This is a genomic window from Niallia circulans (assembly GCF_003726095.1).
In the GTDB taxonomy this organism is placed as follows: Bacteria; Bacillota; Bacilli; order Bacillales; family Cytobacillaceae; genus Niallia; species Niallia circulans_A.
Genome location: NZ_CP026031.1, coordinates 461,371 through 922,743, shown reverse-complemented (window position 1 = coordinate 922,743; position 461,373 = coordinate 461,371). Strand labels below are relative to the sequence as shown.

At 35.4% G+C, this 461,373-nt stretch carries 421 protein-coding genes, 9 pseudogenes, 4 riboswitches and 1 other annotated feature (2 of these 435 cut by a window edge); of the genes and pseudogenes, 68 read left to right on the top strand and 362 right to left on the bottom strand.

Translation table 11 applies throughout. From position 1 onward, the window contains the following. A protein-coding gene (locus C2I06_RS04195) for a hypothetical protein (RefSeq protein ID WP_123257520.1) crosses the window boundary here: on the top strand, positions 1-320 show its 3' portion. It extends 163 nt beyond the left edge of the window; only the last 320 of its 483 coding nucleotides appear in the window; its start codon lies beyond the left edge, outside the window; the stop codon is at positions 318-320. Between the two features lie 271 nt (positions 321-591). On the opposite strand, the gene C2I06_RS04185 is transcribed toward C2I06_RS04195, so the two are convergent. Beyond that, positions 592-1,275 (bottom strand): ArsR/SmtB family transcription factor, encoded by a 684-nt coding sequence (locus C2I06_RS04185; protein WP_123257518.1) that lies wholly within the window; start codon positions 1,273-1,275, stop codon positions 592-594. 91 nt (positions 1,276-1,366) lie between these two features. Between C2I06_RS04185 and C2I06_RS04180 the strand changes: the two genes are divergently transcribed. Beyond that, positions 1,367-1,843, top strand: a complete 477-nt coding sequence (locus tag C2I06_RS04180) for a DinB family protein (RefSeq protein ID WP_123257517.1) — start codon at positions 1,367-1,369, stop codon at positions 1,841-1,843. Positions 1,844-2,172: 329 nt separating this feature from the next. Here C2I06_RS04180 and C2I06_RS04175 read toward each other — a convergent pair whose 3' ends face one another. After that, entirely contained in the window at positions 2,173-2,295 is a 123-nt protein-coding gene (locus C2I06_RS04175; protein WP_123257516.1) for a hypothetical protein, read from the bottom strand. Positions 2,296-2,399: 104 nt separating this feature from the next. Continuing rightward, a riboswitch (cyclic di-AMP (ydaO/yuaA leader) is annotated at positions 2,400-2,545 on the top strand. A 148-nt stretch (positions 2,546-2,693) separates the two neighbouring features. Here C2I06_RS04175 and C2I06_RS04170 point away from each other — a divergent pair. After that, complete coding sequence (locus tag C2I06_RS04170) at positions 2,694-4,520, top strand: APC family permease (protein ID WP_123257515.1); 1,827 nt, start codon at positions 2,694-2,696, stop codon at positions 4,518-4,520. Positions 4,521-4,948: 428 nt separating this feature from the next. Here C2I06_RS04170 and C2I06_RS04165 read toward each other — a convergent pair. From C2I06_RS04165 to C2I06_RS04125, 8 genes and pseudogenes are all read right to left on the bottom strand, one after another. After that, positions 4,949-6,294 (bottom strand): IS3 family transposase gene (locus C2I06_RS04165; protein ID WP_123257514.1). Its coding sequence is split into 2 segments (ribosomal slippage): positions 4,949-5,850 and positions 5,850-6,294, totalling 1,347 coding nucleotides; the frame shifts between segments, so codons are not numbered across the junction. Between the two features lie 238 nt (positions 6,295-6,532). Further along, on the bottom strand, positions 6,533-6,973 hold the full coding sequence (locus tag C2I06_RS04160; RefSeq protein ID WP_123257513.1) for an NUDIX hydrolase: 441 nt from the start codon (positions 6,971-6,973) through the stop codon (positions 6,533-6,535). 180 nt (positions 6,974-7,153) lie between these two features. Then, positions 7,154-8,029, bottom strand: a complete 876-nt coding sequence (locus C2I06_RS04150; RefSeq protein WP_123257511.1) for a MerR family transcriptional regulator — start codon at positions 8,027-8,029, stop codon at positions 7,154-7,156. 61 nt (positions 8,030-8,090) lie between these two features. After that, a complete protein-coding gene (locus C2I06_RS04145) occupies positions 8,091-8,540 on the bottom strand; it encodes an aminoacyl-tRNA deacylase (protein WP_123257510.1) in 450 nt (149 codons plus the stop codon). Between the two features lie 297 nt (positions 8,541-8,837). Then, a pseudogene (locus C2I06_RS26005) lies at positions 8,838-8,909 on the bottom strand (YjcZ family sporulation protein); the annotation flags it as partial. Between the two features lie 280 nt (positions 8,910-9,189). Next, complete coding sequence (locus C2I06_RS04135; protein WP_123257509.1) at positions 9,190-10,044, bottom strand: protein-glutamine gamma-glutamyltransferase; 855 nt, start codon at positions 10,042-10,044, stop codon at positions 9,190-9,192. Positions 10,045-10,265: 221 nt separating this feature from the next. After that, the gene (locus tag C2I06_RS04130; RefSeq protein WP_249928273.1) at positions 10,266-10,703 is read right to left on the bottom strand and encodes a collagen-like protein; all 438 of its coding nucleotides are present in this window, start codon (positions 10,701-10,703) and stop codon (positions 10,266-10,268) included. Between the two features lie 210 nt (positions 10,704-10,913). Then, the gene (locus C2I06_RS04125) at positions 10,914-11,354 is read right to left on the bottom strand and encodes a cell wall hydrolase (RefSeq protein ID WP_123257508.1); all 441 of its coding nucleotides are present in this window, start codon (positions 11,352-11,354) and stop codon (positions 10,914-10,916) included. Positions 11,355-11,648: 294 nt separating this feature from the next. Between C2I06_RS04125 and C2I06_RS04120 the strand changes: the two genes are divergently transcribed. Then, positions 11,649-12,173 carry a TetR/AcrR family transcriptional regulator gene (locus C2I06_RS04120; RefSeq protein ID WP_095329285.1) on the top strand — a complete coding sequence of 175 codons (525 nt, stop codon included), beginning with the start codon at positions 11,649-11,651 and terminating at the stop codon, positions 12,171-12,173. Positions 12,174-12,243: 70 nt separating this feature from the next. After that, entirely contained in the window at positions 12,244-13,200 is a 957-nt protein-coding gene (locus C2I06_RS04115) for an NAD-dependent epimerase/dehydratase family protein (protein WP_123257507.1), read from the top strand. A gap of 266 nt (positions 13,201-13,466) precedes the next feature. Here the strand turns inward: C2I06_RS04115 and C2I06_RS25420 are convergent, their stop codons facing one another. The 6 genes from C2I06_RS25420 to C2I06_RS04085 form a co-directional block, all read right to left on the bottom strand. Then, positions 13,467-13,634, bottom strand: a complete 168-nt coding sequence (locus tag C2I06_RS25420; RefSeq protein WP_338134285.1) for a DUF5661 family protein — start codon at positions 13,632-13,634, stop codon at positions 13,467-13,469. 59 nt (positions 13,635-13,693) lie between these two features. Next, a complete protein-coding gene (locus tag C2I06_RS04105) occupies positions 13,694-14,569 on the bottom strand; it encodes a helix-turn-helix transcriptional regulator (RefSeq protein WP_123257506.1) in 876 nt (291 codons plus the stop codon). 575 nt (positions 14,570-15,144) lie between these two features. Further along, on the bottom strand, positions 15,145-15,660 hold the full coding sequence (locus tag C2I06_RS04100; protein WP_206427984.1) for a DinB family protein: 516 nt from the start codon (positions 15,658-15,660) through the stop codon (positions 15,145-15,147). Between the two features lie 134 nt (positions 15,661-15,794). Beyond that, positions 15,795-17,177, bottom strand: a complete 1,383-nt coding sequence (locus C2I06_RS04095; RefSeq protein ID WP_123257505.1) for an MFS transporter — start codon at positions 17,175-17,177, stop codon at positions 15,795-15,797. 97 nt (positions 17,178-17,274) lie between these two features. Next, a complete protein-coding gene (locus tag C2I06_RS04090; protein ID WP_123257504.1) occupies positions 17,275-18,180 on the bottom strand; it encodes an ROK family protein in 906 nt (301 codons plus the stop codon). A 28-nt stretch (positions 18,181-18,208) separates the two neighbouring features. Then, the gene (locus C2I06_RS04085; RefSeq protein WP_123257503.1) at positions 18,209-19,987 is read right to left on the bottom strand and encodes a sulfatase; all 1,779 of its coding nucleotides are present in this window, start codon (positions 19,985-19,987) and stop codon (positions 18,209-18,211) included. A 261-nt stretch (positions 19,988-20,248) separates the two neighbouring features. Here C2I06_RS04085 and C2I06_RS04080 point away from each other — a divergent pair, with 261 nt between their 5' ends. From C2I06_RS04080 to C2I06_RS04070, 3 genes are read left to right on the top strand one after another with little or no spacing between them, the layout of a single operon-like run. Beyond that, positions 20,249-21,313: a LacI family DNA-binding transcriptional regulator gene (locus tag C2I06_RS04080; RefSeq protein WP_164463614.1), complete on the top strand. Its 1,065-nt coding sequence runs from the start codon at positions 20,249-20,251 to the stop codon at positions 21,311-21,313. Further along, positions 21,314-22,279 carry a formylglycine-generating enzyme family protein gene (locus C2I06_RS04075; protein WP_123257501.1) on the top strand — a complete coding sequence of 322 codons (966 nt, stop codon included), beginning with the start codon at positions 21,314-21,316 and terminating at the stop codon, positions 22,277-22,279. Positions 22,280-22,320: 41 nt separating this feature from the next. Beyond that, positions 22,321-23,202: a LysR substrate-binding domain-containing protein gene (locus C2I06_RS04070; protein ID WP_123257500.1), complete on the top strand. Its 882-nt coding sequence runs from the start codon at positions 22,321-22,323 to the stop codon at positions 23,200-23,202. A gap of 349 nt (positions 23,203-23,551) precedes the next feature. Here C2I06_RS04070 and C2I06_RS04065 read toward each other — a convergent pair whose 3' ends face one another. From C2I06_RS04065 to C2I06_RS04055, 3 genes are all read right to left on the bottom strand, one after another. After that, positions 23,552-23,908 carry a YunG family protein gene (locus C2I06_RS04065; protein ID WP_123257499.1) on the bottom strand — a complete coding sequence of 119 codons (357 nt, stop codon included), beginning with the start codon at positions 23,906-23,908 and terminating at the stop codon, positions 23,552-23,554. 96 nt (positions 23,909-24,004) lie between these two features. Beyond that, complete coding sequence (locus C2I06_RS04060; protein ID WP_123257498.1) at positions 24,005-24,346, bottom strand: cupin domain-containing protein; 342 nt, start codon at positions 24,344-24,346, stop codon at positions 24,005-24,007. A 75-nt stretch (positions 24,347-24,421) separates the two neighbouring features. After that, the gene (locus C2I06_RS04055) at positions 24,422-25,312 is read right to left on the bottom strand and encodes a LysR family transcriptional regulator (RefSeq protein ID WP_123257497.1); all 891 of its coding nucleotides are present in this window, start codon (positions 25,310-25,312) and stop codon (positions 24,422-24,424) included. A 157-nt stretch (positions 25,313-25,469) separates the two neighbouring features. Between C2I06_RS04055 and thrC the strand changes: the two genes are divergently transcribed. The 3 genes from thrC (at position 25,470) to C2I06_RS04040 (ending at position 29,151) form a co-directional block, all read left to right on the top strand. Then, positions 25,470-26,744: a threonine synthase gene (thrC, locus tag C2I06_RS04050; RefSeq protein WP_123259107.1), complete on the top strand. Its 1,275-nt coding sequence runs from the start codon at positions 25,470-25,472 to the stop codon at positions 26,742-26,744. 212 nt (positions 26,745-26,956) lie between these two features. Next, a complete protein-coding gene (locus C2I06_RS04045) occupies positions 26,957-27,883 on the top strand; it encodes a bifunctional helix-turn-helix transcriptional regulator/GNAT family N-acetyltransferase (RefSeq protein ID WP_123257496.1) in 927 nt (308 codons plus the stop codon). A 23-nt stretch (positions 27,884-27,906) separates the two neighbouring features. Then, on the top strand, positions 27,907-29,151 hold the full coding sequence (locus C2I06_RS04040; protein ID WP_123257495.1) for an MFS transporter: 1,245 nt from the start codon (positions 27,907-27,909) through the stop codon (positions 29,149-29,151). Between the two features lie 107 nt (positions 29,152-29,258). On the opposite strand, the gene murI is transcribed toward C2I06_RS04040, so the two are convergent. Together murI and C2I06_RS04030 are read right to left on the bottom strand one after the other, a co-directional pair. Further along, on the bottom strand, positions 29,259-30,044 hold the full coding sequence (gene murI / locus C2I06_RS04035) for a glutamate racemase (protein ID WP_123257494.1): 786 nt from the start codon (positions 30,042-30,044) through the stop codon (positions 29,259-29,261). A gap of 254 nt (positions 30,045-30,298) precedes the next feature. Continuing rightward, on the bottom strand, positions 30,299-32,029 hold the full coding sequence (locus C2I06_RS04030; RefSeq protein WP_123257493.1) for an ABC transporter ATP-binding protein: 1,731 nt from the start codon (positions 32,027-32,029) through the stop codon (positions 30,299-30,301). Positions 32,030-32,164: 135 nt separating this feature from the next. Here C2I06_RS04030 and C2I06_RS04025 point away from each other — a divergent pair, with 135 nt between their 5' ends. The 3 genes from C2I06_RS04025 to C2I06_RS04015 are packed head-to-tail and all read left to right on the top strand — an operon-like array spanning position 32,165 to position 36,986. Then, positions 32,165-33,625, top strand: a complete 1,461-nt coding sequence (locus C2I06_RS04025) for an ABC transporter permease (RefSeq protein WP_420915958.1) — start codon at positions 32,165-32,167, stop codon at positions 33,623-33,625. A 13-nt stretch (positions 33,626-33,638) separates the two neighbouring features. Further along, positions 33,639-35,153 carry an ABC transporter permease gene (locus C2I06_RS04020; protein WP_095329271.1) on the top strand — a complete coding sequence of 505 codons (1,515 nt, stop codon included), beginning with the start codon at positions 33,639-33,641 and terminating at the stop codon, positions 35,151-35,153. 30 nt (positions 35,154-35,183) lie between these two features. Beyond that, the gene (locus tag C2I06_RS04015) at positions 35,184-36,986 is read left to right on the top strand and encodes an ABC transporter substrate-binding protein (protein WP_095329270.1); all 1,803 of its coding nucleotides are present in this window, start codon (positions 35,184-35,186) and stop codon (positions 36,984-36,986) included. Between the two features lie 240 nt (positions 36,987-37,226). On the opposite strand, the gene psiE is transcribed toward C2I06_RS04015, so the two are convergent. Next, on the bottom strand, positions 37,227-37,655 hold the full coding sequence (gene psiE, locus C2I06_RS04010) for a phosphate-starvation-inducible protein PsiE (RefSeq protein ID WP_123257492.1): 429 nt from the start codon (positions 37,653-37,655) through the stop codon (positions 37,227-37,229). 454 nt (positions 37,656-38,109) lie between these two features. Here psiE and C2I06_RS04005 point away from each other — a divergent pair, with 454 nt between their 5' ends. Then, positions 38,110-38,703: a DedA family protein gene (locus C2I06_RS04005; RefSeq protein ID WP_164463791.1), complete on the top strand. Its 594-nt coding sequence runs from the start codon at positions 38,110-38,112 to the stop codon at positions 38,701-38,703. A 200-nt stretch (positions 38,704-38,903) separates the two neighbouring features. Further along, positions 38,904-39,044: a hypothetical protein gene (locus tag C2I06_RS24830; RefSeq protein ID WP_164463613.1), complete on the top strand. Its 141-nt coding sequence runs from the start codon at positions 38,904-38,906 to the stop codon at positions 39,042-39,044. 91 nt (positions 39,045-39,135) lie between these two features. Here the strand turns inward: C2I06_RS24830 and C2I06_RS04000 are convergent, their stop codons facing one another. The 13 genes from C2I06_RS04000 to mutS all read right to left on the bottom strand — a co-directional run bounded on the left by C2I06_RS04000 (position 39,136) and on the right by mutS (position 55,801). Further along, positions 39,136-39,915 carry an EcsC family protein gene (locus C2I06_RS04000; protein ID WP_123259105.1) on the bottom strand — a complete coding sequence of 260 codons (780 nt, stop codon included), beginning with the start codon at positions 39,913-39,915 and terminating at the stop codon, positions 39,136-39,138. Between the two features lie 735 nt (positions 39,916-40,650). After that, positions 40,651-40,869, bottom strand: a complete 219-nt coding sequence (locus C2I06_RS03995; protein ID WP_123257491.1) for a hypothetical protein — start codon at positions 40,867-40,869, stop codon at positions 40,651-40,653. A 36-nt stretch (positions 40,870-40,905) separates the two neighbouring features. Then, positions 40,906-41,076, bottom strand: a complete 171-nt coding sequence (locus C2I06_RS03990; protein ID WP_095329266.1) for a sporulation protein Cse60 — start codon at positions 41,074-41,076, stop codon at positions 40,906-40,908. A 646-nt stretch (positions 41,077-41,722) separates the two neighbouring features. Continuing rightward, positions 41,723-44,341 (bottom strand): glycosylhydrolase-like jelly roll fold domain-containing protein, encoded by a 2,619-nt coding sequence (locus tag C2I06_RS03985; RefSeq protein WP_123257490.1) that lies wholly within the window; start codon positions 44,339-44,341, stop codon positions 41,723-41,725. A 198-nt stretch (positions 44,342-44,539) separates the two neighbouring features. Continuing rightward, positions 44,540-45,826: a PTS sugar transporter subunit IIC gene (locus tag C2I06_RS03980; protein WP_123257489.1), complete on the bottom strand. Its 1,287-nt coding sequence runs from the start codon at positions 45,824-45,826 to the stop codon at positions 44,540-44,542. Positions 45,827-45,904: 78 nt separating this feature from the next. Further along, positions 45,905-46,207, bottom strand: a complete 303-nt coding sequence (locus C2I06_RS03975; protein ID WP_095329263.1) for a PTS sugar transporter subunit IIB — start codon at positions 46,205-46,207, stop codon at positions 45,905-45,907. A gap of 73 nt (positions 46,208-46,280) precedes the next feature. Beyond that, positions 46,281-46,592: a PTS sugar transporter subunit IIB gene (locus C2I06_RS03970; protein ID WP_095329262.1), complete on the bottom strand. Its 312-nt coding sequence runs from the start codon at positions 46,590-46,592 to the stop codon at positions 46,281-46,283. Positions 46,593-46,606: 14 nt separating this feature from the next. After that, positions 46,607-46,897: a PTS sugar transporter subunit IIA gene (locus C2I06_RS03965; RefSeq protein WP_123259104.1), complete on the bottom strand. Its 291-nt coding sequence runs from the start codon at positions 46,895-46,897 to the stop codon at positions 46,607-46,609. Between the two features lie 181 nt (positions 46,898-47,078). Further along, positions 47,079-48,995, bottom strand: coding sequence for a BglG family transcription antiterminator (locus C2I06_RS03960; RefSeq protein ID WP_095329260.1), 1,917 nt, complete (start codon positions 48,993-48,995; stop codon positions 47,079-47,081). A gap of 403 nt (positions 48,996-49,398) precedes the next feature. After that, entirely contained in the window at positions 49,399-49,731 is a 333-nt protein-coding gene (locus tag C2I06_RS03955; RefSeq protein WP_095329259.1) for a hypothetical protein, read from the bottom strand. 377 nt (positions 49,732-50,108) lie between these two features. Beyond that, positions 50,109-50,597, bottom strand: coding sequence for a hypothetical protein (locus C2I06_RS03950; protein WP_164463612.1), 489 nt, complete (start codon positions 50,595-50,597; stop codon positions 50,109-50,111). A gap of 338 nt (positions 50,598-50,935) precedes the next feature. Then, positions 50,936-52,852, bottom strand: a complete 1,917-nt coding sequence (mutL, locus tag C2I06_RS03945; protein ID WP_123257487.1) for a DNA mismatch repair endonuclease MutL — start codon at positions 52,850-52,852, stop codon at positions 50,936-50,938. 330 nt (positions 52,853-53,182) lie between these two features. Continuing rightward, positions 53,183-55,801, bottom strand: a complete 2,619-nt coding sequence (mutS, locus tag C2I06_RS03940) for a DNA mismatch repair protein MutS (RefSeq protein WP_123257486.1) — start codon at positions 55,799-55,801, stop codon at positions 53,183-53,185. Positions 55,802-56,107: 306 nt separating this feature from the next. On the opposite strand from mutS, the gene C2I06_RS03935 reads away from it, so the two are divergent. Next, on the top strand, positions 56,108-56,332 hold the full coding sequence (locus C2I06_RS03935) for an excalibur calcium-binding domain-containing protein (protein ID WP_370999621.1): 225 nt from the start codon (positions 56,108-56,110) through the stop codon (positions 56,330-56,332). Between the two features lie 101 nt (positions 56,333-56,433). On the opposite strand, the gene C2I06_RS03930 is transcribed toward C2I06_RS03935, so the two are convergent. Then, entirely contained in the window at positions 56,434-56,985 is a 552-nt protein-coding gene (locus C2I06_RS03930; RefSeq protein WP_095329254.1) for an outer spore coat protein CotE, read from the bottom strand. A gap of 338 nt (positions 56,986-57,323) precedes the next feature. On the opposite strand from C2I06_RS03930, the gene C2I06_RS03925 reads away from it, so the two are divergent. From C2I06_RS03925 to C2I06_RS03915, 3 genes are all read left to right on the top strand, one after another. Then, positions 57,324-57,743 carry a hypothetical protein gene (locus tag C2I06_RS03925; RefSeq protein WP_095329253.1) on the top strand — a complete coding sequence of 140 codons (420 nt, stop codon included), beginning with the start codon at positions 57,324-57,326 and terminating at the stop codon, positions 57,741-57,743. Between the two features lie 36 nt (positions 57,744-57,779). Further along, entirely contained in the window at positions 57,780-58,088 is a 309-nt protein-coding gene (locus C2I06_RS03920; RefSeq protein WP_095329252.1) for a hypothetical protein, read from the top strand. Between the two features lie 108 nt (positions 58,089-58,196). Beyond that, complete coding sequence (locus C2I06_RS03915) at positions 58,197-58,550, top strand: hypothetical protein (protein ID WP_095329251.1); 354 nt, start codon at positions 58,197-58,199, stop codon at positions 58,548-58,550. Between the two features lie 116 nt (positions 58,551-58,666). Here C2I06_RS03915 and C2I06_RS03910 read toward each other — a convergent pair whose 3' ends face one another. The 16 genes from C2I06_RS03910 to C2I06_RS03835 form a co-directional block, all read right to left on the bottom strand. After that, positions 58,667-59,050, bottom strand: a complete 384-nt coding sequence (locus C2I06_RS03910) for a YlbF/YmcA family competence regulator (protein ID WP_123257485.1) — start codon at positions 59,048-59,050, stop codon at positions 58,667-58,669. Continuing rightward, positions 59,050-60,600, bottom strand: coding sequence for a tRNA (N6-isopentenyl adenosine(37)-C2)-methylthiotransferase MiaB (gene miaB, locus C2I06_RS03905; protein WP_095329319.1), 1,551 nt, complete (start codon positions 60,598-60,600; stop codon positions 59,050-59,052). Before miaB ends, C2I06_RS03910 begins: the two co-directional genes overlap by 1 nt. Before the next feature lie 336 nt (positions 60,601-60,936). After that, positions 60,937-61,860, bottom strand: a complete 924-nt coding sequence (locus tag C2I06_RS03900; protein WP_123257484.1) for a dipeptidase — start codon at positions 61,858-61,860, stop codon at positions 60,937-60,939. A 488-nt stretch (positions 61,861-62,348) separates the two neighbouring features. Beyond that, the gene (gene spoVS / locus C2I06_RS03895; protein WP_016201204.1) at positions 62,349-62,609 is read right to left on the bottom strand and encodes a stage V sporulation protein SpoVS; all 261 of its coding nucleotides are present in this window, start codon (positions 62,607-62,609) and stop codon (positions 62,349-62,351) included. A 184-nt stretch (positions 62,610-62,793) separates the two neighbouring features. After that, complete coding sequence (locus C2I06_RS03890) at positions 62,794-63,591, bottom strand: TIGR00282 family metallophosphoesterase (protein ID WP_095329248.1); 798 nt, start codon at positions 63,589-63,591, stop codon at positions 62,794-62,796. Between the two features lie 139 nt (positions 63,592-63,730). Next, positions 63,731-65,299 carry a ribonuclease Y gene (gene rny / locus C2I06_RS03885; RefSeq protein WP_047940071.1) on the bottom strand — a complete coding sequence of 523 codons (1,569 nt, stop codon included), beginning with the start codon at positions 65,297-65,299 and terminating at the stop codon, positions 63,731-63,733. Positions 65,300-65,848: 549 nt separating this feature from the next. Next, positions 65,849-66,892, bottom strand: coding sequence for a recombinase RecA (gene recA / locus C2I06_RS03880; RefSeq protein ID WP_095329247.1), 1,044 nt, complete (start codon positions 66,890-66,892; stop codon positions 65,849-65,851). A gap of 176 nt (positions 66,893-67,068) precedes the next feature. Continuing rightward, positions 67,069-68,310, bottom strand: coding sequence for a competence/damage-inducible protein A (locus tag C2I06_RS03875; RefSeq protein WP_123257483.1), 1,242 nt, complete (start codon positions 68,308-68,310; stop codon positions 67,069-67,071). A 101-nt stretch (positions 68,311-68,411) separates the two neighbouring features. Beyond that, the gene (gene pgsA, locus C2I06_RS03870) at positions 68,412-68,990 is read right to left on the bottom strand and encodes a CDP-diacylglycerol--glycerol-3-phosphate 3-phosphatidyltransferase (RefSeq protein WP_095329245.1); all 579 of its coding nucleotides are present in this window, start codon (positions 68,988-68,990) and stop codon (positions 68,412-68,414) included. Between the two features lie 116 nt (positions 68,991-69,106). Next, on the bottom strand, positions 69,107-69,991 hold the full coding sequence (locus C2I06_RS03865; protein WP_123257482.1) for a helix-turn-helix domain-containing protein: 885 nt from the start codon (positions 69,989-69,991) through the stop codon (positions 69,107-69,109). Positions 69,992-70,012: 21 nt separating this feature from the next. Further along, positions 70,013-70,804 (bottom strand): YmfK family protein, encoded by a 792-nt coding sequence (locus C2I06_RS03860; protein ID WP_095329243.1) that lies wholly within the window; start codon positions 70,802-70,804, stop codon positions 70,013-70,015. A gap of 399 nt (positions 70,805-71,203) precedes the next feature. Next, positions 71,204-71,461 carry a DUF3243 domain-containing protein gene (locus C2I06_RS03855; RefSeq protein ID WP_047940065.1) on the bottom strand — a complete coding sequence of 86 codons (258 nt, stop codon included), beginning with the start codon at positions 71,459-71,461 and terminating at the stop codon, positions 71,204-71,206. A gap of 94 nt (positions 71,462-71,555) precedes the next feature. Beyond that, a complete protein-coding gene (gene ymfI, locus C2I06_RS03850) occupies positions 71,556-72,278 on the bottom strand; it encodes an elongation factor P 5-aminopentanone reductase (RefSeq protein WP_123257481.1) in 723 nt (240 codons plus the stop codon). A gap of 85 nt (positions 72,279-72,363) precedes the next feature. Further along, the gene (gene yfmH / locus C2I06_RS03845) at positions 72,364-73,647 is read right to left on the bottom strand and encodes an EF-P 5-aminopentanol modification-associated protein YfmH (RefSeq protein ID WP_095329241.1); all 1,284 of its coding nucleotides are present in this window, start codon (positions 73,645-73,647) and stop codon (positions 72,364-72,366) included. After that, positions 73,647-74,927: an EF-P 5-aminopentanol modification-associated protein YfmF gene (gene yfmF, locus C2I06_RS03840; protein WP_123257480.1), complete on the bottom strand. Its 1,281-nt coding sequence runs from the start codon at positions 74,925-74,927 to the stop codon at positions 73,647-73,649. The genes yfmH and yfmF overlap by 1 nt, the downstream gene beginning before the upstream one ends. 340 nt (positions 74,928-75,267) lie before the next feature. Next, a complete protein-coding gene (locus C2I06_RS03835; RefSeq protein WP_123257479.1) occupies positions 75,268-75,567 on the bottom strand; it encodes a hypothetical protein in 300 nt (99 codons plus the stop codon). A 175-nt stretch (positions 75,568-75,742) separates the two neighbouring features. Between C2I06_RS03835 and gpmA the strand changes: the two genes are divergently transcribed. Then, on the top strand, positions 75,743-76,534 hold the full coding sequence (gene gpmA / locus C2I06_RS03830) for a 2,3-diphosphoglycerate-dependent phosphoglycerate mutase (protein WP_095329238.1): 792 nt from the start codon (positions 75,743-75,745) through the stop codon (positions 76,532-76,534). 140 nt (positions 76,535-76,674) lie between these two features. Here the strand turns inward: gpmA and C2I06_RS03825 are convergent, their stop codons facing one another. The 117 genes and pseudogenes from C2I06_RS03825 to C2I06_RS03250 form a co-directional block, all read right to left on the bottom strand. Next, a complete protein-coding gene (locus tag C2I06_RS03825; protein ID WP_123257478.1) occupies positions 76,675-77,637 on the bottom strand; it encodes an ABC transporter permease in 963 nt (320 codons plus the stop codon). Beyond that, the gene (locus C2I06_RS03820) at positions 77,638-78,696 is read right to left on the bottom strand and encodes an ABC transporter permease (RefSeq protein WP_095329236.1); all 1,059 of its coding nucleotides are present in this window, start codon (positions 78,694-78,696) and stop codon (positions 77,638-77,640) included. It lies immediately after the preceding gene. After that, a complete protein-coding gene (locus C2I06_RS03815) occupies positions 78,689-80,224 on the bottom strand; it encodes an ABC transporter ATP-binding protein (protein ID WP_123257477.1) in 1,536 nt (511 codons plus the stop codon). Before C2I06_RS03815 ends, C2I06_RS03820 begins: the two co-directional genes overlap by 8 nt. A gap of 265 nt (positions 80,225-80,489) precedes the next feature. Next, on the bottom strand, positions 80,490-81,557 hold the full coding sequence (locus tag C2I06_RS03810; protein WP_095329234.1) for a BMP family lipoprotein: 1,068 nt from the start codon (positions 81,555-81,557) through the stop codon (positions 80,490-80,492). A gap of 64 nt (positions 81,558-81,621) precedes the next feature. Next, positions 81,622-82,353, bottom strand: coding sequence for a GntR family transcriptional regulator (locus tag C2I06_RS03805; RefSeq protein ID WP_095329233.1), 732 nt, complete (start codon positions 82,351-82,353; stop codon positions 81,622-81,624). A 374-nt stretch (positions 82,354-82,727) separates the two neighbouring features. Next, on the bottom strand, positions 82,728-85,064 hold the full coding sequence (locus C2I06_RS03800) for a DNA translocase FtsK (protein WP_123257476.1): 2,337 nt from the start codon (positions 85,062-85,064) through the stop codon (positions 82,728-82,730). A gap of 141 nt (positions 85,065-85,205) precedes the next feature. After that, positions 85,206-85,532, bottom strand: a complete 327-nt coding sequence (locus C2I06_RS03795) for a hypothetical protein (RefSeq protein WP_123257475.1) — start codon at positions 85,530-85,532, stop codon at positions 85,206-85,208. 120 nt (positions 85,533-85,652) lie between these two features. Beyond that, positions 85,653-85,865, bottom strand: a complete 213-nt coding sequence (locus C2I06_RS03790) for a YlzJ-like family protein (RefSeq protein WP_095329231.1) — start codon at positions 85,863-85,865, stop codon at positions 85,653-85,655. After that, on the bottom strand, positions 85,862-86,599 hold the full coding sequence (locus tag C2I06_RS03785; RefSeq protein ID WP_047940052.1) for a ClpP family protease: 738 nt from the start codon (positions 86,597-86,599) through the stop codon (positions 85,862-85,864). Before C2I06_RS03785 ends, C2I06_RS03790 begins: the two co-directional genes overlap by 4 nt. Before the next feature lie 273 nt (positions 86,600-86,872). After that, positions 86,873-88,546, bottom strand: coding sequence for a ribonuclease J (locus C2I06_RS03780; RefSeq protein ID WP_123259103.1), 1,674 nt, complete (start codon positions 88,544-88,546; stop codon positions 86,873-86,875). A 193-nt stretch (positions 88,547-88,739) separates the two neighbouring features. Beyond that, positions 88,740-90,077, bottom strand: a complete 1,338-nt coding sequence (locus C2I06_RS03775; RefSeq protein WP_123257474.1) for an amino acid permease — start codon at positions 90,075-90,077, stop codon at positions 88,740-88,742. A gap of 476 nt (positions 90,078-90,553) precedes the next feature. After that, on the bottom strand, positions 90,554-91,417 hold the full coding sequence (gene dapA, locus C2I06_RS03770; RefSeq protein WP_095329229.1) for a 4-hydroxy-tetrahydrodipicolinate synthase: 864 nt from the start codon (positions 91,415-91,417) through the stop codon (positions 90,554-90,556). A gap of 44 nt (positions 91,418-91,461) precedes the next feature. Continuing rightward, positions 91,462-92,685 (bottom strand): aspartate kinase, encoded by a 1,224-nt coding sequence (gene dapG, locus C2I06_RS03765; protein ID WP_047940049.1) that lies wholly within the window; start codon positions 92,683-92,685, stop codon positions 91,462-91,464. A gap of 361 nt (positions 92,686-93,046) precedes the next feature. Continuing rightward, positions 93,047-94,093, bottom strand: a complete 1,047-nt coding sequence (gene asd / locus C2I06_RS03760; RefSeq protein WP_095329228.1) for an aspartate-semialdehyde dehydrogenase — start codon at positions 94,091-94,093, stop codon at positions 93,047-93,049. A gap of 265 nt (positions 94,094-94,358) precedes the next feature. After that, on the bottom strand, positions 94,359-94,952 hold the full coding sequence (locus C2I06_RS03755) for a dipicolinate synthase subunit B (RefSeq protein ID WP_123257473.1): 594 nt from the start codon (positions 94,950-94,952) through the stop codon (positions 94,359-94,361). 26 nt (positions 94,953-94,978) lie between these two features. Beyond that, positions 94,979-95,854 carry a dipicolinic acid synthetase subunit A gene (dpaA, locus tag C2I06_RS03750; protein WP_123257472.1) on the bottom strand — a complete coding sequence of 292 codons (876 nt, stop codon included), beginning with the start codon at positions 95,852-95,854 and terminating at the stop codon, positions 94,979-94,981. A 327-nt stretch (positions 95,855-96,181) separates the two neighbouring features. Then, on the bottom strand, positions 96,182-97,420 hold the full coding sequence (locus tag C2I06_RS03745; protein WP_123257471.1) for a M16 family metallopeptidase: 1,239 nt from the start codon (positions 97,418-97,420) through the stop codon (positions 96,182-96,184). A gap of 268 nt (positions 97,421-97,688) precedes the next feature. Then, the gene (locus C2I06_RS03740; RefSeq protein WP_123257470.1) at positions 97,689-98,645 is read right to left on the bottom strand and encodes a polysaccharide deacetylase family protein; all 957 of its coding nucleotides are present in this window, start codon (positions 98,643-98,645) and stop codon (positions 97,689-97,691) included. Positions 98,646-98,826: 181 nt separating this feature from the next. Further along, positions 98,827-100,947 carry a polyribonucleotide nucleotidyltransferase gene (pnp, locus tag C2I06_RS03735; RefSeq protein ID WP_095329224.1) on the bottom strand — a complete coding sequence of 707 codons (2,121 nt, stop codon included), beginning with the start codon at positions 100,945-100,947 and terminating at the stop codon, positions 98,827-98,829. A gap of 231 nt (positions 100,948-101,178) precedes the next feature. Continuing rightward, positions 101,179-101,448 carry a 30S ribosomal protein S15 gene (rpsO, locus tag C2I06_RS03730; RefSeq protein WP_016201171.1) on the bottom strand — a complete coding sequence of 90 codons (270 nt, stop codon included), beginning with the start codon at positions 101,446-101,448 and terminating at the stop codon, positions 101,179-101,181. 336 nt (positions 101,449-101,784) lie between these two features. Beyond that, positions 101,785-102,732 (bottom strand): bifunctional riboflavin kinase/FAD synthetase, encoded by a 948-nt coding sequence (gene ribF / locus C2I06_RS03725; RefSeq protein WP_095329317.1) that lies wholly within the window; start codon positions 102,730-102,732, stop codon positions 101,785-101,787. A gap of 84 nt (positions 102,733-102,816) precedes the next feature. Beyond that, positions 102,817-103,734, bottom strand: a complete 918-nt coding sequence (gene truB / locus C2I06_RS03720) for a tRNA pseudouridine(55) synthase TruB (RefSeq protein WP_095329223.1) — start codon at positions 103,732-103,734, stop codon at positions 102,817-102,819. Positions 103,735-104,014: 280 nt separating this feature from the next. Beyond that, complete coding sequence (rbfA, locus tag C2I06_RS03715) at positions 104,015-104,383, bottom strand: 30S ribosome-binding factor RbfA (RefSeq protein ID WP_095329222.1); 369 nt, start codon at positions 104,381-104,383, stop codon at positions 104,015-104,017. Between the two features lie 21 nt (positions 104,384-104,404). After that, entirely contained in the window at positions 104,405-104,686 is a 282-nt protein-coding gene (locus tag C2I06_RS03710) for a DUF503 domain-containing protein (RefSeq protein ID WP_095329221.1), read from the bottom strand. Then, the gene (gene infB / locus C2I06_RS03705; RefSeq protein ID WP_123257469.1) at positions 104,683-106,851 is read right to left on the bottom strand and encodes a translation initiation factor IF-2; all 2,169 of its coding nucleotides are present in this window, start codon (positions 106,849-106,851) and stop codon (positions 104,683-104,685) included. The genes C2I06_RS03710 and infB overlap by 4 nt, the downstream gene beginning before the upstream one ends. Positions 106,852-106,870: 19 nt before the next feature. Next, positions 106,871-107,173: a YlxQ family RNA-binding protein gene (locus C2I06_RS03700; protein ID WP_016201165.1), complete on the bottom strand. Its 303-nt coding sequence runs from the start codon at positions 107,171-107,173 to the stop codon at positions 106,871-106,873. After that, a complete protein-coding gene (rnpM, locus tag C2I06_RS03695) occupies positions 107,170-107,454 on the bottom strand; it encodes an RNase P modulator RnpM (RefSeq protein ID WP_095329219.1) in 285 nt (94 codons plus the stop codon). Before rnpM ends, C2I06_RS03700 begins: the two co-directional genes overlap by 4 nt. A 15-nt stretch (positions 107,455-107,469) precedes the next feature. Next, positions 107,470-108,597: a transcription termination factor NusA gene (gene nusA, locus C2I06_RS03690; RefSeq protein WP_095329218.1), complete on the bottom strand. Its 1,128-nt coding sequence runs from the start codon at positions 108,595-108,597 to the stop codon at positions 107,470-107,472. 81 nt (positions 108,598-108,678) lie between these two features. Continuing rightward, positions 108,679-109,152, bottom strand: a complete 474-nt coding sequence (rimP, locus tag C2I06_RS03685) for a ribosome maturation factor RimP (RefSeq protein ID WP_171510308.1) — start codon at positions 109,150-109,152, stop codon at positions 108,679-108,681. Between the two features lie 276 nt (positions 109,153-109,428). Beyond that, positions 109,429-113,751, bottom strand: coding sequence for a PolC-type DNA polymerase III (locus C2I06_RS03680; RefSeq protein WP_123257467.1), 4,323 nt, complete (start codon positions 113,749-113,751; stop codon positions 109,429-109,431). A gap of 159 nt (positions 113,752-113,910) precedes the next feature. Beyond that, entirely contained in the window at positions 113,911-115,617 is a 1,707-nt protein-coding gene (locus tag C2I06_RS03675) for a proline--tRNA ligase (RefSeq protein ID WP_123257466.1), read from the bottom strand. A 168-nt stretch (positions 115,618-115,785) separates the two neighbouring features. Continuing rightward, positions 115,786-117,051 (bottom strand): RIP metalloprotease RseP, encoded by a 1,266-nt coding sequence (gene rseP, locus C2I06_RS03670; RefSeq protein WP_123257465.1) that lies wholly within the window; start codon positions 117,049-117,051, stop codon positions 115,786-115,788. A 17-nt stretch (positions 117,052-117,068) separates the two neighbouring features. Further along, positions 117,069-118,211 carry a 1-deoxy-D-xylulose-5-phosphate reductoisomerase gene (gene dxr / locus C2I06_RS03665; protein WP_123257464.1) on the bottom strand — a complete coding sequence of 381 codons (1,143 nt, stop codon included), beginning with the start codon at positions 118,209-118,211 and terminating at the stop codon, positions 117,069-117,071. 37 nt (positions 118,212-118,248) lie between these two features. Then, positions 118,249-119,040 (bottom strand): phosphatidate cytidylyltransferase, encoded by a 792-nt coding sequence (locus tag C2I06_RS03660; protein WP_095329212.1) that lies wholly within the window; start codon positions 119,038-119,040, stop codon positions 118,249-118,251. A 17-nt stretch (positions 119,041-119,057) separates the two neighbouring features. Beyond that, positions 119,058-119,834 (bottom strand): undecaprenyl pyrophosphate synthase, encoded by a 777-nt coding sequence (locus C2I06_RS03655; protein WP_123257463.1) that lies wholly within the window; start codon positions 119,832-119,834, stop codon positions 119,058-119,060. Between the two features lie 442 nt (positions 119,835-120,276). Then, entirely contained in the window at positions 120,277-120,834 is a 558-nt protein-coding gene (frr, locus tag C2I06_RS03650; protein ID WP_047940028.1) for a ribosome recycling factor, read from the bottom strand. Beyond that, positions 120,827-121,609, bottom strand: coding sequence for a UMP kinase (gene pyrH, locus C2I06_RS03645; RefSeq protein ID WP_235850224.1), 783 nt, complete (start codon positions 121,607-121,609; stop codon positions 120,827-120,829). Before pyrH ends, frr begins: the two co-directional genes overlap by 8 nt. A 34-nt stretch (positions 121,610-121,643) precedes the next feature. Further along, positions 121,644-122,528 (bottom strand): translation elongation factor Ts, encoded by an 885-nt coding sequence (gene tsf, locus C2I06_RS03640; RefSeq protein WP_095329210.1) that lies wholly within the window; start codon positions 122,526-122,528, stop codon positions 121,644-121,646. A gap of 198 nt (positions 122,529-122,726) precedes the next feature. Further along, positions 122,727-123,428 (bottom strand): 30S ribosomal protein S2, encoded by a 702-nt coding sequence (rpsB, locus tag C2I06_RS03635; RefSeq protein WP_016201151.1) that lies wholly within the window; start codon positions 123,426-123,428, stop codon positions 122,727-122,729. Positions 123,429-123,579: 151 nt separating this feature from the next. After that, positions 123,580-124,140, bottom strand: a complete 561-nt coding sequence (locus tag C2I06_RS03630) for a hypothetical protein (protein ID WP_095329209.1) — start codon at positions 124,138-124,140, stop codon at positions 123,580-123,582. Between the two features lie 9 nt (positions 124,141-124,149). Beyond that, the gene (locus C2I06_RS03625; RefSeq protein ID WP_095329208.1) at positions 124,150-124,461 is read right to left on the bottom strand and encodes a hypothetical protein; all 312 of its coding nucleotides are present in this window, start codon (positions 124,459-124,461) and stop codon (positions 124,150-124,152) included. Positions 124,462-124,480: 19 nt separating this feature from the next. Continuing rightward, positions 124,481-125,245 (bottom strand): FliA/WhiG family RNA polymerase sigma factor, encoded by a 765-nt coding sequence (locus tag C2I06_RS03620; protein WP_095329207.1) that lies wholly within the window; start codon positions 125,243-125,245, stop codon positions 124,481-124,483. Between the two features lie 510 nt (positions 125,246-125,755). Continuing rightward, entirely contained in the window at positions 125,756-126,253 is a 498-nt protein-coding gene (locus tag C2I06_RS03615; protein WP_123259102.1) for a chemotaxis protein CheD, read from the bottom strand. Next, positions 126,246-126,887 (bottom strand): chemotaxis protein CheC, encoded by a 642-nt coding sequence (locus tag C2I06_RS03610; protein ID WP_095329206.1) that lies wholly within the window; start codon positions 126,885-126,887, stop codon positions 126,246-126,248. The genes C2I06_RS03615 and C2I06_RS03610 overlap by 8 nt, the downstream gene beginning before the upstream one ends. 2 nt (positions 126,888-126,889) lie before the next feature. Next, positions 126,890-127,366: a chemotaxis protein CheW gene (locus C2I06_RS03605; RefSeq protein ID WP_095329205.1), complete on the bottom strand. Its 477-nt coding sequence runs from the start codon at positions 127,364-127,366 to the stop codon at positions 126,890-126,892. A gap of 162 nt (positions 127,367-127,528) precedes the next feature. Next, the gene (locus tag C2I06_RS03600) at positions 127,529-129,583 is read right to left on the bottom strand and encodes a chemotaxis protein CheA (protein WP_123257462.1); all 2,055 of its coding nucleotides are present in this window, start codon (positions 129,581-129,583) and stop codon (positions 127,529-127,531) included. Between the two features lie 20 nt (positions 129,584-129,603). Next, positions 129,604-130,713: a protein-glutamate methylesterase/protein-glutamine glutaminase gene (locus tag C2I06_RS03595; RefSeq protein WP_095329203.1), complete on the bottom strand. Its 1,110-nt coding sequence runs from the start codon at positions 130,711-130,713 to the stop codon at positions 129,604-129,606. Between the two features lie 11 nt (positions 130,714-130,724). Continuing rightward, the gene (locus C2I06_RS03590) at positions 130,725-131,600 is read right to left on the bottom strand and encodes a MinD/ParA family protein (protein ID WP_123257461.1); all 876 of its coding nucleotides are present in this window, start codon (positions 131,598-131,600) and stop codon (positions 130,725-130,727) included. Beyond that, on the bottom strand, positions 131,597-132,562 hold the full coding sequence (locus C2I06_RS03585) for a flagellar biosynthesis protein FlhF (RefSeq protein WP_338134269.1): 966 nt from the start codon (positions 132,560-132,562) through the stop codon (positions 131,597-131,599). Before C2I06_RS03585 ends, C2I06_RS03590 begins: the two co-directional genes overlap by 4 nt. Next, positions 132,544-132,774 carry a hypothetical protein gene (locus C2I06_RS25915; protein ID WP_338134268.1) on the bottom strand — a complete coding sequence of 77 codons (231 nt, stop codon included), beginning with the start codon at positions 132,772-132,774 and terminating at the stop codon, positions 132,544-132,546. Before C2I06_RS25915 ends, C2I06_RS03585 begins: the two co-directional genes overlap by 19 nt. Continuing rightward, a complete protein-coding gene (gene flhA / locus C2I06_RS03580) occupies positions 132,771-134,807 on the bottom strand; it encodes a flagellar biosynthesis protein FlhA (RefSeq protein WP_095329200.1) in 2,037 nt (678 codons plus the stop codon). The genes C2I06_RS25915 and flhA overlap by 4 nt, the downstream gene beginning before the upstream one ends. Before the next feature lie 70 nt (positions 134,808-134,877). Further along, positions 134,878-135,957, bottom strand: a complete 1,080-nt coding sequence (flhB, locus tag C2I06_RS03575) for a flagellar biosynthesis protein FlhB (protein WP_095329199.1) — start codon at positions 135,955-135,957, stop codon at positions 134,878-134,880. Beyond that, a pseudogene (fliR, locus tag C2I06_RS03570) lies at positions 135,957-136,735 on the bottom strand (flagellar biosynthetic protein FliR). The gene flhB and the pseudogene fliR overlap by 1 nt, the downstream one beginning before the upstream one ends. Before the next feature lie 7 nt (positions 136,736-136,742). After that, positions 136,743-137,012: a flagellar biosynthesis protein FliQ gene (gene fliQ / locus C2I06_RS03565; protein WP_016201137.1), complete on the bottom strand. Its 270-nt coding sequence runs from the start codon at positions 137,010-137,012 to the stop codon at positions 136,743-136,745. A 12-nt stretch (positions 137,013-137,024) separates the two neighbouring features. Next, positions 137,025-137,689, bottom strand: a pseudogene (gene fliP / locus C2I06_RS03560) (flagellar type III secretion system pore protein FliP). After that, the gene (locus C2I06_RS03555; protein ID WP_249928272.1) at positions 137,682-138,419 is read right to left on the bottom strand and encodes a flagellar biosynthetic protein FliO; all 738 of its coding nucleotides are present in this window, start codon (positions 138,417-138,419) and stop codon (positions 137,682-137,684) included. Before C2I06_RS03555 ends, fliP begins: the two are co-directional and overlap by 8 nt. A gap of 24 nt (positions 138,420-138,443) precedes the next feature. Beyond that, positions 138,444-138,806 carry a response regulator gene (locus C2I06_RS03550; RefSeq protein WP_016201134.1) on the bottom strand — a complete coding sequence of 121 codons (363 nt, stop codon included), beginning with the start codon at positions 138,804-138,806 and terminating at the stop codon, positions 138,444-138,446. Between the two features lie 21 nt (positions 138,807-138,827). After that, on the bottom strand, positions 138,828-140,039 hold the full coding sequence (gene fliY / locus C2I06_RS03545) for a flagellar motor switch phosphatase FliY (protein WP_123257460.1): 1,212 nt from the start codon (positions 140,037-140,039) through the stop codon (positions 138,828-138,830). Next, on the bottom strand, positions 140,029-141,027 hold the full coding sequence (gene fliM / locus C2I06_RS03540; protein WP_095329195.1) for a flagellar motor switch protein FliM: 999 nt from the start codon (positions 141,025-141,027) through the stop codon (positions 140,029-140,031). The genes fliY and fliM overlap by 11 nt, the downstream gene beginning before the upstream one ends. 31 nt (positions 141,028-141,058) lie before the next feature. Then, the gene (gene fliL / locus C2I06_RS03535; protein WP_095329194.1) at positions 141,059-141,487 is read right to left on the bottom strand and encodes a flagellar basal body-associated protein FliL; all 429 of its coding nucleotides are present in this window, start codon (positions 141,485-141,487) and stop codon (positions 141,059-141,061) included. After that, on the bottom strand, positions 141,477-141,698 hold the full coding sequence (locus C2I06_RS03530; RefSeq protein WP_095329193.1) for a flagellar FlbD family protein: 222 nt from the start codon (positions 141,696-141,698) through the stop codon (positions 141,477-141,479). Before C2I06_RS03530 ends, fliL begins: the two co-directional genes overlap by 11 nt. A gap of 50 nt (positions 141,699-141,748) precedes the next feature. Continuing rightward, on the bottom strand, positions 141,749-142,531 hold the full coding sequence (flgG, locus tag C2I06_RS03525; protein WP_123257459.1) for a flagellar basal body rod protein FlgG: 783 nt from the start codon (positions 142,529-142,531) through the stop codon (positions 141,749-141,751). Between the two features lie 73 nt (positions 142,532-142,604). After that, positions 142,605-143,006, bottom strand: coding sequence for a TIGR02530 family flagellar biosynthesis protein (locus tag C2I06_RS03520; RefSeq protein WP_123257458.1), 402 nt, complete (start codon positions 143,004-143,006; stop codon positions 142,605-142,607). 11 nt (positions 143,007-143,017) lie between these two features. Next, positions 143,018-143,662 (bottom strand): flagellar hook assembly protein FlgD, encoded by a 645-nt coding sequence (gene flgD / locus C2I06_RS03515; protein WP_123257457.1) that lies wholly within the window; start codon positions 143,660-143,662, stop codon positions 143,018-143,020. A gap of 14 nt (positions 143,663-143,676) precedes the next feature. Continuing rightward, the gene (locus tag C2I06_RS03510) at positions 143,677-145,380 is read right to left on the bottom strand and encodes a flagellar hook-length control protein FliK (protein WP_123257456.1); all 1,704 of its coding nucleotides are present in this window, start codon (positions 145,378-145,380) and stop codon (positions 143,677-143,679) included. A gap of 31 nt (positions 145,381-145,411) precedes the next feature. Next, positions 145,412-146,008, bottom strand: a complete 597-nt coding sequence (locus C2I06_RS03505) for a MotE family protein (RefSeq protein WP_095329188.1) — start codon at positions 146,006-146,008, stop codon at positions 145,412-145,414. Continuing rightward, complete coding sequence (fliJ, locus tag C2I06_RS03500; protein WP_095329187.1) at positions 146,009-146,461, bottom strand: flagellar export protein FliJ; 453 nt, start codon at positions 146,459-146,461, stop codon at positions 146,009-146,011. A gap of 4 nt (positions 146,462-146,465) precedes the next feature. After that, positions 146,466-147,782 (bottom strand): flagellar protein export ATPase FliI, encoded by a 1,317-nt coding sequence (gene fliI / locus C2I06_RS03495; protein WP_095329186.1) that lies wholly within the window; start codon positions 147,780-147,782, stop codon positions 146,466-146,468. Next, on the bottom strand, positions 147,779-148,543 hold the full coding sequence (gene fliH / locus C2I06_RS03490; protein ID WP_164463611.1) for a flagellar assembly protein FliH: 765 nt from the start codon (positions 148,541-148,543) through the stop codon (positions 147,779-147,781). The genes fliI and fliH overlap by 4 nt, the downstream gene beginning before the upstream one ends. Further along, a complete protein-coding gene (fliG, locus tag C2I06_RS03485) occupies positions 148,536-149,552 on the bottom strand; it encodes a flagellar motor switch protein FliG (protein WP_123257454.1) in 1,017 nt (338 codons plus the stop codon). Before fliG ends, fliH begins: the two co-directional genes overlap by 8 nt. Positions 149,553-149,564: 12 nt before the next feature. Then, positions 149,565-151,151 carry a flagellar basal-body MS-ring/collar protein FliF gene (fliF, locus tag C2I06_RS03480; protein ID WP_123257453.1) on the bottom strand — a complete coding sequence of 529 codons (1,587 nt, stop codon included), beginning with the start codon at positions 151,149-151,151 and terminating at the stop codon, positions 149,565-149,567. 158 nt (positions 151,152-151,309) lie between these two features. Continuing rightward, positions 151,310-151,618 carry a flagellar hook-basal body complex protein FliE gene (gene fliE / locus C2I06_RS03475; RefSeq protein WP_095329182.1) on the bottom strand — a complete coding sequence of 103 codons (309 nt, stop codon included), beginning with the start codon at positions 151,616-151,618 and terminating at the stop codon, positions 151,310-151,312. Between the two features lie 20 nt (positions 151,619-151,638). Beyond that, positions 151,639-152,091 (bottom strand): flagellar basal body rod protein FlgC, encoded by a 453-nt coding sequence (flgC, locus tag C2I06_RS03470; RefSeq protein ID WP_123257452.1) that lies wholly within the window; start codon positions 152,089-152,091, stop codon positions 151,639-151,641. Positions 152,092-152,096: 5 nt separating this feature from the next. After that, positions 152,097-152,480, bottom strand: coding sequence for a flagellar basal body rod protein FlgB (gene flgB, locus C2I06_RS03465; protein WP_095329180.1), 384 nt, complete (start codon positions 152,478-152,480; stop codon positions 152,097-152,099). Between the two features lie 740 nt (positions 152,481-153,220). Continuing rightward, on the bottom strand, positions 153,221-154,003 hold the full coding sequence (gene codY / locus C2I06_RS03460; protein ID WP_095329173.1) for a GTP-sensing pleiotropic transcriptional regulator CodY: 783 nt from the start codon (positions 154,001-154,003) through the stop codon (positions 153,221-153,223). 98 nt (positions 154,004-154,101) lie between these two features. Beyond that, entirely contained in the window at positions 154,102-155,511 is a 1,410-nt protein-coding gene (gene hslU, locus C2I06_RS03455) for an ATP-dependent protease ATPase subunit HslU (protein ID WP_095329172.1), read from the bottom strand. 15 nt (positions 155,512-155,526) lie between these two features. Next, complete coding sequence (hslV, locus tag C2I06_RS03450) at positions 155,527-156,069, bottom strand: ATP-dependent protease subunit HslV (RefSeq protein ID WP_016201113.1); 543 nt, start codon at positions 156,067-156,069, stop codon at positions 155,527-155,529. 34 nt (positions 156,070-156,103) lie between these two features. After that, a complete protein-coding gene (gene xerC / locus C2I06_RS03445; RefSeq protein ID WP_123257451.1) occupies positions 156,104-157,006 on the bottom strand; it encodes a tyrosine recombinase XerC in 903 nt (300 codons plus the stop codon). 463 nt (positions 157,007-157,469) lie between these two features. Beyond that, positions 157,470-159,545: a type I DNA topoisomerase gene (topA, locus tag C2I06_RS03440; protein WP_095329170.1), complete on the bottom strand. Its 2,076-nt coding sequence runs from the start codon at positions 159,543-159,545 to the stop codon at positions 157,470-157,472. 463 nt (positions 159,546-160,008) lie between these two features. Then, the gene (dprA, locus tag C2I06_RS03435; protein WP_095329169.1) at positions 160,009-160,878 is read right to left on the bottom strand and encodes a DNA-processing protein DprA; all 870 of its coding nucleotides are present in this window, start codon (positions 160,876-160,878) and stop codon (positions 160,009-160,011) included. 243 nt (positions 160,879-161,121) lie between these two features. Then, the gene (sucD, locus tag C2I06_RS03430; protein WP_095329168.1) at positions 161,122-162,039 is read right to left on the bottom strand and encodes a succinate--CoA ligase subunit alpha; all 918 of its coding nucleotides are present in this window, start codon (positions 162,037-162,039) and stop codon (positions 161,122-161,124) included. After that, positions 162,039-163,214, bottom strand: coding sequence for an ADP-forming succinate--CoA ligase subunit beta (sucC, locus tag C2I06_RS03425; RefSeq protein ID WP_047939991.1), 1,176 nt, complete (start codon positions 163,212-163,214; stop codon positions 162,039-162,041). The genes sucD and sucC overlap by 1 nt, the downstream gene beginning before the upstream one ends. 286 nt (positions 163,215-163,500) lie before the next feature. After that, a complete protein-coding gene (locus C2I06_RS03420) occupies positions 163,501-163,803 on the bottom strand; it encodes an EscU/YscU/HrcU family type III secretion system export apparatus switch protein (RefSeq protein WP_123257450.1) in 303 nt (100 codons plus the stop codon). Then, entirely contained in the window at positions 163,800-165,053 is a 1,254-nt protein-coding gene (locus C2I06_RS03415; protein ID WP_123257449.1) for a hypothetical protein, read from the bottom strand. Before C2I06_RS03415 ends, C2I06_RS03420 begins: the two co-directional genes overlap by 4 nt. A gap of 38 nt (positions 165,054-165,091) precedes the next feature. Next, positions 165,092-165,868 (bottom strand): ribonuclease HII, encoded by a 777-nt coding sequence (locus tag C2I06_RS03410; protein WP_095329165.1) that lies wholly within the window; start codon positions 165,866-165,868, stop codon positions 165,092-165,094. Positions 165,869-166,106: 238 nt separating this feature from the next. After that, the gene (gene ylqF / locus C2I06_RS03405; RefSeq protein ID WP_123257448.1) at positions 166,107-166,958 is read right to left on the bottom strand and encodes a ribosome biogenesis GTPase YlqF; all 852 of its coding nucleotides are present in this window, start codon (positions 166,956-166,958) and stop codon (positions 166,107-166,109) included. Between the two features lie 28 nt (positions 166,959-166,986). Next, positions 166,987-167,523: a signal peptidase I gene (lepB, locus tag C2I06_RS03400; RefSeq protein ID WP_095329163.1), complete on the bottom strand. Its 537-nt coding sequence runs from the start codon at positions 167,521-167,523 to the stop codon at positions 166,987-166,989. Between the two features lie 349 nt (positions 167,524-167,872). Continuing rightward, positions 167,873-168,217: a 50S ribosomal protein L19 gene (rplS, locus tag C2I06_RS03395; protein WP_047939984.1), complete on the bottom strand. Its 345-nt coding sequence runs from the start codon at positions 168,215-168,217 to the stop codon at positions 167,873-167,875. 219 nt (positions 168,218-168,436) lie between these two features. After that, complete coding sequence (gene trmD / locus C2I06_RS03390) at positions 168,437-169,180, bottom strand: tRNA (guanosine(37)-N1)-methyltransferase TrmD (RefSeq protein WP_095329162.1); 744 nt, start codon at positions 169,178-169,180, stop codon at positions 168,437-168,439. Next, on the bottom strand, positions 169,180-169,698 hold the full coding sequence (rimM, locus tag C2I06_RS03385) for a ribosome maturation factor RimM (RefSeq protein WP_095329161.1): 519 nt from the start codon (positions 169,696-169,698) through the stop codon (positions 169,180-169,182). The genes trmD and rimM overlap by 1 nt, the downstream gene beginning before the upstream one ends. An 11-nt stretch (positions 169,699-169,709) precedes the next feature. Next, on the bottom strand, positions 169,710-170,087 hold the full coding sequence (locus tag C2I06_RS03380; RefSeq protein ID WP_095329160.1) for a YlqD family protein: 378 nt from the start codon (positions 170,085-170,087) through the stop codon (positions 169,710-169,712). A 317-nt stretch (positions 170,088-170,404) separates the two neighbouring features. Continuing rightward, complete coding sequence (locus C2I06_RS03375) at positions 170,405-170,635, bottom strand: KH domain-containing protein (RefSeq protein WP_031534442.1); 231 nt, start codon at positions 170,633-170,635, stop codon at positions 170,405-170,407. 11 nt (positions 170,636-170,646) lie between these two features. Then, a complete protein-coding gene (gene rpsP / locus C2I06_RS03370) occupies positions 170,647-170,919 on the bottom strand; it encodes a 30S ribosomal protein S16 (protein WP_016201097.1) in 273 nt (90 codons plus the stop codon). Positions 170,920-171,094: 175 nt separating this feature from the next. Further along, positions 171,095-172,447 carry a signal recognition particle protein gene (ffh, locus tag C2I06_RS03365; protein WP_047939980.1) on the bottom strand — a complete coding sequence of 451 codons (1,353 nt, stop codon included), beginning with the start codon at positions 172,445-172,447 and terminating at the stop codon, positions 171,095-171,097. 12 nt (positions 172,448-172,459) lie between these two features. Further along, complete coding sequence (locus C2I06_RS03360; protein ID WP_095329158.1) at positions 172,460-172,792, bottom strand: putative DNA-binding protein; 333 nt, start codon at positions 172,790-172,792, stop codon at positions 172,460-172,462. Positions 172,793-173,711: 919 nt separating this feature from the next. Next, entirely contained in the window at positions 173,712-176,468 is a 2,757-nt protein-coding gene (locus C2I06_RS03355; protein ID WP_249928271.1) for a VWA domain-containing protein, read from the bottom strand. Further along, positions 176,452-178,224 carry a vWA domain-containing protein gene (locus C2I06_RS03350; protein WP_123257447.1) on the bottom strand — a complete coding sequence of 591 codons (1,773 nt, stop codon included), beginning with the start codon at positions 178,222-178,224 and terminating at the stop codon, positions 176,452-176,454. The genes C2I06_RS03355 and C2I06_RS03350 overlap by 17 nt, the downstream gene beginning before the upstream one ends. Positions 178,225-178,258: 34 nt before the next feature. Further along, the gene (locus C2I06_RS03345; RefSeq protein ID WP_123257446.1) at positions 178,259-179,119 is read right to left on the bottom strand and encodes a DUF58 domain-containing protein; all 861 of its coding nucleotides are present in this window, start codon (positions 179,117-179,119) and stop codon (positions 178,259-178,261) included. Beyond that, complete coding sequence (locus C2I06_RS03340; protein WP_123257445.1) at positions 179,116-180,126, bottom strand: AAA family ATPase; 1,011 nt, start codon at positions 180,124-180,126, stop codon at positions 179,116-179,118. Before C2I06_RS03340 ends, C2I06_RS03345 begins: the two co-directional genes overlap by 4 nt. A gap of 8 nt (positions 180,127-180,134) precedes the next feature. Then, entirely contained in the window at positions 180,135-181,718 is a 1,584-nt protein-coding gene (locus C2I06_RS03335; RefSeq protein ID WP_123257444.1) for a hypothetical protein, read from the bottom strand. Positions 181,719-181,725: 7 nt separating this feature from the next. Continuing rightward, positions 181,726-182,571: an ABC transporter permease gene (locus C2I06_RS03330; protein WP_095329153.1), complete on the bottom strand. Its 846-nt coding sequence runs from the start codon at positions 182,569-182,571 to the stop codon at positions 181,726-181,728. Continuing rightward, on the bottom strand, positions 182,568-183,500 hold the full coding sequence (locus C2I06_RS03325) for an ABC transporter ATP-binding protein (protein WP_095329152.1): 933 nt from the start codon (positions 183,498-183,500) through the stop codon (positions 182,568-182,570). The genes C2I06_RS03330 and C2I06_RS03325 overlap by 4 nt, the downstream gene beginning before the upstream one ends. Then, positions 183,497-185,842: a hypothetical protein gene (locus tag C2I06_RS03320; protein WP_123257443.1), complete on the bottom strand. Its 2,346-nt coding sequence runs from the start codon at positions 185,840-185,842 to the stop codon at positions 183,497-183,499. The genes C2I06_RS03325 and C2I06_RS03320 overlap by 4 nt, the downstream gene beginning before the upstream one ends. Positions 185,843-186,204: 362 nt before the next feature. Further along, the gene (locus tag C2I06_RS03315) at positions 186,205-186,471 is read right to left on the bottom strand and encodes a hypothetical protein (RefSeq protein ID WP_123257442.1); all 267 of its coding nucleotides are present in this window, start codon (positions 186,469-186,471) and stop codon (positions 186,205-186,207) included. A 145-nt stretch (positions 186,472-186,616) separates the two neighbouring features. Then, positions 186,617-187,606, bottom strand: a complete 990-nt coding sequence (gene ftsY, locus C2I06_RS03310) for a signal recognition particle-docking protein FtsY (RefSeq protein ID WP_047939970.1) — start codon at positions 187,604-187,606, stop codon at positions 186,617-186,619. Positions 187,607-187,776: 170 nt separating this feature from the next. Continuing rightward, the gene (gene smc / locus C2I06_RS03305) at positions 187,777-191,346 is read right to left on the bottom strand and encodes a chromosome segregation protein SMC (RefSeq protein ID WP_095329149.1); all 3,570 of its coding nucleotides are present in this window, start codon (positions 191,344-191,346) and stop codon (positions 187,777-187,779) included. Positions 191,347-191,410: 64 nt separating this feature from the next. After that, entirely contained in the window at positions 191,411-192,151 is a 741-nt protein-coding gene (rnc, locus tag C2I06_RS03300) for a ribonuclease III (RefSeq protein ID WP_095329148.1), read from the bottom strand. Between the two features lie 427 nt (positions 192,152-192,578). Continuing rightward, a complete protein-coding gene (locus C2I06_RS03295; protein WP_016201082.1) occupies positions 192,579-192,809 on the bottom strand; it encodes an acyl carrier protein in 231 nt (76 codons plus the stop codon). Positions 192,810-192,923: 114 nt separating this feature from the next. Further along, positions 192,924-193,667 (bottom strand): 3-oxoacyl-[acyl-carrier-protein] reductase, encoded by a 744-nt coding sequence (gene fabG, locus C2I06_RS03290; RefSeq protein WP_123257441.1) that lies wholly within the window; start codon positions 193,665-193,667, stop codon positions 192,924-192,926. Further along, positions 193,668-194,612 (bottom strand): ACP S-malonyltransferase, encoded by a 945-nt coding sequence (fabD, locus tag C2I06_RS03285; protein WP_095329146.1) that lies wholly within the window; start codon positions 194,610-194,612, stop codon positions 193,668-193,670. A 54-nt stretch (positions 194,613-194,666) separates the two neighbouring features. Then, positions 194,667-195,650: a phosphate acyltransferase PlsX gene (gene plsX, locus C2I06_RS03280; RefSeq protein ID WP_095329178.1), complete on the bottom strand. Its 984-nt coding sequence runs from the start codon at positions 195,648-195,650 to the stop codon at positions 194,667-194,669. 16 nt (positions 195,651-195,666) lie between these two features. Then, on the bottom strand, positions 195,667-196,230 hold the full coding sequence (fapR, locus tag C2I06_RS03275) for a transcription factor FapR (RefSeq protein ID WP_095329145.1): 564 nt from the start codon (positions 196,228-196,230) through the stop codon (positions 195,667-195,669). Positions 196,231-196,505: 275 nt separating this feature from the next. After that, a complete protein-coding gene (gene recG, locus C2I06_RS03270) occupies positions 196,506-198,554 on the bottom strand; it encodes an ATP-dependent DNA helicase RecG (protein ID WP_123257440.1) in 2,049 nt (682 codons plus the stop codon). Then, the gene (gene sdaAA, locus C2I06_RS03265) at positions 198,551-199,438 is read right to left on the bottom strand and encodes an L-serine ammonia-lyase, iron-sulfur-dependent, subunit alpha (RefSeq protein WP_095329143.1); all 888 of its coding nucleotides are present in this window, start codon (positions 199,436-199,438) and stop codon (positions 198,551-198,553) included. Before sdaAA ends, recG begins: the two co-directional genes overlap by 4 nt. A 14-nt stretch (positions 199,439-199,452) precedes the next feature. Beyond that, entirely contained in the window at positions 199,453-200,115 is a 663-nt protein-coding gene (sdaAB, locus tag C2I06_RS03260; protein WP_095329142.1) for an L-serine ammonia-lyase, iron-sulfur-dependent subunit beta, read from the bottom strand. 414 nt (positions 200,116-200,529) lie between these two features. Beyond that, positions 200,530-202,209: a DAK2 domain-containing protein gene (locus tag C2I06_RS03255; protein ID WP_095329141.1), complete on the bottom strand. Its 1,680-nt coding sequence runs from the start codon at positions 202,207-202,209 to the stop codon at positions 200,530-200,532. Between the two features lie 16 nt (positions 202,210-202,225). Next, on the bottom strand, positions 202,226-202,588 hold the full coding sequence (locus tag C2I06_RS03250; RefSeq protein ID WP_095329140.1) for an Asp23/Gls24 family envelope stress response protein: 363 nt from the start codon (positions 202,586-202,588) through the stop codon (positions 202,226-202,228). Between the two features lie 383 nt (positions 202,589-202,971). On the opposite strand from C2I06_RS03250, the gene rpmB reads away from it, so the two are divergent. Beyond that, entirely contained in the window at positions 202,972-203,160 is a 189-nt protein-coding gene (gene rpmB / locus C2I06_RS03245) for a 50S ribosomal protein L28 (RefSeq protein WP_016201071.1), read from the top strand. Between the two features lie 153 nt (positions 203,161-203,313). Here the strand turns inward: rpmB and spoVM are convergent, their stop codons facing one another. The 15 genes from spoVM to C2I06_RS03170 form a co-directional block, all read right to left on the bottom strand. Further along, positions 203,314-203,394: a stage V sporulation protein SpoVM gene (spoVM, locus tag C2I06_RS03240; protein ID WP_016201070.1), complete on the bottom strand. Its 81-nt coding sequence runs from the start codon at positions 203,392-203,394 to the stop codon at positions 203,314-203,316. Between the two features lie 89 nt (positions 203,395-203,483). After that, positions 203,484-204,128 (bottom strand): thiamine diphosphokinase, encoded by a 645-nt coding sequence (locus C2I06_RS03235; RefSeq protein ID WP_095329139.1) that lies wholly within the window; start codon positions 204,126-204,128, stop codon positions 203,484-203,486. Positions 204,129-204,407: 279 nt separating this feature from the next. Beyond that, a complete protein-coding gene (rsgA, locus tag C2I06_RS03230; protein WP_095329138.1) occupies positions 204,408-205,289 on the bottom strand; it encodes a ribosome small subunit-dependent GTPase A in 882 nt (293 codons plus the stop codon). 138 nt (positions 205,290-205,427) lie between these two features. Continuing rightward, on the bottom strand, positions 205,428-207,437 hold the full coding sequence (gene pknB, locus C2I06_RS03225) for a Stk1 family PASTA domain-containing Ser/Thr kinase (RefSeq protein ID WP_123257439.1): 2,010 nt from the start codon (positions 207,435-207,437) through the stop codon (positions 205,428-205,430). Then, on the bottom strand, positions 207,434-208,192 hold the full coding sequence (locus C2I06_RS03220) for a Stp1/IreP family PP2C-type Ser/Thr phosphatase (RefSeq protein WP_095329137.1): 759 nt from the start codon (positions 208,190-208,192) through the stop codon (positions 207,434-207,436). Before C2I06_RS03220 ends, pknB begins: the two co-directional genes overlap by 4 nt. A 6-nt stretch (positions 208,193-208,198) precedes the next feature. Further along, positions 208,199-209,296: a dual-specificity RNA methyltransferase RlmN gene (rlmN, locus tag C2I06_RS03215; RefSeq protein WP_095329136.1), complete on the bottom strand. Its 1,098-nt coding sequence runs from the start codon at positions 209,294-209,296 to the stop codon at positions 208,199-208,201. Next, positions 209,293-210,645, bottom strand: a complete 1,353-nt coding sequence (rsmB, locus tag C2I06_RS03210) for a 16S rRNA (cytosine(967)-C(5))-methyltransferase RsmB (RefSeq protein WP_095329135.1) — start codon at positions 210,643-210,645, stop codon at positions 209,293-209,295. The genes rlmN and rsmB overlap by 4 nt, the downstream gene beginning before the upstream one ends. After that, positions 210,632-211,591, bottom strand: a complete 960-nt coding sequence (fmt, locus tag C2I06_RS03205) for a methionyl-tRNA formyltransferase (protein WP_095329134.1) — start codon at positions 211,589-211,591, stop codon at positions 210,632-210,634. The genes rsmB and fmt overlap by 14 nt, the downstream gene beginning before the upstream one ends. Next, a complete protein-coding gene (gene def / locus C2I06_RS03200) occupies positions 211,584-212,072 on the bottom strand; it encodes a peptide deformylase (protein WP_095329133.1) in 489 nt (162 codons plus the stop codon). The genes fmt and def (C2I06_RS03200) overlap by 8 nt, the downstream gene beginning before the upstream one ends. A 420-nt stretch (positions 212,073-212,492) precedes the next feature. Next, positions 212,493-214,328 carry a glycoside hydrolase family 2 protein gene (locus tag C2I06_RS03195; protein WP_123257438.1) on the bottom strand — a complete coding sequence of 612 codons (1,836 nt, stop codon included), beginning with the start codon at positions 214,326-214,328 and terminating at the stop codon, positions 212,493-212,495. Positions 214,329-214,345: 17 nt separating this feature from the next. Further along, a complete protein-coding gene (locus C2I06_RS03190) occupies positions 214,346-216,088 on the bottom strand; it encodes a glycoside hydrolase family 2 protein (protein WP_095329131.1) in 1,743 nt (580 codons plus the stop codon). Further along, the gene (locus C2I06_RS03185; RefSeq protein WP_095329130.1) at positions 216,088-216,525 is read right to left on the bottom strand and encodes a hypothetical protein; all 438 of its coding nucleotides are present in this window, start codon (positions 216,523-216,525) and stop codon (positions 216,088-216,090) included. Before C2I06_RS03185 ends, C2I06_RS03190 begins: the two co-directional genes overlap by 1 nt. Next, a complete protein-coding gene (locus tag C2I06_RS03180) occupies positions 216,525-217,370 on the bottom strand; it encodes a carbohydrate ABC transporter permease (RefSeq protein ID WP_095329129.1) in 846 nt (281 codons plus the stop codon). The genes C2I06_RS03185 and C2I06_RS03180 overlap by 1 nt, the downstream gene beginning before the upstream one ends. Before the next feature lie 16 nt (positions 217,371-217,386). Continuing rightward, positions 217,387-218,310 (bottom strand): carbohydrate ABC transporter permease, encoded by a 924-nt coding sequence (locus C2I06_RS03175; protein WP_328587979.1) that lies wholly within the window; start codon positions 218,308-218,310, stop codon positions 217,387-217,389. 264 nt (positions 218,311-218,574) lie between these two features. Then, the gene (locus tag C2I06_RS03170) at positions 218,575-219,840 is read right to left on the bottom strand and encodes an extracellular solute-binding protein (RefSeq protein ID WP_123257437.1); all 1,266 of its coding nucleotides are present in this window, start codon (positions 219,838-219,840) and stop codon (positions 218,575-218,577) included. A gap of 224 nt (positions 219,841-220,064) precedes the next feature. Here C2I06_RS03170 and C2I06_RS03165 point away from each other — a divergent pair, with 224 nt between their 5' ends. After that, positions 220,065-220,985 carry an ArsR/SmtB family transcription factor gene (locus C2I06_RS03165; protein WP_095329127.1) on the top strand — a complete coding sequence of 307 codons (921 nt, stop codon included), beginning with the start codon at positions 220,065-220,067 and terminating at the stop codon, positions 220,983-220,985. Between the two features lie 112 nt (positions 220,986-221,097). Here C2I06_RS03165 and priA read toward each other — a convergent pair whose 3' ends face one another. From priA to C2I06_RS03130, 7 genes are all read right to left on the bottom strand, one after another. After that, a complete protein-coding gene (priA, locus tag C2I06_RS03160; protein WP_095329126.1) occupies positions 221,098-223,509 on the bottom strand; it encodes a primosomal protein N' in 2,412 nt (803 codons plus the stop codon). After that, on the bottom strand, positions 223,506-224,720 hold the full coding sequence (gene coaBC, locus C2I06_RS03155; protein WP_095329175.1) for a bifunctional phosphopantothenoylcysteine decarboxylase/phosphopantothenate--cysteine ligase CoaBC: 1,215 nt from the start codon (positions 224,718-224,720) through the stop codon (positions 223,506-223,508). Before coaBC ends, priA begins: the two co-directional genes overlap by 4 nt. A gap of 406 nt (positions 224,721-225,126) precedes the next feature. Continuing rightward, on the bottom strand, positions 225,127-225,345 hold the full coding sequence (gene rpoZ, locus C2I06_RS03150; RefSeq protein ID WP_047939945.1) for a DNA-directed RNA polymerase subunit omega: 219 nt from the start codon (positions 225,343-225,345) through the stop codon (positions 225,127-225,129). Positions 225,346-225,348: 3 nt separating this feature from the next. Further along, positions 225,349-225,963 (bottom strand): guanylate kinase, encoded by a 615-nt coding sequence (gmk, locus tag C2I06_RS03145; protein WP_095329125.1) that lies wholly within the window; start codon positions 225,961-225,963, stop codon positions 225,349-225,351. Between the two features lie 9 nt (positions 225,964-225,972). Then, a complete protein-coding gene (gene remA, locus C2I06_RS03140; protein WP_016201046.1) occupies positions 225,973-226,236 on the bottom strand; it encodes an extracellular matrix/biofilm regulator RemA in 264 nt (87 codons plus the stop codon). Between the two features lie 60 nt (positions 226,237-226,296). Then, the gene (locus tag C2I06_RS03135; RefSeq protein ID WP_217279701.1) at positions 226,297-227,169 is read right to left on the bottom strand and encodes a YicC/YloC family endoribonuclease; all 873 of its coding nucleotides are present in this window, start codon (positions 227,167-227,169) and stop codon (positions 226,297-226,299) included. A 207-nt stretch (positions 227,170-227,376) separates the two neighbouring features. After that, positions 227,377-230,055: a calcium-translocating P-type ATPase, SERCA-type gene (locus C2I06_RS03130; RefSeq protein WP_123257436.1), complete on the bottom strand. Its 2,679-nt coding sequence runs from the start codon at positions 230,053-230,055 to the stop codon at positions 227,377-227,379. 378 nt (positions 230,056-230,433) lie between these two features. Between C2I06_RS03130 and C2I06_RS03125 the strand changes: the two are divergent. Beyond that, positions 230,434-232,145: pseudogene (locus C2I06_RS03125) on the top strand (Rqc2 family fibronectin-binding protein). Positions 232,146-232,204: 59 nt separating this feature from the next. Here the strand turns inward: C2I06_RS03125 and C2I06_RS25730 are convergent. The 49 genes and pseudogenes from C2I06_RS25730 to C2I06_RS02885 all read right to left on the bottom strand — a co-directional run bounded on the left by C2I06_RS25730 (position 232,205) and on the right by C2I06_RS02885 (position 284,718). Further along, positions 232,205-232,333, bottom strand: a complete 129-nt coding sequence (locus C2I06_RS25730; protein WP_268926804.1) for a hypothetical protein — start codon at positions 232,331-232,333, stop codon at positions 232,205-232,207. A 399-nt stretch (positions 232,334-232,732) separates the two neighbouring features. Then, positions 232,733-233,353: an orotate phosphoribosyltransferase gene (gene pyrE / locus C2I06_RS03120; RefSeq protein ID WP_095329121.1), complete on the bottom strand. Its 621-nt coding sequence runs from the start codon at positions 233,351-233,353 to the stop codon at positions 232,733-232,735. Next, positions 233,350-234,066, bottom strand: coding sequence for an orotidine-5'-phosphate decarboxylase (pyrF, locus tag C2I06_RS03115; RefSeq protein ID WP_095329120.1), 717 nt, complete (start codon positions 234,064-234,066; stop codon positions 233,350-233,352). The genes pyrE and pyrF overlap by 4 nt, the downstream gene beginning before the upstream one ends. Next, a complete protein-coding gene (locus C2I06_RS03110; protein ID WP_123257435.1) occupies positions 234,038-234,979 on the bottom strand; it encodes a dihydroorotate dehydrogenase in 942 nt (313 codons plus the stop codon). The genes pyrF and C2I06_RS03110 overlap by 29 nt, the downstream gene beginning before the upstream one ends. Continuing rightward, positions 234,976-235,754: pseudogene (locus C2I06_RS03105) on the bottom strand (dihydroorotate dehydrogenase electron transfer subunit). The gene C2I06_RS03110 and the pseudogene C2I06_RS03105 overlap by 4 nt, the downstream one beginning before the upstream one ends. Further along, the gene (carB, locus tag C2I06_RS03100) at positions 235,751-238,963 is read right to left on the bottom strand and encodes a carbamoyl-phosphate synthase large subunit (RefSeq protein WP_123257434.1); all 3,213 of its coding nucleotides are present in this window, start codon (positions 238,961-238,963) and stop codon (positions 235,751-235,753) included. The pseudogene C2I06_RS03105 and the gene carB overlap by 4 nt, the downstream one beginning before the upstream one ends. Then, the gene (locus C2I06_RS03095; protein WP_095329116.1) at positions 238,950-240,047 is read right to left on the bottom strand and encodes a carbamoyl phosphate synthase small subunit; all 1,098 of its coding nucleotides are present in this window, start codon (positions 240,045-240,047) and stop codon (positions 238,950-238,952) included. Before C2I06_RS03095 ends, carB begins: the two co-directional genes overlap by 14 nt. Further along, the gene (locus C2I06_RS03090) at positions 240,044-241,330 is read right to left on the bottom strand and encodes a dihydroorotase (RefSeq protein ID WP_123257433.1); all 1,287 of its coding nucleotides are present in this window, start codon (positions 241,328-241,330) and stop codon (positions 240,044-240,046) included. Before C2I06_RS03090 ends, C2I06_RS03095 begins: the two co-directional genes overlap by 4 nt. Next, positions 241,296-242,234: an aspartate carbamoyltransferase catalytic subunit gene (locus C2I06_RS03085; RefSeq protein WP_123257432.1), complete on the bottom strand. Its 939-nt coding sequence runs from the start codon at positions 242,232-242,234 to the stop codon at positions 241,296-241,298. The genes C2I06_RS03090 and C2I06_RS03085 overlap by 35 nt, the downstream gene beginning before the upstream one ends. A gap of 188 nt (positions 242,235-242,422) precedes the next feature. Next, on the bottom strand, positions 242,423-243,748 hold the full coding sequence (locus C2I06_RS03080) for a solute carrier family 23 protein (protein WP_123257431.1): 1,326 nt from the start codon (positions 243,746-243,748) through the stop codon (positions 242,423-242,425). Positions 243,749-243,917: 169 nt separating this feature from the next. After that, positions 243,918-244,460 carry a bifunctional pyr operon transcriptional regulator/uracil phosphoribosyltransferase PyrR gene (pyrR, locus tag C2I06_RS03075; RefSeq protein WP_095329112.1) on the bottom strand — a complete coding sequence of 181 codons (543 nt, stop codon included), beginning with the start codon at positions 244,458-244,460 and terminating at the stop codon, positions 243,918-243,920. A gap of 192 nt (positions 244,461-244,652) precedes the next feature. Beyond that, complete coding sequence (locus C2I06_RS03070) at positions 244,653-245,564, bottom strand: RluA family pseudouridine synthase (protein WP_095329111.1); 912 nt, start codon at positions 245,562-245,564, stop codon at positions 244,653-244,655. Next, positions 245,533-246,045 (bottom strand): signal peptidase II, encoded by a 513-nt coding sequence (gene lspA, locus C2I06_RS03065; protein ID WP_217279702.1) that lies wholly within the window; start codon positions 246,043-246,045, stop codon positions 245,533-245,535. The genes C2I06_RS03070 and lspA overlap by 32 nt, the downstream gene beginning before the upstream one ends. Positions 246,046-246,130: 85 nt before the next feature. Further along, positions 246,131-246,412: a hypothetical protein gene (locus C2I06_RS03060; RefSeq protein ID WP_095329110.1), complete on the bottom strand. Its 282-nt coding sequence runs from the start codon at positions 246,410-246,412 to the stop codon at positions 246,131-246,133. A gap of 343 nt (positions 246,413-246,755) precedes the next feature. Further along, positions 246,756-249,515 carry an isoleucine--tRNA ligase gene (ileS, locus tag C2I06_RS03055; RefSeq protein WP_095329109.1) on the bottom strand — a complete coding sequence of 920 codons (2,760 nt, stop codon included), beginning with the start codon at positions 249,513-249,515 and terminating at the stop codon, positions 246,756-246,758. Between the two features lie 98 nt (positions 249,516-249,613). After that, positions 249,614-249,847, bottom strand: a binding site (T-box leader). A 58-nt stretch (positions 249,848-249,905) separates the two neighbouring features. Further along, positions 249,906-250,403, bottom strand: coding sequence for a DivIVA domain-containing protein (locus tag C2I06_RS03050; protein WP_016201026.1), 498 nt, complete (start codon positions 250,401-250,403; stop codon positions 249,906-249,908). 202 nt (positions 250,404-250,605) lie between these two features. Continuing rightward, the gene (locus C2I06_RS03045) at positions 250,606-251,379 is read right to left on the bottom strand and encodes a YlmH family RNA-binding protein (RefSeq protein WP_095329108.1); all 774 of its coding nucleotides are present in this window, start codon (positions 251,377-251,379) and stop codon (positions 250,606-250,608) included. A gap of 567 nt (positions 251,380-251,946) precedes the next feature. Next, positions 251,947-252,207: a YggT family protein gene (locus C2I06_RS03040; RefSeq protein WP_123257430.1), complete on the bottom strand. Its 261-nt coding sequence runs from the start codon at positions 252,205-252,207 to the stop codon at positions 251,947-251,949. A gap of 6 nt (positions 252,208-252,213) precedes the next feature. After that, entirely contained in the window at positions 252,214-252,711 is a 498-nt protein-coding gene (locus tag C2I06_RS03035; RefSeq protein WP_095329106.1) for a cell division protein SepF, read from the bottom strand. A 12-nt stretch (positions 252,712-252,723) separates the two neighbouring features. Then, positions 252,724-253,401, bottom strand: coding sequence for a YggS family pyridoxal phosphate-dependent enzyme (locus C2I06_RS03030; protein WP_095329105.1), 678 nt, complete (start codon positions 253,399-253,401; stop codon positions 252,724-252,726). Continuing rightward, on the bottom strand, positions 253,402-254,226 hold the full coding sequence (gene pgeF / locus C2I06_RS03025; RefSeq protein WP_123257429.1) for a peptidoglycan editing factor PgeF: 825 nt from the start codon (positions 254,224-254,226) through the stop codon (positions 253,402-253,404). A gap of 211 nt (positions 254,227-254,437) precedes the next feature. Next, the gene (gene sigG, locus C2I06_RS03020) at positions 254,438-255,217 is read right to left on the bottom strand and encodes an RNA polymerase sporulation sigma factor SigG (protein ID WP_047939922.1); all 780 of its coding nucleotides are present in this window, start codon (positions 255,215-255,217) and stop codon (positions 254,438-254,440) included. Between the two features lie 152 nt (positions 255,218-255,369). Continuing rightward, positions 255,370-256,089, bottom strand: a complete 720-nt coding sequence (gene sigE, locus C2I06_RS03015; RefSeq protein ID WP_095329103.1) for an RNA polymerase sporulation sigma factor SigE — start codon at positions 256,087-256,089, stop codon at positions 255,370-255,372. A 45-nt stretch (positions 256,090-256,134) separates the two neighbouring features. Beyond that, on the bottom strand, positions 256,135-257,067 hold the full coding sequence (spoIIGA, locus tag C2I06_RS03010; protein ID WP_123257428.1) for a sigma-E processing peptidase SpoIIGA: 933 nt from the start codon (positions 257,065-257,067) through the stop codon (positions 256,135-256,137). A gap of 359 nt (positions 257,068-257,426) precedes the next feature. Continuing rightward, positions 257,427-258,596, bottom strand: coding sequence for a cell division protein FtsZ (gene ftsZ / locus C2I06_RS03005; protein WP_123257427.1), 1,170 nt, complete (start codon positions 258,594-258,596; stop codon positions 257,427-257,429). A gap of 170 nt (positions 258,597-258,766) precedes the next feature. Continuing rightward, positions 258,767-260,050, bottom strand: coding sequence for a cell division protein FtsA (gene ftsA / locus C2I06_RS03000; RefSeq protein WP_095329100.1), 1,284 nt, complete (start codon positions 260,048-260,050; stop codon positions 258,767-258,769). Positions 260,051-260,377: 327 nt separating this feature from the next. Further along, positions 260,378-260,743, bottom strand: a complete 366-nt coding sequence (locus tag C2I06_RS02995; protein WP_095329099.1) for a small basic family protein — start codon at positions 260,741-260,743, stop codon at positions 260,378-260,380. Beyond that, positions 260,743-261,471, bottom strand: a complete 729-nt coding sequence (locus tag C2I06_RS02990) for a DUF881 domain-containing protein (protein WP_338134267.1) — start codon at positions 261,469-261,471, stop codon at positions 260,743-260,745. Before C2I06_RS02990 ends, C2I06_RS02995 begins: the two co-directional genes overlap by 1 nt. Before the next feature lie 32 nt (positions 261,472-261,503). Next, a complete protein-coding gene (locus C2I06_RS02985) occupies positions 261,504-262,202 on the bottom strand; it encodes a DUF881 domain-containing protein (RefSeq protein WP_095329097.1) in 699 nt (232 codons plus the stop codon). Next, positions 262,192-262,971 (bottom strand): cell division protein FtsQ/DivIB, encoded by a 780-nt coding sequence (locus C2I06_RS02980; RefSeq protein WP_123257425.1) that lies wholly within the window; start codon positions 262,969-262,971, stop codon positions 262,192-262,194. Before C2I06_RS02980 ends, C2I06_RS02985 begins: the two co-directional genes overlap by 11 nt. A 95-nt stretch (positions 262,972-263,066) precedes the next feature. After that, on the bottom strand, positions 263,067-264,170 hold the full coding sequence (gene murG / locus C2I06_RS02975) for an undecaprenyldiphospho-muramoylpentapeptide beta-N-acetylglucosaminyltransferase (RefSeq protein WP_123257424.1): 1,104 nt from the start codon (positions 264,168-264,170) through the stop codon (positions 263,067-263,069). A gap of 449 nt (positions 264,171-264,619) precedes the next feature. Next, positions 264,620-265,719: pseudogene (gene spoVE, locus C2I06_RS02970) on the bottom strand (stage V sporulation protein E). Positions 265,720-266,032: 313 nt separating this feature from the next. Then, positions 266,033-267,385, bottom strand: a complete 1,353-nt coding sequence (gene murD, locus C2I06_RS02965; RefSeq protein ID WP_123257423.1) for a UDP-N-acetylmuramoyl-L-alanine--D-glutamate ligase — start codon at positions 267,383-267,385, stop codon at positions 266,033-266,035. Next, positions 267,385-268,332 (bottom strand): phospho-N-acetylmuramoyl-pentapeptide-transferase, encoded by a 948-nt coding sequence (gene mraY / locus C2I06_RS02960; RefSeq protein WP_123257422.1) that lies wholly within the window; start codon positions 268,330-268,332, stop codon positions 267,385-267,387. The genes murD and mraY overlap by 1 nt, the downstream gene beginning before the upstream one ends. Before the next feature lie 27 nt (positions 268,333-268,359). Beyond that, on the bottom strand, positions 268,360-268,800 hold the full coding sequence (locus tag C2I06_RS02955) for a hypothetical protein (protein ID WP_123257421.1): 441 nt from the start codon (positions 268,798-268,800) through the stop codon (positions 268,360-268,362). Next, on the bottom strand, positions 268,784-270,265 hold the full coding sequence (locus tag C2I06_RS02950; protein WP_123257420.1) for a UDP-N-acetylmuramoyl-L-alanyl-D-glutamate--2,6-diaminopimelate ligase: 1,482 nt from the start codon (positions 270,263-270,265) through the stop codon (positions 268,784-268,786). The genes C2I06_RS02955 and C2I06_RS02950 overlap by 17 nt, the downstream gene beginning before the upstream one ends. 311 nt (positions 270,266-270,576) lie before the next feature. Further along, positions 270,577-272,487 (bottom strand): stage V sporulation protein D, encoded by a 1,911-nt coding sequence (locus C2I06_RS02945; RefSeq protein ID WP_095329088.1) that lies wholly within the window; start codon positions 272,485-272,487, stop codon positions 270,577-270,579. Between the two features lie 920 nt (positions 272,488-273,407). Further along, positions 273,408-274,313 carry a nuclease-related domain-containing protein gene (locus tag C2I06_RS02940; protein WP_123257419.1) on the bottom strand — a complete coding sequence of 302 codons (906 nt, stop codon included), beginning with the start codon at positions 274,311-274,313 and terminating at the stop codon, positions 273,408-273,410. Between the two features lie 119 nt (positions 274,314-274,432). Next, the gene (locus tag C2I06_RS02935) at positions 274,433-276,556 is read right to left on the bottom strand and encodes a penicillin-binding protein (protein ID WP_123257418.1); all 2,124 of its coding nucleotides are present in this window, start codon (positions 276,554-276,556) and stop codon (positions 274,433-274,435) included. Positions 276,557-276,559: 3 nt separating this feature from the next. Then, entirely contained in the window at positions 276,560-276,919 is a 360-nt protein-coding gene (ftsL, locus tag C2I06_RS02930) for a cell division protein FtsL (protein ID WP_095329085.1), read from the bottom strand. Positions 276,920-276,943: 24 nt separating this feature from the next. After that, on the bottom strand, positions 276,944-277,876 hold the full coding sequence (gene rsmH / locus C2I06_RS02925) for a 16S rRNA (cytosine(1402)-N(4))-methyltransferase RsmH (RefSeq protein WP_123257417.1): 933 nt from the start codon (positions 277,874-277,876) through the stop codon (positions 276,944-276,946). Positions 277,877-277,939: 63 nt separating this feature from the next. Next, positions 277,940-278,371 (bottom strand): division/cell wall cluster transcriptional repressor MraZ, encoded by a 432-nt coding sequence (gene mraZ, locus C2I06_RS02920; RefSeq protein ID WP_047939902.1) that lies wholly within the window; start codon positions 278,369-278,371, stop codon positions 277,940-277,942. Positions 278,372-278,906: 535 nt separating this feature from the next. Continuing rightward, entirely contained in the window at positions 278,907-280,541 is a 1,635-nt protein-coding gene (bshC, locus tag C2I06_RS02915) for a bacillithiol biosynthesis cysteine-adding enzyme BshC (protein ID WP_123257416.1), read from the bottom strand. 299 nt (positions 280,542-280,840) lie between these two features. After that, complete coding sequence (locus tag C2I06_RS02910; RefSeq protein WP_123257415.1) at positions 280,841-281,236, bottom strand: DUF3397 domain-containing protein; 396 nt, start codon at positions 281,234-281,236, stop codon at positions 280,841-280,843. Further along, positions 281,229-282,146 carry a 2-dehydropantoate 2-reductase gene (locus C2I06_RS02905; protein WP_123257414.1) on the bottom strand — a complete coding sequence of 306 codons (918 nt, stop codon included), beginning with the start codon at positions 282,144-282,146 and terminating at the stop codon, positions 281,229-281,231. Before C2I06_RS02905 ends, C2I06_RS02910 begins: the two co-directional genes overlap by 8 nt. A gap of 512 nt (positions 282,147-282,658) precedes the next feature. Further along, complete coding sequence (locus tag C2I06_RS02900) at positions 282,659-283,225, bottom strand: RsfA family transcriptional regulator (RefSeq protein WP_095329080.1); 567 nt, start codon at positions 283,223-283,225, stop codon at positions 282,659-282,661. A 118-nt stretch (positions 283,226-283,343) separates the two neighbouring features. Continuing rightward, positions 283,344-283,793 (bottom strand): 2-thiouracil desulfurase family protein, encoded by a 450-nt coding sequence (locus C2I06_RS02895; protein ID WP_095329079.1) that lies wholly within the window; start codon positions 283,791-283,793, stop codon positions 283,344-283,346. A gap of 145 nt (positions 283,794-283,938) precedes the next feature. Further along, a complete protein-coding gene (rpmF, locus tag C2I06_RS02890) occupies positions 283,939-284,112 on the bottom strand; it encodes a 50S ribosomal protein L32 (RefSeq protein WP_016200993.1) in 174 nt (57 codons plus the stop codon). Positions 284,113-284,205: 93 nt separating this feature from the next. After that, entirely contained in the window at positions 284,206-284,718 is a 513-nt protein-coding gene (locus C2I06_RS02885) for a YceD family protein (RefSeq protein WP_061796783.1), read from the bottom strand. A gap of 390 nt (positions 284,719-285,108) precedes the next feature. On the opposite strand from C2I06_RS02885, the gene C2I06_RS02880 reads away from it, so the two are divergent. Further along, complete coding sequence (locus C2I06_RS02880; RefSeq protein ID WP_095329078.1) at positions 285,109-286,323, top strand: nucleotidyltransferase; 1,215 nt, start codon at positions 285,109-285,111, stop codon at positions 286,321-286,323. 111 nt (positions 286,324-286,434) lie between these two features. Here C2I06_RS02880 and C2I06_RS02875 read toward each other — a convergent pair whose 3' ends face one another. Continuing rightward, positions 286,435-287,229, bottom strand: coding sequence for a patatin-like phospholipase family protein (locus tag C2I06_RS02875; RefSeq protein ID WP_123257413.1), 795 nt, complete (start codon positions 287,227-287,229; stop codon positions 286,435-286,437). A gap of 211 nt (positions 287,230-287,440) precedes the next feature. Between C2I06_RS02875 and ylbJ the strand changes: the two genes are divergently transcribed. After that, positions 287,441-288,661: a sporulation integral membrane protein YlbJ gene (gene ylbJ / locus C2I06_RS02870; protein WP_095329076.1), complete on the top strand. Its 1,221-nt coding sequence runs from the start codon at positions 287,441-287,443 to the stop codon at positions 288,659-288,661. Between the two features lie 79 nt (positions 288,662-288,740). Here ylbJ and coaD read toward each other — a convergent pair whose 3' ends face one another. The 12 genes from coaD to C2I06_RS02810 form a co-directional block, all read right to left on the bottom strand. Continuing rightward, positions 288,741-289,232: a pantetheine-phosphate adenylyltransferase gene (coaD, locus tag C2I06_RS02865; protein WP_095329075.1), complete on the bottom strand. Its 492-nt coding sequence runs from the start codon at positions 289,230-289,232 to the stop codon at positions 288,741-288,743. Positions 289,233-289,235: 3 nt separating this feature from the next. After that, positions 289,236-289,802: a 16S rRNA (guanine(966)-N(2))-methyltransferase RsmD gene (gene rsmD, locus C2I06_RS02860; protein WP_171509510.1), complete on the bottom strand. Its 567-nt coding sequence runs from the start codon at positions 289,800-289,802 to the stop codon at positions 289,236-289,238. 498 nt (positions 289,803-290,300) lie between these two features. Continuing rightward, positions 290,301-290,576 (bottom strand): YlbG family protein, encoded by a 276-nt coding sequence (locus C2I06_RS02855; protein WP_047939889.1) that lies wholly within the window; start codon positions 290,574-290,576, stop codon positions 290,301-290,303. A 95-nt stretch (positions 290,577-290,671) separates the two neighbouring features. After that, positions 290,672-291,118, bottom strand: coding sequence for a YlbF/YmcA family competence regulator (locus C2I06_RS02850; RefSeq protein WP_047939888.1), 447 nt, complete (start codon positions 291,116-291,118; stop codon positions 290,672-290,674). Positions 291,119-291,192: 74 nt separating this feature from the next. Further along, positions 291,193-291,618 (bottom strand): hypothetical protein, encoded by a 426-nt coding sequence (locus tag C2I06_RS02845; RefSeq protein WP_123257412.1) that lies wholly within the window; start codon positions 291,616-291,618, stop codon positions 291,193-291,195. Positions 291,619-291,708: 90 nt separating this feature from the next. Then, entirely contained in the window at positions 291,709-291,948 is a 240-nt protein-coding gene (locus tag C2I06_RS02840) for a YlbE-like family protein (protein WP_123257411.1), read from the bottom strand. Between the two features lie 13 nt (positions 291,949-291,961). Then, complete coding sequence (gene ylbD / locus C2I06_RS02835) at positions 291,962-292,378, bottom strand: YlbD family protein (RefSeq protein WP_095329071.1); 417 nt, start codon at positions 292,376-292,378, stop codon at positions 291,962-291,964. A gap of 235 nt (positions 292,379-292,613) precedes the next feature. Further along, the gene (locus C2I06_RS02830; RefSeq protein ID WP_235973322.1) at positions 292,614-293,504 is read right to left on the bottom strand and encodes a CAP domain-containing protein; all 891 of its coding nucleotides are present in this window, start codon (positions 293,502-293,504) and stop codon (positions 292,614-292,616) included. Between the two features lie 370 nt (positions 293,505-293,874). Next, a complete protein-coding gene (locus tag C2I06_RS02825; RefSeq protein ID WP_123257409.1) occupies positions 293,875-294,342 on the bottom strand; it encodes a DUF420 domain-containing protein in 468 nt (155 codons plus the stop codon). 302 nt (positions 294,343-294,644) lie between these two features. Beyond that, the gene (gene cyoE / locus C2I06_RS02820) at positions 294,645-295,562 is read right to left on the bottom strand and encodes a heme o synthase (protein WP_095329068.1); all 918 of its coding nucleotides are present in this window, start codon (positions 295,560-295,562) and stop codon (positions 294,645-294,647) included. Between the two features lie 428 nt (positions 295,563-295,990). Further along, the gene (locus tag C2I06_RS02815; protein ID WP_123257408.1) at positions 295,991-297,229 is read right to left on the bottom strand and encodes an FtsW/RodA/SpoVE family cell cycle protein; all 1,239 of its coding nucleotides are present in this window, start codon (positions 297,227-297,229) and stop codon (positions 295,991-295,993) included. 317 nt (positions 297,230-297,546) lie between these two features. Beyond that, positions 297,547-297,828 carry an Fpa/YlaN family protein gene (locus tag C2I06_RS02810; RefSeq protein WP_016200976.1) on the bottom strand — a complete coding sequence of 94 codons (282 nt, stop codon included), beginning with the start codon at positions 297,826-297,828 and terminating at the stop codon, positions 297,547-297,549. Positions 297,829-298,101: 273 nt separating this feature from the next. Here C2I06_RS02810 and C2I06_RS02805 point away from each other — a divergent pair, with 273 nt between their 5' ends. Continuing rightward, positions 298,102-298,590, top strand: a complete 489-nt coding sequence (locus tag C2I06_RS02805) for a peptidyl-prolyl cis-trans isomerase (protein ID WP_123257407.1) — start codon at positions 298,102-298,104, stop codon at positions 298,588-298,590. Between the two features lie 65 nt (positions 298,591-298,655). On the opposite strand, the gene C2I06_RS02800 is transcribed toward C2I06_RS02805, so the two are convergent. Next, positions 298,656-299,984 carry a PhoH family protein gene (locus C2I06_RS02800; RefSeq protein ID WP_123257406.1) on the bottom strand — a complete coding sequence of 443 codons (1,329 nt, stop codon included), beginning with the start codon at positions 299,982-299,984 and terminating at the stop codon, positions 298,656-298,658. Between the two features lie 214 nt (positions 299,985-300,198). Here C2I06_RS02800 and C2I06_RS02795 point away from each other — a divergent pair, with 214 nt between their 5' ends. After that, complete coding sequence (locus C2I06_RS02795; RefSeq protein WP_123257405.1) at positions 300,199-300,807, top strand: YhcN/YlaJ family sporulation lipoprotein; 609 nt, start codon at positions 300,199-300,201, stop codon at positions 300,805-300,807. Between the two features lie 70 nt (positions 300,808-300,877). Beyond that, positions 300,878-301,078, top strand: coding sequence for a YlaI family protein (locus C2I06_RS02790; protein ID WP_047939878.1), 201 nt, complete (start codon positions 300,878-300,880; stop codon positions 301,076-301,078). A 51-nt stretch (positions 301,079-301,129) separates the two neighbouring features. On the opposite strand, the pseudogene C2I06_RS02785 reads toward C2I06_RS02790, so the two are convergent. From C2I06_RS02785 to C2I06_RS02765, 6 genes and pseudogenes are all read right to left on the bottom strand, one after another. Beyond that, a pseudogene (locus tag C2I06_RS02785) lies at positions 301,130-301,494 on the bottom strand (cupin). Positions 301,495-301,618: 124 nt separating this feature from the next. Beyond that, on the bottom strand, positions 301,619-301,756 hold the full coding sequence (locus C2I06_RS24825; RefSeq protein WP_164463610.1) for a hypothetical protein: 138 nt from the start codon (positions 301,754-301,756) through the stop codon (positions 301,619-301,621). A gap of 82 nt (positions 301,757-301,838) precedes the next feature. Next, positions 301,839-301,964, bottom strand: a complete 126-nt coding sequence (locus C2I06_RS25725) for a hypothetical protein (RefSeq protein WP_275068582.1) — start codon at positions 301,962-301,964, stop codon at positions 301,839-301,841. A gap of 233 nt (positions 301,965-302,197) precedes the next feature. Beyond that, on the bottom strand, positions 302,198-304,030 hold the full coding sequence (gene typA, locus C2I06_RS02780) for a translational GTPase TypA (RefSeq protein ID WP_095329063.1): 1,833 nt from the start codon (positions 304,028-304,030) through the stop codon (positions 302,198-302,200). A 534-nt stretch (positions 304,031-304,564) separates the two neighbouring features. After that, on the bottom strand, positions 304,565-305,365 hold the full coding sequence (locus C2I06_RS02770; RefSeq protein WP_095329061.1) for an inositol monophosphatase family protein: 801 nt from the start codon (positions 305,363-305,365) through the stop codon (positions 304,565-304,567). 372 nt (positions 305,366-305,737) lie between these two features. Next, positions 305,738-305,932, bottom strand: a complete 195-nt coding sequence (locus C2I06_RS02765) for a hypothetical protein (protein WP_047943020.1) — start codon at positions 305,930-305,932, stop codon at positions 305,738-305,740. Between the two features lie 261 nt (positions 305,933-306,193). Between C2I06_RS02765 and C2I06_RS02760 the strand changes: the two genes are divergently transcribed. Beyond that, a complete protein-coding gene (locus tag C2I06_RS02760) occupies positions 306,194-306,814 on the top strand; it encodes a YktB family protein (protein ID WP_123257404.1) in 621 nt (206 codons plus the stop codon). A gap of 134 nt (positions 306,815-306,948) precedes the next feature. Here C2I06_RS02760 and C2I06_RS02755 read toward each other — a convergent pair whose 3' ends face one another. Next, complete coding sequence (locus C2I06_RS02755; RefSeq protein WP_095329059.1) at positions 306,949-307,221, bottom strand: UPF0223 family protein; 273 nt, start codon at positions 307,219-307,221, stop codon at positions 306,949-306,951. Between the two features lie 379 nt (positions 307,222-307,600). Between C2I06_RS02755 and C2I06_RS02750 the strand changes: the two genes are divergently transcribed. Both C2I06_RS02750 and C2I06_RS02745 read left to right on the top strand, forming a co-directional pair. Next, entirely contained in the window at positions 307,601-309,070 is a 1,470-nt protein-coding gene (locus C2I06_RS02750; protein WP_123257403.1) for an aminotransferase class I/II-fold pyridoxal phosphate-dependent enzyme, read from the top strand. A gap of 112 nt (positions 309,071-309,182) precedes the next feature. Further along, positions 309,183-309,518, top strand: a complete 336-nt coding sequence (locus C2I06_RS02745; protein ID WP_095329057.1) for a hypothetical protein — start codon at positions 309,183-309,185, stop codon at positions 309,516-309,518. A gap of 206 nt (positions 309,519-309,724) precedes the next feature. Here the strand turns inward: C2I06_RS02745 and C2I06_RS02740 are convergent, their stop codons facing one another. The 6 genes from C2I06_RS02740 to C2I06_RS02715 form a co-directional block, all read right to left on the bottom strand. Then, a complete protein-coding gene (locus C2I06_RS02740) occupies positions 309,725-309,979 on the bottom strand; it encodes a hypothetical protein (RefSeq protein WP_371000611.1) in 255 nt (84 codons plus the stop codon). 208 nt (positions 309,980-310,187) lie between these two features. Beyond that, on the bottom strand, positions 310,188-311,597 hold the full coding sequence (lpdA, locus tag C2I06_RS02735; protein ID WP_047942998.1) for a dihydrolipoyl dehydrogenase: 1,410 nt from the start codon (positions 311,595-311,597) through the stop codon (positions 310,188-310,190). 4 nt (positions 311,598-311,601) lie between these two features. Next, entirely contained in the window at positions 311,602-312,879 is a 1,278-nt protein-coding gene (locus C2I06_RS02730; protein WP_095329055.1) for a dihydrolipoamide acetyltransferase family protein, read from the bottom strand. 89 nt (positions 312,880-312,968) lie between these two features. Next, complete coding sequence (locus C2I06_RS02725; protein ID WP_095329054.1) at positions 312,969-313,946, bottom strand: alpha-ketoacid dehydrogenase subunit beta; 978 nt, start codon at positions 313,944-313,946, stop codon at positions 312,969-312,971. 3 nt (positions 313,947-313,949) lie between these two features. Then, the gene (gene pdhA / locus C2I06_RS02720; protein ID WP_095329053.1) at positions 313,950-315,065 is read right to left on the bottom strand and encodes a pyruvate dehydrogenase (acetyl-transferring) E1 component subunit alpha; all 1,116 of its coding nucleotides are present in this window, start codon (positions 315,063-315,065) and stop codon (positions 313,950-313,952) included. An 873-nt stretch (positions 315,066-315,938) separates the two neighbouring features. Continuing rightward, positions 315,939-316,619 (bottom strand): YkyA family protein, encoded by a 681-nt coding sequence (locus C2I06_RS02715; RefSeq protein ID WP_163188092.1) that lies wholly within the window; start codon positions 316,617-316,619, stop codon positions 315,939-315,941. A 329-nt stretch (positions 316,620-316,948) separates the two neighbouring features. Between C2I06_RS02715 and def (C2I06_RS02710) the strand changes: the two genes are divergently transcribed. The 3 genes from def (C2I06_RS02710) to rnjA all read left to right on the top strand — a co-directional run bounded on the left by def (C2I06_RS02710) (position 316,949) and on the right by rnjA (position 320,297). Next, positions 316,949-317,503, top strand: coding sequence for a peptide deformylase (gene def / locus C2I06_RS02710; protein ID WP_095329048.1), 555 nt, complete (start codon positions 316,949-316,951; stop codon positions 317,501-317,503). A gap of 914 nt (positions 317,504-318,417) precedes the next feature. Then, positions 318,418-318,630, top strand: coding sequence for a DNA-dependent RNA polymerase subunit epsilon (locus tag C2I06_RS02705; protein WP_095329047.1), 213 nt, complete (start codon positions 318,418-318,420; stop codon positions 318,628-318,630). After that, on the top strand, positions 318,630-320,297 hold the full coding sequence (gene rnjA, locus C2I06_RS02700) for a ribonuclease J1 (protein WP_095329046.1): 1,668 nt from the start codon (positions 318,630-318,632) through the stop codon (positions 320,295-320,297). The genes C2I06_RS02705 and rnjA overlap by 1 nt, the downstream gene beginning before the upstream one ends. A 54-nt stretch (positions 320,298-320,351) precedes the next feature. Here the strand turns inward: rnjA and C2I06_RS02695 are convergent, their stop codons facing one another. Together C2I06_RS02695 and C2I06_RS02690 are read right to left on the bottom strand one after the other, a co-directional pair. Further along, on the bottom strand, positions 320,352-321,011 hold the full coding sequence (locus tag C2I06_RS02695) for a potassium channel family protein (RefSeq protein WP_095329045.1): 660 nt from the start codon (positions 321,009-321,011) through the stop codon (positions 320,352-320,354). A gap of 108 nt (positions 321,012-321,119) precedes the next feature. Further along, positions 321,120-321,566, bottom strand: coding sequence for a TlpA family protein disulfide reductase (locus tag C2I06_RS02690; protein WP_095329044.1), 447 nt, complete (start codon positions 321,564-321,566; stop codon positions 321,120-321,122). Between the two features lie 237 nt (positions 321,567-321,803). On the opposite strand from C2I06_RS02690, the gene C2I06_RS02685 reads away from it, so the two are divergent. After that, entirely contained in the window at positions 321,804-322,655 is an 852-nt protein-coding gene (locus C2I06_RS02685) for a mechanosensitive ion channel family protein (RefSeq protein WP_095329043.1), read from the top strand. Between the two features lie 65 nt (positions 322,656-322,720). Here the strand turns inward: C2I06_RS02685 and C2I06_RS02680 are convergent, their stop codons facing one another. The 5 genes from C2I06_RS02680 to C2I06_RS02660 all read right to left on the bottom strand — a co-directional run bounded on the left by C2I06_RS02680 (position 322,721) and on the right by C2I06_RS02660 (position 326,832). After that, on the bottom strand, positions 322,721-323,848 hold the full coding sequence (locus tag C2I06_RS02680; protein WP_095329042.1) for an N-acetyldiaminopimelate deacetylase: 1,128 nt from the start codon (positions 323,846-323,848) through the stop codon (positions 322,721-322,723). 97 nt (positions 323,849-323,945) lie between these two features. Next, positions 323,946-324,656 (bottom strand): 2,3,4,5-tetrahydropyridine-2,6-dicarboxylate N-acetyltransferase, encoded by a 711-nt coding sequence (dapD, locus tag C2I06_RS02675; RefSeq protein ID WP_095329041.1) that lies wholly within the window; start codon positions 324,654-324,656, stop codon positions 323,946-323,948. 88 nt (positions 324,657-324,744) lie between these two features. After that, positions 324,745-325,644 carry a transcriptional regulator CcpC gene (locus tag C2I06_RS02670; RefSeq protein WP_095329040.1) on the bottom strand — a complete coding sequence of 300 codons (900 nt, stop codon included), beginning with the start codon at positions 325,642-325,644 and terminating at the stop codon, positions 324,745-324,747. A 100-nt stretch (positions 325,645-325,744) separates the two neighbouring features. After that, complete coding sequence (gene cbpB / locus C2I06_RS02665) at positions 325,745-326,197, bottom strand: cyclic-di-AMP-binding protein CbpB (protein WP_095329039.1); 453 nt, start codon at positions 326,195-326,197, stop codon at positions 325,745-325,747. Positions 326,198-326,595: 398 nt separating this feature from the next. Next, positions 326,596-326,832, bottom strand: a complete 237-nt coding sequence (locus C2I06_RS02660) for a YkuJ family protein (protein ID WP_016200943.1) — start codon at positions 326,830-326,832, stop codon at positions 326,596-326,598. A gap of 357 nt (positions 326,833-327,189) precedes the next feature. On the opposite strand from C2I06_RS02660, the gene C2I06_RS02655 reads away from it, so the two are divergent. Then, positions 327,190-327,426: a glutaredoxin family protein gene (locus C2I06_RS02655; RefSeq protein WP_095329037.1), complete on the top strand. Its 237-nt coding sequence runs from the start codon at positions 327,190-327,192 to the stop codon at positions 327,424-327,426. A 55-nt stretch (positions 327,427-327,481) separates the two neighbouring features. Here C2I06_RS02655 and C2I06_RS02650 read toward each other — a convergent pair whose 3' ends face one another. Both C2I06_RS02650 and C2I06_RS02645 read right to left on the bottom strand, forming a co-directional pair. Continuing rightward, positions 327,482-328,090 carry a DUF3993 domain-containing protein gene (locus tag C2I06_RS02650; RefSeq protein WP_123257401.1) on the bottom strand — a complete coding sequence of 203 codons (609 nt, stop codon included), beginning with the start codon at positions 328,088-328,090 and terminating at the stop codon, positions 327,482-327,484. Between the two features lie 102 nt (positions 328,091-328,192). Beyond that, on the bottom strand, positions 328,193-329,410 hold the full coding sequence (locus tag C2I06_RS02645) for an EAL domain-containing protein (protein ID WP_123257400.1): 1,218 nt from the start codon (positions 329,408-329,410) through the stop codon (positions 328,193-328,195). A gap of 349 nt (positions 329,411-329,759) precedes the next feature. Between C2I06_RS02645 and C2I06_RS02640 the strand changes: the two genes are divergently transcribed. Beyond that, positions 329,760-330,482, top strand: coding sequence for a C39 family peptidase (locus C2I06_RS02640; protein WP_123257399.1), 723 nt, complete (start codon positions 329,760-329,762; stop codon positions 330,480-330,482). 306 nt (positions 330,483-330,788) lie between these two features. Here the strand turns inward: C2I06_RS02640 and C2I06_RS02635 are convergent, their stop codons facing one another. Next, entirely contained in the window at positions 330,789-332,888 is a 2,100-nt protein-coding gene (locus tag C2I06_RS02635) for a sensor domain-containing protein (protein WP_172859387.1), read from the bottom strand. A gap of 270 nt (positions 332,889-333,158) precedes the next feature. Between C2I06_RS02635 and C2I06_RS02630 the strand changes: the two genes are divergently transcribed. Further along, entirely contained in the window at positions 333,159-333,626 is a 468-nt protein-coding gene (locus tag C2I06_RS02630; protein WP_095329033.1) for a YkyB family protein, read from the top strand. 300 nt (positions 333,627-333,926) lie between these two features. After that, positions 333,927-334,157 (top strand): hypothetical protein, encoded by a 231-nt coding sequence (locus tag C2I06_RS02625; RefSeq protein ID WP_217279723.1) that lies wholly within the window; start codon positions 333,927-333,929, stop codon positions 334,155-334,157. A 312-nt stretch (positions 334,158-334,469) separates the two neighbouring features. Here C2I06_RS02625 and C2I06_RS02620 read toward each other — a convergent pair whose 3' ends face one another. The 3 genes from C2I06_RS02620 to C2I06_RS02610 form a co-directional block, all read right to left on the bottom strand. Continuing rightward, positions 334,470-335,375 (bottom strand): chemotaxis protein, encoded by a 906-nt coding sequence (locus C2I06_RS02620; RefSeq protein WP_095329032.1) that lies wholly within the window; start codon positions 335,373-335,375, stop codon positions 334,470-334,472. Between the two features lie 325 nt (positions 335,376-335,700). Then, positions 335,701-337,002, bottom strand: a complete 1,302-nt coding sequence (locus C2I06_RS02615) for an MFS transporter (protein ID WP_095329031.1) — start codon at positions 337,000-337,002, stop codon at positions 335,701-335,703. A gap of 140 nt (positions 337,003-337,142) precedes the next feature. After that, positions 337,143-337,670, bottom strand: a complete 528-nt coding sequence (locus C2I06_RS02610; protein ID WP_095329030.1) for an RDD family protein — start codon at positions 337,668-337,670, stop codon at positions 337,143-337,145. 283 nt (positions 337,671-337,953) lie between these two features. Between C2I06_RS02610 and C2I06_RS02605 the strand changes: the two genes are divergently transcribed. Together C2I06_RS02605 and C2I06_RS02600 are read left to right on the top strand one after the other, a co-directional pair. Continuing rightward, complete coding sequence (locus C2I06_RS02605; RefSeq protein WP_095329029.1) at positions 337,954-338,145, top strand: hypothetical protein; 192 nt, start codon at positions 337,954-337,956, stop codon at positions 338,143-338,145. Positions 338,146-338,278: 133 nt separating this feature from the next. Next, a complete protein-coding gene (locus C2I06_RS02600; protein ID WP_123257398.1) occupies positions 338,279-339,436 on the top strand; it encodes an aminotransferase A in 1,158 nt (385 codons plus the stop codon). A 45-nt stretch (positions 339,437-339,481) separates the two neighbouring features. Here the strand turns inward: C2I06_RS02600 and C2I06_RS02595 are convergent, their stop codons facing one another. The 4 genes from C2I06_RS02595 to C2I06_RS02580 form a co-directional block, all read right to left on the bottom strand. Beyond that, positions 339,482-340,357, bottom strand: coding sequence for an NAD(P)-dependent oxidoreductase (locus C2I06_RS02595; RefSeq protein WP_095329050.1), 876 nt, complete (start codon positions 340,355-340,357; stop codon positions 339,482-339,484). 161 nt (positions 340,358-340,518) lie between these two features. Next, positions 340,519-343,167 carry a cation-translocating P-type ATPase gene (locus C2I06_RS02590; protein ID WP_123257397.1) on the bottom strand — a complete coding sequence of 883 codons (2,649 nt, stop codon included), beginning with the start codon at positions 343,165-343,167 and terminating at the stop codon, positions 340,519-340,521. 358 nt (positions 343,168-343,525) lie between these two features. Then, a complete protein-coding gene (gene ptsP / locus C2I06_RS02585) occupies positions 343,526-345,244 on the bottom strand; it encodes a phosphoenolpyruvate--protein phosphotransferase (RefSeq protein ID WP_095329026.1) in 1,719 nt (572 codons plus the stop codon). After that, a complete protein-coding gene (locus C2I06_RS02580; protein ID WP_016200927.1) occupies positions 345,244-345,510 on the bottom strand; it encodes a phosphocarrier protein HPr in 267 nt (88 codons plus the stop codon). Before C2I06_RS02580 ends, ptsP begins: the two co-directional genes overlap by 1 nt. A gap of 659 nt (positions 345,511-346,169) precedes the next feature. Here C2I06_RS02580 and C2I06_RS02575 point away from each other — a divergent pair. Continuing rightward, complete coding sequence (locus C2I06_RS02575; RefSeq protein ID WP_123257396.1) at positions 346,170-346,526, top strand: PilZ domain-containing protein; 357 nt, start codon at positions 346,170-346,172, stop codon at positions 346,524-346,526. Between the two features lie 123 nt (positions 346,527-346,649). Here C2I06_RS02575 and C2I06_RS02570 read toward each other — a convergent pair whose 3' ends face one another. Further along, positions 346,650-346,844: a hypothetical protein gene (locus C2I06_RS02570; protein WP_095329024.1), complete on the bottom strand. Its 195-nt coding sequence runs from the start codon at positions 346,842-346,844 to the stop codon at positions 346,650-346,652. A 478-nt stretch (positions 346,845-347,322) separates the two neighbouring features. On the opposite strand from C2I06_RS02570, the gene C2I06_RS02565 reads away from it, so the two are divergent. Then, entirely contained in the window at positions 347,323-347,496 is a 174-nt protein-coding gene (locus tag C2I06_RS02565) for a YkvS family protein (protein WP_095329023.1), read from the top strand. A 100-nt stretch (positions 347,497-347,596) separates the two neighbouring features. Here C2I06_RS02565 and C2I06_RS25415 read toward each other — a convergent pair whose 3' ends face one another. Next, positions 347,597-347,701 (bottom strand): DUF6254 family protein, encoded by a 105-nt coding sequence (locus C2I06_RS25415; protein WP_235850216.1) that lies wholly within the window; start codon positions 347,699-347,701, stop codon positions 347,597-347,599. A gap of 209 nt (positions 347,702-347,910) precedes the next feature. Further along, positions 347,911-347,992: riboswitch (glycine riboswitch) on the top strand. Between the two features lie 139 nt (positions 347,993-348,131). Here C2I06_RS25415 and C2I06_RS02560 point away from each other — a divergent pair. Together C2I06_RS02560 and C2I06_RS02555 are read left to right on the top strand one after the other, a co-directional pair. Continuing rightward, positions 348,132-348,410 (top strand): ACT domain-containing protein, encoded by a 279-nt coding sequence (locus tag C2I06_RS02560; protein WP_031534154.1) that lies wholly within the window; start codon positions 348,132-348,134, stop codon positions 348,408-348,410. A gap of 17 nt (positions 348,411-348,427) precedes the next feature. Next, positions 348,428-349,789, top strand: a complete 1,362-nt coding sequence (locus C2I06_RS02555; RefSeq protein WP_123257395.1) for a PFL family protein — start codon at positions 348,428-348,430, stop codon at positions 349,787-349,789. Between the two features lie 70 nt (positions 349,790-349,859). Here the strand turns inward: C2I06_RS02555 and C2I06_RS02550 are convergent, their stop codons facing one another. After that, complete coding sequence (locus C2I06_RS02550) at positions 349,860-350,891, bottom strand: YkvI family membrane protein (protein WP_095329021.1); 1,032 nt, start codon at positions 350,889-350,891, stop codon at positions 349,860-349,862. Positions 350,892-351,150: 259 nt separating this feature from the next. Between C2I06_RS02550 and C2I06_RS02545 the strand changes: the two genes are divergently transcribed. Then, positions 351,151-353,307 (top strand): ATP-dependent Clp protease ATP-binding subunit, encoded by a 2,157-nt coding sequence (locus C2I06_RS02545; RefSeq protein ID WP_123257394.1) that lies wholly within the window; start codon positions 351,151-351,153, stop codon positions 353,305-353,307. A 49-nt stretch (positions 353,308-353,356) separates the two neighbouring features. Here the strand turns inward: C2I06_RS02545 and C2I06_RS02540 are convergent, their stop codons facing one another. Next, positions 353,357-355,051, bottom strand: a complete 1,695-nt coding sequence (locus C2I06_RS02540) for a M3 family oligoendopeptidase (protein WP_123257393.1) — start codon at positions 355,049-355,051, stop codon at positions 353,357-353,359. Positions 355,052-355,207: 156 nt separating this feature from the next. After that, complete coding sequence (locus C2I06_RS02535) at positions 355,208-355,648, bottom strand: MarR family winged helix-turn-helix transcriptional regulator (protein WP_095329018.1); 441 nt, start codon at positions 355,646-355,648, stop codon at positions 355,208-355,210. A 173-nt stretch (positions 355,649-355,821) separates the two neighbouring features. Between C2I06_RS02535 and C2I06_RS02530 the strand changes: the two genes are divergently transcribed. Further along, positions 355,822-357,312, top strand: coding sequence for a PAS domain-containing sensor histidine kinase (locus tag C2I06_RS02530; protein WP_164463608.1), 1,491 nt, complete (start codon positions 355,822-355,824; stop codon positions 357,310-357,312). 228 nt (positions 357,313-357,540) lie between these two features. Here the strand turns inward: C2I06_RS02530 and C2I06_RS02525 are convergent, their stop codons facing one another. Together C2I06_RS02525 and C2I06_RS02520 are read right to left on the bottom strand one after the other, a co-directional pair. After that, complete coding sequence (locus tag C2I06_RS02525; RefSeq protein ID WP_123257391.1) at positions 357,541-357,810, bottom strand: aspartyl-phosphate phosphatase Spo0E family protein; 270 nt, start codon at positions 357,808-357,810, stop codon at positions 357,541-357,543. A gap of 391 nt (positions 357,811-358,201) precedes the next feature. Beyond that, a complete protein-coding gene (locus tag C2I06_RS02520) occupies positions 358,202-359,377 on the bottom strand; it encodes a pyridoxal phosphate-dependent aminotransferase (RefSeq protein WP_123257390.1) in 1,176 nt (391 codons plus the stop codon). A gap of 217 nt (positions 359,378-359,594) precedes the next feature. On the opposite strand from C2I06_RS02520, the gene C2I06_RS02515 reads away from it, so the two are divergent. Further along, positions 359,595-360,377, top strand: a complete 783-nt coding sequence (locus C2I06_RS02515) for a carbon-nitrogen family hydrolase (RefSeq protein ID WP_095329014.1) — start codon at positions 359,595-359,597, stop codon at positions 360,375-360,377. Between the two features lie 61 nt (positions 360,378-360,438). On the opposite strand, the gene C2I06_RS02510 is transcribed toward C2I06_RS02515, so the two are convergent. After that, positions 360,439-361,011: a DUF2087 domain-containing protein gene (locus tag C2I06_RS02510; protein WP_123257389.1), complete on the bottom strand. Its 573-nt coding sequence runs from the start codon at positions 361,009-361,011 to the stop codon at positions 360,439-360,441. A gap of 227 nt (positions 361,012-361,238) precedes the next feature. After that, positions 361,239-363,107, bottom strand: a complete 1,869-nt coding sequence (locus C2I06_RS02505) for a PAS domain S-box protein (protein ID WP_123257388.1) — start codon at positions 363,105-363,107, stop codon at positions 361,239-361,241. A 526-nt stretch (positions 363,108-363,633) separates the two neighbouring features. On the opposite strand from C2I06_RS02505, the gene C2I06_RS02500 reads away from it, so the two are divergent. After that, positions 363,634-364,659, top strand: coding sequence for an acyltransferase family protein (locus C2I06_RS02500; RefSeq protein ID WP_095329011.1), 1,026 nt, complete (start codon positions 363,634-363,636; stop codon positions 364,657-364,659). Between the two features lie 42 nt (positions 364,660-364,701). Here C2I06_RS02500 and C2I06_RS24820 read toward each other — a convergent pair whose 3' ends face one another. The 3 genes from C2I06_RS24820 to C2I06_RS02495 all read right to left on the bottom strand — a co-directional run bounded on the left by C2I06_RS24820 (position 364,702) and on the right by C2I06_RS02495 (position 366,519). Beyond that, positions 364,702-364,848, bottom strand: coding sequence for a hypothetical protein (locus tag C2I06_RS24820; RefSeq protein WP_164463607.1), 147 nt, complete (start codon positions 364,846-364,848; stop codon positions 364,702-364,704). Next, positions 364,849-365,007, bottom strand: coding sequence for a hypothetical protein (locus C2I06_RS24815; RefSeq protein ID WP_164463606.1), 159 nt, complete (start codon positions 365,005-365,007; stop codon positions 364,849-364,851). A gap of 156 nt (positions 365,008-365,163) precedes the next feature. After that, the gene (locus C2I06_RS02495) at positions 365,164-366,519 is read right to left on the bottom strand and encodes a TrkH family potassium uptake protein (protein ID WP_095329010.1); all 1,356 of its coding nucleotides are present in this window, start codon (positions 366,517-366,519) and stop codon (positions 365,164-365,166) included. Positions 366,520-366,894: 375 nt separating this feature from the next. Between C2I06_RS02495 and C2I06_RS02490 the strand changes: the two genes are divergently transcribed. Continuing rightward, positions 366,895-367,089 (top strand): alpha/beta-type small acid-soluble spore protein, encoded by a 195-nt coding sequence (locus C2I06_RS02490; protein ID WP_047942948.1) that lies wholly within the window; start codon positions 366,895-366,897, stop codon positions 367,087-367,089. Positions 367,090-367,161: 72 nt separating this feature from the next. On the opposite strand, the gene C2I06_RS02485 is transcribed toward C2I06_RS02490, so the two are convergent. The 11 genes from C2I06_RS02485 to C2I06_RS02435 all read right to left on the bottom strand — a co-directional run bounded on the left by C2I06_RS02485 (position 367,162) and on the right by C2I06_RS02435 (position 377,556). Continuing rightward, positions 367,162-367,935 (bottom strand): TerC family protein, encoded by a 774-nt coding sequence (locus C2I06_RS02485; protein ID WP_095329009.1) that lies wholly within the window; start codon positions 367,933-367,935, stop codon positions 367,162-367,164. Between the two features lie 122 nt (positions 367,936-368,057). Beyond that, positions 368,058-368,154: riboswitch (yybP-ykoY riboswitch) on the bottom strand. Between the two features lie 141 nt (positions 368,155-368,295). Continuing rightward, positions 368,296-368,769, bottom strand: coding sequence for a hypothetical protein (locus C2I06_RS02480; RefSeq protein ID WP_123257387.1), 474 nt, complete (start codon positions 368,767-368,769; stop codon positions 368,296-368,298). 175 nt (positions 368,770-368,944) lie between these two features. After that, positions 368,945-369,724, bottom strand: coding sequence for an amino acid ABC transporter ATP-binding protein (locus C2I06_RS02475; RefSeq protein WP_123257386.1), 780 nt, complete (start codon positions 369,722-369,724; stop codon positions 368,945-368,947). A gap of 16 nt (positions 369,725-369,740) precedes the next feature. Next, a complete protein-coding gene (locus C2I06_RS02470) occupies positions 369,741-370,937 on the bottom strand; it encodes an amino acid ABC transporter permease (RefSeq protein WP_123257385.1) in 1,197 nt (398 codons plus the stop codon). 8 nt (positions 370,938-370,945) lie between these two features. Continuing rightward, positions 370,946-372,112, bottom strand: a complete 1,167-nt coding sequence (locus tag C2I06_RS02465) for an amino acid ABC transporter permease (protein ID WP_164463605.1) — start codon at positions 372,110-372,112, stop codon at positions 370,946-370,948. A 103-nt stretch (positions 372,113-372,215) separates the two neighbouring features. Further along, complete coding sequence (locus tag C2I06_RS02460; RefSeq protein ID WP_095329004.1) at positions 372,216-373,289, bottom strand: amino acid ABC transporter substrate-binding protein; 1,074 nt, start codon at positions 373,287-373,289, stop codon at positions 372,216-372,218. A 597-nt stretch (positions 373,290-373,886) separates the two neighbouring features. Then, entirely contained in the window at positions 373,887-375,467 is a 1,581-nt protein-coding gene (locus C2I06_RS02455; RefSeq protein ID WP_095329000.1) for a peptide chain release factor 3, read from the bottom strand. 171 nt (positions 375,468-375,638) lie between these two features. Next, entirely contained in the window at positions 375,639-376,352 is a 714-nt protein-coding gene (locus tag C2I06_RS02450) for an NAD-dependent deacylase (protein ID WP_123257383.1), read from the bottom strand. Positions 376,353-376,502: 150 nt separating this feature from the next. Next, positions 376,503-376,637 carry a YjcZ family sporulation protein gene (locus C2I06_RS02445; RefSeq protein ID WP_123257382.1) on the bottom strand — a complete coding sequence of 45 codons (135 nt, stop codon included), beginning with the start codon at positions 376,635-376,637 and terminating at the stop codon, positions 376,503-376,505. Between the two features lie 40 nt (positions 376,638-376,677). After that, positions 376,678-376,782: a YjcZ family sporulation protein gene (locus C2I06_RS02440; RefSeq protein WP_081836530.1), complete on the bottom strand. Its 105-nt coding sequence runs from the start codon at positions 376,780-376,782 to the stop codon at positions 376,678-376,680. A 237-nt stretch (positions 376,783-377,019) separates the two neighbouring features. Then, on the bottom strand, positions 377,020-377,556 hold the full coding sequence (locus tag C2I06_RS02435) for a GbsR/MarR family transcriptional regulator (protein ID WP_095328998.1): 537 nt from the start codon (positions 377,554-377,556) through the stop codon (positions 377,020-377,022). Positions 377,557-377,886: 330 nt separating this feature from the next. Between C2I06_RS02435 and proV the strand changes: the two genes are divergently transcribed. Genes proV through C2I06_RS02420 form a run of 3 tightly spaced genes read left to right on the top strand, consistent with a single transcriptional unit; the run spans position 377,887 to position 380,862 of the window. After that, positions 377,887-379,125: a glycine betaine/L-proline ABC transporter ATP-binding protein ProV gene (proV, locus tag C2I06_RS02430; RefSeq protein WP_095328997.1), complete on the top strand. Its 1,239-nt coding sequence runs from the start codon at positions 377,887-377,889 to the stop codon at positions 379,123-379,125. Beyond that, a complete protein-coding gene (locus C2I06_RS02425) occupies positions 379,125-379,970 on the top strand; it encodes an ABC transporter permease (protein ID WP_095328996.1) in 846 nt (281 codons plus the stop codon). Before proV ends, C2I06_RS02425 begins: the two co-directional genes overlap by 1 nt. Before the next feature lies 1 nt (position 379,971). Continuing rightward, entirely contained in the window at positions 379,972-380,862 is an 891-nt protein-coding gene (locus tag C2I06_RS02420) for a glycine betaine ABC transporter substrate-binding protein (RefSeq protein WP_095328995.1), read from the top strand. 47 nt (positions 380,863-380,909) lie between these two features. Here C2I06_RS02420 and C2I06_RS02415 read toward each other — a convergent pair whose 3' ends face one another. Both C2I06_RS02415 and C2I06_RS02410 read right to left on the bottom strand, forming a co-directional pair. Then, positions 380,910-382,424 (bottom strand): flotillin lipid rafts scaffold protein FloT, encoded by a 1,515-nt coding sequence (locus C2I06_RS02415; RefSeq protein ID WP_095328994.1) that lies wholly within the window; start codon positions 382,422-382,424, stop codon positions 380,910-380,912. A 27-nt stretch (positions 382,425-382,451) separates the two neighbouring features. Beyond that, positions 382,452-382,967, bottom strand: coding sequence for an NfeD family membrane protein (locus tag C2I06_RS02410; RefSeq protein ID WP_095328993.1), 516 nt, complete (start codon positions 382,965-382,967; stop codon positions 382,452-382,454). 371 nt (positions 382,968-383,338) lie between these two features. On the opposite strand from C2I06_RS02410, the gene C2I06_RS02405 reads away from it, so the two are divergent. Then, positions 383,339-383,659 carry a hypothetical protein gene (locus C2I06_RS02405; RefSeq protein ID WP_095329003.1) on the top strand — a complete coding sequence of 107 codons (321 nt, stop codon included), beginning with the start codon at positions 383,339-383,341 and terminating at the stop codon, positions 383,657-383,659. Positions 383,660-383,798: 139 nt separating this feature from the next. Here the strand turns inward: C2I06_RS02405 and C2I06_RS02400 are convergent, their stop codons facing one another. The 5 genes from C2I06_RS02400 to C2I06_RS02380 form a co-directional block, all read right to left on the bottom strand. Next, positions 383,799-384,572, bottom strand: a complete 774-nt coding sequence (locus tag C2I06_RS02400) for a Cof-type HAD-IIB family hydrolase (protein ID WP_095328992.1) — start codon at positions 384,570-384,572, stop codon at positions 383,799-383,801. A 16-nt stretch (positions 384,573-384,588) separates the two neighbouring features. Then, entirely contained in the window at positions 384,589-385,377 is a 789-nt protein-coding gene (locus C2I06_RS02395) for an ABC transporter ATP-binding protein (protein ID WP_095328991.1), read from the bottom strand. 297 nt (positions 385,378-385,674) lie between these two features. Beyond that, positions 385,675-385,941, bottom strand: coding sequence for a phosphocarrier protein HPr (locus C2I06_RS02390; protein ID WP_016200885.1), 267 nt, complete (start codon positions 385,939-385,941; stop codon positions 385,675-385,677). Between the two features lie 145 nt (positions 385,942-386,086). Next, positions 386,087-386,818, bottom strand: coding sequence for a gamma-glutamyl-gamma-aminobutyrate hydrolase family protein (locus C2I06_RS02385; protein ID WP_095328990.1), 732 nt, complete (start codon positions 386,816-386,818; stop codon positions 386,087-386,089). A gap of 189 nt (positions 386,819-387,007) precedes the next feature. Then, a complete protein-coding gene (locus C2I06_RS02380; protein ID WP_095329002.1) occupies positions 387,008-388,564 on the bottom strand; it encodes a bifunctional metallophosphatase/5'-nucleotidase in 1,557 nt (518 codons plus the stop codon). A 289-nt stretch (positions 388,565-388,853) separates the two neighbouring features. Here C2I06_RS02380 and C2I06_RS02375 point away from each other — a divergent pair, with 289 nt between their 5' ends. From C2I06_RS02375 to C2I06_RS02355, 5 genes are all read left to right on the top strand, one after another. Beyond that, positions 388,854-389,774, top strand: coding sequence for a phosphate/phosphite/phosphonate ABC transporter substrate-binding protein (locus C2I06_RS02375; RefSeq protein WP_123257381.1), 921 nt, complete (start codon positions 388,854-388,856; stop codon positions 389,772-389,774). 154 nt (positions 389,775-389,928) lie between these two features. Beyond that, positions 389,929-390,699: a phosphonate ABC transporter ATP-binding protein gene (phnC, locus tag C2I06_RS02370; protein WP_095328988.1), complete on the top strand. Its 771-nt coding sequence runs from the start codon at positions 389,929-389,931 to the stop codon at positions 390,697-390,699. Then, positions 390,696-391,499, top strand: a complete 804-nt coding sequence (phnE, locus tag C2I06_RS02365; RefSeq protein WP_095328987.1) for a phosphonate ABC transporter, permease protein PhnE — start codon at positions 390,696-390,698, stop codon at positions 391,497-391,499. The genes phnC and phnE (C2I06_RS02365) overlap by 4 nt, the downstream gene beginning before the upstream one ends. Further along, positions 391,496-392,299: a phosphonate ABC transporter, permease protein PhnE gene (phnE, locus tag C2I06_RS02360; protein ID WP_095328986.1), complete on the top strand. Its 804-nt coding sequence runs from the start codon at positions 391,496-391,498 to the stop codon at positions 392,297-392,299. The genes phnE (C2I06_RS02365) and phnE (C2I06_RS02360) overlap by 4 nt, the downstream gene beginning before the upstream one ends. A 143-nt stretch (positions 392,300-392,442) precedes the next feature. After that, positions 392,443-393,405: a D-2-hydroxyacid dehydrogenase gene (locus tag C2I06_RS02355; RefSeq protein WP_095328985.1), complete on the top strand. Its 963-nt coding sequence runs from the start codon at positions 392,443-392,445 to the stop codon at positions 393,403-393,405. 48 nt (positions 393,406-393,453) lie between these two features. On the opposite strand, the gene C2I06_RS02350 is transcribed toward C2I06_RS02355, so the two are convergent. From C2I06_RS02350 to C2I06_RS02340, 3 genes are all read right to left on the bottom strand, one after another. Further along, positions 393,454-394,302, bottom strand: a complete 849-nt coding sequence (locus C2I06_RS02350) for a metal ABC transporter permease (RefSeq protein WP_095328984.1) — start codon at positions 394,300-394,302, stop codon at positions 393,454-393,456. Continuing rightward, complete coding sequence (locus C2I06_RS02345; protein WP_047942923.1) at positions 394,239-394,955, bottom strand: metal ABC transporter ATP-binding protein; 717 nt, start codon at positions 394,953-394,955, stop codon at positions 394,239-394,241. Before C2I06_RS02345 ends, C2I06_RS02350 begins: the two co-directional genes overlap by 64 nt. 635 nt (positions 394,956-395,590) lie before the next feature. After that, entirely contained in the window at positions 395,591-396,877 is a 1,287-nt protein-coding gene (locus C2I06_RS02340; RefSeq protein ID WP_123257380.1) for a C40 family peptidase, read from the bottom strand. Positions 396,878-397,643: 766 nt separating this feature from the next. On the opposite strand from C2I06_RS02340, the gene C2I06_RS02335 reads away from it, so the two are divergent. Beyond that, positions 397,644-398,768, top strand: coding sequence for an NAD(P)/FAD-dependent oxidoreductase (locus C2I06_RS02335; protein ID WP_095328982.1), 1,125 nt, complete (start codon positions 397,644-397,646; stop codon positions 398,766-398,768). An 801-nt stretch (positions 398,769-399,569) separates the two neighbouring features. On the opposite strand, the gene C2I06_RS02330 is transcribed toward C2I06_RS02335, so the two are convergent. The 7 genes and pseudogenes from C2I06_RS02330 to C2I06_RS02300 all read right to left on the bottom strand — a co-directional run bounded on the left by C2I06_RS02330 (position 399,570) and on the right by C2I06_RS02300 (position 410,174). Continuing rightward, positions 399,570-402,785: an SH3 domain-containing protein gene (locus C2I06_RS02330; RefSeq protein ID WP_164463603.1), complete on the bottom strand. Its 3,216-nt coding sequence runs from the start codon at positions 402,783-402,785 to the stop codon at positions 399,570-399,572. Positions 402,786-403,185: 400 nt separating this feature from the next. After that, positions 403,186-404,198: pseudogene (locus tag C2I06_RS02325) on the bottom strand (asparaginase). Between the two features lie 267 nt (positions 404,199-404,465). Beyond that, positions 404,466-404,951 carry a nitroreductase family protein gene (locus C2I06_RS02320; RefSeq protein ID WP_095333080.1) on the bottom strand — a complete coding sequence of 162 codons (486 nt, stop codon included), beginning with the start codon at positions 404,949-404,951 and terminating at the stop codon, positions 404,466-404,468. Positions 404,952-405,150: 199 nt separating this feature from the next. After that, positions 405,151-406,335 carry a Ger(x)C family spore germination protein gene (locus C2I06_RS02315; protein ID WP_095333082.1) on the bottom strand — a complete coding sequence of 395 codons (1,185 nt, stop codon included), beginning with the start codon at positions 406,333-406,335 and terminating at the stop codon, positions 405,151-405,153. 289 nt (positions 406,336-406,624) lie between these two features. Then, on the bottom strand, positions 406,625-407,809 hold the full coding sequence (locus C2I06_RS02310; RefSeq protein ID WP_095333084.1) for an NAD(P)/FAD-dependent oxidoreductase: 1,185 nt from the start codon (positions 407,807-407,809) through the stop codon (positions 406,625-406,627). A 117-nt stretch (positions 407,810-407,926) separates the two neighbouring features. Then, a complete protein-coding gene (locus C2I06_RS02305) occupies positions 407,927-408,352 on the bottom strand; it encodes a DUF1641 domain-containing protein (RefSeq protein ID WP_095333086.1) in 426 nt (141 codons plus the stop codon). 577 nt (positions 408,353-408,929) lie between these two features. Continuing rightward, positions 408,930-410,174 (bottom strand): ATP-binding protein, encoded by a 1,245-nt coding sequence (locus C2I06_RS02300; protein ID WP_095333088.1) that lies wholly within the window; start codon positions 410,172-410,174, stop codon positions 408,930-408,932. Positions 410,175-410,397: 223 nt separating this feature from the next. On the opposite strand from C2I06_RS02300, the pseudogene C2I06_RS02295 reads away from it, so the two are divergent. Beyond that, positions 410,398-411,743: pseudogene (locus C2I06_RS02295) on the top strand (amino acid permease). Positions 411,744-411,819: 76 nt separating this feature from the next. Here C2I06_RS02295 and C2I06_RS02290 read toward each other — a convergent pair. Further along, a complete protein-coding gene (locus tag C2I06_RS02290; protein ID WP_095333092.1) occupies positions 411,820-412,728 on the bottom strand; it encodes a TetR/AcrR family transcriptional regulator in 909 nt (302 codons plus the stop codon). A 276-nt stretch (positions 412,729-413,004) separates the two neighbouring features. Here C2I06_RS02290 and C2I06_RS02285 point away from each other — a divergent pair, with 276 nt between their 5' ends. Next, positions 413,005-414,537 carry a DHA2 family efflux MFS transporter permease subunit gene (locus tag C2I06_RS02285; RefSeq protein ID WP_095333094.1) on the top strand — a complete coding sequence of 511 codons (1,533 nt, stop codon included), beginning with the start codon at positions 413,005-413,007 and terminating at the stop codon, positions 414,535-414,537. 91 nt (positions 414,538-414,628) lie between these two features. On the opposite strand, the gene C2I06_RS02280 is transcribed toward C2I06_RS02285, so the two are convergent. Further along, positions 414,629-415,669 (bottom strand): 2,3-butanediol dehydrogenase, encoded by a 1,041-nt coding sequence (locus C2I06_RS02280; protein ID WP_095333203.1) that lies wholly within the window; start codon positions 415,667-415,669, stop codon positions 414,629-414,631. 204 nt (positions 415,670-415,873) lie between these two features. Here C2I06_RS02280 and C2I06_RS02275 point away from each other — a divergent pair, with 204 nt between their 5' ends. Beyond that, complete coding sequence (locus C2I06_RS02275; RefSeq protein WP_095333096.1) at positions 415,874-416,761, top strand: LysR family transcriptional regulator; 888 nt, start codon at positions 415,874-415,876, stop codon at positions 416,759-416,761. A gap of 22 nt (positions 416,762-416,783) precedes the next feature. Here the strand turns inward: C2I06_RS02275 and C2I06_RS02270 are convergent, their stop codons facing one another. From C2I06_RS02270 to C2I06_RS02220, 11 genes are all read right to left on the bottom strand, one after another. Further along, positions 416,784-417,392, bottom strand: coding sequence for a VanZ family protein (locus C2I06_RS02270; protein ID WP_164463602.1), 609 nt, complete (start codon positions 417,390-417,392; stop codon positions 416,784-416,786). A gap of 17 nt (positions 417,393-417,409) precedes the next feature. After that, entirely contained in the window at positions 417,410-418,645 is a 1,236-nt protein-coding gene (locus C2I06_RS02265; protein WP_095333100.1) for an FtsW/RodA/SpoVE family cell cycle protein, read from the bottom strand. Continuing rightward, entirely contained in the window at positions 418,638-419,054 is a 417-nt protein-coding gene (locus C2I06_RS02260) for a PadR family transcriptional regulator (RefSeq protein ID WP_095333102.1), read from the bottom strand. The genes C2I06_RS02265 and C2I06_RS02260 overlap by 8 nt, the downstream gene beginning before the upstream one ends. Further along, the gene (locus tag C2I06_RS02255) at positions 419,039-419,590 is read right to left on the bottom strand and encodes a sigma-70 family RNA polymerase sigma factor (protein WP_095333104.1); all 552 of its coding nucleotides are present in this window, start codon (positions 419,588-419,590) and stop codon (positions 419,039-419,041) included. The genes C2I06_RS02260 and C2I06_RS02255 overlap by 16 nt, the downstream gene beginning before the upstream one ends. A 218-nt stretch (positions 419,591-419,808) precedes the next feature. Then, positions 419,809-421,089 (bottom strand): MDR family MFS transporter, encoded by a 1,281-nt coding sequence (locus C2I06_RS02250; protein ID WP_095333205.1) that lies wholly within the window; start codon positions 421,087-421,089, stop codon positions 419,809-419,811. Between the two features lie 177 nt (positions 421,090-421,266). After that, the gene (locus tag C2I06_RS02245) at positions 421,267-421,911 is read right to left on the bottom strand and encodes an SGNH/GDSL hydrolase family protein (RefSeq protein ID WP_171509500.1); all 645 of its coding nucleotides are present in this window, start codon (positions 421,909-421,911) and stop codon (positions 421,267-421,269) included. Positions 421,912-422,051: 140 nt separating this feature from the next. Beyond that, positions 422,052-423,032: a metal ABC transporter substrate-binding protein gene (locus tag C2I06_RS02240; RefSeq protein ID WP_123257378.1), complete on the bottom strand. Its 981-nt coding sequence runs from the start codon at positions 423,030-423,032 to the stop codon at positions 422,052-422,054. 601 nt (positions 423,033-423,633) lie between these two features. After that, complete coding sequence (locus C2I06_RS02235; protein ID WP_095333108.1) at positions 423,634-424,686, bottom strand: Gfo/Idh/MocA family protein; 1,053 nt, start codon at positions 424,684-424,686, stop codon at positions 423,634-423,636. A gap of 65 nt (positions 424,687-424,751) precedes the next feature. Beyond that, positions 424,752-425,720 carry a sugar phosphate isomerase/epimerase family protein gene (locus C2I06_RS02230; protein ID WP_095333110.1) on the bottom strand — a complete coding sequence of 323 codons (969 nt, stop codon included), beginning with the start codon at positions 425,718-425,720 and terminating at the stop codon, positions 424,752-424,754. Positions 425,721-425,770: 50 nt separating this feature from the next. Continuing rightward, a complete protein-coding gene (locus tag C2I06_RS02225) occupies positions 425,771-426,796 on the bottom strand; it encodes a Gfo/Idh/MocA family protein (RefSeq protein ID WP_123257377.1) in 1,026 nt (341 codons plus the stop codon). Between the two features lie 19 nt (positions 426,797-426,815). After that, entirely contained in the window at positions 426,816-427,532 is a 717-nt protein-coding gene (locus tag C2I06_RS02220) for a ThuA domain-containing protein (protein ID WP_095333114.1), read from the bottom strand. A gap of 180 nt (positions 427,533-427,712) precedes the next feature. Here C2I06_RS02220 and C2I06_RS02215 point away from each other — a divergent pair, with 180 nt between their 5' ends. The 4 genes from C2I06_RS02215 to C2I06_RS02200 all read left to right on the top strand — a co-directional run bounded on the left by C2I06_RS02215 (position 427,713) and on the right by C2I06_RS02200 (position 430,805). Next, positions 427,713-428,630 (top strand): helix-turn-helix domain-containing protein, encoded by a 918-nt coding sequence (locus C2I06_RS02215; protein ID WP_123257376.1) that lies wholly within the window; start codon positions 427,713-427,715, stop codon positions 428,628-428,630. A gap of 149 nt (positions 428,631-428,779) precedes the next feature. Beyond that, positions 428,780-429,655 carry a dipicolinate synthase subunit DpsA gene (gene dpsA, locus C2I06_RS02210; RefSeq protein ID WP_249928270.1) on the top strand — a complete coding sequence of 292 codons (876 nt, stop codon included), beginning with the start codon at positions 428,780-428,782 and terminating at the stop codon, positions 429,653-429,655. Between the two features lie 130 nt (positions 429,656-429,785). Next, positions 429,786-430,628 carry an SPFH domain-containing protein gene (locus C2I06_RS02205; RefSeq protein ID WP_123257374.1) on the top strand — a complete coding sequence of 281 codons (843 nt, stop codon included), beginning with the start codon at positions 429,786-429,788 and terminating at the stop codon, positions 430,626-430,628. Between the two features lie 12 nt (positions 430,629-430,640). Continuing rightward, positions 430,641-430,805, top strand: coding sequence for a type II toxin-antitoxin system antitoxin (locus tag C2I06_RS02200; protein WP_047942897.1), 165 nt, complete (start codon positions 430,641-430,643; stop codon positions 430,803-430,805). A gap of 48 nt (positions 430,806-430,853) precedes the next feature. On the opposite strand, the gene C2I06_RS02195 is transcribed toward C2I06_RS02200, so the two are convergent. The 25 genes from C2I06_RS02195 to C2I06_RS02080 form a co-directional block, all read right to left on the bottom strand. Then, positions 430,854-434,036 (bottom strand): DEAD/DEAH box helicase, encoded by a 3,183-nt coding sequence (locus C2I06_RS02195; protein WP_123257373.1) that lies wholly within the window; start codon positions 434,034-434,036, stop codon positions 430,854-430,856. A gap of 237 nt (positions 434,037-434,273) precedes the next feature. Further along, positions 434,274-435,239, bottom strand: a complete 966-nt coding sequence (locus tag C2I06_RS02190) for a S8 family peptidase (RefSeq protein ID WP_123257372.1) — start codon at positions 435,237-435,239, stop codon at positions 434,274-434,276. 359 nt (positions 435,240-435,598) lie between these two features. Continuing rightward, a complete protein-coding gene (locus C2I06_RS02185; protein ID WP_123257371.1) occupies positions 435,599-436,498 on the bottom strand; it encodes a CPBP family intramembrane glutamic endopeptidase in 900 nt (299 codons plus the stop codon). Between the two features lie 21 nt (positions 436,499-436,519). Then, the gene (locus C2I06_RS02180; protein ID WP_235850344.1) at positions 436,520-437,539 is read right to left on the bottom strand and encodes an asparaginase; all 1,020 of its coding nucleotides are present in this window, start codon (positions 437,537-437,539) and stop codon (positions 436,520-436,522) included. A 65-nt stretch (positions 437,540-437,604) separates the two neighbouring features. Next, positions 437,605-438,375 (bottom strand): GNAT family N-acetyltransferase, encoded by a 771-nt coding sequence (locus C2I06_RS02175; RefSeq protein WP_235850345.1) that lies wholly within the window; start codon positions 438,373-438,375, stop codon positions 437,605-437,607. Between the two features lie 154 nt (positions 438,376-438,529). Beyond that, complete coding sequence (locus C2I06_RS02170) at positions 438,530-438,955, bottom strand: ATP-binding protein (RefSeq protein WP_095333130.1); 426 nt, start codon at positions 438,953-438,955, stop codon at positions 438,530-438,532. 223 nt (positions 438,956-439,178) lie between these two features. Then, positions 439,179-439,261, bottom strand: a riboswitch (cyclic di-GMP riboswitch). A 226-nt stretch (positions 439,262-439,487) separates the two neighbouring features. Beyond that, the gene (locus tag C2I06_RS02165) at positions 439,488-441,320 is read right to left on the bottom strand and encodes a DUF2264 domain-containing protein (RefSeq protein WP_163188239.1); all 1,833 of its coding nucleotides are present in this window, start codon (positions 441,318-441,320) and stop codon (positions 439,488-439,490) included. A 41-nt stretch (positions 441,321-441,361) separates the two neighbouring features. Further along, a complete protein-coding gene (locus C2I06_RS02160; protein ID WP_095333133.1) occupies positions 441,362-442,501 on the bottom strand; it encodes a glycoside hydrolase family 88 protein in 1,140 nt (379 codons plus the stop codon). A gap of 208 nt (positions 442,502-442,709) precedes the next feature. Beyond that, entirely contained in the window at positions 442,710-444,311 is a 1,602-nt protein-coding gene (locus tag C2I06_RS02155; protein ID WP_095333135.1) for a response regulator, read from the bottom strand. Continuing rightward, positions 444,304-446,121 carry a cache domain-containing sensor histidine kinase gene (locus C2I06_RS02150; protein WP_164463601.1) on the bottom strand — a complete coding sequence of 606 codons (1,818 nt, stop codon included), beginning with the start codon at positions 446,119-446,121 and terminating at the stop codon, positions 444,304-444,306. Before C2I06_RS02150 ends, C2I06_RS02155 begins: the two co-directional genes overlap by 8 nt. Positions 446,122-446,149: 28 nt before the next feature. Beyond that, positions 446,150-447,493: an ABC transporter substrate-binding protein gene (locus tag C2I06_RS02145; RefSeq protein WP_095333139.1), complete on the bottom strand. Its 1,344-nt coding sequence runs from the start codon at positions 447,491-447,493 to the stop codon at positions 446,150-446,152. A gap of 160 nt (positions 447,494-447,653) precedes the next feature. After that, positions 447,654-448,310, bottom strand: a complete 657-nt coding sequence (locus C2I06_RS02140) for a YesL family protein (protein ID WP_095333141.1) — start codon at positions 448,308-448,310, stop codon at positions 447,654-447,656. 30 nt (positions 448,311-448,340) lie between these two features. After that, entirely contained in the window at positions 448,341-448,655 is a 315-nt protein-coding gene (gene rhaM, locus C2I06_RS02135) for an L-rhamnose mutarotase (protein ID WP_047941597.1), read from the bottom strand. An 11-nt stretch (positions 448,656-448,666) separates the two neighbouring features. Further along, complete coding sequence (locus C2I06_RS02130; protein WP_123257369.1) at positions 448,667-450,508, bottom strand: heparinase II/III domain-containing protein; 1,842 nt, start codon at positions 450,506-450,508, stop codon at positions 448,667-448,669. 15 nt (positions 450,509-450,523) lie between these two features. After that, positions 450,524-451,357: a carbohydrate ABC transporter permease gene (locus C2I06_RS02125; RefSeq protein ID WP_095333145.1), complete on the bottom strand. Its 834-nt coding sequence runs from the start codon at positions 451,355-451,357 to the stop codon at positions 450,524-450,526. Between the two features lie 13 nt (positions 451,358-451,370). After that, positions 451,371-452,315 carry a carbohydrate ABC transporter permease gene (locus C2I06_RS02120; RefSeq protein WP_095333147.1) on the bottom strand — a complete coding sequence of 315 codons (945 nt, stop codon included), beginning with the start codon at positions 452,313-452,315 and terminating at the stop codon, positions 451,371-451,373. A 256-nt stretch (positions 452,316-452,571) separates the two neighbouring features. Beyond that, a complete protein-coding gene (locus C2I06_RS02115) occupies positions 452,572-453,624 on the bottom strand; it encodes an aldose epimerase family protein (RefSeq protein ID WP_123257368.1) in 1,053 nt (350 codons plus the stop codon). Between the two features lie 282 nt (positions 453,625-453,906). Beyond that, on the bottom strand, positions 453,907-455,535 hold the full coding sequence (locus C2I06_RS02110) for a glycoside hydrolase family 13 protein (protein WP_095333151.1): 1,629 nt from the start codon (positions 455,533-455,535) through the stop codon (positions 453,907-453,909). 64 nt (positions 455,536-455,599) lie between these two features. Further along, a complete protein-coding gene (locus tag C2I06_RS02105; RefSeq protein ID WP_095333153.1) occupies positions 455,600-456,607 on the bottom strand; it encodes a LacI family DNA-binding transcriptional regulator in 1,008 nt (335 codons plus the stop codon). A 336-nt stretch (positions 456,608-456,943) separates the two neighbouring features. Continuing rightward, positions 456,944-457,216, bottom strand: a complete 273-nt coding sequence (locus C2I06_RS02100) for a hypothetical protein (RefSeq protein ID WP_095333155.1) — start codon at positions 457,214-457,216, stop codon at positions 456,944-456,946. Positions 457,217-457,305: 89 nt separating this feature from the next. Next, positions 457,306-458,619, bottom strand: a complete 1,314-nt coding sequence (locus C2I06_RS02095; protein ID WP_095333157.1) for a DUF4179 domain-containing protein — start codon at positions 458,617-458,619, stop codon at positions 457,306-457,308. After that, complete coding sequence (locus C2I06_RS02090) at positions 458,612-459,130, bottom strand: sigma-70 family RNA polymerase sigma factor (RefSeq protein ID WP_095333159.1); 519 nt, start codon at positions 459,128-459,130, stop codon at positions 458,612-458,614. The genes C2I06_RS02095 and C2I06_RS02090 overlap by 8 nt, the downstream gene beginning before the upstream one ends. A gap of 158 nt (positions 459,131-459,288) precedes the next feature. Next, a complete protein-coding gene (locus C2I06_RS02085) occupies positions 459,289-460,782 on the bottom strand; it encodes an aldehyde dehydrogenase family protein (RefSeq protein ID WP_123257367.1) in 1,494 nt (497 codons plus the stop codon). A gap of 168 nt (positions 460,783-460,950) precedes the next feature. Continuing rightward, the gene (locus C2I06_RS24810; RefSeq protein ID WP_164463600.1) at positions 460,951-461,088 is read right to left on the bottom strand and encodes a hypothetical protein; all 138 of its coding nucleotides are present in this window, start codon (positions 461,086-461,088) and stop codon (positions 460,951-460,953) included. 15 nt (positions 461,089-461,103) lie between these two features. Continuing rightward, a protein-coding gene (locus C2I06_RS02080; RefSeq protein ID WP_123257366.1) for a class I SAM-dependent methyltransferase crosses the window boundary here: on the bottom strand, positions 461,104-461,373 show its end. It continues 486 nt past the right edge of the window; the window shows 270 of its 756 coding nt (coding positions 487-756); its start codon lies off the right edge, out of view; it ends in the stop codon at positions 461,104-461,106.

The window sequence follows — 461,373 nt, the reverse complement described above, 5'->3', positions numbered from 1 at the left end:
GGTGGGTTTTCTATAATAAACCAAATTCATACAAGTTTAACGAATTTCCATTCAATTTAGGGCCATTTATCTTTATCTCTTTGTGGACGCTTAAGCTGGCATATGGGAATTTCAAAAAATATCTTTTAATCAATGCAATTGTAAACGCCTTGTTTGCATTCCCTTTCTCATCACTCGCAAAGAACATAAAATATTATTCATTGGTTCGATTTAATCATGCTCAATTTTTTATGTATTTCTTTGTAAAAGCACCATTGTTATATTTTCTTCAATATTATTTTGAAAATAGAAAACAGCTCAAGCTGAATAAACAGCGGTAAACTTCTATCCATTCCCTTCATGCTGTTATTTCATGGATACAGCAAAAGTCTCCCATTAACATTAATGAGAGGCTTTTTAATTTAAACGAATCACTTTTTATACTTTTAGTTTCAATTGTGATCCTACAAATGGTATGAAAATAAAAGAATTCTCCCATTTTTTTAAGCAGAGCTTTTATCCTTTCTTCCGCCTTATTGTATCTATTAGAAATCATCTAAATGCCCCATAAAACTAGTTTATTTATATATCACAAATAAAAGGCTGGATAAATTATATTTCGATACCTAGGATGCTATATAATTTTTCTTTTCCTTTAATGGTAATTTTCACTGCTCGATCAGGCAGCTTTTCAATCCAATTAAGTTCTAATAACTTTAATAAAACTGCATGACCTAATGAGCCTGCTAGATGATAACGCCTTTCGCTCCAGTCCAGACACTTTCTAGCGAAATGTCTTCTTTTATTTCTCAAAGTGTCAAGATCAATTCCAAAATCACGAAAAAACGTTTCTCCCTCTTCCGTTATACTAAAATTATCCTGATCCTCGATCATATATCCTTTTACAATAAAGGCTTCCGTTAACTTTACACCAAGTCTCCCTGCCAAATGATCATAACAAGTTCGAGCGATTTTAATCTTTTCTGCTCGTGACGAATCTTTTAATGAACGAATGCCCACAGGTGGAGCTATAACGATCAATGTCTCTATTGCTTTAGCAACATCGGTGTTTGCCAGACTATAATAACGGTGTCTGCCATGTTTTTCTACACGGATCAGTTTTCCTTCAACCATTTTAGAAAGATGGCTACTTGCTGTTTGTAAGGTAACGTTTGCCTTTCTTGCTAGTTCATTTGCTGGAAGTCCATCAAGTCCAAGAAGGGCCTCCAACATAGCCGCTCTTGAAGAATCAGCCATTAGTTTTGCAACATATGAAAAATCCGGGCTAATAGCCATGACCATCCTCCCTTTACATCGATAGTTCGATTATAACCGAAGTTTTTATATGCTACTATTTTAAATATCAATTTGAAAGGAGATTCAAATAATGGGTAAAACAGATTTATTAATCTTAAATTTTAAAGAGGTACGTCGTAGAAGTATAAAAGTTTGGAAAGCAATACCTCCTCAGCTGCTAAATTGGAAGCCAGATGAAAAAGCCCTTTCTTGTGCAGAAATGATTAGACATGTTGTTGAAGGAGAGTATCTTTATCATCAAATGCTTATTAACAAAGGCAGTATCGAATCTAATTCTTTTCACAATCCGTTCGATCAAAAGGAATTCACAACCGTTGAGGAAGAATTAAAATTCTCCCAACCCTATCGTGAGGAATTTTTGACATATATTGAATCAATTAGTAATTACGAGCTGGAAAATGGAATGATTGACCGTTCAGATATTGGTTATATTAGAACACTTGAGGATATGCTCTTGCGTATTCCTTATCATGAATCGGTACATACAGGACAGTTATTGGGTTATATGAGGACAATGGGGATTGAACGACCGCAAATTTGGGATTAATATTCCGTTTTTTTATATTGTTATTTGATATCTATGGTAAATATAGAAAAACAGAAACAAGCTAGTTTTAGAGAATTAAAGTTTGTAAGTATTAAAAAATTATTCATTCCGACATAAGCGCGATAGAAAACAACTAATTTACTGATATGGATACGGTGTTGAACCAGACTTTGTTCGTAAATTTTTTGCCGGATACGCGCTTATTATTATTCTTTTCCTTATTTCTCAAATATACAGGTGATTTTTTCTTGATGTTTTTCCTATAAAATAATTCAAATCATCCTTTTAGTAAAAAAGTCTGTAATACCTTTTATTTCTTTTTAAAGCCATTACCCCTCCGACTCATCATCTTTACTTTCTTCCTCTTCCGGATCTCCATTAAGTCGATTAATTTCTTTTGCTAATTGATCTAAAAATTCATCTGAAATAATAAATTTGTTTTCTTTGTTCATAAAATTGCTCCTTTATTAATTAGCTTTTCCAACTTCACAATTATTACACAAAATAACTATTTACATTTCCCAAGTACGAGAGTAAGATAATATCGTTGTTTCAAATTTCTAGATCGCTGAAACCATACGGTACGGGGGAACCATTCTTTACTGGGCGTTTATTATGACCATGGGGTGAATCCTTTTTTAGGTAGGGCTACTCAAGGCCCGAATCCGACAGCTAACCTCGTAAGCGTTAATATGAGAAGGAAGGTGGAACTTGTGACACAAGAAAATTAACGTGCCTACAAGTCTATTAATAATGGCTTGTAGGCTTTTTGTTTTAAAAATAAATAGATGTGCAGCGACATTATTCAAAGTAAACATTAATAACATATACACTCAGGCGGTGAATTCCCTTGTTAGGTTCCATTAAAAGATTATTAATTGGACGTCCATTGAAATCCTATGAACTAGGTGAACAAAAACTCAACAAAACAAAAGCTTTAGCGATTTTATCTTCCGATGCGTTATCTTCGGTTGCATATGGTCCTGAACAAATTTTAATCGTTTTAATAACAATAAGTGCGACTGCATTTTGGTATTCTATACCGATCGCGATAGGAGTATTAATTCTTTTAAGCGCCCTTATCTTATCCTATAGACAAATCATCTTTGCCTACCCAAATGGCGGCGGTGCTTACATGGTGTCCAAAAGCAATTTAGGGGTAACTCCTGGTTTAATTGCTGGAGGTTCCTTGTTAGTAGATTATATCTTAACGGTTGCAGTAAGTGTCTCCGCTGGTACAGATGCCATTACATCTGCTTTTCCTGCTTTACATGGTTATAACGCAGAGATTGCCATTGCATTTGTACTTCTTCTCACTGTTTTGAATTTGAGAGGAGTGACGGAATCTGCTTCTATATTAGCCTATCCCGTTTATTTATTTGTCTTAGCATTATTTATTCTAATTGGTGTTGGTATCTATAATATATTAACCGGAAATGTTTCATCTGAATTGCATACGCCAATCGGTACTCCTGTAGCGGGAATCAGCTTATTTATTATATTAAAAGCATTTGCTTCAGGAAGCTCTGCTTTAACAGGAGTCGAAGCAATTTCAAATGCGATTCCTAATTTCAAAAAACCAGCGCCTAACAATGCTGCTAAAACACTAGTCATGATGGGAGCTTTACTAGCGGTATTATTTGCAGGGATTGTTACTCTCGCCTATTTTTACGGAATCACACCGAAAGCAGAAGTGACCGTTGTTTCTCAAATTGCTGAGGGAGTCTTTGGGCGTAATTTTATGTATTTCTTTATTCAAGTAACTACAGCCTTGATTTTAATTCTTGCTGCTAATACTGGATATTCTGCTTTTCCTTTACTTGCAGTTAATCTTGCAAAAGATAAATTTGTTCCTAGGATGTTTCTCATTAGAGGAGACCGTCTAGGTTATTCCAATGGGATAATCATTCTTGGTCTAGCTTCCATCCTATTAATATTAGTATTTAACGCAAAAACAGAGCATTTAATTCCACTCTATGCTGTAGGTGTTTTCCTCCCATTCACTTTGTCTCAAAGTGGTATGATGGTTAAATGGCTTAGAGAAAAACCAAAAGGCTGGGTACCGAAATTTATTATTAATACCATTGGTGCAGCGATCAGTTTCATCGTTACAATGGTATTCTTTATAACAAAATTCTCGCAAATATGGTCGATTTTAATTTTCTTGCCTATCATCGTGTTTATCTTTTATAAAATAAATAAGCACTATTTAGCAGTTGGTGATCAGCTTAGACTTACTACTTCTGAACCGCCACTGACTATTCAGGGAAATGTGATGATTGTACCAATAGCAGGAATGACACATGTCGTGGAAAATACGTTAAATTACGTTAAATCACTTAAACCCGAACAAATTATTGCTGTTTATGTTTCTTTTGAGAGAGAAGAAGAAAAAGTATTCGAAGCGAAATGGAATAAATGGCAGCCCGAAATTAGGCTTGTGACACTTCATTCATATTATCGAAGTATTATTAACCCGCTTAGAAAATTTGTTGATACAATTGAACATAAAGCAAAAGAAGGAAACTATCAGGTAACAGTGGTGATTCCGCAATTTATACCGAAGAAAGGCTGGCACAATATCCTTCATAATCAATCTAGTTTATTGATTAGAACATTTTTATTGTACCGAAGAAATGTTGTAATAACAACCGTACCTTATCATTTAAAAAAATAAAATAGCAAAATTGTCCCTATTCAAGCTACAAGAGAGTGGGACATAAGTATTTCAACCAAATCTAACCCCGAACAATTATACGTACACACTAAAAAAAATTCGTATAATTGTTTGTGTTTTTTTATTATTTTAAGAAAGAAGGTATGTGGTAATCACCCGCAGCCTGAATACACTTCGCTTTCCATGGGGCGAGCGCCAAGCCTCCTCGTTCCTGCAGGGTCTTGGACTTTCTCGCAGCTCCCATAGGAGTCTCCGTGTATTCAGTCTGCTCCATTTAGTTTCTTTTGAAAAAAATGTTGGAACGAAATACTCTTTAAAAACGGAGTGAAATGGAGTGGAAGACACTCAACTCCTGCGGGAAATAGAGCAAAGCCTAAGACCCCACAGGCTTGTGCAGTGACCCCTAAAAGTTAGACGCAGTTATTTCATTAGGCAACTTGTTGAAAATGAGTTCGGTATTGTACCGGACTCATTTTCAATTTTCCCTTTAACCGTTTTCTATTATAGTATTCTATATATTTTTCTAATTCTAGTTTAAAGTGGTTCACACTTTCAAATTCCTTAAAATAAAGGAGTTCTGACTTCAGTATCCCAAAGAAGTTTTCCATTACAGAGTTATCGTAACAGTTCCCTTTACGTGACATACTCTGTTTAATCCCTTTTGCTTGAAGCAAGTTGCGATATTGTTTCATTTGATAATGCCAACCTTGGTCGGAATGCATGAGTAATTGATGCCTTTTTGGTAAGGATTCTAATGCTTTTTCTAACATGTCCGAAACTAATGAATACGTTGGTCGAGAACCGATGGTATACGTAATAATTTCCCCATTAAATAAATCTAATACAGGCGATAGATACAGCTTTTCCCCAAATAACTTGAATTCTGTAATATCTGTTACCCATTTTTCATTCGGTGCGTCCGCACTAAATTGACGGTCTAAATGATTTGGCGCAATTTTACCAACTGTGCCTTTATAAGATTTATATTTTTTCATCCTCACTAGACATTTTAAACCCAGCTCTTTCATGATTCGTTGAACCTTTTTATGATTTACTTTTTTTCCACGATTCACTAGCTCATCCCGAATACGTCGGTATCCGTAACGACCTTCATGTTCTTCATAAATGGCTTGGATTTCTCTTTTTATATCGGTGTCTGGATCAGGTCGATTCATTCGTTTTACTAAATCATAATAGGTGCTGCGTGGAATGCCAGCGAGTTTTACGAGTGACTTCACCGAATACTTATGCCTTAACTCATAGACTACTTGTGCCTTGTCTTGTTTGGTGATTTTTCCTTGTTTTGAACTAAGGCATTCAACTTTTTTAAATACTCATTTTCCATTTCCAGTTGTTTTATTCGATCTTCTAGTGCTTCAAAAGAACGGTCAGTAGAACTTTGTTTATTTGAATCTTTTTTCATGGATAGACGCCCCTGTTCCTGTGACTGAAGGGCCTCTATCCCTTGTGTTTCAAACTTTCTTTTCCAAACAGCTAGAGTGGAATGCGCTGGGATATTAAAAATAGCTGCCGTTTCACATAGAGAAGTACCATTTTCAGTCATATATTGTAGTACTTCTAGTTTAAACATTTGTGTATAACTTGTACAACGTTTCATCAATGCCTCTGCACCATTGTAGTTGTATTGTCTTACCCATTTAACAATCGATTTGTGATCTATTCCAATTGATTTTCCAATTTCTCTGTAACTTTCTTTTCCGCTTAAATAGCGAGTTACGGCTTGTAGCTTCATTTCCGCAGTAAATTTGGACAAAAAAACTGCACCTCCAATTATTGTAGATAGTGTCTAACAATTGGGGTGCAGTTCATTGCCGAGGAGGCTTAGGTTGCTCCCCGCGGAAAGGGAGTGTCTGTAACGCAATGGAACGAATTGGATTCACCACTAAATTAGAGATTGTTCGTCTTTATCCATTATTTATTTTGCTTTGTCCCACCCTCTTTTTTTATTAATATATAGACTGAAAAAAATCCTTTAATTCAGCCGAAAGAGATTAACCAACTCTGCTTAAGGCCTGATACACTGCCCAATAACGATGTTCGTGAAAAAGCTGGCCTTTCACACTACCAATATCTATCCACTTAATAAAGTGGTCATTTTCGATAGATTCTTGTATTGTTTCTAACAGTTTCGCCATGTAAAAATATCCTTCGTTTATTAATGGTTCATTCTTACTCGATTGAAAATATCTCTTTGCATCACCGATAAAAGTACCTATGGATATTCTATATCCCGTTTCTTCCAGCATTTCTCTTTCTAGACATTCTTGATAACTTTCATCATTTTCTATTCCGCAACCAGGTAAAAAATAATGCCCTCTGGAATTCTGCACAGTTAATATCTTATCCCTCGCGTCATTAAAAATAACAGCATACACACCCTTTCTTATTTGATAATCAAGTCCATCAACTTTTTCTCCAAAAACCCTGTACACTTTCTCTCCCCCTCGCGCTATTAGAAATCTCTAAAAATAACAAAGAATTTATGTCACTTTGGGCTGGTCAAAGCCCAAGATTAGCTAAACAACAATCTGCAAAAATATTAATCCAAAAACATAATGGCAGAAGCAGAAAAAATAATATCCACTATGTGCTAAGGAGCAAAATTGCTCTTTTTATTCTTTCAAGCTATCTAATGCTGGATACTGTAACAATAATTTTTCATTTGCTGATTCCAGTTGCTTGCAATATGCTGCATAAGAAGCACTCAGCTTTTTCATAGCAGGAATGAATACATCATCATAACCACTTGTATGATTAAACGCTTTAAAAATTTGTTGAATCTTATAAATCGGAGAATTTTTATATTCCTCAGATTGTTTGTACTCTAAGTATCGCTCTATAAATTCCTTTCTTTCTGTTAAAAACTTATCAGGGTTTTCAATAGACTGTTTTGTTTGTGCGAGCATATCCTGCATACTTTCTGTGTCCATATTGTTTGTACTTTCCATTAAGAATAATTGTAAGTCCTCCGCTAACTGAGGTGGCGGAACATTATCTAAAAACGCAATGATCTCTTCATATGCCGCTTGCTGCACGGCAGTAGTAATAGGCTCTTTTAAAAATCGTGCAAAATGCAGACAAATAAATCGACCGTAGTAATCTGGAAAAGCCTCTAATATCTTTTCCGTTACAGTTTCATGCTGTTCTATCATTCTCAGCTTCTTACTTATTACTGTATAATCTTTACAAATGCGGAGTTCGTTCAGTAAGGATTTTTTCTCTTGTTCTCTCTGTAACGTCAATTCTTTTTGGATGGATATCCTCTGTAATGTGTTGTTTGTCTTATCAACAAGCACGGACCTAATTTCTTCTGTACTCAGCCCCAGTTTCCGAAGAACATAAATTTTCTTTAAACATTCAATATCCTTTTCGCTAAAATCCCGATAGCCATTTTCTAACGTATTTGGAATGATTAATTTTTGTTCGATGTAATACTCAATCGCTTTTTTCGTTAAATTTGTTATCTGACTTGCTTCACTTATTAACATACTACCACCTCTCAACTAAAGCTTAAGCTAACCCCTAAGGTGTTAGTCAATCATTCATTTTTCATGATTCTAATATTGCCACTACATGATTTAATTCCTGCAAGGCTTGGGGTTCGATTTTTAATGTGCATGTAGCTTTTCCTGTACCTCCATAGACAAAATCATATTTAAAATGACTCTTATCAAGGACACAAGGCAAATCTAAACCGACCATCGGAACACTACCAACCTCAAATCCCGTCACCGTTTTAACTTCCTTTGGAGATGCTAATTTTACTTTGCTACAGTCTAATAGAATTGCTATTTTTTTCAAATCAAGTTTGTCACGCTTACCCGACACGATAAAAACAAAGTATCCTTTATCTGTTTTCAAAATGAACGTGGGAGCAGTCTGTCCTGCCTCAATCCCAAAATAATTCATGCCATCTTCTCTAGAAAGAATCGGTTTTTGATGATGGACGATTTCATACCTAAATTCAGTTCTTTCTAAAACCCCTTCTAATTCATTCACATGAGCACCTCCAATTACGGCTTTACTATATCATTATTCTACTGAGGTTGAAAGGAACAAAAAAAGCACTCCTTATTTGTAAGAAGGAATGCACACCACTTCATATATATGTTCTGTTTTTTGGGTCTGGCCAAGTGCTCCTGCCCTTGTCTCTTTCGATTTAGCAGTTCTTCTCCTTAATGGCAAGGAACAAAGACGATTGTTACCATTAATCAGCACCGCTTATCAAGTAAGTGTCACTACCTTACTTTTTAGGGAAATGCTTTACTATAGCTTATAAAATTAGCGCCATGGTAATTAGAAGCAAATAAATGCTCCTACAATAATCAATAGGATAAACAATACAACAATTAAAACAAAGTCATTCTTTGGACAATCTGGTGCGCAATAACCGTAGGCGGGTGCTGTAAAAGCTGGTGCTGTATAGGTAGGGAAAGATGGCGCACTCGGAAAAAATTCAGGTGATACATTCGGCTGAGGTGCAGCATTTGCACCAAAAGTTGGAGGTGCATTTACGTTTGCGTACATTTTCATTCATCCTTTCTTTGAGTAAGGCTATCCCTACATCATACTCTCAAAAATGAAAATGGAGCCCGTCTATTGAAAAATGGGTATGTACCCAGCAGCCACCATGCAGAATAAAAACAAATTATCCTTTGTACATATATCCAAGCTGCACTAGATAGTTCTGATACCTTAGAGTTGAAATAGAACTGCGGTTATGATGAACAACAGGTAGTTGTAGTTTGAACGTAGTGCTTCTTGTCTGTCCCTGGGTCAATCTGGATAAATGGGTAAATGATGGTCTCGTTACCAAACTTGACAGAAAGGCAGATCGATTACTTGCTGGTATTCTTATTTCATTAAGATTTTGAATAATTTCCTGATCAGTTCTTATGGAAAAGCCATGTCCGAAAAATCTCCCATCATCCAGAAGTATGGCATTTAGCCCTCTAAACCATGGTGCCGCCAAGTCAAAATCGGGATTTTCAAAGTAGACAATGTCACCAGGCAAAAAACTATTGGAATTGAACGTAACAAGGCCGAGGTCTGTGTCAACATGCCAGCTGTATAGATAAAGATTTCGAAAATGAGTATCGAATGTACGTTTTCCGATCGTCTGTAGTGTAGCATGGTAAATGATAATAACAGCAGCAGTTGCACATTCAAATGCATACAGCGAACTGTTCGAATAAATATCCATAATGGCATCAGAAGGCATCACATCCGGTCTCAGTAAGAACCCCCCAGCCGAAGTTAGTTGCCAGTAAGCAGGGTTGCACCGAGATTGCTCGAAAACAGTAAACTGTGCCTGTGTTTCATTCATTGCTCTTGCACTATTAATGATATTTTTGCGCATTGTCAATTCGAACTGCAATTCCACTAAAGAAGAATAAGAATAGATGTTATGATCATCTTGCATGTACTGCAAAATACTTCTTTCGATTTGATCCAATGGCCAATTTTCTTGAAGCTGAAAGGTTGTTCCTGCTATTTGTATCATTTGCTCCTCCATTCACTACTTTTTCTTGCTGGGTATAATTTAAGATATTCTCCTTTCCTCTTAAAAATGTACTTAATTCTCATTGGCTAGTTGAAGCAAATAACTGCCAGCTATATTTCTTCCCTATTTTTTTGCTGTTAGCAATCTCAAAGTATAAATAGCAATATATGATTAAACAAAACAAAGGGCAATGCTTGGAAGCATCGCCCTAAAAAAATTATTTAAAAACATGTAAACGAAACAATTCTCCTTGTATCAATACCAAAAATCATCCAAAATCTACCGTTCCATCTAAAACCAGCTACAGATCTTGGTCCTGTGAAAACTGGGAAGAACCAAAAGCCATCTCCATTACTTAGCCATATAAAAGTATTTCGAAACATACATAATCTAATAGCACCTGGATCAATCGCAAATGGTGAAGCCATTGCTTGCTGCGGAATAAATGGTGGAGGAGGTGCTGTTGGAGCTTGTGAAGGTTGTAATCCAGGGATACCTGATGGACCTCCAAACCCAGGAATACCTCCTGGGCCTCCAAATCCAGGTCCTGGGATACTAGGAGTTCCAATAGGTCCTGGCGGCGCTGTTGGGAATAGAAAATTCAGTCTCTCTGTTTGTTGATAGGCATTCGTAGTAGGATATACTTCTTGATTATACATACAAACATAACCACCTTATTTTTTATCAATGTCTAAAGTATTGTATGTTTTCCTGATTTTTAGGTAGCTTATCCGTTGTATAAATGACTGCCCATTTTCTTCACTTACTAGTTTGGCAGCTTATAATAGGGGGTATATTTATATTTTCCTCTATAAAAAAAGCCAAAAATATGCAAATAACATGCATGTTTTCAGCTTATTTGTAAATATTCATCCTCTATAAACACTTTCACAAGTTCCGGCCTTTGGTTCATAAAAACAATGTTGTTTAAATTGACCAGTAAATGGCTGATCATACCATGTGGTTGGACATGGACCAGATGGATTAAAGTACCATAAAGCAAATTTTGCTGGATGATCTCTCCAGTATTTCACATTTTGAAGCGCTAACCGTCTTTCTGATTCTCTTGCTCTTTGATAAAAGACATTTCCTTTTTGAACGGCTTCAAAAGAGTAATTACCTCCTTGAACATGAAAAATGACTTGTTCAACGGTCCGTAAATCTTTAAAATCTAAACAATCTCCAACAACACGGTTAACAATCACATTTCCGACATAGAGCATTCCTTGGTTTCCTTCACCTTCCGCTTCTGCTCTCATCATTCTTGCCATTAAATCAATATCTGCATCCCTGTATGCTATTCTTGCCATTTTTTCACCTCCAAAATATTTTATGAGAAAACAATACTTTATAGACCTTGATAAGTAAATATCGGCTTCCCCTATTAGCTGGGAAAGGTTTCTGTAGGTCACAGTTATAATGTACTGTTTTTTATTTCTTTTTATTGCCTGACACACCCCCTCTTAAAGTTGATTTTTTCAACTAAGAATAGGTCATGTCTAACTGATTTTATATCTTTACTGTTTATGCTTGATTTTTTTCCAACTATACATTATATTTTATTTAGTAATTGATCAATCACTAAATAAAAGGATGGGAATTTATTGAAAGAAAAACAAAATAGAAGTAATCGCCGAGATGAAATTTTATCTGCTGCCATCGAAGTGTTTGCACAAGAAGGATATTATCGGGCAACAACAATGAAGGTTGCTAATAAAGCGGAGATTTCTCAGCCTTATATATTCCGTTTTTTTTCTTCAAAAGAACTATTACTAGAAGAAGCTTTAAAATTATCATGGTCTAGAATTCAAGCTGCTTTTACACAAGTTATTCAAGCTGCTTCTGCAGAAAATCTAGAAAAGGAACTTATTCAGGCTTATGAAGGAATTATGAGGAATTATGAAAATGAAATCTTGCTACAAATGCAGGCTCAAACAATAAGAGAAACTAATATAGTTACACTTATGCAAGAGGAGTTTTTAAAGGTACATTCTATCGTATATACGGCCTTTCAAACAGCTGGTGTCTCTAACCCCTCTGAAAAAACTTTATTATTTTTAGCCCGTGGAATGTTGTGTAACATATCACTAGCTTTAAATTTGCCAAAATTAATGGAAATAGACGACTAACTATCGTCTATTTTATTAAAATTTAGTTATTGATCAATCACTAAATAAAATAGAGAGGCTGGAACTTATTATGAAAAATGTTATTGTATTAGGTGCAACTGGCGGTACTGGAGCTGCCATTACAGAGGAATTACTAAATAGAGGAATTAAAACAATAGCTTTTGGTAGATCGATGGAAAAACTTCGTAGCTTAAAAGAAAAATTGAGTAATAGCAATTTATTGACATTGAAAGCAGGAAATGCCTTTGACTATAACAGTATTTATGAGGCTGCTAAAGATGTTGACGTAATTTTTCAATGTGCAGCTGTTCCATATGAGGAAATGCATCGTTCTCAAATTCCTTTAGGAGAAGGTGTCATGACTGCTGCAAATAAACTTAGCAAAAAAATCGTATTTATTGATGGAATATATCCCTATGGAAAAGCAATAACCCCGTTAGTCGATGAGGAACATCCAAAAAATCCCCATACAAAGAAGGGGAAAATTAAACTTGAATTAGAAAAACTAATTTTCAGTAATGAGTGGACAAAGGCCGAACCAATGATTATTAGACTTCCAGATTATTATGGACCTACAGCAAATTTCAACTCCTATTTGGGGATGACGTTGGTAAATATAGCAAAAGGAAAAATATCTGCTTATATTGGTTCTCTTTCTATTCCAAGGGAGTATGTATATCTACCCGATGCAGCAAAAATGATTATAGAACTTGCTATGAATAATGATGCATATGGTCAAAACTGGAATATCCCAGGAAAGATTATAACCGGAAAAAGACTCATCCAGATAGCCCAATCTTCAGCAGGAAAATCAGCTCCGGTAATCCCCTTAACAAGATACATGTTAAAACTGATTGGAATATTCAGCCCCGTCATGAAAGAGATGGTTGAAATGTCTTATTTAACAGAAACTCCTGTTTACTTAGATGGCAGCAAGTATCAAAAGACAATTGGTTCCTTAATCCAAACTTCATTTGAAGTAGGTTTAGCCGAAACAATTCGCTCCATTCAAAAAGACACGCAGTGAGCTAAATAATATATTCAGATATTGAGAGATTAGGACATAATTATTTTAGCTTCTAAATTATTTCAACGAAAGACTAAAGAAGGATTCTCATAATCTTTCAGATTTTTCAAGGCGGTTTCAAGAAAGTTTATTTCTAATACCAACAGCGTGAATACACTTATCTTACTACTAAATCAATGCTAAACCCTCGTGTAGTTCACGCTGTTGCCCTGATACCAATAGGAATCTTGTCTTCAAGATGCTTTATTTTTTTGAACTAATTAATTTTATGAACGATTTTTCATCTTTACAATTTGGCTATTTCGTTCTGCAATATAAGCCCCGGCTTTATCCTTTATTCCAAATGCTTTCGCTTCCTCTTCCAGTGCCTTTAATTTTTTGTAGTAATCAGGGAACTCATTAAGATGAGTTAATACAATCTTTCCAGTAATAATAGGCCGATCAGCCGTAACGTAGAAAATAGCAGTAAATCAATAACTAATAGAAAAAATCATCAGCCTTCATTAAAATCTAAATTAATTGGCTCTAGTGGTAAAGTATCTCGTATCAGCATATTAGTCGATGGCACAGAAAGATTTACTTCTTCAAATTTAAAACCATCAGCCCATACTTTACCTGTTCCTGTTAGCAAGACTCCGAAGTGGATCGATTTACTTTCTTTCGGAACATCTAAAACTATCGTATAAAAGTTCCAATCTGTTGTACCTTCTATCGGCCGATCGTCCATATTATCAAATTGGATTACATCGCTTAAAGCATTATCTACTCGACACCAAACTCCACACCTTCTAACTTCTTCTGTCTTTATAAAGCAAGACATTTTAATACGTTTTCCTTTCCAATTATCTGCAGAAAAACTTTGCATCATTGTTCCAAATTGCCCTTCTCCTATATCTGCTTTTGAAATTAACAAGCCTGATTTCGTACCTGTATGAAATACTTGTTCATCTGTTCTCATTTCATATAATGCTGGGTTTGAACCGCTTAAATTCCATCCTTTAATTATTGTATGATCACTCATCACTTTTTCCTCCATTCCTTGAAGTATTCGCATTACTCTGCGGTATTTTCCTGGCGGCATTGTATATAGCTCTTTAAAAGAACGTGTGAAAGCTTCTTGTGACTGAAAATGTAATTTAAACGCAATGTCAATTAGTGAATCATCTGAATATAATAATTGCATTGCTGCAGTTGCCAGTCTTCGTTTTCGAATATATTCACTTATCGTCAATCCAGTTTCCTCTTTAAAGATCCTTGATAAATGAAATTTTGAATAACCGATTTTTGATGCATAATCCTCTAAATGCCAATCTTCTAACAAATAGTCTTCTAGAAAACAAATTACATCTTGAGCTACTTTGCGATACACCTTACTCACCTCACTTATAATATTAGAGGATAGCCGATTATATTTTTTGATATTATTTGCTAGCTTTATTATGTTTTAATCCGGTAGAGATTTTCTCTTGTGGATAAGTTGGTTTACAATTAAACGATTGTTCCTATTATACCGGTTTCAAGTCGAATAAGAAAAAGAGAACAAGTAACTGTAAGGTTCTTGGGAGTAATATTCCAACCAAATAAAAAAAGAACAATTATACGAAGAATTTTCGCATAACTGTTCGGTTATTTTATTTTAAGAAAGAAAGCTGGTGATAATCCCTGCAGATTGGATACACTTCGCTTTTATAGGTTTTAAAGTTTTAAGACACGGTCTCCCTTCACCTGCAGGCTCTAAAAAAGCTTCCAATGAATCCATGTGTATTCTGTCTGCTCCATTTTTCCTAATAACAATGTTTAAAGGTTGGAAAAATATAGGAATATCGAAACGAATTTGTTTCACTACTAAATTAGAGTTTGTTTTCTTTACCCATTATCCATTTTGTTTTCCACCCTCTTCTATTGAAATCCACTATTATTATCTCTTTATGGAACATAAACCTTTTAATTGTATGTACTAAACCATTTGCGCAATTGATTAATATGAGCTTGATGATATCTGTTATGATCTGCCAGATGCCAAATTCCCCATTGAATAGTTGCATCGTTTCCATCCTCATATTCCACTGTTTGAAGTAAATCTTTATCCGTTAACTGGCAGCATAAAGATTTAAGCAATGATAAAACATAATCATATTCGTTTAGAAGTTCATCTAATGAAATATCTGTAACTTGCGGTAATTGATTATTTTTATCTAACATTGGTCCATATCTATCTTCAAGTTCTTTGGGAATTAGCTTTCCTCTTATTCGGTAGACCCAATTTAAGTCAACATACATTAAATGTCTCAGTAATTGCGCCGTACTATTGTCATTTTTACTAGGACCTTTGTATTCTAGCTCCTCTTGATCCATACCAGCCACAATCGATTTGAGTCTTTGATAATTATTTTCTACCATGGAATATAGCATTCCGACAATTGGATCCATTTGCGAATCGCCCTTTAAATCTAATAGCATATTAATTCCCCTCTCTTATTTAACAATACTTTCCTTCATTATAACTTAATAAAAAAATCCTATAAAACTATGAGTCCGTTTAGTTTCATAGGAAGGCCAGACTTCGTTTAAAGTCTGGCTTAAGGAATTTAATATTAAACGACTACTTTATTTTGATTTTCTCTTTCTTCTATTTCTTTTGCCATTTTTGCTTGTACTTCTGAATTAATACCATAAAATTTAAACGCAATAATGGCGATAATATAGCCGAGAATTGGTGCCAAGAAATAAAGATAAGTAATCATATTTAAAGCCTCTGTAGATTGTTGCTGACCTGCCACATACCCAGCAGCACCAAGTAGGGCACCAGCAAGTATTCCGCCAAGTGCAGCAGCTAACTTATTTGTGAACAGCATCATAGAGTGAATTGTTGCTGATCCGTTTATACCTGTTTTCCATTTTCCATAATCAACACAATCTGCGATCATAATCCAGGGAAGAACACCAGATAATGGTCCAAGAACTTTTACTAGAACAGAGAGTGTAAAAATTTCCGCTATGTTTTCGTATGAAGAGAATAACAAAATTGCTAAAGGCAAAATAGTAATTAAACAAGAAACGATAAAAACTTTTTTCTTACCAAATTTATTAACGAACCACGGTATAGATAGAAATGCTGGAATGGATAATAATGTCCCCCAAATAAATAATTGCGAGTATAAGTCTTCTCTTCCCAAATTATATTGCCAATAATAAATAGCGGTTTGGGAATTTATAATTTGGGCAGTCATATTGGCAAACCCAGCTATTAATAAAGCCAGCAAGGGGCCATTTTTAGAAATTATTTTTAGCTGTTCCTTAAGCGGTGGATGTCCATCATGTGAATTTGCGGCTTTTTCTTTATTAACTTCTAAATTGTCTGCATTTTTAGAACCAACTGCACAGAACCAATAGGAAGCAATCGTTAATACAGAGAAAGCTAGCGTTGTAAAGAACCAGCCTCTTTCCCCACTGCCAAAGAAAGCAACTACTGGCAATGCTGCCCCAGAAATTAATAATGTTCCAAAGCTTCCCATAAGCTGTTTAGCAGTAACAATTACTGTACGCTGGCTTGGGTCTTGACTCAATATTGGGGTTAAGGCATGATATGGAATATTAACTAGTGAAGAAACTAACGAATATCCAACATATACAGCTATTGCATAAATAATTTTATTGGACGGACTTAAATCTGGAGCACTAAATAAAAGTAAAGTCATAGCAGCCAATAGTGGAGAACCAAACATTAACCAAGGCCGGTATGTTCCCCACTTGCTTCTTGTTCTGTCTACAATCATCCCAATAAACGGATCTAATATTGCATCAATTATCCTAACCAGCAAAAACACAGAACCTACTGCCAATGGTGATATTTTAAATACATCTGTGTAAAAATACATTAAAAAAGATGTCGTTAATGTGAATAAAAGATTCGAACCAAATCCGCCAAGTGAATAGAAGAATATATCACTTTTTTGGGCACGTGTTTTCGTATTCATCTGTTTTCCCTCCGAAAAAATTATAGGATAAAATATAGAAGCGCTTTCACAATTATTTTAAGAAGATGAAGGCAACAAGAATTGCCCCCATCTTCTATCAGCTTATAAACTCTCTTTCTTTACTAACAAAGAAATGATATAAAGCTCCATAAAGGTTTGCATCATTCCGGAAATGACAGGCAACAATATTAGGCTTAGCCATATGCATTGGATTTGCCTGCTTAATCTCCTCCACGGCCCACTTAATTCGTTCCAATAAAATGGGCTGTACACTAACACCCCCTCCTATAGCAAAAATTTCCGGATCTAGAATATATTGAAGATTAAGAATTTGGCCTGCAATATGCATGCAAAATTCTTCAAAGATTGCTATTGCATCTCCATCGCCTTGGTTAATAAAGTTAAATACAGCTTCGCCATCTGTTACGTCACCAAGCTGCTTTACTTCAGCCACTCTGCGGACCATTAATGCACTTGATCCTAAAGCCCCCATAAAGCTTGTTTCTCTCGTAATTGGATTTAAGCTGCTCATAACATAACTGATTTCTCCTGCTGATAAATTCACGCCGCGATGTAGCTTCCCATCTAAAACAATTCCTCCGCCAACACCGCTGCCAAGCACTAGTACTACAGCGTCCTTTTTCCCTTTAATGCTTCCAAGCCATAATTCAGCTAACGCAGCACATTTACCATCGTTTTCAACAGTCGTTTCTATATCATATTTACTTTCAATCATTCGTGCAAGATTGACCTCATGCAAAAACGGAAAGGAGCCCCCATAATAAATAACACCGCTATTAACATCCACAGTTCCTGGACAGCTTATGGCAATTCCTTTAATATTAGTTAAATCGTGCTCTTCAATGATAGAAAACAAAGCTTCTTTAAAATCATCTAAATTCGTTTTGATTGTAAGCCTCTTATTTTTTCTGATAATCTCTCCTGCTGAATTAAGCAAGGCATATTTACTATATGTTCCTCCAATGTCTATAACGAGATACATTGCTAACACCCTTTCTCACAGAGTTTCATTAGCTTATTCTTCCAGCTAATCCCGTAAAGTACTGAGCCATCGCCCTTTGCTCTTTCTCATAAATTGTCTCAATGAACTCATGCACCGTTTCTGTTGAAACTCCCTCAAACTCTGATTTTAATACAAATTCTTCAAACTGGTTTAATAGTGCAGAACGATTTTCTACCGCAGTAATATTCAATAATGCCCGCAACTGATTTTCGGCAGCCCTCTCCCAAGGATAATTAGGAAGAATGGTTAACTGCCCCTCTTTCCGAACAAGTTCCTTTTGTGCTATCAGCTCTTCTTCAGTCATTTGGCCACTCTCAGGTATGCCTAATCGTACAAACTGTTCTGCAGGAGCATGATTCCTCTGCATTTGTTTCGCCATTTTCTCAATAAGACTTAATTCTACCTCTAGATTCTCTATTTCTTGTGTTTGATTAGGGTCATTACCTATATCAAAGAGCTTGGAGCCAAATTGAAAAGCATTAACAAATCCCTCTCCAGCCTTTATTTTCATCAACTGGCAGTCTTTCGTAAAAGGAAATGGCTGCTGGATTTCAATATTTTGCAGCTCTTCTGGAGAAAAGGGTTGCCTCATATGTGTTGGCATTAATGTATATTCATAGAGAGGCTCATTTTTTGATGTTACAGGTGCCCGCATATATACATATCTACCATCTGTTATATTTACGTGCCCACCATGATAACCGAATAATGCTGTTTCACGGATTGGTTCATCTGTTCGAATCGTTTCACGCAGTGATTGCCCATCCATGTTCTTAGGTAATTCAACTCCAAAGAAATCTAGCAATGTAGGAGCAATATCAATTGTTTGCACGATAGATTGCCTTCTTTCACCTGTTATGCCAACTCTCGGGTCCCAAACGAATAATGGAGTATGAGCAATCTCTTCATATACTGGCATAACACTTTTCGACCACCATCCATGTTCTCCCAATAAATAGCCATGATCTGTGTTAACAATCAGCATCGTGTTTTTCCACATATCATTTTGGTCCATCAATTCGATGACTTGCCCTAAATAATGGTCACACATACTTAGCAAAGCAGCATATTCATACTTCCCATGTGCCACAACTTCATCACTTTCCTGGACATAATAATAGGGTGGCCAATCAAAATGCCTTCCATTGTATTCATGAGGGTAAAGTTCTTTATAATGTGAATAAGAGAAAAAAGGTTCATGCGGGTCAAATGTTTCGAGTTGTAAAAACCAATTATCTTCTTCCTTATTCTTTTCAATGAATTGCATGCCTAAATCAAAGGTGGTAGCCTGCGGATGATTTCGCTCTTTTTCAAAGTACGTACGGTTTATTATGTCTTGTCTATACATATTGCTGCTCACAAGTGATTGGGCTGTCTCTGTTTCGGGATACTCTGGATCCTTAACATGACCTTTCCATGGATCGCCTTCCTGCCCTCTTACTAATTCGAAGGAATTGTATCTTGTATGATAAGTTGCTCCCCCGTCCTCCCAGTAGTGCTGATGATCTGTTACTAGATGCGTATAAACACCATTTTTTTTCAATATTTCAGGCATGGAATTGTCAAAAGGTTCGATTGGTCCCCAGCTTCGGTGTAGAAAGTTATATCTGCCTGTATGTAATTCTCTTCTAGCAGGCATGCATGGTAAACTTCCTGCATAGGAATGATCAAATACAATTGTCTTTTCTCCTAACTTTTTAAAATTAGGTGCATGTGTCCAATCACATCCGTAATTTGGGAGCATATGCCTATTTAATGTATCGAACATTACCATAATGGCTCGCATAAATATTCCGCCTCCAATTCATAATATAGAAGCGCTTCCACATAATATAAAAAAATAAAATGAAAGCGTTTTTCATTACTTTTAATCTATCAAAGTTTTCATACGCTTACAATAACAATATATTTATAGGGTATAACAAACTTTTATACATGTTTGACCAAAAATTGTTTTAATGATAAATTATATGCAATAATATAGAAGCGCTTCCATTTTTTTATCCAAGCTTCTATCTATTTTAAATTTAATAAAGTGGTGAGTCTATTGAAGGTATCTATATATGATGTTGCAAATCTAGCAGGTGTGTCTATTTCCACTGTTTCTCGAGTTTTAAATAAAAGTGGCTACATAAGCAGCAAAACAGAAAAAAAAGTGATGGATGCAGTAGAAAAGCTTAATTTTACACCAAGCTCTATCGCGCGAAATCTAGCAAATAATGAAACTAAATTAATTGGACTTTATTTTCCACTTCAACCATCTTCTATCGAAGGCGCATCCAATACATATTTACTTGAATTTATTAATGGTGTTAATAGTATTTTAATTGAACAAGGGTATCATCTTTTGCTAATCAATGAAGTAGAAAATGATGAACAAATTTTAGCAAATCAAAGCTTGCCGCAGTATTACAACTTTATGAAAGAAAAGAAACTTGATGGTCTGATAATTGGAGCTACCCCCATTATATGTCAGTCTTTTCTTGAACTCCTTCACTCTAAGTTGCCTGTGGTGTATGTTGGCGAAAGAACAGTTAAGCATATCGGGCTAAATGTCTATGCACAATATAAAAAATACAACAAAGATTTATTGAATCATCTTACGCAAAATAACCATAAGCATATAGCCATTATAAGTAAAGAAGGAAAAATAATAAAAAAAATAGCTCATGAATATATGATAAAGGAACAAAGTAAAACCATTCAAATTGATACATATCATCATGAGGGAAGTCTGGAGACTTATCTACAACTATTGAAGTCGATCTTCAGTAAAGAAAGACATCCTACAGCTCTTTTATTACAAGATATATCCATCGTTCAACAAACAATAAATTACTTAAACAATATCCATTTTAAAGTACCTAATGACATATCGATAACCACCATTGAGCATCGTTATGGAGACGGCACACAATGTTTCCCAGCCATCACTAGCGTCTATGTACCAGCCTTTCAAATGGGTGTAGAATCAGCCACCCTGTTATTTAACTATCTTCAGGGCAAAATAGAATTTAATCAAGAAGTGCTTATAGAATCTATCATAACCGAACGCCAATCTGTTGTTTATCATGATGCAAACAATATCCAAAAAACTGGGGGTATTTTTTAAATGAAAGCAAATTCTTCATGCTGTTCAATAAATAGAACGAATATTAACAATAATAATCCTTTACCTACACCCATGGAGATAACAAAAAATGATAAAGAAATAAAATTCAAGGATAAAATGGTGCAAATAGCAGGTGATGAATTTTTAATGGGGACAACACAAGATGAAGGTTTTCCCTCAGACGGAGAAGGCCCCATACACAAAGTAATCGTTTCTTCTTTTTTAATAGATAAGTATTGTGTAACAAATGAAGAATTTTGGACTTTTATTGAAGAAACAGGTTATGTTACCGATGCAGAAAAATTTGGCTGGTCCTATGTCTTTTATCAATTTTTATCTCCTCTTCTTTTGCAACAAATGCCTAAAGTACCACATACTCCATGGTGGTATGGAGTAAAAGGTGCCTATTGGAAAGAACCAGAAGGTCCAGGATCTTCCATAAACGACCGTATGAATCATCCTGTTGTTCATATAAGCTGGAATGATGCTAATGCCTTTTGTAATTGGGCTGGTAAGAGACTTCCGACAGAAGCTGAGTGGGAATATGCTGCACGAGGCGGATTCGAACGTAAGAAATATCCATGGGGAAATGAATTGACACCAAATGGAGAACATTATTGCAATATATGGCAAGGGATATTCCCAAGATTGAATACCGAAGATGATGGTTATTTGGGTACAGCACCATCTCAATCATTTCCTCCTAATGGCTATGGACTTTATAATGTATCAGGGAATGTTTGGGAATGGTGTTCAGATTGGTTTACAAGTACACTTTCTGAGCGTGGTGGCCAATTAAATCCGAAAGGACCAAAAGATGGAGAAACGAAAGTAATGAAAGGTGGTTCATATCTTTGTCATGAATCGTACTGTAATCGTTATCGAGTGGCAGCTCGCACATCAAATACTCCAGACAGTTCATCTGGTCATCTTGGCTTTCGCTGTGTCGCAGATTTGAAGAAATGATATGCAAGGTATAAGTTAATTACCAAGGTGGGAATGATACAGTGAATATAGAAAGTTTAAAAATGTTTTGCCTAGTCGTAGAAGAAGGTACAATCAGTCAGGCAGCCCGATTAAGCTTTGTTACCCAACCAGCGGTAACTAGGCAAATAAGACAATTAGAAGAAGCTTACAAAACTCAACTATTTAAGCGGCATTCGGGAAAATTAATTCTCTCAAAAGCTGGTGAATTACTTTATCCATACGCGAAAGAAATTGTCGAATATACCAAGCTTTCTTTTGACGCTATTCAAGAATTAAATGGCAATGAAGAAATAGTTTTAAATATCGGTGCAAGTTACACACTCGGTGAGTATTTATTGCCCGGTATACTAGGGGAATTTAGCCGGAACTACCCTGACTTAAAGTTTAGTTTATCCATTGGAAATACCCCCACTATTTTAGCGAAATTGGAAATAAATGAAATAGATATTGCATTTGTCGAAGGTGCTGTGAATAATGATGAATTAATTCGTGAAAAATTTGCTGAAGATGAGCTAATCTTAGTTACATCACTTACACATGCATGGGGCAAGAAAGAGCAAATTAACATTCAGGAACTCCCGGAAGAAAAAATGATATGGAGAGAAGCAAATTCTGGGACACGGCTAATTGTGGAGGCTGCATTGAGTGAACTCGGGGTGCTTGAAGAAATAAAAAGCACGATGGAGTTAGGAAGTTACCAATCTATCAAAAACGCCGTGGAAGCAAACTTAGGTGTTAGCATTTTACCCAAGTTAACTGTCACAAAAGAAATTTCTAATGGATCACTTCATGAAGTTAAGATAAAAAACCTCTTAATTTCGCGCGATTTATGGATGGTTCAGAAATCACATCGTTTTAAAAAATCTGGTTTGAAATATTTTCTACAATTTATTCGCCAATAGTCACTTAGAAGGATACTCCATTTGGAATATCCCTTCTTTTTATTTTATGATTTAAGCTACTTATAATCTATAAAAATATTCAAAAATGCAATCGTTCTTTCTTTTTTTTAGCTCTAAGTTAATAGGTTAAGGCGAAATAAAAATGGAAATTGTGACTAGTTTTTTTACTACTTATTGTTGATACTACTGCAGGATATTCTCTCGGTACCATTGTTGGTACTGAGGGGGATTTATTTTTATTCTAAATTAACCTTATGAAGTGACTGTATGTCACTTCTTTTAGTCTTTATTAGACTTCCCCTTCCCTTCTAAAATGCCATCCAAACTCTTTAAGGAAAACACCATTGGTTCAAATAGTATCCAAACTTTTTAAAACTCTTTGTTTTAAATAATTATACTGTTTCTCATTTGTATCCATATATGCTTCTTCTCTGTTTGAAGGAAAATCCATGTATACGATAGCTTCTCTAAATTGAGATGCTGTAAAATCGTATCGTTTTCCATTCAAAACATTATAAAAATGCCATCCATCAGGAAGTTTAGTTTTTTTAATTTCTCCACCTAATATATCATTTACTACTAATGTGGTTACACCACAATGTCCTTTAGCTGGATTGTCCTCCCTCCATTTTGAACTTGATTCTAAAGACCAAGATTTATACAGAGCTTTTTCAACCTGTTCTATTTTTGATAAGTTGTTCTCCATACAGTACCCCCCATTTACAAAAGCGCATCTTTCCTTCTTAGCAATCCTACTTAAAAAAATAACATGACTTCTTCTTAAATTCATTCATAGGCTTTTTTAATCCACTAAAACCCTATCCCCTTTACTTGTTGGTTGAGAAGTCACCAAAAACTCTACTTCATTATTTGATTTATTAAACATTTGGTGTGGAACTAAAGGTGGAACCTCTATTCCCTCTTGTGGATTCAAAGCTATTTCTTTGCCATCTACTTCAATCATAGCTATTCCTGATAAGACGTAGAAAAACTGGCGTGCGTGTTGATGATAATGTCTTACTTCTGATGTATGAGCAGGCATACGTTCATGAATTATACTCAAATCTTGGCTCTTCACTAAATGCCATCCATCACAATTATCTCCCCATAGGTAATGTTCCGCATTGCTTTTGCTTTTTTTCATTCTTTTTCTCTCTCCCTTGTATTAATAACACAACCTCACCCAGCTTTTTTACCATTATTCCTCTCTAACTACGAGTTAATTATTCTCGTCATTCATAACCATTTCAATGAAATGATGGGCAGGCATTGAAAGTTCATCTTCTCTTCTCCGGCAAATGGAGATAGGGTTTTTTAATTCAATCCCTTCTACATCCACTTTAGCTAAATCTCCGCGAGCAATATATTCTTTAACTTCTAGAGATGAGACAAAAGTAACCCCATAACCTTCCAGGACAACCCTAATCGCTTCATTTAATCCATTAATTTGTAAGCCGACGGTTGGTTGATTAATGCTGTTTATTGTACATAGCGAAACCAACTTTTCCCGCGCAGAACTACCCTTTTCTCTAAATACAAATGGCTCGCACATAACTTGTCCTAATGTAACCTTTTTTGCAGCAAACTTATGGTTTTTGTGCACTACAAACCACATTTCATCCTCAAATAATTCGCTTGTGTTTAGAGACGGATGGGACTCTCTTTTCCCACCGATAAAAGCTATTTCTGCCTGATAATTAATTAACTGATCCATCGCTTTAAGCGAATTAGTAGTAGTTAATTCTACTTCAACCTCAGGATATCTTCGCTTATAATTTGCAAGCCATTTAGGCAACAGGAAATTTGCTGGAAGATAGGTTGCAACAATACGCAGCTTTCCAATCGAACCATTTTTATATTGGTCAAGATATGCTTCCATTTCTCCTTCAAGGGAAAATACTCTTTTAGTATGTTTGGCAAGTTCTATTCCTACTTCCGTTAATAAAATCCCTCTTCCTTTCGGTGCTAATAAAGTCATCCCTATCTCTTGTTCTAATTTTTTTATTTGCGCTGTTACAGCGGGTTGACTTATATTCAGCTCCTCTGCAGCGCGAGTAACATTTCCTTTTTCAGCCACGATGTGAAATAGCTTCAATGCGTGAAGATTCATATTACACCTCTACATTCATAGATAAAAGTTATCAATGTCAAATAAATATATATTAGATTTATTTATTATTTTCTTTTATTCTAAAATTACAAAAGCTAATTCGCAATAAAAATTTTCTTTTAAAGAGGTGAATGGGATCTAGAAGATACCCAAAATGATGAAATTTATATGTATTGACTGTAAGAAAGTATTTACTTCAAGTGAATTTGCCTATCATTGTTCATGCGGCGGTCTGCTTGATATCGTGCATGATTTCCAACATTACGATGCTGATTTTTTAAAGCATTTATTTAAAGAACGACTTTCAGAACGGATGACACCTTATGCAAGTGGAGTATGGAGATACAAAGAGTTAATCTTTCCTGAGTTGCCTGATAACTTTATTGTCACAAAATATGAAGGGAATACAGGATTATATGCTTCAGAATTACTACAAACTTATACAGGGCTTAAACAAGTTTTTGTCAAGGCACAAAGTGAGAACCCTAGTGGTTCATTTAAGGATAACGGCATGACTGTTGCTGTTTCTCATGGAAACTCCTTAGGATATAAGAAGTTCACTTGTACGTCGACCGGAAATACTTCTTCTTCTTTAGCGATGTACGCATCCATTGCTAGCGCAAATTCTTATGTATTCGTCCCAGATAAAGATATCTCTTTAAATAAAGTTCTACAGACAGTTTCTTATGGTGCAAAAGTGTTTAGTTTTCCAGGGACTTATGACGACGGCATTCAATTTTTAGAAAAATATAGCCGTGAGCTTGAATTATATGTTTGTAATTCTATCAATCCATTTAGAATTGAAGGTCAAAAAAGTATTATTTATGAAATCGCACAGTATTTAAACTGGGAATTACCTGAATGGATAATCGTTCCTGGTGGTGCTTTAAGCAATGCAACAGCATTAGGAAAAGGCTTATCTGATTTATATACGCTGGGATTAATTAAGAAAATGCCGCGAGTGGCAGTTGTTCAAGCAGAAGGCGCTAGCCCATTTCATAAAATGGTATCCCAACAAAAAAAGGAACTTATTCCTGAGCCTGTTCCATACACTCGTGCTTCTGCGTTGAATATCGGTAATCCACCAAGCTGGAAAAAAGCATTGCATACTCTATTCCAAACACAGGGAGTTACTATATCTGTAACAGATGAGGAGATTCTTGATGCTAAAGCTATGATTGATAAAAGCGGAATTGGCTGTGAGCCTGCTTCAGCAGCAACCATTGCCGGACTGCGCAATTTAGTTTCTAAACAGGTAATTGATAAAGAAGAATCCGCCTTATGTATTCTGACTGGAAATATTCTCAAAGACACGGATGTTTTAAAGTACTACCATCACGTGGAAAATACCAATGCCACCTATAAAAATAACATTCACCATACTAATCTATCACTGAGCAGCATAAGTAATAGCATGAAAAGTGAAAAATGAAAGTCGAAAGAACTTGACGGCTGATCGAAAACTTATTAGTCTCCCTTTAACAAAAACGTTCCTATCCCAGCAGGAACGTTTTTTCCTACTTTACATGCAAACTAACCTATTTATCTTTTAAAAAATAACGCTCAATAAATAGTTGACTTCAGCAAGTATTTTGACTAGAATAAGAAAATAATGACATTATACTATTAATTGAGGTGTTAAAAATGATAGATGTGCAGAGTAAGTTTGGGTTTGAATTCAGAAAATTCAATAGGTTTTACACAGATGTGTTGGGCTTTCTAAATGAACATATTTATAATAGCCCTTTTTCATTAACAGAAACTCGTATTCTCTTTGAAATTTATAACACAGAAAATTGTACAGCCAAAAATATTCAAGAAAGATTAGATTTAGATGGCGGTTATGTAAGTAGAATTGTCAAAAAATTCGAAAAAGAGAAAATGGTTTATAAGCAAAAGTGTAAAGATGATGGCCGTAATCATCTTTTATATGTTACCAATCATGGGGAATTGATTTACAAAGAGTTGGAGAAAAAAGCTAATCAGCAAGTAGAATACATACGTGAATCTTTGAATTCTGAGCAGCAGCAAAAGCTAATAGCCTCCATGTGTACAATCCAAGAAATTCTTTCTGCCTCATTTAACGAAAAAAACGAGGAGACCGTTTCTATTAGAAGTTATTATACTTTAGAAGATATTAACAACATGATTAAACATCAATGGTTATTTTATAATCAGGTCCATAAATGGGATAACAGTTTTTTAGCCTATCTGGAGGAGACATTTCGTGCTGATATCGAAAGAATCTGGATTGCAGAAATAAATCGCGAATTTGCAGGCTGTATTGGCTTAGTGAATGATGGCAATAACATAGGACAGTTAAGATGGTTCTTAGTAAATCCATCCTTTCACAAAAAAGGAATCGGTACTCAACTTATTAACGCTCTTATCCAATATTGTAAAGAACATGATTATGAGCAAATTTTTCTTTGGACTGTTAGTGAAATGGTTACAGCTAGACCACTATATAAAAAATTTGGGTTTGAAATAACGGAAATACAAGAGGAAAAATCTTTGTGGGGAGCCGATTTAATAGAAGAACGCTGGGATTTAGATCTAAAAAAAAGCTAATTACTATTATTTGAGGGGTAAATATGAAAAGAACATTTCATTACGCATGGATTATTGTTTTTGTTACATTTTTGACTTTTCTAGCCGTCCAAGGTGTTCGTCTTTCATTTGGAGCTTTTGTTGAGCCGTGGGAAACAGAATTTTCCATGAATAGAGGAACCATTTCACTTATCTCCACGTTGAGTTTTGTCATCTATGGACTGTCTCAACCACTTATTGGGAGACTAGTAGATAAATTGGGGGCTCGGCTCATTTTATCTTTTAGCACTTTCTTAGTAGGTATAAGTATTTTTCTCACGGCTTTTGTAACACATCCCTGGCAGTTATTCTTTCTCTATGGAATTATGGTTTCTCTCGGTGTGGGAGGAGCCTCTAATGTAGCTGCAACAGTAGTTGTAACCAATTGGTTTAATGAAAAACGTGGACTAGCGTTTGGAATTATGGAGGCTGGCTTTGGTGCGGGACAAATGCTTCTCGTCCCTGGATCCCTTTTGCTGATCCACTTACTAAATTGGAAAATGACCGTTGTTATCTTAGGCGCCTTTTTAGTGCTTTTTGTCTTTCCTATCGTCCTTTTATTTTTACGAAATCATCCTAAAGAGAAAGGGTTAGTTCCTATTGGCGGCGAAATTGCCGAAGACGATTCAGTTCCAAAAAAGACTCTAGATACAAACACTTCCATATGGAATGTCTTTCTAAAAAGACAGTTTTGGTTTTTAATTTTACCTTTTGCGATCTGTGGTTTTACTACCACAGGATTAATGGATACACATCTTATACCATTTTCGCATGATCATGGTTTTTCAACAAGTGTTACTAGTGCTGCCGTAAGTATACTGGCTGGGTTTAATATTATTGGTATCTTACTATCAGGTATAATTGCTGACCGCTGGAGCAGTCGCAAAATGTTATTCCTTTTATATGGAATAAGGGCATTATCTATTGCGATTCTCTTGTCTAGTCACAATTCCACTTTATTACTTATTTTTGCAGTAATCTTTGGATTGGTCGACTTTGCTACTGTTGCTCCAACGCAATTGCTGGCAACGCAGTATTTTGAGGAATATTCCATTGGATTCATTTTAGGGTGGCTATTTCTTAGTCATCAAATAGGATCAGCATTGGGCGCTTATTTACCAGGCTTCTTTTATAATGAAACAGGTAGTTATACTATTTCTTTTTATTTTTCCATTATAATCCTAGTAGGAGCAGCCATCTTAAACATATTCCTCCCTGAACCTAATAAAATTACGCAAAAAGAAAACTAGCAAAAATAACTACAAGATTAAAGGTAAGCCGAATAAACAGGCTTACCTCTCTATTTACCTTACCCTATTATGTTGACTAAATTAATAAAGACAACCTTCGAAATGCATCAAGATATTACTTTATCTAATATTCCTAATAATTTTTTATACTTTGCTAATGTTTCTTGAGCTTCTATCTTAATATCTGATTGGAAAAATGTAATATCGCCAGTTCCCTCTATATTAATTAGATTCTTTTCTTCAAGAGTTCTTTTCAGGTTCTTTGCCGTTCCAATACTTCCAGAAATGATATTCGTATTCCCAGGGAATATTGCTCTTAGGCTGTTTTCGAAATATGGGAAATGGGTACATCCAAGCACTATTGTTCCATATTTCCTAAGATCAAACGAAGCCAATTGTTCTTCTAAATAAGGGATTACTTTCTCTTCCCTGAATTCAAAGTTCTCAGCAAATTGGACAAGACCTGGAAGAGCTAAACTATCCACAATATCATGCTGGTCCAAACTTCTGACAAGATTATGAAACTTTTCTTCCTTTAGAGTCAAATTAGTTGCCAATACTAATACCTTTTTTTGTTTCCCTTCACAGCTTTGAATTGCTGGTTTTACTGCAGGTTCAATTCCCAAAATAGGAAAATCATATTTCTGGCGAAGATCGTCTACAGCGATACTAGTTGCCGTATTACAGGCAATCACTAATGCTTTAATACCTTGATCAGCTAAAAAATCTGCTGCACTAAAAATATAATCTCGTACTTCTTCTTTTGATTTTTCACCATACGGAACATGTAAGGTATCTGCATAAAATATGTAATCTTCATTTGGAAGCAACCGCACTGCTTGGTGAAGAACACTCATTCCACCAATCCCAGAATCAAAAAATCCTATTCTCACTACTTTTCAACCTTCTTCTAAAGAATTTATATCACTTATTAAGAATACCATTTTTTCTAAATGTTTTTAAGTTCTATCTTTTGTTTAGGTAAACTGTCCTTTATAGTTAGAAGAGTTTGCGAAATTATAATGTAACAAAAACGTCTATTACCTTTATGGATTATTTTTTTTAATCAAAATTATGAAAGCTATCTAATGAATTAGGAGTACATCAAGTGTATAATATTATGAATTTTCCTATCAGAGCAGCAATGCTAAACAGGCATCGCTACCCAATGTCCAGTTGAGACCTCTTTAAGTTGTGTATTCTCCACCTCATATTTTATTTGTGGATTATCTATTGGATTCATTATCTTCTTATTTTTCTCTATCTTAGGGTCAGGGATTGGGATGACGGAAAGTAATGCCTTTGTATAATCGTGTAAAGGATTGGAATAAAGTTCTTCGCTTTCGGCAATTTCTACTATTTTCCCCGCATACATGACGGCAACTCTGTCACAAATATGTTTCACCATAGCTAAGTCATGAGCAATAAATAAATACGTAAGACCCAGTTTTTGTTGCAGTTCTTCTAGAAGCTTTACTATCTGTGCTTGAATAGATACATCCAACGCAGATAACGGTTCATCACAAACGATGAAAGATGGCTCCACTGCCAGTGCTCTTGCAATGCCAATTCTTTGCCTTTGTCCGCCTGAAAATTCATGTGGATAACGGTAAGCGTGACTTGCTTCCAATCCTACCAGTTCTAATAACTCTTCTACCCTTTTTAAACGGAGTTGAGGATCTTTATATAGCTGATGGATATCTAGCGCCTGGCCAATAATATCAAGCACTTTAAACCTTGGATTAAGACTTGCATAAGGATCTTGAAAAATAATTTGCATATGACGTCGAAGCATTTTCAACTCTTTCTTAGTTAGTCGATTAACAGGAATTCCCTGAAATAGGGTTTCGCCGCTAGTTGGCTCATGCAAGCGTAAAATCGATCTTCCTGTCGTTGATTTACCAGATCCTGATTCTCCTACAAGCCCTAATGTTTCACCAGCCTGGATATGAAAACTAATGTCATCTACTGCTTTTACTATCTTCCCCTTGCCAAGATCAAAATGCTTGTTTAATGAATTAACCTCAAGGATTGGGTGAACAAGGGCTTCTGAAGTTATACTGACTTTTCGTTTCACCTTCTTTTTCTCATCAAGTCTTGGTAAAGCATTTAACAGCTTTTTTGTATAGACATGCTTTGGCTGCTCAAATATGTCCTCTGTTGTGCCAGTCTCTACTATTTCTCCTTCTTTCATCACTACTACACGATCACACATTCCTGCCACTACACCGAGATCGTGTGTAATTAGAATGATAGAAGTGCCAAATCGTTGCTGCATCTCCTTCATTAAAGCAAGAATTTGAGCCTGAATAGTAACATCTAATGCCGTAGTTGGCTCATCTGCAATAAGTAAAGTTGGACGGCAAGCCAATGCCATTGCGATTACTACTCTTTGCCTCATTCCACCTGAAAATTCATGTGGATACTGATTAAATCTTTCTTCGGGATGCCTTATGCCAACAAGCCGCAGTAATTCCATCGCCTGATTTTTCGCTTGTGATTTTGACAGACGTTGATGCTTAGAAATCCCTTCTGCAATTTGCTTCCCAACTTTAATCGTAGGATTTAAAGAAGTCATTGGATCTTGAAATATCATTCCAATATCCTTCCCGCGAATTCCTTCCATTTCCTTTTCCGTTTTTTCTGCTAGATTTTCTCCCAAAAATGTTATATCGCCACTTTTCAAGTGAGATGACGGGGATGGTAGTAGTCGCATAATAGAACGAGCTGTTACGCTCTTTCCACTACCGGACTCCCCAACTATACCTAATGTCTCTCCTTTTTTAATATCAAAACTAACTCCCCTTACCGCTTCAAGCTCTTGTTCATTTGAAGTAAATGAGACTCTCAGATTATCAACCTTTAATACTACTTCCATAATCTCCCCCACTATCTTTTTTCTTATTTCTCTTTTTCTTTCAAACTATGTATTGATTTTTCTGATATCTACAAATAAAATATACTATACAGGTCGGAATAATGCAATTTAAAGAAAAAGGGGGGAAACAATATTTTGGAACCTGTTCATGTAAAAAGCAGCAAAGTCAAAAATCGTACTAGATCAGTCCGTATTCTTGTACAAGAAAGCTTTATTAAGCTTCAAAAAAGACCTGATTATCGCTGGGCAATCTATATTTTGGGCTTGCCTGTCACACTCTTCGCCTTGTTCCTGTATTTGTTCAAGAAACAGAATGATCCTTCAAAAAAATTTATAGAAGAAATAGAAGAGCAATTACGTAAAGAGGGGCATTGGGAAAGCTTACATAAAAAATTTCGCTTACAACTAGAAAAGAAGATACAATTTTTCAATCAAGCACATACACCCTCTGAACTAGATAAAGTAGCGAGAAAATGGGCAAATGAGCAATTTCAAACGGACATAATGGAAAGAAGCAAGGAAAAAATGCTTGCGTTAGGAAACAAGAAGGTAACCTTTTCAGAAACCTTCCTAGCTTTCATTACAAACAAAAAGATAATTTCCCTTTTGTTTTTACCTGGTTTACTGATGTATGTATTTTTGCTGATCTGTATCAATCCCTATCTAAAGTTCATCCTAGAGCGATTAATAATGAGCATTTTCGTCATTTTTGGCGTAACACTTCTTGTCTTTACTATTTTATATTTTTCACCATTTGATCCGGCAGTTAATATCCTTGGGGAAACAGCAACGAAAGATCAGATTGCCAACTTTAATCATATCTATGGTCTTGATCAGTCTTATTTTCACCAATTGATACAAGCCTTTAAAGGAATTTTCACCTTTGATTTAGGTAATTCCTACACAGGAAATGAGGAAGTCGTAAACAGTATTGCAAGAAAGTTTCCAATCACATTTACACTTGCTTTTATATCGCTTATTATGGCAATCCTTATTGCGATTCCTATAGGCATTATTTCAGCAACTAAACCTAACTCTATTTTTGATTATAGTTTTATGTTTATTGCTTTAATCGGTTTATCTATTCCAAATTTTTGGCAAGGGTTAATCTTTATTCTTAATTTTTCGATTAAATTAAAATGGTTTCCAGCTACATACGTACCTGATAATTGGATTTCCATTATCATGCCTGCAGTCGTTCTTGGAACAGGTCTTACTGCTTCTATTGCCAGGATGATGCGTTCTTCTACACTTGAAATCATTAATGAAGATTACATTATTACGGCAAAGGCAAAGGGCTTAAGTAAGTCAACTGTAATATGGAGGCACGCTGTCACTAATGCCATGATTCCCGTCATTACTGTTATCGGTCTATTGTTTGGCGGAATGCTTGGTGGAGCAGCTGTGACAGAGAAAGTTTTTAATATTAGCGGAATAGGAAGCTTTATTGTTGACAAGCAATTTATACCTGATATTCCGAGCATTTTGGGGGGAGTGGTTTATATTGCCATAACGATTTCCCTAGTAAATTTATTAATTGACGTATTGTATGCATTCTTTGACCCACGTATACGTACGAAAATGAAACAATATTAAAGCAGGTGTTACGATGTCCAATAATACGGTAGATACACCACATTACCGAAGAAAACAAGCACAGAAAGTATCTTTAGAATATTCACAAGCAGTTTTTTCCTTAATCGTTTCTCTTATTCTGACCGTCATTTTCTTAATCAATGGCTTTGATTATTCATCGGCTGCGATTAAGCCATTTTTCTTTAGTGCATTTGCTGCCTATCTATTCGTATCGATTATACAGGTATTGATTACATGGAAGATTAAACAAAACCTGAAGCAGTTTGGCTCTATTCAAAAATCAACAAGAAAATGGGGATATATTCAGTTATTAAGTGTACTGTTTGGAAATGTATTTACTGCTTCATCTGGACTTTTACTGATTAAAGAAAAAAAATCAATTGACTATATATTTGCTGTTTACATGCTATTAACACAGTTTTTTGTGATTGCTGTTTCTGCTTTAAATTTGTTTAAACCATATGTAGCAGACACGTTTTTACTAGGCATGTATATTCTCATTGCGATTTCTTTTTTTTATCTTTACGTCTTTTATTTTCTATCCAAAAAAGACAGAAGTACTTTAAACGCTACAAAAATTATTGTACTTTCAATAATCTTGTTCCTTACTGGACTATCAGGGAACTTATTTGCCCTTTTTTTAGGAATAAATTTCTTGCGTGATTTAAGAAAAGAAAAACTGTCTGGGAAAGCTGGATGGAATACAACGTGGAGGAAAATAACCAACAATGCTTCTGCCATGCTTGGCCTATTCTTTATTATTTTTCTGTTTGCTTTATCTATATGCAGTTATCTAACATTCGATAAAGATATGGCAATGGAGAATAATTACGCTGCCATCCTTCAGACACCCAGTCTTGCCTATCCTTTAGGTACAGATGATTTTGGTAGAGACCTTTTTTCTAGAATTATTTTCGGAGCAAGAATTTCATTAACTGTAGGGTTTCTTTCTACTATTATTCCATTATTTATCGGTGGGTTCTTAGGTGCCTTAGCTGGTTATTATGGTAATCGAGCAGATAACGTAATCATGAGGCTATTGGATATATTGTATGCTATTCCTGGTATTTTACTTGCAATTGTCATTATTGCCGCATTCGGTTCGAATACAATCACCCTCATTATCGCTTTAAGTGTTGGCTCTATCCCAACATATGCGCGAACGATGAGAGCAAATATTCTCATGATTACGAATCTCGAATATATTGAATCTGCAAGAGCATTGGGAGCAAATAATTTTACCATCTTGTTTAGGCACGCAGTTCCAAACTCGCTTGCACCGATGATTGTTAAGTCAACTCTTACTATTGGCAGTGCTGTGATAGCTACAAGCAGTTTAAGCTATCTTGGATTAGGGGTTGAACCGCATATTCCAGAATGGGGGAATATTCTAAAAATCGGAAGTGCCTATCTTGAATCCCATTCCTATCTTGCCATTTATCCTGGATTATGCATCATAGCCTTAGTCCTTTCCTTCAATTTTTTGGGAGACGGTCTTCGAGATGCATTAGATCCTAAGTTAGATTAATTAAAACATATTATTTAGGGGGAATTTTGCATGAAAAAGAGTTTATTAGCCTTTTTGCTTGTCTTTGTTTTAGTCGCGGCAGGATGTGTCAATACGAAATCAAGTGTTGAGGAAGACAAAGGGAATGATGGGAAATCAAGTGCCAAACCTACTATTGAAATCTTGGGCAGCAGCACAAGTGAGTCTGACATCAATATTTTAAGAGATCAATTAATAAAAAATGGATTTGACGTTAAATTAAATCTTCAACCAGACTATGCGAGCTTCAAAGCACAACAAGATGCTGGAAATTATGATGTTGCGGTATCTAGCTGGACGACTGTAACAGGTAACCCAGATTATGCAGTACGCTCCCTCTTTAAAACAGGCGGAGATTATAGTATTTTAGCAGATGAAGAAATTGATACTTTAATTGATAAGGCAAGTACGCAATCACCGGATGAATATAAAGAAACATATAAGGAATTAGAACAAAAACTAGTATTTGATAAAGCTTATATCGCTCCTTTATACATTTCTTATAAAGCCCAAGGAGTAAATAAAGAAGTCTTGAATCCAGCAACTGTTCGACTTGCAAAATCTAGAGCAATCGCTTGGGAAACAATTGACTTTAAAGATACTTCCAAAAGAAATACAGATCCATTAATTGTTCAACAAGCTATTTCTACACTAACTTCTCTTGATCCGATTAAAGGAAATGATGGATCTATTAATACATTAAATACAAATATGTATGTCCGTTTAATTAATTTAACAGATGATGACCAAGTCACTTCGGAAGGATCTCTATCTCATAATTACAGTATCGCTGATGGAAATTCTGAATATTACTTCTTACTAAGAGATGATATTAATTTTGCACAAATCAAAGACAAGAAAGCTGTTGATACTGGAGAAAGAGTTGGTGCAGACGATGTTATTTTCTCGCTTGACCGCGCCAAAGACAAAAATTCTGTTCCGGATCACCGTACTTACAGCCTTCATGAACATATTAAAACAACGGAGCTTGTGACAGATTTAGCAGAATTAAATGCGAAAGAAGCTGGAAGCGGCACAACCATAAAAGCCGCACTAGAAAAAAATCTTGACAAGGAAATTACAGAATTAGTCTCTGATAAAAAAGATGCAAATAATAAGGAAGGCAAGTATCAAGTAGTTAAAGTCATTACTACTGAGCCATTCCCACAAGTTTTAAATTATTTAGCCCATCAATCGGCAGGTATCGTTTCTAAGAAACAAGTAGAAAGCATTAATACGTATGATGTAGCTTCCTTTGACATCAATAAAGACATTCCTTATGGGGATCAAAATACAGTAACTGAAGGCGACAAATATAATAATACATTATTTGCTAGCGGCCCCTATATTCTTTCTTATAAAAATGATTACGAAGCAGTATTCTTAAAGAATCCAGCATACCAAAAAGGTACAGATGTTGAGCCGAAAATTTCTACTGTTCAAGTACGCTTTATAGCAGATGCTGATAGCGCCCTTTCTTCTTTACGAAATGGTGAAATTCACCTTTTCAATGGAGTACCTGAAACGAAATATAATTTAGTGGAAGAAGATAGCAAGCTTACTCTGCAACGTCAAGAAAGTAACGCTGTAACCTACTTATTATTCAATACGAAAAATAGAGAAGTAGCGAATAATGATGATTTAAGAAAAGCAGTATTGTATTCTATTAATCAAGACGACTTTATTAACTATTATCAAGGCAATAAAATTAAAGCAGTTTCGACCGTAAGTCCATTAGTAGAGACTGGCAATGAGTTAAACGCTGATGCTGATAAAGTAAAAGAATATTTAAAAAAGTACCACGAAGGAAAATAACTATTTCCTCTCTCTATCCTATCTTGTAGTTAGGATAGAGAGAGTTTCCCATCAATCCTAACTTCTATTCTATGGATATTCTTATAAATAACTTCAGATAGTGTTCTCTCCTATTTATGAGTAAAAATGCTGGCCCTAACCTTTTTGCAAAGGTATTGTGGTTCAAAAAGGCTTAGCCTATCTATATCGATCACTATTTATTGGTAAAAGATCTCTTCTTTTCTTCTTTCAAAAGTATTACTAATAATCCCTCTTGAGAATTCTTAAATTCGTTAATAATAATGAAATAATCAAAATAAGAATAGCCAATGCCCACCAGAAGGCATTAATGGGCGCATCATGCTCCACAATAATTAATCTTACTATAGCTGTAATACCAATATAAATGAGATAGCGTAATGGAAAATGAAAATGCGAATCAAAATACTTGATGATTAAAGCTATAAATTCAAAGTATAAGAAGAAAGTTAGCAGTTCCTCAGTAAATAAATAATAATCTCTTTCATCCTCTGTTACAAAAGCGACATAGGAAAAGATAAACCATGTTTCTTTTATAAGAAAAAAACTCAATGTTATCCCTATAAGAAACAAACAGCTATTCAATAATGCTTGTAAAAATATAGGCAGTTGCGTAAAAAACTTGATTAGATTTGCTCTTACACTTTGCATCCATCTAGCTCCTTTTATTAGGTATGTTATCTATTTAATATGAGCCATTTTGTATTATTAACCATTAAAAAGGAGGCTTTTTAATACTTCTCATTTACACCATCTTTTCCTTTCCAAATCTATGCTCCTATCAGGCTATCGCTAATATAAATCCCCTTTCTTAATGACGTATTTTGCTGTAAATCTTTCCTTTCACCATACTTCTGTCTTCGAGACCTTTCGTCAAAACTATATTTTTCGACATATAACAATAGCAATTTTGAGATAACTGTTCCTCACTCTTCTTTGCTATGCTAAATCCTATTCGACAGGTTTACAATTGTATAGTATAATTTTCCTTTATTGATATTAAAGCAATAATACATAACCTATAACGTAAAAGACTTACTTTCGCCTTACATATAAAGATGTAGTTTGAATTCTGCGTTATCATAAATAATAGGAGGAGATTTCCATAGAAGATTTGATTTTACAAATGATAGAGGCCTTTAAAGGACTTTCATATTTTGGTATTATGCTTGCACTAACTTTTGAATTTGTTCCAGCAGAACTGGTACTACCGTTAGCTGGCTATTGGGTATATGAAGGAGATATGAATTTATATATGGCTATTTTTGCGGGTTCGATTGGTGGTGTATTGGGACCACTCACTTTATATGCATTAGGCCGATATGGTGGAAGAGCTGCCATTATGAAGTTCAAAAATTTTTTTCTTTTAAAGGATGAACATATTACTAAATCGGATCAATTTTTTGAAAAATATGGTGGAAGTATCGCCTTTTTAGGACGATTCATTCCGTTAGTCCGAACGGCTATTTCGATTCCTTGTGGAATGGCCAAAATGAATATATGGAAATTTATCATTTATACTTATTTAGCCATGCTTCCCATTACAGCGATGTATGTCTATTTAGGTTATAAATTAGGACCTCAATGGAAAAAAGCGGGCGAAGTATTTGGTCAATATACGAACTATTTATTAATCCCTATCGCAATATTTATTATTATTTTTCTGTTTACTAAACGTAAAAAAGTAAAGGTACAATAGTTGAAAAAGGACTAGCTCCAGCATGTATTTAAACCATACTGAAGCTAGTTTCTTTTTTTCCTGTAATAATAGATTAAGTGAATGTAGCAATACTTCTATGTCCCCCTCGCTATCGAGATTACTGCTAAAATCGGAAATGGAAAATTTACCTGTGATTGGATTTTTATTTTTACCCATCCTATTAAATGGAGGTGGTAAAGATGAAAAAAGAAATTCCAGTTGAGTTTACGGAAAAAGTTCTCGATCAGCGAAATGATCTTACTGGTCCAGATGATTCAAGAAAAGCATCCTATCCAAAAAGGCCAAAGCATGTATCCATCCAGGAATCGAAAAGAAAATAATTTAAAAGCTGCCCTCTAGTTCCATCAAGGGGGCTCTTCTTTTGCCCTTTCCTCCCTTATCATATGGTTGGATTTCTAACTGTTCAACTATTTAGCCAATTCTTTCCAATATTCTTCGTTTTTGATAAAGCATATTAGCAACTTCCCCTACCTCTTTTATGGCTGCTTTATTCATATAGGCACCAAAAATCATTCCCGCTACTGGTATCATTTGAAAAAGTTTTTTCCATCCGAAATTATCTCGATAAGAAGCAAACACCTCTCTCCACCCTTGTAGCTGTGCGAAACCTTCCTCCTTAGAGGCATTGGTCAATTCATTTAAAATGGCTCTTTTTCCAACTATATCAGAAGAAGTAAATTGCATACATTTAATCATAAATATTCGCTCTTCCTTATTTGAAGGGTCATAACCATATGCTACTGCTACTTCTTGGATGGTTTTCAACGTAATTCCAAAGATAAGGGGGATATCAACAGCTAGTGTAAAAATACCGCCAAAACCAGTTGTAGCCCCTTGAATTTGGGCATTTTTCGCACGATTTTTGATAAAGGTTTCTGCTGTCTGTTCCATAGAATCAATCGGAAAATGTTTTATATCTTCCAATTTCACATCTTCCTTTAACGATAATTCTTTTTTAACTTTATACAATGTTTTCTCATTATCCACGAGATACTGTCCGCCATTATCAATATATACGGCAATTTCATCTAATAGTATATGTATTTTCTCTTGGATGTATGTCGGTGTCAATTTATCCAATAGCACAAATGGAAGTCTTCCGATTTTTTCCCAAAAGAACAAACCTTTTTGATTTTTCTCCCATTTTTCAATATTCTTTAATTTCTTTCTAAGCAGCTTTTGATTTTCCATTGCTTTATCTTTGTTTAACAATTCCATTTGTTTCTCCCATTTTTCGAATTATTTTTAAATGCATAATGAATTGAAATGACGAGATTTGATTTCACTCGTTTTTTAAGATAATCATTTATACGAGTTTTCATATAAAAAAGATTCATTAAAAAGAGAGTTATTCTACTCGATGCTCATGCTCTCTTTTATCTTACTAGGGAGTGTGTTGTTCACTGTATGAATCAATAATGCTAACGCATATAGAGAATGGCCTACATATAAAAATAATGCCTATTATTACATAGGAACATATTATCCTCATCTTTTAAAAGCTATTTTTTATTTATTTAAATAAACACTTATGCAAAATAAACAATAAAAAGCCTTGCAACTATTAAGCAGGCCTGTTATGCAAGTATTCTAAATCATTCACATTGCTTTTGTGCAAGGCGATCATCCAATTCTAATTAACTTCCTTTTCCTCTTCTTTGGTATTCTCTATTCCGTAATCACTTCAATATCTATATTCTCTTGAAAAATCATCAGTAAAATGCTCTAAATAGGTTACTGCTTTGGAAGATTCACCCAGCACTTTTACCTCTTTGACAGTTGTATTTCCTGTTGGCATCGTAAGCGTAACAGATTATCCCTAATAGATGCTCTATTAAAATATTATCATCACCTTTCCATTTGATTTAGGGATATCGGTAATGCATTGTATTGTAACTCTCCTCCGTTCTTCTTTCGAATTATAATTTATGCTTTCGGTAATTTCACTTGGAAGTGGTTTTCTGCCACTTCTATATCTCTATTAGTTAAATTACTTAACGTATAGCTGCTCTCTTCTTCACTCCAAACATTCCTCTTAAGTCCTCTTTTAAATTTGGTTATTTTTACAAGAAAATTAAATAAAATATAGGTATTATTATTGACGCTAAAAAGGCAGAATAACACTTCCCAACTTTTCTCCGACAAGAAAAGCATCCCAGACAGGATGCATTCTTCGTAAACTTATGCTTTATATAATATAACGGCTGTATAAATTCCCTCTTCTGTTATAGGGTCATTGTTCACAGCGAACTTAATATCCATTACTTCATGATTTTCCAATTCCTTTAACGCTTTATTTAAATGTTTCTCGAATTTTTTATTTTTCTCCGAAATAACTTTTGTTTGAATCATAAGGTTGTACCTGCCTTTTCCTAATTATTGTATTATTAATTGAACAATCTCTTTAAGTAATTTTTATATCCATAGATGTTTTATATTTTGTTCCCTTTCAGCCGAACATCCAACTATTATTGCCACCATGGCAATTAACAAAATAGAAAGGCATTTACGGAAAAAATATAGTGAATTAACTCCCTCCTTTCTAGAGAAATACGTTTTGAATAATTAAAAAGTTTCAATTAAAAGAAAAGGACTTTACTAAAAATAGATTTTGCTGGATTTGGTATAGAACTATTCATTAAAGATAATAAAGAAAAGTTTTCTCAATTATCTATACAAACATGATTAATCACCTTTTAAAAGATTTATGATTTTGTGTTTTAAAATTGTAATCCAATAATTTTAAAAACAAAATAAAATGGCTACATCAGATATAGAAAAACTGAAATAGCCATTAATTAATTACCATAGAAGATTTTTTTGTCCTCGCCTATCGATCATTTCACCTTTTCCACTGCTTAGTAGCCCTTCGGTAACAGAAAGAGTACCATCCCGCGGCCGCGGGTTAGCAGACATTTCTTTAAAGAAGCATCATCATCTTTAAATCAGCCTAACAAACTAAATAATACCTGTATTAGGCTATTAAATTTCTTTTCTACTAACTATAATTACCTTTATACTCAATCACTTTTACAGGCCCTAATAAACCTGATGGCTTCATAGGTATAAATTGAGAAAAAAAGTCCTGTTCTTTCTTCCCTAAATTATCCACCACTACGATTTCTAAATGATTTATTCCTTTCTGTAGATAATCCGTTATTTCAAAACTATATGGAGTACATATTTTTATTCCAACCAATTCTCCATTCAGTTTTACCTCAGCAATTTCATTTACTATTCCTAAATCTAATATAAATCTATCACCTGTTAGATCGATACTATTAAATGTAGAAGTATACTTAAAATTACCTGAAAAATTTTCCAAACCAGGAAGTTTATTTATATTAATCAAATTATTTAATTCCTGCAAATTACCAAATGTGGGGTATTCTAAGGCGGTACAAAATTCAACTTTCCACTTTAATTGGAGGATAGTCTCTTTTCCCTCCAATTGATTTACATTTTTAGTTATCATCCCCTCAAACTTATTACTATCTACAAGTATCAATGATTCATTAGGTTGTAACTGTATCGGTATTTGTTTTTTTCCTTCTTTATTAAATTGATCATATGACAATAACTCGTTATTAAATCCATCATATTTTAAGAGTACTTTCTCCGAATTAAGTTCAGCTACTGTATTGATTTCTTGATAAGGATCTTCATTAAAAAACATATAAAGGTTCCCATCTATATGCTCATAATGGTAATATCTTAAGTACGGTTGGTATTCACTAACTATCAGTTCCGTTCCTTTTATTTTCAATTCCTCTCCTAATGATTCTAAATTAACCTTATTGGTTCCACTAAAAAAGCTTTCATCCAACCTTTGGTTTTTTTCGCTATATAATGGATAATTATTTACAAAATATATATTTATTCCATTCTTAGACATCGCTTCTACTTTCTCCATAAATGATAAAGGTAACGATTCTGCATAGGGAATAATCAATGTATGAAATTCGTTATTGTTAATAAGGAATTCGTTATTCGTAATTTTACTCTCCATAACATAATCAATTGGAATAATGTCAAAATCTATTTGATGTTGCATCAATACACGAGCAGGTTCTTGAAACAGCATATAGTTACCAAGCCACTCAGCTTCCGCATGATAAAGAATACCTACTTTCGCAATATGTTTCCCACCATTAAACAAATGACTTATCCTATTTATATAATTATTTAAAATATACATATATCTAAATTCTGGATCATGTCCATTAGCATAAAAATGTGGTGGACAATCGGGATCAGGAAATGTTTTAGGACTAAATGCATGAGGTATAAAGTGATTAACTCCTCTAACTAGCATGTGATCGACAATAAACTTCATTAATGAAAGTCCTTCCGCCCAGCCATATGCTCCAAACACTTCACATATCGTTCTGCCCCCTTTTTTTCTATCAAGCTGACCAAGTGAGGCTCCCATTTTAGCTAGACCATAATGAAAGAATTCACCATCCCACCCCATTTTTGTTATGGACTTATTAATATTTTTATCCATTCCTGGCATTATTTGATTAAGAACAACATCAATTCCAGACATATCTTGTGGTTTAATCGCACGAAAAAAGTGTCCAGCTCCATATCCTAGTCGTGCATGTGAATTATTATCTTCTATTAAATGACCAATATATTCCACATTTCTTTTCTGACACCATTCCGCTAATACTCCTGTAAAATTATTACTATATTCTTTAGAAACAATATCCATATACTTCAACCGAACTTCTTTTTCTTTACCATCAGACTCAATTGGTTCCAGTAAAGGTAGAAATACATAATCATCTAAGAAAAATTCTTCTAACATACCTTCTCTCCAAGGATAGACCATCTCCTTTCTTCCAATAGATCCTTCCGCTCCATGCATGTTACCAAATCTCGGTTCATCCGAAAAAAAACCTGCAAACGTTTTGCCAAATTCTGATTGATAGCGTTTGTAATGAGGTTGATAAACCTCATCAATTAATATTTGAGTAGCTTGTGATTCCAATGGGTTTAAATACCCTTCTGTTTGCGGCTCTCCCCCATCTATTGTTTCCATCAACACAAAAATGCGCCATTGACCCTCAGGTATACTCCAATTTAAAATTCCATTAATTTCAAAGTTCGTGATATCAATAAAACTGGTGGAATCAAAACTACTATTACCTGTTCTCTTTGCAGCTATTATTTTTAGTAGCTTATCAGGTATATATTCTTTCTCTTTTGAAAATAACTGTTTTGTATTGCCACGATTAACTAATATAGTGGCATCCTCTAATGGTCCTACAAAGTCTAACTGATGGATTTTTAAATATTTTTTTATATATTGAGGATAATCATTTTTCACTCTTCCATTCGCATATCCTGTAGGAAAATGAGAATCATCTAATAACCAAACCTTCATTCCCAGCTTTTTCGCTTCTTCCATCAGTGTATCCATGTTTTCCCACCAACTCTCACCAAGAAAATCAGGATGTGGCCTAGATTCAACAATGAATGCTTTAATCCCTGATTCATATATTTTTTTTACATAATCTCTTAAAATGTCATTATCTTCTCCGTGAAGCCAAAAAAAAGGTAATATGTAATTATCATTTTTATTATCTAATACCTCTTTCACTCTCTTCATCACTATCTCTCCCTACCATTTCTTTCTAATATACAACTTAGCTGTGATATCCACTTTAATTAGGGAGGAGCAACCAAGTATCCCTTCTTCTCACAAGCTACTTGATTACTCATCTTCCTCTTACATATTCTTATTTGATTGTAATTTACCTAGTATCCCACTGAAAAATGTTAATATTCATAATGTTCAGTCTTATTATCAAACAGAAATTTTTACATCATTACTTTTCATTTCTTCCTCTACCGCCTTTTTATCCAATACCTTAAAGAATGGAAAGTAAATTAAAGTAGACACGATTGTAGCAATCAACTGAAAAACTGCATATTTCCATCCACCCATCATTAATCCTTGAATAATAAGCGGAGTTCCTCCAGGACCGCCTGCACCGGTAGGCATTGGTAAAATTCCCATGGAGGTAAGTATATACCCAATTATAATGAATAAAACAGGGGTAAATACAAACGGTATGAATAAAATTGGGTTTAACATCATCGGAAATCCAAAAACAACAGGTTCATTAATATTGAAAAGAGATGGTATAGTTGCAACCTTACCAAATATTTTATAACGAGACGATTTTGCAAACAATAATACACAAATTACTAAGCCGATTGTAGCTCCTGCACCACCTGGGGAGGAAACTGCATTAATCCAATTGTATGTGATAATATTAGGTCCTACCTGCCCTGCTGCAACCGCTGCCATATTCTCGGCATCTGCTGCTATCCAAACTGGCATTATGACAGATACAACAGCAATGCCATGAATTCCTAAGAACCAGCATAACCCAGTCAACACATAAATGATAATACCAGCCCATATACTTGTACCGATTACACTTAATGGTGAACCGATTAAAGTATAAACTGCATTATGAAAGTTCTCAAACTCAGTATGTGAAAGTCCTAGTGTTATCGTTCCAAAAAGGATACCAATGAGAACAGAAGGTATAATGCCATTAAACGACTTTGCAACAAATTCTGGAACACTGTCTGGCAATTTTACGATTAAGCCTTTATCTGATAATTTTATATAAATAATGGAGGACACTATTGCACAAAACATAGCTACAAAAATTCCCTTTGCTCCCAACCATTCTAAAGGTAAATTTGTTATAGCCATAAATCCTTCACCAGTCGTGGTTAATGGTGTTACTAATAAAAAAGCTAATAATCCCAGTAATCCTCCTGTAAATGAGTCATAATCCGAAAAATTACCTACATAAGTATATGCGATACTAAATGCAGCATACAATGCAAGAAGATTAATAGTAATATTTGATAAGGTCGTGAAAATTCCTCCTAAACCACTCGTAGTTAAAAATGATTGATATGCTTCAATAGGTAAATTTTGAAATATAGTTGCAAATGATCCTAATATCAAAACACTCATTAAGCTCATTAAGCCTTTAGAAATGGATTGGATAATTCTATTATTATTTATCCAGTTAGAAGCAGGACCAAGTATTTTTTCTAAATTATTCATTCTACTACTCCCCCTAATAGATCATTCTTCTTTTCAATGAAGAGATTAACGAATTAATATTATTTACTTATCAAAATCCTAATCTCCTAACACATTTTTGACATATTCCATGATTTTCTTTCCATTAACCATTCCATAATCAGTCGCATTAATAGCTTCAACTGGACAGTGTTGAAACTTTTGAACGATAGTATTAAGCTGATAACGAACTTGAGGACCAAGTAAGATAAAATCTGCATCGTTTGCAACATTAACCGCTTCTGACAATGCATATGCATCAATCGTACATTTATAATTCATTTTTTCTGCTTCTTGTCGCATATTTCTAGTTAAAATGCTTGTTGACATACCTGCAGAACATAGTAAAATTATTTTTCTCATATATAATCCCCCAAATATTTTTAATAAATATACTTAACTCATAAAGTATCTAAGCAAACGTAACTTTAGATAACTATTTATTAATCAGACTTAAAGCCCACTCTAAAACTTTTTTTCCATCCATCATTCCATAGTCTACTGTATTAATTACTTTTACAGGAATTCCTTTCACACCACCATATTCTTTTATAAAACTATCTTCTTTATAGGAGACTTGGGGGCCTAAAAGTAAAATATCAGTATCTCTAATATTTTTTTTCACCTCCCCTTGTCCCGTTGCACAAATTATTATTTCTTCGTTTTTTTCTTTAGCTGCTTGTTCCATTTTTCTAACAAGCAAGCTTGTTGACATTCCTGCTGCGCAGACGAGTAAGATTTTTTTCATAATTTCTCCCCTTTCTATAAGTTTATCGTTTTCTTAGTTAGTTCAATAATTTCAATTGATAAGTCTCTAACTGTCATGGCATTCATTAAGTGATCCTGTGCATGAACCATTAACAAAGATACCTCTGAGCTTTCTCCTCTTGCCTCTGCTTGAATTAAATCTGTTTGGATTCTATGGGCTTTATTTAACTCTTCCCTTGCTTCTTCCATTAATTTTTCTGCTTCTTCAAAATGGGCATTTTTAGCTTCTACTATTGCCCTCATGGCACAACTTCTAGCATTTCCTCCGTAAATGATAATTCCCATAATAATCTCTTGATTTTCCAAGTTGTCACCTTCTTTTTCATATTTAATTCCTTAACTAAACTATAATTTTAAAACGCTTCCAATTAAAGTTTATGTTTTTCCATTACTAGTGGAAAGAAATTGGCCTTTTAATCATATATAATTAATCAAAACTAAAAATCATCCTACCAAGTTAAATTGGTTACATCTCTTTTATTAATTTCATTATGGTGCAGGAATCTAGAGCATTGATAATTTTTTGAACAATATCACGATCGTCAATAAATCGAAATAGTGTATCATACATCGGTTTCAACTCTTCTTTGTTATCATCCGCTACATGAAGAAGACAGACCAACTGCACCTTATGTTTTCCCCAATCAATTGGCTTTTCTAATGTCGCGATTGTCCAAAATGTATGCGGGGACTTTGCCTCTAATGGATGAGGAATTGCAACCAGATTACCATAGCTTGTTGAAGCTACCTGTTCTCTGTCCATTATCGTTTCAACAATCCCTTCCTCAGTCATCTTTTTTTTAATAAGTTCCTCTCCAAGATAGGTTATTATTTCTTCAGGTGTTTTGCATGATAGATGTGCGTATATTAATTCTTCAACTAAATACTTATTTATAATTGATTCTTGAGTATCCCCAATCATTTGTTCAACCTCTGTTAGTTCACTAGTCCCTAGGAGTGTACTTACTACTACGTGAGGAATCTTGATGGTGCTTGGCAATTGAACAGTACTGACTATAAAATCAATATCATCTTCTTCGTACATAGAAAGGTTATATAATTCGGTTGTACCAATTATTGATATTTTATTACCAAACTTTGCACGCATCTTATAAAGTAATAATTGCGAACTACCATGTCCAGTGGTACAAACAATTAGACATCTTTTTGGTTTTATTTTTAATTTAGATCTTTCAATTGCTGCACCAAAATGAAGTGCAATGTAACCAATCTCATTTTCATTAATGACAATATCGAAGTCCTCCTCAATTACCTTTCCTGCTATAATAGCAGCCTCAAATGCGATTGGATAGTTAACTTTTATTGCCTCTAACATTGGATTATATATATTCATCTGATATTTAACCCGATGAAGTGCAGGCTTAAGATGTAGGCTAATAGCAACTAGTAGCTCCTTATCATTGCCAATGTTGAGACTCATTTGTTCCTCAACATTGCTTATCATACGTTTAACAGTTTCTATGATATTGTAATTAAAACTATTTAATAGTTCTGGCTGGTTTTTATTTAATAACAATCTGTTTCCTAATAAGTGCATAGTTACATACACTATTTCTCCTCTTGGAAACTCCAGATTCAGCATTTTCTCCATGCTTTTGATAATTCTTTTTGACACGATATATTCCTTTTTATTTTGGATATTCTCTTCAACTTCATTTAAACTGTCCACGTACTGCTTACTTTTTATTCTTTGGCAGGCAATAGCAATATGTACTACTAAATTATGTAAGGCTATATCAGATAAGTTAAGATCAAATGCTTTTAGTTCTCTTAGCGCTGTCTCTCGAATTAATTCCATACTATCTTCTGGCAATAGCCATGACTGTCTTTTTAACTTTTCTTCTATAATAGAAGGTCTGCGGAATAATAGCTCTGAAATTGCAAATCTAATATTTCTTTCTGAACCTGCAAGTCTCAATCCATACTTTGCTTTTTGAGCAAGCTTCAAATTGAATTGCTGTAAAATAACTTTTACATCCTTTAAATCATTTTTTAATGTTGATTTACTAACAAATAATTCATCTGCCAAATCCTCTACTTTAAAATAATTTTGTCTTAATAGAAACTTTTTCAATAAATAGTGAACCCTATCTTCTGGTTCAACTGGGACATTTTTTTCAAACTCAATAAATTGAGAAATAAATTGTTTGAATTTGCATTCATCACAAACCTCAAGTTGATAACCACGGCTTCTAACAGAAACGATATTCGCTCCTGCATTCATTAACTGATTGTCAATTTCTCTTAAATCATTACGAATTGTTCGAGAGCTAACTTGAATTATAGAGGCTATTTGTTCACCACTAATTGGCTTCTTTTCTGAAATCAGCGCTTTTAAAATCTGTTGTTGCCTCGCATTCATAGATTCTCCTCCCCTCATAAGTATTCTTCATTTAATTATAAAGCGTTTTCACAAATGCTGGGGTACAAAGATTTTCCATTATGTTAGGAAAATTTTTGTTAAGGATGAAAAAGTAGTTTTTTAGCTAATAATCCAAGATGATATATTTTGGGCTTATTTTGAACCTTCTAAACTCCAACTCTAGTTTAACCATTTAATAAGAAGTGCTAACCATAATAGAATTTAAGATTCATATTTACATAAAACCCTAAAATAATTTAGAAAAGCTGAAATATTTGGCATAAAAATGCCCTGCTCAATAAGCAGGGAGAAAGTGAGGGAAGAAACTGATCATTCCTTCCCCTCTTTATAACGAGCAATTATTGTATCTCCATATTCATAATTATTTGTTATAAACTCAATTTTACCACCAAAGAGGGAAAAATGGACCGAATCTTCTTATTCCAAAGAATGGGAATGCAAAAAGTCCAAATCTTCTGAACGGAAATATTAATCGACTATCTTCGCTTTGATTATGACCCGTTACCAATAAGTATACGTTTTCATCATCATAACTATGGAGAATCCCTTGGTGAACTTCACCATCTCTTGTTTCTATTTGAATAAATTCAAATAAGTGCTTGTGACATTTCGGATGAAATTTGTGTTTATAATGATCATGATCCTTTTTATGATGATGATGGTGATGTTCATGATGACTTGAAGATGATTCCATTATATCTCTATTATTTTCCACGGCATTAGCCTCCCCATTTAAATTCACTGTAGTTTATGCACAAGTGAAAATAAGGTTCGACTTTAAGTTTGACCATTTTATAGGAATTTTGAACCATATTGCATATCATCTGTTTTTTCTCTTTTGTAAGAAGAATACGAGTAGTGCCATTAAATACTTATTGTCAATGAAGCAATCTGTTAAAACTATTTCTCATAATTATTCCGCAACAATCACATTAAATTCTTTAAATATTTCCTAGCCTTAAACACCTTTTTTTCTCAACTAAAGGTCCCCTTATAGTTTGGGAACCCTTAATAACATCGGAAACCACTAAAGAACCCACAAATAATAATACCCTACTCCAAAGAATAGGGCTTATCATCACAATACTAGATTCAGCTGACTTTTATATCTTTTATTAACCTATAGTGGAAAGGTAAGAAAAAGTAATAAATGATTATATATACAGGTATGCTATAAAGCAAATTCCATCCTTTATATTCCATGAATCCTGATATATGGCATGTCCACTCAATGAACAAAGACAATAATGCAAATAATAGTGTTCGTTTCATACGTTTATCTCTGTGCAATTTATTTAGAAACCATATTGCTAATGATGATGGAATAAGTGCGTATGTTAGCAGCTCCCCAATTCCAGTAGATTCCCCTCTCCCAAAATTTACCCAATCTAAATATATTGCAAATACACTATTGGCAATCCAGGTAATAGCACTAATTACGCCATAAGTACAATAAATTTGCAGCCCATTCATTTTTTCCTTTGGCATAAATAATACCATAATTAATAATAATACTGCCCAAACAATAGGAACCCAAATCCCTTTAGCATGAATGTCAAGATTTTCAATAATTTTGTTCAAAACAATCACCACTTTTTTTGAATAGTTTAACTTACAATTATTCATTTTATACACATAGAAATTAAAAAACCCCCACTTAAATGAGCGGGGGACAGTAATAGTATTATTAATTTGTTCTCGCTTTATAATTTCTGATAATGATTTTGGTATAGCTTATTCTGAAAGATAAGATTTGGAGGTAAACATTTTGTTAGACTAATTATGATAACAAATCTCTGTCACCTAATATGCAAGACTACTCAGTTAAAAACCTCACAAAAACATTCCTTAAATTTAGCTCAGACAAGTAAAAGTGATCAAAATGTGGTCAAATTAATTGTAACCTCTCTACAAAATAATTACATCACACGCTTAAACATTTTCTCCATTTCATAAGTAGAATAATGCACAATAATCGGTCTACCATGCGGACAGGTAAATGGATCGGATGTTGTTCGAAGTTCGTCCAATAAACTTTGAATCTCATCATTTCGCAAATGGCGATTTGCTTTAATGGATCCCTTGCAGCTCATCATGATGGCAGCTTCTTCTCGTAAAAGCTTGATATCTACTTTTCGCATCGAGAGTACTTGTTCAATCATTTCTTCGATTGTTTCTTTTTCTTCTCCTTTAGGGAACCATTGTGGATGGGAGCGTACTAAGTAGCTTTGCTGGCCAAATGGTTCGAGAAATACGCCGACTTTTTCGAGCTCAGCTTTATTTTCTTCTATTTTCATCCATTCATCTAAGGAATAATCTAATGTTAATGGGATAAGCATTTCTTGTAATTCCTTATGGACTTCGCCAACCTTTTCCCGGAAAAATTCGTATTTGATTCGTTCTTGAGCTGCATGCTGGTCGATAATATATAGGCCTCTTTCGTTTTGTGCAAAAATATAAGTTCCATGCATTTGCCCAATTGGATAAAGGGGCGGAACTCTCGGACCCTCTGCCACGTCAGCTATTTCTTCCTCTTCCCATGTTTCCTCTATCTCTTCTTCTGTTGCAGGAGGGATACTACTATTCCCTTCCTGTCCAAAGAAAAAGGCTGTGCCATCTGTTATGGTTGATTCTTCTTCACTTTCTCCAGATGGCCAACTGCTTGGTGTGTCTTCAAGAGGTTCGCTCCAACTCGGCTTTTCTACCTGTTCTGTTGTTGGATTGGAAAAAGTAGGCTCCATTTTGGGAACAGATACTGGCATTGCCGATTCGCGAATCGTATCAAAGCTAAAGGCCGCTTGCTCTTCTTTCGGAGCTGGCTTTTTCTCGCGGATAAGTCCTGCTGGAATAAGCTCCTTTTTCTTAAATGCCGATTTAATCGTATTACTGACAAGTTCGTATAATTCTTGTTCTTTGCTAAAGCGCACTTCCATTTTCGATGGATGAACGTTAACATCAACAAGGATTGGATCCATTTCAACATTTAAAAGAACAATCGGATATCTGCCAATAGGCAATAACGTATGATAGCCTTCCTGAATACTGCGGACAAGAGAATAGTTCTTAATAAAGCGGCCATTAATCATTGTGGAAATATAGTTCCGTGATGCCCGCGTAATTTCTGGCAGCGCCATATAGCCGCTTAGTTTAAAATCAAGAGTACTTGCTGAAATTGGTATCATTTTTTTGGCTATATTTAAGCCATAAATACCCGCAAGTACTTGTCTTACATCCCCATTACCATTTGTATGAAGGAGCTTGCGGTCGTTATGCACTAAGCGAAAACTAATATCAGGATGCGCAAGGGCAAGGCGGTTGACGATATCGGTAATATTACCTAGCTCTGTATGAATCGATTTCATATATTTCAATCTTGCTGGCGTATTGAAGAACAAATCGCTGACAATGATCTCTGTTCCCCTTCTTCCCGGCGCTCCTTCCTGTTTCACTAAATGTCCGCCTTTAAGCTCTACTGTTGTCCCTTTTTCTCCGGTAGAAGTGGTCAAGGTGACTTGAGAGACAGAGGCAATACTCGGTAGTGCCTCGCCTCTAAATCCAAGGGTACGGATTCGAAATAAGTCATTTTCGTCTTTTATTTTACTTGTTGCATGTCTGGAAAAAGCAGTTAAAACATCCTCTTCGTCAATTCCTTGTCCATTATCAAGAATACGAATGCTTTGTAAACCAGCTTCTTCGATAAAAATTTCAATTGAAGTACTTTTTGCATCGATACTATTTTCTACTAATTCTTTTACAACAGAGGCTGGCCGCTCAACAACTTCACCTGCAGCAATTTTATTCGAAAGTGCATCATCCAGTTGAATAATCTTTGCCATTTTTTCTCCTCTTTTCTTTCTTACTTTTTTCTGTTTTCATGTGTTGGGCAGTGTATCAGCTGAAATGGTCGAATTTGTAGCTATCTTCTTGCCTATGAACACCGTTTTTTCTAGCGCTTCTTGGTGTTTCGGCTTTCATCCTGCTTATGAACACCGTTTTTTCCAACGTTCCTTGGTTTCATGGCTTTCACTCTCTTTATGAACACCACTTTTTCCAATGTTCCTCGATTTTTCGGCTTTCATTCTCCTTATGAACACCATTTTCCCCAACGTATTTCCATTTCTATGCGTTCATACCACTGACTTTACACTCTATCACCCTAACCCACTTTATCGATCATTTCGGACTTTTTTATGAAGTTCATATAATGTATTTAATGCCTGCATTGGCGTCATTTCTAATATATCTAAGTCTTTTAGTTTATTGACGATTTGCTTTTCTTTCGTAGAAATCGCCTTTTGCGGTTTTTTCTCTTCTGTTTCAAAGAAGGATAATTGTGCCTCTTCTTCGGCTATTTCAGCTTTCACAACCGGTTTTTCGATTACTGCCACTGCTGTTTCTCCAGCAAATTGATCCTTTTGCTCAAGGCTTGTTAATAGCTCTTGTGCTCGTTCAATCAATGCTTCTGGCAATTCAGCAAGCTGTGCAACGTGAATCCCGTAACTCTTGTCTGCTGCGCCCTCTTTTATTTTATGCAGGAAAACAACTTTTCCGTTTTGCTCCATTGCACTGACGTGAACATTGCTTAATGATGGAAGTTCGTCTGCAAGCACAGTCAGCTCATGATAGTGAGTAGAGAATAAAGTCTTTGCGCCAACTTCATGATGAATGTACTCGATAATCGCTTGGGCCAGTGCCATTCCATCATATGTGCTTGTGCCCCGACCAATTTCATCGAATAAAATTAAACTATTATTAGTAGCATGCAGGAGTGCGTTTCTTGCTTCCAGCATCTCCACCATAAACGTACTTTGGCCAGAAATAAGATCATCTGCCGCTCCTATTCTCGTAAATACTTGGTCAAATAACGGCAGCACTGCATCATCTGCTGGTACAAAGCAGCCGATTTGCGCTAAAATGCTTGTTAAGGCAATTTGGCGCATATACGTACTTTTACCAGACATATTTGGTCCAGTAATTAACAGCAATTCTCTATCTTTATGCATGGTGCAGTCATTTGCTACATAGCTTTGCGCGTTCATTACCTTTTCTACTACAGGGTGTCGGCCATTTTTGACAGAGAGCGTACGATCATTTGAAAAGACAGGCTTCACATAGCGGCGGTCCTCACTTACTGTTGCGAAACATTGGAGCACATCTAGTGTGCTTACAGTTTTTGCAAGGTTTTGTAAGCGTGGAATATACTCTTTAATGGTCTCCCGGATGGTTGTAAAAATCTCGTATTCTAATTCAACCATTTTTTCTTCAGCTTGCAGAATTAGACTTTCTTTTTCTTTTAATTCTGGCGTGATATAACGCTCCGCATTAGCAAGGGTTTGTTTACGCTCATACTGTCCTTCTTGTAAAAGATGGACGTTTGCTCTTGTTACTTCTATATAGTAGCCGAATACACGATTATAGCCGATTTTCAGCGATTTAATGCCTGTTTTTTCCCGTTCTTCTCTTTCTAGCTGAGCAATCCATGTTTTGCCGTTTCGACTTGCATCGCGGTAACTGTCTAATTCAGGATGGTAGCCGTCTAAAATAATATTTCCTTCTTTAATAGACAACGGTGGATTTTCAACAATAGCTCGCTCCAGTAAATCAGTGATATCTTCACAAGGATCTAGGTCTTCAGCCAATTTTATAGCTTCCTTTGAACCAAACAATGCAACAATTTGCTGAATAATCGGTACTTGTTGTAACGATTTTTTTAGCTGGACAAGATCTCTCGCATTAACATTTCCAAAAGCAACTCGTCCTGCTAAACGTTCTAAATCATATACTTCTTTTAATTTTTCCCGCAAATCTTGGCGTTCAAAGTAATGTCCGATCATCGTCTCGACGAGATTTTGGCGATATTTAATCTCTTCCTTATTTAAGAGTGGACGATCAATCCACTGTTTTAAAAGTCGTCCGCCCATCGCGGTTTTCGTTTCATCCAATAACCAAAGAAGTGATCCTTTTTTTCCTTTTGAGCGAATCGTTTCCGTTAATTCTAAGTTCCGCTTAGAAAAATAATCAATCTTCATAAATTGATCAATCACATAGATCGAAACCGGTTGTAAGTGATCCAAGCTTCTCTTTTGTGTGCGATATAGATAATTAAACAAGCGGACAACCGTATTTCTTAACTGCTGTTCTTGAATACCTTGCAATAATGGCAGATGCACATCTTTTTCATCCAGCTCATTTTCAATCGAAAGAGTTAACGTACCTCTTTCCTGTAACCGTTTCTGATACTCTTTCGAGAAATCGTCAGAAATTACTACTTCTTTTGCTCCCGATAAGGATAGTTCATTTAATAAAGAGTCTATTCCCTTAAGAAGAGTTGCTTTGCTTTCCCCTGTCGATAAATCGCTATAAGCAAAGCCAAATTGCTCTTCTGCAAATAAAGAGATAGTGGCAATATAGTTATTTTCTTTATCGGAAAGGTTCTTTCCTTCCATCATCGTTCCAGGGGTAATCAGCTGAACGACCTCTCTTTTCACAACTCCCTTTGCTTGTTTCGGGTCTTCTGTTTGTTCACAAATAGCCACTTTATAGCCGCGTTCGACTAGCTGTTCAATATAGTTGGCAGCAGAATGATGCGGAACACCGCACATGGGAATTCGCTCTGCTCCTCCGCCTTCTCTGCTTGTTAAAGTGATTTCAAGCTCCTGTGATGCTTTGATGGCGTCATCAAAGAACATTTCATAAAAGTCTCCTAAACGAAAAAATAAAAAGGCATCCTGATAATCTGCCTTCACTTGTAAGTATTGTTGTATCATGGGCGTATATGTTGTCATAACTTCCTCCAAAATCCTGTCCAAATCTATTATTCTCCCATTATAACATAAAGAAATAGAATATTTCAGTGGGTGGTATTGGGAAAAGACTATGAATATCTCTGAAAAAACACTTGCTTTTTTGTATGAAGTTAGATGTGATAACTAGTTCATTCCATTGTGCTCCATTCCAGTATTATTTTTAAAAATAATACTAGTAATTCGCGAGCAAATCTTTTATAATTTAGCTTGCAATAAAAGTTAATTTTAGGAAAAGGAGCAATTATCTTGAAACGTATTCTATCTATTCTTTTAACAATTGTTCTTATGGTCAGTTTTATGCCACATTCAAGTGCTGAAGCAAAAACGAAGGTTAAAACGTATAAAAATTGTACAGCCCTAAACAAAGATTATAAGGGTGGCGTTGCTAAATCCAAAAGCACCAAAAATAAGGGTGGAAAAACAAAGTACAAACCGTATGTATCTAAAGCCTTATATAACGCAAACAAAAAAATGGACCGTGATAAAGACGGAATTGCTTGTGAAAGATAATCTTCCTGCCTTTTTCTTATGCGAATTGGAAAAAGGCTTTTCTATTATTGATTATTAATGAATCATTAATAGAAAAAAAGACTAGGAAAAGCTCCTAGCCTTTACTCTTCTTCCCCGCCTACAAGGAAGTCTGGATTTAATTCCTCAAATTCTTCATCTTCTACTTCATCTTTAAACCAGGCATCGTCATCTTCCTTGCCACATTCGTCTGTGCAAACCTCCACACAGATTTTTGTTTCTCCGATAACTTCCACGATAAATTCTTTTTCTACATGGACAATGATTTTATTGCCATTTGGCGAAATCACTGCTTCAATGCAGTTTGGTTGTTGCAAAACGCGTGCAATAACATCATGGTCTTCTAAGCAGTCAGGATCACGATATTTTAATTTAATGACATCTGTATATTTCACACGCTCTGTTACTACTTCCGTTTGTGTATTATCATTATAAGAATACCAAACGTTAATATCAAAGTATCCACAAATTTCTACTGTTTTACCAACCTTTTCTGCTTCATACGTATGGTTGATAATCCAGCAGCCCAAGATACTTGATGGGCTGTTGTCTGGGCAGATAGTATGATTGGATTTTGTAAATTTACGTCCTTTCGCTACGACTGCCTTTGTAATAATCTCTCTATATTCTCCCATGTTCGAGCGAAACCTCCTCATTCATTTTCATTTCATCCTATGCGGGATAGGAGTCTAGTGTGCGACAATTTTTAAAGACGATAAGTAATGCTTAAATCTACTTCATTGTATGTAAAACTTGGGTAAGTGTGCCGATATTAGCCATTTTTCTAGACATCTATCCTTCTTTTTATCAATTCTAAAAAGCACTTTCCTTATTTCTTTATTAATGAAAAAAACCTTATCTATTCAGCTCTTTTTTTTGCTTTTAAAAAAATATGCGTTTGTATTAATACATTCGCGGATACAGCTTGTTCTAATCTCTATATACTGTAGTATACGGTAAGGGGGTGAGGAAGTTGGCAGGGTTATTTAATAAAAACGATCAGTTTGATTTTAAATTCAATGTTAATGGTAAAGAGGTTACTGGCGAGGACAGAGCTAAATACGCACAAGAATTAATTACTAAATTATCTTCAGAGATGGGTGGATTAGTCCAAAAGTTAACCAAAGGTGTTTCTGAGAATGTAGCTGGAACTACAATGGATGCAATGAAGGAGAAAGTTGCAAGTACGGTTGATTTAGATTCAATTAAAGAAAAAGTAAAACCACATCTTAATCCTGAAACGCTAAAAAGCATTGTAAGTGAAGACACCCTAAGCAAGCTACAAGAGAAATTACCTGTCATTGATGCTTCAAATGATGATGGGAACCTTAAATTAAATGTTAACGGCAAGCCTATTTTTTCACTAGATCTTTCAGATTTTATCAAAAAATAAGTAATCAATCTTTTCTTTGAAAGGAGGTGAAGTCAAATGTTGTCTAAATGCACATCTGATTGTCACAAAGGTAACGGTTCTGGCGTTGCTGGTACTGATGTTACTGCTAAAGGTAAAGGCATTGGAAACAAAGGAGCAGAACTTCGCGGATTTACTAATGCTACTCAAGGTAACGGTAACCTAGCTAACCAATTTTCTGCTTCTGGTGCTGCTGGTGGTGCTGCTGTAGGTGTTAACTTATTAAACTTCTTTGTTGGTGGTATTTTAGTTAATGCTAACGTTGCTGGTGCTGCTACTGCTGTATCTTTCAACCAAAATAGCCCTGAAATGGTGAACGAAGGTTAATCACCTTTAAAATAAGCACTCCTATAAGTGATAAGCATATAATAAAGGGCAACATCTTCTTGATGATTGCCCTTTTCTTTTACATACCTAATAGAAGGAGGCTAAAGAATGGCTAAAGATAAAAATATTGGGTTAACTGCTGAGAAACTAAAAGAGCTTGGGGTACCAGAGGAGCTTATTGATAAAATTCTAGAAACAGGAGGTCCTTCTGTTAACACCCATGCAGAAGGAGGAAATGGTGGAAGTGCCGTCAGCTTAACTTATGTAGACAATTACTCTGTCTTATTTCTTGTTTATACATTTCTATTGCAAACAGTTAATAACGGAAATGCCAAAGATAAAGAAACAAAGCAGCTTAATAAAGCATTGCTTTCAACCTTGCAAACAGCTATGAAGGAACAGCAAGAATATCGGAAAGCATTCTTACGAGCGATCAATATTTTAAATAATCAAAACAAGTAAAACCAAGCAAAGATATGCTTGGTTTTACTTGTTAACATTCTATTTAAAAAGTATGCTACCCATTGCATTACACCACAAGGAATCTTTACGATCGCTCGTTCTTGGATCTCAGCCTCTTATTGTTCTTTCTTCTTCTCAACGGAAGAAAGGATTTCTGTTTCTACTGTGTCTGCGATCGTTTTTGTTACCATTTGCAGCATATCGTTAACAATTTCTTGTGATTCTTTAAATTCACTGACAATTGGCAGTTCATCGATTTCTTTTTGTAAGGCATCAATTTTTGCTTCAGTATCTTTTAAAGCAGCAATTTTGCCATAGTGCTGAAGATTAACTGCTTGTTTTTGAAGCTTTTTAATCTGGGCAATTCGATCATTTACTTTTTGGTTTTGATTGATTTGTTTTTCTGCTCGTTGGTAAAATTCCACTTCTTCTGTCTCACGAATCATTTTGGCAAGCTGCTCTGTTCGTTCGATAATTTCTTCTCGTGTGAATTTCGCCATTAGTTTGCCTCAACAGCTTCTGCTTCTAATACCTCAATCATTTCTCCGTTTAATGACCATGTTTTTGCATCGGTAATTTTCACAGAAACAAGTTTGCCAATAGCCGATTTTGGTCCGACAAAGTTTACTAGCTTGTTTTTACGTGTATAACCAGCAAGCACATCTGGGTTATTCTTGCTTTCTCCTTCTACAAGAACCTCTACCGTTTGGCCTTGATAATTCTTCATGGAATTAGCAGAATACTCATTAACTAAAGCATTTAGGCGCTGTAAGCGTTCCTTTTTGACTTCCATCGGAACATTATCTTTCATTCGTGCTGCAGGTGTTCCTTCACGTGGAGAATAGATGAATGTATAAGCAGCTTCAAAACCAACCTCTTTATAAAGAGATAATGTTTCTTCAAATTGCTCATCTGTTTCATTTGGATAACCAACAATAATATCTGTTGTAAGAGTTAAATTAGGAATAGCCGCTTTCATTTTGCGAACTAATTCTAAATACTGCTCTCTTGTATATTTACGTGCCATAATTTTCAACACATCAGATGAACCCGACTGAACTGGTAAATGGATATGTTCCACTAAGTTACCGCCTTTAGCAAGCACCTCAATTAAATGATCATCGAAATCACGTGGGTGACTTGTTGTGAAACGAACACGCGGAATATCAATTTTGCGCATTTCTTCCATTAAATCTCCGAAACGGAAATCAATATCTGTAAAGTCTTTTCCATAGGCGTTTACGTTTTGACCAAGCAATGTAATTTCTTTATACCCTTGTGCTGCTAAATGACGCACTTCTTGGATAATATCTTCTGGACGGCGGCTTCGCTCTTTTCCGCGAGTATATGGAACAATACAATAGGTACAAAACTTATCACAGCCATACATAATGTTTACCCATGCTTTAATTTTTCCATTACGTACTTTAGGAAGGTTCTCGATCACATCCCCTTCTTTAGACCAAACTTCTACGACCATTTCTTTTGACATATATGCTTCGTGAAGAATATTTGGTAAACGGTGAATATTATGTGTACCGAAAATCATATCTACTTGTGTGTATGTTTTTAAGATTTTGTTTACGACAGATTCTTCTTGTGACATACATCCACAAACACCTATTAAAAGGTCTGGCTTTTCCGTTTTTAAATGCTTTAAATGTCCTAATTCACCAAATACTTTATTTTCTGCATTTTCACGAATCGCACAAGTATTAAGAAGAATAACATTGGCGTCATCGACTGAATCTGTTGCCTCATAGCCTAAAGCTAAGAAAATCCCTGCCATTACTTCTGTGTCATGTTCATTCATTTGACAGCCATATGTACGAATGTAGAATTTACGCCCTTCACCCATTCCGCGGAACTGCTCGGAAATGGAGAAATCCTTCTCATAGCGGACTTCCTCTTTTCCTCGTCTTTTGGCATCTTTTAAAGAAGGGGCTTTGTATACTGTTTCGAAATATTTGCTATAATCCTTTTCGGATTTTTTGTCCGAAGAATTATTGCTTCCGATTTGCTGTCCTTCTAAACGTTGGTTTTCGTTCATTTCAACTACTCCTCTCTTATCGATGATTTTGGTTTCATCCATAAGTTTGTTAATATACATGTTTAGGCTTCTTATAGATTGGTGTTTTCTCCCCACCATCGATTCAAATTGAACCGATAAAAACTACTTTGACAAGAAAAACATCCATCCATATAATAGCTGCTTTTTCATATGTACTATTCTTTATAGACATATTTTCATTATTCTAGTATAAGCCTTTCATCTTTTGAAAACAATAGCAACGTCTTAAAGATATCATTCTACTATTTTCTTGTTGTTTAACTAAAAAGATACTTTCTCCCTCTTCCGCAAAGGAAAGAAGATAGATGATTTTCTTTATTTCGGAAACCTTTTTGTCATATTCGTATATAAGAATTTCTCTACTTGCGTACTTGTATAATATCTTGTTAGCTCATTTATTAGATTAGGATAATCGACAGCGGAAGCTAGACCTTTTACCGTTTGGTCGATTCCATCAAAATCAGAACCAAAGCCGACATGATCTTCACCTCCAAGCGAACATATATAATCAAGATGGCGTAGAATATCTGTAATAGTTGCTGTGTTGGTTCCACTTAAAAACTGTGGCACAAAAGTAATGCCGATTACACTGTCTGCTTCTATCATTGCTTTAATTTGGTCGTCGCGTAAATTACGAGGATTTGGACAAAGATTATATGTATTCGAGTGTGATGCATATGGATACTCTGCATGCTCCATAACATCCCAGAAGGCATTTTCCGATAAGTGGGAAACATCTACCCAAATTGCTTGCTTATTCAAAAGCTTCACTGTTTCTCTTCCGAATAAAGATAAACCAGCACCTCTAGGTTCTAGTGCTCCATCCGCAACAGCATTCGCATAGTTCCAAGTAAGTCCTACTGCTGAAACACCTAATCGAAGCAATGTTTTTAATTTTAGCAAATCTCCTCCAATCGCATCACAGCCTTCTAATGTTAGGAGTGCACCAATTTCACCATTTTTTAATTCCTTTATATCTTTTTGTGAGCGTATAAATTTTAAATCTGCATTCGGCTGTAAGATTTTATCATAAAAGATAGTTGCCATGGATAAAGCTGCTTCAAACCGCATATCAGGATGGACAGATTCTGGAACATAAATAGCAAAACATTGAATCTTTGCCCCCCCTTTTTGTAAATTACTCTTAGTGACATGAAGTTTATCACTATTCTGAAAATTTATCGTTTTATCTATAAACATTTTATATAATACATCACAATGACCATCGAAGTAACTCAAACCATTCACTCCCATACAAATATGTTTTTTATGTAAATCTTGTGGCTATTTCTCTCCCTCAAGATATCAATTGACTATAGTTATAAAAAAAGGATGCCTCACTCATTTGGTTTATTCTCCACAGTTTCAAGTTAATAGCGGGAGAAAAGTTCATTCTCCAACTTAATTTTTTCTGTGGGACCTAAACCTATTGAGGAGACATCCTCCTTCTTTTTTTAAGGTTTGCTCTATTCAGTTTCCAAAAGATCAAAGGAACACAAACAAGCATACCAATCTCAGAAGGGATACAGTGAAACTAAGTCAGAAAAGATTTTTTTCTTCTCCATTTATCTTAGTTAATCATTCAGTCCTATACAGACAGCTGACTTCACATCTGCTTCTACAAATATCCAAAAGTTCTACCGCCATACTGTCCAATTAAGATCAAAATAAATGGAAAAGCATGTAATTACATGCTTTTCTACTTTTTATCAAATCTTGTTTTCTCTTTATCTAGGCTCCACAATGAGCTTGATGGCCGTTCGTTCCTCACCGTCAATGACGATATCAGTGAAGGCAGGAATACAAATTAAATCCACTCCGCTAGGTGCTACAAACCCTCTTGCGATAGCAACTGCTTTAACCGCTTGATTTAATGCACCTGCACCAATAGCCTGGATTTCTGCTCCACCTCTTTCACGTAGAACACCTGCAAGCGCACCAGCTACAGAATTGGGACTAGACTTTGCTGAAACCTTTAATATCTCCATTTCTAGCTCCTCCTTGTTTAACCCCCCCGCATGTTACATTAAATAATAATGAACATATCAGGATATATATCATTCCAATGTTACTATATTCCAAGTTTCATACACATATTCCAGCTTGGACATAAAAAATTAGAAAATATTTGTTTATACAAGATAGCTATATCCTCAAATAATTATCCTTTTATTACGAGAAAAATGGATGATCATCATTGATTAATATACGTTCTATTTTCTTTGCTTTCCCAGTCTTTTTATCTACTTCAATTAAACAGCCGCTTAATTGTGCTCTCCCACTTTTTGGCGGCTCGAAACGTGTTGGCAAATTGGTTAAGAAACGATTCAATACTAATTCCTTTTGCATTCCAAGAATCGCATCATATGGCCCTGTCATCCCAACATCGGCCATAAAGGCAGTTCCATTTGGAAGGATACGGTTATCAGCTGTTTGCACATGCGTATGTGTTCCCACAACAGCTGTTACTTTTCCATCTAAATACCATCCCATTGCTTGCTTTTCACTTGTCGCCTCTCCGTGGAAATCAACAAAAATAATATCAGTACGTTTTTTTGCTTCCTCCACTAAGCCATCAATCACAATAAATGGATCATCACTCGGATTCATAAATGTTCGCCCTTGTAAATTGATGACAGCTACTTCTATATCATTAATTTTAACAAACACCATGCCTTTTCCTGGATTATTTTCGGGAAAATTTGCAGGTCGTACTAAGTATTTTGCCTGATCGATGAATTCAAATATTTCGCGATTATCCCATGTATGGTTTCCCATTGTTATTGCTTGAGCACCAATTTCTAAAAAGCTTCGATAGATTTTTTCGGTGATACCTTTTCCGCCAGCAGCATTTTCGCCATTTATTATCGTCATCTGCGGACGGTATTTCTCCTTTAGCTTTGGTACGTACTCTTTAATCATATCTCGACCCATAGAGCCTACGACATCTCCAACAAATAAAATATGCATGTCTTTTTTCCTACTTTCTAATCTTCACTATGTAACAGTGTAACATATAATTGCCTGCGTTCCTAACTCGATTTTCCTTCTAAAAACTTTTGGAAGATAATGTTGCCAAACATAAAAAAACGGTGCAAACGCACCGTTTTTATTTTGCATATTCAACCGCTCTTGTTTCACGAATGACGGTTACTTTGATATGACCTGGATAATCTAATTCCTCTTCGATTTTCTTACGAATATCACGAGCTAATCGATGAGATTCTAAATCATCCACAAGATCAGGTTTCACCATGATTCGAATCTCACGACCTGCTTGAATAGCGAATGATTTCTCTACTCCATCATAAGACTCTGAAATTTCTTCTAATTTCTCAAGTCGGCGAATATAGTTTTCTAATGTTTCTCTTCGCGCTCCTGGTCTTGCAGCTGAAAGTGCGTCAGCAGCGGCTACTAGTACAGCGATAATTGAAGTTGGTTCTGTATCACCATGATGGGATGCGATACTATTGATCACAACTGGATGTTCTTTATACTTGGTAGCAAGTTCGACACCAATTTCCACATGGCTTCCTTCGACTTCATGGTCAATTGCTTTCCCTATATCATGAAGTAAGCCAGCTCTGCGGGCAAGAGTTTGATCCTCACCAAGTTCAGCAGCTAAAATTCCTGATAATTGTGCCACTTCCATACTATGCTTTAATACATTTTGTCCATAGCTTGTACGGAATTTTAGACGGCCGAGAATTTTAATTAAATCTGGATGTAATCCATGAACTCCGACCTCAAACGTAGTTTGTTCTCCGATCTCACGAATATGTTCATCCACTTCTCGACGAGCTTTATCAACCATTTCTTCAATACGAGCTGGATGAATACGTCCATCCTGGACGAGCTTATCTAACGCAAGTCTAGCAGTTTCACGTCTTATTGGATCAAAACCAGATAAAATTACTGCTTCTGGTGTATCATCAATAATTAAGTCAATTCCTGTTAATGTTTCAAGCGTTCGAATATTTCGCCCCTCACGGCCGATAATTCGCCCTTTCATTTCATCATTTGGAAGGTTAACAACGGAAACTGTAGTTTCTGCAACATGATCAGCTGCACAACGTTGGATTGCAAGTGACAAAATTTCTTTAGCCTTTTTATCTGCTTCTTCTTTCGCTCTAGTGTCACTTTCTTTAATCATTATCGCAATATCATGAGCAACTTCTTGCTCTGTACGCTCTAAAATGATGGATTTCGCCTCTTCTCGAGTTAATCCAGAAATGCGCTCTAGTTCTGTTTGCTGCTTGCGAACCATCTCGTCCACTTTGCTTTCCATCTCTTCCATATGCTGTTGTCTTTTATTAAGAGAATCGTCCCTCTTTTCTAACACTGATTCACGTTTATCTAACGCTTCTCCCTTGCGATCAAGATTTTCCTCTTTTTGCAATAAACGATTTTCTTGTTTTTGTAGTTCATTTCTTCGATCACGAACTTCTAGTTCTGCTTCACTACGAAGCTTGTGAATCTCATCCTTTGCTTCTAACAAAGCTTCTTTTTTCAATGCGTCTGCTTCACGCTTTGCATTCTCCATAATTTGTTCAGCAGTCAACGTTGCATTGCTAATTTTTGCATTAGCATTGGACTTTCGAATAAAATATACAACAAAGCCAACAACGGCAATAACGATTAGAATAAGCAAAATGGAGATGATTTTTATTAAATCCATCATTTTCACCTCCTCTTGCTATCAAATTGTGTTTGTTACGATTTTAAAAGTATTGGCTTAAAATGTTCCTTTTTTCAATCGAAATTTCCCTAGTCTTATAAAATGTTTTCTAGGTTTTCATACTTATAAAAATGTAAAATATACAATTTAATTGTATAGTTGTACCAATTTATTGTCAAGGCTTTGAACTAGTAGGATTAACCTAATTCTCATTGGCTATCTCCGTTATCATCTTCCTCTAACAATTGCTCTTTACTTCCTATATATGTATGAAATATCACCTTATTTAAAGCTAAACCTAACCTATCATCCGTATTATAGTCAGAAACTAAGCTTATTAAACCTAGGAAGTCCTTTATCCCACAGCCTCTTTTAAATACTTAAGTGGATTGAGAAGATTTTTTTACTTTCCAGATTACGATGGACAATAATTGTGTTTTTTGGGATCAGTCAGCTTGGAGCACCCAAAGAACGCTATCGAATACTTTTATAGAATAGCAACAAAAAAGATGGCAAACGGAAAAACCCGTCTCCCATCTTTCTTAACGATTAATCGATTAATTCAAATTGTTCATTCTCATCATTTTCAGGCTTTAATGTAACTTCTTTATCCAGCCCGTAATGATCGCGAATTTTCTTTTGAATTTCTAGGCGCATTTCTGGATTTTCTTTCAAGAATTGCTTCGCATTTTCACGGCCTTGCCCTAATCTTTCGTCATTGTAAGAATACCAAGCACCACTTTTTTGAACAATATCAAGTTCAGAACCAAGGTCAATGATTTCTCCTTCTTTTGAGATACCTTCACCATACATGATATCGACTTCTGCTACTTTGAAAGGTGGTGCTACTTTATTTTTTACCACTTTGATTTTTGTTTTGTTTCCTACCATATCTGTTCCTTGTTTTAACGTTTCAGCACGACGAACTTCTAGTCGGACAGATGAATAGAATTTTAGCGCACGTCCACCAGGAGTTGTCTCAGGATTTCCGAACATTACTCCAACTTTTTCACGAATTTGGTTAATGAAAATAGCAATCGTTTTTGATTTATTAATAGCACCAGATAACTTGCGAAGTGCCTGTGACATTAAACGAGCTTGAAGTCCAACGTGAGAATCTCCCATTTCGCCTTCAATTTCTGCTTTTGGTACAAGTGCTGCTACAGAGTCAATAACTAAAATATCAACTGCACCACTTCGTACTAATGCTTCCGCGATTTCTAATGCTTGTTCTCCGGTATCTGGTTGAGAAAGTAATAATTCATCAATATTAACGCCAAGCTTTTGGGCATAAACTGGATCCAATGCATGCTCTGCATCAATAAATGCTGCTTGTCCGCCATTTGCCTGAACCTCAGCAATAGCATGAAGCGCTACTGTTGTTTTCCCTGAACTTTCAGGACCATAAATTTCTACAATACGACCTCTTGGATATCCACCAACACCTAGGGCTGCATCTAAAGCTAAAGATCCACTTGGACTAGTAGAAATGACTCTATCTGCTTGCTCTCCCAGCTTCATGATACTACCTTTACCGAATTGCTTTTCTATTTGTTTTAACGCCATTTCTAATGCAGCTTGACGATCACTCAAATACGTTCTCCTCCTTATATAAAAAATGAATCTCACCAATCATGATTCATTCGTTGTTTAAAAGATTATATACTTAATATACCTTTTTTCCTTTCATTTGTACAGTAAAAAATCGAACATTCATTCGTTTTTTTATTTTCCAGCTGAAAGCAACCTTTTAAGTAAAAGATATCCTATTATTTATCTTCTAACATTTTCAATAAGAAATATTGACCGTATCTCACACTTCTAACTCGATTACCAGCTCTTGTTCCACTTAATGCTAACTTCTCTACTTTTGTCGGTTCACCGCTTTTAGCAATCCCAATATAAACGGTACCTACTGGGTTTCCTTCTAATTCATTTGGACCTGCAACTCCTGTGAAGCTTATCCCAATGTCAGCTTTTAATAGACGTGCAACATTCTCCGCAAGTTCTTTCGCACATTGCTCGCTTACGACACCATGTTCTTTGATCGTCGACTCTTTTACTTGCAAGATTTGATGCTTTACTTCATTTGTATAGCAAACAATTCCGCCTTTAAAAATATTCCCAGCGCCTGGAATTCCTGTTATCTCTTGCTGAAACAGTCCTCCTGTCAGACTCTCTGCGGCTGCTAATGTTAAATTTTTCTTTAATAAAATATGAGAAAGCTCATTCATTAAAGTAGTGTCCTCATACCCATAGAAAAATTCTCCTACACGTGCGAATATTTCTTCTTCTGTTTTTACAATCAATTTATCTGCTTCTTCTATAGAATCATGCTTACATGTGATACGTAATGTTACCTCTCCATCTCCTGCGAGCGGGGCAATAGTCGGATTGGTCTGGGCATCAATTAAATCTTCTATTTTTGTTTCTAGCAGGGACTCCCCAATGCCAAAGAAGCGAAGCACGCGTGAAACAATGACATCTTTGCTTGTCATTTGCTTTTGTATTGCAGGAAATCCATATTTAACAAACATTGGCTGAATTTCTTTCGGTGGTCCTGGTAAAAGCATGTAAAAGCGACTGTCTTTTTTTAAAAACATCCCCGGTGCCATACCATGGTCATTTGGAAGAACGTCGCTTCCTTCTAATACTAATGCTTGCTTTTTATTATTTTCCGTCATCGTGCGTTTCGTTTTGACAAAATAGTCTTCAATGGAATCTAAAGCTGTTTTATCAAAAACCAACTCTTTCCCTATATGCTTGGCAATCGTTTCTTTCGTTAAATCGTCCTTTGTTGGACCTAATCCACCGGAGAAAATAAGCAATTGTGCTCGGCTTTCAGCGACTTTTATTGCTTCCTCTAAGCGAGCTGCATTATCTCCAACAACTGTATGATAATAAACATTTACTCCTAAGTCGGCTAAATGCTTGGATATAAATTGAGCATTTGTATTAGCAATTTGTCCAAGTAATAATTCTGAGCCAACAGCAATAATCTCTGCATTCATATAATGCTCCCCCTTTTTGTCTGTTCATAAAGAAAGGACGTCTCTTTATAAAGCAATATACGCTTGTCATAAATAGATGTCCTTATTTTTATTCCTCTATTTTATTTGGATGAAACAAAAGCCTGTTTATTTTTTGCAAAATAATCCCAGCCAGACCAAATCGTAAAGATCAAGGCAACCCATAGGGCAAGGATATCAAAAGGCAGTGAAATAAGTTCAAAAATCATATTATGTAATAAAAGCGCAGAAATCGCAACTATTTGGGCCCACGTTTTAATTTTCCCAAGCATATTTGCTGCAACTACCTCTCCGCCGCCAGCTAATATTAAACGTAAACCGGTTACTGCGAATTCTCTGCTAATAATAACAATCGTAATCCACGCAGGAGCCATCTGCAATCCTACTAAAACAATTAATGCAGATGAAACTAATAATTTATCTGCTAAAGGATCTAAAAACTTCCCTAAATCGGTTACTAGATTATACTTTCTCGCAAAGTGTCCATCAATCCAATCCGTTGTCGATGCTAGGATAAAAATCAAGGCACCGATAAAATGTGTCATCGGTAAGGTAACACCTAAAAATGTTAGTTCTCCCCATTGAAAGTCCACTAGCATGATGACTAGAAAGACGGGGATTAATAAAATTCTTGCTACGGTAATCTTATTTGGCAAATTCATCTTACATCCTCCATTACCATGACGTTAATCGCCACTTTCATTAAAAATAAATTAAAAACATTAGTATTATAACCTAAATACGATATAATAGCGAAAAATAGTCATCGAATCGATGACTATTCTTCTTTTATATTTTTAATAACAAGATCTTGTCTAGAAGATGAATCACCAAGGTCTATTTTTTCATCGTTGACAAAAACATCTACTTGGCTGTTTCCAATTACAATACGTGCTTCTGTCTCTTTTGATAAATCTTCTTCGTGTGATTCAGTTCCATCTTTTTCAAGGATACCTTGGAAAAAGGAATAGTTTTTGCCATTTTGGATATCAACCCAAACTTTTCCTGTTGCTACAAGCTTAACAACAAACTTCTCTGCATTTTTCACTTCATATGTTGTCTTTTTTCCAACTGTTTCTTTTTTGGTAATCTCTTGTTTTGGTGCCTCTTCTTCTACTTTCTTCTCTTCTTCTTCTACTACTTGTTCTTTCTCTTTATTAGCATCCTTATCAGTTACCTTTTCTTTTTCCTTTTTATTTAATGCATCTGATTTCATATAAACAGAATTCTGTTCTGTACCGCTATTAGACTGTTTTTCTGGATTTGAATCTTTCGCATACACAAAATACCAAACCAGAAAAGCAACAGCCAATACAAGAATAGCAATAAGAATAGTTGGCAAGATATCGAATACCTTTGAAGTGGCTCCGTCTATTGCGCTTCTTGAATTCACTCTCGATAAATTTTGCGGCAACTCATCATTTACCGTTGTTGGTACCTCAGCTTTATACTCTTCAAATATTTCTTCTGGAACCAAATCTACCGCTTCTGCGTATTGTTTGATAAATGCCCGTGTATAAAATTTACCTGGCATCATACTATAATTACCTTCTTCAATGCCAACTAAATAACGGACTTGAATTTTGGTAATCTCTTGTAATTCTTCTAACGTTAGTCCTTTAGCTTCTCTAGCTTCTTTTAATCGATTTCCTAATTCACTCACAAGATAACACCTTCCAACTTACTAAAAATCAAAACCCTCGAATTCACTTTCTAAGGCAAGAGTATTCTTTTTATGAACATCATAAAGAATCTCCTCGTCTGGCTCATGTCTTAGCTCAATAATATAATCAAAATCATCTAAAGTGTATTCTGTATTATGTACAAAGGCATCGGGATGTTCTACTACTTTTATACATGGCAGGCGCATCACTTCTCGAACAACCGCCCAATGTCGCTCATTAATCTGTTTGGAAGAAACAATACCATCAATGATAAATAAATTATTTTCATTATATTCTCCCTGCATTAAAGAATGGCGGATAGTCTGCTTTAGCAAAGTAGAACTCACTAAAAGCCATCTCTTATTTGCACAAACGCTTGCAGCCACTATGGACTCCGTTTTGCCTACCCGCGGCATCCCTCTAATACCTATTAATTTATGGCCTTCTGTCTTAAATAATTCCGCCATAAAATCTACTAGCAATCCAAGCTCATAACGAACAAAGCGAAATGTTTTTTTGTCATCTGCATCTCTTTGAATATAACGACCATGTCTTACTGCAAGTTTATCTCTTAAAGAAGGTTCTCTAAGCTTGATTACTTTTATTGTGTCCATTGTATAGAGAATAGATTCTAACCTTTTTATTTGTTCCTTATTTTTCGCTAACATTAATAAGCCGCGCCGTCCATCGTCTACCCCATTAATGGTGATAATATTAATTGAAAGCATTCCTAGTAATGAGGAAATCTCCCCTAGTAGGCCAGGTCGGTTTTTTTGAATTTCGTATTCTAAATACCATTCCTTCTGTTCCAAAAAAATCCTCCTACAACTAGCAAGTGAAATTTTCTAGTCTTTTAACTTCTATCATATAGGAATAGTATAAATAATCAAGAAAAAAGGGGTCAAAATAGAAAAAAAGATGGACTTTTTATAAGAAGGGTGCATTCTAGGAAAATAAAGCATTCATTTTAATCTAAAATCATTGTTTCAAAGCTATTTTTACTTGATTTATTTGCATGCTGCTCATGTTTGATCTGCCTCTTTTCTTCTACACTTTCTTGCTTTTGGTCACAGACAGGCTTCCCTTCTATTATCTAGATGCTCTTTTTCGAAGCACGTCATCACATTTTGGAATATTTTTCTGTTCCGAAAGGAAAGAAGCTCAATAAATAGCTTTTCTATTTATCGAGCTTCTTTGATTGCCACTAATAATTATTTTGTTCCGTTATTATGCACTAATTTTACCATCATATTTGCAATCGCATGTTGTTCTTTTTCATCTGCAACTGACCATAAATCGGATAAAATCTTTTCTTGTTCATTTTTAGGCTGAACTTGATTAGACAGATAATCTCCAATTTGAAAAGCAAGATCTCCTATTGCTTCTTGGTTCATTCCTTCATTTTCGGCATGATGAAGACGATCTGCTAAAAAGTCTTTCCATTGATCCCAATTTTCTAAAATAGACATCATGAATTACTCCTTCCATTGCTTAAGTGAATTACATCATTATTTTGGTTCGTTCGATGTAATAATATGCATGAAAATCTTTTGGAAAAGCTATCTATACATACCATCCCCCATTAAGAGAAAGGACTTGTCCTGTCATATAAGAAGATTTTTCCGATAATAGAAAGGCTACACTTTCTGCTACTTCTTGGGGACTTCCCAATCTCCCCATTGGGATTTCCTCTGCCATCAGCTGCATTTCTTCAGGCGAAAAAGATTGAAGCATGTTCGTTTCAATAGCGCCAGGAGCTACTGCATTCACCCGAATACCATTAAAGGCTACCTCTTTACTTAAGGCCTTCACAAAGCTAATTTGGGCACCCTTTACAGTAGAATAGGCAACTTCCATTGCTGCTCCTACTTGACCCCATATACTTGTGATCACAATAATATTACCATATTGTCTCGAAAGCATTTTTGGTAATAAAGCTTTTGTTATACACATTAATGAATGTATATGGACATTCCATAGGGCTTTCATTTCTCCCTCTTCCATATCTGTAAATAAACCATATGTACTTATGCCACTTGCGTGAACAATTCCATCTATTGTGAAAATACTTTCGAGAATTTTTTGGTAGTCATTTTCTTGTTGTAAATCTGCTTGTATGGGTAAGTATTCTCCCCCATTCACTGCTAGCACTTCTAACAGTTCCTTTATTGCTTTTTCATTTTGATGATAGTGTAAGTAAAGCGAATAGCCTTCTTTTGCTAATTGTTTTGCAATCGCTTGTCCAATTCCACCAGATGCACCGGTAATTAAAATCCATTTCCCCATTGTCTTTTTCACTCCATTTACTTTTACCTATAAACCTAAACAGCAACAGACACAAAGAAATAGATTTCTTTGTGTCTACTTATCATTATTTCGGCACTACTTGGCAAGATGTTATTCTTTCTTCTGCTAATAATTTATTAGCCGCATTTTTTATATCCTCAACTGTAATTTCTTCAACAGCAGGTACCACATCAAATAAATTCATTTCATTGAAAGCATAGCGTGTAAATTGGTTAGCGATATATTCTGGTGAATTAATCGCACGTAAGAAAGCGCCAATTTTCTTTTTCTTCGTTCTTTCTAACGTCTCGCTGGCGAAATCGGTTGTTTTAGCTTTCATTAAAATTTCTTTAATTGCCGTTTCTAACCGATCAGGATCACTCGTATCTCCACCAATCATCGCAAATCCAAATCCGTGTTCCTGTGTGTAATCATAAGAAAAAGTATCATCAATTAAGCCTTCTTGGAAAAGATTTTGGTAGTTTTCAGAGCTTTCACTAAATAGGAAATCTAATAATAAATTGATGCTCCACTCTTGTTTCATCATTTCCTTTCCGGACTGCTCTACATCGATTCCTTTTATTCCAACAAGACATTTAGAAGTGTGGACATTCATTTTTAGTACTTGCTTGTCCTTATTAACATGTGCAGGTTCTTCTTTAAATTTGCGTTGAATTTCACTGTGATTTGTATAATCTTTTTTGCTTTGATTTTCTCTTATCTGAGCCATATACTCTTCTGGATCAACTGGTCCCACAATGAAAAGAAGCATATTGCTTGGGTGGTAGAAAGTATTATAGCACTCATATAACATATCTTTTGTGATATGTGAGATGGATTCAATCGTTCCAGCAATATCAATTTTCACAGGATGATGGACATACATATTTTCAATTAGTCCAAAATATAGACGCCAATCTGGATTATCATCATACATCGTAATTTCTTGCCCGATAATTCCTTTTTCTTTTTCTACCGTTTTTTCCGTAAAGTATGGTTCCTGTACAAAATTAATAAGTGTTTCCAGATTATTAGCTACATTAGAGGTACTAGAGAACAAATAGGCTGTTCTTGTAAAAGACGTAAAAGCGTTAGCGCTTGCCCCCTGTTTACTAAAATCTTGAAAAACATCACCGTCTTCTTTTTCAAAAAGCTTATGCTCTAAGAAATGAGCAATTCCATCAGGAACTTGAGTGAATTCAGATCCCTCAAGAGGAATAAAGGTGTTATCTACAGAACCATAATTTGTTGTGAATGTACAAAACGTCTTATTAAACCCTTTTTTCGGCAAAATATATACCTTTAAGCCATTTGCTAATTTTTCATAATATAGTTCTTCTTGCAATTGAGCAAATTCTATTTTTTCCATTATGCATTCCCCTCCGATCCCGTTAAGAAATAAATGGTGTCTAGTTCGATCTTCTTAGCGGCAGCAATGATTTCCTCTCGGGAAACTTTACTCATATATTGAAGCCAATCGCCCATCTCTACATAATTATCACTTACGCTATTATGGTAGAACAGTTCAATCATGCCACGGGAAGTATCTAATGTTTCCAGCATTTGATTATGAATCACCGCTTTTGTCTGCATTATTTCTTGATCGGAAAATTCGCCTTTTTTCATTAACTCCATTTGTTCCTTAATAATCTTAACTGCCTTATCGTAATTGTTATTATCTATTCCTGACATTACTAAAAGCAACCCTTTATGACTTTCTAAACGACTTGCTGCATAATAGGCAAGGCTTTCTTTTTCCCTGACATTAATAAATAGCTTGGAATGCGAGAACCCGCCATAAATGCCATTGAGTACTTGAAGGGCAAAATATTCTGGATCTCCATAAACAATATTTGTGCGAAATCCCATATTTAGTTTTCCCTGTTTAATATCTTGTACTTCACGAACTTCTTTTACTTTCTTAGTTTCATATGATTTTCTACGATCAATTGATTGTGCCGTTCTTTCTTTAAATGGAAATAATTCCTCAATATAGGCTCCTACCTCTTCTTCTTTAATATCGCCGACCATATACAAATCAATCTGATCTTCTGCTAACGCTTTTGTATAATAGTCGTAAAGGGATTGTGGGGTAATGCTATCAACCTCGTCTTTTTCACCGTAAACACTTAGTGCATAAGGCTCGTTTTCACACATAACATCAATTACTCGTTGATTCGAATATCGCATTTTATCATCATAGATGGATTGAATTCTTTGCTTTAATGCACGTTTTTCATTATCTATGACATTCTGGTCAAAACCACTTTCTGATACATTTGGCTGAAAGATAACCTCCGATAAAAATTCCAACCCTTTTTTTAATAAAGGAGCTGGGTCTGAGAGAAACTTTTCGTTTGCAATTTCTAAAGAGAAAGAAACAATGTGGTATTCCCCTTTTTTAGCAAGATCGATAAAAAAAGTAGCTCCATACAATTCTTCTATAAAGGAACGAAGCTTTGCCGTTGTCGGAAATTTCTTCGTACTATTTTGCATCACATAAGGAAGAAGAGCCCTGTGTGTTGAATTTTCTTTTGTAATAGGGGTTCGCCATTTCATCACAATCGTATTCGTTTTAAATTTTTCTGTCTTTACTGTATGTAATTGAAAGCCGCTATATTTTGTAATTTTTTCCGTTGCTACACTCATAACATACCTCCTCATATACTTACACTCATCATACACTACTTACTAGTATTTACTCTATTTATAAGGTTATTCTCATAAAGTCTAGATTAGGTGATTTTCCTTTAAACTTACATCATCTCCTTTGCTTATTTCTATTCCTTCTTTATTGTATAACCTAAACTCATACTGATAGGATTTCGCCTCTATTTCTGAAAGTCTTTCATCAAACGTTTCCATTGAAAATTTGTTTAAAGATACCTTTTTTCTCTCCTTCCAGTCATTATTTATGATTAAGTCAATCGAACATACACTTCACTTGTCCCATCTGATAGGAAAAGAAAAAGTGGTGTGCGCTCATCCTCTATCGGAACAGTGTAGGTAGTAACTCCATAAGATAGGTATAGTTCCCTTTGGAATCTTTTTCAAACTTAATAATTCCCTGTCCCTCCCCATTTGTAAAAGCAGCGATTCTAGTCTTTTCTATATCAAAAATATCAATAATTTTAATATTAGTTTTCTCTTGCAATAAGTCACTTTTCATAATCAACTTTGTAATAGAAGCTTCATCATTGCCATAAACAGGACGATTATTCCATAATAGTCCGATTACAAGCATAAGCAATACACTACTAAATAAAATTAATAGATTCTTTATGCTCATTTATTTTCCTGGCTTTATAAAAAATTCTCATTATTATCAAAATATCATTCAAAAGAAGCTTATTCAATAAAAAACAAGAAAATAATTCCAGATTATACTTTTTCCTTTAAAGAGACGATTATTTCTCATGAAAACAGGAAAAAAATAAAGAAAAGAAGAAAGGGAGAGGTGCACAATGCCAAAACTTGTTTTGATTCGCCATGGAGAAAGTCTTTGGAATGTGGAAAATCGTTTTACTGGTTGGACAGATATTGAACTGTCAGAAAAAGGGTTAACAGAAGCAAGGGAAGCTGGAATTATTCTCCATCATAACGGCTACACATTTGATATTGCATATACATCCTATTTAAAAAGAGCAATTCGGACATTATGGATTATTCTCGATGAAATGGACAGTATGTGGATTCCTATACATAAAACGTGGAAATTAAATGAACGTCATTATGGTGCTTTGCAAGGACTCAATAAAAAAGAAACAGCTGATCAATATGGGCTTGACCAAGTTCAAAAATGGAGAAGATCCATGGATATCAGACCGCCAGCTTTAAATAAAGATGATCCCCGTTACAATATCGACGATCCAAGGTATCAACAGCTCGAAGAAGGCGACTTTCCTTTAACGGAAAGTCTTGCCGATACGGAGAAAAGAGTCTTAACTTTCTGGGATCAAGAAATTGCACCTATGTTACGCAACAATAAAAAAATAATAATTGCAGCGCATGGTAATACAATTCGCGCTATTATTCATTATTTAGATAACGTTTCACCAGATGGGATTGCGTCTTTAAACATTCCAACAAGCATTCCATTAGTATATGAATTAGATGATAACTCTTTAAATCCTATGCGCCATTATTATTTAGATATGAATGGCGAAGTTCCTGCAGATGTGATTCCTAAACATATTCCAATTGAATTATTAGATAAAGAATTTAAAACCAAGGCAATTAATACACATGAAGAATAAGAAGCATCAGGTAAATTACTAAGTGAAATGAATAAATAAAAAGAGACTCCACTTGTGCTGCACCCTAAAAAGTCAGAATTGGTTCGTCTAACTTTTGGGGTGCACATCAGCTTGAAGTCTCTTTTTCATTTCCTAAAGGATTATCTGCTACCTTTAATATAAGGAACACCAGAAGCTCTTGGTGCATCTGCACGACCGATAAAGCCTGTTAATGCAACAATAGTTAATACATATGGGGCAATTAACAAGTAAACGCTCGGAATGTTTTCTAAGAACGGTAGGCTGCTTCCAACAATACTTAAGCTTTGAGCAAAACCGAAGAAAATCGCAGCTCCCATTGCTCCAAGCGGATTCCATTTTCCGAAGATCAGGGCGGCAAGTGCCATGAACCCTTGTCCGCTAATGGTCGCATGGGTAAAATCATTTGTAATCGACTGGGCAAAAACACCGCCGCCTATTCCACCAAATGCACCAGAGAGAATAACTGCAACATACCGCATTTTAGTTACGTTAATACCCATTGTATCTGCAGCCATCGGGTGTTCTCCAACAGAACGAAGGCGTAACCCGAATGGCGTTTTATACATAACAAACCAAACAATAATAGCAACAACAATAGCTAAGTAAGAAGTCCAATAAGTATTAGAGAAAAATAAGTCTCCAATCACAGGGATGTCCTTTAATAGCGGAATATCAATTTTCTTAAAGCTATAACGAATGGTACCTGTTTGTCCCTTTCCATCATAGATTAATTTCACTAAGAACATAGCAAGACCAGCTGCTAGTAGGTTAATCGCTACACCAGAAACCGTTTGGTCGGCACGGAATGTAATACTTGCCACCGCATGAAGGATGGAAAATAAAGCTCCCACAACCATTGCGACAAGTAAAGAAACCCAAGGTGTCCAAGCGCCCAGACTATCAGCAAATGTTAAATTAAAAACAATGGAGGAGAAAGCTCCCATTACCATTAAACCTTCTAATCCAATATTAACTACCCCTGCTCTTTCAGAAAAGTTCCCGCCAAGTGCAGTAAAAATTAGTGGAGCAGCAAACAATAGCGAAGAAGGTATGACAATTAATAATACGTCCATTAATCCCATTTACTTCTCCCCCTTTTTACTTTTATTTTTACTTAATCGTTCTAAAAATAAGCGAATCATATAGCTTGAAGCAACAAAGAATACGATTAAAGCAATAATGATATCAACCATCTCATTCGGTACTCCAGCTTCAAGCGGCATATTTAATGCCCCTACTTTTAAGAAACCGAACAAGCATGCAGCAAGCAAGATTCCGACTGGGCCATTTGCTCCAAGTAAAGCAACGGCAATCCCATCAAATCCAACCCCTGTAAATCCACCTTTATTACTCACATATTCAAATGTTCCTAAACCTTCCATCGCTCCTGCAAGACCCGCAAAAGCACCAGAAATGACCATGGAAAGAATAATATTACGGTTAACATTCATACCAGCATATTGGGAGGCATTCTGATTAAATCCAACAGCCTTTAATTCATATCCTTTTACTGTTTTTTCTAAAATAATCCACATAAGAATAGCGCATCCAATTGCGATTAAGATTCCCCAGTGCATCCGGGAATAGTCTGTTAAGCTTTCTAAGAACCCAGAACGCAGACTAGCAGTGGGCGCAATATTTTCTGTACGGTCTGCTTTATCTGTAAGCACATTTCGGATTAAATAGTTGGATACATGTAATGCGACATAGTTCATCATAATACTTACGATAACTTCATGTACTCTAAATCGTGCCTTTAAAAAGCCTGGTACAAATGCCCACAGCGCACCAGCCGCAGCAGCAGCTAATACAGCAAGTGGTAAATGAATAATTTTGGGTAAATCAAAGGAAATCCCTACCCAAACTGCAGCAAGCCAGCCAACAATTAATTGCCCTTCAACCCCAATATTGAATAATCCAGTACGAAAAGCGAAGGCAACTGCAAGACCTGCAAGAATTAACGGAGTAATTTGGCGTACTACTTCTCCAGTAAAATAAATATCACCAAATGCTCCATTCCAAAGGGCTGTATATGCATCCGCAGGATTATAACCTGTTGCAAACATGATAATCGTCCCAACAATAACCCCTAATAATACGGCAATAATTGGAATACTAATTTTCTTTATTGTATTAGACATTATTCTCCACACCCACTTTTTTAGCTTTCGATCCTGCCATTAATAAACCTAGCTCTTGTTCTGTTGTTGTTTTTGGATCCACTGTTGCAATAATTTCTCCATCAAAAATAACAGCAATGCGGTCACTAACATTTAAAATTTCATCTAATTCAAAGGAAATCAACAATACCGCTTTTCCTTTATCTCTTTGTTCGATTAATCGTCGATGAATAAATTCAATCGCCCCTACATCCAGTCCCCTAGTAGGCTGGGCTGCGATAAGCAAATCAGGGTCACGATCTACTTCTCTACCAATGATTGCCTTCTGCTGGTTCCCCCCAGATAGAGCTCTCGCTGGTGTGTGAATACTTGGTGTTCGAACATCAAATTCTTCGATTAATTTACTCGCTTTTTTCTCAATTTCGCCTTGGTTCAAAAAGCCATATTTAGAAAATGGGGTTTTGTAATAGGTCTGTAAAGCCATATTTTGTCCAATCGAAAAGTCAAGAACTAAACCGTGTTTATGGCGATCCTGCGGAATATGACCAATCCCACTTTCCGTAATTTTTCTTGGAGAAAGAACACTGATTTCTTTGCCGTTAAGTGTAATGCTTCCACTGTTTTTCTTCATTAAACCAGTAATCGCCTCAATCAGCTCTGATTGACCATTGCCATCTACCCCAGCAATCCCGACAATTTCACCTGCTTTAACATCTAGGTTAAGAGAGTTGACTACATGGACACCACGACTATCTTTTACAGTTAAATCAGAAATTTTTAATACTGTTTCTTTCGGATTTGGTGCTTTCTTTTCTGTTTTAAAGGAAACTTCACGACCAACCATTAAGTTCGCAAGTTCATTTGGGTTTGTATCTTTTACATTATAAGTGCCAATACCTTCCCCTTTTCTGATAACCGTAACACGATCACATACTTCCATAATTTCTTTTAATTTATGGGTAATAAGGATAATGGACTTGCCCTCTTGAATTAACTTACGGAAGATACCAATTAATTCGGCAATTTCCTGTGGAGTTAAAACAGCTGTTGGCTCATCAAAAATCAAAATTTCCGCTCCGCGATATAACGTTTTTAAGATCTCTACTCTCTGTTGCATTCCAACAGAAATATTTGCAATCTTCGCCTTCGGATCAACTGCCAATCCATAACGCTCTGAAATTTCCTGTACTTCTCTTTCTGCTTTTTTTAAATCAATTTTTCCTTTGCTGACTGTTTCTTTTCCCAAAATAATATTTTCTGTCACGGTAAAGGTATCAATTAACATAAAATGCTGATGAACCATTCCGATTCCTAAATCATTCGCAATATTTGGATTAGAAATATTTACGACCTTCCCACGCGCACGAATTTCCCCTTTTTCTGGCTGATATAAGCCAAAAAGAACGTTCATTAGCGTAGATTTTCCTGCACCATTTTCCCCTAAAAGTGCGTGAATCTCACCTTTTTTTACTTGAAGGGTAATATTGTTGTTGGCAACAATACCAGGGAATTCTTTACGAATATTTAACATCTCGATTACATATTCCATCTAATCCACTCCTTCTTACTTACCTTACAAGATAAATGTTTTAAAGCTTAAAATACACGTATGATGTCAAAGAAATTTATTTTCTAAAACAATCCACAAAGGAAATTATGTAATTTTTATATTACGATAATTTCGACATATAAAATTTTTAATAAAGACTAGAATAAACTTCTACTCTTTAGTTAAAATTCTATTTTTTGTCGTAAAAAAGGAATAAGTGTTTGCCATGCAAACCACTTATTCCTGGAAAATTAGCAATTGCTATTTACTTAACAGTATCAGGAACAGTGTACTCACCGTTTTTAATTTTAGCAGTCCATTCTTTAACAGCTGCATCAATTTCTGCTTTCTTTTTAACTTCTTCATTAATTGGTGCAAGACCTACACCATCTTCTTTTAAACCATAAACAGTAGTTTCTCCACCTGGGAATTTACCGTCTTTTGCTTTAGTAGAAATATCTTGTACCGCTGTGGAAACACCTTTTAATGCAGAAGTTAACACAATGTTATGATCTCCTACAACACCTTCTGCTACCTGATCAGAGTCAACACCGATTGCCCAAATATATTTTGAAGGGTCTTTTTCTTTTAAATCACGAGCTTCAGAGAATAATCCAGCACCAGTACCACCAGAAGCATGGAATACTACATCCGCGCCTGAAGAATACATTTTGCTTGCAATTGTTTTACCAAGTTCAGGTTTATCAAATGCACCAGCATATTGTACGTCTACCTTAATATTAGGGTCTACCGCTTTAACACCATCAACAAATCCAGCTTCGAAGCGTCCAATTACATCTCCTTCAACCCCGCCAATAAATCCAATTTTTTTAGATTCCGTTGCATGAGCCGCTGCAACACCAGCTAAGAAAGAAGCTTCTTGTTCTTTAAAAGTAATGCTTGCTACATTAGGTTGGTCAACTACAGCATCAACAATTGCAAAATGTGCATCTTTTTGTTGTTGAGAAATTTCTGAAATTGCACCTTCCATTAAAAATCCGATTCCAAATACCAAATTATAGCCTTGACGAGATAAGTTATTTAAATTAGTAGCATAATCTGAATCTGACTGTGATTGTTGGTAATCAATACCATTACCTTTTGATAAGCCATTCTCTTTACCAAATGCTTGTAAACCTTCCCAAGCTGATTGGTTAAATGATTTATCATCAACACCACCGACATCTGTTACCATTGCAACTTTAAATGAGTCTTTCTCTTTATTTCCATCTGCTGCTTTATCGTTATCCTTGTCATTACTTCCACAAGCACTTAATACAGTTCCAGCAGCTAGTACTAAAGATAGTGCTAAGCCAAATTTACGCTTCTTCAAAGCTTGTACCCCCTAGACTTTTTTGTTATTTAGTTAAACTTTTTACGATTAGTTTGTTCAGCTTCTACGAGTAAATTCGTTTTCTTAAAACTTGAAAGCTAAACTTATCGGATCGAAAATAATTTACTGAATAAAGAATCGGTTCATCCTTCTCATCATAATGCATCTGTTTTAAAACAAGCAGTGCAGTTTCTGGTTCACATTGCAGAATGGGAGATACTTTATCGTGATATCCTATCGGCTCGATTTGTGCAACAGCGTATGTAATATGTCTTTGGCTATCCGATTCCAAGAATTGAAAAATTGATTCTTGATCGTATGAAAATCGTTCAGGCAAAATTTTCTGTGGCAATTTATCCATACAATATACAACCGGTTCGCCATTAGCTGTTCGAACTCTTTCGATAACAAGCATTTCCTCCCCTTGTGATGCAGAGAAGCGTGTCGAGTCTTCTTCAGTAGCGAACATCGTATTTGAGCTTAGAAATATGGTGCCTGGATTCATACCTGCCTGCTTAATCATATTCGTGACACTATTCAATTGTTCTATGCCAGAATTAAACAATGGTTTACAGTTAACAAAAGTGCCAACACCGTGTCTTCTGACAATGACATTTTCTTCTTCCAATGTGCGTAGTGCCTCTCTTAAAGTGGCCCGACTCACACCTAAAGTTTTTGCAAGTTCGAATTCTGAGGGGAATTTTTCTTTTTCTTTATAAATTCCTAACTCAATATCTTTTTTTAGACGATCTACTACTTGCAAATATAAATGTCTCGTATCCGATTTAATTAGCATATGATGTTCCTCCAAACATTTCTAAGACATCAGACCTCTGATGTTCAATCATTCCTACTAATCGAAAATACTATAACACTTTTTCCCTAATAAATAAATAGACTTTTAAGAATTTCGTCGAAAAAATACAGAAATGAGTAATTGTTCGGAAATCAACCGTTTTCTTTTGTATATTATTGTAAAAATAATACTTAATTTTGCTATTTTTCTTATACACCCTGAATGAATGTTTTGAATATACGCTAAAAAAGGACTTAAAATAGGTTATACTATTTCAAGTCCTCTTTTAAAAAATTGATTATTTTTCCGCATAACTGAATCGTTTTGTGTCCTTTATGGCGGATGATATCGATTCATCCATACTATTGACCATACTACTGCATATTTATTTCTTCGGAACCTTTTGGCACAAGAACTGTTCTTGGTTTGCTGCCCTCATATGGTCCAACCACACCGCGGGCTTCCATTTCATCGATTAATCTTGCTGCTCTCGTATAACCGATGCGGAACCTTCTTTGTAACATACTAACGGAAGCTGTTTGCATTTCGACAATTAATTCAACTGCTTCATGATACAGTTCGTCTTCTACAGCTCCAGTAACTTCCACAATTTCATCTGGAATCATTTCCTCTTGGTATTGTGCTTTTTGCTGGCCAATAACAAAATCAACCACTTCCTCTACCTCTTCATCGGACAAGAACGCCCCTTGTACTCGCACAGGTTTGCTTGCCCCATAAGGGAAGAATAGCATATCTCCTCTTCCTAATAGCTTTTCTGCTCCTCCCATATCTAATATGGTACGAGAATCAGTCTGAGAGGAAACTGCGAACGCAATTCGCGATGGAATATTTGCTTTAATGACTCCTGTAATAACATCAACAGAAGGTCGCTGAGTGGCAATAATTAGATGAATTCCGGCTGCACGGGCCATTTGTGCAAGTCGTGTAATGGCATCCTCTACATCAGATGATGCCACCATCATTAAGTCAGCAAGCTCGTCTACAATCACCACGATAAATGGCAGTAATGGCTGCTTCTCTTGTTCCTCTGCATTTATTCGTTTAATATACTCATTATACCCTTCTATATTTCTTGTCCCTGTATGGGAGAATAAATCGTATCTTCTCTCCATTTCACTAACAACCTTCATTAATGCCTGTGATGCTTTTTTCGGATTTGTGACAACTGGAGCAAGCAGATGAGGAACACCATTATATACATTTAATTCAACCATTTTTGGATCAATCATCATTAGCTTTACTTCATGAGGCTTAGCTCTCATTAATATACTTGTAATAATCCCGTTAATACAGACAGATTTTCCGCTACCTGTTGCTCCGGCAACAAGTAAATGGGGCATTTTATTTAATTCTGCGCACACTGCTTCCCCTGTAATATCTCGTCCAAACGCAATCATCAGCTTCGAATCTGGCTTATCATTTTTACTTGATTCCAATACTTCTCTAAGTGACACAACAGCGACTTCTGAGTTTGGAACTTCAATCCCGATTGCTGATTTCCCAGGAATAGGAGCTTCAATGCGAATATCCTTTGCTGCAAGAGCTAAAGCTAAATCGTCGCTTAAATTAACAATTTTACTTACTTTGACTCCTTCACTTGGATGAACTTCATACTTCGTTACCGCAGGTCCTAAATGAACCTCTGTTACTCTAGCTTTTACGCCAAAGCTATGAAAAGTTCGTTCTAGTTTAGCAGCGTTTGCGTGAATTTGCTCATATTCCCCACTCTGATCTGCCTTTCTCGGTAACTTTAATAGCTTTAAAGGTGGGAGTTCATAATCCTTATTTTCTACTTCTGTAAAAGTTATTGGCACGACATCACCTAAATCGGTTTGTTCCTCTGGCGAATCTGCCATCAAGTCTTCCTGAATGGCTTCCTCCTGATAGGCTCTTTCGGCAAAGGTGTTGATAATTGGCTCTTGTATGTATGGCTCGTCCTCTTGAGGCGGAGTGTTCACAATAATAGAAGCATTCGTATTTTCCTCAGACTGCTGATTTTCGCGTCTTGCTTGTTTTTCGGCCTTCCGCTTTTCTTTATTTTTTTGGATCGATTCTTTCCAATCTTTCATATCTTGCTTAAACGCTTCCCATTGATCTTGGAAAAAACTCCAGATACTTGATATAACTTTTTTAAAAGCACCACTTAACGTTTTACCAGTAAGCAAGATAAAGCCTATTATAATCACGATAAAGCTGATAATCTGTGTACCTACCGTATCGAATAAATAATGGAATAATGCAAATAAAACGGCACCAATCATGCCACCGCCTAAATCAACATTAGTAGCCTCTTTCTTGACTTCCATCCAAAATAATTCCCATGTATTTAATATAACACTAGGGTTTTGAAAAGCACCTTGACTTGCTAGCAACTTAAATAGTGTTACATGGCTAAGTAATAAAATAGCACTAACAATTAAATAAATTCCATTCAATTTCGTATGAAACATATAAGGCTTTTCTCTTTTCCACATTAAATAACCACTGTATACGATAAGGCCTATTAGGCAAAGCATATACCACTCTCCGAAAAAGAACCGGAAAAAAGAAACCATTGTTTTCCCAACCGCACCGAGTTGTAAAATAGAGATAAAACTCAATGCCATAAGGAGCAAAGCTACAAGTTCATATTGTATCGTTAATTTAAGATGTTGTTTTTTTCTTGTTTTTCTTTTTTTCCTTTTTGCCATTTGATCACCTAATATTTAAAAATTATCTTTCTCTTTTGTAGTAAAGAAGCAGCCTTAGGCTGCTTCTTTATTGTTCCTATATTATAACATAGTTTATAAAGGGAAACTTCTATCCGAAGGTTTTTTTATCCTTTGCTGTTTTTATAGAAAAAGGTATGCTTTTTGGTTTGGCTGATTTGTTGTGTGCTTTGGCTGATATTTCGCTCGTTTGGCTGATTTGCTGTCTACTTTGGCTGATTCTCCGCTCAGTTTGGCTGATATCCTGCCTACTTTGGCTCCTTTGGCTGATTCTCCACTCAATTTGGCTGATATCCTGCCTACTTTGGCTGATTCTCCGCTCAGTTTGGCTGATATCCTGCCTACTTTGGCTGATTCTCCGCTCAGTTTGGCTGATATCCTGCCTACTTTGGCTGATTCTCCACTCAGTTTGGCTGATATCCTGCCTACTTTGGCTGATTCTCCGCTCAATTTGGCTGATATCCTGCCTACTTTGGCTGATTTGCCGCCAACTCTAACTTAAAAATCATAATACTAGACAAGTTTTTTCCCTTATCATTCCCTTTTATCAACTTTTTTAGTAAAAAGCAATTAAAGGGTTGGAATTTTTGCTCCTGGCTGCATATCTGTCTGGAGAAAATGATTGGGATCGGTGCTAAGTATTCTTATGACTTCATATTCATTTGACTCATTTCTCGCAACTAATAAAGGAATGCCATTATAATGAATAACTTGGTGTTTTTCATAGATGTCTTGGCTCATTGGAAAAATCAATTCTTCTGGCATCATTGTATACATAATCATTGGATAATCCCTTCATTCTGTTCTTTATTGACATCAATCAACTCGTTGAGCTTTTTCATCGCATCCCCGACTCCGCCAACAGAGTCAATAAGTCCAGAAGTAACGGCATCATTTCCAATTACATTCGTTCCAATATCTCTCGTTAAATTTCCTTTTGCAAACATCAGATCTTTAAAATTTTCTTCTGTAATTTTAGAATGCTTGGTCACAAAATTAACAACTCGCTCTTGCATTTTATCTAAGTATTCAAAGGTCTGCGGTACTCCAATAACCAGACCTGTTAAACGAATAGGATGGATTGTCATTGTTGCTGTTTCTGCAATATAGGAATAATCACAGGAAACAGCAATTGGAACACCAATTGAGTGTCCACCTCCTAAAACAAGGGAAACAGTTGGTTTAGACAGAGAAGCAAGCATTTCAGAAATAGCTAATCCTGCTTCTACATCCCCTCCTACTGTATTCAAAATGACAAGCACCCCTTCAATCTTAGGATTTTGTTCAATTGCTACAATTTGTGGAATCAGATGCTCATATTTCGTTGTTTTATTTTGAGGCGGTAATTGTAAATGGCCTTCGATTTGACCAACAATGGTTAAACAATGTATTTTTGAATCTTGAGAGAGCTGAGGTACATTAGTTTGTCCCAGCTGTTGAATTTTTTCCATTAAGCTTGATGGTTTATCCTCATTCGGCTTTTCATCTGGCTGATTATTATTGTTAACTGAAACCATATAGTTCTCCCTTCCTAAAACCATAATAATCTTAGTATGAAGCGAGATACACTATTTCATGCGGCGAAATTGAAAAGTCAATAAGTCACTTTTACATCCAGAATAAATTGAAAACATTTCGGAAAATTTCTTGCCAATCATGCTTTCACGCTAAGCCACAGAGCCTGCGGTTCATCTAAATCCCAAGGAATCTTCTCCTTTTTCAATTCCAACGCTCCAGAAGTTTTTCCCAAACAAACGAAAAGCCCCCTTATCTTAAGGAGGCTCTCACTTTTATCTTCTAACTGGCTTAACTTCCATTATAATTGGCAAGATCATTGGTCTACGTCTTGTTTTTTCATATAAGAACTGGTTTAGCGTATCTCTAATATCTTGCTTAATTCCAGTCCAATCAAAGCTGTCCTTACTAATACTTTTCTCTACAATATCTCTTACACGGTCAGCTGCTTCTTCTAGCAATTTCTCGGACTCGCGAACATATACAAAACCTCTTGTAATGATTTCGGGACCAGCAGAAATCTTTCTTTCCGCTTTATTTAATGTTACGACAACTGTTAAAATTCCGTCTTGTGATAATAACTTCCGGTCTCTTAAAACAATATTTCCAACGTCACCAACACCGCTGCCATCAATTAATACATTCCCAGCTGGAATTTTTCCGCCTACACGGAGGGTATCTTCTTTAAATTCAAGCACCTCTCCTTGTTCTGGAAGGTAGATATTTTGCGGTGGTACGCCACATTCAATCGCAATTTTTTCATGTGCCTTTAACACGCGATACTCGCCATGGATCGGCAAAAAGAATTTAGGCTTCATCATATTAATCATAAATTTTAATTCTTCTTGACTGCCATGATTGGAGCTGTTAAAGGTTTTATAGCCTGCTAGAAGTGTTGCACCTGCTCTGTATAATTTATCAATTGTTTTTCCAACAAATACTTCACTGCCTAGGAAAGAAGATGCTGCGAATAAAACGGTATCTCCTTCCATGATGCTTACTTGCTTATGATTTTTTTTGACCATTTTTTGCAGTGCTTCAATTGGTTCGCCTTTTGTACCAGTAGTAATAATTACCATTTGATCTTGTGTATATCCTTGAAGCTCGTTATAGGTAACGATCGTTTCTTCATCAACATCTAAATAATTGTGTTTTAACGCAATTTGCAACACTCTTTGTAAATTCTTGCCGATAATCGCGACTTTTCGATTTGTTTTTTCAGCTGCATCAATAATATGTTGAATTCTATTTAAGTCAGTTGCAAAACATGCTGCAATAATCCGACCCTTTGTGTGTAAAAACGCCTCAATTAAGCTTTGAGTTACAACAAAATCTGTTGTAGAATAACCTGGTTTATCTGCATTCGTACTGTCAGATAATAACGCTAATACTCCCTCTTCCCCGATTTTTGCCATCTCGCCATAATCTGGCTTGTAAAGATCACTGGCTGTTTGATCGAATTTGAAGTCGCCAGTATGTACGATTGCACCTTCTGATGTATGAATAACAATCCCAATGCTATCAGGGATACTATGATTTGTTTTAAAGAAGGACACTTTTGAGGAAGCAAATGTTAGAACGGATTTCGATGTCACAATTTCGAATTGTGCTTGTCCTTTGAAATCTTGCTCTTTCATCTTTTCCTTTGTTAGTTCAGCTGTTAATAAAGTCGTATAAACCGGTACATCTAAGTCTCTTAAAATATAAGATAAACCTCCGATATGATCTTCATGTGCATGTGTTAAGAAAATTCCTTTTACTTTTTCTTTATTTTGCTTTAAATACGCGATATCTGGAATAACAATATCGATCCCGAGCATTTCATTTTGCGGGTACATTAAACCAGCATCAATTACAAATATATCTTCGTCTACTTCGACTACAAACATATTTTTACCGTTCTCGCCCACTCCGCCGAGTGCGACAAGCTTTATTTTGTCATTTTTCATCAATTTTTGTTTCCTCCTATGTTGAGTTAAGCCGACCATTGATCAGTTATGATTATTATACTTGATGTTTAAAAATGTTTACAACCAATTTTATGAAATCTTCCTTTTTCAGATCCATTTCATAACGATATCAGGAGGTATTTTTCTTTAGTTTGCCTAGCTTTTCAACCCTTTTTTCCTATAATAAAAATTTTTACCGTTTATTCGATTTAAACTTAAATATAGAGATAGCTATTACAGCAAAAAAGCAAATTAAACATGCTAGTATACTAATTCGATTTGCCTCATCAAATAAGAAACTAATGCTGATGATCCCTAAGCAGGTTACAGTAAATATCGGAATATATGGATACCCCCATATTTTAAAACTTGGCTGAAGAGGATATTGTTTTCTAAGCTTTAGCTGTGCTAGACAAATCATAATCCATACAACCGATACGACAAATCCAGGGAATGCCATAAGTAAAGAAAAGACTTGATCTTGTTTAAATAAAGCAATCATTGATCCGGCAATTAAGATTATACCTGTAACCATTAAACTATAAATCGGCACTCCATTGTGGTTTACTCTACTAAAGGCTTTTGGTCCTTCACCCTCCGTTGAAAGTGAGTACATCATTCTGGTACATCCATATATACCCGAATTTGCAGCAGATAACACAGCAATAATTAAGACAAAATTCATAATGTGTGCCGCTCCAGATAATCCAGAAATCGAAAGTACTTGGACAAAAGGACTGGATTCTTCTGTTAACTCATTCCAGGGAATTAGTCCACAAATAATTAAAATAGGCAATGTATAAAATAAAACAATACGAAATATAAAGCTTTTAATAACTTTTGGCAATACTTTTTCTGCATTCTTCGTTTCCGTTACCGATACACCAATGAGCTCGGAGCCACCATAGGAAAACATAACAATTAATAAGGCAGAAAAGACAGATGTCCATCCATTTGGGAAAAAGCCGCCATGCTCTGTGTAATTTTGTAGATAGTTTGTTTGCCCAGATGGAATAAGTTCAAATAAAACAGCGGCTCCTAATATAATAAATATAATAATCATGCCAATTTTAATACCAGCAAACCAAAATTCAAATTCTCCATAATTTTTCACATTCATTGTATTAACGACAATTAAACCTACTGCGCACAGAATACTTAATATCCATAATGGCACATCTGGTAGCCAAAACTGCAGAAAGCTTCCTGCTACAACTACTTCAATCACACATACCGCAAGCCATAAAATGCAGTACATCCAGCCAATAACGAATGCTGTCTGGTTCCCAAAAGCCTTCCCAATAAAGCCCTTCATGTTTGTATTTGGATAAACAATAGCCATTTCCGCAATACTGCCCATCACTACTAGTAATAAAAGTCCTGCAAATATGTATGTAAAAATAACACCTGGACCTGCAATGGAAACTGTTTCTCCACTACCTTTAAATATCCCTGTCCCAATAGCTCCTCCCATGGCCATTAAACTTATATGTCTTGGCAATAAGTTTTTTTGCAGCTGATTTTTCGCCATGACTTCTCCTCCTTACATTTAACCTTATCAAAATGTTCTTGCGTCTTACTAACCATTGTCCAAACCACAATTTTTCGATTGAGAAACTGGGAAGACAGTTTGCATTTTTCAAATGTGAACTTCCACCAAACAAAAAATTCGCAAGACGATATAGCTAAACACTCATCTACCTTCAAAAACTTCTAGTTTCTTATATGTTGAAACTTATGTTTGCCCTATTTAAAAATATGATGATGTATCCAATCATAATCAAAAACTAGTTTAGAAACAAGTTTTTCTTAGTAAAGATGTGAGATAAAAAAGACAGAAGAGCTAGTTATCTCAGGACGAATAAACCATTTTTGCTTTGGTTTATCCGTCGTAATAAGAGATAGCTAAACTCTTCTGACACGTAAACATTTATTAAAACTAGCAAAAAAGAATCAAATAAACTGTTATCATTAGTCCTTGTGGATATACGATATCCTTCTAATTCCTTAAATAAATTTCGCTAACTCGATTCGTTCTTCCTCTGTTAATGGCACTAAAGGTAAACGAACAGAACCTACGTCAAATCCTCTTAATTGTAATGCTGTTTTTACTGGAACAGGGTTTGGAGCTTTAAATAGAATTAACATAAGAGGAAGTAATTGTTGATGCATTTTAGATGCTTCCTCAACCTTTCCATCTAAGAAAGAAGTCACCATTTCTTTCATTTCTTTACCAATAATATGCGAAGCTACAGAAATCACTCCTGTTGCTCCTACAGATAAAAGTGGTAAAGTTAAGCTGTCATCACCACTGTATACATAAAAATCAGCTGGTGTTGATGCAATAATTTTCGTGATATTATTTAAATTTCCACTAGCCTCTTTTACAGCTACAATATTATCAATTTCTGACAAACGAATAATAGTTTCTGGTTCAATATTAACAACAGAACGACCTGGAATATTATATATCATAACGGGTAGTTTTGTAGATTCTGCAACTGCTTTAATATGTTGATATAACCCCTCTTGGTTCGGCTTGTTATAGTATGGTCCAACTACCATAACAGCGTCCACACCTGCAAGTTCTGCTTGTTTCGTTAATTCGATGGACTCATATGTGTTATAACTACCTGTTCCTGCAATGATTGGAACTCTCTTTTCCACTACCTTTACCACATGTTTAAATAAAGCAATCTTCTCTTGTTTGGATAATGTGGGCGATTCTCCAGTAGTACCAGCTACTACTAAAGAATCTGTTCCGTTTTCAAGTAAATGATTAATTAACTGTGTTGTTTTTGGAAAATCTATATGTCCCTTGGCATCAAATGGTGTAATCATGGCCGTTGACACCCTACCAAATAAACCCATCGTTCCACTCCTATTCTCATTTCGATCTCGTTGTATCTATTTTTTTATTCTATTTCTTTTTCTAACTCAAACGCATCGTGTAATACATTAACTGCACTTACTAAATCATCCTGTTTCACCAGCACCCAGATAGTTGCATGGCTATCAGCTGATTGGAGGATACGAATTCCTTTATTTGAGAGTGCAGTAACAATTTTAAATGTCACCCCAGGTACACCGGCCATTCCAGCACCAACCACGGATACTTTTGCACATTCTTTTTCGATAACTGGTTCATATCCCATATTTTCAAGAACGGCAATTGCTTTGTTTGTCATCTCATTTGTTACAGTATATACGACACTGTTAGGTGAAATATTGATAAAGTCTACACTGATTTCTTCATTTGCCATCGCTTTAAAGACTTGCGATTGTAAGTCGTACTGATCTTTTTTTGCAAAAACTTTAATTTGAGTTACGTTTGCTACATGAGCAATTCCTGTTACAGGTCTTTCTTTTATGTCACTGCCTCGACTTTCCGCATTACTCGAGGTGACAAGTGTACCAGTCCCCTTAGAATACGTTGAGCGTATTCTAATCGGTACTTTTGCTTGCATTGCTATTTCCACTGCTCGTGGATGAATAACTTTTGCTCCTTGATAAGCCATATTGCAAACTTCTGAATAGGTAACAACAGATAGCGGACGAGCATTTTCTGCAATTCTTGGATCTGCCGTCATAATACCTTCTACATCAGTAAAAATGTCAATATATTCTGCTTGAAGTGCCGATCCTAAAGCAGCCGCAGACGTATCACTTCCGCCTCTTCCTAAAGTCGTTGTATCTCCATTTGGCGCTGCCCCTTGGAAACCAGCTACAACAACAACATCGTGATTTTTTAATTCCTCAAGAACACGACTGCAATCCATTTCCATAATTCTGGCATTGGTAAAATCATTATTTGTCTTAAATCCAGCTTGAGCACCTGTTAATGCAGTTGCTGAAATTTGATTTTCTAGTAATAGTTGTGTAAACACAACACTAGAAATAATTTCGCCACATGACATTAATAAGTCGTTTTCTCTTCTGCTGATACTTGATTCTGATCCGCCGACTAAAGACAACAATGTATCTGTTGCATAAGGTTCTCCTTTTCGTCCCATCGCAGAAACAATTACTACTACTTTATATCCTTCATTTAATGCATCTTTAATATGATCTTTTGCTTGAATTCGGCTTTTTTCATCTCTAACAGATGTTCCGCCAAATTTTTGAACCATGATTTTCACAATAAACACCTCTGAACACTTTCTTAAAAGAGTGTAATATAAGGGTGCCTTTTCTAAAACAAATTTGGGGAATCTAGTTCTAAAAAGATTACCCCTTTCATTATTTTACTAGGAGGATCCCTTGTTGTTTTAACTTTGATGATTTTTTCCAACCAAAATGAGCACACTTATTTAAATGATTCCCTAAATAGGATTCTATTTAAGGAATCATTTCATAATAAGAAAGACAAGATTTTGGCACCATTATTTAGGCTTGTGTCCAAACTTGTACTTCCTGTATGTAGAATAAAATAGAAATCTACTTACAGGTAATTTTCCTGCATACTAAACCTCTACAGTCTTGCCTTTCTTCACTAGTCCATTAAACTAGCCCTAATTTAATTAGACTTTCAGCAATTTGTACAGAGTTCCATGCTGCACCTTTTAATAGATTATCGGAAACGACCCACATATGGAAACCGTTTTTCACATCTAAATCTTGGCGAATACGGCCGACAAATACATCATTGCTTCCTACGCAATCTGCAGGCATTGGGTAAACTTGATTACTTGGATCGTCTTGAAGCACAATGCCAGGAGCATCAGCTAACAAGGATTTAATTTCTTCCACTGATACTTGATCGTTATCTAATTCAAAATAAACAGATTCAGAATGACCGGTTGCTACTGGAATGCGGACACAAGTCGCTGCAACCTTTAAGTCATCTGCATGCATTATTTTCTTTGTTTCATTGATCATTTTCATTTCTTCGTAAGTGAATCCATTATCAGTAAATACATCAATTTGCGGGACTGCATTGAATGCGATTTGGTAATGCTTTTTATCACTCTTTACTGGTAGAATCTTCGGCTCAAATGCTTCTTTATTAAGAATTGCTTGTGTCTGACTGTTCAACTCTTCTACAGCTGCAGCACCCGATCCAGATACAGCTTGATAAGTGGATACTAATACTTTCGAAAGACCAAATTTCTCCTTTAATGGCTGTAAAGCAACCACCATTTGAATAGTGGAACAGTTTGGATTTGCAATAATTCCATTGTGCTCACGAAGATCTTCTTCGTTTACTTCCGGAACTACTAATGGCACGTCTTTGTCCATACGGAATGCGCTTGTATTATCAACAACAATTGCTCCATGTCTTACTGCATGTGGTGCAAGTTCTTTCGATACACCTCCGCCAGCGCTGAATAATGCGATATCAATTCCTTTAAAGCTCTCCGGAGTTGCTTCTTGTACGACAATTTCTTTATCTTTATACTGAACCTTTGTTCCTGCTGAACGTTTAGAGGACAAAAGTGTTAAAGTCGAAATCGGAAAATCTCTGCTCTCTAATGTTTTAATCATTTGTTGACCAACAGCCCCTGTTGCTCCAACTACTGCTACGTTAAATCCTTTTAATTGCTCCATTTAAGGTTCTCCTTCCAAAGGCTTTCTCTTAATAATAATAGGTAAGCGTTACGCTCCGCCTTAAATAATATTATCTATTTTAACATATTCAAGCAGCAATAAAAGAAACTTTTATCAGATTCTTTCAAAAAACACCGAATGGCGCTATAAAGTTCCTTGTGGAAGTCGACAAGCGCCTTTTTACGGTGCGTTTTCTTATCAGTCTACCATTCTTTTTCAAAGAACGTGATTTATATGCCTTATTAAATAATCATGTGCTTTCCTGTTAATCTAAATATTTTTCCACTATTACTGGTTGAATCTGTTTATATTCTAATGCTGCTTCAATTGTTTCTGCAAGCATAGACATTCTTGCAACCATAGAATTCGGCTTTTTCTCAGGATCATCTTGACCGAATGGAATAAAGAAAATATTCTTTGTTGCCATTAAACGCATCAAATTAATCCCATTTAATCCTAAAGCATCATTAGTAGAGATTCCCAATACAACAGGCTTTTGGTTTCTTAATGTCGCTTTTGCTGCCATCAAAACTGCATTATCAGTCATCGCATTTGCGAATTTACTCATACTATTTCCTGTTAATGGGGCAATTACCATACAATCAAGAGGTGCTTTCGGTCCAAGCGGCTCTGCAGCTACAATACTATCGATTATTTTTTGTCCTGTTATTTCTTCTATTTTACTAACCCAATCTTTCCCCTTCCCAAAACGAGTATCCGTATTTTTTACATTTCCTGTTACAACTGGTACAACTTCCGCTCCCTGTACGACTAACTTTTCTACTTGTGGCACCACTTCCTCATACGTACAGTGAGAACCTGAAATGCCAAACCCTATTCTTTTTCCTTGTAAACTCATGATTCATATTCTCCTCTCATTGCCTGCTATTGTTCATCTAGTAATTGTGCTAAGACATCTGCCAATATATTTCCCGCTGTTTTCGGAGCTACAATCCCCGGTAAACTCGGCGCAAGCAATGCCTTAACTCCTCTTTTTTCTGCGTATTGAAAATCTGTTCCGCCTGGTTTAGATGCCAAATCAATTACCAATGTGTGCAATGGCATTTTTTCAATGACATCAGAAGTTACGACAAGATGGGGAATTGTATTTATACAAATATCAATATCATCGACTGCAATCTGTAAATCATCTAAATGTACTGGGATTAATCCCATTTCGATAATGCGAGCAATATGTTCACTTTGACTTGCTGCGACCTTTACTTTCGCTCCTAGGGCATGAAAAGTACGTGCAACACTCATGCCTACACGACCTAGCCCAAGCACAATAACATTTGAGCCATGAATCGTTGTGTCTGTATGTTGAATTGCCATCATTATTGTACCTTCGACAGTTGGAATAGAATTTAAAATTGCTACATCATCTCGGTTAAATAATTGAACTAATGATCGGTTCGTTTCTTTAATAAGCAAATTTAAATAATCATTCGTTATTCCTGAATATATGATGCAATGCTCAGGGGTTTTTTCTACTATTTTTTTCGTTAAAAAAACCTTCTCATTCGAAAAGATTGTATCAACTTGCCCATTTAGGTCTGTTCCTCGAACGGGTAAGATAATAGCATCTATTTTCGAAAAATCTACGTTATCGATTTTTTCTTTTGTAGCTCCAGTGAATGCATGGTCCAATTGCTCGAAGCCAATTAATGAAAGGATTGCTTGTTGTTCTGTTAATTTACGAACAATTTCAAGCTGCCTTGCATCACCGCCGATAATCGCGATTTCCATCCCTTTCAGCATGAATATTTCACCTTCTTTTTTTAAAGATCCTGTTTTTCATAGCTCGCTACTTCAACATCTTATGTGATTACCTATTATTAGGTGAGTTGTTTACTGCATTTCCTTAAAAAGATGGTTTCTTTCCTTATCTAGAATATAAATAACGATGCTCGGAACAAGTTTTGGTTGAAGTCTCCTCTTCGTGGACAGGGATTTTTCAGAAGTGAGTTATGGCAACTCCTTTATAAAGGGGAAAGCAAGAAAATATTTTTAGAAGTGCTCAAACAAAAAAAACTAGGATTCAGAAGGGAATTCTGTTTCCTAGCTCTTTATTATATATGTAGCTTTTTATTGAAGTGCTTTTGGTAATTGTCCGTCTGGGCTGATTAGAGAGACCGAGAATGTGTCAGTGAATATATCATTTGCCATTTGATCAACTTCTTCTTTGGTGACACGATCAATATCGGCAATGATATCATCTAAGGAGCGATGTTTACCTAATAACAGTTCATTTTTTCCATTTCTGCTCATACGGCTATTTGTGCTCTCTAAGCTTAGCATCAAGCTGCCTTTTAGCTGCTCTTTACTATTTAGAAGTTCCTTTTCGGTAATTCCTTCTTTTTTCAAGAGGGCAAGCGTATTTTGAATAGTATCAAATAATTCATCTAACTGCTTAGCTCCTGTACCACCATAGATTGTCACTATTCCACTGTCTTGGTATGCGGAGTGATAAGAGAATACCGAATAAGCTAAACCCTTTTCTTCGCGTACATCTTGGAATAATCGACTACTCATACTGCCACCAAGAATATTATTTAAAGATACAAGTGTATACATTTTATCATGTCCCACCTGTAACCCATTAAAACCTAAGCATAGATGTGCTTGCTCTGTTTCCTTTTTGCGTGAAAAATTATTGGCATGGAAAGAAGGCTTTACTAGTTCTATTTCGGATTTACCGGCTTCAAATGACCCAAAATATTTTTCTACTTCTGAAATAAATGCTTCGGTAATGTTTCCTGCGATCGAAATAACCGTATTCTCTGGTGTATAATGATTAAACATATACTCTCTTAGCGTATCTCCATTAAACGTAGCCAGTGTCTCTTCAGTTCCTAAAATCGGATAGCCAAGTGGATGTTTATCATAAATTGCCTGACTCAATAAATCATGAACAATATCATCAGGTGTATCATCATACATTTTAATCTCTTCACAGACAACATTTTTCTCTTTCTTTAATTCTTCCTCATCAAATGTCGAGTTAAAATACATATCTGCTAACACTTCTAACGCCATATCAGCATGTGTATCTAAAACCTTTGCGTAATAACAGGTATATTCTTTTGAAGTAAAGGCATTTACCTGGCCGCCAATACTATCAAATGATTCTGCAATTTCTCTCGCACTACGTGTTTTTGTTCCTTTAAAAAACATATGCTCTAAAAAGTGAGATACCCCATTGTTCTTTTCATCTTCTTTACGAGATCCTGTACCAATCCATACGCCAATAGCAACGGAACGTACTGTTGGAATGTTTTCCAATACAATTCTTACTCCATTTTGGCAAGTATATCTTTTGATCAATTATGTTCCTCCTGTTCTTCTACCAAGTTGCAAAAAGTAGCTGCGACTGCTAGTATATCTTATTCCTCTTATTTTTTCCAAAATATTGTTTTAATATAATGATAACATATATCCATTTTAAAAATGAATAGCGATTAGTTCCCTTTTAAAAGGAAGACTGGCTTCATTTGCCATGTCCTTTCTTATAGATGTTGTTTTTCTTCTATAAGAAGCAAGACTATAATAAAACGTTTTCTCTTTATAGAATACTATAAGATGAATCGAACTACTATTTTTTTGTTTTTATGCTTTCTCGTTCTTCACTAAGCATGTCACTAACTGAATCGATTTTATATCCTTTATTTTTGATTTCGATAATTAAATGTTCAAGGCTATTTGTAGTAACTTCTGTTGGATGCATAAGGATTAGAGCCCCATTATGGATCTTCCCTGTAACTCTTTTAAGCAATGTATCAGGACTTGGTTTTTGCCAATCAATCGTATCCACAGACCATATTACTGTTTTAAGCTTTTGTTGAGCGGCAATTTTCACTACTTCATTATTAAAATACCCACTTGGTGGCGCTAATAATGTGACTTGCTTACCAGTTGTCGCTTCGATGACATCATTTGTTTTTACGATTTCCTCATGAATTTTACTACTGCTAATTTTACTCATATCTGGATGGGTATAGGAATGATTTCCGAGTTCATGCCCTGCTTCTGCAATCATTTTAGCAAGATCTGGGTTTTTCTGAACCCATCTGCCTTCCAAGAAAAAACTCGCCTTGACATGATGCTTTTTTAAGGTTGATAGTATGTCAGGTAAAAATTCATTTCCCCATGCTACGTTTATAATAAAGCTTACCATTTCTTTTTCTGGATTCCCTTTATAAATAGGAGCAGGTGGCAAATCATTTAGTGTAATTTTTGGTTTCACTTGCTTAAAAACCAATCTTTGTTCATTGAATTTCTTTTCTTTTTTCATATTCTTGTAAGAAGCATCAATATCCACTGTCACCCCATTTAATCCAGGAATAGCTTTCCATACAGGATCAAGCTTGGCATCAATCGGCTTCTTTTCATAGTCTTTCGCTTTCTCGCTTATCGTCGTATATAAAGAGTTAGTTGCTGTCACTGAGACAGCGTTTTCTTGTAAAGTACTTACATATGTATCAGCCCAAGGATTATTAACTAAAAACCAAGAGATGGCTAGTATTCCTATAAGTGAAACTGTTTTCTTCATCACCTTTTCCCCCCAGTTACTACCATATGATAGGAAAGGACAAGGTAGAACGCTTAATGACGGACTTAACTTATCCTTTTCTCCTATTATTTTGTTCAAAACGTTCCTTTTCATTCCACAAAAAAATACCCGCTAAAAAACATAAGTAGTTTTTTAGCGGGTACCCTTGATTTCAATTTTATTAGTTTTTTGCATTCTCAGCTTGTTCTTTTTGTTCTTTCAAAACAGCTTTACGAGATAAATTTACTCTTCCTTGTTTATCAATTTCTGTTACTTTCACAAGGATTTCATCACCGATTGCTACTACATCTTCTACCTTGCCAATTCTTTCTTCAGCAAGCTCTGAAATATGAACAAGTCCATCTTTTCCGTTGAAAATTTCAACGAACGCACCGAATTTCTCGATTCGTTTTACTTTACCAAGATACATTTGTCCAACAACAACTTCACGAACGATATCTTCGATAATTTGTTTTGCTTTGTTATTCATTTCATCATCAACAGAAGAAATAAATACAGTACCATCTTGCTCGATATCAATTTTAACGCCAGTTTCTTCGATAATTTTATTGATTTGTTTACCACTTGGTCCAATAACATCGCGAATTTTGTCTGGGTTGATAGACATCATTAAAATTTTTGGCGCATAAGAAGATAGTGATTCTCTAGGTGTATTGATTGTTGCCAACATGGATTCAAGAATTTGCATACGGCCAATCTTAGCTTGCTGTAATGCTTCTTCTAAAATTTCACGTGATAATCCATCAATTTTTATATCCATTTGAAGTGCCGTTACCCCTTTAGAAGTACCAGCTACTTTAAAGTCCATATCTCCTAGATGATCTTCCATCCCTTGAATATCTGTTAAAATACTATAATGTTCACCAGATTTAATCAGCCCCATTGCAATACCAGCAACTGGTGCTTTAATTGGCACACCAGCATCCATCATAGCAAGGGTACTTGCACAAATACTAGCCTGTGAAGTGGAACCATTGGATTCTAATACTTCTGATACAAGGCGAATTGTATATGGGAAGTCTTTTTCAGAAGGAATAATTGGTTCTAATGCTCTTTCCCCTAGCGCACCATGACCGATTTCTCTTCGTCCAGGTCCACGCATTGGTCCAGTTTCACCAACACTGAAATTAGGGAAATTATAGTGATGCATAAATCGTTTTTCTTCTTCTACCCCAAGGCCATCCAATATTTGCACATCTCCTAAAGCACCTAATGTACAAATACTTAATGCTTGAGTTTGTCCACGAGTAAATAATCCTGACCCGTGTGTTCTCGGTAATAAATGCACTTCAGAAGACAGTGGGCGAATTTCTTCTAAGCCACGTCCATCTGGACGAACTTTATCTTCAGTGATGAGACGACGTACTTCATTTTTCACTAATTTATCTAAAATAGCTTTCACTTGTTTTAAATCTTCTTCTTCTGCTTCTTCTGCTTCATATTTTGCAATGACAGAATCTTTTACTTCTTTAATAGCTGCTTCGCGAGCATGCTTTTCTTGTACACGAATAGCATCTAGCATTTCGCTTTCACATAATGCACGCACATCTGCTTCGATGTCTTTATTCAATTCGTATAGTACAACTTCCATTTTTTCTTTGCCAATCTCTGCTGCAATTTTTTCTTGGAATGCAATTAGGCGTTTAATCTCATCATGTCCAAACATAATTGCTTCAAGCATTACTTCTTCTGGTACTTCATCGGCACCAGCTTCAACCATGTTGATTGCATCTTTTGTACCTGCCACAGCAAGGTTAATATCACTTTTTTCTGCTTGTTCAACCGTTGGATTGATGACAAATTTTCCATCGATTCTTCCAACATAAACACCAGCAATTGGTCCTCCAAATGGAATATCAGAAACAGATAATGCTAATGAAGATCCAAACATAGCGGCCATTTCTGACGTACAATCTTGATCCACGCTCATTACTAAGCTGACAACTTGTACTTCATTACGGAAGCCATCTGCAAATAATGGGCGAATTGGTCGATCAATTAAGCGGCTTGCAAGTATTGCTCTTTCACTTGGGCGTCCTTCTCTTTTGATGAAACCGCCAGGAATTTTCCCAACCGCATATAGACGCTCTTCATAATTTACTGTTAATGGAAAGAAGTCTAAGTTCTTTGGTTCTTTTGAAGCAGTTGCTGTGCTTAATACAGCTGTATCCCCGTATCGTACAAGTACTGCACCATTTGCCTGTTTTGCTAATTGTCCAATTTCAACTGTAAGCTTTCTTCCAGCCCAGTCAATGGAATAGACATGCTTATCTTGTCCCATTCATAAACCCCTCTCTACTCATTCACTTCATGGAAGTTTCCGGTTAAGAACTACCTAAAACCTGCGTTATTTTATAAAATAAAGAATACTATCCTTAAATTTCTCTTCTACTAGTATACACATTTTATGTAACTAAAAAACGAAATTAATTTATGTAATCTATACTAATCATATGTTAGATTCGCATTTATTTACAATAAAAAAGCGGGAAAAATATCCCGCTTTTTTTAACTATCTACGTAGACCAAGTTTGTTAATTAAAACACGGTAACGTTGAACGTCTTTATTACGTAGGTAAGTTAAAAGATTACGACGTCTACCTACCATTTTCAAAAGACCACGACGTGAGTGATGATCCTTTTTATGTGTACGTAAATGTTCATTCAAATTATTGATTGACTCAGTAAGGACAGCGATTTGAACTTCTGGAGATCCAGTATCGTTCTCATGCGTTTTGTACTCATTGATAAGTTCGTTTTTACGTTCTTGAGTGATTGCCATCCTGTTTCACCTCCTAATTCTATTACACTAATCCCCAATTACCGAGCAAAACGTTGGTGATTCGATTTTGCCAAGCAAAGGTTGTTTTTAGTACGTCTTTAAGAATAACTGTTTTCTTTGGAAAAATCAAGACATAACCTTTTATTTTTTTATAAACAAAGAACATAAAAATAAAATCCAAAAAAAATTGACTACTATTGTAAGTCTTAGGGTATTTCTAGTCAGTCCTGCTAAAAATCACACTAGAAAACACTAGTTTCTTTCCATTATTTAGTTGGGATATATTTTTCAGTATATCCCAATCTAGTTAGAAGTATTCAGGTTGCTTTTTTTTTCTTATTGTGCCTTTTCATAAAAGTATTGTAAGGCGGTTTGCTTGTCTTTTTCAATTTGGGCTACTAGTTCGTCGATGCCATTGAATTTTTGTTCGCTTCTAATTCGTTTATGCCATTCAACGATTACGGAATGGCCATAAATATCTTGATGAAAGTCAAAAATATGGACTTCGATACTAATCTTTTTCTCATCGGGCTGAAAGGTCGGTTTTGTACCGAGGTTACAGACTCCTTCATACCATTTTTCATTGACAAAGAATCGAACTGCATATACACCTAGCGGAGGTAAAATGACATCGCTAGTTGATTTCACATTTGCTGTAGGAAAACCAATCGTTCTTCCGCGTTTGTCGCCATGGATAACCGTCCCATTTACTGAATAGTGTCTACCTAAAAGAGCAGGCACCTTTTCCATTTCACCATTATTTATAAGAGAGCGAATTAAAGTAGAACTTACTTTCTCGCCCCCAAAAGTCTCTTTGCCAATAATCGTTGTTTCATATTTACCACGTGAATGCTTAGAAAGAGTCTCGGCTGTGCCCTGAGCTTTCTTTCCATAAGTATAATCAAAACCGGCTACTACATGTTTCACATTTAAATCAATTAAATACAAATCAACGAATTCTTGAGGAGGCAAGCTAGCAAATTCAATCGTAAAATCGACAATAAATAAATAATCGATCCCTAAGTTTGCTAATTGTTCTACTTTTGCTTCAAAAGATGTTAAGTAATCTACTTTTTTTGTTTTTCCACCTAATACGATTGAAGGATGGGGGTCAAATGTCATCACCGCGCTGCTCCATCCATTTTCATCTGCCACTCTTTTCGCTTCGCCAATTACCTTTTGATGGCCAAGATGAACTCCGTCAAAGGAACCTAACGCAATGGAAATTGGCGGATTATCATGCTCTTTATTTCGTTCTGAATGGTTTATTCTAACTATCTTCACTGTGCTACTCACCTTTTCTAACAAATTTCTTTTTTTCTCATTTGTCGTTAAACTTTCTTTCAAGGTGAACGAGAGCATCAATGGTTACTCCAAGATTTTTAATATTTTGGACGGTTTGATTAATCCTTGTTTTGTTGGATGCTGAACATATATAGCTAACGCTTCACCTGTTGTTGTTTGAATGACAATTGGTTCCTGTTCATCTAGTAGATAAGCAGGAGTTTCTAATACCGTTCCGTTTCGTACCTTCATTGCTAATGTATCATTTATTTCATATTTCGGCAAATGTAAAAGCGCGTCTTCCAGTGGATAAATATAGTTTTCCAGCTTCCCATTTTCTACATATTTCTCTAGTTCTTCAAATGTTACACACTCTTGTTTCGTAAAGGCGGCAGAACGAGTTCGGCACAAGTCTGACATATGGGCAGGATACCCTAATTTTTCGCCGATCATAACAGCAAGTGTGCGAATATAGGTGCCTTTACTACAGCTCACTCTAAAACGGAAGGATACAGTGTCTCCCTGTAACACTTGCCATTCGTCGATTAAATCTAAGGAGTAAATGTTTACTTGCCTAGAAGGACGGTCAATCTCAATCCCTTGTCTAGCATATTCATAAAGCCTTTTCCCATTTACTTTAACAGCTGAATACATTGGTGGTGTTTGTGTAATTTCCCCTGTTAGTTCTCGTAAAATCGCTTCTATTCTATCTCGCGTAATGATTTCCGCTACTTTTTTCTCCTCGACCTTTTCGCCAGAACGATCCTCCGTTGTCGTAGAGTACCCTATCGTTACTTCTCCTACATATTCTTTTCCTGCGTCTGTTATATATTCAGCTACTTTTGTTGCTCTTCCTAAACAAATTGGTAATACACCAGTTACATCCGGATCCAATGTTCCAGTATGACCGATTCGTTTCATATGTAAAATCTTCCGCAAACGAAAAACACAATCATGGGAAGTAAGCCCCTTGGGCTTCCATAATGGTAAAATCCCTTCCATATACCTCATCCTTTATTCATTTTATGAAAAAAACTCTTAATCTTGAGTCCTCAATTGTAATATAATTTAAAAGTCTTGTTAATGCGGCGGAGGAAATTTGACTCCTGCCGGATTTGAGGGAAAACCACAAGGATATGCCGAGGAGGCTCCTCCGTCCAGCAGAAAGCAAGTTCCTAGAGTGGAATTCAATGGGCTTCATTTCCACCGCTTATAAAAAAACTCCTATCGTCCATCCATAAGTATCATGGAAAAAGTCCGATAGGAGCAAGTTTATGTTACATCATTTTCTTTCGTCATCACTGGACGGATTTTCTTTTGCTATTTGATGCAATAATGTATCAATTCTATTTCCGTAATCTATCGACTCATCAAATTCAAACGTAATTTCAGGAGTTTTGCGTAAACGAATTCTTTGTCCGATTTCAGAACGGATAAATCCTTTCGCTTTTGCTAGTCCTTTTAGTGTATTTTCCCGTTGTTCTTGGTCGCCAAGTACAGAAATATACACAGTTGCTTGTTGAAGGTCACCAGTAACATTAACGTCTGTAACCGTTACGAAACCAATGCGAGGATCTTTTATCTTACGGCTAATAATCTCGCCTAGTTCCTTCTTCATTTGTTCACCAACACGATTTGGTCTTAGACTCATCGCGCAATTCACCTCATTTTTTTAAAGCCATTCTATATCTGTTATGGTTCTCTCTATTTCAGGAAAAGAATCAATAAACTGTTGTGTCTGTTGCAGCACACCTTCAGCCGAAACTCGCGCAGAAGCAACGGTAACAACAGCAATTTTTGTTCTTTGCCAAGTATCTTGATACCCGACTTCTGAAATAGAGATATTAAATTTTTGCTTTAAGCGGGTCATAATTCTTTGCAGAACCGCCCGCTTTTCTTTTAATGAGTGGGCATCATAAATAATGCATTCCACTGACATTAATCCAACAATCATTTACGCTCAATTTCTTCCATTACATATGCTTCGATAATATCGCCTTCTTTAACATCGTTAAAGTTTTTGATGGTAATACCACATTCGTAACCTTGAGCTACTTCTTTTGCATCGTCCTTGAAACGTTTTAATGCATCAATTTCCCCTTCGAAAATAACAACACCATCACGGATTAAACGAATACCGCTGTCTCTTGTAATTTTCCCGTCCGTTACATAAGAGCCTGCAATGGTACCGATTTTAGAAACCTTGAAAGTTTGACGAATTTCCGCTTGACCAATAATCTTTTCTTGGAACTCAGGATCAAGCATCCCTTTCATCGCTGCTTCAATTTCTTCGATAACTTTATAGATAATACGGTGTAAGCGTACATCTACTTCTTCAGCATCTGCCGCTCTTTTCGCGTTTACGTCAGGACGTACATTAAATCCAATTACAATCGCATTTGATGCTGCAGCAAGGGTAATATCTGATTCATTAATCGCCCCTACACCTGTATGGATGATTTTTACGTTTACGCCTTCTACTTCGATTTTATAAAGAGCAGCTGCTAACGCTTCTGCTGAACCTTGAACATCGGCTTTAAGAACGATATTAATATCTTTCATTTCCCCTTGTTTCATATGTTCAAACAGGTTGTCTAAGCTGATTCTTGTTTTTTCAGATCTTTGCGCTTGAATCGCTTGTGTGGAACGAGCTTCTCCAATTTGTCTTGCAGTTTTCTCGTCTTTGAAAACAACAAAGCGATCACCAGCTTGAGGAACATCGTTTAACCCAGTGATTTCCACTGGCGTTGATGGTCCTGCTGTTTTAACTCGGCGGCCAAGATCATTAACCATTGCACGCACACGACCAAATGTGTTCCCAACAACAATCGGATCCCCTATATGCAATGTACCATTTTGTACAAGCAATGTTGCTACCGAACCTTTTCCTTTATCTAATTGTGCTTCAATAACAGTACCAACTGCATTACGGTCTGGATTTGCTTTATACTCTTCTACTTCTCCTACTAAAAGAATCATTTCAAGCAGAGAGTCAATACCTTCACCAGTTAAAGCGGAAAGTGGAACAAAGATAGTATCCCCACCCCAAGCTTCTGGTACTAATCCATGTTCTGTTAATTCTTGCATTACGCGATCTGGATTAGCGGTTGGTTTATCCATTTTATTAACAGCAACGATAATTGGAACCTCAGCTGCTTTTGCATGGTTAATTGCTTCAATTGTTTGTGGCATAACACCATCATCAGCAGCAACAACAAGAATTGTGATATCAGTGATTTTCGCACCACGTGCACGCATTGTAGTAAAGGCCGCATGTCCAGGTGTATCAAGGAAAGTAATTTTCTTGCCATTCTCCTCAATTTGGTATGCACCAATATGCTGAGTAATACCACCAGCTTCTCCTGCTGTTACTTTCGTATTACGTATGCTGTCAAGCAATGTTGTTTTCCCGTGGTCAACGTGTCCCATTATGGTAACAACAGATGGACGTTCTACTAATTCTACGCCTTCTTCATCTGCAAAGTATACTTCTAGATCTGTCGTATCAATTTGGATTTCCTCTTCGACCTCTACACCATAATCTGTACAGATTAATTCAATTGCATCTTTATCTAATTCTTGGTTGATGGTTGCCATCACACCAAGAAGGAATAATTTTTTGATGATTTCAGATGGTTCTCGGTGCAATTTTTTTGCTAATTCAGCAACGGTTAACGATTCACTGAATGTAATTTTCTCTGGTAATTCTTTTTCTTTTTTCGGAGCTGGCGGTGCAGCTGGAGCAGTATTTTGCTTCCCTTTACGATTGTTATTTCTATTCTTATTGTTATTATTATTATTTTTTGGTTTGTTAAAACCTGGCTTATTATCTTTAGTATTTTTCACAGATTGATTTACTTTCCCCTTTTCAGCCATTTCATCGCTTTCTTTTTCATACTCGTCGGCGATATTTTTAGCAGCCACTTTCGCAGCTGGCGCTTTTGGCTTATTTTCTTCATTCTTTTTATTATATATACTATCTAATTTTTTGACTGTATCCTCTTCCAATGTAGTCATATGGTTTGAGACTTCTATATTCATCTCTTTTAATTTTGCAATAACATCCTTGCTTGAAATGTTATATTTTTTTGCGTATTCGTATACTCGCACTTTACTCATCATTTCACCCCCGCTAGAATTAATCGAGCAGCGTTAAAAGTTTTTTTGCAAATCCATTATCCAAAACAGCGACAACCACTCGTTGTTCTTTCCCTATTGCTTTACCTAGGATTTCCCTATTTGAAACAAGCTTCACTGGTACTTTATAGGAACGACATTTATCAGTGATTTTCTTTGTCGTGTTTTGTGACGCATCTTCCGACAATAATATTAGCTTTGCATTACCGCTTCTAATTTCTTTAACGGTCAATTCCTCACCTGAGGTTATTTTCCGTGCTCGATTTGCTAAGCCAAGTAATGACATCCACTTGTTATCGTTCATTTGGATTGTCTTTGCTCCTTATCTATTAGTTCTAACAGCTCGTCATAAACTGTATCATCTACAGTAACTTCAAGCTGGCTAGAAAGAATATTCTTCTTCTTGGCTAATAGTACTGCTTCTTTATCCAATGAGAGATATGCTCCTCGACCAGATTTTTTTCCCGTTAAATCGACGGATACAATCCCTTCTTTGGAACGAACGATGCGAACTAGTTCTTTCTTCGGCTTCATTTCACCGGTAGCAACACATTTACGCATTGGTACTTTTCTTGGTTTGTTCACACACATTCACCTCTATCACTCGAAATCTTCTGTGTTTAAGCGGAAATCATCCTCTTCTACTTCATCATCAAACTTAATCAATGAATTTTCAGTAGGATAAATTCCAGCTTCTCTTGCTTCTGACTCGGATTTGATATCAATTTTCCAGCCTGTTAGCTTTGCAGCCAGACGTGCATTTTGGCCTCGCTTTCCGATAGCCAGCGACAATTGATAATCGGGAACAATAACCGTTGTTGCTTTATCTTCTTCGTTTACAATAACTTCTAATACCTTTGAAGGACTAAGAGCATTTGCAACGAAAACAGTAGGATCACTTGACCACTTAACAATATCAATCTTTTCCCCTTTTAACTCATTAACAATCGTCTGTACACGAGTTCCTTTTGGGCCTACACATGAACCTACCGGATCTACCTCTTCGTTCTCAGAATGAACAGAAATCTTAGAGCGATCTCCCGCTTCACGAGCAACTGATTTTATTTCAACTGTACCATCATAAATTTCAGGTACTTCCATCTCAAATAATCTTTTAAGTAGCCCAGGATGTGTTCTAGACACAAAGATTTGGGGACCTTTTGTTGTCTTTTCCACTTTTGTCAGGAAAACTTTAATACGATCATGCGGTTTATAATGCTCATTAGGCATTTGTTCATTTGTTGGTAAAATCGCTTCAATTTTGCCTAAGCTGACGTAAATAAATTTACTGTCTTGGCGTTGAACAATTCCTGTCATGATATCTTCTTCGCGATCAATAAATTCAGAATAAATAATTCCTCTTTCTGCTTCGCGAACTCTTTGTGTTACTACTTGTTTAGCAGTTTGGGCAGCAATTCTACCAAAGTCTTTTGGCGTTACTTCCAACTCCACTACATCTTCCACTTCATAGTTTGGATTAATTCTTTGTGCATCTTCTAAAGAAATTTCAAGACGTGGGTCAAACACCTCATCTACTACTTCTTTTCTAGCAAATACACGCATAGATCCAGCACCTAAATTCAAATCAATTCGTACATTTTGTGCTTGGTTAAAATTACGACGGTAAGCGGAGATCAAAGCTGCTTCCATGGCATCCATGATCACTTCACGTGATATTCCTTTTTCTTTTTCAAGTAACACTAGAGCATCAACTAATTCACTGCTCATGAGCGTTTATCCCCCTTTATTCTCTTTTATGAAAAATTATAATGATCGATTACAAAAGACATTTTATCGATTCTTTATACATTATGAAAAACTAACTGCAAGTCTTGCTTTTGCCACTTTTTCGTATGGAATCTCAATCGTTTTCTTTCTTGTTTTAATTTTCACTTCAACTGTTACTGTTTTACCATCAAAAGCTGTTAAGACTCCTTCGAATGTTTTTTCCTTTTCAATCGGTTCATATGTTTTAATATAGACATTTTTTCCAATCGCTTTTTCAAAGTCTTTGTCTTTTTTTAATGGTCGCTCTGCTCCAGGTGAAGAAACCTCAAGAAAATAGTTTTCTGAAATCGGATCGACTTCATCTAACTTCTCACTAAGTTTTTCACTAACGACTGCACATTCATCAATATCTACACCTGTATCTTTGTCAATATATACCCGTAAAAACCAGTTTGGTCCCTCTTTTACATATTCGACATCTACTAATTCTAAGTGTAGTTCATCTAAAATAGGATGTACCATTTCTTCGACTATTTCTGTTACTTTGCTCAAAATTTTTCCCTCCTTAAGCAAGGAACCTTATTATGTTTTTAGAGTCAACTTAGCAGCCTGAAATATGTACTCTTTGTTGCTCATCCATCAAATCAGCGATACCCTTTCCTTTGATTTTAGGAAAAAAAACCCTAATACAAACAGGAAAGAGTGGGTTGCCCCACTCTCCATTCGCGAAAGTTATCCTTAGTATTTCCAAATAAACTATACCATAACCACTTCATTTATGCAAATGAAAGTCCGTAGTTTCAAGGTTTCTTCTCTTATTAAGAAAGAGTTTTAGAATAAAGAAAGCTGGTTTTGATCTGGCATATCAGCTAAGCACCCATGATTCTCTAGATATTGCATAATTGTTTTTGATACTTTTCCACGCTGCTGTAAATCCTCTTTCGATAAGAATTCACCATCTTTTCTTGCTTCTACAATATTAATGGCAGCATTTGTCCCAAGTCCAGGAATACTGTTAAACGGAGGGATAAGAGAGTTTCCTTCAATAATAAATTCAGTAGCACTTGATTTATATAAGTCCACTTTCTTAAATGTGTATCCTCTTTCTACCATTTCAAAAGCAAGCTCCATTACCGTTAATAAGTTTTTCTCTTTCGTTGATGCATCTAATCCTTTTGCCGTAATTTCATCAATTACTGCTTTAATACTATGGGATCCTTTTACCATTGCATCAATATCAAAATCATCGGCGCGAACGGTAAAATAAGCTGCATAATATAATAGGGCATGATGCACTTTAAAATAGGCAATTCTTACTGCCATTAAGACATATGCAGCAGCATGGGCTTTAGGAAACATGTATTTTATTTTTTTACAAGAATCAATATACCATTCTGGTACTTCATTCTTTCTCATTTCCTCTTCCATTTCATCTGTCAGGCCTTTTCCTTTACGCACGCTTTCCATAATCTTGAAAGCAAAACTTGGATCAAGACCTTGATATATCAAATAAACCATAATATCATCACGACATCCGATTACTTCACTTAAGTTACAAATATTATTATGAATAAGTTCTTGTGCATTTCCTAACCATACATCTGTACCATGGGACAAGCCAGAAATCTGTACTAATTCAGAAAAAGTTGTCGGCTTTGTATCTTCTAACATTTGTCGAACAAATTTTGTTCCAAATTCAGGGATACCAAATGTTCCCGTTTTGCAATAAATTTGTTCTGGTGTTACTCCAAGGGACTCGGTACCACTGAATATTTTCATTACTTCAGGATCATCTGTTGGAATGGTCTTTGGATCAATTCCACTTAAATCTTGAAGCATTCTAATAACAGTTGGATCATCGTGCCCTAGAATATCAAGCTTTAGAACATTATCATGGATGGAATGGAAATCAAAATGGGTTGTTTTCCATTCAGAATTCCGATCATCTGCCGGAAATTGAATTGGCGTAAAATCGTACACATCCATATAGTCGGGGATTACAATGATTCCCCCTGGATGCTGACCGGTTGTACGTTTAACCCCAGTACATCCAGATGCTAATCGATCAATTTCTGCACCGCGAATTTGTAAATTATTATCATTTTGATATGCCTTTACATAGCCATATGCTGTTTTATCCGCAACTGTACCAATTGTACCTGCGCGATACACATACTCCTCACCGAAGAGCACTTTTGTATAGTTATGTGCTTTTGGCTGATATTCACCAGAAAAGTTCAAATCAATATCAGGAACCTTATCTCCTTTAAATCCTAGGAAAGTTTCAAATGGAATATCGTGACCATCTTTCTTCAAGCGAGCCCCACAGTTAGGACAATTTTTATCTGGCAAGTCAAAGCCAGATCCAACCGAACCATCGTTAAAAAACTCCGAGTATTTACATTCTGCACAAATATAATGTGGCGGCAATGGATTAACCTCGGTTATCTCTGTCATGGTAGCTACAAAGGAAGAACCAACGGATCCACGCGAACCTACTAAGTATCCGTCATCTAACGACTTTTTCACGAGCTTATGGGAAATCAAGTAAATTACGGCAAATCCATGACCAATAATACTTTTTAGTTCCTTTTCTAAGCGTGCTTCTACGATTTCTGGTAACTCATCACCATAAATACGTCTAGCCATGCCATAGCTCATTTCCCGCATCTCTTCTTCTGATCCTTCAATTTTCGGTGTATAAAGATCATCTTTGATTGGTTTAATAACATCAATCATATCGGCAATTTTATTAGTATTTGTTACGACTATTTCTTTTGCCTTTTCTTTTCCGAGGAAACTGAAGCAGTCCAGCATTTCATTTGTTGTACGAAAATGGACATTTGGAAGCTTATGGCGATTAAGCGGATTCGCTCCACCTTGTGAACCAACTAGAATTTCTCGATAGATTTTATCGTTAGGATTTTGATAGTGCACATTCCCTGTAGCAACAACTGGTATATCTAACTTATCCCCAAGTTTTACGATATTCCCGATTATTTCTTCTAATGCTTTTTCATCTTGTACTAGCTCCATTTCAATTAAATGAGCGTACACCTCTTTTGGCATTACTTCTAAATAATCATAAAATGGCGCAATATCTTCTACTTCTTCTGGAGCCTTTTGCATCATTGCTTCAAAGACTTCCCCTTTATCACAAGCTGATCCTACTAATAAACCTTCTCGATATTTTTGCAAGACTGATCTCGGAATACGAGGAACACGATAGAAGTAATTAATATGTGCAATCGAAACGAGTTTAAAGAGATTTTTAAGACCTACCTCATTTTGTGCGAGCACTGTACAGTGATAAGGCCGTGCCCTTTGGTAGGCATTTCCTTGTCCCATATTATCATTTAATTGATTATGATTCGTGATGCCCTTTTCAGCAGCATCTTTTAACATTTTTAAAGCGAGATATCCAGTAGCTTCAGCATCATAAATGGCGCGGTGATGCTGAGTTAATTCGATATCGAATTTCTTCGCGAGTGTATTTAAACGATGATTTTTCATTTCTGGGTATAAAAATCTCCCCAGTTCCAATGTATCAATGACCGCATTTGTCGATTTAGGCAGCCCTGCCTTCTGATAGCCGACATTCAAAAAGCCAACATCAAAGGAGGCATTATGAGCAACTAAGATACTATCGCCTGTCCAATCTGCAAACTTGCGTAAGACGATATCAATTTCTGGTGCACTTTCTACCATATCATCAGTAATACCGGTTAAATTAATGGTTGTCGCAGAAAGACGATGATGCGGATTGGCAAAAGATTCAAATCGATCGATAATTTCTCCATTATGAATTTTAACTGCAGCCAGTTCAATAATCGTGTTATATACAGCCGAAAGTCCAGTTGTCTCCACGTCGAATACTACATAGGTCGCATCCTCTAACTCGATATCCTTTGGATTATAAGCTATTGGTACACCGTCATCTACCAGATTCATTTCGACGCCATAAAGAATTTTAACGTCATTTTTCTTTCCAGCACCAAAAGCTTCCGGGAATGATTGCGCAACAGCATGATCCGTGATAGCAATTGCTTTATGTCCCCATTTTTTCGCTTGGCCCACAAGAGTTGCGACAGATGAAACAGCATCCATTTGACTCATTGGTGTATGAAGATGCAGCTCAACTCGTTTTTCATCCTCTTTAGCGGTATCCTTCCGCTCAACAGGCTTAATTTCATTTAAATCATTTCCTATCATCACTAAATCGCGAACGAATGTATCATTTTGAATGCTTCCCCGTGCTCTAAGCCACATTCCTTTTTTGACCAATTGGAAAAGAGCTGCATCCTCTTTATCACGAGAGAACATTTTGACGAGGATAGAGCTTGTATAATCTGTTATTTTAAAGGTTAATAGCGTTCGCCCACTGCGCAGCTCTTTTGTTTCTGCAAAGAAGACATATCCTTGAACTGTAACACGTCTTTCTTCATCGACAATCTCTTCCATACGACGATAATCGCTATCATCTTTGATCGTTAAGCCGATTGTTAATGGACCACTTGGAATTGGCGAATCACCAGCTTCTTTTTCAGCTTCCATCTTCTGGATATCTAATAAAGCTTGTTTTCCTCTTTCTTCATCCTCTTTTTGCTTCGCAAGCAAGAATTGTTCATACTCTGAATTTGATTTTTCTGCAACTATTTCTGTGTCTAAACTCATTGCAGGGAAACCAAAATATTGATAGGCGTCTGTTATTAAATTAGCGTATTTACGCTTAATCGCTAAGCCTTCCATTTCATTTCTAACTTGAATTGTCAGCTTATTTCCATTTAATTGCGGCACTTGTTCATTTAATAGTTTTAATAGCGGTGGAGAAATTCCTTGCATCTCCTCTATACATGCAGACCAATAGTCTCGAATTAATACATCTGTAACGATTCCATTTCTTACTCGAATATCATACGTAATAGTAGCAATATGAGAAAAACTACTTTTTAACTTGGCAGTAAATAATTGATAGATTTGAAATGGAATGATATCATCAAACAAAAAATGAAAATGCCACTTTTTGGACCGTTTTTCGACAACAATTTTTTCTATACTTGCGTTGCGAAAATGGGAAATATATGAATCCTCCGTTAATTGCAATTGTTGCAGCAAAATCTGGAAACGATCTACTTTCCCCTGTATATCACTCATTTATGTCGCTCCTTCCAATCTTGCTTATTTTCTATAAAAAATATTATATCACAGAAATAAACTGTTCTTTTCCTTAATGCAGTTTAGCATACAATCTAATCTACAAAAAGAAAAAGATTTAGCCAATTGCTAAACCTTTTTCTTTTATCCTGTTTGTGCTCACCCTTCTACTTGTGTTAAGCGAAGAATCGTAGCAGCAAGTTCACTTTCATGTACTTCTAGCATTTCTCCTGTACTTCTGACTTTTACTTCTACGATACCTTCAGCTGCTTTTTTACCAACTGTTATGCGAATTGGAAGTCCGATTAAATCAGAATCAGCAAATTTTACACCTGCGCGCTCAGCACGGTCATCTACTAATACATCAAAACGATTAGCCTTTAATGTTGCATATAATTTTTCGGATAACTCATTTTGTGTGTCATCTTTTGTATTTACAGTAATTAAATGAATATCAAATGGCGCTACAGCATTTGGCCATACAATCCCTCTGTCATCATTAAATTGCTCCACTATCGCTGCCATTGTTCTTGACACACCAATTCCATAGCAACCCATAATAAGTGCTTGGCTTCTACCATTTTCATCTAAATAGGTCGCGCCCATTGCTTCACTATATCGAGTACCAAGCTTAAAGACATGGCCTACTTCAATTCCTTTAGCAAAAGTAATCGTACCTTTTCCATCTGGTGATAGGTCACCTTCTTGAATAAAACGGATATCTGCATATTGATCGACAGCAAAATCACGGTCTGGATTTACATTCACATAATGGTAATGCTCTTCATTTGCCCCACAAACACCATTTACAATTGCTTTCACAGCGTGATCTGCAATTACTTCTACCTCTTTCACGTTAATTGGACCTATTGAACCAACTTTGCTTCCTAATACTTGTTCCGTATCTGCCTGATCTGCTAATTCTACTACATTTGCTTCTAAAAGATTCTTCACCTTAATATCATTTACTTCGTGGTCACCGCGAACTAATACTAGAACAAACCTTTCATCAACTTTAAATAAAAGAGATTTAATGCATTTTTCTGCTGCTACATTTAAGAAAGAAGAAACTTCTTCAATAGTTTTTTGTTCTTTTGTTTCTACTTTTTCTAATTTTTTAGCAGGCTCGTCCGATTTATCATAGGAATTAATAACAGGTGCCATTTCAATATTTGCAGCATAATTAGATTCCGTTGAATACGCAATCGTATCTTCTCCAACATCAGATAACACCATGAATTCATGCGTATCCTTTCCGCCCATTGCTCCACTATCTGCAATAACTGCCCGATAATTTAAGCCGCAGCGCTCAAAAATATTGCAATATGCTTGGAAAATTGAGTCATAAACCTCCCCTAAGCTTTCATGCGTCGAATGGAAGCTGTAGGCATCTTTCATAATAAACTCTCTGCCGCGTAAAATTCCAAAACGGGGTCTTTTCTCATCTCTGAATTTCGTTTGGATTTGATAAAGCGTTAATGGTAAACGCTTATAGGATTTTACCTCATCACGAACTAGGCTAGTTATCACTTCTTCATGTGTGGCACCTAAAGCAAATTCTCTACTATTACGGTCTTTTAGGCGCATTAATTCAGGTCCGTAAGTAAACCATCTGCCGGATTCTTGCCATAATTCTGCTTGCTGCAATGCAGGCATTAATAACTCCACTCCACCAGCTGCATCCATTTCTTCACGAATAATTTGTTCAATTTTCTTTATTACTTTGTTTGCTAGTGGTAAATAAGAATAGATACCACTTGCGTTTTGTCTAATATAGCCTGCTCTTAATAAAAGCTGATGGCTTTTAATATCTGCATCTGCTGGTACTTCTCTTAATGTTGGAATTAACATTTTACTTTGCTTCATCTATCATTGCACCTCTATTATTTATGTTGTTATTAAGTTGTTACGGGATATATTACGTATTTAAGTCTAGTATCTTGTACTGCAGTCAACCGTCTCATACCTATTATCAAAAAAAGATTTTCCTGACAAAACAACATTCCCCTTACAATAAGGGGAATGAAAAGTATCCTACTGTATAAAAAATCGTTGGATATCATTCCAAGTGACGACAATCATCAATAACATGAGCAAGGCGAATCCAATAAAATGAACGATGCCCTCTTTTTGCCGGTCAATTGGTTTACCACGAACTGCTTCAATTGCAAAGAACAATAGTCGCCCACCGTCTAATGCAGGTAACGGAAGAAGATTCATAATACCTAAGTTAATACTTAAAACAGCCGCCCAATTCATTAAGGAATAGACACCTGATTGAGCAACCGTATCGGTTGATTGATAAATGGCTACAGGTCCACCTAAAGCATCAATCGAAAATTGGCCAGTTACTAGTTTACCAACTGCACCAAAAATTTCCTTTGTCCAATTATAGGTTTGTGTTGCACCAAATTGGATAGACTTTAATGGTGATTTCTCCATTGGGCTGTATACACCAACTAACCCAATTGTTTTTCCATCTACTTCCGATTCTTTAGGCGTTACCTCAATCGTCATTTCTTTTCCATTACGATCGATTAAAAATTCTAGGTTCTCTCCAGGACTTTTTTGAATAATGGTAACAACTTCTTCCCAAGAACCTACAGATTGTCCGTCGATACTAATGACATTATCACCTTCATGCAGTCCTGCACTAATTGCAACTCCATCATCTGTTAACTTACCAAGCTTTGCTTCATTTGAAGGAATTCCTTGTAATAAGGCAATCACAATAAAAATAAGAAAAGCTAACACAAAGTTCATGGCCGGACCTGCAAAAATAGCAAGTGTGCGCTGCCATAGTGACTTACTGGCAAATTGGCGATCATATGGTGCAATTTGTGTTTCGATTCCATTTTCAACAAAAACTGCATCCTTTTTCACAGGAAAAACGAGAAGATTATCTTCATTGTCTTCCTCAACATATCCTTTCACAAAAAGCTTATGCTCTAAATCAGCATCCTCTACATTAATAACACGAGCATTCGGATACTTTTCTTTATTGTTTATAATAATTTTCGTTACTTCTTCTTTATCATTAAGGATTATGCCGATGCGATGACCAGGTTTTATATCAACCATTTCAGGATCTTCTCCAGCCATCCGCACATAACCCCCAATTGGCAGAAGGCGAATCGTATAAACAGTTTCTCCCTTTTTTAAAGAAAGAACTTTAGGTCCCATTCCAATTGCGAATTCACGACATAAAATGCCTGCACGTTTAGCTAATACGAAATGCCCTAATTCGTGGAAAAAAACTAACGCACCAAAAATGATGATAAAAGCTATAACTGTATACAAAATTTTTAACCACCTTTTTATAGAAGTGTGCTTACTCTTTTTCTTGTTTCTAAGTCAATCTCTTGGATCACTTCAAGACTAGGGTTTAGTATATTCTGATGACTATTTAGTGCTTTTTCAATTAAATCTTCAATTTGCAGAAAGCTAATTTCTTGTTTTAAAAATTTTTGTACTGCCACTTCATTAGCTGCATTTAATACTGTTGGTAAAGTTCCACCTGCTTTTCCAGCCTCAAAGGCTAAATGAAGACATCTAAATCTCTCTAAGTCCATATGCTGAAAATGCAACTTTCCCATCGCAGCTAAATCTAATCTTTTCCCATTCGCAGCTGGAAGACGCTCTGGAAACGAAAGAGCATATTGAATGGGTATTCGCATATCTGGAGTACCTAATTGAGCGATTACACTACTATCATGGAATTCTACCATTGAATGAATGATACTTTCTTTATGTAGTAATACATCTATTTTCTCATATGGAAGTCCAAATAACCAGTGTGCCTCAATTACTTCTAACCCCTTATTCATCATTGTCGCCGAATCAATCGTAATTTTTGCACCCATTGACCAATTTGGATGATTTAAAGCATCATCCACTGTCACCTGCTCTAACTCTTTTCTACTAAGGTCGCGGAAGCTTCCTCCAGAGGCAGTAATAATGAGGCGCTCAATATTTTTCGGGTTTTCCCCTTGTAAACATTGAAAAATAGCAGAATGCTCACTATCAACTGGTAATACAGGAACATTATATTTTGCCGCTGCATCCATCACAATATGTCCAGCAGTAACCAATGTCTCCTTATTCGCAATCGCTATAACTTTTCCCGCTTCAATTGCTTGTAATGTTGGATGTAACCCAACACTACCGATTACTGCATTTACCAGTATATCTGCTTTATCAAAAACGGCTACTTCTATCAATCCATCCATTCCATAGCTAAAATGGATATCTGGGAAGATTTGTTTTAATTGCTCATAATCTTTTTTTTCTGCAACAGATACAAGCAGCGGACGAAATTCTTGAATGATCTTTTTTGTTAATTCTATATTTTTTCCTGATGAAAAGGCAACTAATTCAAACCTATCTGAATGACTTTTAATAACATCCAAGGTTTGCATTCCAATCGATCCTGTCGCCCCTAGCAAACTAATATTCTTCACTACCTCACTCCTACACCCAATTTTTCTACTATTTATTCTAAATTAAATGAAGAAAACGTTCAAAGATAAAATAAAGCAGTGGCCAGACAAAAATAAGACTGTCAAACCGATCAAGAATTCCGCCATGCCCTGGTAATAACTTTCCTGAGTCCTTCACATCATAGTGACGTTTTAACGCAGATTCTGTTAAATCACCAATTTGTCCAAAAATAGATAAGATGATGGTAGTAAAAGCAAAACCTATAGACCATTCTATGTATCCAAACACACTAAATAGAACTCCTACTACTAAAGCACTGACAATCCCGCCAATAAATCCTTCAACTGTTTTATTTGGACTTATTTCTGGCCATAATTTTCGTTTTCCAATTGCTCTTCCGATGAAGTATGCACCAGAATCAGTTGCCCAAATGATAAATAGCGAATAAATAAGAAAAGCTAAATCGGTTTCTCTAATTTCAATAAAGAAATGGAATCCTGTTCCAATGTAGATGACAGCTAATATAGTAAAAGCAACATCATCAAATGTAAATTTATTTTTAGAAAAAACCATATACGTTAAATAAAATAAAACAGCAATTAAGCCCAATTCTATTTTATTCATATTCCATGAACTTATATAATGATTCGGCAGGACAATCATCCATACGGTAACTAATGAAATAAACCCTGGAATAGAAAAGAACGAAATTTTTCTCATTCTAAACATTTCAAATACACCAATTCCAACTAATAGAAAAGTAAAAAGAACTAATGGTAGTTTTCCAATTAATACAAATGGTAAAAAAACGGCTATTGCAATAATTGCTGTAATGATTCTTTGCTTCATCTCTAAACCAACTCTCTTCAGACTCCGCCAAAACGGCGTTGTCTGTTTTGAAATTCTTCTATTGCTTCGAATAAATGTAGTTCATTAAAATCTGGCCATAGTACATTTGTAAAGTACAGTTCAGAATAAGCTATTTGCCAAAGCATAAAGTTGCTTATTCTTACTTCCCCACTTGTACGAATTAATAAATCTGGCTCGATTATATCTTCTGTCATCAAATAAGAGGAAAATACTTCTTCTGTTAAGTTATCTATTTCTATTTTTCCCGTTTGACTGTCTTTTACAACATTTTTAACAGCATCTATGATTTCGGCCCGAGAACCATAATTTAAGGCAAAGTTTAAATGAAGACCTGTATTATGCTTTGTTTGTTCTACTGCTCGATTTAGGGCATTCAAAGTAGATTCTGGTAATCCTTCTGTATAGCCAATGGCTGTTACGCGAACATTTTTTTCAATTAATTCAGGCAAAAATGTACTAAGAAATTGTTCTGGAAGGGACAGAATGTAATCAACTTCCGATTTTGGCCTTTTCCAATTTTCTGTGGAAAACGCATATAAAGTTAACACTTTGATTCCAAGATCATTTGCAATAGCTGTAATTCGCTTTACACATTTCATTCCTTCATGATGGCCTGCAATTCTAGGCAACGTTCTCTTTTTCGCCCATCTTCCATTTCCATCCATGATAATTGCAACATGCTCTGGAATTTGTCGCATTTTAAGTGCTGATATTCGGTCTTGGAAAGTAGAAGAAACAGTTTTCTTCTTCCATAACCTTATTTTGTTAAACATAAAATAGCTCCTCCAAAATAGATCCCTTTTGTAACTCTCTATTCACAGTGATTATGTATATGGTAAATACTATTATCTATATCTGTTTATATTATCTACTAATTAGGATAATCATCATGATAACGATATTGCATAAACTACTAATGGTAAGGATCCACTTTTCTATTAAATTCTTTTCCATGAACCTATCCAACAAAAAGATAATCAAATAAGTTCCCTTTCTATATTATAGGAAAATAGTCAACCTAAGCAACTATCAATTAAAAAACTCATTGGTTTTCACTATTTTATGTACAAAGAAATAATATTTCGAGCAATATTTCAATCCTTATTTTTGCTAACATGAAGAAAAAAACCCCCTATAAAGTAGAGGGTTTAACTCAAGAATAGTAAACATCCTATTCAATTGAAATGTAGAAATATCCACTAAAATACGTTTAGATTATACTTCTAAAATTTCTTTTTCTTTTTCTTTTGTTAAAGCATCGACTTTATTGATGTACTCATCTGTTAATTTTTGAATGTCATCATTGTAGCCGCGAAGATCATCTTCTGTGATTTCTCCATTTTTCTCTAACTTTTTCAAATCATCATTGCCGTCACGGCGAATATTTCGAATAGCAATTTTTGCTTCTTCTGATTCTTTTTTCACATTCTTCACTAATTCCTTACGACGCTCTTCTGTTAACATTGGAATAGAAAGACGGATAACACTACCATCATTAGAAGGATTTAAACCTATATCAGATTTAAGAATAGCTTTTTCAATATCTCCAAGAACGGTTTTATCGTACGGCTGAATAACAAGTAATCTAGCCTCTGGTACACTGATACCTGCAAGTTGGTTAACCGGTGTTGGAGCACCATAATAATCAACTGTAATACGGTCTAATAAGGAAGCATTTGCTCTTCCAGCACGAATACTTGCAAGCTCGCGCGAGTAGCTTTGAATTGCTTTATCCATTCTGTCCTTTGTATTAGCGATAACTTGTTTAGGCATTATTTTTCCCCCTCACTATTGTTCCAATTGTTTCTCCCATTACAGCTCTCTTAATATTGCCATTTTCCGTAATAGAGAATACAATTAACGGAATATCATTGTCCATACATAATGATGAAGCGGTTGAATCCATTACAGCAAGACCATCTTTAATCACATCAAAATAAGTAAGTTCCTCGTATTTCGTAGCAGTTTTATCCACTTTCGGATCTGCAGAATATACGCCATCCACATTATTCTTCGCCATTAGTATAACGTCTGCTTCTATTTCAGCAGCTCGTAAGGCAGCTGTTGTATCTGTTGAGAAATAAGGGTTTCCTGTTCCCGCTGCAAAAATCACAACACGTTTTTTCTCAAGATGTCGAATTGCACGTCTTCTAATATATGGCTCAGCTACCTGTCTCATTTCGATAGAAGATTGAACACGTGTTTCAATGCCCATTTGCTCTAAACTATCTTGAAGGGCTAATGAATTCATTACTGTAGCGAGCATTCCCATGTAATCAGCGTTTGCACGGTCCATTCCCATTTCTTCCCCAATTTTACCACGCCAAATATTTCCACCGCCGACTACTACAGCTGCTTCCACACCAAGATCAGCAACTTCCTTTACTTGCTGTGCTACGTTTTTAATGATACTTGGATTTATACCAAATCCAGCCTCACCAGCTAATGCTTCGCCACTTAATTTCAGAACAACACGTTTATATTTTGGATTACTACTCATGGAAACCTCCGCTTTATTTGTAATATCTTGAAAAATAGGGAACACCATGGTGCCCCCTATGAAAACATTAATCGCTCATTTATTATTTCTTGTTTACTTGGTTCATAACTTCTTCAGCAAAGTTATCTTCACGTTTTTCGATTCCTTCTCCTACTTCGTAACGAACGAATTCACGTAAAGTTGCACCCTTAGATTCTACGAATTGGCGAACCTTTTGATCTGGGTTTTTAACAAATGATTGATCAAGTGCACATACATCTTCAAAATATTTACCTAAGCGGCCTTCAACCATTTTTTCAACAATGTTAGCTGGTTTTCCTTCGTTAAGTGCTTGTTGTGTTAATACTTCTCTCTCATGTGCCACTTCTTCTTGAGAAACTTGGTCACGAGAAATATATTTAGGGTTTAATGCAGCAATGTGCATTGCAACATCTTTAGCAGCTGATTCATCAGTAGTTCCTTCTAATACAGTTAGAACACCAATGCGTCCACCCATATGAAGGTATGCACCGAAAGCATCATTATCCGTTTTTGTTTTGATTTCAAAACGACGTAAAGATAATTTTTCGCCAATTTTAGCGATTGCAGCATTGATGTGTGCTTCAACAGTAGTTCCTTCTGTAATATTAGAAGTATGTGCTTCTTCAACACTTGCAGGTTTAGTAGCTAAGAGATGGGAAGCAAGTTCTTTAACCAAAGTTTGGAAACCTTCGTTTTTCGCAACGAAATCTGTTTCAGAGTTAACTTCAAGAATTACTGCTTCATTACCTTCTACCGCGATGAAAGTTGAACCTTCAGCTGCTACACGATCTGCTTTCTTTGCAGCACTTGAAATCCCTTTTTCACGTAAGAAGTCAATCGCTTTATCTAAATCACCATTTGTTTCAGTAAGTGCTTTTTTACAATCCATCATTCCAGCACCAGTTTTTTCACGTAGTTCTTTTACCATTTGAGCTGTAACAGCCATAGTAATTTGCCTCCTTAAGGTTTATGTATTATTTTTTTATCCAATTTATCTCCCTTTTAAGCAGGACGCTTGAAAAAAAGGTGATAAGAGGGATGCTCTTTATCACCTTTTCCACAAGTCCCTAACAATTACTTATTATCCATTTTAGTTTATCAATTGATCCAAAACTATTTTGTATAACAAGTCATTCGGTTCTAATTAAGCAGTTGTTACTTCTTCGCCTTGTTTAGCTTCAAGAATAGCATCTGCCATTTTCGCAGTTAATAATTTAACAGCACGGATTGCATCATCATTCGCAGGAATAACAACGTCAATTTCGTCTGGATCACAGTTAGTATCAACAATACCAACGATTGGAATATTTAATTTATGAGCTTCTGCTACTGCAATACGTTCTTTACGTGGATCTACGATGAATAGGCAGTCAGGAATTTTTTTCATATCTTTAATTCCGCCTAGGAATTTTTCTAAACGCTCAAGCTCTTTGTTTAATTGAACTACTTCTTTTTTAGGAAGTACGTCGAATGTACCGTCTTCAGCCATTCTTTCAATATCTTTCAAACGAGCAATACGTTTTTGAATTGTTTCAAAGTTAGTTAAAGTTCCACCTAACCAGCGTTGGTTAACATAATATTGACCAGAACGGATAGCTTCCTCTTTAACTGAATCTTGTGCTTGCTTTTTAGTACCAACGAAAAGAACTGTACCGCCGTTTCCAGCTAATTCTTTCACATAGTTATAAGCTTCTTCAACCTTTTTAACTGTTTTTTGAAGGTCGATGATGTAGATGCCGTTACGCTCTGTGAAAATATATTTTTTCATTTTTGGGTTCCAACGGCGAGTTTGGTGACCGAAATGTACACCAGCTTCAAGTAATTGTTTCATTGAAATAACTGACATGTTTTTTTCCTCCTAATGGTTTTGATTTCCTCCGCTTTTATCATTTTTAATCAAAACTGTAAAGTTTACAGCACCAATGATTAAATCCAAAAGCGTGTGTATTAACACCATTTGTTAATATAGCATATGTACTGTGCACAATCAAGTACATTTACGAATTTTGTCTAAATTTAAGCAATAGTTCCATCTCTGTCTTGCCTTTATTTAATGCTTTTGCTATATCCTCGATGCTTTTCCCTTCCGCCTGCATCTCTTTTGCTACTTCTACTATTGACTTTTCTTTCTGCTTTTTTTCTGGTGGCAAGATTAAATTTAATAGTTCGTTGACATCTTCCTTCTCCAACCGATCCTCTGTTAAACTATTTTCTTGTATAGAATCCGTCACATTTTTATAAGCATTCAGCATCGCTTTATTGCCTTTTATCTCTCTCGGCTTATATTCCAAACTTTCAGCTTTACCCTTATTGTCTTCTACTTTCTTACCTAGTAGATCCTCATTAGGATCAAAGCTAGTAAGTCTATTTAAAAACTGTTCATTTTCTACTTTTATTTCTGTAATAAAAGTAGAAATCACTTCTTCCATTTCTTCTAAATTCTTTCTCTGATCCTTTTCAAGATTTACAAAGCGATTTTGTCTGACATACAAAATAACGATGCAAAGTATAGCAATTAAATTTAAAGTAATACTTAAAAAAAGTAAAAAATTAACCATTTCATCCCTCTATCCACTAAAGTCGATACTTTTTCCTTTATAAGGATGTATCGTTTGTATTCTCTCTAAATCGTCTAATTCCTTTTCATCTTTCCTCATCTCTGTTTCGAAAAACTGCTTATCCCTTTTTTTCTTGGAAGTAACTTTACCGTTCCCTTCCCCCTTAATAACCGTTGTTCGCTTTCTTTCTTCCTCCTTACCGGTTTCTTGAGCAGCGAAGGTGTACATTTGCTGATGTTTTTGATCCTGTTGTTCTTGAAGCTTCCCTGCATCATAAGTTCGTGGTAATGCAACTTGCATTTCTAATGCTTTTAAACTCATGTGCACTCATCCTTTTTCGTTATATTACTTTTTCTAATGAATGTCTTAATTTAAATATAGCTTTGGAGTGAATTTGAGATATGCGAGAAGTAGATAAATTCATTACTTGTCCAATTTCCGTTAATGTTAATTCTTCCTTATAAAACAAACTAATTACAAGCTGCTCCTTTTCATTAAGCTCTTTAATTTTTGCGGCCATCTCTTGGACTAGTTCATCCTTTACGACTTTTTCCTCTGGAATAACCGTTTTATCATCACGAATCGAGAAACTCTGTGCTTCTTTCTCTTCTCCTTCATTCATCTGCTCATCAATAGATAATATATTTGCAAAAAAATGTTCATTCATTGTTGCATATACTTCGTCAACACTAGTCTCTAACTCATCAGCAATTTCTTGAACAGTAATATTTCTCATTAATTTCTGTTCGAGTTTTTCAATAGCCGCCTCAATTTTTTTTGACTTTTCTCTCGTGCCTCTAGATAACCAGTCTTCTTTACGAAGCCCATCAATAATACTGCCTCTAATTCGAAAGGAGGCATATGTATCAAACTTTAAGTCCCTATTTGGATCAAAGCGTTGTAAGGCATCATATAGGCCCATCATTCCAAGACTTGTTAGTTCATCTCGTGAAACACTTTTTGGTAACCCTATCGAAATTCTTTGAACATGAAAACTCACTAAAGGCATATATTTTTTAATTAATTGATTACCTGCTTCCTGATCTCTCGTACTAGTCCACATTTCCCACGCTTGCTTCTCTTCTGTTGTTGATTCCTTTGCCATTAAATTATTTCCCTCCTCTATAAACAATGAACCCCATACACGCATATAACTAGTTCTATCTATATAAGTAACAACTTGAAAAGGATATAAGTATATTTCTTCCCTATCTATATCCCCTAAATCCAGCAAAAAAATCAATATTTTTGTATTCATTACCATATAAGGAGCTTGTCTGCATATTTTATTTTTAGCATTTATATTCCTATCCATTCAGTTTAAAAATAGATTTGATAGGAAAGGAAGATATACCTATCCATTTATTTATGTATATATTTCACTATTGATTTTAGCAGAAGATGTGAATTATTAGCTATTCTTTCTAATACCTCATTTAAAATTAGGTAATAAGAACTACCAACTGTAATTATCCGTTCTTTTTTAGTGAAATTCCCAAGAAAAACAAATAAAAAGACTATCTCTTAATAAAAGAATACATTCCAAAGTCCCAACCATGGATTCTTTAAATTAGAGGTAGTCTTATTTCACTGCTTTTAAAAGTATTGCTATACACTATATAATATGAATCCCTTTATTCACCGTTCGAATTGTTAATTCATGGGTAGCAGGACAGAACTCAATTGTTCTACCACTATTTCCACCCACATCTTCACTTACCAATTTAATCCTTAAAGATTGTAGTGTATTTTTAACCGCTTCAACATTTCGAGGTCCTATTCTCATAACATCGCTTGTCCCAGTAAACTGAAACATTTGAGCTCCTCCGGCAATTTTTGCTAACAACGTACTTCTCTTTATTCCTAATCCTTCTAAACGCTCTACTAGTTCTACAATGGCTGTATCTGCGAATTTAGCTTTATTAAGAGTTCCGGATTTAGATATGGATGCTTCTGGAAGCATAATATGTGCTAAACCAGCAATTGGTTTTAGGGAGCTATATAATACAATACCCACACATGAACCAAGTCCAGAAGTCCGAATTGTATTAGGAGACTCTACCACATTCATATCAGCAATCCCAACTTTTATTACTGTAATTTGGTCAGTCACCATCCTTCACTCCCAATGATTGAAATAAAGCGGCAAAAGAATCAGGATCAGGCAGCAAAAAGAAATGGCCATTTACAGTGTCGGCTAATGTGATTTCTTCTCCATTTAACTCCGTATTGATGACAATCGCATAATCACTTACTTGAGAATGTTCAACTAATCCATATGTAACAATTGCACCAACCATATCAATTGCGAGTGCTGGCACGGATGGATACAAAGATAACTTCGTAAAATCAGATAAAGAGGACAAATAAGAACCGGATAATATATTGCCTAGTTCTTGTAATGCAGACATAGATAACTCATCATATGGCGGTTTAGCTAAGTTAACAGACGGGTCACCAATCATATCTTGAACCAATTTAGTAGCTTGCTCTAAAGGAAGTATAAAAAACATACTTCCTGGAACATCTCCTTCAATTCGTAAAAACACCCCAGCAACAATATTATCAGCACCGCCTGCCATTTCCATCATCTCATCAAATGTCACAATTTGAACATCCGGAACCTTCATATCAATCTTTTTATTCAGAAGCTTAGATAAAGAAGTTGCAGCATGTCCTGCTCCAATATTACCAATTTCTCTTAGTACATCAAGCTTTAAGGAATTTATATCATTAATATACCCCATACTTACTCATCACTTTTAGTATTAGCATAATTTCTTAATATATTTCGATCAAACACTTTTTCTAAATCAACAAGAATTAATAAACGTTTATCAAGCTTTACTACACCTTTTATATAATCGACTTCATCGCCATTGATTGTCTCTGGAGCAGGCTCATAAAGAGAAGTATCGACATCTACGACATCATTAGCAGAATCAACAATTATACCTACTTCCATATCTTCCAACATAATAATGATAATTCTTGTGCTATCCGTGTATGGAATTTCTTCCAAATTAAAACGAAGTCGCAAATCAATAATGGGAGTTACTACTCCCCTTAAATTAATCACGCCTTTAACAAAAGGAGCGATATTTGGAATTCTAGTAATATGCATGTTTTTCTCTATCGACATTACTTCATTGACAGAAATAGCATATTCTTTTCCCTTCAATTCAAATATTATTAATTTCTCTTCTGTTGAAACTGCATCGCTCATTTCCTTTTCATCCCTCTCACATAACCTATCTGCAATTTATAAAGCGCAAGATCATTATTCCCCCATTTATAAACAAATTCTGACAAGTAGTAATTCTGCTTAATGAGTTTATTCCAAGGTAAAGCCACTTGCGCTAACATCTATTAATCCTTGTACAGGTTATTACTTAATTAAAGCATTACAATCCATAATTAAAGCTACTTGTCCGTCTCCTAAGATAGTTGCGCCAGAAATAGCATACGCACTAGAAAGGTAAGTACCTAGTGATTTTAAAACCACTTCTTGCTGACCGATAAATCCATCTACAACTAGACCAGCTAATTTATCTCCTTTTCTTACGATAACGACAGAATAATAGTCACTCTCGATTCCTGCTGATGGCACATCAAAAATATCCTTTAAGAATAATAATGGCACCACTTTGCCACGGAAATCGATAACTGTTTGATCATGGGCATGCATTAAATCATTCTTATTGACAATAGCTGTCTCAATAATAGATGACAATGGGATAGCATACTTTTCTGCTTGAATTTCAACTAGCATAACAGAAATAATCGATAAGGTTAATGGTAATTGGATAGAAAATAACGATCCTTTTCCTTCCTCTGATTCGATTGTAATCGAACCACCTAGTGATTCAATTGTATTTTTCACTACATCCAGCCCTACTCCACGTCCTGAAATATCAGAAATTTGATCAGCAGTAGAAAAACCAGAAGCAAAAATAAGTTCAGCGATTTGATTATTCGTTAATGTTTTAGCTACTTCTTTTGAAATAATTCCTTTATTAATTGCTTTAGAAAGGACTTTTTCTTTATTAATTCCTGCTCCATCATCTTCCAACTCAATAAAAACATGGTTTCCGCTATGATATGCACGAAGAACAACTGTTCCTTCTTCGCTTTTATTATTCGCTCGTCTCACTTCTGGTGTTTCGACTCCATGGTCAAGAGCATTTCGAATTAAATGAACTAATGGATCACCAATCTCATCTATAACGGTGCGATCAAGCTCTGTTTCTGCACCAACAATTTGTAAATCAATCTTCTTATTTAAATCACGCGCAAGCTGCCTAACCATTCTTGGGAAACGATTAAATACAGTCTCAACAGGAACCATGCGCATATTTAGGATAATATTCTGAAGATCACCAGTAACTCTTGACATTCTTTCTACCGTTTCATGAAGCTCTTGATCTTTAAGGGTGGAAGAAATTTGTTCCAATCTTCCTCTGTCGATAACAAGTTCCTCAAATAGATTCATTAGAATATCTAAACGCTCAATATTAACGCGAATGGTTTTATTAGATACTTTAGTTCCTGTTTGTTTCTCAGTCTGTTTAGTCTCAGCCGGAGTGCTATTTTCTGTAACAGATGTATTATCCGTTTTTGCTTGTACTGCTTCTACAACCGGAGTTTCTACTATCGTTTGCTGCTTAGCAGACTGACTATTTGCAAAGAATTCCCTTACAGCTACCTTTTCTACCTCTGAAACTTTCATAACAGACGCTTCAATTTTATCTGCTGCCTCTTTTGATATAAGGGTTACCATAAAATCATAGTCGAATTTTTCTTCTTCAAGCTCTTCCACTGGAGGAATAGACTTAACAACCTCTCCTAATGATTCTAGAGCTTCAAATATCATATAAACTCTTGCAGCTTTTAATAAGCAGTCACTTTTTAATGTAATATTGATTTCATAAGTAAAAAAGCCTTGATCGGATGATTGCTGTAATACAGTTGTTTCAAATTCATCATATTGATTTTGCTTTGCAGGAGCATCCTCTATGGCAGTTACTGCAACCTCTGCTTCTGCTGTATTTTGGTTTAAAGGAAGTCCTTTTTCAATTTGTATAAGCTTTTCAACTACTGCTTCTACATTTCTTTTTCCATCTCCACCACTAGCGATTGACTCTACCATTGCATCAAGATCATCGACAGCTAAGAAAATGACATCCAATATTTCTGGAGAAAAAATAATTTTCTTATTCCTTATAGCATCGAGTACATTTTCCATTTGATGGGTTAGACTTGCCAAATCTTCATACCCCATTGTTGCAGACATACCTTTTAAAGTATGAGCTGCACGGAAAATTTCATTTACTATTTGTAAATTTTCAGGATCCTTTTCTAACTCTAATAAATGTTCGTTACATGCTTGTAAATGTTCTTTACTCTCTTCAATAAAAACTTCTAAATACTGACTCATTTCCACTTGCTTCACATCCCTTGACGTTATACATATTTCATAATAGTTTCAGCAATATGATCTACCTTTTGAATTTCATCAATATAATTCGTGGCAATAGCTGTTTTAGGCATTCCGTAAACAATACATGTCTCCTGTGACTCAGCAATAGCTTTTACGTTACCTTTTTTTGCTAATTTTATTAAACCATCTGTGCCATCTGATCCCATCCCAGTCATAATAACTGCTATTTTTGCATAGGCTTTCAAATCGCTGACAGATTCAAACATAATATCAACAGATGGCCTATGACCATTTATAGGGGCAGTTTGATCCAGATCAATTGCTGTATGGACACCAACTGTTTTTACCTTTAAATGCTGACCTCCTGGGGCAATATAGGCAACTCCATTACGGATGATCTCCCCATGCTCCGCTTCCTTTACCGTAATAGCGGATAACGTGTTTAGACGATTTGCAAGGGATCTGGTAAATCCTGCTGGCATATGTTGAACGATTAAAATAGGTGCTTCAATATCACTTGGTAAATTAGTTAGGACTTTCTGCAATGCCCTTGGGCCACCAGTTGAGGTTCCAATTATGACAATCTTTTTCATGGAGTTCATCCAATTACTGATGGATTCTATCTTTTGGACTATTCTTTTATTCTCTTCTCTTGGTTCCATTTTACTATAAGAAGATTGTGAAGTAATAGTCTTTTTTCCTTCATTTGAAAGATTTAATAATGTTTTTGGTTTTACTTTACTAGCTAAAATAACTTTTTCTACCAATTCCTGCTTAACTTTATATAAATCTAGTGAAATAGACCCAGAAGGCTTTGTGATAAAGTCAATTGCCCCTGCTTGCATTGCCTGAATCGTACTTTCTGCTCCAACCTTTGTTATGCTTGATAGCATAAGAACTCGTACAGGATGCTCTAACATAATTCTCTTTAAAGCACTTAAACCGTCTAAGACTGGCATTTCGACATCAAGCGTTACAACATCAGGAGCTAATTGCTTAATTTTCTTTATTCCGTCTTCACCATTTCTGGCTGTACCAATAACGGTTATTCTCGAGTCTTCGGAGAGAAAATCTGTAATTAGCTTACGCATAAATGCAGAATCATCAATAACAAGAACCTTTATTTTCTCCACTTTAAACTCAACTACCTTTCAAACAAAAACCTTTTTAATTTAGACACGAAATTATGTCTATTAGCTGGATAGGGTTCTGTAAACTGTTGTTTACCATATCTATCGGCAATTTCGCGCAAAGCTTTAGCCGCTTCTGATTTTTCATTAAAAAAAACAAAAGGAATTTGTTTTCGTACAGCTTGTGCTACATTTGTGTCATCTGGTATATAGCCAAGATTAATAAGATCCCGCTGCAAAAATTTTTTTACAACTTGCTGAAGTTTTTGTAACGTTTCTGCCCCATCTTTTTTCTCCATTGTTCGATTAACGACAAGGTATAACGGAAGTACTGCATTTTTTGTATGAATAAATTTCATTGCAGCATATGCATCTGTTATAGAAGTAGGTTCAGGTGTTGTGATGACGATACAATCATCAACAGATAGAATAAACTTTAAAGAATCCGTACTAATTCCAGCTCCCATATCAAATAAAATATAGTCATAGTGATTTAATATCCTTTGAAAATGCTGAAAAAAGCTCTCTAGTTTTTCTTCTTCCATATCGACAAAATCACTTAGTCCAGAACCACCTGCAATATAGTCTAATCCATCAAATCCTTTAGAAATAATATACTCAAAATTAATATCATTTCTAAAAAAGTCAACGATCGTAAAGCGAGACTGTGTCCCCATTAGAATATCAATATTCCCCATTCCAATATCCATATCAATCAGTAAAGTACGATATCCTCTTTTTTGAAGAGTGAGCGCAAAGTTAAGCGAAAAATTCGACTTTCCCACACCGCCCTTTCCACTGATAATCGACAATGTTTTGTGATTGGAGTCCCTTTTGTTTGCATTTAATTGTTCAATTTTTTTTCGTAAGATAGAAGCTTGATCGTTCATTCTTCAACTACCTCAAATAGCTTATTTACTAACTCCTCTGGGGTTGCTGGAACTATATCATCAGGAACATTCTGACCTGTTGTAATATAAGCAGCACCTTTTTTACAAGCAACAATTAAATTAATCATTGCCCCGTACGAAGATGTTTCATCTAATTTTGTGAACACGAAAGCATCAATCTTGATTGCGGAAAATTGTTGATAAATCTCTTCTAAGTCATCTTGCTTTGCTGTCATAGATAAAACAAGTAACGTTTCCATTTCTCTTTTATAATCGACCACTTGCATTAAATCTTCTACATATTTTTTATTTCTGAAATTTCTTCCTGCTGTATCAATTAAAATAACATCGCATTCTTCCAGTTTTTTCGTAGCATGCTCAAAATCTTCCAGAGAATAACAAACCTCTAAGGGTACATCTAAAATATTCGCATATGTTTTAAGTTGTTCGATTGCCCCAATCCTATATGTATCTGTTGTAATAAATCCTACTGATTTTTGCTGTCTTAAAATGATATTGGCAGCAATTTTGGCTAAAGTTGTTGTTTTTCCCACCCCTGTTGGCCCAATGACATTAATATATTTTTTGGCTAAAGAGATTTCCCCAAATGAATAAGGGGAAATCTCCGCTAATAGAAATTGCCGTGCCCACTCAGAAACCTGAGACTCTAAAACGTCTTCGCCTGCTGCGTACCATTTAGCTACTAATTCTTTCACTAATCCTGTCTTAATGTCTTCATCTATCCCTTGTTTATCTAATTGATTTACTATGTTAGTTATAGGAGAAGGAATAGAAAATGTCATACTTTTATTCGCTTTTACATTTTGATTAATTTCATTTAAATGCTTTACTATCTCTGGATAATCAGATATTCTCTTTCCCTCTTTTAAACTTATATTATTAGTTGAATTATCTGCATCAGCCCTAAAAGCCGGTTCTTTAATTAAAACAGGACTGCGCATTTCTCGCTTTTTTGTTTGCTTAGAAATTGTTGTCTCTGAAATGCTCGGATCAATGGCTGCGAGTACTTCGATATTTCTTTTTTAAATAAGCCTAAGAAGCCGCCTGTATAAATTACTTTTGAATGAAGAATGACAGCATCATTCCCTAATTCCGCTCGAATCTTTTTCATTGCTTCTGGCATATCCCGTGCTACGTATTTTTGGATTTTCATTCGATATTCACAACTCCCACACTTTGAACTTCTACATTTGCTTCTAATTCATTGTACGATAATACTGGAACTTGTGGAAAATAACGTTCTGTCAATTGTCTTACATACATACGAACAGCTGGCGAACATAAAAGAATTGGCATCTGTTCCATTACAGATAATTGTTCAATTTGCCCAGCAATACTCTCTAAAATTGATTGGGAAATATTTGGATCTAATGCTAAGAAGTTTCCATGCTCTGTTTGCTGAATATTATCCGCTATTAGTTTTTCCACTTTTCCTGACAAAGTTACCACTTTTAAAGAGTCATTTTGATTCGTGTATTGGGTAGTTATTTGACGGGCTAAAGATTGTCTAACATATTCAACTAATAAATCTGTATCAGCTGTCATTTTTCCAAAATCAGCTAATGTTTCGAAAATGACTGGTAAATTACGAATAGAAACATTTTCCCTTAAAAGTTTTGCTAAAACCTTTTGAATTTCTCCAATCGACAACGGACTTGGTGTTACTTCTTCGATTAAAATCGGATAGCTTTCTTTTACATGATCCACTAATTGTTTCGTTTCTTGTCTTCCTAATAACTCATGGGCATTTGCCTTAATTACCTCTGTAATATGGGTAGAAACAACGGAGGGTGGATCAACCACGGTATAACCAAAGATTTCGGCTTGTTCCTTCGTACTTTCTGTTATCCATTTAGCCGGCAGGCCAAAAGATGGTTCAATCGTATCAATTCCCTCAATGGAATCATCGTCCATCCCAGGACTCATCGCTAAGTAATGATCCAGAAGCAGTTCCCCGCTTGCTCTCTCATTTCCCTTTATCTTTAATCGGTATTCATTTGGCTGTAATTGAATATTATCGCGAATCCGAACAACAGGAATGACAAGACCTAACTCTATCGCTAGCTGTCTTCTGATCATGACCACCCTATCTAATAGATCCCCTCCTTGATTGGCATCGGCTAAAGGAATAAGACCATAACCAAACTCAAATTCAATTGGATCCACACTTAGTAAACTAACTACACTTTCAGGACTTTTTAGCTCATCTGTTTGGATATCTTCCTCAAGCTCCTGCATTTGTTCTAAATTTTGCTTTGGCTTTCTTGATAAATAATAAGCTCCAAATATTAGAAGTCCCGCAATAGGAATTGTTAAAAAATCATCAATTGGCGTAAAAAGACCTAATAAAAAGATTGTTCCTCCTGCTACATAAAGCATTTTTGGGTATGACAATAACTGCGAAGTGATATCGGAGCCAAGGTTCCCTTCTGAAGCAGCTCTTGTTACAACAATCCCTGTTGCTGTTGAAATTAGTAATGCAGGTATTTGACTGACAATCCCGTCCCCAACGGATAATAAGGAAAAATGCTGGGCAGCATCTCCTGCTGCCATACCAAGCTGAGTCATCCCAATGACGATTCCAAAAATCAAGTTAATAAAAACAATTATGATTCCAGCAATGGCATCTCCTTTGACAAATTTACTTGCCCCATCCATCGAACCATAGAAATCAGCTTCTCTACCAACTTTTTCACGCCGTTGTCTTGCCTCTTGCTCGGAAATAATCCCCGCATTTAAATCAGCATCAATACTCATTTGCTTACCTGGCATTGCATCTAATGTAAAACGTGCAGCAACCTCTGATACACGCTCAGACCCTTTGGTGATAACAATAAATTGAATGATGACAAGAATTAGAAAGACTACTAACCCAACAACAATATTGCCGCCAATTACGAATGTTCCAAAGGTATGTACTACCCCACCTGCATCCCCTTTTGATAAAATAGCTCTAGTGGTGGATACATTGAGACCAAGGCGAAATAGGGTCGTTAACAACAAAAGTGAAGGGAAAATAGAAAACTCTAAAGCCTCACTCATATTCATAGTTAATAATAAGATAAGTAATGCCAACGTAATATTAAGCAAAATTAACACACTTAATAACCATGTTGGAAATGGGATAATCAACATTGCAATAATGAGGATTACCCCAATCACTACGATTAAGTCTCTCCTTGCCATTTCTTCCGCTCCTTAAAAAAACACGTTTATGTCTATATTATTTACAATAAATTCTTTACTAAAAATGCTATTATTTATCTCTAGTTTGATAGACGAAAGCCAGAATCTCTGCAACAGCCTTATAAAATTCTTCCGGAACTAAATCACCTATTTCTACTTGGCTGTACATTGCCCTTGCCAATGGTCGATTCTCTACCATAACAACATTATTTTCTTTTGCCACTAATTTTATTTTTTGGGCAACAAAATCGACCCCTTTTGCCACAACATAAGGTGCGTCATACTTATCTTCATCATATTTCAGACAGATCGCATAATGAGTTGGATTCGTAATGACAACATCAGCGGTAGGCACATCCTGCATCATTCTGTGCATTGCCATTTCTCTCTGCTTCTGCTTAATTTTGGACTTTATTAAGGGGTCACCTTCCATGTTTTTATATTCGTCTTTAATATCTTGTTTTGACATTCGAATATTCTTTTCATAATCATATCGCTGATACATATAATCCATGAGTGCTATCACTAACAGCGCAATCGAAGCATAAAGCCCCATCTGTACGGTTAACTTAGCAATTGTAACAGCAATAGAACCAATAGATTTATGAGAGAGGATTAGGATTTCGTTCATTTTTCCCCATAAAACAGAAAATACAACAATACCAATCACTGTAATTTTCAACAATGACTTCAACAATTCTACAATCGAACGTAGTGAAAACAATCTCTTAAATCCCGAAATTGGATTTATTTTTTCTAATTTAAATTTAATTGCTTCCGGAGAAAATAAAACACCGACCTGCATATAATTGGCAATTAGTCCCCCAGCAAGAGCAGCAATTAAAATAGGACTTAATAAAAGTGCCACTTCCTTAAGAATATCTAAAAACAAACCTTGTATCGAATTGATTGAAAGATTAATGCCCATAAAATCACTAAAGGTAAAGGTGAAAAGAGACAGTAATCCATCTAAAAGGTATTCCCCTGTGAAACTTAAAACACCAAAAACAACTAAAAGAACAAGCGCTGTATTAACATCCTGACTTTTTGCCACTTGTCCTTTTTTTCTCGTGTCTTGCCTTTTCTTTGGAGTGGCCTTTTCCGTTTTTTCGCCTGCAAAAAACTGAAGATCTAATGATAGAAGCTTCATTAACCAACCCCCCCTATAATGTTCATCATTCCTCTCATCGTTGTAACAATGGAAGAGAACAAATGGGTTACAGAGGTCATTAGTACACCCATAACTATAAAAAGAATAATTAGTCCTGCAATAATTTTGATAGGAACACCCACAACAAAAATATTTAATTGAGGGACAGTTCTTGCTACAATCCCTAATCCAACATCCACTAAGAAGATGCTTCCCACAACAGGAATAGACATCTGAAAAGCAATCATAAACATTAAACTAAATGTTTTAATAAGAAACTCCGCTAACTCGCCATTTCCAAATTTAATCCAAGGCTGTTCAAGCGGAATAAATTGATAGCTATAATAAATACCGTCTAATAGCAAATGATGACCATTAGATGCCAATAAAAAAAACATAGCGATAATGGTTAAATATTGACCAGTCAGCGGACTTTGCGATCCTGTTTGAGGATCTATCACGTTTGCAATTGCAAACCCCATTTGAAAATCAATAAATCCTCCCGCAATTTGAATAGCAGAAAATAACATATATGCGACAAATCCAATGGAAAGCCCCACTAAAGCCTCTTTGAGAATAAGAAAATAGTAACCTGTATCAATGGTTAATATAGGTACATCCATCCCCCAAAACATAACTAGCGATAAAAAAATCCTAAACCCACTTTAAAAGTCGTAGGGATCGTCCGATAAGAGAATAAAGGTAGCATTAAAAAAAACGAAGTAACTCGAACAAGGATTAATAAAAATGCTGGAAAATTTGATAAAAGTTCATCCATCATCCTTCTATCCAATAAACCTTGTTAGATTTGAAAATATATCTTTCGTATAAGAAAGCATATGACTCAGCATCCATGATCCAAAAAAAACAAGTCCAACAAGAACAGCTACAATTTTTGGGACAAACGCCAAAGTCTGCTCTTGGATTTGTGTCGTTGCTTGAAAAATACTGATGATTAGTCCAACTGCCAACGCAATAATTAACAGTGGACCGCTGATAATTAATACTGTAAGTACGCCTTTCTCTGCTATGGAAATAACCATTTCCTGTGACATTCTTTCACCTTCTTAAAAACTTTCTAACAGTGATTTTACAACTAAATACCAACCATCCACCATAATGAATAATAATATCTTAAATGGTAAGGAAATCATTACTGGCGGTAGCATCATCATCCCCATTGACATTAAAATACTGGCAACAACCATATCAATAACTAAAAACGGAATAAAGATCATAAATCCGATTTGAAAAGCTGTTTTTAATTCACTAATTGCAAAAGCGGGTACCAACGTAGTTAATGGAATATCCTCAATAGATTCTGGTGCTTCTGCTTTTGAATAATTTAAAAATAATGCTAAATCCTTCTGCCTCGTATGTTTGCTCATAAATTCCTTAAGTGGCAAAGAGGCATTATCATAGGCTTCCTCTAATGTTATTTCTTCATTAAACAATGGTGTTAAAGCCTTATCGTTTACTTCCTGAAAAGTAGGGGCCATAATAAAGAATGTTAAAAACAATGCTAGCCCTACAATGACTTGGTTAGGGGCATTTGTTGGGTTGCAAGCGCCGTTCTGACAAAGGAAAGAACAATCACTATTCTTGTAAAGCTAGTTAGTAATATGATGATACTAGGTGCTAAAGAAAGGACGGTTAATAATAATAACAATTGGACAGAAGTAGAAACATTACCTGGGTCATTGTTATTAAAAAACTGCATAAACTCATTCATTTTTTTCTGACGATCCTTTCTTTTTCTTCTCTAGTACGTTCAACTTTTCCTTACGTTCACTTGATATTCTTTCTAATTCTTTTGATAAACGAATAGAAAAAGATTCTTTTGTCTTCGGAGCAGAATGACTAGAAGATATTACATTCTTCACCTTTGTCACAATATCGCTTGGTTGTACTAGTTGATCTAATTTCCGATTATATTCTGCTAATATTTCTTTATATTCTTGTTCATCCTCAATCTCTTTGATTAATTGAATACTATCTCCCACACCTACTATTAATAACCGCTTCCCTACTTTTATTAATTGAATGGAGCGATTTGCACCTAACGCTGTACCACCAATATTTTCTATAATTTGCGAATTTTTATAACCATGATTTCTTTTGTTTATAAAACGCAAGATAAAATATATTAAGAAAACAACAAATATTGTTGCAAAAATCATTTTCACGAAATCCCAAATAGTAACCCCGATGGAACGTGATTCATCTGAATTTGTTTCTTCTAAAAGTAAATCAGATTGCTCCTTAGTCTGATTGTCATTTTTAGAATTCTGCTCTGTTGTCATCTCTTTCTTTGTATCGTCTTGTGCTTTATTCTTTTCTGATTCGTTCTGTAAGATATCATATACACTTTTATCAATTTGTTCTGCGTAGGCTTGATTACCAAAGCCTAGCAGAACAATGATGAGCAGTGAACAACGAATTAATAAATTTACTTTATTCACATTCGGCACCCTCTAATATAATTTTTAGCCTAATGTTTTACTGATAGCTTCCAATACACGGTCTGCCTGGAATGGCTTAACAATAAAATCTTTTGCACCAGCCTGGATTGCATCAATAACCATTGCTTGTTGTCCCATTGCTGAACACATAATAACTTTCGCATTTGGATTAATATTTTTAATTTCTTTTAAGGCAGTAATTCCATCCATTTCTGGCATGGTAATATCCATTGTTACTAAGTCTGGTTGTGTTTCCTTATATTTTTCGATTGCTTGCATACCATCTGCAGCTTCTCCTACGATTTCATACCCATTCTTCGATAATATATCCTTAATCATCATTCGCATAAAAGCGGCGTCATCAACGATTAATATTTTCTGTGCCATACTCCTCAAAACCCCCAAAAATTATTTTAAATTTTTTAATCGATCCTTTTGACTAACAATATCAGTTACACGCACACCGAAATTCTCATCAATTACCACTACTTCTCCTTGTGCAACCAATCGGTTATTTACAAGAATATCAACAGGTTCCCCTGCTAACTTGTCTAATTCAATAATAGAGCCTGAAGACAACTCTAGAATTTCCTTAACTGATCGCTTTGTTCTGCCAAGCTCAACCGTTACTTGTAATGGTATATCTAGTAACATATCCAAATTCTTTGTTTCTGTAACGGTTGAAGTCGGTGTATCAAAACTAGAAAATCCTGCAGGCTGCACATTTGGTGGTGGACCTTGTGTATGATTTCCTGAACCAAAGTATTGCTGCTGCGTCACATTTGCTGGCTGAGAATTAGTATTAACAGGATTATTTGCCATTGGATTTGAAGCTGTTTGATAATTAGCCGTTGCTTGTGACTCTTGCATTGGTTCTTTTGGCTCATATACTGAATTATAATCCACTTCGGGAATATTGGAAACTTCTTCTTCTCTATTATTTGGATTTATTAATCCTTCCACTAACTTTTTCGCAAAAGAAAGCTGTAATACTTGCATGATCTTCGAATCAATTAAATCCCCAATCTTAATTCGAAAAGAAATTTTTGCTAAGACGTCTTCATCCGGAATCGACTCCGTTCCTTCTCCATCATGAATGTTTAAAATATCGATACTTGGTGGAGAAATATCTACTTTTTTGCTAAAAATGGTAGACATGGATGTTGCAGCAGATCCCATCATTTGGTTCATCGCTTCTTGCACTGCGCTTAGCTGGATTTCTCCTAACATTTCAGGATTTGTATTCAATCCATCTCCCCCAAGCATCAAATCAGCAATAACAGCTGCATCTGCTTGTTCAATAACAAGTAAATTCATACCCGAAAATCCTTCTGTGTAATTAACTCTTATTGCGACATAAGGTTGGGGAAACTCATCTGCCAGCATATTCTTGCATATTACGCTTACGGTAGGTGTCGTAATATCTACTTTCTGATTTAATAACGTAGACAGAGCTGTCGCTGAGCTACCAAAGGATATATTTCCGATTTCTCCTAACGTATCTTTCTCTATATCTGATAAATACTTTTCTACATCCATTTCTGAACTATCATTTGTATCACTATCTCCCCTTAAGAGAGCATCTATTTCATCTTGTGAAAGCATATCCTTACTCACCATCTTCCTTCCCCTCCTCTAAAGTTCCTAATACTTGAACAGCCATTTTTTTATTTAATTTACCAGGTTGTCCAATAAATTTAGGGATATCTCCAACTTTAATGATTAAGGGCTGTTGTATCGTTTGATTCATTTCAATAACATCTCCAATGTCCAACATTAAAAAATCCTGGATGGAAATATCAGAAGTTCCAAGTTCAGCGACAACCGGCACAATCGATTGCTGAATATTTTCTTCTAAACGAGCAGTAAATTCAGGTAATCTCTCCTTTTTCTCTGCCTGCATCCAATAATGCCCGGATAGCTTCGGAATAATCGGCTCTAGCACCACATGCGGAATACAAATATTTATCATTCCACTTGTTTCCCCAATTGTAGTACTTAAGGAAATTACTACAACCGTTTCATTAGGAGAAACCATTTGTAAAAACTGTGGATTTACTTCGAATTCAGCAAGACTTGGTTCAATATCCACTAAATCTTCCATTGCCTCTCTAAAATGATCAAAGGCACTTTCGAATGTATTTGACATAATTTTCGTTTCAATTTCTGTCAAATTTTCCACTTTATTTAGACTGCTGCCTCTACCGCCCATCATTCGGTCCATCATAGCATAGGCAATATTAGGATTTACTTCCATCAAGATTCTGCCTTCTAGTGGCGGAACATCGAATACATTTAAAATAGTCATTTTCGGAATCGAACGAATGAACTCTTCGTATGGGATTTGATCTGCTGATGTAACAGATATTTGCACATATGTCCTTAATTGTGCAGAGAAAAAAGTTGTTAATAATCTAGCATAATTCTCATGAATTCTTGTTAAGCTTCGAATTTGATCCTTCGAAAACCGTAATGCTCTTTTAAAATCATATACCTTGACCTTTTTTTCCAGTTGTTCTTTTTTCAGCTCATCTGCATCCATTTCACCAGATGATAAAGCAGATAGCAGGGCATCTATTTCATTTTGGGATAAAATATCAGCTGACAAAATTACTCACCTCCATCTATTCTCTTTTATTTTATTGGAGTAGAGAGTTTACAATATAAACTTGGACTACTTTGCCTTCTTGCATCAGTTCATTAATTTTATCCTTAAGATCGTTCTCTAATTTAATTTGGCCATTTTTCCCTTTTAATTCTTCTGATTTTTTCTCAGATAATTCTTGAATAATAATATTCTTAACTTGAAAATCTCTCTTTTCTAATTCTTCCTTTGCTTCCTTACTATCTGTCTGGATCTTAAAGGATATTCGGATGAAATTATTAGAAGCTAAATTTGTCGTCATTTCCTCAATATCCACAGAAGATTCCAAGATTTCGTCAATCGAAGGTTCATTTGTCTTTTGCTCGCCAGTAAATTTCCAAATATAAATGAAAGCTCCTGCTCCTGCCAGTGTAATAACTAATAATAAAACGAGCATTATAATAATAACTTTATTATTCTTCATCGTCTTTCTCTCCCACATGTGGTAATCCGAAGAGGTTTACTTTTTGAAAAAAATGATTCATTTTCTCTAATACATCCTCTTCACTTTCTTTAACAACAAATTTATTTCCATTGGTTAAAGTTATCGTTGTATCAGGAAAAGATTCGACTGTTTCAATAAATAAAGCATTAAGTAAAAACTTTTTTCCATTTAGCCGAGTTAACTGTATCATTTTTTTATTAGGGGCTAACCTTACGAATAACCCCTGCCCCTCCAATTAAATTATCGTTTTAAATTAACTAATTCTTGAAGAATTTCATCTGAAGTTGTAATGATTTTTGTATTTGCCTGAAAACCTCTTTGAGAAACGATCATATCTGTAAATTCTTCTGATAGGTCAACGTTTGACATTTCTAAGTAACTACTATTAACTGAACCAGTACCTGCTTGTCCAGGAGTAGACAAAATAGCATCTCCCGAGTTATTAGAAACCTGAAAAATATTCCCGCCTACTTTCTCTAACCCTTCTGGATTATTAAACTTTGCAAGTACAATTTGTCCAGCATTTTGTGTTTCTCCATTTTCAGCAACATAAGTAATGGTTCCATCCGTACCTATGCTATAACTTTTTGCTGAGGCTGGAATAGTACCTACACCAGACACTTTAAGTCCACTTGACGTAACAATATTTCGGTCTTCATCAAAGTAAAAGTTCCCTGCTCTAGTATAAAATGGATTACCCTCTCCATCTTCTACAACAAAGTACCCCTCACCAGAAATTGCCAAATCAAGCCCTCTGCCTGTATATTGTGTAGGTCCTTGAGTATGAACCGTATCAATTGAAGCAAGCTGAGATCCTAGCCCGATTTGCTTCGAATTCGTACCACCATTTCCATTTGCAGGAGCTGTTGCACCAGAAACCGTTTGACTAATCAAATCACTGAATGTCGTACGACCTTTTTTAAAACCATAAGTATTTACATTGGAGATATTATTCCCAATAACATCTAATTTTGTTTGAAAGTTTTTCATTCCGCTTATCCCTGAATATAATGAACGTAACATTTATATTATCTCCCTTCGAATGAACTGCGTCTATCACTCAGCAGTTTTTGGCCCCCAATTTTGGTCCAGCCTTTTAATTCATAATAATTGTTCCATTTATATTAGTAAAAATTTGGTTTGTTGCTTCTTCACGGTCCATTGCCGTTATTACAGTATTATTTTTTGCACTAACAATTAAGGCTGCATTATTTAAAAGTACTAACGATTCCTTTATTCCCATCTTCTTTGCCTCGGTAACCTTTTCCTCGATCGCCCTCCATTTAGCAGCGTCTATCTTAATTCCTCGCTCCTGAAGTCTTTCATTAGCATGTTTACTAATATTCAGCGTATTTAATGAAGAAATAGACTGTTGTAAATGAGTAGAAAATGATGGAATGTTTTGGGCTTTATGCAAAGTTGACTTAGTTTTAAGCGCCTCAATACCATTTTTAATTGCTGCATGTGATTTTATGGAAGGATAAACTGGCTTATCCATTTAATCACTTCCTATTCAATTTTTATAATTTGTCCTGAAGTAATTTTCGTTTCTGCATCATCACCTAAAGTTAGTTGAATTTGTCCATTTTTCAAGGACACAGACAGAACTTTATTACTTACTTCATCCTCATTCTCATTCAAATAAGAAACGTTTTTTCCAATCAATTGACTTGCTAGCACAAGATTATTTTCCGAAGCATTTTTATTCATACTTGATATGTTAGCAGGCACAATTTTTGTTCCATCCTCCAATGTGAAGATCACACTGTCTTCTGAATAAGCAATCGAACTCACCTTTCCGGTACCAGAATATGTTTTGTCATTCCCAGCTTTATCAGTTACTACTTTGCTCCAATTTACTTCTTGACCAATAAATTGCCCGTATGAGATAAGATTCGACTGAGTTTGCAGCGAGATTAAATTAGTCATCGCAGTATTTAAATTTTGCATTTGTTCCAAACTTGAGAACTGAGCCATTTGTGCGATAAACTCTTTATCATCCATTGGACTTGTTGGATCTTGGTTTTGTAATTGTGTAATTAAAAGCTTCAAGAAAGCATCTTTTCCTAGCGATGAGCTGCCTGTGGAAGTATTAGATTTCAATTTCTGATATTCTGATAAAGAGAGAGAAGGGTCATTTATTGTATTTGCCATCGGTACTTGCTCCTCTATACTTCAATATTTAATAACTCCTCAATAAAAGAAGCTTTTTGTTTATTCTCATCATCATTTTCATCTTTCTTTTCTCTTTGCTGATGTGGATGTTGCTGTTCTTGCTGCTGATCTCTTTGCAACCTATCTTGAGGTTGTGGAGAAACAACAATATCCACTTTATCAACTTGTAAATTCTGCGCGGTTAAACCATGTTTCAAACTAGTAAGTTGTTTTTCTAATACGTCTTTCGCCTCAGTATTCGCAGTAATAATTCGAGCAATCATATTTCCTTCATTCTGAGTTATCTCAATTCGAATAGATCCTAAATGATCTGGCGCTAGTCGAATAGTTAGCTTTTGCATATCGCTCGTTTTAGTAAATGTACTATTTGCCAAAATTTTTACAAATTGTTCTTCTACCCTTTTCGAATGGATCGCTTCTCCTGAATCACTTAGGAGCATAAGCGGGTCTTGCTTCAGAAAAGTAGTTGGAATAGATGAAAATATTTTTGTGTCTGTATCTCCTTCACCAACTTCAACGTTTCCCTTTATTTCTGTATTTGACCCTAATAACTCTCCTGACTTTCTTAAGGAGCTTACCATAATGGGGTTAACCATTTTTGGTAGAATCGTATTCTTTTCGACTAATTGCTTATCTAATTTTCCAAGAATAGAAGATATAATTGTCTTTAGCTCCGTTGTCGCTGCGATTACATGATTTTCTGTTTCCGCTTCTTGGTTAAGATAAGCTTGCGTTGTTCTTTTCTGCTCACAACCAATTATATTTTTGTTTTCTTGCAACAAACTATTTTGCAATGCCAACAGTTTTGTATCGAACTTGGAAAAAACATTCGGAAAATCTTCCATATTATGATTAATTACGCTTTCGATATTCTTTGTTTTGGCTATGTCCTCTGAAAGGGAGTTCCCAGTACTATTTTTTAAAATTCCATTATTCACTACTTTTTGATTTTCTATCTCTTTGACAATGGAAGCTCCAGATCCCAAGTTTTCCTTACCAGAGATAGCCTCACTTGTAATCATAGTATAGGCAGCTACTTTCTTTCGTTCACGCTCACCCTCTACAAAAGGTTCCACGTTTTGTTCAGCGCTTTGCACCGTACCTGCTATGCTTTCATTAGAGTACATATTTTGTTCTAAAAAATTGTTTAAGGAAAGAATAAATCCTTGTAAATCTTCTACGGTTTCAGCAATTTTTTCATTGATAGTAAGATCAGGTAAACTTTTTACTGTTTTCTCAAGCAGCTTTAAATCAGAAAATAAATCTGGTAACTCTGTATGATTAAACATTTCTGGAGTTATCCTCGAATTTTGTCCTTCTATTAATACTTGAGTAATCTTTTTTTCAATCTTAATAAATGTTGCAGCTATGATACCTTCCATATCGGTCGCTTCTAAATCATTGATACCACTTTGATCTGAAATATCATAGTAAGTATTCCATAGCTTTTCTAGACTCATAGAAATTTCTTCATTGGGAATTTCTTTTGATGAACTAGACAATAATGCTAAAAGCTGATTTAAGCCTTCTTTCTGTTGATCTTGAGCAACTTTTGGACTTGATTTTTCTTGTTGATTAGTTGTTTGTAAAGAATTTATCAGCAATAAAAACTTTCCGCCAAGTTTTTCGTTTAGCATCCCTTTGTTTCCACTAGCTACTTCCACTTTTCGCAATGAATTTATCAGTTCTAATTGCAATTTTTCACCCCCTTTCTAGCCACTTTAAGTTTTATTGACTTGCTTTTGCTGATTTTGATAGCAGCTCTGTATATTTGGATGCAACAGGTGGCTCCATTTTCTCTAATACCGAAGCAAGTTTTGCTGGTTTAAGCTCTCCCAAAATTTTCATTGCTTCCTTTTCGCTCATTTCTGATAAAATAGCCGCTGCATTTTTCGGAGACATTGTTTCATATGTTTTAACAATCTCATTCATAGCTTTCTTTGTTTCCTCTTGGGCTGACTGGAGAGATTGTAACTCACTCTGCAGCTTCTCTTTTTCCGAATTAGCAGATTGAAATCTATTTTCACTATTTTCTAATTGTGACTCTAGTGACTTTATTTCTTTATCTCGTTCTTTTAGTTTTGTTTGTAAAGAGCTAATTGTATTTTTATTATTTTCCAGTAATTTATCGGTAGATTTTTTTTCTTCACTCAGAAAAGGAATTGCATTTAATAACTCTTTTCCTTTCTCTGCAACATCTGCTCCTGAATACATAAGCAAAAGGACGAGAACGATGATTGCAAATATTGTCGGAATGACTGCAACCATAAGAAATCGTTGAAAAATATTAAATGGCTTCTTTTTTTCTTCCCATGAATTTTCCATTTAGCCACCTACCTTTTCATGTTGCATGTATTGTTGAAGAGAAATATCATCCATTTGCTTGGCCTCTTCCGCTCTTGCTATTGCTAAATAATTCGAATGGTCTTTTTCTTTTATTTTCACAAACTTTTTTACTTCAAGGTTTTTTTCAAGCATTTTCTCTTGAAAATAAACCATTGAATTCCGTGCATTTTGCACCATTTTTTGGGCATGTTCAATTGTTTTTGCTAAATTGCCCACGAATTGCTGATGGTGTCTAATTTCTTGAACCGATAATCCGGACATCATTTTTTCTGCTTGATATGCTTCCAGATCTTCTTTTCTTTTCAACAGCTCATAGAGATTTTCAGCCGCTTCTTCAAATCTGTTTACCGATTGATTGTAAGCAGAGCTTGCTTCCTCTTTTTCTCTTTCGCGAATCGTTAAAATTTTTTCGAATTTAAATTGATAGCTCATCTTTTTATCCCTCTGTTCCAACTAAAGTTAATAAGGAATGAAGGCTCTCCTCAATTGAAACCTTTTCATCTGTTTCCTGCTTTATATAAGATAGGATGCTAGGATATAACCTAATTGCTGTATCAATCTCTTTAGAAGAACCTTTTTTATAGGCACCTATGTTGATTAAATCTTCCGAATTCATATAAGTACTCAAAAGATCTCGTAATCGCTCGGCCGCTTTTACATGCTCTTTTGAGACAACATGATTCATCACGCGGCTTACACTTTTTAAGACATTCACAGCAGGATATTGCCCTTTATTAGCAAGTTCACGGTCTAATACATAATGTCCATCTAAAATACCGCGTACGGTATCTGCGATTGGTTCATTCATATCATCCCCATCAACCAATACGGTATAAAAGGCGGTTATACTTCCAAATTCGTTTGTTCCCGTTCTTTCTAAGAGTTTTGGCAAGATAGCAAATACAGAAGGTGTATATCCTTTTGTGGTCGGCGGTTCACCAATAGCAAGTCCCACTTCTCTTTGCGCCATTGCAACCCGAGTAACAGAATCCATCATTAACATGACATTTAATCCTTTATCGCGAAAATATTCGGCAATAGCAGTAGCAGTATACGCACCCTTAATTCGCATTAAAGCTGGTTGATCAGATGTTGCAACAACAACAATCGATCGCTTCAGCCCCTCTGGCCCTAAGTCACGTTCAATAAATTCTCGTACTTCTCTACCGCGTTCCCCTATCAAGGCGATCACATTTAAATCTGCTTTTGTATTTCTGGCAATCATTCCTAGCAATGTACTTTTCCCAACACCACTACCTGCAAAAATCCCAAGTCTTTGTCCAGTGCCAACCGTTAAAAGTCCATCAATTAACCGAACTCCTACTTCCATCGATTGGGAAATAGGTGGTCTTGTCATTGGATTAGGAGGCTCTTGATCAATTGGAACAGACTTCAACCCTTTTGGTAACATCGATCCGTCTAAAGGCATTCCTAAAGCATCAACCGCAGTACCTATTAATCCTGGTCCAACCTTAATTTCTAATGGCTCAGAAGATGCTTCTACTAAACAGCCTGGTGAAATGTCTTGGACAGTTGTATATGGCATTAAAATGATATTCCCCTCATTAAACCCTACAACTTCTGCCTTGATAATTCGTTTATGCTTTGTACCAATGTGGATATTACATACATCACCAATAGAACTTTCCGGTCCCTGTGATTCAATCATTAACCCTACAACTTTATTCACACGGCCATATTGCTTATAAGTGTCAATGGACGAAATCGAGCTTAGTAACTCAAGTGCTTTCACCCTTCTTCACTCTCCAATATTTCAAGTAACTTATTTTTAATCATAAGCAATTGCGTATCAACACTTGCATCTAAACGCCCATTTGCCGTTTCGATAATACAAGCATTTTCATCAATCGTTTCATCAGGGAAAATGAAAAGATTTGGCTTAATCGGAAATAGTTGTAACAATTCTTCTTTTTCTGCTATTACCATTTCATAATGGATAGGACTGACATGTAACTGTATTTCCTTCTGTTTCCTTACTTCTTTAAGAGCATTTTGTACAAGATAGAGGAAGTTTTCTTCCTCTTCTTTTATCTTGTTATTCATAATTTTTTCGGCAACTTCAATTGCAAGCTCCAATATAGTAGTTTCAGCAGATTGTAAGTATTTTTCGTAATCCTCTTTTGATGCAGTTACTGTGTCTTTCGCTTGTTGAATAAAACTTAACATTTCATTATATCCTACATTTTGACCTTCTTCGTAACCTGCTTGAAAACCATTTTTCCTCGCTTCTTCAATTAAATTCCCTTTTTCTATATCCCAGTTTTGTCTTTCTTCCATAAGCTGTGCTCGTATAAGTTCGGCTTCTTCCAAAGCTTGGGCTTTCATTTCTTCTGCTTCTTTCCGAGCCGACTCTACTATTCTGTTATATTCCGTTTGTGTAACTTCCCTAGAAAGATCCACCTCAGCATTGAAGGTATCTATATACTTAATCGAAATAACTTTCTCATTAGCGTCCTCTGGCTTTGAATATCTTGACTTTATTAATCTAGACAATGATATCATCTCCTCCGCCTCGGGCAACTACGATTTCGCCAGCATCCTCAAGACGTCTGATAATACCAACAATTCTTGATTGTGCTTCTTCTACATCCTTCAAGCGTACAGGTCCCATAAATTCCATCTCTTCTTTAAAGGACTCAGCCATTCTAGTAGACATGTTGCCATAAACAATTTCTTTCACTTCATCACCAGATACCTTAAGTGCAAGCATAAGATCTTCATTTTCACAATCACGAATAATTCTTTGAATTGCTCTATTATCCAATGTAACGATATCTTCAAAGACAAACATTCTCTTTTTAATTTCTTCTGCTAATTCTGGATCTTGGATTTCGAGTGCGTCTAAAATAGTGCGCTCTGTTGCTCTATCGACTCCATTTAGTACTTCAACAACCGCTTCAATACCACCAGTTTGTGTATAATCTTGCGTAACAGTGCTCGATAATTTTCTTTCTAATATTTGCTCGACTTCGTTAATAATTTCAGGTGAAGTACTATCCATTACAGCAATTCTCTTTGCAATATCAGCTTGGACTTCCTGTGGAAGCTCAGACAGGATTAGACCTGCCTGAGTGGGATCCAAGTAAGATAAAATTAACGCAATCGTCTGTGGATGTTCATTTTGAATAAAATTTAATATTTGGTTTGGATCTGCTTTTCTCGCAAAATCAAAAGGTCTTACTTGCAGAGAAGAAGTAAGCCTATTTAAAATAATCGACGCTTGTTCTGCCCCAAGAGCCTTTTCTAACACCGTTTTTGCATATCCAATACCACCTTGAGAAATATAATCTTGAGCAAGCGCAATATTATGAAATTCTTCTAAAACACTTTCTTTAGAAGTATTCTCGACCTTTCTAACTCCTGATATTTCTAAAGATAGTTTCTCAATTTCTTCCTCACTTAAATGCTTATAAACCGAAGCTGCAACATCAGGACCTAGCGATATAAGGAGAATGGCCGCTTTCTGTTTCCCAGATAACTCATTTGATTCTTTTCTTGCCATCTACACCACCCCTTAATCTTCCGTAATCCATGTACGAAGTAATTTTGCAAATTCCTCTGGTTTTTCTTTCGCCATTTTTTCAAGCTGTTTTCGTCTTATTGTTCCTTCTGATTCTTGTTGTTCCTCATTAATATCTGCTACAGGAGCAACCGGCTGAATAATTTCTTCTATTTCTTCTTCCTGTTTTTTCTTTCTTGCTCTCATAACGAAGAAGATTAATAGAATAATAACTGCAAGCAAGCCTCCTCCAACAGCGTAAATCCACCATGGGATTGATGTTTGAACAACGTCTGCTGCTTGTTTTTTACCGTTAAACGGCTGAACAGACACGGCAATCTTACTTTGGATATCCTCATCTGTTAATTCTCCACCTGTTGATGTTTTGTCAATCGAAGTTCTAACAATTGTCCCCAAAATATTAGAAATATCATCGATTCTTTCCTTTGGTAAGGACGTTGTATCATTTGCATTAGGTGGCTCTACCATTACTTGAATGCCTAAATCGCGAATTTTATAGGGACTTTCCACAATTTGTTTTTTTATCCGATTTACTTCCCTATTAACGGTTTGATCGACTTTTTCATAGTTGCCATTTCCGGATCCTGTTTCTGAATTATAAGTAGTTACATCTGCATCGTCTTCTGCCTGCACAACTCCACCGGCAGCATTTTCACCTGTATATGTTTCTGTAATATTCTGTGCACTTATTTCAATTCCCGCCATATTTTCTTCATCAACTGGCGTAACTAGGTTTTCTTCTCTATTTTCTTGGGTAAAGTCTATATCAGCAGTAACAGACACTACAACTTTATCTTGGCCCATCAACGTCCCTAGCATTGTTTGGACTTGTCTTTGAATATCACGTTCAATTTGCTTTTTTACATTATTTTGCGCAGTAAAAGTATCTGTCGCAGAATTATCTGAAGAATTTAAATCAAAATACTCAAAGTTTTGATTCGTAATGACGATATTATCTGTAGGAAGGTTCGGTACACTTTTGGACACGAGTGTATATAACCCTTCTATTTGATTTTCAGAGAAGTTATAGCCCGGCTTTGTATTTAATACAATCGAAGCTGTAGCTTCTTTCCCTTGATCTGAAACAAATACACTTTCTTCTGGTAATGTAATAACAACATTGGCATCATTAATTCCTTCAACACTCTTTATTAAATTGGCAATCTCGGTCTGCAGAGCATCTAATTTTAATACATTAAATTCATTATCTGTCATACCAAAGCTTGCATTCTTACTAAAAAAGGAATAATCAATATTACCAGACTTTGGAATTCCTTCTGCTGCAAGTTGTACTTTTAATGTATCGACTACTTCCTCTGGAACACTAATCACGGTACCTCCACCTGAAATTTCCGAAGTTATCCCTTTGCTATCTAAGCTCTCTTTAATAGCTCCTGTTTCAGAAGGTGTTAAATTACTGTATAATGGCACTAACGTTACTCTTGTAAAAAAATAAGTCGCAAACACAGCAATTAGAATAAGCAAAAGTCCGCTACCTGTTATCACAGTCTTTTGCTTTTTAGAACGACTTTGCCAAAACTCTTTTAAAGGATTAAATATTTTATTTAGATTCTCTTTCATTCTCTTCCCCCGGCTACCGTAATTTGTATAGGTATAAACCGCCCATCTTTTATATTGACTGTCTTCTACTTAAATGACATGGACACTTACTTGTCTAAAGTAGAAGCAACTTCGTTTTCTTTGCTAAAAGTTTAATCTTTATAGAAAACAGTCTTACATTAAACTGACATTCGCATCATTTCTTGATAAGCTTCTACTGCCTTATTGCGAATTTCTAATGTAGCTTGCATGGTAATGCTTGCTTTTTGCGAGGCAATCATCACTTGAGATAAATCAACGTTTTCTCCTCTTGCTAACTTATTTGTTAGCATATCTGATTCGTTTTGCGCTTGATTTACATTGTTAATTGATTCTTTTAAAAACGAAGCAAATTTTTTTTGCGTATCTGCTACAGCTGTCTTATTACTCGTTGCCGAATTTGTTAACGGTAATGCAGATGATACGGATGAAAAATTAATTGGTTCCATTTAAGTACTCCTTTTTTGTTTTATTTACCGATTTCTAATGTTTTCATTAACATACTTTTTGATGCATTTAAAACAGTCACATTTGCTTCATATGATCTTGATGCACTCATTAAATCAACCGTCTCTCGTAAAGGGTCCACATTTGGCATACGAACATATCCTGTTTCGTCCGCTTCTGGGTTCTCCGGATCGTACACCATTTCAAACGGTGTATCATCTTCTACAATGCGTGACACCTTCACTCCACCTGCAGTATTCGCGCTATTCCCTCTTGCAGCATTTAAATGAGAGGCAAATGATCCTTCTTGTTCTTGAAACACTACTTGTTTTCTTTTGTATGGCTCCCACTCACCATTTACTAATCTACCTCTTGTTGTATCAACATTTGCCATATTAGATGAAATTACATCCATTCTTAGCCGTTGTGCTGTTAAAGCAGAAGCAGTAGTATTCATACTAGTAAAAATGGTCATTTTTATTACTTACCTCCCCTAATTACATTTTCAAGGGAACTAAATTTTCCGCTAATTCGATCTACTAATGCATTGTAATAGATTTGGTTTGTCGCAAGGTCTGTCATCTCTTTTTCCATATCGACACTATTTCCGCTGTTATTGTAAGTAACTCTATTCTTTGTAATGACAGATGTTGAAGCAGTATTAGGAGCTGAAAACGGAATATGCTTACTATTCGTTACATTAGCTTCCATTGCACTAGATAACGAATCTTTAAAAGTCACTGTCTTTGCTTTATAATTCGGCGTGTCAACATTTGCAATATTTTGCGAGATTACTTTTTGCTTTTGATTCGAATAATTTATTGCATTTTCTAAGGTAGTTATTGTATTTGAGAAAAGTTTCACTTCATCACACCTCGAGCAGTCATTTTGAAAAAAATGTTGATTTTTGTTTTTTGATGACGATTTTTACATGATAGTTTTAATTTTAATTAATTTGTAATAATATGTCCATGGAAAAGAGGAATATTTTAGTGATTCTTTTTTCCTATTTTAGTTAATATTTGGTTTAAATTATCTTAAATCAGGGTAAAAAATGATTTTTCACTATGCCGATGTTACTATTATCATAGTTATAACTTACTAATCGCTTCCCTTTTTCTGCTATGAGATTTAATATACCTTTTGCCATACTGTAATGTAAATGAAAAATAAATGGAAAATACGCGGTTTTTGTCGAATAATATGTACATAGCTTATTAGCTATTCGATTGATGATTTCTAAAAATCCTCTCTATTTTTGCCACATAAAAAAACCTTTTCTATTAAAGAAAAAGGTTTCAGCTTGTTGACAAAAGGAATTTAGGAAATGCAAATGGAATTATTATGCATTGATTGGAGTGAAAGGGGTGAGACTCCTGTGGGATCTGCGAGACAGTCTGAGACCCTGCAGGCCTTCAGGCCGAAGCGGCTCAGCGCGAGCCCCACGGAAAGCGAACCCCTGCAACGGAAATTAACTCTTATTTAAAACAATGTATATTTATAAACTAAGACAAACTCCTAATTACCGAATTAGGAGTTTGTCGACAGTCTGAAACCTTTTCTATTAAAGAAAAAGTTTTTTTATAATGAATAATATTTTATCCTTATTTATTTGTTTTTAACTTTTCAAGTTCTAATAAGAATTTATCGTTAAGCACTTTTATATAAGTACCTTTCATTCCTAATGAACGAGACTCAATAACACCAGCACTTTCTAATTTACGCAATGCGTTGACAATTACAGATCTTGTAATTCCTACACGGTCTGCGATTTTAGAAGCTACTAATAAGCCTTCACTTCCGTTTAATTCTTCAAAAATATGCTCAATAGCTTCTAATTCACTATAGGATAGTGAACTGATTGCCATTTGAACAACCGCTTTACTTCTTGCTTCTTCTTCAATTTCTTCTGCTTTTTCACGAAGAATTTCCATACCAACAACAGTAGCACCGTATTCAGCAAGAATCAAATCATCGTCTTGGAATTGTTCTTGTAATCTTGCAAGAATTAATGTTCCTAATCTTTCTCCTCCACCAATAATTGGTACAATAGTTGTTAACCCTTTAGCAAATAATTCTTTATTTTCAACTGGGAAAGCAGTATATTCACTTTCAATTTCTAAATTACTAGAAGTTGATTGAATATTAAACAAGCTATTTGTGTATTCCTCAGGGAATTGACGATCTTCAAACATTTTTTTCATACGATCATTTTCGATTTGCTGATGAACTGCAAAACCTAATAATTTTCCTCTTCTGCTAACAACAAAGATATTTGCTTCGATAACATCACTTAATGTTTCAGACATTTCTTTGAAATTAACTGGTTTTCCAGCAGCTCTTTGTAACATTGCATTAATTTTTCTCGTTTTTGTTAATAAATCCATTTTTTATTCCTCCTGTTAACTAAAACCAACACTTGAAATAAATCTATGTCTACTTATACCTTTAACAATTCAGGAGTTTAAATTCCAATTGGCTTTCATTAGAGTATAAATTGACTTAAATCCTTATTTCTTGAGATGGCTCCTAACTTCTCCTCCACATACTTTGGAGTAATCGTTATTTTTTCCATTGTTATTTCTGGTGCTTCGAAAGACAGATCTTCCAATAATTTTTCGAGAATAGTATGCAGTCTTCGCGCACCGATATTGTCTGTATTTTGATTGACTTCATAAGCCACTTCAGCTATCTTACGAATAGCTTCGTCAGAAAATTCAATTTCTATACCTTCTGTATACAATAATGCTTGGTATTGCTTAATCAACGCATTATCTGGTTCCACAAGAATACGATAAAAATCATCCACTGTTAATTTAGTAAGTTCTACACGAATCGGAAATCTTCCTTGTAGCTCTGGAATTAAATCAGAAGGCTTTGACATATGAAATGCTCCAGCAGCAATAAACAATACATGGTCTGTTTTAACTGATCCATATTTTGTCACAACCGTTGATCCTTCTACTACAGGTAAAATATCTCGCTGCACACCTTCTCTGGAAACATCAGCTGAAGAACTACTGTTTGATTTGCTGGCAATTTTATCAATTTCATCGATAAATATCATTCCCATTTGCTCAGCACGAACGACTGCTTCTTGGGTAACCTCATCCATATCGATTAATTTTTGAGCTTCCTCGTTTGTTAATATTGTACGTGCTTCCCTAACTGTTAGTTTTCGCTTTTTCTTCTTTTTCGGCATAAAACTACTTAAAGCGTCCTGCATATTCATTCCCATTTGTTCCATACCAGAACCTTGGAGCATATCAAACATAGAAGGCTGTTGTTCTTCCACTTCTACAGAAACCACTTCATCTTCCAGTTCACCTAGAGCAAGCTTTTCTTTTACTATTTTTCTCTTTTCTGATTTACTAGTTTCTTCTACAGTAGGCTCTTCTTCCTCTGTGTCTGCCCCACCGCCGCCGAAAAGCATTTCCAGAGGGTTTTTATAACTGGATGTTTTCTTTGCAGCAGACGGAACTAATAATTCAACGAGACGATTATTTGCCGCAACTTCCGCTCTTTCTCTTACTTGAAACATCTTCTCTTCCTTTACCAAGCGTACAGATGTTTCGACAAGATCACGGACCATTGATTCTACATCACGGCCAACATATCCCACCTCTGTAAATTTAGTAGCTTCTACCTTAACAAATGGTGCATTAACAATTTTTGCAATTCTTCTGGCAATTTCCGTTTTTCCGACACCAGTAGGACCAATCATCAAAATATTTTTCGGACTAATCTCATCTCTTAACTTTTCATCAAGAAGACTTCTGCGAAAACGGTTTCTTAAAGCAACAGCCACCGCTTTTTTTGCATCTTTTTGTCCGACAATATATTGATCAAGTCGTTCTACAATTTGCCGAGGTGTTAAACTAGCGCTTTTTTGCATATTAAAAATCCTCCCCTATAATTCTTCCACGATGATATTATTATTTGTATAGACACAAATCTCACCAGCAATCTCTAGAGCTGCTTTAGCGATATCATATGCAGAAAGATTATCTCCTGAGTAAGTTTTTAGTGCTCTGCCAGCTGCTAAAGCATAGTTTCCACCAGATCCAATTGCAAGTATACCATCATCTGGTTCTATTACTTCTCCTGTTCCAGATACCAATAATAGATCCGTTTCATTCATTACGATCAGCATCGCTTCAAGTTTTCTAAGAACTTTATCACTGCGCCAGAGCTTCGCAAGCTCTACTGAAGCACGTTGTAGGTTCCCATTATACTCATCTAATTTTCCTTCAAATAGTTCAAAAAGAGTAAAGGCATCCGCAACTGATCCCGCAAATCCTGCAATTACTTTCCCATTAAAAAGCTTTCTAACCTTACGGGCTGTATGTTTCATCACAACAGCATTTCCAAGCGTGACTTGACCATCACCAGACATTGCTGATTTCCCTTTATGTTTAACTGCAAAAATTGTTGTTGCATGAAATTGTGGCATTTCAGACATGTTACTTCCTCCTTCTACCAATTGACTATGCCCTAGGATGATAAGACATATACGTCTTTTTTAGATACTCATTTGTGACATGCGTATATATTTGTGTTGACGTTAAAAATGCATGACCTAATAATTCCTGAACGGTTCTCATATCTGCACCATTCGCCAGTAAATGTGTGGCAAATGAATGTCTCAATTTATGGGGATGAATTTTCCCTTGTGAGGATGAAGTATTCATCATTTTATTTAAGATATCACGAACTCCGTTATCTGTTAAAATTCCTCCGCGATAATTAACAAACAGATAAGAATGATCTGTTGAGTTTTTCATCAACTGATTCCTACCCGCTTTTATGTACGCTTCCAGAGCATTATGAGCAAAACTACCAAACGGAACATATCTTTCCTTTTGGCCCTTTCCCCTAACTAACACAGTTGAGACGCTGAAATCAATATCACTCAACTGAATTTTTGTGCATTCACCAACACGGATGCCGGTTGCATACAATAATTCAAGCAATGCTTTATTTCTTAGTCCAAGGGGCGTGTTCGTATCACATGATAAAAAGAGTTGCTGCAATTCTTCCTCGTAGAAAAAATCAGGTAATCTCTTTTCTAGCTTTGGGATTGATACAGCAGAAAACGGGTTATTTTCCACTATTTTTTCCCTAAGCAAAAAACGATAAAAACTTCTCAAACTAGAGATTTTTCGCGCAATTGTTTTTCTTGCTAATTGCATTGAAAAAAGCTCTGTTAAGTATATTCTTACATCAGATGGACTCACGTCTTCTAACTTGTCTATTACTTGATCTTTCATAAAGTGAAAGAATTGGTTAATATCTTGTGTATAAAATTCTATTGTATATGGTGAGTAATTTTTTTCAATCTGCAAATAGGCAATAAATGCTTGAACATGATTGTTTAATTCCTGTTTCATAACCTCACCTCACAATGGCTTCATCATATTATCATACTTTTTAGCTACAATCAATTAATTTACATATTTTTCACAAAGTTCCGAATTGTTCGCAATAATTCTTTCATGTCCTATTGTTTCTACATTCTTCCCTTTTGAGATTAGGACTAACCCTAAATGTTTATGGCACTTTCTTTTTAGAGTATATCGCTTTAAGCATAAAGGAATTAGAATAATACTACAAATGTAAATAAATTGTCATTTTTTATTCTGTTAAAAAGTATGGATGATGTTCACTCATAGCATTTTACTATACGATTGAAAGAATGAAAAGTTTCTACTTCAAGTGAATTAATATTTTTTTCGCAAACATCTATTTTTCTTCCATTATATATCTAATTTAGGAGAGAAAACTTCGACAGTAACGTGACAAGAGAGTGAGCATTTGCTCACCCTCATATAAATTTATTTATTCTAGCTATTTTTAGCTTTGTGGTTCTTCTTTGTAGTCACAGTTTACGCACTGTACTTGAACACCTTTTTTCAATTTTTTCTCCACTAACATATTTTCACATTTTGGACATGGTCTTTGTAGTGGTTTATCCCATGAAATGAAGTCACATTCTGGGAATCGATCACAACCATAAAAAATTCTACGTTTTTTACTTTTTCTTTCAATTATATTTCCTTCATGGCACTTCGGACATTTCACTCCAATATCCTTCACGATTGCTTTCGTGTTTCTACACTCTGGAAAATTACTACATGCCATAAATTTCCCATAACGGCCCATTTTAAATACCATCGGGTGGCCACATTCTTCGCAATCCTCTCCAGCTGGCTCATCTTTGATTTCAATGGTTTGCATCTCTTGTTCTGCAACTTCCAGTCTTTTCTCGAACGTTTTATAAAAATCGTCGATAACCTTTACCCAATTGACCTTGCCCGCCTCAATATTATCCAAGTCTTGTTCCATATTGGCTGTAAACTCAATATTTAATATTTCCGGGAAAAATTCTAAAATTAACTCTAAAACAATTTCCCCAAGCTCCGTTGGAATAAATCGTTTGTTATCAAGGGCCACATATCCTCGTTTTTGAATCGTATCTAAGGTTGGTGCGAATGTAGATGGTCTTCCTATTCCCAATTCCTCTAGTGTTCTAACTAATCTTGCTTCTGTATAACGTGGAGGTGGCTGAGTGAAATGCTGCTTTGTATCAATATCCTTATTTAAGACAACATCTCCTTCTTTTAAATCTGGGAGTTGTCGATCTTTCTCATCAACGTTGTCATCTGTACCCTCCACATATACCTTCATAAAACCTGGGAACTTAATTTTTGAACCATTAGCACGAAAAAGTACGTTACCATTTGATAAATCCACACTCATTGTATCCATAACTGCCGGAGCCATTTGGCTGGCAATAAATCTTTCCCACACTAGCTTATACAATCGAAATTGATCTCGAGATAAATATTCCTTCATCTTACTCGGCTCACGACCAATGCTAGTTGGACGGACTGCTTCATGGGCATCTTGGACCTTTGGATTTTTCTTCTCTTGTTTCTTCTCTTCACGTGTATACTCTTTGCCATAATGACTATTTATATAGTCATATGCTTCACTTTGTGCAACCTCTGATATTCTAGTGGAATCCGTTCTCATATAGGTTATCAAACCCACTGTTCCTTCTTTACCAAGATCTATACCTTCATATAATTGCTGTGCTAACATCATTGTTTTCTTTGCTCGGAAATTCAATTTGCGGGCAGCTTCCTGCTGTAAAGAAGAAGTTGTAAATGGAACGGCAGGGTTTCTCTTCCGCTCTTTTTTACTCACTTTATCGACAGTAAACTTATTATCTTTTAACTGACTAGTAATTTTTTTCACTTCATCTTCTGAATGCAACTCGACTTTTTTTCCATTGATACCATAAAAAGATGCTTCAAAATTATTTTTTCCTTTTATAAAGCTTCCTTCAATGGACCAGTATTCTTCTGGTACAAATTCTTTAATTTCTTGTTCTCTTTCAATAATGAGACGTACTGCAACTGATTGTACTCTTCCCGCACTAAGCCCTTTTTTTACTTTTTTCCATAATAATGGACTGATATTATAACCCACTAAGCGGTCTAAAACTCTTCTAGCCTGCTGAGAATCTACTAAATCCATATTTATTGCACGAGGATGCTTAAATGATTCTTTGATGGCATCTTTTGTTATCTCATTGAAAACAACGCGGCAATCTGATTCAATATCCACATTTAAGCTATTTGCTAAATGCCAAGCAATTGCCTCTCCTTCACGATCCGGGTCAGCTGCTAAATAAATCTTTTTGGCTTTTTTTGCTGCTGTTTTCAGTTCTTTTAATACAGGGCCTTTTCCACGGATAGTTATGTACTTCGGCTCAAATTGTTTTTCTATATCAACACCCATTTGGCTTTTAGGCAAATCCCTAATGTGCCCCATTGATGCTTTCACTTTATATTTTTTTCCTAAATATCGTTCTATTGTCTTTGCTTTAGCTGGTGACTCAACGATTACTAAAAAATCTGACATTAACTGTCCTCCTTAAGAGGGATTTAAATATTCACTATTATTGTATACTATGTTTTGATTTGTCAAACATTCCGATAACTAGCAAACGTTTTCACTCTCTTTATTTACATCATTTTATCTTTTAAATATCTATACGTTGCAAAATGTATAACAAAATGATAAAAATAGCAACACTTTTTTTGAAGTTTCATGAAAAACTCCAAATTTATGGAATTTCTTACGCTTTGGTTTGGAGTAACGTTTTTTCTTTCTTAACTGCCGCTAAATCCCCTCCGTTAAATTCTCATTAGAAGAGGTATTAGTCATACTGACCTTACAAAAAAAGATAATCCCTTATATAATTTGCTGCTTATAGCGTATCACTTTCCTTTTGTATTGCAAACTATTTTCATTTTACTATCTGTGAAAATGATTATTTTACTTAATATATTTGTATGCTAAGCTACTCTAGTTTTACTTTTTTCTACTCCGATATATGCTTCCATTCTTCTAGTATATCTTTTGCTTCAAGCACTGGCTTTGCGCCTTGTTGTATTAATTCATTTGGACCATCTGAATAGGGACTAAATATATTTCCTGGAACAGCAAATACATCCCGTCCTTCATTTACTGCGAAATTAGCAGTTATTAACGATCCACTTTTTTTCTTCGCTTCTACTACAAGTGTTCCATTGCTTAAACCGCTTATAATTCGATTTCTCATGGGAAATTGCCATTTTAGCGGCTTAGTTAGCGGAGGATATTCAGAGATGACTAAATGATGTTTCATCATATCTCCTGCTAACTGTATGCTTTCTTTTGGATAGATATGAAAAATACCTCCAGCAATAACACCGATGGTTTTGCCGCCATTTTCAATTGCCAGTTTATGGGCAATCGAATCAACCCCATGCGCAAGTCCACTTACAATGGTGATTTTCTCCTCTACTAGTTCTTTCATCAACCTCTTTATTACTTTGGTACTATAACTGGTAGCTAAGCGCGAACCTACAATTGCAAGCTTTCTCTTCGATTGTAGCAGCTCAAGATCTCCTTTTGCATAAAGAACCCAAGGTGGCTGATATATTTCTTTTAAAAACGGCGGATATAACGGATCAAAAAATGTAATTGGATGAATTTGATTATAACGATACTGGATTAATTGTTCTTCTACATGATGAGAATGGATTGTCTTTACTATTTCCTTTTCCATAGTAGGTGAAATAGAGGATATAAAGGAAGGGATTTTCTCCAACTGAAGAGTGGGATCTTCTTTTAGAAGACGATCGATCATTTTCCAGCTGATTCCTTGACAATGATGTAATTTCACTAATAATTTATTTATTATTTCCATCTTTTCTTCCTTTCGCTTTCTCCTTTTCACAAAGAAATTAGCTAAAAATACAAAAGAAAGAGAAACATAAATTAAGTAAGGAATTATCTTCCTTCATTATAATGAGTTTTCCTGAAAATTCCTAGCATTGTTATACTGTTTCCCTTGTAAATTAGTAGATTAGCTACATATGCCATCCTCTTGAAAAAAATCAAGAAAAAACCTAGCCTTATTTAGTAGAATAAGGCTAGATTAAGCTTTTCTCTATTTTGCTACTACTTCATGCGTCTTACATTTTTCGTATATCGACTGCTCTTTTAACACCTCAATTAGCGTTGCTCCCATATCAGATGGTGTTGGGGCTACTTTAATGCCGCATTCCGTTAGAACACTAATTTTTTCATCTGCTGTTCCTTTACCACCAGAGATTATTGCCCCCGCATGACCCATACGCTTTCCTGGAGGAGCTGTACGACCGCCGATAAATCCAACAACTGGCTTCGTCATATTTTCTTTCACCCAGCGGGCTGCTTCTTCTTCAGCCGTCCCGCCGATTTCCCCTATCATGATAACTGCATACGTATCTTCATCTTCATTAAATGCTTTTAACGTATCAATAAAATCTGTTCCATTGACTGGATCTCCACCAATTCCAACAGCTGTTGACTGACCAATCCCTGCTTGAGATAGTTGATGAACAGCCTCATATGTTAAAGTACCAGAACGAGAGACAACCCCTACATGCCCTTTCTTATGAATATATCCTGGCATAATGCCAATTTTACATTCTTCTGGGGTAATCACTCCTGGACAGTTTGGTCCTATTAATCTAGTCTTTTTCCCTTCCAAGTAGCGCTTAACTTTCACCATGTCCAGAACAGGAATATGTTCGGTAATACAGATTACTAAGTCTAGTTCAGCATCAACCGCTTCTAAAATAGCGTCTGCTGCAAATGGAGCTGGTACATAAATAACAGATGCATTTGCTTCGGTTACATCTACTGCATCTTTAACGGTATTAAATACAGGCACTCCCTCTACCGTTGTACCACCTTTCCCTGGTGTTACCCCGCCAACTATTTTCGTCCCATATTCAAGCATTTGCTTAGTATGAAATAGTGCTGTTGCACCTGTGATTCCTTGGACAAGGACTTTTGTATCTTTATTAATAAAAACACTCATTATGCATTCCCTCCTTGTTCTACTAGGGTTACAATTTTCTCAGCACCATCAGCCATCGATTCTGCTGCAACAATATCTACTCCAGATTCTCGAAGAATTTTTTTGCCAAGTTCCACATTTGTTCCTTCTAAGCGAACAACTAATGGCACATGAAGACTAACTTGCTTTGCAGCTTCCACAATTCCGGTCGCAATAACATCACATTTCATGATGCCACCAAAAATATTGACAAAAATCCCCTTCACGTTAGAATCAGATAGAATGATTTTAAATGCTTCCGTTACTTTTTCTGCTGTCGCGCCGCCCCCAACATCTAAGAAGTTGGCCGGTTCTCCGCCATAATGCTTAACAATATCCATTGTTGCCATAGCAAGTCCAGCACCATTTACCATACAGCCGATATTTCCATTTAACGCAATATAGCTTAAATCATATTTAGAAGCTTCTAATTCTTTTTCATTTTCTTCATCTAAATCCCTATATGCAACAATATCTTTATGTCTATACAATGCATTTGAATCAAAATTTAATTTTGCATCCAGTGCGATAATATTCCCATCTTCCGTTAAAACTAAGGGATTAATTTCGGCGATAGAGCAGTCTTTTTCAACAAATACTTTATATAATCCAGTCATAAAGGCAACTGCTTTATTAACTTGCTTGCTCGGAATGTTAATAGAGAAAGCAACTCGACGTGCTTGAAATGGAGTTAGACCAGTCACTGGATCAATAACTTCTTTTACGATCTTCTCTGGGTACTTTTCTGCAATTTCCTCAATTTCTGTGCCGCCTTCTTCAGAGGCCATCAATACGATTCTAGATGTTGCTCGATCCACGACAAATCCTATGTAATATTCCTTCTTGATTCGACAACCTTCTTCAATTAATAATCGTTTCACAACTTTTCCTTCGGGACCTGTTTGATGAGTTACTAATGTGCTCCCTAGAATATCTGAAGCATATGTTTGTACTTCATCTAAGCTTTTGGCAACTTTTACTCCTCCAGCCTTACCGCGACCACCTGCATGGATTTGCGCTTTCACTACCCATACATCACTATTTAATGTTTCCGCAGCTCGCACTGCCTCTTCTACTGTAAAAGCTACTTTTCCTTTTGGTACTGCGACGCCATTTAATTCTAAAATCTCTTTCCCCTGATATTCATGAATATTCAAGCTTCCACACCCCTTAATTTCCCTTTTTGTGTAAAATTGGAGACAACTGCATGATGACTTTCGTGAATGAATAACTTTTTCTCATCCATTTATTTGTTTTTTCCAAAACATAAGTATCGTTATCACTGTATTAATATTCTTTTCGAGAGCAAATTACGATTATTTTATGTATTTAGAAAAGACAAAAATATGTTCACGCTTTCATTTTAAAGGAAAAAACCTTTCTTTGTCTATAAAAAAGGCTTTTATCTTTAAATATTTTACAATTAAAAATATTTTTTCTTTCTTAGTTTGCTTTTTCCCCGTCTTTTTCCGTCGCTTCCTTCTCTAAAGAATAAATAAACGCAAACACTTCTGCCACAGCCATATATAAATCTTCAGGAATTTGTTCATTTATATTTAATTTACTTAAAAGCTCTACAAGAGAGGGATCTTCTTGAATTGGAATATTCTCTTTTTTGGCACGTTCCAGAATTTGTTCCGCAATCATACCCTTGCCTTTTGCAATAACGGTAGGTGCAGCGTGTTTTTGCTGTTCATAAGTTAATGCTATTGCTTCTTTCCTTTTTAAAGAATGGTGTTTATTCATATTTTTATATCCACCCCTTTATAGGCATTTCCTTTCACTGCTTGTTGGGAACTCCATACTGGCTTATGTTCTTTTGACAAGTCTTTTACATGTATAGACAGTAAAGTATAATCTAATTCCCGTAGTTTTTCTTTTAAGAGCTCCTCTGCCTGTTTAATTAAAGGCATTATTTCTGTTGACCGATCATTTAATACAATCATGTTCATGATTCTATTTTGAATATGGATATCAATAACTGTATCCTTTAAATTAGCCAGTTCTAAGTAAAAAAGAATTCGACAATAATTACTATCGACTTTTCCATCTGCTGTTTTTCTGCCATTATATTGCATTGTCACATCCACTTGTTGATTAAAAAAACGCAGAGGAATTTCCGTTACCATTTGCATCATTGGACCTGTTTGCTGACTGATAAGCTGATAACCTGTCACTTTATCAATTAGTTGACCTGCAGTTTCTTTTACCGCATCAGGGATGTCTTTTCCCATTAATCCTAGCAGTAGCGGTTTTAATATTTCTTGTGATGTTTGCTCCTCTATTTGTGCATGCTGTAACAGTCCCGCTTCAAATGAATAGCCAATTTTATGCAGGACAGCTTTTAGTGCAGCAAGCATATTATCTTGAACAAGCTTCCCCCCTTGACTAATCTCCGATAGGACATCCGCTACTTTTGGCTCTAGAATATGATAGGTAGACAACTGCTGCTGGAGTTCATTTAACAGCACACTAACACCTTTATTGGATTGCAAGGCCGAAATACTTGTAAATACTTCCTTCGTTAGAGGGAGCTGTCTTTCCATCATAAGACCGATAGTAGCAAGCTCTTGCTTCCCTATTGATTTTGGCAGCCATTCACCTATAGATCTTATCGCTTCTTTCGAAATTGGTAGATTATTAGATAGTAGAAAATGAAGGAGCAATTTATTTTCTTTCGTCTCGGTTAGATGTAGCTGCTGAAGCAGACCATTGATATTTCCCTTTTCAGCTGGAACTTCTGATGACTGCGGCAATACTTTTAGGACTGGTTTATTATCTGTAATGGAAACTTGAAACCAATAACTTCTATCAAGCGTTAACGGAATCGTTAGGTTTGCAAGCATTTTTTGTGAGCCTATTTGCACCTCTGCCATTTGTTGAGGAAAAAGCTTCGTCAATTTCCCATAAACTAGTTGTCCATCTCGTAATTCAAGACTTTTATTACTCATCACGTTTTCTTGAAATAAAGTTTGGACAATATGGTTAACATTCATCTTTCTCTTCCTCCTTCCTTCCATACAGATTGACCAAATTAGTTAGTTTCTACCATCTCTTTCACAGGAGAAAAACTTTTACGATGATGAATGGTAATTCCGTATTCTTTTAGGGCAGCCACATGTTCCTGTGTCCCATAGCCCATGTTTGTTGCAAAATGATAATCTGGATATTCTTGATGCAGCTCTTTCATCATACGATCTCTTGTCACTTTTGCTATTATGCTTGCTGCAGCAATAGAAACACTTTTACTGTCTCCTTTAATAAGAGATTGACTTGGATAAGGTGTCGTTAATTTCATTGCGTCAATTAGTAAGTATTCTGGTGTTTGTGAAAGTTCATTTATTGCTAGAAGCATCCCCTTTTTTGTTGCTTGATAAATATTTATGCGATCAATTTCAGCAGGTGAAATAATTCCCACTCCGATGGCGATTGCTTCTTTTTGGATTACCTCGTAAAATAGTTCTCTTTTTTTCTCAGATAATTTCTTTGAGTCATCGATACCTGGTAAATAGAAATCTTCTGGCAGGATGACAGCTGCTGTAACAACAGGACCTGCAAGCGGCCCTCTGCCAACCTCATCGATTCCTGCAATATATGTATATCCCTGCTTTCTAATCATTTGTTCATAGTAGTTCATCGATAGAAAATGCTGATGAAGCTTTTCTTCTTTCTCTATCCTCTTCTTCCAAGCCTCTAAGAGCTTCTGAGCCCCTTTCCTCTCGTCCTTTTCTAATTCGAGGATAAATGGGTCATTTACTTCCCTTATTGCTTCTAGCGCCTCTTTAATATCTTTCATTGTTGCTAATTTCATTGTTTACACCTCAGTAGTTATATCGGTTTAATCGCTTCCTTTTTTACAGCCCTGGTCACATTGCCTTCCAATATACATATCAGGCCTATAAATCGTCCTATCGTTCTTGTTGGATGCTTTATTTCTTTTCTCCCATAAAATTCAAAGCGTCTACACAAATGCAATAAACCTAATCATTTATATTACACAAAAAAGAGAAGTGTCTGTTTTTAGCCACTTCTCATTGCAGTTTTCATCCTTACATTTCGTCTGCTCTTTCGAACGTTAGCGGACCAAACTTTTCACCTCTAATGTCACGAATAATTAGTTCCGTTACTTTATCATAGTTAACGATACCTCCCCCTGACAGAGCTCCTCTAATCTCACCAATACGATCAAACAACTCTACTGTATCTTCTGGAATCGTTTCTAATTGATATCTTTCTTTTAAGCGTTGCGGATATTCCTTTTCCAAAAAGCGAAGCCCGAATATGGCAATGTCCTGCAAATTCAAAATTGTATCCTTTATTGCTCCTGTTAACGCAAGCTTTAAGCCTACTTCTTGATCTTCAAATTTCGGCCATAGTATTCCTGGTGTATCTAATAACTCCAGCTCTTTCCCTACTTTAATCCATTGCTGTGCTTTGGTTACACCAGGTGTATTCCCTGTTTTGGCAATGTTTTTCTTTGCCAACCGATTGATTAAAGTGGATTTACCTGCATTTGGAATGCCGACAATCATCGCTCGAATCGCTCGCGGTCTAATCCCTTTCGCTTTCATCCGATCAAATTTTTCTGCTAGTACTTCTTTTGCTAAAGCAGTAATTTCTTTCATTCCAACACCTGCTTGAGAGTTAATCGCAAGTGCTCTTATGCCTTTACTTTGAAAATAGTGAATCCATTCTTTTGTTCGTTCTTTATCTGCCATATCTGCTTTATTTAATAAAACAATTCTTGGCTTATGCTGAATAATTTCATCAATCATTGGATTTCGTGAAGATTGTGGAATTCTCGCATCCACTAATTCAAAAATAATATCAACTAGCTTTAATTTTTCCGTTACTTGCCTTCTGGCTTTGGCCATATGGCCTGGAAACCATTGTATAGTCATGCATGCACCTCTATTTCTTCCACTAACATTATTCTACTATTTTCCAATCAGCTATTGGCCAATATATAACACTTGTGGTGCCAATAATTTTATCAAAACCAATCGTACCAATATGGCGACTATCTTTACTATTGCGACGGTTATCTCCCATCACAAACAATTCTCCTTTTGGCACAGTTGCTGTAAAATCTTCTGTTAGAGGGCCCATTACGCCTTCTTTATTATGTTCTAAATAAGGTTCTTCATAAGCTTGTCCGTTCACATATAATACATCATCGCGATATTCAATTGTGTCTCCTGGTAGACCAATTACTCTTTTTATATAGTCCTTACCTTCCGGAGCGTGGAACACAACAATATCAAAGCGCTTTGGTTCACTTACTTTGTAATTTATCTTATTGACAATCATTCGATCTTGATCGAGCAATGTAGACTGCATGGATTCACCATCAACTACAATTGGAGCAAATAAAAAATAGCGAATAACAACAGCAAGTAAAACAGCAATTATTAATGCTTTACTCCATTCCCATACTTCATTTTTCTTCTTCTTTTCAGTTGCCATACCTTTCACCAATCCTTAACTGAACAATATAGGTATTTTTTATGTAAGATAAAAAAACTTATCCATCATGATAATATTTTAGCGGAATTTCCGAGTGAAGTAAAATTGGAAAGATTGCAGTTGGACTTTTGCTTCCTATTACTTAAAATCGTTAATATAAAGATTAGAGATCGATTTGCAAAGTAGTGATTCCATTAAAAGATCACTTCAGTTTCCTTTCCTCTCTGCATCTCTCTCATTTTTGGATGAATTACAGAACTATTCTTTCTAATATACGAGTTTTCTATAAGCAGCATTTAAAGATATAAAAAAGAGCTTGTTACAAGAACAGGCTCTTTTTTGGTAACAATTATCGAATTTCTTTAATACGAGCTTTTTTACCACGTAGGTTACGTAGGTAGTAAAGTTTCGCACGGCGTACTTTACCGCGGCGGATAACTTCTAGCTTCGCAATTTTAGGTGTGTGAACAGGGAATGTACGCTCAACGCCAACTCCGTAAGAAACTTTACGTACTGTAAAAGTTTCGCTGATTCCACCACCACGACGCTTAATTACAACACCTTCAAATAACTGAATACGTTCACGAGTACCCTCAACAACTTTCACGTGTACACGTACAGTGTCACCAGGACGGAACGCAGGAAGATCAGAACGAAGTTGTTCTTTTGTAATCTCTTCTATTAATTTTTGCATCGTTTTCAACTCCTTCCAACAGACGCTCTTGCACTCATAGTTTGAGACCTCTTGCAGCGGAACATCGTTATAAGACCCTTCACAGAAATTCATCTGTTTAAGTCACAAGTGTTATCTTAACATAAAAGGAGAATAACAGCAATATTTTTTCTAAAAATAATAGTATTACCTTGCTCCTTAATAGATTCATTCATCTAATCATCACCATACCGTATCCAATTAGCTTGGATGATGCTGATTTGTCAACTCTTTTACCAACTTTTTCTGCTTCTCAGTCAGCGGATAATTTTCTAGTAAATCCGGGCGCCTTTCAATCGTTCTTCGGAAGGATTCCCTTTCTCTCCATTCATCAATATGTGCATGATTTCCAGAAAGCAGCGTGTCTGGTACCTTCATTCCTCGGAAATCGGCCGGACGAGTATAATGAGGATGCTCCAACAAACCAGTGCTAAAAGAGTCATTAACATGGGATGCTTCTTTTCCAAGCACGCCTGGTAATAAACGTACTACACTATCAATAACGACCATAGCCCCTAATTCGCCGCCTGTAAGGACATAATCACCAATGGAGATTTCATCTGTCACTAAATGTTCTCTAATTCTCTCATCATAGCCTTCATAATGTCCGCAAATGAAAATCAAATGCTCTTCTTGTGCTAATTCCTCCGCTTTTGCTTGACTATATCTTTCGCCTTGCGGGCACATTAAGATGACACGAGGCTTTCTGTTATCTTTTGGTTTTAGAGCATCCACAGCGTCAAATATAGGCTGTGGCTTCAACACCATCCCAGCACCTCCTCCATATGGATAATCATCAACGGTTTGATGTTTATTATCGGAGTAATCGCGAAAATTGACGATATTATAAGCTACTTTTTCTGCTTCTTGTGCTTTTTTTAAAATGGAGCTATGAAGGACTCCTTCAAACATCTCAGGAAATAACGTCAATACATCTATTTTCATTAAGACAACAGCCCTTCCATCGGCTCTATGACAACTACTTTTTCTTCTACATCTACTTTCATGACTACCTCTTCAATGTAAGGAATCAAAATTTCACTTTTATCTTTCCCCTTTACCACCCAAACATCATTTGCACCTGGTGTTAATATTTCTGTGATTTCTCCAAGTTCTTCTCCTTCAACTGTCACTACTTTACAGCCAATAATTTCATGGAAGTAGTATTCATTCTCCGCGAGCTCTCCTAAAAAACTTTCTGGAACCTTCAGGAGACCTCCCTTCATAAATTCTACATCATTCACATTATCATAGCCTTCAAATGTAAGTAGATTAAAGTTCTTATGCTCACGATGGCTTTTAATTATCAGTTCTAGGGGATTTGCTTTATCATTTTGAAAAAAATAAATGGTGTTTCCAATCTTATATCGTTCTTCTGGAAAATCAGTACGAGAAATAACGCGAATTTCTCCTCTTATCCCATGGGTGTTCACAACTTTTCCAACATTAAACCATTTTTCCATTACCTTCACCTCTATCGAATATCAACCACTATTCCATCTTTGAGAACAATCGTCTTATTAGCACTTTCCCAAACCTGTCCTACTTGAACATCAACAAGTCCCATTACTTCCTGTTCTTTAATCTCTGTCCCTAGTGGTAGTATATGTAATTGCTTTAATTGAAACTCTATCGTTTTTTGTTTCTCTAATTTATTTGTAACTTCCTTACGAAAAAAAGTTTTTATTTCCGAAATAGAAGGATTATTTTTCAATTGTTTTCTTTCTTCAAATTGAAGCTGCTGTATTTCTTTTTCTAGCTGCTGTATTTCTTGCTTATATCGATCGGAAATCGACTTTTTGGTAGTTTCGGTTAATACTTGTTTTACTGTTACAGACTGAAGAATCTTCATTTACTTCCTCCTAACAGATGACAACTTTAGTCCTTACTACTAACAAAGTAACACAGATTACTCTTTTCGTCTAAAAGCAAAGGGGAAAATTCATGTACCGAATGAAATTACAGCTATTTTTCAGAAAAGCTAGCGTTTGTTTCATCCTTTTAGGATAATGAAGTATATATTAGCTTAAATTTTGATAATAATAGCTAAATAGCGCGATTATCAGCCTAGATTGCTCCTTTTTCAGCTAAATTTCCATTTTATCAGCCAAAGGCTTCTATTTTCCCTAAAAAACAAAGGAAGGAGGGTTCCCCCTCCTTCCTTTTCATTTAATCTCTAATATCAACAATAATTTTCTTTTGTTGTAATGATCCTGCTGCATAAACAATCGTTCGAATTGCTCTAGCAACTCGCCCTTGCTTCCCTATTACCTTTCCAATGTCATTCTCGTTGACAGAAAGCAAGTAAGTGATACGATTATCCTCTTCTGTTACAGTGACAGCAACTTCCTCTGGAAAATCAACAAGGGGCTTAACAATCGTTTCTATAAGCTCTTTCATTGCATCAAATATTATTTACCGTTTTTGATATTGTGGAATTTCTCCATAATACCTTGGTTAGAGAATAGGTTACGTACTGTATCAGATGGTTTTGCACCATTTTGTAACCATTGTAGAGCTTTATCTTCGTTGATTTCCACGATAGCAGGGTTTGCTACTGGATTGTAAGTTCCTACTGTTTCAATGAAACGTCCATCACGTGGTGAACGAGAATCTGCTACTACGATACGATAAAAAGGAGATTTTTTTGCTCCCATTCTTTTTAAACGAATTTTTACTGCCATTTAATATTGCACCTCCGAATAGTTTCACACAAGATAGTATATTATCAGATACTCCAACACTTTGTAAAGTGTTTTTTCTTGTCAGTGTTAAAAATCTTTATTTACGCCCTCTCACAGACAGTCTCCGCGCCATTTCAATGGACAAACAGATCCTTTTTTTTACAAAAAACCGCTGTTAAAAAGGGTTAAATGGTAATTTAAATTTACCTTTTTTCTTGCCTTTTTGACCCATATTGGTCATTTGCTTCATCATTTTTTTCATATCATCAAACTGCTTTAAAAGTCGATTTACTTCTGGAACCGTTCTTCCGCTTCCTTTCGCAATACGCTTTCTTCTGCCAGAATTGATAATTTCAGGATGTTCTTTTTCTTGCTTTGTCATGGACTTAATGATTGCCTCAACATGGGCAATTTGCTTTTCATCCACTTTCATATTGTTTAAGCCTTTGATTTTGTTCGCACCTGGCATCATTTTTAATAATTCGTCAAGTGGTCCCATACTTCTAACTTGGCTTAGGGAATCAAGAAAATCATCAAAGGTAAATGAATCAGACTTCATTTTCTTTTCTAACTCTCTTGCTTTTTCTTCATCTACATTAATTTGTGCTTTTTCGATTAAGCTAAGGACATCGCCCATTCCCAAGATTCTGGAAGCCATTCTCTCAGGATGAAATGCTTCAAGCGCATCCATTTTTTCTCCCAAACCAACAAATTTAATTGGTGTATTTGTTACAGAACGTATCGAAAGTGCTGCTCCCCCGCGTGTATCCCCATCAAGCTTTGTTAAAACAACTCCCGTTAATCCTAACTGCTCGTTAAAACTGCCAGCTACGTTAACAGCATCCTGCCCTGTCATTGCATCGACAACGAGTAATATTTCTTCTGGGTTTGCAAGTTCTTTGATCTGCTTTAATTCATCCATTAGTGCTTCGTCTACATGAAGGCGACCAGCTGTATCAATTAAAACATAATCATGATGATCTTCTTTTGCTTTTTCAATTGCTTGTTTTGCAATTTCAACTGGACTAACTTGATCTCCTAGTGAAAATACCGGAAAATCAAGCTGCTTGCCTAAAGTTTGTAATTGCTTAATTGCAGCAGGACGATAAATATCAGCAGCAACCAATAACGGATTACGATTATGTTTTTTACGCAATAAATTCGCAAGCTTACCAGTAGTTGTTGTTTTACCTGCCCCTTGTAATCCGACCATCATAACAACAGTTGGCGGGCGCTTACTAACGCCAATTTTACTTTCTTCTCCACCCATTAATTCAGTAAGTTCTTCTTTTACTACTTTAATAACTTGTTGTCCAGGAGTTAAGCTTTTTAGCACTTCCTGTCCAACTGCACGTTCACTTACTTTTTTAACAAAGTCTTTTACCACTTTAAAGTTAACGTCCGCTTCAAGGAGTGCAAGACGAACTTCACGCATCATTTCTTTAACATCCGCTTCATTTACTTTCCCTTTTCCACGGATTTTTTGCATCGTGTTCTGCAGTCGGTCAGCTAAACCTTCAAATGCCATACGTCAGCCTCCTTAATCTAATTTCTCTAGTTCCTCTACTGCTTCTCGCAACGCAGATATAGATAAGGTATCATGTTCTAGCATTTTTTTCATCTTTTCAAAAAGAACTTGACGTTCCTGAAATTTCTGAAGTAACCCTAACTTATTCTCATATTCTTCTAGCATTGCTTCCGTACGTTTAATGTTGTCATACACCGCTTGACGGCTTACATTGTACTCAGCAGCAATCTCCCCAAGAGAGTAATCATCCAAATAGTAAAGAGACATATAGCTTCGTTGCTTCGGTGTTAACAACGACTGATAGAAATCAAATAAATAATTCATTCTCGTTGTTTTCTCAAGCATCGAATAATACCCCCGTGTTAAGTCAAAAGCCTTTACATCAACTATTTTACACACCAGAAAAAAAGATGTCAAGAAAATATCTTTACAAATCGAAATGCGGAAGCGCCTTGATTATCGTTGTACAAACTGGAAGGTTTCTGACTGAGATAAAGGAAACACGGTGAACGGTAGGGAAGCGATGTTGACTTATCGTAGGGAAGACACCTGGAAGTTTGCTAAACGATAGGCGTTGCAGCTGGACAAATCAAAAAGCGGCGGGGGTCCGTTTAGTGGCGTGTGGGGTGGAGTGGCGTTTCCTGAGATATAGGAAACACAGTGAACGACAGTGAACTGATGTTGAATTATCGTAGGGAAGCGGCGGGAAGCCCATCAGCCCCTAGACCCCCGGAGCTGGACAAACCGAAATGCGGAAGCGCCTCGGTTATCGTTGTACAAACTGGACGGAAATTCTATAAATGAATTAGTTTTTTTGACTCTGTCTTAGATTTTTTCATATAACATAAAATAGATTTTGGTTTTCATTAGATTTCTCTATTACCTTTTCCTCCGCGTCATCCCGTTTTCGGTCACAGAAAGCTCTTCTCTATTACCCTTTTCTCCGCTTCATACCGTTTTCGGTCACAGAGAGCTCTTCTCTATTACCCTTTTCTCCGCTTCACACCGTTTTCGGTCACAGAGAGCTCTTCTCTATTACCCTTTTCTCTGCTTCACACCGTTTTCGGTCACAGAGAGCTCTTCTCTATTACCTTTTTCTCCGCTTCACACCGTTTTTGGTCACAGAGGGCTCTTCTCTATTACCCTTTTCTCTTATTTCCCCTTCTTTCGGTCACAGAGAACTCTTCTTTATTACCCTTTCCACCTCAAAAAACTAACTGCAGACAACCAATAAAGTTTGTCTGCAGTCTTATAACAATCTGATTCATCGCTTTTTCTTCCGCTTCATTTCTAATAATTGTTCCAAATGATTTTCGCTGTCTACCTTTTCCGTCTTTATCTTCTCTCGCGGTTTTTCTTGCTTTTGTTTCGGTTCTCTGCTTGAAACATCTTTTTTGAAAGTAACTGGTCTTTCTTTAGGTGCTACACCTTTCTTCTCGATAGAAGGTATTCGACTCTTTTGGTGCTTACCTCTTTTTCTCTTTTCAAAGACAGGGAAAAATTTCACTGGTAATCCAAGTCTTCGAATAGCAATTTCGAAAAATAGAAGCAGGAAGCTAATTAACAGCAAGATTTCGGTAATCTCCTGCTTTTGTTTAACTGGTTCCTTCAACGGACGAAACGCTTGTGATTCTTTCTCCAGCTGAGATCCGTTAGTTATCGCCAGAAGCTCAGCAAGCTTTTCTTTATTTGCTCCGGTAATTAAATATTCGTCTGAATAGGGAACGGTAAATCCTGATTGGTAAACAGTAACGTTTCCGTCCTCATCTGTTTGTTTGACATGAATAAAATAAAGACCAGGATCATTGCCAACATCCACTTCATATTTTCCAGGAGCGAGCATTTTAGTATTTCCTTCCACCGTTTCTCCTCTTTCGGAGATAATGGTTGTTTCAATCGGAAGCATTGATAAGTGATCCGCTGTTATCGATAGATAGGTTCTGTCCTTCGCTTTTTCAACAGATAAAGAATATGCCTCCGAATCGTACTGTGGCAAGGTTTTTTCGACCATTTTTGTCATAAAACTACTCCATTGGTTCCAACGCGCCCAATCTCCTGCCCACATGCCATTTACGTCAGAAGTGAAAGCTATTGCCTTTCCTAGACCGTATTGCCATTCCGCAAGAATAGGATCTTTTTTTGTACTCTCAATTGGAACGATGCTTTCTGATTTTGGCGTTGTGGCGATATAGGCATTCATTTCTGGTACCCCTTTACTAAACAAGGAATCCCACCCATAACCAGACTTTATTTGGGGATAAAACGGATTATCCTCAATATAAGTTTTTGTCGCCATAACGGTTTCTCTTGATAGAATCGAAGGAATTACCGAAGAATCCTGTACATCATAAAAACGTCCAGCTCCCATTTCCGCTAATTTTTCTAATAAATTCCGATCTGCATCCGCCCCCAAAGCCACCGTCGAAATTGTAACATTTTTCTTACTGCCATTATTAATTAACTCCTCATAATTATTATTCGTTGCGGATTGTCCATCTGTTAGCAAAATAATATGTTTTCTTTTTACATCTAAATCACTGATTTGCTCATAGGCTTCCAGTAATGATCCATAAATTTCGGTTCCGCCGCCAACTGGGACAGAACGAATCTTATCTACAACTTCCTCTTTATTTTTCAAAGGTTTAGGTTCTACGATCACCCATGGCTTATCATCAAAAGCTATAAATCCTAATGTATCTGTCTCTTGAAGCAATTCAACAGTCCGTGCTGCTGCTTCTTTTGCTAACGAAAATTTCGATCCGTCCATACTTCCAGAGCGGTCTAACACAATCATTAATGCTAGTGAGGGCATTTCCTTTTTCCCTTTTATATCCATATCAACAGGCAATAGTTTTTCGATAGGGGTTTGGAAATATCCTCCTAATCCAAAGCTATTTTCTCCACCTGTCATGAGAAAACCGACGCCAAAATCTTTCACGCTTTTTTCAATAAGACTCATTTGCTTTTCCGTAATATCTGTTGCTGCAATATTATTAAAAATAATCGACTGATAATTCAAATAGCCAGAAAGCACAGTAGGAAGCTGAATAGAGGAACGAACCTCTACTTTATATCCAGCAGCTTCTAATGCTTGAACAAATGATTCATTGGGGCTATTTTGCACTACTAAAATTTTCGGAATGGTTTTAACCATATTGACAACCTGAAGCTTATTATTTTCAGCATAGGCATCATTCATTAGATCAACTTCTGCTTTATATGTTACCAATCCAGTCTGTTTTACAGGAAACTGGATAGGGATTACATTTGTACCTTCTTTCACTTTGATAGACTTTGAAACAATTTTATGATTATTTTCATAAAAATGAAGTAAGCCCGTTTTCGCCTTATTACTTTCAATGGTTACAGAAACATTTGCTTGTTCCCCTTCAAATAAAGTAGACGGCACTTCTACATCTGTAACAGCAGTATCTTCATATAAAGAGGGTTCAAGCAGCACAGTGTCTAATTCAATGGAGCGGTTTTTTAATAATTTTGCCGCTTCGGTAAGATTCCCCATCGTCTCGTTCCCGTCGGTAAACAGTATAATCCTACCGCCGCTATTATTGGAAAAAACACTGCTAGCAAGGTTAAGCGCCCCTTCAATATTTGTGTGGTCTTTACCTAACTCCTCATTCCATTTAGAAAAACGAAGTTCCTCTTTGCCCATCATTTGCTCTATAGTTGTTTTTTCTCCGAAGGAAAGTACACTATAGAGATCTTTTTCCTTTTTATATCGCAAGCTTTTTTCCAGCCATTCAAACTGCTGCTCTCCTGCATCTTGTACACTTGCACTGCGATCCATCAGAAAAACAACTTGGTTTTCTTTTTGCGGCAGAACTATTTGTGGAATGGCAAGCGCAAGGATTAATAAAGCAAAAATCAAACTTCTTAAAAAGAGAATAACTTGTCTTTCTTTTCTATTTGACATCGTCCTTGACTGTTTCCAATATCGATAAAGAAGAAAGATAATAGGTAGAAAGATTAATAGAATGAATGGGTATTTAAACTCTATCTGCACGTCGGTACACCTCCCATTCCATACATAAAATGATCAGCGCAAGCAAGCATAAAATATACCAGAACCAATCATTCTGCTTTTTTGTCATTTCATTGCCTATTAGTTTATCTTCATTTAGAACAAACGACTTTTGCGTAGCAGTCGTCTTCTCTCGATCATCGAGATTTACGGAAAAATATAGAATTTCAGAGCCATTTGTCAATTGATAAACACCAGGCAGCTTAGGTGCTTGAAAACCATCATCCAACGAGAAGGTTCTCACTAATTGGTCGTTTTCATTATAAATATCCCACTCTGTTTCTTTGCTTGTTAAATGAATGGTCCGCGATTCTAATGGCTGAAAATCACCTACATAATTGGATTGAGAAGAAAGCCATTGATACATATTATATAAAAAGATCGGAAAACTTGGATGTAATGGCCAATCACTATCTTTTAAGTCAAATTGAATAGCTATTGCGGGCTGATTATTCCATTCGCCTTTTTGAATTAACGGCAGTTCTCCACTTTTAACAATAGGTTTCATCGTTTTCATTGTCTGCTTCATTGCACTTGCGATAAAAACATCCTTCATATCGACATGTAAAAGTAGTTCATCCTCACTTGGTTCTATCACTGTTTGCACTTCTTCTTTTTTTCCTCCTGTAAAGAAGAAAACAAATGGACCTTCGATGTGTTCGGGTAACGCAGACCCAGATAATAGGAAAATACTATCCTTTTTGGTGAGAAAATCTTCTTTATTCTCCATTTGGATAACTTGAAGCCCAATCGCCTCAAATCCTTTTACCAAAAAAGGATTCATTTCATTATCAGTATAAATAGTTGTTGCCTGTTTATTTAATACAGCGGTTTGCATATTATCAACTGCAAAATCATCTGAAGCATTAAGTTTAGCATCGTAATAAGATTTCTCAGGAAGCTCGTTTATCGCAATTACTTTTCTTTCCTTTGGCTTTAATTCAATATCTTGTTGATAAAGTACTGTTTTTTCACTTTCAACTTGAAAAGGTATGGTTTTATGGGAATCAGTTTGATTTTCCACCATTGCAACACCCGCTACTTTATCGGCATTTTTTGATACACCAAAAGATAAAATCGAAATATTTTCTGCTTTTTCCTGCTCTTGATTATGTACTTTTACATAAAAAGAATCGATATTTTTTATCCTTTCCTTCTCCAGCCCATCCGAAAAAATATGAATGGCCGTTTTACCCTCTTTCGCTAGACTTGCCGTCAGCTCTGTTGCACTTTGCCAGTCTTCATGTGTATAGGAAAGTTCTAACCCTTTAATTGCAGCACTTATTTTATCGCGCTCTGACTCATTATGCAGAAGAATTTGAGGACGATCATTTACCTCTAAAATCGTAACAGCTTGATTTTTCTGAAGACTTTTCATCATTTCGAGTGCTTCTTTTTTGCTATCTTCTAAACGGTTAGAGCTACTACCATTCGCGGCCATCGAAGCCGAGGTATCAAATAAGAATATGATTTGCTCCCCTTTCATCGTTTCTTTAGCAAAATATGGTCCTACTAATGCAAACATCAAGAGTAGCAAGCATAGAAGCTGCAGCCAGAATAGAACATTATTTTGCCATTTATGAAACCAGGAGGATGCCCTCATTTCCTTAAGAACTTCCTCCCAAAGTAAATTGGAGGGGATAGTTTGTTTTGTATATTTTTTGCGAAAAAAATATATTAGGATGAATAATCCAATAAAAATTAGCAGCAAAAAATAATAGGGTTGTGCTAAATGCATTTTGTCTCTCCTTTTGGCTCGTAATGAAAAAGAATTATTGAACCAATCCAGCAAACGCCAGTTCTCGTAAAATAATCGTTTGGATATCTAGTTTATCGCTGATTTGGCAATAACGGATACCATTTGTGGCACAAAGAACTTCTAGTTCTTGATTATGCTGATCGAGTCTTTTTCTATAAAGTGTTTTAATCGAGCTATTTAGACTTACATCCACGGTTTTTCCATTTTCACTATCGACTAATTGTATGTCACCAGATAGATTCGGATGAATCTCGCTCTCACTTAGTAATTGAATCAGCCATATTTGCTGATTGCGATATTTTAACCGTTTAAAACTTTCCTCAAATAATGACAAAGCTTCTAAACCGTCTGTTATCAAAATAATCATTTGGGTCGGCGCTTTTATAGAATTGCTTAATGATTGTGTGAAGCTTTCATTAATCGTCTGCTCCTTCACATCAACAATCTCATAAAAGGTTCGTTTATTATGAACCGAACCTTTGCGATGAAAGGAATGCTTTGTAGAAACAACAGAAAAACTCAGTCTATCCTCATGTGATAATGTGATATAAGCTAAGCTTGCCGCTAATTCTCTTGCTAGCTCCCACTTGGAAGGTATTTGTTTCATTGAGGCTGTCCCATCAAGGAAGATACTAACTGATATCTCCTTTTCATCTTGAAATCTTTTAATATATGGCTTATTTGTTCGGCCATATACATTCCAATCGATTTGGCGAATATCATCACCAGGATGATAGATTTTATAATCAGCAAAATCCAAGGAGGTTCCGTGAATATGAGATTTTCTTCGACCATTCTGCATTCCTGCACCCTTCGTCGAAACTTGCAGTCTTTTTCGATTCATTCTTGCTAATAAGGAATGATAGTTCTTCATCGTCCCTTCCCTACTTCAATGCGTAATGTTTTTTCCAAAATATCTTCCATAATTTGATCAGTCGTAACGCCCGCAATTTCCCCTTCAAAATTAAGCAAAATTCGATGTCTAAACACTGGTAGTGCCGCATAACGCAAATCTGCCATGGAGACATGCAGTCTTCCAGAAGCTAATGCTCTTGCTTTTGCCATGGTTACTAAGGACTGCAGTCCCCTCGGACCACTTCCTGCCTGAATATACTTATTTCCTAATTCTGTCGCATCCTCCGAACCAGGATGAGTGGCAGAAACAATATTAACAGCAACGTCTAAAATATCATCCGCAACGAGAATTTGTTTGACAAGACTTTGTAAATGAAGAATATCCTCTACAGAGGCAACACGCGTTAATACAGTTGACTCCGTTCCAGTAGTCTTTTTAATAATGGCTTTTAGTTCTTCTTTTGACGGATAAGTAACATGCAATTTACATAGAAACCGATCTAACTGAGCTTCCGGCAATGGATAAGTTCCCTCCATATCAAGGGGATTTTGTGTTGCCAAAACAAAAAATGGCGCTGCTAATTTTTTCGTTTCCCCCATAATGGTGACTGTTTTCTCCCCCATCGCTTCCAATAAAGCACTTTGCGTTTTCGGTGTTGCACGGTTAATTTCATCTGCAAGAACAATATGCTTAAATAAAGGTCCTTCATGAAAATGAAATTGTTGTTTTCCTTTATTATCAGGCTGCAGCACCATCGTACCAGTAATATCTGCCGGCATTAAATCTGGCGTAAACTGAATTCGCGCGAAGGATAAGTCCAAGACTTCCGAAATAGTTCGAATCATCATCGTCTTTCCAAGACCTGGAAGCCCTTCTAAAAGTACATGTCCACCTGCCAGCATACACCAAAGTACCTCATCAGTAATTTTTTCCTGTCCGACAATGAATTTGCCAATCTCCTCTTTCACCTTTTTAAGCAAAGCCTCTGCTTGGATAAAATCCTGTTCCACTAGTTCTTTTTCCATCTTTTCCCCTACTTTTCATTTGGTTTGATATCAGTAAAATAGTTCTTTACAATATTTTCTAAGTCATTTGGCAATTTATATCTTGAAGTACTTTCCCTGTAAGAAGCTTCATATTCTGAAAATACCTGTTCATACGGACGAATATTCCCTTTTAAAACTGGACCCTCCCCTTCTGTCATCTGACCTTGCTTGCCATTGCCTAATTTACCTGAATCCACTTCGACATTATCTTTTCCAACCACTTTTTCCGGTACTGTTAATAACTCTCTGCTACCGCTTCCGAATCCAGCTCCTGAGCCATTCCCATTCCCTGATCCACCAGCACCATTGCCTGAACCTGAACCCGAACCTGAACTGGAATCAGAGCCATTTCCAGAGCCTGATCCTGATCCATTACTATTGCCTGAACCGTTGCCTGAGCTGGAAGAATCATTATTTCCATTTGTTGAATTGCCCTTATCATTCTTCCCTTGCTGACCACTGGTAGTTGTCTCTCCTAAGGAAGTTGTATCATTATTACTGGAGCCTTTGGCAACCGTACGAGACTTAGGGATCGTTATTCCATTTGCTAGACTTTCATCCTCCAGCTTCTTCCCAACCTGAGCAAGTTCTGTTTGCACAGTTTCTAATTGTTGCAGCAATTCCTCATTACTCAGCAATTCATCCATTTGCTTTAATAGCTGTTGAAACTGCTCTTCTGATAATTGCTTATTTGCACCTGTCAATTGATTGAGAGCATCTTTTTGTTGATCTGTTAATCGTTTATATTGTTCGTTTGCTTTTTGTAATTCCTTCTGTACTGCTTCCTTATCTTTCTCTGAGATAGCCTTAGAGAGAGACTTCAAACCAGTCTCATTCAGCATCGATTCTATCTGTTGGCGTTCCTTGCTTTTCTCTTGGATCTTTCTCTTTTGCAGCTGAAGCTCTTTCGCTTGTTTTTCCAATTCTGCAAAGGTTTTTTCTACCGTTTCCTTCTTTTCTAATTGCTTTTGGATTTGTTTTAGCTCTTTTCTCACCTGTTTATCTGTTTCTTTTTTTATCGCTTTTTCTAATTCCTTTTCCGCTTTAGCGATCGTTTTTATCTCATTCTCTTTTTTCTTGGCAGCTTCCATATTAGCTGATGGAAAAAACTGTAACAGTAGACAAATGATGAAACATACCATTCCTGAAAGAATAAATTTCGGATAAATATATCTTTTCTTTCGGCTTAATACAGCTAATTGTTTCTCTGTCATTTGCGCTATCGCTTGTTTTACAACTACTTGTTCGACCGCACCTTCACTATGTAGATAGGAAAAGGCCGTCGTTGCATAATCATCGGCAACAAATTGATTATATAGTTTTACCGCTTGTTTTTCTGTTGGCCATTTTCTCCATAAGCGAATGAGAAAGATGGAAACACCAACACAAAACACCGCGAAGAGATAGTACAACAAAAAAGGCAGAATAAAAAGATACGCCATTATGGAAAGGAGGAGAAATCCTCCTCCTAAAAGTGCTAGTAATAGGCATAGCTCTTTTGCAAGCAACTCTCTAGCAATAGATTTTCTTACTGGTTTGAGCAATTCCTTATACTGCTGAAGATTTTCCATAAACTTATCAACTTCCCTTTTTCATATTAGCACGTAAATTACGAACACTAATTGTTAATGACAATGCAATCACAATACAATAAGTAATAAGATGGGCAGCCCAAATCGGAAACTTAATGCCTGTCAATTCTTTAATTTGTTCAGAAACAGTTGGTTCAAATATATCTGCTAGCACAATACCAGGATTAAACATGGCACTAAAGTATACAGAAGGTACTTTTGCAGGAGTCGAAGCAGCATGAATATTCGCTATTTGAAAAAGAATAAGAGAAATAACTGCCGTTCCAGCCACAATAAATAACGCAACACTATAGGTTGTCACCATACTAACAATTGTTTTGCGTATGAGGGTTGAAAATAAAACCCCGAAACTGCCAATGACAAGCATTGTAAATAAACTGAAGAAAAATACTTGTGTTAACTGCGTTGGCGAAATCCCCCCATATAAAAACACAAAACTGTATATCGGAAGACTTGCTAAAATTAATAGTACTAAGTACGAAATGGACGAAAGCAATTTGCCGAGAATAATCGTAAAGCTGCTTTGAGTGGTTGTTAAAAGAATACTTAAGGTTTGTCTTTCCCTTTCACTACTAATCACCCCACCTGTCAGTCCTGGTGTAATAAATAAAACTAATCCTAATTGAACAAACGCCAAAAACATAAACATCAAGCGGCTCTCCTGCGGCTTAAAAAATCCATTTGGGCTCGAGGTTCTGAGTACATACATTAAAGCAACCATCAGCAAGGTAAGCGCAAGTAGATAAAACAGAATTCCGACAAATGTTTTTCCTGAACGAAAACGTAGCTTTAACTCTTTATTTAATACTGGATTCATGAAATAAGCTTTCAAGAGAATTCAACCTCCTTTGTAATCTCCATAAAGACATCCTCTAAATTGCTCTCCATTTCTGAAAAACTAATAATCGGAATTTCTTTTTGAATCGCTGTTTTTAATAATTCTTGCTGCGCTTTATCTCCACCTTTAAAGAGGAACTGAATTACTTTGCCATCTTCCAGCACTTCTATCTTTGAAATTCGTGGACTTTCCTCCAAAAATTCAATCGTTTTTTGTATATCAAATGTTTTTACACTAATGATTTTTTCACTCTGTAATTGCTGTTGAATAGCTGAAACCGTTCCTTGTGCCACTAATTTTCCTTGATCCAGAATTCCAATGACATCACACATTTCTGCTAGTTCTGGCAAGATATGTGAAGAGATAAGAATAGTCTTTCCCATATTCTTTAATTCTTTTAAAATCTCCCGCATTTCAATGCGTGCCCGTGGATCCAATCCAGATGCTGGCTCGTCTAGAATAAGAACTGCTGGATCATGGATTAAACTTCTCGCAAGACAAAGTCTTTGTTTCATTCCTCGCGATAAAAGATCAACATATTCTTTTCGCTTATGAGAAAGATTTACTAGCTCTAACAGCTGCGGAATTAACTTTTCTCTTTGCGCAGCTGAAATTCCATAGCTAGCACCATAAAAATCTAAGTATTCTTCTGCTTTTAACTGATCATAAACACCAAAGAAATCAGGCATATATCCTAACTGTTTTCTAACCTCTTTCGGCTGTTTAATAATATCAGCCCCATTTATCGTTGCTGTTCCAGAAGTAGGTGCTAATAAAGTAGCAAGAATAGAGAAGGTCGTAGATTTACCAGCTCCGTTCTGGCCGACAAACCCAAACACACATCCTGCTTCAATCTGTAAATCTAATGGTTCAAGTGCTGTAAACTTTCCATACTTCTTGGAAAGACCTTTAATTTCTATCATTCTTTTATCTCTCCTTTCACCTTAACAGATGGCAATTGCATGTATGGGTCACCATTTGTTGCTTTATTCACCTTCAGCGTAATTTTCCTATTTCCATCCAAATAGTCGGCAATCTTTTGTTTCTCCAATTTGAAAAGATTTTTTACTTCTTCATAATTTCCTGTGCGTTTATTATAAATACTGTATTTCACACCTGGAGTTCCGCTTGCTTGTATCGTAATAGATTCAAAAGCAATCGAGCTATCTTCATAAGATTTCGGAATTCCAAGTGTATAGAGATACTCCCCATCTTCTAACGTAAAATCATTTTCTTGGAAATTCTGATTATAGACAGTTCCTTTAATTACTGCTAGTTTCTGGTACATATCTCCTTCATTCAAGGTAAAAGGCCCAGGAAAATTATTGGCTATTGTAAGAGGCTCCATTATTAAATTAGTGCTGTTCTTTGTTACCTTTCCACTTGTTAAACCAACCTTAATGATATCCTCATTTGTAATTCCAATTAATAATGGATCTCCAGTTGTCACAGTCTTAAAATACTCCGTATTCAACACCAATCCTGAAGCAACTAATTCTCTATATTCATTTAAATCATTTCCATTGTAATCATAAACATAGGAACCTTGATTCGAATCAGATGGTTTAGAAAAATACTTATGCTTACGAGAAACCTTAATTTTTTTTGTTTCTCCAGCAGCAAGCGAACCTAATTCGATTTTTTCCGTTCCCGACCATATAAATAGGTTGGAGAAAGCATATGGAAAATGATTGGTTATGGAACCAGTAATCTCTTTTTCTGTTGTTTCAAACTTATGACTGAATCCACCTTCTACCGGGATACTGGACTTGCCGTACATAGTACGACTGGACCAATACTCTACATCCGGAAAAATCATTTCATTCTTTTTTACTTTTTCCTTGGTAACGGCCTTCATCTGTAATTCTCCATATCCTGCAAAAGGAATAGGAGTATACAAATTTTTATCATACATTAACGTAAAATCACCAGATTTATTCGATAAAAGAGTTGTAGCTTGATATCCAGATAAATAGTTATTGCTATATTGATAGACACCCATTTCATTAAATTGCGGATTTCTTATTTTATCCTTTGCACCCGTTAGGAACACTGCAATCGATAAAAGAATCGATAAGCTCGGAATAATCCACCAAGCATGCTCTCGTTTGTCGATTCTTTTTAACACAACGTATAAAATCGGCACAATAACGAGCAAATAACCTGCCAAAATAATTAATAAGATACTTGTGGATATAGTAGAGCTCTCGAAATATTCATTTGCCTGCACAAAACTATTATAAAGATCACCAATCGGGTTACTGTTATATTGAGAATTATTGGCATGCTGCGAACTTTCAGCTAATAGTATTTTTTCTACCCAACTATTAAATCCGGACCAGCCAAGAAAACTGGGATCACTAAGTGAAAAGGAAGCTTGTATAATTTTTCCTTCACCGAGCTCCTTTTTCGCCATAATCGGCTGGTCATTATGTAAAACAATTGCTTCTGCGCCTTCTATTAAGGTAGATTGATAACCATCTATTTTCGCTTGCTGTTTATTTTTTGTGTCTAGAACCGCCAAGGAAAAAGCTTCTTTTTTGCCAAGTGCTAGCGGCATCGATGTTTCTAACTGACCGTATGCTTGCTTTCCATTTGGTTGTGCACCAGTAATCAAAATACCTCCATTTTCAATCCATTTTTTTATTGCTTGCTGCTGCTCATCCGTTAATTCACTCAGTGAAAATTGATCAACCAGCAGATAGCTTATTGTTTCAAGCGCTAATGCCTGATCAGGTATTTCTTCTTTGATCATTTCCGTTGTATAAATGGAATTACTAGGCAGCTTTCTTAAATCTTTAAATTTATCATATTGATCAGTAAGTATACCTAAAGCCTGTTCAGGGATAAGATTTACCCTCACTTCTTTTACTCCAGTAAAAGTTACTTCATCGCCATTCTGCCAACTTCCGCGATATAATTTCATCTTTTTGTTAGCATAGTCTGTATCAGAAGAAATCCCAGGGATTGTGGCCATATAGGTCTTCTTACTATTTGCCGGTATATCGACAGATACTAATGTTTGTCCTCCCGCTTCATAGCTTGGAGAATAGGGAATTAATAAATCTCCTTTAAAGTCTTCTCCACTATTTTCCAGTATAATTTTTAATTGAAATCCTTTTCCATCCATTACCTTACCAGCAAATCCAGCCTCTGTTGTGATTTTTATGGTGTCAGTAGAAGCGGCATTTGCTTCTTTGACAATAAAAGTAGTGGCCAATAACAAGATAAAACATATAATTATCACTTTTTTTACTTTTCGCAAACTTTGTTTCCCCCATTTTCTATTTTTTGGTTCTAATTAATTAACGATTGGCAGTGGTTTCCTCCCTACAGTAAATACCAAAAATATTATAATGTAATTTTACACTATTTAGAGCATTTTATACATATGTTTTTTGGATATTACTTAATACTTGCCTCTCCTTCATTAGACGAAGAGACTGTTAGAATTGTTTTATGTATTGGAAGCTATTTTTTTGGAAGCATAAAAAAACTTCTGTTAACCTTTTAACAGAAGTTTGAGTTTAATATTGTTTTATAATTATCAGTGTTAGTATTTTTGTAAAATATTCATTTCGCTTTCATTCAATCTTTAAAGGCAATTGAACTAACTTTGAACATATGCTAGTTTAAATGAAAAAGGATAAGGATACTGGATGGAATCGCTATTAAAATTGCACCAATTATTTTCATGCGCAGGCCTGATAAGCTGCTTAAAAATAGGTTTTCTTCTTCTATCGTGAGCAGATTTTCTCCTTCTGCTTCTGTGAATTTTTTTGCTGGCAAGGAATCACCTAGTCGAGCATAAGCATGATGCTGAACAAGATGGCCTTTTACTGTTAAGACAACGCCTCCAATAAGAATAAGCAAAACAACGCTTTGAATAATCAAACGTTTTCCCTCCGAAAAAAAAGATATTACTTTTATTATTCTTCTTATCCTTATTTTTATTACGTCTTTGCAATAATTTAACATTCATTTACAAAAAAAGATGTCGTAAAGCTTCCTTAACGACATCTTTCCAAGCTACTCACTGTTACTCTTCGCTTTGCTCTACTAAGTTTGAAAATAAACCATAGACATATTTTTCTGGATCGAAGCTTTGGAGATCGTCCATTTTCTCACCTAAACCAACAAATTTAACTGGAATATGTAATTCGTTTCGGATTGCTAATACAATTCCACCCTTTGCTGTTCCGTCTAATTTTGTTAGCACAATGCCACTTACATTTGTTGTTTCTTTAAATGTTTTAGCTTGCACTAATGCATTTTGTCCAGTAGTTGCATCTAGCACGAGTAAAACTTCGTGCGGAGCACCTGGGACCTCTCGTTCAATTACTCGCTTTACTTTTTCTAATTCCTTCATTAAATTGACTTTATTCTGCAATCTTCCAGCTGTATCACAAAGAAGAATATCTGCTTGACGAGACTTAGCAGCCTGTACAGCATCAAACATAACTGCTGCTGGATCAGAGCCTTCTGTATGTTTAATGACATCCACACCGACGCGCTCTCCCCATACCTCCAGCTGTTCGATTGCTCCAGCACGGAAGGTATCGCCTGCAGCAAGCAAAACTTTTTTTCCTTCTTCTTTATACTTATGAGCAAGCTTACCGATGGTCGTTGTTTTCCCTACTCCATTTACGCCAACAAACAAGATCACAGTTAATCCTTCTGCTTGCATATTAATCGTAGAGGATTGATCTTCCCCGTTCTGATAAATAGCAACTAGCTTTTCGGAAATTACATCTTGTACTTCTTTTGGATCTTGGATGTTTTTTCTTTTTACTTCTTTTTTTAGCTCATCAATTAGTTCCATAACTGTTTCGAAACCAACATCTGCTCCAATTAAAATTTCTTCCAGCTCTTCAAAAAAATCTTCATCTACTTTTCGATAACGTGACACAAGTTCATTCACTTTTTCGGAAAAGTTATTTCTCGTTTTCGATAAACCTTCTTTAAACTTCTCCGTTACAGTTGTAGTCTGCTGAGACATTTTTTCTTTTAACTTTTTAAAAAAGCTCATTATTATCCCCTCTTTCGTTACAAAATATGGTTATGTACATGTAAAAACTTTTTATAAGTAAACATTAAAAGTTTCCAAGGCCTTAACTTTACAGAGTAATAGGCCTCGGAATTGAAATAAGAAATAGTGTTTTTTAAAGCGTATTAGGCTTCTAACTAACTATAAAAGAATTATCCATTTGCAACTAATTCCTTTGTTTCGCTCAATCGAACGGAAACTAGCTTTGAAACACCTGACTCTTGCATAGTTACCCCATAAAGAACATCTGCTTCTTCCATTGTCCCTTTGCGATGAGTAATGACAATAAATTGTGTTTCATGGCTGTAGCGTTTTAAATAGGAACTAAATCGGAATACATTTGCTTCATCCAATGCCGCTTCCACCTCATCCAAAATACAGAAAGGAACTGGTCTTACTTTTAGAATAGAGAATAATAAAGCAATTGCTGTTAGTGCTCTTTCTCCACCAGATAAAAGACTTAGATTTTGAAGTTTTTTCCCTGGCGGCTGGGCTACGATCTCTACTCCTGTATTTAAAAGATCTTCTGGATTTGTTAAGACTAAATCGGCACTTCCTCCGCCAAATAAGCTTTGGAATACCGTTTCAAAATGAGCTTTAATCCCTTCGAAAGTCTGCTCAAATCGATTTTTCATTTCCTCATCCATTTCATCGATTACTTGATAAAGAGTATCCTTCGCTTCTTCTAAATCTGTTTTTTGTTCAAGAAGGAATTCGTATCTTTCCGAGATTCGCTCGTATTCCTCTATGGCCCCAAGATTTACAGTTCCTAGTTCTTCCATAGCTAATTTAATGAGCTTTACCTTTTTTCGGGCTTCTTCGACTTCTAATGTTAAAGGATAATCAAGCTTAGCCCCTTCATACGTTAATAAGTATTCCTCGCGTAGATTCGTTAATCGTGTATCTAATTCCACGTCTACACGGTTTAATTTAACTTCTTCATCCTTTAGTGCCTGAACAATCCCTCTATGAAGCCTGCGCTGCTCCTTTGTTTCCAGCTCCAGCTCTTCTAAGCGCATTTGTTTTTGCAATCTTTCCTCTCTGCGTAAAGAAATAAGCTGGATCGTTTCTTGCTTTTCTTGCAATTTTTGTTCTGCTGCTTCTTCTAATGTCGCTTCCCCTGAATGAGAATTACTCATTTCAGAAGAAAGCAAGCGTAAGTCCTCTTTGACAAGCTCCCACTTTTCTTCAGTTGATTCATGTTCTTGAATGATAGCTGCTAACTTATCCTTTTCATGGCGGAGCTGTTCCTTTTTAGCTGCCGATTGAATTCGTAAATCACTAATTGTATTTACGACTGATTCTTTTGAAACTGTTTGTTTATTTTTTTGCTCGGTAACTAAAGCAATCTCTTTATCCAATTCAGATAACTTTTTACTTTGCTGTTCCAGTTTTTCTTGCAAAACAGTTCTTCTTTGCTGCAGAAGCTCTTGCTCTTGATGTGAATCGGCCTTATTGCGGTCATATAGAGACAATTTATCATTCATTGCTCTTTCTTCGAATTCCACCTCTTTTAAGTCATCTTTCCATGTTTGAATTTGGAAACGAAGATCTTCCACCTTTAAGCGCGCTTCTTCTATCGATGATTCTTCTGCTTGCAATGCTGCTTTTCCTTTTTTCAGCTGTTCCTCAAGCTTTAAAGATGTTTTATCCATTTCAAAAATCTTTTTCTTAAGCTCTTCTAATTCGCCTTTTCTAGTGATGATCGAAGCTTGTTTCTGCTTCATCGCTCCACCAGTCATCGACCCACCAGGATTAACTATCTCCCCTTCTAACGTTACAAAGCGGGAACGATATTGAAGAATTTTTGCCATCTCATTGGCGCCCTTTAAGTCCTTCGTAATCACAACATTTCCTAATAAACTGCGGATAATTTCCCGATATTGACTGTCATAATTAATCAAATCTGCCGCAACCCCAATAAAGGATGGATGCCCTTGAATTAATCGGAGTTGGGAATCAGCAAGCGTTTTTCCCTTAATCACATTCATTGGTAAAAACGTAGCTCGTCCAAACCCATTCTTTTTTAAAAAAGCGATTGCTTCACGACCATTTTGTTCTGTTTCCACCACAATATGCTGCATCGATCCACCTAATGCAATCTCTAAGCTCACACTATATTCCTTTGGCACTTGCATTAATTCCGCAACTGCACCTCTGATCCCTTGTAAGGATTTCCCTCTAGCTTTAAGTACTTCCTTTACTCCGTGGAAAAATCCAGAATAGTCATCTTCTAATTCCTCAAGCATTTCTTTACGTGATTTCGCCTGCTGTGCATATTGGTATGATTGATATAGTGCCTTCTCGACTTGTTGAACCTTTGCTTCTATTCCTTGAAAATGACTTTGCTTTTCCTGCCATTGTTTAGACCATTTCTCCAGTTCATCAGAAAGTTCCTTTAATTTCTCCATAAACTTAGTCTTTTTTTCTTGAATATGCATACGTTCATTTGTAAAATTAGCATTTTCTTCATCAAGCTGCGACGTTCTTTTTTCATGATTTTCTAGTTGCTGAATAACCGAATTCAATTCATTTTTTGCCGCTGCTTGATTACTCACTATCTCAATATAGTCGCTTTTTAGCATCTCAATTTTTTCTTCTAGGTTTTCATTAAAAAGAGCAAGATTTTTTTCATTAGCTTTTAAAGTTTCTTCAATCGCTTTCGACTCTGCTTGCAATTCATGAACAAGCTTTTGTTGCTCTTCTTTTTGCAACACAAGGGTTTCTACTCTTTCTTGTAGCTCCACTTTGCTCTTTTCAAGCTGATCTCGATTTTGTGTTGCATTCTTTTTTCGCTCTTTTAATACTTCTTTTCGACCTTCTAATTTTTCTAATTCTTCACTCACTAAAAGAAGTACTTGTTGAAGATCATCAATCGATTCATCTAAAGCGGCAACTTCATTTTTCACTTCCTCCATCTTCGCTTCCTTATTTTGCAGCATGGAGGATAGTTTTAGTTCTTCTTGTTTATATGTTTCTAATTGCTTTGAAATAGCTTCAAATCGCTCATGCGCTTCTTCGATATCATGAACCATTAAGGCTACTTCAATCGATTCAAGATTTTCACGATGATGTAGATATTCTTTAGCCATTGAGCTTTGAATCTTTAGTGGCTCAACCTGACTTTCTAATTCATGTAATATGTCATTTACACGATTCAGATTATCTTGTGTTTCTACAAGCTTGCCTTCTGCTTTTTTCTTACGAGTTTTATATTTCAATACACCTGCTGCTTCTTCAAAGATAGACCGGCGATCTTCTGCCTTACTATTTAAAATTTCTTCGACTTTTCCCTGACTGATAATCGAAAATGCCTCGCGCCCAAGCCCCGAGTCCATAAATAAATCAATAATATCTTTTAGACGACAAGATTGTTTATTAATTAAAAATTCACTATCTCCTGATCGATATACACGCCTCGTCACACTTACTTCATGGAAATCCAATGGCAGGAAATGATCTTCATTTTCTAAAGTTAACGTTACTTCTGCAAAGTTAACCGCTTTTCTTGAGTCACTACCTGAAAAGATAACATCCTCCATCTTACTTCCACGCAAAGACTTTGCAGATTGTTCTCCAAGTACCCAACGAATTGCATCCGTAATATTACTCTTTCCACTTCCGTTTGGTCCTACTACTGCTGTCACACCTGGCACAAAATCGACAGAAATCCGATCTGCAAATGACTTAAAACCGATAACATCTAACCGTTTTAAGAACATGACCTCACCCCGATTCTTCCTTGTTTTCCTCTAGTTGTTTTTCTTCGTTTGTTTTCTTGAGCATTTAGTTTTCACTTTCCGCCTTTAGCATTAATAATGATTTTTGGGCAGCTTGCTGCTCTGCTTCTTTCTTGGAACGCCCCATACCTGTTCCAAGTTCTCGATTATTTAAAAAGACTTGTGAAATAAACTCTCTATTGTGTGCGGGTCCTTTTTCAAGTAATATTTTATACTCGATTGTTCCAACAGCATCTCTTTGTACATATTCTTGTAGTTGACTTTTAAAATCCATCACATGAGAAAAAGCACCGTTATTAATTTTCGGGAATATAACTTCCTCTAAAAATGCTACCACTGAGTCTAATCCTTGGTCTAAATATAAAGCACCAATAAACGCTTCAAATACATCAGCAAGCAGCGCTGGTCTAGTTCTTCCCCCAGTCATTTCCTCTCCTTTACCTAAGAGCACATACTTACCAAAGGAAAGTTCATTAGCAAAGGAAACAAGCGATGGTTCACAAACGATTGCAGCTCGCAATTTAGTCAGCTCACCTTCGCTCATCATCGGGAATTTATTGAAAAGAAATTTAGAAACCGTTAATTCCAGAACAGCATCCCCAAGAAATTCTAATCTTTCGTTATCTTCATGTGGTTTTCTTCGATGCTCATTCACATATGATGAATGGGTAAAAGCTTGCTTTAATAGTTTTTCATTCGTAAAATGAATCCCCAATTTATCTTGGAGTTCTTTCATTTTTTTCTCATTTGGTCGAACAGTTCTTTTGTCTTTTCGATTGCCTCGCATTTTGCATCCACCTTAGCACTAAGTTTACAATTCATTTCAAGTTTAAGTAAAAAAGATAAAAAACGCAAAGAAACTTGGAAAGTTTTTTCTCTCCAAGCCTTTTCTATTACAGAAATCGGGCTACCACTAGGGGGCTAACCCCACTTCACATAAGAAAAACTATTTCTATCCTTTTATGCGTCAATAAACGCTGTATTTGTTATTCATTTGCACGAATCGCTATCTATCCGTCCAACAACTAATATTTTGCCTATAATAATAGGTATTTAGTTATTAGTATACATCAAACAAACAGATATTGTCATCTATTCTTAGAGCCATTTTCATAATGGATTTCCCTGATATTTCTACAATCATAGAATATACATAAATCATCGCTAACATACAAAATTAAAAGCCCCGTTATAACGGAGCTTTTAAACATTGATTAGCGATTACTTATGTAGTTCACAGCATCACCAACTGTAGAAATCTTTTCAGCATCATCGTCAGAAATTTCCATATCAAACTCATCTTCTAATTCCATAACAAGTTCAACTACATCAAGAGAGTCAGCCCCTAAATCATCTTTGAAAGAAGCCTCTAAAGTTACTTCTGATTCTTCTACGCCAAGACGATCTACAACGATTTTTGTTACACGCTCTAATACATCTGCCATTTATTTCACCTCCCCTCAAATGCATTATAGAGTATTTTAACGAAATAATAAATGAGAACTTTATCTGATGTTTATTCTCTTACTATTCGCATTTTTCCCTTTGTTTAGGAAAGATTACATATACATTCCACCATCAATATGCAATGTTTGCCCTGTGATATAGCTGCTCTCATCAGAAGCTAAAAAGACAACAGCATTAGCAATATCTTCTGGTTTACCAAATTGACCTAACGGAATTTGCGTAAGCATGCCATTTTTCACTTCTTCTGTCAATTTATCCGTCATATCTGTTGTAATAAATCCAGGAGCAATCGCATTTACCGTAATATTACGCTGAGCAAGTTCTTTCGCAGTTGTTTTTGTAAAACCAATCACACCTGCTTTTGCTGCAACATAATTGGCTTGCCCAGGGTTTCCTGTCACACCAACAATGGAGGTGATGTTAATTATTCTGCCTTTTCTTTGCTTCATCATTGGTCTTGTGACTGCTTTCGTGCAGAGGAACACACCTTTAAGATTGGTATTAATAACATCGTCCCACTCTGAATCTTTCATACGCATTAGCAAATTATCTCTTGTAATTCCAGCATTATTCACCAAAATATCCAGACTGCCAAACGCTTCTAACACTTCTTTCATCATCGCATTTACAGCATCACTATCTGATACATCACATTGAATGCTTATTGCTTTTCTTCCTAAAGCTTCGATCTCCTTCACTACTTCATTGGCACGCTCTACACTTCCTGCATAGTTAACAACAACGTCTGCACCTTGCTTTGCTAACTCAAGTGCAATCGATTTGCCAATTCCTCGAGATGCTCCAGTGACAACAGCAACTTTACCAGCTAATTTCACTTACATATCCCCCTTTAATTCTTCTGCAACTTTACTACTTGTTTCTATATCATTTACAGCATATACTTTTGCTTTTCGATCAATTTTCTTGATTAAACCGGAAAGAACTTTACCAGGTCCAATTTCAATAAATGTATCTACCCCTAAATCAAGCATGTTGCGAACGGAATCTTCCCAAAGGACAGATGAATACAATTGCTCCACCAGCTTTGTTTTTATTTCTGCGTGATCTTGAATTGGAGCTGCCGTTACATTAGCAATGACAGGAATTTTTGCATCTGTTAATTGCAATCCATCTAATACAGATGCAAATTTTTCCGCTGCTGGTTTCATTAACTCAGAATGGAAGGGACCACTTACTTCCAGAGGAATTGCACGCTTTGCACCTGCTTCCTTCGCTCTTTCTCCCGCTAATTCAACACCCTTTGTTGTTCCTGAGATTACAATTTGTCCAGGACAATTAAGATTAGCCAACTGTACAGAATTACCTGCATCTGAAATCTCGTGTGTGACCGCAGTTAATTTCTCTCTTTCTAATCCAAGCACAGCGGCCATTGCTCCTTCGCCTGCTGGAACAGCTTCTTGCATATATTCTCCACGTTTGCGAACCGCATATACAGCCTCTTCAAAAGATAGCACACCTGCTGCTACTAACGCTGAATACTCACCTAAGCTATGACCAGCAACAAAATCTGGCTGTATATTAAACTGCTTAAAATGTTCTAAAATGGCGATGCTTGTTGTAAGTAAAGCTGGCTGTGTATTATGGGTAAGCGTAAGCTCTTCCTTTGGTCCATCAAAAATTAAGTCCGTCAAAGAAAAGTTTAATTTTTGATCCGCTTTTTTAAATACATTTGCTGCCGGTTCAAATTGTTCAAATAAATCTTTTCCCATTCCAACTACTTGTGAGCCTTGACCTGGAAAAACAAAAGCGATTTTACTCATTTATTTTTACTCTCCTTTTCTTCCCATTAGAAGTGGAATTCACTATATCTGTCTCTATTTATTCTCCATTGCATCCTTAATTTGAGCGACTACCCCTGATTGCACAAATTCTCTTGTTTGTCTGATTGCACTAAAAACCGCTTGACTATCAGACGAACCATGGGCCTTGATTACAGGGGCATTTAAACCGAATAAGGCAGCTCCGCCATACTCTGAATAATCTAACTTATTTTTAATCTGCTTTAGATTAGGCTTCAAGACAGCAGCAGCCATTTTAGAAGTAAAGCTGCTCATTAACTCGGCCTTAATCATTTTAAACATCGACATTGCTGTTCCCTCAACCGTTTTTAAAATCATATTTCCTGTAAAACCGTCTGTCACAGCAACATCACATACTCCTTCAAGCAAATCACGTGCTTCCACATTTCCGATAAAATGAATATTGGTATTTTGGAGAAGTTCAAAGGTTTTCTTTGTTAACTCATTTCCCTTTTTCTCTTCTGTTCCAATGTTCAATAAGCCGACTCTTGGTTTAGCAACTCCTCTTACTTTTTCAGAATAGATGCTCCCCATCATGGCATATTGAACTAAGTTTTCTGGCTTAGCGTCTACATTTGCACCAACATCAAGTAAAAGGAATCCTTCTCCACCAATCGTCGGCAAGGTTGGTGCTAATGCTGGGCGGTCAATCCCCTCCATTCTACCAACAACGAATAATCCAGTTGCCATTAAGGCACCTGTATTTCCTGCTGATATGAACGCATCTGCTCTTCCCTCTTTTACTTCTGTAGCACCAAGGACCATACTAGCTGTTTTTTTCCTGCGTACTGCTCTTACTGGTTCATCTGTTGCTAAAATTTGCTCTTCTGTATGTAAAATGTTGATTCGTTCTTTATTGGTTAGAGAAGCTTGAATCTGTTTTTCGTCCCCAACAAGAAGTATCTCTAGGTCTGAAAAAGTTTCAATTGCTTTTTGGGCACCAATAACTATTTCCTTTGGGGCATTGTCTCCCCCCATTGCATCCATTGCAATTTTCATCATATTGATTACTCCTTTATCTTTTGGCACGGTACATGTCAAATTCACCTTTAAAAACTAATTCTGTGTTCACATAACTATTCACTTCTACTGTTGTTCTGCCAGTTATACTATCTATATGCTTTACTTTTGCTTTAGCAATAATTCGTTCACCTAATTTAACCGATCTCGTAAAATGAATACTGGCTTTTGCCGTTAGTGCTAGTTCATCGTTAATTAGGGCTACCGCAAGAGAATTCGCTTGTGCAAAGAGATGATGCCCCCTTGCAATACCATTTCTTTTAAAAACATGCTCTTCTTTCACTTCAAAGATAGATATAGCTGAACTATCTAATTCCATATCGATTATTTCACCAATGACTTCTTCGATAGGCAATGCTTTCACTTCGTCTTCAAGTGATTGTTTGGCGACATTTTTAATGCGCTCTCTAAGCTCTGGAATGGATAGTTCTAACCGATCTAGTCTTATCGTCTGTACACTAACAGAGAATTTTTCCGCCAATTCCTCGTCTGTAATAAATGGAGTTTCCTTGATTGTCTCCACTAAAAGCTCTTGACGTTCTCTTTTGTTCCTCTTCATTTATTCACACCACCGCACTATTAAGACTAGGTACTAATAGTAGTATATAATTTATACAATGGGATTGCAAGCCGAAGTTTTGTTCTCCGCTAGTGAATAAAAACATAAACCTCAGCCTGAATTCCCTACCCTATCTTTTCCAGCTGTACGATAAGGGGCTATACTATTCTTATGTTATCTGCGGTTATTCAAGCTACTTTATGATTCCTAAACTCTCTCTATAAAAAAGATGTCAACATACTTAAACTTGTTATTTACTAGAAAATATATTGTGATTAATCTAGCTTTTCTCCGTTAAGGACTCCTGTTTCTTCGAGAGAATCTCTTAGCGCTTTGTAGTCGTCATTTTGCCAGAATGCAGTTGACTCGATTAGGATAGCAGCGTCATTTCTTGCTGTTTCCAAGATGCGATAATCGTGTATCATATCACCCATTTTGAATTCAGGTAGACCACTTTGTTTTTTCCCAAAGAAATCTCCTGGTCCTCTTAATTCTAGATCCTTCTCACTTAACACGAACCCATCGCTTGTTTCCGTCATAATTTTCATTCGTTCTTTGCCAACATCTGTTTTCGGATCTGCGATTAATACACAGTAAGACTGGGCATCCCCTCGCCCTACTCTCCCTCTTAGCTGATGAAGCTGTGATAACCCAAATCGTTCTGCATCATATACGAGCATAAATGTCGCATTTGGTACATTAACTCCAACTTCAACAACCGTTGTACTTACAAGCACTTGGATCTCATTCTGACTGAACTGTTTCATCATATTATCTTTCTCTTCTGGATGCAGTTTTCCATGCATAAGCCCTACATTGTATCTGCCTTGGAAAAAGGTAGATAACATCGCATGCACGTCGATCGCATTTTGAACATCCAGTTTTTCGGACTCCTCGATTAACGGACAAATTACATAAGCTTGTCTTCCTTGCTGGAGTTCTTTTTCCATAAACTGCAGGATTCTTGTTAACATATCATGCTTTACCCAATATGTTTCGATGTTTTTTCGCCCTGCTGGCATTTCATCGATAATACTGACATCCATCTCACCAAATACCGTGATGGCAAGCGTTCGTGGAATTGGGGTCGCAGTCATAAACAGAACATCTGGATTTTCCCCCTTCTCCCGCAGTACTCTTCTTTGTTCCACACCAAAGCGGTGCTGTTCATCTGTAATGACTAATCCTAATGATTTGAATACTACATCATCTTGGATTAATGCATGTGTCCCTATTAAAATATCGATTTTCCCTTCTTTTAGTTGGGCTAGTAATTCTTTTCTTTTTTTACCTTTAACAGAGCTTGTTAACAAACCACATGTTACGCCAAATTCTGAAAAAATATGATGCAGCGAATCTGCGTGCTGCTCTGCCAGGATTTCTGTCGGTGCCATTAGCGCACCTTGGTTGCCTGAAAGGATCGAAGCATATAACACAATCGCAGCAACAATTGTTTTCCCTGATCCTACATCCCCTTGCAGTAAACGATTCATTCGCACATCTGCTTTCATATCTGTGAGAATTTCGTTTACTACCCTTTTTTGAGCATTTGTCAACGGAAAAGGAAGCTCCTTAATGAAAGTGGTTAGTTTTTCAAGGGAATATTGCTGGCTTTTGCCACCAGAATGTTCTCTTTCGTATTTTCTTAAGGCACTCATTTTTAATTGAAACAAAAGAAATTCTTCATACACAAAACGTCTTCTAGCTTGCGTTAGATCCTCTCTCTTTTCAGGAAAATGGATAATCTTGAGTGCTTCCTTTCGAGGCAGCAAACGATACTTCGTTAACATCGAAGGGGGAAAATTCTCTTCGATTAATTCTCCATATTGATTTAAAGCAGAGGATATATATTTACGTAAACTTTTTACGGTCATATTCCCTTTTACAGCATAGACTGGTTCGAATACATGCCCCTTTTGATTACTGCCAATTTGCAAATGGTTTGCTGTTATGGTCTGCCGGTGCTGATCCCATTTCCCTGTTACCGTAATCAATTCTTGCACAGCTAATTTACTTTTTAAATAGGGCTGATTAAAAAACACAACCGTAATTAAGTACTGTTCGACTAATAGCTTTATAGTTAATCTAGATTTCTTTCTTCCATAAAAAATAAGGGATGGTTCACTATGAACCTTCCCTTCTACCGTCACTTTTTCTTCATGCTTTATTTCTTCGAGGTTTTTCAGACGATAATCCTCATAGCGATAAGGAAAATATTCTAGCAAATCATTAATCTTATGAATATTCATTTCTTCTAACTGTTTTTTTGTTTCGGGTCCAACCCCTTTTATATGTTCAACGGATAGTTGTAAAGACTCACTCACTTGTTTGCGGCAGCTGCACTACCAAAGATTTCAGCTTCTAACCTGCGACCTGTCGGTGTTGCTGCCAACCCTCCCCGTGCTGTTTCTTTAAGCGCTGTAGGCATTGCCTGACCAATGCGATACATACTATCAATTACTTCATCACAGGGGATACGACTTTTAATACCAGCCAAAGCCATATCAGCAGCAATCATCGCATTCGCTGCACCCATTGCATTTCGTTTTACACAAGGAACTTCCACTAATCCAGCAACTGGATCACAAACAAGACCGAGCATATTCTTTAACGTGATGGCCATAGCATGTGCTGATTGTTCTGGTGTTCCTCCTGCCATTTCTACAATTGCTGCTGCAGCCATGCCGGCAGCCGAGCCAACTTCTGCTTGACATCCCCCTGCCGCACCTGAGATGGAAGCATTATTTGCCACAACAAATCCAAATGCACCAGATGTGAAAAGAAATGCAATCATTTGCTTTCTTGTAGGATTCAGTTTATTTTGTACAGCAAATAACGTACCAGGCACCACTCCTGCTGACCCTGCTGTCGGTGTTGCACATATCATTCCCATAGCGGCATTTACTTCATTTGTTGCAACAGCTTTACTTACCGCATCTAGAATAATCTCTCCGGAAAGAAATTGACCTTTCTTAATATAGTTTTGGAGAAGCACCGCATCTCCACCAGTTAATCCAGAATGGGATACAACTCCCTTTAACCCTCTTTCAACCGCTTGCTCCATTACTTGAAGATTCGTTTCCATTTGACCGATAATTTCTTGTCTTGTTTTTCCTGTTACTTGCATTTCTTGTTCTATCATTATTTCGGAAATCGGTAAACTTCTAGTTGTTGCTATTTCTACCAATTCTGCTACATTACGAAACATATTTACCCCTCCCTTTATTCCACGATTGTTGTAACTTTTTCAATTGAATCTAACTGTTCAAGCTCTTTTAAAATCGCTTCTTCTATATTTTGATCGACCTCAATTGTCATTAAAGCCAGTTTTCCTTTTTCTTTACGACTAACTTCCATATGACCAATATTAATTTCGTGTTTAGCCAATACATTAGCCACTTTCGCAATGGCACCAAATCGGTCATTATGAACAACTAATATTGCAGGATGATGACCAGAAAGCTTTAATTGAAAGCCATTTAACTCGATAATTTCTATTTTCCCGCCGCCAATAGAAATACCAACAAGCTCCATTTCTCCGTCGTCGTCCCCTAAATGAATTTTTGCTGTATTAGGATGTTCCGGGATCGCTTCTTCTATATGAAATTTAACTTGGATTCCATGCTGTTCTGCAATTTCTAAGGATTCTTTAATTCGCTCATCAAAGGTATCAAAATCAAGAATCCCTCCAATTATCGCTACATCTGTTCCATGGCCTTTATATGTTTCGGCAAATGAACCATAAAAATGAATGTTTATCCATTTTGGTTCTCTTTCAAAAAGATTACGCGCCACTCTGCCAATCCTTGCAGCACCAGCTGTATGAGAACTGGATGGACCAATCATGACTGGACCAATAATATCAAAAACGCTTTTAAATTTCATGGATTTGTCTCTCCTTAATGGCCAAAAATGGAATTGATATTTCTTTAACATAATACTGTGTTTAAAATGATTACACTATATAATATCATACTATATTAATATATGGTTCTAATTCTTATTGTTCGATAGAAAATAGCTAATTTAGATTAGGGAAGTATGAAAATTTGAAGGGAATTATGTCGAAAGTTTCCTTCCTGCATAACTTTTGTTACGGTATATTCGTTCCTTTTTTCTTTGACATATATATAGTCATTGACGCTATACGAGGACAGAGGACGTCTCTCTGTTCCCTTTTTCTCTACTTCTCCCGAAAAAGGGAACAAATAACAGACGGACCGCTCCATTCCTTCGACTCTCTATAAAATAAAAAAGGCATGCCTCCATATATACAGGCACACCCTTTTAAAAGTACTATTATTCAATAGAAAAAATAAAAGAATACAGTGGTTGTTTACCGTCATGGACTTCTACTTCCACATCTTCAAAATTGTCTTCAATAAAAGATACAAGCGTTTCAACCTCTTCTTCTGTCGCTTCTTCTCCCTTAATTATCGTCACAATTTCTGTATCCTCATCGATCATTGACTTTAAAAGTTCCATTGCAGATTCTGTTTTATCTTTACTTTTTACAATAATTTTTCCTTCTGCAAGTCCCATAAAGTCGCCTGTTTCAATCGCTAGGCCATCAATACTCGTATCTCTGACTGCATACGTAATCTGGCCGGTTTTCACATGTTCAAGCGCTGCTTTCATATTCTTCTCATTTGTTTCTAAATCACTAGAAGGATTAAAAGCGAGTAATGCTGACATTCCTTGTGGAACAGTTTTAGAAGAGATAACCACAACGTCTTGTTCTAATACGTCAGCTGCTTGTTCTGCTGCCATAATAATATTTTTATTATTTGGTAAAATAAAGACCTTTTTCGCATTGATACGTCTCACAGCATTAACAATGTCTTCCGTGCTTGGATTCATTGTTTGACCGCCCTCAATAACATAATGAGCACCGATACTTCTGAAAAGATCTGCAATTCCGCTTCCCATCGAAACTGTTACAACCCCATACTCTTTTTGTTCTTCCACAGAATGAGTATTGTTTACTTCCTCTTTTTCAGCTGCATCCACTAAGCTACTATGCTGTTCACGCATATTTTCAATCTTCATTTTTACCAAATTACCGTATTTTTGTCCAAATGTTAATACTTCACCAGGCTGATTGGAGTGAATATGAATTTTCACAATTTCATCATCCGCAATAACAAGTAATGAATCTCCATATTTACTTAACGCTTGTCTGAAGTCATCTTCTGAAAACGGCTTATTTCCTAACTTTTCTTGTTCTAAACGAACCATAAATTCTGTACAATAGCCGAATTCAATATCTTCTGTATTGATATAACTGTGAACACTTTTATGATGTTCAGCATTTACCAATTCATTCATGGAAACAACATTTTGCACGGCGTCTGGAAGTTTTTCACCCTTTAGCTCCGCAAGAAACCCTTCATATACAAATACTAGTCCTTGCCCACCACTATCAACAACGCCTACTTCTTTTAACACAGGCAGTAGTTCAGGTGTTCTGTTTAACGAAGCTTTTGCTTCTTTTACTGTATCCTCCATGATAACAATGATATCATCATTTTTTTCGGCAGATTGAACCGCTTTCTTTGCAGCATCTTTTGCAACTGTAAGAATCGTCCCTTCTACAGGTTTCATTACTGCTTTATATGCTGTTTCCACACCGAATTGTAAAGCATTAGCAAATTCTTTTCCAGTTATTGTCTCTTTTTGCTCAATATGTTTGGAAAATCCTCGAAACAATTGGGAAAGAATAACCCCTGAATTCCCTCTGGCTCCCATTAATAAACCTCGCGATAATGAGGTTCCAACTTTACCGATATGTGATTGAATATTCTTTTGAACTTCCTTTGCACCTGAAGTCATCGATAAATTCATATTCGTTCCTGTATCTCCATCTGGCACTGGAAAAACATTTAACGCATCTACATATTTAGCATTAGAGGACAAATGGTTTGCTCCTTGGATTACCATTTCGGCAAATCGCTTTCCTTCTAAAACTGTAATTGACACTGTGTTTCCTCCTCTACTACGGGTTCGTCACACGAACTCCCTGAACGTAAATATTAACCGAGTCAACGGCAAGTCCAACTGTCTTATTGAGTGTGTATTTTACTTTCGATTGAACATTGTGCGCAACCTCGGAGATTTTCGTTCCGTAACTTACAATGATATACATATCAATATGTACTTCTTCTTCAACTTTTCGAACGATTACACCACGTGTAAAGTTTTCTTTTCGCAAAATATCTGTTAAACCGTCTTTAATTTGATTTTTCGACGCCATTCCAACGATACCGTAGCAGTCTACTGCTGCCCCACCTGCGATTGTAGCGATAACTTCTGTAGATATATCAATTTGTCCGAAATTCGTTCTTAGTTCAATGGACATGAGTTTTCCCCCTTTGGAATTGCTCCTTGACTACTGACATTTTACTATAATCAAAACGTTTTTGAAAGCTATAGTTAAAAAGCTTATTATTATTATATAACAAAATAACCCTTCTATTAAAGCATTGGGATAAATTCAGAAAACACCTACTTGTTTTACTATTCCCATAAAGTCTTGAGATAAACGGATTTGTTTAATAAGGAAAGACATGTCAAGGAAATTTTCTTGAAAGCTTTTCATCCAACTATTGCATTCATTTAAGTTGTATGATAAATTATTAAGGTATCTGTAACGAGGATTATTTAGCAGACTATAAGTAAATTGCTATCTATGACTTTTCAAACTCATTTTAATGAGTTTCTGTAATAAGGAGGGAAATATACATGCCACGTAAATGTGTTATCACTGGAAGAAAAACAACTACAGGTAATGCTCGTTCCCATGCAATGAACGCTAACAAACGTACTTGGGGAGCTAACCTTCAAAAGGTTCGTATTTTAGTAGACGGTAAACCTAAACGTGTTTGGGTTTCTGCTAGAGCATTAAGATCTGGTAAAGTAGAACGTGTTTAATCAGATCGCAATAAAAAAGGACATGTTACATGTCCTTTTTTATTTTGTCTCCAAACTACAATAGGCAAGTCGTATAAGTACCGTAAGTCCTTGAAATTTCCCGCCAATATCGCGAATGGTTGTCTTTACTAAAAAAATTCGCAGAATCCGTTGTTAATCCTTTTTAAAGGTCCCCAACATCGCCCGGACAAGTCCTCCTAAAAATTTCGGCAATTTAATGGTATAAAATCTCATGAATACTGTCCCTCCTTAATCAATAAACATCGCTAGCACTCACATTTCCTATTAAGATAAAAATTATTAGTACAATCATTTATCAGATTTTAATCACAACTTCTTATTACCATTAATATGCCTTCTTCAAAGGAAAAAGTACCAGTTTCTCGAATTAGTTCATTACTAATACACAATGTGCTGCTAGCAGGAAGATTTCTCCTTACTAAAGGGTATTTAAAACCTTCTAAAGATAGACCTACAATCTTTGTACTATATGGGAAAAATGAAATATATTTATATTCCTCCAGTTTTTTTACCGTATAAGCTCCTGCTTGTACAACAGATACGCTGTTTTGTTTATCGATTATTTCTAGTTGAATATGCTTATTGTCTAACGCTTCTCGTAGTAATAGCTGCAGATTTGCGATTGTGTGATCGAGTCTTCCCCCTGTCGCACCAAATAACCGAATAGTCGTTGCACCTTCTTTAATAGCCCATAAAAGAGCAAGTTCCATGTCTGTTTCATCTTTTTCTGGTTTAAAACGTTTAATAATCCCTGTTTTTTCCTCCATCGCATGCAGTTCTGTTTCCGAAATAGAATCAAAATCACCAAAAGCAGCATAAATCGGCAAGGATCTTTCGATTAAATACATAACACCTCTATCCACACCTATCCAGCAAATATCTTTTGAATAGTTATCTAAATTAGGAATATACTGCTTTGGTCCTCCAGCCATAATATGAACAATCATATTTCTCCTCCTCTTATTACTTTTCTATACAAAAATACAGATCCTTTTTTATATGCCTTTGTCTTCTTTATCTACTTTGATTACTAATCAATCCAGATAAATAGTCCAAACGGCTATATAGAAAGAATCTGCTTTAAGGCTGTAAATACAAAATAAGTAAAAGTCTATTGAGATGTGATTTCCAAGAATTCAATCGTTTTTAGGTGTATATGCTCGGTCTTCTCATCTCTGCCCAAGCTCCCAAAATGGAATATAGAATTCTCTCCTAATCAGAAAAAACTAATACTTCGGTTTTCGATCTCTAATTTCTTGTAAGAAATCTTTATAGTGCTCATAACGATAAGTTGGAATTTCATTATTTTCTACCGCTTCTTTCACTGCACATTTTGGTTCTGAAAGATGTAGACAGCCCCTAAACTTACAGTTTTCGCTTGTTTTTTCTATTTCAGGAAAACAATAATTCAAATCTTCTCCTTCAATTTCTAGAAACTCCAGTGAACTAAAGCCAGGTGTATCTGCAACAAGTCCATCTCCAATTGAGATAAGCTCTACATGTCTTGTTGTATGCTTTCCTCTTCCTAAACTGGAGGAGATTTCATTTGTCTTTAAGTCTAAATCAGGTCTAATTACATTTAACAAAGAAGACTTTCCTACTCCCGATTGTCCGGCAAATACCGATATTTTATCCTTTAAATAAGGCAGCAGCTGTCCTATACCCGTTTCGGTTTCAGAAGAGGTTAAAATGACAGGATACCCCACAGCTTCATATTGTGCTGCGTACTCCTTCATCTTTTCAACCACCTCACTACTTGCTAAATCCATTTTTGTCATACAGATTACCGGATCAATTCTATTGTATTCAATTAATACTAGAAAACGATCTAATAATGCAGTACTAAAATCAGGTTCCACACTAGAAAAGACAAGAATTGCTTGATCCACATTGGCAATCGGTGGTCTAACTAATTCATTTTTTCTTTCTTTTACTTCTAGAATGTAGCCATCTGTTGTGTTCTCTGCCTGAAAAACGACTTCATCACCTACTAAAGGAGTTATCTTATTTTTTCGAAAAACGCCTCGACCGCGACACTGTATTAATTGCCCCTCACTTAATACATAATAAAATCCACTTAACGCTTTAATAATTTTGCCTTTAGGCATAAATATAACGCTCCTTACTTACTTCAACTCGCTTATAAAAGTTCTTGCGTGTCTCTAAAAACTATTAAAAAAACGACAGCTTATTAGAAACTAGCTACTTAAAAAGCATTCCCTTTCTTGCTTAATTCAAACCAATTACTAGTTAGGATAAGGAACCTCTTCATCAATAATGACCACACTGTCAATCTGCACTCGATAATATCCTTTTTGCCCTTCAGGAATTTGCAGATAGATTGTCTTTTTAGTATTTTCGGTAATCTTAAATGTTTCAGCTGGTTCTGTCATACTATTATTAAAATCACCAATATATATTCTTACTGTTTGTTCGACCGGCTTCCCATCAGCAGTCATTTCCGTCGGTTCATATGGAATAGATATTTCTTTCATTACTTCTTTCGGTTGGACTTCTTTTTTTCCTTTAGAAAGAACAACAGTAATTTCTGCTCCTTTTTTCAAATTAGTACGAGCTTCAGGCGTTTGAGAAATGACTAGACCTTTTTCCACTGTGTCACTATATTCTTCCTTAAAAGTTACCGTTAAACCAACATCGTCCACATAGTCATTTACTTCTTTTTTCGTATAATCCGATAAATCCTTGACACTAATCAATTGTGCACCTTTACTAATTGTAAATTCTAATGATGTTTCACTTGGTACTACTTCCTCTTTTGGCTTAATATTTTGTTCTAATATTGTTCCTGGTTCACTATCATCAAATACTTCGATAGGCTCAATATCTTTAAAATCGAATCCTTCTGATTCTAATAGTTTCACCACATCATCATATTTTCTTCCTACATAATCACTGAGAACGACCGTCTCTTTTCCAAGACTTTCATAAATAGTAATTTCTGTCCCTTCTCTTCGCGCGCTGCCTGCACTAGGACTTGTTTTAATAACATGACCTTTTTCCACATCATCACTATTTAAGGTAATAGTATCAGACACTACGAAGCCTTTTTCTTCGAGCGTTGTCTTTGCTTTATCTAATTCTAAACCAGCGACATCAGGAACAACTATATCTTCTGGTGCAAGTAAATCTGGCAGAAGAAATAATACTAGTCCCATTATTAATAGCAAGGCGAGAAAGGTTGAAATAATAATCGCAGCAATTTTCTTTCCCTTTTTCTTAGCTTTCTTCTTTTTCTTTTTCTTTTCTTTCTTTTTTGGAGATTCCTTTACCAAGGTTTTTCCTTGATCTTCTTTTTCATTTGTATGAATAATCGTCTCATCAAAATTTTTATATAAACCATCATTTGTAATAACCGGAATTGCTTTTGTTGCTTCGTCATCAACTGGTATTGCAAACTTGGGTTCATCTAGTCTCTCTAAATTTAAAGCTGTTTGCAAATCCTCTGACATTTCTTCCATACTATTATACCGATAAAAAGGATCTTTCGCAGTAGCTTTTAAGACGATATTCTCCACACTTTGCGGGATCGCTTCATTCCATCTTCTAACACTAGGAGTTTCAGACTGCAAATGCTTTAAAGCAATCGAAACAGCTGATTCACCAGAAAAAGGCAATCTCCCTGTTAATAATTCAAACATTACAATCCCAAGAGAGTAAATATCAGATTTTTTATTCGCCATTCCACCACGAGCTTGTTCTGGTGATAAATAATGAACAGAGCCTAGCACAGAATTTGTTTGCGTGATGCTTGTCGCACTTAACGCCATCGCAATTCCAAAATCGGTTACTTTTACTTTTCCTTCTTTATCTATTAAAATATTATGCGGTTTTATATCGCGATGGATTATATTATTTTGATGTGCATGTGCGATTGCTGATGTTATTTGTTGCATAATTGCGATAACTGTCTCTACAGAAAGTGGTGAGTTTTTATGTATGTATTGTTTCAGTGTATCGCCTTCCACATATTCCATAACAATATAATAGATGTCTCCTTCTTCTCCTACATCATATATATTGACGACATTCGGATGAGCTAAGCTTGTAGCAGATTGCGCCTCGCGATGAAATCGTTTAATAAACTCCTCATCATTGACATAATCGAGTCTTAGCATCTTCACTGCTACATCTCGATCTAAAATCATGTCATGCGCAAGGTAGACGTTTGCCATTCCACCTCCGCCAATCATCTCTAAGACTTTATAACGGCCACTTATTCTTTTTCCAATCATCATTGCCCTTCACCTGCTTGATGACCATCCCCATACTCCAAAATAACGACCGTAATATTATCTTCTCCGCCATTTATATTGGCAGTTTCGATTAAAGTAGAAGCCTTTTCTTCTAATGTAATCTCTTTTTCAAGAATCTCTTTTATTTGTTGATCCGTTACTTTGTTCGATAGTCCATCAGAACAAATAAATATGATGTCGCCTTCTTCAAATATAATGGTCATCACATCAATATTTAACTGAGCATCTGTTCCAAGCGCTCTCAAAACAACATTTTTTCTGGGATGATGCTCTGCATCTTCTTTCGAAATTTGGCCCATGCGAACTAATTCATTTACTAAGGAATGATCTTCTGTAATTTGTTTAAAGCCATCTTCGTTATAAAGATAGCACCGACTGTCTCCCACATGAGCAATCGTCGCAAAATTTTCCGTACTGATTACCCCTATAATAGTAGTACCCATGCCTTCACATTCTGGATGGGTGGAAGCATAATCGAAAACATATTGATTGACCTCTAAAATATTGGATTCCAACCAGTTTTCTGCCTCATCTGCTGTTTTAATTTCCTCTACCATTGTCCAAAGTTCTGTCAGTTTCTCAACAGTGAGTGAGCTTGCAACGTCACCTGCACGGTGTCCACCCATGCCATCAGCTACGATGGCAAGGCGTTGACCGCTTTTATTTCTAATAATTGCTCCACTATCCTCATTATGTTGTCTAACTTTCCCCTTATCAGTCATAAAAATTTGACTCAAAGGTGATCACCTCGTCTCTTCTTTTCTCTCCTTCGCACGAAGCTGTCCACATGCAGCATCGATATCTGAACCTTGCTCACGACGGATTGTTACATTTACTCCATGTTTCTTTAACGTTTTTTCAAATAAAAAGATTTGATCCTTCGGTGTTCTTACATAATCTCTTTCTGGTACATAGTTAACAGGAATTAAGTTTACGTGACACTTGATTCCTTTCACAAGCTCAGCTAACTCTTCCGCATGCTCAACTTGATCATTTACGTTCCCAAACAAACCATACTCAAAACTTACACGTCTACCTGTTTTATCCACATAGTAGCGGATAGCTTCAATTAAATCAGGTAATTTATACGCTCTGTTAATTGGCATTAGTCTGCTTCTTAACTCTGTGTTTGGCGCGTGCAGGGAAACCGCGAAATTAATTTGCATATTTTGATCCGCAAATTCATAAATTTTCGGGATAATCCCACTGGTTGACACAGTGATATGTCTTGCTCCAATATTTAATGCTTGTTCATGGTTAATAATTTTGAGGAAACTTAACATACTAGTAAAGTTATCAAATGGTTCCCCAATTCCCATAATAACAACTGAACTTACACGTTCGCCTAATTCATCTAATGCCTGTTGTACTTTTACGACTTGTGCAACGATTTCTCCTGCTTCTAAGTTTCTTTTTAATCCACCTAATGTAGAAGCACAGAAAGTACAGCCGATTCGACAGCCAACTTGGGTTGTTACACAAACAGAATTACCATAATCATGGCGCATTAAAACTGTTTCAATGGAATATCCATCATGTAATTCAAATAAAAATTTAATAGTCCCATCATTTGATGTTTGCTGAATAAGCGTATTTAATGTTGTAATCGTAAAATTTTCCTGAAGCATTAAACGTAAATTTTTCGATAAGTTAGACATGTCTTCAAAAGAGGTTACTCTCTTTTTATATAGCCATTCAAAAATTTGATCCGCACGAAACGCCTTTTCATTATGCGCTGTCAGCCAATCCTTTAGTGCTTGCAATTCCATTGAGTATATCGAGGGAATAGTTGGTTCTGCTTTTTGTCTTCTTCTTGATGATGTTTTTACTTGTTCCATCATTGCACCTTCTTTCTTAATGCTGCAATATAAAAGCCATCTGAGCCAAAATATTGCGGTAATATCTGTAATTCATTTCCTTCTGCGTAATTCTTTACATCTTGAGGCAGACGATCTGCCAATGTACTATCTCTCTCAAACTGCGTATTGGCAGCTAAGAATTTCTCCACCACTTCTTCATTCTCTGCTTTATCAATGGTACAGGTACTATATACTAATATTCCACCTTTTTTTAAAAGCAGGGAAACAGATGCTAGTAAATCCAACTGAATTTTCTGCAGCCGATCGACATCTGCTTCTGTTTTTGTATATTTCATATCTGGCTTTCTTCTCATTACGCCAAACCCTGAACATGGTGCATCTAACAGAATTCGATCAAAGCTTTCTTGCTCCAAGCTTTTGTCCAGCTTTCTTGAATCCATTGCCTTCGTTTCAATCGTTGGTAAATTTAAGCGGTCTGCATTTTGCTTAATCAGCTTTACTTTATGGTCATGAAGGTCAATAGAAAGGATGTTGCCGTCCTTATTCATCTTCTCTGCAATATGAGTAGATTTACCACCTGGAGCTGCACAAGCATCCAATACGGAATAAGGTTTGTCTAAATCTAGTGCATAAGCAACAATCATCGAGCTTTCATCTTGAATCGTCAGCAGCCCTTTTTCATAAGCAGATGAATGAGCGATATTTCCCTTTAAAACTTTAATCCCTTCTGGAATTACCTCACTTGCTTCTACTTGAAATCCTTCTTCTGTTAAAAGTTCTATACATTCCGTTACAGAAACCTTTGTTGTATTAACCCTTGCAGTTTGCATCGGTGCTGTTAGATTAATTTCGCACATTTTTTTCGCTTCTTCTACACCAAGCTGCTCGACCCATCTTTTTACAAGCCAAGTTGGATGACTTGTTTCAATGGAAAGTCGTTCTATTTCATCTTGAATCTCATGAAAGGATGGCAAGCCTTGTCTTTGCATATTTCTTAGTACAGCATTTACAAAGCCGCTTATTCCTTTATGACCCCTTTTTTTAGCAATTTCTACTGCTTCATTTATGGCAGCATGATCGGGAATACGATCTAAATAAACAATTTGATAGACAGTCATCTGCAGAAGAATATAAACCCACTCTTCTATTTTCTTTCCTTTATTGAGGAAAGGACGTAGATAAAATTCAAGGGTCATTTTTCGTTGCAGCGTTCCATAAACAATTTCTGTTAACAAACCGATATCTTTAGATGGAATCTCATTTTTCTTAATCGTCGTATTTAGCAATAAGTTACTATACGCTTGATTTTTTTGAATAGCTTCCAAAATATCTAATGCTGCTTCTCGCACATTTTTTTTAGTTTTCTTCATTCGTAACTCCTAATATCTCATTTACTTGCATTTTACTGCCAGCCCCACGTAAGAATTCGCTGATGTCCATTTTCTTCTTGCCCGCTGGTTGTACTTCTGTTAATTGAATGTATGTGTCATTACCTGTTGCCACAATTGGACCTTGATCTGTTATGTCGACAATCGTTCCAGGAGCGGCATCTTTCTTTTTCGCCACTTTCTTCCCCGCCCATACTTTCATCACCTTTCCTTGATAAAGAGTGAAAGCTACTGGCCAAGGATTTAGTCCACGTATTTTATTGTAAATTTCTTCTCCAGAAACAGTCCAGTCAATTTGTTCGTCCGAACGCTTCAGATTTGGCGCAAACGTCGCCTCCTCATCATTTTGCGGAATTGGTGTAATTTCTCCTGCTAACAGTTTAGGCAAAGTTTCCGCTAATAAATCACTTCCGACACGACTTAATTTATCATGCAGTGTCCCTACTGTATCTTCTTCTTCAATTTCCACTTCCGCAACTGAAATAATATCACCAGCATCCAACTTCTCCGCCATATACATAATCGTAATACCGGTTTTTTCTTTTCCTTGTAAAATACTGTAATGAATTGGAGCTCCTCCTCTTAATTCAGGAAGCAAGGACGCATGAACATTCACACAGCCGAATTTTGGTGCATCTAATAGCTCTTTTGGCAAAATTTGACCGAACGCAGCAGTCACAATAATATCCGGGTTCAAAGAGATAATAGCTTTCAGCTCGTCTGATTGACGAATCTTCTCTGGTTGATAGACAGGGATATCATGTTTTAGAGCTTCTACCTTTACTGGCGGCGGGGTTAACACCTTTTTTCTGCCCACAGGACGATCAGGCTGTGTCACAACCGCAATTACTTCATACTTTTCTTCTAATAATCTTTGTAATACAGGAACAGAGAAATCCGGGGTTCCCATAAACACTACTTTAGTCATTTGCTTCCACTCCTTCTAGCTCATCTTCCTCTAGATAGCGAATTACCTTTGATGTAAATAGCACTCCATCTAAATGATCCATTTCATGTAAAATTGCTCGTGCTAAATATTCTTCTGCTTCTATTATATATTTTTTTCCTTTTCTATTTTGCGCCTCTACTGTAATAGACAATGGTCTTTCGACATCTCCGAATAATCCCGGGAAACTTAAACATCCTTCGGGACCAACTTGAGAGCCATTTACTTCTAATAATTTGGGATTAATTAATTCCAGTGTACCCATATCATCATCAATATCTACTACAGCAATGCGTTTCGATATACCGATTTGTGGAGCAGCTAGTCCTACTCCGTCAAATTCAATCATTGTATCATACATATCGTTTAATAACTTTGCTAATTTTTTATCAAAGACTGTAACTTCCGCGCATGGTATTTCTAACACCGGATCCGGGTACATTACAATTTGTTTTACTGCCACATTATTTCCTCCAAACGTTAAGAGAGATAGTCGATTAAAGGTTTGCTAGTATTAATCGAAGACAGTCTTGCCATTATTGTTCAGACAAACAGCCTATGCTAAAACTCATTCCTTTTTGTATTTTATCAAACCCTGCTACTAAATAGCTATGTATTCCTTTTGGAAATTAATTCGTTCGTTACTATTTTTTGAGCGGACAAAATAAAAACCCATGTCAGGAAACTCAGGATAACTTGAAACCATCCATCATTTTCGCTGTCATGAGCCTTGAACATTTTAACATATTACTGTTGATAAGTATAGTTTGGAACAAATTAGTTTTTAAACATGACTACATTTAAACCAGCAACAACCAGCATTAGAAAATAACCATTAGCTAATAGCTAAATGAGAGATTGTTGGTCTTTACAGATTATCTAGTTAGTTTATGCCTCCATTAGCCGCCTTCCCTTTAATCGCCAATCGCTCGGGAAAGAAGAGATTATTCAGTTCATTAATCTTGGATAAATCGCATTTTGGAATCCGATTATACGTTAAAATCCCATTAATTTCTTGTTCAACATCTGTCAGCTGCGTATAGCAATAGCCCCATAATCCCTTTGATTGAAAGATTGCTTCCATGATTTTGCGGTATTCTGTTATATAATCTTCTGCGTTCTCCACAGAAGTGTAGCCCCAACCGCTTTGTTCGCCGATTTTAAAGGCGATGCCTCCGAATTCTGTTAACAGGATTGGTTCTCCTTGGTGGGAGTGGTTTTCTGCATACACTTCCCATTTACTATGTGAATGTGTAAGTAAATTATCAACTGTAGATATGGACTCTTTGAAGTATTGATACTTCGCTTTTTCATCGGCATTTCCATGACCGTAGTTATGAATCGCACAGATATCTGTAACGGTTGCTTCCCAGCCATCATTTGAGATAACCAGACGTGTACCATCAATAGCATGGAGCATGTGATACATGGTTGTAGAGAAATGCTGTTGTTTTTTATCATGATGAATATCCGGAATACCCCAGCTTTCATTTAAGGGAACCCAAGTAACGATAGAAGGGTGATTATAGTCACGATCGACTATTTCCATCCATTCCTTCATTAATCTTGTCGCCGCTTCTTTTGTATAAACAGGAGCAGATGCACATTCTCCCCATACTAGAAAACCTAATGTATCTGCATAATACATGAAGAGAGGATCTTCTGTTTTTTGATGCTTTCTACAGCCATTGAATCCCATTTCTTTCGCTAATTCTATATCCTTTTTATAATCTTCTGCTTTCGGCGCCGTTAAAAGCCCCTCTGGCCAATAACCTTGATCAAGAACCAGCTTTTGATAATATGGTTTATTGTTTAAATAAACCATACCATTTTCTGTATGAACTTTTCGATAGCCGAAATAAGATTGTACTTTATCTAAAACGATTCCTTTTTCATCACAAAGTTCGATAGATACGTTAAATACATTTGGGTGTTCCGGTGACCAAGTATAGCCGCTATCGTGAAAATTTGTGCGAAAGATTTTATTTTGGATAATATCAACCGCACGTTTTTCCGCAAGATTATTCATTTTAATTCGATCTTCCGCAATTAAAATATTCTTAAAACTTATTTTGTATTTCACATAATAATTCGCTTTTGATATTTCTGCTTCTTTATTTAAATCAAAATCCATCCAGACGACACCGCGGTCTAGATCAGGAGTAAATCGAACTTTTTCCAGATAATCATTATTTACTTGTTCCACCCAGACCGTCTGCCAAATCCCTGTAGAATTCGTATACCAAATCGCCCTTGGTTCTTCTTCCCAGAACTGCTTCCCTCGTGGAATGGTTTCATCTTTGATAGGATCATAGACTTTAACAGTAATACTTTGGTTTTCGTCTAATATATAATTCGAAATATCAAATGAGAATGAAGTATGCCCGCCTTCATGGTCTCCCACAAATTTTCCGTTCACGTATACCTTGCAATAGTAATCTACTGCACCAAAATGCAAGATCGTTCGTTTATCTGCGTATTTAGGAATCACTACTTCTTTCTTATACCATACATATTCATGAATGGTTCTTTCCCCAATTCCACTTAACTTAGATTGGTAAACAAACGGTACTTGTATTTCTTTATCCAGTGTTTCTTTATTAAAATATTGCTCTTGTTCACCAACATTCTTATCGTCAAACTGAAATTGCCAAGTTCCATTTAAGTTAATCCACTGGTCACGTACGAACTGCGGACGGGGATATTCTTGTCTCGTCATCGTATACACTCCTATGATTATAATCTTCGGGTATTTACTTGTCTTACTCTCTCTACAGAAACTTTTGGCTTCCGATCGATTGTAAGTAAGCCATTTACTTCTTGTTGGACATCGGTTAGTTGTGTATAACAATAACCACATACGTATTCTAAATCCTGAACTGCATGGTGGATGTCTTCAAAACGTTTAAAGAACGCTTCTTCATCCTTCACTTGATTCCCATAGCCCCAACCTTCCTCTGTTTGGAAAGCGATTCCGCCAAACTCTGAAATAACTATTGGCTGTCCTTTATACGGATAACCATCTGCAAAAGCATAAAAACCTTTATTGAACTGGATGCCATTTGACATTAACTTGTCGCTGTCTTTATATCTACTTGCAAGCAACGCTCCATATTCCTCATAGTCATGAAGGGTGATAATATCGGAAATAGTATGTTCCCAGCCATCATTTGTGATAACAGGGCGATTACGATCATACGCTTTAGTTAAATGATAGATACTTTCCGTAAAAGCTTGTTGCTGCTTATCATGATGGATATCGCCAATGCCCCACGATTCATTAAATGGCACCCATGTAATCACACTCGGATGGTTGTAATTTTGCTTCACAATTTCCAGCCATTCATGGGTAAAATTGCGGACTGCTTTGTCACTAAAGCCATACGTTGAACCAACTTCCAGCCAGACAAGAAGCCCTTTCTTATCTGCTAAATATAAAAATCTGCTGTCTTCTACTTTTTGGTGCTTACGAACTCCGTTATATCCCAACTCTAATATTTTATCGATATCTTCTTCCAACGCCGCAACACTTGGTGGTGTTAAATCTGATTCTTCCCAGTAGCCTTGATCCAAAATTAAGCGTTGATATAACTCTCTATTATTAAGAAGAATTCTATTTCCTTCAATAGATATCTTGCGCATACCAAAATAAGAGTGAATTTCATCCAGTAATTCATCATGGTGGTACAATTTAAGCGTCAAATCATATAATTTAGGGCTTTCTGGACTCCATACTTTCATTGTCCATGGATCCAGTCTTTCTAATACACTTCCAGTAAGGGACGCTGCATTATCAATTATATTAGCTGTTAATTCATTGATTACTTTATCGTCAAATTGGATGGATGCCACTATTTTATAGCCATCTGCCGTTAGCGGAATTCCTTTTGTTTCTACTTCAATCGCTACTTGTTGGGCATCAAATAATGGTGTAATTTTCGCATGATTTAAGTGAAACTCATTTACATATTCCAACCAAACGGATTTCCATATTCCTGTTGTCTGAACATACCAGCAGCCAAAATTCTCATCATGCCAGCGCTGTTTTCCTCTTGGTTGTGCACAATCCTTTGAATCTTTGACTTTAATAGTTAGTTTATTCTCTCCAGTTGTTACAAAGTCAGTTACATCCACAGAAAAACCATGGTAACCTCCTTGATGGATCGTGGCAAGATTCCCATTTACATAGATAAAAGCCTCATAATCTACTCCTTCAAAATGGACAATTGGATGCTTCTTTGTATCATCGATTACGATTGTTCTTTCATACCATACTGTTTCATGATGTTCTTGCTGATTGACGCCGCTCGCTTTCGTCTCATAAGTAAACGGCACATTGATTGTTTGGCTTTCTGGAAAAGAGTCATACCATCTCTCTTTGTCTCCCACTTTTTTATCATCAAACGCAAATTTCCATTTTCCATCTAAAGAAACCCATTCCACTCTGTGAAACTGAGGATTTGGATGCAATACATTCATTAATTTATACCTCCGACTCGTTTATTTATTGTCCTATTTATTTTTCGAATAGATTTATTTTTTGCTAAAACTAAAATACCCGCTGACATACATAAAACTAGACTGATAATATCCATGATGATATAGGATAGTGCTCCACATACAAACAGCCATACGGCAACCTTTACATGAACTTGATCATCTATCATATATTTCTTGGCACAGACTAAATTTATTAATCCTAGACCAATTAATAAAGCCCCAAACATACCAATGAATATATAGATACTTCCAACATAAGATTCCATCGCTTTTATATAGACAAAAGCCGAGTCCTCCACAAGCTTAGCACCTTCTACCTTTTTTACTGTTCCATATAGCAGGATCGTAATAAGTCCATCAACGATTTGCCAAACGCCTACTATTCTCACTAAATTTCTTTCTAGTTTTCTATTCATTATCCTTTCACTCCAGCTGATAAGGACATTGATTCTAAGAAATATTTCTGTGCGAATAGGTACAGGATAAAGGTGGGAATTATCGCAACCAATGCGCCTGCCATTAATAAGGTTGGCTGTGCTTGATACATCCCTTGCAATAGCTGCAGCCCCGGTGTGATCGGCATTTTTTCTATATCATTAAAAACAATTGATGGCCATAAAAAGTCATTCCATGATCCTGTAAAGGAAAATAAGGCAACAACAAGGAGAACCGGTTTGATCAAAGGCAAAATTACCTTACCTAAAATTTGAAAATCACTTGCCCCATCCATACGAGCTGCTTCATCAAATTCGAGAGGAATATTATTCATAAATTGTCTAACTAGAAAAATATTGAATACACCTGCTGCGCCTGGAACAATCATCGCAATCGGAGAATTTACCCAACCAAGAATATCGATGATTTTATAGAGAGGAATAAGATTTACTACACCAGGAAACATCATCGTTGCCATTAAAAAGGCAAACAAACCATTTTTCCCTCTAAAATTCAATCTACTAAAAGCGAAGGCTGATAATGTCACCACAATTAATACTAATAATGTGTGTGACACAGAAATAACAACTGAATTTGTAAACCAACGAACCAATGGTGTACTTGTATTATCAACTAATAAAGTCGTGTAATTTGTCAGTACCCATTCAATGGGAAGAAATTTAAAGCCTACTGTTTGTAGTTCTATCTCTGATTTAAAGGAGGTTACAACTCCCCATAATAAAGGAATAATCCAAATCACAGCCATGATAAGCAAAAAGGCAAACCCGATTATTTTAGGTAGTGGATTGATTCTTTTACTGCTCATACTCTTCCTCCTTTAATTAATTCTTCTTCTCTCTCAAGAAAAAGAATTGTAATGATGCAACAACCATTATACAAAGTCCAAGAATAACAGCCATCGCCGACGAGATCCCCGCAATTGATTGACCTGAACCAAAGGCATTTTGCTGAATATCCATTAATAACACCCTTGTTGAATCTGTTGGACCGCCACCTGTTAACATCAACGGCTGTCCATAAACATTAAATTGAGCAATGGTTGTAATAACAACCGTATATAGAATTTGACCTCTAATGCTCGGAAGGGTAATTTTCATAAACTTCTGAAAAGGAGATGCGCCATCAATATCTGCCGCTTCATAATAATCTTTCGGAATACCATTCAATGCCGCTTGGTAAATGATCATATTTCCTCCAATCGTCCACCAAACTGTTACTGCTACCAATGCAATCCATGCATATGGCTGAGTACCAGTCCAAACGGTTTCCAGATTGAAAATATTATTAATTGGACCATATGTTACATTAAACATAAGCCCCCAAATAATGATGACAGCAGAAATTGCAAACAATGATGGTAAATAGAATAAAGACTGAAATACTTTCCATAGAACTGGTTTTGTGTTCAAAGCTGCTGCAAGAAGCAGAGGTACAATAATACAAAATGGGACAGTAAATAGAACAAATAAAAAGGTATTTTTCAACCCATTATGAAGTTGTTCATAAAAGACGGAGTCTGGTTGAAGTAATAATTCTTTGTAATTATCCAATCCAACAAAAATTGGCGAACTAATTAAATCCCATTCTGTAAAAGAAATATAAATTCCAAAAAAGATTGGAATAAGAAAAAACACTCCAAAAATGATCAAATGAGGGGCTAAAAATAGCCATGGTGCAAAGGATGTACTTCTGGAGTTTTTTAATTTCATTTGTTTTACATTTTTCGTAGCGGGAACAGTTTCCATACGCCCTACTTCCTTTCCTCTCGCTTCTATTAGAATAAGATTTTAATCTTATTCTAGTTTGAGCATACAGCCTAAATACTTCGATTTCCTGCTGCACTTTTGTTTCTATATTTAGGCTGCTTGCTTTTTATTCCATTAGCTGTTTAGGATAAAGTTCAATAAGAATTCGCATAATAATATTCCACAACAGTAAACACTACCTTTTTAAAGTCAGCGGCTTCTCCAATCACTCTATAAGTAAGCGTTTTTACTTTTTGGCAAACATTAATTCGAATTATCTTTTTCTACCTTAGCAGATATTTCTTTTTCCATATCTGCTAATGCTTTGTCTGTTTCTGTTTTGGAGAATACAACATCCCCAGCTTTAGAATCTAATAGTTCTGAAACATAACCATTGTATTTATAGTCAAAGATTTTTAATGTTGCTTGTTGTTCAGGTGTTGCCAAGAAGAAGGATTGTGGCATTGCTTTATATTCTTCATTTTCTAAAAGCGCAAGCGTAGCTGGATTTTGTCCCGATTTTGCCCATTCCATTGAATTATCACGAACCCAGTCTAAAAACTTCACAACAGCTTTTTCTTTTTCCTCCGTACGTGAGTCATCTTTCAACATGACAAATTGGTGAGAAGAAGACCAGTTGACCGCTTTTGATAGATCATCTGATAATTGAGGCGCATTAGTTAAACCCCAATTTACCTTTGATTCTTTAATTTGGTTTTGCATCCAAATTCCTTCAGGAAGAAAGACAACTTTTCCAGTTAAGAACATTTGGGTCGGATCTTCTCCATCCTTTGTTGTATAACCAGCCTTTACATAATCTCTCCATAGATTAAAAGTATCTTTTGCTGCTTGGTTAACTAAAGTTGGTTGAATACCATCTTCTGTTAACTCACCACCATTTTGTGCATACAAGGACAAGAAATTAGGTTTTAGCCACGTTACCCCTAGTGCTCTGATTTTATCTTTTTGGGCTTTCTCGCCAACTTGTTTAATTTCATCAAATGTAACGATATTGTCATCCAATGCTGTCGGCAAATACTGATCAACTAAATCTTTGTTGTAGTAAAGACCGAAAGTATGAATATCTAACGGGATACTATAACGCTCTGAATCTAGTTCTCCAATCTTCCAAGCTTCTGCTACATAGTTATCTGCTTTAATTTCCGGAAAATCTGCAAGCAAGTCATTATAAGAAGTCAGCATATCATTATCTTTAAACTGTTTAATTCGTTCTGCATGGACAATTGTTAAATCTGGAATATTCTTTTTAGAGTTTACAATCGTTGGAATTTTCGTATACATATCTCCTTCTTTTAAAGAGACGTTTTTGATTTTGTACTCGGGATTTGTTTTATTATATTCATTTACCATCGCCTGCATATTTTTTCCATCTGGACCTGTGAACGGATTCCAAAACGTTATTTCATTCTTGGCACTGCTACTTGCTTCTGAATCGCCACAGCCTGCTAAAATACTGATTGAGAGTCCAATCACACCAACATACTTCCAAAGCTTGCTCTTTGCCCCCACATTAATTCCTCCTTTTATTTAACTTACCACTTAATAAAAATCTTTAACTAAAAAGTTAAAGTAATTGCACAACTTCTTATTACACTATTAATTTAACAACATAAGAAAGCGTTGTCAATCTTATTTAAACAATATTTTTAGTGTTTTCTATTGTAGTTAAACACTGTGAATGATAAAATAAACAGACAAGCTACTTTTTAACCATAAAGTTAAAGGAGATTGCTATGCAAATACAAATTTCAAAAGACTATTTTCATATTTATCAAGCCCTTGCTAGTGAAACAAGAATAGAGATTATAGAAATTCTCGCAAAAAACAACATGAATATTTCTGATTTAGCAAAACAATTAGGCATAAGCGCCGCCATTGTTACCCGTCATATTCAAAAGCTAGAAGAAGCAGGGATTGTTAAATCGGAACGAATCCCTGGAAAATCAGGACTCCAAAAAATTGTTTATTTAGCGATAGACAATATTGAAATTCATTTTCCACGAAAAATATTTAAAGAATATCAACTACACGAAACTGATTTAAAAATTGGCCATTATACAGATTTTTCTGTAAAGCCTACTTGTGGGATCGCAACAGAAAAAGAAATAATCGGGAAAGCAGATGATCCAAAATATTTTATGGACAGCCAAAGAGTGGACGCCCAGCTATTATGGTTGTCTCAAGGATTTGTAGAGTATAAAATCCCTAACTTACTAGGACCAAATGAAATTCCAGAAATGGTAGAAATCAGTCTGGAGCTTGCTTCTGAATTCCCACTTTCCAATAATGTTTGGCCGAGTGACATAACATTTTATTTAAATAATGTAAAGCTCGGTACATACACTGTTCCCGGTAATTTTTCTGATGTGAGAGGTCGCTATACACCAAAATGGTGGAATGATAAATTTAGTCAGTACGGTTTGTTAAAAACGATCAGAGTGAATAAAATCGATACAGGGATTGATGGCGAACCCTTTTCGAGCGTAACGATTAATGAATTACAGCTTGAGAGCTCTCCTTTCCTCACTCTGAGAATTGCGGTCGAAGAGGAATCTGAAAGAGTTGGTGGATTAACTATATTCGGGGAACATTTCGGGAACCATAAACAAAATATTCAGGTTGGCATTTATTATTTGGAGAAGGAAAATAATTAACGAAAGAAAAAACATGGGTAAGGTCATTGACTGAGACCCTACCCATGTTTTTTTAATACTATGGTCTTACTAGTTACAATCTGATCAAACAGTTCGATTACTCTACAGAACATTACATCAAAATAAACGGATTAACATCAATCGAAATCTGTAGGCCGTTTGTGCTTATTTCTGTTTGGTAATGATCTAATATTGATTTTAAAACTTCTTCTAAGTTTGGTTCTTGTTTATACTTTATTAGGCATTGATAGCGATATTTATTTTTTATTCTAGCAATTGGTGAAGCGACTGGTCCTAAAATAACCGTTTGCGGTGATAATCTATTTCGGACGATCTGCGTGATTTTTTCCGCAACCCCGACTACTTTCATTAGCTCTTCATGACTAATCGTAATCATCGTAAGAAAATAGTAGGGAGGATAAGCATGTTGTCTGCGAATCATCATCTCTGTTTCATAAAAACGGTCATAATCCTGTTCGCTCGCAAGCTCAATACTATAATGCTCTGGCGTATAGGTTTGGAAAATTACTTCGCCTTGCAATTCATGTCTGCCTGCTCTTCCGCTTACTTGTGTCAGTAATTGAAAGGTCTTCTCCGATGAGCGGAAATCTGGCAAATGAAGCATTGTATCAGCTGACAGTACACCAACTAGCGTAATTCTTGGGAAATCTAGTCCTTTGGCAATCATTTGGGTGCCTAATAGAATATCTGCTTCTCCCTCTTGAAATTTTTGCAGCAGCTTTTCATGGGCTCCCTTTCGACTTGTTGTATCGACATCCATGCGAATAACCCTTGCTTCAGGCAAAATTTTCGTCAGCTCTTCTTCTACCTTTTGCGTCCCTGTGCCAAAATATCGAATATGCTCGCTGCTGCATTCTGGACAAGTGGTAGGCGTATACGTTTCATATCCACAATAGTGGCACTTCATCTGATTTTGAAAACGGTGATAGGTCAAGCTAATATCACAATTTGGACATTTCACCACATAACCGCAATCACGGCACATGACAAAGGAGGAATGTCCCCGTTTATTTAAAAACAATACTGTTTGCTCTTTCTTTTCTAGACGATCTTTTAGTTTTTCCAGCAACACTTCGGAAAACATGGAACGATTACCACTTCTCAATTCTTCTCGCATATCAATAATTTCCACTTTTGGGAGTTCTTGGTTATTCATACGATTTGGAAGGGACAGTAAAGAATATACACCTTTTTGAGCTCTTGCAAAGCTTTCTAAAGATGGCGTGGCACTACCCAAAATAATCGGACAGCCATGCTTTTTCCCTCTCTCGATCGCGACATCTTTAGCATGATAGCGAGGATTCTCCTCTTGCTTATATGTCATTTCATGCTCTTCATCAATAATGATAAGCCCGAGATTTGTAAATGGCGCAAAGATAGCAGATCTAGCTCCAACTACCACCTTTACTTCATTTCTTTGGATTTTCCGCCACTCATCATATTTTTCTCCCACCGATAACCCACTATGGAGAACGGCAACCTGATCGCCAAAGCGGCCTTTAAAGCGATTGACCATCTGTGGTGTCAGCGCTATTTCCGGAACAAGCACAATTGCTTCTTCTCCCTTTGCCAGCACTTTATCAATGGATTGTAAATATACCTCTGTTTTCCCACTACCGGTTACACCATACAACAGAAAAACTTCATGCTGATTTTGTTCTACCGCTTGATGAATCGGCGCCACCACTTTCGCCTGATCATCGGTTAAAGGCAAGGCAAATGTTCTTTCAAACTCCCGCTCTTGATAAGGATCGCGGTATACTTCTTTTTCCATTTCTGCAAGAAGCCCTTTTTCGACTAAGCCTTTTATTACAGCTGTTGAAATACTCAATTTCGTAAGTAGTTGCTTTTGTTCGATTGGGTCTGGATGCTCACTAAAATAAACCAATAATTCTTTTTGTTTTTTAGCGTTTTTATTCAGCGAGTCTTCATAATGAAGTAATTCTTCCCTATTTAGAAGAGGATAAATATGTTTTACCTTCTTCTTCTTGCCTCTTGATTGTACCTCATAGGAAACCTCGATTGTTCCTTTCTTCACTTCCTTTTGTAAGGAAGAAAGAGATACATTCTTTAACGCTTCCTCCCAAACCACTTCTCCCGTTTTCGTAAAAAGAGCGGCTACCCCTTCAGCCATCTTCTCTTCTTCCCCAGATACCTTCTTTACTTTACGCTCATATTTAGCTTTTAAAGCCGGTGGTAACATCGCTTGAAAAGCAGAAATCTTATAACAGAGCGTAGAATGGGACAACCAGTCAGCAAGAGATAAAAGTTCTTTATTTAAAACGGGCACTAAGTCCATCGGTTCTATGATTTTTTTTAATGATTTAAAGCTTGAGGTTTCTTCTATGCTTTCCACAAAACCTTGCACCTTTCTAGGACCAAATGGAACAATTACGCGCATTCCTGGTTGAATAACATCTTCCAATTCTTCTGGAATTAGATAATCAAAGGGTCTGTCCGTTTGTTTTGCCGGTACATCGACAATTACTTTGGCTACCGTCATTTTTGAACAGCTTCCTTCATCAACATAGCTTGTTCCAAGATTTTTTCCGCTACTTCATCCTTAGAAAGAAGCGGTAATTCGATAGAAGTTCCATCTCTCTTGTACATCGTCACAAGATTTGTATCGGTTCCAAAGCCAGAATCTTGTCTATTTACATTATTAGCCACAATCATATCTGCATTTTTCCGTTTTAATTTATCCATTGCATATTCAGCCATATTTTGCGTTTCTGCTGCAAAGCCAATGAGAATCTGCTGTTCTTTTCTTTTTCCAAGTTCGGATAAAATATCTTGGGTCCGCGTGAATTCAATTGTTTCGGGACCACTTTGCTTTTTCACTTTGTGGTCATAAACAATCGTGGGTTTATAGTCACTTACCGCAGCTGTTTTAATAATAATGTCAGCTTTTTCTCTGGATGTCATTACAGCGTTATACATCTCTTCCGCACTTTCCACTGAAATAACTTGAGCACCTTTTGGTGGAGCTAGATTCGTAGGTCCAGATACTAAAATAACATCTGCCCCATACGCAATTGCTTTTTTAGCAATACTATATCCCATTTTTCCAGAGGAGTGATTAGAAATAAAACGAACTGGATCAATTTTTTCACGCGTTGGTCCAGCAGTCACGAGGACGGTTGTTCCAGTTAGGATTTTGTTCTTGTTATTATCGGAAAAATAGTCCTCCATATGCTGAACAATCATTTCCGGTTCTTCCAATCTTCCTTTTCCAACATAGCCACATGCTAAATAGCCTTCACCTGGGTTGATAAAACGGTAACCATAGTCATGAAGCGTGTTAATATTTTTAATAACAGCAGGATGATCATACATATGTACATTCATCGCTGGCGCAATCCAAACGTCACTTGTTGCTGCAAGCAAAGTTGTTGTGATCATATTATCCGCAATACCGTTTGCAATCTTTCCAATCACATTGGCCGTTGCTGGGGCCACTAAAATTAGATCAGCCCAATCAGCCAAATCAATATGTGCTATCACTTTTGGATCTTTTTCATCGAAGGTGTCTGTATATACTTCGTTTTTAGAGAGGGCTTTAAAGGTTAATGGATTCACAAATTCCATTGCCGATTCCGACATGATAACCTTCACATCTGCACCCTTTTGCGTTAATTTACTAGTTAAAGCACATACCTTATATACCGCAATTCCCCCTGTTACACACAGAAGAATCTTCTTGCCATTCAACATCATGTGCCTACTTCCTTTCTTTTTATTCTAAAGTTTATGATCATATCATCAGTCAGAGAAGTTGTCCCTCACCCTCTCTTACCGGTTAGTTGAACCATTTGTATCTGTCAGACTTATATGAATCTTTTTTTCGTTAAGAATAAGATATATTGTTTGTTTATGAATAAGGCTATTGAATTAAAGAAGCAAGTTGCTCATAAAAAATGTGAGCAATCCTGAACAGAAATTCCCCCAACTTTGTTAGAATCAATATGCTTAAACTTCAGCCATATGTAAGATTTGCATTTCTTTTATTATTGTTAGCATATAATTAAATAATCATTATGTCCATGAAAAAAGACTTAGTAAATGGAATCATTCCTTTTACTTAAGCCTTTTATTCCGTACTATATTGATTAAATATTAATTATTCCTCGCTTGCGCCATTGGGTGTATTCACACGATAAGTTAATTGATCTTTGTTGATTTCTTCTAATGCTTTCCCGACATTTTTATGAGAAACATATTTTGCTAATTGCGGTTTCGCATTTGTTTGTAGCTTTCTTGCTCTTTTTGCAGCAACAGATACTAATGAATATTTGGAATCGATTTTTGTCATTAATTTATCAATAGATGGATATAACATAGATTAATTAGCCTCCAGCATTTTTTTGTATTTTGGTTCTACTCTTTCTCTGCGACAATGCTCTGCAACAATGATTGCTTTTATTTTTTCACAAGCATTCTCTACTGTATCATTTTCTACGACATAATCATATAAGTGCATCATTTCTATTTCTTCTCTTGCCACATTCATGCGGTTGTTAATAATCTCTTCTGACTCTGTTCCTCTTGTCACAATACGATTTTTTAACTCTGATAAACTCGGCGGGCTCAAGAAGATAAATAATCCATCTGGAAACTTCTCACGAACCTGTTTCGCACCCTCTACTTCAATTTCCAAAAAGACATCTTTGCCCTTTAATGTTGTTTCTCTTACATAGTCAACAGGTGTACCATAGTAGTTTCCAACAAACTCTGCATATTCTAGTAATTTTCCTTGTTCAATTAAATTCTCAAATTCTTCTCTTGATTTAAAGAAGTAATCTACTCCATCTACCTCACCAGCGCGCGGTGATCTGGTTGTCATGGAAATAGAATATTCAAAGGATGTATTTTTTTGTGAGAAGATTTCCTTTCTCACTGTTCCTTTCCCTACACCAGAAGGTCCAGATAAAACGATTAAAAGTCCCTTTTCTACCAAATTTTTCTCCTACCCTTCCTCTATGATCTCATCACGATCGTTTAAACGGTGTGCAACTGTTTCTGGCTGAACTGCTGAAAGAACAACGTGGTCACTGTCCATCACAATAACAGCTCTTGTTCTTCGTCCATACGTTGCATCTATTAAGGATCCTCTATCCCTAGCATCTTGGATAATACGTTTAATAGGAGCAGATTCTGGACTGACAATAGAGATAATTCTATTTGCAGAAACTATATTTCCAAAACCAATATTGATTAATTTTATGGACATTCGTCTTCTCCAATCTTATTATTTTTAGTTTTAACTAGGAAGATTTATTCTAAACCCTTATTATTCAATATTTTGAATTTGCTCTTTCATTTTTTCTAAACAGCTTTTCATCTCCACCACATTTGCTCCAATATCAGCTGAATTAGCTTTGGAGCCAATGGTATTAACCTCTCTGTTCATTTCTTGAAGTAAGAAATCAAGCTTTCTTCCAATCGGGTTATTTTCTTCCATAATTTGATAAAACTGTCTAATATGACTATGTAATCTAACCAATTCCTCATTAATATCTGCTTTATCTGCAAAAATCGCCACTTCTGTAATAAGGCGTGCTTCATCAATCGGTTCCGTTAAATAACTTTCTATTCTTGCCTTGAGCTTTTCACGGTATTGTGCTATCACTTCTGGAGCCAATGACTGTAAATTCGCAACTAGCTTTTCTATCTGCTTAAGGTTGCTTTCTAAGTCTTTGGATAATTCCTCTCCTTCAATAGTGCGCATCCTATTTAACTGGACAACCGCTTCTTCCATTGTAGCAAGCAACACTTCTGATAGTTCTTCCATATCAAGCTCTCGTTCTACTATTTGAAAACACTCTTCTTGATTTAATAAATCACGAAGGGAGATGGGCTCTTTGATAGAATATTTGTCTTTTAATTGGTGAAGCAATTGATAGTATTGATCAAGTAATGGCCAATCCACTATAATTTCTTGACCTTTTTTGTCTTCATCCTCTAATGTTACAAATACTTCGATTCTACCTCTATGTATATAGTTTGAAATAATTTTCTTTATTTGATCTTCCAAATATAGAAATTGCTTTGGCATCCGAATAATCTGATCGCTAAACCTGTGATTGACCGACTTTATTTCGATATGAAGTGTTGAATGGTGATATTGTTTTGTTGCTCTTCCAAATCCAGTCATGCTTTTCATTATACTGACACATCCGTTTTCTAAAAAATGTGCGAATTAATGTTGCTTGTGCTTTTTCCACAAAGTTTAATCGCTGCTTTATTACTCGATCATTTCTCATTATACATTATATAGTTACTAACCTTTTAGAAATCAGCATTAAAAACAGCATCAAATAAATAAAAGGTAATAGAGTGATCTCTACTACCTTTTGGATTATAACATATTTTATTTTGATTTACTTAATAAAAATGATCCTGCGAGTAAAAAAGTTGGTACGGAGGCGAATCCGATGATCATTGGCCAATCTTTCATTGCTATTGGCAGTGTATGGAAGATTTCTTGCAGCCCTGGCACGTAAATAACAATAAGTGCCAATACTAAGGAAGAAACCACAGCCCAAACTAAGTACATATTGCCAAATGGATTTCTTGAAAGAATGGATTTTTCACTGCGGCAGTCAAATACATGAATTAACTGGGCAAGTACCAATGTTATAAAAGCAACAGTTTGGGCATATTCAAGATTTTCTGGATTATTGTTATAGGCAAACATAAAGGCTAGAATAGTCGAAACACCGATCAAGAACCCGCGAGAGATAACCTTCCAGCCCAATCCTCTAGAAAATACACCTTCATTCGGACTACGCGGTCCTCTTTTCATAACATTATCTTCCGGTCTATCTAAGCCTAAGGCCATCGCTGGCAAACCGTCTGTTACTAAATTCACCCATAAAATTTGAATAGGAACAAGCGGCAAAGGAAGTGCTAATAGCATCGCAAATAACATCACCAGTATTTCCCCAACATTTGAAGCAAGTAAATAGCGGATAAATTTACGAATGTTTTCATAAATATTTCTTCCTTCTACAATAGCAGATTTAATACTCGCAAAATTATCATCCATCAATACTAAAGAAGATGCTTCCTTTGCGACATCCGTGCCTGTGATTCCCATTGCAATTCCGATATCAGCTTTCTTTATCGCTGGAGCGTCATTTACTCCGTCCCCAGTCATCGCAACTACATGCCCTCTATTTTGAAACGCCTGAACAATCTTCAATTTATGCTCTGGCGAAACTCGTGCAAATACAGCAACATCTTCAACGATATCCTCTAATTCTTTTAAACTTAGATCTGAAAGCTCTTTCCCTTCCATTACTTTAGAGTGATTATTGGCAATGCCTAGCTGTTTCGCAATAGCATTTGCAGTAATAACATGGTCTCCTGTAATCATTACTGTTTTTATACCAGCTTCTTTACATTCTTTTACAGCTTGTTTTACTTCTGGCCTTGGCGGATCAATAATTCCTTGGAGACCGATGAAAATTAAATCCTTTTCTGCTTCTCTTTCATGCATAATAAGGGTATTTGGTGAAATTTCCTTATAGCCAATCGCAATGGTACGAAGCGCCTGGGAAGCTAAGCCATTGATCGCATCTTGAACCACTTGCTTTTCCTTATTTCCTAAAGCTTGCGAACGATTTTCGAAAAGTATTGATTTACTCTGACCAATTAAGACATCAGGTGCACCTTTAGTAACAACAAATTGACGTCCAGTTGGATCTTTCACCACAACACTCATCATTTTTCTTGTAGAATCAAAAGGGAATTCATTGACAATCGCAAATTGATTTAATAATTGAGCACGAGTGAATCCCGCTTTCATCCCGGCAACTAAAATCGCGCCTTCCGTCGGATCCCCATTTAAAACATAATCATCATCTTTTTGCAAAATCTCGGCGTGGTTGCAAAGCATTCCAAAGGTTAAAAGCTGTTGTAGTGCCTTATCCTTTGCTAGATTTACTAATTGTTCACCTACATAGTATTGCCCTTGCGGCTCATATCCGGTTCCATCTACCGTATATGTTTTTCCGCCAATCCAAGTTTTGGTTACTGTCATTTTATTTTGCGTTAATGTTCCGGTTTTATCAGAACAAATGACTGAAGCACAGCCAAGAGTTTCGACAGCAGGAAGCTTTCTGACAATAGCATTTTTGCGAATCATTTTCTGAACACCAAGAGATAGAGCAATCGTTACAATCGCGGGCAACCCTTCTGGAATCGCGGCTACCGCTAATGATACACCGGCTAGTACCATTGTGTATAAATCATTCCCTTGAAGAACCCCAATCACCACAACTAATACGGTTAATAGTAATGCTGTGACAATGAGAATTTTCCCTAGCTGCTCCAAACGTCTTTGCAGCGGGGTGGTAACAGAATCTGCATTTTGCAGCAAATCAGCAATTTGCCCCATTGCTGTTTTCATTCCTGTCCCAATAACAACCCCGACACCACTTCCACGGGATACCATTGTTCCCATAAAACCCATATTTTCCATATCACCAAGTGCTAGATTATTATTTTTGATTGCAGATACTGTTTTAGGAACTGGCACAGATTCTCCGGTTAACGCAGATTCCTCCACTTCCAGGCTTCTTGATTCAATAATTCTGACATCTGCTCCTATTCGATCCCCGCTCGCGAATTTTATGACATCACCAGGAACTAGCTCCTTCGATAATAGACTAACCCATTCTCCATTCCGAAGTGCCTGAACATGAGGCTGTGATAATTCTTTTAATGCAGATAATGATTTTTCTGCTCTTATCTCTTGAAAAAATCCAAGAAAACTATTGAGAATGATGATTGCAATTATCGCAATTGCATCAATATATTCGCCTAATAAACCTGAAATAAGCGTGGCAGCTAAAAGAACGAGTACCATAAAATCCTTAAATTGACTGAAGAAAATAAGCAGGAGTGATTGCTTTTCTCCTTCCTCTAATTCATTGTATCCAAAGTTCTTTCGTCGCTTTTCCGCTTCTTCATCTGATAACCCAGCCGAAAAATCAGTATTCAATGTTTGTTCTACTTCTTTTTCGTTCATTTCATGATAGTTCATCCGGCCATCTCACTTCCCCCTTTTTCATTCACCGTTCGCTATAGTAGCAGCGAAGAAATTCGTAGCTGTTTTGAACAAAAGTTAGCAACTTACTAACATACATAGTTGTCCCAACACCACTCTAAGAGAATCATATTCAAGCTTGGCCGAAAAAATGCTAAGGATAGAGATTTAATTCCTATTTATTATGAGAAAAAATACCATATGCCTAGATCTCATCTATTTTTTACAAATTAAAACTTATCGAAGGCTGCCTCCACTTCTCGTTATTCTTGCATCTATAGCAAAATCACAAGCATTTTCAACCCAAATCCTTGTATTTCTTCCCCAATAAAGATAGAGTAAAGAGGGAAATTATTATAAATGAGGTCGTTAGTTATGTCATTTGATGGTTTATTTACACGCGCAATGTCTCTTGAATTAAAAGAGCTTTTACTAGGAGGCCGAATTAATAAAGTTCAACAGCCTTTTACCAATGAAATTATTTTATCCATTCGAGCTAATGGAAAAAATCAAAAATTGCTATTATCTGCTCATCCTAGCTATGCCCGCATTCAAATTACGGAAGAAAATTATGAAAATCCTAAAGAACCACCAATGTTCTGCATGCTTCTCCGCAAGCATTTAGAAGGTTATTTTATAGAAGACATTTATCAAATAGACAATGAACGAATCATTGTTTTAGAAATTAGGGGAAGAAATGAAATTGGCGATACTTCCTATAAAAAACTAATGATCGAGATAATGGGGAGACACAGCAATATCATTTTGGTTGACCGCGATAAAAATACTATTCTAGATAGCATTAAGCATATTTCGTATGCTGTTAATAGTCATAGAGCTATTCTTCCTGGTTATGAGTATTTAGCACCGCCAAAACAAGAAAAACAAGATCCTTATACTGCAACAGAAGAAGATATTCTAAGAGCTATTGATTTTAATAGCGGAAAATTGGACAAACAGCTGGTCCAGCAATTTGCCGGATTATCTCCACTAGTTGCTAAAGAAATGGTCTATCAGGCAGGTCTTGCCAACCGTGAAACTTTGCCAAAAGCTTTTCTTATGGTAATGGAGCCAATAAAAAATGGCAATTATGCTCCTTCTATTATGGATACTCCAGAGAAAGAATATTTTTACTGCCTATCAATGGAGCATGTCAAAGGAAACGTGAAGTCCTTTCCTACATTAAGTAAAATGCTCGATCGCTATTATTTCGGAAAAGCAGAACGAGACCGTGTGAAACAGCAAAGCAATGATTTAGAACGGTTTATTGTAAATGAACGTGATAAAAATAAAAAGAAAATAAAAAACTAGAACGTTCTTTGTCGGAAGCTGAAAATGCAGAACAATATCAATTACTTGGTGAACTTTTGACAGCAAACCTTTATGCGGTTAAAAAAGGCCTGTCAGAAGTAGAAGTAATCAATTATTATGATGAAGAGAGTAAAACCGTTAAGATTCCGCTTAGTCCAAGACTGTCGCCTTCTGAAAATGCGCAAAAATATTTTACAAAATATCAAAAAGCAAAAAATTCGATTGATATTATTAAGGAACAAATTAAACTAGCAGACCAAGAATATGGATACTTTGAAACACTATATCAGCAAATTCTTGCTGCCTCTCCGAAGGATATTCAAGAAATTCGCGAAGAGTTAGTGGAAGAAGGTTACCTTAGAGAAAGACAGAAAAAGCAAAATAAAAAGCCGCAAAATATAAAGCCTGTCTTAGACTACTATGTTTCGTCCGATGGCACAGAAATTATCGTCGGAAAGAATAATAAACAAAATGATTACTTAACAAATAAAGTTGCAGCTAGAGATGAAATTTGGCTGCATACAAAGGATATTCCTGGATCCCATGTTGTCATTCGCAGCAAAGAGCCTTCCGAGGAAACAATCATGCAAGCAGCAATATTAGCAGCTTATTTCAGTAAAGCACGCCAATCTAGCTCTGTTCCCGTTGACTTCACATTAGTACGTCATGTGAAAAAGCCAAGTGGCGCAAAGCCAGGCTTTGTCATATATGATAATCAGCAAACTGTTTATGTTACTCCAGATGAAGAAACGGTTATTCGCTTGAAAAAAAGCTAAATAGTTTGAAACGAGAGGTCTTTAGCTGCCTCTCGTTTTTGTTTAATTATGCATGGAGCTTATGGTAAATCCGTCTGAAAACCAATTTTTTTACTTCCCTCACTAATTTTGGTTTTCATACCTTTTATGAACACCATTGTTCTTCCTCTTGCACTAATTTTGGCGTTCATCCCTTCTATGAACACCACTTCTCCTCCATCTCACTCCAATTATGGTTTTCATCCTTTTTATGAACACCACTTCTCCTCCATCTCGCTCCAATTATGGTTTTCATCCTTTTTATGAACACCACTTCTCCTCCATCTCGCTCCAATTTTGGTTTTCATCCTTTTTTTGAACACCACTTCTCCTCCATCTCACTCCAATTTTGGCGTTCATCCCTTCTATGAACACCATTTTTCTTACTTCCTGCATCCATTTTGGCGTTCACCATCCCTATAAACGCTACTTTTCGCCAACCCCCCTTCACCCTTCCATTTTCATCCCTCTTATGAACAATTCTTCTCACCAAATCCCAAACAATAACAAACTTTTTTACTCAAACTAAAAAACAGCACTTTACATAAAAGTGCTGTTCACTCCTTAATCTATCCCCAATTCTCCGGACTTTCCTTCCAAGCATTTAAGCTTGCCAAATCTCCTTCTTGAATATAGCCTTGTTTCTGTGCTACATCTAATAAGCTCGAATAGTCTGTTAATGAGTAGGCTGTAATCTCAGCGTCCCCAAGGAGTTCTTTGCCCTTTGGTAATTCATATGTAAAAATCGCAACGACACCAAGAACCTCACAACCTGCTTCTCGTAAACTATTAACAGCTGTGATGACACTCCCCCCAGTAGAAATTAAATCCTCGACGACGACTACTTTTTGGCCCTTTTCCACTTTTCCTTCAATCTGATTTCCTTTTCCATGCGCTTTTGCTTTTGAGCGGACGTATGCCATTGGTAAATCTAAAATATCACTTACCCAAGCAGCATGAGGAATACCTGCTGTCGCTGTTCCAGCCACTACTTCTGTTTCGGGGAAATTTTCTTTAATTAAATCAGCTAACCCTGTCGCAATATTTTTACGCACCTTAGGATAAGACAAAGTTAAGCGATTATCGCAATAGATTGGAGATTTTAATCCTGAAGACCAAGTAAATGGATCATTTGGCTGTAAAAAAACAGCTTTAATCTCTAGTAATTGTTCAGCAATTTCATGTTTCATAGCATAATGCCCTCCCACTCTGATTTAAATAATGTATAACTTTCATATGGATTTTCTGCTCTTGTAATCGAACGACCAACAACTATTGCTGATACACCATTCTCACGGGCAACTTGAGGTGTTGCAACGCGTACTTGATCCTGTACTTGATCTGTTTGTAATCGAATGCCAGGTGTTACAGTGAGAAACGATTCTCCTAATTGTTCACGAATGGCCCCAGCTTCTAATGTGGAGCAAACAACGCCATCTAATCCAGCCTCTTTCGTAATCGTTGCATAATGTAAAACAGACTCTACTAAAGGTACTGAAATTAACTGCTCTTTTTGCATGCTTGCTTCAGACGTACTTGTTAGCTGAGTTACTCCAATACATTTTGCTCGCTTCATTCCAGATGGTGTCCCTGCTTCAAGTCCTTCCACTGCCCGAGCCATCATGTCCACTCCGCCGGCTGCATGGACATTTACTAAATCAACGCCTAAGCTAGCAATATTTTTCATCGCACTTCCAACGGTATTAGGGATATCATGTAATTTTAAGTCGAGGAAAATTTGATGATTTTGCTCTTTTAATTCCTTGATAATGCTTGGTCCTTCTTTATAAAAAAGTTCCATTCCTACCTTTAAAAATAAAGATTCTCCATTAAATTTGCTCAAAAAGGAATGCACCTCTTCCTTTGTTGCAAAATCAAGCGCGATGATAAGCGAATTGTTCATGCTTTCCCCAGCTCCTTCCAGTTACTTCTGAAATATGTTCAAATCCGTATTTATCTAAAAGCTCAGGTAATTCTTCGATTATTTTTGGGCAAATGAATGGGTCCACAAAGTTTGCTGTCCCGACTGCTACTGCACTTGCACCAGCATAGAAAAACTCTAGGACATCCTCAGCCGACGATACACCGCCCATTCCGATAATCGGCAGATTTACCGCTTGACTTACTTCATAAATCATTCGAATTGCTACAGGTTTAACAGCTGGTCCAGATAAGCCTCCCGTTTTGTTCGCTAGAATGGGTTGTGCTGTCTTTAAGTCCAGACGCATGCCAACAAGCGTATTAATCATGGTAATCCCATCTGCCCCTCCTGCTTCCACTGCTTTTGCCATTTCCACAATATTTGTCACATTGGGAGATAGCTTTACATATACCGGAACCTCTGATACTTCCTTTACCTTTTTCGTCAATTCCTTTGCAACCTCAGGGATTGTTCCAAAAGCAATTCCTCCTGTTTTTACATTCGGACAAGAAATGTTTAATTCTAATGCGGCGACATTCGAAGCTTTGGAAATCTCTTTCGCCACTTCAACGTAATCCTCTTCAACGGATCCAGCAACATTTGCAATAATTGGTACATCAAACTGACTTAGCCATGGCAATTCTTCCCCAACTACTTTTTTAAGACCGGGATTTTGAAGACCGATAGCATTGAGCATCCCAGAAGTAGTTTCTGCGACCCTTGGTGTAGGATTGCCAAAGCGAGGCTCCACAGTTGTCGCTTTAATCATGATAGCACCAAGCTTGCTTAAATCATATAAATTACTGTATTCCCGTCCAAATCCAAAACAGCCAGAAGCAGGCATAATCGGGTTTTTAAGCTCTAATCCAGGAAGCTTTACCTGAAGTCGGTTCATAGGACAACCTCCCCTGTTCTAAATACTGGTCCATCTGTACATACTTTCTTATAACTAAACCCTGTTGGATCATCTGCTGTATGACATACACAAGCAAAGCACGCACCAATCCCACAACCCATTCTTTCCTCTAAAGAAATGAACACCTTTTTATCTGGAAATGTTTTTTCTAGATTTTTAAGCATTGGTGTTGGTCCACAGGAATATAATACGTCAAATTCTAGTTTTTCTTGAAAAATAACATCTGTCACAAATCCTTGTGTACCATAACTACCATCTACTGTAGCGATATACGTATCCCGAGTTTGGCAAACTTTTCTTCATAAAAAGCAACGGATTCTGTTTGAAAGCCTAATACAGCCACTACCTTTACTCCTTTGGCAACTAGACGATTGGCTAATTCATATAATGGCGGCACTCCAATTCCTCCACCAACTAATAATGCTGTCTGCCCTGACTTACTTTCTTCAATTGGGAAACCATTTCCTAATGGACCAAGGATATCAATAGCTTCTCCTGCTTGTTTTTTGGCAAGAAGCTTGGTGCCAGCTCCTTCTGCACGGTAGATCATCGTAAATGTTTTTCTTTCCTGATCAATGTGGCAAATACTAATTGGACGTCTTAATAACGGTGCAGAATGATCACTTACTTTGATATGAACAAATTGACCTGGCTCGTTCATTTCAGAGACAAGCCCACCTGTTAAGGTGAGCTCCATAATATTCTCCGCGATTTCCTTCTGATCAACTACTGTACAGATTTCATTTTTGATCATATTAACACTGCCTCCGATTGCTTTTTGCTTGGCTCCATTGCCTCTGTAGAGAACGTCATGGATTCAACTACTCGCAGGATCGCCTCTGCTGTGTCTAAAGAAGTTAAACACGGAATCCCATTTTCGACAGATTCACGTCTGATACGGAACCCATCTCTTGCTGGCTGACTGCCTTTGGAGAAGGTATTAATGACAAATTGTGCTTCTCCATTGCGGATGACATCAATTAATGTATGGCCTTCTCCACCGATTTTGCCAACCACTTTTACTGGAATGTCATTGCTTTCAAGGAAAGCTGCTGTTCCACTTGTTGCCATTAAGCTATAGCCGATATTCGTAAATCTTTTTGCAAGCTGTAAAGCCTCTTCCTTATCTTTATCGCCAATTGTCATCAGAACAGTTCCGAATGTTTTAATCTTCATTCCTGAAGCAATTAACCCTTTATAAAGAGCCTTTTCAAGAGTGATGTCTTTCCCCATTACTTCTCCTGTTGACTTCATCTCAGGACCTAAGGTAATATCTACTCTTCGTAATTTTGCAAAAGAGAATACTGGAACTTTCACATAAACACCAGACTTCTCTACTACTAAGCCGGATTGATAGCCTTGTTCTTTTAAGGAAGTACCCAAAATAACTTTAGTAGCTATTTTCGCCATTGGCACATTCGTAATTTTACTTAAGAAAGGTACTGTTCTACTAGAGCGAGGATTTACTTCTAGTACAAAAACTTCGCCTTTGGATACAACATACTGGATATTCAGCAAACCAACGATTTTTAACCCTTTTGCCAGCCTTGTTGTATAATCTACTAATGTTTGCTTGATTTCTGCAGATAAGCTTTGTGGCGGATAGACTGCGATCGAATCGCCTGAGTGTACTCCCGCTCGCTCAATATGCTCCATAATTCCTGGAATTACTACATCAGTGCCATCACAGATTGCATCCACTTCAATTTCTTTCCCTGTTAAATATCGATCAATTAAGATTGGCTGTCCCGGACTTGCTTTAACTGCATTCTCCATATAAGGAACCAGCTCTTCTTCTTTATAAACAATCTGCATTGCTCTTCCACCTAATACATAAGATGGTCTTACTAGTACAGGGTAGCCAATTGATTGTGCAACGACAATTGCTTCTTCAACTGTTAACGCTGTTTTTCCGTCTGGCTGTGGTATACCCAAGGCTTGAAGACTTTGTTCAAACTTATCACGGTCCTCCGCACGATCTAAATCTTCAAGAGATGTTCCTAAAATTTTGATGCCACGCTCTGCTAATGGACCAGCTAAGTTGATGGCTGTCTGTCCGCCAAACTGAACCACTACTCCCTCTGGCTTTTCTAAATCAATGATATGCATGACATCTTCAATTGTAAGTGGCTCAAAGTAAAGTTTATCTGAAATACTAAAGTCTGTTGAAACAGTCTCTGGATTGTTGTTGATGATTATTGCTTCATAGCCTGCTTCCTTGATTGCCCAAACAGAATGAACCGTTGCATAGTCAAACTCAATTCCTTGACCGATACGAATTGGACCCGAACCAAGGACAACAATGCTCTTCTTATCTGTGACAATGGATTCATTTTCCTCTTCATATGTTCCATAGTAGTATGGTGTTTCTGATTCAAATTCAGCAGCACATGTATCAACCATTTTATAGACAGGTACAATGCCTTTCTTTTTTCTCCAGTTATATATTTCAAGTTCTGTTGTGTTCCAAAGCTTTGCAAGCTGAATATCAGCGAATCCTTTTTCTTTTGCTTCTTTTACATACTCCTCATCAAATGGATGGTTAACTAACTCTTTCTCAAACTTAATAATGCCTTCCAGTTTGAAAAGGAAGAAGAGATCAATTTTACTCCACTCATGAATGGTTTCTATGCTTATGCCCCGATTAAGTGCCTCTGCTATATAAAACAATCTTTCGTCACCGGCAACTCTTATTCGTTTCTCGAGTAATTCATCACTTGTTTCATCTGCTGCATTTAGAGAGAAATGATATACTTTTGCTTCTAGAGAGCGGATCGCTTTTAGTAAAGATTCTTCAAAAGTACGGCCAATTGCCATTACTTCCCCAGTTGCTTTCATTTGGGTCCCTAAATTACGCTTTGCTGATTCAAACTTATCGAAAGGAAAGCGTGGGATTTTACTTACAACATAATCAAGGGCTGGCTCAAAGCTTGCATAAGTTTTTCCAGTGACAGGATTCATCATCTCATCCAATGTTAAGCCTACTGCAATTTTTGCCGCCAGCTTTGCAATTGGATAGCCAGTTGCTTTACTAGCAAGGGCAGATGAACGACTTACTCTTGGGTTTACTTCGATAATATAGTATTGAAAGCTATCTGGATCTAAGGCAAGCTGTACGTTACAGCCACCTTCGATTTTTAAGGCACGGATAATTTTTAAAGATGTATTTCTTAGTAATTGATATTCACGGTCGCTTAATGTTTGGCTTGGTGCCACGACAATACTGTCACCTGTATGAATCCCAACTGGATCGATATTTTCCATGTTACATACTACAATCGCGTTATCATTGCTATCACGCATTACTTCGTATTCAATTTCTTTAAAGCCCGCGATGCTTTTTTCTAATAAACATTGTGTAACTGGGCTATTTTTCAAGCCGCTTGTTACGATCTCTTCTAATTCTTCATCATTATGGCAAATCCCTCCACCAGTTCCTCCTAGTGTAAAAGCAGGTCGGACGATAACCGGATAACCAATTTTCTCCACAAAAGCTTTTGCTTCCTCCATATTGTGGATAATATCACTAGCTGGTACAGGTTCACCTAATTCATTCATCAAATTACGGAAAAGGTCTCTATCTTCTGCTTGCTGAATGGCAGATAGCTTTGTTCCAAGTACTTCAACTCCACATTCCTTCAACACACCAGCATCGGAAAGCTCAACAGCAAGGTTCAAGCCAGTTTGCCCTCCTAATGTTGGGAGAATAGCATCTGGTCGCTCTTTGCGGATAATTCTGCTGACAAATTCAAGTGTTAATGGTTCTATATACACTTTATCTGCCATTTCTGTATCTGTCATAATGGTCGCAGGGTTGGAGTTTACTAGAATAACACGATAGCCTTCTTCCTTTAAAGCGATACATGCTTGCGCTCCTGCATAGTCAAATTCTGCTGCCTGCCCAATGATGATTGGTCCTGATCCGATTACTAATATACTTTTAATACTTTTAAGCTTTGACATATGCGGCACCTTCCTGTTTGTGAGATTGTATCATTTCCATAAAACGATCGAATAAATAGTTGGCATCCTCTGGTCCAGGTGAAGCTTCTGGATGATATTGTACGGTAAATGCTGGATATTCTTTATGCTGTAGGCCTTCAATTGTTCCATCATTTAAAGCAATATGTGTTATTTCTAAGTTTGTATATTTAATAGATTCTTCCTCTACTGTATAGCCATGGTTTTGCGATGTCAGCGAAACCTTCCCTGTTAATAAATCCTTCACTGGGTGGTTTGATCCTCTATGACCAAACTTCATTTTCTCCGTGTTTGCCCCACTTGCAAGTGCGAACAATTGATGACCTAGACAGATTCCAAACAACGGTACTTTCCCAATAATTCCTTTAATTGCTTCAATGGACTCCGGTACATCCTTTGGATCCCCAGGTCCGTTAGATAACATCACACCATCTGGACTTAAATTTAGAATGTCTTCTGCTGTAGTGTTATAAGGAACAACGATTACATCACAATCTCGTTTATTTAATTCTCGTAAAATACCATGCTTCATGCCATAGTCTACTAACACTACGCGGCTTCCACGGCCAGGGCTTGGATAAGGTTTCTTTGTTGAAACTTGCTTTACTTGTTCTGCACTTAATGTAATACCTTTTAATTTTGCAATTACTTCTTCCGCATTTTCTTCGATGCTGCAAATGGCGCCTTTTAACGTTCCATATTGACGGATAATACGGGTTAATTTTCTCGTATCTATTCCTGCAATTCCGGGAATTTTCTTTTGTTTAAAATATTCGTCTAATGATAGTTCATTTCGCCAGTTTGAAGGGAAATCACACACTTCTTTGACAATAAATCCATGGATAGCAGGCGTTATCGATTCAAAATCATCTCTATTGATGCCATAATTCCCCACTAAAGGATACGTAAGTGTGACAATTTGTCCACAGTAGGATGGATCGGATAGAATTTCCTGATAGCCTGTCATACCTGTGTTAAATACTATTTCACCAAATTTTTCTGTATCGGCACCGAAGCCTTTCCCGATAAATACTGTGCCATCTTCAAGAATTAGTTGTTTTTTCATGCGTGTACACTTTCCTTTCTCCAAGCAATCTTTCCACTAACAATTGTTGTAACTGGCCAACCTTGACATTCCCAACCAGCAAATGGGGTATTTCTTCCTTTTGATAAAAATGTTTCAGGATCAATTTTATTTTTCTCTTCTAAATCAAGTATTACGATATCCGCTTTCTTTCCTGTTTCTAATGTTCCCGTATCCAATTTAAAGCTTTGAGCTGGTTTTACCGTTAGATAATCCATTAACTGTTGCAGCGTCATGACCCCTGTTTTTACAAAGTTCGTATAAAGGAGCGGAAATGCTGTTTCTAAACCAACAATTCCAAATGGTGCAAGCTGCATCGACTGTGCCTTTTCTTCTGCTGTATGTGGTGCATGATCTGTTGCAATAAAATCAATTGTTCCATCTAGCAGCCCTTCGATTAGAGCAGCACGATCCTCTGTTCCTCTTAAAGGAGGATTCATTTTATAATTCGTGTCAAGGGAAGGAATATCTGTATCTGCTAATAGTAAGTGGTGTGGTGATACCTCTGCAGTCACTCTTATTCCAGCTTTTTTCGCATCTCTTACAACACGTACAGATTCTTTTGTACTGATATGGCAAACATGATAATGACAGCCTGTTGCTTCTGCTAAAAGAACATCTCTTGCAATTTGGACTGATTCACAAACACTTGGTATTCCATTTACACCGTTCGCCTTCGAAAATTCCCCTTCATGGACACAACCTTTATTAATGAGGCTGTTGTCTTCACAGTGAGCGACAATTGCCATATCCAACGCAGCAGCTTGCTTCATTGCTTCAAGCATTTGGCCAGCTTCTTGAATTCCTACGCCATCATCTGTAAAGGCAAATGCTCCTAATTCTTTAAGTGCCTTAAAATCAGTAAGCTCTGTCCCTAATTGTCTAATTGTAATGGAGGCATACGGTAAAACATTTACATTTGCTGTTTTTTTAATTCTTTCATTTAAATTATGTAGATTTTCGACCGTGTCAGGCACAGGTCTAGTGTTTGGCATATTCGCAATCGTTGTGAATCCACCTCTAGCTGCTGCCATTGTCCCTGTTGCAATCGTTTCTTTCTTTTCGCCGCCTGGCTCTCTTAAATGAACATGCAAATCAATAAAGCCTGGCGCAACCACTTTTCCAGCTGCATCAATCACTTCCTCTGCAGTTACATTGATTTCCTTTGCAATCATCTTAATTGCTCCATTTTCAATCAAAATGTCGTTCTGTTCTAATTCCCCTGTAGTATTAAGCAACTGGCCATTTTTGATAAGTATTGACATGTTCATTTCTCCCTCCGATATTTTCTAATGATCTTTTTAGTACACTCATGCGGATAAACACACCATTCTCCATTTGCTTAAAAATTCTGGAGCGTTCGCATTCCACAAGTTCATCGGCAATTTCAACATCTCTGTTTACTGGGGCAGGATGCATAATAATGCTTCCTTGCTTCATTTTTCTTTCTCTTTCTATTGTTAATCCATAAAGCTTATGGTAGCTTTCTTTGTCAAAAACAGCTCTTTCATCGCCATGCCTTTCATGTTGGACACGCAGCAGCATCACAACATCGGATGTTTCAATCGCTGTATCAATATCTTCATAATTTGCATCTTGTAAGACTGTTTCATCAAACCATTCTCTTGGTCCGGAAAAAACAACCTCTGCCCCTAGCCTTGTCAGAGCATCTGCATTAGATCTAGCGACACGGCTATGGCTAATATCACCGATAATACTTACTTTTAAGCCGTTGAAGCGTTGGAATTCCTGCTGTATGGTTAGAAGGTCAAGCAATGATTGAGTAGGATGATGACCACAGCCATCTCCTGCATTAAGGACTGGTATATTTACTTTTCCGACTAACTCATCAAAGTAGCGGTCAGTTTCGTGCCTTATGACTACAGCATTTACTCCTATTGATTCCAGCGTTCGAACAGTATCATATAGTGTTTCTCCTTTCACAACACTTGAGGTTGTCGTTTCAAAAGGAATCACTTCAAGTCCTAACTTTCTTTCCGCTACTTCAAAGCTGCTTTTTGTTCTCGTGCTAGCTTCGAAAAAAAGATTTGCTATAAAACATTGATTTGCCGGCCGCCATATTTCTCCATCTGCAAATCTTTGTGCATCTCTTAAGATTTCCTGAATCTCTGTAACGGTTAACTCAGTCGTCGTTAATAAGTTTTCCATGATACTACCTCCCGTGATTTGCTGCTGTTTACTAACTTCACTTCGCAAAAAAAACGCCCTAACATACTCGTTAGGGCGTCAAAAATTTCACTTTTGCATAGATTTAGGCAAAGTAAACCTGCGGCTATAATCTATGCATCGTTTTTGGCACCCTTATAAGTCTCTCTGTACTTGTTTAAAAGGTGTTCTTATTTAGTTTCATCTACTGCGATTGATTCTTCGAATAAATCTTCTTTTGCTTTTTCTCTACCAGGCAATACTAGGTTTAAAATAATTCCGAGGATTGCAGCAAAAGCCATTCTCTCTAGTTTAAAGTGTTCTCCCATATGAATCGAGAATCCGCCTATTCCAGTTACAAGGATGACAGATGCAATAACTAAATTGCGGTTTTTATTAAAATCAAGCTTTGCTTCTACAATAATTCTTAATCCAGATGATGCAATAATTCCGAAAAGAAGGATAGATACGCCTCCCATTACTGGTGTTGGGATAGACTGTATAAGGGCCGCAATTTTGCCGATAAAGCCAAAACCTATTGCTAATACTGCTGCTCCTCCTAAAACATATACACTATACACTCTCGTTATTGCTAAAACCCCTATGTTTTCTCCATAAGTTGTTTTTGCAGGTCCACCCATTAAAGCAGATATAATCGTTGCAGTTCCATCTCCTAAAATACTTCTGTGAAGGCCAGGATCTTTTATATAATCTTTTCCAACTACTTTACTTAATACAAGCTGATGACCGATATGCTCCGTTAGTGTCACGATTGCCACTGGAACAAAAATTGTTAGTAGGGCAAGGTTTATTGTTACAGGATAATCTACGAATGGGAAGATAAAGTCTGGCATTGCAAACCATTTGGCATCCAAGACTCCTTGAAAGTTAACCACTCCTACAAGCAGGGCATAGACATAGCCGATTACGATACCTGCTAATATTGGGATAAAGCTGAATACTCCTTTGCCAAACATCGTGAAAAGGATGGTTGCAAGTAATGTCACTAATGCTACAGAGATATAAAGTAAGCTGTATTCTTGATTCTCAGCTCCATTATTCATATACATTGATTGTCCAACCGCAGTTGTAGCAAGCGCTAATCCGATTACCATGATTACAGGTCCGACAACGATCGGTGGCAAGATATTCATAATCCAACGATATCCTGCTTTTTTAATCGTTAAGGCAACAATTCCATACACAATTCCGGCAATAAAGGTTCCGATCATTGCTGCGCCTGGCCCGCCGCCCGGCATTGTCTTCGCCGCGATAACGGGTGCGATAAAAGCAAAAGAGGAGCCTAAATATGCAGGTACTTTAAATTGTGTAATGATTAAGAATGCGAGTGTACCTATTCCACTTGAGACTAAAGCGACCGCTGGACTCAATTCAATTAAGAATGGTACTAATACAGTTGCGCCAAACATGGCGAATAAATGCTGTAAGCTTAAGGTAATCCATTGAAGAGCACTTGGTTTATCATTAATTCCTAATAAGGGTTTTGTTTCGTTCATTTCTGTCTCCTCTTTCTGTTTTAAAAAATTGAGTAAGTTATTAATATCCCCTATTGAAAAAATAAAACCCCTTTTCTGCGCAGCAAAAAGGGGTTTTAAGCAGGTTTAAAGAAACCTTAGAAAAACTCCCCTTTTCAGCCTCACAGGACTGCTTTTAAAAGGGATCTATTTAATTTTCAAATATATTTACTTCATCATGTCCATCGACTTCATCAAGCTCGACTACAATTTTTTCTGAACTGGAAGTTGGAATGTTCTTCCCTACATAATCAGCTCTTATCGGAAGTTCTCGATGACCTCTGTCCACTAAAACCGCAAGCTGTATAGATGCTGGTCTTCCCAAATCCATCAGTGCATCCATTCCGGCACGAACAGTTCTACCTGTATATAACACATCATCTACCAGAATGACTTTTAAGCCTTGGATATCTGTTGGAATATCTGATCCTTTTACTAATGGTTCCTCATTCTTTGTTTTCTTCGTTAAATCATCTCGATATAACGTAATATCTAACTCTCCAACTTCGATTGGCTTTCCTTCTATTTGGGCAATTTTTTCGGCAAGACGGTTTGCAATATAGATACCTCTTGTCCGAATGCCAACTAGAATACAATTTTCTATCCCTTTATTCTTTTCAATAATTTCATGAGCGATTCTAGTTAATGCTCGTCTTATTGCTTGATCGTCTAGTACAAGTGCCTTTTTTGACATCTCGATCACCATCCATGCTGTGAATTCAATCTTTAAAAAAAATATCCTCTCACCCTTTTGGATGAGAGGATATACGTATACTAAGATAGCTATTACTTAAAATAGCTATAATCCGTTACCTTCTCAACCTCACGGGATTGATTTAAAGGACTTATTCAACTAAAGTTATCTTAATATAAGATAGAACTCTTGTCAACGATTATTTCGTAATGTATCTAAAAGCTGTTCATATTCTTTAGGTAAAGGTGCTTCGAACTCTAGATATTCTCCTGTTCGTGGATGTTCAAATCCTAGTAAGCCAGCATGAAGTGCCTGACCGCCAATATCTAATGTTTTTCTTGGTCCATATTTAGGATCTCCCACAAGCGGATAGCCGATATACTTCATATGCACACGAATTTGGTGGGTACGTCCCGTCTCTAATTGACATTCAATATAGGTGTATTCCGCTATTCTTTCTAGCACGTGAAAATGAGTAACCGCGTGTTTCCCCTTATCTACAACAGCCATACTTTGTCTGTCTTTCGTGTCACGACCAATCGGTGCCTCAATTGTCCCATAATCATGGGGAATAGAACCATGTACTAATGCTTTATATTTTCTCGTTACCGTTTTTGCTACTAATTGATTCACTAGGCTTTCATGCGCAGCATCATTTTTAGCAACCATCAGCAGACCAGACGTATCTTTATCAATTCGGTGGACAATCCCTGGTCTCATCACCCCATTAATCCCAGAAAGATCTTTACAATGCGCCATCAGACCATTTACTAATGTTCCTGTTACATGGCCAGGTGCTGGATGTACAACCATTCCCTTTGGTTTATTTACTACGATAACATCTTGATCCTCATAATAAATATCCAAATCCATTTCCTCTGCTTCTACATCTAACTCCACTGCTTCTGGTACTTCAATAGCTACTATATCATTTAAAACACCTTTATACTTTGTTTTGACAGTTTGTCCGTTAACAGTTACATGACCGTCTTTTATCCATTGTTGAACCTGCGTTCTGGACCAATCTGCATTAATTGTGGAAACAATCTTGTCGATTCGTTCATTTACTTGTTCACTTTGAATGATATGTTCCTTTTTCTCCATGTTTCTTCTCCTTCTTTGCGTCTCTATCCTCCCTCAGCATCACTAGGATTAATAAAATAACACCAATTACTAAAGATGAGTCTGCAATATTAAATATAGGGAAATCATAATTGAAGATATACGTATTGATAAAGTCGACTACATATTGATGTCTGGCCCGGTCGATAAAATTACCAAGCGCACCACCCAAAATTAGACCAAGTGAAACGCCATACAGCATTTTTCCTTTTGTACCAGTTTGAATCAAATAAATTAACCCAATCACCACAATGACGGTGATAATATAGAAAAATACCATTTGATTTTCCAGCATGCCCCATGCAGCTCCACTATTACGATGAGATGTTAGGTAGAAAAAATCTTTTATTACCTCGATGCTTTCTCCCAGCTCCATATTTTTTACAACTAACCATTTTGTCCATTGATCAATAATAATAATAATAGCTGCAATTATGTAATAAAACACTAAAGTTTCCTCCATTCTCGAGTCTCCTTTAGCATTTTAGCATAAACTAGATGAAAACGATAGCTTGGCCGCATATTTCTATTTGAAGCTAGTGTATTAATCAGTGGATTGACTTTCGATAATAGGATTGAATGCTGTTTATATCGTCCTTTGTCCTAATTGTCGGAATCATCTCCAACAAATCAAATGGCAGCAATTCACCTGACATTTCACACATTCCAAAATTACCAGTTTCTAACTTTTGCATCGTTTCTTCTACATCTTTTAGTTCATCTTCAATATATTTATTTATTTTTGAATCTCTTTTTACTCTTAACGTTGTTACTAATTCAATTTGTGTCATACGGAGTTCTGTATAAAGCTTTTCAATAGTAGAATTCAATTCCATTACCTCCGTTTCTTTAATTATTTTTAGCATTTCCATTGAGGGAGACAAAAACCGATTAAAGATTTAACAGGCATAACAACTATTAACGGAGGTGGAAGTATTTCACTTCTTTTCACATGTATAAAAAATCCCCTCCGCTTTATGATAATAGCCAGGAATGTTTTTCACACTATGTAATCACTTTTTCTGTTTTCTTTTCCCAATAAAAGGCTTTTCCAAAACTTTTTTCCTTTTATCAAAAAAACCCCAAACAAATGATACGAAATATTTTTTCGTATCCTTATTTGGGGTTAACTTCGGCTTGAAAGTTTATGTTTCAGCCTCATATAAAAAATTATTAATAATTTTCTTCTACTACATGTGCGCATCGTTCACATAGTGTTGGATGTGCTTCCACTTTACCGACATCTGTTGTTACAGTCCAGCATCTTTCACATGTTTCACCATCTGCTTTTGTAACAACAATAGCTGCATTTTCAAGTTTTAAAGCATCTTCAGGTGCGCTATTATATGCACCAGCAATTTCAAAACCTGATACGATAAATAATTGCTGTAAGTTTTCTTGAATGGAATTTAGAAGGCTATTTACTTCTTCATTTACATACAATGTTACTTTCGCTGCAAGTGATTTACCGATTACTTTTTGATTACGTGCTTCTTCTAAAGCTTTCAGCACATCATCACGTACAACCAAGAATTTATTCCATTTTTCTTCTAACACATCACTATTTTCAAATGTTGTGTATGCTGGGAAATCAGTTAGCTGTACACTTTCTTCTTGTGCAGAAGAGATATGATCCCATACCTCATCCGCAGTATGCGGTAAGATTGGTGCAACTAATTTTGTTAAGCTGATTAAGCTTTCGTAAAGAACGGTTTGAATCGCTCTTCTTTCTTTATTATTTGCTGCTTCAATGTAAAGTACATCTTTTGAAAAATCAAGATAGAATGCACTTAAGTCCAGTGTACAGAAATTATTAATATTATGATAAATCGTAGAGAAGTCATATTTATCATAGGATTCTGTTACGTTTTTAATCAATTTATTTAATTTAATCAGCATAAACTGATCAACTTCACGTAATTCATCGTAGGAAAGTGCATCTGTTTCTGGATTGAAATCAGCAAGATTTCCTAATAAGAAACGGAATGTATTTCTAATTTTACGATATCCTTCTGTTACTTGTTTTAATATAGCATCAGATACGCGTACATCTGCTTGGAAGTCTACAGAAGCTACCCATAGGCGTAAAATATCTGCACCTAATTGATTCATAACTTTTGCAGGAACCATTACATTTCCTAGTGACTTACTCATTTTACGGCCTTCTCCATCTAAAACAAAGCCATGACTTAAAACAGCTTTATAAGGTGCTTTACCAGTTACCGCTACACTTGTAGATAAAGAGGAGTTAAACCAGCCGCGATATTGGTCAGAACCTTCTAGATATAAGTCAGCAGGACGCTGCAGATCATCTCTTTCTAGCAATACAGCTTGGTGAGAAGAACCAGAGTCGAACCATACATCCATAATATCTGTTTCTTTCGTAAATTCTCCATTAGGGCTTCCAGGGTGTGTAAATCCTTCTGGTAATAATTCCTTCGCAGACTTTTCAAACCAAATATTTGAACCATTTTCTCTAAATAAATTAGAAATATGCTCAATCGTTTCATCCGTAATAATGCTGTCACCGTTTTCTGCATAAAATACAGGAATTGGCACTCCCCATGCACGTTGTCTTGAAATACACCAGTCTCCACGATCACGAATCATATTAAATAATCTTGTTTCGCCCCATGCCGGAACCCAAGCTGTTTCTTTAACTGCATCTAATAGTTCATTTCTAAAGTCTTTAATAGAAGCAAACCATTGTGCGGTAGCACGGAAAATAACTGGTTTTTTCGTTCTCCAGTCATGTGGATAGGAGTGAGTGATAAATTGCAGCTTTAATAATGCTCCAGCCTCTTCCAGTTTTTCGGTAATCGGCTTATTCGCTTTATCATAGAATAACCCTTCAAATCCAGGTGCTTCTTCTGTCATAACCCCTTTATCATCAACAGGACAAAGAACTTCCAATCCGTATTTTTGCCCAACTAAGAAGTCATCTTCCCCATGTCCAGGAGCAGTATGAACACATCCAGTACCTGCATCTGTTGTTACGTGTTCTCCTAACATTACTAAAGAATCACGGCCATAGATTGGATGTGCAGCTAGAATATACTCTAAGTCTTTCCCTTTCAATTCTTGAACTACTTTCGCTTCTTCCCAGCCAATTTCTGTTTTAACACTTTCCAGTAAGTCTTGTGCTACTAAGTATTTGCTGCCTTTTTCTTCCACTACAACATACGTTAAAGTAGGGTGAACAGAAATACCTAAGTTAGCAGGAATTGTCCATGGAGTAGTTGTCCAGATAACGATTTGTACATCCTCTTCTAGAACCCCTTTGCCATCCTTTACTTTAAAGCCAACATAAATGGAAGCAGACTTTTTATCTTTATATTCAATTTCAGCTTCAGCAAGAGCTGATTCACTTGTTGGAGACCAGTAAACTGGCTTTTTACCTTTGTAAATATAGCCTTTTTTCGCCATCTCTCCAAACACTTTAATTTGCTGTGCTTCATATGCAGGCTTTAAAGTAATATAAGGATTTTCCCAATCTCCGCGAACTCCTAAGCGTTTAAATTGTTCTCGTTGACTGTCGATTTGCCCTAATGCATATTCTTCACATAGTTTACGGAACTCAGCAATCGTCATTTCTTTACGTTTAACCCCTTTATTGGTTAAAGCTTGTTCGATTGGCAGACCGTGTGTATCCCATCCTGGCACATATGGTGCTTGAAAGCCAGTCATTGATTTATAACGAACAATGAAATCTTTTAAAATTTTATTAAGCGCATGTCCAATATGGATGTCTCCGTTTGCATATGGAGGTCCATCATGCAAAACAAACATTGGGCGACCTTGAGTACGTTCCTGTACTTTTTCGTAGATGTTCATTTCTTTCCATTTCGCTTGAATTTCAGGCTCACGATTAGGCAAGTTTCCTCTCATCGGAAATGCTGTTTTTGGCATGAGCAACGTATCTTTATATTCCATTTTCTTCCTCCAACTTAATTCTCTTTTTTCATGTATACTTCCATCTAACCAATATTCTCTAATTCAGTATAGACAGCAAAAAACCTTCTCATCCCCACGAAAGGGACGAGAAGGTTTTTCCATTAGGTTCCCGCGGTACCACCCTTATAGATAAAAATAACTTTTATCCACTTAGACATTTTTTAACGGCAATGAACCGCTTTTTCTTACTTAACTTTTCAGAAAAAGACTCCAGGGTGATTTTCAATTGCCAACTTATATCAGGCTTACACCATCCCTGATTCGCTTTTCATAAGTTTTTGACAATCTACTATCCCTATCAACGCTACATGAATATATATTTGTGAAAAATTATATTGCAATTCTACCTTATCGTCAAGACTATGGTCTTTATTTTGTGGAATTTAACTCTGATGCATCTAATTCATATTCTAATAAATGATCCCAATCATCGTTGTTTAACATATCTAATTGTGCTTCAATCAACATTTTGAAACGTGTACGGAACACTTTTGACTGCTTTTTCAATTCTTCAATTTCAAGCGCGATCTTTCTCGCCTTTGATAGTGATTCGTTCACAATTCGATCTGCATTCTTTTCCGCTTCTTTAATAATTAGTTTTGCTTCTTTTTGTGCATTACGTTTAACTTCCTCAGCAGCCTCTTGTGCTACAACAATTGATTTATTTAATGTTTCTTCAATATTATTATAGTGGCCGATACGGTCAGTTAACTCGTTTAATCTTTCTTCCAGTTCTTTTTTCTCGCGGATAATATTTTCATAATCTTTAATTACCTGATCAAGAAATTCATTTACTTCATCTTCATCATAACCACGGAAGCCTTTGGCAAATTCCTTGTTATGAATATCTAACGGCGTTAATGGCATAAAGCCACCTCCCAAACTTCAATTTCTTTATGTATCATCCTTATTTCGACAGTATTATCGGATTTCCTGCATTATTTTTAAAAAATAAGAAGAAACATGAAAAATAATGCTGCTAAAAAATATTGTATCATATATATACAATAAAAAAACTATGTTTTTTGTCTGAAATAGAAATTCTGGGAATTCCTTCATTTTCGATTCTCTACTTCAATTTACCTACTACAATCCTCCATTTATCTTTTTTTGTTTTGCCTTCAATCGATTTAATCGTCGCTCTGCCTTCTCCGCGCACTGAGAATACATCCCCTTCTTCACACATAAAAGCGACGTTTTCATTTAAAGTAAAGTTAACTTTTACTAAGCCTTGGGTGATATAGTTTTTTGCTTTTTCTCTTGAAAAATTATAAATAGCAGCAAGAATCGCATCAAGTCGAAGCGACGTAATAGTCGTAGTCATCTCTGTCCAGTGTTCCTCTGTTAAAATTATTTTTTCTAAAGGTACAGCAGCAAGTGTTACCTTTGCTTTTCCGATAGAATCAAGTTGAAGTCTTACATAATCCTCAACTTCACCAGCAACGACAACTTGAATATCCCCGTCAAGAACGAATATATCTCCGAATTTACTTCTATTTAATCCAAGCGACATTAAACTTCCTAAAACATGAGGATGCTCTATCGTAACAAATTTCTTGGGATAATTCACTTCTAATAAGGCTAAATTAAAATCTGCTTCCATCGGTTGATAATATTCAGGGTAAAGGATAGCTCGTTTTCTTTCCGCCTGTTCATGTCCGCCAAAAAATGCATATTTTACTTCCTGATTTTCTCCGATAATCATCCTAAGGACTTTTTGTTCACGCGGATCCAAAAAATCAGTCAATTTCGGCGCATAAGTATCCGCGACATAATTTCGCCAATTTTGCACTTGATCGATAAATTCTCTTTCTTCTGGACGAAAATGTTGATAAATTGACATCTTTGTAACTCCTTTTTGGCATAGAAAAAGGGCTGGGACAAAAGTATTCCAACCAAATATAAATCCGAACAATTATATGGAGATGCTAATCAAATTCTCGTATAATTGTTTGTTATTTTCATTCTGAATGGGTTTTATGGTTAGTCACCGCAGACTGAATACACTTCGCTTTCCATGGGGCGAGCGCCGAGCCGCTTCGGCTTCGCCTGCAGGGTCTCGGACTTTCTCGCAGATCCCATAGGAGTCTACATGTATTCAATCTGCTCCGTTTTTCCTAATAATTATATTTTCTTTTAAAAAAAATAATGGAACGAAACAACCTTTAAAAACGGAGTGGAATGGAGCGGAGGACCCTCGACTCCTGCGGGAAGTAGAGCAAAACCTAAGACCCCACAGGCTTTAGCCGAGGAGACTTAGGTTGCTCCCCGGCGCATCGTGGGTCTGTAGCGCAATGGAACGAATTGGTTTTACTACTTAATTAGAGATTGTTCGTCTTTATGCATTATATATTTTGTATTGTCCCTGCCTCTTTCTACCTTTGTTCAGTATAGACCTTTATAAAATTACTTAGAACCAATAAAATAATTGTCCAATCCCTCTTCCTGCTAGATTCAATACGAAGATTGCAACAATTGGCGAAATATCGATCATGCCAAGAGGCGGAATAAATCTTCTAAACATCTCTAAATATGGTTCACAGATTTTTGCCAGAAAAACACCTATAGATGTTTCGCGAGCATTCGGAATCCATGACATTAATATATATACAATAAGCGCGTAAGAATATATGGTTAAAGCATTAGCTAAAATACTTATAATGAACGTCATTCGATTTTACCACCTCGTATTTTCGTATTCTGCATCTTGCAGGATTTGCGAGATATTCCCGGAAACTTCTACGTTATCTGGTGTACATAAGAATATATCCGTACCGATTTTCTGGATATCGCCACCGATAGCATAAACAGTGCCACTTAGGAAGTCAATTATACGCTTTCCTTGGTCTTTTTCGATGCGCTGTAAATTCACAACAACTGCACGACGATTTTTTAATTGATCAGCAATATCTTGTGCTTCTGCGTACACACGAGGTTCCACTAAAAATACCTTCGATGACTTCTGTACACTTTGTAAACTCACAACATTTTGACTGTTTTTCGGTTGTTGCTGCTGAATATGATGGTTATGGTTATGCTGACTGTGAGTATGCTGTACAGGCTGCTTATAATTCCTTGCCGGCTCGCTTGGTTCTTCTTGATAGTTTACTTGCTCTTCTTCATAATCTTCATCTTCTAAAAAGAAAAACGTTTTAATTTTTGATTTTATGCTCATTTCACTTGCCTCCTAATTCTCGCTTCCTACTAAAGCAGTTCCAATTCTTATCATCGTTGCTCCCTCTTCGATCGCAATAGAATAATCATTTGACATTCCCATAGAAAGCTCTGTACATGGAGCATATGGTAATTGTAGTCCTTTAACATCTTCTTGAATGCTTTTTAAATTCTGAAAGCACTCACGCAAGAATTCTTTATCATCTGTAAATGGTGCCATCGTCATTAATCCAACTACCTGAATATGAGGATATTCGGACAACTGTTTAACAAAATCGATAACTTCCTCTGGCTTCATTCCATGCTTTGACTCTTCATTGGAAACATTAACCTGTACAAAACACTTTATGGTTCGATTCGCTCTTTTATGTATTTCTTTTGCTAGAGAAAGTCGATCCAATGAGTGAATATAGTCTACATAATCTATAATACCTTTTACTTTTCTCGTCTGCAATGATCCGATAAAATGCCATATAGGCTTGTCTTGAAGAACATCATATTTTGCTAATAATCCTTCTTCACGATTTTCTCCTAAATGAACAATGCCAGCATCGAGTGCTTCTTTTGCTCGCTCTATTGTAACATATTTTGTGACAGCAATTATCGTAACCTCTTCTGGCTGACGATTCACTTTTTTACATGCTGCTACTATTTCTTGTTTTATTCCATTAAGATTATCTTTCACTAACATTTAATTTTCGTCTTCCTCTCTCCATCCAATATAACTCATCATTCTCCCAGTGTTCCCTTTATCTCTTCTGTGAGAGAAAAAATATGCATCATCTTCGTAAGTACAATAGTCGGTTAGATGAATATTACTTTCGAGCATACCACTTTCTAACAATATCTGCTTATTTGCTTCTTGTAAATTCAGTCTGTATTGTCCTGGAGAAATAGTCGTAAATGGCTTGTGTTCTGATTGTATTGCCTTTTCTATTTCATTAATAACACGATCATCCACGACATAATGGCGCTCTGAGATAGAAGGACCAACAATGGCGAGCACTTCTTCTCTTGGTATCTTATGAGAAGCAAAAACTTTCATCATTTCCCCGGCAATGCCTTTTACGGTTCCTTGCCATCCAGCATGAGCGATACCTACTGCTTTTGTAGCTGGATGAATGAAATATAAAGGAACACAATCTGCAAAACATAAAGTTAATAATATATTTTTTTCAAAAGTAAACAAACCATCCGTATCTTTTAACGCACTATCATAATCGCTTGCACCCATACCTAAATGTGCTTGTGTTACTTCCACAATATTAACTTGATGTGTTTGCACAGCACCAACCCATTGCTCTAATGGGAAAGATAATTTTTGTGCTAGTTCCTTACGGTTTGCAACCACTGTATCCTTTTGATCATTTACATGAAACGCCATATTTAAACTTGCATAATCGCCTTTACTTTTCCCACCATTTTTTGTTGTGAAACCAGCTATTAGATTCGGAAACTGCTGCTCCCATAAATCAAGATTGAAAAACTGCTTATTTCTTAAAATAAAAGGTTCCATTATCTAACCCCATCTTTTTGTTTTAGTTTACCATATAGAGCTGTCATTGGTCACAGAAAAACATATTTTTCTGTAGAAATAAGGTTGCATTTTATGAAATTCGAAACTCGCTCTTTTCTAACCTGCCATTCCTCTCCCTTTTTACCAATAGAAAAGGCTAGACAATCATTAAAGTACCTACTTTAAGAAGTCTAACCTGTTTTATTCCTATTTAGCTTTGAATGTTTTTATTCATTTGTTTAATAGCAGCTTTTTCCAATCTTGAGACTTGCGCTTGTGAGATGCCGATCTCATCTGCCACTTCCATTTGTGTTTTCCCTTGAAAAAACCGCTTTCGCAATATCAACTTTTCTCGATCATTTAATCGGCGCATTCCTTCTTTTAATGCTAATTCTTCCACCCACTGTATATCCTTATTCTTTTCATCACTTAATTGATCCATTACATAAATCGGATCTCCACCATCATTATAGATTGGTTCAAAAAGCGATACTGGATCTTGAATAGCATCTAATGCAAAGACAATATCTTCATGTGGAATGTCTAACTCTTTGGCAATTTCCTCAGCTGTTGGTTCTTTTGATGTTTTATTCATCAACCTTTCTCTGACCTGTAATGCCTTATAAGCAATGTCTCTCAGAGATCTGGAAACCCTAATTGGATTATTGTCGCGTAAATAACGACGAATCTCTCCAATAATCATCGGAACAGCATAGGTGGAAAACTTAACATTTTGACTTAAATCAAAATTATCGATAGATTTCATTAGACCAATACAACCCACTTGAAATAAGTCATCCACGAATTCTCCTCGATTATTAAATCGTTGTATCACACTTAGTACGAGGCGGAGATTCCCATTTACGAGACTTTCTCTTGCGGATGTATCTCCCTCATGCATTTGCTTGAAGAGCAATCTCATTTCTTCATTTTTTAATACTGGAAGCTTTGATGTATCCACACCGCAAATTTCTACTTTATTTCGAGTCAATCTATTTCCCTCCTCACAGGAGCTGCTGTACAAAAAACAGTATCTCCCCGAGAAGGAAAAATATGCATGGGATGAATTTTTGTTAAATTTCCAATTTACGCTAATTTCAACTCAATTTATGTGGGACAAGGCTTTCCGAACGAAAAAATTTTTTAGACCATTTTATTAAATTCTTTTTGTAGTCTTTTAATAATCCTTTTCTCTAAGCGAGAAATATACGATTGGGATATCCCAAGCATATCTGCTACATCTTTTTGCGTTTTTTCTTCTCCCGTTCCTAAACCAAACCGTAATTCCATGATTTGTTTCTCTCTGTTAGACAATTGGTGAAGTGCTTTTACTAATAGCTTTTTATCTACACTTGCATCTAAATCTTTCGTAATAATATCATCCTCTGTGCCCATAACATCGGAGAGAAGAAGTTCATTTCCATCCCAATCTATATTTAACGGCTCATCAAATGAAACCTCTGAACGGATTTTATTATTTCTGCGCAAATACATCAAAATTTCATTTTCAATACATCTTGAAGCATATGTGGCCAGTTTTATTTTTTTTTCCGGATTAAACGTATTAACCGCCTTAATTAATCCGATTGTGCCAATGCTGATTAAATCTTCGATGTTAATCCCAGTATTTTCAAACTTTCTTGCGATATAAACAACAAGGCGTAAATTTCTCTCTATCAGCATCGAACGAGCTGCTTGGTCTCCTTTTGGAAGTTTTTCTAAAAGGATTTCCTCTTCTTCTTTCGTTAACGGAGGAGGCAGTGCTTCACTTCCACCAATATAAAATACTTCGTCTGTTTTCAGTCCAAGTTTTATCAGTAATTTGTACCAATAATAAGATAAGCGAAGCTTCCATTTACTCATGTGCATTTCCTCCTTCTAAACGATGATTTTCGTGAGTATAGTATATTAACTAACTTTTTCTTCGATTGATTTTTTTCCTAAGAGCATTTTTGGATGAACAATACAATCAAATATGCCCTCAGCAGATAGAACTTGATTGGTAAACGAGATTAATCCCTTTTCCACTGCAATTACTTCCTGCTCTTTTTTTAAAAACAAAGAATCTGGTTTCACAGCAATAAGTAACTGGTGGTCCTTGCCGACTACCTTATATGGAATAATTCGCATCTTGCTTTCCCATTCTGGTGCGATTGGTTGACTGCCATAGATAATAGCTTCTGGCTGGTCCGTGAGACGAATTATTTCTGCTGGCATATCCTTTTCTATATTTTTCAAAGATACAAACATTACGGGAAGGCGGGAAATGGGATCATATACTTGATTACCACTATCCACCAAACCCTTGATAGAAAATTCTTTTCCCCCTACTTGAAAAATAACGTCGATTATCTGTTCATATTGAATCTTTGTCACTTCCATCCCTTCCACATTTCTTCTCGAAAAGTACCAAGCAATCGGAAATCCTAACAAAACAAAAAGCCAACTTATCGGGTCACCAAAGCCTTTAATGCTTGCAAGAAGGACAGAAGAAGAAAGATTGAAATCAAACTGAATAAAATAATGAGCACCTATCAAAGTTCCCCCAATTAAAAAAGTAGCTAAGTAAAATATCATTAATGCTTGGATATAGGTACGAAATCGCTTATATCCAAAAGCCATTGCTACCATCACGATAGAAAATAGAAGTTTCGATATGGGATGATTAGTATAGGGACTAAGCGGCGTTATCGAAAAAAGGATAATAAGGGAACCAATTAACCCTCCAAGCAATATTCGCCAATGGATAATTTTTTTCTTTAATAGAATGCCTGTTAAATATAGTAATAAACTGTCAAACAAAAAATTTAATAGCCATATCACATCTAAATAAATGGCCAAGCATGTAATTCCTCCTCTCCTTCATAAAAGCAACAAAAGAAGTAAATCTTCTCTCTACTAATCTGTTACGAAAAAGTATAACGTACTTGTTCTTGAAATTCTGTCACTTTCTGTAATCAAAATATCAGAAATTTGCTCTATTTCTAACGGTTTTTGTCACTATATCTCCTCGGTTAAAAACTTTAAGTTCTAGCGAAATATTATCAGTTTTTTTACTAATTCAAAGGAATAAAAAGGGAAGAATAAAAGAAGTGATGAGTTTTACTCTAAATAAAAGGGGAGATTACTTTATTCCTGGAAGATAAAACAAAAAACCTTTCCATTATGAAAAAATGGAAAGGTTTTTGCTAAAGAAATAATTACCTTCTGCGGTTTCTATTTCTTAAGAATGTCGGAATATCTAAAGCATCTTCTGGTTGTTGCGCATTGCTTCTTGGTTGTTGTTGTTCTTTTTGCACATGCGGCTCTTCACGTTTTACTTCTCTATTGTTAACCGGATTGTTGACAGGGTTTGCGTTATTGTTATTTGGCTTTAAGCCGCCAAATCCAGGTCTATCTGGCTGGAGCTGCGATAAATCTTGGTTAAAGCCAGTAGCAATCACCGTAACAACAATTTCATCTTTCAAATCATCATTAATAATAGAACCGAAAATCATGTTTACATCTTGATCGGAAGCAGATGCCACAATATCGGCTGCCTCTTGTACTTCATACAAGCTTAAATTCGTTCCACCGGTAATATTCATCAATATTCCTTGTGCTCCATCAATGGAAGTCTCCAGAAGTGGTGAAGAAATTGCTTTTTTCGCTGCTTCAGCTGCACGGTTTTCCCCTGCTGCAACACCTATCCCCATAAGTGCAGAACCTTTATTCACCATAATTGTTTTCACATCAGCGAAGTCTAAGTTAATCAGCCCTGGTGTTGCGATTAAGTCAGAGATACCTTGTACACCCTGGCGTAATACATTATCCGCTTCTCTAAACGCTTCAAGCATCGGAGTTGATTTATCTACGATTTCAAGTAAGCGGTCGTTTGGAATAACGATTAATGTATCGACAGCATCCTTCAATGCTGTAATCCCGCTTGCAGCATGTGTGGATCTTTTTCTTCCTTCGAAAGTAAAAGGTCTTGTTACTACCCCTACTGTTAAGGCGCCTAGGTCGTGGGCGATTTGAGCAATAACTGGTGCAGCACCTGTTCCAGTTCCGCCACCCATTCCTGCCGTAACGAAGACCATATCTGCTCCTTTTAATGCCTCTTCAATTTGTTCTTTGCTTTCCTCAGCAGCCTTTTTCCCTACTTCAGGATTTGCACCTGCCCCTAATCCTCTTGTAAGTTTTCCACCAATTTGCATTTTGATTTCTGCTTTAGATAAATTTAATGCCTGTGCATCTGTATTTACAGCAATGAACTCTACCCCTTGTAGGCCATGCTCAATCATTCGGTTAACAGCGTTATTTCCACCGCCACCTACACCTATAACCTTTATTACAGCTAGTGAATCTATATTTGTATCAAATTCCAACATGACAAATCCTCCTAATTCGTCGATATTCAGCAGTATCGAACTGTCCGCATCTCAAGTCTTGGTGATATGGAGTAACATACCATTTTAATACCTAGACTGACCCTAAACGACTCTCAGCCTTCTCGAAGTTCTTTTTTATCAAAATTATGTTTTTCTATTAAGACATTTCATTAATCAAAGAAATATCCCATAAATTTCTTAAACTTTGAAGGTTCTTTTTCCACTTGTTTTTTCTCATAAGCTTGTTTTTGGGATGCTGTTTTCTGAGCTTTTTCCCTTGTTTCAGCAGGAACAGCAACAGGGTTATGGATATTTCCACCTTGAAGTTTACTATTTTTATAGGAGAATTTAATTAAACCAACTGCAGTAGTATATTGTGGCTCTCTAACTCCAATATAATCAGGAATAGCAATTCTAACTCGGCTTTGGAAAATATCTTGCGCTAATTCTAAAATTCCTTTCGTACTAGCTACTCCTCCAGTTAATACAAATCCTCCTGGAAGATCATATACTCCTAGTCTAGCTAGTTCATGACCAACAAGTTCAAAGATTTCTTCTAATCTAGCTTCTATAATATCAGAAATCTCCAATTGATTAAATTGCTGATGCTGATCGCTTCCTATAATAGGAACGCTGAATACTTCCTCTTCAGAAGCATGATCATAAAAAGCATAACCATACTTTATTTTAATTTTTTCGGCATCTTCTGTTGTAGTTCGAAGACCAATGGATAGATCTTTAGTAATATGATCTCCACCTACAGGAATAACGCTAGTGGCTTTAAGGAATCCATTTTCAAATACAGCAATAGTTGTAGATCCTCCGCCTATATCTATTAACGCCACTCCTAAGTTTTTCTCATCTTTTGAAAGCGCAAAAGATCCTGCAGCAAGTGGTTGCAAGGAGATATCTTGAATTTCAAGTCCTGCTCTTTCCACACATCTTAAGGTGTTATGTAAAATGGTTTTACTTCCAGTTATAATAGTACCTTCCATTTCCAATCGTACACCAATCATTCCTCGGGGATCAGTAATTTCATCTAATCCATCGACAATAAATTGTTTAGGAATAATATCAATAATCTCTTTTTCAGGGGGAATGGAAACTACTTGTGCAGCATCCTTTACCCTAATTACATCTTCAATTGTAATTTCGCGATTTTCACTTGAAACTGCAACTACCCCACGTGAGGTTTGCAGATTAACATGATTTCCCGAAACGCCAACAACTACTTGCTTTATCTCCATCCCAACCATTCTTTCAGCTTGCTCTATTGCTTGTCGAATAGAATGAACGGTTTCATCTATATCCACAATTGAACCTTTTTTTAAACCTTCTGATGGGACGATGCCTACACCAATAATATTTAAAGATTCGTTAATCATTTCTCCAATGATTACTTTTATGCTGGATGTACCGATGTCTAGACTCACATAAAGTTCATTGCTGTTCATTCTCGGGCACCTCCTTTTGCATTTTAAATAATGTGAACAACAAGTTATGTCATACAGTCAAAAAATTCAACTTTTTTTATCAGAAGTAACGTCTGCTATTTACATAGTTTTTTGATATACATAATATAATCTTCACAACTATTCTATTGTATACCAGGCAACACCATATTTTCACTAAGTTTTCGCAAAGTGTCAATACAATTTTGGTCTTTTTTACTACAAATAGGACTAATTACTTATTTCACAAGGAAATATCGTAATTCACTTCCACATATCTATTAATATTTAAATTATTCGCCAAAACTAATATATTCCCTTTTTTCTCTGTCAACTTTTTTCATTTTTTTCAAGAGAATGCGTATTTGATTTCTTTAAGATAATACTGCGAATGACAGCTATATTTTGAAATAGTCGAACACCAAATGCAAAAATAGCCGCTAAGTATAAGTCTACACCAAGATGTACACCTAGAAAAGCTAAACTTGCTGCAAGAGCAATATTAAAGAAGAACCCAGTTACAAATACTTTCTCGTCGAATATATTTTGCAGATGAGCACGAATCCCTCCAAATAAAGTATCCAGTGCAGCGAGAACAGCAATTGATAAATAGTTAGCATATTCGTCTGGCACTTTTATATCGGTTAATAATCCTAATACAATCCCAACAATCAGCCCAAATATAGGAAGCCACATTAAGAATCTCCTCCTTTACTTGTACTTACGGGCTTCATATAATGGATATTTATGGGGTTGCTATATGCTGGTATTTTGATTGGTTCCTTTGGCATCTCGACATTCAATAACAGATTAGATAAGAAAAATTCATCTGCTGACTTTGAAACCTTCATGTAATTAAACAGTTTTTCAACAGTGTTAGCATCCTTCGCTATCACTTTTATTTCAATTGGCAGCTGGTTTAGGGGATTCCCATCCATTTTTAACACATTGTTAATTTCACGGATAACAGTTGTATTTACATAACGATTATCATTTATCGCTATCTCCTCAACACCATATAAATTTAATTCATTTACTAACCGTTGTAATAATTCAGAGGTAACTACTCCAGGATTTTCACCTAAAAGCATTTCTGTACTGACAGACTCAATCTTTAAGACAATTCCATTTCCCGTTACTTCTGTTAAGCCCGCTTCCTGCTTTAATTCTGCCAAAGTCTCTTTCAATACCGCTTCTTTGCTTCTTGGGGTTTCATTCTCATATTCTTCTATCTTTCCATTTGTCGAACGTATCTCATCTATTAACTTTAATTCTAATTTTTTCTCATGGATAAGATCTTCTCTTAACTCCCAAGTATCTCTCGTGTCTCGTACAACAGGTTCTTTTATTGTCTGAAATTGAACTGCTATCATAAACCCTGCAATAAGTGTAATTCCCGTCATCGTTATAAATTTCTTATTCAAAGCGCATCATACTTTCTAAATCATACTTATCGTTAATTAACATTTAAAGGATCCATTTGGATCATTCTTTTTTTCTCAAGCGTAAATCTTACATTATCATTTACTAACAAATCCTTTACGCCACCATTTATATTTATTGCGCCTTCTAACACATCGCTATCGCCAATTGCCGTAATAACAAATGGGGCTGGGTGCTGATAACCGTCAATTTCAATTACTGGACCATTGCAAAGGATATAAGAATTATGTGCTAGCCTTTGTCCATTGATACTAATCGCTTCTGCACCAGCAATATAAAGCTCGTTGATCACTTTAAATACATGATGCTCATGAACCAAATAATTATTCACATTATCTTCCTTTGGATTATACTCACCATCTTCCAAAGCAATTTGTACCCCTTCCCCTTTTACTGCAACCTTTCCTAAATATATCCGGTATTTTTCCGCATCTTCTGCCAAGTTATAATAAGTCTCTGCTTCGTTAGAAAGTTTCTTCTCTAATTGAAGCAAGTCCCTTTGGTTTTCCTTTAACTCCTTATACAACTTATTGTTCTTTTCTTCCTGCTCAATTAGCTCATTGCGCAAATCCAAATCTCTTTCAAATTGGCTCTCACTCACTGCTTTCCCTTCATCTTTTTTTGTATTTTGATAGGAAAAAGAGATCATAAATCCAAGTACAAGAAAAACTAAGGAGAAGATAACATTTCTTCTTCTTTTATTATTCTTCACCCTTCTTTTCCCCTTCCGAATCAAAAGCTTTAAAATAAGAACCTACCTCTAAATCAATAACGCCTTTTTTATCTGTATTCAGCTGGGAAATGATGGATGGATAATGCTGCAGCTTATCCGAAAAAGAGGATAAAGAAGCTAATACCTGATTTCCATCATTCATATATACAGTAACACGCCACTTATCTGTATTTTTAGGAGTATACCTTACTTCAGAAATTGCGTTATACACTTCTGCTGACAGTTTATTTAGTTCTCCCCCTATTTTTTTGATTACTTTATTATCTTCGCTCTTTATATCCTTAATAATTGGAGCATCATAGGGACTGTTGGTCATAGCTCTGTCATGCAGCATCTCCCCATTTTCAAGAAGTGGAATAAATTCATTCTTTACTTCAAAGTAAGCAATCTTCCTATACTCTTTTACGTCAATATGAACAGTATTTGGAAAAACAATAGAAATCTTAGCAGATTTAATCCCGCCTGAGTCTTTTAATTTCTCTGTGAGCTTGTCTTTTTTGATTGTCCAAATATTTGTTTTGCTGTCAATTCCACTCATTTTCTCCAAGTCTTCAAAAGAATATAAATGATTACCCGTAATTTCGATGTTTTTCACATGACTTAAAGGCGATTGGAAGTATATAACGCAAACGATGATTAGGAAGAATAGAAGGAGAAGGAAAATAAGGCGACGATTTGCTTTTCTTCGTCTCTGCTCTTTTAATTTTGGAATTCTATCTTCTAAAGAAACTACCTTCCCTTTTTCCAAAAAATCACCCCGGTATTATTAAATAAGGAAATAGTACATAACATTTCAATAGGTTGTCCACCTTTTCCTAACAAACAAATTTTCTATTTGCTATCTTATTTTTTCTTGTTATCGATTACTTCCTTCATGACATTATACAACCTCATTGCCGCATCAGGAATACCTAATTTTTTGGAAGTCTCTTTCATTTCCTTTAGCAAAACAGGATTAAGCATGATTGCATCCATTTCTTCTATCAATTTTTGGCCATTCATATCCTGTTCAAGAAGCATTCTGGCTGCTCCATTACTCGTTAATGCATGCGCATTTTTTTCTTGATGATTATTCGTTACATAAGGACTTGGCACAAGAATGCTCGGAATACCAAGCGAGGTTAGCTCACTTAGTGTTGTTGCGCCAGCTCTTGCAACAGTTAAATCAATACTCGTTAATACTTCAGGCATATTATGGACAAATGGCTTAATAATAACATTTTCTGGATTGCCGACACGCTCTACTTCTTTCTTTACCGCTTCGTAGTGCACCTCTCCTGTTACATAAAGAACTTGATAAGCTTTCTCCCCTAATTGTGGTAAAGCTGCAATTACAGCATCATTTATCGGTCTTGCTCCTCTACTACCGCCAACAATAAGAACAGCGGGTTCTTTTAATTTTAATCCGACTGATAAGCGACCTTTTATTCCATCCTGATTTAACACTTCGGATGCCCTTGGATTCCCGGTCATCACTACTTTTTTATCTGGAAAAAAAGAAGCCGCTTCTTCAAAGCAAATCGCTACTTTATCGACATATTTACTTAAAAACTTATTGGTTAACCCTGGAACACTATTTTGTTCATGAATAATAGTCGGTATTCCAAGCTTAGCTGCCGCATATACAACCGGACCACAAACATATCCGCCTGTCCCGATGACAACGTCTGCTTTAAATTCTTTTAAAATCGCTTTACTTTTTTGTACACCTGCAATAAATCGCCAAACTGTTTTCACATTTTCTGGGGAAAGTTTTCGTTTAAACCCTGTGATATGTATTGTTTTAAATGGAATATCTTCTCGTCTAACTAATTTACTTTCTAGCCCTTGCTCTGTTCCGATATAAAGAAATTCAGCATCCTTCACTTCTCTTTTTATTTCGCGAATCAATGCTAATGCAGGGTATATATGTCCCCCTGTTCCTCCGCCGCTTACTACTATTTTCATTCTTTCCACCTCAAAATACTTCTCATCTCTACTTTTCCTGAAAAAAACGTGGTTTTCTTCTCTTTTACATTATAGCTTCAAATAACATAAAACAAAAATAATCTTCTGCTATTTTTTTAGATATTTTTTAGCTTTGCCGTCATCTCCCAAATAATAGATACCTTATTGTACTATATTTTAAACTTGCTTTATGAATATCTTGAAAATGATAATGAAATGTAATACATTTCGTCTTCCTACATGTCATATTGTCATGTTTGAAAAGGATTTATCATATGTGTGAAAAAAATAAATTTTTTGTATTCTACAACATTTCTTCCCTCTGAAACAGAGACTACCATGATAAACACTCTTTAGCTCTCCACAAAAAAACCTAGTAAAGAGAACGTATTCTCTCCACTAGGTTTCTATAAATTTCATCAAAAAATTTCCTAGCAATGAGGCTGCATTTAATACCGCGAAAATCGGCTCACATTTAGAAGGATGCCTATTGCTATTAACATAAGTGTCAGCGATGAGCCGCCATAGCTTAAAAACGGAAGTGTAATCCCTGTAACTGGCATTAGCCCTGTTACCACCCCAATGTTAATCATAACTTGAATTGCAACCATGGAAATGATCCCGACTGCCACAAAGCTCCCAAATAAATCTTGAGCTCCTAATGCAATTCTTATGCCTCTCCAAAGTAAAAGCGCGAATAATAATAAAATCAGCGAACCGCCGATAAAGCCTAATTCTTCTGACAGAATCGCAAAAATGAAATCGGTTTGCGGCTCAGGTAAGTAGAAAAATTTTTGTCTGCTTTCCCCAAGTCCTAAACCGAATAAACCGCCTGGACCAATTGCATATAAAGATTGGATTATTTGAAATCCGCTTCCTAATGGATCTGACCATGGGTCCAGAAAGGATGTTATCCTTTTAATCCGATAAGGAGCTGATGCAACCAGACCGATAAAACCAGCTACCCCAATAAGACCTAATATAACAAAGTGACGAATGCGAGCACCAGCAATAAAAATCATGACAATACTAGTTCCAACCATAACTGTCCCAGTACCTAAATCCGGCTGAAGCATAATCATTCCGAAGGCAAGGAATACCAGACCTAATGAGGGAAGTAACCCTTTTTTAAAGGAGGTTATATGCTTTTGATTTTCTGATAGAAATTTTCCCAAGAAAAGAATCATTGCTATTTTCATAAATTCAGAGGGCTGAATAGAAAAAGCACCTACTCCGATCCAGCTTTGCGAACCATTTCGAACTAACCCCACCCAGGAATTAAAACAACGACAAGTAAAATAAAACAAACAATAATAATCGGTTTAGCCCAAGATCTCCATATCCAGTAATCAAGATTCATAATAAATAACATTGCTGCAATTCCGACTCCTGCAAAAAGCATTTGCCTTTTAGCAAAGAAAAAAGAATCACCTAAATTTCGTTCAGCCATTACAGCACTAGCACTATACACCATGATTAACCCTATCGCTAGCAACGTAAATGTAATAATCATTAGAATTATATCTGGAGTCGTTTTTTTTGATGGCACCATTAACACCTCGAACCTGCAAGATTAAGGGCTTGCAACAAAGAAAAGCGATTTATACCCAGATTTCTTTGTATACTACTGAGGAATCGGATAAAAAAAGAAAGCTCTGTAAATTATCGGTTAAACTAGGAATAAGGGAAAAGAGCGTTCCTTCCACCCTAATTTAGATGAAATGAAACCTTTAGCCTTTTTCTACTAACCTTGTTATCATTTACAGAGCTTACTTTTAAGTAAGTATTTTATATGGATACTTTTTTATTTCTATCCATATAGATCTTAAATTTTCTTTCAACGCCTACTTACAGACAAGCCCTTATTTAAGCATATGCACCGCATTGATAAAAATGTCTCCTCTGACTTCAAAAGTTTTATATTGATCCCAGCTTGCACATGCTGGGGAAAGAAGAATAACATCTCCGCTTTCTGATAAGTCATAGGCAACAGGTACTGCTTTGTCCACATTATCGACGCGTTTAATGGTTTTTATTCCTGCAAGCTTGCCTGCCTTCTCCACTTTTTCAGCAGTTTGTCCAAAAGTAATCATAGCTTTTACATTTTTAAGAGATGGAATGAGTTCATCAAATTCATTTCCGCGGTCCAGTCCACCAGCTAACAGAATAACCGGTTCATTAAAGGCTGCAAGGGCATTTTGTGTTGCCAGGATATTTGTTGCTTTCGAATCATTATAGAATTTCCGTCCGTTTATTTCTTTAATAAATTGCAGACGATGCTTAACCCCTTTAAAGGTACTTAATACGGCAAAAATACTTTCATTTGTTACACCTGATAATTTTGCTGCTGCAACAGATGAAAGGATGTTTTCTAAATTTAATGCACTTAAATACGTTATATCTGATAATGCCATAATTTTTTGATCATTAAAATAAATAATATTATCTTTTATATAGGCCCCAAACTCAAGTTCACGTTTTGCAGAAAAAGGAATAATCGTTGCATTGCTTCTGTTCGCGATATCCATGACAATCTCTTGTTCGACGTTCACAATTAAATAGTCACTTTCATCTTGGTTTCTCGTAATGTTTCCTTTTGCCTTCGCATATTCTTCCCGTGTCCCATGATAATCTAAATGTGCCTCATAAATATTTGTAATGATCGCAATTTTCGGCTTGAATTTTTCAATTCCCATTAATTGAAAGGAGGATAATTCAATCACTATTTTATTATCTTCCTCTGCAACTTGGGCTACATTAGAAGCAACTGTTCCAATATTCCCCGCTATCAAAGGCTTTTTCTTATCAAGTTCTAACATATCAAACAATAAGGTTGTGGTCGTTGTTTTCCCATTTGACCCAGTGATTGCAAGAAAAGGAGCTTCGGACACTCTGTATGCTAGTTCTACCTCTGTGATTACAGGAATGCCACGCTCCACTGCCCCTTTAATCATTGGATTAAAGTAAGGAATTCCAGGGTTTTTTACGATCAGCTGGAAACCCTCCTCCAGCAATTCAATAGGATGACTTCCGCAGATAACCGTGATTCCTTGTTCTAATAAGCCTTGTGCTTCTGGATTTTCATCTAATGGCTTACTATCATTTACTGTTACAAAGGCACCTAAATTATGTAGTAATTGAGCTGCGCTTATTCCACTTTTAGCAAGACCTAATACCAGAATTTTTTTATGATGATAATCATTAATCTGCTTCATTATAACCACACCTCAATATAAATTCCTAAAGCGGCAAATAATAATCCAACCGTCCAAAATGTGACAACTACTCGCCATTCAGACCAGCCAACTAGTTCATAATGGTGATGTAATGGGCTCATACGGAAAATTCTTCTCCCTGTTGATTTAAAAGATATTACTTGAAGAATGACAGAAAGTGTCTCAATAACAAATACTCCACCTATTAATATTAATAAAATTTCTGTCTTTGTTAAAATAGCAATCGCTGCAATAGCACCTCCAAGGGCAAGTGAACCAGTATCTCCCATAAATACTTTTGCTGGATGGGCGTTGAATACTAAAAATCCTAAAACTGCGCCCACAATGGCTACCGAGAAAATGCTAATTTCAAACTGTGATTGACTCCATGCAAGGACAGCAAACGCTCCAAATGCCACAGCAGAAGTTCCAGAAACTAATCCGTCCAAGCCATCGGTTAAATTCACCGCATTAGAAAATCCAACTAACCAAAAAATAATAAATAGCGCATAAAACCACCCTAATTCTAGTGGTTTATCTACAAAAGGAATCGAAATTGCAGTGGAAAATTCGTTTTCGCGTAAAACAAAGTAAAAAATAAGCGAAATAATTATCTGCCCTAATAGCTTTTGTCTAGAAGTTAATCCTAAATTACGCTTCATCACTACTTTTATAAAGTCATCTAAAAAGCCTAACAATCCAAATCCGACTAATACTAAAAGTAATAAATACGTCTTAATTGTTGGCTCTGAAAATTTATTAATCATTACCAATGTCGTTACAACAATGGAGAAAATAATCATTAAGCCCCCCATAGTTGGCGTTCCCGTTTTTTTCTGATGAGACTTCGGTCCTTCTTCTCTAATGCTTTGTCCGAATTTTAATCTTCGCAAGAAGGGAATAAAAAAGGGAGAAATTAATACTGTTATTAAAAAGCCTAATAGAATCGTAAAAAGATAACTTTCTCCTGCATTTTAATTCCCTCCTTTCATTTGATTATTTGTATTTAATACATGCTCTCTAATTACCGCTATATCATATGTTTCCATCTGGGAATTCAGACTGTTTTCTTGCAAAAAAATAAATTTAGTTGTTTTTTCTTGTGCTTGTAATTGTTGCTCGTAAATTTTACTCATTTTTAATATGCCTTCCTTTAAATCTTTTGTATAAAAAATCGGAAAATGATTTGGTGTATAGGATGGGAGTTTCATCCCCTCTTCCCAAATCGCTCCAATTGCTCCATTTGTTATAGCAGCACTCAAATCACCAGAACTATCTTTATAAAATGGAATAAACAGTCCTTTTGGCTGTTCGCACTCTGCTAAGAATGACACGGTTTGAAAAAGCAAATCTTCTTTCACAAACCCTTTTGCTTCGGGAATAGCTTGAAGGACTAAGTTATAGGACAGTGTCATTTTTTCTCTCCTCTATCGCTTCTTTTGCAACTAAACGGTCATCAAAGTCCAACACTTTAGAACCAATAATTTGATACGTTTCATGCCCTTTCCCTGCAATTAGAATAACATCATCAGGCTGCGCTTGATCAACAGCAAAGGCAATAGCCTCTTTGCGATCAGAGATTATCGTATAATTCTGTTCAGCCCTAACTCCTTCCTCCATATCTTTTAATATGGCAAGCGGATCTTCACTTCTAGGATTATCGGAAGTTAGGATTGCATAACTCGCTTCCTCGCAAGCAATTTTCGCCATTAAAGGACGTTTCGTCTTGTCTCTATCGCCCCCACAGCCAACGATCACATATATTTTATTCTTAGCAAATTCTTTTACCGTTTGCAAAGCATTTTGCAAACTATCAGGTGTATGTGAATAATCAACGATCACAGAAAAGTCTTGGCCGGCATTAACCGTTTCAAATCTCCCTGCGACTCCTGCTACCTTTTCTAGCGCATTGATGGTCACTTCCATTGGAATATTACTTGCGATTGCAGCACCAATGCTTGCTAGTGTATTATACACGTTAAATTTCCCAACCATTTTTAATTGGACAGAATGTATGCCAAGCGGAGTATGTAAATCGAATGATGTGCCTGCTGCCGTAATTTTTATATTTTTTGCCATTATATCAGCTTCTTTATCAATTCCATATGTAAGAATATGAGCGGCTGTAATGGTTTCATACTCATTCGCTGCTGCATCATCTTTATTGAGAATAGCAAATTTTGGCTTTTCAGACGAAAAGGCATTTCCTAGTCTTGTAAAAAGCAACCCTTTCGCTTTTTTATATTCTTCCATCGTACCATGATAATCTAAATGATCTTGACTTAGATTGGTAAAAACAGCAATATCATAGTCACAACCAAATACTCTGCCTTCTACAAGGGCATGGGAAGATACTTCCATAACAGCTGTATCAACTTTTTGCTCCACCATTTGATGAAACACCTTCTGCAGGGTCACAGCTTCTGGAGTTGTATTTTTTGTTTCTTGTATTTCCTCACCGATTTTGGTATACATCGTACCGATGATTCCTGTTTTTTTATTTGCCTCTTTTAAAATAGCATCTATTAAATGGCTAGTTGTTGTCTTTCCATTTGTACCTGTTATTCCAATAAGCTGAAGCTTTTGAGTCGGCTTTTGATAAAATACATCTGCAAGCACACTACTAGCTCTTTTTGTATCTTTTACAACGATCACTGGAATAGGCAAGGACAGACTTCTTTCCGCTATGACAGCGACTGCCCCAGATTCGTATGCTTTTTGGGCAAAATCATGGCCATCGACTGTATAACCTTTTATACAAATAAAAAGACTGCCATCTGATACTTTGCGATTATCATTCTCTATTGATTTTATTTCCACATCTTCTCCGGTATAAGGAGTGTATGGCTGTAAACTCTCAATAAGTTTTTTTAATTGCATCGCTTTTTGATTCCTCTTTTCTCTAGCTCTATATGTAATCTTTGATTGCTCATAAATATTAATTATATACTAAATAATGAATCAGCCATATAGATTATACAATTTTCTTAGCGTATTTTATTTTACATGATTAAAAAAAATTTATCTATGTTGTACCTTATTGTTGGAGAATTTATATTAGAAGAATAATTTAAGATAGAGGAAAATTTTAATTATTTACATACGAGCTCTATTCTTGGATTAAAAGGCTCAAGAGGCTTTTTTATAGAGGAAGAGAAGCGGCACGTATTATGCTGCCGCATCTCTTCCAATTAATTAAATTGAACCAAAATAGTTGATCCTTCCTTCACTTTTGTTCCAGGCTCTGGAGATTGCTTAATCACCGTATCCCCGCTTCCACTTGAATCAATTTTAAGATTAATAAACATTTCACTGATATCTTTTTTCGTATGCCCGACAAGGTCTGGCACTTCTATTAATGGATTTTCCGGATATTTATATACTTTGTCAATTTGATCTTTACGAGGTTCCACACCAAGTGCTCTCAAACTATCTCCCATAATCGCGCCAACAATTGGAGCAGCAACCGCACTACCGAATTGCACCGTTCCTTTTGGGTTATCTACTGCCACGTACACGACTAATTCAGGATCATCAGCAGGTGCAAAGCCGATAAAGGATAGTATATAATTATTTTCTAAATATCTTCCACCTGAAGCTTTTTGCGCTGTCCCTGTTTTTCCACCAACTCGATAGCCTTCCACAAAGGCCTTGCCTCCAGATCCCTTTGCCACAACATTTTCTAATGCCCGTCTTACTTCTTTAGATGTTTCTTCAGAAACTACCTTTCTTTTTGCTACAGGCTTTTTCTCCATAACCACTTCACCAGTAGATGGATCAATTAATTCTTTTGCTACATAAGGAGTATATAAAGTGCCCCCGTTAATTGCGGCAGATAATGCTGTAACTTGTTGAATTGGCGTTACGGCGACGCCTTGACCAAATGCTGTTGTCGCTTGCTCCACTGGTCCTACTCTGTCCATGTTAAACAAAATCCCTTTAGATTCCCCTTGTAAATCAATTCCTGTTTTTTGCCCAAATCCAAAATCACGAATATATTGAAACAGCTTATCTTTGCCAAGACGTTCCCCTAATTCTACAAAACCAGGGTTACAAGAATTTTGAACGACCTCTAAAAACGTTTGCGAGCCATGTCCTCCTCGCTTCCAGCATTTAAGTTTTGCTCCACCTACTTCGGCATACCCTTTATCATAAAAAGTATCCTTATCTAAATCTACTTTTCCTTCTTCTAAGGCTGCTGCCAATGTAATAATTTTAAAGGTAGATCCTGGTTCATATGAACTCCATATCGGTAAATTACGATTATATACAGTGGAATCCACATTTTGAAAATCTGATGGATCAAAGCCTGGACGACTTGACATCGCCAAAACCTCGCCAGTCTTCGGGTTCATTGCAAGTGCGATAATCGATTCAGGATCATAGGTTTGTTGGGCTATATCCAATTCTCTTTCTACAATCGTTTGAATTTTTGTATCGATGGTAAGGACTAAATCATTCCCATTTACCGGCGCTTCATAGGCATCAGCCATATCATTCATTCTCTGTCCTTTTGCATCCGAATAATATTGAACAGATCCCTTCTTTCCCTTCAACTCATCATCATATTCCAACTCTAAACCTATTAGCCCTTGATTATCAATACCAGCAAACCCTAATACATGGGATAAATAGTTTCCAAAAGGATAAGATCGCTTTGAATCTTCACCAATATATACACCGTCTATATCAAGTGCACGAACTTTTTTGGCCTTTTCATGCGTGATTTTCCTACCTTCTTTTAAGCGAACACTCATCTCCCTTTGAATAATCTGCTTATAAACAGATTCCTTATCTGCTTCTAATACTTCTGCAAGCTTTTCAGCGGTGTCTGCTGGATCTTTAATTTGGCGTGGTACTATATAAACCGTTGGCGCACTGACATTAGTCGCAAGCGCTATTCCATTACGATCCAAGATCTCTCCTCGTTGTGGCTCAAAAGCAATTTGTCTACTCCATAAATTTTTTGCTTTTGTTGTAAGCTCGTCCCCCAGAAAAAATTGAACATACGCCAATCTTGTATCAATTATGAGAAAAATAACTATCCCAGCAACAAGCGCTATCAACAATCGCTTCCGAACGGTTACATTTGAAACCCGCATACAGATGGAACCTCCTTTATACTAGCTCAATTGAAATATATGCTTGTACGAATCGGAATAGAACGGAGAGTATTGGTTAGTTGATTAGAAAAGAGGTAGGGATTTTTGTGTGAGGGATGTTTTGTTGATGAAAGCCACTTTTGTTTTTTTTCTAGTTATTGTGGTTTTCACCCTCCCGATGAAAGCCATTTTCCTTGCTACTTCTAATTATTTCGGCGTTCATCTCTTTGATGAACACCACTTTCCCTGCTTCTTTTGCTTATTTTGGCGTTCACCCTCCCGATGAAAACCACTTTCCCTGCTTCTTCTGCTTATTTCGGCGTTCATCCTCCCGATGAAAACCACTTTCCTTGCTTCTTCTGCTTATTTTGGCGTTCATCCTCCCGATGAAAACCACTTTCCCTGCTTCTTCTGCTTATTTTAGCGTTCATCCCCTTGATGAAAATCATTTTCCTTGCTACTTCTAATTATTTCGGCGTTCATCCTCCCGATGAAAACCACTTTCCTTGCTTCTTCTAATTATTTCGGCGTTCATCCCCTTGATGAAAACCACTTTCCCTGCTTCTTCTAATTATTTCGGCGTTCATCCTCCCGATGAAAACCACTTTCCCTGCTTCTTCTGCTTATTTCGGCGTTCATCCTCCCGATGAAAACCACTTTCCCTGCTTCTTCTGCTTATTTTGGCGTTCATCCTCCCGATGAAAACCTCTTTCCCTGCTTCTTCTGCTTATTTCGGCGTTCATCCTCCCGATGAAAACCACTTTCCCTGCTTTTTCTAATTATTTCGGCGTTCATCCCCTTGTTGAAAACTACTTTCCTTGCTTTTTCTAATTATTTTGGCGTTCATCCTCCCGATGAAAACCTCTTTCCCTGCTTCTTCTATTAATTTTGGCGTTCATCTCTTCTGTGAAAACTATCTTTCACTCATAATACGCCCACTGATGTATACCAATAAGCCTATAATGCTTATCTAATATTCTCTTAATCCTCCGCATTCCTCCCGATATCAAACACCAGTCATATATTTCTTTTGTCGTTATCTTTCTTTCTGGAAAAAGCAGCTTAAATTCTTTAACACTTCGTAAAACTGCTAACTCCAAGCTTTCTGTATATCCACATACATTACATTTGATCATTGCGCGTTCTGTTGAAATAAACAGTGAGTTGCATTTTTCGCAAAGGATTCCTTTCTTAAGTTCTTCATAGGTATAACTTGGCATTCTTCGATAAGATGAATCTTCCATATGAAGAGCGATCAACTTTTCAGCTAAGAGCGCATACTGTTTTTTTACTTGTGATCTATTTTTTTCTAATAATTTAACATAACGATTTAATTGGTTGGGATAAATATAAGGCAAATGAAGTGGAGCTTGATATAAGATAAATTCGGGGTTTATAAAAACAACATGTGGAATAATTGTAATAGAGTAACCAAGCTGGTGAATTAATTGTCTTAACAGGAACTCTGTTCGTTTTAATTGAGTAATAGGATTATTGATTTCTACTTTATTGTTTTTCTTATAGAATCGATCATTTTCATAATAAAAGTCACCTTCATAGTTCTTAATTTCATAGAGATGAAGTGCCTCTCCTTCTATCAATAAGGAGTCGATTTGAAATGTCGTCTGGTGTGATTGTAATAATAAATCATTTAATACAATACTATTTGGGGCTAAATCTCTTAAATGCTCATCAAACTTCCTCTCTCCTTCCCAGCCTTTCCCTTGATTTAAATACTTTGTCTTCAATTCATCAGATAATTCCATTCGGCTATTTAATGATTTTAATAAAGCTAATTCCAGTGGTTCCCTTCTTTTCTTATACACTTTTTCACCCTCCTATTATACTAAAACGTTACAAACAACCGCTTATTTCTAGTATACAATACCGCGTCCATCTCCAACAAAAAAGCTTCACTACATCTCAAAAATGTAGTGAAGCTCTCTTACTCTGGTTCTTTTAACTTAACCGATAACTTATCGTTTTCCTTAATCTTAGACCCTGCTTTTATACTTTGGGAGGACACATAACCACTGCCGGAACTTTCAAGTTTCAGCTTATTGAGGTCCGCTACTTTTAAAACATCGCGTAATGACCAGCCCTTCATATTAGGGACTGTTTCTTTCCCATCCGTCTTTAAGATTACTTTCTCGCCTTTTAGATAAGTATCTCCTTTGACTGGCAGCTGTTCTTCCACTGTCTTGCCGTCTCCGATAATAACGGCATTCAGCCCTTTATCCTCCAGAATTTTCTTCGCTTCTTCTGCAGTCATTCCACTTAAATTAGGAATTTCGATTGGCTTCGAAATTACTTCTTTTGTTGGAACTATATCCATATACTGTAGACTGCTCTTCATTACTGAAGTGAAAATTTCAGCGACTGGTTCAGACCCAGTTTCCGTTTCCTTTAACTTTGGTTGCTGAACAGCAACATACATTATTAATTCAGGATCATCCTTCGGAGCCATTCCTAAGAAAGAAAAGATGTAATCATTTTTACTTTTTAAATACCCACCGCCGCTTTTAGGAATTTGTGCGGTTCCTGTTTTACCGGCAACATCATATCCATCAATATTGAATTTTTTGTAACCAGTCCCTTTTTTACTCGTAATAACTGTTTCAAGAATATCGCGGACTTCTTTGGCTGTTTTTGCAGAAATTGGTGTTCCTGCAACTTTTGTCTCGCCTTTTTTAATGATTTTTCCTGTATTTGGATCTTTAATCTGTTCAATAACATACGGCTTTACCATTTTTCCATCATTGGCGATAGCTGTTGCAGCTTGAATTTGCTGAATTGGCGTTAAAGCAGTACCTTGACCAAAAGCAGTTGTAATTTTTTCGATTGGCCAATTAAATACAATCGAGCTATTTGCTTCTTTTGGCAGATCGATGCCAGTTGGCTGATCAAGGCCGAATTTTGTTAAATATTCTCTGAATGTCTCAAAGCCGATTTTTTCCTTAGCAAGTTTCGCGAACGCTACATTGGAAGACCGCTGAACACCTTCCAAATAGGAAATAGGTCCCCAACCAGCTCCATTATTATGATCTCCTATTCCTTCATATCTGCCTGACTGATACTTCTCGTTTGGATTGAATACTCCTTCTTCTACTGCTGCAGCTAAGGTAAAGATTTTCATGGTGGATCCTGGTTCATAATTGGTTTCGATTGCTTCATTATGCCAGGAAGCTGTAATACCTTCTCTTGTTTCAGGATCAAAGGACGGTCTTTGACTCATCGCTAATATTTCCCCTGTTTTCGGATTAGCTACAATCGCAATCATTTTTACAGGATCATATTCCGCATTCACCTTATTCATCGTATCTTCTAAAAAGGATTGAATTTTCTTATCGAGTGTTAAATAAACATCCTTGCCATTTTGTGCAGGCACGATTTTATCCTTACTGTTCGGCAAAATATAACCCCATATATCTTTACTATACTGCATACTGCCATTTGTGCCTGTCAGCATTTTATTTAAGCTTTCTTCAATACCTAATCTACCTGTTTCTTTACCATCATCCTCTTCCAAATAGCCGATAACATGGGAAGCAAAGATTCCATTCGGATAGAAACGCTTCTTCCCTTCGACAATTTGAATACCAGGAAGCTTTAAATCTTCAATTTTCTTTTTCGTCTCATAGGAAAGATCCTTTCCGGCCTCCCCAAATTCCACTTGTTTTGCGCCCTTTTTGGTTAAAATTCTATAAATCTCCGATTCTTTTAAATCGATATATTTCGCTAATTCTCTAGCTGTCAATTCAGGATCTGCAACATGAACTTTTTTATCCAGATTCTTACTCAATGATTTATCCGTTACAGCAACTAGCTTATAAGAAACTGCATCCTCCGCAATTACGTCCCCATTGCGATCTAATATACTTCCTCTAGAAGCCTCTAGCACACGAGATGTGTTATGTTTTTTTTCTGCTTGTGCAGCTAGTTCTACTCCTGACACTTCTCCTGTCGCTTGAATATAGACAAACCGAATAACTAAAACAAAAAAGAGCAGACAAAAGAGAATAAAAAGGATGGCTGCTCCAAAATTAATATTAGGTTGTTTTCGAATCATTGCTTAATGCACAACCTTTACATTATCTTTACTAAAATCTAAACCTAATTTCCCTGCTACTTCGCGTAAGCGTTCAAAGCTGCTTAAATCCTTGACCTGTGTATCTAATTCCTTGTTTGACTTTTCAAGCGAATTAATGGAGCTTTCCGCTACTTGAATATCTTTATTTACTTGATAAATCTCCGATTGGTTGCTTACAATTTTTACGCCGCCAATACAAATAATCGCTACAAAGGCAATTCCTAAAATCTTCTCTCCAGGAGATAATAATGATTTAGTCTGTTTAATAACCTTTTTAACCGACTGTTTTTCTTCTTGTTGTTGATATTGATCCTGCTGAATTTTTCTTGCTAAGTTGCTCATTTAATTACCTCCCGCACCCTTTTGTTATTGTTTTTCTGCAATACGTAGTTTCGCTGATCTTGCTCTGTTATTAAATTCTAATTCTTCTTCTGATGGAACAATCGGCTTTCTTGTAATTAATTTCAATTCTGGTTTAAACTCATCTGGAATAACCGGTAGTCCTGGCGGCAACGGCGGCAGGTCACTCATCTTTTTAAATGTCGACTTGCAGATTCTGTCTTCAAGAGAATGGAAAGTGATAACGCTGATTCTTCCGCCTGGATTTAACAACGTAATAGCTTGCTCTAACGAATCTTCAAATACGCCAAGTTCATCATTGACTGCAATTCGTATTGCTTGGAAAACTCTTTTAGCAGGATGACCACCTTTTCGTCTAGCTGGCGCTGGAATAGCTTCTTTGATTAATTCAACCAACTCTCCAGTCGTTTCAATTGGCCGATTTTCTCTTGCTGCCTCAATCTTCCTTGCTATTTGTTTAGAGAATTTCTCCTCACCATAACGAAAGAAAATTTTAACTAATGATTCATATGACCAAGAATTGACTACATCATATGCAGTAACATCCGCTTCGTTATCCATGCGCATATCAAGCGGTGCATCATGATGATAACTAAATCCGCGTTCAGGAGTATCTAATTGCGGGGAAGAAACACCTAAGTCATAAAGAATTCCATCTACATGTGTAATCCCTAAGTTGTGAATTTCTTCTTTTAGATAACGGAAATTACTTTTGACAATCGTCAATCTGTCCTTATATGGGGCTAATTTTTCTTGTGCATTTTTTATGGCTATTTCATCTTGATCGAATGCAATTAATCTTCCGCTGCCTGATAATTTGGAAAGAATTAATTCGCTGTGCCCTGCTCCGCCTAAAGTACAATCCACATAAATTCCATCTGGCTTAATATCGAGAGCATCGACCGCTTCATTCAGTAATACTGTTGTATGATTAAACATGAATCCACACCTGTCTATAAATTTTTCTTGTAGGTAGTATTTATTATGTACATAGTGAAAAAATTAAATATCAAACCCAATCATATTCTCTGCAATTTCTGCAAAAGAATCCTCTGATTCGGAAAAATAATTTTCCCACTCTTGTTTATCCCATATTTCAATACGATTAGAAACACCGAGAATAACACACTCCTTCTCTAGCTGTGCATATTGAAATAAGGGGGAGGCAATATTAATGCGACCTTGTTTATCAATCTCACATTCTGTTGCTCCGGAGAAGAAAAATCGGGTAAATGCTCTAGCATCTTTTTTGGTTAAGGGCAATTGCTTGAGCTTGTCTTCAATTATCTCCCATTCATTCAGTGGGTAACCGAAAAGACATCGATCGAGGCCACGGGTTAGAATAAAGGTCTCACCTAAGTTCTCTCTAAACTTCGCAGGAACAATGATACGTCCTTTTGCGTCAACATTATGATGATATTCACCCATAAACATACCCTTGTCCCCCACTTTCTAACCTCAATGTACCACATTCCCCCACTTTCCTCCACTATTAATTTTAATTCTATCTATTTTGTATATTTCCTGCAACAAAAATAATAATTTTGAAAAGAATAAATAGGTTTCTTTATCACTACTTTTTGAGAATTGACTGTTTATTTTCTAAAAGACAAACCTAGAGGAAGGAATGAAAATACGTTATAACATAAAAAAACCGTCCTATAATTAGGACGGTGCAGCTTATTGACAAAAAGAATTTAGGAAATGTAAATGGAATTATTATGCAATGATTGGAGTGGAAGGGGTGAGACTCCTGTGGGATCTGCGAGACAGTCTGAGACCCTGCAGGCCTTTAAGCCGCAGCGGCTCAGCGCGAGCCCCACGGAAAGCGAACCCCTGCAACGGAAATCAATTCTTATTTAAAAGAATGTATATGTATAAACTAAGACAAACTCCTAATTACTGAATTAGGAGTTTGTCGACAGTCTGAACCGTCCAATAATTAGGACGGCAATCATTCTTTTCTTCCTTATAATTTAATAACCTTATGTGTTCCATCAAAATCCATTGGCAATTCCATTACACTTTGAATAAAATCCATACCATATTTATTTAAGAAATAAGTGATATTCCAAACTCTTTCTTGTGGAGATCCTTCTGGTTTTAAATTTTGTTCAATGCGATTGAATTTATTTACCAGTACTTCATGCTTTAATTTTACGGAAGCATCGACTTTGTTCTGCAAAAATTCAACCTGGCTAACTAAGAAATCTTCATTTTTTTCTAATAACGGCAGTAAGCCTTTATACTCCGCCTTCATTTCCTCTTCCACTTGATCGTATTTCGTTTTGATTATATTTGTTAACTCACTAAGTATCTGTTCAATCCGTTCATTCGAGACAGACTTTAAAAATTCCGCACATTTTTCAGAGGTTCCATTTACAAGAACATCCTTTATCGATAATTTTAGTTCCTCTATGTCTGCTTCCACGCTTCTCTCTAAAAGTGTAATATTTAAGCGAGGAATAACAGGCGGCATTTTAATCCCTAGGTGTTCAAAAGCCTTTTTAAGTTCCGCCCAGTACGCAATCTCTCCAGGTCCGCCAATAAATGCTAAAGTAGGAAATAATAGATCTTGCGTTATTGGTCTTGTTACCACATTATTGCTAAGCCTTTGAGGGAATTCACTTGCAATCTCTATTAACTGTTCCATTGTAAAAGATACCGTTCTATCTTTCCCGATAAAACAGTTTTCTATTTCATCGTATTGCAGCAATACTCTTTCTTGCTCTGCTTCATCATAATAAAACAAGTTAACAGGATTTTCTGCCATTTCGATAACTAGAGAATATCCCTTCTCCTGTACTAACTTTTGTTGTTCTGAAACGGAATCTGCCAATTTTTGAAATTCATTAATTTGTTTAAGGAAAATTTCTTTCTCCAACTTGCGAATCTCTTTATCACCAGAATCGACCAATAGTAATCCATAATCTTGGAATAAACTCATAGTAATATAGCTAAAGAAGTCAACTATCGTGGTGGATTCATGGACAGCGCTATGCAAAAGTTCCAACAAAGGCTTAGAATGATCTGTTTCACCATAGGATTCAACGACTGTTTCCAGCCATTCTATACAGACTTCTTTTTCCAGCAATATATCGGAAGCCATTCTTTTATCCAACACTCTTTGCGGAAAAACTACCTTCTTCATTTTTTCCTTACCTGGTGTATAAATATGATTAATTTCTAAATAATCATGGTCTTCTCCCGCTATCCAGAATACTGGCACAACCGGGATACCTAATTCTTCTTCTTTTTGTTTAGCTAACAAGATAATACTAATTACTTTATGAATGGAGTATAACGGTCCTGTTAAAACACCCGCTTGTTGTCCACCAATAACAACTACACTGTTTTCCTTTCTTAATTTAGAAAGGGATTGCCTCACCTTTTCACCTTGAGGGAACTTTTTCATGTAATCTGCAATATAATCTGCAAGATCATTCCTCATAAAAGTTCTCGTTTCTAATTCTTTAACTCTCTTCTCATAGCTACCATTATCAAGATAAGAATAATGAAAAAAGTCTTCCGCACTATTCTTTTGTTCTAAATAATCTGTTACGAATTTATTTGCCACAGGCAAAGAGAGATTCATCATCTCCATCTATGTACTTCCTTTCTCCTATTCGAGTTTTCCTTATATATGTATTTTCTCCTTATTAAAGACTCTTTCTATAGTGGGAGTCCAACCACGAGCTTATCATCCAGCTATAAAAAACATTCATTTTATTTCGCCACATAGAAAAGTATAGCATCCCTTTACTATAAAAGAAAAAAAGTTGCTTATAAGCCTAATCTTTTCGATTTATTTTCTTTTTAGCATCTGCCAGTTCGAGCCCACCTATTCATTTTAAGTAGCACTGGCTTGCTAAAACCATTTAAGTTCTTTATTATAATCAACTATTATATCATTCCAAGTGTTCTCCATATAGATAATAAAAGGCCATAAACGAGCAATACAATATATAAAAGGAAAAAAAGAAGAAAGGTTACACGCCAAATTCCTTTAAATACTTTTTTGTATTGTATTTCCTCTTTAAACTTCCAATGAATAATAACAAATAACATGCCAATCAACAAGATAAATATCACAATATACAATAAGAGCGAAGTATGCCAGATGGATTGAATAAGAAAATGGACAGAAACAATAAAAAAGATGGTACTTATATCTAGGGCTAGATGTATAGATAGACGGTGCTTTTTTGTAATCAACTTACTAATAACAAAAACAATAAACAATGTAAAGATAGGAAAAACCACGAGAAAACTAATGAGCTGTGAAGTTAGATTAATCATGGATAAACACCTCTCTTTCTCGTTCTTTTCCTTTAATCATCCGATAAACCACCTTTGCAATAGGCACACTCAGCTTTTTCTTTTTTGCTTCTTCTATTATGTATCCTAAAATTGCATCTATTTCCGTAGGCCTTCCCGCCTCCATATCCTTTAGCATCGAAGATTTATTTAAAGCTGTTTTTCGTATGACTTCCAAACAATACTCTCGATAGATTTCTTTATCAGCTTCATTTATCATTAAAACATCTAATACCTCATTCATAAACATAGTCATCACTTCAGAATAATAAGCGTTTTCCAGCAAAACACCATTTGGCACCTGCAAAATACTAGTTAAACTATTTACAAGACAATTTACGACTAATTTTTTTTGTAGCATTATTTCATAATTATGCTCCATTATAAATAAAAAGTCTTTATTGGTCGCTGTTGTGAGCTTGGTAAGTATATCGTCCATTTCTCCTTTTAAGCAAGCTATTTTTATTGCTCCTACACCAGTATGTATGACTGTTTGCTCATCTTCCTGCATCGCTCCATGTTCGACAATTCCTATCAATATATTAGCAACTCGCGAATTCCTAATTGTTTCTATGTGTCCCATTCCATTTTGTAAAAAGCACATTGCCTTTATTTTATCACCCATTTTTTCCATCTTCTCGTAAATGGACGATAATTGATATTGCTTCACTGCCACGATTGTCAGCTCTTCTAGTCCATTCCACTCTTCAAAAAACCGTACGTGTACTGTTCGATTTTTCTTTTCGTCATTTACTTTATAATATATTCCTTCCTCTAAGATTCGCTCGTATTGCTTCTTTGACCGAACATATAAGGTGATATCATGCTTTTCCTTTAACTGGTATGCACATAATAAGCCAATTGCCCCAGCTCCAATAATTGCAATTTTCATCAGAAGCTCCTTTATCGTTTCAAGTTATCGTTAGTTATATATTAACATTTTCTGAAATGTTTGTAGTACGAAAATCACAGCAATAGAAAAAAATAAAATATTATTCTTGCCCTAAAAAACGAAACGAAAGCTAAAAAACGAGTGGAATCACACAGTTATTGAAAGATAATCTATAAAAGAGATTTTTTAAGGTTTAATAGTATAGAAGGAATAAAATTAGAGAAGAATGTGACAACTTTAATGGGGAAAACGCGGTATTATACTCACAAAATCAAATTGATTTTGTTTTCTTTACATAGGGAGATTTTGATGGTTTATATAAAGCAGCCGCTCATATTCTCCTTGGGAGTCAAGTGAATCCATTGATTCTCCTCTGCCTCACCTTTTATATACAGGAGTTTTGAGCGGATGCTTCCTAACTGACAGGATTCCTCCTGCAATATAGAATATTTATTTGATCTAATTATTATAGAAATAGATGCCATTAGCATTTCAGCTAAAGAAAATCTTACTTATACCTTGGGAAGTTTATCCTCATCTTTAAAAACCACCATTTGTCTTGCTTTTTCCATCAGCTCCACTAATGCTTTATAAGCACCTTCCATGGAATCTAATTCACTTTGCAGTTCTTCATTTTCCTTCTTTAATAACGCTAGCTTTTCCTCTAATTCTTTCGTTTTCTCTTTAACGGTGGAAGAGTCTATATTTTCTTGTTCCCACTTAGTTGCTTTATCATATAAATCTTTTAAATATATCATCATTTCATCAAATTGATTCTGTATAGGAGTTGGAGATATAGCAGGCTGGCCAGTTACTTCTTCTTGAGAAAACTCTTCTGCTACATTTGTCTTTTTCAATTGCTTTCTTTGTTTTTTGGCAAGTTCTATACCAGATTTATATTGTTTGCGTACATATGAATTCCAGCGAAATCCACATGCTGCACTTGTTCTTGATAATAACTTCCCCACTTCTTCAAATGCTTGAAGCTGTGTACCGCCTTCTCTAATATGACGAAGAACAATTTCAGCAAGTAAAATATCTTCATCTTTTGACCAAGCATCTTGTCTTGTTGTTGTCATCAGTGTACCCTCCTAGTGTTTTTTATTCATACATATGCATCTACTAGAAAAGATAGACTGATTTATTCATATTACAGAAAGAAAAATTAATGGCACGCAAAACTGCTTAAAGATCTATTCAAGAAAATAATTCGTCTTCCGATACCACTTTGATACCGTTTCTTCTTAAAAGCGCTGTGGTTACACCCACACCGTCCATTCTTGTGCCATCAAAGCTCCCTGAATATATACTACCACTACCACAAGAAGGACTATTTTCTTTTAAGACTACCATTTCTGCCTCCAAGTCTTTAATAAAAACTAACGTTTTATTAGCCCCTTCGATATACATTTGTGTCACATCATTTCCTTTAGCATCTTTAACAAACGCTCTTCCATCGAGAACATCATAACCATCCCCTCCGACTATCTCGGCTGGCTCCCTCGGAGTAGAGAAGCCTCCCAATAATTCCGGACAAACCGTTCTTATGCTTTCTTTTTTTATAAACGCTTCTATGTTGGCATCTAAACAATCCGTCCCATTATACCGAACTTTCAGACCAGCTAAACAAGAACTTACGACAATCATTGCTCAACACCTCATTAATATGTATTTTCTTCTAACTTTCAAAACTTCCTTTTATTTTACCTCAGCTATTTTATAAAAATAACGATAACATGGAAAAAAGCACAAGAACTTAAGTTCTTGTGCTTTTAATCAACAAAAAAGATAATTAGTTGCTTACAACTTCTTTCCCTTTGTATGTTCCGCAAGCGCTGCATACACGGTGAGCAAGTTTCATTTCACCACAGTTAGGGCATTCTACCATACCAGGCACTTGTAATTTAAAATGTGTACGACGTTTTCTCTTTGCAGTTTTAGATGTTCTTCTAAAAGGTACAGCCATTCGTCCCACCTCCTTAAAGAGTATTAAGAAAGTAATGAGAAAAGATATTTCCAATCTCACATTTTTCTTTTGCATAATTAAATATGAGTTTATTTACTCATTTTCAAAAAACTTAGCAAGTCCTGCAAGACGAGGATCAACTTTCTTCTCCTGTAAATCTTGCTCTTGGATTACTTCCCAATCATTTCCTGATTGCGGAGCTCCCTCTTCTGTTACATCTTCACAGAAGACTTGCATCGGTACCTCAAGTAAAAGTATTTCGGCTATAATTGGCTTTAAGTCAATTACATCCCCTTTCACCTGATGAACTTCCTCTTCGTCTGTTTCATATTCCGAAACTTTTAATAGGAAGGTTTCTGTTGTTTCAACATTAATTGGATAATCCACGTCTACTAAAGTACGAGAGCAAGGTAGCACGAGCGATCCTTTTATATTTAAATGAAAAGTCACTTTCGTTGAATCAATATCCGTACGTCCTGTTATATGAATAGGAGATACTTTTCTTATGGTTGGATCTGTTTCTTTGATCTCATCCATATTTATTGTTTCATCAATTGGCAATCCCTTACTTCGAAATTTTTGTAACTGGCTTAACGTCCATTTCATATATATCACCCCAAGGCAACAAAGGTAATTATAGCTTTCATATAATTATTTGTCAATATTTTTTCTTTACAGTAAATAATAAGAGATATGTCCTGAATCACGACCATATTTCGTGATTTCTTTTCTATTCTACCCATATTCATCAGAATTGCAACCAAAACTTCCTAAATGATTTTTATTTCTCTCCCCTTTGCTTTCCATTTAAGCTATTAGCAAAGCTTTACCTTCTAAAATTCGTAGAATAGAAACTATATTAGAAAGTAGACAGCCCTATTAAAACCTCGGTTCTATTAAAACAAGCAAATCATATAGGTTTCTCTTTTATAACCACTATTTTTAGGATAAACTTTTATTAATACAACCATAAAGAAACTAGTTAGGGAGAATGTGATGAAAGCAGTTGGAATAGTAGTAGAATATAATCCATTTCATAATGGACATTTGTATCATATCCAAAAAGCGAAAGAACTAACACAGGCAGATATTGTGGTTGCTGTTATGAGTGGTCCTTTTCTGCAGAGAGGAGAACCTGCCCTTGTTTCTAAGTGGGCTCGAGCAGAAATGGCTTTGGAAAGTGGAGTAGATCTTATTGTGGAGCTTCCTTATGCTTTTGCCACACAGCATGCTGCCGTATTTGCTTCTGGCGCTGTTGATATTTTGCAAAGCTTAAGTTGTAATTTCTTATGTTTTGGCAGTGAATCAGGCAGCATTGATGCTTTTCATCAGATTTTTACCAAGCTGCAAGAGCAAAAGACAGAAGAGGATTTACTTGTTAAGAGATTTATGAAACAAGGAATAAGCTATCCGAAAGCTAAATCATTAGCGATAAAAGAATTAACAAATAGTGATGATCACACCACGCTAAATCTTAGTATGCCAAATAACATCTTAGGATATGAATATTATAAGGCGGTGCATACCAATAAGTATCCTATGGAAATTTGCACAGTTGCCCGCATGAAAGCAGACTATCATGACAAAACATTTACTTCGGATACGATAGCTAGCGCAACAAGCATTCGTGAAGAATTATTGCATGCCAAGGGAGACATAAAAAAAATAGAACCCTTCCTCCCCGCAAGTAGTTATCAAATACTACAGCAGTATAAGGAAACATACCTCGCTTATCATACTTGGGAGAATTACTGGCACTATTTAAAATTCCGTCTCCTTCAGTCAACAGCAGAAGAGCTAGCTACCATATATGAGATGGAGGAAGGTTTAGAGTATCGCTTCCTCAAATATGTAAAAACAGCATCCTCTTTTCAGGATTTTATTCGTTTAGTAAAAACGAAAAGATATACATGGACAAGGCTGCAAAGAATTTGCGTACATATTTTAACAAACACCAAAAAGGCAGAAATGCAGTCTTCATTGAAGCCAAGTTTTATTCGTTTACTTGGTACAACTGTAAATGGCCGTCTCTATTTAAAAGAAAAAAAGAAGCAGTTTCAGCTGCCAATTATCAGTAAGCTTTCTGCTTTTGATAAAGAAAAAATCGCATTAGATATTCGCGCTTCGCAAATTTATGCTTTAGGTGTTCCTAATCTTGTTCAGCATCAACTATTAGAGATGGATTACACCAAACCTCCAATCATGAAATAATTCCTATGCAAGGACTAGTTTATTGGTTGGAGTTCTTTATAAACAGCTTAAAGATTAAAGGCCCTCCACTGTAGTAAATCGAGAACCTTTAATCTTTATTTGTTTACTCTATTAATTACTTTTTTTCCTTCTTTCTTTTTTTCTGATTTCCTTTTTAATCCCTTCTATATATCTTCTCGTTTCTGTTTCCCCTATTTTAATAATTTTCTCCAAATCAGTAAATGCCTTACTATTAAACATTTCAACAGGCGGCTTAATCATCACATCACTTGCTACCTCGCGTGATTCTACTAGTTCCATTTGCATGATATCTAATGAACGCATAATTACATCATAAATATTAGAAATATCTGTATGAATGTTTACTTTTGCTACATCGACAGCAATTACAATATCTGCTCCCATTTCCTTCACAACTGAGACAGGAACACGATCGATTACTCCTCCGTCTACAAGCAATCGCCCGTCAATTTTTTCTGGAACAAATATGCCTGGAATAGAAATACTTGCCCGAACAGCATCAGCAATGGGCCCTTTTGTAAAAACTACTTTTTCTGCTGTTAACAAATCTGTCGCAACAATGGCAACAGGGATATCTAACTCCTCTAAATTTTTTCCATAGGTAAACAAATGAATTAATTCCTTTACACGGTTCCCAGCGATAAACCCCATTTTAGGCACAGTAAAATCCAAATAGTATTTTCTTTTAAAGAACTTGGATAAAGTGTATAATCGCTCAATATCGGATCCTGCTCCATATAGACAGCCAACTATAGCACCTATACTGCTACCAGCAATATAATCTATTGGGATGTTCTCTTCTCTAAGTATTTTTATTACACCAATATGTGCAAATCCTCTCGCTCCACCTGACCCTAACGCTAATCCAATTTTTGGGCGTTCCATATTGTCCCACCTATTCTTATCAAAATAATAATCTATATATTCTTATGGTCTTTTTTTTTATGTTATGAGTATATTGATTGGTAGAGGGATATTCTTCAGGCTGTTTGTGTACAAGTATTCTTTTTTATTAAATATGTTTCTTAAACAGTCTTTCTTCTATAAAAAAGAATACTTACCTACTATTTTCTATTTGAAGGGGGAGCAATATAATTTGTTACGCTCAAAATTTAAGACAATCGTACTCGCTTTATCTGCGTCCCTATTAGCTCTTGCTCTAATTTCTTTTCCAGGAGTTGCAGTTGACGCTTCCAAAAATGGACTAAACACATGGTGGACGATTGTTTTTCCTTCACTTCTTCCTTTCCTTATTTTATCCGAAATTTTAATCGGTTTTGGTGTAGTTCGTTTTATTGGTGTTTTATTGGAACCCATTATGCGACCTCTCTTTAAAGTTCCAGGTGTAGGTGGATTTGTTTGGGCAATGGGCATGGTATCAGGCTTTCCTACTGGAGCAAAATTAACAGCAAGAATGCGTGAAGAAAAACAATTAACAAGAACAGAAGCTGAAAGACTCGTTTCTTTTTCTAACGCTTCTAATCCAATGTTTATTATTGGTGCAGTTTCAGCTTCTTTTTTTCATAGTCCCAAACTAGGACTACTTCTTGCCTTTTCTCATTACTTAGCCAACTTTACAGTAGGACTTTTTATGAGATTTCATGGCAAGGACACAGAAATAAAGAAACAGGAGGCAACTGAAAAAGCCTCTATCAAAAGAGCATTACGGGAATTACATCATACTCGATTAAAAGACAAGCGTCCGCTTGGCAAATTAATGGGTGATGCCGTTACTTCTTCAATTCAATCATTATTAATGGTCGGTGGCTTCATTATTCTTTTTTCCGTTATTAATCGATTACTATTTCACTTACATATTACTTCTTTTGTTGCTAAATTGTTAGAATCTATTTTCCAGCTATTCACTTTTTCTGGCGAATTAACGATTCCATTCATTGCTGGGATATTTGAAATTACATTAGGAAGTCAATTAACAAGTGAGGTAGAAACTTCTACCCTTATGCATCAAGCAATCCTAACTAGCTGTATTCTCGGCTTTAGTGGTTTGAGTGTACAAGCGCAGGTTGCAAGTATTCTAGCACAGACAGATATTCGCTTTAAACCATTTTTTATAGCAAGAATAATGCAAGCAATCTTCTCCGGTATTTATACATTTATCGCTTGGGATTTCTTTAACAAAACCTTTTTGGCAAAAGATGCTCCAACGATTGCAATTCCAGGATTAAAACAGGAGGGAGCTTTCTTTCAACAAATATTTGAAAATATTAGCACATGGGGTCCAATTGTAACGATTATTTCCTTGACAATTTATTGTTTTATCTTAGTAAAAAGATTATCTCCAAGAGAAGAAGTATAAAAAAGACTTATTGCCATAAAGATATAAAAATCTTTTAGGCAATAAGTCCTTTTTTATTCATATTACTGGAGAGAAAGCGTTAGGGACGATTTTTATGAAACTTTGCTCTTAACGCATCATGAACAATCTTTGGGACAAGCTCCGAAATGTCACCATCATACTTACTGACTTCTTTCACTATACTTGAACTTAAGAAAGAATATTGATTATTTGTCATAATAAAGAATGTCTCAATATCATCTGATAAAACTCGGTTCATAGAGGTAATCTGCATTTCGTATTCAAAGTCTGATACAGCTCGTAACCCTCTAATAATTGCATTTGCATTTACACTTTTTGCATAATCAATCAAAAGCCCTTCATAGGACGACACAGAAACATTTTTAATATCTTTTGTTACTTCTCTAATTAACGCTAATCTTTCCTCTACTGAAAAAAAAGGTTTTTTGGCAGAATTATTTAATACACATATGTATACATGGTCAAATACCTTTGCTGATCGTTTAATAATATCAATATGACCATACGTTATCGGATCAAAACTACCTGGGCAAACTGCTATACTAGCCATTTCTTAGTCCTCCATACCATTTTGTAAGGAATAAATAGAAACCGCAATTATTCCATATTTTTCATGTTTCACTTGTTGAAGTCTGCTAACTGCCTCAGGCAAAGAAATTTCCGAACCGTGTTCACAAACAATAACTCCGTCTTCCTTTAAGAGACCTGCTTCATCAATAAATGTTAGCATTTTTTCCAACTGCTGCTTTTTATATGGCGGATCTAAAAAAATATAATCAAATCTTTTTTCTCTTTTTTGTAATGCTTTTAAAGCACGATCCGCATCGTTGCGATATACCTCTGCTTGGCTATCTAATTTGCATATAGAAAGATTTTCTTTAATCGTATGTATCGCTTTTCCTTCTTTGTCTACAAAAATAACAAGATCCAATCCTCTACTTAAAGCTTCAATACCTAGTCCACCACTCCCAGCAAATAAGTCAAGGCCTTCTCCTCCTTGAAAGTAAGGACCTATCATGTTAAAGATGGCTTCTTTGACTTTATCTGTAGTAGGTCTAGTCGAGTTACCAGGCACTGCCTTCAATGGAATCCCCTTATTTTTACCGGAGACAACTCTCATTTCAATCACCACAACCCTAATTTTACTTTAACTGCTTTTACCTTCCCTATCCTACCATAAACCTTATAGCGAGCCAACATTTTAAAGATTTTTTACTATTTATACCATGAATAGTTTTATTCCACCTATTAACTAAAAAAGAAGACTATCTTACTTTATCCAAAAAAATTATTTTGATTAGGTATAAGTGTTCCATGGTTGGGGATAATGTAATTAACAGCATCTATTCGAGGATGTTGTTGCCAACCGCGGAGAAGACTTACGTTTCCCCTAAGTTTTCCTCCGGTTTCTCCTCTCCCTTTACCTTCTTTCCTTATGAATAATAAGGATGTGGAAGGAGCCTGCAGGTATTTGCCTGCAGGCTTTTTTTACTCCCCTTCCCAATTTAAATGGAATTATATTAAAGAAAAAAACAGTATGGATGATGACTTAGTCGCAGAAGTTAATCCTTCTAACTAAGCTTCGTCCATACTGCTCTTATTATCTTTTAAGCAGCTATTAAATTCCCATTTTATAATCATATTCTTTCGCTTTATCTGGCCGCGAATTTTCAAATTCCATTTTTAAAAATGGTTTATAGGAAGGTTCTACCTTTTTAACAAAAGAATGAGCATTTATTTTTTCCATTATGCTTTCTACGTCACTTTGGTTTGTGTAGAGCACAACATATTTTAACCTTTTGGAAATAAAATGAACATTCCCATATCTTCTTAACATTTTTGCTTGTTTTAGTGAAAATAACCAAACAATAATCCCTTGTCGTTGCCCTAGCATAATTTAACCCCTTTAAATACCATTATTTATCATAATAGCATAGGAAAAGAAAATAGAAAAGCAATGATCATCTAGGATCATTGCTTTTAAGTATATTATGCAGAACAACTACAGCTTCCACCACTACCACAACCTCCGGAGCAGCCAGAAAGTTCATCAAAAAATGGATTACCTGTTGGTACTTTAATGAAAGTAGAAACAGAACGTCCAATAATAACACTAACATCATCTAAAAGCTTTTGTAAACCATTCTCAGCAATTTTAAATGCTGCTACATTATCATCTAAATCCATCTCGCGTTTAAGCTGTCTTATTTCCATCATCACTTTTTTATATTCAGGATGATATTTTCCAAAACGCTGAACTTCTTCATATAGCTCTTTCATTTTGTTAAAAGAATGAATTTTCCGCTGTGTTTCCTTATTTGATTGTATATTGGCCAAACAAATACGGTATTGTTCTGCAACATCTGATTCTAATATCATTTCAGCAATCTCTTCTGCTTCCTCTTGAATAAGGAGTATTTCAGTTGTCGCAAGCACGTATTCGCTCACCTCCACCTCTTATTCTACATGAAAGACACTAGAAAGAAAAGGAATGTGATATCCTTTTTTATCTAACTTTTAATCATTACTTGAAATGACTTCTGATATTGCGTTTCCTTACTTGCTGCATCTATAACAGAAAGATTAATCGTATGCTTTCCTGCTTTCAGCCCTTCAATTACAAAGGCAGCAGAAGAATATTCATACTTCTGACCATCAACTTCTAAAACTATTTTACCTAATTTCCCCTGGCTATCTTCTCTGAATGAATAGTCCTTTACTCTGCATTCTACAAATACTTTATTTCCCTTCACTAAATGATGCACAGCCATCTTTTCTGTATCTCTATAAGTAGTAGAGGCTTGTACAGCCATATTTGATGAGATTACACCATTTACTGCTTCCTTATGAGGTTTTACTTTTGGATCAGGTATATCATGGCTACACCCAGTTAAAAGGAGAAAAGCAGGAATACAAATCAATCCGAATTTTTTCAACATAAACACTCCTGGTAATTTTAATAATGTTTTCGTTAGTATTACCATTCCTGTTTGTTTTACTCAAAGTATTTATTGACTTCTAAAGACCTAAGATTGTGCATTCATTGCCTGAAACATGCTAACCATCATAGACGCCATTTGTACACCATTCGAAAACTTTTCCACATGATCTGGGATGGTTTTTTTATAATAATGAAGGGAAGCAATCTCAAAGACTTCTAACTGATTTGGATTTCTGCTTAATTCTCTATACCATTGTGGCTGTTCTCGTATAAACTGTTGTAATTCTGTATTCTGCGCAATATATTCTTTAATATTCTGTCTCATATAGTCCTCCTATTTAATCTTTCCTAAAAGAAAATGGTCCAGAAGGTTTTTGTTCTGTTGGCGCAGATGTTCCACTAGAACCACTATTGGGAGCGAATTGAGAGATAACACCTTGCAACGTACCTAAAGCTTGGTTTAAGTTTGCCAAGTATCCTTGGATTTGATTTTGGTCCATATTCTTTAATGTATCAACAATATTAGACATCCATACAGTCCGATTACCTGATGCCTCTTCTTTCTTTTGGGTGGACTCAGCACTACCTTCTAATAAACCATCCCATCTAGTATCATTTGGACCTAATAAATACCAATCCTCATATAATTCCTGTAATGTCACATTCCCACTTCTTGCCTCTTTCAATATTTTAGGGTTTGCTTTTACAAATGCTTTAAATTCTTCTACAGAAGGATGAAGTTTTTTATCAGCCATCATTATTTCACCTCTAATTTGATACATCTGCCTATATTACTTTATGACAGCTTTGTAAAAAGTGTGCATTTCTCTTCATATTTCCCTAAAACCCTGTAACTAATAAGATTATAAGATTGGTTAAAGATAACCAAATCCTGCTATGTAATTATCCCTACCATACACCAACAACTCAGATAAAAAAAACAGCCGACCACTCCTCCGCTGAGTTTGCCGACTGTTTCTTTTTCTACTCTTACCATTTTTCGATAAAATTTTGTGTATAGTATTTATCAAATACTCCTACTCCAAGATGTGTAAATTTCTCATTTAATAAACATTCTCGATGCCCTTTGCTATTTAGCCAACCTTCCATTACTGCGGGAGCATCTGAATACCCTGCAGCGATATTCTCCCCAGCAACTTGATATAAGATGTCACCTGCTTTTAAGCGGTCCTCTAAATCACCATACTTCTCAGATGTATGAGAAAAGTTTTCGGTATCAAACATATCCTTACTATGGCCTAATGCTACTACCGCAGTAGGCTGATCCCATTCAACTGTATTTAACTTGAATCTTTTTCTTAATACATTTGTCATATCTAGAATTTGTCGCTCGTTTCCTTCTTGTATTGCTTCATTATTCTCCACATTACTCTGTGTCTCTAATAGTTCTCCCCGATAAACTAATTCATATGGTCTTAAATGAAGTAACGTTCGGGCATCCATATACCGAATACTTGATAGAGTACCATTAAATTTATCAAAGTATAGCTGTGCATAATAATCTCCAATTTGAATAAGTGGGCGGTTATTTATTTCATCCTCCGATAATTCAAAACGGTAGGAGGAATTTTCGTAGTTAAAGCTAATATTGGTTTCAATTGGAGTCATTGTATAAATATCTCCAACTTCTTGTCCAATTTTATAAGGCGTAACATTCACTGAGCTGCCAATTGCATAAATGGTAACTACTTTGTCATCAAGAATACCAGCTTGAAAATACTTAGAGTCATCCTTATTGAATATCCACCAGTCATATTCATAAGCGGAAGGATCAATTCTCGCTGGCTTCCCATACTTCTTTTTGAGTTCACTTGTACTCTTACCGATTAAGCTCCCTAACCCCTCTTTAGGAGCTGGCAAAACTTGCGTATTTTTACTTGCTTCTTTGAGATTATCCTCTACTTTTTTAGGATTATCACCATTTTCAACTAATACATCTGGCTGATTATTATCATCTGCTATACTAAAATAGAATCCAATCGCCGATAATACAGCAATAATTATGACAGTTCTTAATAAAATTTTCAGAGGATTCCCCCCTCTCTAGCATTGTTTCTATTAATATATGTGGCTTTCTTACTAAATAGTATAACTTAATTTAAATAATTTTAATAGAAGAAGTAGTTTTTCAATTATGTAAATAAAGTTACATTTAAAACCATCCATTTCGCCATTAGAAACCAATAAAAAAAATGCTTCTGTTTTTTAGAAGCATTTTTACATGTTATTTTTAAAAACCTAATATTGCTTTAATAACAGATGTCGTTTCTCCTCCATGATAAAAAACATAGAGTAGTAAATAAACCGCTGTTCCTGTAATAGCTGTAATAAACCAAATAATACTTGTGATCGGTCCTAACTTTCGGTGCTTTGCATATTGCTGCTTATAACCTGTATACAACATAATGATTCCTAATACAGCACCTATTGTGGCCAAGGTGATATGAAAGATAAGAAATATAGTATAGTAGATCTTAATATCATCTGGTCCTCCAAAAGAAGTGTTACCAATAAAAATCGTTCTTGATGCATAAATGACGAAAAAGATTACCGCGAAAATCGCTGCAAATAACATGACAGTCTGGTGTTGTTGTCTTTTTTTCTGCTTAATTAATCCCCAACCAATCGCTACAAAAATCGCACTTAAAATAATAAACGTAGTACTAATTGTCGGCAATATCGGTAATGTAAATTCCATTTAGCTACCCACTCCATAAAGTATTTACCTCTTTGTTTAACAAACTCCCAAAATTCCCTTTTCAATAAGACTGGTTCGCAAATTTAGTGCCGTTAACCAGGCAACACCCTCGACCTTTCTGACGAAAGCGAGCATTGCTCGGTCTCCTCTGTCTCACTAATCCCATCGAAGTCTATATGTATTCAGACTGCTCCAAGTTTCAGGATATTAATGTTTCTTATCGGAAAAAGCATCAAGCTTTAACCAATAAGAAATCAACCATTATTCTCCTTGAAATGTTCTCCCCTATAAACAATTCCTTTTTAGAATAATGTAAATACTACCATTGAGACAAATAATATTGTTAAATATTGAATGGAATAAATGAACATTGCTGTTGCCCATTTGTATTCATCTTCCTTTTTACTTGCTCGTATCCCCGTAATAACCCAACCGATATTTAATAATGTTGCTAATATTAAAAATGGAATACCGATTTGGTATAACAAAAATGGCAGCGGAAATAAAGCAATAATCCATATATACGTATGCCTTTTTGCTACCTCAAAACCTTTAACAACAGGAAGCATTGGAATTCCTGCTGCTCGGTACTCTTCTGCTCTTCGAATTGCTAAAGAATAAAAATGTGGCGGCTGCCAAACAAACATAATTAAAAACAAGCTCCAAGCCATCACATGGAGGCCAGGATCAATGGCAGCCCATCCAATTAGTGGTGGAAATGCTCCTGAAAAGCTTCCTATTACGGTGTTAGATACTAGTCGACGCTTTGTCCACATAGTATAGACAACGACATAGCTAAATGCACCGATTAAAGCAATGACAGTTGCAGTTATTGTTGTTAATAACAGGAATAAAGTACCAATGAAGAGAAAACCAAAACCTAAAACAGCAACTTTTGCAGGCTTCACTTTTCCTGTTACTGTTGGTCTGGACTTCGTTCTTTCCATTAATGGATCAATATCACGATCGATAAAATTATTTAAAACACAGGAACCTGCCATAATTAATCCTGATCCGATTAAAGTATATAATACCGTATCAATTTGCTCTAGAAACTTTGCATCTGTGAAGACTATTGCAAGCCAGATACCGGTAAACACGGTGATTAAATTTGAATTTACGATTCCTATTTTAATTAATGCGAGAAAATCCTTCCAAGCACTTGTTTCTGATTGTTGATTCGTCAATTTGGCTTCAGGATAAACGCGAGAATTAGCCATTTGATCATATCTCCCCTTTCATTACATACAAAAAGATATCATACTATATAAAATACCGTTCATTTTATTGTGTCATTATTCACATTTAACATCATAGCAATGTTAAAAAAAGACTCTTTTGCTATTAAACCATATTTTCATGAATATTTCTCTCTTTTTACACTAAAAACTTCAGTTGTCACATTATTGGTAAACTTTAACATTTATCACAACTTCCTCGAGAGCGTTTTACAAATAAAAAGACACTCTATTCATTATAGCCTTTTTTAGCAAGGAAGCAAATGAATCAACCTGTTTTCTTAGTATTACTTCTATAAACAAAGATAAAAAAACCAAAATCAGATACGAAATGCTTTAATATCTTCGTATCATGGTTTTGGTTTTTCTTTAGCTGGAAAACTTATATCCCAGCCATTTTATTGAATTGTTTAAAAATGACGGTTTGGTCGAACAAAACTGGAAGTAGGCTGTTTCTTCACTGCTATATCTGAAACATTCTCTTCTTTCGGCTTATAAACTCTTTCATATTTCACGAACATGGAAACATTGACAAGAATCCCCATTCCAATGGACAATTGTAATAAAGATGATCCTCCGTAACTAATAAAAGGTAACGGGACACCTGTTAATGGTATTAATCCAGAAACTCCTCCAATATTGATAAAAGCTTGGATTCCTATCATACTGGAAATACCGATTGCTAATAAGCTCCCAAACGGGTCTTTACACTTTAATCCTGTATAAATGCCTCTTAAAACAATATAGCTGAGCCCTACCACTACAAATCCGACACCAAAAATACCCAGTTCTTCAGCAATTACTGCCATAATAAAATCAGTATGGCCATCTGTTAAGTAACCCAGTTTTTGGACACCTTGTCCCAAACCTACCCCTTTTAGACCACCAGATCCAATAGCGATAAGAGAGTTACTCATATGGTAACCAGATTCTTGTACAACATCTTCAGCAAAAGGCGAATCTAGAAAAACGAAAATTCTCGCCATTTGCTTTTCTGTAAAAATACTCTTTCCTGCAAGCTGGAGGATTAAAACAAGTAATAATAGAAACGCCAAGCCAATCAGCATCAACTTGGACAAGTTTTTCCAGTTCATTCCTGAACATAAAATAACCGTAGCACCAATCATAAATATAATCGCTGCTGTACCAAAATCCGGCTGAAGAATAATCAATGCACAAACAATAACCAAATATGCTAGCGGGGGAACAACGCCTCGATTAAATTCATTTATATACGCCTGTTTTTTAGAGTAAATTGCCGATAGATAAATAATCACACCCAATTTAACAAACTCAGCTGGCTGAAGACTTGCTGTTCCTACTTTATACCAGCTTTGCGCATTTCCAAAAACACTACCGAATAAAAAGATTCCACTTAAAAAAATAATAGAGCCAAATACCATTGGTACTAATATTTTATTGCTTAACAATGCCTTATATGGAAAAATTGCCACTATCACAAAAGCAATCCCGGCAATGATAATATATTTTAGTTGTCTTTTATAAAAAAAATCACTACTGTCTTCTCCATAATATTGGACTGCTGAAACCATGCTAGCACTATAAATCATAATCAATCCAAATAGAATTAATAATACCATTGCTATAATTAATGTATAATCATACGATTTTAATATCTTCTTTATCATTCAACCGCATCCCTTATTCAATCTCCTCATTTAGAGTATTCGTTGTGTCTTATCTTTTTCCTGCTGAAAAGGATAAACTTCTAATTTTCATTCTCTTAAAATATTGGGCCGCTTTCTGTTATTAATCATAACAAATTGCTTATTCTTATCCGCTACTTACGCTACATCGGATGTTACTTACAAGCTTATGGGCTCAAGTGAGCTTATAAATTGCCAAAAGATTTGCCTTTGTTCGTATGTACTTCCCTTATTTACAAATAATACACATAGCCACTAAAAAAACTCAAACAATACATGCTTTTGTTTGAGTTTACTTTTTATTTTCTTATAGATGCTTCGTGCAAAATCGATAGCTCTTTTTCCAATTCATCTAAAATTTTCTTACCAACCTGTTCTTCTACTAAACCTAATCGAATAGCAAAATCTATCTCTTTAGACAATCCATACATTTGCGTATCCAAAACCTCTTCATATAGAGGGCATTGTGGCATTGTTAAATTATCCATCTGAACTTTAATTAGTTTTAATATTTTTTCAGCATCTGCTTTCAATAACTCATTTGCTTTTTCTTTATGATTAATAATCATTTCAGAAGTCAATCTTATCCCCCCGTTTCCGAGCGATTATCCTATCTATAAAGTTTAAACTCAACCTAGAAAAATTGCAAGAACAATCCCTTTTAAAAAATTTAAAAGTTTGCGTTCTATCATCTCGAATGACAGAAAGACAAGAAAAAGCTATACTTAACATAACAACTGTTTTAATCTGCCAATTAAAATTTAGCCAATTTAAGATATTTTCTTTTAGAAGCAATACTAATTTGCAGAACTTTTATACATAACAAAGAACACACATACGGAGGAGATATAAAAATGAATAGTATTATTCAAGTTTCTGGGTTGGTAAATTTTCCGATTACTATTGATCCTACTGTCTGGATCTTTGATGATCGAAAACAAACAGCTGATACTGTATTTGCCCCAGTTGAAGTAAAGGACGAATTAGAAGCGTATACAAAAGAAGCCTCCAAGCACTGGGATCAAGAAATTACAGATGGAGCGAAAGCCCCAGAACAATCCACAAAAACCTATAAAAAAGTGGAAATGCTAACCGGAACCTTCTATATGGCTTTAGCTCCCTTTATAAAAAATGCAGAACCGCAGGAAGAGGCAAAAACTCTTTTAATCACAACAGAAGAAGAAGAATATGCGATTCCTTTAGAAGAAATCGGTTCGATCTTCTTATTATTTTGCGTAAAAGGAAAACCGCTTACAGAAGATGGTCCTGTACATATTTTCGATCAAACAAAAGGCCCAGAACAAACTCCTATCAAAAATGTCAGAGCATTTAAAATTACATAATGTTATTCATTCACACATACGCCATCTAGCTATTAACAGATGGCGTATCATTGTTTCCCGTTAAATTATAATAAATCTGCGGCAAGCTGAGCTAAAGAAGATCTTTCTCCCTTAACTAATTTTACATGACCTGCTATCGGTTGGTCTTTAAAACGTTCTACTACATAGCTTAATCCATTATTAAAAGCATCTAAATAAGGATGATCAATTTGTTCAGGATCTCCCATCAAAACAATCTTACTACCTTCTCCAACCCTTGTTAAAATCGTTTTCACTTCATGCTTCGTTAAGTTCTGGGCCTCATCAATAATAATAAACTGGTCTGGAATACTTCTTCCTCTAATATATGTTAATGCCTCTACTTCAATAGATCCCATTCCCGCCAGAATTGCTTCTAGTTCTCCTGGTTTCTTTGTATTAAACAAATACTCAAGATTATCAAAAATAGGCTGCATCCACGGTCGTAATTTTTCTTCCTTTTCTCCAGGAAGAAAACCTAAATCCTTTCCCATCGGGACAATCGGTCTTGCCACTAATAATTTTTTGTAGTCTCCAAAATCTTCTGTCTGCATTAATCCAGATGCTAATGCCAATAGTGTTTTTCCTGTACCTGCTTTTCCTATTAACGTCACTAATGGCATGTCTTTTTTTAATAGCATTTCAATCGCCATCGTTTGCTGCACATTTCTTGGACGGATCCCCCAAATATGCTCATGATCAAACACTAGCTTTTTAACAAACTTCCTCGATGAATCTACAATAGCTAATGCTGAAGAGGAAGATCCCAATACATCCTTTAAAATAAGAAACTGATTTGGATAATAATTTCCATTCCCAATTTCTGCAATCGGGAGTTGACCATTTTCATAAAAGTTATTCAATATATCTATGGTTACTTGTACATCCATAAAACCAGTATATAAATGTTCATTTTCTACTACTCGATCACTTAAAAAATCCTCACTCTTCAAACCAATTGCATCTGCTTTTACACGGACGAGTGTATCTTTACTAACAAGAATAACGGTTCGTCCATTTTCTTTTTTACTTTCTTCTATTGATAAATTTTTTGCGACTGCTAGTATGCGATTATCATTTGTTTTTTCGACAAATATTTCTTGCAGTTCGTGAAAAGAACGATGGTTTAATTCTATCCGTAAAGTTCCACCATTCTCCAATGGAATTTTATCGTGCAACTTTCCTGACTCTCTTAAGTTATCGATCAATCTAGATATTTGTCTTGCGTTCCTTCCGATTTCATCCATGTACCGTTTTTTGCTGTCTACCTCTTCTAAAGCTACTGCTGGAATTACTACATCATTGTCACTAAAAGAAAAAATAGAATAAGGATCCTGTAACAAGACATTTGTATCCAATACGTAAATTTTACTCAAACCGATGCCCCCTGCTCTAAAACGTCATATATTGCTGCACTTATCCGTGTAACGGAAAGAACCTTGGTAAAATATATGTTTTATCGAATAAAGATAGAAGATATTTTGCACAATAAAGAGAGAGGAAGTGTAAAAAATCGTAAAAATGCTCATTTCCATCTACAAATCAGGGGAAATGTACACTTTAGGTTTCAATATTAAAGGAGGGAATTTTATGAAAAAATGGTTTTTCTTCATCGCAGTCCTTTTTCTTCTTACAGGATGCACAAATAATAACGCAGAAAATAGCCAGCAATCTGAGAATAGAGAAAACAGCCCTCAAGTTACAAATGTAAAAAATTCTACCAACCAAAGGGTTGACCGGAAGACTGGACAGGATATCGCCAAAAGGCTCGTAGCTCTTGCAACAAGCATTGATAATGTTAATGATGCAACAGCGGTAGTAATCGGTAAATATGCGCTCGTAGGGGTTGACGTCAACGCTGACCTAGATCGTTCTGAGGTTGGTTCAATAAAATACGCAGTAGCCGAGAGTTTAAAAAATGATCCTGATGGCGCCAATGCAGTTGTCATTGCCGATCCTGACATTAATGCAAGACTGAAAGAAATTGGGGAAGATATTCAAAATGGAAAACCTATTCAAGGTATATTCAATGAACTAGCTGATATTAGTGGAAGACTTATCCCAGAGGTACCAGCGGATATGATTCGAAATGAGCCAGATAGAGATCTCAAAAAATCAAATGAAAAATTGAATGATAAAGAAGAAAAAGAGCTGAAAAATAACCAAGATGAACAATCAAATAATCATATAAGAGATTAAAATTCGATTTTCTATACGATTATATATTATAATGTGCCTATAATCTATTTTATGATTAGAGGTGCAACTATTGAAAGTTAAATGTGTGATATGTGATAAAATTGAAGATATAGACGAAAACTCCTTTCAGGCAAAACGACTACGAAATCGGCCAATCCATACGTATATGTGTAATGAGTGTGATGATAGAATCGCCAAAAACACAAAGAAAAGAATCGATTCGGGTAACTTTGTTCTTTATCAAAACAAAACTCAAGAAGATGATTGGTAAGTAGACAAGCATTATAAATAAAAAGAAGATCTTTTAGTAAGGTCTTCTTTTTTATATGCTCTTCTCTTTTAATGGTATCATTAAATCAGGCATTATCTCTTCACTTTCAATAACGATGGCTGTTAAGCTAATATCTGTTTTCGTTTCATGCCATTCCTCTTTATCCCAATACACCGCCTCTCCACTTCTAACTTGAAACCTTCATTCTTTTCTCCTCGAACATAGCCTATGCCGCTAACAATTAACAGAAGTTGTGGTATTACAGCTTGATGTAAACCAATAATCCCATTTTCTTCAAGATACATACATCCAATATATGCTTCTTTCTTAGTTCCCAGGATGCGATTCATAATAAAACAGGAATTAAATTGAGTGATTTGCTTTCCAGACTCTTTATTAAATCGAAAAATTTTCATTTCCCATTCCTCATTTTCCTTTATTTACTAATTATAAGTTTAGAGGTTGGTTGAAGAATACAACTAATTTATTTTTGAATATGTGCTTCTATTACGATTAGAGATTGGGTTTAACTTATGAGAGCTACGAGAGATGGTCTCCATGACCTTTCACTCTGATTTCTTTGTCCTCATGCCAAAAGTGACTTTCATTTCCTTGATGAACGCCATTTTCTGCACTCTCCATGCTGAATGTGGCTTTCATTTCCTCGATGAACACCATTCTCTACATTCCCAATGTTGAATGTGGCTTTCATTCCCTTGATGAACGCCATTTTCTACATTCCCAATGCTGAATGTGGCTTTCATTCCTTCGATGAACACCATTTTCTACACTCTCCATGCTGAATGTGGCTTTCATTTCCTCGATGAACACCATTTTCTACACTCTCCATGCTGAATGTGGCTTTCATTTCCTCGATGAACACCATTCTTCTGCTCTCCCAATGCAAAAATGGTGTTCATTTCTCCATGAACTCCGTTTCCCTCTCTCACAATTCAAAATAATGAACACCATTCTTCCAACTTCCTTACAGTCACAGAAGACTCTTCTTTGTTCACAATCACTTAGTTTCCTTGCTTGCATTCTCAGTTAAAGCCTATACCTCCACTTCACTCAAAATAAAAAAAAGAAGCCATCAACAGATGACTTCCTTATCTATTATTATTCAGCAGATTTTTTCTTCTTGCCAGCTCTTTCACGTTCTGCTTTATTTAAGATTTTTTTGCGTAAACGAATTGATTCAGGAGTTACTTCACAATACTCATCATCGTTCAAGTATTCTAAAGATTCCTCTAAAGTCATAATTCTTGGTTTTTTCATTGTTGCCGTTTGGTCTTTGTTTGCTGAACGGATGTTTGTTGCTTGTTTTACTTTTGTGATATTAACAGTGATGTCATTTTCACGAGTATGTTCCCCAACAATCATTCCTTCGTAAATTTCAGTCCCAGCTTCAACAAAGATAATTCCACGATCTTCTACTTGCATAATTCCATAAGTAGATGATTTTCCAGACTCCATACTTACTAATACACCTTGGCGACGTCCACCAACTTGACCTGATGCCATTGGTTGATAACTATCGAATGTATGGTTGATGATACCATAACCGCGTGTTAATGTTAAAAATTCAGTTGTATAACCAATAAGTCCTCGAGCAGGTACGTTAAAGATTAAACGAACTTGTCCATTACCGTTGTTGATCATATCTAACATTTCTCCTTTACGAGCACCGATCGATTCCATAACTGAACCTGTATGCTCTTCAGGAACATCGATTTGTACACGTTCAATTGGCTCACAACGAACTCCATCAATAGTTTTAACGATAACTTCAGGTTTTGACACTTGAAGCTCGTAACCTTCACGACGCATATTTTCAATCAAGATAGATAAATGAAGTTCTCCACGTCCTGATACCGTCCATGCATCTGGTGAGTCTGTATTTTCAACACGTAAACTTACATCTGTTTCTAATTGTGCACGCAATCTTTCTTCAATTTTTCTTGAAGTTAAATATTTACCTTCTTTACCTGCAAAAGGAGAGTTATTAACTAAGAATGTCATTTGAAGAGTTGGCTCATCGATACGTAAAACTGGTAGTGCATCTTGATGTTCAAATGGACATACTGTTTCACCAACGTTTATATCTTCCATTCCTGATACTGCGATTAAATCTCCAGCGTATGCTTCTTCAATTTCTTGACGTTTTAATCCGAAGAAACCAAAGATTTTTGTTACACGGAACTGCTTCACTGTTCCATCTAATTTCATTAACGCTACTTGTTGACCAACCTTCATCGTACCGCGGAATACACGACCGATACCGATTCTTCCAACATAATCATTGTAATCTAAAAGAGCTACTTGGAATTGTAAAGGCTCTTCGCGATTGTCAACTGGTGCAGGAATATGATCTACAATTGCATCATATAATGATTGCATGTTTTCATCTTGTTTTTCAGGGTTTGTGCTAGCTGTACCATTAATAGCTGATGCATAGATAACAGGGAATTCTAATTGTTCTTCTGTCGCATCTAACTCAATAAACAAATCTAATACTTCATCAATAACCTCAGCAGGACGAGCAAAGTCACGGTCAATTTTGTTAACAACAACAATTGGAGTTAAGTTTTGCTCTAAAGCTTTTTTTAATACGAAGCGTGTTTGTGGCATACAACCTTCATATGCATCAACAACAAGTAGAACACCATCAACCATTTTCATGATACGCTCTACTTCTCCACCAAAGTCAGCATGTCCTGGTGTGTCTAGGATATTAATACGTTTATCTTTATATTGAATAGCAGTATTTTTCGCTAATATTGTTATTCCACGTTCTCTTTCTAAATCGTTGGAATCCATTGCACGTTCTTCCACATGTTCATTTGTACGGAATGTGCCGGATTGTTTTAACAGCTGGTCAACCAAAGTTGTTTTCCCATGGTCAACGTGAGCAATAATAGCAATGTTACGAATATCTTCTCTAATTTTCAAAAATTTCACTCCTACCTAAATATGTCTATCTGGATTAATTTATTTTTTTAATAATATTATAACTGAGTCATTATATCACATAATTTCACAGAAACCTAAAACCTTTTATCAAAATAACAAATGTAAACGTTATTTTGATAAAAAAATTTATTTTATCATCATTTTATGCTTGAATATAACAATTTATTTACATTATGGCTGTTCTTTCCATTCCATAACATAGTATGATAGAGGAGACACGGTTAAAAAATACCCACAACATTTCGCTGTGGGATTTCTTTACTATCATACGCTATTAATTTTGATAAATATAGACCATAATAAAGGAAGATAAACATGAATTTTGATAATTATCCATATTTTTACTATAACGTTTATGGGGCATCTAGTTTTATAAGCATCGGAATATGTATTTTAGAAAAAACATTAGCTGGTACTCTTATTTGTTTTTGCCTATTCTGTGGAATTTGGTTCTTAAAATCCCATAAAAAAAAGAAAGTTCTTCATGTAACCGAAAACTAGCCTTAACAACTCTTACCAGTTTCCATCTTTTAGATATTTTTGAAGTATTTCATCATGTAATCCAGGTTTGGATGCAAAAAAAGATTGTTGCGTTAATAAATCAAGCGGTTCGTTTCTTAAAGTTGTTACCTTGCCGCCTAGCTCTTCAACCATTATCTTACCTGCTGCATAATCCCAAGGCGATAATCTTAAGGTTAAATAAGCATCCATTCTTCCGGCTGCTATGTACGCTAATTCTAAACAGGCAGATCCAAAAGATCTCGTTCCTCTTGATGCTTTTACAAGTGGTTCTAAGATAGTCGGATCAATCCGTTTATTTTTTGTTACCCATGTAGCATTTAATCCGATAATAGCCTCATCCACGGCCGTATCTTTTAAAGGTAATAGCTTTAAGTCATTCATAAAAACACCATTTCCCTTTCGAACATGGTACAGCTCGTCTGCCACTACATCATATATTAAACCAATCTTTCCTACTCCATCTTCATAAATTCCAATAGAGATGGCAAAATCCCGCTGCATATGGACAAAATTCATCGTTCCATCAATAGGATCAATAATCCAGACTATCCCTTTCAAATCTTCTAGTGCCTCACATACTCCCTCTTCGCCTAAAATACGATGGGAAGGAAAAACTTTATTGATCTTATTAATCAAAAATTCTTCTGTCCCCTTATCTATTTGGGTGACCAAGTCATTTTTATTTGATTTCGTTTGAATAATGAGCTCAGAAGAAAAAGACTTGATAATTCTTGCTCCTGCCTCTTTAATCCATTCTTTCGCATATTTATCGATTTCCAGCCAATTTGTCATCTTCTCAACCCTTCTTTACATTCTTTTTTTCATCGTTTCCTATATTTTAGCTTAGATCATCCCTAAACATACTTCTAAAAAATCTATCCTTCTTCTATATAGTATCATAAAATAAGAAAATTCTATGAATACAGGTTCTTTGGATAATATTATGTATTTTCTTCTTAAAGTCTATTACTAAGAGCCCAGCCTATACCCCCTTCCCTTTCCCTCTCTCTTCGTCAATGCGGTGACAACGTCCATTTAAGCTAAACAATATTTCCAAAGCTCATTTTTCTATTGGTATGCAAAATCATGCAGCTGACTTTATAGGAATGAAAGGTTGCTTCCTATAGAGTCAGCTGCATGATTACCTATCAGCTTATTCATTAGTTATAATGCTTTAAGTCTTAGAAGTTCCTGCCTAATTCTTTCTAACTTTTGCTTACTTAATTTTTTTTGTTTTTCATCCTTTTCATTCATCGCATCGAATAAGGTAGCCAATTCATAATCCATTTCTAGACGAAGAACAGCTTTTTTTTCCTTTTCCACTTCCATTTTCTTCGCTAAATTCATCAATTGTTTCACTGACAGAACACCCCTTTCATCGACTTGCATTTCTGTTGATTTCATATATATTATGTGGAAACTAATTAGCTTGCTCCTATTTTGTGCTATAACCCAGCGCAATCCAAATTCCTTCATAATATTATTTATGTATGCTACAATATTTGCGAAAAGGCTAGCTAAGTTGAAGCTACATTTTAAGTGACTAAATAGCTTACTTGATTTTATATACAGTATTTACCCGTAAACAATGGAGATAAACTAAAAAGGAGATAAGAAATAATGGCATTCACTGGTTTTACACAAAAAGATTTTGATACCTTTACAATTGATGGACTAGATGCTCGAATGGAAGCGATTCAGGAAAGAATTCAGCCAAAGTTTCGCGAAATTGGCACACAGCTTACTGAAGAGCTGTCTGGAAAGCTTGGCATGGAAATGTTTCTACATATTGCAAAACATGCAAGACGAACAGTTAACCCGCCGAAGGATACTTGGCTTGCCATCGCAAGTAATAAACGAGGCTACAAACAACATCCACATTTCCAAGTCGGCTTATTTGATGACCATGTCTTTATATGGTTAGCATATATATATGAACTTCCAAAAAAGAAAGAAATCGCTGAAGGTTTTTTGGCAAATTATGAGATTCTGCAGTCCACTTTGCCACAAGATTATGTTCTATCCATGGACCATATGAAAAAAGAGGCAGTTAAAATTGGAGAAACAAACTTAGAAGCAGCCTTAACAAGATTCCGTGATGTAAAAAAAGCTGAATTTTTAGTAGGTCAGAAAATCGCTGCTGGAGATTCTATTCTATCAAATGGAGAAGAACTGCTTGCATTAATTGAAAAAACTTATGATACCCTGCTTCCCATTTATAAATTATCATTGGAGTATTAGATTTGGATTAACTATGAAAAAAGAGGCCGTTATACAGCCTCCTAGACTGTAAGCAAACTAAAATCAGCGGTTTGTTTACAGTTTTTCATTATCTTTTTGTAAAAAGTTACAAGCAAAATATTTTATATCACCTATCATGACATCTTTATTCTACTATCATCCGAAGCTTCTTTCGCCTTTTTGATGGTTCGATAGGTTGAATAACCACTTACTTCTTCAAATTCATCACATACTTTTTTTTCTTGCGCTTTTCCTGGGACAATTTTTTTAAAGGCACGGTATTGCTCCATTAATTCTGCCTTCTCTACCCCTTTTTCATATGCTTTTTCAATGCATTCAAAAAATTTAACGACAGTAATAATTTCATCCGTTGACCAATCAATATCGATTGGGTATTGATAATCCATATTTCCACATCCTATTAATTGAAGTTTTTCAGATAAAAACTATTGTAATTTAAGTAGCTAAGAAAGTAAAATATTGATTCTTTTCCCAAGTTCCTTTCCTCTACTAGCTAAACTGAAGAAAGAAAAAATAGAGAAAAAAAATAATTCTTTTTCCTATAGTGAAAACTAATTGTATGCAAAGAAAATAAAAAATGCTATAATTCTTTTGTTTTCTGATTTTTATATTTTGAGATTAGGGTAAAACTTGTTAAGAGTAATGAAATTAAAGACAGAATAGCGGCAGCAATGTACAATAAAATTTTTAGATGTACATAAGAAATTTAAATAAAGTTCGCTTAAAATTGCATAAAAATACTAAATAAAGAGGTGTGGTAATAAATTGTCACAACACGAAACACCGTTATACCACGGATTATTGGAACATGTTAAAAGGGATCCGATTCAATTTCATATACCCGGTCATAAAAAAGGGAATGGAATGGATCCAGAATTTAGAAACTTTATCGGAGAAAACGCCCTTTCGATAGACCTTATTAATATTGGTCCTCTTGATGATCTTCATTATCCAAAAGGGATGATTAAACATGCACAGCAGCTTGCTGCTGAGGCATTTGGAGCAGATCATACTTTCTTTTCCGTTCAAGGCACAAGTGGTGCTATCATGACGATGATCATGAGTGTTTGTGGCCCAGGAGATAAAATTATTGTTCCTAGAAATGTCCATAAATCTGTTATGTCTGCCATAATATTTGCTGGAGCAATTCCAATTTTCATCCACCCTGAAGTAGATAAGAATCTTGGAATTTCTCATGGAATCACCGTCGAGTCTGTTCAACATGCTTTAGATATTCATCCAGATGCTAAAGGGCTTTTAGTTATTAATCCAACTTATTTTGGCATCTCTGCTGATTTAAAGACGATTGTAGATTTGGCGCATTCCTATGATATCCCTGTCCTTGTAGATGAAGCACATGGAGTTCACATTCATTTTCACGAGGAACTGCCAATGTCTGCAATGCAAGCCGGAGCAGATATTGCCGCAACAAGTGTGCATAAACTCGGTGGGTCGATGACACAAAGCTCTATTTTAAATATGAGAGGCGACCTTATTAGCTATAAACGTGTACAATCTATTTTAAGTATGTTGACAACAACTAGTACTTCCTATTTGCTGCTAGCCTCTTTAGATGTTGCCAGAAAGCGTCTTGCAACAGAAGGAAAAGAGCTGATTGATAAAACGATTAATCTTGCACAATACATTCGAAGACAGATTAATGACGTAGAACATCTATATTGTGTGGGCGAAGAAATTCTGGAATCAGATTCTGCTTTCGATTATGACCCAACAAAACTCATTATATCTGTGAAAGACCTTGGCTTAACTGGCCACGATGCGGAAGAATGGCTTCGGAAACATTATCGCATTGAAGTAGAAATGTCCGATTTGTATAATATTCTGTGCATTATTACACCAGGGGATTCCGAAAGAGAGGCCAATATTTTAATTGACGCCTTAAAAGCTCTTGCAGTAGAACGAAAAGATAAGGCTTCAAAAGTAGAAGCACGAGTGATGCTGCCAAACATCCCTTTACTGGCACTAACGCCGAGAGATGCATTCTACTCAGAAACCGAATTAATCGATTTTGATGATTCAGTGGGAAGAGTAATTGCGGAGTTTATTATGGTATACCCTCCAGGAATCCCTATTTTCATTCCTGGCGAAATTATTACAGAAGATAACCTTGCTTATATAAAAAGAAATATGGAGGCAGGATTGCCTGTTCAGGGGCCTGAGGATTACGATTTCAAAAAGCTTCGTGTTATTAAAGAGCATCGTGCAATAAGATAAATAAATTTTGAGAGCAGGGATGCCATATATAGGGTATTCCTGTCTTTAATTTGGTGATAAATGAAAAGACGGCATTTGTTTATTGTATATAGAAAGATTGGAGTTTTCCTTTTTGAAAAAATATATTGTTATCATGATTATCAGTTTACTAATTAGCCTAGTTTCTCCGTTTATTTTTAAAAATTATGTGGCACAAAAACCTGAACAATTAGAACAGGCTTTCCATTTCGGTGGTCCAATCCCATTTGCTGAACAAAAAAAGCTGCTGCCCACTTCCGTTGAGGCATACCCTTTAGAAATTACATTCGAATCGCCGGTGCAATCAAAAACTATTTTCCATCCTATTCCGTTTATTTTTAGTTTTCTTGTATTTTTCTTATTAATTCTAGCGATTTCCACCGTTTTTAGTAGCTTTTTTGGAAAAAAATCAACAAAAAGGAGATTATAACTACTTAAGAATTTAGTTGTATTAAAAAATGCCTTTATTTTTAGATTAAGGCATTTTTTGTGCTGAATTTATATTTGTATAGGAGGAATTTCATAATGAGAAAAAGTCTGCTCTTTTCGCAATATTAGGTTAAGAGAACTGTTTTCTTCTTCACTTCTAAAGAAAGACTATATTTAAAATAAATCATAGTGTTATGTTTATATGATTTATACAACTGATATAATTGTCATAATTAAATGAAAAGAACCGTAAATGGATAAACTGATCATGGTGGCTAGCATTGTTTTTCTTGTTGATTTTATAATTGTATTTCCTATGATAATCGCTAAATAAAAGAACACACCAAACATAAACACCTTATATAAAATTAAATCATATCTTGATAACCATTCAATAATAGAAAACCCACTCCAAATGATTAGCTGAAATAAAATTGCTGTATAAACCTTCAAGAAAAACACCACCTTTCCTCCATTAACAATTAATACTAGTATATGTACCAATCTTTTGTTTTATTTTATAATTATTTCATTTCAAAAAACAGTAATATGTCTAAATTCTACTAGCTAATTTTCTTCCCTAAAACTAGATTAGATACAAAAAAAGTTTTCTCGAATCGTTTTTAAGATAAAAAAAGAAGCCCTCGGGACGAGGACTTCTTTTTTATAATTAGCGTAAGATATGAATTGGGCTGCCAATTGCAACTTCCGCTGCTTCCATTGTTACCTCACCTAAAGTTGGATGAGCATGGATAGTCATAGCTAAATCTTCAGCTGTCATACCAGCTTCGATTGCTAAGCCTAATTCAGCGATCATATCAGATGCACTTGGACCAGCGATTTGCGCACCGATTACAAGACCATCTTCTTTACGTGTAACAAGCTTCAAGAAACCTTCAGCATCGTTAAGTGCTAACGCACGACCGTTTGCTGCAAATGGGAATTTAGCAGCTTTCACTTCGATACCAGCTTCTTTAGCAGAAGCTTCTGTGTGACCAACAGTTGCTAATTCTGGCTCAGAGAATACTACTGCAGGAATTCCTAAATAGTCGATTTCTGAGTTATGTCCAGCAATAACCTCAGCAGCAATTTTACCTTCATAAGAAGCTTTATGCGCTAATGGAGGACCAGAAATAACATCACCGATAGCAAAGATATTGCTTACAGTTGTACGGCATTGCTTATCTGTTTTAATGATTCCGCGTTCGCCTAATTCAATACCAACTTGTTCTAAACCAAGTTCGTCTGTATTAGGTTTTCTACCAACCATTACGAATACATAATCAGCTTCCACTGATTTTTCTTCGCCTTTAACTTCATATTTAACAACAACGCCAGTGTCTGTTTCTTCCACACCTTTAGCCATTGCTTTTGTAATGATCTCAGCACCTTTTTTCTTAAGGTTGCGAGTAACTAATGAAGACATTTGTTTTTCGAAACCACCAAGAATTTCATCAGCACCTTCAAGGATTGTTACTTGTGTACCAAAGTTAGCATAAGCTCCACCTAACTCAGTACCAACGTATCCTCCACCGATTACTACAATTTTCTCTGGAACTTCTTGAAGTGCAAGTGCACCAGTTGAGTCAAGAACACGTTTAGAGAATTTGAAAGTAGGAATTTCGATTGGACGAGATCCAGTTGCGATAATTGCATTTTTAAAAGTATAAGTTTGAGATGATTTTTCATCCATTACTTTTAAAGTGTTAGCATCTACAAAATATGCTTCACCGTATACAATATCAACTTTGTTCCCTTTTAATAGACCTTCAACTCCACCAGTAAGCTTTTTAACAACACTGTCTTTCCAAGCTTGAACTTTAGAGAAGTCAACTGTTACGTTTTCAGTTGTAATACCCATGTCTGCAGAATGTGCAGCATGCTCGTAACGGTGTCCAGCAGAGATTAAAGCTTTTGAAGGAATACATCCAACGTTTAAGCAAACTCCACCTAATACGTTTTTCTCAACAATTGTAACTTTTTGTCCTAATTGTGCTGCACGAATTGCTGCAACATATCCACCAGGACCCGCACCAATGACTATAGTATCTGTTTCAATAGGAAAATCTCCAACTACCATGTTTTTACGCCTCCATTAACAATAGTTCTGGATCGTTCAATAAACGTTTAATATGATTCATTGCATTTTGAGCAGTAGCTCCGTCAATCATTCTGTGGTCAAAGCTTAAAGAAAGTGCTAATACAGGAGCAGCGACAATTTCTCCATCTTTAACGATAGCTTTCTCAGCAATACGACCAATACCTAAAATAGCAACTTCAGGATGGTTGATTACTGGAGTAAACCATTGTCCACCAGCAGATCCAATGTTAGAAATTGTGCAAGAAGCACCTTTCATTTCAGCTGGAGCTAATTTACCGTCTCTTGCTTTAACAGCAAGTTCATTAATTTCGTTAGAGATGTTAAAGATACCTTTACGATCAGCATTTTTAACAACAGGAACTAATAAACCTTTTTCTGTATCAGCAGCAATACCGATATTATAGTAATGCTTATGAACGATTTCGCTTGTAGCATCATCTAATGATGTGTTTAAAGCTGGGAATTCTTTTAATGCGCTTGTTAAAGCTTTTACTACATAAGGTAAGAAAGTTAATTTGATACCTTTTGCAGCAGCAACTTCTTTATATTTCTTACGGTGTGCAACTAATTTTGACACTTCTACTTCATCCATTAATGTTACGTGAGGAGCAGTGTGCTTAGAATTTACCATTGCTTTAGCAATAGCTTTTCTGATTCCGCTCATTTTCTCACGAGTTTCTGGGAAGTCACCTTCTGGAATAGCAAGCGGCTTAGGAGCTTCCGCTGCTGTTTCTGCTGGAGCAGCTTCTGCAGCTGGTTGGCTAGCAGGTGTTGCACCACCATTTAAGTAAGCATCAATATCTTCTTTAGAAATACGTCCGTTTTTACCAGTACCAGAAACAAGTTGAATTTCTACACCTTTATCACGAGCATATTTACGTACAGAAGGCATTGCGATAATACGTCTGCTTGGATCAACTTCTGCCTCTTGACCTTTGCTTTCTTCAACAGCTTCAGGTTTTGCTTCTTCAGCAGCTGGAGCTTCATCACCATGATCGCCTTTGAACTGAAGGTTTTCATATCCAGGAGCATCAAATGTAATTAAGATATCTCCTACTACTGCAACAGTTCCTTCTTCCACTTTCACTTCTTCTACAGTACCTTCAACTGGGGAAGGAATTTCTACTACTGCTTTATCATTTTGAACTTCACATAATACATCATCTTCTTGAACTTTATCGCCTGGTTTAACAAACCATTTTACGATTTCGCCCTCGTGAATACCTTCACCAATGTCAGGTAATCTAAATTGAAAAGCCAATGTGACAACCTCCTAATATCTTATGAAAAAATTTTCTTCTTTTAACTAACTTATCTTCTAATTCTTGTGCGAATATTATTCGGTTTTAATTAGAAAGTTAGAACTTTTTTAGCTGTTTCAATAATATCTTTAAAGTTTGGAAGCCATACAGTTTCAGCTTGTGTAAATGCAAAAACAGTATCTGGTGCAGTTACACGTAGAACTGGAGCTTCTAAGCTTAGAATTGCACGATCATTGATTTCAGCAACAACATTAGCTGCAATACCAGCTTGTTTTTGTGCTTCTTGAACTACCACAGCTCTACCTGTTTTTTCAACAGATCCAATGATTGTTTCGATATCAAGTGGGCTTACAGTACGTAAGTCAACTACTTCCACTGAGTATCCTTCTTTTTCTAATTCTTCTGCTGCTTTAATAGACTCTTGAACCATTGCTCCATAAGTAATGATAGAAAGGTCTTTACCTTCACGTTTTACATCCGCTTTTCCAAGAGGAATAGTATACTCTTCTTCTGGAACTTCTTGACGGAATGAACGGTATAATTTCATATGCTCTAAGAAGATAACCGGATCGTTATCACGAATAGCAGAAATTAATAAACCTTTAGCATCATAAGGAGTTGATGGGATAACAACTTTAAGACCAGGTTGTTGTGCCATTAATCCTTCTAAGCTGTCGGCATGAAGTTCAGGAGTATGAACTCCACCACCAAATGGAGAACGAATAGTTACTGGTGCGTTGTAGCGACCACCTGAACGATAGCGCATACGAGCCATTTGTCCAGAAATACTATCCATTACTTCATAAACGAAACCAAAGAATTGAATTTCCGGTACTGGACGGTATCCTTGAAGTCCTAAACCGATTGCTAAACCGCCAATTCCAGATTCAGCTAATGGAGTATCAAATACACGATCTTCGCTGAATTCTTTTTGAAGACCTTCTGTCGCACGGAATACACCGCCGTTTACACCTACGTCTTCTCCAAATACTAATACGTTTGGATCATTACGTAATTCTGTGCGTAACGCATCAGTGATTGCTTGAATCATAGTCATTTGCGCCATGGCTTACTTCGACTCCTTTGCTGCATAAATTTCATATTGTTCTTTTAAGTTAACTGGTAACTCTTCATACATGATGTTCATTAAGTCAGTAACTTTTTGTTTTGGAGCTTCATCAGCAATTTTGATTGCTTCTTTAATTTCTTCTTTAGCACGCTCGATAACTGCATTTTCTTTCTCTTCATTCCAAATGCCTTTGTTTTCTAGGAATTTACGGAAACGAACTAATGGGTCTTTCTTTTCCCATTCACTATCAAGATCAGCAGTACGGTAACGAGTTGGGTCATCCCCAGCCATTGTATGTGGACCATAACGGTAAGTTAAAGTTTCGATTAATGTTGGACCTTCACCGTTGATTGCTCTTTCACGAGCTTCACGTACAGCAGCGTAAACTGCTAATGGATCCATTCCATCTACTTGAATTCCAGGGATACCTGCAGCAACTGCTTTTTGTGCAATTGTTTTCGCGGCAGATTGTTTCTCAACTGGAGTAGAAATTGCAAAACGGTTGTTTTGTACAACGAAAATTGCAGGAGCTTTAAATGCACCAGCAAAGTTAATTCCTTCGTAGAAATCACCTTGTGAAGCCCCACCATCACCTGTATAAGTGATTGCAACAGATTTAGCACCACGTTTTTTCATTCCTAATGCTACACCAGCAGTTTGGATGTATTGTGCACCAATAATGATTTGTGGAGAAATTACGTTTACACCTTCAGGAATTTGGTTTCCTTGGAAGTGACCACGTGAGAATAAGAATGCTTGAGATAAAGGAAGTCCATGCCAGATAATTTGTGGAACATCACGATATCCTGGAAGAATAAAATCTTCTTTTTCTAATGCGAATTGTGAAGCCAATTGTGAAGCTTCTTGTCCTGCAGTAGGTGCATAGAAACCTAGGCGACCTTGTCTGTTTAAGGAAATAGAGCGTTGATCAAGAATACGAGTATAAACCATACGAGTCATTAATTCTTGTAATTGCTCATCACTTAAATCAGGCATTGCAGATTCGTTTACAACTTCGCCCTCTTCATTTAAAATCTGAAGTGTTTGAAATTGGTTTGCCACTTGTTCAAGCTGTGCTTGCACATCAAATTGTGCCTTCTTTGTTTTAGAAGCCATTAAAGCCACCCTTTCCTTTCATATTAAAAGACTTTTTTCTGTAAAAACAAATAGATGTTTACAATGTGTTGCCATGTGGTAAACACTTAGTTGGGTAACGCTTTCTATTCCTTAAAGCATATCGCTCTAAGCAACAAAAAAAACCATACTTAAACAGTTTTCCACAAAATACGCAAGAAAAAACGTCTTATAAAATTAATTCGGTTTCCGTATAGACTGTATCAATTATTTATATGTAAATATTAATACAACTGTTCAATACATTTATTAGTTTAATATACTTAAATATTATCCGTCAATCTTTAAGCTCGAAGTTTTTATTATTTTTTTACATGAAATTAATACATCTGTATTATTTGCAACACAACATCTGTATCATACAGAAAACACTATTTGCAACTGTTTTATAATAACTTGCCAAAGTGTCGAAAAATCATTTCTTTTCTATTATGAACTCCTTGTATGTTTTGAATACTGCATGTTACAAAGCACCTCCTACATTCTGAAATAGAATCCCACAAAAAAAGCCACAAAACAAAGTGTGTCCAAAGAAGCGAAATTCATGCTCCGTTTGTCCTCTCTATTTTGTAACTTATAAAAATTTTAATGGGATAGATAAAAGGAATAATCAAGTAATAAATATTACTTCAGACTGTAGACAAACTCCTGTATTTTGGAAATAGAAGTTTGAGTAAAGTATTTATTAATCTCTTTGAATTTAGACGTTACTTTCCGCTCCGGGGGTTCGCTTTCCGTGGGGCTCGCGCTAATCCCACAGGAGTCTCACCCCCTCCACTCCAAGCAACGCATGAAAATGCATTTTTACTTCTCCAATATCTTTTTGTCGACAAGCTACAAGTAATAAATATTACTTTATTTTTCTTCTTCCTCTTCATTCATTTTGATTTTTATGCCGGCTTCTTTATAGAAGTCTACTTTCAAATCATTATATTTCTTCGTTAATTCATTAAATGTTTTGTTATTTTCATAAACCTTCTCATACGTATCATTGATTTTTTTTACCTGTTTTTCTAAATCATCCATATTCACATCTTTATCTTTAAACATTTCATAAAGCTTTTTATCACTATTAAGCCCTTCTATGTAATTTGCGTATAATTTATCATGTTCTTTATAACGGGCCATCATTGTTTGGTATAGATTATCCGCTTTATCCTTTAATGATTTTTCCTCCTTTTTTTCTAGTTCTTCTATGTCTGTTGTTATTGTTTCAAACTTTTCTTGTGACTTTTTTATACTATCTGCTTCTTTATCCATATATTCTTTTCTTTTGGAAATGGATTCTAGAGCTTCGTCCGATAATTTTGTAATTTCATCCATATCCTCTAATCCAAGACTAATTATTTTAGAATAAATATCTTGTTCCTTCTTTTCTAATTTGACAAGAGGATCTTGCTGTTCTTCAAAACCACTTTCAATCTTAACTACTTCTTCTAGTTTGTCATACATTTTCTCACTTGGAGAATTAAAATTGCACCCAGCAGCAATTATCGTAAATAGCATAATTGTACTAATTAAAACACTTCGTTTCATTTGTTTCCTCCTCACTTTCTTATTACTATATCGATTCTTCTGTACTTTGACAATAATGGTTCCCTTCGTCTTAATCATCTAGACTGTTTTAAGAATCTAATAAAAACTCCATTCTTCCCTGCGTAATTGTCCGTTTCCATTTTTTTAACAGGCAGCACTGATGACTTTAGAAATATTTTTATATTATAAACATATTAGCTTGTCCTATAATATATTATAGGTATATCTAATTATCTTCTTGCATAAAGTACTATTCTCATTTATTAACTTTTTATTCTATCTCTGTTAGACTACTTTTATAAACAGTTAGATACAAGGAAGTGATTATTTTGATAACAATGACAGATATTATTCGCGATGGCCATCCGACATTGAGACAAGTGGCAAGCGAAGTTATCATGCCACCAAGCGAAGAGGAAAAAAACATTCTAAAAAGCATGATGGAATATTTAATAAATAGCCAAAATCCCGAATTAGCAGATAAGTATGGATTAAGAGGCGGGGTAGGCTTAGCTGCTCCGCAAATAAATGTTTCCAAAAGAATGATTGCTGTGCACGTTAAAGATGAAAATGACAAGCAATACAGCTACGCTTTATTCAATCCTAAAATCATCAGCCATTCCATTGAAAAAGCTTATTTAACAACTGGCGAAGGCTGCCTTTCTGTCGATGAAACCATTCCAGGTTTCGTTCCAAGGTATGCAAGAATTACTTTGAAAGGGATTGATTTAGAAGGAAAAGAAGTAAAATTACGCCTTAAAGGATTACCAGCAATTGTTTTCCAACATGAAATTGATCATCTAAACGGCGTGATGTTTTATGATCATATCAATGAAAAAGATCCTTTTCTTCCTATTGATAACGCAATACCTATTGAAAGATAACTTTTTATAGAAAGAAACGGTTCGATCATTACTATTCGAGCCTCTTCTTCTTTCCCTTCTACTTCCCTGTTTTATACTAAATAAGGTTTTATCCTGCTACAGAGGATCGCTCTCCATTCAGCCTATTTTACAATTACCAACATTATCCATGAGAATCTTACAAAAATATTCATATACTATTTATATAAAAGGCTGTTTTCATAGAAAATAAAAGGAATGCTTATCGTCTCTAAAACATGTCTAGTTCTATTAGCTTCACACTAAGTTAGAAAATTGACGCTTCCTAAATACTCTTATCTAACGACCCACTATGAAATTAGCCAAATAAAAGGAATAAACCATTCTTTCGTATCCAAATAATGTAAAACCGCCTTCAATTTTGAATGATCGGATTGAAAAAACACCATTTAATAAACTATTTTTTTACAAAAAGAAATATAAAATGAGAAGATGACTTTACTTTGTACAAGAATGGTTTAAAATAGAATTAAGGAGATGATCCACTATGTTAAAGAAGCTAAGAAAGAAGCTTTTAAAACAGTGGAAAGATTTACTTCGCAAAAAAACAATAGCTTAAAAAATTGAAGGGTATTTTTATGGTCTGGCCAATACCACGCTTAGTTAAATATAGTGGTTATTATACCGCTATACAAACCAAGCATTATGGTATTGAGTCTGACCTTTTGTTTTAATAACGATTTCATAAGAATGATCATACATAAACTTATGTAATATTAATATGTTTCATAATAATATATAGAGGGTAAATATCTTTTTCCATCCATCAGTTTCACATAAACTCACTGAGAAAAGAACCTTTCTAATATAATGGCTATTAAAAGAAAAAACATGAAAACCATGTTATTTTTTTATATAATAAATTTCAGAAACAAATGATTAAGGAGCGATTTACAATGATATTTAAAGTATATTTTCAAGATTTAAAAACAGAGGTACCAGTAAGAGAAAATACGCGAACTATTTTCGTTAAAGGTTCATCAGAAAGAGATGTTCGAACAAAATTAGCAGAAAAACCATATAATATCGAGTTTATTACTGGCGTAGAAGGTGCATTCTTAGAATATGAACAACAAAACGAAGACTTTACAGTATTGGAGATTGAATAATGAAATTTGTAAAAAATGATCAAACTGCTGTATTTGCCCTAGGAGGATTAGGGGAAATCGGTAAAAATACGTATGGTGTCCAGTTTCAAGATGAAATTATTTTAATTGATGCTGGAATTAAATTTCCTGAGGACGAGCTTTTAGGAATTGACTATGTTATTCCTGATTATACTTTTTTAGAGAAGAATGTAGACAAAATTAAAGGCTTATTTATCACGCATGGTCACGAAGATCATATTGGTGGTATTCCTTACCTTTTAAGACAAGTTAATATCCCTCTTTACGGAGGCAAACTGGCATTAGCACTTGTTCGTAACAAATTGGAAGAGCATGGATTATTGCGCCAAACAACGATGCATGAAATTCAAGAAGACGATATCATTAAATTTAGAAAAACATCGGTTTCTTTCTTTAGAACTACTCATAGTATACCTGATTCCTATGGGATTGTTGTCAAAACACCACCTGGGAACATTGTACACACTGGAGATTTTAAATTTGACTTTACGCCAGTTGGGGAACCTGCCAATTTAACAAAAATGGCTGAAATAGGGAAAGAAGGCGTTTTGTGCTTATTATCTGATAGTACAAATAGTGAAGTTCCTAATTTTACTATGTCGGAGAAAAAAGTCGGAAAAAGCATCCATGATACTTTTATAAAGGCGGACGGTAGATTGATTTTTGCTACTTTCGCTTCCAATATTTATCGCTTACAGCAAGTAACAGATGCAGCCGTAGAATTTGGCCGCAAAATAGCTGTTTTTGGACGCAGTATGGAAGCTGCTATTAACATCGGTTTGGAACTTGGCTTTATAAAAGCACCAAAAGAAACTTTTGTTGATCCGCAACAAATTAACCGACTGCCAGCTAATCAAGTGGTCATACTTTGTACAGGAAGCCAAGGTGAACCAATGGCAGCTCTATCAAGAATTGCTAATGGTACGCATAGACAAATCCAGATTATCCCTGGTGACACTGTGGTATTCTCTTCCAATCCAGTACCAGGTAATACATTAAGTGTTAATAAAACAATCAATCAACTTTACCGAGCAGGTGCGGAAGTAATTCATGGACCACTTAACAATATTCACACTTCTGGTCATGGTGGTCAACAAGAGCAAATGCTAATGCTTCGATTAATTAAACCTAAATTCTTTATGCCAATCCATGGTGAGTTTAGAATGCAAAAAACACACGCTCAAACTGCTGTTGATTGTGGCGTCAAAGAAGAGAACTGCTTCATTATGGATAATGGTGAAGTATTAGCACTTTCAAGCGATTCAGCACAGGTTGCAGGTAAAATTCCATCTGGAAATGTATATATTGACGGAAGCGGAATTGGCGACATTGGAAATATTGTTTTACGTGATCGTCGAATTCTTTCAGAAGAAGGCTTAGTGGTTGTCGTGGTGAGTATTAATATGACTGATTTTAGAATCGCCGCTGGACCTGATCTTATTTCAAGAGGATTTGTGTACATGCGTGAGTCTGGTGATTTAATCAATGATGCACAAACACTAATAAGTAAACATTTAAATAAAGTAATGGAACGCAAAACGACACAATGGTCAGAAATAAAGAATGAAATAATTGATACTATTTCTCCATTCCTATATGAAAAAACAAAACGTCGCCCAATGATCCTTCCTATTATCATGGAAGTATAAATAAGTAAAAAGGAGCTATTTGTTCTATATCGAACAAATAGCTCCTTTTTCTTGTTAAGACATAACCTTTTTCTCAAAACGATTAATATCCGAGTCAGCTCCAATTACAATTAAGATATCCTTTTCTCTAATTGATTCTGATGCTTGAGGAGAAACGATAATTTCCTTCCCTCTTTTTATGGCAACAATAGTGATTCCATATCTGGCACGAATATCTAAATCAATGATCGAACGACCATCTAATTTATGACTTGCTTTAATTTCCACAATACTATGCTCATCCGATAGCTCTAAATAATCAAGGACATTGTTAGAGACAATATTATGAGCTATTCTCTTGCCCATATCCCTTTCAGGATGAACAACTGCATCTGCTCCAATTTTACTTAGTACTTTCTCATGATAATCATTTTGGGCTTTTACCGTTATATTTTGCACACCTAATTCTTTCAGCATTAAAGTTGTTAAAATACTTGCTTGGATATCTTCCCCTATTGCAACAATAACATGGTCAAAATTACGGATCCCAAGACCTTTCAATACTGTTTCATCTACCGCATTACCTACCACTGCATGCGAAACTAGATTTGCGTATTCATTTACTTTTTCTTCACTTTTATCAATGACCATTACATCCATACCTAGTTCGGTCAATTCCTTGCAAATACTACCACCAAATCTTCCAAGGCCAATAACCGCAAATGCTCTTTTCACAATAAAATCCTCCAACAATTATAAAAATTTCACCTAAATAAATCGTCCTTATTATAACATTAAACCACTTGATTAATATATAAAAGCTAATGATTGTTTTCCAGCCAGTTATTGTTGATTATTTATGACACGGTTGATACGTGTATTTAACATTTTTAAATTAGTTCCGCCCGCCTGGTAGTACCGCAGCTTTCTTTCCCTATCAAATAAATAGTAGGAGGGAACATATTCATTCGAAAATGCCTTGGCTAGCTGAAAATCATGATCTACATAAATGGACTGTGTCATACTATACGTCTTGGCAGTCTTTTTTATTAAATCAATATCTAAATCTCGCTCTGTTCGAGGGAAATGCACAGATATTATTAGAAGATTATCTTGATATAACTCCCTATATTGGTTTAATTCGGGCATAGCCCTTTTACAAAAATAACAACTTACAGACCAAAAGTGCATTAAAATCAGCTTATCGCCTATTTCATTTGTAAGCTTTGTTTCCCCGTTAATCCATATGGTCGGAGTATTCCAGTTTGGAAGTTGCTCACCTATTTTCAATGATTCGTTACCTTCTTTCTTTTTATTCCTATACGCATATTTTTTGCTGAACTAATCACATAAAAAGTTAGTGAATCATGTCTCCCCGCTTTTAGATAAACAGAGTATCCTTATTTGCAAATCTATCAAGTAACTAACTTATACGAAGCTTAATAGATCCATCTCCTAGTTTATCAAATACTTTAAAGGGAATAAAAAGAAAAAACTTATTTTTCATTAAAAGGAGTACAATTTCTAATGATTTATGTTGATAAACTAAAAACGTATATCCAAAATATAGAATGGGGAGATTTCCTTCTAGAATCTTCTCTATTAGCGTTAAAAATTATCTTGATTCTGTTAAGTTATATTTTCATCAAAAAGATGGCTAAAAAGGTAATAAATAAATTATTCGAAACTTATATTCAAAAGCATTCTATCTCACGTGGCAGAGCCTTCACTTTAGAAAGCTTAACGAATAATCTAATTACCTATGTATTATTTTTTATACTCATTATTACTATTCTTCAATTGCTAGGAATTGATGCAACAGCCATATTAGCTGGAGCTGGTATTATTGGATTAGCAGTTGGTTTTGGTGCACAAGGTTTAGTAAGTGACCTAGTATCAGGATTCTTTTTGTTATTAGAAAAACAGTTAGATGTGGGGGAACTTGTATCGATAGGGGATTTTTCAGGTACTGTCGAACAAGTAGGGCTGCGAACAACACAAATTAGAGGTGCTGATGGAACATTGCACTTTATTCCTAATCGAGAAATCACACAGCTTAGTAACCATTCTCGGGGAGAAATGCAAGCTTTAGTCGATATAGAAATTTCTGTACATAATAATATACCAAAAACATTAGAAATTTTAAAGGCTCTATGTGAACATATCGCCAAAGAAAACACAGTCATTACGGATGGACCAGATGTGGTTGGCATACAAAACATGGGACCAAATACTCTTACTATTAGAATACTAGCCAAAACAATCAATATGGAGCAATGGGGTGTCGAACGATTAATCAGACAAGAAGTAAAAATCGCACTTGATGAAAATGGTATTAAACTTCCAGAAACTCCGATTATAGTAGATAAAAAGAGTTAAAAAAAGGCTTACTGTCCATTTTGCAGTAAGCCTTCTCTTTTATATAAAACAGAGTTCCTCTATTCTTAATTGCCTTTTTTGGTTAAATACGCTGTTAATACATTTACAGCCAACTGTAAAGCATCCTCTTTCGGATTAAGCTTGCTATGATGTAATCCAAAGGTAGAGTCAACTCCTAGCCAAAACATAAATCCTGGGATTTCCTTTAACATATAACCGAAATCTTCCCCTGTCATGGCTTCTTTACATTCAAATAAGGTTGCTTCTGTTTCCTCTATAATAAAATCCATAAACTCTTTCGTTAATAACTCATTATTATAGACTTGATAATAACCACTTCCGAAATCAATGGTGCATTCACAGTCATAGGCGATTTCAGTTCCTTTTACTAAAGATTGAACGCGTTTTTTTACTTTTTCCATTGCTTCACTAGAAAGCGTACGCATCGTTCCTTCTAGCCTTGCTGTTTCGGCGATAACATTTTGAACCGTTCCGCCTGTGATTTTCCCAATCGTTACAACAGCACTTTCAAGTGGATTTATATTTCTAGACACGATGGACTGTAACTGGGATACTAATGTACATGCAGCAACAACCATATCATTTGTTAAATGAGGATAGGCTGCATGTCCCCCTTTCCCTTTTAAATCAATAAAGAGTTCTGATGTATTCGCAAATAATAAGCCAGGCTTAATCGCAATCGTCCCTACAGGATATTCCGGAGCAACATGAAGAGCTATTATCATATCTGGCTTCCATGCTTGGAGCTCCTCACTTTTCAACATCGGTTCAGCACCGCCTGGTCCCTCTTCTGCAGGTTGAAAGATAAATACCACATCATCGTTAATTGGATTATTAATAATATTAGTTAGCACACCTAATGCGATCGTCATATGAAAATCATGACCGCAAGCATGCATTTCAGTCGGATGCTCTGATACAAAGGATAATGATGTTTCTTCCACAATCGGTAATCCATCCATATCAGCACGATAGCCAATCGTTTTTGTTGGATTAAGTCCATTCACTTTTACGATAATCCCAGTCTTCCATGTTTTCACTTCTACACGTTCATCTGCGACGCTTTGAATCATCTGTAGTAAATATTGCTGTGTTTTAAATTCTTTAAATCCAAGCTCCGGAATTCTATGCAGCTGTCTGCGAATAGTAACTAAATCTATCGTATTCCCCATATAGCTCCCCTACTCTTCCTTTTTTATACAATTTTACATAGCTCATTAGATTACCTACAAGAAAAGCGCGGAAGTTTCTCCACGCTTTTCATCAAAATTATAATTGACGTAACTCTTGCATAATTTCTGTTTTTGATTTTGTTTTATCATCAATTTCTTTTACTACTCGTGCAGGAGCTCCTGCTACTAATGTATTCGCTGGAACATCTTCTAATACGATAGCTCCTGCAGCAACTACAGACCCTTTTCCTACAGTTACACCCTCTACAATAACAGCATTTGCACCAACCAATACATCATCTTCAATTATAACTGGTTTAGCAGATGGAGGCTCAATTACACCAGCTAATACTGCACCTGCTCCAATATGACAGTTTTTACCGACAGTAGCTCGTCCACCCATAATAACTCCCATATCAATCATTGTGCCTTCGCCGATAACAGCACCAATATTAATAACAGCACCCATCATAATAACAGCATTATCACCAATATCAACTTGGTCACGAATAATTGCGCCTGGCTCAATACGAGCTTTAATATTTTTTAAATCTAATAAAGGAATAGCGGAATTTCTACGATCATTTTCAACTACATAATCTGTTACTTTATCCTTATTAGCTTCAATTACACTTTGAATGTCTGTCCATTCTCCAAAAATCACACCAGAATTCCCGCTAATAAAGGTTTGGATATTCTCACCAAATTCAACAGCTGATAAATCCCCTTTTACATATACCTTAACAGGTGTAGATTTTGTACTATTTTGAATAAATGAAATAATTTCATTTGCATCCATCATTTTCATTTCTTTACCTCCAGTTATGTATAAATTACAATATAAAAATTACTTTACCAAACAAAAGTTATGAAAACAAGCAATTATTATTATAATATTAAGGATTAATTGCTTTCACTTTTTCTTCTTCAAGGTATTCATTGACAATCTCTATGAACGCTTGAACTTGCTTTAATTGAAAATTCGCTTCATAGCCAATTAACCAAGTCCCTCTTGTAATAGGTTTATTATTATCATTAAATAATGGTATTCTTGATAGTGACTCATCAGCTTTTCTTAAGGCAATGGAAGGTAAGATACTATATCCAATGCCATTAAAAGAAAGCTGTTTACATGTTTCAATTTGATCTACAACAATAGTATTCTTAGGAGGCATTTGCAAATTCTGATGCCACCAAACTTGTATTTCTTCGTAATAGTTAGAATCACTTTTAAACTGGATAAACGGTCGATCAGTTAAGGCAATATCTTCTAACTTAGCAATTTCTCGATCCACTAAATAAAGTGGATCATCGAATAAATGCATTTTTATCCCTTTCCAATCAGATGCACCTCTTATGATACCGATATGCATATTATCCTCTGAAACTGATTTCATCATATCGCTGCTCCAACCAGTTACTAATGATACTTTTGCTTGTGGATAGCGCTCAACAAATCGTTTTAATACTTCTGGAAGCCAATTTTGTCCAACTATACTTGCGACAGCTATTTTTAATGTTCCATATACTTCTTCTTTAAATGCATGAATGGATTCTTTTACTTCTTCTTCTTTTTTTAATGTTTCCCTTGCAAATGTCGTTACTAATTCGCCAGCTGCAGTAAGAGAAAGGCCTCTTTGTGACCTAATAAATAACGGGGTTCCCCAGTCTTTCTCAATATTTTGCAGCCTTTGAGAAAGAGCTGGCTGGGTGACAAATAATCTCTCTGCTGCTTTGCGCATATTCATTTCCTGTGAAAGTACAGTTAATAGTTGTAATTCAGAAATCGTTGACATGACATTATCCTCATAAAATAAAAATTGTTATCAAAAGAGGGATACATCTCTAATGAAGAGGCAGACAAGAGCGGTAGCCGTAGATGAAGGAATATTACTTTTAGCGTTCATTTTGATTGAGTTGATGCAAATAAATATTAAGTCGCATTAGTATGGATCTTCTTGTTAAAATTCCATCAAAATAGCCATCGTCTGTTTCCACGCAAATAAAAGGATGGTCTACTAAATATTTTATCGTATGTAATACAGAACTATTGCTCTTCACTCTTGGTATTACCTTATTCATAATTGTTTCCACTTTTATTTCTTCAAGCTTCTCAAATTCAATTCTTTCTAAGCCTAATATGCTATCCATGATGAGCGGAGTGCTGACTAAGCCATGGAGTTTATAATGAGCATCTAATACTGGTATTGCTGAGTATCCACTTTTTGTTAAGACAAGCAGAGCGTGTTCTAAACTATTTCCTATCTGCACATGTGCTACTCGTTCAGATGGAATTAATAAGTCCTGTAAAGTAATGTTTAAAAACTCTTCGCTGTGCATACTTATCATAGCCGAAAACTCCTCACAAAATATATTTATATCTCATTTTATCATAGTTCTCGGCATTATGCTCTTTTAACCCTTACTCGTTTTTATATTCCTTACAAGCAGTTGACAATGTGGGCATCGAAAAATCACATTTTGATTAGATTGAGCAGTTAAGACATTTTCCAGTTTTTCTTCCTGTGAACATTCTGGACAAATAACCATTGGCATCATGTTTATCACCTCAACCATTAGTATGGATTCTCATGTTTTTTTCATGTAGGAAATATTTTCAATCTTTAGAGCTTTTTATCCTAATATTGATTAAATTCTCCTGAATTACTAGCTGTTAGTACTAAAAACTAAAAAAACCTTCAGCAAAATGGACTGTTCCACCTTGCTGAAGATTTTTTTAAATAAGATTACTGAATTAAATCAAAAATCTCAATCGTAATCATATCAACATTATCAAATTGATATCTTTTTGGTTTTTCCTTGTCATTATATACTTCTAGTTCAAACGTCTCAGTTTTCGGATGAAATGTTACTTGACACTTTCTCTCTCCATTTACCTCAAAGAAACGTTGAGTTGGTTCTCCCCCAGTTGCCTGCTCTTGTAGATTTTTCAATCTTGTTAATATGCCTTGTAATTGTGACATGCTCTCTCTCCTTTCAAACAAACCTTTATTAAGCATAGGTTTCACTATTAGCATGTTTCTATACACTTTCTTCGTTTAATTTAGTTACAATTCGCCTCTTGTGTAAAATGCCAATACTAACAGAATAAAAGATTGTCGAGAGTTTGTCCAAGTAAAACTGAAAAAAACTCGGTGTTTTTTTATTATTTATTTCCTCTGAATATTCTTACCATTTCACAAATTAACATACACACTTTCCTTAGGAGCATAATTTCTTGCTAAAATGATGACAAGAACTTCTTTTATCACTCAAAAGAATTGCATGATAATAACTTTCTTTGTATGATTTTAGTTAAAGATAAAAGTAGGAGGAGCATTATGCATCAAATCACATTGTTTACTCAACCAGATTGTCCCCCTTGCGAATATTCAAAGCTATTCTTAAAAGAACATGGTTTTGATTTCGAAATGAGAGATATTCAAAAGGACCCTCATGCCAAAAAAGACTTAATAAAGAAATATCAATCTTTTTCCACTCCAACATTCGTAATTGATGGAACGGTCATTTATGGATTTGATTTGGAAAAGCTAAAGGAAGCTTTGAATCTTTCTTAATACTTATTGTGGCGTACAGCACCTAATGTGCGCCATAAACTTTAAAATGATTATATTAGAGATGATTTGTGTTGACATCATTATAGTTTTTATTCTCATTCTTTATATAAGTAACTTGATTATCAATGGAAAATAACGGCATATACACTAAAGTACTATAGTTTTTTTCTTTACTCTTTAAAATGGACCTTACCTCTTTATCTGAAAACATATTTGTTATAAGCCATTTATTATTCAATTTTCTGATCAAAATCCCTTCATAAGAACCTTCATATACTTTTTCTCCAATAACAATTGGTTCATAATATTCATATAGGAGTATACTATTCTCTTCTTGTTCTACAAAAGTTTGTTCTGATAATTGATAAAAAGGTAGATAATATTTACCAAATTCATTACCATATGTAAAAAAGTTCCCTTGTTCTCCCTTCAGGTTTTCATTAAGAAATAAATAAATTAGTTTGTCTGAAAAATAAGGCGTTAAGATTTCTTCTATCTCCTCCATTTCTCTCGCTTCTTTACTTAATGATACTTGTGCCCGGAATGCCTTTTCTACAAAAGCGAATACTTCCTCTCTACTTGTCAAACGGCTGGCGGCGTCAATGGAATACGGAAAAACACTCCACATAGAAATAATCAATAAGATAAAGAAGCTTTTTTTCATCAAATCCTTCCCTTCTCTAATTGCTCTACCACTTCATTACTCTTCCATACCCTTTCTATTCCTAATAAAACAAGCTGAAGAGAAAATCTCTTCAGCTTGTTGTTAAGGAAGCAATAATTTCATTCGATCAAGATAATTATAGGATAAATCAATAAATAAATATTCTTTTGAATTTAACGGATAAGAATACGTCCTAACCGTTTCGCCGGTTTCAATATCACTGTATAGATCAGATAATATCCCTTTTTTTTCATTTCGCATCTTCATAATATTTTCTAAAAAATATGGTCTCCAACTCCAATTTTTATGTGCATATTCAGGTTGTATAAGCCAATCATTCTCATATTTAATAATATTGGCAGATTTCTGAAACCCATCTTCATCACAAACATACATTCGAAAAGCAGCCTCTGTTAACTCAGCTGACAATAATTTTAATAACTCTTCATAGGAAGAATATTTCTTGTATTTGACAAGCAATGCTTGTAATTGACCTTGAAACTCTTCTGTTAAATCATAAATCGTCGCTAATTTCTTCTTTTCTGAAAGGATAAATTCATGAAACATGTTTCTCAATGTTTCTTTTCTACTATTACGTTCAACGAAATTCTCCTCTGGATAATGTAAGTAATACCCTTGATAAAATCTTCCTCCATTTTTCCAAGCGAATTGAAGCTGATAAACCATCTCGATATTTTCAAATAATAAAGTAGCACCAATCTTTCGAGCAAGCATAGATAATGAATACAATACATCTTGATAAGTATGTGAGGTGGACGTAGACCGCAAAGCCAATAGATCAATTTTCAAAATATCAGGTCCTAAATCACTTAGACGGTCAAGATAACTGCTATCGCTTCCCATTTTATCAATCGCAATCTTTATACCATATGTGCGATAGTAAATTAGTAAATGATCTAAATGATCAAATTGTCCTTGATAATTTCTTTCGGATAGCTCTAGAACGATTCGATTCAGCTTGATACCTTTCCCTTCGTACTCCAATAAGGTATCTAAAAAGGCTTCTCCATCATCCTTCATCAGCATTTCAGCATCTCTATTGATAAAAAGCAATACGTCCTCATCAAGAGATAAAGCTTTATCTAAAGCTTTTGTCAAAATAACTTGATCTACTTCAAGCTTGTATTCATCTGGAATTCCTTCATCTGCAAAAAAGTTACCAAGACTTTCCGCTCCATCTTGCCCATTATATCTACCTAATACCTCATATCCAATAACCCGATGTTCATCAGCGCTAAAAATAGCTTGAAAATAAGGGATGACATTTTCTAAATCAGTCAAAATATCCAAAGCATCCATATTTTGATCGCCTCCCTATAAGAAAAGCAAGCTCCTTTGCATATCATAATTAAACTTTGTCAAATCGACGCTTTTCAAATAAAAAACCCCTATACTTAAATGGATTTATTAATTAGTTAGCAAAGGTTCTTCACTTTATATTAAGAAATTTAAATAAGCCTAATTATATCATATAAACTCCTAGCTTTCGAAATAATGATAGAAAATTCTTTCTATTCAACCCTATCATTATGGATGAAGTCTAAATTTGAATCAACTTAATTTAACCTTTTTGGTAATAATATGCCCTCATATTTTGATGAGAATTTCGTATGATAACGTTAGGAGTTGGCAAGAAAGAGGCAGTCATATGCAGTTGTTGAAACTATTACTTTTGCTCGCTCCCTTTTTTGGTTCGGAGCAAGTTTGGGAATACTTCCATATTGATGACCATCCAAGACAAAAAAGCGAAATAGTAAGTCAAGTATCAAGCTCCTCTAATAAAATACTATTAGATGTTCCTTTGGTAAAACAAAATCCAGAATTACGATATGGATGTGAGGTAACAAGTTTAACCATGGTCTTAAATTATGCTGGTGTTAAAGTAACGAAAATGGACCTTTTTAAAGACATAGAGAAGGACTTAGATCCATTAGTCCGAAAAAACGGAAATATTATTAAATGGGGAGATCCTTCTACTGGATTTGTTGGAGATATGACTGGGAAAAAGGCTGGTTATGCTGTGTTTGATAGACCGATGGAAGACCTTGTTAACAAATTTTTACCTGAAAGAGCAGTTAATTTAACAAATTCCTCTTTTCATGACTTAGAGAAACATGTTGAGAATGGTTACCCAATTGTCGTATGGACGACAGGGGATTATCGTTTACCTGATAGATGGGAATCATGGGAACATAATGGAAGAACAATTAAAACGCCATTAGATTTACATGCAGTTGTTTTAGTCGGGTTCAGTAAAGAGCATGTTTACTTAAATGATCCTTTATCTGGTAAGAAAAACGTCAAGGTAAATAAAAAAAACTTTATTGACTCCTGGCATGCTTTAAAGTCAAGAGCAATTAGTTATCGGTAAAGCCAAAAAGTTTTTTTCACTTTAATATTGGTTAAAGCTGAATAACTCTTAGTGGGCTGACTGATTCCCTTTGTTATTTGCTGCAAGTAATAAGCAAGCAGCTTGAATACACTTTACTTTGTATGCGGGCAAACACCGGTATGAGTCTTCTTGACGCGCTAAGGATCGTGTATTCAGGCTGGCTTACTCTCCTCCCTATTATTCCTAATAAAAATCCAGTCTTAACTATACACTTAAATTATAATGGCAAATTTGCCAACCATCCTTCCCTCCTAAAAGTTTATGTTCTCCGCTCATCAATCATGTTTAAAACTGCCTAAGAAATTGTTCTGCGTCTTCACAAGTCAATGGCTTTGAATAATAATAACCTTGTGCTTTCTGACAATTTGCCTTCTTTAAAAAATCTTCCTGATCTTTATTTTCGACACCTTCTGCAATTACTTCCATTCCTAAGTTTTGACCTAAGTGAATAATAGTGGTTGTAATGGCAGCATCCTTTGCGTTTGTCACAGCATCTTTAATAAAAGACTGGTCAATTTTTAACACATCGATGGGAAATTGCTTTATATAGCTAAGAGAAGAATAGCCGGTTCCAAAATCATCAACAGAAATAATAACACCCAACTCCTTTAAATTCCGCAAAATAGGAACTGCTTCTTTAATATTCTCCATAACCCCTTCTGTAATTTCCACTTCTAAGAGGAATGGCTGAATGTTATATTTTTTGATAGCCTCGCGAATCACTTCTACAAAATTAGGTTGTTGAAATTGCTTGGGAGAAATATTCACAGCGATTCTGACATCTAGATTGTAAAGTGACTTCCAAATTTTTATCTGCTCACACGCCGTTTCAATAACCCAATTGCCAATCGATATTATGAGACCCGTATCCTCCGCAAGGGGTATAAAGTCATTGGGAGCAACCAAGCCTAAGGAGGGACTCTCCCACCGTAATAGCGCTTCAAAGCTATTGAAAGTATAATTGTTCAAATCAATTTGCGGCTGAAAATACAATTTCAGTTCATTCCTTTGAACAGCTTTTCGCAATTTTGTTTCAACTGATACTATATTAGTTAAAGCTGTTGTCATATCGGAACGATAAAATTGATAGTGTGCTTTGCCTCTTTCTTTTACTCGAAAAAGTGCCTCATCAGCATTTTTAATCAATATTTCAATATCTTCTCCATCCTGTGGATACATACTAATTCCTATACTGGGACTTATATAATATTCCTGAGAATCTAGATAGAAAGAATTAGCAAAGGTTGAAAGTATTTGTTGAGCAATACTTGCTACTTCTTGTCTATTCGTTTGCGAAAGAAGAATATTAAATTCATCTCCTCCTTGACGATACACATGGCATTTGTAATTATTAAACTCTAATAAGCGTTCCGCGACTTTTACAAGAATTTGATCGCCAACAATATGACCAAATGTATCATTAATATATTTAAATCTGTCTAAATCAATGGTCATTAAAGCGAAAGCAGCTTGGTCTGTTTCCGCTCTTTTTATTTCAAGGTTTATAGCCTCCATTAGAGCCCGTCTATTATAAAGTCCTGTCAGCTGATCATGAAAAGACATAAACTGAATCTTTTCTGCTGTCTTCTTCTTTTCTGAAATATCTCTTAAGATGACATAAATCCCCTTAATGGTATGATTCACTATAATAGGTACGAATTTCGAATGAACAGATAATTCGTTTCCATTTTTACTTATTAATTTACAATCAACTGATTGTGATGTTTTTGTCAGTTTACACTTTTTAAAACTACCATAAAAAAGTGTATTCTCCTCATCTATTAGATCATAAAGCGAAAAAATCGTTTTAGCTTCGTCACTAAAACCAATTAATTTCAACCCAGCAGGATTCACCTCCTGTATAACGCCATCTAAATTGACTGTGAGAACAGCATCTAAATTATTCTCTACTAATGAACGATATCGTTGTTCACTTTCATATAATAAAAGTTTTTCCTTGATGGATTCTGTAATATCTCTCGTTATAGAAACAATGTATTTCACCTCATCTTTATCATCCTTTATAGGCGTTAAAACAGATTCTGCATAGATAAGCTCTCCATCATTAAGCTTGATTTGATCTGTATAACTATGATTTTCCTTCCTCTTACACACTGTAGAATATTCCTTTTGTAATCTAGCAGATATGTACGCAGAATTAACATCTTGGATTTTTTTCCCTATAAAGTTGATTGGTAATTTAGCGAACAAGAATGCAGCTTCATTTACAAAAATATAGCGAAAAATTTCCCCTTTCTCTACTTTCATGATAAAGACCATATCTTTAATATACATAAAAATAATTTCAAAAATAATATTCTCTATATTTGATTTGGATTGAGCGATTATTTTCTTACTTGTGCTATTCTCATTATATTTGTCCATCCATCTCATTCCTTACATGCAGCAATATAATAATTTGTTCTAAAAAAATGTACACAACCTATCAACTTTTCTTTTACTACTATTATCGGCATGTGAATCCATTTCTGTACTCAAATAGATAAAAAATTATGTCTATTCTTAAAATAAAATTTATCTTAACCTTGCTTCAGGAGCACACTTGATAGACAAGATATTTCTTTTTTATTTCCTTCTTTCGCAAAAAATAGTATAATAACTTGTACTAAACAATAGAAGGGAGAGTTAAAACAATTGAATAAGCAGCAACAATATCCGCCGCCAATACAACCTACTGTTGTAAATCTTCTTCAAGCAATCTCAGTTGTAAACCGTCATGCAAAAACTGCTCCAAACCCAAAGTTTTTATATAAATTAAAGCATGACAGTTTACATAAACTATTAGCAGAAGGAAAAGCAAAGAAAATCGGTCTACACTTCTCAAATAATCCAAAATATAGTCAACAACAATCAGATTTATTGATTGCGTGTGAAAACTATACATTTCATTTGCCTCCGACTAAAAAGGATTTTGAGGAATTGCCACATTTAGGATCTCTCAATCAAAGTATTCGAAATCCCAAATCTACTCTTTCCTTAACACAGTCTAAAAAGCTTTTATCCACTTATACTGGATTAAAAGAAGATACGCCACCTAATCATTCAATCCGCAAAAAGAAATACCAAAAGCCTGTTTTTAAAAAACTTGGTGAAAGCTATTAATTTTTAATGTACCTTGAATGAAAACGGTAATCCCCTCGATTATATCAACTAAAAGAGAGCAATTAATACTATAATGCAGCTAGGATACATTTCACCTAAGAAACAGCCACCCCATACATAAGTTGGAATGATGGGGTGGCTGTTTTACGGTATAAAAAGGGTGTTTCAAAAAATATTGTTACGTAAACCGTAACCCGAATAATAATATTTTATTTACGGCTATCTTAATGTTTGTTTAGTCTCCACACATATAACTTATGATAAGGTAATACTATAAAACTATTTTAAAGGAGAGGTATTATGCGTAAATTTGGTATTAATTATGAATATAAACAGACGGAGAAAAAAAACGGAGACAGGCTCATATCTGTAAGGGATATTGGCGAAAATGCCCTTCTAGAAGTTGAGAAAAAGGGTAATATGGTAGAAATCATTACTAATTGGCAAAACTTTAAAACAACTAAATACTCCCTACCAGTAGAACTATTTGAGAAAATACATAAAGATATTATGCAAAATAATAATGCATAATATAATGCTTGATTTGAATATAAAATAGTGAAAAGAATTTATTTGTAAAGAGGCTCCAGGAAATAATACAGGTATAGCCCATGAAAAGTGAAGTGTATTTAAGTCTGTGGTATTTACCACAAGCCTTCTTTCCTAAAAAGAATAAAAACCCAACCAATTATACGAAATCTTTATTAACCTCTCCGTATAATTGGTTGGGACACCCATGTGCCAGTCTCTCAAAGTAGTTCTTAAAGACAAAGGAAGCTGGATTCGCTTCCCTTCTCTTAAGCAAAAAGGCAACTCCCATGCAGACTGCTAATTCATCAGCATTTATAATATGATGTTATCGATAATATGAATTAATTCATTAATCTCAGGTTTACTTACTTGAGCATTTGCTCCTACTACTTGACCTTTATGTCTTAAATCATCTGTGATTAACGAAGAAAATATAACAATTGGCAATGTTGCTAAGTTAGGATTGTCCTTTACTACTTTTGTTAAATGATGTCCATCCATTTGCGGCATTTCTATATCGGTAATCATTAATTGAGCCACTTCTTCAACCGAATGACCATCCTCTATAGTTTTTGTTAAATAGGCTAAAGCTTCACGCCCATTTTCGAAAAAGGTGATCTCCTGAAATCCAGCAGCATTTAAAGTATCTTCTAATAATTTTCTTAACAGGGCAGAATCTTCCACAACAATTAATTTCTTGTCACTTCTTTTTCTATCACCTAATTTTTTTACTTGTTGAACATTGATTCCCGACTCCGGATTAATATCAACAACGATTTTTTCAAAATCTAATAATAAAATCATTTCTCCCTTTAATTTTACTACTCCGATAATCTGGCTGTCCGTTCCATAGTACGTTTCAGATGGTTTTTCAATGTTTTCCCATGATATTCGATGAATTTGTGTTACATTATGAACATGGAAAATTATTTTTGTTTTATTAAATTCAGAAACAATATATTTGTCCTTTTCAGGAGTATCAGAAGGAGGATAACCAAGTACATTTGCAAGATTAACAACAGTTAATACTTCTCCCCTTAACTCCATAATCCCCTCTATATATGGGTGTGCGTGTGGGATTGGCGTGATTGGCACTGGATTAATGATTTCTTTAACCTTAATCACATTGATTCCAAAATGGTTCTTTCCTACGCTGAATTCTACAATTTCTAATTCATTTGTTCCCGTTTCTAAAAGTATCCCTTTATCATTTTTCATTTCTGTTTGTCCTTTCGCTCGCCTAAAAATTCACTTATTTAGCCAGACTACATCAAATTATTTATACCTATCTTTTATATCGGACTTTTTATCTACTCTTAAAGTAAGGCTCTTTAAATTTCCTAAATTTTGAGGTGAAGAAAAGTTATTCTACAACCTATAGTATTTTTAGTATCCATTTTTTTGCAAAAAAGGCTAATAAAAAGCTATTCATGAAAGAACAATATGAAAATATTCCACCTTCTCACGGAATATTTGCTTTTGTTAGCATTCATAAACAGCTTCGTTTTCCTCTTCTATTTGGAAGGAAGAAATCTTTTTTCCATCAGTCTTCCTTTATACGTGCATGAATCACTAATCCGATAATAGTTAGAATGATTAAAGAACTTAGCGCAAATCTACTTGCAATATTACCGTACTCAGCAAAAACCAATGTAATTGTCCCATATATTAAAGGACCGATAATAGATGATACTTTTCCAGAAAAAGCAAATAAACCAAAAAATTGTCCTCTTTTCTCTTCTGGGGTAATTTCAACGATATAGGTTCTTGTTGTTACCCACATACTTCCAAGCGCCACTCCAAATAAACTGCCAGCTACCCAGAATAACCCTTCATTTTTAGCAAGCGTTGCAATAATAATCGCAATAACTAACAGTATCCCCACATAACGAACAGCTCTGTATGCACCAACACTTTTCGTTATATATCCAAAAACAAAGGAACCAATAATACTTGCAATGGTTGACACAAGATAAAGAACAATAAATTTACCAGTATCTAATCCAATAACCGCATTGGCATATGCAGACATCGTCGCAATAGTAGTGGCTAATGCATCATTTAGAAAAAAGTAAGCAAGCATAAAGGTGAAAATTTTCCGATAACTTTTCATTTGTTTAAAAGTTTCTATTATTTCTCGATATCCAGAAAGAACAGATTGTTTTTGGATATTTTCTTTTGGTGTATCTTTAATGAAAAAAAATAATGGCAAGGATAAAAGTAAAAAAAGAATACCAGTTGGAATAAAGGATTGATTATATGCCCCTTCATCTATAAAGAGATAAACAGTTAATCCAATCAGTGTTCCAATATAACCGATGGCTACACCAAATCCAGAGATTAATGGAATCTGTTCCTTTGTTCCTAAATCAGAAATCATCGTATCATAGAACACTAAGCTAGAATGATAAGTAAATTTAGATAAAACAAAAAAGAGGATAACAAGTGCTAAGGATATCGGAATTCCAAATATTTGTTGTGTAGACGGGATAAAAGAGAAAAACCCCATAGCAATGGTTCCAAATACAGTTAATAATGTTAAAATAACAATATATTTTTTCTTTTTTCCAGTTCGATCCATCATTACGCCAAATAATGGTGTAAAGATAACTAACAGAAAGCTTGCTAATGCATTCGCATATGTAATAAAAGTCGAAGCAATCTGTTTGGTTACTTCATTCGAACCAACCATATCTTGTAAATACAAGGGGAAAAAGATTGTATTAATATTAGACGAAAAAATAGTATTAGCCGCATCATAAAGGGCCCATGATATTATGGGCAAAGTAAAATATAATGCCAACCCTCTTTTTTTCATTTCTGTTTTATTGGTTATCGGTTCCATCTATCAAGCTCTCCTCTCAAATAGCGGGTATGTAGCGATAAAATAACATACTCCTGTTTGTTTCCCTTAAGAACCATTTGGCTTATCCATAATGTTTGTCGTCTCACTCACATTATAGATAAGCCCACAGAGTTTATGAATTATTTTCTTACAACAATGGAACCTACAATTAAATCATGTAACGCTTGTTTTTTCTCCGTGAACGCTGCCAAAATAAAGCCAATTAATAAAATTCCTGAAAGGAGACTTGATACTATGTATCTTCCTAAACTTCTCCAGAAAGAAAGCTTATTTCCTTTCAAATCCTCTACCTTTAAACCTAATAATTTCTTTCCAATTGTCGCTTGCCATTTAGAAGCATGAAACAGTGAATAATAAAAAAGACTAATAAACATACATACTGCCATCGTTCCAAAAAAAGCGGTCATTATGGAGCCTAATAGAGATAAAATTTCAGAATCAGATAATGCATTTATACTTGCTGGATCCAACAATAATTCATTAGGTATTTCCATTGAACTGATAAATAAAGCAAAAATGATATTAGAAAAAAATAATAAAGGAATACCTAAAATGATACTATCGATTGCCCATGCTCCAAAACGAATCCAAAATCCTGCATATTGAGGATGATTTTCCTTTTCTTCTATTTGTATAGTTGTTACCATTTATTTTCCCCTCCTTCTAATATGATAAATGGTATTTATTTTCTAAACAACCTTTTTTATGAAATGACTGGTACTGGTTGAATTACAATTAATAAACATTAGAAAAACCATCCTGCTTCTTTGCTTAAAAAGTTCATAAAATGTTTATTTGTTTTTTTCTAATTTGTGAAATATCAAACAAAAACCTAGACGATTTTATGTTATTAGAATACGCTAATAGTGTAAGTTGTGAAGGAAGAAAACCGTAAATTATTTAACTAATTAAAGAGAGGACGAGTACACAATGAAGGGTACTGCAATTCTTTTTCACGATGACTTAACGGTAACTTTTCTAGAAAATATCGATTTAGAGATATGGAAAAAAACAGATAAAATGGACAATCGGAAACAGCCTTTAGAAAATCATCTGAATCAATCAAACCATGAACAACTTTTATTAATGGAGGAAGACGTTGATTGGGATTATGGTTACTAATTAAATATATATTAGAGCAAGCTTGGAGCAGGGATAGATTCTTCTATACCCTGCTCTTTTTATTTGTTTATGTATTTAAAACAATCATCGCTTTTGATATCATAATAGAATACGTTACGATAGGAGACTTGTTATGGAACATTTAATCAATAAAAAAGTTAAAAATATTGAGATTTCTGGTATCAGAAAGTTCGCTAATATGGTCGCTGGAAAAAAAGGAATGGTTTCTTTAACCATTGGCCAGCCCGATTTTCCTACTCCACTACATATTAAAGAGGCAGCAAAAACCTCCATTGATGAAAACTATACTTCCTATACACATAATGCTGGAGACCTTGCGTTACGGGAAGCGGCATCTCAATTTGTAAATACAAAATATAATCTTTCTTATGATCCTTCCAAAGAAGTGATTGTTACCGTGGGAGCTAGCGAAGCTATTGATGTTACATTTCGAACGATTCTCGACGATGGAGTGGAGGTCATCCTGCCAGGACCTGTATATCCTGGATACGAACCAATTATTCGTTTATGTGGTGCGATTCCTGTGCATGCTGATATTCGTCATACGTCTTTCCGCTTTACAGCTGAGGTCATAAAAAAATATATCACGGAAAGAACAAGATGTATCGTCTTACCCTATCCATCAAATCCAACAGGTGTCAGCCTAACAAAAGAAGAAATCAAGGAGATTGCAGCCCTAATTAAAGGAAAAGATATCTTTATTTTAGCCGATGAAATATACAGTGAATTATTATATGATCAAGAGCATGTATCCATTGCTCAATATCTACGCGAACAAACTATTGTGATTAATGGTCTTTCTAAATCACATAGCATGACTGGATGGAGAGTTGGTCTATTATTTGCTCCTTCCTATCTTTGTCAACAAATCCTTAAAGTCCATCAATATAATGTAACTTGTGCCTCTTCAATCTCGCAAAAAGCGGCATTAGAAGCTTTAACTGTTGGTATTAATGATGCAGCACCTATGAGAGAAGATTATCAAAGAAGAAGAAAATATGTGTATGATCGCTTGTCCTCTATCGGATTGGATGTAGTCATGCCAGATGGGGCGTTTTACTTCTTCATAAAAGTTCCAACAACTAAATTGAATTCTTTTGATTTTTGCCTTGATCTAGTCGATAAAGTAAATCTAGCGGTTGTTCCTGGAAGTGCTTTTTCTGAATTAGGGGAAGGATATTTTCGAATTTCCTTTGCCTATTCTATGGAAACATTGGAAGAGGCTTGTAATCGATTAGAGGAATATATAAAACTACATCTAGCAAAATAAAAAACAGCTTCTAATCTTGGCTTTCACCGATTAGAAGCTGTTTTTTCAATCCCAATATTTATATAAAGCTTGTGTTCCGCTCTCATCTTCTCCTTTTGCTGACAAGCGGCTGTACAATGTTTCCGCAAGAGATAATCCTGGTGTTTCCATTTGCATTTCCTCTGCTTCTTTAAGGGCAATTCTCATATCTTTTATAAAATGCTTGATATAAAATCCTGGTTCAAAATCCCCTTTTATCATTCTAGGTGCTAAATTACTTAAGGAAAAGCTCCCCGCGGCTCCGCTTGAGATACTCTGCAATACTTTTTCAGGATCTAGTCCCGCTTTTTGCGCATAAACGATAGCTTCACTTACACCAATCATTGTAGAAGCAATGGCAATTTGATTACACATTTTCGTATGTTGACCAGAACCTGCAGACCCTTGATAGACAATATTAGTGCCCAGTATCTCGAATAGAGGCAGAAGCTGTTGGAAAACCGCTTCTTCCCCACCTACCATAATGGATAACTTTCCTTCTCTTGCCCCTACATCTCCACCACTTACAGGGGCATCTACTGCATATATATTTTTCTTTTTCGCCTCTTCATATATTTTCTTAGCAAGACTAGGAGTGGAGGTGGTCATATCGATTAAATATGTATTTTCTTTGGCATTGTTAATTAATCCTAGTTCTCCTAAATATATTTCCTCTACATCTTTCGGATAACCAATAATTGTAATAATGACATTTGCTTTTAAAGCAATTTCATAGGGACTGTCTGCCCATTCTGCTCCAGCAGCTACTAGTTCGTCTGCCTTTGCTTTCGTACGGTTATACACCATAACAGGATATCCTGCATGCAATAAATGGCTTGCCATACTTTTTCCCATTACACCAGTACCAATAAAACCAATTATAGTTGTTTCTTTCGCCAACATCCGATCCTCTCCCTTTTTTGGCAAATAACTTTCTTTTTCTAATAGTATCATGAAAGCATGTATAATTCTTCTATATAAGATTGAAAACTGCTAATAGAAAAAAACTACCCAATATCCCAATCTTTCTAAACCAATTGGATAATACTAGGTAGTTTTTTCTTTTACTTATTACGTAATACCCGCACAAGAAGCATTTTCAGTATTTCCATTGCTATTACTGCTCCGATGGCCAATCCAGCTGCAATTAACCATTCATTTAAGCCAAAGGAATCAGGAATGGCGAACACTTCTCTAGCAAAAGGCAGGATAGTAACTAAATAAAGTAAGAAACAAATACCTACTGCTCCTAATACATATTTATTAGAAAATAATCCGACTCCAATGATTGTTTGGGTGCTAGAACGCGCAGCAAAGGTTTGCAAGGAACGAGAAAGGATTAACGTGGTAAAAGCCATCGCTACTCCTAATTCATCTGAATGCTGTAAACCAATATAATGAGAGATAATTACCGCAATCCCAATTAATACCCCTCTTACAACAACCGCCCGAAGCGTCCCACCTGCAAAAATTCCTTCTTTGACGTCTCGAGGTTTTCGCTTCATTACACCAGGCTCTGATTTCTCCATTCCAAGAGCAATGGCTGGTAAGGAGTCATTTACTAAGTTTATAAATAATAATTGTAATGCTGTAAAGGGATTTGCCCATCCTGCAATCACTGCAAACAAGATCGCTATAATAGCGCCGAAGTTCCCTGCAAACAAATAGCCAATTGATTTTTTGATATTGTCAAAAACAGTTCTTCCTACTCCTACAGCATTTACAATCGAAACAAAGTTATCATCCGTAAGAATCATGTCAGCTGAATCTTTGGCAACATCTGTCCCGCTTCCCATTGCAATACCGATGTCTGCCTGTTTTAATGCTGGCGCATCATTAACACCATCACCTGTCATAGCAACAATTCGATTTTTCTTTTGCCAAGCTCGCACAATGCGAATTTTATTTTCTGGAGAAACACGTGCATAGACAGAAATTTGTTCTAATTTTTGATTCAGTTCTTCTTCTGATAATGCATCTAATTCTTGCCCCGTTAAAGCAATATCATTATCCTCCATCAAGCCGATTTTACGACCAATGGCTTGTGCGGTAGTTTTATGATCTCCTGTAATCATTACTGTTCGAATCCCCGCATCTTTTGTTTGCTCAATCGATCCATAAACAGCTTCACGTGGTGGATCCATCATCGCCGTTAAACCAACAAGGATGAGTTCCGATTCATCTTCTTCCGTTATAATTGTCTTATCATTAGGTACATGCTTATATCCATATGCAAGAACTCTTAAAGCTTGATTGGAAAAATCCTCATTAGCCTCCTGCAGTTTCTTTAACCATTCATTTGTAAAAGGTTCTTCCCTTTCATTTACTAATATTTTTGTCGCCCGGTTAAACATAACATCTGGGCCACCTTTTACAAGCATGAAACGTTTATTATCAATGGTATGAATCGTAGACATTAGTTTGCGATCCGAATCAAACGGTAATTCTGCTTCTCTCGGATATCTAGAGCGAATTTGTTCATAATTTCTTTTACCATCATTATAAAAGTTAATAAGCGCTACTTCTGTGGGATCTCCCACTTCTCTATTTTCTTTATTAATGTACGAATCATTACATAATACAGCTATATTTAGTAAAAAAGTTTCTGAATGATTCCATTGGGAAGGATCTGGTGGTAAATGTTCTCTTTCTCCTTCCGGTATAAAATAATCGGTTACAGTCATTTTATTTTGTGTCAGTGTTCCAGTTTTATCTGTACATATCACACTGGTAGAACCTAGCGTCTCGACTGCAGGCAATTTTCGTATAATAGCACTCTGTTTTGCCATTTTATTGGTTCCAACCGACAAGACAATGGTTACAATAGATGATAAAGCTTCTGGAATAGCCGCTACGGCTACGGCTACGGCAAATAGTAACGCATTAAGAATAGAAGTTGTAACATCAACATTTCCATCTCCTAACCATATCCTTAATGCTTGAATAGCAAAAATAAGAATAGATAAGAGAAGTATTCCTACTCCTAATTTTTTACTAAATTCTGCAAGCTTCTGTTGTAATGGTGTTTGCTTTTCCTCTGCTTTATTAAGCATATCAGCAATTTTACCAATTTCCGTTTTTTCCCCAGTGCCGGTTACAACAAAGATCCCTCGGCCATAAACGACTAGTGAACTACTGTATACCATATTAATCCGGTCGCCAAGTGCTGCTTCCTCGTCTATTACTTTTTCTTGTTTTTCAATAGCTTCTGATTCCCCTGTTAACATTCCTTCGTTTACTTTCAGAGAACCACTTTCTAAAATACGTCCATCTGCGGGGATAAAATCACCAGCTTCTAGAAAGACGATATCTCCTGGAACTAACTCCCGTGCAGGAATGGTGATATTGGTATTATCTCGCCTTACTTTTGCCTCCGGTGCGCTCATATTACGCAAAGCATCTAAAGAACTTTCTGCCTTTTTTGTTTGAATCACACTAATAACAGAATTTAGCAATAACACTAAAAAGATAATAAGAGATTCTACAAATTTACCCATGATTAATTGGATAATAATTACTAGTAATAAGACAATAACCATTGGGTCTTTAAATGTTTCTAAAAAGAGCTTCCAAGTTGGTACTTTTTCTTTATCTTGAAGCTCATTGTAACCCTCATTTTCCAAAATTTCTTTTACTTTGTCTGTTGATAGTCCTTGTTCAGATGACTGTAAATTTTTTAATACTGCTTCTTTATCCTTTTGATAAAATTCCACGTGACTTTATTCAACTCCTTATTGTTCCGCCTTATTAACTCCTTTTTTGACAATGATGAAATGGAACAAATAAACTGTTCTCTGTTCATATGTATAGTGGCATACTTCTATTTAAAACCCCTTCCCATTATTTAATTTCTATAAACCTGTCTAAAAAAACAATAGAATATTTGTATTTTGCCTCCGTCTTTCCTTTTCATGTATGGATGAAACGTTAAAGATAGGCAAAAAAAAACTGACTAGAGTCATCTAGTCAGTTCAAATAAGGGGAAAATGAGAATAGCGTTAAGCTAACTTGTAAAAAGAGCTTATGCTATTTTTATTTATACCCACTATTTTTAAGGATAAACCTGTTTATTTAAGAAAGTTTTGCAGCAGCTTTAACTGCTTCCATAACTTCTTCCGTTGTAGACATTTGTAATGCTTTTTCTGCTAACTCTTCCATTTCTGCTTTAGAAAGATTTAGAATTTGTGATCTTGCTTTTAAGATGGATGTAGCACTCATAGAGAATTCATCTAAGCCTAATCCTAATAATAAAGGAATAGCCGTTTCATCTCCTGCCATCTCTCCACACATACCTGCCCATTTACCTTCTTTATGTGCTGCATCAATAACCATTTTAACAAGACGCAGAATAGAAGGATTGTATGGTTGGTAAAGGTATGAAACGCGTTCGTTCATACGGTCTGCAGCCATTGTATATTGGATTAAATCATTTGTTCCAATGCTAAAGAAGTCAACTTCTTTCGCAAATTGATCTGCAAGCACTGCTGTAGAAGGAATTTCCACCATGATTCCTAGTTCGATTTTGTCTGCAACTTTAACGCCTTCAGACACTAAATTAGCCTTTTCTTCTTCTAAAAGAGCTTTAGCTGCGCGGAATTCATTTAATGTAGCAATCATTGGGAACATGATTTTTAGATTTCCATATGAGCTTGCACGCAGCAATGCTCTTAATTGCGTACGGAAAATATCTTTCTCCTCTAAGCAAAGACGAATTGCACGGAAACCTAAGAATGGGTTCATTTCTTTTGGCAGATCTAAATAAGGTAATTCTTTATCTCCACCAATATCTAATGTACGAACAACAACTGGCTTCCCTTTCATGCCTTCAAGAACAGCTTTATAAGACTCAAATTGCTCATCTTCTGTTGGAAGCTGATCTCTTCCCATGTATAAGAATTCTGTACGATATAAACCGACAGCTTCTGCACCGTTATTCGTTACCCCTTCTAAATCATTAGGTGTACCGATATTTGCTGCAAGTTCAACATGAACACCGTCAGAGCTTACTGTTTGTTCATTCACTAACTTAGCCCATTCTGCTTTTTGCTGTTCATATTGCTCAGCAACTTTTTTATAGCTTTCGACTACTTCAGGTGTTGGATTAACATGGATTTCTCCTTTTAATCCATCAACAATGACTAAATCGCCATTATTAATTTCTTCTGTTGCTTTTTTTGTCCCTACAACAGCAGGAATTTCTAAAGAACGAGCCATGATAGCTGAGTGAGATGTTCTTCCACCAATATCTGTTGTGAATCCCTTAACAAATTGACGGTTAAGTTGTGCAGTATCAGATGGTGTTAAATCTTCTGCAACTACAACTACTTCTTCAGAAATCATACTTGGATTTGCTAAATGTACGCCTAAAAGGTGAGACATTACACGTTTTGTTACATCACGAATATCTGCAGCTCTTTCTTGCATATACTCGTTATCCATTGATTCAAACATCGTAATAAACATGTCTGTTGTTTCTTTTAATGCAAATTCTGCGTTCACTAGATCTGTTTTAATTTTGTCTTCAATAGGTGCAATTAATTCTGGATCACTTAATACTAATAAATGCGCTTCAAAAATAGCAGCTTTATCTGCACCAAGCTCTTTATTAGCTTTTTCACGAATAGCTTCTAATTCTGATTTCGCTTTATTTAAAGCTTCTTGAAAACGAGAAATTTCACTTTCTGCATTTTCCACACTAGTCTTTTCAAAAGAAAGATCTGGTTCAACTAGGCGATAAGCTTTAGCAATGGCTATTCCACTAGATGCAGCAATTCCTTGTAAAAAACTCATTATTCTGCCAAACCTTCTTTATTTAAAGTTTCTTGTAATCCATTAATTGCTTCTTGTTCGTCGTTACCTTCAGCAATAATTTTAATATCAGCACCTTGAGCAATACCTAATGACATAACACCCATAATCGATTTAAGATTCACTTTTTTCTCTTTATATTCTAATTGAATATCTGAATCAAACTTGCTAGCAGCTTGTACTAAAAGAGTCGCCGGTCTAGCATGAATTCCTGTATCTGCAATAACTTTAAATTGTTTTTCTACCATAATAAAATCATTCTCCTTTATCGATTAAGTTATAAGATGTTAACATAAGCTAAACTTTTCAAACTTAAACAACCTTAATTATAAACCAACAATTGTTTATCATAAATAATATATAATTTATATATTACAATTGTAAACTGAAAGCTATGTATTTTGTCGAAAAAAAAATTAATTGTCTATGCACACAAACTTTCTTTACAACCATTTATAGCATCTTCTAAAAAGATGAGAACATGTAAGATAGTGTTCAAAATAGGCAGGTAATTTAAGTTTTTGAAAAAGACATCTCAAATGAAAGAATAGCATTTCTTTGTTATATAGACAATCAAAATTTACTAAACGACAAAAAATAGTTAACTTTATGGGGAATTTTAGGGGAATTAGTCCATTTTGGGATTAATTCCTGTTTTATAAAATCCCCATATTATAAACTTTTATTCAGTTACGGATTTGCATAGAAACCAATATAAACTGAAAAATATATTGCATTATCTCCTTAAACAAGCTTAAATATTATTAAAACTTTCATGTTACGTAAATTCTATGTAAACATTATTAAGATGTACTTAGAATGGAAACTAAATCGTTATCAAGATTAATGCCATTTTTCTACAAACATTAATGCTTTAACTGGATCATGGACTAAAGTGAGGAGAATTATGAGATACAACCGGAAAGAATCTTTTCGATATCAATTAACTGATTTTATAGATGCTACATTTACTGTAAAAGTTGACGAAGCTACTCTTTCTAGTAAAGGTCATGCTTCTATAAATAATATAAGCCCCAATGGGTTACGTTTTCGAACAGAATATGACTTACCAGCTGATGATACACGATTACTTTTACAACTACAGTTCCCTCTAAATGGAAGGGAAATAGTAATGCCTGGTCATATATCGTGGAAGAAAAAGATCGGGAACCTATATGAATATGGCTTTGAAGGGACAGGAACTCCGGAAGCCAAGCAGCAGATCATCAGGGGACTGAAGGAACTTTCACGAATAGAGAACTAAGATACACCTCAATAGCACAAGTAATAGATTTTCGTTTACATCTATTGACAAACCCCGCTTATAAAAAAGCGAGGTTTGTTTGTATGCACTATGTATACTATAGAAACGATTTATTTCAACAGTTTAACTTCTCGGTTCATCCATATATTTATATGTAACATCTCCTCCTATTTCGGCAATTCCTTTAAAATGTTTGAAATCTTCCCTCTTTACTAATTCTGATCGGAATGCAAGAAAATCTTCTTTTTTCACTCGATAGCTTTCTATTTCTCTCTTCATTAACTTATCTAAAATTTCTTCGACTATTTCTTTATTCATCCATTTCACCAATTAACCTTTCCATTATTTTTTTGACCATATTTTAAATTACTTTTTGACTTTAAGTAAAGAATTCTGCATAATTCCTTTTTATGGAACTATTTCTGATATTATTATGTATAATTCTACTAATTATGTTATAATATCATCTAATATCAGAAAAGTGTATGCATTTTAATCATCAAGGATAGTCGAATAATCGGTTATTCGAGAAAATGGTTCCTTATACCACTTTCTTTTCACACAAAATACATAATTTTTCGATTAACCAGCGTTTCCCTATTAATGAAGGAGAATTAATTATTTAGTAACAAGCATTAAACCTATTTCAAAAAAGTTAGTAACACACATTTTATTCATATTTTCATAGTATATATTTAGTAAGTTTATATACTTATATGTTTACGAATAAGTTCGAAGTAGTGAAAACTATATTCAGAATTTATATAAATTTTGGAATGATAAGGAGAGATTGTGCGTGAAAATAGCTGAGGTTGGAAATATTATTGAATTTAGAGGCTTGCAAGGCATTGTAGAAAAAGTAAATGAAAATTCAGTTATTGTTGATTTGACTTATATGAGTAATTATCGCGATTTAGAGCTAGAGCAAAGAACTGTTGTTAACCATAAAAATTATCGTATCATAAAATAATCAAGAAACCTAAAAAAGAAGTCAGATTGGGAATTTCCCCACTTATTGACTTCTTTTTTGTATGCGCTTTACACCTAACTTCTATATTATAAAGAAGAGACTACTCTTCTGCTAATTCCTTTTTCGTTTTTACTTTTCCATGCGGCTTTTGTTTCTGCTTACGTACAGTCCATTCTCTTTCTTTTTCGCTCTGCGCTTTTGACACTTTTCTCACCTCCATCCTTTCCGTTTTATCATGAACAGTATTTCGTTTTGTATCCATTTCTTTCTTAACGTTTTAAGACTTATTCTCCCCCATCTAAATGACACTATGTTTGCAAATATTCTGTTGACCACTTGATAAAAAACTGTTAACATCACATTATATTTCTTAAATAATTGCATGCTATGAATGTTATGGATCAAACTATAACAGGAGCAGCTTCTGGAGAGACCGTTCTGTAAAAAACGGCACCGAAGGATTCACAATCTCAGGTAAAAGGACAGAAGATCAACCAATACATACTTAAAGTTATCATGTCCTGGTTCTTCTTATCCTTTTAAACAGATTGGTGTCTCCAATCTGTTTTTTTCATACATTCTTCCCTACTCTTTTATTTAAGATGTAAAACAATAGGAAATTATGAGGTGAAATGATGGTTCAACAACGTCGCGCAGTTGTCAGCGTAATTGGAAAAGATCAAATCGGAATTATCAGTAAGGTTACAACAATCCTTTCTAATAATCACATCAATATCCTAGATATAAGTCAAACCATTCTCCAGGATTTCTTTACGATGATGATGCTCGTAGATATCACTGATAAAGAAAACTTAGATAACTTAACAAAACAGTTTGACGAACTAAGCGAGCAACTTCATTTAAAAATAAATATCCAATTAGAAGAAATCTTCCAATCTATGCACCGCGTTTAAGAAAAGAGGGTCCAATAATGAAAATTGCATTAAATGAAATGATGGAAACAATCAACATGGTACAGATGGAGAATCTTGATATTCGTACTGTGACAATGGGAATCAGTCTTTATGATTGTGCTGATTCTGATTTCCAAAAATTAAATGATTCTGTATACAAAAAAATTACAACTTATGCAAGCAAATTAACAGAAGTAGCAAATGCGGTAGAAAAGGAGTATGGAATTCCTATTATTAATAAGCGGATTTCCATCACCCCTATTGCCGAAATACTTGGAAATAGTACAGTAGAACAGGCTGTAACGCTTGCCAAAACCCTAGACAAAGCAGCAAAAGATTTAAATGTAGATTTCATTGGTGGATATTCTGCTCTTGTTCATAAAGGGATTTCTAAAGGGGATCAAACATTATTAGACGCTCTCCCAGAAGCACTTTCTGTTACGGAACGTGTTTGTTCTTCTGTCTCTGTTGCTACGACAAGAACAGGAATTAATATGGATGCTGTCAAACAAATGGGAGAAATTATCAAAAAAGCAGCAGAAAATACGAAAGATACAAATGGTTTAGCTTGCGCTAAGCTCGTTGTCTTCTGTAATCCTGTGGAGGATAATCCCTTCATGGCAGGTGCTTTCCATGGAGCTGGTGAAGGAGAAGTTGTTATCAATGTAGGGGTTAGTGGTCCTGGAGTCGTTTTAAGTGCACTAAAAAAATATCCTGCAGCAGATTTAGGCGAAGTATCAGATATCATCAAAAAAACAACCTTTAAAATTACTCGTGCTGGTGAATTAATAGGTCGTGTCGTTGCGGAACGATTAAACGTGCCTTTCGGTATTATGGACCTATCTCTTGCTCCAACAAACGCTATTAACGATAGTGTTGCAGAGATATTAGAAGAAATCGGCTTAGAACGAGTTGGAACTCATGGCACTATTGCTGCCCTCGCCTTAATGAATGATGCAGTAAAAAAAGGTGGTGCAATGGCAAGCAGCTATGTGGGCGGATTAAGCGGAGCCTTTATTCCAGTGAGCGAAGACAATGGAATGATTAAAGGGATTTTAGACAATAGCTTAACCCTGTCTAAATTAGAGGCAATGACATGTGTCTGCTCTGTTGGCCTTGACATGATTGCTCTTACTGGAGATGTTACAGCTGCTACTTTATCTGCCATAATTGCCGATGAAGCAGCCATTGGGATGATTAATAAAAAAACAACAGCTGTTCGCGTTATTCCTGTTCCAGGGAAAAAAGAAGGAGAAATCGTTGAATTCGGCGGATTATTAGGTCGAGCACCTGTTATGGGTGTCAATCCGTATAGCTCTGATAAATTAATTAATCGTGGTGGACGTATTCCATCTCCTCTACAAGCTTTAATTAATTAGTATTATATACTGGACAAGAAGTATCCCTATCTTTTCCTGAGCAATAGGGAACTTCTTGTCTTGCTATTCATCATTTTGGTATGGGCTTTCTCCATAAGAATAGTAAGAAAACTAAACTTATATATCCAAATATAGGATATAAAAAGGATAATAGCGTACCATATTGGACGTAACTAATTAGATAAGAAATTAAAATAATTCCTCCAATTATAACCATGCTTGGTAAAGGAATAAAACTGCGCAACTGCCTCTCTAATCCATAGATATTCCCAATAACAGAACTGAAAATTTCTCCATAAATCACTAATATATATACCCATGAAAGCTGAGGAGCCAAATTTTTCATAATGACAGCCATCGGAATGGAATACCGGTAAACATCTGATAGCATAATAAGAGAAAAATGACTAGATATTAAAATAAGCATTAAAGCGATTCCACCTAATATCCCTCCCCATTTTGCCACTTCTTCATCGCCGATTTCAGAGGCAGCAGGTACTAGAACCGCAATGGCCAAAGCTAAATTTAAAGCAGTATACGAAAATGGAGAACTGATCGTTTTCCATGAAATATTCTCCATCTGAAATATCTCACCAAAAAACCCAGGCAAAGATATAGAAAGTAGAAATAAAATAAAACTAAAAGTAATCATAATAGGTACAACAAAAGTGTTTACAGCAAACAATCCCTTTGTACCAACTCTCATAACAAGTAAGGAAAGAATAATAGTAAAGATGACACCAGTGCTTTTATTCAGCCCAAGCTGCTCTTCAAATACAGCACCCGCTCCTGAAAACATCACGGCGCAAACACCTAAAAGCATTAATAATAATAGAAAGTTAATCATGTTTCCAACAATGTTACCAAACAAGTAAATGGTAAATTCTTGATAGGAAGATGCCTTTATTTTGACAGATATCCTCATTAATTTTGCTCCGAAATAGGCAAAAATAATCCCACTTAAAAGTATCCCTAAAAAGCCAATAAATCCATATTGTGAAAAGAACACCACTATTTCTCTCCCTGTCGCAAAGCCAGCACCAACTACCGTGCCTACATAAACTGCTGCAAGCTGAATTGCAGCACTCCATTTATTTTTCACATATTTCCCTCCTTACATCAACTATATGTAGAAATGGACAAACAATGACGAGCATTTTAGCCTATTAAAAATTTATTTTATCCATGACGTTTAACCCTTTTAAAATAGGAAAATTGGTATAGACACAAAGAAATTTCCTATATACATAAATTTCTAAATTTTATTTTGAAGCAAAATACTTGAAAGTCAAAAAAGGTCAAAGTATAATCATAATTACAAAAGGTCAATATTAGTCAAATTCAAAAGGAGGATATTTACAATGAAATGTGAAATGTGCCAACAAAATAATGCAACAATCAGTTTACGATTTGTTTTTAACAATATGGAAAGCACAATGAATCTATGTCATGCATGCTATCAAAAAGAAAAGCAAAAAATGACAGCACAAAGTGGCCCAATGTTTTTCCAACCTTCCCCTTTTGATGAGTTATTTCAATCATTTAACCAATCAAATCCATTAGGGGGAGCTAGTACTTCAAAGGAAGCTCCTTTTACTAACAACCATAAAAAAGCAGGTATTCTTGATAAACACGGAAAAAATTTAAATCAAATGGCGAACGCTGGTTTGATTGATCCCGTTATCGGCAGAGAAAATGAAATCGAACGTGTTATTGAAATCCTAAATCGTAGAAATAAAAACAATCCTGTGCTAATTGGCGAACCTGGTGTCGGAAAAACAGCAATAGCGGAAGGCTTAGCATTAAAAATTATAGAAGGTAATGTTCCAAAAAAATTACAAAACAAAGAAATTTATTTATTGGATGTTGCTTCCCTTGTTTCGAATACTGGAATTCGAGGACAATTTGAAGAAAAAATGAAGCAAGTAATTCAAGAAGTACAAGCTCGAAAGAATGTAATCGTCTTTATCGATGAAATTCACCAGTTAGTTGGGGCAGGTTCTGCAGAAGGATCAATGGATGCAGGTAATATTCTAAAACCGGCACTCGCTCGTGGCGAATTGCATATCATTGGGGCAACTACCTTAAAAGAATACCGTCAAATCGAAAAAGATGCTGCATTAGAGCGAAGATTCCAGCCGGTACAGGTAAGTGAGCCATCTGTTGAGGCAACTCTTTCCATCTTAAATGGTATTAAGGATAAGTATGAAAAGTTCCATGAAGTTACTTATACTGAGGATGCGATTAAAGCATGTGCAGAGCTCTCTCATCGTTATATCCAAGATCGCTTTTTACCAGATAAAGCAATTGATTTAATGGATGAGGCTGGTTCTAAAATGAATCTTTCTTCTACTTATCAAAACACAGAAGAAATTGAAAATCGTCTTGCTATGATAGCAAAAGAAAAAGAACAAGCATTGAAAGAAGAAAATTACGAGAAAGCAGCAGAATTACGTAGAGAAGAGCAACAGCTTGAAAAAGCTATAAACGAACCAAATATAGAAGAAAAACCGATTGTCGATGTTACCCTTATTCAACAACTTATCGAAAAGAAAACGGGGATTCCTGTTGGAAAATTACAGGAAGATGAGCAACAAAAAATGAAGTTTTTGAGTGAACGTTTAGCTGCAAAAGTGATTGGCCAGGACGAGGCAGTCCGCAAAGTGGCGAAAGCTATTAAGCGTAGTAGAGCAGGACTAAAATCAAAAACAAGACCAATCGGAAGCTTCCTATTTGTCGGTCCAACTGGGGTCGGAAAAACCGAACTTACTAAAACACTTGCAGAAGAATTATTTGGCAACAAAGACAGCATGATTCGATTAGATATGAGTGAATATATGGAGAAACATAGTATTAGTAAAATAATTGGTTCTCCTCCAGGCTATGTCGGTCATGAAGAAGCAGGACAATTAACGGAAAAAGTAAGAAGAAATCCATATAGCATTATCCTGCTAGATGAAATCGAAAAAGCACATCCTGATATCCAATCTATCTTCCTGCAAATTTTAGAAGATGGACGTTTAACAGATAGTCAAGGACGTACAGTAAGCTTCAAGGATTCTGTTATTATCATGACAAGTAATGCTAGTGTTGGTCATAAGCACAAAGTGGTTGGCTTTGGAAATAATGATGCCATTGAAGAAAGTAATTTATTACAAACATTAGGAAACTTCTTTAAACCTGAATTTCTTAACCGCTTTGATGCGATTATTGAGTTTAAAACACTGGAAAAAGAACACTTACTTCGCATTACTGATTTATTGATACAAGAACTTGCTCAAAACTTGCAAGAACAGAATATTACTTTACATGTAGAGGACACTGCAAAAGAGAAAATTGTTGAACTCGGTACCCATCCAAGCTTCGGAGCTCGTCCTTTAAGAAGAGTGATTCAAGAACATTTAGAAGATCAACTGGCAGATGTTATTCTTGATGATCCATCTGTAACAGAATTAACAGCTGTTCTAGAGGATGACCAAATTAAAATAAAACCAGTTCTCTCTAAAACATTATCATAAAAATAAATAGCTAAAACCGTGGGAGGAATTATTCCCACGGTTTTTATTTTTATAAATTACGGTCATCTACTGAATTTAACCATTCATCGATTTCCCCTACTACAGATTCCACACAGCCTTCTTCAAAAGGAGAAATTAAATTAGCTGCTTTGACTAATTCTGTAAATGGCATACTGCCTCCCAAGCCGCAAAGCTTGACATAATCTTCCCAAGCTTCTTCTTTATTCTCTCTTGAACGTTTCCAAAATTGGAAGGCACATATTTGTGCTAATGTATAATCAATATAATAGAATGGAGAATTATAAATATGTCCTTGTTTTTGCCAGAAACCTCCATTTTCCAGATATTCATTTCCATCATAATCAAGATGAGGACTATATTTTCTTTCTATCTTTCTCCATGCTTGCTTCCTTTCTGATGGAGTAGCCGTCGGGTTTTCGTAAACCCAATGCTGAAATTCATCAACTGATACTCCATACGGAAGGAATAGCAGGGCAGAACTTAAATGAGAAAACTTATATTTTTCTACATCTTCTTTAAAGAATAAATCCATCCATGGCCATGTGAAAAACTCCATACTCATGGAATGAATTTCTGCTGCTTCATATGTTGGCCAATAGTATTCTGGGATAGCAAAGCCGCCGCTAGAATACACTTGAAATGCATGACCTGCTTCATGGGTTAAGACATCAATATCGCCTGATGTACCATTAAAGTTTGAGAAAATAAATGGTGCTTTATAATTTTCGATAAAAGTACAATAGCCACCACCAGCTTTTCCCTTTTTAGCGACCAAATCCATTAATTCTGTTTCTCTCATATAAGAGAAGAAATCACCCGTTTCTTTTGATAATTCATTATACATCTTTTGTCCATTTTCAACGATCCACTCTGAATCTCCTTTAGGAGCTGCATTTCCAGTTACAAATTCGAATGGTTCATCATAAAATTTTAAGGAGTCAACTCCGATTCTCTCCCTTTGTCTTTCTTTTAATTTAGTTGCAAGGGGGACGATATAGTCTTCAACTTGTTTTCTAAAAGCCGCAACCATATCTGCATTATAATCTGTGCGATACATACGATCATAACCTAACTCGACGAAGTTTTTATAGCCTAGCTTATTAGCAATTTCTGTCCGAACCTTCACCATATCATCGTATATTCTATCTAACTGCTCTTCATGTTCACGGAAAAAAGCAAACCGGGCTTCACTTGCTGCCTTTCTCGTCTCGCGATTTTTTGATTCTGTAAATGGCTGTAATTGTGCCAGTGTTCTTTCTTCCCCTTCAAACAAAATCTTGGCAGAGGCAACAAGCTTAGTATATTCAGTAGAGAGTTTATTTTCTTGCTGAAGTAATTCAACGATATCCTCTGAGAATACTTTTAGTTGCGCTTCTGCTAATGCAAATAATTGCTTGCCCCATTTTTCTTCTAATTCTGGTTTAAATTTAGATTGAACAAGCGCTTGATAATACTTTGTAATAAGCCCTTCTACCTTTGGTGATATCTCATCGATATAATCTTGTTCTTGCTGGTAAAACTCATCATTTGTATCAACAGAATGGCGGATATAGCATAAATTAAACATAGTAGAAATGTCATTTCTAAGCTCATTTATTTTTTCCATTGCTGCCATTTGTTGATCTAAATGCTCTGCCTGATTAAACTCTACTAATAATTCGTCCATTCTAATTGTAAATTCATTTATATCTGGTCTTTTGTATGTAAATTCCGAAAACTTCATTCTTTTATATCCCTCCATTTTTAACTGGCTTCTCTAATTATACATGAAATCTAGGAAGACCAATACAAAAAAGCGAATATTCATAATGAAAGATTTATTTCCTATCAAAATAAATCTTCCTTCTGAAATACTCGCTTATAATAAGTTTTTCTTGTCCTATTTATCCCCAACAGATAATCCAAGTCTTTTTATTAATTCAATTGCAGTATCTTTTTCATCTGGTGTCAATTCAGACATGATTTCATGAATTCTTTGCTCATGATTTGGGAAAATACTCTCTATTAATCCTTTACCATTATCAGTAATTTGTGCAAATGTAACTCGTCTATCAGTTGGGCAGGCAACCCTTTTTAAATATCCTTTTTCCTCTAATTTATCTACCACATAAGTGATGCTCCCACTTGCTAACAAAATCTTTCCCCCAATTTGCTGTAGCGGCTGATCGCCTTTATGATACAGCAATTCCAGGACTGCAAACTCTGTCGGATTCAAGCCGTTTGCCGTGATTGCCTTATTAACATTTTCATTTATTGCTCGATAAGCACGTGATAATACAATATATAACTTTAATGATTGATCGATATCTTTTTTTGCCATTTATAAACTTCCCTTATTAGTATATAATTCACTATCTCGAATTCAGATAAATTATATTATTCCCTAGGTCTTTTGTCAATTTCCAGATGAAAACCTTCCCCTTCATTGAGCTTTCTCTATTTCATGTTATAATTATATCTATATATTGGAATTACCCTATGGAGAATCTATTGATGAAAATAAACACACACAAAAAGCTTTTATATTTTGCAATTGTCGTTATTCCGATCCTTATTACAACTATTCTATTTTTTTATTACCAAGTAAATAGAGAAGAAGCAAAAAATAAGGCTCATGCAGAATGGGTGGCCTCTATTCACCAAAGACAATGGGACTCTTATATAAACAAAATCGTCTCTTCTTTAAATATTCTAAGTCTCTCCATTCAAACTAATACCGATTCAGCAGAAGAAATTAATAACCTATTAAAAAAAGTGTTTACGAATGAGCATATTTATGGTGGTATATTCTTACTTGATAGTTCAGGTAAAACAATTGCTGGGGTTAATGATACGTATGATTCGATTGATATCTCTGAAGAGGATTATATAATGGAAGTTATTAATTCAAAGGACTTAGTGATTTCTAATAGAGAGGAAGTATTAAGCAACGGTCAGAAAGTAATCGGTATTGCCATGCCTATTATCAGTGACCATAATCAATTAAATTCAATTATAACTGCTTATCTCCGTGTCGATCACTTAATAAATATCACGAAAATGCTATCCTCAGAGGAAAACATCGCCATTATGAATGAACAAAAAGAACGCATTTTTTATATAAATGATGGTGCATCAATCAATAAAAAAGAAGTTATAAGTATGCCCATTGATCGCCTGCCTTGGACCATCATTGTGGAATTAGAAAAACCACATATTTGGAATATCGTAAAATCGAAAATATGGGTCCTTCTTTTTTTTATGGTGATTTTCCATTTCTTTTATATGCTTTTAATTCTTTACTATCATCGTAAAATAAGAGAAGAAGAAGCAAAACAAAACGAAATTCAAAAATTAGAACTTGTCGGCAATTTAGCCGCTAGTTCTGCACATGAAATTAGGAATCCTCTAACTGGTATCAAAGGTCTCATTCAATTATTAAGTGAGAAATATCATGATCAGCAAGACCAGTTTTATTTTTCTATTATCCAAAAAGAAATTGTACGGATAAATGAAATCGTAAGTCAATTCCTTATCTTAGGAAAGCCAACTGCACAAAATAAGCAAAAAATAAACTTAAAATTAATCATCGCAGAACTTAATCCGCTTATCGTTTCGGAAGCAAATTTATATAATGTAAAATATACAGAAAAGATATCTGACCAAGACATTTATATTCTCGGAATCGCCGATCAAATGAAACAAGTATTACTTAATTTAACCAAAAATGCGCTTGAAGCAATGGAAAAGGGCGGGCAGTTAGAACTTTCCATACGTTCCGTTAAGTCAAACGTAATCATTACAATCACCGATAATGGCATTGGCATGTCCAATCAACAGTTAAAGAAAATATTTGAGCCATTTAATACTTCGAAGGAAACAGGGACTGGCTTGGGGCTCGTTGTATGTAAAAGAATCGTTGAATCATTCGATGGTGAAATCCATATATCCAGTAGGGAAAAGAAAGGCACAAAGGTAAATATAATCTTACCTATTATGGAATAATTATTTATCTATTCGCTTCTTGCATCATAAACGCTGTTCATTTTCTATTATTCTTCTTAAAAGAAGAATAGTAGCTTTTGAACAAAAGAAGCGTTTTTTATTTTGTCAAAATATTAGTGGATAATAGGATAAGTAATTTAATGGAGGTCACATCTTTCTTTAAAGAAGGGCATTGATTTGGATGAAATATTATTAAGGTAATCACTGCCATTACCCTTCGCCATTTAGTTATCTATATACAACCTCGGAATAATTTTTCCGCTTATATCGGTTAGCATTGGACCAAAAAATTCGCGTGTTTTTATATTGTCTTTTTATTTGTTTTCTTTTCTCACTTTCGTAGCGAAATACAAGCTGATATTCATAGATTAATTTATCGAGTTCTTGACTCAATCTAATGGTCTCTTCATCAATTGTTCCACGCTCTTTCGCTGTTTTAATCATTACCTCCCTTTTATCTTGAATTTCAAATAATAATTCTGTTTTCTTACAATACACCTTACTTCCTCCTAATCAAATTCCTTACTTACAAACAATGCATTATTTGTTTACTTGATGAATTATTACAATAAAACAAATAAAAGTAAATAGATTCGCAATATTAGACATTTTTCTAAGTCAAAATAGGTATTTGTACTTATTTTTTCTTGATTCCGCTTCTTTTTTTCGACAAAACCACTGATGAAAAGAGTCGAAAACAACTCGCAATAATAGAAAACGCTTTCTTTTTAGTCACTTTCGCCTAATAGAAAACATCTTAGTATGAAGGAGCATCAACCCTTCTGGAAATTAGTTTATTAAGAGCAAAAAGGCAAAGAATCATATGAAGTTGTTGTTTCCCATGATTCTTTGCCTTTTTTCGACTGAATTCTTATCCATTATCGAGGAATTACTTAAATATCGAGAGTGTTTTTAATCTATCAACCGCCTCTTGCAATCTCTCTTCTTCTGTCAATAGACCAACTCGGACATATCCCTCCCCAAATGCACCAAATCCTGAGCCTGGAGCCATTGCAATATGTACCGTTTCTAATAAGTAATCACTAAATTCTTGTGAAGTAAATCCATCTGGTACTTTTAACCATGCAAAGAATGAACCTTCAGGCGCATTGACTTCCCATCCAATTTTTTTAAGTCCATTTATGAAGATATTACGTCTTTGTTCGTAAAGCTGATTCATATCTCTAATACACGCTAAAGATTCTGTTAATGCCGTATAGGCAGCTTCTTGAATCGCTCCAAATAAACTAACATATAAATGATCTTGATAAAGATTTATAGCGGAAATGACACTTTGATTTCCAACTGCAAAGGCAACTCGCCAACCTGCCATATTAAATGTCTTAGATAAAGTATAAATTTCAACACCAATGTCTTTGGCACCCTCTACTTGTAAAAAGCTAAGCGGTTTTTTTCCATCAAACCCAATCGCTCCATATGCAAAATCGTGGACAACACATATATCATGCTGTTTACTTAAAGAAATTGTTTCAGCGAAAAATTCTTTTGTTGCTATTGCTCCAGTAGGATTGTTAGGATAATTTAAGAACATTAACTTTGCTTTTTCTAACTCTTCCTTTCTCACTTCCTTGTAGTTTGGTAAAAAGTTATTTTCTTCACGCAATGGCATGAAAACCGTCTCTGCATTCGCTAAAGCAATCCCAGATAAATAGTCCGGATAACCAGGGTCTGGAACCATTACTGTTTCGCCTGGATTTAATAAACATATGGGTATCTCTACAAGGCCGGCCTTTCCTCCAAATAATATCGCCACCTCTGATTCAGGATCTAAGTCAACATCGTATTCTTTTTTATAAAATTCACTAATAGCTTCCTTTAAATGTTTATATCCTCGAAATGGAGAATATTTATGATTCTTAGGCTGTTCGGCAGCCATCTGCAAGCTCTTGATAATGTGAGAAGGTGTCGGTTGGTCTGGATTTCCTTGCCCTAAATTAATCACATCATATCCTTTTTCAATATAGCTATTAACTTTACTAACTAATGAAGCAAAAAACTGCTCTGGTAAATTCTTTAATAATTGAGATTGATCATATTTCTTCATGTACACACACCTTCTTCAATGATAAAACCTTCCAATTATTATTGGATAAACTTCTATTAGAAAATTCGATTATAAACATTCCATAAGTGATTAAAATAGAAATAATCGTTTAATAATTCGCTTTTTTATGATATAACGAAATTAATATAATAATTGAATTTTTTTGTTGGTTAACATTATAACGGAATTTAACGAAGATGAATAGAGGTGTAATCATTTGAAATTTCAGATTAGTTTAATTCAAATGGATATCGCATTTGGCAGGCCTGAAGAGAATTTTAAACAGGTAGAGAAAAAAATTGCTGCGTGCAAGGATAATAGTGATATCATTGTACTGCCAGAGTTATGGTCAACCGGCTATGATTTAACAAGATTAGCTGCGATTGCTGATAAACAAGCTCAAAATACTATTTCTTTTTTAAGTAAATTAGCCTCCAAATATAATGTTCATATCATTGGCGGATCTATTGCTAATAATAAAGAAAAAGGGGTTTATAATACACTTATTGTGATAAATAAATCTGGTGATGTGGTACATACGTATGATAAGCTTCATCTTTTTCAGCTGATGGATGAACATCTATATTTAAAGAGCGGGACATCTAATGGCCTTTTTTCTTTAGAGGATAGAAATTTTGCTAGTATGATTTGCTACGATATTCGTTTTCCAGAGTGGATAAGAGCACATACAACAAAAGGAGCTGAAGCCATCTTTGTAGTGGCTGAATGGCCAAAACCAAGATTGGCACACTGGAGAAGCCTGCTTATTGCACGAGCCATTGAAAATCAATGTTATGTAATTGCTTGTAATCGTGTCGGAAATGACCCAAATAATATCTTTGCTGGGCATAGCATGATTATTGACCCATGGGGAGAAATTATTGCAGAAGCCGGCGAGAAGGAAGAAATTCTAACAGCTGCGATTAATTTAGATAAAGTAACAGAGGTACGTAAAACCATCCCAATATTTGCTGATCGAAAACCAGCATATTATACGTGATTTTTATACATATTAACCTAGGACTGTTTATATCAGATAAGTGATAAACAGTCCTTTTTCTTCACTTCGCCCACATTTCCTCAGGGTTGAGTTCATATATACTATTTTCTCGATACATAAAGTGATTAATAATAAATTCTCTTCTTATTGTCGCGTAGTCATCAAAATATTGTTGAATATAAGCATTTATTTCTTTTTCTTCATATTTTCTGCCAAAAACCAGCCCCTCAAGCATGTATTTGAGCACTATTAACTTTTTCTTTCTTTGCGAAGGAATATTTTTAAGTCTCCCTTCTTTAGTAAAAAAGTTCTCAATGATTTTTGCTTGTTCCTCTTTAGTAACAGTCATAATACTCTCCTCCATTCCATTTGTTAATTTTCTTAAAGACTCGTTTTGTTGTAAAATGACTGATTTATTCAAGAAAAAATAAATCGTATTTTTATCTCTGCGTTCATACACAACATTTATGTCACGCAATTTCTTTAAATGATGAGTAATGGTTGGAGCAGATAGACCCAGTTTTTCTGCGATTGCTTGACCATTCCATGGTTTGTTTGCTAACAAGGAAATTATTTTAATTCTGGTGGGATCCCCCATAGTTTTATGAAATGCAACCATTTTATCTAATTGCATTCGATCACCTACTTTGACTATCATCTAATTAGATAATAATCAAAGTAGGTGATGATGTCAAGATATGGTATAATATTTTCTAAGTCTACATTTTCCGTTGAGAAGACCACTAGACAAATCCTTCTGAGTTTCCCTATGTTTACTCCTCTAACAATTCAAAACAACCAAAAATAAAAAGGGCCTAATATAAGCCCATTCCTTAAAAGTTACTCTACCAGGTCTAATGATCATTCATTTAGTTTGACTGGAAGTACAATGTAGAACGTCGTACCAACCCCTAGCTCTGACTCAACTGTCACTTTCCCCTGATGCTCTTCAATAATTTGATACGATACTAGTAAACCTAAGCCTGTTCCTTTTTCTTTGGTCGTATAAAAAGGTTCCCCAATTCTTGCAAGTATTTCCTTGCCCATTCCTCTTCCGTTATCACGGATTGCTATTTGAAAGTAATCCTGCTTACATTCAATGGAAACAGCTATTTCCCCACCGTCTTCTAATGCCTCTATTGCATTTTTTATAATATTTATAAATACCTGTTTCATTTGATTTGGTTCACAATAGATAATCGGCATATCTTCTGCATACATTTTTATAATTTGAACATTTTGTAGCACCGCTTGTGCATACAGCAATTCGATTGTATCATTCATAATTTGTCTTATATCTCGTTTTACATATTGAACAGCTTGTGGTTTAGCAAGTAATAAAAATTCATTAATAATGGATTCAATCCTAGTAAGCTCTGTTTTTATCACAGAAAAATACATATCATTTTCCTTTGAGGCAACTCCATCTTCTAACAATTGAATAAATCCCTTTAAAGCTGTCATTGGATTTCGAATTTCATGAGCTATTCCCGCTGCCAATTCTCCTACTACATTTAAAGTAGATGACTTTCTCAGCTGTTCTTCCAACAAGGCATTTTCTGTAACATCACGTAATGTAGTAATACTTAATCCTGAATAAATATTAAATTTATTACGATATTCAAGCTGCGTATATTCTCTATTATTAGGAAACTTTACTGTATAAAGCCCCCTATTTTGTCCATCTTTGTCCACATTTAATAATTTTGGCTTTATATCTTCTCCAATTGTTTTTGCAGGAGGGAAAAAGGATATTAAATCTGCACCGATTAAACCCTCTTTACTTTTATGAAGAAGACGTTCAGCCGCTTTGTTCATATCAATTATTTGATAGTTTTGATCCCAAATGATAATACCGTCAAAAACTTCTTCAAAAGTATTCTCAAACATCGCCTTACTTTCACGTAATTCTTCTTCCATTTTATAACGTTCCGTAATATTACGGAAAATACTCATGTTTAGCCCTTCTACCGAATGAAGTTTGGTTGTAAATTCTAGTATTTTTTTCTGTCCATTAGGCATCAAAAACATCAATTCTTCTCGATTAGATTTCTTATAATAGAGATTTGTAATCATATCCACGTAGCGTTTATCTTTTTTATAAATAAAATCACTAATCCTTGATTTTAGTAACTTTTCTTCAGAACTTTCAAAAATTTTTAAAGCTGATTCATTAGCTGCAATAATTTGCCCTGTTTCTTTCCAAAGAACAATACCATCGAGTGCTTCTGTAAAAAAATCATTATACAGCTTTTGTGCTTCTTCTTTCTCTTTTTCTCTTTCAAATTCCTCTGTTATCTTTTCAATAATTGTTATAAATCCCAGCTCATCGGGCAAGCGACTAGTTTGCGTTTCAAAATAGCGTTTTCGCCCATTAATAGTTAATAGGAATACGCTTTGAAAAGTACCTGATTTGGTTTTTATAGCTTCCATATGCTCCCTTATCACCGAACGTTCTTCCTGCTTCACAAAATGCGTTATATTCCTATCAACTACTTGATTCATATTCACGTTAAAATAATCACAAAGACATGGATTAATATCTCGAATCACTCCATTATTATCAAATATAACCATCCCTACATTTATTGTTTGGAAAGCAATGAATCTCCTATCCCGGACAAGTTTATTTTCTTCTAATTCTTCCTTTAGAAGGGTATTCTCTCTTTCCAATTCCCTCAGTTTATTTTGTAATTGTCGATATTCTTCAGAATAGGATATACTATCCATCTTTATGGATACCCCCCTTTTCAAACGTAGTGATTACATAATTCTACATTATTCTTGAATTTCCTTTCCTTCTGAAGAATTTAAAGAAAAAAACATACTAAGATTAGTCAACTGCTGAGAAAATAAAATATATAACGGATAAGGACAAACAATCTCTAATTTAGTGGTGAAATCAATCGTTCCATCTTTCTTAAAAAATTAATTATTGTTCGGGTTTATATTTGATTAAAATATTTATGTCCCTCCCTCAATATAGCAACCGATGTATTTCTGATCGCAAGTATATTCATTTTAATATCTACCTCTCCCTTTATTCCCCCTTAAAATTCAAACAAAAAATTAAGCCTTCCCTATTATTAATAAGGATTTTTATTTTTCTTTCGTCTAACGTACATTTCAATTATGTAATAAACAGAAGTTATTTAGTTAACAGATTAACGACAGGGGATTAAAACAATCGAATTTGTGTTATATATAGTTAGTGAAATGAACTATACGATATTTCCGTTCATGAAAGGATGAGCTTATGAAACAACGGGATTACTATTTTGATAATGCAAAATTTATTTTGATTTTTTTCGTTGTCTTCGGTCATTTTATCCAATCATTCATAAATGACAATCAAAATATTTATACGTTATATAAAGTAATTTACACTTTCCATATGCCAGCATTTATTCTTATTTCAGGATTTTTTGCCAAAGGTATAGCAGAAAAGGGATATATAAAAAAATATGCAAAAAAACTAATCATTCCCTACCTTATCTTCCAACTTGTATATAGCATTTTTTATTATTTTCTATATGGTAAATCAACTTTTGCCATTGAACCGTTGACCCCACATTGGTCCTTATGGTTTTTAATTAGTTTGTTTTTTTGGAACATCTTTTTATTAGTGTTTGTAAAGTTAAAGCCTATACATGGAATTTTACTTTCCTTTGTACTAGGATTAGCGATTGGAATGGTCGATTGGACGTCTAGCTATTTAAGCTTAACGAGAACCTTTGTGTTCTTCCCTTTATTCTTAATAGGATTTTATATGAAAAAAGAACATTTTGCTTTAGTAAAAACAAGAAAAGCAACCATCCTTGCTATTGTTATTTTCACGATTGTTTTTATAGGATTTCACCTATTCCCTACCGTTAATTATCAATGGCTATTCGGCTCAAAATCTTATGAAGCCCTTGGAGAAGGTTATTTTATAGGAATGGCTATTCGATTATTTTTCTATCTATTAAGTTTTCTGATGATTTTTTGTTTTTTTGCTTGTGTACCAAAAAAGGAATATTTCTTTACTAAGCTTGGAAAATCAACATTATATGTATATTTACTGCATGGCTTTTTTATCCGTCTTTTTAGACAAAGTGACTTACCCGCTATTTTTGAATCACCTAGGTCCTATGTTATGATCGTAATTGTATCATTCTTAATTACAGTACTGCTTTCAAGCAATATAATTATTTCCTTTACACAGCCTATTATTGAATTAAAAAGTTCTAAATTAAAAAAGCTTTTTTCAAGAGTACAGCGCTCTCTTCAAACAAATAGATAACTTGTTCCCATCAGTGAAGGAATTTACTGATGGGAAATTTTTTTATTTTCTTCTAGTAGCACTCTTTGTTTTATCTTTTGTTAAAGCTCCTGTATCATAGAATTTACTTGCATTAACATCACCAAACTCTTGGCCAAATTCTACATTTGAAGCCTCTGTTTGTTGTCGTTTTTTTATTTTTTTCGCCATTTATTGTCCCTCTCTTCCATGCTTTGCATTACGATTGGCACCTTTGATTGGGTTTTCGCCCCTACTAAATTCAGCGGAAAATTCTGTTTCCTGCGTATTTTTCTTTGGCGTTTTGCTGTATTTTTCTACACTGTTAACTTCAGCTTTTCTTTTAGCCATTATGATCTCTCCTTTCCATTACATCATTATTATCCGCATGTGAATAAAAGATATGCTTTCCTACTTTTGTCAAGCACTCATAAAAAAATGGAGCTGGCAAAATAGCCAGCTCCATTCACATCTTCCTTATCCTTATCCTTATCCTTATCCTTATCCTTATCCGATAATAATTCGTTCTTTTGGATAATGGAAGTTATCTTTTTTCTCTTTTCCTCCAATAATATAGATGAAAGAAGTCAATCCTATTCTTCCGATGAACATAAGCAGCATAATTACACATTTACCAAAGGTAGATAATTCTGGTGTTAATCCTAGAGAAAGTCCTGTTGTTCCAAATGCAGAACAAACTTCGAAAAGGATCACAATAAGGGACGCCTTTTCAGAAATAGATAAAGCAATGACAGCGACGAGACATATACCAATCGCAAATATCGTTACAACCAATGATTTTATAATATCCTCTTCATGAATTTCTCGTTTAAATATTTTAATATACCTGTTTCCATTTGCATAATGATAAATAAATAAGACATTCAATGCAAAGGTTGTTGTTCTGATACCTCCTCCAACAGAACTTGGGGAAGCACCGATAAACATAAGAAAACAAAAGATAAGTAAAGTTGTCATAGAAAACTCGTTTAATTCCATTGTTGCTAAACCACCACTTCGAGTGGAGGTAGAATGAAAAAAGGCATTGAAGAATATTTGATGCCAGCTCATTCCCGCATAATAATTACCCCATTCTAAAATAATAATCATAATCGTTCCAAATAGTAAAAGAAAACCAAAAGTAATCGTTGTTAACTTAGTGAATAATGAAAACTTCAGATGATTTTTTCCTTCTTTTGGAAAAAGGTAATTTTTCACTTCGATAAGTACTGGAAATCCAATCGCTCCTAATGTAATTAAAATAATATTAACAAGTTGGACAAAATAATCATCCTTAAATGGAGTAAGTGATTCTCCTGTTAAATCTAATCCTCCATTTGTTGTGGCACTAACAGATGCAAAAGTGCCATGTAGGATCGAATCCCCCCAGGTAGGATAATAATTATGAAATTGCATTGAGAGTATAATAGCACCCAATACTTCAATAATAAGAATGATTTTGATAATTTCTCTTATTAAATTGACGAGACCGGAAAGATTAGATTGATTGTGGTCAATCATTATTAACTGTCTTTCTCTTAAACCAATCTTCTTACGAAGAATCATCCAAAAAAATGTACCTATTGCCATTACTCCAATACCGCCAAATTGAAGAACAAACATTAATATTATTATTCCAAATGTGCTATACGTTTCAGCGATATTAATAACAGTAAGTCCTGTTACACTTACTGCCGTTACGGCAGTAAACAATGTATCCATAAAGGAAACTGTTACCCCTTCTTTATGTACTCCTGGTAAACTTAATAATAAAACCGATATGCTAACAGCTAAACCATAATAACTGGTTATCATCTGCGCAGGAGTTAAATTTTGAAGGACTAACTTAAACTTCTTGCCCATTAAAAAACAATTCCTTTCTTTAAAGCTAACCATATATCCTATATAATGATGCCTTATTATCATAGATATTAAACAGTATAAGTTATCTATCCCTCGACGTTCAAGCTAATCTTAAATGTTTAGGAAACTTTTAAGATTAGCTTGAATATTTTTAAGTACTATCAATTAATGAAGTAATGGAGGTTTACCAATAGGCTAGGCTAACCTATAAACAACAATAAATCCTATTTTCTCCCCTATACACAAACTTTACCACTAATGAACTTAAAATAAATCCACATATTATAAATACAGAATCATTTATCATTCCTATTTTGGAAACAATTAATTGATAAATAATCACTGTACTATATATTGGATAAGGAGGAAACAAAAATGGCTTCTCGAAATAAATTATTAGTTCCAGGAATTGAACAATACCTAGATAGTGTTAAGTATGAAATTGCCCAAGAATTTGGTGTGAATTTAGGATCTGATACTGTTTCACGTGCCAATGGTTCTGTTGGGGGAGAAATAACAAAAAGACTTGTCCAACAAGCACAGGCAGAGTTATCTGGAAAAACGCAATAAGTTAAATCTGCTGAACTAAAGTCCTGATCAAAAAGAAAAAGCCACTCCAAATGGATGGCTTTTTCATCATATTTATGCATTACTTTCTTTTGCTTTAACTGCTTCTTTATTGGAGAAGAGATATCCACCAACCGCAATAGCTACTAGCACAAACCAGAAGATTCCTTTCCATAGTTTCGATTCTGGAAAATGTTCATCTAAGAATCCTACTGATGGATGTGCCAACGTAAATACGGCTAATTTCACCCCTACCCAGCCTACAATTAAAAATGCTGCTGTTTCTAGAGAAGGACGAGAATGAAGTAACTTTACAAACCAGTTTGCAGCAAAACGCATAATGATCAATCCAATTAATCCCCCAAGGAACATAACTAAGAATTGTCCTCCATCAATGCCTCCTAGCGTAAACCAATTTGTTTTTGGTAAAGTAATTGCAAGTGCAACCGCTGCTAACATGGAATCAATCGCAAAAGCAATGTCTGCTAATTCTACTTTAAAAACAGTCATCCAGAAACCGGATTGTTTCTTCGGCTTTTTATCTTTATCGGCTTCATTTTTCTTCGCATACTTTCCGTAAATATTATGCACTGCAATAAAGAGAAGATAAAGCGCCCCTATCGCTTGCACTTGCCAAACATCCACTAAGTAAGAAATCATAAATAAAGTAGCAAAACGGAATACAAAAGCACCTAATAATCCGTAAAAAAGCGCCTTTTTTTGTTGTTCTACTGGCAAATGCTTAACCATAACAGCCATTACCACCGCGTTATCAGCTGCTAGTAACCCCTCTAAAACAACAAGAATCAGTAAAACCCACCCATACTCTAGTAACATGCTTGCATCCAATAAAATTTCCCCCTTTAGGTTTTTATTTGTATACTCCTATTAGCAGGTTTTGCTACGACTTTCGTTATTATGTACAAAAGTGCGCAAAAAAAGACCTTTGCCAAATAGGCAAAGGTCTTGCTAAGCACTAATATGCCAACAAAGCCGATGGCATATGCCATGAACTGACGACTTTGTTTTAGGTATCAAACCTAAAAGCTACTCCCCTTTGAGTAGTATACAAATATTAATATGTATTAATTATATACAATATTGAACTATTTGCCAATGGTTTTTTACATATTTTTTAATTTTACTGATAATTTTATTTTATCTGTAACTCTTTCATCATTTCTCTCTAGCCAATCAACATTTACCACTTTAAGAATGTTTCTTTTTCCTAAAATAAATTAAGCAATACTTAACTACAAAACCACTAATGATTCCAGGTATCAAGAATACCATCGGTAAAAATACAGGACCTAACAACACTCCAAATAACTTCATTTGTGTCGAATAAAAAACACCTACGGTAACAAAATATGCGCAAAATACAAATGGTAAAAAAGCATATTCATTGTCTGTTTCCATAACTTCCTTATAGGCATCCCACATTGCGAACATATATAAACACGGATAAAACAATATCCATTGAAAGTCGATAATCTCTATTGCCTCTTGGATATTGCCACAAAAACTCAGCATAATGGCTAAATTAAAATTACTTTTCGCATTTATAATAAATTCTAAGATAACTAATAGTGTTCCTTTCCAATATTTTTTCAATAATAACTGACTAAAACCAGGTAGAGCTATACTCCACATAATTGCTTCCAATCTACTTAGGCCCTTCATTGGTATCACCATCTATTTTTCTATACCTACTATTACATTTTTAGCGAAATCTCGATATTTTATACAAAATAAATTGTTATATTTTTACAAAACAAAATATTAAATGGAAATACTGCTCATAAGCAATCCATATCATATATGATTGGACCACTATAAAAGAGCCCTAGGGCTCTTTTTATAATATCTGAGATAAAAATGCTTTTGTCCGTTCATGCCTCGGATGATCAAATAGTTCTTCTGGTTTTCCCGTTTCTACAATTTCTCCTTTATCAAAAAGGATAATGCGATCTGCCACTTGTCTTGCAAAACCCATTTCATGTGTTACCACCAACATGGTCATTCCTGACTCTGCTAAAGTTTTCATAACATCTAATACTTCCTTTACCATCTCAGGATCTAGGGCAGAAGTAGGTTCATCAAACAGCATAATCTTCGGTTGCATCGCTAATGCTCGTGCAATTGCAACACGTTGCTGTTGTCCACCTGACAATTGTCCTGGATACTTATTTGCTTGTTCTGGAATACCAACTCTTTCAAGTAATTCTTTGGCAATTTGTTCTGCCTTTGCTTTTTTCCACTTTCTCACCCAAATTGGTGCTAAAGAGATATTCTTCAGGATAGTCATATGAGGAAATAAATTAAATGACTGAAACACCATTCCCGTTTCTTTCCGAATTTCTTCAATGTTTTTCAAATCATCTGTTAACGCAATATTATCAACCGTTATATGCCCCTTTTGAAATTCCTCTAAAGCATTTATCGTACGAATAAAGGTTGACTTACCAGAACCTGATGGTCCTAGAATGACAATTACCTCCCCTTGCTTTACTGTAAGATCTACATCTTTTAATACATGGTGATCTCCATACCATTTATTCAATTTAGTAACCTTAATAATATCCTCTCTCTCATCTAGAGGTGTCGATAATTTATTTATACCAAAGACACTTTCCATCCTCTCATTCTCCTTTCTATCTCGTCCCTACACCAAGTGATTTTTCTATATGCTTACTTACATGCGACATTAAGAAACAGAAGATGAAGTATATAAAAGCAATCACAATATATAACTCCATATATTTTCCTAAATATTCCGGATTTGCAGCAATTTTTTTTCCCATTCCAAGAAAATCGGCTAATCCAATAACCGCAACTAGGGATGTATCTTTAAAGATGGAAATAAATTGACCAACCATAGCTGGGATAACTGCTTTTAAAGCCTGTGGCAATATGACAAAAAACATTACCTTAAAATTATTTAATCCTAGAGCTTGCGCTGCTTCAAATTGTCCTCTCGGTATTGATTGCAGGCCTCCGCGAATATTTTCTGCTAAATAGGCCGCACTGAATAAAGTGAATGCTATCATTGCCCGGACTACATTATCTAGTTCGATTCCCCCAAGGAACATCGGCAACAATAATTGGGCAATAAATAACACCATAATCAGCGGCATTCCTCGAATTAATTCTATATAAAGAATACAGCAATATTTGATTATAGGCAGTTTACTTCGTCTCCCCACTGCTAGGAGTAAACCTAATGGGAAAGAGCAAATAATTGCAACCGAAGCGATAACAAGCGTTAATAAAAATCCTCCCCAAATATTTGTTTTTACTGGCTCAAGTACACCAAACCCATTAATAATAGAAAGGGTAATCGGTATATATAAAATCCATAATATAAGAAGGGGGATTTTTAACTTCGGAACATATTTTCCGATAAAGTAAAAAAGGAATATCACAGCCGCACTCGTAAATAAATATACTTTCGATTCCATTTCTGTATAAGGAATTACTCCAAATATAACTAGAAGAACACTGAGACTAATGGCAACATGTCCGATAATCCCTCTCCACGCTCCCCAAGTAGTTCCTAAAAATACTGATAGTAACAGAAGAGATACCCACAATCTCCATATTTCTTCTAGTGGAAATTGTCCGACAAAGAGGAGCCTTAAATTATCAGTAACAACTCCCCATTCACTTGCGAATAAAAACTTACCTATTCTCGTAAGCAAATAAATAGTAAACATTAATGTGACAATCGTTAAAATAGCATTTTTCCAATCCTTAAATAAGTTATTTTTCAGCCATAATTGTAATTTCTTTTGATTAGCCAATTTTTTCGTTTCCATAACTGGTTCCGTATTAAGTTGTATATTATCCATTTACCTCCCTACCTTTCTACCAGCTGGAATTTTTTATTAAAAATATTCATTAACAGTGATGTAGTTAAGCTAAATAATAAATACACAGAAATAACAATTAATAAAGTTTCTAATGTATGTCCTGTCTGATTAATAATTGTATTTCCGATTCCAACAATATCTTGGTATGCTACAGCCATTGCTAAACTTGAGTTTTTTATTAAATTTAAATATTGGCTTGTTAATGGCGGGATAATGATTCTAATTGCTTGCGGAAAAATAATTAAACGAAGTGCTGTATGACTTTTAAATCCAAGCGCTTTAGCAGCTTCTGTCTGCCCTTTTGGAACCCCCATTATTCCTGCACGAACAATTTCCGAAATATAGGTTGATGTATAGATTGTTAAGGCAACTAAAACAGACATAAACCCGATGGATAATGACGTTCCTCCTTCAAATGAATTGCCATTAAATACAGGAACAGAAAAACCAAGTGGTCCATTTCCTAAAATAATATAGATAATTATCGTTCCAATTACTATTAATCCCACACTTGAAATGAACGGATATGTAGACTTACCTGATTCTATCGATACTTTTGTTAATTTTTTGAATAAAATTATGCTTCCTGCGATTAAAAAAATTAGAATGACAAGCCAGATCAACGTATTATCCTGTAAGGTAAACCACGGAATAGAGGCACCTCTATTTGAAAAATAAAACGGCCCAACCGATATAGCATCTTGAATTTTCGGCATTGGTAAAAAAACAGCAAAATTCCAAATGAAAATTTGAACCAATAATGGTGTATTTCTAAAAATTTCAACATATACTGTTGCCACTTTACGGACTAACCAGTTGTTTGATAATCTTGCAACTCCTACAATGACTCCAATAATAGTTGCAAGGATAATCCCAAAAACGGAAACCTTAAGTGTATTTAATAATCCTACTAATAAAGCACGTGTATAAGGATCGTCAGGTGTATAACTAATAATAGATTCTGCTATAGGGAAAGATGCTTTTAGATTTAAGTAGTCTAATCCTAATACTAAACCTATTTGTTCGAGACCTGATATTACATTTCTCACCATAAAGGCAATTACTATTCCTACGATTAGAACAAAAATAATTTGACTAATTATCGGGACCACTTTTCTATTTCTCCAAAGAGGAGTCGATGTTGTTTTTTTCATTTCCACTATTTCTCACCTCTCACTTAAAAGAATAGGGGGTATCTCAAATAGATTAGACACTTTGGTTTTTGAGCCCCCCCATATTTTTATCTGTTATTACCTATTAACGGAATGGAATAGAGTACAATAATCCCCCATCAGTATATAACGCATTTTGTGCACGCTCTAATTTGAACACTGTGTCAGGACCTAAATTCCGCTCGTAAATTTCACCATAGTTACCAACTTGTTTAATTACTTGGTAGGCAAAATCATTGGCTAATCCTAGCTGTTCTCCTAGATTGCCTTCCACTCCTAAAAGACGCTTAATCTCTGGGTTTTCACTGGTTAAGAAATCATCTACGTTTTGAGAGGTAATACCGAATTCTTCCGCTTGAATGGTTGCAAATACAATCCATGATACTGCATCTGCCCACTTTTCGTCGCCATCTTTAACTGCTGGAGCTAGTGGTTCTTTTGATAATGTTTCTTCTAAAATAATATGAGCATCTGGGTCCTGCAAAGTAGACTGGCGAGAAACTAATCCCGATTTATCTGTTGTCCAAGCATCAATAGAACCCTGTTCATATGCAGCAATTACAGCATCTGCATTATCAAATGTTTGTGCTGTATAGTTAACACCTGCTGCTTTCATCTGATCAGCTAAGTTTAATTCGGTTGTTGTTCCCGTTTCTACCCCAATTGTTTTACCCTCTAAATCTTTTAGTGTTTTGATTCCACTATCCTTTGGAACCATAATTCCTTGACCATCATAGAAAGTAACTGGAGCAAAACTTAGCCCCACTTCAGCATCACGGTTTGTTGTCCAAGTTGTATTACGAATTAACACATCTACTTCACCAGATTGAACTGCCGTAAAGCGGTCTGTAGCTGATAGAGGTCTAAATTCAATTTTAGAAGGATCTCCAAGAACTCCAGCTGCAATCGCTCTTGCAAAATCAACATCAAAACCAGTATTTTTCCCATCTGAACCTATGTAGCCAAAACCAGGAAGAGCATCATTAACACCTGCTTTTAATGTCCCTCTTTCTTTTATGGTTTCAAGTAAACTTTTAGAAGAACTTGTTTTTGCACCATTAGTACTTTCCCCATCTGATCCTGACTTACTTGAGCAGCCAGCTAAAGCTAGAACAAGTACTAATAAAATACTAAAAGTAAGCGACAAACTTTTCTTCATACAATATATCCCCCTATATCTTGTTTTTATGATACTAGCAAACTCTAATTAAAAGAATATTCAATCTATTTATCTTACAAGAATACTCTTATCACATCGAATGTTAGTATCAGCCCTATTAGATATTAAAAAGCCAACTTATTAACAATTGTTTGTTAACTTTTATAACATCATGTTTTTATTATACCTATTTTTATTAGAATTACAAATAGTTTTTTGAAAACTTTTAATTATGAAAACATTTTAAACATTTTCGTTTTTGTTTAGATTTACAAAAACCTTATATATCAGTAATTCGTATACCGAAAGACTTTCTTTTTTACTCGCTACAAAAACCATCCACCCGCTTTTATTTCAGAAAAAAGATAGTATATATCTACTTCCCATCAAATAAAATTATTTCAGAATAACAAAAATCTGAAATTTTATAATAAACACTTGTCCCTTCTCCTTCCCTCCCCTTTTCTTATGTTCGAAAATCTGACATGATTTCAACATAGAGCTATTTTCCATTACATCAAAAAAGAGACTATTTACAAAAGAATCTCCATTTAAAACAGGTAGAATCCTTTTGCAATAATCTCTTCTTTTACTGAATTATTCTTGTTCATCCATCGGATTATATAATTTTACTTCTGGATTTTTATCTTGGAACCATCTTAATGCAAATTCATTTTCAAATAAAAATGCTTTTTTGCCGTAACGATCCTCTACTAGCAGACTTCTTCCACTAGAAAGATTTTCATTTACCTCTTCATCCACTAACCAACGGGCAATTTTCGAACCTACATGCTCCATAATTACTTCTACATTGTACTCATTTCTCATTCGATGCTCAAATACTTCAAATTGTAGCTGACCAACTGCTCCCAGCAAATAATCTTCTGTTTTGACAGTCTTATATAACTGAATTGCACCTTCTTGTACGAGCTGCTGAATGCCTTTATGGAAATGTTTTTGTTTCATTACATTCTTTGCCGTTACCTTTACAAAAAGTTCTGGTGTAAATTGAGGTAGTTTTTCATATTGGTAAGCATTCTTGCTAACCGTTAACGTATCGCCAATTTGATAAAAACCTGGATCATACAACCCAATAATATCTCCACTAACCGCCTCATTAACGGTACTTCGATCATCAGCCATAAATTGTGTAGATTGCGCTAACTTTACTTGCTTCCCTGTTCTTGGTAAATTAACCATCATTCCTCTTTCAAATTTCCCAGAACAAATACGTAAAAACGCGATACGATCACGGTGAGCCGGATTCATATTCGCTTGAATTTTAAAAATGAACCCTGAAAACTCTTCTGATAAAGGATCGATCTCTCCTATGGTAGATTTTCTAGCTTGTGGAGACGGTGCAAATTGCAAATATGTTTCTAAAAATGTTTGTACCCCAAAGTTGCTTAATGCACTACCAAAAAATACAGGTGTTAAATCACCATTATTAATTTTCTCTTCCGAAAACTCATTCCCCGCTTCATTTAAAAGCATGATTTCTTCTAATGTTTGATCATATAAAGAATCCTGTTTAATTGGATGATCCCCTTCAATCTCTCCATCTTCATTTAGATCAACATATCGTTCTTTATCTTCTACACGGAACTGCTCAATTCGATTGTAAAAACGATCATATATACCTAAAAATTCTTTCCCCATTCCGATCGGCCAATTCATTGGATAAGACTCAATCCCCATTACTTCTTCTAATTCCGCAAGTAATTCAAGAGGCGGCTTCCCTTGGCGATCTAATTTATTAATAAATGTAAAAATAGGAATACCTCTCATCTTACACACTTTAAATAACTTTAACGTTTGTTCCTCTATTCCTTTTGCCGAATCAATTATCATAACAGCACTATCCACAGCTGTAAGAGTACGATAAGTATCTTCACTAAAATCTTGGTGTCCAGGTGTATCCAAAATATTTACTCGTGCATTTTTGTAGTCAAATTGCATCACACTTGATGTAACAGAAATTCCTCTTTGCTTTTCTATTTCCATCCAGTCACTTGTCGCATATTTTCCTGTTTTCTTCCCTTTTACTGTTCCAGCATCTCTAATTGCTCCGCCAAATAATAATAACTTTTCCGTTAACGTTGTTTTTCCAGCATCTGGATGGGAAATAATCGCAAAGGTGCGACGAGATAGTACATCCTGTTTAAAATTCTTTGACATGTTACTTTCCTCTCTTTTACGCATTCAAATTTAGTCCATTCCCTTATATTATCTCGATATATCAAAGTTTGCAATGGATTTAAATGTATTCGGCTACTTTTATTTTTACTATTTTTCTTTTATTTCATGAGAATCCATCCATCTTATTTATTTTCAACCGTTTGACGGACATTATAGCTTAAGATTAATTTCTTCTAATACCTTTCCAATTGATTCATGAATGACAATGTCAGCAATACCATCCATTTGGGTTGGCTCTTTATTGATAATGATTAGTTTAGCACCTGTTTGCTTTGCAAGTAATGGAAATTGATTTGCTGGTGAAACGGATAAAGAGGACCCTAAAACTAAAAAGACGTCTGAATTTATGGCTGCCTCTTCCGCTGTAAAAAATGGCTGTTCTGGGAGCATTTCTCCAAAAAGGACAATGGAAGGTCTTAGTATCCCTCCACAACTGCATAAATAATTGTCATGTAAATATTCATCACTAGGATAATTCTTTCCACACGTTTCACAATGAACCTTTTTTAATGTTCCATGCAATTCAGCAACTTTCTCATTTCCAGCTTCTTCGTGAAACCCATCCACATTTTGTGTGATGATTTGTTTTAAATAGCCTTTTCTTTCCCAATCACTTAGTATGTAATAGCCATTATGCGGCTTAAATTCATGAATGCCTTGAACTCGATTTCGATAAAACTCAATAAATTCTTGCACATGATTATTTAAGGCACTCGTACTGGAAAGATATTGTTTCTTTTCAGCAGTCCATAATCCTTTATTAGCAGATCTAAAATCAGGCAATCCGCTCTCTGTTGACATCCCAGCACCAGTAAATATAACAAAATAATTAGCAGACTTTATAAATGAAACTAAGGAATCCATCTATTCATTTCCCCCTAACACACATCTTCTCTCTTTATTTTAGCAAATAGTTAAGACTCCTCAAATATAATAGTATGCACTTTATTCGCTTTACTTATTACCATTAAAAGAAGACTGACTCATCGAATCAGCCTTCATTTTTTCATTATTTTACCATTTAAAGCAAGCTGCACCCACAATGATTAAAAGAATGAATAAAACAACGATTAAAGCGAAACCTCCGCCGTAACCTGCACCACCATAGCCAGAACCATAGCCAGGATATCCACAACCATATCCGTACATTCTATTTCCTCCTTTTAATATCTGTTTCGTTACGAATTAATTAAAATCCGCCGTAACCCCAAGAAGCACCAATAATCACCAATAAAATAAACAATACTACTAAAAGAGCGAAACCTCCGCCGTAACCTACTCCAACTTCACCCATGAATAAAAACCTCCTTTTTTTGATTCCATATATCCTATTCAAGAATTGAAAATGTGCGATAGACAAATGCACATTTTTTAGGTTTTTTAACCAGTTATCCTTAGGCTATTGTGATATTTTTTTCGTTTCATATTTGATTGTCAAATTTTCTTCATACATCTATTTAGACTACAAAAAGGTGCTATCTTCTAAGTTTTTTAATAAAAAACTTAGAAGATAGCACCTTTAACTATTCTTTTATTCTTTATTTTTGGGAATGAAATTAAAAATTTCATGTGATTCTAAACTATCTACAAAACGTTCAAGCCAATCATAATAATCAAGCGCATATTTCATTTTCTCTAAATCATTGGTTGCATCTTTTATAACATCTTCAGATATTCCTTCTTTATTCATTAATACTTTTATTTCATTCATTGATTTCTCAATTGCATATATATTTTCAGTAATTGCTAACCGCCATTTAATCGTGAAATAATCGATAAATGTTTGATACCAATCTTCTTCTGCTCTATATAAATCTTTTCGAACACCTTTTCGCCATACTTTGTCCACCATTTTCAATTCAAGCAAGGTTCTAACCGAAGTACTCATACTAGTTTTACTCATTCCTAGCTCTTCTTTCATTTCGTCAAGCGTCATCGGATTTTTCTGGAATAATAGCATCCCATATAATCTACCAATCGATTCAGTCACTCCATATAAATCCATGTTTTGGGCTACGGAATCAATCACTCTCTCTCGAGCAATATTTAACTGCTCCCTATCCGTCATTTATCATTCACATCCATATTATATGTTTACTTATACATTGTAATAATGATTATTTCAATAATCAAGGTGAATCAATAATCAAGTACTTAAATGCTTTTTCTGTTTATAGATTAACATGAATAAAAAAAATGTAAAGTAACAACCTAGATAGTATATGGAAGCATTTGAGCGCATTATTAAGAATATACATCCTACGGTTCATTCAGTTTTTTCTGTACGTTCAGAATGAATCATTTTAACTGATTATACAGTTTGAAGTGTCTGTTGATTATCTTCTATAATATATGTAGGCTCGCTTTACAGAGCGTTTAGAATTAAAGAGGTGAAAGAATGGAAAGTATGGCAAAATTAAAAGTCGAAAATGTCACAAAGATTTTCGGCAAAAACGCAAAAAAAGCAATTCAACTATTAAATAGTGGTGAATCAAAAAAAGATATCCTCAAAAAAACAGGAGCAACAGTCGGTGTAAACAAGGCTAGTTTTGAAGTAAATCCTGGTGAGATATTTGTTATTATGGGACTATCCGGTAGTGGTAAATCAACATTAGTACGTATGTTTAATCGTCTGATTGATCCTACAATCGGGAACATTTATATTGATGGGAAAGACATCGTAAAAATGTCAAAAGAAGATTTACGTAAAGTACGCAGAGAAAAAATAAGTATGGTCTTCCAAAAATTCGCTCTACTCCCTCATCGAACAATATTGGAAAATGCAGAATATGGTTTAGAAATTCAAGGGATTGATAAAGCATCAAGAAAAGAACGTGCACTTGAATCACTTAAATTAGTTGGATTATCAGGGTATGAATCCCAATATCCAGACCAATTGAGTGGTGGAATGCAGCAAAGAGTCGGTCTTGCTCGCGCTTTAGCTAATGACCCTGATATTCTTCTAATGGATGAAGCATTTAGTGCCCTTGATCCCCTCATTCGAAAAGATATGCAAGACGAATTATTAGACTTGCAATCAAATATGGAAAAAACAATCATTTTTATTACACATGATTTAGACGAAGCACTTCGTATTGGCGACCGTATAGCGCTAATGAAAGATGGAACCATTGTTCAAGTCGGAACACCAGAAGAAATATTAATGAATCCTTCCAATGATTATGTGGAACGATTTGTCGAAGATGTAGATTTATCGAAAGTATTAACTGCCAATCATATAATGAAACGCGCAGAAGCAGTCACGATTGAAAAAGGTCCTCGTGTCGCGTTACAAATGATGAAGAAACTTGGAATTTCCAGCATCTATGTCGTGAACAAGAAAAGAGAATTACTCGGAGCAATTACAGCTGACGATGCCCGTGCAGCTGCCGAAAACAATGAAGGCATTGAAACCATTTTACAAAAAGATGTAATTACGGTTACAGGTGACACATTATTAGCTGATCTCTTTGATAAGGTATCAACTGCAATCATTCCAGTTGCAGTAATAGATGAGCAGAAGAGATTAAAAGGGATTCTCGTTAGAGGTGCAGTTATTGGAGCCCTTGCTGGTAACAACGAGCTTATTAATACTCCACCAACAGAAGAATCAGTATTAGTTGGGGGGAATGAATAATGAATAATCTAATTCCTAAATTACCAGTTGCAGATTGGATTGATTCCTTTGTCGCCTGGTTGACAACTACCTTCGAAGTATTATTTGATGGAATCACTGCTGTATTAGAATTTGTTGTAAATATTTTAGTAGGCTTCTTTGGGTTTATTCCTCCTATTTTATTAATTATTTTACTTACATTACTTGCATGGAAATTAGCGAATAAGAAGATTGCACTCTTTACTCTTATCGGATTATTACTAGTAGATAATTTAGGCTACTGGGAACCAATGATTGATACACTAGCTCTTGTACTCTCTGCTGTATTTATCTCCATAATAATTGGTGTTCCACTAGGAATATGGGCTTCACAAAATAGCACTGTCCGCAATATTGTTATCCCAATATTAGACTTTATGCAAACAATGCCAGCCTTTGTCTATCTTATTCCTGCTATCTTCTTCTTTAGTATCGGGGTCGTACCTGGAGTGGTAGCATCAGTAATATTTGCTATGCCACCTACTATTCGTTTGACTATTCTTGGTATCCAACAGGTTCCTAGCGATATTAGAGAAGCGACAGAAAGCTTCGGTAGTACAACTAGCCAAAAATTATTAAAGGTTGAATTACCACTTGCTATGCCAACAATACTAGCTGGTATTAACCAAAGTATTATGCTTGCACTATCAATGGTAGTTATTGCTGCAATGGTTGGTGCACCAGGACTTGGTGCTGATGTATATCGTGCTGTAACTCAAATTCAAATTGGACGTGGATTTGAAGCTGGTATATCTATTGTAGTACTTGCGATCATTTTAGATAGAATTACCCAAAATGTGGGAACAAAGAAAAAGGGGGCAAAATAATATGAAAAAAATGACTAGTCTATTAGGAGCAATCACTCTTACCTTAGGGTTAGCTGCCTGTGGTTCTAACAGCGCAGACGATCCGAATGCCACAATTGGTGAAAAAGTTGATTATGAAATTATCGGTATCGATCCTGGTGCAGGTATAATGAAAGCAGCTAATAAGGCGATTAGCGACTATGACTTAAAGGATTGGAAATTGGTAGAAGGTTCAAGCGCAGCAATGACGGCTACTCTAAAAAAAGCGTATGACAAAAAAGAACCAATTATCATAACAGGCTGGACTCCACATTGGATGTTCACTGCATATGATTTAAAATACTTGGAAGATCCAAAGGGCTCTTTTGGTGAAAATGAGAATATTCATTCCATTGCGCGTAACGGATTAAAAGAAGATATGCCTGAAGCATATCAGGTACTAGATAATTTCCACTGGACAACAGATGACATGGGTGTTGTTATGATGGATATCTATGATGGCGAAGATCCTGAAAAAGCCGCTGAAAAATGGATAAAAGATAACGCTGATAAAGTTAGTGAATGGACAAAAGGCGTGAGCAAAGTAGACGGAGACAAAATTAAAATCGGTTATGTAGCATGGGATAGTGAAATTGCAAGTACCAATGTTATCGGCAAAGTTTTAACAGATTTAGGTTATAAGGTAACATTAAGTCAAGTTGAAGCAGGTCCAATGTGGACTGGTGTAGCAGATGGCAGCCTAGATGCACATATTGCAGGTTGGTTACCAATTACGCATGAAGATTATGCAAACAAATTCAAAGGTCAATTCGAAGACCTAGGACCTAACTTAGAAGGAACAAAACTAGGTCTTGTTGTACCAAGCTATATGAAAGATATTAATTCAATTGAAGATTTAAAAGAAAAAGAGTAACACCAAAAGACTCATCTGAAATTTATTTCAGATGAGTCTTTTTTTCTTTATTCTGTTTTATTACTTAAATTATCATTTAACTCATTAATACTCTGACGAATATTTCCTTTGCCTGATAAATTTTCAAGTAATTCTTTTACATCGATTCCAGCAGATGCCTTTAATGATTCTTGCATTGTTGACATTAAGTTTGTTGCATAGCCTGTCACTTTATTTGCTCCACCGTTGCTGCCATCACTTCCAGTATCCACAACCGTAATCTTATCGATATTAGCTAATGGACTAGCTACTTGTTTTGCGTATTCAGGTAACATATCAAGTACCATATCCAAGATTGCCGCTTGACCATATTGTGCATATGCTTCGGCAATTTTGCGTTTTGCTTCCGCTTCAGCCAAACCTTTTAAGCGGATAATTTCTGCTTCTGTTTCCCCTTTTGCTTTTTCTGCTTCCGCTTTTGCTAAACCATCTACTCGCACTTTTTCTGCTTCCGCTTTTGCTTGTGATTCAATTCGATATTGATTCGCATCCGCTTCGGCAATTTCACGGCGTTTATTCGCTTCGGCAGCCTGCTCCATTGCATAACGATCTGCATCTGCTTTCTTTTTAACCTCTGAATCATACTGCTTTTCTCTTCTTAAAATCTCTTTTTCTTCCAACTCAATTTGTTTCTGTCTTTCAATGATCTTAATTTGCATTTCTTGCTCAGTAACTTCTTGCTTAGATCGAGCGCTTTCTAAATCATATGCTTGGTCAGCACGTGCTTTTGCAACATCTTGCTCTCTTCTATAATCAGCAATTTTCATTTGATTTTCTTTTTCTGCTTCGGCAATCTCTGTTGCTCTTTCTAATTCTGCCTTTTTAGCATCTTTATCTGCTTCGGCTTTTTTGATTCTTGTTTCTTTATCTGCCTCAGCTGTTGCGATATCTGCATCGCGTTTAACTTGGGCAATTCTTGGTTTACCAAGCGATTCTAAGTATCCGTTTTTATCTCTGACATCTTTAATCGTGAAGGATACAATGACTAGACCCATTTTTGCTAAGTCATGAGAAGCAACCCTTTGGACCTCTTGCGAAAACTTATCTCGATTTTTATAAATTTCTTCGACTGTCATACTACCTAAAATAGAGCGTAAATGGCCTTCTAATACTTCTCTTGCTTCATTTTCACGATCTTGTTTTGTTTTTCCTAGAAACTGTTCAGCTGCAGTGGCAATTTCACCAATAGAACCACCAATTTTAATAATAGCTGTGCCGTCTGCCATAACTGGAACGCCTTGTTCTGTATATACTTCCGGTGTTGAAACATCTAATTTACTAGATAATAAACTCAGAGGTTCTGATTGCTGGAAAACCGGGAGAATAAATGTCCCTCCGCCCCTAATAATTTTAATTTTATTTCCTGATTCATCGACATGAACATTTTTAGAACCTAAATAACTACCTGTTACAATTAGTGCTTCATCTGGTCCTGCAGTCTTATATTTCGCCATAAAAATACTAATAAGTGCGATTAATAAAAATGCTACAATTCCTATTACAATATAAATCTCAATTGCCATTCATTTTTCCTCCTTTTGTTTGCTTTACTATATGCCATCCTTGCGAACAACATAAGCAACATTTTCTTTAATTTCTACTATAACCGTTTCTTCGCCAAATCCAATTTCTTCGTTATAAAAGCTTGCTGCAGTTTTTGAGATATTTCCACTGATGCTTTCGATCAATATTTCTCCATAGCCATCCTGCGGAATTGCTGTAATGACTTTGCCAATTCTTCCCTTAAGTGATTCATCGCTATAAACTAATGATTCTTCTGCATTAGCAAGAGGAATAAAAACAAAAAAGTGTAAGCAGCTAGAAATAATAAGTGCGATTATTGCTGAAATGGAAAGAATAATGAAGCTATTGATAGAAGAATACTTCTCCATAAGATAACCACTTGCTGATAATATCGTAAAAAAAGCAAGGATTAAAGTAGGATTAAATACACCCACGTCTCCACCAAATAAGTCTGATAGTAATAAGGTTAATATGACACATATTCCCGAACCAATTAAAACAGTTAAATAAATGGAGGGAAGATCAAAGCCGAATAATTCCATACACATCATTCACTTTCTAAAAATTTAATTTTGTTATGTATTCACTAAAATCAGACCTCCTTCATTTTAGTACTTACCATACATACGACTTAGACGAAGAAAGGTTTCAGGAATTTTTAGAAAAAATCTAAATTATACTTATATTGTATGAACTGGCATACAGAAATAAAGAACTAATACCCTTTTTTAGCATCAGCTTATCAAGCATGCAAAAAAATCATTCTTCCATTAATATTTCGTCATCTTTAAGAATTTGTTTCATATCATAGTTTAAGGGGAATTTCATCTATATCAACGAAATATTTTGTATATACCATTGTTACCGTTTGAGCAATAAAACTTTATGAAAAGGTGATATTGTGGAAGAGCATATGAAACGTACAGATAAACATGAGGAAATTGAAAATAAAAATAGGATAGGTAAAAAAGTGATGTATTTTTTAGGCTCTATCTTACTGCTTACCACAATTTTCGGAGGTTACATATTTTCAGATAGATATTTTGCTAGTGAGCCCAAAACAGGAACAGAAGAATATGGAGACAAAGTAGTCATTACCTTGCCAAACGGAAAAAAAGTATTTACTTATGAAAATCTAATTGTAGAAGAGGATGGCAAACTTCTTTATAAAGGAGAACGTAATACAATCGATTTATCAGGAGGAGTTGTTGTCTATGAAAACTGGGAAGACTAATCAAACTTATTTTTATGGAATATCGTCATCAATCTCTCTCTTACAACCAAATAGAATAGTACTAAAAAGCTGCCAAAAAAAGTGATCAATATTTGGCAGCTTCTTTATATATGTATCTTCTCTTTTTTCTGATCAAAAGTTAAAGGAGGCTTATTTTTTGTAATCCGTAAGCTAGTCCCCCATCATCTACATGCTTTGTAACAAATTTTGCATATGGCTTAATATCTTTATGGGCATTCCCCATAGCTATTCCCATTCCTACATACGAAAGCATTTCTTTATCATTTAATCCATCTCCAAATGCTACAGCTTCCTTTGGATCGATATTTAGTATGTTTAAAATTTGTGCAATCCCAGCTGCTTTTGACCCACCTGTTGGAATAACATCCATGGATAAAGGATGCCAACGAACAAAATGTATATTGGAAAACGCTTCTTCATATACCTTTTCTTCGCTTTCCTCACAAAAAAGCAAGCATTGATAGATATCAGCTTCCTTCCAAAAATCTTTTCGATAAGAAGGTGCCTTTAATTTTAATGATTGAAATGATTCAATAATATGTGCATGCTCCTTATGATTAGCGCAGCCTTCCTTGCTCCCTTGAAAAACGATTGGATGATTATTTTTTAAGGCAGTATTTTCTAGCATTTCTAGTATCTCCATTGGGATTGGTTTTTTATAAACTTCCTCTTTTTCATGGACAACATATGAGCCATTAAAAGAAATAAAAGACGATAAACCAAGCTCCTCTAAAATATGAGAAAAGAAATAAGGTGCTCTTCCAGTTGCTAAAACAATTGGGATATTCCGCTTCTTTAATTCCTTAATGGCTGCTTTCGCGTCACTAGGAATTTGTTTCTCTTCATTTACTAATGTACCATCAATATCAATAAATACAATTTTATATGCCAAAATTCTTTCTCCTTTATTATTTCTTTATTAATGAGCTACTTCTGGCTAATAGTGGTCTTTCATTATTCCAAATGACTTCTACCGGTAACGAAAAAAAGCTGCTCATGTTCTTGCTGGTTAATACTTCCTTTGTATATCCTGAGATAAATTCCTCTCCCTTTTTCAACAGAAAGGTATGGGAAAACACTGGTAATATTTCCTCAACATGATGTGTAACGTAAATGATGCTACTATTTTCAGATACCAAACTAGAAATGGTATCTAATAATTGTTCTCTTGCTAAAAAATCTAAGCCTGTAGCAGGTTCATCTAAAATAATTAGTTCGGGATTTACCATTAGCGCTCTTCCGATTAATACTCTTTGTCTCTCTCCTTGTGATAAACTACTATATGGTCTATCTGCATAATCCAAGCTACCTAGCTTCTCCATTATTTCAATTGCCCTGTTTCTAATTTCCGTTGTTGGTGACTCATATAATCCAATCGAAGCATATGCGCCGCTAAGTACAATTTCAAATGCGCTATCTGACGCATATAAATTTTGTTGTAGCCGGTTGGATACTAGTCCAATCTTTCGCCTTAGCGCTCCTCCTAACTCTGACTTCCCAAACTCTTTTCCTAATACTTCCATTTTCCCAACTGTCGGATGATAATACGCACAAATCATATTTAACAAAGCTGTCTTTCCGGCCCCATTTAGACCATACAGAATCCAATTTTCTCCTTTTTTAATCTCCCAATTAATATTTTTCAGTATCCACTGACCATTTCTTTTTAAGCCAACCTCTTCTATTTTAACAACCATACTAATCCCCCTATCTCCTCTACATTTTACTAAAAATTCATATAATTTGTACAGAATGAGGAATCAAAGAAATTTGTATTTTTCATTGCTCATATTACAAAGAAGAAAGATAATGAAAAAGACTTGACCCTTAATCAAAATAGATTTCATTCTGATTAAGGGTCAAATCTTTAGGTGGTACATACATTAAATTAATAACCCCATATTCAGTTACCACCGAATGTGTAAACGCTTTAATTTGATGACAAAAAAATAACTGGAGATAGACCCTCATAAATGAGGGTCATAGGTAAAAAATTAACCAACTAATCCTTCTTTTTTAAGGACAGCTTCTACACCATCAACTGCTTCTACTTCATCTTCACCAGTTGCAGAAATAGTAATTTCTCCACCTTTAGGTACACCTAGTGACATTACGCCCATAATAGACTTTAAGTTCACAGATTTCCCTTTGAAAGAGATTTGCATATCTGATTTGAACTTGCTAGCAGTGCTAACTAATAATGTTGCTGGTCTTGCATGAATACCAGTTTCATCAATTACTGTAAATGTTTTTTCGCTCATTGTTATACCTCCAAAGAAAAAATTGTCTTACCCTACTATTTTAGCTGATTTTAGGACTTAATACTAACTTTTTTTTCATCTTTTTCAGTTTTAAGCTTTCTATTTGTGTAACTCTCGATATTTTTTCATTTATTAGACAAATTTTCTACCCCATTACCCTCTGCTTTTTTACACTTTTTATGAATTCTCTAAAAATCTGATTCATTTTATCATTAGTAGACGCCATTGATTCTGGATGCCATTGAATCCCTAGTAAAAAGTTAGGATAGCTCTTATGCTCAACAGCTTCTATTACACCATCGCTACTAGTGGCAACTATTTCTAAGCCTGCTGCTAAACCATCAATAGCTTGATGATGAAGGCTATTTACTCTTGTTTTTGTTTCGCCAATTATATTTGCTAACTTACTTTTTTCTTCAATAGAAATAAAATGGGTGTCTAAATTTCTATTCACAGATTGAGTATGTTTAATACTATCTTTTATTTGCGAAGGAATATCTTGTATTAATGTTCCTCCTAAAGCAACATTTAAAATTTGAATTCCTCTACAAATTGCAAGTATTGGTTTATTCGTTTCCATCGCCCTTTTAATTATTTGTATTTCCACTTTATCACGCAAAATAATGGTGTCCCCTATATTTTGATGTGGATCTTCTCCAAATAAACTCGGATCTACATCCTCTCCTCCACTCAAAATCACAGCATCACAAAGATCCACCATTTCTCTTGCCAGGTCCTCCTCTACAAACGGCAAGATAACTGGCAATCCTCCATTGACTGCAACGGATTTTTGATAATCATGATGCACATATGTGCCTTCCATAAATTTATTTTTAAATACGTATGCACCTGTTATCCCTATTACCGGTTTACTCAACGCTCTCCATCCCCTGACACTATTTAATTTTTTCAATATTAACAATATTAAAAAGGAAATAAAAGAGCTTGTCAATTAACTTTCTATAAATAAAAGTAGAAAAAACAGCTACATAACGATCATCGGTCTACCGTTTTAGCTGTTTTTATCGTTTATGTTATTGTTATAAGTGTAAATAGTATCTTCCTCTTACCAAATGACTTTCCAATTATGATTACAAGTCGCAGGTACGACCTTTCTCTCCATAATATAATTAGCTATTAATTCAGAAGCGTCAAATTGAATTTCACGGATAACAGGCTTATTTTTGAACATAAAGAAATCTCCACCGCCTCCTGCTCGATAATTATTCATTACTACTTCATATACACCTTCCTCGTCTATTGGCGCCCCCTCAAAATCTAACTGAACAACTCTCTGTCCAATTGGCTTAGTTAGATCGAGTGTGTATTCAATTCCTTCCCACATATCGTAGTTGTAGTGCTGGGGTTTAGGATAAACAAACGAAGGATTGACAATCGGCTCTCCCTCGTCATTTAAAGCAAAATATTTTGCACTTTGTTCGAGCGCACGACGAATATCCTTTCCAGTTAGAGCAAGCACTTTAAATGTATTAGGATAAATATAATTGGATACAATATCTCTCATTGTTACATTGGGCTTAAATCCCGGTGATTCGTTATTAAAAAGTGCAGTATTACTGATTTTCACTTGCGCTGCATCCATTTGTACTTTATTAATAAATTCGATAAGCGCGCTGTCCTTTAAGCGAATTTGCATCGGATCTGTTACTAACATTTCCCCATCAATATAGCCAATCGGCGTATCTAACCATTCCTGTGTCCATTCCTCATTTTCCTTTACTAATAATAGAATATCCTCATCAGCTTCTACTTCAGCAACAGATAATAGTTCAGAGCTTTTCTCGATTACTTCGCCTTTATCATCTAGTAATAATGTTATTTTTCCTACATACTTTCCATTATTGCTTGGTTGAATAATTTCTGTTCCATTGATATTACCGGTTAATTCTCTATGTTGATGCCCTGTTAAAAGTACATCTACCCCGTCAATTTGTTTACAAATGGTATATCCTTGATTCTCTCTAGTCAATACTTCGGATGGCTCACCAGTTTCAGGATCCCTTTCAAATCCTCCATGATAAGAGATAACAAGAACATCTGGCTGCTCTTCCTTCTTAATCAGCTCTACCCATTCTTTTGCACTGTCATATGCATCATTAAATTGCAGTCCTCTGATATTCTGAGGATTTTCCCAATTGGGAATGTAATGGGTTGTTATACCTAGAATAGCAATCTTAAAACCATTTATTCTCTTTATTACATAAGGAATTCCTAAAAATGGTGTTTTCGTTTTTACATCGACAATATTTGCAGACAACCAAGGGAAATTTGATTCCTTTACTGCGGATTTTAAAATATCTAAGCCATAATTAAATTCATGATTTCCAATAACAGCTGCATCATACTTTAATTCATTTAATATCGTTATCATTGGATTTTTTTTATCTGCTAAAAAATTCGCATAATGGTAGGTTAACGGCGTGCCCTGTATTAAATCACCATTATCAATTACAATGGTATGTACATTCTTTGCTCTTTCATTCCTTATTATAGAAGCAATTTTACCAAGACCAACATCTGCAGGGGCATTATTCCCATAATTCAATGGAAAAACATTTCCATGTACATCACTTGTTAATAATATAGTTACTTCTGTATTCAAGATTTCATCTCCAGTATCTAAATTTCCAATTTTTACGAATAAAGTAGTATAATCGAAGCTGCGTTTTATTCCTCCATTAAGCAAGTTCATTATAACAAGTTCATTCTACCTTAACTACCTATAATTTCTTTTCTTTCTCCTCTAACTCTCTTTTTCTTAAACCTATTAAAAGTTTTTTAGTACTTCTTTACAATAAATTTGCAATTCTTAACATTATTCCCACTTTAATTATGACAAATCTATTATATATTTTTACAAGTAACACATTAATAACTTCGGAGGTCTAAAAATGTTAAAAAAATTTGCTACGCTCGGACTTTCCCTTGCTTTAACTGCAGGGATACTATCAGCTTGTGGATCGGAAGAAAAAACTACAAGCAATACAGATGGATATGACCCAAAGGAATTAACAGTACAATTCGTGCCATCTTCTAATGCAGATACTTTAGAAGCAAAAGCTAAACCGTTGGAAGGTTTACTATCTAAAGAGCTAGGGATACCTGTTAAAGTGAGTGTTTCTACTAACTATAACACGATTATCGAAGCAATGGATTCACAGAAAATTGATGTTGGTTTTTTACCTCCTACAGCATATGTCCTTGCCCATGATAAAGGTTCTGCTGATGTTATTCTGCAAGCACAACGCTTTGGAATTAACGACGATGGCAGTGAAAATGATGAATTAGTAGATTTTTATAAAAGCCTTTTTATTGTGAAGGCAGATTCTGATATTAAAACAGTAGCTGATTTAAAAGGGAAAAAAATCGCAACGCAAGATGTTACCTCATCTGCTGGTTATGTTTGGCCTGTTGGTAAACTAATGGAAAATGATATTAATGTTCCTGGAGATGTTGAAACAGTTACGGTCAAAGGACATGACCAAGCCGTTATTGCTCTATTAAATGGTGATGTTGATGCGGCTGTCATCTTCCAAGATGCTCGTAATATTGTGAAAGCAGATTACCCAACTGTTTTTGAAGATACAAAAGTACTTGAGTATACAGAAGATATTCCAAATGACACAATCTCTGTTCGCTCTGATATGAGTGATAAATGGAGAAAGAAACTTCAAGAAGCTTTCATTGCAATAGGAAAAAGTGAGGAAGGACATCAAATCATTCGAGATATCTATACACATGAAGGATATGTCGTATCAGATGATAGTAAATTTGATATCGTCCGTGAATATAACGAAAAAGTAGCAGAATAATATTTTTTGCCAACCATTTAAATTTTAAATGGTTGACTTTTTTCTAGTAAGTGTCGGATTATTATATCTTTATTCCGACTTTTACTAGAAAAAAGAAGTCTCTCTATATAAATCTGATTTCTTTTTCAATTTTTATTAGAAAGTTGGTAAAAAATTGATAGAGTTTAAAAAAGTAACTAAAATTTATCCAAATGGAACTAAAGGATTAAATGACATTAATATTACGATTAACAAAGGAGAATTTGTTGTCATTGTTGGTCTTTCTGGCGCAGGAAAATCTACTTTCCTCCGCTCCATTAACCGGCTTCATGAAATAAGCGCAGGAAATATTGTCATTAATGGTCAATCTATTACCGCAGCGAAGGGTTCTGAATTAAGAAAAATACGTAGAAATATCGGAATGATTTTTCAAAATTTTAATCTTATCAAGCGTTCAACTGTTCTTCGCAATGTACTATCCGGCCGGGTTGGTTATCACGGTACCTTAAGAACTATTCTAGGCTTTTTCCCGAAACAGGATATAGATCTTTGTCTTCTGGCATTAGATCGAGTCAATATATTGGAAAAGGTATATTCGCGTGCAGATGAACTCTCTGGAGGCCAGCAGCAGCGTGTTTCAATTGCACGCGCATTAGCACAAGAAGCAGAAATCATCTTAGCAGACGAGCCAGTAGCTTCTCTTGATCCTTTAACTACTAAACAAGTTATGGATGATTTGAAACGAATTAATGTAGAAGATGGTATTACAACCATCGTCAATTTGCACTTCATTGACCTTGCTCGGCAATATGCGACACGAATTATTGGTCTTCGTGCAGGTGAGGTAGTATTTGACGGCCCCGTAGAAGAGGCGACCGATGAAGTGTTTAAAATAATATATGGACGTGAAATAAAAAAAGATGAATTACTAGGGGAATCGATATGAATGAGAAAGCAATAAAACAACCCTTATTAAATAGGCCCACTCCTCCAGCGAAAAACAAATTGATACTAACCATCTTGCTTCTTCTTGTTTTATTATGGTGGAGCGCTTATAAAACAGATGCGAGCCTTACCGAATTAATTCAAGGCTTTCCCAATATATTTGATGTACTCTTACAAATGGTTCCACCAGATTGGAAATATTTCCAAAAAATTATGGAACCATTATTAGTGACAATACGAATGGCCGTAATCGGAACTACTTTTGGCGCTATAATAGCCATTCCTCTTGCTATTTTTTGCGCTAGTAATATTGTACGCTCCGCATTTATTTTTTATCCATTTCGAATGATCTTAAATTTGATTAGAACTATTCCGGACCTATTACTTGCTTCCATCTTTGTTGCTATATTCGGGATTGGATCATTGCCAGGAATTATCGCACTAATTATTTTCTCTATTGGGTTGATCGCAAAGCTTTTATATGAAGCGATTGAATCTATTGATTCTGGCCCCCTAGAAGGAATGACTGCTGTAGGTGCTAACAAAATACAATGGATTTTTTTTGGTATTGTTCCTCAGGTTACTGCTTCTTTTACTTCCTATGTATTATATACATTTGAGGTAAATGTACGTGCAGCAGCAATACTAGGATTAGTTGGTGCCGGTGGAATTGGTGAATATTATGATCGCACACTTAATTTTTTACAATATGATAGAGCTTCTTCTATTATCATTCTTACTTTACTAGTTGTTTTAATTATCGATTATTGTAGTACAAAACTACGGGAGAAACTGTTATGAGTGAAACAATAAAAACAATCACAAAGCCAAAAAAGAAATCTTTTAGAAATATTACCCTATTCGTCTTGTTAATCCTTATATATATATGGGCTTTTTCTGATATACCGGTTACTTCCATTAAGGATAGTTCAGCACAGATTTCTCAGGCCATCTTCACAGGCATTTTTCATCCAGATTGGGAATATGTATATTTGCCAGATGGCGAGGATTTATTACGTGGTCTGCTTGATACATTAGCAATTGCCATATTAGGTACCTTTATATCAGCATTTCTTTGTATTCCCTTTGCATTCTGGGCTGCTAATAATATGAGCAAAGGAAAAACAATCGCGAGCACAGGGAAGTTTGTATTAAGTTTCGTACGGACATTTCCTGAAATTATCATGGCTATTTTATTTATTAAAGCAGTTGGTCCTGGATCATTTGCTGGAATACTAGCATTAGGGCTACATTCCATAGGGATGTTAGGAAAATTATTTTCAGAAGAAATTGAAAATCTAGATATGGGACCAACAGAGAGCTTGCTAGCAGCCGGTGGTACAAGATTGCAAGTCTTATGGTTTGCAGTATTGCCGCAGGTTTTACCTGGTTTTTTATCCTATACCTTATATCGATTTGAGATAAATATTCGTTCTGCTGCCATTTTAGGTGTTATCGGTGCAGGAGGGATTGGAACACCACTTATTTTCGCACTCAGTACAAGAGATTGGGATCGAGTTGGTATCATCCTATTAGGGATTATTGTCATGGTAACCATAATTGATATAATAAGTGGATTTCTAAGAAGAAAGATTGCCTAGAAGAAAAAAGTATATTTTAAATAAACACACATCAGCTTTCTTTGATGTGTGTTTATTGTAGAAAATAACAAAATAGTACAAATTATCAATATATTTGTTACAATAGAATAATAAATTTTAAAAATAAAGGAGTGTTCTCCAAAATGAAAAAAAGAAAATTATTACTTACCCATTCTCTCCATTCTTCCCTTCTGAAAAAGATACAGTCCACATTTTCTGAATGGGAAATCATTCAAGCATTAAAACAAGATGATTGGCAAAAGCATTTGATTGATTCTGAAATCATTCTTGGTTGGAGAAGTAGTTTTGATTTAAAAACTATTATGGACAACGACCAGCTCAAATGGATTCAAACTTGGAGTGCAGGTGTGAATTCCCTTCCTTTAGAGCAGTTAAGAAAAAAGAATATCGTTATTACAAGTGCAAATGGCGTACATGGCTACCCTATTTCAGAAACAATTTTTGCGCTCCTACTTGGTCTAACAAGAAATATTCATACATATGTACGAAATCAGCTTAAAAGAAAATGGGATGGAACCGACATTAAATTAGAAGCACACAAAAAAACGATCGGTATTATCGGTTTAGGAGCAATTGGGCTAGAAACAGCTAAAATTGCCAAGGCATTTGATATGCATGTTATCGGCGTAAGAAATTCACGTAAGCCAACCGATTATGTAGATGCGTTATATACATCTGAAGAGCTAAACGAAGTCCTTCCTCTCTGTGATTATGTAGTAGTCACACTGCCGTTAACAGACGATACATATCAACTATTCCAAAAAGAGCAATTTCAACACATGAAAAACTCTGCCTTTTTTATTAACATTGGACGTGGAGAAATAGTCAAAGAGGATGATTTGGTCATCGCTTTAAAAAACGGAGAAATTTTAGGTGCGGGCTTAGATGTTTTTGAAAATGAACCATTGCAGCAGACAAGTCCACTATGGGATTTGGAAAATGTTATTATAACTCCCCACACTTCGGGCTCTACAGAACATTACAATAGCAGAGTAATAGAAGACATTTTCCTCCTTAATGCAAAGCATTATTTAAAAGAAAAAGATCTAGCAATTAATGTTGTGGATTACCAAAAAGGTTATTAATCCTAAATATAAAAAGAGGAGTTCGCTTAAAAAGCACTCCTCTTTTTATCATCCAACCTTTTTATAATTCTTCTGACTTGTCGCACGGCGAACCATCATATAAATCCTTTGACTTAAAAAGCCTACTAGCAAAATAACTACTAATAATAGAGTAATGGTTGCACCAGGAGGCGTTCCTAAATGATAAGATGAAAACAATCCAGTAAAGATACTAACAGCCGCTACTAAAATAGCCACGAAAAATACCCATTTAAAGCCTTTTACTAATTTGATGGAAAAGGCAGATGGTAATACTAACAAAGCAGAAACCAATAGCACGCCGATTGTTGGGATAATTACTGAAATAGCGATACCAGTTAAAATACTAAATGCTATGGATAACATATTGGTATTAATGCCGCTAGTTGTTGCCGTATCTTGATCAAAAGTCATAATATACATCTGTCGCGTAAAGAAAACAAAAAATAGAAGAATAATTCCAGTAACAATTGCTAATATATTTACTTGCTGTTTGCTAATCGTAATAATACTTCCGAATAAATACTGATCCATGCTTGTCGTCATTCCGCCACTAGATAAACTCATGAGAAATAAAGCGAACGATAATCCAGCAGCCATTAGAATGGCAATCGATACTTCTGAATAAGTATGGTATGCTCGTCGCATATATTCAATTCCAATTGCTCCAGCCATTACAACGAGGAGACTAGAAATTGTTACATTCGTTTGAAAGAAAAAACCAATTGCCACACCTGCTAATGATATATGTGACAATGTATCTGCCATCAATGCTTGTCTCCGCAGGACTAAATAAATTCCAATGATTGGTGCAATTATTGCAATGAGCCCACCTGCCCAAAATGCTCTTTGCATGAATTCAAGCTCAAACATCTCCATCCACCTTTTTCTCCTTTCTCAATATGAATAATTTTATCTAAATAATCTTCTACTTCATCTTGATCATGTGTTACCATAACAACTGTTCTATTATGCTCATTTACTTGATGTTTCATAAATTCATAAAAGCCTTTCCTGCTATCTGCATCCATTCCTGTAGTCGGTTCATCTAAAACCAGCAAATCAGGTTCAGACGCTAGAATACGTGCAATTACAATCTTTTGCTTTTGTCCTCCTGATAACTCCCCAATTTTCTTATTTCGATAATCCCACATTCCAACCATTTCTAATGATTTCTTGACTGCTTCATGATCTACTTCCTTTAATCTTTCATACCATTTCTTACGTTGATATCTGCCTGATCGAACAAGTTCTATTACAGTACTTGGGAAGCCAACATTAAAAGAAGAAATTTGTTGAGGAACATAACCTACTGTTAATTTTTTTCCACTCGCATTTAACTTACTTATATTCACTTCTCCTGACCATGGCTTTAGTAGACCCAATAATAACTTTAATAAGGTAGATTTACTTGCGCCATTAGGTCCTGTAATCCCAACAAACTCCCCATATTCTAATTCAAATGATACATCCTCAAGAGCAGGAACATGTTCATAACCAAATGTAATTTTTGATACTGTCGCTAGTTTCATATAGTAATTACTCCTCTCCATTTGTTTATTTATAATCTTCCTTATCCATAACGCCTCTATAATCGTTTCTCTTTAAATTCTGTTTTAAATAAAGATAGGTTAGTTTTTTTGAAATATTTTTATCAAAGCACTTATTTGTTATTTTTTCATTTATCTAGCTTTAATAACTTTTGCGATTTGTGGCAATCTATTCATTCTCGGAATGTTTCATGCAAAAACAGTCATTTCGTACTCATTACGATTTAAAGGCTAAAAATATTTGTTCAAATAGAAAAAATTATAATTTAAACACTAGATAAACAGTTTTCATTTCTTTCCTTCTATAATACATGACACTTAATAATAGACTTTTCCTTGTTGAGTGTCAATATAAATCCAAACGATTCCGATTAAAAATTTTATAATAAAATTGTTTATTGGTCAAGAATTACTTCTTATATACCCGATTTCCCCCCATTATTATAAGGATTCCAATGATTAATCAGCCTTATTATTATTCTGCTAATATTCATAATAAAATTATGATATGATGCATAAATTTTAAATACTGGGGTATATATTAAATATAATGAATCAGAATAAAAAGCATTACTTGATGAAATTTCATCAAGTAATGCTTTATAAAAACTAAAATATTAGAATCGAACAACTCTTCCATTAAATACAGTTTTCCAATATCCACTGTCCATAGATGCTATTGCAACACCAGTAGAGCTTTGAGAACCGATGAACTTGCCTCCACCAATGTAGATTCCAACATGACCATCCGTTTTATATGTGTTAAAGAATACTAGATCGCCTGGCTGCATATCACTTGTAGATACGCGAGTTCCAGCGTTTTTCAAAGCATCTGTACTTGCAGGAATACTATATCCAGCCTGTGAATAAGCCCAGCTAACAAAACCAGAGCAATCAAATAATCCGTTTGCTACATCAGATGCTGTTCTTCCTCCACCAAATTTATAAGTAGAATTACCAATATATTTATATCCTGCTGTAATAGCTTTTGATTTACTACCACTTGCTTTTACTGTTTTCTTTGAGCCTGATGTAGTTTTGTCAGAACTTGTTTTAGATTTATTAGAACTTGCGGAAGAAGAATTATTAGAACTTCCATTATCACTAGTTCCAACTGTTGTAGCAACTAATTGATTTAAGTTTTCTTGTTCTTTTTGTTGGATCATCTTTTTAATTTGTGGTTCTACAGATTGTAATGAACCATACTTTTCTTCCAATTTAGCTTTACGTTCTTTATTGTCTGCTTCTTTTGCTTTTAAATCATTTTTTGCTTGCTCATTTTTCTTTTGTTTATCTTGATTTTGCTTTTGCATTTCTTCAAGATCTAATTTTGTATTTTTCAATTCATCATACTTTTCTTTTACTTCGTTTTGCTTCGTTTCTAAATCTTTTTTATCCGCTTCATTGCTTGCGATTAAATCTTGATCTGCTTCCATGATTGTAGCTACAGCACCTACACGGTCAACAAACTCCTTAAAGCTAGCTGCACCGAATAAGACTTCAATATAATCAACGTTTCCTCCATTTTCTTGGAAGGTACGTGCTCTTTCTTTTAATACATCATTTCTTTTTTCAATTCTATCTTCTAATTCTTTTATCTTTTTCTCAAGGGTTGCAATTTCTTTTTCTGTTGTTTCCATCTTTGTTTTTGTTTCTTCAATAAGTGCTTTATTTTCCTCGATTGCCTTATCCACTCTTTTAATTTGTGCTTCTAGTTTCTTTAATTCTTCTTGCGTTTCTACAATCTTAATTTGAGCGTCTGAAATTTGGCCTTGTAAAGATTCCTTTTGTTGAACAATGCTAGGTGATTGATTCGCATGAGCATTTATTCCTGGTACAGCTAGGCTAGTCCCTAACCCAAGTAATATCGTTGTATTTAGTACCACTAGTTTCTTTTTTAACATTTCCATTTTCCCCCTGCACTTATCTAATGTAGAATTCTTATAATCTAATTGTCTATGTATTGTCTATATGTTTATGGTTGTAATTGGTAGAGAGACTCTTTTAATATAGTATTCTCTCTTCTATAAATCAAACGATAATCCCGCTTTCGACGAAAGTTCTTTATATAAAACATCTTTCGCCACAAATAGAAGTATAACATCATAATTTGTCATTTAAGTAATAGGAATATTACAATTGTGTTTCAAATGTCTTTTTTCTATCTTTGTTCACATTTTTTCCAAACTTTTTCCCTATACACTTCCATTAAATCCCTATTAAAATGCAGATTTAATAATTAACATATTGTACTAAGTCGTTCTTAATAGTAGTATTTTGTCGCATGATATCGACATTTTCTAACGTTTCTCGCCCTACTCTCCATTTCCAAAACACTAGACAACACATTACCAGACTACAGACTTATTATCTTTTTAGTTTAAATAATACATCTAACTGTATGGAACAACCGCCTCAAAAGGATGAATTCAAACTATATTTGCACTATGTTATATTAGTAATAGCTGTTTATTTTAGCTGCGGTTCTACAGAAATATTGCACTCTTTTAAACTGATATTATTTTGTCTTAAATCAGGATTTAATCTATCCAATTTTTACTTTTGATGAAATTGTAAATAGAAAAGTATCTGTCTAATCCAACTTGTGTTTAAAACAGAAAATCATTTGAAATCAGCTTGAAACTAACTAAAAAAGGAATTGATAATTATATGAAAAGAATAGTGGTCGTGGGCGGCGGAATACTTGGCGCTGCTACTGCTTTTGAATTAGCAAAGCGCGGGGCTGAAGTTATTGTCATCGATAGGGAAGATCGTGGACAAGCTACAAAAGCAGCTGCCGGAATTATTTGCCCTTGGAATTCCCAACGTAGAAACAAAAAATGGTATCTATTAGCTAGAGAAGGGGCAAAATACTATCCCACTCTTGTAAATGACTTACAAAACTATCATCAGCTAAATACAGGCTATAAAAAAGTTGGTGCGCTTAGTCTGCATTCAGACATTACTAAATTGGAAGCTATGAAAGAAAGAACGTTAAAACGAAAAATAGATGCACCAGAAATTGGAGATATTGACATTCTTTCATCTTCAGAAGCTCAGTCTCTATTCCCTTTATTAGCTTCTGGATATGGGGCATTGCATATAAGTGGTGCAGCAAGAGTAAATGGCTGGTCATTACGAAACGCCCTCATGGAGGCAAGCAAACAATTAGGAGCAAGGTTTATCCATTCATCTTGTACCCTGTTGAAAGAGGGGCATGCAATTAAAGGGGTTACCCTTCGTGACAACACATCTATTTATGCAGATGAAGTAGTTATCGCTGCTGGTGTTTGGGCAAATGAATTGCTTGAGCCACTAAACTTAGCTTTTGACGTAAAAGCACAAAAGGGACAAATACTTCATATCCAATTAAAGGACATTCAATGTTCCAACTGGCCTGTAGTGATGCCACCACATGACCAATACTTATTAACTTTAGAAAATAATACGATTGTAATTGGGGCAACACATGAAAATACAACCGAATTATCTCCCGATGTTACAATTGAAGGAATAAAAGAAATAATTGATAAAGCTCTACTGTTTGCACCAGGCATATCAGAAGGCATATGGAGTGAAGTAAAAGTAGGTTTCCGCCCATTCACAAACGATTTCCTTCCAGTATTCGGAAAAGTAAAGCATTATGAAGGGTTAACCCTTGCTAACGGCTTAGGTGCATCTGGCCTGACAATGGGACCATTTATTGGGCAACAGCTTGCTAAATTTCTTCTTCATTCTGAATCAGATATCGACTTTTCTCCCTATTCTATCGATAGTTCTATTCAAGAGCGATAAAATCAGGAATGTGTATAATATACATTCGCATTATTGTATTTCATTATCAAGCCTCAAACATGAAAACACTTAACGTTTTTCTGTATTACTAACGTTAAGTGTTTCTTTTATTGGGTATATTCTCTCATCTTTTTATTTACCTTACTAATCATAAATTCCCTAACTCACTTTCATACACTGCTTATTAAATACTATAGATCCATCTATTTCCCCATTTCGAATCCCAAATTCTTCATAAAAAAGAGTAAAACACGCCTTCATATTGGAAACTCACGAGAATAGATAGTAGTTTCTACATATGGTTCTTCAACCATAATCGTATTAAAATTGTTCTGTATTACGTTCACTTTCATTCTATGTAACGTTCATCTTCTTCTATTACTGAGAAGAAATGATAGATTGCAGAAGGAAAACTTTAGTTTGTGTTTTTATCCTATTACTTGTTAGAAAAGAAAACAAATAAATACTTCTTCTTTCAGTTATTTTGAAGCGAGGAATTTTTAAAATGGATAGAATTATAACGGTTACTTAGGGGAATGGGTAAGTTAGGAAAGTAACAATTGTTGCAAAAAGATTATCGAATCAATTATTTTCAAAAAGACAGTTCTTATAATTATATTTAATCCCTGAAAGTAATAAAGTTGCGGAATGGTATAAATGCATCTGGGTAGTGTTTGGAAAGATTACAAACACTCTTTCCAAACACCATTAACCAGACTAATGATTTACCTTCTAATGTTTACAAATGGAAAATAATATAGTTATCTATTTCCATTTGTAAAACAATGAAACCGTTTATTTTTACTTTGTATTTACTTTATAAGTTGGAATCTCATAGTTTAATGTATAGGAACTTAACAGATTATATAAGTTATAAATTTGGCCCACTTGTTTAGTAGCCCAGCCTATATCGGAAGCATATTGATGCGTTGCATTTCCAGTTTTCTCAGCTGCATCAGGATTCCATCTCATTTTATATAAAGTATCTTGTCCAGCATTAACATAACCTTGGGCAATAAATTTGGCACCACCTATAATGGCTGCCTCTGGCGTAAACCATCCTGCATTATAAGCATATTGTGCACCGCTTGAAATGGCAGATCCATCATAGGCACCAATACCATACATGTTATACACAGTTTTACCGTTAACCTTGACACCATTTGCTAAAGTGGACGTTCCATTTCCAGTCTCTAAAAGTGCATGTGATATCAAGTAAATTTCATTAATTCCATAAGCATTAGCGGCAGTTACAAAGGCAGAAGCTTTTCCAGCTAAAATTCCTTTTCCAGCTAAAATCTTACTATCTACTTCTTTATCATCTACGTTTGCTTTTGCAGATAATTTTAGAAATTGCAGTGATTGTGTATCACTATTAATAAAATTGTCTGGATTAAGGTAGTAAGCAGTGTCTTCCTTACTAGCAGTAACCCATGATTGTGAATAATTCACTTTATACCAGTAGTAACCATCTGTTCCTTTGATTTTAGAAGTAATCGTTAATACTTGGCCACTAGTCAAGGTACTGACAACAGAATAATCGGTTCCAGCACCTCCGCGTAATCTCCAGCCATTTCCGATTACAGTACCCTTTGTTGAATCTGCTGTTTTAAAAGCAATCGCATCTTCTCTTATATATGTGTCATATTTTTTATCTGTTTGTGGATTCACACTTAATTGAATATTTGTCATTTCTTCTAGTGTGAGATTATAATTCACATAATTTTTATTAATCGTTGCATTAGCTGATCCATTGCCTTTGGTAGATAGATATTCTGTGCTGACATAGCCTTCTAAATTATTAACTTTTACTTTAGACCAACCATTTCCCTCCGCTTGTACAATAACCACGGTACCTGCTGGGAGCTTACTAAGAATCTTCCCACTTGTTGATGGTGTGGATCGCAAATTCAAACTAGAACCTGCTTGAACATTTACAATTTTTTCGATTCCAGTTGGTGTTTTTTCTGGCTGTTTCGCTTCGTTCTTGTCTGTTCCTTTATCTGGAGTAGATATACTTGTTAAGTATTCGCTGCTTACATAGCCTTCTACTTTACTCGTTTTAATTTTGGACCAGCCGTTTTTCTCGGATAGTACCGTTACCACCGTACCCGCTGAAAGCTTTCCTTTGATTGATCCGCTTGTTGATGCAGTAGATCTTACATTTAAATTAGAACCCGCCTGAACGTTGACTTTCATTTCTTTTCCAGTTGGTGCTTTTTCTGGCTGTTTCGCTTCGTTCTTGTCTGTTCCTTTATCTGGAGTAGATATGCTTGTTAAGTATTCGCTGCTTACATAGCCTTCTACTTTACTCGTTTTAATTTTGGACCAGCCGTTTTTCTCGGATAGTACCGTTACCACCGTACCCGCTGAAAGCTTTCCTTTGATTGATCCGCTTGTTGATGCAGTAGATCTTACATTTAAATTAGAACCCGCCTGAACGTTGACTTTCATTTCTTTTCCAGTTGGTGCTTTTTCTGGCTGTTTCGCTTCGTTCTTGTCTGTTCCTTTATCTGGAGTAGATATGCTTGTTAAGTATTCGCTGCTTACATAGCCTTCTACTTTACTCGTTTTAATTTTGGACCAGCCGTTTTTCTCGGATAGTACCGTTACCACCGTACCCGCTGAAAGCTTTCCTTTGATTGATCCGCTTGTTGATGCAGTAGATCTTACATTTAAATTAGAACCCGCCTGAACGTTGACTTTCATTTCTTTTCCAGTTGGTGCTTTTTCTGGCTGTTTCGCTTCGTTCTTGTCTGTTCCTTTATCTGGAGTAGATATGCTTGTTAAGTATTCACTGCTTACATAGCCTTCTACTTTACTTGTTTTGATTTGGGACCAGCCGTTTTTCTCGGATAGTACTGTTACCACCGTACCCGCTGAAAGCTTTCCTTTGATTGATCCGCTTGTTGATGCAGTAGATCTTACATTTAAATTAGAACCCGCCTGAACATTGACTTTCTTACTTACTAATGTTGGTGTATTGCCGCTGTTCTTTTCAGTTGCTTTATTATTATTAGTTGTTGCTTCTGTAATTTTTTTCTCCGATAGATAACTACTACTTACATAGCCTGTTTTTCCAGATACAGTTACTTTATCCCATCCATTTGCACTCGACAGAACTTTTACCTCTGTTCCTCTAGAAAGTTTTGTTAAGATGGAACTATTCGTACTCGCTTCCTTTCTAACATTAAGGGAAGATTTTTTTTCAACATTGACATATTTCGCCGTTGTTTTTGCCGTTGCCTCTTTACTAGCGCTTGTTTTAGTTTCATCTTTCTTCTCTGTACTTGAAGTTCCCTTTTTCTCTGCTAGATATTGTGTTGCTACATATCCTTGTTTTCCATACGCTTCTACTTTCGACCAGCCATTGGATTCTGAATAAACCGTTACAGGTACATCTTTAGCCAATTTTACAATAATGGAAGCTGAATTGGACGGACTGTTTCTTAAATTTAAACTGGAACCAGTATCAACATTAACGTATTTAGTCACTTTTTGTTGTTTGTTTGAACTATTCGTTGTTTTCTTTTCCTCTGATTGTACAGCTTTTATGTATTGAGATGATACATATCCATTTATTCCATTTACTTTAATTTTTGCCCAGCCATTGGACTCTGAAATAACTTCGACTTTTGTATTGTTTTTAAGCTTTGTTACTACATTTGCTTTTGTCGAAGCTGACTCTCTTACATTTAAAGTAGAAGACGGATCAATAGAAACATATTTTACGAAACTCTCTTGCTTTGTTGTCAAATAACTTGATGATACATATCCAATCTTTCCATCCACATCCACTTTTGACCAGCCATTCGTTTCCGAAAGGACACTAACTTTTTCTCCTGCCTTTAAAGTGGTTACCACACTTGTACTGATTGATGGACCGACTCTTACATTCAATACCGATCCTTTATTCACTTCTACATACTTCGTAACGGAAGCTGCGTGAGCCTCATCCATAAAAAGTGGGGAAGATAATGCTGCTAGAAATATTCCAGGTACAACTACTTTTTTCACCACTACATACCTCCTAGATCTATTTGCTTAGTTCATTATTTGGTTATTCTTGAATCTATCATCTTGTTACTACTAAACTCTATTACCCCTATTATATATTCTTTAGTACCTATGATATTATCTATTATTCTACTAGTATATAATCCTATAGTCACGTTTTTTTATTACACCCTTATTTATTAGGTCTAAAGTTTCATCTCAATACCAAATACACCTAGCACACCTAATCTAATAGTAACATTATTAACTAGAAATAAATAGTCATGAAGATTTAGATAAGACCACAAAAAACAAAAATAGGCATCATGGACTACTTGAAATTGAGACCGTATTTCTCCAACTACTGAATGAAAAAAGCTTCCAATCTATCACTAAAAAGATAGATTGGAAGCTTCATCACTCAGTAGTTGGATCTTTCCCCTTCCCAATCAACTGATAAATCATAAGCTATTTGGCTCTCCATGCGATTTTTTATTTCATTTAATGATGCTTCATTTCCTAATACCCACATTAATTTTGCCACAATTGCTTCTGTATTCATATCTGCGGATAATATAATATTGTATTGCGCCACTTTTCTTCCTACTTCATATAGTAGGAGGTCTTGTCCTTCTTCCAAGCATTGAGTTGTGATAACAACAGCAATTCCTTCCTCTACCATTTCTTCAATCTTTGGTAATAGATTTCTTTCCTCAAAAGGTAAGCCCCCATTACCAAAGCTTTCAATAATGACCCCTTTATAATGCTGTTTAATAAAATTAAATATCTCCGGCTTTGTACCTGGGTGCAATTTTAATAAAAAACATCAGGACATATGCTTGTATTCAACAGCAAATCAGTTGTCGTCTTGTCAGGCTTCCATAAAAAGTGAATTTGATCTTTTTCGATCGTCGCTACATATGGATGATTGATACTAGCAAATGCATCATAGCTCTTTGTTCGCATTTTCATTGCTCTTGTACCGATAATAACACGTCCATCAAAAACGACAAAAACTCCGCCTATCTCTTCTTTCGCAAAGCGAATGCTATCTATAACATTTTTCTTAGCGTCTGTTTGTTTAAAACTAATCGGGACTTGTGATCCAGTGATTACAACAGGTTTTTCGAGACCTTGAAGCATATAAGAAAGTGCTGCTGATGTATACGCTAATGTATCTGTACCATGTGTAATAATAAAACCATCAAATTCATGATACCGCTCAGCAATGGTCTCAGCCATCATAACCCAATGTTCCGGCTGCATATTAGTACTATCTCTATTCATAATGATTTCACAAGTTACATCAACTTCTAAAATATCATTCTTAAAATATTGAAGGAGATCTTCTGCAGACAAACCAGGAACAAGTCCTTCATTTCCTTCTATTGAGGCAATTGTCCCGCCGGTTGCAAGTAAAAGCAATTTTTTCATTTACAGTCCTCCTAAATGCCATACTCCTTAAAATATATCCTTTTTCGATATATACCACGTTATTATATATACTTAAAGAAATTTCCGCAATAAGAGGATTCTATCCATTTTATCAGAAAAAATTATTTCTCTCTATTTCTATTTTCCTAGCTGAAAGCAACATAAAAAAATGGCTGGAACAGAGATGTCCGACCAAAAATAAGGCCAAACAGATTCGTATGATTGTTTGGCCTTTTATTCGCTTATCGAAAATTAATAGATCACGTTTTAATCTAAATAGGTAATTTTCTCCTCGATAGACGTGCGTGCTTTTGGTTCCATAATTTCTTCCGGGTAGCCAATAGCGAGTACTCCTACCACTTCATAGTCCTCGCTTACTCCTAACGATTTTCTTCCTAAAGCCGAAGATCCGACAGAACTCCAAAACGTACCTACTCCCGCATCCCATGCTTGCAGCATAAAATTTTGGATAAAACAGGAAACTGATGCTAAATTTTCATCCCTTTCGATTTGGTTTCTTCCTTTATGCGATAAAACAGCAATAACCTTAGAAGCTCCGCCAAAATTTGTTTTATGTTTTAGTTCTGCTCGGGTTTTCTCTCCAACAAAAAGAATTCTCCATGGTTCTGTCATTTTATGATTCGGTGCAAATTTTGCCTGTTGAAGCCATTCCAAAATAATAGAATTCTCTACATCTTTCGTTTTGAATTTTTTTACTGTTCTTCTCCCTGTAATTAATTCAGATATATTCACTTTTAACTCTCCCCTTTTTTGTGAAGTATTGCTTATTTCTCTTTATTATAATAATCCTATTTTCTACTTTTTTAAATAATTCCTCTTTCTAAAAATACAAAAAAATCACCTTCAGAACGTTGACAAATATCCTAATTGTGACTAAAACGTTTCTTAAGTCGACTCCCTGAACAACTTTTTCTATCAATAAGCCATTTGCTTATTTTATATTATTGCTATTGTTTCGAAATCCACTCCTTTTTATTTCTACATTTACATGCACATTAATCTTCGCATCTTTAAAACCTGTATCCCAATTATCTTCATATTGTTTAAAATGCTTGTAATCTTGATCTCTAAATATTTCTCCCAATCCAAATATATCTGCGACATATTCTTTTTGCATTTTTTCAATCAACTTACTAAATTCTTTTTCAAGATAACGGTTTGTTTTGTCTTCAAAATCTTCAAACGCATTTGCTTTTGCAGCTTTTATCCCTTTCTCAGAGCCATCTAGAATGGATTCAGCTTTAATAAATATATCAAATTGAGGTCGGCCATTCACTTGTCTAGCTTTAATCTTTGTCTTAGAATGCATAACACGCAAGCCGAAAAATTTGTTCTTCTCATAGGGGATGCTCAAGGAGGTCTGTTCCAACTTACTTTGAATCCACACTAACATCCTTGTATCATTTAAATCCAAATATCCTTGCAGCTTTCCATTTTTAAAAATTGCCAATGAATCAATTTTTGCTATCGCCCCTGGTACTGTTGTTTTAATGTTATCAAGGTTCCACCCTTTTTCTTTTTCCCCGTCAATTTTCATAGCGGACAAAACAGGAACTTGTCCAGGTGATGAATAGGTACGGATAAAATCATTTAATTTAATGCCTGGAGTTCCTCCCCATTCCTTTAACATATTGTCTAGTTGGGGAAATATTTTTAATGAGGAAACTTTTTGATAATCATTCGTTATTCGCAAAAAATCTACTGCCTCTGTATCCCTTGCTACAACTATATTAAAGTCATCTCTTATCTCTCTGTCCCTATCAAAATAATCCATAAAACTTAGAATACCCTCTCTGGCAATATCCTCCCCGATAATAAGCAATCTCGTATGTGAAAAAACTAAATGGGTTGATATTGCTGTATTAAACTTATGGGTAATCTCCCCTACCGTATCTCCTTCTATCGAGTAGACAATCGCAGGGGCTAAACCTTGAGCAGTTCTTGGATTTAATTCAGCAGCAGAAGTACTCTCTATCGAAAGTTTGTATTTATGTTCTTTCCCCTTATCTATTGCTATCCCCGTTACAATCGAATTTTGATTTAATTCCGAATGATCCCAACAACCAGCTAAAAACAAGATGGATACAATAGATATACATAATAAACAGCGCTTCATATTTTTAGACTACTCCCTTTGTATCGTCAATATCTTCCTTCCTCTATCACTAATTAGTATGATAGAGAATCAAGAAAAACAGACAATTACACCTTTTTCAAAGATAATAATAGTTTGTGAAAAAGAACGAAAATTATCCTTTATATCCTTACAATTCTATTAAGAAAATGACATAAATAACAGAGATAGTTGTGACAATAAGAGGAATAGTCCATTCTCAAGTGGATACAAATAAAAAAAGATGAGGACAGGGCTAATACACTGTCTCTCATCTTTTTCTTCTTTATTATTAGTAAGCTAAGCTGAATAGCCCTTTAATATGTGATAAGTAACGAATATTACTTGCTTCTTTCATTAAGGAAGCAGGTAATCCTTTTAATGGAGTCGAGCTGCCTCCAACGATTGCTACACCATCTTTTCTACCAAGACTTGCAAGTGTACCAGAATTAATTGGGTTAAATGTATCTAATGCTTTATTTTCAAGGTAAGCATATAGATTATATCCAATTAATTCTCCCATTTGCCAAGCAATTTGAGCAGTTGGTGGTGCTGGACGACCATCCCCATCAGCAGGGAAGTAAACAGCACTATCACCAGCTACAAATACATCAGGGTGTGAAGTAGATTGTAGGAAATCATTTACAGTTGCACGACCACGATTTACTTCTAATCCAGAAACTCCAACAAGTGGATTTCCTTGTACGCCGCCAGTCCATACAAATGTATTAGCAACAATTTGTTGACCATCTTTTAAATCAATTACATTGCCAGACACATTTGTTACTGGTAAGCCTGTTAAGAAAGTAACACCACGGTTTTCCAAACTCTTAGTAGCACGTTCGATTAAGTCTTCTGGTAAAACAGGAAGAATTTTCGGACCAGCTTCTACTAATAGTAATTTAATATCGCGGAAATCAACGCCATATTTTCTTGTTAATCCTGGTAAGATATCAGCAAGTTCACCAACAAGTTCTACACCTGTTAGTCCGCCACCACCAATTAATATTGTTGCATCTTCTTGTTTTCTTGATTTAGCATATTCACGAATACGCTCTTCTACATGATTGTAGATTTTGTTTGCATCATCTGCTGATTTAAGAACCATACTGTTCTCTTCAAGACCTGGGATACCGAAGTATGCTGTTACACTTCCTAGCGCTACTACTAATGCATCATAAGATAATTTAGTTCCATCGCCTAAAGCAACTTCTTTTGTATCTACATTGAAAGAATCAACAGCAGCAATTTTTAAGTCGATGTCTTTGCCTTTAAATAATTTTTCTAGTGGCATAGCAACAGCTTTTTCAGAAACATTACCTGCTGCTAAGCGATGCAATTCAGTAATGATTTGATGTGTTGGATATTTATTAATAACGGTTACTGTAGCTTCCGCTTTACTGTAAAATTTACGAACATTTAAAGCTGCTAACAGGCCACCGTATCCAGCACCTAAAATAACAATATGTTTTGACATAGTAAATCCCCCGTCCTTATTACATTTAAAAGTATTGGCAGGCTCCCCTGTCAGTTTTCACATAAATAAATTCTTTTATTAACGCCATTACTGACTAAAGGAAGACTACTTGAAAGATTATTTATTATTGCGTTCTGACATGATTTGAAGATAGCTCTGTAAAAAACGGAACATCTTTTGTGCTTGTGGGTCTTTTAACATTTTCATTAAACCGAATACACCAATTGTTTCATTGCTTGCATCTGCACGATCTTTTGCTTCGATAGCAGCGGATGCCATTCCTTTAACAGAATGAATAACTGGTTCGAACATTTCCGTTGTTGCCCCAACGATATCACTTTTAAATACTTCATCTTGGGATAATGATTGAACAACATCATAAGTTTTAGATAAACCATTAACCATTTCAGTTAACTTTGGTAGTTGCTCCATTAATGTTGTCAATGATTCTTGTACCTCAGGCTTTAGCAACTGATCCAATAGGTCTTGATTTGTTGCAGTCAGTTGTTTTTCAGCATTGGTTTGCGCAGTAGTTTCTGACATAACTGATTCTCCTTTACTATAAGCACTTAGCTTAAATGTTATTAACAAATGTTTTGTGATTCTATGCACAAAACTTTGCAAAAAGATAATTTTTAACTAACTCTAGTTAGAATAAATGAAGGTATGTACAAAACTTTTTGAGTCTCTTTTTCTACAAACTAAAAGAAGATGTACAACCTCTCCATTATTAAACTCCTCTAATATAATACCACTTTTTGAACAAAAATAAATGTAAGTTTGACAAAAAAACAGAGTTTTTTTCAAGAAAAGTGATGTTTATCACGAAAAGAGAGAATAAAGTCATAAAACCAACAAAATAAATTATTAATCAAAATTGTCATATTTTTTACTCTATAAACTATTATGCTAAAAAAACAAGTTACTATTCATTTAATCTGTAGACCCCCCTCTTGATAATCGAAAGTTTAAATAGGATATTAAAACTCTTCCTGTCGACAAACTGTACCCATTACTCCTTTAAACTTCTATAAACTACTTACAAACACCTGTAATCGTTTACCACTATTTTCACAAAAAAGGAAGGGGCAGTTCTTAATCTCTGCCCCTTCCTTTTTCCTTATTTATGGTTAAGTGGAAAAATTACAGAGCAAGTCGTTCCCTTATTTATTTTACTGTTGATTTTAATTTTGCCATTCAAATGATGAATAATATTAAAACATACCATCATTCCAACTCCCGTTCCTTGTGTTTTTGTTGAGTAAAAAGGCGTTCCGAGTCTCTGAAGTTCGTCTTCCGACATTCCTTTGCCATTATCCTTAATATTTATCCTTAAATGATTTTCTGACAGTTTTGCAGAAATAATCACTTCCCCTTTGTCTTCGATTGCTTCAATCGCATTCTTTATCATATTAATAAATAATTGCAAGATTTCATCATGCCCAGCTTCAATTATACAAGTTGTTTGAACTTGATTATAAATTTTCACATTATTTAAAAGAGCATATGGATACATCAGTTCTTCTACTTTTTTGATAATCTTCGCTAGCACGATCTGTTCTTTTTTCCCTTGATTTGGTCGAGCAAGTGATAAATAATCATTTATTATTTTTTCAGCTCTCACCAATTCTGAAGATATAAGTAAAAGCATTTCTTGTTGTTTCCCAGTAATATTAGAATCTTCTTTTAATAAATGTGTATACCCTTTTACTACTGTTAACGGATTACGTATTTCATGAGCTACAGATGCAGCCATTTCGCCAATCAGTCGTATACGTTCAGTTTGTTGCATTTGCTCTTGCTTTCGTTCTTGATAAGAAAGTGATTCTATTAAATAAATTGCGATACTAAGGGTAACAAGATGTGATAAATACAAGTAAATCACAAACATAATAGTTAGTTTATTTGTAAAAAATGAAGTAGCAATTACATCAATACTTATTGGGATAAGTGATGTGGAACAAGCAATCATTATTTTTTTTCCATATGTTTTAGCCTGCTTGTACATTTTTATCGTATAGCACAAGACTGGCACTGTTAATAGAACAATGATAATAGTAATCATTAGCCCTTCATTATATCCAATCATATATCGGTAAATCGCCATAACCATAGTAGTTAATAACCCAGCCGGTAAGCCCCCATAAAAAAAGGCGACCAACCATGGAATCGTCCTTAAATCATAAATATGTCCTGGAGCAATTTCTAATGACAATGCCATGGCTAAAATTAATATCGTTGAACAATAAAAAGCTGTAAACAGACGAGTATTCTTAATTTTCATTTTATGAAAATAATAGAAGTAAATAAAAATTGGTACGACATTCAATAATAAAACAAATAAATAATTGTCAAATCTAATCATTTTTTCTCCTCTAAAATAATATCTCCCTGTATCTAAGTTACCATCATTCCACTATTATTTCATCAGTAAATATTATTCTTTTTTATTACAAAGTTGCTATAGTTTAATCTATTTTTTAATGTTTATTAGTTATACAAATAATTGCCGAAAAAGCTGACATACTAATAAAGGCTACACTATCTATTTTGTAATTCCTTCATTATTACTTAAAGAGGAGAACACAATGACAAATAAAAAAGCAGATTCAAAATCAGAAAATCTTAAATGGTGGCAGTTATCATTAATTGGTGTGGGCTGTACGATTGGAACAGGGTATTTTCTTGGTTCCAGCCTTGGAATAATGGAAACAGGCCCATCCATTGTTTTCACCTTCATTTTAGCAGCGATTGGTACGTATATTGTTTTTAATCAATTGGCAAAAATGACGGCGGAGGATCCACAGGAAGGGTCGTTTTGTTATTATGCAAATAAAGCATTTGGCCCATGGGCAGGCTTTAGTTGTGGCTGGAATTATTGGTTTTCTAACATTCTAATCATGGGAAGCCAACTAACCGCTCTCTCCCTGTTATCTCAATTTTGGTTTCCTAAAGTCCCATTATGGGTATTCGCTTGTATTTACGCTGTTCTTTCTTTGTTTGTTGTTTTTCTAGGAACAAAAGGATTCGATCGTGTAGAAAATTATTTGGCTATTATTAAGACAGCAGCCATTATAATGTTTATTGGTTTAGCTGCTGCTGCTGTTTTCGGTTGGATTCATGGAGGCAATGGTGCTGTTTCTGTCCCTAAATCTATAGACGACCTTTTTCCTAAAGGCTACAAAGGCTTTTGGATTTCTTTACTATTTGCATTTTATGCATATGGAGGAATTGAGGTTATTGGGTTAATGGCAATGCAATTGAAAGATAAGAAGGATGCACCAAAAGCAGGTACAAATATGCTCATCATTCTCGTCATAATCTATGTTCTTTCATTAGGATTAGCAACAATATTAGCACCGCTCGATCAATTTTCCGAAAAAGAAAGTCCCTTCGTAACAGCGTTATCGGAGTATCACTTAACCTTTTTCCCACATGTTTTTAATGGTGCTATCATTATTGCAGGATTCTCTACCATGACAGCTTCTTTATTCGGTGTAACCAGTCTATTAGTAACTTTAGCAAAGGATGGAGACGCTCCGAGAATTTTCCAAAAAAAACTTAAAAAGTTTAACGAGCTGCCTCTCCCTTCTTTTATTCTTGGAGGAATAGGGCTCTTTGCATCTGTTGTTGCTGCCCTTTTATTACCCGGGAAAATATTCGAATATATTACAACAGCTGCTGGAATTCTTTTACTATATAACTGGACTTTTATCCTTCTTTCTTCCTTTAAAATACTTAAAGGAAAACTATGGATAAACTAAAGTCTTCCTTTGGGATTTTACTTATTATCACAGCTATCGCAGGTACCATTATTGAAAAAGAAGTCCGTATCGGTTTTTTTGTAAGCTTAGCATTTGTCCTAATTATCGCATCAGCAACTTTTTTCATGCGACATAAATTGGGGAAAAACAAGGCGGGTTGTGCAAAATAAACAAAATTTCAATTTATAAAACAGAATAAACCAAGGAAAAGTCAACGTTTAAGCTGTGACTTTTCCTTCTACCCTGTCATTGATTCCGTTTGGAATATACCTTTTTTATACTATCTCTAAGTTTTTGGACCTTTTTAGCATATGGTGTCTCTTTTACCTCTTGCATCAGAGACATTAATGCACTTTCCATTAAAAAATACCTCGGGTATTTGATCTCTATCTCTTCTTCGATAAATGTTAACAATTGTTCTATTTTCTCTTGACTAGACAGCAATTCTTTATCTTTTTTTAAATCTGCTTTAAACGCATAAATCATACAAAGAATTTCCTTCTTTCCCACATCCTCATCACTCATGGATTGAAGGGCAATCCAATTATAAAGCGTATCTGGTTTTATAAGGACTTCATTAGATTTAGATAGATGGTTAACCATCTCAAGCACCCGATTTACACAGTATTGCACAATTTGATGTATATTTGCGTGATCTTGATAGATTAATGAATGCACAAAAATACTAGAATGAATCATTCCCATTAACATAATAGAACAATCTAATAAATACGTTTTATTTTGTGCACCACATACATCAACTAACCGATTATAAATCCAGCTGAGCTCATGTATTCTTCTATTTTTAATATAATTTTTTAATTCTTCATCCTTTGTAAAAAGAATTTCTTCAAATAAAGAAATGATTTTATATTGGTTATTTGTTCGAATCAACATTTCAATTTGTTTGATAAACAGGGTGCTATCTGTTTCGTCTTGCCCCATTAGTAATTGTTTTCTTTGCCATTCCAATTCCGTATAAATATTTTTAAAAATTGAAATTAACAATTCATTTTTACTGGAAAAGTAATTATAAAATGTACCTTTTGAAATTTTACTTGCAGTTAATATGTCTTGGATCGATGTCTGCTGAAATCCCTTTTCAATAAATAATTCATGTGCTTTATCCATTACTTGCTTTTTACGTTTATTCATTTAACCACCTTGAATATAAAATTAGACTACCGGTTCAATTTATATAGTAGGTCATTTAGAACAGATTTACAATCATCCCAATAAAAAAGGAATCGTTGGATTATTGTGATAGCAATGTTTCTACTAAAGAAAAAAAGTGGAATTAATAAGAAATTATTTTTTACTTAGGGATTCTAAACATTTTTATTGCATTATTTATACTACAGGTATATTATTATTTAAGCTTAGATCCAATGGATAAAAAGAACGTAAAGTTCATAGGGAGGAATTGTTTTAATGAACACAAATGCAACATCGAATGAAAAAAAACCGCCATATGGCATTATCGTTATTTTAATGGCAGGTGCCTTTGTCGCATTTTTAAATTCAACGCTTTTAAATATCGCTTTACCATCTATTAGTGCGGATTTCAAAATTGATCCTTCTGTTGGCCAATGGCTGGTAACTGGATATATGCTTGTAAATGGAATTATGATTCCAACATCTGCCTTTTTAATTCAAAAATATTCAACGAGAAGATTGTTTATAATAGCAATGTCCCTTTTTACAATTGGTACATTAATGGCTGGCATGGCTCATTCTTTCCCAGTACTATTGCTTTCAAGAATGATACAGGCTTCTGGTTCATCCATTATGATGCCTGTTTTAATGAACTTCTTACTTACCAGCTTTCCAGTTGAAAAACGTGGAAGTGCTATGGGTGTTTTTGGTCTTATCATGACTTTTGCTCCAGCAATCGGCCCAACATTATCAGGGTATATTGTAGAGCATTATGAATGGAGAATGTTGTTCTATGTTGTTTCACCAATTGCTATCATTGTGTTAATATCAGCAATTTTTAAAATTAAAGACAAAAAGGAAAAAGTAGATATTCATATCGATCTTTTATCTGTCATATTGTCTAGCTTAGGTTTCGGCGGATTACTATACGGATTCAGTTCAGCCGGCACAAAAGGCTGGAGTAATATTCATGTTTATGGAACTTTAATTATTGGTGTGATAGCCCTTATTTTCTTTGTTCTGCGTCAATTAAAAATGACTACTCCAATGCTAGAGTTCCGAATCTTTAAGTATCCGTTATTCTCCTTATCAGCAGTAATTACTGTTGTGGTAAACATTGCACTATTCTCTGCCATGTTGTTAATGCCAATGTATATTCAGACCGTAAGAGGCATTTCACCATTCCACTCTGGTCTCTTATTATTGCCTGGTGCGATTATTATGGGGATTATGTCTCCTATTACAGGAAGACTTTTTGATAAATATGGAGCAAGGACGCTTGCCTTAGTTGGTTTAACATTGACTGCCATTACAACATATATGTTTAGTCAATTATCCATGACCACTACGATAACTACACTTGTTCTTATCTATTCCTTGCGTATGTTTGGAATGTCTATGGTTATGATGCCGATTATGACAAATGGTTTAAATGAATTACCGTCTCGAATGAATCCACATGGGACTGCTTTAAATAATACATTGTCTCAAGTTTCTGGGGCGATTGGTTCTGCAGTTATGATTACATTCATGTCACAACGTACAAAAACGCATGGTGAGGAACTGGCTGCTAAAGCAATGCAAGAAATGAGTAATACAACCACTCAGCCAACCCCCGAAGCAATTGCTACTATGAAGGAGCAGCTGGGAATGCAAGCAATGCTTGAAGGAATTAATGATGCTTTCCTTATTTCTGTTGGAATTGTCATCGTTGCACTTGTTCTCGCAGCATTTGTAAAACGTGCTGTTCCGCCAAAAGATGCAGAGCAGCAAACTAGTCCAGCGAAAATGAAAGAAGCAGTAGAATAAACAAACAGTCAGCGTCAACCGCTGACTGTTTTTGTATAAAAAACAAGGATGTTCCTTTAATGGACATCCTTGTTTGCTATCATTACTTTGTTTATTCTGCACTTACTAATATCTTCACTTGATTTTTTTCAGATATCAGCGATTGGAAACCCTCTTCAACCACTTCATCTAATTTAATCTTTTTAGTTACCAATTTATCTGCTGAAAAATAGCCTTTTCTCATTAAATTTAACACACTTGGAAATACATCTCGATAACCAATAATCCCCTTAATAGTACGTTCTTTAATAACAATATCATTAGGGAGAATTTCAGCCCCTTTTTCCCAAATACTTACTATAACAGTTTCTCCAGAAATTGTAGTAGATTGAATGGCTTGTCTTAAAACTACTGGAACACCAGTTACTTCAAAAGAGACATCTACTCCACCATTTGTACGGCGAACAAGTTCTGCAACTACATCTTCATAATCAGCTGGATTTACAACAATTGCACCAAGTTCTTCTGCTTTTGCCTGGCGTTCAGGAGAAAGCTCAACTGCATATATATCTGTTGCTCCCGCTGCCTTTAAAGCTTCTATTACTAACAGTCCAATTGGTCCACAGCCAAAAACTGCTGCCGTATCCCCTGCCTGTATTTTACTTGATCTTACAGCGTATAAAGCAACAGCAGAAGGTTCTACTAATGCGCCTTGTTCGTAGGATAATTCATCTGGCAATTTATGCAGTAATTCTGTATCGACAGAAACATATTCAGAGAAACCTCCTCCGCCACCTGCTAAACCAAGAAATCCCATATTCTCATCTAAGTTATAAGCACCTTGATGACCATGTGTAGCAAAAATAGGTTCGACCACCACACGATCTCCCACTTGATAGTCAGTTACGCCTTCTCCAATTTCTACTATTTCTCCAGAAAATTCATGTCCTAATGTTACAGGAGCCACTTCATTTGTTAAAGGATGTGGTTGATCCACTGGTATAAAGATAGGACCTCCTAAATATTCATGTAAATCACTGCCGCAAATTCCACACCACTTTACTTTAAGTTTTACCTTTCCTGGCGCTACTTGCGGTTCTTCTATGTTCTCTAAGCGAATATCTTTTTGGTTATGCCATCTTAATGCTTTCATTTTTACCATACATCCCCTTTGACCTTAATAGGTTTATAGCCGTATCTTTTATTTTGAGCAACTTGTTATTTAAGGCCTTAAAAAACTTAAGTTTCAGAAACAATTTAATTATAGTACTTATATGATTAATTTAAAATTATATTATAATTAACTATAGTTAACGATTACTTAACTATATTCTAGTTTTTAAGAAAGGAGCTACATATGAATATAGAACAATTAAAATATATTGTTGAAATCTCTCATTCCAGCTCTTTAAAGACAGCTGCAACTAAGTTGAATATTTCTTTACCTGCGCTTAGTCAGTCCGTAACAAAGCTAGAGAAAGAGTTGAACATTGAAATTTTCCATCGCTCTAGAAAGGGAACCTATCCAACTGAGGAAGGAAAAATACTCATCCAAAAAGCTAACGGCGTACTAGAGAAATTACAAGAGTTTTTAGATGAAGCTGAAAGCTTTGTCCATATCCTCAAAGGTGAGTTAAAAATTGCAACTTTCCCTGGACCTCTGGATTTATTAGCTGATCAGATTACTTTATACAAAAAAGAATTCCCTTACATAAAGGCATCTATTGAGGAAGATAACTCACAGCATATTATTGAAAAAGTAAAAAAAGAAGAAGTAGATATCGGTTTCATTATTTATACAGCGGAGGATATCAAGAAAAACAGTAGCTTGCGTTTCCATAAACTATATGATGGATGCATGGTTGTAGCAGTAAATAAAAACTCACCTTTAGCAAACAATGAATATATTACAGAGAAAATGTTAATAAACCAGCCAATTATTTTGTATAATGATCATTCTATTTTAGAATTCGTGCAAAATTTAGCTATTGTCGAAAATGACATGGAAATTCTATTTACAACCAACAATGTGGAAACTATTCGGTATGCCTTAGAAAGAAATACAGCCATTAACATTGGCTATGATTATGCATTTAAAACAATAACTGGGTTAGCAAACAATGATAGCTATGTAACTCTGCCTTTCGTTGATACCATAATAAATACCTATTACTTTGGATATATTTATCCAATAGACAAAGGTATTTCTAAGGTAGCTAAAGAGTTCTTAAATAGGCTGACATAAAGTTAGCCTATTGCCTGCTGCATTATTTACTATTCTTTCTCACGCCAGAATCTTTCCCTTTATGAAAAAAATTCTGGAAGATTTTATAAAGACTAAACCCAAACATAATCCCTAAGGCATTTAATATTACATCATCAATATCCGTACTTCTCCCTATGAATAATTGAAGGATTTCTATTAAAAGAGGAATACCAATAGCTATCCAAAATAGGGAGGAAAACTTTCTGAATGCTTTCCATAATAATGGGAGAAAAATACCAAAAGGGACAAAAATAACAATATTCCCTAATAGATTGACCCGTGACACTTCATTCCAATTACTTACTTGATCATTTTCTAGGGCAAAATAGGAAATAATCGTGGCAAAAGGGATAAGATTAATACTTCTTAATCCCTCAGACCATTGAATAGAAAGCTGCTGCTTACCATCCTCCACTATCAAATACCAATGGGGAATAATGGTCTGGGATGCTACCCCTATGCAGAACATCACAAACAGGAAGAGGAGGGTTTCTTTCATCCATACTATTTGTTGTGTTTTATATTTAACGTATAAATATCGACTTAACAGATAAATTGGTGATCCAATCAATATGTAAATAATCATTGACTCAAGATACATTCTAATCATATCGTGCCCCCCACACATTATTGAAAGTTTTTTCTACGAATAATACTTAAGATAAGACCAATTAATAAAGCATTAATAACGGTTGGAACAAGACCATAGCTTATGAATGGCAAGGATAATGAAATAACCGGTAGAAGTCCTACACACATTCCTAGATTATAAACAACTTGAACACTATACAGTGTAATAGATCCTATTAATAGAAATTTCGCATATGGATGCTTTATTTTTTTGACATTGGCGATCATCTTTAGAATAAGTGCTCCGAATAACAATACAAGAATTACAGCCATCATGTATCCAAATTGATAGGTGATTTGCAGAAAAACTGTGTCTGTATTATTAATAAAAGTTAATACTTCCATATCTGGTGAACCAACCCATTTTAAATCAGCCCACATTTTTTGGCGATATAAATAAAAATAACCAGCTTCTTCGGCATATCTTTCAGGAAATAGAAATGCCATTAGTCTATTTAATTGATAACTTCCTCTTGTAAGAAAAAGAAGCCCTAAAAGAAGGATTGTTCCTATTCCATATGTAATAAGGACTTTCCTTTTAGAAAAGCGGCTCCAAGATAGCATGATTGCGACTGTAAAAATATAAATAAAAACAGTAGAAATACTATCAAATCCGAAGAGAAATAAAACACATGAAAAGAAAAATAAGCACAAGAAAGAAACATATGTAAATTCTTTCTTACTAAAAAAGGAAGCCCAGGCTAATAAAAAAAAGGGGATGGCCATTATGCCTTGGAGTATAATTGGTCCAATTTTTATATAATTCATTCCATTAATCATAAGATTGCCAAAGAAAATAATAGATATCAATAACAACGATCCTATTGAATAAAATAAATATCCAAAATCAGCAAATTTACGATAGTCCACATACATAAAACCAATGACTATTGCAATCCCTAAGAAAGTCATTAATAACTTTAGCGTGATAAAATGAAAAGAAGAAGATAATGCTGGCAATATTCCTATCATTAACAGACTCACTGTTAAAATAACGATAGCCCAATCAATCGTTGGACGATAGATTTCACTTAACTCTCGTCCCAATTGGGAAGGACTTCCCATTTCATTAATTGCTTTTTCTTCTGCTTCGTTTTCTGTCCACCCTTTTTTCATCCATCCCTTTTTTGCAAGTTGGATATGATACTCCATTTCTAATTTAATCGATTCCTTTGCTTCTTTCGATTTCACTTGCTCCGTCACTTTATCTAAAAATAAATGTTTATTATTCATTTACGTACACCCAATCTATCAGTTCTCTAATATTTTTGCTGCGTCCCCCTTCTGCTGCCAACTTTTTTTCGAGCTTTTTTCCTTTACGGTCTATATGGTAATATTTTACCTTGTTATTGTCCCACTCTGATGCAATTATATTTCTCTGTTCCAATCGATGCAGAAAAGTATAGATAAATCCTTCTTGATTCTCAAACTTTTGAAAGCCGCGAGCACGTAACAACTCTGTTAATTCAAAACCAGTTTTTCTAGTATGAAGTAATTGCAAAGCTGCTAAAAGAATCTCCTCTTCCTTATTCTTTATTTGAATTTTTTTCATAATTTCTTTGCGATGCTCAGCAGTAAATGAAAGATGATTAAAATAAGTCTTTTTCAAACCAGCTTGAAGGTTTTTTAGTCGTTTTTCCATTTTTCTTCATCTCCAATCTTTTTTAATAATTGCTTCGCTCTTCTTAATCGGGTTTTGATCGTATTTTCATTAACCCCTATTATCCTGGCAATCTCCTTTATCGTTAATTCTTCGAAATAAAAGAGGAAGATAATTTCTCGATACAGAATAGGTAAACTCATCACAGCCTGCACAAGCCATTGTTCTTCCTCTTTTTGAACAATGGTTTGTTCAATATTTTCTTTACTGTCTTCTCCATAAATATATTCGTCATCCACTTTTATAACATTTTTTGTATACCAGCTTTTCAAATAATCTTTACAGTGGTTAATAGCAATTCTCCAAATCCATGTTCGAAAACTAGATTTCCCTTTATATTTATGGATGGAATAATATACTTTCACAAAAATATCTTGTGTTAATTCTTCTGCGATCGCTTCATTTTTGACATAAGAAAAGACTAAATGTAATAGCTCTTGTCCATATGTAGTCATAATTTCATCAAATACTTCTTCTTTATTGTCTATTTCTTTCCAGCATGCTGACAATTCTTCCAAAACAATAAACCTCCTTACCTAATAATTAGACGACATACAGGAGAAAAAGGTTTGGATAAAATCATGTAAATCAATCCCCTTATTAGAATTAAAGCCTTTAAAAGAAAAAACACCTTCCTAATTAGTTATAAAAATAGCCATTAGGAAAGTGTTATATTAGAAAATGATCAGATTATAAAGCCCACGTCCAAGCTGGAAATTTCCATCCTTTATACTCCTCATAGTGGTTTCACTATATTTAACTTTCTTTTTTTTGTTTCAAATTGTTTGAACATCACTTGATAAATGAACGCACTTATTATCGCTAATATAGCAATAATGAAGAATGTCCATTTAAATCCGAACCAGGCACTCATCGGAATGGATAATGGAGCAATCATTTTTGAAAAAGTGAACCGCAGACTTGCTGCCGCAAAATATTTACCACGTTGATCCTCGGGAGCAATCTCAGAAATAAAACTTTGTTGAATTCCTGCTGTCATCAACTCTGCAAAACTAAATAAGAGCATGGCGAACATTAACCCCCAAATTAAATTAGTTTGGCTAAACATGATAACTGCAATCGCATAAATAAAGGAGGAAATAATAAAAACATTCTTCTCTTTAAATTTAGACATCCATCTTGTAACAATTATGGTAAATAAGGCTACGACCAAGCCATTTTCTGCAAGTATTAATCCAAAAGCTTGTGTACTTTGAATTTCTAGAGACCAATTGCCAAGAGAAAATAAGTTTTGTGTAGCAACCATTTCATCTACATAGACTGGTAATAATAAATCTAGTTGCATAAAGGTTTGCCCTATTAATACTCCCGCTAAAATAAACAGTAAGAAAGTTCGGTCTCTTACTATCACCTGATAATCTTTTAACTGTGCCCCAAGCGCCATAGCCCAATTCTTTTTCTTATTATCTAGTTCTTTATATGGCGGAGCCGTTTCAGCAATCCAAATTTTTAATACCATACTCAATATAATATTTAATAGTCCAGCTGCTAAAAGGAGGAAAAAACGGTAATCTTTATAAAAGAAACCGCCAAGAATCGGACCAATTACTACTGCAATATTGGTAGAAGTATAAAAAATAGCAAAAACACTGCTTCTGTCTTTTTCTTTTACTACATCGGCAACCATCGCTTGGCTTGCTGGCCAATAAATACTAGTAAACAAGCTGATAACAGTGAAACAGATAAAACTAATAGCTGGGGAATCAAGCCACGGAGAGCTAGCAAAAGCAAAGATTAAATAGGCAATTCCTTGGGCAAGACTTGATATTACCATCATTTTCTTTCTACCGAATTTATCAGCATAATAGCCGCCAAGCAAATTGGCAACAACAGAAAAGGCTTGAGAAAGTATTAATAAGAATCCTGCAATTGATTTCCCAAAGGATTCTGTAAAGTATATCGCTAAAAATGGGAAAAACATCCAAAATGTTACATTAACAGTTGATTCACCAGCAAGACGAATCTTTAAATTCCGATCCCAATCTCTAAGTCGCATCGTCATGATAGTTGTCACTCTCTTTCTATTTATTTCCCCTATCATACCTTGATATTTCGGTTTAGGAAAGACTTTCTTTTCTATTATGATGATGTCTCTATATCCTTTTAAATAGATTTTAAATTAGTTAGTCTATGGATAAGAGACATGTTTTCAATCCTTTCCTCTTTTTATCGATTATCTAAAACTACTTTTATCTTCCTTAAACTTTTTGTATACCTGTAACCATGTTTGCGCCATTAGCATATTACCAGCAGAATTCATATGTACTCCATCTGTCGTTAATACTTGATTATTTTGTTTTTGTAAATACTCCATGAATACTTGATGTGTAGGCACAACCACTGCATCATATTTGGCTGCTATATGATGAATGACTGTTACATAATCTTTTAAAAGAATATTGCCTTTTGCTTCAATCGCTTCCTCAATAATGGTTGGCTCCATCAAAAAAATACTGGCATTTGTATGTTTTTTTACTTTTTCTAATAAACGTTCGTAAATAGCGCTAAATTTAGCTGGAGTAACCTGTTCTAGTTGAGGTTGGTCTAATTGTCTCCATACATCATTAATTCCAATTGATATAGAAACTAGATCTGGACGTAAGGTGAGAACATCTGCTTCCCAGCGTTGTTCTAAGTCAGTGATTCTATTTCCATCTATCCCTTTATTAACAATATTCGGCAAGACTTCTGGTTGATTAATAGTAAAGTAGTCTTTAATATAACGAACATAGCCATAACCAATGCCTTCCCTATCTTCCATTCTTCCCGCCTGTGTAATACTATCTCCTATAAACAAGAATCGTTTATTTGCTTCCATCCCAATCATCCCTCCATAGAACGTTTTCATTTATACAATAGCATGTGGTTCTTTCGCAAGGCAACCATCGATTTCTCCCATACAAAAAGCCTCAATTGGAATTTAAAAAACTCCAAGAGAGGCTATAAGAGAAGAGTCAATTATTGTTGTGCCTGGACAATTTTTTCTAAGTTACGTTCCATTACCTTAATATAATCCATTCCACTTTCTTCATCTTTCTTGCTTAGTGCTTCTAAAGTGCTTAGTACTTCTGTTCTTGCCCCAATTTCAGTGGCAAGCGTATCTGCAACTTTTTGCGAAGCCGTTTCTTCAAAATAAATAACGCTAATATCATGTTCTTTTGCAAAATCTTTTAATTCCGCTAATCTTTGTGCATTCGGTTCTTGGTCTGGTGATATCCCAGAGATTGGTACTTGAGTTAATCCATATTCACTTGCTAAATATCCAAATGCAGCATGTTGTGTAATCATTTCTTTTTTCGCTACTTTGCTAAGATCATCACTATATCTTTGATCAAGTGCAGTTAATTTTGCAATATATTTTTCACTATTTTTTTGATATGTTTCTTTATTATCAGGATCTACTTTGATTATGCTCTCCGTAATTGTTTCTACTTCTTTAATCGCTAACGCTGGACTTAACCAAACATGAGGATCTTTCTCATGACTATGCCCATCTTCCGCCTCTTCACTTTCATGGTCATGGTCAGCTTCTTCCCCTTCATGATCATGCTCATCTGTTAATCCCTCTTTTAAGGTAATACCTTTGCTTGCTTCAACAAATACTGTTTCTTTATTATCAACAGCAGATTTAATTGTATCTACAAAATTTTCCATATATATACTATTAAAAACAAATAAATCTGAAGTTTGCACATTGGCGATATCTTTTGGTGTTGGCTCCCATCCATGTGGTTCTTGATTCGAAGGAATAAGTAATGTTACATCTGCCTTGTCACCAGCTATATTTTTTGTAAACTCATACATAGGATAAAAGGTAGTCATGATCTTTAGTTTCTCTTTATTTGCCCCGTTCGAATCATTATTTTCTCCTTTGCCACATGCAGCTATCACCAATATTGCAAGTAACATAATCGTTACTAATTTAAATTTTTTTCCCATTTTTATCCCCCTGCCTTTTATTTACTTTCTTTATGCATTTCTCTATAATATTAAACAATATAAACTCCATTCGATTTGGATTATTCTGTTCTCCTTAATTTTAATTGCGATCTCTGTTTCTGTACAAACCAGTGTTTTTTTACTCACATAATGACCAAACCTTTATTTATTCATACCCAAGATATAAGAAGTGCTGTAAGATCAAAGTTAAAATTATGTATGAAAACAATGGATATAGCAATTGTTCAAAAACTTCTATTCTCAGTTTGCCTTACACTATCCTCCGGAAGAACTAGAAAGTCACTTAATCTCTCGACAGTTTTTTATCCTCAATTTAACTCCTATCATCTGTTCGTGCAAATGTAATTTTATTTAACCATATAAACTTTAAAACAATCAGATCGAAACTGTTACGATTTATAAAATTAGATGGAGCATATAAAAGATTGTTCTATCGACTTTATTATATTAACCGTAACCATTACGATTTGTAAAGTGTTTTTTATAACAAATGTTTAAAAGCATGTAAATTGACTTTAAAAGCAAAAGGCTATATCCTCCCCAGAAAGCTGGAAGCCATATAGCCTTTTTCAAAATGCTGCTATTGTATGGATTCTACCGTCGATTTAAAGTAAACACGTTCTTTTTTCTTTCCTGATTCATATACGGCACAAATCATTTTTTGTGTTTTTAATGCTTCTTCCCCCGTGACATCTAAAGGAATTCCTGTTGCCAACGAATCGTAAAAATTATTGATTTGCTTTACATGACTAACTCCCCAATACCCTTTGACTCCATTTTCATAATGAAAAGTTTCTTGAGGATTATTATCTGCGATAAATTCTCTTCCATCCATTAATCGTACAGTTGCCCGATCAGCAACCATTTTGGCAATTCCCTTTTCACAATGCAGCTCAATTTCAACTGGCGCGTCGTACGTATAATAATTTATAGCATGAAAAGCAGTAACAATGCCATTCTTATATGCTATAACTCCTTCAGCTGCATCTTCCACCTCAATAATTTCATGTGCACGATTGCTTATTGATGCATCTACATAGTTAATGTCGGCATTCACAAACCATCTCATCAAATCCATTGTATGAATTGCTTGATCAATTATAACTCCGCCGCCTTCTTTCTCCCATGTCCCTTTCCAATCACTTTTTTGATAATACTCATCAGAACGGTCCCATGTAACAGATAGTTTTCCTGATTTGATCTTGCCAAGTTCTCCATTATCCAACATTTTCTTTATGAGCTGGGAGCCAGGATTATAACGATTTTGAAAAATGACACCAAGGGTAACCTTATTCTCCTTCGCTGTTTCCACCATTTCAACAGCATCATCATAATGAATAGACATTGGTTTTTCTGTTAATATATGAATCTGTTTTTTCGCAGCTTCAATTGTCACTGGTGCATGCAAATGATGTGGTAGACAAATATGCAACACATCTAAGCTTTCCTGTTCAAACATTTTCTTATAGTCTGTATAAGCGGCACAGCCATAAATTTTGGCTTTTTCTTCTGCTCGTTCAGGCTTTACATCACAAACTGCTACTAACTCTGCATCCTCTCTTGAGACAATTGATTGAGCATGCATAGGAAAAATATTACCACAACCAATAATCGCTACCTTTAATTTGGACATGTTTCTCTCCCCCGTTTCCACTATTTAACGAATGTCTATTTGTTCAAGTATTTTCTAAATATAATCTAAACCCACCACATTTGAGAAGGAGCATCTTCAATTAAAATAGATTTCAAATTAGTAACTGCTCTTGTTAATCCTTCCCTAATCGACATAATTGGATCTTCATGTTCAATGCTGACAACATAATCGTACCCATATGTTCTTAAAGCACTCATCATATCTGACCATTCACTAACACTATGTCCACATCCAACGGAACGAAATGTCCAAGCCCTTGTCTGAACTTCACCGTATGGCTGCATATCTGTTAAGCCATACATGTTAACATTATCCTGGTCAATATACGTATCTTTTGCATGAAAGTGATGAATAGCTTTTTCCTTTGCCAAAATTTTAATCGCCGCAACTGGATTAATACCTTGCCACCATAAGTGACTTGGATCCAAGTTTGCACCAATCGCATCACAAGTTTCCTCTCGTAATTTTAATAAGGTGTATGGAGTATGCACTAGGAATCCACCATGGAGCTCTAAACCAATCTTCACACCACTTTCTTTTGCAATATGCCCTACTTCTTTCCAATAAGGGATTAACTTTTCTTCCCATTGCCATTTTTTCACATCAGAATATTCATTTGGCCATGGTGTAACTGGCCAGTTAGGATATTTCGCACCATCATGATCCCCAGCCGTTCCTGAAAAGCAGTTTACAACCGGAACATTCATCAAAGATGCTAGTTTGATTGTTTTAAGCAGTGTTTCATGCGATTCCTTTGCAAATGCTTCTTCAGGTGAGATTGGATTTCCGTGACAACTGAATGCACTTATGATTAAATCACGTTCTGTCACCTTTTCTAGATATTCTTTTCTCTTTTCTTCTGATTCTAATAATTCATCTACATTACAATGTTTGTTTCCAGGATAACCGCCAGTACCTATTTCAACTGCTTGAATGCCAGCTTCTTTTACTGCATCAAGCATTTCTTCAAATGATTTGTCTGCAAATAATACGGTAAACACGCCTAATTTCATGTGAACTCCTCCCCATTCCTTCCAATTTTCCTGTATTCTTTCTATATGCACTATATTTTGGTAATAGTCTTCGTTGCTTGTGATTCCAAGGCTGCGAGAATGATCGCCAAAGATTTTTTTCCTTCTTCTCCACTAATAAGTGGCTCTTTATCTTCTAAAATACTTTCCACAAAATGATCTATAACACCAGTCTTATTTTGTCCACCATCACTATTTGATTGAATTCTGCCTAATTCATAACTTACTTTTTCTCCATTGGTATATTGGATAATTAACGAATAGTTTGGATCATCTTCTAAACGAATGACGGCTTTTTCTGCATAAATAACAGTTGAATTATCTTCTTTTCCACGATAAGCCCAGCTTGCAGTCAACGTTCCAATTATGCCGCTATCTGTTTTTAATATACAAACAGCATTATCATCTACAGTAGAGAAGTCTTTTGCATTCGTTTCTACAAATGCTCCTACCTCTGTAAATTCCTCTCCTAATACAAATCTTAATAAATCTGCTTTATGAACACCTAAATCTCCCATAGCACCAATAAATGCTTCTTCTTTTTTAAAGAACCAGCTCTCTTTACCATCAACACTCCAGCCTTCTGGACCACCATGACCAAATGTTGTGCGGAAACTGTACACCTTACCAATTTCTCCGCTTTTAATTAATTGATGGGCTTTTTGATGGGATGCAACAAAACGTTGGTTATGTCCAATCATCAATTTTTTCCCACTCTTTTTAGCAGCTTTTATCATTTGCTCAGCCTCTTCTTTTGATGTTGCCATTGGCTTTTCACAAAGAACATGTTTGCCAGCATTCAAAGCATCAATAGAAATAGGGGCATGAAGATAGTTTGGCGTACACACACTAACCGCATCTATCCCATCCATTTTTAATAATTCTTTATAATCGGTAAATGCTTGCGCTTGATATTTTTCCGCAATTTCAGTTGCTCTTTCCTCATTGATGTCACAGACAGCAACCAATTCCACTTGTTTATTCAATAGATATTCAGGAATATGACGATGTTGTGCGATACTTCCACATCCAATTACGCCTACTTTTAATGAAGCCATTATATTTTCCCCCTCTATATTATTTATCTGAAATTGTCTCTAAAGGCTGAGCGTTGCCATAAACAGGCTTTTCTCTTTTCACTGGTGCAGCCCATTTGACTGCATTAATAATAACTTGCTGAATTTCTTGATGATGATAGGTTGGGTATGTCTCATGCCCTGGTCTAAAATAAAACACCTTCCCATTTCCTCTTGCATATGTGCAGCCACTCCGGAATACCTCTCCACCTTCAAACCAGCTTGTGAAGATCAATTCATCTGGTGCAGGTATATCGAAATGTTCGCCATACATTTCTTCCTTTTCTAATTCAATATATTCATTAATTCCTTCCACAATCGGATGATTAGGTGCTACTACCCATAAACGTTCGCGATCATCTGCTTCTCGCCATTTTAAATTACAGGTTGTACCCATTAATGTTTTAAATATTTTGGAAAAATGACCAGAATGTAAAACAATTAATCCCATACCATCTAAAACACGCTGTTTTACTTTTAACACAATTTCATCTTCTACCTCGTGATGTGCTAAATGCCCCCACCATACTAATACGTCTGTATTATTCAAAACTTCCTCCGTTAATCCATGGTCTGGTTCATCTAATGTTGCAGTATGTGTTTCATAACCTTCTTTCTCCAAAAACGCTGCAATCGCACCATGAATGCCATTTGGATATATTTCTGCTACGGTCGGATTTTTCTTTTCATGTCGATTTTCATTCCAAATTGTGATCATTATGTAACACTCCTTCTCCCTTACAGTATGATGGCTCCATTATATGAAATGTAAGCGTATAAAAAAATGCTTAATCTTGTCATTTTTTTATGCAATTATGTCATTTGCTTGCTTGCTTTTTGCTAAAATAGAAAAGAGCACCTTACCATATAGTCTCGTCGAATAGGAGGGGAACATAAAATGGAAATGGAGACAAAGCACACCTTTAAGCAGCCAGTAAATGAAAAAGTAATTTATCAAAACCCTCTATTGTCTTTAAAAGTGTGGGAGATAAATGATGAGAGGGAACATGTAATGACTCCAGTTGATGATTACCCTTGGCACTACCATAAAGAAGTAGAATTACTTGCCATGATTGATGGAGATTTGGCGGTACAAACAAAAGAGAGGTATCTATCGATTACTTCAGGAGATGTTCTTATTATGGGAGCGTCACAACCACACAGAACAAGTAAAGTGAAGAAAGGCAAATTGCGTTATATTGTCTTACAAATCGATCTACATAAACACTTTGATCAAAGTATCCTTCCTTATTTCTATTGTTTTTCAGAATTAACACATCCATTAGATAAGATAAATTACATATTTGAAGATAATAAGGAAATAAAACAAGAAGTACATTCCTTAATAAATGAGATTCATAGAGAAAGTCAAACGAAAGAAAAGGGCTATGAGATTGCTATCAATTATTCCATCAAACGACTTCTTCTTTTATGTGTAAGAAACGATACTAAAAATATGCTCCAATATTCAGAAGAACAAGACCTTGCCAAACTTAAACCCGTTTTAGATTATATTGACAGCCATTTAGAAGAAAGAATACTTGTCGAAGATGTCAGTAAGCTACTGAATTTTAGCTATCATTATTTTATCAAGTACTTTAAAAAAGTAATGGGATTGTCGTTTGTCGATTATATAAATATAAAGCGAATAAAAAAAGCTGAATTATTACTTTTAACAACCGACAAAAGTATATTAGAAATAAGCTATGAAGTCGGCATAACAAATATGGCGCAATTCTACAAACTCTTTAAAAGAGAAAATCAATGCTCGCCTAAAGCCTTTAAAAATAGAATGTTAAATGCAAGCGTCTTATAACATAACATTAGGAGTAATGAATAAAACATACCACCTAGTACACCACTTTTTTCTGTTAGCTATCAATAAAAATTATTCTGAACCATTATACACCTCCATATATTTACTATATGGAGGTGTACTATTTACAAAGGAAAGGGTGCAAAAAATTGAACGAAAATCATGTATTATTAATCATCGGTGGTGACTCTAGACAGCTCGAAGTAATCCGCCTTCTTGCACCAAAGCTAAACAAAATTTATTTAATTGGTTTTAAAGATGCCTCTGTTTCTTATAAAAATGTAAGGAAAGTAAATTGGCAAACAGCTCCGCTTCATGAAGTGGATAGTATTCTACTGCCCATTCCGGGCATTCAAGAAGATGGTATCGCTGAATCACTATTTTCTAAAGAGGCGATTTTTTTAACAAAAGAGATGATTAATAAAACAAAAACTAATTGTACTATGTATTCCGGCATTATCACTCCTTATTTAAAACAATTGGCTACAGAAACACATCGAAACTTGGTTGCTCTTTTTGCAAGAAATGATGTGGCCATCCATAATTCCATCCCAACTGCAGAGGGAGCACTAATGCTCGCCATCAAGCATACGGATATTACAATACATAATTCTCAAGTGCTCGTACTCGGTTTTGGCAGAGTCGGTAAAACTGTCGCTCGTCTATTTTCTGCTGTCGGTGCAAAAGTAACTGTTCTAGTTCGAAAAAAAGAGGATGAAGCAAGAGTGATAGAAATGGGGTTAGTTGCAATTTTTGAACCTTCACTAGAATCAGAAATCCCTCTTCAGCAGATTATTATTAATACTGTTCCAGCACTGCTTCTAACTTCTAGTCTCATAAAGAAATTATCGAGCACTGCTTTAATTATTGATTTAGCCAGCAAACCTGGGGGGATCGATTTTGCAGTTGCCAAGGAACACAATATCGAAACACTTTGGGCACTTGGTTTACCGGCAAAGGTTGCACCAAAAACGGCTGGTACAATAATTGGCAAAACACTAATGGAATTGTTAGAAATAAGTTAAAGTACAACTTTCAGGGGATAGTTAATAGCTATCTCCTTTTTTTATGAAGATCTTGGCATTAATCGATTTACAATTTTATACAGAAGTGATATCATAATTATATCAAATTGAAATTATAGGAGTGATTCAGTTGAAAGAAAAAAATGCATTTCATTTTAATGGGTTTATTGGGGTTTTACTTATTGCCATATCCCTTTTTCTTGGAGTTTATTTTCTTGTACAGGAAATTCCAGGAGCTGCCATTCCCTTCTTCCTTATAGCTGTTCTTCTAGGTAGCGGGATAACAATTATTCAACCTAATCAGGCTGTTGTTGTAACCTTTTTCGGAAAATACCTTGGTACGATTCGCAGCAGCGGATTATTTTTAACCACCCCTCTTACTTTACGAAAAACAATTTCCTTACGCGTGCGTAATTTCAATAGTAAACGTTTGAAAGTAAATGATGTTGATGGAAATCCAATTGAAATTGCTGCCGTTATTGTTTTTAAAGTCATTGATTCTGCAAAAGCCATTTTTGATGTAGATAATTACGAAGAATTTGTTGAAATACAAAGTGAAACAGCTATCCGCCATGTTGCAACAAAATATCCATATGATACATTTGAAAATGTAGAACTAACCTTAAGGGGAAATGCAGAGGAAGTCTCCAATGAACTAACGGCCGAATTACAAGCTCGTCTAGATCTCGCAGGAGTCGAAGTAATTGAAGCCAGATTAACTCATTTAGCTTATTCTACTGAAATTGCCCAAGCGATGTTACAGCGTCAGCAAGCCTCCGCTATCATTTCTGCTCGTCAGAAAATTGTCGAAGGAGCAGTTGGAATGGCACAAATGGCCATTAATCAACTGGAACAGGATAAAATCATTGAATTAGATGATGAAAGAAAGGTACAATTAGTAAATAATTTACTAGTAGCGATTGTTTCTGAAAATCCTACGACTCCTGTAATTAATACAGGTACTTTATATTAATGAGTGGTATAAATGACGAAGAAAAAAAGCTTTCCATTACGCATTGATCCAGAGCTATACGAAGTCCTGCAAAAATGGGCTGCGGATGATTTCCGCAGTATAAATAGTCATATTGAGTATTTACTTCGTGAAGCTGCCAAAAAAGCCAAGCGGTATCCAAAACAAAAAGAAAATTGATTTACATTAAAAAAAGAGGCCCAAATAATGGCCTCCTTTTTTAATGGATTAACTTAACAATTCTCTTAAGTCCTCTTCTGTTAGAGAAGAAATTACTTTATCATCTGAATCGATAATTTCGTCTACTAAATTCTTTTTCTTTTCTTGCAATTCATATATCTTCTCTTCAATTGTGCCTTTAGAGAAGAGCTTAATTACATCCACTACATTCTCCTGTCCTATGCGGTGAGCACGATCCGCCGCCTGTTCTTCGACCGCTGGATTCCACCACGTATCATACAAAATAACAGTATCTGCAGTCATTAAATTAAGACCTGTTCCCCCTGCTTTTAAGCTTATTAAAAAATAATCTCGCTCTCCTAAATTGTAGCGATGACATAATTCCACTCTCTCATCTGAAGGAGTGCTCCCATCTAAATAAAAATAGGCCAATCCCTTTTTTGCTAATTCTTGACCAATTATTTCAAGCATACTTGTAAATTGAGAAAAAATCAGCACCCTGCGATTAGATCGCTGTGCTTCCTCGATTAGTTCCATTAGATGATCTAGTTTAGCAGACTTTCCATGATAATTGTCAACAAATAGGGCTGGATGACAGCATATTTGCCGCAGTCTCGTTAATCCAGCAAGAATTCTAATCTTATTTTTTCGAAGGGTTTCTTTATTTAAATGCTTTAAGGCATCATGTCTTAATTTCGCGAGATAGGCTGCATACAATCTTTTCTGTTCTGGTAATAATTCCACTATTTCGCTCCATTCCCTTTTCTCAGGAAGTTCGGCTAATACATCCTCTTTTAAGCGGCGCAGCATAAATGGTCTTATTTTTTTCGCAATTTGTTTATTGGTTAAATTTGCAAATTCCTTCAAACCTTTGAATAATTCTGGGAAGACAATATGGAAAATTGACCAAAGTTCTTCAATCGAATTCTCAAGCGGAGTGCCAGTTAAAGCAAAGCGATTAACCGCTTTTAGTTTCTTAACTGCTTTTGCCGTTTGTGATAATGGGTTTTTAAAATATTGGGCCTCATCAAAAAGCACTGTATGGAAAACTTGCTGTTCATACCATGAAATATCCTGTCTAACTAATGGATATGACGTTATGATTACATCGATGTTTTCTAAATCTTTTTGCAGAGCAGCTCTTTCCTTTTTAACTCCATCAAGTATAAGGCACTGTATTGCCGGAGCAAATTTCATGATTTCTCTTTGCCAGTTGTATAATAAAGAGGAAGGACATACAACTAACACCGGTTGTTTCGCTTTTCTTATCACAGGCAATTCAGATTGAATAAAGGCAATACTTTGCAGTGTTTTTCCTAAACCCATATCATCCGCTAAAATCCCGCCAAATTGATATTGCGCTAATGTTTTCAGCCATTTATAGCCATCTTTTTGATACGTTTTCAAGACATTGTTTAAATCCGCAGGGACTTTAATATTTAGCTTTTCTGGATGCAAGAAGGAATCAATCAGCTGCTGATACGATTCATCTAAAGCAAAGATTTTTCGATCTTCTTCTATAAAAGATAAGCTTTCTAAAAGTGTCAGCTCAAACCCACTTATAAAGTCCTTGTCTTTTATTTGTGGAGATTGAAGATACCTTTGTACTTCCTCCATCTCCCTTGTTTGCAAAGCAAATAGAGAACCATCTTGCAAACGATAATATTTCCGCTTTTCTTCCAAAGCAGCTAACAAGCCTTTGATTTCACGCTCTGGAAAACCTTCCATCTCAAATTTAAATTCAAGCCAGTTAATGCGGTCCTTTTTTAATTTCACCGAAAATCTTGGCCATGTTTTTTCCTTGAAAATTCGATTTCTAATAGCTGTTGTTGCATAAACTTTAACAAGCTTCTGCAGCTTCGGTAACACATAATATAAAAAGTCAAACTCCAATTCCTCATTATAAAGCATATAACCACTATCTGTTTTTGCAAATGAACTGCTATCCATTAACTCTTTAATTTGTTCTTCTTTCTTCCAGTCTCGAAGTAGCACTGCTTCTACTTCTTTGTCCCGTTCTTGAACTGGATTGATGACAATATGATCATAACGAAATTCTAAGCTTGCCAGCAATCGATTGTTTACTCTATCTAAATAGAGTTCAGCTTGGAGTGGAGTCTTCCCGATTTTTTTGGAAAGCTCTCTCTCTAATTGAACCTCCCCAAGTTTTTTTAAGCTTGGGGCAACCTTTTCTAAAAAGAAATCCAATTGATTGAGTGCAATCGGGATAAAACTCTCGCCAACTTTTTCCATCATTTTCTTTATCTCAATAAGTCTTTTAAAGTCTTCTGCTTCCAATTGCCGCACATTTCCCTCTATCAGGACAGCATAATATTGATGCAGGAACTGTATGGATTCCATTCCATGTACATTTAATTGATAGCTTCCAATTTCACGCTGGTATAAATGAAATCTTAAAGGCAGGACTTCATTTGAAACATTTAAGGGCACCATTGTCCCTTTATTCGGATCATAATACCCTAATTCCTTCCAATGAGAACGAAGAGGAATCCAAGAGGAAGGGGGAATTAACAAAATACTGTCTCCCCATATATTACTCACTCCCTGGTGATGATTCAAAAATATCCTTTCATCTTCTATTACTTTTCCTAACTCTTGTAGGATTGCTTCACTTTCTTCCTTTACACAATGAAGCTTTGGATTAAATTCTAATTCCGAACTAAATGAATAAGCTTTTCCACTCTTTATTCTTTTTAAAAACAAGCGAATATCTTTTATTGGATGGGATAATAGCTGAATTTCTATTCCAAACAGATTGGTTTCCGAGTCAATTGGAATGACTTTTAGCATAAATTCAACTGGAATCACTTCTCGCTTTTCAAAATGGCGCTGCTTTTTTGTTGATAGAGATTCACTCTGATTAAATAATGCAAAAAAATCTCCCGATACATCCATGTTTTTTTCATCGGTAGTGGAAGGAGCTTTTCCGTTCATTTGAAATTTCTTTATTTCCACTAATACAGCTGCAATATGCTGACATTCTTTTTGAAAAGAAGCTAGTTTCGGACAAGAACATGTTGCTTTTATTTCTTCCCCGTCGATTGCAACCATTACCGCAAAATCTTCAGATGCTTGAACGAAAGCTTCACAATAATTATCTCTATATTCTTTAAAAATCACCTTATGATTTTTTGAGAATGCTTCCCCTCTTTTTAAAGATACAGGACCACACATTTCTAAAATCATTTTTCGTGTAATGACAGTATTCAACAATTTATTCTCCTTCTATCAAAATCCAGTTACGCACAAATATCCTCTTTCACTTTACTACTTTTTTTAAAACATTTCTATTGTCTTGTTACGGTAAAATTATGTAGCACCCTCTCAGTAATGGAATTTGATTATTCCCTATATCATAAGCCCTCTCACATCTTCTCTTTTATAAGAAAAGTGGACAAACCACCCTTTTAGGAGTTTGTCCATTTTTTATTAATAAGGATATTCTTCTTATAAACTATTAGCCACAAGTAATTGAACCGTGGATTGAAGTTTTTCCATCAAAGCTTCCGGAGCTGTTAAATAGAGAATCCCATTCCCTTCTAAACTCGGTTTATTTCCTAATGGAATCGTTCTCTTAATTAATTGTGCATACAATTCTGGCTCTGTTAAATTTCTTTCAAAAGCTTCATTACTAATTATTTTAATTAATGCTAAAGCTCCACTTACATGAGGGGCTGCCATAGAAGTTCCAGTTAATTTAGCATATTTTCCATCTAAAAAAGTAGACAAAATTTCCTCACCAGGTGCTACTAAATCAACTTCTCGATTAGAATTAGAAAAACGAGAGCTATTTCTCTGTAAATCGACTGCACCTACGCTTATTACTTCATTATAAGCGGCTGGATAACCTAATTCTTCTGTCGAATCTAAGCCATCCCCTTCATTTCCAGCTGCACAAACGACTAAAATTTGCGCTTCAACTGCCTTTTTCACAGCCTCATGCAATTCTTCCACATCTTCTGGCCCGCCAAGACTCATAGAGATAATATCTGCTCCCTGTTCAATTGCATAATAAATTCCATTTATAATCCATTCATACTGCCCTGAACCTTGCCCATTTAATACTTTTACAATTAAAAGTGAAATTTCCGGTGCTACTCCTGTTAATCCATCTTCTTTCCCTGAAGCTCCAATTGTTCCAGCTACATGTGTTCCATGACCGTTATAATCCATATATATAGCTGGATCGCCGTTATCATCATCGGTAAAGTTTTTTCCACCAATGATTCGCTCTTGTAAATCTGGATGATTGATATCACAGCCAGTATCTAATATGGCAACTGTAATCCCTTTTCCCTTTGTTTTTTTCCATAACTCAGGTGCCTGAATTAGCTCAATTCCTTTTGGAATTTCTGCAGAAACGTCCATTACTTCTTTCACTTGATAAGGAATTACTCTGCATTCTTTTTTCATTAAACAGCCTCCTAATATAATAGAATGGATATCTCTAAAAAAATTTTAACAATTCTGAATTATTAAAGTAAGAGGCTTAAGACTCAATTTAGAAACATATGTTCTATTTAACTAGTTCTATTAAATTATTTATATTTTTTTAAATGTGGTGGATAATTTCTAATTTTTCTATAAGAGGGATTGCCTGTGCTTTATCCCATCTTTTTCTAATGCAATTCAAAAAACCAAACAATTATACGATTTTATCGGCATCGTCGTATTACTGTTCGGTTTCATAGCAACTGAAATCCTTTATACACTAGTCTTTTATATCCTTCTTCTATTGTAGAATTTTCCTCATTCCTAAACTACTAGATAGACTAGCTTATAGACTTCCTACCATATTTTTTAATACTTAATAAATAAAAGGCCGTGAATATTAGCAATGACCAAATTATTGAGTATTGTGGACTTGTTTCAAGGATTTGAATTAGACTTGGAATATTTCCTGCCACAGAGTCATCATATGTAAAAAACAAGAAAATCATCATATTATTTGCAGCATGTGCACCAATCGATAATTCTAAGCTTCCTGTTTTCACCGCAATAAATGTCAAGGCAAAACCAGCAAGTAAATAATCTAAACCTACTAAAATGGCCGAATCATTCATTTCAGGATTGGAAAAGTGCAATGATCCAAAAATTACTCCAACTATCAGTGCTAATAAAATGGGATTTTTTATTTTTTTACCAACCCATTGTAATAATAATCCTCTAAATAAAAGTTCTTCTACTGTTGTTTGAATGGGTACAAACAGAAGAACCACTAGGAATAAAAAGAAAAATTGGGAGAAAGATACGTTATTCCAAGCATAATCATCAGCATTAAATAGGAAATCAAGGCCTGATGTAAGTAGGAAAAGTCCTGCAAATATTAAAAATCCCCAGATTATTTTCTTCCAATTTACTCTGTCATCGCCCGTAATTAATGATCGAAATTTTCGTTTGTGAATAAATCTTACTCCAATCCATATGCCTACTAAAGCAAAAATATAAACAATATGTGTCATTAATAAACTAACTGTGCCGTTTCCGCCCATCACCATGCCGGTATCCAAATCAATATAAGTAGCATCGTTCCCATCCAGCTCTATTCGTATGAGTTCTACAATAAAATAGACGATAGAACCAGCAATCATAAAACCAACAGCTAATAAAATAGACGCTAAATAACGCGGCCAGTTATTTTTTCCTTCTTTTACATTTAAATAATGTTTCAAGCGATTTTCTCCTTTTATAAATTATTTTTCCGTTGAAAGTGCCTCTTCCAAATGGAAGTTGGCTCTTATTTCACCGATTTTTTCTTTTCTAGCATTCAGAACTGGTGCATGTACATATCTATCTAAATTTGTAAATAAGTTCACTTCTTTATATCCTAGTTGATTTAACACTTCCATTGCAGCGACATTTACAGCACGTGTTCCTCCATCTTCCACCTTAATGGCAATTCCGATTCCTTCTTGGATAAGTCCCATACATTGGACCGCCTCTGCACCTGCTTTCGATACAATTCGCCCTTTATAAGCTTTCATTAGGTCTGTATCAAACCTATTTGTTCCTCCAACCATTTCTGGAAACTCCACCATACTATCCCTAATTCGTTTTACTATATCTATTCGGTTTACCGACTTAATAGAATCAGGGTTTGCTAATCTAGCATAGCCAAGTGCAGCATTATATAGAGGCAATTGATGTACTGGCACCCCGCAGCCATCTACACTCAACTTTATTTTTTCTTTCGGAAAATCACATATTGTTGCAATTGCTTCCAATATACGCTGTTGATGAGGATGCTCTACCTCCCGATATGTGGCAATATCCTCCTTCATATGAATCGCCGCAGCGAGCATACCTGCATGCTTACCAGAACAATTACTGAACACGGGGGTGACATCTTTGCCCTTTCGCAGCAGTTCCTTATAGCTTTCTAAATTCCATGGGGTATGTGTACCACATTGCAAGTTATCCTCTTGTATTCCCAATCTTTCTAATATGCGCAGGATTGTCTCCTGATGAAATAACTCCCCAGCATGAGAAGCACACGCAATTGCAATTTCCGCATTGTCATAAGAAAAGGAATCTGCCGCTCCTGTCTCTATAAGTGGAATGGCTTGAAAGGGCTTCAAGGAGGATCTAGGAAAGGTCATCCTCTCCGGATCCCCATAGAAATATAGTAATCTACCATCTTTGTCTACAACAGCTACATGAATAGAATGGCTGCTTTCAAGATATTGTCCACGGTAGACCTGTATAGGCTTCATCACTTTCATCTACTCCTTTTCCAGTTCTACCTTTAATGATGCCCTTAACTAGTAGAGCTTCGTGTCTAGAAATTTTCTTTCAACGCTTCATACTGAAATCCTTGTTGCTGATAGTTCTGTCTTTGATACATCTCTCTCGGAGTATCTTCTCCATCTGCCAGCAAAATAATTGTCTTATTAGGAAATAAATCCATAATCTTTCTTTGCATGCGAGCAGCAATCCCTTTGCGCTGATACTCTTCAATTACAAAAATTCCGTCAATTTCAACCGTTTTATCGGCAATAATTACTTCTAAAGCACCAGCTGCTTTCCCTTTATAATAAGCAATGACTTGCAAAAACAGCGGATTTTTGAAATTTTTCTGATAGATTTCTGTTTTCCCTTTTGCATAATCTACTCCATATTCTAAGTCTTGATTATATTCTAATTGCAAATAATCCTCAAAATTCTCTTCTGTTACTTTCTGAATTAGAATGTCCTCACTAGGATATAAAACCGGAAAATTGCAAGGAGCAATGGCATAAAGCTCTGTCATCCCTACTTCATAATGAAGATTTTGCACAATGTACTCCAATAAATCCTTCGTGAATTTCTCATTTTCTGGAAATACAAATTTAAGATGTTTCTGACCAGTTTTTTGATGAAATGTTTTTAAATAATCTTCCACTAACTCGAACTCCTGAATAGTGGGCATCTTTTTAAATTGGATATAGTTACTGTCATATTGAAGCAGCATTTCCTCATTATGAACATGGAACCAATCGCTAGTCTCTTTTACTCGTTTTCCTTCTTTATGAATGTTCTTATAGGTTACTTTTTCCATGATGTTAATCATACCCTTTCCAAAAACTTCTTATCATATTATATCTATAATAAACGATTCAATCCTATAAATCAGTAGATTAATAGAAAAAAATGACATTGAGCAATTCTAAACAAAATAGGACTGCCCATATTTAGAACAGTCCTACATCTCCGACAGAACATATTTAAATGGCTTTCGCATCTTCCCTTGTTTCTCTCCATAAAAATACTTCATTTCCCATTTCATTATATTGTACTTTTTGGAAAATTTGCATCATCATTAAGATACCTCTTCCTCTTTCCTCCAACACAATATCACTCATAAGCTTTTCCGTACCATACCTTTCGATATCACGAAATTTCTTCTTCACATCAAACCCATTTCCGTGATCCTTGATTCGCATATCCAAGATATTCTGATTATACTGTAACTCTAATATAACGGGATAATTTCCATGTTCTATTGCATTATTAACCGCTTCTCCTATTCCAACGCTCAGCAAAAAATCTTTATCCAATAAATCTCTAAATTCTTTATTTAGCTTTTCTTTCCATTCTTTTTCCGTATGATCATGTATTACTATTGTTTGATAAGTAATAAGCCCACTCATAAGTTGCCCCCCAATTTAAAAAAGCAAACTCCTTATTAAATCGACAAAAGACTAAAATCGCTTCACTGAAATAAATAAAACACCAATGGAATAGAATGGATATATTAAACTTATACAGAAGCGGTAATCTTATATTTGCCGGTTGCTCGCTGTCGGAGCTATACATTTTTTAAAATTTATTTAAACATTTATATTGAACAAAAAAAGCTAACAAAACAAGGTTAGTTTGGTTAGCCGGTTGCGCTAGTAGCTCATAATCAACAAAGCGCCCAAATAAGTTGATTAATCATAGCTTTCTACCTTTCATTATTCTTATTATCTTATAGAATTTTTAAATTATATAGTATTATATACCCATATCTTTAGAGCATAAACCTATTCTTTTAGAAATCATATTTATTTTCGATAATTCTTTTGAAATTCCTCTATTTTCATAGAAATATCTCGCAAAGAAAAAACCCGAACAGCCATACGAAAATTTCCTTTCGCGTAATTGTTCGAGTTTAACTTTAAATAGAATGCTCATAACCTCTTATTTTATCTCTATCTTATATTTTCTATTTCTATACTGAATGGTGACAGACTCTTGTTCTAGACTAACAATAGGCTGAAAAGAAATCTCCTCTACTCCTCGGTCTGTTCCGAGAATACTTGAAACCAATAAATGCCTTCCAGGTGCTAAACGCGACGTTAACGTCGGCAATACGGTTTTTGAATAGAGTAAATTGGTATTAGGCTCAGGTATTATTAATTCTGTTTTCCGTTTTCCAAAGATGTCCATAATCCCTGTTGTTCCTACCTCTGATGGGTAAAAAAGACTATTTTCATCTTTGATTACATAGGCAGCCCCTTCAGTCGCAGGTGCAGAAAATCCACCTTCCGCTGTCTCTATCTCTCTATTTGTATGAATGCGATGAATGCGAACATGCCAAGGGGTTAAGGGAATTAGATACGTATCAATTGTTACATCCCGCCAAGGCTTCCATGTAGATACGATATAATCATCATGGATTTCATATGACTCACAGCCACTACGACTTCTATAGCGATTATCACATTCAGACAGTGCCAGGCAATTATCAAATGCTCCTTGCTTTAATAAAACATTACCTTTAGGCACACTAAAACCAAAGGTGGTGGAATACACAAATTTTTCATATTTTGCGTCTGCATGGGCGTGTTCATGAGAATGCTGTCCAGAAGTAAATGCTTGCACTTCTTTTCCTTCAGAATCATGGCAAATGATCATCCTCGGACTTTTTTGCACACTTTTCTCTAGGAACTTAACTGGTTCTTCCTCTGCCTGCCAAAAAGGATGACTCTCTGGAAGAGCTAACAGCAGGAATGTCTTTAAGGACCAATAAGGAGAACCTGGAGCATTATAGCCTTCTGCCATATTTAAGTTTTGGTAACCATAGCCAATCGTTAAAAGTCCTTCTGGAGAAAAAATCGACTGCTTAAACCAATACCGTAAATTATTTAATACTAATCTTTTAATTTGTCCCCAAGGCAATGCTTCAACATCTGCAAATGCCAATGCAGCCCAAAAGGAGGATTGTGCAAATCGATAGGTTAAACTTCTGCCAAATGGAATAGAAGATCCATCTGAAGAAAACCATTCTTTAAAATCTTGAGCAAACTGAATAGCCCTCTCCTTATAAATCGCTGCCCTTTCTGGATCTTCATCCTCCATTACTTTTGCATAAATTAATCCGTAATAATGCATGGCAAAAGGAATATAATAATCAATTTGATTCTTATATCCATCAAAATACCAACCATTTTTTAAATAATACTGATCTAATTGTTGAAGATCCGCTTCTAATTTTTCTAAACTATAACTTCTACCGCATTTTTTTAATGCTACGTTTACTAATACGCGGAAAAATAACCAGTTATTATTCGGGATTGTATTTTCATTGATTTGATATAGCCAATTAGCTAAATTTTCCTTTTGCACTGTTGATAGAATATCCCAGAAATCAGCCTTACAGTGAATAAGCGTACAAGAAAGTGCTGCCATTTCAACAAACCGTTGATCATACTCTCCGGTAATCCCCCAGTAAGAATCACTTGTTGGCGTTGTTCCCTCTATAATTCCTTTTACTAATTGTCGTTTTATTGCTGGATATTTATTAGGTGTTACAGAAAATAATGGCCCCCAGCCCCAAAATGGACGTAAAAACGCTTCTAATTCTCTTGTTTTTTGCCCATATACTGAGCCATTTGTACCTAGATTCAATAAACCTGCCTTCTGTTCATTCCCCAACATAAATAAGGGTTCGTATAAGTCATATAAAGCACGTTCTAAATCCTCTCTTGTTCTTAATGGGTTCTTTTTTACTTTCACATTATATTGATTCAACCGATCCATCTCCTAAAGGAAATTTTCTTGCCCTTTCCATCTTACTGCCAGAATAATACTCCCTTTTGTCGCAATATATTTAATCCCTCAACAAAATAATAATCTCCATAAATTAGTGGGACATCAACATTTTTTTGCTCTGGAAAATGACTTGTTCCGTGTCCTAATAAGCCTTCCTCTTCTTTATCTGCATCAGTAGCACAAGTTATATATAAGGTTTTTAATAAAGTTGCGCCTGCTTCCTGATAAACAGGCTTTTCAAAGTCGGCTACAAGTGTTCCAAGCAGGAGTAAGCCACAGGCTGCAATGGAACCTGCTGATGAATCAGGATAATGGTATTTGGTTTCGCCATCTTCAGGTATGCGAAAATCCCAAACAGGACATTCATTAGAACGAAGATTAGATAGAAAAAAGTGGGAAACTGATTTTGCGGCATGTAAAAATGCGCTATTATTAGTATGTAAGTAGGATAATGTCAGACCATACAAAGCCCAAGCAGTTCCCCTTGACCATGCGCTATCTGGTGCATAGCCTTGACCACCAAGCTTATCTACTACTTCTCCAGTTTCTGGATTAAAAACAACAATATGATGTACGGAACCATCTGGTCTAATAAAATGTCTTAATACTGTTTCTGCATGCTTTTCTGCAGCTATTTTAAACCGTGGATCTCCCGTTTCTGCTGAAGCCCAGTATAGCAGCGGAAGGTTCATCATACAGTCAATGATTGCGACACCGCGATTATCATCCTTCTTCGACCATGCATTCCAAGCACGAATATAATTACCTTGGGCATTAAATCTTCCTAATAATAAATTGGCTGCTAATAATCCTCTTCTTCTTGATTCTTTATTGCCCGTAAGTTTATAGTTTGCTAGACTTGTCAACGTCCACATAAATCCCATGTCATGATCTAATTTCTCTGAATCTGACAATAAATAATCCAGTTTTTCTTCACACTGTTCTGCTGTTTTTCTAAGAGCTTCCATTTTATTATCTTGATATACTTGCCATAAAACCCCTGGCCAAAAACCAGCTGTCCACCATTCCGGACTTTCTAATACATACTTCTTATCTATACTGGCATGGGGAAAATTAGCACCAATCGTTTCATTATTCCGTGCCGTTTTCTCTACGACAAACTCCCACGCTTCAGCCACCCATTGCTCCTTTTTACTCATATAATCATCCTACCCTTCTATTTGATTTCTGACACGCATAAAAAAGAAAAGGCTTTCATTTTTTTTAGAAAATGTCCAGCCTTTCTTTCTAAAAAGTAACGATACTCTCATTATATGGAGTCTATATTCCCTCAACAAGGCATTATTTTTACTACTTTTCCAAATAATTTTACTCGTATTGCCTTTTTGGAAATATGGCTATGCCTTCTTAACCAACTTTTCCGCTTCTATATTCCATCGGAGTTATACCAGCGTATGTTTTAAATAATTTTATAAAATAGCTTTGATTATCATAGCCCAATCGTTCGCAAATTTTCCCAACCGATTCATCTGTTTGTTCTAACAGCTCCTTTGCACGATTAATTTTCATCCGTGTTACATATTCCACAAATGTTTCTCCTACTTCCTTTTTAAACAATCTACTAAAGTAACTAGGATTTAAGAATAAATAACTAGAGATTTCATCTAATGTGATTTTTCGTTCTAGATTCATCGCAACAAATTTAAAGGCTTCAATAATCTCTTTTCTTTTCGTCTGATCAATCGTTTCATGATAATGAATGATTTTCTCAAAATAGTGCTTAAGCCAGTCCTTTAATTGATACATATACTCCATCAAAAAAATCTCTTTATGTTTGGATTCAAAGGAGTATTCGCCTGAAAAGTATTGCAGCGCTTGTAATTTCACATTTAAATCCAATAATAATTTCCAAAACCAATCCTTTACTATCTCTGGTGGAAATTGGTTTTCCATTATATATATCGTCCATTTATGGATGAAATTACTTATTCGCTCCACCTTTTTATTCAGAACAATCATTCTCATTTCTGTCGCTGCTTCATCATACTTAGCGAATAGTTCCTCCGTATTCTTTACACACTCCTTTATAGATGACACTGTTCTTGGGAGCATATAAAACAGCTGCTGATGATTATTTAACAATCTGTTGACTGTGTTTTGATAGTCTAATAAGCTTTCAGATGTTTCACCAATAATGGATGAACTGTGCATATTTAAGCCTTTGTCAATCGAGAGCTGAATCATTTTCAACGTTTCTTTTGCATTCGATAAAGCGTTCCTCTGATATCCTAAGTCTCTTGGAAAAAAGATAAAAACCTTATTGGAATGATTAAGAAAATGAACTGCTAAAGGATTTAGTCTTCCTAATAATTCTCCCACAATATTAGAAACTGCAAAATATAAGGTTTCTTCTGGAAATAAATCTAAAGGATGATGATGGATTGATAACAGTGTTACAATATATCCTTTGTCCGCTAATAAGCCAAATTTTTTTCGGTCACTTTCCCATTCAGCTTCCTTTTTATAATAGCCATTATTTATTAATCTTTTTATGAATGCCGTCTTTTCTTTTTCGATGTTTTTATGAAGAATATGCTGTAATTTTTGTTCTTTTTGTTTATTATTTAGCATAGTGTCAAGTTGTATTTTAAATTTCTCAAGTAATTCATATAGCTCTTCTAGTTCAAATGTATCCTTTACTAAATAATCGCTGACCTGTAACTTAAGTGCTTCTCGGGCATAATTAAATTCTGTATGACAGGATAACAACGCCACTTGCAAGCTTTCATTGATCGACTTCATTTTTCTTGTTAATTCAATTCCATTCATCTTAGGCATGCCAATATCAGAAATTAGCACATCAGGCATTGTTTCTTCTGCTTTTTTTAAGGCACTTACTCCATTTTCATGGGTACTCATCACTTCAAAGCCGAGGCTTTTCCAGTCAATTGTTTTCGTCAATAGCTCTAATACAGGATAGTCATCATCTACAAGCATCACTTTATACATTCTTTTTTCCACCTTTCATTGGGAGATTCAAAATGACTTTTGTGCCATTTCCAAGTTCGCTTATAATATCCATATTAAAAGCTGGTCCAAAGGTAATCGATAATCTTTCATAGACATTGGCTAAGCCTAACGACGAGAATCCTTTCACTTGCTGCTTTCTTTTCGGATTCTCCAGTGATGCGGCCTGAAAAGTTTTTTTCTTTAATTGTTCTAAATCCTCTTTGTTCATTCCTAAACCGTTATCTTCAATCGTAATGATTAACATCTCATTTACTATCACTGCATGGATTAAGATTAATCCATCAGACTGATTAAATCCATGAATAATCGAGTTTTCAATAATAGGCTGGAGAATAAACCTTGGAATTTCAAATGGATAAGCATCTGGATCGATATCCATCTCTAAGGAAACTTTTCGATTTTGTCTCATATTCATAATGTGAACAAAATCGAAAAGAATTTCTATCTCCTCTAAAAATGTGATTATTTCTTTATTTTTATCAATAGTTATGCGCAGTAATTTTGTAAGAGATGTGATCATATTGGCACTTTCTTTGTCTCCTCTTATCATTACCTTCATGCGAATGGAATTTAATACATTAAACAAAAAGTGAGGATTTATTTGCGCTTGTAGCATGGCAAATTCTGCTTTTCTTTTCCTAGCCTCTGTTTCCGTTATTTCTTCAATTTTTGTATTAATATGATCTAGCATCAGATTAATTGATTTACTTAGCCTTCCTATTTCATCTTTCCCTTTAATTTTTGAACGGACAATCAAATTCCCTGCCTGAACTTTATCAGCTAGTTTTGCTAAATATTCGAGCGGTTTCGTAATTGTTTTCATTGAATAGGTAAGTAAAAGCAAGAAAAGCATAAATGATAGTACTTGAATAAGAAATACTTTCTGAAATATCCCATTTAATTTATTTATCGATTGTTCATAAGGAACAAATGACACTAATTTCCAATTCGAAAAAGACAGGGTATGTTCGGTGACGATGTACTCCTTATCTTTCATTTTCAAAACTGCTGATCCATCTCGATTGAATAAATTAGACCGATAGGTGAAAACGGTTCCTATTTTCTCATCATCACTATGTGACAGGATTTTACCAGATGGATTAAGCATCATGACATCATTATATCCATCCATTTTAGTAAATACTTCGCTTAGTTTATTTTCCATTATGGTAACAACCACATATCCGTAAATTTGGATGCCCTCATCCCTTAAGGTGCGGACAATTGAAATTTGATAAGGATTATTCTTTTTTTCCAATTCAAAAATCGTCGGCTGAGATTCAATCCAAGTAGATTCATATCCAACAGCTTCTTCGATGTCTTCATACCACTTTTCTTTAAATAAATCTCTTGGATCAAATTCAGCAACATTATAATTTGTGAAGTATTTTCCATTTTTTAATAATATGGTGACATAGGATTTCTCTCCAACTAGTGTGATATTTTCAATGGTGCGGTTTATTTCATTTTCCAATAGATATTGATCATACCCATCCTTGTCTGCATCACTTTTCGCTAGTCCTTTTAAAACCGTATTCATTTTCGGATCAAGCTGCACGAAATTAGCAACATAAAGCATATCGCTAAATAGCTTTTCTATATATTCACTTGCAATATTCAGCTCTCTATTCGCATTAGAAAGCGCCTGTTCCTTCACTGTATTTTTTGTCATATAATTATAAATTAAAAGCGAGATAACTGCTGGAATAATCAAGCTGATGATAGAAATTAAAATGACCTTATAACGAAAAGAACGGGGAGTCCACATATTTTTTAACCAAATAAGCAATATGTTTCCTCCCCTCATCTTGTTTTTTTTATTTATTGCTATCGATTAATTCTTGTACCCTTTCATTTGTTACCTTTATCGTTTCATCAACATCTTGTTCATCAAAAATTAATTTTTCATATTCTTCATTCACTACTTTGTAAATTTCAGCCTGATAAGATACTGGTGATACTAGTTTAGAAGATTTCGCATTTGAAAGAACATTCGTTAAAGATTCTTTGTCCACCTTTTCTGGGTTTAGCGTACCTGTTAATATATTATCAATTATTTCTCCAAATTGATCATTACTTACATTATTCCAAGATGGAATATTTTTTCCTTGTAAAATTTGTCCTTCCGTTGTATACCAACGAATAAATTTATAGGCTTCTTCTTTATGTTCTGAGTTATTTGCGACTGCCATAAAGTCAGTAGTTACCGGAGTATACCCGCCTTCTGCGTCACTCGTGTTCTTTGGATAAGGAGCAACTGCGACGTTAAACTCCAATGGGAATTGGTCCGTTCCCCCCAATTCTGTATTCATCCAGCTGCCAATTAGTACTGTACTAGCATCCTGGTTAAAAAATTGATTTCGATAATGAAGTTTTTGAGACATGATATCGGTATAAGGGACAGCGGATTTGTCGACTTTTTCCATTTGATAGCGTATTTCCAGCGTCTTCTTAAAGAGCGGATTTTCAATATTGGAGCTTCCATCTTCTTTAATAAATTCTGTATTTTCTGCTTCACTAGCTAATGCTAGTTTCATAAACTCTAACCATCCACCATTTTGCGGACCAAAGAAAAATGTTCCATAATGATCATCTGTTGTTAATTCTTTCGCATACGTTTGAAATTCATCCCATGTCCAATCTGTCGGAACTTCTAAGCCTGCTTTATCTAAATGATCTTTATTTAATAAAACATACCATGGATTAAATTTACCTGGTAAAGCATAATATTTATCACCAATTTTGGTATCTACTTTATATTCATCCGTGACGGTGTAGCCCTCTTTTTCAATAAATTCATCAATGGGAGCCACCATTCCCATACTCACACGCTGTGCATAGCTTGCTGTATCACTAAACATTAGTACATCTAGCTGTTCACCAGAAGCAGCAGCTAAATCTAGCTTTTTAATTGCCTCTTGTGTATCTCCCTTTTCACTTAAGATGACTAAATCCACATTTATATCTGGATTTGCCTCTTCAAAAGCTGCAATTGTCTTTTTCCAGTTATAAGATGCTTCATTACCGTGAGTGTGGAATTTAATTGTTACTTTTCCATCTTCATTGCCAGAAGCTTTTTCTGATGCTCCACTACTACATGCCGTCATGACTAAAGTAAGAATTAAAACAAAAATTGATAGCTTCCAAGATTTTCTTTGCATCTGTTTATTCCCCCTACGTATTATATCATGTAAACCCTTACAGGAATAGATTAACAGAAGTTCCCATCTTACTAATAAAAATAATTTTACTTATCCTGCAACAATTTTTACTTTTAATTTTAACAGTATTAGGAGGAATATAATTGTCTGCTTCTCTCTTTTAACTTTGAAACTTCCCTTCCTGTAATTTAGTTATTCTTATTTCAGCCATCTTCATAAAAATCGGATTAGAGAAATATAATAGAATAGTAGCAAGTCCACTACCTATAAAAAGCAAACCAGCACCTGAAAATACTACGCCTAAAAACAGCATCGTAAAGACACCGATGATCATGGACAACGTATGGAGTGGATGAGTACATGCAAGCAGAAAGGCTACTTTAAAATATTGAAAAAGCTTCAATTCATAATGAACATATACAGGAAACAGATAGAGTAACGTCAATAAGAAAAGAAACACTCCCCCAACTAACATTCCTATTAACCCAACATTTATTGATCCTTGTATCGACGCAATAATTCTCCAATCGATATAAAGGAACGCGATAAAAGCAAACACAACTGCTCCTACTTTATTTGCTTTACGGAATTCTTGCTTAAATGTCTGCCAATATGTACGCAATACTGGAATATCTGTTTCCTTTTGAAGCCATTTACGAATAATAGTCACCATTGCTACAGTAGAAGGGAAAAGGCCCCCAATAAAGAGGCCCATTGCACTGAAAATAAGCCAAAGTAAATTAATATAAGCTAATCTCGTAATCCATTGACAGACATCATAAACCTTTCCAGACCATCCCCCAATTTCTGCTTTCATGAATCAATCCCCCATCTCATCCTATATAACTTAATCTAAATGAAACACTTCCTCCAACTTATGTGACACAGGACTATAATCTTCATTCGTCTCCATAATTGGCGCCATATACTTCCACCATTTTCTGCATATTGCCGTTTGGGATATCGCATCATATGCCGCCTCGTCCTCTACTTCTAAATAAGCAAATAACACTTGGGATTCATGATGAAGATAAATGGAATAATTGGAAGCGCCATGTTGCTTCAGCGCCTCTTCCATTTCTGGCCAAAGCTCGTCATGCCTCTTTTTATATTCGTTTTCATATCCAGGTTTAATAAACATAATCGATGCTAATCTTTTCATTGTATCTCCTCCTATTTTTCAGAACTAAATTCAAATTCTAGATATACACGAAAATTCCTGCTTAATTTCTTAAGAGAGAGATCAAGTAATAGCACTTCTTCTCCTTTATTAAAATGGTTAACAAACGAATCTCTTTGTATACTTACCTCATAGTAATTGGAATCAAAATAAATATGGATGCAAGATTCTCCTTTGATACTTATTCCACCATCACATCTTTCAACCGAAACATTGGGCAATATAAAGCGTTCAATGATGGATTTTGGCTCTTCAGAAAACTTAAAAATGTCTTCCACGATTAATTTTGGAAACTCTGTTTTAATCCAAGTGAATTTCCGCGAGACATTTAATAGAGATGGATCTCTATAAGCTTTTGTCATTTCCAATTCAAACAAATCTCTCTTTCTATCAGAATTGGCAGTGACTAACCGAGCATAACTGGCTTTTCCTGCTTCTTGGTAAGAATGATTGATAATAGGGACGGAATGGCCTTTCGAACTATTACATAAATAAGTGTATCTATTCTCATTGAAATAGTCCTTCGTATATAAGCCACTTCCCAAATCCTGCAGCAAAGTTGTCTTATTGGCTTGAAGGATAAAATGTCCGATATCATTATGATTATGTGGCTCATTATTGCTTCCCCCTTTAGCTGCAAAAGCAAAAGACCCTGCATTTGATTGAACTCTAGAGATTAACCACTGGGAGTCCTCAGAAATAAACGTTCCTTCTTCCCATTTGCTTGGTGATAACGACGAATCAAACCATAATAACGCGCGGATGGCTGGTGCCCATCTGCTACAATTATCATCTTGATATCGCGCATATAATGGAAGTTCTGGAACGATAACGTCCTCATACTGATTTACTAAGAAATGACTCATCCCTATAAGTACTTTTGCTTTAGAGGGTGCATCAGAAAAATTCACCACTAAATCTCCCTCTAAAAATGATCGTTGTTGAAAAAGGGCAACTTGGTGAACTTTTTTCTGCATAAATAAATTAATCGTTCCATCCGATCTCTGATTCAATAGGTCGGCAAAATAGGAATAAAAACCAAATCCATATTGCCAATATAAATATCCTTCCATACATATTCCGTCTTCTGCAAAACCACTTAAATAACTTTCCATTACAGGGAGAACTTTTTCTAAAATAAGCGCAAGTTCTGTGGAATCTTGGATTAAATGGATGGCAGCTGAACCGATAGAACCCCCACAAACAGCGGCCCAATTATGGGTTTCTGTTTCCCATTTGAAATTTCCTTCGAGAAAGGGAATAAACGTCCGATTATACACCTCTTCATAAATTCTTTTCCCTATCAATGGATCTAAGTATTCTTTTGTGAGCGTATATATTTCACTTAAGGCAAAAGCTGTTTCAGCAGAAAATAAGTCGATTGTATAAGTAGTATCTTGTTTTTCTGTAAGTGAATATAATTGACCACAGTCAGTTTCGGGACTATTTATTAGATGGGCAGGTAAACACCATGAGAATTCATTACAGATAGACCAAATAATATCTTGCAGTACTTTACGAAATTCCTCCTTTTCTGGTTCAAGAAGTACCATGATTGCATAGGTATTCAATTTTCTTCTTTTCTGAAAATATGCTGTTTCATATTCTATTCGAGTACCTGTTGTTTCAAATAACTGAAACAACGAATACGGCAGTTCGTCATTATTTATTTTTTGTTGTTGAAGCTGCTCTAGTGTCTCACTTACTTGTTTTAGGATATCAGCATAATCAGGATTATGTTGAATGGATTTCCACCATGCTTTTTTTGCTTCAGCATTTGGAAAAAACAGAGAATATTTCCCATCTAGCTTCTCCAGCAACTCTTCGAAAGTCAATATTCACGCCTCCTTTTAGCCTTTTACTCCACCTAATGCTATCCCTTCAATTACTTGTTTTTGCCCAATAATAAATACGATTACGAGCGGTAAAATAGCTGAGACTGCCGCAGCCATAATTAGAGAGTAAAATTCGCCATTGATTGTCGTAAACTTCTGCATTGCAAGCTGTATCGTCAATAAATGATCAGAACGAAGGAAGATTAATGGGTTTTGATAATCATTCCATGTCCAAATAAATCGAAGGATGGCATAGGTCGCTATGGCTGGCTTTACAATTGGAAGTACAACTCGCCAGAAAATCTTCCAGTGTCCGGCTCCATCGATTTTTGCAGCTTCAACAAGCTCATTCGAAACTCCCATAAAAAATTGTCTAAGCATAAAAGTACCTAGCACACTAAAGCTTCCTAATAAGATTAACCCTAAATGACTATCAAACAGCCCAATTTTGCGGTAAATAATAAATTGTGGTACTAAAATTGCCTGTGCAGGTACCATATAAGTAGCTAAAACGATTAAAAACAAGAAATTACCTAACCGAAAATTCACTTTTGAAAATCCATAGGCTGCCAGCGCAGAAACAGTTACCGAAATAGCAGTAGTAAATACTGTCACCTTAATGGTATTCCAATAATAAATGTAGAATGGATTTTCCCCAAACCAGACTTCTTTATAATTGTTGAAACCATTCCATCTTTCTGGAATCCACTGTATAGGAAATTTAAAAACGTCTGCTTCTATCTTAAAGGATGTCGAAAGCATCCATACAAACGGAAGAAGAAACATAATACTTATCATTAACATGACGATTGTCATTATCGCTTTATTTATGGATAGTGATTTAAGCATCCGCAAACCCTCCTTAATAATTCACCCATTTTTTCTGTCCTAACCATTGAATAAGCGTAATAGCAAAAACAATAAAGAATAAAATAACGGCCATTGCAGAAGCGTGACCTATATCTAAATTAACAAAAGCAGTATCGTATAGGTTCCATACAATCATGCTTGTTGCGTGCATTGGTCCTCCTTTTGTTAAAACAGAGATTAAATCAAATACTTTAAAGGTTGAAATAATACCAGTAATCAACAAGAAGAAAGTAGTCGGTGAAACCATCGGTAACGTAATGTTTTTAAATTTCACCCATGCGCTTGCCCCATCAATATCAGCGGCTTCATATAGATCTCGTGGGATGGACTGCAGTGCAGCTAAATAAATGATCATATTAAAACCAATCGAAATCCAAATTTGTATAAACATAATGGAAACTAATGCAAAGCTTGGATCTGCAATCCATTTGGGAGGATTATCAATGCCGAGTGACATAAGAAATTGATTAATCGGACCTAAAGATGGGTGAAACAATACTTGCCATACTACTGCAATTGCCACCACACTTGAGATATACGGCATAAAAAATGCTACTTTAAAATAACTCTTAAAATAAACATTTCGATCGATTGCAATTGCTAGAAACAAAGAAATAACCATACAAATTGGTACCGTTAACATAAAAATAGCATTGTTCATTAAAGAGCGTATAAATATCTTATCTTGAAATAAATCTATAAAATTTTGTAGTCCTACCCATTTCAATTGCGAAATATTAGTAATAAAACTCCAATCAGAAAGACTTAAAATGAAGGTTGCAACAATTGGCAGTAAGACAAGGATGGAAACACCAATTAACATTGGTGAAACAAACGCAATCCCTGCCCAATTTTCATTTTTCACATGTTTACTTTGCCGCTTTTTCTTAGTTGGCTTTACTATATCCGCAGTCTTAACCTCTGTACTAGCACTCATGTTACTCACCTCTATCATCTTATTTTCTTTCATTATAGTAAAAATGACAGCACTTACATTAACGTTATTTTGCTCAATACAGAGACAAAATTTACTTCTTTCATTTGGCTTGTAACAATGGAAGGTACTATCTATGAGGATGATAGAAGTGATAAAGAAAAGATTTGTTAGTCACAATATTATAATAGTCTTCGTCCTTTGCAGCAAAAAAGAGAAAAAAACCATTCATTTGATTTCTTCCTCTTCTTGTCTTTTTCTATTCCATGACACGGAATTTCAGTTTTGTTTCAGCTTGATATATTTCTCCTGGCTTTAAAACAACGGATGGGAATGCAGAGTGATTGATTGCATCGGGAAGCCCTTGCGTCTCCAAACATACCCCTAAATATTTTTTAGCAATTCCCCCATTGAAACGATATTGATCTTCTAACATATTCCCTGTATAAAGAACGACTGCAGGCTGGTTTGTAATTAAAGACATTTCCCGTCCACTTTCTCGATCTCGCAAAATAGCAGAATGAGAACCATCTTCTGCAAACACAAGCGGATGATCGTATCCATTTCCTACTATTCTATTTTGTTCAAAATCATTGTCCATTCCTTCTTTCAATAACTTGCCTTTTGCAAAATCAAATGGAGTGTTATTTGTTGGAATCATTTTTCCGGTCGGAATAAAATCTTCCCTAAGCTCTAGAAAGCGGTCGACATCTGCAATCAGCTCATGCTCTAAAATATCTCTTTTGTTATTACCGCTTAAATTAAAATAAGAATGATTAGTTACAGTAACAGGTGTTTCTTTATCCGTTTTCCCGCTATAAGATAAGATTATTTCATTATCATTTGTCAATAGATAATCTACAGTTAAGTCAAAATTACCTGGATATCCTTCTTCTCCGTCTGGACTACGGTATGTATAACGGATGCCTATTGCATCATCCTTTTCTACTATTGAAGATGCAAAGACCACTTCACTCCATCCTATATTTCCGCCATGCAAATGATTAGGTGGGGTATTGGTATTCAAGCGGTACTCTTTTCCATTAAGTTCAAATTTTCCTTCTTTAATTCTTCCAGCAACTCTTCCTACAATGGCACCTAAATATGGTCCTTTATTTTCTCGATACTCTTCTAATGTTTCAAAACCAAGCACTACATTTTCCTTGTTTCCTTCTTTATCAGGTACGATTATCTTCGTAATAATGCAGCCGTAATTCATGCTAGAAAAACTCATTCCGCTATTGTTTGTAAAAGTAAATTCCGTTACATCTGCTCCGTTTATTTCTCCCATTGATCTTTGACTGTAATTCATATGAACCTCTCCTCTTTAAAAATATTCTCTACATCTTTCCTAGTACTTAAATGAATACCTTTACCCTAAAACCCAAATTTGAAATCGCCTTCATTTCACTTTTCAAAAAAATTCCATGCCATTTGTAGTAACTAATATAGTTTGTTTAACATATTAACTATTCTACTTATCTATTTTACTTTATTTGATTAAACTTGGTAATATCTTTTTATTAGAAAGACAGAATTTCATAAAAAAAGCTGTCAACACTCCTATCAGGTTGTTAACAGCTTCCTCCTACTATTAATGAACTCTTACGGCGAATGTTTCATATGGCTTTAACTGTAAATTCGAAAAGTCAGCATGTTGGCGGTGATAGTTGCTAATGATGATATCCTCACTCTCGCCAAACACAGGCATAATTAGGCTTCTTTCTTGCGCGCTAAAGTTTGCAATCACAATCCATGTCTCTCCTTCAAACTTACGAGTATAGGCAAAAATTTCTTCTTCTGTATCTTTGATTAATTCGAAATCTCCCCATACAATGATTGGGTTATCCTTTCTTAATTGAATCAAAGATTGATAGCAATAAAAGACAGAATTAGGATCTTCTAAATTATTTTTCACATTTATCTCCGTATAGTTGGGATTTACATGAAGCCAAGGTGTTCCTGTGGTAAAACCGCCATTTTCCGTATCATCCCATTGAAGAGGTGTTCTTGCATTGTCTCTGCCTTTTACATTAATAGAATGAAGAATCTCCTCTTTCGTATATCCTTTTGCTAATCGCTCATGATACATATTAATGCTTTCAATATCATTTACTTGACTAATATCTGTGATCGGGCAATTGGTCATACCGATTTCTTCACCTTGATAGATGTAAGGTGTTCCTTTCATTAAATGCAAGAGAATGGCAAACATTTTTGCACTTTCTACCCGATATTCTTTATCATTTCCCCAACGTGAAACGATTCTTGGTAAATCATGATTATTCCAGAATAAGCTGTTCCAGCCTTCATTTCCAAGTGATGTCTGCCATTTAGCAAGAATGGTTTTTAATTGATTGATTTCTAATGGCTTCAGATCCCATTTTTGTTTGCCTTCTTGCTTATCTAAACCAATATGCTCAAACTGAAAGACCATCGAAAGCTCTTTTCTAGCTGGATCGGAATATAATTTAGCAATTTCCGGTGTTGCTCCCCATGTTTCTCCTACTGTTAAAACATCATAATTGCCAAACGATTTTTCATTCATTTCTCGGATATACTCATGAAGCTTTGGACCATTTCCAGTAATACCAAGATCAGGTTGTTTTCCTACTAAATCAATCACATCCATTCGGAAGCCGCCGATTCCTTTGTCTAACCAATAGTTCATCATTTTCCAAACTTCTTCTCGGACTTTTTTATTTTCCCAGTTTAAATCTGGTTGTCTTTTACTAAATAAATGTAAGAAATATTGGCCGCTTTCTTCATCATATTCCCAAGCAGAACCACTAAAAGTGGATTTTAAATCATTTGGAGCTTCGCCATTTACTGGGTCACGCCAAATATAATAATCACGGTATGGATTGTCTTTTCCTTTTTTTGCTTCTATAAACCACTTATGTTCATCGGATGTATGATTGACTACTAAATCCATGACAATTTTAATTCCTTTTTCATTCGCCGCAGCAATTAATTCATCCATGTCTGCCATTGTACCAAACTCATCCATAATATCTTGATAATCACTAATGTCATAGCCATTATCATCATTTGGTGATTTATATACAGGGCTTAGCCAAATTACATCAATGCCTAGCTTTTGCAAATAATCTAATCGATTAATGATCCCTCTAATATCGCCAATTCCATCCCCATTACTATCTTGAAAGCTTCTTGGATATATTTGATATACAACCGATGTTTGCCACCATTTCTTTTCCATTTCGTTACCCACTTTCTATTCTTATTCGTCTAAGCGTAAACGTTTACGTATAATTTAAAAAAATTTAATGTTCCCAATGTTTTACTGATGCTCTTTCCACTATATCGAATGGGAGCATTTCTGTTTTTACTGCTTTCTTTTGCTGAATTGCCTCGATTATTTTGAAACAGCCCTTTTCTCCCATTAACCGAAATGGCTGCTCAATCGTCGTTAAGGGTGGTACAGCCATTTCCGCAACTCTCGTATTATCGTAGCCTACGACGGAAAGGTCCTCTGGTATTTTTATCCCTAATTCATAAGCAGCTGAAATAATGCCAAGCGCTACCTCATCACTTACACAAAATACTGCTGTTATCCCATCCTTTTCAGTATGAAAAGCATAAAGGGCTTCTTTTCCTGCCGTAAAACTATAGTCTCCTGCTTTTATGTCGTTAGCAGAAAAGCTTAATCCATGATCTTTTAACGCTTTTTTATATCCTTCAATTCTTGGAATCCCAGCTACTCGATCAGAGAAATCAACACCTGCCAAGCCAATTTTCCGATGACCATGTTTTATTAGATACTCTGTAGCAGCATAAGAGGCTTCATAATCATCTACTTTTATAAATGGTATTTGTTTATTTGGTGTATCTGTTGACAATAACACATATGGAATACTCAATGATTCAATAGCTTGAATTTGGTCTTCCATTAATGGAATGGATACAATAACAAGCCCATCCACTTTTCTTTCTTCCAGCATCTTCAAGCAATGAATTAAACGATTACCTTTAACTCCTGCATGAGATAAAATAACACTAAAACCATGTTTTTGTGCCAGCTTCTCTATTCCATTAACAATATCTGCATAAAAAATGGTTGATACACTCGGCATAATAATACCAATTAAATTACTAGATTTTTTTACTAAGCTTCTCGCCATTTCATTTCTTCGGTAACCTAGTTCTTCTGCGATATGGAGGATTTTCTTCTTTGTCTCTTCGTTATAGCCACCTGCGCCATTTAAAACTCGCGAAACAGTTGCAGTAGACACCTTTGCAGCATTTGCTATATCTTTTATCGTTATCGTCATTTTTGCCACCCTTTACGTAAACGTTTACGTTGCCTTCACTATAACATAAAAATATACTGCTTACAACACCCCAATGATTAAGAAATAATTAGTTTGATAGCATGGATTATTCTTTTCTATTATGTAGTCATTTGAACAGAACCCGGTAAATTCCATGCAAGACAACGCTATCTATATACAACCTTGACTAATAATTCATTCTCCGATATATCTCGTGAAAAATAGGTGAAATAAACTGAGCAAAACTACATAAAATCAACAACAACACAATAAAGATACAGAAAAGCACTATAAAAAACCACCTCAAAAGGAAAGGTGGTCAATGCACTTCGTCTATTATTTACTGCTATTATTTGCTGGAAAATCGCCTTTCTCCCAATTAGTAGGACCTTCATCACTTGGGATAAATTTGCTCCAATATTCACCAGTCTTCTTATCGAAAATGATAATATTATTCTCATTTGCAGGAACTAATTCATATCTATAATCATCATTATCATTTTCTACTGTTGTGGACTCTTTACCAAATGCAGACAATATGAACAAACCTAATATGGTAAAGCCTATTATAGTGGCTAACCCAAAAATTATGGATGAACTATTTTTCATTTTTCTACCTCCATACCTAATTTATATAATAAAAATTGTTTCTCATTTTTTTTGAATTCCTTTTACCTTACTAAATGAAGCTTATCCTTTTATTTTAATTTTACTTTTATATCTCCTTTAATATAGTTTGGATAAGCAGCCAATTCGAGCTTTAAAGGATTTTTATACATTGTGTTATCAAAAGATAAAATCCAACTTATTTCTTTGTGCGAGCTTCTACTTTCTATCTTAGAAATGGATAATTCTTTTCCATCTGCAGCAATTGCAGTACTAAAGAGATCTTTTGGATCTTCCTCGCTATTCGAATCCATAGAAAATTCCACTTGTGATTTTGATGTTGTCCCTAGTTTAAGCCTATCGTCTTTCGGGCTGTTTATTAATGTATTTGTTTCTGTATTCACGATAACCATCGCTTCTTCTTTATCAATCGCCATTAGTTTATTGATCCGCAAATAAAGATCCTTTGGTTTTTCAAAATAATTTGATTGGAGATAATACATTTTTTCATACTTACTCAAAGTTGTATTCACAATACCATTTGCAATAGCCGACCATACTTCGCCGTTCTCATTTTCCAAGCGCATATCTTCAAATCCCAAAATTTCCTTTGTATTTGCTGGATCGAACGCTACCTTTACACCAATTCTTAAAGGATAGACAATCATTTCTTCAATCGTCATTTTTTGATTCTCTACTTCCACCACTTGGTTTATTGGATAAGTAATCTGCTTCTTTATATTTTCCTTTAGCTCAAAAGGAATCAGAAACTTTATTTCTTTGTTGTCTATTACTGTAATGAATTCAAAGTTAAACTTTAAGTCCTTAAAGGAAAAAGGTTTAACAAATTGGTATTCCACCATACTTTGAAATTCATTTTCGATATCATCAGGAAAAAAGACATTATTGCTTTGTGCATGCTCAGGAAATTCTTCTTTATTAAAAAGATTAACATCCTTTATCTTTCCACCAGTTAGAGACTTAGTAGACTGTAATGTATAAAAAATATTTATTCCTGATTCATCCATAATCACTCCATCAATCGTTAACGTTAAATCACCTTTTGTCTCAGAAACATCTACCTTTTGATAATAATCATTTTCGATAATGGCAGAATACCCTTTGTCTTGTTCAATATAACCAATCAACCATTCCATTCCAGGGATGGACGAGAGGGCATTTGCGAAGGTTGGAGAAATCCGAATAGATGTTACAAAGGAAATGATGATTATTGATGCAATTGCAAGCCCGATTAATCTCTTTTGTTTTTTCTTCGCCCGATTTTTTTCCTGTTTAGCTTTCAAGATTCCGCTTAATATGGCTTCTTCAGCTTTTTCGAGCGGTAATGTTGTTTTTTCTAAGTCAGCCTTTAACCTAGACAATCTTTGTTCCTCTTCTTCATACATGATCACTCGCTCCTTTCTCTTTAAAATACAGCCGAAGCGTTTTTAGTACTTTATGTAATCGAGACTTTACCGTTCCTTCTGGAATATTCTCTATTGCGGCGATTTCTTTGATTTTCGTATTTTGAAAGTATTTTAAATAGATTAATTGCTGGTCTTCATGTGATAACATTCCAAGGGCTTCCTTTAGTTCGATTAATGATTGGTTTTGGTGGACAGATACGTCATATAGTTGTTTATCAGAAATAATCCGCTTCTTTCTCTTTACTTGATCTTGACAGTAATTGATCATAATCCTTGTCAGCCATGTTTTTAAATAGGCTGGTTCCTTAACGGTATGGATCTTTTTATATGCCCGATAGGTTACTTCCTGCAAGGCTTCTATTGCCGCATCCTCGTCTTTGAGAAATGCTAAAGCAGCTCTTAGCAGTGATTCTTTATGTAATTGCATGACTTCCAAAAAGGCATCATCATCTCCTTTAATAGCTTTCCTGCTAGTCTCTAACTCTTCCAATTAATCACCTCCTCTTTGCTCCTATACATTAGACTTTCTACTTTGGAAAAAGTTCACGAAAGAACAAAATTATATTTTTTTATCCAAGAGCAAATTATACATGAAATTCAAAGTATAAAAAAAGCCGCTAAGACAATGTCCTAACAGCTTCCCTTTCTTTAATATAATCCCTCTGTTTCTTCTTTCGTTACGATATAAATATTTTTTGTCTGGGTATAGCCATCTAAGATGCTCTTATATGTTTCCCTGCCGATGCCTGATTTCTTGTAACCGCCAAATGGCGCTCCCGCTGGCAGTTGATTATACGTATTCACCCACATTCGGCCTGTTTCCACACTTCTTGCTACACGCAATGCTGTATTAATATCTCTTGAAAACACCGCTCCTCCAAGGCCAAACTCTGATTGGTTAGCAAGCTCAATAACCTCTTCTTCGGTCTTAAATTTAATGACTGTTGCAACTGGGCCAAAAATCTCTTCTTTGGCAATACGCATATCATTAGTGGCATCAGCTAAAATCGTCGGAGCCATAAATGCCCCATTTTCTAATCCGTTATTTATGAGTCTGCACCCACCTGTTACAACTCTAGCACCCTCTTCTTCTCCTATTTTTACATATTCTAAGATTTGCTTTAGTTGCCGTTCATTTATTTGTGAACCCATCACGACATCTTCTTCCCATGGCAAGCCAACTTTTACATCCTCAAAAGCCAGCTTCATTTTCGCAAGAAACTCATCATAAATTCCTTCTTGGATAAAAATTCGGGAACCAGCACAGCATACTTGTCCTTGGTTAAAGAGGATGCCTAATTGAACCCCTTCTAAAGCTCGCTCCATTGGTGCATCATTGAAAATGATATTTGCTGACTTACCGCCTAGCTCAAGTGTAGAAGGAATAAGCCTTTTGGCTGCGGCCACAGCAACTTCTTGGCCAATTTCTGTAGATCCTGTAAAGGCAATCTTCGCAAATCCCTCATGCTTTAACATATAATCCCCGGAATGAGAGCCGCGACCAGTAATTACATTGACTACCCCTTTTGGTAAAACTTGATCTAAAATTTTGGCCAGCTCCAGCACACTTAAAGAAGTAGAAGATGATGGATGAATGACAACCGTATTACCTGCAGCAATTGCTGGAGCGATTTTCCACGCAGCCATTAAAAGTGGAAAGTTCCAAGGAATAATTTGTCCAACAACACCAATTGGCTCTTTAATCGAAATAGATAAAGTATCTTCATCAAAGGCTTGGGCAGTTCCTTCTTCGGAGCGAATGACCCCTGCAAAATAGCGGAAATGGTCTGAACTTAATGGGACATCTATATTTCTTGTTTCTCTTAACGGTTTTCCATTATCCAGTGTTTCTACTAATGCTAACTTTTCCGCATTTTCATCGATTAAATCGGCAATTTTTAATAGTAAATTACTTTTATCTAATAAGCTTACTTTTTTCCAGGTTTTTAAAGCTTCTGTTGCAGCATCCACTGCTTGATCAACATCTGTATAGGTTGCATCAACAAAGTCAGCAAGCTTTTCGCCGTTACTTGGATTGAAGCTTGCCATCAGCTTCCCTTCCGATCCCTTTTGCCACTGTCCATCAATATAAAGGCCATACTCTGAGTCCAATACAGTTGCTGCATTTAAAGAAGTTGCCATTTTCAAATCCCCTTTTTCTTATATTTAAAAATAAGGTATTGATTACATAGAAAATCAAATGGAAAGCTCTCACCTTATTTTTATCCTAATTATCAAAACACCCTGTTAAGAATACGTTTACAAATACAGTTTTTTTAAGATTGACTCCAATGTGATTACTTTAACAAACTAGCAGATAGTTAAATTATAAAATCCAATATTAGGAATGTCTAATAATAACGTTGTACTTCTTTTTGTTACAATCCCATTTGCCAAGAATGGTTTTTGCTCTCTTTTTTTAAAGACTTGAAGTACTAAACATGACATGCGGCTTCCCACATGTCATGTTCTTCTCGCTTTAATAATCATAGTAGTTGGAAATTTCCTTGCTTTGTATAAGGAATAATAGCGATCAGAGATTTCAGCCTCGACCGTTTCCAAGCTTTTGGAAACCTCACTTTCTATAACAGATTCAATTGTAAATCCTGCTTTAATCAATTCATTTATAAATGTACTCATTTTTCTTTTGGGTATCACTACTGGTGCTTCTTCCCCTTTAAATCTTTGGTATAATGTTAAACCTTCTTCCTGATAAGAACCAGTAAGAGAGAT

What these genes read in the sequence shown, in the direction of transcription:
- C2I06_RS04185 (WP_123257518.1), bottom strand. Translation starts at nt 1,275, where the DNA reads ATGGCTATTAGCCCGGATTTTTCATATGTTGCAAAACTAATGGCTGAT.
- C2I06_RS04180 (WP_123257517.1), top strand. Translation starts at nt 1,367, where the DNA reads ATGGGTAAAACAGATTTATTAATCTTAAATTTTAAAGAGGTACGTCGT.
- C2I06_RS04175 (WP_123257516.1), bottom strand. Translation starts at nt 2,295, where the DNA reads ATGAACAAAGAAAACAAATTTATTATTTCAGATGAATTTTTAGATCAA.
- C2I06_RS04150 (WP_123257511.1), bottom strand. Translation starts at nt 8,029, where the DNA reads ATGTTAATAAGTGAAGCAAGTCAGATAACAAATTTAACGAAAAAAGCG.
- C2I06_RS04135 (WP_123257509.1), bottom strand. Translation starts at nt 10,044, where the DNA reads ATGATACAAATAGCAGGAACAACCTTTCAGCTTCAAGAAAATTGGCCA.
- C2I06_RS04130 (WP_249928273.1), bottom strand. Translation starts at nt 10,703, where the DNA reads ATGTATAATCAAGAAGTATATCCTACTACGAATGCCTATCAACAAACA.
- C2I06_RS04125 (WP_123257508.1), bottom strand. Translation starts at nt 11,354, where the DNA reads ATGGCAAGAATAGCATACAGGGATGCAGATATTGATTTAATGGCAAGA.
- C2I06_RS04115 (WP_123257507.1), top strand. Translation starts at nt 12,244, where the DNA reads ATGAAAAATGTTATTGTATTAGGTGCAACTGGCGGTACTGGAGCTGCC.
- C2I06_RS04100 (WP_206427984.1), bottom strand. Translation starts at nt 15,660, where the DNA reads ATGCTATTAGATTTAAAGGGCGATTCGCAAATGGATCCAATTGTCGGA.
- C2I06_RS04095 (WP_123257505.1), bottom strand. Translation starts at nt 17,177, where the DNA reads ATGAATACGAAAACACGTGCCCAAAAAAGTGATATATTCTTCTATTCA.
- C2I06_RS04090 (WP_123257504.1), bottom strand. Translation starts at nt 18,180, where the DNA reads ATGTATCTCGTTATAGACATTGGAGGAACATATAGTAAATATGCCTTG.
- C2I06_RS04085 (WP_123257503.1), bottom strand. Translation starts at nt 19,987, where the DNA reads ATGCGAGCCATTATGGTAATGTTCGATACATTAAATAGGCATATGCTC.
- C2I06_RS04075 (WP_123257501.1), top strand. Translation starts at nt 21,314, where the DNA reads ATGAAAGCAAATTCTTCATGCTGTTCAATAAATAGAACGAATATTAAC.
- C2I06_RS04065 (WP_123257499.1), bottom strand. Translation starts at nt 23,908, where the DNA reads ATGGAGAACAACTTATCAAAAATAGAACAGGTTGAAAAAGCTCTGTAT.
- C2I06_RS04060 (WP_123257498.1), bottom strand. Translation starts at nt 24,346, where the DNA reads ATGAAAAAAAGCAAAAGCAATGCGGAACATTACCTATGGGGAGATAAT.
- C2I06_RS04055 (WP_123257497.1), bottom strand. Translation starts at nt 25,312, where the DNA reads ATGAATCTTCACGCATTGAAGCTATTTCACATCGTGGCTGAAAAAGGA.
- thrC (WP_123259107.1), top strand. Translation starts at nt 25,470, where the DNA reads ATGAAATTTATATGTATTGACTGTAAGAAAGTATTTACTTCAAGTGAA.
- C2I06_RS04045 (WP_123257496.1), top strand. Translation starts at nt 26,957, where the DNA reads ATGATAGATGTGCAGAGTAAGTTTGGGTTTGAATTCAGAAAATTCAAT.
- C2I06_RS04040 (WP_123257495.1), top strand. Translation starts at nt 27,907, where the DNA reads ATGAAAAGAACATTTCATTACGCATGGATTATTGTTTTTGTTACATTT.
- C2I06_RS04030 (WP_123257493.1), bottom strand. Translation starts at nt 32,029, where the DNA reads ATGGAAGTAGTATTAAAGGTTGATAATCTGAGAGTCTCATTTACTTCA.
- C2I06_RS04020 (WP_095329271.1), top strand. Translation starts at nt 33,639, where the DNA reads ATGTCCAATAATACGGTAGATACACCACATTACCGAAGAAAACAAGCA.
- C2I06_RS04015 (WP_095329270.1), top strand. Translation starts at nt 35,184, where the DNA reads ATGAAAAAGAGTTTATTAGCCTTTTTGCTTGTCTTTGTTTTAGTCGCG.
- psiE (WP_123257492.1), bottom strand. Translation starts at nt 37,655, where the DNA reads ATGCAAAGTGTAAGAGCAAATCTAATCAAGTTTTTTACGCAACTGCCT.
- C2I06_RS24830 (WP_164463613.1), top strand. Translation starts at nt 38,904, where the DNA reads ATGAAAAAAGAAATTCCAGTTGAGTTTACGGAAAAAGTTCTCGATCAG.
- C2I06_RS04000 (WP_123259105.1), bottom strand. Translation starts at nt 39,915, where the DNA reads ATGGAAAATCAAAAGCTGCTTAGAAAGAAATTAAAGAATATTGAAAAA.
- C2I06_RS03990 (WP_095329266.1), bottom strand. Translation starts at nt 41,076, where the DNA reads ATGATTCAAACAAAAGTTATTTCGGAGAAAAATAAAAAATTCGAGAAA.
- C2I06_RS03985 (WP_123257490.1), bottom strand. Translation starts at nt 44,341, where the DNA reads ATGAAGAGAGTGAAAGAGGTATTAGATAATAAAAATGATAATTACATA.
- C2I06_RS03980 (WP_123257489.1), bottom strand. Translation starts at nt 45,826, where the DNA reads ATGAATAATTTAGAAAAAATACTTGGTCCTGCTTCTAACTGGATAAAT.
- C2I06_RS03975 (WP_095329263.1), bottom strand. Translation starts at nt 46,207, where the DNA reads ATGAGAAAAATAATTTTACTATGTTCTGCAGGTATGTCAACAAGCATT.
- C2I06_RS03970 (WP_095329262.1), bottom strand. Translation starts at nt 46,592, where the DNA reads ATGAAAAAAATCTTACTCGTCTGCGCAGCAGGAATGTCAACAAGCTTG.
- C2I06_RS03965 (WP_123259104.1), bottom strand. Translation starts at nt 46,897, where the DNA reads ATGGGAATTATCATTTACGGAGGAAATGCTAGAAGTTGTGCCATGAGG.
- C2I06_RS03960 (WP_095329260.1), bottom strand. Translation starts at nt 48,995, where the DNA reads ATGAATGCGAGGCAACAACAGATTTTAAAAGCGCTGATTTCAGAAAAG.
- mutL (WP_123257487.1), bottom strand. Translation starts at nt 52,852, where the DNA reads ATGGCAAAGATTATTCAACTGGATGATGCACTTTCGAATAAAATTGCT.
- mutS (WP_123257486.1), bottom strand. Translation starts at nt 55,801, where the DNA reads ATGACAACATATACGCCCATGATACAACAATACTTACAAGTGAAGGCA.
- C2I06_RS03935 (WP_370999621.1), top strand. Translation starts at nt 56,108, where the DNA reads ATGGTCAGTTTTATGCCACATTCAAGTGCTGAAGCAAAAACGAAGGTT.
- C2I06_RS03930 (WP_095329254.1), bottom strand. Translation starts at nt 56,985, where the DNA reads ATGGGAGAATATAGAGAGATTATTACAAAGGCAGTCGTAGCGAAAGGA.
- C2I06_RS03920 (WP_095329252.1), top strand. Translation starts at nt 57,780, where the DNA reads ATGTTGTCTAAATGCACATCTGATTGTCACAAAGGTAACGGTTCTGGC.
- C2I06_RS03915 (WP_095329251.1), top strand. Translation starts at nt 58,197, where the DNA reads ATGGCTAAAGATAAAAATATTGGGTTAACTGCTGAGAAACTAAAAGAG.
- C2I06_RS03910 (WP_123257485.1), bottom strand. Translation starts at nt 59,050, where the DNA reads ATGGCGAAATTCACACGAGAAGAAATTATCGAACGAACAGAGCAGCTT.
- miaB (WP_095329319.1), bottom strand. Translation starts at nt 60,600, where the DNA reads ATGAACGAAAACCAACGTTTAGAAGGACAGCAAATCGGAAGCAATAAT.
- spoVS (WP_016201204.1), bottom strand. Translation starts at nt 62,609, where the DNA reads ATGGAGATATTAAAGGTTTCAGCAAAGTCTAGTCCCAATTCTGTAGCT.
- C2I06_RS03890 (WP_095329248.1), bottom strand. Translation starts at nt 63,591, where the DNA reads ATGCATATTTTATTTGTTGGAGATGTCGTAGGCTCTATGGGTCGAGAT.
- rny (WP_047940071.1), bottom strand. Translation starts at nt 65,299, where the DNA reads ATGGATTTAATAAAAATCATCTCCATTTTGCTTATTCTAATCGTTATT.
- C2I06_RS03875 (WP_123257483.1), bottom strand. Translation starts at nt 68,310, where the DNA reads ATGAATGCAGAGATTATTGCTGTTGGCTCAGAATTATTACTTGGACAA.
- pgsA (WP_095329245.1), bottom strand. Translation starts at nt 68,990, where the DNA reads ATGAATTTGCCAAATAAGATTACCGTAGCAAGAATTTTATTAATCCCC.
- C2I06_RS03855 (WP_047940065.1), bottom strand. Translation starts at nt 71,461, where the DNA reads ATGTCTATTTTAGAAAATTGGGATCAATGGAAAGACTTTTTAGCAGAT.
- ymfI (WP_123257481.1), bottom strand. Translation starts at nt 72,278, where the DNA reads ATGGGGAAATGGATTTTAATTACCGGTGCATCTGGTGGAATTGGACAA.
- yfmH (WP_095329241.1), bottom strand. Translation starts at nt 73,647, where the DNA reads ATGGAAAAAATAGAATTTGCTCAATTGCAAGAAGAACTATATTATGAA.
- yfmF (WP_123257480.1), bottom strand. Translation starts at nt 74,927, where the DNA reads ATGAGTGTAGCAACGGAAAAAATTACAAAATATAGCGGCTTTCAATTA.
- C2I06_RS03835 (WP_123257479.1), bottom strand. Translation starts at nt 75,567, where the DNA reads ATGAGCATAAAGAATCTATTAATTTTATTTAGTAGTGTATTGCTTATG.
- gpmA (WP_095329238.1), top strand. Translation starts at nt 75,743, where the DNA reads ATGCCAAAACTTGTTTTGATTCGCCATGGAGAAAGTCTTTGGAATGTG.
- C2I06_RS03825 (WP_123257478.1), bottom strand. Translation starts at nt 77,637, where the DNA reads ATGGGATTAATGGACGTATTATTAATTGTCATACCTTCTTCGCTATTG.
- C2I06_RS03820 (WP_095329236.1), bottom strand. Translation starts at nt 78,696, where the DNA reads ATGTCTAATACAATAAAGAAAATTAGTATTCCAATTATTGCCGTATTA.
- C2I06_RS03815 (WP_123257477.1), bottom strand. Translation starts at nt 80,224, where the DNA reads ATGGAATATGTAATCGAGATGTTAAATATTCGTAAAGAATTCCCTGGT.
- C2I06_RS03805 (WP_095329233.1), bottom strand. Translation starts at nt 82,353, where the DNA reads ATGCTAATTAAATCGGATACGAGACATTTATATTTGCAAGTAGTAGAT.
- C2I06_RS03800 (WP_123257476.1), bottom strand. Translation starts at nt 85,064, where the DNA reads ATGGCAAAAAGGAAAAAAAGAAAAACAAGAAAAAAACAACATCTTAAA.
- C2I06_RS03790 (WP_095329231.1), bottom strand. Translation starts at nt 85,865, where the DNA reads ATGATTATGTATACAATGATGCCAGAAGAATTGATTTTTCCAATGAGC.
- C2I06_RS03785 (WP_047940052.1), bottom strand. Translation starts at nt 86,599, where the DNA reads ATGGTTTCAGTTAACAATAATAATCAGCCAGATGAAAAGCCGAATGAG.
- C2I06_RS03780 (WP_123259103.1), bottom strand. Translation starts at nt 88,546, where the DNA reads ATGAAAAATGACAAAATAAAGCTTGTCGCACTCGGCGGAGTGGGCGAG.
- C2I06_RS03775 (WP_123257474.1), bottom strand. Translation starts at nt 90,077, where the DNA reads ATGGCGAAAAATCAGCTGCAAAAAAACTTATTGCCAAGACATATAAGT.
- dapA (WP_095329229.1), bottom strand. Translation starts at nt 91,417, where the DNA reads ATGGGTTTATTTGGTAGGGTGTCAACGGCCATGATTACACCATTTGAT.
- asd (WP_095329228.1), bottom strand. Translation starts at nt 94,093, where the DNA reads ATGGAGCAATTAAAAGGATTTAACGTAGCAGTAGTTGGAGCAACAGGG.
- C2I06_RS03755 (WP_123257473.1), bottom strand. Translation starts at nt 94,952, where the DNA reads ATGAGTTTACAAGGAAAAAGAATAGGGTTTGGCATTTCAGGTTCTCAC.
- dpaA (WP_123257472.1), bottom strand. Translation starts at nt 95,854, where the DNA reads ATGCTGAAAGGGATGGAAATCGCGATTATCGGCGGTGATGCAAGGCAG.
- C2I06_RS03740 (WP_123257470.1), bottom strand. Translation starts at nt 98,645, where the DNA reads ATGAAGAAAACAGTTTCACTTATAGGAATACTAGCCATCTCTTGGTTT.
- pnp (WP_095329224.1), bottom strand. Translation starts at nt 100,947, where the DNA reads ATGGGACAAGATAAGCATGTCTATTCCATTGACTGGGCTGGAAGAAAG.
- rpsO (WP_016201171.1), bottom strand. Translation starts at nt 101,448, where the DNA reads ATGGCAATCACTCAAGAACGTAAAAACGAACTTATCAATGAGTACAAA.
- truB (WP_095329223.1), bottom strand. Translation starts at nt 103,734, where the DNA reads ATGGAAGGGATTTTACCATTATGGAAGCCCAAGGGGCTTACTTCCCAT.
- rbfA (WP_095329222.1), bottom strand. Translation starts at nt 104,383, where the DNA reads ATGAGTCTAAGACCAAATCGTGTTGGTGAACAAATGAAGAAGGAACTA.
- C2I06_RS03710 (WP_095329221.1), bottom strand. Translation starts at nt 104,686, where the DNA reads ATGATTGTTGGATTAATGTCAGTGGAATGCATTATTTATGATGCCCAC.
- infB (WP_123257469.1), bottom strand. Translation starts at nt 106,851, where the DNA reads ATGAGTAAAGTGCGAGTATACGAATACGCAAAAAAATATAACATTTCA.
- C2I06_RS03700 (WP_016201165.1), bottom strand. Translation starts at nt 107,173, where the DNA reads ATGAACGATAACAAGTGGATGTCATTACTTGGCTTAGCAAATCGAGCA.
- nusA (WP_095329218.1), bottom strand. Translation starts at nt 108,597, where the DNA reads ATGAGCAGTGAATTAGTTGATGCTCTAGTGTTACTTGAAAAAGAAAAA.
- C2I06_RS03680 (WP_123257467.1), bottom strand. Translation starts at nt 113,751, where the DNA reads ATGAGTGATATACAGGGGAAAGTAGATCGTTTCCAGATTTTGCTGCAA.
- C2I06_RS03675 (WP_123257466.1), bottom strand. Translation starts at nt 115,617, where the DNA reads ATGAAGCAAAGTAAAATGTTAATTCCAACATTAAGAGAAGTACCAGCA.
- C2I06_RS03660 (WP_095329212.1), bottom strand. Translation starts at nt 119,040, where the DNA reads ATGAAGCAAAGAATCATTACAGCAATTATTGCAATAGCCGTTTTTTTA.
- C2I06_RS03655 (WP_123257463.1), bottom strand. Translation starts at nt 119,834, where the DNA reads ATGTTTAACAAAATAAGGTTATGGAAGAAGAAAACTGTTTCTTCTACT.
- frr (WP_047940028.1), bottom strand. Translation starts at nt 120,834, where the DNA reads ATGCCTAAACAAGTTATCGCTAATACAAAGGACAGAATGGATAAAGCA.
- pyrH (WP_235850224.1), bottom strand. Translation starts at nt 121,609, where the DNA reads ATGGTGTTCCCTATTTTTCAAGATATTACAAATAAAGCGGAGGTTTCC.
- tsf (WP_095329210.1), bottom strand. Translation starts at nt 122,528, where the DNA reads ATGGCTGTTACAGCTCAAATGGTAAAAGAACTACGTGAAAAAACTGGT.
- rpsB (WP_016201151.1), bottom strand. Translation starts at nt 123,428, where the DNA reads ATGTCAGTTATTTCAATGAAACAATTACTTGAAGCTGGTGTACATTTC.
- C2I06_RS03630 (WP_095329209.1), bottom strand. Translation starts at nt 124,140, where the DNA reads ATGGTTAATTTTTTACTTTTTTTAAGTATTACTTTAAATTTAATTGCT.
- C2I06_RS03625 (WP_095329208.1), bottom strand. Translation starts at nt 124,461, where the DNA reads ATGAGTTTAAAAGCATTAGAAATGCAAGTTGCATTACCACGAACTTAT.
- C2I06_RS03620 (WP_095329207.1), bottom strand. Translation starts at nt 125,245, where the DNA reads ATGGCAAAGGAATCAACAACAGAAGAGAAGCAAGCGTGGGAAATGTGG.
- C2I06_RS03610 (WP_095329206.1), bottom strand. Translation starts at nt 126,887, where the DNA reads ATGGGGTATATTAATGATATAAATTCCTTAAAGCTTGATGTACTAAGA.
- C2I06_RS03605 (WP_095329205.1), bottom strand. Translation starts at nt 127,366, where the DNA reads ATGAGCGATGCAGTTTCAACAGAAGAGAAATTAATAATATTTGAATTG.
- C2I06_RS03590 (WP_123257461.1), bottom strand. Translation starts at nt 131,600, where the DNA reads ATGAACGATCAAGCTTCTATCTTACGAAAAAAAATTGAACAATTAAAT.
- C2I06_RS03585 (WP_338134269.1), bottom strand. Translation starts at nt 132,562, where the DNA reads ATGCGCAGTCCTGTTTTAATTAAAGAACCGGCTTTTAGGGCTGATGCA.
- C2I06_RS25915 (WP_338134268.1), bottom strand. Translation starts at nt 132,774, where the DNA reads ATGAAAATCCAAAAATACGTAGCACGGGATATGCCAGAAGCAATGAAA.
- flhA (WP_095329200.1), bottom strand. Translation starts at nt 134,807, where the DNA reads ATGGCAAGGAGAGACTTAATCGTAGTGATTGGGGTAATCCTCATTATT.
- flhB (WP_095329199.1), bottom strand. Translation starts at nt 135,957, where the DNA reads ATGAAGCTTCTATCATTAGATCTTCAGTTTTTTGCAGGCGAAAAAACG.
- fliQ (WP_016201137.1), bottom strand. Translation starts at nt 137,012, where the DNA reads ATGTCACAGGAAATGGTTATTTCCATAGCAGAGAAAGGCGTACTTACA.
- C2I06_RS03550 (WP_016201134.1), bottom strand. Translation starts at nt 138,806, where the DNA reads ATGGCACAGAAAATATTAATCGTTGATGACGCCGCTTTTATGCGAATG.
- fliY (WP_123257460.1), bottom strand. Translation starts at nt 140,039, where the DNA reads ATGGTGAGTAAGGATATGCTTTCACAAGATGAAATAGATGCTCTCTTA.
- fliL (WP_095329194.1), bottom strand. Translation starts at nt 141,487, where the DNA reads ATGAAGAATAATAAAGTTATTATTATAATGCTCGTTTTATTATTAGTT.
- C2I06_RS03530 (WP_095329193.1), bottom strand. Translation starts at nt 141,698, where the DNA reads ATGATACAGTTAACTCGGCTAAATGGAAAAAAGTTTTTACTTAATGCT.
- flgG (WP_123257459.1), bottom strand. Translation starts at nt 142,531, where the DNA reads ATGTTACGTTCATTATATTCAGGGATAAGCGGAATGAAAAACTTTCAA.
- C2I06_RS03520 (WP_123257458.1), bottom strand. Translation starts at nt 143,006, where the DNA reads ATGGATAAGCCAGTTTATCCTTCCATAAAATCACATGCAGCAATTAAA.
- flgD (WP_123257457.1), bottom strand. Translation starts at nt 143,662, where the DNA reads ATGGCAAATACAATAAATGACCCTTCTCTCTCTTTATCAGAATATCAG.
- C2I06_RS03505 (WP_095329188.1), bottom strand. Translation starts at nt 146,008, where the DNA reads ATGGAAAATTCATGGGAAGAAAAAAAGAAGCCATTTAATATTTTTCAA.
- fliJ (WP_095329187.1), bottom strand. Translation starts at nt 146,461, where the DNA reads ATGAGCTATCAATTTAAATTCGAAAAAATTTTAACGATTCGCGAAAGA.
- fliG (WP_123257454.1), bottom strand. Translation starts at nt 149,552, where the DNA reads ATGGCAAGAAAAGAATCAAATGAGTTATCTGGGAAACAGAAAGCGGCC.
- fliF (WP_123257453.1), bottom strand. Translation starts at nt 151,151, where the DNA reads ATGAAAGAGAATCTAAATAAAATATTTAATCCTTTAAAAGAGTTTTGG.
- fliE (WP_095329182.1), bottom strand. Translation starts at nt 151,618, where the DNA reads ATGGAACCAATTAATTTTTCATCCGTATCATCTGCATTACCGTTAACA.
- flgC (WP_123257452.1), bottom strand. Translation starts at nt 152,091, where the DNA reads ATGACCATTTTTACTAGTATGAATACTACTGCTTCTGCTTTAACAGCA.
- codY (WP_095329173.1), bottom strand. Translation starts at nt 154,003, where the DNA reads ATGGATTTATTAACAAAAACGAGAAAAATTAATGCAATGTTACAAAGA.
- hslU (WP_095329172.1), bottom strand. Translation starts at nt 155,511, where the DNA reads ATGCAAAAAAGCGCTAGTTTAACACCTCGGCAAATTGTAGAACGACTT.
- hslV (WP_016201113.1), bottom strand. Translation starts at nt 156,069, where the DNA reads ATGCCACAATTTCATGCAACAACAATTTTTGCAGTTAAACATAAAGGG.
- xerC (WP_123257451.1), bottom strand. Translation starts at nt 157,006, where the DNA reads ATGAAACAGGAATTAAACAATCATGTTCAAGCATTTATTGCCTATTTG.
- topA (WP_095329170.1), bottom strand. Translation starts at nt 159,545, where the DNA reads ATGTCAGATTTTTTAGTAATCGTTGAGTCACCAGCTAAAGCAAAGACA.
- dprA (WP_095329169.1), bottom strand. Translation starts at nt 160,878, where the DNA reads ATGGAAATAATAAATAAATTATTAGTGAAATTACATCATTGTCAAGGA.
- sucD (WP_095329168.1), bottom strand. Translation starts at nt 162,039, where the DNA reads ATGAGTGTTTTTATTAATAAAGATACAAAAGTCCTTGTCCAAGGAATC.
- C2I06_RS03420 (WP_123257450.1), bottom strand. Translation starts at nt 163,803, where the DNA reads ATGAATAAACACCATTCTTTAAAAAGGAAAGAAGCAATAGCATTAACT.
- C2I06_RS03415 (WP_123257449.1), bottom strand. Translation starts at nt 165,053, where the DNA reads ATGAATGTTAACCATATTGTCCAAACTTTATTTCAAGAAAACGTGATG.
- C2I06_RS03410 (WP_095329165.1), bottom strand. Translation starts at nt 165,868, where the DNA reads ATGAAATTAGCAACAATGAAAGATATTAAAGAGGCGCTAGAAGCAATA.
- ylqF (WP_123257448.1), bottom strand. Translation starts at nt 166,958, where the DNA reads ATGACTATACAATGGTTTCCAGGCCATATGGCCAAAGCCAGAAGGCAA.
- lepB (WP_095329163.1), bottom strand. Translation starts at nt 167,523, where the DNA reads ATGGCAACTGAAAAGAAGAAGAAAAATGAAGTATGGGAATGGAGTAAA.
- rplS (WP_047939984.1), bottom strand. Translation starts at nt 168,217, where the DNA reads ATGCAAAAATTAATAGAAGAGATTACAAAAGAACAACTTCGTTCTGAT.
- trmD (WP_095329162.1), bottom strand. Translation starts at nt 169,180, where the DNA reads ATGAAAATAGATGTATTGACGTTATTTCCTGAGATGTTTGAAGGAGTC.
- rimM (WP_095329161.1), bottom strand. Translation starts at nt 169,698, where the DNA reads ATGGAAAAATGGTTTAATGTTGGAAAAGTTGTGAACACCCATGGGATA.
- C2I06_RS03380 (WP_095329160.1), bottom strand. Translation starts at nt 170,087, where the DNA reads ATGAAGATTCTTCAGTCTGTAACAGTAAAACAAGTATTAACCGAAACT.
- C2I06_RS03375 (WP_031534442.1), bottom strand. Translation starts at nt 170,635, where the DNA reads ATGAAAGAGCTTATAGAAACGATTGTTAAGCCCCTTGTTGATTTTCCA.
- rpsP (WP_016201097.1), bottom strand. Translation starts at nt 170,919, where the DNA reads ATGGCAGTAAAAATTCGTTTAAAAAGAATGGGAGCAAAAAAATCTCCT.
- ffh (WP_047939980.1), bottom strand. Translation starts at nt 172,447, where the DNA reads ATGGCATTTGAAGGTTTAGCTGACCGACTGCAGAACACGATGCAAAAA.
- C2I06_RS03360 (WP_095329158.1), bottom strand. Translation starts at nt 172,792, where the DNA reads ATGCTTGAGAAAACAACGAGAATGAATTATTTATTTGATTTCTATCAG.
- C2I06_RS03350 (WP_123257447.1), bottom strand. Translation starts at nt 178,224, where the DNA reads ATGCATTTAGCACAACCCTATTATTTTTTGCTGCTAATTTTTATTGGA.
- C2I06_RS03345 (WP_123257446.1), bottom strand. Translation starts at nt 179,119, where the DNA reads ATGAAGAACTATCATTCCTTATTAGCAAGAATGAATCGAAAAAGACTG.
- C2I06_RS03340 (WP_123257445.1), bottom strand. Translation starts at nt 180,126, where the DNA reads ATGGAAAAAGAACTAGTGGAACAGGATTTTATCCAAGCAGAGGCTTTG.
- C2I06_RS03335 (WP_123257444.1), bottom strand. Translation starts at nt 181,718, where the DNA reads ATGGAAAATCTTCAGCAGTATAAGGAATTGCTCAAACCAGTAAGAAAA.
- C2I06_RS03325 (WP_095329152.1), bottom strand. Translation starts at nt 183,500, where the DNA reads ATGATAGAAATTAAAGGTCTTTCCAAGAAGTATGGAAAGTTTACAGCA.
- ftsY (WP_047939970.1), bottom strand. Translation starts at nt 187,606, where the DNA reads ATGAGCTTTTTTAAAAAGTTAAAAGAAAAAATGTCTCAGCAGACTACA.
- smc (WP_095329149.1), bottom strand. Translation starts at nt 191,346, where the DNA reads ATGTTCTTAAAACGGTTAGATGTTATCGGTTTTAAGTCATTTGCAGAT.
- rnc (WP_095329148.1), bottom strand. Translation starts at nt 192,151, where the DNA reads ATGCGAGGCAATCGAAAAGACAAAAGAACTGTTCGACCAAATGAGAAA.
- C2I06_RS03295 (WP_016201082.1), bottom strand. Translation starts at nt 192,809, where the DNA reads ATGGCAGATGTATTAGAGCGTGTAACAAAAATCGTTGTAGATCGTCTT.
- fabD (WP_095329146.1), bottom strand. Translation starts at nt 194,612, where the DNA reads ATGAGTAAAATCGCTTTTGTTTTTCCAGGTCAAGGCTCACAAGTAGTT.
- plsX (WP_095329178.1), bottom strand. Translation starts at nt 195,650, where the DNA reads ATGAAAATTGCAATGGATGCAATGGGGGGAGACAATGCCCCAAAGGAA.
- fapR (WP_095329145.1), bottom strand. Translation starts at nt 196,230, where the DNA reads ATGAAGAGGAACAAAAGAGAACGTCAAGAGCTTTTAGTGGAGACAATC.
- sdaAA (WP_095329143.1), bottom strand. Translation starts at nt 199,438, where the DNA reads ATGTTTCGTAATGTAGCAGAATTGGTAGAAATAGCAACAACTAGAAGT.
- sdaAB (WP_095329142.1), bottom strand. Translation starts at nt 200,115, where the DNA reads ATGAAATTTAAAAGCGTTTTTGATATTATTGGTCCAGTCATGATTGGT.
- C2I06_RS03250 (WP_095329140.1), bottom strand. Translation starts at nt 202,588, where the DNA reads ATGTCCATTGAACTAAGAACGAATTTCGGACAAATTGATATATCTACA.
- rpmB (WP_016201071.1), top strand. Translation starts at nt 202,972, where the DNA reads ATGCCACGTAAATGTGTTATCACTGGAAGAAAAACAACTACAGGTAAT.
- spoVM (WP_016201070.1), bottom strand. Translation starts at nt 203,394, where the DNA reads ATGAGATTTTATACCATTAAATTGCCGAAATTTTTAGGAGGACTTGTC.
- C2I06_RS03235 (WP_095329139.1), bottom strand. Translation starts at nt 204,128, where the DNA reads ATGATTGTTCATATTATGGCTGGAGGACCAAAGCAGTATATTCCTAAT.
- rsgA (WP_095329138.1), bottom strand. Translation starts at nt 205,289, where the DNA reads ATGCCTAAAGGCAAAATTATTAAAGCGTTAAGTGGATTTTATTATGTA.
- pknB (WP_123257439.1), bottom strand. Translation starts at nt 207,437, where the DNA reads ATGATGATTGGAAAAAGAATAAGTGGCCGTTATAAAGTCTTAGAGATG.
- rlmN (WP_095329136.1), bottom strand. Translation starts at nt 209,296, where the DNA reads ATGATGGAACAAGTAAAAACATCATCAAGAAGAAGACAAAAAGCAGAA.
- rsmB (WP_095329135.1), bottom strand. Translation starts at nt 210,645, where the DNA reads ATGAAGAAAACTAAAAAAAATGTGCGAGAAGCAGCATTAGATATTTTG.
- fmt (WP_095329134.1), bottom strand. Translation starts at nt 211,591, where the DNA reads ATGACTAAAGTAGTGTTTATGGGAACCCCGGATTTCTCTGTTCCTGTA.
- C2I06_RS03195 (WP_123257438.1), bottom strand. Translation starts at nt 214,328, where the DNA reads ATGACGAGACAAGAATATCCCCGTCCGCAGTTCGTACGTGACCAGTGG.
- C2I06_RS03190 (WP_095329131.1), bottom strand. Translation starts at nt 216,088, where the DNA reads ATGAATGTATTGCATCCAAATCCTCAGTTTCACAGAGTGGAATGGGTT.
- C2I06_RS03185 (WP_095329130.1), bottom strand. Translation starts at nt 216,525, where the DNA reads ATGAATAGAAAACTAGAAAGAAATTTAGTGAGAATAGTAGGCGTTTGG.
- C2I06_RS03180 (WP_095329129.1), bottom strand. Translation starts at nt 217,370, where the DNA reads ATGAGCAGTAAAAGAATCAATCCACTACCTAAAATAATCGGGTTTGCC.
- C2I06_RS03175 (WP_328587979.1), bottom strand. Translation starts at nt 218,310, where the DNA reads ATGGAAACTGTTCCCGCTACGAAAAATGTAAAACAAATGAAATTAAAA.
- C2I06_RS03165 (WP_095329127.1), top strand. Translation starts at nt 220,065, where the DNA reads ATGCAAATACAAATTTCAAAAGACTATTTTCATATTTATCAAGCCCTT.
- priA (WP_095329126.1), bottom strand. Translation starts at nt 223,509, where the DNA reads ATGACGGTAGCCAAAGTAATTGTCGATGTACCGGCAAAACAAACGGAC.
- coaBC (WP_095329175.1), bottom strand. Translation starts at nt 224,720, where the DNA reads ATGTTGAATGGCAAGAAGATTCTTCTGTGTGTAACAGGGGGAATTGCG.
- rpoZ (WP_047939945.1), bottom strand. Translation starts at nt 225,345, where the DNA reads ATGTTATATCCATCTATTGATAAATTAATGACAAAAATCGATTCCAAA.
- remA (WP_016201046.1), bottom strand. Translation starts at nt 226,236, where the DNA reads ATGTCCATAAAATTAATCAATATTGGTTTTGGAAATATAGTTTCTGCA.
- C2I06_RS03135 (WP_217279701.1), bottom strand. Translation starts at nt 227,169, where the DNA reads ATGAAAAGCATGACTGGATTTGGAAGAGCAACAAAACAATATCACCAT.
- C2I06_RS03130 (WP_123257436.1), bottom strand. Translation starts at nt 230,055, where the DNA reads ATGAACTATCATGAAATGAACGAAAAAGAAGTAGAACAAACATTGAAT.
- pyrE (WP_095329121.1), bottom strand. Translation starts at nt 233,353, where the DNA reads ATGAAACATGAAATTGCTGAACAATTACTAGAGATTAAAGCTGTTTTT.
- pyrF (WP_095329120.1), bottom strand. Translation starts at nt 234,066, where the DNA reads ATGAACAATTCGCTTATCATCGCGCTTGATTTTGCAACAAAGGAAGAG.
- C2I06_RS03110 (WP_123257435.1), bottom strand. Translation starts at nt 234,979, where the DNA reads ATGAACCGACTTCAGGTAAAGCTTCCTGGATTAGAGCTTAAAAACCCG.
- carB (WP_123257434.1), bottom strand. Translation starts at nt 238,963, where the DNA reads ATGTCAAAGCTTAAAAGTATTAAAAGTATATTAGTAATCGGATCAGGA.
- C2I06_RS03095 (WP_095329116.1), bottom strand. Translation starts at nt 240,047, where the DNA reads ATGAAAAAACAACTAATTCTTGAAGATGGCACAGTATTTATCGGGAAA.
- C2I06_RS03090 (WP_123257433.1), bottom strand. Translation starts at nt 241,330, where the DNA reads ATGTCAATACTTATCAAAAATGGCCAGTTGCTTAATACTACAGGGGAA.
- C2I06_RS03085 (WP_123257432.1), bottom strand. Translation starts at nt 242,234, where the DNA reads ATGGAAAACTTATTAACGACGACTGAGTTAACCGTTACAGAGATTCAG.
- C2I06_RS03080 (WP_123257431.1), bottom strand. Translation starts at nt 243,748, where the DNA reads ATGAACGAAACAAAACCCTTATTAGGAATTAATGATAAACCAAGTGCT.
- pyrR (WP_095329112.1), bottom strand. Translation starts at nt 244,460, where the DNA reads ATGTCAAAAAAGGCACTTGTACTAGACGATCAAGCAATAAGACGAGCA.
- C2I06_RS03070 (WP_095329111.1), bottom strand. Translation starts at nt 245,564, where the DNA reads ATGGAGAAAAAGGAACATATCATTCAAAGTGAACAAGTAAATGAACGA.
- lspA (WP_217279702.1), bottom strand. Translation starts at nt 246,045, where the DNA reads ATGGAGGAAACTTTAGTGTTTTATTACATAATTGCAGCTATTATTATT.
- ileS (WP_095329109.1), bottom strand. Translation starts at nt 249,515, where the DNA reads ATGGAATATAAAGATACGTTGCTCATGCCAAAAACAGCATTTCCGATG.
- C2I06_RS03050 (WP_016201026.1), bottom strand. Translation starts at nt 250,403, where the DNA reads ATGCCATTAACGCCGTTAGATATTCATAACAAGGAATTTGCCAAAGGC.
- C2I06_RS03045 (WP_095329108.1), bottom strand. Translation starts at nt 251,379, where the DNA reads ATGTCAATTTATCAACATTTTCGTCCAGAAGAAAGAGAATTTATCGAT.
- C2I06_RS03040 (WP_123257430.1), bottom strand. Translation starts at nt 252,207, where the DNA reads ATGACGTTCATTATAAGTATTTTAGCTAATGCTTTAACCATATATTCT.
- C2I06_RS03035 (WP_095329106.1), bottom strand. Translation starts at nt 252,711, where the DNA reads ATGAGCATAAAATCAAAAATTAAAACGTTTTTCTTTTTAGAAGATGAA.
- C2I06_RS03030 (WP_095329105.1), bottom strand. Translation starts at nt 253,401, where the DNA reads ATGTTAGTGAAAGATAATCTTAATGGAATAAAACAAGAAATAGTAGCA.
- pgeF (WP_123257429.1), bottom strand. Translation starts at nt 254,226, where the DNA reads ATGGAACCTTTTATTTTAAGAAATAAGCAGTTTTTCAATCTTGATTTA.
- sigE (WP_095329103.1), bottom strand. Translation starts at nt 256,089, where the DNA reads ATGAGTAAATGGAAGCTTCGCTTATCTTATTATTGGTACAAATTACTG.
- ftsZ (WP_123257427.1), bottom strand. Translation starts at nt 258,596, where the DNA reads ATGTTGGAATTTGATACAAATATAGATTCACTAGCTGTAATAAAGGTT.
- ftsA (WP_095329100.1), bottom strand. Translation starts at nt 260,050, where the DNA reads ATGAACAGCAATGAACTTTATGTGAGTCTAGACATCGGTACATCCAGC.
- C2I06_RS02995 (WP_095329099.1), bottom strand. Translation starts at nt 260,743, where the DNA reads ATGTGGCTTCCTATATTTGGGCTGATTGTTGGGATTGTATTAGGATTA.
- murG (WP_123257424.1), bottom strand. Translation starts at nt 264,170, where the DNA reads ATGAAAATAGTAGTAAGCGGCGGAGGAACAGGGGGACATATATACCCT.
- murD (WP_123257423.1), bottom strand. Translation starts at nt 267,385, where the DNA reads ATGAAGCAGATTAATGATTATCATCATAAAAAAATTCTGGTATTAGGT.
- C2I06_RS02955 (WP_123257421.1), bottom strand. Translation starts at nt 268,800, where the DNA reads ATGACACTGTCCTATAACTTAGTCCTTCAAGCTATTCCCGAAGCAAAA.
- C2I06_RS02950 (WP_123257420.1), bottom strand. Translation starts at nt 270,265, where the DNA reads ATGCAATTAAAAAAACTTATTGAGAGTTTACAGCCATACACTCCTTAT.
- C2I06_RS02945 (WP_095329088.1), bottom strand. Translation starts at nt 272,487, where the DNA reads ATGCGGGTTTCAAATGTAACCGTTCGGAAGCGATTGTTGATAGCGCTT.
- C2I06_RS02935 (WP_123257418.1), bottom strand. Translation starts at nt 276,556, where the DNA reads ATGATTCGAAAACAACCTAATATTAATTTTGGAGCAGCCATCCTTTTT.
- ftsL (WP_095329085.1), bottom strand. Translation starts at nt 276,919, where the DNA reads ATGAGCAACTTAGCAAGAAAAATTCAGCAGGATCAATATCAACAACAA.
- rsmH (WP_123257417.1), bottom strand. Translation starts at nt 277,876, where the DNA reads ATGTTTAATCATACAACAGTATTACTGAATGAAGCGGTCGATGCTCTC.
- mraZ (WP_047939902.1), bottom strand. Translation starts at nt 278,371, where the DNA reads ATGTTTATGGGTGAATATCATCATAATGTTGACGCAAAAGGACGTATC.
- bshC (WP_123257416.1), bottom strand. Translation starts at nt 280,541, where the DNA reads ATGGAGATGATGAATCTCTCTTTGCCTGTGGCAAATAAATTCGTAACA.
- C2I06_RS02910 (WP_123257415.1), bottom strand. Translation starts at nt 281,236, where the DNA reads ATGATTAATCTAACTTCACAGCTCATTAGTTTTCTCGTGGTTTTTCCT.
- C2I06_RS02905 (WP_123257414.1), bottom strand. Translation starts at nt 282,146, where the DNA reads ATGAAAATTGCAATTATTGGAGCTGGGGCAATTGGCTTATTATGTGCA.
- C2I06_RS02900 (WP_095329080.1), bottom strand. Translation starts at nt 283,225, where the DNA reads ATGACAACAACAAGACAAGATGCTTGGTCAAAAGATGAAGATATTTTA.
- C2I06_RS02895 (WP_095329079.1), bottom strand. Translation starts at nt 283,793, where the DNA reads ATGATTGTCGTAAGTTCTTGTTTAGCTGGTCTGAAAGTTCGGTATAAT.
- rpmF (WP_016200993.1), bottom strand. Translation starts at nt 284,112, where the DNA reads ATGGCTGTACCTTTTAGAAGAACATCTAAAACTGCAAAGAGAAAACGT.
- C2I06_RS02885 (WP_061796783.1), bottom strand. Translation starts at nt 284,718, where the DNA reads ATGAAATGGACGTTAAGCCAGTTACAAAAATTTCGAAGTAAGGGATTG.
- C2I06_RS02880 (WP_095329078.1), top strand. Translation starts at nt 285,109, where the DNA reads ATGAAAGCAGTTGGAATAGTAGTAGAATATAATCCATTTCATAATGGA.
- C2I06_RS02875 (WP_123257413.1), bottom strand. Translation starts at nt 287,229, where the DNA reads ATGGAACGCCCAAAAATTGGATTAGCGTTAGGGTCAGGTGGAGCGAGA.
- coaD (WP_095329075.1), bottom strand. Translation starts at nt 289,232, where the DNA reads ATGGCTAGTATAGCAGTTTGCCCAGGTAGTTTTGATCCGATAACGTAT.
- rsmD (WP_171509510.1), bottom strand. Translation starts at nt 289,802, where the DNA reads ATGAGAGTTGTCTCCGGTAAAAATAAGGGGATTCCATTGAAGGCAGTG.
- C2I06_RS02855 (WP_047939889.1), bottom strand. Translation starts at nt 290,576, where the DNA reads ATGCTAGGGCAACGACAAGGGATTATTGTTTGGTTATTTTCACTAAAA.
- C2I06_RS02840 (WP_123257411.1), bottom strand. Translation starts at nt 291,948, where the DNA reads ATGAGACAGAATATTAAAGAATATATTGCGCAGAATACAGAATTACAA.
- ylbD (WP_095329071.1), bottom strand. Translation starts at nt 292,378, where the DNA reads ATGGCTGATAAAAAACTTCATCCTTCTGTAGAAGAATTTAAAGCATTT.
- C2I06_RS02825 (WP_123257409.1), bottom strand. Translation starts at nt 294,342, where the DNA reads ATGGAATTTACATTACCGATATTGCCGACAATTAGTACTACGTTTATT.
- cyoE (WP_095329068.1), bottom strand. Translation starts at nt 295,562, where the DNA reads ATGGCTAATTCTCGCGTTTATCCTGAAGCCAAATTGACGAATCAACAA.
- C2I06_RS02815 (WP_123257408.1), bottom strand. Translation starts at nt 297,229, where the DNA reads ATGATAAAGAAGATATTAAAATCGTATGATTATACATTAATTATAGCA.
- C2I06_RS02805 (WP_123257407.1), top strand. Translation starts at nt 298,102, where the DNA reads ATGAATAGTATTATTCAAGTTTCTGGGTTGGTAAATTTTCCGATTACT.
- C2I06_RS02795 (WP_123257405.1), top strand. Translation starts at nt 300,199, where the DNA reads ATGAAAAAATGGTTTTTCTTCATCGCAGTCCTTTTTCTTCTTACAGGA.
- C2I06_RS24825 (WP_164463610.1), bottom strand. Translation starts at nt 301,756, where the DNA reads ATGGTGTTCATCGAGGAAATGAAAGCCACATTCAGCATGGAGAGTGCA.
- C2I06_RS25725 (WP_275068582.1), bottom strand. Translation starts at nt 301,964, where the DNA reads ATGGTGTTCATCGAGGAAATGAAAGCCACATTCAGCATGGAGAGTGTA.
- C2I06_RS02770 (WP_095329061.1), bottom strand. Translation starts at nt 305,365, where the DNA reads ATGACAAATTGGCTGGAAATCGATAAATATGCGAAAGAATGGATTAAA.
- C2I06_RS02760 (WP_123257404.1), top strand. Translation starts at nt 306,194, where the DNA reads ATGGCATTCACTGGTTTTACACAAAAAGATTTTGATACCTTTACAATT.
- C2I06_RS02755 (WP_095329059.1), bottom strand. Translation starts at nt 307,221, where the DNA reads ATGGATTATCAATACCCAATCGATATTGATTGGTCAACGGATGAAATT.
- lpdA (WP_047942998.1), bottom strand. Translation starts at nt 311,597, where the DNA reads ATGGTAGTTGGAGATTTTCCTATTGAAACAGATACTATAGTCATTGGT.
- C2I06_RS02725 (WP_095329054.1), bottom strand. Translation starts at nt 313,946, where the DNA reads ATGGCGCAAATGACTATGATTCAAGCAATCACTGATGCGTTACGCACA.
- pdhA (WP_095329053.1), bottom strand. Translation starts at nt 315,065, where the DNA reads ATGGCTTCTAAAACAAAGAAGGCACAATTTGATGTGCAAGCACAGCTT.
- C2I06_RS02715 (WP_163188092.1), bottom strand. Translation starts at nt 316,619, where the DNA reads ATGAAACGAAGTGTTTTAATTAGTACAATTATGCTATTTACGATAATT.
- C2I06_RS02705 (WP_095329047.1), top strand. Translation starts at nt 318,418, where the DNA reads ATGATATTTAAAGTATATTTTCAAGATTTAAAAACAGAGGTACCAGTA.
- rnjA (WP_095329046.1), top strand. Translation starts at nt 318,630, where the DNA reads ATGAAATTTGTAAAAAATGATCAAACTGCTGTATTTGCCCTAGGAGGA.
- C2I06_RS02685 (WP_095329043.1), top strand. Translation starts at nt 321,804, where the DNA reads ATGATTTATGTTGATAAACTAAAAACGTATATCCAAAATATAGAATGG.
- C2I06_RS02680 (WP_095329042.1), bottom strand. Translation starts at nt 323,848, where the DNA reads ATGGGGAATACGATAGATTTAGTTACTATTCGCAGACAGCTGCATAGA.
- dapD (WP_095329041.1), bottom strand. Translation starts at nt 324,656, where the DNA reads ATGAAAATGATGGATGCAAATGAAATTATTTCATTTATTCAAAATAGT.
- C2I06_RS02670 (WP_095329040.1), bottom strand. Translation starts at nt 325,644, where the DNA reads ATGTCAACGATTTCTGAATTACAACTATTAACTGTACTTTCACAGGAA.
- cbpB (WP_095329039.1), bottom strand. Translation starts at nt 326,197, where the DNA reads ATGATAAGTATGCACAGCGAAGAGTTTTTAAACATTACTTTACAGGAC.
- C2I06_RS02660 (WP_016200943.1), bottom strand. Translation starts at nt 326,832, where the DNA reads ATGTCACAATTACAAGGCATATTAACAAGATTGAAAAATCTACAAGAG.
- C2I06_RS02655 (WP_095329037.1), top strand. Translation starts at nt 327,190, where the DNA reads ATGCATCAAATCACATTGTTTACTCAACCAGATTGTCCCCCTTGCGAA.
- C2I06_RS02650 (WP_123257401.1), bottom strand. Translation starts at nt 328,090, where the DNA reads ATGAAAAAAAGCTTCTTTATCTTATTGATTATTTCTATGTGGAGTGTT.
- C2I06_RS02645 (WP_123257400.1), bottom strand. Translation starts at nt 329,410, where the DNA reads ATGGATGCTTTGGATATTTTGACTGATTTAGAAAATGTCATCCCTTAT.
- C2I06_RS02640 (WP_123257399.1), top strand. Translation starts at nt 329,760, where the DNA reads ATGCAGTTGTTGAAACTATTACTTTTGCTCGCTCCCTTTTTTGGTTCG.
- C2I06_RS02635 (WP_172859387.1), bottom strand. Translation starts at nt 332,888, where the DNA reads ATGGACAAATATAATGAGAATAGCACAAGTAAGAAAATAATCGCTCAA.
- C2I06_RS02625 (WP_217279723.1), top strand. Translation starts at nt 333,927, where the DNA reads ATGCGTAAATTTGGTATTAATTATGAATATAAACAGACGGAGAAAAAA.
- C2I06_RS02620 (WP_095329032.1), bottom strand. Translation starts at nt 335,375, where the DNA reads ATGAAAAATGATAAAGGGATACTTTTAGAAACGGGAACAAATGAATTA.
- C2I06_RS02615 (WP_095329031.1), bottom strand. Translation starts at nt 337,002, where the DNA reads ATGGAACCGATAACCAATAAAACAGAAATGAAAAAAAGAGGGTTGGCA.
- C2I06_RS02610 (WP_095329030.1), bottom strand. Translation starts at nt 337,670, where the DNA reads ATGGTAACAACTATACAAATAGAAGAAAAGGAAAATCATCCTCAATAT.
- C2I06_RS02605 (WP_095329029.1), top strand. Translation starts at nt 337,954, where the DNA reads ATGAAGGGTACTGCAATTCTTTTTCACGATGACTTAACGGTAACTTTT.
- C2I06_RS02600 (WP_123257398.1), top strand. Translation starts at nt 338,279, where the DNA reads ATGGAACATTTAATCAATAAAAAAGTTAAAAATATTGAGATTTCTGGT.
- C2I06_RS02595 (WP_095329050.1), bottom strand. Translation starts at nt 340,357, where the DNA reads ATGTTGGCGAAAGAAACAACTATAATTGGTTTTATTGGTACTGGTGTA.
- ptsP (WP_095329026.1), bottom strand. Translation starts at nt 345,244, where the DNA reads ATGAGTTTTTTACAAGGAATTGCTGCATCTAGTGGAATAGCCATTGCT.
- C2I06_RS02580 (WP_016200927.1), bottom strand. Translation starts at nt 345,510, where the DNA reads ATGGTAGAAAAACAATTTAAAGTTATTGCAGATACAGGAATTCATGCT.
- C2I06_RS02575 (WP_123257396.1), top strand. Translation starts at nt 346,170, where the DNA reads ATGAGATACAACCGGAAAGAATCTTTTCGATATCAATTAACTGATTTT.
- C2I06_RS02570 (WP_095329024.1), bottom strand. Translation starts at nt 346,844, where the DNA reads ATGAATAAAGAAATAGTCGAAGAAATTTTAGATAAGTTAATGAAGAGA.
- C2I06_RS02560 (WP_031534154.1), top strand. Translation starts at nt 348,132, where the DNA reads ATGGTTCAACAACGTCGCGCAGTTGTCAGCGTAATTGGAAAAGATCAA.
- C2I06_RS02555 (WP_123257395.1), top strand. Translation starts at nt 348,428, where the DNA reads ATGAAAATTGCATTAAATGAAATGATGGAAACAATCAACATGGTACAG.
- C2I06_RS02545 (WP_123257394.1), top strand. Translation starts at nt 351,151, where the DNA reads ATGAAATGTGAAATGTGCCAACAAAATAATGCAACAATCAGTTTACGA.
- C2I06_RS02540 (WP_123257393.1), bottom strand. Translation starts at nt 355,051, where the DNA reads ATGAAGTTTTCGGAATTTACATACAAAAGACCAGATATAAATGAATTT.
- C2I06_RS02535 (WP_095329018.1), bottom strand. Translation starts at nt 355,648, where the DNA reads ATGGCAAAAAAAGATATCGATCAATCATTAAAGTTATATATTGTATTA.
- C2I06_RS02530 (WP_164463608.1), top strand. Translation starts at nt 355,822, where the DNA reads ATGAAAATAAACACACACAAAAAGCTTTTATATTTTGCAATTGTCGTT.
- C2I06_RS02520 (WP_123257390.1), bottom strand. Translation starts at nt 359,377, where the DNA reads ATGAAGAAATATGATCAATCTCAATTATTAAAGAATTTACCAGAGCAG.
- C2I06_RS02510 (WP_123257389.1), bottom strand. Translation starts at nt 361,011, where the DNA reads ATGCAATTAGATAAAATGGTTGCATTTCATAAAACTATGGGGGATCCC.
- C2I06_RS02505 (WP_123257388.1), bottom strand. Translation starts at nt 363,107, where the DNA reads ATGGATAGTATATCCTATTCTGAAGAATATCGACAATTACAAAATAAA.
- C2I06_RS02500 (WP_095329011.1), top strand. Translation starts at nt 363,634, where the DNA reads ATGAAACAACGGGATTACTATTTTGATAATGCAAAATTTATTTTGATT.
- C2I06_RS24820 (WP_164463607.1), bottom strand. Translation starts at nt 364,848, where the DNA reads ATGGCGAAAAAAATAAAAAAACGACAACAAACAGAGGCTTCAAATGTA.
- C2I06_RS24815 (WP_164463606.1), bottom strand. Translation starts at nt 365,007, where the DNA reads ATGGCTAAAAGAAAAGCTGAAGTTAACAGTGTAGAAAAATACAGCAAA.
- C2I06_RS02495 (WP_095329010.1), bottom strand. Translation starts at nt 366,519, where the DNA reads ATGGGCAAGAAGTTTAAGTTAGTCCTTCAAAATTTAACTCCTGCGCAG.
- C2I06_RS02490 (WP_047942948.1), top strand. Translation starts at nt 366,895, where the DNA reads ATGGCTTCTCGAAATAAATTATTAGTTCCAGGAATTGAACAATACCTA.
- C2I06_RS02480 (WP_123257387.1), bottom strand. Translation starts at nt 368,769, where the DNA reads ATGAAGGGCCTAAGTAGATTGGAAGCAATTATGTGGAGTATAGCTCTA.
- C2I06_RS02475 (WP_123257386.1), bottom strand. Translation starts at nt 369,724, where the DNA reads ATGGAAAGTGTCTTTGGTATAAATAAATTATCGACACCTCTAGATGAG.
- C2I06_RS02470 (WP_123257385.1), bottom strand. Translation starts at nt 370,937, where the DNA reads ATGGATAATATACAACTTAATACGGAACCAGTTATGGAAACGAAAAAA.
- C2I06_RS02465 (WP_164463605.1), bottom strand. Translation starts at nt 372,112, where the DNA reads ATGAAAAAAACAACATCGACTCCTCTTTGGAGAAATAGAAAAGTGGTC.
- C2I06_RS02460 (WP_095329004.1), bottom strand. Translation starts at nt 373,289, where the DNA reads ATGAAGAAAAGTTTGTCGCTTACTTTTAGTATTTTATTAGTACTTGTT.
- C2I06_RS02455 (WP_095329000.1), bottom strand. Translation starts at nt 375,467, where the DNA reads ATGTCAAAGAATTTTAAACAGGATGTACTATCTCGTCGCACCTTTGCG.
- C2I06_RS02450 (WP_123257383.1), bottom strand. Translation starts at nt 376,352, where the DNA reads ATGGATTCCTTAGTTTCATTTATAAAGTCTGCTAATTATTTTGTTATA.
- C2I06_RS02445 (WP_123257382.1), bottom strand. Translation starts at nt 376,637, where the DNA reads ATGTACGGATATGGTTGTGGATATCCTGGCTATGGTTCTGGCTATGGT.
- C2I06_RS02440 (WP_081836530.1), bottom strand. Translation starts at nt 376,782, where the DNA reads ATGGGTGAAGTTGGAGTAGGTTACGGCGGAGGTTTCGCTCTTTTAGTA.
- C2I06_RS02435 (WP_095328998.1), bottom strand. Translation starts at nt 377,556, where the DNA reads ATGACGGATAGGGAGCAGTTAAATATTGCTCGAGAGAGAGTGATTGAT.
- proV (WP_095328997.1), top strand. Translation starts at nt 377,887, where the DNA reads ATGGAAAGTATGGCAAAATTAAAAGTCGAAAATGTCACAAAGATTTTC.
- C2I06_RS02425 (WP_095328996.1), top strand. Translation starts at nt 379,125, where the DNA reads ATGAATAATCTAATTCCTAAATTACCAGTTGCAGATTGGATTGATTCC.
- C2I06_RS02420 (WP_095328995.1), top strand. Translation starts at nt 379,972, where the DNA reads ATGAAAAAAATGACTAGTCTATTAGGAGCAATCACTCTTACCTTAGGG.
- C2I06_RS02415 (WP_095328994.1), bottom strand. Translation starts at nt 382,424, where the DNA reads ATGGCAATTGAGATTTATATTGTAATAGGAATTGTAGCATTTTTATTA.
- C2I06_RS02410 (WP_095328993.1), bottom strand. Translation starts at nt 382,967, where the DNA reads ATGGAATTATTCGGCTTTGATCTTCCCTCCATTTATTTAACTGTTTTA.
- C2I06_RS02405 (WP_095329003.1), top strand. Translation starts at nt 383,339, where the DNA reads ATGAAACGTACAGATAAACATGAGGAAATTGAAAATAAAAATAGGATA.
- C2I06_RS02395 (WP_095328991.1), bottom strand. Translation starts at nt 385,377, where the DNA reads ATGGTTGTTAAAATAGAAGAGGTTGGCTTAAAAAGAAATGGTCAGTGG.
- C2I06_RS02390 (WP_016200885.1), bottom strand. Translation starts at nt 385,941, where the DNA reads ATGAGCGAAAAAACATTTACAGTAATTGATGAAACTGGTATTCATGCA.
- C2I06_RS02375 (WP_123257381.1), top strand. Translation starts at nt 388,854, where the DNA reads ATGTTAAAAAAATTTGCTACGCTCGGACTTTCCCTTGCTTTAACTGCA.
- phnE (WP_095328987.1), top strand. Translation starts at nt 390,696, where the DNA reads ATGAATGAGAAAGCAATAAAACAACCCTTATTAAATAGGCCCACTCCT.
- phnE (WP_095328986.1), top strand. Translation starts at nt 391,496, where the DNA reads ATGAGTGAAACAATAAAAACAATCACAAAGCCAAAAAAGAAATCTTTT.
- C2I06_RS02355 (WP_095328985.1), top strand. Translation starts at nt 392,443, where the DNA reads ATGAAAAAAAGAAAATTATTACTTACCCATTCTCTCCATTCTTCCCTT.
- C2I06_RS02350 (WP_095328984.1), bottom strand. Translation starts at nt 394,302, where the DNA reads ATGGAGATGTTTGAGCTTGAATTCATGCAAAGAGCATTTTGGGCAGGT.
- C2I06_RS02345 (WP_047942923.1), bottom strand. Translation starts at nt 394,955, where the DNA reads ATGAAACTAGCGACAGTATCAAAAATTACATTTGGTTATGAACATGTT.
- C2I06_RS02340 (WP_123257380.1), bottom strand. Translation starts at nt 396,877, where the DNA reads ATGTTAAAAAAGAAACTAGTGGTACTAAATACAACGATATTACTTGGG.
- C2I06_RS02335 (WP_095328982.1), top strand. Translation starts at nt 397,644, where the DNA reads ATGAAAAGAATAGTGGTCGTGGGCGGCGGAATACTTGGCGCTGCTACT.
- C2I06_RS02315 (WP_095333082.1), bottom strand. Translation starts at nt 406,335, where the DNA reads ATGAAGCGCTGTTTATTATGTATATCTATTGTATCCATCTTGTTTTTA.
- C2I06_RS02310 (WP_095333084.1), bottom strand. Translation starts at nt 407,809, where the DNA reads ATGTCAAAACATATTGTTATTTTAGGTGCTGGATACGGTGGCCTGTTA.
- C2I06_RS02305 (WP_095333086.1), bottom strand. Translation starts at nt 408,352, where the DNA reads ATGTCAGAAACTACTGCGCAAACCAATGCTGAAAAACAACTGACTGCA.
- C2I06_RS02300 (WP_095333088.1), bottom strand. Translation starts at nt 410,174, where the DNA reads ATGATTAGATTTGACAATTATTTATTTGTTTTATTATTGAATGTCGTA.
- C2I06_RS02290 (WP_095333092.1), bottom strand. Translation starts at nt 412,728, where the DNA reads ATGAATAAACGTAAAAAGCAAGTAATGGATAAAGCACATGAATTATTT.
- C2I06_RS02285 (WP_095333094.1), top strand. Translation starts at nt 413,005, where the DNA reads ATGAACACAAATGCAACATCGAATGAAAAAAAACCGCCATATGGCATT.
- C2I06_RS02280 (WP_095333203.1), bottom strand. Translation starts at nt 415,669, where the DNA reads ATGAAAGCATTAAGATGGCATAACCAAAAAGATATTCGCTTAGAGAAC.
- C2I06_RS02275 (WP_095333096.1), top strand. Translation starts at nt 415,874, where the DNA reads ATGAATATAGAACAATTAAAATATATTGTTGAAATCTCTCATTCCAGC.
- C2I06_RS02270 (WP_164463602.1), bottom strand. Translation starts at nt 417,392, where the DNA reads ATGATTAGAATGTATCTTGAGTCAATGATTATTTACATATTGATTGGA.
- C2I06_RS02265 (WP_095333100.1), bottom strand. Translation starts at nt 418,645, where the DNA reads ATGAATAATAAACATTTATTTTTAGATAAAGTGACGGAGCAAGTGAAA.
- C2I06_RS02260 (WP_095333102.1), bottom strand. Translation starts at nt 419,054, where the DNA reads ATGGAAAAACGACTAAAAAACCTTCAAGCTGGTTTGAAAAAGACTTAT.
- C2I06_RS02250 (WP_095333205.1), bottom strand. Translation starts at nt 421,089, where the DNA reads ATGCGACTTAGAGATTGGGATCGGAATTTAAAGATTCGTCTTGCTGGT.
- C2I06_RS02245 (WP_171509500.1), bottom strand. Translation starts at nt 421,911, where the DNA reads ATGGAAGCAAATAAACGATTCTTGTTTATAGGAGATAGTATTACACAG.
- C2I06_RS02240 (WP_123257378.1), bottom strand. Translation starts at nt 423,032, where the DNA reads ATGGGAAAAAAATTTAAATTAGTAACGATTATGTTACTTGCAATATTG.
- C2I06_RS02235 (WP_095333108.1), bottom strand. Translation starts at nt 424,686, where the DNA reads ATGTCCAAATTAAAGGTAGCGATTATTGGTTGTGGTAATATTTTTCCT.
- C2I06_RS02230 (WP_095333110.1), bottom strand. Translation starts at nt 425,720, where the DNA reads ATGAAATTAGGCGTGTTTACCGTATTATTTGCAGACAAATCATTTGAA.
- C2I06_RS02225 (WP_123257377.1), bottom strand. Translation starts at nt 426,796, where the DNA reads ATGGCTTCATTAAAAGTAGGCGTAATTGGATGTGGAAGTATCGCACAA.
- C2I06_RS02220 (WP_095333114.1), bottom strand. Translation starts at nt 427,532, where the DNA reads ATGATCACAATTTGGAATGAAAATCGACATGAAAAGAAAAATCCGACC.
- C2I06_RS02215 (WP_123257376.1), top strand. Translation starts at nt 427,713, where the DNA reads ATGGAAATGGAGACAAAGCACACCTTTAAGCAGCCAGTAAATGAAAAA.
- C2I06_RS02200 (WP_047942897.1), top strand. Translation starts at nt 430,641, where the DNA reads ATGACGAAGAAAAAAAGCTTTCCATTACGCATTGATCCAGAGCTATAC.
- C2I06_RS02190 (WP_123257372.1), bottom strand. Translation starts at nt 435,239, where the DNA reads ATGAAAAAAGAATGCAGAGTAATTCCTTATCAAGTGAAAGAAGTAATG.
- C2I06_RS02180 (WP_235850344.1), bottom strand. Translation starts at nt 437,539, where the DNA reads ATGAAGCCTATACAGGTCTACCGTGGACAATATCTTGAAAGCAGCCAT.
- C2I06_RS02175 (WP_235850345.1), bottom strand. Translation starts at nt 438,375, where the DNA reads ATGATTAACATCATGGAAAAAGTAACCTATAAGAACATTCATAAAGAA.
- C2I06_RS02170 (WP_095333130.1), bottom strand. Translation starts at nt 438,955, where the DNA reads ATGAGTGGGCTTATTACTTATCAAACAATAGTAATACATGATCATACG.
- C2I06_RS02160 (WP_095333133.1), bottom strand. Translation starts at nt 442,501, where the DNA reads ATGAGTAAAAAGGAGCAATGGGTGGCTGAAGCGTGGGAGTTTGTCGTA.
- C2I06_RS02155 (WP_095333135.1), bottom strand. Translation starts at nt 444,311, where the DNA reads ATGTATAAAGTGATGCTTGTAGATGATGACTATCCTGTATTAGAGCTA.
- C2I06_RS02145 (WP_095333139.1), bottom strand. Translation starts at nt 447,493, where the DNA reads ATGCAAAGAAAATCTTGGAAGCTATCAATTTTTGTTTTAATTCTTACT.
- C2I06_RS02140 (WP_095333141.1), bottom strand. Translation starts at nt 448,310, where the DNA reads ATGAAAGCAGAAATTGGGGGATGGTCTGGAAAGGTTTATGATGTCTGT.
- rhaM (WP_047941597.1), bottom strand. Translation starts at nt 448,655, where the DNA reads ATGAAAAGATTAGCATCGATTATGTTTATTAAACCTGGATATGAAAAC.
- C2I06_RS02125 (WP_095333145.1), bottom strand. Translation starts at nt 451,357, where the DNA reads ATGCTTAAATCACTATCCATAAATAAAGCGATAATGACAATCGTCATG.
- C2I06_RS02120 (WP_095333147.1), bottom strand. Translation starts at nt 452,315, where the DNA reads ATGAGTGCTAGTACAGAGGTTAAGACTGCGGATATAGTAAAGCCAACT.
- C2I06_RS02115 (WP_123257368.1), bottom strand. Translation starts at nt 453,624, where the DNA reads ATGAATTACAGTCAAAGATCAATGGGAGAAATAAACGGAGCAGATGTA.
- C2I06_RS02110 (WP_095333151.1), bottom strand. Translation starts at nt 455,535, where the DNA reads ATGGAAAAGAAATGGTGGCAAACATCGGTTGTATATCAAATATATCCA.
- C2I06_RS02105 (WP_095333153.1), bottom strand. Translation starts at nt 456,607, where the DNA reads ATGACGATAACGATAAAAGATATAGCAAATGCTGCAAAGGTGTCTACT.
- C2I06_RS02100 (WP_095333155.1), bottom strand. Translation starts at nt 457,216, where the DNA reads ATGAAAAATAGTTCATCCATAATTTTTGGGTTAGCCACTATAATAGGC.
- C2I06_RS02095 (WP_095333157.1), bottom strand. Translation starts at nt 458,619, where the DNA reads ATGTATGAAGAAGAGGAACAAAGATTGTCTAGGTTAAAGGCTGACTTA.
- C2I06_RS02085 (WP_123257367.1), bottom strand. Translation starts at nt 460,782, where the DNA reads ATGGCAACTTCTTTAAATGCAGCAACTGTATTGGACTCAGAGTATGGC.
- C2I06_RS24810 (WP_164463600.1), bottom strand. Translation starts at nt 461,088, where the DNA reads ATGTCATGTTTAGTACTTCAAGTCTTTAAAAAAAGAGAGCAAAAACCA.